Raw genomic sequence first — 454,579 nt, forward strand, 5'->3', positions numbered from 1 at the left:
GCGTTCGAGGAGCCGCTCGAAGCCGGCCTTTTCAAACACACGCGACGAGCCGACGAACAGCCCGATCGAACGCGAATCGCGCGACACGTCGATCGGACACGCCTCGACCAGCCGCGCCTTGTTCTGGCGGGCAAAAGCGATGCCGCCCTCGACCAGGCGGTGGCTGACGCCCCGGCCGCGCGCGCTGGCGCGGATGAAGAAGCAGGAGATGGCCCAGACGCCGGGATCTACGGCGTCGGTTGGATCGACCGGCGCCGAGCCCCGGCCCCGATTGTTCCATTCGGGCACGTCGGCGCGTGGGCCGATCTGCATCCAGCCGACCGCTTGGCCGTCCTCGAAGGCCAAAAGCCCCGGCGGCGGTCCGGCCTCGATACGCGCCTTGATATGATCCTTGTTGCGCTGCTTGTCCTTGGCCCTTCGGACCGCCGGCGCCATCCGGAAATGCGTGCACCAGCAGCCGTAACAGGCGCCCTGCTTGCCAAAAAGATCCTCGAAAGCCGCCCACAGGTCAGGCGCCAGCGGCGCTATGGTGGTGCTCATGAGTTCTCTCCCGGCTAACCGCTTGTGGCGGCTTCCGTCCTGACGTACCATTGCATCTGTTCTCTTTATGTTCGCAGCGATGGCGGCCCCTGTCAACAATCCCGAGCACGGTTTTTGCCGCGACTGCCTGACCCTTCAGCGCAGCGATACCAGGCGCTGTGAGCGTTGCGGCAGCCCTCGACTCACCCGCCATCCCGAGCTCTACCAGCTGCATCTGGCGCATATCGATTGCGACGCCTTCTATGCGGCGATCGAAAAGCGCGACAATCCGGCGCTGAAGGACAAGCCGCTGATCATCGGCGGCGGCAAGCGCGGCGTCGTCTCCACCGCCTGCTACATCGCCCGCATCAAGGGGGTGCGCTCGGCAATGCCGATGTTCAAGGCGCTCGAAGCCTGTCCGGAAGCGGTCGTCATCCCGCCCAATATGGAGAAATACGTCCGCGTCGGCCGCGATGTCCGCGCCTTGATGCAGGCGCTCACGCCGCTGGTCGAACCGCTCTCCATCGATGAGGCGTTTCTCGACCTTGCCGGCACCGAGCGCCTGCACGGCATGCCGCCGGCGGTGGTGCTGGCGCGCTTTGCGCAGACCGTCGAAAAGGAAATCGGCATCACCGTTTCGGCCGGCCTTTCCTACTGCAAGTTCCTGGCCAAGGTTGCCTCCGATTTCCGCAAGCCGCGCGGCTTTTCGGTGATCGGCGAAGCCGAGGCGCTGGGTTTCCTGGCCGAACAGCCAGTGACGCTGATCTGGGGCGTAGGCAAGGCTTTTGCCGCAACGCTCGAACGCGACGGCATCCGCAGCATCGCCCAGTTGCAGCGCATGGAGCGCGCCGATCTTATGCGCCGCTATGGCGTGATGGGCACCCGGCTCTACCATCTCTCGCGCGGCCAGGACGACCGCCGTGTCGATCCCGACCAGGATGCGAAAAGTGTGTCGGCCGAAACCACTTTCGACACCGACATAGCTGAAATGGGCGAACTGGTTCCAGTGCTGAGGGGATTGTCGGAAAAGGTCTCGGCGCGGCTGAAGAAGTCAGGCATTGCCGGGCGCACCGTGGTGCTGAAGCTGAAGACGCAGGATTTCAAGCTGCGCACCCGCAACCGCCAGCTCGGCGACCCGACAAGGCTGGCCGACCGTATTTTCCAGACCGGGCTCGACCTGTTGCGCAAGGAGGCGGACGGGACAAAGTACCGGCTGCTCGGCATCGGTGTCAGCGATCTCTCGGATGACGAGAAGGCCGATCCGCCCGATCTCGTCGACGTCGGCTCGCGCAAGCGCGCCATGGCCGAAAGCGCCATCGACACGCTGCGCGACAAGTTCGGCAAGAAGGCGGTGGAAACCGGCTACACCTTCGGTAAAGGCCGCAACGCCAACCCGCCGGAGCCGATCGAGGAGTGAGACGGCTTAGATACGCTTGAGATCGATGCGGCTCGTCACCACGTTGTTGCCGGTTTTCGGATCGACGTCGGTAACGGTCAACCGCATTCCGTCGCCGCTGGTTTTCTCGACCGTCAACCGCGCCTTGCGATCACCATTGACCTCCGCCGCCCAGCGAATGCCGAGACTGATCGCGTTCCCGGAACGGCTACCGGCGAGCTGTGCCGGCCCGGTGCGCGACCCGACATAGACGCCAGTATACTTCGCCCCGCGGGCCTTCAGATTGGCGCTGATGGCGCGCGTCACCACGACAAGACCACGGCAATTGCCGTCAAGCGACAATGAACTCGAGGTCGCGTCGGAATTGAAGGTGCAGGACACATTCACCGTCGGTGCGTCGGTGGTGACCTTGACTGTCCCCTTGCCGGAGAAATTCCCTTGCAAGGAGCTGAGAAAATTCGCCTCGTCGGCATCGGCCGTGGCGCTTGCAGTTAGCAGGCAGCCGGCTAGCAGAGACCGCGCGAATGATTTCATCGGAATCTCTCCCCCGTTGATGTTGAAGAAACGATGCGTCCAGCAATTGGCCAATACCGGGAACCAACGCCTGCCGTAGCGTCAGGTTCCACGTCCAGCATGGCTGTTTTGCAACGGGTCTGGCCCAGTCGAATGCGTCGCCTAACGGTTGCGATAGAAGTCCCGGCTTGCGACATAGCGCCTATGGCACCTTCCCCATCGATCCCGAAAGCCGCGTTCTGGATGGCGCTGTCCATCGCCTCGTTTCTGGCGATGTCAGTCGCTGGCCGCGCAACCACCGCCGAGCTCAACGTCTTCCAGGTGCTGGAACTGCGCTCGGTGATCGGCTTCTTCATCCTGTTGCCGCTGGTGACGATGAGCGGCGGATTCGCCGCAATGCGCACACAGCGCCCGTTGGCCCATCTCGGTCGCAACGTCATCCACTATACGGGCCAGGCGGCATGGCTCTATGCGCTGACGCTGATCCCGCTTGCGGTGCTCATATCGATCGAATTCACCACGCCGATCTGGACCGCGATCCTGGCGGTGACCTTTCTTGGCGAAAGGCTCTCCCGCCCGAAAATTGCGGCGGTCGTGCTTGGCCTGATCGGCGTGGTGGTCATCGTTCGCCCCGGCGTCGGCTCCATGGATCCGGGTCACCTCGTCGTTCTCGGCGCGGCCGTGTGCTTTGGCGTATCGCTGGTGTTGGTCAAGTCGCTGACCCGCACGGACAGCGTCGTGCGCATCATCTTCTGGATGCTGATCATCCAGTCGGTGGTCGGCCTGATCCCGGCGCTTTATCAATGGCGCAACCCCCCGCTCGAACTCTGGCCATGGATCCTGCTGATTGCCTTCACCGGCATGTCGTCGCATTTCTGCATGGCGCGTGCCCTCACCTATGCCGACGCTACGGTGATTTCACCGATGGATTTCCTGCGCGTGCCACTGTCGGCGCTGATCGGCTGGCTGCTCTACAGCGAACCGATCGACGTCTTTACAGCCGGCGGCGCCCTGCTGATCCTGATGGGCAACCTGTTCAACCTGCAGCGCAAGGCGCCAAAGCCGGCTGAGGTCGCGGCCTCGTAGCGGTCCGTCAATTCCCCTCATCCGGTATGTTGAGAAGATGCCCGCAGGCCTTGCAGTGCACGGCGTCCGGCTCATGCCGTTGCAGTCCGCATTGCGGACAGGGAAAGAACACCTTGGCGGGTCGAAAAATCGCCGTCGCCAGTCTGACGAACAGCGAGATGCCGATGATCATAGTGACGATCGCGGTCAGCTTGCCGGCTATGCCCGGCAGCACGATGTCGCCGAAACCGGTCGTCGTCACCGTGGCGACGGTGAAATAAAGCGCATCAATGTAGTTTTCGAGGCCGGCGCCGGTGCGAAAGAAGAAGGTGTAGACGAAGCCGGTGATGACGAACAGGAACGTCAACAGGTTGATGACCGCGTGGCTCGCCTCGCGCCAAGGCCTTAAGCCACGCATTTCGAAATGCCGCCACAGCGACCCGCTGCGCGACAGCGACCACAGCCGCAGGATGCGCAGGAACGCCAGATTTGCCAACGCCGTCGGCATCAGCAGCGTCAAAAGGATGAAGACATCGACCTATGACGTCGGCTGTTTTATCAGCCGCAGCATGTCGTTGGAGGCTAACAGCCGGGCAATCAGGTCGGCAGCGACCAAGGCCGCGACGGTATAGTCGAGCCACAGGAATGACGGCTTGTCCTGGAGCACCGGCGTGGCAACGAAGAAGGCGATGATGGCGAGGTCGATGATGACCGCCACCAGTTGAAACCGGAACGCCGCCGGCGTGCGTCCGTGATAGAGCTTGCGCAGCCTGTCACGCAGCCGCGCCATCGCTGAGCTTTGCTGCGATCCGTCCTTCTCGGCTGCTTTCATCACTAAGTGCGTAACGGTCCCAGCCGGGGCCGTCTAGAGCATGATCCCAAAAAGTGGGTGCCGGTTTGCGGAAAAGATCATGCTCCAACAAAGGGTTAGATCATGATGAGATTTCAACCAAATCTCATCATGATCTGACCCGGTGATCGTCAGCCCTCCACCACCTTGCCTTCCGGCCCGACAAGGCGCCAGGCCGAGGCGGTGTCGTAGACGAACCGCTCCTCCGCAATCCGGTCACCACGCCAGCGCTGCAGGGCCACCTCTTCCAGCCGGCGCACGGTGCCGGCCTTGTCGACACGGTCGAAGGTCCAGCGGATGGCGACATTGTCGCCATCGACCAGGAATGTCTGGACAGGATGGGTGTGCATCTTCTCGATCCGGTCGAGTGCTGCCTGCTCATGCGCCATCAGTGTTTCCTTGCCGCGCCGCGGGACGCCGAGATTTTCCTGCATGGTGGCATCGTCATGGTAGAAGTCGGCGATCGCCTTGACATGGCTGCCTTCGACCACCTCCTTGAGGAAGGCTTCGACGCGTTCGCGGCTGGGCATGATTGTGCGTTCCTTTGAAGTTTCTGCTCAACGCATGTGGTTCAAAGGAAGGTCAGGTCAACCACGCCCCGCACGCTGGCCCTATCGGCTGCAATGTCAGGCCCAGAGCATCTTTATGCCGTCATGCACTGGCCGACGTCGATGCGATTGCCGTGTATATCAGCGCAGCCTAGACGAGCTCGACTTCGACCACACCCGGCACCGCGCGCATGGCCGACGCGATCTGCGGCGAGATGCGGTAGCGATTGGGCAATTCGATCTCGATCTCACCTTGCCCGGCTTCCTTGATCAGCACGAAGCTGACCTGGCCCTCGCCCTTTACCGCCAGTTGGCCGGCCAGCATGCCGATCGGAGCCGCATCGCGCACGAAGATGCGCAGCGCCTTCTGGATACGGCTGGCCTCATCCTCCAGCGACTGCACCGTCTGGATGCGCAGATTGACCCCTTCGGGCCTATCCTCGGCCGAAACGGTGATCACCACCGAACGTCCGGGCTCGAGCAGATCGCGATACTGCGCCAACCCTTCCGAAAACAGCACGGCTTCATATTGGCCAGATGTGTCGGAAAAGGCGATGACGCCCATCTTGTTGCCGGTTCGGGTCTTGCGCTCCTGCTTGGTGGTGACGGTGCCGGCGAGCCGGCCCGCGGCGGCACCGCGTTTGACCGCAGCCGAGAACTCGCCCCAGTTTTGCACGCGCATCTTCTGCAGGGCCGCCTTGTACTCGTCGAGCGGATGCGCCGAAAGATAGAAGCCGACGACCTGGAATTCGCGGTGCAGCCGGTCGGCGGCAAGCCACGGATCGGTCTGCGGCAAATTGAGCGCCTGCTGTTGCGCGCCGAGCGACGCGCCGAAAATGTCGTGCTGGCCCGAAATGGCATTCTGCTGCGCCAGAGAAGCCAGCCCCATCATCCGTTCGACGCCGGCCATCATCTGGGCGCGGTCGTGGCCGAAGCAGTCGAGCGCGCCGGCCATGATCAGGCTTTCGAAGACGCGCTTGCCGACGATCTTGGGATCGACCCTTTCACAGAAATCGGCGAGATTCTTGAACGGCTTTTCGCCGCGCATGGCGACGATGTGCTCGACCGCCGCGTCGCCAACGCCCTTGAGTGCCGCCAGCGAATAATAGATGCGGTTCTCGCCGACCTCGAAATTGCGGAAGCTGGTCATCACCGACGGCGCCACCACCTCGATGCCGAGACGCAGCGCATCCTGGCGGAAATCGGCGAGTTTGTCGGTATTGCCCATGTCGAGCGTCATCGACGCCGCCAGGAACTCGACGGGGTAATGCGCCTTGAGATAGGCGGTCTGGTAGGACACGACGGCGTAGGCGGCCGCGTGCGATTTGTTGAAGCCGTAGTCGGCGAACTTGGCCAGAAGGTCGAAGATGAAGTCGGCCTGCGGCTTGCCGACGCCGCGTTCGACCGCACCAGTGACGAAGCGCTCGCGCTGCTTGTCCATTTCGGCGCGGATCTTCTTGCCCATGGCGCGGCGCAGCAGGTCGGCTTCGCCGAGCGAATACCCCGACAGCTCCTGCGCGATCTGCATCACCTGTTCCTGGTAGACGATGACGCCTTGCGTCTCCTTCACCAGATAGTCGATTTTGGGATGGATCGAGGCCATCTCCTCTTCGCCATGCTTTCTGGCGTTGTAGGTCGGGATGTTCTCCATCGGGCCGGGGCGGTAGAGCGCCACCAGCGCGATGATGTCCTCGATACAGTCGGGCCGCATGCCGATCAGCGCCTTGCGCATACCGGCACTTTCCACCTGGAACACACCGACCACTTCGCCGCGCGACAGCATGGCGTAGGTTTCAGGGTCGTCGAGCGGGATCGTCGCCAGGTCGATCTCGATGCCGCGCCGGCGGATCAGCTTCACTGCCGTCTCCAGCACGGTCAGCGTCTTCAGGCCGAGGAAGTCGAACTTCACCAGCCCGGCCTGTTCGACATATTTCATGTTGAACTGGGTGACCGGCATGTCGGAGCGCGGATCGCGGTACATCGGCACCAGTTCCGACAAGGGCCGGTCGCCGATGACGATGCCGGCGGCGTGCGTCGAAGCGTGGCGGTAGAGCCCTTCCAGCTTTTGCGCCATATCGAGCAGCGTCTGCACGATTGGCTCCTTCTCGGCCTCCTCGGCAAAGCGCGGCTCGTTGGCGATGGCATCCGCCAGCTTGACCGGATTGGCGGGGTTCTGCGGCACCATTTTGGAGAGCTTGTCGACTTGGCCGTAAGGCATTTGCAGCACGCGGCCGACGTCGCGCAGCACCGCGCGCGCCTGCAGCGTACCGAAGGTGATGATCTGCCCAACCTGGTCGCGGCCATATTTCTGCTGGACGTAGCGGATGACCTCTTCGCGCCGGTCCTGGCAGAAGTCGATGTCGAAGTCGGGCATCGACACGCGGTCGGGGTTGAGGAAGCGCTCGAACAGCAGCGAGAAGCGCAGCGGATCGATGTCGGTGATGGTCGTGGAATAAGCGACCAGCGATCCGGCGCCCGAACCACGGCCCGGCCCGACCGGAATGCCTTGCGCCTTGGCCCATTTGATGAAGTCGGCGACGATCAGGAAATAGCCGGGAAACTTCATCTTCTCGATGATGGAGAGTTCGAAATCGAGCCGCTCGCGGTATTGTTCGACCGTGTAGCCGGAAGTGGGCCCATGCGCAGCCAGCCGCGCCTCGAGCCCCTCATGCGCCTGCCGGCGTAGCTCATCGGCCTCCGCTTTCAGCGCCACCTCATTGTCGGCGACATCGCCGCCGGTAAAGCGTGGCAGGATCGGATTGCGGGTCTTGGGATAATAGGAACAGCGCAGCGCGATCTCGACGGTGTTGTCGATCGCTTCCGGCAGGTCGGCGAACAGCCGCGCCATATCCGCCTGGCTGCGCAGGAAATTGTCCGAAGTCAGCCGGCGACGGTTGTCGGCGGCAACCACCGAACCCTCGGCAATGGCGATCAGAGCATCATGCGCGTCATAGTCGTCGCGGGCGGCGAAGAACGCCTCATTCGTGGCGACCAGCGGCAGATCATGGATATAGGCAAGGTCGACCGATGATTTCTCGATAGCGCGGTCATAACCGGAAACACGGTCCAGCTCGACATAGAGCCGGTCGCCGAACAGCGCCTTGAGTGCCAGAAGCCGCGTCTCGGCAAGATCTCGGCGATCCTCCTTCAGCGCCCGGCCGATCGGGCCGCGCGGCCCGCCGCTGAGGCAGATCAGGCCATCGCTATGGCCTTCCAGCATTGCTGACGTCAGATGCACGGGCTCGCCCGGCGGCGTCTCCAGATAGACCTGGCTGACCAGCCTGACGAGGTTGCTGTAGCCGGCCTCGGTGGCGGCGAGCAGCACCACGGCGTGCATCTCCGGACCATGGCGGCGGCGGTCGCGCTGCGCGTCGCTGGTCTCGCCGGAAAAGGCGAGATCGATCTGGCAACCGATAATCGGCTGGATGCCTTCCTTCACCGCCTTCTGGGCAAATTCCAGCGCGCCGAACAGATTGTTTGTGTCGGTGACTGCGATTGCCGGGCACTCGTCCTTGACTGCATGACCGACAACGGCGGCGACCTGCAAGGCGCCCTCGAGCAGCGAATACGCCGAATGCACGCGCAGATGGATGAACGGCCGCGCCGGCGCCTCCGGGCGCGCAGCAGCGAGCGCTGCTTCGCGCCTCAGGGGATCGCGTGGAAGTTTGTCATCCGCCATGATGTTTCAAATTGCTCGAAGGGCTTTGAGTCGATGGAGATGTATTGTCCCGGACCGGGCGATGCCAGTCCAGCACAAATGACCACCGACCACAGGCTTCCGTACCCAGCCGCACGGCTCAGAGATTGTTCGAAATTCGCACTGGCGAGTCATATGATGGTGGTTTCGAGAACCGGAGCGCAGCGGCCATTGGTCCGTGAGCACGGGAAGCGCAGAACCACCTTCAGATGGCCGCCGGAGTAGAATTTCCAAACAATCTCTAGGCGAACTCCATGATCACCGCATCGACAGCCAGGCTGTCACCCGGCTTGGCGTTGAGCTTCGACACGACAAGATCGCGGTCGGCGCGCAGCACGTTTTCCATCTTCATCGCCTCGACCACGGCCAGCGTCTCGCCGGCCTTGACCTCCTGCCCCTCGGCAACCGCGATCGACACGACCAGGCCCGGCATCGGGCAAAGCAGCATCTTGGACGTGTCCGGCGCCACCTTCTCCGGCATCAGCCTTTCCAGCTCCGCCGTGCGCGGCAGCATGGCGCGCGCCGTCACCGACATGCCTTTCCAGGCAATGCGCAGGCCGTTCGGCGCCGGCCTGATCTGCGCCGTGACCTTGCGGGCACCGACAGTGCCGCGCCAGATGAGGTCGCCCGGCCGCCAGTCGGACGCCACGGTCAGCGCTTTGCCGCCATCGACCGACAGATCGATTTCCATCGGAATGGAGATCATGCCCTCGATGATCGAAGCCTGGAGATAGTCGTCGCCGAGCTTCACCACCCAATCGCGCTTGAGTGCGCCCGAATGCGGCGCCAGCCGCCCGCCCAGCCGGTCGAGCCGGTCGCGGCGCAGAAGCTCGACCGCGGTGGCGATCGCCGCCAGCACTGCCTTTTCATCGCCATTGGGCACGATCGGCGCGAAGCCGTCAGGATATTCCTCGGCGATGAAGCCCGTCGATATCCGCCCCTCGCGCCAGCGCGGATGCTGCATCAGCGCCGCCAGGAATGGAATGTTGTGCTCGATGCCGTCGACGACGAAACTGTCCAGCGCTTCCGACATGGCGTCGATTGCCGCCAGCCGTGTCGGCGCCCATGTGCAGAGTTTTGCCACCATCGGGTCATAGAACATCGAAATCTCGGAACCTTCGGTGACGCCGGTGTCGTTGCGGATGACGATGTCGCCGAACGTGCCCTCCTCCGGCGGCCGGTAGCGCGTCAAACGGCCGATCGAGGGCAGGAAATTGCGATAGGGATCCTCGGCATAGAGCCGGCTTTCCACCGCCCAGCCGTTCAGCTTGACGTCGCTCTGCTCGATCGCCAGCTTCTCGCCGGCGGCGACACGGATCATCTGCTCGACTAGGTCGATGCCGGTAACAAGCTCCGTCACCGGATGCTCGACCTGCAATCGTGTATTCATTTCAAGGAAATAGAAGTTCTTTTCAGCATCGACGATGAACTCGACGGTGCCGGCGCTCTGGTAGTCGACCGCCTTGGCCAGCGCCACGGCCTGCTCGCCCATGGCCTTGCGCGTCCTGGCATCGAGGAATGGCGACGGCGCCTCTTCCGCAACCTTCTGGTTCCGGCGCTGGATCGAGCATTCGCGCTCGCCGAGATAGAGGGCGGTGCCATGCGCGTCGGCCAGCACCTGGATTTCGATATGACGCGGATCGACGACGAACTTTTCGATGAAGACGCGGTCGTCGCCGAACGAGCTTTTCGCCTCCGAGCGCGCCCGGTCGAAGCCGTCGCGCACTTCCGACTGGCTCCAGGCAATGCGCATGCCTTTACCGCCGCCGCCGGCCGAGGCCTTGATCATCACGGGATAGCCGATCTCGCCGGCGATCTTTTCGGCATGGTCGGCATTTTCGATGACACCAAGCCAGCCCGGTACCGTCGACACTTCTGCGGCATTGGCGAACTTCTTCGATTCGATCTTGTCGCCCATCGCCTTGATCGCCTTGGCTTTTGGACCGATGAAGACCATGCCCTCAGCCTCAAGCGCTTCGCAGAAGGCGGCCCGCTCCGACAGAAAACCGTAGCCGGGATGCACGGCCTGCGCGCCCGTCTCCTTGCAGGCAGCGATGATCTTTTCAGGCAGAAGATAGCTTTGCGCGGCCGGCGATGGCCCGATATGCACGGCTTCGTCGGCCATTTCGACGTGCACGGCGTCGCGATCGGCGTCGGAATAGACCGCTACGGTGGCAATCCCCATCCTGCGCGCCGTCTTGATGACGCGGCAAGCAATCTCGCCGCGATTGGCGATCAGGATTTTCGTGAACATCGAAGGCGTTTCCTCGGTCTTTCGTCCTTCTTATGGGCTTCGGCAGCCGGGCTCAAGCACCGCCGGCAGCGCACCCATCAAGACACTCCCTGCCCGCCAGGCCCGTGCCGAGGGGCGAAGGTTGGGCTCGCCGACGACTGAGCCAAGATTTGCGCCATATTTGGTCGCCAAATCGGGTTGAAACAGTATAAAAACCCTGAAAGCCTGAAGACCAATCGCCTTGGGAGGAATTGCCTGATGAAAACCCGCGCCGCTGTCGCTGTCGCCGCCGGAAAGCCGCTGGAAATCATGGAGGTCGACCTCGACGGACCGCGCGAAGGCGAGGTGCTGGTCGAGATCAAGGCGACCGGCATCTGCCACACCGACGAGTTCACTTTGTCGGGCGCCGATCCCGAAGGTCTGTTTCCGGCAATCCTCGGCCATGAAGGCGCCGGAATCGTCGTCGATGTCGGCAAGGGCGTCACTAGCGTCAGGAAGGGCGACCACATCATCCCGCTCTACACGCCGGAATGCCGGCAGTGCCCGTCCTGCCTGTCGCGCAAGACCAATTTGTGCACCGCCATCCGCGCCACGCAGGGCCAGGGCCTGATGCCGGACGGCTCGTCGCGCTTCTCAATCGGCAAGGACAAGATTTTTCACTATATGGGCTGCTCGACCTTCTCCAACTTCACCGTGCTGCCCGAGATCGCGGTGGCCAAGGTCAACCCCGAGGCCCCCTTCGACAAGATCTGCTACATCGGCTGCGGCGTCACCACCGGCATTGGCGCTGTCATCAACACCGCCAAGGTCGAGCAAGGCGCGACCGCCGTGGTCTTCGGCCTAGGCGGCATCGGCTTGAATGTCATCCAGGGCCTGAAGCTGGCCGGCGCCGACATGATCATCGGCGTTGATCTCAACAACGACAAGAAGGCATGGGGCGAGAGGTTCGGCATGACGCATTTCGTCAATCCGAAGGAGATCGACGGCGACATCGTCCCCCACCTCGTCAACATGACCAAGCGCGGTGCCGACCAGATCGGCGGCGCCGACTACACGTTCGACTGCACCGGCAACACCAAGGTAATGCGCCAGGCGCTGGAAGCCTCGCATCGCGGCTGGGGCAAGTCGGTCGTCATCGGCGTTGCGGGCGCCGGCCAGGAGATTTCGACCAGGCCATTCCAGCTGGTCACCGGCCGCACCTGGATGGGCACCGCCTTTGGCGGCGCACGCGGCCGCACTGACGTGCCAAAAATCGTCGACTGGTACATGGACGGCAAGATCCAGATCGACCCGATGATCACCCATTTGCTGAAGCTGGAAGACATCAACAAGGGCTTCGACCTCATGCATGAGGGCAAGTCGATCAGGAGCGTCGTCGTTTATTGAGGAGAAGAAGCCGCCGACCGAAGGGCCAGCGACTGTAGTTGCATGGGTTCAACAAGGGAGGAAGATAATGCCTGAGAAACTGCATCCGAAAATCGACAATGGCCTGCCGAAGGAAAGCGCAAGCTTTGCCGGCGGCACGCTGGTCTGTGCCTGCACCAGCAAGCCGGTGAAGGTGACGGTCAAGGGCCAGATCGCCCACAACCATGCCTGCGGCTGCACCAAATGCTGGAAACCGGACGGCGCGGTGTTCTCGGTCGTGGCGGTCGCCGGCACTGGCGACGTCACCGTCACCGAGAATGGCGACAAGCTGAAGGTGGTCGATCCGGCAGCATTGATCCAGCGCCATGCCTGCACCGGTTGCGGCGTCCACATGCACGGCCCGGTCGAGCGCGATCATCCGTTCAAGGGTCTGTCCTTCATCCATCCCGAGCGCTTCGAGGAAGACGGCTGGTCACCGCCGGGCTTCACCGCTTTCGTCTCGTCGATCATCGAATCCGGTGTCGACCCCAAGCGCATGGACGGCATTCGCGGCCAGTTGAAATCGATCGGCCTCGAACCCTATGACTGTCTCAACCCCGGCCTGATGGATTACATAGCCACCTGGACGGCGAAGAAGTCGGGCGCGCTGCCGGCCTGACGGTACGAGATTTCTGGCATGGGGCCGGGTAACATGCCGGCCCCATGTCCGTTTTGGAGAGATAATGCCCGCACCCGCCATCTACGTCGACGCCGACGCCTGCCCGGTGAAAGCCGAGGTCGAGAAGGTCGCCGAGCGCCATGGCGTGGTCGTCACCTACGTCTCCAATGGCGGGCTGCGTCCGTCGCGCGATCCGATGATTCGCAACGTCGTCGTCTCTAAAAGCGCCGATGCCGCTGACGATTGGATCGTCGAGAACGCAAAACCCAACGACATCGTGATCACCGCCGACATCCCGCTTGCCGCTCGCACCGTGGGGCTCGGCGCGCATGTGCTTGGGCCAACCGGCCGGCCGTTCACGCCGGAGACCATCGGCATGGCGGTTGCAATGCGCGATTTGAAGCAGCATCTGCGCGAAACCGGCGAGAGCAAGGGCTACAATGCCAGCTTTGCGCCACAGGATCGCTCGCGTTTCCTGGGTGAGCTCGACCGTATCTTGCGGCGGGCTCTGAAATCCGTCACACCCGACCAGACGTGAAGCATCATCCGAGGTCGGGCTATGGCCGACACATCGCCGAATAACCCCTTGCAGCGGCACAAGCAGTTCTTTGTGTCGCTAGCCGTCGGTCTGGTCGTATTTGCCGCGGTATTGCCTTTGATTGGATCGCTCCCCGTCTCCACGCGGCTTGCTTATTCGATCTCGATTGCCGCCGATTCCTTCTTCGTCGTCTTCATCGCGCTCGTCATCGCCAAGATGCCGCTGCTGTCCGGCCGCTATCTCAGCAAGAACGCGCGCGAACTGGACCTCCCAGTGCTGGGCATCTTTGCCATCACGCTCGGCATCGTCGCCATGGCCATTGTCCTGCTGTTCCTTTTGATCAATCACAAGGATCGCGACCCCATCGAACTCGGCTTCGCCATGCTGTCGATCCCGCTTGGCTGGTTCACCATCCATGCCATGGCCGCCCTCCACTATGCGCATGTCTACTGGATGGACGGCGACGCGATCGATGCCGAAACCAAGAAGAAGATACCGGTCGGCGGCCTCGATTTTCCCGGCAGCAAACGGCCGGACGGTTGGGACTTTCTCTATTTCGCGACGGTGATCGGCATGACCGCGCAGACCGCCGACACCGCGATCACGACCTCGCATATGCGCCGCGTGGTGCTTGTCCATTCGATCCTGTCGTTCTTCTTCAACGCCGTCATCGTCGCCGCCGTCGTCAATCTCGCGGTGAGCCTCGGCAATTGAGTATCCGTGCCCGCGATAAACCCGTGCCCGTAATAAAAACGTGACCGCATGAAACATCGCTTTCGATAGCGACGTATTGGGAGGACAAGGACGAGCGCGGCCATCCCAGGATCGCGCAGCCGGAGGCGAGGAAAAGATGGAAACCATTACCATGAGTCAGCCCGGCGCAGGCGTCGATGCCGCCTCAACGAAGGATGCGACGCTGATCTACCGGCAATCGCGCTGGACCCGCCTGACGCACTGGCTGTGGGCGATCTCGCTGTTCTTCTTGCTTTTGTCCGGCCTGCAGATCTTCAATGCCCGGCCGCAGCTCTACATCGGCAAGCAATCCGGCTTCGAGTACAACAACACCGTCTTTGCCATCGGCGCCGAAAACACCGCCACCGGCCCGCGCGGCTATACCGAAATCTTCGGCCATCGCTTCGACACCACAGGCGTGCTCGGCTGGTCGGGCCCGGCCCGGCAGCAAACGTCGCGTGCCTTCCCGTCCTGGGCGACAATCCCGTCCTATTACGATCTCGGCACCGCCCGCGTTGTGCATTTCTTCTTCGCCTGGATACTGACAACCACCTTGGTCGTCTGGCTGGTCGCCAGCCTGGTCAACGGCCATCTGCGCCGCGATCTGGCGCCGCGCCTTGACGATCTCAAGCGGCTGCCGCAGGACATCATCGAGCACGCCAAGCTCAGGTTCCACCACACACGCGAATACAACACGCTGCAGAAAATGGCCTATGGCGGCGTACTGTTCGTGCTGTTGCCACTCATGATCATCACCGGCCTTGCCATGTCGCCGAGCATGAACTCGGTGCTGCCCTGGCTCAACGAACTGCTCGGCGGAAGGCAGACGGCGCGCACCATCCATTTCACGGTGATGGTGCTGCTGGTCGGCTTTTTCATCGTCCATATGATGATGATCCTCGCCGCCGGCCCGATCAACGAACTGCGCTCGATCATCACCGGCTGGTACCGCACCGATCCGCCAAGGCATGGCGACACCGAGAGGAGTGCGTGAGATGGCCAAATTCCAGATCAGCCGCCGAAAGTTCCTGACGGGCGCCGGCCTCGGCGTTTCCGGCATCATGTTGTCGGGCTGCGATGCCTTCGACAGCCAGCTCGGCATGGGCGACGGCCTGCGCAGTTTCCTCGAAAACGCCAATGGCCTGACCTACCGCGCGCAACGCTGGCTTGCCGGCCGCGATGCTCTGGCGCCGGAATTCACCGAGGCCGACATCCGCCAGCCGCAGCGGCCGAACGGCGTCACCGCGCCCGACGATGACACCTACAAGGGCCTGCTCGCCAACAATTTCGCCGACTGGCGGCTGGAGGTAACGGGCCTGGTCGAAAAGCCGCTGTCGCTCAGCCGCGAGCAGTTGGAGAACATGCCGAGCCGCACGCAGATCACCCGCCACGACTGTGTCGAAGGCTGGAGCTGCATCGCCAAATGGACCGGCACCCCGCTGTCGCTGGTGCTCGACCAGGCTGTGGTCAAGCCGCAGGCCCGCTATGTCATGTTCCACTGCCTCGATACGATCGATCGCAGCCTCTCCGGGGAAATCAAATATTACGGCACCATCGACCTGATCGATGCCCGCCACCCGCAGACGATCCTCGCCTACGGCCTCAACGGCAAGCCGCTGCCGGTCGAAAACGGCGCGCCGCTGCGCGTGCGCGTCGAACGACAGCTCGGCTACAAGATGCCGAAGTATCTCTACAAGATCGAGCTCGTCGACAGTTTTGCCAATATCGGCGGCGGCCGCGGCGGCTATTGGGAAGACCATGGCTATGACTGGTATGGCGGGATTTGATGGCCTCGCATTCTGACCGAGCACGATCTGACTCCGACCGAACCGAGCTTGCCTGAGGAAGCCGGTTTCGAGCGCGTGGCCGAACTTGGCGATTGGCCTGAAGACACTCCAATATCGTCCTCTGCAAAACGGTCGCAGAAAACGGCGCGGCTTAAGCAACCTTGTCGAGCAGTGGCTTGAGCGCCGGATGTATCTCCGGCGAGGCGAGTTTGATCAGCGTCAGCAGCGCGCGTTCATTGTCACGCAGCGGGCGGTCGGTGCCGATGCGATCGGCCAGCCATTTCGGCTCGCTGGCGTCGATCGTCTCGGCGCGGCGCGCGAGTGCCTCGGCGGCACGGTTCTTCGACTCCCATTCGGCCTCGATATCGCCGGGCGAACGATAGGCTTCCATGATGCCGGCCAGTCCGCCCGACACCATGCGGCTGAAGAAGCCACCAATTTCGGGCTCGACCTGGTCCAAGAAACTGTCACGACGCAGCGCCACATCGCGCGTCGGCGCTTCGTAGCCGGCCGAACACATGACGAAATTGGCGAGCGCCTTGACGAACAGGTCGTTCCAGGACGGGTCGCTGTGGGTCGCTGCGGTCTGCTCGTTGATCTGGAACAGCACCTCGGCCTCAACCCGTGTGATGGCGATGTTACCGTCGCCGCCATAGGCATGGAGAATGCGGCGCAACAGATCGACCTCTGCCTTGGCGACCAGCCCGGGAACCAGCGCGCCGCCGAGCATCAGTGGTCCCTTGCCGTCGACCACCGCGTTGGCGACCTGCTCGAGCGCATAGGCGGAGAGCCGGCCGGGCGATGATTTCGCCCTTTCCAGCACATGCACCAGCAGCTCCAGTTCGGTCACACTGTCGACCATTCCGTCGCGCGAGATGGTCTGGATCAGCCAACCGGCATTGTCTTCAGAGATATAGCCTGCCGGCTTTTCCTGGTGGACGATGTAGTCGGTAACGGCCTCGACGAAGAATTCAGGCCATTGCGGACATTTGTCCGTCGCTGTCGCATCGAGCGCGAACAGTGCTTCAGCCTCGCCGCGCGTCACCACGCCGTCGGCGAACACTTCGCGACGCAGCATGACGACATCTTCCGCCGTGATGCGGTCCTTCGAGGCCAGCCCCGCCACCGGCGCGCTCCCGATCCGTTCGCCCATCTGTCAATCCCCATCCGCCGTGCCCAACGCAATTGCCGGCCAAACCGTCAGCCCAGAATATCGCCATTGTCTTGAAAAACCGGCAAACGGCGTGGTTAGCGAAGACTGTAAAGACGACGCGCTTTACGTGTCGCTGGCAGGTGACAAGGTGTCGCCGACAAGCTATGGATGGCGCGTCGAGGGCTTAAGTTTTGAGTCCTACCTGTTTGCGGGAGAGAGCAGCGCGAGCTGCCGCCGAAGGGGAAATCGCCCGAAATCTCTCAGGCAAAAGAACCGTAGACGGGAAAGACACTCTGGAAAGTCGGGGCTTGCCCCCGCGCCGAAGGTGTAAGCGTCGCCGACAGAGTTCCGGTTGCGCGAGTCTCTCAGGCTTCAGACAGAGGGGCACGGACTGGTCGCCAGCAGCGGCCGATTGCGTGCGACTCTGGAGATGACATGACGGGCGACGACACCAAACACCTTCCTCTCGAAGATCTGCACACCGCCGCCGGCGCACGCTTTGGCGCCTTTGCGGGCTGGTCGATGCCGCTGACCTATCCGGCCGGCGTGATGAAGGAGCACCTTCACACCCGCGAACATGCCGGCCTGTTCGACATTTCGCATATGAAGCTGTTCGCTGTCAGCGGACCGGGCGCTGCGGCACTGCTCAACCGCGCCAGTCCGCTCGATGCCGGCGCGCTTGAGATTTCACAGTCCAAATATAGTTTCTTCCTCAACGAGGCCGCCGGGATCATCGACGATCTGATCGTCACCCGGCTCGGCGCCGAGCGCTTCATGGTGGTCGCCAACGCCGGGAATGCGGTCGAGGACGAGAAGCATTTGCGTGCGCTGGCCGCGGACTTCGACGTCAAAGTCGATGCGCTCGACCGCGTCTTCCTGGCGATCCAGGGGCCGGAAGCCTGGGCTGCCTTGTCCCGCGCCGGCATCGAGACCGGCTCGCTCTTGTTCATGCATGGCATCGAGCCGAAGCAAAACTGGTTCATGAGCCGCTCCGGCTACACCGGCGAGGACGGCTTCGAGATCGGCCTGCCGGAGGCGGATGCGCGCGCTCTGGTCACGAAACTGCTCGAGGACGAGCGTGTGTTGTGGATCGGCCTTGCTGCCCGCGACTCGCTGCGGTTGGAGGCCGGCCTGTGCCTGCACGGCCAGGACATCACGCCGGAGATCGATCCGGCCAGTGCCGGCCTGATGTGGGCGATCCCCAAAGATCTCCGCGCCGGCGGGTCCTTCATCGGCGCCGATGCGCTGCGGTCCATCCTGGAGCGCGGGCCGTCGCAAAAGCGCGTCGGCCTGAAGCCGGACGGCCGCCAGCCGGTGCGCGCCGGCGCTGCTTTGTTCGATGCCGACGGCGATCCGGCCGGCTACGTGACATCAGGCGGCTTCGGCCCGTCGGCCGGCCATCCCGTCGCCATGGGCTATGTGTCAACGGCCTTGGCCAAGCCGGGCACGAAACTGTTCGCCGACGTTCGCGGGACGAAAATCCCGGTCGATATCAGTTCCTTGCCCTTCACTCCTCATCGCTACCGCAAAGGATAATTCCGATGGCAAAAACCTATTTCACACAAGATCACGAATGGCTGAGCGTCGAGGGAGGCATCGCCACCGTCGGGATAACCGACTATGCGCAGGAACAGCTTGGCGATCTCGTCTTCGTCGAACTGCCTCAAATCGGCACCAAACTCAGTAAGGGCGACACCGCCGTGGTCGTCGAATCCGTCAAGGCGGCATCCGATGTTTATGCGCCGGTTGATGGCGAGATCACCGACGCCAACGGCGCGCTGTCCTCGGACCCGTCGCTGGTCAACTCCGCTGCGACCGGCGACGGCTGGCTGTGGAAGATGAAGCTCGCCGACGAAGGCCAACTCGCAGGCCTCATGAATGAGGCCGCCTACAAAGCCCATATCGGTTGACATCAGGACCTATTGCCATGAGCGCAGCACTTACCCCCTTCTCGGCCCGCCACATCGGTCCTGATGTAAACGACGTCAGAGCCATGCTTGCCGTGATCGGCGTTCCCTCCGTCGAGACGCTGATCAGCCAGGCCGTGCCGCAGTCGATCCGCCTCGATCTGCCGCTAGCCCTTCCCGCGCCGGCGAGCGAAGCCGAAGCGCTGGCCGAATTGTCGGCGATCATGGCAAAAAACAGGGTGCTGAAGAGCTTCATCGGCGCCGGCTATCACGGCGTCCATGTGCCGCCGGTCATCCAGCGCAACCTGTTCGAGAACCCGGCCTGGTACACCGCCTATACGCCCTACCAGGCCGAGATCAGCCAGGGCCGCCTGGAAATGCTGTTCAACTTCCAGACCCTGGTCACCGAATTGACCGGCCTGCCGGTGGCTTCGGCTTCCCTGCTCGACGAAGCGACGGCGGTGGCCGAAGCGGTCGGCATCGCGCTGCGCCATCATCGCGACAAGCGCACCAAGGTAGCGCTGGCCGGCACGCCGCATCCGCAGACGCTGGACGTCGTGCGCACCCGCGCCGAGCCGCTCGGCATCGAGATCGATGGCGAGACCATCGACGACAACACCGCCGCCCTGCTGGTCTCCTGGCCGGACACGTTTGGCGTCTATGGCGACCACAAGGCGGCGATCGAGAAGGCTCGCGCCACCGGCGCCGTGGTCGTCTTCATCGCCGATCCGCTTGGTCTCACGCTGACCGACGCGCCGGCCAGGCTTGGCGCCGACATCGCCGTCGGCGCGATGCAGCGCTTTGGCGTGCCGATGGGCTTTGGCGGCCCGCACGCCGCCTATTGCGCCGTCTCCGACAAGCTGACCCGGCTGATGCCCGGCCGCCTCGTCGGGCAGTCGATAGACAGCAAAGGCCGTCCCGGCTATCGCCTCGCCCTGCAGACGCGCGAACAGCATATCCGCCGCGACAAGGCGACCTCCAACATCTGCACCGCGCAGGCGCTGCTTGCCAACATGGCGACCGCATACGCGATCTGGCACGGGCCCACTGGTTTGCAGGCGATCGCAGCCCGAATTCATGAGCTCGCCAACGGCCTCGCAGCAGGCCTGAAAACCGCTGGTGTTTCCGTGCTCGGCTCAAGCCGTTTCGACACGGTGACGGCCGAAGTGAAGGGCAAGGCAGCTTCGATCGCCGCTGCCGCTGAAAAAGGTGGCCGGCTGCTGCGCGTCGTCGATGCCGACCGCATCGGCATCGCCTTCGACGAAACCTCGACCGAGGCGGATCTCGAGGCTATCGCCGCCCTGTTCGGCGCCAAGTCCGGCGCTACTGAGGCCGGCGCGATGCCCGGCAAGCCGCGCGGCAAGGAGTTTCTGACCCAGCCGGTTTTCCGCGAAAACCACTCCGAGACCGACATGATGCGCCTGCTGCGCAGGCTAGCCGACAAGGATTTGGCGCTCGACCGCACCATGATCCCGTTGGGCTCCTGCACCATGAAGCTCAACGCGGCGGCCGAAATGATGCCGGTCAGCTGGCCTGTTGTCGCCAACCTCCATCCCTTCGCGCCGGCCAGCCATTCGGCCGGCTATCGCGCCATGGTCGGCGAGCTGGAAGGCTGGCTGGCGGAGATCACCGGCTTCGACGCCGTCAGCCTGCAGCCCAATGCCGGCAGCCAAGGCGAATATGCCGGCCTGCTCGCCATCCGCGCCTTTCACCGTTCGCGTGGCGAAGGCCATCGCACCATCTGCCTGATCCCCCAGTCCGCGCATGGCACCAATCCCGCGAGTGCGGCGATGGCCGGCATGAGCGTCGTCGTCGTGCGTTGCCTGGAGGACGGCAATATCGACATGGACGATATGCGGGCCAAGGCCAACGAGCATTCGAAGAATCTCGCAGCCCTGATGTTCACCTATCCCTCGACGCACGGCGTCTACGAAGAAGGCGCGCGCCACCTGTGCGCTCTCATTCACGAGCATGGCGGCCAGGTCTATTTCGACGGCGCCAACCTTAACGCCCTGGTTGCTTTGGCGCGGCCCGCCGATATCGGCGCCGATGTCTGCCACATGAACCTGCACAAGACCTTCTGCATCCCGCATGGCGGCGGCGGTCCGGGCGTCGGTCCGATCGGCGTCAGGGCGCATCTGAAACCCTATCTGCCGGGTCATGTCACCGAAGATTCGGCGCATGCCGTGTCCGCTGCCCCGTTCGGCAGCGCTTCCATCCTGCCGATCACCTGGATGTACATCCGCATGATGGGCGCCGCCGGCCTGAAGCAGGCGACGGAGACGGCGATCATCTCGGCCAATTATGTGGCGACGCGGCTCGCGCCGCACTTCCCGCTTCTCTACAAAGGCAGGCACGATCGCATCGCGCATGAATGCATCCTCGACACGCGCGTGCTCAAGGAGAGCGCTGGCATCAGCGTCGACGATATCGCCAAGCGGCTGATCGATTACGGTTTTCACGCGCCGACCATGTCGTTCCCTGTCGCCGGCACGCTGATGGTCGAGCCGACCGAATCCGAGCCCAAGCGCGAACTCGACCGGTTCTGCGAGGCGATGATCGCCATTGCCGGCGAGGCAGCGAAAGTGGCGAAGGGTGAATGGCCGCTCGAGGACAACCCGCTGGTCAATGCCCCGCACACGGCGGCCGAAACCCTTGCCGGCCAGTGGACCCACCCCTATTCGCGGCTGGAAGCGGCCTACCCCGCCGGCGATGTCGATACAGCGGCCAAATACTGGCCGCCGGTCTCGCGCATCGACAATGTCGCCGGCGACCGCAACCTCGTCTGCTCCTGCCCGCCGCTGTCGGAATATCTCGGCGCCGCCGAATAACACTCTGGCCTGTCAGGCTGAGCGCAGGGCCGGTCCGTCGGCTTTGCCGTTGAGGACAAGCACGCGATTTCGCCCGGCGTTCTTGGCCGCGTAGAGCGCCCGGTCGGCCTCGGCCAGCACTTCATCCAGGCTGCTGCCGTCTTCCTTGCCAAAGCCAATGCCGCCGCTGACGCTGCTGCGCAACGGCCCGCGCGGCGTCGGCACCACTTCCGTGCCGAAGGCGACGCCGGTCCTGCTGGCGAAATCGTAGGCCTTGTCTTCGGTCATCCGAGACATGACCAACGCGAACTCCTCGCCGCCCAGCCGGAAGGCGTCGACGCCAACCCTGTCATACTTCTTGATGACTGGGGCGAAACGGCAGAGCACCCGATGCCGACGGGATGGCCATAGACATCGTTGGTTCGCTTGAAGTGGTCGAGGTCGAACATGGCGACCGACATGAACGGGCCGAAGACGCGCTCGCGATAGAGCGAGTTCAAAGCCCGCCGGTTCATCAGACCGGTCAACGGGTCGGTCAGGGTCTCGGCCTTCAGTTCGATCTGTGCCTGCAGATGATGCAGCGACAGCGTCAGCGCGCCGAGAGCCGTCATGCAGGCGACCGCCACGACCGAATTCAACCGCTCGGCCCAATTGTCGGGTGCGACGCCGAGCACCCACTGGCCCTTGACCAGAAGCACGGCGCCGCAGAGCCCGAAGGATACGCCGCAGACGCCGCTTAGCGCCGAAACGACCAGCAGAATGCCGCGATCCTGACTGCCCTTGATCCAGAACATCACCCCGATCGAGGCGAGCAGCACTGTTACCGTCGTATAGGTGAGGATGAAGCCGACACCATCGAAACCGAGATAGGTCACGCCGGCGCAGACAGCCATCGCAAGCATGGCCGGCAGGACAGCGCGGCTGTAATTTCGCACACCAAGATATTGCATGGCCGAAAGTGAAAGCGCCAGGAAACCGAGGCTGAGCAGCGCCAGCGCCGCCTGGCAAAGCAAGGGACTGGGCTCCCTCGTGTAGCGCCAGAAGACGATGACGTGGGCGACAAGGACGAGAATGCCGCACGCCACCGTCAGCACGAAGCGTGCACGCGGCGCCGTGAACCAGATCACAAACATGGTGACGCTCAGGCATGTGCCCGACAGCGCAGCAGCCAGCAATAGCGAACTGAAATCCAGCATGGATGAGCGGCAACCTTTGGGATCCTCGATTTGTGGCGCATCATAGGCATGCAACCGGCCGGAGATACCGTTTTCGGCCGGTTTTCAAAGCAACCTGCCGACAGGGTTTACAAAGCGTCGACTGCCGTCCCCGCGAAGAGTCTCAGCCCTTGTTGAGCAGCGCCAGATTGGCGTTGATCACGCTCGGGTCGGCCATTCCGGCCCTTGCTTCCATGAGCAGCGCCCTCGCCTTCTTCTTGTTGCCGCGCAGCAGCTGCGAATAGCCCATATTGTTGACAATCTGCGGCTTGCGCCCGGCAACCTTCAAAAGCTGGTCGTAGGCGCGGTCGGCGAAGTCGAAGCGGCCGAGTTCGTCATAGGAGGCGGCAAGCCCCATCCATCCCTCGGCACTGTCGGCCTTCAGTTCCACGGCCTTGCGGAAATGCTGTTCGGCAAGGCCGTAATTGGCCTCGCGGAACTGCGCCTTGCCTTGCGCAAGGTCGGAGGTGCTGACGTCTTTTGCCACCGGTTGGATCGACGTGGTCTTGGTCTTATCGACGTTCTCAGTCGTACAGCCGCTGACCATCAAGACGGCCGCTAGCGCGGCCATTGCCGTGAAAATTCTGTGACGCATGCCCCTGGCCCCAATCGCCCGATTTACCGGGTCGTTCTTCAGGAGGCAGACTACAACAGGGCAATTAAACTTCAGTGCTGAAACGCCCCTAAAATTTGGTTTCGGGCACACCAGCCATTAACCAGCCGAGGGCTAGTCCGGCTCCATCGACTTGAGCCCCGCCGGAAACTGATAGCGGCTGCCGTCATAGCGCAGCCGGTAGGTTCGTTTCATGGACCTTCCGGGATGGGACTGGCACTCGCCGTTCTTGTCGACAGACGGATTGTCGGTGTCCAACCGCTCGAACACTGTGATGTCGTGATAGCCGTGATGTCTCGCCGGGCTCATCGCCAGGCTGACCCGGCTGGATTGAAAGGATCCTGCGCAATTGGTGTCGCCTTCGCCGCCAAAACCGGCCACGATGATGCCGTCGAGCACCAGGCGCAGATCACCGCCGTCAAGGGCATAGAGCCGCAGGTCGGTTTCGCTGAAGGGATTGGGCCGCGAATGGCTCGCCATTTGGATGCGCAGGCCAAAGCCGGTGACACCGGGCGCCAGGCCATAGCGGCCGGTATCGAATTCGACCTTGTTGATGGCGATGGCATCATCGGTCATCAGCCCGGGCTGGAGCAGGCGCTGGCGCACCTGCCTGGTCTTCCTGTCGACGACCAGAAGGTCGACATCGCCGACATGCCCGTCGTCGCTGGATTGGCTGCTGTCGATGAGCGGCACCGCGACCAGCAACAGATCGTCATGGGCAGGCCATATCTTGCAGACGAGGCCAAACGGCGTATCCGGGAGCGTCACGGCGATGCTGGTATGGGGTTCGAGCGTGAACGAGGCGCCGTCTGCGCTCTTTTGGGCCCTGGGATAGGCCTGTTGCACCAGGGCGGCAGCATCGCCGCAATCGTCGGCCGCGGCCGAGGCCGGCGACAGACTGGTGGCGGCCAGGCCGAGGAAAGCGGTGCACAAGACTATTCGCATGGACGGCTCACTCATTTTGCTTTGCGGATTTTGCCGAAGGAGAGCGACCGAACCGGCCGGGTTTCGACATCCAGATGAAGCGTAGTTGGAGTGAGTAACCGCAAGAAGCCGCCGGGCAATCCCCTAGGTATCTACTGAACCGCCGTCATTTTGACGATGATCGGGATGACGGCGATCATCAGCACCACCGGCAGGATGCACACCACCACCGGCACCGACATCTTGGCCGGCAAGGCATGTGCCTTCTCCTCGGCCAGCGACATGCGCTTGTGGCGCATTTCGTCGGAGAACACGCGCAGCGCCCCGGCAAGGCTGGTGCCGAGTTCCTTCGACTGCTGCAAAAGCGTGGCGAAGGAGCGCACCTCGTCCAAGCTGAGGCGGTCGGCGAGCGCCTTTAAGGCATCGTCGAGGCTGCGGCCGGCCCTGAGTTCCAGCGACACCAGCTGCAGGTTTTGGCTCAGCGACGGATAGGTCTTGGCCAGTTCCTTCGAGACCCGCTCGATGCCTGCCTCCATGCTCATGCCCGCATCGGAGCAGACGATCATCAAATCCATGAAGTCGGGAAAGCCGTTGCGGTATTCGCGCATCTTTTCCCGCACCTTCTGGCTGAGCACCAGGCCGGGCACGAAATAGCCGGCGGCTCCCGACAGGATGATGAAGGTCCAGCGGCTAGTCGCGGTGGAATCGGCGCTGCCCATCCAATGGTTGACCAGGAACGCGCCGATCGTTGCGCCCACCAGGCAGGCGAAGCGGATCAGGAAGAATGTGCCGATCGCGCGCGGCTCCATATAGCCCGCCTGGATCAGCTTCATACGCAACCGGGCGACATTTTCCGGATCGCTCTTGGCGTAGAATTCCTGCGCCCGCTTCACCGCCTTCTCGCGCACGACGCTCTGGTTCTTCTTCGGCGCCGCCTCGGCCTGTTGGGGAGTCTTGCTGTCGTCGATCTTGAGCCGGCGCTTGAGATCGTTGCGGTCGCCTTTGGCTACCACGAGCGGCCATGCCACCGCGCTGCCACCCAACACCAGCAGCAGCGCGGCTACCGGCATCAGCGACGTCGGCGCCAGCGATGCAAGAAACTGGATCATCTGCTCCATCTCAGAACCGGAAGTTCGACATCTTGAACATGATGATGTTGCCCAGCATCAGCCATGTCACGGAACCGCCCAGCAGATACCACGTCTTCGGTACATCCCAGACGCTCTGATAGAATTGCGGCATCATCACCATGATGGTGGCGAACAGCAGTGCCGGCACCGCCGTCAGGATATAGGCCGACATACGACCCTCAGTCGAAATGGCGCGCACCTTGCGGCGCAGCTTGCCGCGTTCGCGGATCGTCGTCGACAGCCCGTCGAGGATCTCGCGCAGATTGCCGCCCGAACTCGTCTGGATGGAAACCGCGGTGACGAACAGCGGCAGATCCTCCTGGCCGACGCGGTCGAACAGTGAATTCAGCGCAGAAACCAGGTCGGAACCATAAGTCACCTCGTCGGAGATAACGCCGAATTCGGTGCCGATCGGATCGGACATCTCGCGCGACACCATCGAGATCGCCACCGGAACCGGATGCCCGGCCTTCAAGCCGCGCGTGATCAATTCCAGCGCCTCCGGCAACTGCACGCCGAAACGCTTCACCCGCCGGGCACGCTTGGAACGCAGCACAATTACCGGCAGCAGCGCTGTCAGCACCACAAACAGCAAAATGGCGAGCAACAGCGGCAGCCCGTACCAGAGCGCGACGAGCATCATCGCGAGCGCGACGCCCGTCGTCATCGTCAGGAATTTCGGCAACGGCATCACCATGCCAGACTGCGTGCGCAGCGCGCGAAAACGGTCGGGCGAGAAGAATGACGTGCCGGAATCGAGGCCGCGTTCCTTGCGCAGCTGAATCAGCACCTGTTCCTGGCTGATCTTGTTTTCCTGCAGCTTCATGCGCCGGTTGATGGCCAGGCGCTTGTCGCTGCGGCCGGCATAGAGCAGATAGCAGCCTTCGGCGATCATGATGCCGGTCAGCGCTGCCGCGGCATAAACGACATAGATCGGGCTGAAATTCTCGAACACCCGGCTACTCCTGCGGCCGGCCGGGTTCGAAATATTTGCCGGGGAATTCAATGCCCATATTGCGCAGGTCCTCGAGGAAACGCGGGCGAATGCCGGTCGCCTCGTAGTGACCGAGGATCTTGCCGTCGGCCTCCATGCCAGTGCGCACGAAGCGGAATATCTCCTGCATCTGGATGACGTCCCCTTCCATGCCGGTCACCTCGGCGACGCTGGTCACCTTGCGCTTGCCGTCCGACAGTCGCGTCAGCTGGACGATAAGGTCGAGCGCGCTGGCGATCTGGCTGCGGATCGACTGCACCGTCATCGGCATGCCGGTCATGCCCAGCATCTGCTCGAGGCGCGAAATGGCGTCGCGCGGCGTGTTGGCGTGGATGGTCGCCATCGAGCCTTCATGGCCGGTGTTCATCGCCTGCAGCATGTCGAAGGCCTCCTCGCCGCGGCACTCGCCGAGGATGACGCGGTCAGGGCGCATGCGCAGCGCGTTCTTGACCAGGTCGCGCTGCTTCAGCTCGCCATGACCTTCGATGTTGGCGGGGCGCGTTTCCATGCGCGCGACATGCGGCTGCTGCAGCTGCAGTTCGGCCGCGTCCTCGATGGTGATCAACCGTTCGTCTTCCGGAATGAAGGCTGACAATGCGTTGAGCATCGTCGTCTTGCCGGTGCCGGTGCCGCCCGAGATGATGGTCGTCTTGCGGGCGTGGACTGCCGCCGCCAGCACCTCGGCCATATTCTGGGTGATGGCGCCGAACTCGACCAGCTTGTGCAGGCCGAGCTTGTTCTTTGAAAACTTGCGGATCGACACCAGCGGCCCGTCGACGGCGACCGGGCGAATGGCGGCGTTGAAGCGCGAGCCGTCGAGCATGCGGGCATCGACCATCGGTTGCGATTCGTCGACCCGGCGGCCGACGGCGGCGACGATCTTGTTGACGATGCGCAACAGATGCGCCTCGTCCTTGAACGGGATATGGACCTGCTGCAGCTTGCCCCGTTTTTCGACGAAGCAGTTCTGGTGGCCGTTGATCAGGATGTCGTTGATGTCGGGGTCCTTGAGCAGCGGTTCCAGCGGGCCGAGGCCGACCATCTCATCGACGATGTCATCGACCAGCGCTTCAAGTTCGACGGTGTTGATCGCCATACGCTCCTGGCGGGTCTTTTCCGACACGAACTCCTGCACCTGCCGGCGCATCTCATCCTTGGGCAGGCGCTCCAGCGCGACCAGGTTGATTTCCTCGAGCAGCAGCCGGTGGATGCGCACGCGGGCATCGAGCACCTTGTTGGCGCTTTTTCCCGGTGTTGTCTCCGGCTTCGGCGGCAAGGCCTTGCGGTTCGTCGGGATGACCACGGCGTGATGCGCGACCGGCGCCGCCTCGGCCGGTTTCAGCGCGCGGACGTCACGGTTCTGCAGGGTCGAGAAGCGGCTGGTCATCCGGCTTTCCTCTTCAGGAGGCCCCTGCCGATGCCGAACAGCGAGCGCGATTTCTCCGGCGTCACCACGGCTTCTTCCGGCAGGATGATCCTCTTCAGATCGTTGACGACATTGGCGTTCGGGTCGATCTCATGCAGCGGCACGCCGCGGTCGACCGCTTCACGCACAAGCCGGTAATTGTTGGAGATGCCGCCGACGAAATGCTCGCCCAGGATTTCCTGGACATCCGCCTGCTTGATGCCGTTGTCGAACATCTTCTGCTCGAAACGGTTGACGATCACGTTCGGCTTCACTTCCTTGCCTGCCGTCTCGTAGACCGCCTGGATCAGCCGCTGCGTATGGCGCAGGCATGGCACCGTCATTTCAGCGACGATGTAGAGCTTGTTGGAGCCGAGCAGCACCGTCTCCGTCCACGGAAACCAGGTGCGCGGCATGTCGATGACGACGTTGTCGAAATAGGCCGAGACGAGATCGAGCATGCGCACCACGACATCGGTCTTGAACGAGCGCATTTCCGACGGATGCGTTGGCGCCGCCAGCACGCAGAGCCCGCTCGCATGCTTGGACAGCATCACGTCCAGCAGCTGACGGTCGAGGCGCTCGGGCTGGTTCTCGATTTCGGTGATGTCGAAGCGCGGCTCGAGGTCGAGATATTCGGCGCAGGCGCCTTGCTGGAAGTTGAGGTCGACCACGCAGGTCGACGCGCCGCGCGTCACCGAATGATGCAGCTGGAAGGCGGTCTGCAGCGCCAGCGTCGTGGTGCCGACGCCGCCGGCGGCCGGCATGAAGGTATAGATCTGCGACTCGGTGTTTTCTTCGCGCCCCGGCCCTTGCAGCGCGCGCACGACCGACCGCACCAGATCGGCGGTGGTGATCGGCTTGACCAGGAAATCGGCGACCTGGAGCTGCACCAGGATACGCACTGCGGCTGCGTTGAATTCCTGGGTGACGACGACCACCGGAACGCGGCCTTCAAGCCGGCGCATGATGCGCTGCAGCGACTCGATCTCTTCCAGCTTTGCCGCATCCATGTCGACGATGAGCGCGCCGAAATCGGCTTCCTGGACCTCGCCGCGCAGTTCGGTAATGTTCTTCTCGACGGTCGAAAGCTGGATCACCTCCGAGGCCGCGAACGCGGTGCGCGTATCCTGCACAAAGGTCCGGTCGCTGGACACCAGCAGGATTTTCTTGGTCTTTATGCCGCTTGCCATTTTGTCAGCCTGTCAGGTCATTCCCGGTCAAATCACCGGGCAAATCAATCGGTTGTCGCTGTCGGTTGCACGGCCTTGGCGGCAGCAGCCTGGTCGGCGGCGTTGACCGCCGCCTCACTGCGCTGCGCCGGCACCAGCAGCCTGGTGTTCTGGACGCCGTATTTCCAGGGATCGACCATCTGCATGGCCGTATTGGCGGCCTGTGCGTTGCCGGCGGCAATCGTCGGTCCCTCGGAGCGGACATAGTCGTCGCTGGTGCAGCCGCCGGCGAGGCCGGCGATCAGCAGGGCGATGCATGATTCCACGCGCATGGCTTCAATCCTTCGGCAGGTCGAGGAAATGCCCGACGGTGGTGACCGCGGCCGGCTGTGCCGTACTGCCGCTGGCCATTGCCACTGCACGATTGGCTTCGGACGATTTCACTTCCTCGGTGTTGTTGAGGAAATAGTCGACATTGCTGGCCGGCTGCGTGCCGTCGGTCGGCTCGAGCAGCTTCTTCGACGGATCGACCGGCTTGACCAGATAGGGGGTGACGATGATCACCAGATCGGTCTCGCGCCGCTGATAGGATTTGGAGGAGAACAGCGAGCCGAGCACCGGCAGCTTGCCGAGGCCGGGAAGACGCGATGTGGTAATGTCGTTCTGTGACTGCAGCAGGCCGGCGATCATGAAGCTCTGGCCATTCTTCAGGTCGACGGATGTTTTGGCGCGGCGCACGATAAAGCCCGGGACCGAGATATTGCCGATATTGTAGGAGGCCGAAGCGTCGATCGAGGACACTTCCGGCGCGATGTCGAGGCTCACCAGCCCGTCCTTGAGAACCGTCGGCGTGAAGTCGAGGCTGACGCCGTATTTCTTGTAGCTGACGGAAATCTTGCCATTGTCCTCGGAGACCGGGATCGGGAACTCGCCGCCGGCGAGGAAGCTTGCCGTCTGGCCCGAGCGGGCGATCAGGTTCGGCTCGGCCAGCCGCCTGGCGAGACCACGTTCCTCCAGCGCCTTGATGGCGACGTCGATCGACAGGCCGTTGGACAGCAGCCGGCCGATGATCTCGCCATTGCCGGCTCCCGGCACCGTGCCAGGATCGAGGGTGACGTCGCGCCCGCCAATGCCGTAAGCGAAATTGGCGCTGTATTTGGCGCCGAGATCCTGTCCGGCCTGGCGATTGATCTCGACGAAGCGAACGTTGAGCTGAACCTGCTGCGAGGACGAGATGTTGACCGAATTGATCACTTCTTCATTGCCGGAGAAGCGGCTGGCGATCTTGCTTGCCTTCTCGGCGGCGACCGCGTCATCGGCCTCGCCCGACAGCACGACGCGGCCATTGGCCGAGCCGACCTTGATCTTGGCGTCCGGCACGCTGGCGCGAATGGTGCTGGCCAGCTGGTCGGTGTCCAGCGTCACCTCGATATCTACGGTGCCGACCAGCTGCTTGTTCTCGTCGAACAGCGCGATGCCGGTGGTGCCGAGATTGTTGCCCAGCACATAGAAGGATTTGTCGGTCAGCGGATTGACGTTGGCGATCTCCGGATCGCCGATCACGATCTGGTAGAAGGCGGCATTGGTCATGACCGTCTTCGGCTTGCCCTTGGCCACCTTGATCGACGCATTCGTTGTCGACGAGACATGGACGATATCGTTGTCGGCCTTGGCTGGCGCGCTGAGGCCGAGCATTACGGCCGCGGCAAGGCAAGCCCCCACCGCAAGCGCCCGCATTGGGCGCAGCCCTTTCGTCGTTCGAAATGCATGAAGTCCCGACATTTGTCCCGCCCCTCGCCCGGTCCCCACCGGCAGTTATTGCTGGTCCCGCGCAGGAACCTGGTATTCTTCGACCTGCGTGCCGCGCGTCACGATGATCGTCTTGAATTTCGGCTTCTCAGGCTCCTTGGTCGCGGCAGTGAACAGCGCGCCGGCAGCGGCCTGGACGCCGGAGGCGACCGACCCGCCGAAGGACGAGATGGTGGTGACGCCGTCCTTGGCGGCCCCTCCGTCTGCGGCCGAGCGGAGCGACAGCGATAAGGTGCCGACGGTGCGGGCAAGCGCCACTTTCTGCGCGCCTTCGGTCGTCACCTCGATGGTGACGGAATTGGCGATCTGCGGTGTGGTCTGGCGCTCGTCGGCGCCCTGCCCCACGGTCAGCACCTTGGCGTCGGAGACGACGATCTCGGAGGTAACGGTCGATCCGGCAGCGCCCTGCGCGTTCTTGGCCACTTCCTGGATTTCGCCCGCATCGCGTGTCAGCACCACGTCGACCCGGTCGCCCGGCATGACGAAGCCGCCGACACCGGCGATCTCGTCGGTGCGGATTGTCACCGCCCGCATGCCGGGCGTCATCATGTTGGATAGCGTCGCGCGGCCGTTCGGCCCCGACAATTTGCTGATCAGCACCGGCTCGTTGATCTCGATCGGCGACAATACCACGCGGCTGCCTTCGGCGAGCAACGCATTGACTGTGGTGAACGCGCCCTGCGGCACCGAATCCTCGGACCATGGGATTTCGCTGAGCTGCGCCCGGTCAAGCTCCATGCCGTAACGCAGCGGCGCGTTGGCCACCACGATGGTCTTGAAGACGACCTTGGGGACGGCGGGCGCCGGGATCGACGCCGTTTTCTCTTCGGCATCGGCCTTGGCCTGGCTTTTCACCCAGAAATCCGCAGCAAAGATTGAAATCGCGCCGAAGACGGCAGCGATGCCAATCATCGTTATGGCCTTGCCCCTCACAACCAACCCCTGACATTCGTGGTCTTTTGTTTTGTTGAGGCTACGCTAGGCCGCTTTGTTAAAGATTCAGGAATCGCGGCCGCTCCGCACGGACCTATTTCCGCCGGCTTGGTTATCGAAAGGTTTTAGGATAAGAAGGGTTTAATCCCCGAACGTAACAGGAACTTCCGTCGCTTGGCGCCGAAAAGCGTGGCAGTATCGACGGGTGATTCGCGGCACCGGATTCTATGGTAGGCATGGACGACAACAACGATCTTTTCGGCAATCTGGAAAAGCAGCCCCAACCGGCTCGGACACCTTCGCGCCCGGCCGACCCGCTGGTGCAGGCCACGAAGCGTCCTGCCGCGACCAAGGACGGCAGCGAGGGCTATAGCGCCGCCGACATCGAGGTGCTGGAGGGGCTGGAGCCGGTGCGGCGCCGTCCCGGCATGTATATTGGCGGCACCGACGACAAGGCGATGCACCATCTGTTTGCCGAGGTCATCGATAATTCGATGGACGAGGCGGTCGCCGGCCATGCCACCTTCATCGATGTCGAGCTGTCGGCCGACGGATTTCTGACCGTCACCGACAATGGCCGCGGCATTCCGGTCGATCCGCATCCGAAATTCAAGAAACCGGCGCTCGAAGTCATCATGACGACGCTGCATTCGGGCGGCAAGTTCGATAGCAAGGTCTATGAGACCTCCGGCGGTCTGCACGGTGTCGGCGTCTCGGTCGTCAATGCGCTGTCGGACCATCTCGAAGTCGAGGTCGCGCGCGGTCGCCAGCTTTACCGCCAAAGGTTCTCGCGCGGCGTTCCGGTGAGCGGGCTGGAGCAGCTCGGCGAAGTGCACAACCGGCGCGGCACCAAAATCCGCTTCCATCCCGACGAGCAGATTTTCGGCAAGGGCGCCGCCTTCGAGCCGGCGCGGCTCTATCGCATGACCCGCTCGAAAGCCTATCTGTTCGGCGGCGTCGAGATCCGCTGGAGCTGCGACCCATCGCTGATCAAGGAAAAGGACCAGACGCCGGCCAAGGCGGAGTTCCATTTCCCCGGCGGCTTGAAGGACTATCTCAAGGCATCGCTCGGCGATGATTTCCAGGTGACCCGCGAAATCTTCGCCGGCAAGAGCGAGAAGCAGGGCGGCCACGGTTCGCTGGAATGGGCGGTGACCTGGTTCGGCGGTGACGGCTTCGTCAACTCCTACTGCAACACAATCCCGACCGGCGAAGGCGGCACGCATGAGGCCGGCTTTCGCAATGTGCTGACGCGCGGGCTTCGGGCCTATGCCGACCTGGTCGGCAACAAGCGCGCCTCGATCGTCACCTCCGAAGACGTGATGATCTCGGCGGCAGGCATGCTGTCGGTGTTTATTCGCGAGCCGGAATTCGTCGGCCAGACCAAGGACAGGCTGGCAACGATCGAAGCCATTCGCATTGTCGAGACCGCCATCCGCGATCCCTTCGACCACTGGCTGGCCGACAATCCGCAGGAAGCCTCCAAGCTGCTGGAATGGGTGATTGCGCGCGCCGACGAGCGGGTGCGCCGGCGCCAGGAAAAGGAAGTGTCGCGCAAGAGCGCGGTGCGCAAGCTGCGCCTTCCCGGCAAGCTCGCCGACTGCACGCAGAATGCCGCCGCGGGCGCCGAACTGTTCATCGTCGAAGGCGACTCGGCCGGCGGCTCGGCCAAGCAGGCGCGCGACCGCGCCAGCCAGGCGGTGCTGCCGCTGCGCGGAAAAATCCTCAACGTCGCCAGCGCCGGCAACGACAAGCTAGCCGCCAACCAGCAGATTTCGGACCTGATTCAGGCGCTCGGTTGCGGCACGCGCTCGAAATACCGCGACGAGGATTTGCGCTACGACCGCGTGATCATCATGACCGACGCCGACGTCGACGGCGCTCACATAGCCTCGCTGCTGATCACCTTCTTCTACCAGGAAATGCCGAACCTGGTGAATGGCGGCCATCTCTATCTGGCGGTGCCGCCGCTCTATTCGATCCGGCAAGGCGGCAAGGTTGCCTATGCCAGGGACGATGCGCACAAGGACGAGCTGTTGCGCACCGAATTCACCGGCCGCGCCAAAGTCGAGATCGGCCGTTTCAAGGGCTTGGGCGAAATGATGGCCGCGCAGCTCAAGGAAACCACCATGGACCCGAGGAAGCGCACGCTGCTCCGGGTCGATGTCATCGACGCCGTGGCGGCGACCAAGGATGCTGTCGACGCGCTGATGGGCACCAAGCCGGAAGCCCGCTTCCGCTTCATCCAGGAACGCGCCGAATTCGCCGCGACGGAAGTGCTGGATATCTGAGCGCCGGCCGACTCTTCGTTTTGACGCAGTTCCGGGCGGAAAACCGTTTCAAACTTTTCCTGGAATTGCTCTAGCCTGCACTTCCGATACGGAGACCAGCTTGTGATCCGGGCGCGGCTGAAGAGCTACTTCGAAACCAGTTTGGCGGGCCTGACGCAGCCGACGCGCTCGGATTGGATTTTCGCCCTGCGCACGGTTTCGGCCGGTCTGATCGCGCTTCTCGCTGCTTACGCGTTGAAACTCGACCACCCGCAATGGGCGATGATGACGGTCTTCATCGTCGCCCAGCCGGTCGCCGGCATGGTGCTGGCGAAAGGTTTTTACCGGCTGCTCGGCACGCTGGCCGGTGGACTTGCGGCGATCGGCATCACCTCGGTTTTCGGCACCAATCCCTGGCTGCTGGTCACGGCGCTGTCCGTCTGGATTGGGCTGTGCACGCTGGTTTCGTCGCTGCTGCGCAATCCGGAAGCCTATGGCGCCGCACTTGCCGGCTATACCGCGATGATCATTGGGCTGCCGGCTTTCGGCCAGCCGCACGTGGTCGTCGATCTCGCTGTCGCGCGCTGCGCCGAGATCGTGCTCGGCATCGTCTGCGCCGGCCTGACCAGCCGGCTGATCCTGCCCAAGCTGGCCGCTGACGCCATCATCTCCAGGCTGAAGCGCAGCATCCTCGACCTTGCAACCTATGCAGGCGGCGCTTTTTCCGGTGGCGACCCGGCGACGCTGGCCGGCCTGCACCGCAAGCTGATCACCGACGCCCAGATGCTGGCCGAGATGCGCGCCTATGCCCGGCTCGAAGCACCGAGCTTCGCCACCCGCGCCCATCCGGTCCGCCTAACCATCGGTCAGCTTCTCTCGGCGCTGTCGGCGGCACGCGCGCTGCATTCGCATGCCGCGCCGAAAAGCGCAGCCCTCATTCCGGTGCGCTCCGAACTGCAGTCGCTGGTCAGCGAGCTGGCAGCCACGCCGGAGGCGCTGGACGACACGTCGCCCTGGGTGACGCGGCTCGACGCGATTGCCGGCAAGGCCCGGCAAATGCCCGACGCCTCGACCGATCAGGGCGACGACAGGGTCGGCACCATCACGCGCCTCACCATCGCCGCCGATTTCGCCGAAGCCTTCAAGCAGGTGCTGCGCGGCCTCGACGCCCTGCGCGCACCGGTGACGCGCCCGAGCCGGAGCAACAGGCAGCTGCCCGCGCTGGTGGTGCATCGCGATTATCCCGGGGCTTCGCGCAATGCCATACGCGCCGCCCTTGCCACGCTGGCGGTCGCCGCCTTCTGGCTGACGACGAAATGGTCCGATGCGGCCGGCACCGTCATCCTCGTTGCCGTCGTCTCCAGTCTTTTCGCCGCGCGGCCTGACCCGGTGCGGGTGTCCTGGGGCTTCTTCAAGGGAACGCTGCTGGCTTTGCCCTTTGCCTTCCTTGTCGGCCAGGTCGCGCTGCCTGCTTTGCCCGGCTTCGGCTGGTTCACGCTGTTTGTCGTGCCGATCCTGGTACCGACGGCGCTGGGAATGGCCAATCCGCGCACCGTCGGCGTGGCAACGGCCTTTGCCATCAATTTCCTCGCCTTCCTCAGCCCGCATCAGGCGATGACTTATGCCCCAGGCCCGTTCTTCGCCGGCTCGGCGTCGGTGCTGGTCGGGATCCTGCTGGCTATCTGCGTCTTCATCGTGGTGCTGCCGGTGGATCCATGGCGCGCGGCCAACCGCATCGTTCGCGCCATGCGCGAGGATCTGGCCCGGCTGTGCCTGCATGAGCGGGTACCGCGGCGTTCGGCCTTCGAGAGTCTGGCCTATGACCGCATCAACCAGCTGATGCCGCTCTTGCAAAATGCCGGCAGGAAAGGCGATGCGATCCTGGGCGGCGGGGTCGCCGCCGTTACCGTCGGCCTCGAAATCCTGCGCCTGCGCGCCGCGCAGCAGAGCCCGTCCACTCCTGCCGACACCGCGCTCTCGATCGCCAATTTCCTGCGCGGCCTCGCGCGTGAACTGCTCTTTCGCGCAACCGGCGATCCACAGACAGCAACTGTCACTGTGGCCCGGCAATATGCAGCCAGCCTTTCAGAGCGCAGCGGCGGTGCGGATATGCTGCAGATCGCAGCCTCGCTGCGCATCATCGCCGCCGCGATCGAGGATTTCCCGGATTTCTTCACCAGGGACCGTGGCTAGGGCGTCAGGCCGCGGCTATCGCCAGCGCATGCCCGCGCGCGTTTTCCCGCAGCGCGTCGAGATGGATCGACTTGACCAGGCCGGCGAGATCGCCCTCAGTGGATTGACCTCCGAGTTCCTTCAGCATCAGCCAGCTGACTTCCTGCACGCCGGCGAGGCGCTTGCCGTTGGCGACTTCGCGCCAGATCTTGAGCGCGCGCAGGATGATGCCATGGGTGGAAGCGGCAAGGCCGGCGCTGCGGAACAGCGCCTGCAACGCAACGTCCTGGCCGCCGGCGAGCAAGGCCCGCACCCGCTGCTCCGACTGCTGGCTGAGCGCGACCAGGGCCGAGCCGAAAAAGTCGACCTTGCCGTGGGCAATGGTGCGGATGATGAAACTTGCGGTCAGGTCGCCGCGCAGGCGCAGATGTTCGATGAGTGCCGCATGTTCCTCCGCGCGCGTGCCTTCGACCAGCCGCACCGAAGCCTTGACGCAAGCATCGCGCGTGACGCGCTCGGCTCTGGCCGCCCCCATCAGCGCCATCACCAGCGGCGAAGCCTTCAGCGTTTCGCCGAGCTTGACCAGTAGCATGTGCCGGCAGTCGGCCGGCAGCCGCACATCCGTGACCATTGCCTCGCGCAAATGAGCGATATGGCCATGCCGTTCGGCGATGCGGCGGAAGGAGAGCGAGGCTATGTCGGCGCCGTCATTGGCGAGCAACGCCGCACACGCTTCCGGTTCGCCGATCTCGGCGATCGCCGCGGCAACCGCCATCGAAACGACCGGCCGGTCGGCGATCAGTTTTGCGTCGCCTTGTGCCCGGCCGCGACGCGGTCGATCAGGTCGGCGTCCGTCAGCAGCGGGGAGCGCGCCAGCACCAGGGCTGCCACTTCCGGCTGATCGGAGGCAAGCGCGCTGATGATCTGCAGCGGCGCGTGATGGCTCATCGACAGCGCTTCGGCCATAGCCAGCCGCACCTTCGACGAGGCGTCGTCGAGCAGCAGCGTCAGCGCCGCTTCGGCCGCGCAACGGTCTTCGAAAGGCAGGTCGGAATTGACGTAGGCGCGGGCCAGCGCGCTCGCCGCCGCGGCGCGCTCCGAAACTCTCGCGGTGTAGATCCATTTGAGAAAATGCGAGACAACCATACTGCCTGCTACGCCCCTTGCCGGAAAGCTTCCGGCCCCAGGAATGACCCTAGGCAGAAATGGTTTACGAACGGTTCACCATGTTTATTAACTGGCTTGCGGGTGGCATGGGCAGCGCCTATCAACCGTCAGGCAGCGGAGGAGAAAAACGATGCCCGGGCTTTATCTCGAAGAGTTCGTCGTCGGACATGTCTTTCGGCACACGCTGCGCAAGACCGTCACCGAAAGCGATAACATGCTGTTCTCGGTGATGACGCTGAACCCGCAGCCGCTGCACATCGACTTCGACTTCGCCGCCAAGAGCGAATGGGGCAGACCGCTGGTCAATTCGCTGTTCACGCTCGGCCTGATGATCGGCATTTCCGTCAATGACATCACCGTCGGCACCACAATTGCCAATCTCGGCATGAAGGAGACGGTGTTTCCGCACCCGGTCTTCCACGGCGACACCATCCGTGTCGAAACGACGGTGCTCTCAGTCAGGGACTCGAAATCGAAGCCGGACCGCGGCATCGTCGAGTTCGAGCATCACGCCTACAATCAGAACGATGTGCTCGTTGCCAAATGCACGCGCCAGGCGATGATGATGAAAAAGGCGGCCTGATGCGCTCGCTGCTGTTTGTGCCCGGGGATTCCAAAAAGAAACTGGAGAAGGGTTTTGGCGCCGGCGCCGACGTGGTCATCGTCGACCTTGAGGATTCCGTGGCGCCACAAAACAAGCCGTCGGCACGCGACATCGCAGCACGCTTTATTGCCGGCAACAGGCAGCAGACAAGCTCCGCCATCTATATCAGAGTCAACGACCTATCGACCGGGTTGACCGACGATGATCTGGCCGTCCTGGTTCCGGTCAAACCCGACGGCATCATGCTGCCGAAGTCGAACAGCGGCCAGGATGTCCAGCAGCTATCCGTAAAGCTCCGCGTACATGAGGCCGAAAACGGATTGCCGGATGGCGCGATCAAGATCCTGCCGATCATTACCGAGACCGCTGCTGGGTTGCTGGCCGCCGCGACCTATGCCGGGGCAAGCGCCAGGCTTGCCGGCCTCACCTGGGGTGCCGAAGATCTGTCGGCGGCGATCGGCGCGCAGGCTGCGCGCGACGACAACGGCCGCTACACCGATGTCTTCCGCCTTGCCCGCACCATGACCATCCTTGCCGCCGGCGCAGCTGAAGTCGCGGCGATCGACACGGTTTTCCCCGCCTTTCGCGACATGGCCGCCTTCGAAGCCGAATGCACGGAGGCCGAGCGTGACGGCTTTACCGGCAAGATGGCGATCCATCCGGCGCAAGTGCCGGTCATCAACGCCGCCTTCACGCCATCGGCGGAGGCAGTGCAACGCTCGCAGGCCATCGTCGCGGCCTTCGAGGCGGCCGGAAATCCCGGCGTGGTCGGCATTGACGGCAAGATGTATGACCGGCCGCATCTCAGGCTCGCCGAACGGCTTCTGGCTCGCGCCAAGGCAGTCGGGGTTTAGTCCCGCGCCAGCACGATGACCCGGTCCTCCGGCAGGTAGGCCAGCGCTTGCGACTTCAAAGGGTTGACGGTGACGCCGCCCAGAGCCCGCTCATCATTCTGCGCAGCGCGAACGCGCCTATGCCCGATGGCGATCTCGCCGCGCAGACGCGCCGATTCCGCGATCGTCCAGAACGTCACCGGATGGTCGATGGCGACATAGTCGCCGACCGGACGCATGTAGATTTCGGAGCCCTCCTCGTCGAGCAGGTCATCGAAGATCGCGGCGAGATGCTGGTTCTCGGATGCCTGCGCCAGCATCAGGCTGACCAGCCTGTTGCTGACGACGAAATCATCGGCCTTGGTCACCGCCGCCAACTCGCGGTTGCGCACGTCGATCATTTCGCTGACAATCGAGATATGCGTGCCGGCATCGTCTGCGATTTTGCGCAAATGCAGCAGCGTCACCAGCGTGCGCGTATCGGCGGGCTGCGCTGCCATGGTCTCGCTGTAGCCGAGGACGAGCACGTGGTCGTAAGAAGGCACGTCCAGACTTGCCAGTGCTGTTCTGCTCGACGTGTCGGTGATGCGGCAGGAAACCGCCAGATTGTCGCCGACGACCGGCAGTCCGGCAACTTCCTGCTCGAGGCCAGGCGTATCGGCGGCGATGGTCAGGATTGACCCAGGTGCGACGTAGCGCGACAGTTCATAGGTGATGATCGGACCGCGCCGGTTCCAGCCAAGGATCAGCGTGCGCTCCGGCTTCGCCTCGACAGGCTGATGGCGAAGGATTGCCGCGGCTTCGATCTTGGCCCCGGCGCTTCCCAGCTTGATGGCGGCATCGTCCTCGGCAATGATGATGGCGCGCATGTCCTTGCCGATTACCAGCTCCGACGGCGGGTTGAGATTGACGCGCCCCTGCTGGTCGCAGAGCCCGATCAGCGTGCAATGCTCATACGCCATCACTGCCTCGCCGAAGGTCTTGCCGGTGAGATCAGGCTGCTCGGTCGTGTAGATTTCGCAGCCGTCGAAATCGAGCAGCTCCGAATAGACGCCGCTGAGACCCGACTGCCGGCTCGAATGCACGACGATGCGCGAGATCAGCTGGTCGGCCAGGACAAGCTGTACCTCGGCCCCGCCGACGACGCGGGCAACCTCGGCGTTCTTTCCGTCGCGGATCTCGGCGGCGATGTTATAGGGCGCCGTGCGCCGGTTCGGGTCGTTGGCCAGCGCCAGCACCGTCTTGATCACCTGCGAATCCGGGTCGTCGCCGTCCGGCGACAGCACGATGATCGAGCGCGAGGTCTGCGGGTTGACGATGGCCAGATCGTAGAGGTCGGTCGGGTCGCCGCTGCGGCAGATGATGCGTGTATTGCCCAGTCTGCCGACTTTGGCGGCGATCTCGTCCTCCATCGCCACCTTGTCCATATTGGCCATGACGACAATGCGCGGATGGCGGCGGCTGGCATTGGCAATGACGAGTTCGGAGATGACGTCGAAGATCGACGGCGACCAGTTGAGGATGATGGTGTGGTCGCTCTCCAGCACCCGCGAACGGCCCTTGCGCAATTCATCGAGCTTGCTGTCGACGCCGGCGCTGAGCACGCCGATGAGGGCCGACACGACGAAGATGCCGGCGAGCGTGACAAAGAGCATGACGAGACGAAAGGCCCAGCCGGTGTCGCCGCCCATCGTGCCGGAATCGAGCGTGCGCATCAGCGATTCCCAGAATGCTTCGAAGAAGTTCAGTGGTTCGCCGCCCTCCGGCGCGATGCGGGTCACCGCAAGAAAAGCCGCGGCGGCGATGATGATCAGCAGCGAAGCGACGGCGAGCCAGCCGATCAGCGCGATCGGCCCGGCCGCCATGCTCTTGTCAAACCCATAGCGCAGCCGGGTTCGCAGCAAGTCTCGTTTCTTCATGTCGCCGGCGACCCCCAAAAAAATCCCCATGGTCGATGCGCCAACCCCCAACGCATCGCCGAAGCCGCTGTCTTAGCCTGTGTTTAAATAAAGGGGAATCGCTTTCGGGTGTCAGCCGTTCCACGGCCCCGCATAATCGGCATAGAGCTTTGCCGGATCGGGCCGCGGCCGTTCCGGCGCCGGTCCCTGATAGCAGCCGATATGGACGAAGCCGACAACACGTTCCTGTGGCGCCACTCCCAGCAGCGCCCTGCCCTCCGCCACGTCGGAATACCAGTTGCTGATCATGTTGGTGCCGTAGCCCAGCGCATTGGCTGCGATCATCAGGTTCATCGCCGCCATGCCGCCGGACAGGAACATTTCCCATTGCGGGATTTTTGGATTGTCCTTCGGGCTCGAGACCACGCCGATCACCAGCGGCGCACGCGAAAACCGAGCCAGTTCCTGGTTGCGGCGGTTTTCCGGCAGCGGTCCTTCGCGCTGTTCGGCGAGCGCCGCCAGCTTCCTGCCGATCTCGACGCGCGCCTCGCCGCGATAAAGGATGAAGCGCCACGGCTCCAGCCGGCCGTGATCGGGCACCCGGCTTGCAGCCGCGATCATGGTCGCGATATCGCCATCGCTGGGCGCCGGTTCCTTCAATTCAGGAATCGGTGCGGAGTTTCGGGTCAGCAGGAAGTCGATGATCGGCGACGCCATGGGGGCCAGGTCTCCTAAAGCACTCGATTTTGAGCTGAAGCGCGCCATTGCGGATCGGGGCGGCTCCGGCATTGGCGCGGGCGCGCCGGACGAAAGAACCTGTTGCCAAGGCGGTCGGACTCTTAAGCCTTGAAATTGCCACCGCCTTGGGCTTCAACGCAAGGCATGTTTGAGGGGACATCGCGCCTTTTCCTGATTTGGCTCGCCGTAGCGCTGTTTGCGCCGGCCTCGATGGCCATGGCGCAGAATGCCGACGGCATCGGCAATCTGAAACTCCCCGATATTTCGAGCTATGCACCGCCCAAGGGCGAGACGCCGCTGGCACTCGGTGGCGGCGGCGCCATAACGCTGTCGGCGCAGTTGACCGACAAGGGCGCCGACATCACGCGCGGCATCGTCTGGCGCGTCTTCAAGCCCGAGGCCGCCGGCGACGGCAAGCTGCCGATGGTGGCTTCCGCGCATGGCGGCAGCGCCGTGTTCCAGCTCGAACCCGGCAGCTATCTGGTCCACGCCTCATACGGACGCGCCGGCGCCACCAAGCGCATCACCGTCGGCAAGGACGCCAAGCGCGAAAGCCTGGTGCTCGATGCCGGCGGCCTCAAGCTCGACGCGGTGCTGTCGGGCGGCGTGCGTATTCCGCCGAAAAAACTGCGCTTCTCCATTTATGAGGGCACCGCCGAGGCCAATGGCGACCGCGCTTTGATCATTCCCGATGTCGAGCCGAACAGCGTCGTGCGGCTCAACGCCGGCGTTTATCATGTCGTCTCCACCTATGGCGCGGTCAATGCCGTCATTCGCTCCGACATCCGCGTCGAAGCCGGCAAGCTGACCGAAGCCACCGTCGAGCATCGCGCGGCGGAGGAGACCATGAAGCTGGTGCGCGAGACCGGCGGCGAGGCCATCGCCGATACATCCTGGTCGCTGCTCAACGAATCCGGCGACCCGATCAAGGAGGCCGTCGGCGCCTTCGCCTCGATGGTCTTGGCCGAAGGCCAATACACCATCATCGCCAAGAACCGCGACCGCATCTACCAGAAGGATTTCACCGTCGTTGCCGGACAGAACCAGGAGATCGAGGTCCTGGCCACCGAGGCGTCGGCCATCGATCCCGAGGAAGGCGCCGACTGACCGGCGCGCCCATTGGCCTCGGTTTGGCCCTCAGTTGAAGTGGTAGTTCAGGGCTACGTCAGGCGGCCTTGCGCAGGCGGCGCTGCAGGAAGTGGACCCGGCCGCGCGGCGCGTCGGGCGCCAGATCGAAGACGCCGCGATGAAGACGCTCAAGCAGCGCCTTGCGATCGCGCAGCGATTCCAGCTCGGCCCAGCTCAACAGGTTGCCGACGCGCACGTCGATCGTCTTGCCGGACAGCCGCGCGAATTCGCGGATGAGCATTGAAAGGCGCAACGTCAGCGACGCCTTGCCGACGAATTTCGCCACCCTTCCTTCGCGCTCCGCCATGTTCATCGGGCCGCTGACCAGATGGAACAGCCGGCCGTTCTGCCCGGAAAAATGCATCGGCACCACCGACGCCTTGGCGTCCTGCACGAGGCGCGCCGGAAACATCTTCCACGGCAGGTCGCGCGCCCGGCCAAAGCCTTTCGGCGCGGTGGCGACGCCGCCGGCCGGAAATACGACGATGGTGACGCCCTCTTTCAACAGCCGCACTGCCTCGTGGCGCACCGCCATGTTGTTCTTCACCGCGTCCTTGGTCTCGGAAAAGTCGACCGGCAGCGAGTACGGTTCCATCTCGCGGATCTTCAGCAGATCCTTGTGGATCATGACGCGGAACGGACGCCCGAGCTGCTCGACGAGCGACAGCACGGCAATGCCGTCGCCAATGCCGAACGGGTGGTTGGCAACGATCACCAGCGGCGTGTCGGGCAGCCCCGCCGGCGGCCACTGATCGGTGCTGCGCACCTTGACGTCGATCAGCTGCAGCATGCGGCTGAACACCCGCTCGCCGGTCGGCGCCACCTGGCGGCGCCAGAAATCATAGAGCGCGGCATACCGGTCGCGCCCCGACAGACCTTCAATGGAATGGATGAACCAGCGCGTCAGCGCCGGCTGGCTCGCATTGGCGTAGGAGAGTTCGGGAAACGGTCTTTCCCGTATCTTCAGCTTGAGCATGGGGGCTCGTTACAAGGTTGGCGTGACAGGCATGTGAAAATGGCGGTGGATCGCTCCACCGCCATTTCTACGAAACATTGTTTGCTCAGGCCGCGCTGCGCCTTCGGTCGGCTGAAACAGCCTCGTCGGAAAGCAGCTTCAGCGCGTCGGCCAGCTTGAGCGATTCCTGATCGCGCGAGCCGAGCCGGCGGATGTTGACTGTCTCCTCCTCCGCCTCGCGCTTGCCGCAGACGAGGATCACAGGAACCTTGGCCAGCGAATGCTCACGCACCTTGTAGTTGATCTTCTCGTTGCGCAGATCCGGTTCGGCCAAAAGTCCTGCCGCCTTCAACTGTGCGACAACCTTTCGCGCATAGTCGTCAGCATCCGAGGTGATCGTCGCCACAACCACCTGCAGCGGCGCGAACCATAGCGGGAAATGGCCGGAATAATGCTCGATCAGGATGCCGAGAAAGCGTTCCATCGAACCGCAGATGGCGCGATGCACCATCACCGGCTGCTTCTTTTCCGAATCCGAACCGATGTAGAAGGCGCCAAAGCGTTCCGGCAGATTGAAGTCGACCTGCGTGGTACCGCACTGCCATTCGCGGCCGATGGCGTCCTTCAGCACATATTCGAATTTCGGCCCGTAGAAAGCGCCCTCGCCCGGATTGATCGAGGTCTTGATGCGGTTTCCCGAGCGCGTCCTGATCGTATCCAGCACGTTGCCCATGATCGCCTCGGCATGATCCCAGGCCTCGTCGGTGCCGACCCGCTTATCCGGCCGCGTCGACAGCTTCACGCTGACATCGTCGAAGCCGAAATCGGCGTAGGTCGACAGGATCAGATCGTTGATGCGCAGGCACTCCGCGGCCAGCTGCTCCTCGGTGCAGAAGATGTGCGCATCGTCCTGCGTGAAGCCGCGCACGCGCATCAGTCCGTGCAAGGCGCCGGACGGTTCGTAACGATGCACATTGCCGAATTCCGCAAGCTTTACGGGCAGATCGCGATAGGATTTCAACCCATGCTTGAATATCTGCACGTGGCCCGGACAATTCATCGGCTTCAGCGCGAACACGCGGTCGTCGTCGGTGTCGTCGCCGGCCACCGTCACCTTGAACATGGCATCGCGATACCAGCCCCAGTGGCCCGACGTCTCCCACAGGCTCTTGTCGAGAACCTGCGGTGCGTTGACCTCCTGGTAGCCTTGCTCGTCGAGGCGGCGGCGCATGTAGTTGACCAGATTCTGGAACATCTTCCAGCCCTTGGCGTGCCAGAAGACGACGCCCGGCCCCTCTTCCTGGAAATGGAACAGGTCCATCTCGCGGCCGAGCTTGCGGTGGTCGCGCTTCTCGGCCTCTTCCAGCATCGTCTGGTAGGCATCGAGTTCAGCCTGCTCGGCCCATGCCGTGCCGTAGATGCGGGTCAGCATCGGGTTGTTCGAATCGCCTCGCCAATAGGCGCCGGCCACCTTCATCAGCTTGAAGGCGTTGCCGATCTGGCCGGTCGAGGCCATGTGCGGGCCGCGGCAGAGGTCGAACCATTCGCCCTGGGAATAGATCTTGAGATCCTGGTCTTCGGGAATGGCGTCGATCAGTTCCAGCTTGTAGCGCTCGCCCTTCTCGGCAAAGACCTTTTTCGCCTTGTCGCGCGACCAGACTTCCTTGGTGAACGGCTTGTTACGCGCAATGATCTCGCGCATCTTGTTTTCGATCACCGGGAAATCGTCAGGCGTGAACGGCTCGTTGCGGGTGAAGTCGTAATAGAATCCGTTCTCGATCACCGGCCCGATGGTCACTTGCGTTCCCGGCCACAGTTCCTGCACGGCCTCCGCCAGCACGTGTGCTGCATCATGACGGATGAGCTCCAGCGCGCGCGGATCGCTGCGGGTGATGATCTCGACCTTGCCGGACTTGCCAAGCGGGTCGGAAAGATCGCGAACGGTGCCGTCGATGGCATAGGCGACAGCCTTCTTGGCCAGCGACTTCGAGATCGATTCGGCGAGGCCCGCACCGGTCATCGCCGCGTCATAGTCGCGGACGGAGCCATCGGGAAATGTCAGGGAAACGGAATTCAGCATCGGGTATCTCCTATCCAGTCCCGCAAACGAGCGCGGGTGGTCGTGGTGTGAAGCCGGAGGCATCCGGCAGCGGGCGGGTTTTAGAGGCCACGCGGCATCAGGTAAAGAGCCGTCGTTGGCGCAGCTGTCAGGAAATGGCGCGACAGATGTCGCAGGCCAGTCGCACAGCCTTGCGAATTTCCCCGACACGAGGTTGGAATCCCCGGCATGGAAGACGCAAAACCCAGCCGAACCGCCTTGGGTGTCGCGCGCATGCGGGCCCTCCACCAGTTCTCGCAGCAGGCGGCGCTGTTTCGCGACCCATATGCGAGTGCGATACTGGGCGATGCCGCACCGATGGTGCAGGAGCTCGAGCAGGAAGGTGAGCGCAGCCGGCGCATGCGCCTGTTCGTGGCAGCGCGCGCCCGCCTCGCCGAGGACTGGCTGGCTGCGGCGGTGCGCCGGGGCGTCCGGCAAGTGGTGGTGCTCGGCGCCGGCCTCGACACTTTCTCGCTGCGCAATCCGTACCCTGATGTCGCGGTGTTCGAAGTCGATCACCCGGCGACACAGGCCTGGAAACGGAAATGCATCGCCGATGCTGGTCTTGCTGAACCGCGGGCCACGATGTTCGTGCCGGTCAACTTCGAGCGCCAGCGCCCCGCGGATGAACTGGCATCGGCCGGTTTGCGGCAGACCGAGCCCAGTTTCTTCATCTGGCTGGGTGTCGTTCCGTATCTGAGCCAGGACGCAATCTTCAGCACCCTGTCCTGGATTGCCGGCATGCCCGGTTCGGAGGTCGTCTTCGACTACAGCGAGCCGGCCGAGAACCGCGATGCGGCTGGACAGGCTGCCCTCTCTTTCCATGCGGCGCGCGTCGCCGCTGCCGGAGAGCCCTGGATCAGCTTCTTCGTGCCCGCGGCACTGGCGCAATCGCTGCGCGAGCTCGGCTTCGATGAGATCGAAGATCTGGAAAGCAGCGACATCGCCGCCCGCTTCTCCAGGGCGCCAAAGGCGGAGACAAGGAATTCCGGCGGCCACATCCTTCGTGCCCGCCGGAGCACTTGAAGCTACAGCAAGCTCACTTCACCAGCTGCGTCAAATCCTTCAGGAACGCCGCGCGTGTCGCCAGGCCTTTCCGCATGTCGATCGGCTTGGTGTCGACGACCAGCCGGGCAAAGACGATCCGCCGGCCGCCCTTTTCGGCCCAGCCGACGAACCAGCCCAGCGAGCGCTTGTCCTTGCTGTTTCCCAGCCTGGTGCTGCCGGTCTTGCCCTGCACCGTCCAGCCGTCGGCCTGAAAACTCGGCAGGATGGCTCGGGTCATCTCGTGCGCCTTGGCAGAAACCGGCATCTTGCCGGCGAGCAGCTGGCGCAGGAAGGCTGTCTGTTCGATCGGCGATATCTCAAGCGAGGAATTTATCCAGGATTGCGTGAGCCCGTTGTCCTTGCCGGCATCGCCCGAGACATCCATGTTGCCGTAGCCGAATTTCGAGACGTAGCCGGCAAAGCTTTTTGCGCCGAGCCGGCGCACGATCTCGCGCGAATACCATACGATCGAGTCGCGCTCCCAGATCGTCGGGTCGACGGCCTTGTGGTCGCGCTTCACGGCCCTGAATTCAGGCTTGTAGTTCCAGGTCGGCGTATGCGCATCGCTCAGGATTCCGCTGTCGTAGCCGATCAGTGCCAGCGGCACCTTGAAGGTCGATGCCGGGCTGACGCGTTGGTCGCAGACGCCATTCTGGTAGAGCGTCTCGCCGCTCGCCGCGTCCTGGATAAGCGTACAGGCGACATCGCCAAGCGGCGCCGATTGCGCCCGCATCGGAAATCCCAGAAACCAGGCCAGCAGGAAGAGGACCGCGGCAATGATGAAGGGATGGGTTTCGATCCGACGCATGTGGGCTCTCCTGGGAATGAACAGGAGGCGCTTAGCGAAGTGTCTTGGCTCGATTTTGACTCAAATGCGCAGTCTTTGTGCAGGCCGTTGTTAAACCTACCGGATCGTAAAGAAATGCCGCCCTGGCGATCTATATCAGGGACCCAGCGCGTCCGCCGTCAGGCCTCGCCGCGCTTCCTGCCGATCTGCCAATAACGCCATGGCGTGAACCAGACGTAGCGCGGAGCGAGCACCTCCGGCACGCGGTCGACACCATGCGTTCCGAACGGCCCGCAGCGCAGCACGCGAAAAAGCCCCATCCAGCCGCCGGCCCACAGGCCATGGCGGGCGATTGCCTCATGCGCGTATTCGGAACAGGTCGGCAGATGCCGGCAGGAATTGCCGACAAAGCCGGACAGCGTCAGCTGGTACAAGCGCACCAGCGACGTGCCGAAAATGCGGCCGGGTGTTTTGCGCCAGGGACCGGGCCAGTTGCGCCCGCGCCGGGTCTGTCCGGCGGCATGCACATGCCGATGCTGGTCGCCCACCGCAGTCTCTTTCCGAACGCGACCCCGAAACCGGCTTCCGGGTCAGCTTGCGTTTCCAAACCGATAGATGTGAGCTTCGGCCGGCAAACGCAATCCTCTTCACTCACTCGCCTCTTTGTCGGCTTCAGGGTCGCGAGCGGCGAAAGGGATGCCGCTCCGATGGAGCCGCCCAGCGGGTGGCCGGCCTTTGCTCGGTGCGCTGCACATGATGCCGCCTGTCGCCATGCCACTGAAATGTCGCGATCCGCATCACATCGCAAAAGATCTTCAGTAACTGGATCATGGCGCATCTCCTTTGAGGCGGATTAGACGCCCGCTGGCCTTCGCCTTCAAACGAGTATAATTTCCGGTTCGGATAACTTTCGGTTATGCGAAATGAAGCGCGGACGGTTGCCCCTGACGGCGTTGCGAAGTTTCGAGGCAGCCGGCCGGCAATTGAGTTTCAGCCGGGCCGCCGAGGAGCTGTTCGTCTCGCAGGCCGCCATCAGCCGGCAGATCCGCGAACTCGAGCAGTTCCTGCACCAGCCCTTGTTCCACCGTCATCACCGCCGCGTCGAGTTGACCGAGGCCGGCCAGCGCCTGCTCGATCAGCTGGTCAGGAGTTTCGATGACATCGACAGGCTGCTTTCGGACCTGGTGGCTGTTCCGGCGCAGTCGGTGGTCCGCGTCAGTGTCGAGCCGTCGCTGGCCTCGGTATGGCTGTTGCCGCGGCTCAACCGCTTCAGCCAGTTGCGGCCCGATATCGACGTTTCCCTCGAAGTTGACCCAAGGCCGATCGAGTTCCGCAGCGATCAGCCCGAACTCGCCTTGCGCTTCAGCGCGCGCGCCACCTCATGGCCGCGCAGCGAGGCCGAATGGCTAGCCTCGACCGTCGATTCACCGGTCCTGTCGCCGGCCTTGCTGGGATCGGGCCCTGCCCTCGAAAAGCCGCTCGACCTTGCCCGCTACACGCTGTTGCACGAGGAAAATCGTCAGGGCTGGGCGCGCTGGTTCGAAGCGGCTGGCGTCGCCGCCGACGCCATTCCGGCGCGCGGCCCTATGCTGGCGGATGTGTCGCTGTCGAAGCAGGCCGCCCTGCTCGGCCACGGCGTGGCGCTGGGCGACCTCTTGCAGATCGGCGAGGAGATTGCGTCCGGCGCGCTGATCAAGCCGTTCGACATCGACGTCGCATCCGGCGCCTACTGGCTGGTGGCCAGGAGTTTGAAGGACCTGCCGGAGCCGGCCAAGGCCTTTGCCGACTGGGTGAGAAGCGAATTTGCCGAAAGCAGACGGGCGCAGGAACAGCAGACCTAAGCCGTCGTGCTTCTTAAGCCCTCGGTTCTATTTCTGCTGCGCGCCGGATGACATCACTCGGCCGTCGAAATTGACCGTCGTCTCGCGCCAAGCCTGGTAGCTATCGGCATAAATCGCAAGGCCAATGAAGGGCGCACAACGGGTAATCGCCCGAACTGCGCTGTCATCGAACTTCTTGCCCTGTGGTTCTGTTGCAAGATTGAGTACCTTCGGCGGCGCCGCCAGCGAACCATCCCGGTTAAAGCTGATTTTGACGCGTGTGGCCACAAGTTCGTCGCCGACGGGGATAATCCAGCAGCCAGCCAGCTTGTCAGCGAGGTAGGCGGCAGCCTTCTGCTGCGAGGCGTTTTCTGCGCCGGCAGCATAGCCACTCGTGACCAGCGAAACCACAAGGCCCGAAGCCACCATCAACCAATGCAAACACTTCCTCCGTCATGTCCTGCGCGAAGCCCGCGCTATGTCACGCTGCTTCTTCTGCGCGTTTCTTCTCGATTTGACCGATGGCATCGACGACCGCATCGAAGGTCAGCATGGTCGAGGCATGGCGCGCCTTGTAGTCGCGCACCGGCTCCAGATATCTCAGATCGGCAAAGCGGCCTTGCGGCGGCGCGCCGTTTTCCTTGAGCATCTTCAGCATGGTGTCGCGCACCGCCCGCAATTCGTCGGCGCTGGCGCCGATGACATGTTGAGCCATGATCGAGGACGAGGCCTGGCCGAGCGCGCAGGCCTTCACGTCATGCGCGAAATCGGTGACGACGCCATTGTCCATCTTGAGGTCGATGGTCACCGTCGAGCCGCACAATTTGGAATGGGCCTTGGCCGTCGCATCCGGATGATCGAGCCGGCCGACGCGGGCGATGTTTCCGGCAAATCCCAGAATTTTCGCATTGTAGACGTCGTCAATCATATTTTTCCAATCCGTCGCCGCCAAGCGAACAGCGATTGCCGTTGTACCGTCTTTCATTCGCTGCGCACGACCATATATAATGGTGGCAGTCGGGTATCGACAAGGCAACGCAAAGCCATCGTCCTTGCCCATTTCGTTCACGCCGCTTGCGGGCTGGAAACCGGGCGAGTTTTCAGCACCCGAAAGGTCGTGGTCCGTTCAACTCGTTCCTCCTGAGAGAGGAACTACGGGAGACGCCTTTATGGATGCCGTCATCAAGAAAATAATGCCCCCTTCCGACTATCTGGACAAGCCGGTCACCGACAGGCCGAGCGAAGCCGAGGTCGAGGCCGCCGTGCGCACGCTGTTGCGCTGGACCGGCGACAATCCGGACCGCGAGGGCCTGATCGACACGCCCAAGCGCGTCACCAAGGCCTTTCTCGAAATGTTCAACGGCTATGACATGTGCCCGGCCGAAGAGCTCGGCCGCACCTTCGAGGAAGTCGCCGGCTATGACGATCTCGTCATCGTCAGGGACATCCAGTTCCACTCGCATTGCGAGCACCACATGGTGCCGATCATCGGCAAGGCGCATGTCGGCTACCTCCCGGATGGCAAGGTCGTCGGCCTGTCCAAGATCGCCCGTGTGGTCGATATCTTCGCCCATCGCCTGCAGACTCAGGAGGCCATGACCGCACAGATCGCCGGCGTCATCCAGGACGTGCTCAATCCGCGCGGTGTCGCCGTCATGATCGAGGCCGAGCATATGTGCATGGCCATGCGCGGCATCCGCAAGCAGGGCTCCACCACGCTGACCTCGACCTTCACCGGCGTGTTCAAGGACACGCCCGAGGAACAGGTCCGTTTCGTCACCATGGTGCGCGGCCTCGGGGCGTAAGCCTCTCGCCGGCATCGCTAGATCAAGGACCGGCGATGTCGGCACTAACATTTCCCAAGGCTCCATCAGACAAGAAGGCTCTCGAAGAAGGCGCGGTGTTTTCCCCGCGCTTCGATGCTGCCGGGCTGGTCACCGTCGTCGTCACCGACGCCGCTGACGGTATGCTGCTGATGGTCGCGCATATGAATGCCGAGGCGCTGGCGCTGACGCTCGAAACCGGCATCGCGCACTACTGGTCGCGCTCGCGCAGCACGCTGTGGAAGAAGGGCGAAACATCAGGCAATTTTCAGACGGTCGTCGAGATGCTCACGGATTGTGACCAGGACGCCATATGGTTGCGCGTCAAAGTGTTGGGCCACGACGCAACTTGTCACACCGGCCGGCGTTCATGTTTTTATCGGACGGTGGGGCTAATCGGCGGCAAGGCAACGCTTGCCGGCGATGGCAGCACGCCGCTGTTCGATGCGGAAAAAACGTATCGGAAGCCCGCGTGAACCATTCAACAGTCGCAAACCACTCATATTCACTATTCTCAAACGTCCTTCCTGTAGAACGGACGCGGGACAAGGGAGATCATGATGCTCGAGTGGGCGTCATTGCGTAGCAGACCGGACGTGCGGGAGGCCAATGGCCCCTCATCGTCCGGCGGCGTGCCTGACCCGCAACCTGCGGGCAAGACAGGCATTTCGCTCGCGCTGGGCGGCGGCTGCGCACGCGGCTGGGCGCACATTGGCGTGCTGCGCGCGCTCGACGAAGCCGGCATCGAAGTCTCAATGATCGCCGGCACCTCGATCGGCGCGCTGGTTGGCGGCTGCTATCTCGCCGGCAAGCTGGACGAACTCGAGGAGTTCGCCCGCAGCCTGACCAAGCGGCGCATCTTCGGCCTGCTCGATCTCAATCTGCGCGGCAGCGGCCTGTTCGGCGGTATGAAACTGGACGTCAGGCTGCGCGAGCACATGGCAGGCATCCGCTTCGAGGATCTGACGAAACCGTTCGTCGCCGTTGGCGCCGAAATTCGCACCGGCCATGAGATCTGGCTGTCCAGCGGTTCGCTGATCACCGCGATGCGGGCTTCCTATGCGCTGCCCGGCGTGTTCGAACCGGTGAATTGCAACGGCCGCATTCTGGTCGACGGCGCGCTGGTCAACCCGGTTCCGGTTTCGGTCTGCCGCGCCTACGAGCAGCCGCTGGTCGTCGCGGTCAACCTTCACTACGATCTGTTCGGCCGCGCCGCCGTCATCAAGCACAGCGCCGGCGAACTGCTCATCGAGAAGGACGCGCCCCGGCCAGGCCAGGCCAGCCCCGACCACCAGCCGCACCAAAGCCGTCTCGGCATCACCGGCGTCATGGTCGAAGCTTTCAACATCATCCAGGACCGGATTTCACGCGCAAGGCTGGCGGGCGATCCGCCCGACATGTCGCTCCAACCGAAACTCAGCCATATCGGCTTGACCGAATTCCACCGCGCGGATGAGGCGATCAGCGTCGGTTACCAGGCGACGATGGCGCAGATCAGCGAGTTGAAGCGGCTGCAGACGGTTCTCGCTTAAACCAATTCGGCAATGTCAGGCTTTGGCCGCATCGGTGATGCGGAACTGCACCGTGCGGTTGCCGTTCCAATAATTCCCCGACAGCGAGCCGGCTACATGGATCGTGTTGCCCCTGTTCTTGAACAGGAATTCGCCCAGCGCGGTATCGACGGATCGAAAGGCGATGCCCTGGATGCGGCCGCCGCTTTCCGACTGCAGATCAGCCCGGATGTGGTTGGTGCCGACGGCCCGCGCGTCGGCCAGCCGATGGCGCGGCAGCGCGAACACCGGCGCGACATGGCCGGCGCCGAAAGGCCCGGCCTTTTCCAATGCATCGAGCAAAGCAATCGTCGCGCCCTCGGCGGCGAGCGCGCCGTCGACGGCCAGACTTTCTTCGTCCTGCAGCCGGAACACTTCGGTCGCCGCGCGCTCCTCGAAGAAAGCACGGAGTTCGCCGAGCTTGGCGCGTTCCACCGTGATGCCGGCGGCCATGCCGTGGCCGCCGCCCTTGACGATCAGCCCGGCATCGGCGGCTGCGCGCACCAGCCGTCCGAGATCGAAGCCCGACACCGAACGGCCAGAGCCGGTGCCGATGCCATTGGCGTTGAAGGCGATGGCGAAGGCCGGCCGCCGCGCATGGTCCTTCAGCCGCGAGGCGATCAAGCCGACAATGCCGGGATGCCAATTGGTGCTGGCGGTGACGATGATGGCCGGCCCGTTGCCGCCGGCAAGTTCGGCGTCAGCCTCGGCGCGCGCCGCTGCCAGCATCTCCAGCTCCATCTGCTGGCGTTCCTGGTTGAGCCGGTCGAGTGTCTCGGCAATGGTCCTGGCCTCAACCGGATCGTCGGTGGCGAGCAGCCGGCTGCCAAGTGCTGCATCGCCGATGCGGCCGCCGGCATTGATGCGCGGCCCAATCAGATAGGCGAGATGAAAGGTGCTTATCGGCTCACCGATGCGGGACACCCGCGCCAGTGCGGCGAGCCCCTCATTCTTCTGCTGCCGCGCCATCTGTAGTCCCTTGACGACGAAAGCGCGGTTCACGCCGATGAGCGGCACCACATCGCAAACCGTGGCCAGCGCCGCCAGGTCGAGCAACGACAACAGGTCCGGTGGCGCTGCGTCGGGCAACCGGCTGCGCAGGACCCTCGCCGTCTGCACCAGAGTGAGGAAGACGACACCGGCGGCGCACAGATGGCCTTGCCCGGAAAGGTCGTCCTCGCGATTGGGATTGACGACCGCGGTCGCCTCCGGCAGCGGGCCGCCGACCTGATGGTGGTCGAGCACCACCACATCGGCGCCTGCGGCCTTGACGGCATCGATGGAGACAGCGCTGTTGGTGCCGCAATCGACGGTGACGATCAGCGTCGCGCCGCGCGAGACCAGTTCGCGCATAGCCTCCGGATTGGGGCCGTAGCCCTCGAAGATGCGGTCGGGAATGTAGATCTCCGAAGGCACCGAGAAATGCGTCAGGAAGCGCTTGAGCAACGCCGAAGAGGCGGCGCCGTCGACATCGTAGTCGCCGAAGATTGCCACCTTCTCCTTGGCCATGACCGCTTCGGCGATGCGGGTCGCAGCCTTGCCCATGTCGGTCAGCGAAGCCGGATCCGGCAACAGATTGCGGATCGTCGGATCGAGGAAGCGCTCGGCCTGGTCCGCGGTGACGCCGCGCCCGGCGAGCACGCGCGCCACAATGTCGGGCACGCCGTGGCCCTGCGCTATGGCCAGCGCGGTCATGTCCTGCCGCTCGCTCAACCGGTGTTCCCAGGAAACACCGGTCGCCGACTGCCTGACATCGAGGAAGAGGCGTTTGTCGCCCGTCATAGGAGGCGTAATCTATAGATTGTCATTTCCGGCAATATGCGACGGCTAAACAGGAAAGTCTCAAAACTTTTCCACATCCTGGTGACGCGCCTTGATCTCGCGGCTCACGCCTCCGCCAGAGCCCGATGATGATTGGTGGGTTCGACCTGAAATCTCAATCCGGCTCCAAATCAAAGAGATAGAGCATTATGGCGTCTGAACCACTTTTCAGCAGCAGCATCAATCGGTTAAAGGAGAAAAATGACTTGGCCTAGCCCGCACGCTCGATGCGGATAACCTGCGGCTTGTCTGTGAGGTGGCCGTCCTTGGTGATGCCGTCGACAGCCTTGCGCACCGCTGCTTCCGTCGTCTCGTGGGTGACCAGGATCACCGTCTTTTGCGCGTCCGTCTCGCCGCTGACGGCATGCTGGACGATCGATTCCAGCGAAATGTCGTTGTCCGCCATGCGCTTGGCGATCGCGGCGAAGACGCCGATGCGGTCGTGCACGGTCAGCCGGATGAAATAGCCGCCGGCATGGCTGCGCATCTGCGCCTTCTTGTAGGGGCGCAGTTCCTTGGCCGGCAGGCCGAACACCGGACCGTGCTGGAAGCCCGGCCGGCTCTTTGCGATGTCGGCGATATCGCCGACCACGGCGGACGCGGTGGCGTTGCCGCCGGCGCCCGGGCCGGAGAGCAGCAGTTCGCCCAGAATGTCGGTTTCGATGGCCACCGCATTGGTAACGCCATGCACCTGTGCGATCACCGACGCGGTCGGCACCATGGTCGGGTGCACACGCTGCTCGATGCCGCTGTCGGTGCGCTGCGCGACGCCGAGCAATTTTATCCGGTAGCCAAGGTCGCCCGCGGCGCGGATATCGGCCTGGCTGATATTGGAAATGCCTTCCATGTAGATGTCGTTGGCGGCGATCCTGGTGCCGAAGGCCAGGCTGGTCAGGATCGACAATTTATGCGCCGTGTCATGGCCCTCGATATCGAAAGTCGGATCGGCTTCGGCGTAGCCCAGCCGTTGCGCGTCCTTCAGGCACTCGTCGAAGGAGATGCCCTCGGCCTCCATGCGGGTCAGGATGTAGTTGCAGGTGCCGTTGAGGATGCCGAAAACGCGGGTGACCGAATTGCCGGCCATCGCCTCGCGCATCGTCTTGATGACCGGGATGCCGCCGGCAACTGCCGCCTCGTAGTTGAGCAGCACGCCCCTCTTCTCGGCGATTTCGGCAAGCGCCACGCCGTGCTTGGCCAACAGCGCCTTGTTGGCGGTGACGACATGACGTCCGGCTTCAAGTGCTGCCTTGACCGACGCGCGCGCTGCCCCTTCGTCGCCGCCGATCAGTTCGACGAAGACGTCGATATCGGCGGCCTGCGCCATCTTGATCGGATCGTCGAACCATTTGGCGGCGCTGAGGTCGACGCCACGGTCGCGCTTGGGATCGCGCGCGGAAACGGTCGTGACGATGACATCGCGTCCGCACTGGCGCGTCAGCTCCGCTGCCTTGTCGCGCAGCACGCGCGCCACCGAGGCGCCGACCGTACCCAGACCCGCAATTCCAACACGCAACGCTTCAGCCATGCCCGGCGACGCCCCTCAAAAAATCTGCTCGAATAAGATGTGCGGCGACTTTAGCGATGCGCGGCGAGCGGCACCACATTGTTCGGCTGCTTGGCGCTGGACGCCAGGAAGCGCTTGATGTTGCGCGCCGCCTGCCGGATCCGGTGCTCGTTCTCGACCAGCGCGATGCGGACGTGATCGTCGCCATGCTCGCCAAAGCCGATGCCCGGCGCCACCGCCACGTCGGCGTGCTCGATCAGGAGCTTGGAAAACTCAAGCGAGCCGAGATGCTTGAACGGCTCCGGGATCGGCGCCCAGGCGAACATCGAGGCAGCCGGTGCCGGAATGGTCCAGCCGGCGCGGCTGAAGGCATCGACCATGACGTCGCGGCGCTTCAAATAGACCTCGCGCACTTCGGCGATGTCGGCGCCGTCGCCATTCAGCGCATGCGCCGCCGCCACCTGGATCGGCGTGAAGGCGCCGTAATCGAGATAGGACTTCACCCGCGTCAACGCCGAGATCAGCCGCTCGTTGCCGACGGCAAAGCCCATGCGCCAGCCGGGCATGGAGAAGGTCTTCGACATCGAGGTGAACTCGACGCAGACATCGATGGCGCCCGGCACTTGCAGCACCGAAGGCGGCGGATTGCCGTCGAAATAGATCTCCGAATAGGCAAGGTCCGACAGGATGATGATGTCGTTCTTCTTGGCGAAGGCGACCACGTCCTTGTAGAAATCGAGCGAGGCGACCAGCGCCGTCGGGTTCGACGGATAGTTGAGGATCAATGCCAGCGGCTTCGGGATCGAATGACGGACACCGCGCTCGAGCGCCGGGATGAAGCCGTCATCCGGCTCGACCTGCAGCGAACGGATGACGCCGCCCGACATGATGAAGCCGAAAGCATGGATCGGATAGGTCGGGTTGGGGCACAGGATCACGTCGCCCGGCGCGGTGATCGCCTGCGCCATGTTGGCGAAGCCTTCCTTCGAACCGAGCGTCGCCACCACCTGCGTGTCGGGATTGAGCTTCACGCCGAAGCGGCGCTGATAATAGGCGGCCTGGGCGCGGCGCAGACCTGGGATGCCGCGGGAGGAGGAATAGCGATGCGTGCGCGGATCGCGCACCACTTCGCACAATTTGTCGACGATCGCCTTCGGCGTCGGCAGGTCCGGATTGCCCATGCCAAGGTCGATAATGTCGGCGCCGCGCGAACGGGCGCTGGCCTTCAGCCGGTTGACCTGCTCGAACACGTAGGGCGGAAGCCGGCGGACCTTGTGAAATTCTTCCATGTCAGTTCCAGACGATTTAAGATTGGCTTCAGCACAGTTGGCTTGGCTAGGCGCCTTTGGCAAAGACCGCTTTCGGCGCGCGATATAGCCTTATTTGCAGGTAGGGTCGAGGGCGGGATCGCATTTGGCTTCGATCTGCTTCAGCGTGTCCTTGCCATGGTTCTTCGCCAGCGAGTTCAGCGCCGCCGGGCTGGTGGACGGGGCACCGCCGCCGCCCTTGGCCACTTGCCCCTGCTGTTCGCCCTTCAACTGGGCAAGCTTGGCCTGCGTCTCCTCAGGGGTGAGTTGCCTTGCCGCCACCTGCGGCGGGATGTTGAGATTGGGATAAGAGCCGGTGTCCTGCGCGCCCTGCGTCAGGCCGACATTCATCCCGTTGCCGGTATTGGCGCTCGTGCAGCCACTTGCCGCCAGCAGCCCTGGCGCAAGACAGGCGATTGCAACCGCGACGCGGCAAAAGCGGCCTGCCCCCGAAAAAATGGTCTTGCCGGTGTTAATCGTCATATTGTTTTCCTGGCAGCCGGGGTACAGCGCATTGGACCCGGTCAGATGTCCCATGATAATATGTCAAGAAAACGCCTCGGGAGGAACCCCGCGAGCCATGTCCAAAACACCTGATTCGAGCAAAGCGGAAGATGATCAATCTTCGACCGTCGAGCAATATCTGGTGAAAGACCCGGAACGCTTCGCGTTGAACATGGCGCGCATGGTCGAGCAGGCCGGCAAAGCCGCCTCCGCCTGGGCCGAGCCGCGCGAAAAGGGCGAGGTGCGCGATCATGTCGCCGAACCCGTGGTCGACATGGTAAAAACCTTTTCCAAGCTCAGCGAATATTGGCTGGCCGACCCGCAACGCGCGCTGGAAGCGCAGACGCGACTGTTCGCCGGCTACATGACGGTCTGGGGCAACGCCATCCAGAAGGTTAGCCCGAATGCCGAGGCGCCCGAAGATGCGGTCAAGCCCGAGCGCGGCGACAAGCGTTTTCAAGACCCCGAATGGGGTCGCAACGCTTTCTTCGATTTCCTCAAACAGGCCTATCTCGTCACCTCGCGCTGGGCGGCCGACCTGGTCGAGCACGCCGAAGGCCTCGACGATCACACCCGCCATAAGGCCAGCTTCTACGTCAAGCAGGTGTCCAATGCCATCTCGCCGTCGAACTTCATCCTGACCAATCCGGAGCTGTTTCGAGAAACCGTTGCCTCGAATGGCGAAAACCTGGTGCGCGGCATGAAGATGCTGGCCGAAGACATCGCCGCCGGCAAGGGCGACCTGAAGCTGAGACAAGCTGACTATTCGCCCTTCGAGATCGGCAAGAACGTCGCGACATCTCCCGGCAAGGTGGTCGGGCGCAGCGATGTCGCCGAAATCATCCAGTACGATCCGACGACGGAGACGGTGCTCAAGCGCCCGCTGCTGATCTGCCCGCCCTGGATCAACAAGTTCTACATCCTCGATCTCAACCCGCAAAAGTCCTTCATCCGCTGGGCGATCGAGCAAGGCCATACCGTGTTCGTCATCTCCTGGATCAATCCCGACGAGCGGCACGGCGCCAAGGGCTGGGAAGCTTACATACGGGAAGGCCTGCAATACGGCCTCGACACGATCGAGAAGGCGACCGGCGAGAAAGAGGTCAACGCCATCGGCTATTGCGTCGGCGGCACGCTGCTGGCGGCCGCACTCGCACTGCTGGCACAGGAAGGCGACAACCGCATCAAATCGGCGACCTTCTTCACCACGCAGGTCGACTTCACCCATGCCGGCGACCTGAAAGTCTTCGTCGACGAGGACCAGGTGGCAGCGGTCGAGAAATCGATGAACGAAAAGGGCTACCTCGACGGCACCAAGATGGCGACCGCCTTCAACATGCTGCGCTCGGGCGACCTGATCTGGCCTTATGTCATCAACAATTACATGCGCGGCAAGGATCCCCTTCCCTTCGACCTGCTCTACTGGAACGCCGATTCCACCCGCATGGCGGCCGCCAACCACTCCTTCTACCTGCGCAACTGTTATCTCGAGAACAATCTGACTCGTGGCGTGATGGAACTCGCCGGCCGCACTGTGTCGCTGGCCGACGTCACCATCCCGGTTTACAACCTGGCGTCGAAGGAAGATCACATCGCGCCGGCCCTTTCGGTGTTTCTCGGCTCGCAATATTTCGGCGGCGACGTCGAGTTTGTGATGGCTGGTTCCGGCCACATTGCCGGTGTGGTCAACCCGCCGGCAGCCAAGAAATACCAGTACTGGACCGGCGGCAAACCGACAGGCGATTTTGGCCAGTGGCTCGCCTCCGCGGTGGAGCATCCCGGCTCCTGGTGGACGCACTGGCAGCACTGGATCGAAACCCAGGACGACACCCTCGTTCCGGCCCGCAAACCGGGCAAGCATATGAAAACCCTGGGTGATGCCCCCGGCACCTATGTGAAGGTCCGCGTGTAACGGCCGGCACCTTTTGCAGGTGCCTGTGTGTAACGGAATGTAATGTCTGGTGAGTTGACGGGCCGGCAAAACGGGGCGAAATGGTGTCGTCAACCTTCAAGAAGCCTCAATTGGCCTCCAACGAGCAAATAATTCAGAGCCTTGCAGAATTGACACAAGTCTCGTTTCCGGTTTGGGAACACAAGGTTATTGGATGTGAACGTTTCGACGCCGCACCAATAGCAGGCCGACCGGACACCGAGGGGGAATTTAGTTTTGAAATCAGTAGGATCGCGTCTCGCGGGGAGAGAAGGTCGCACTATAGCGGCAGCGCTTTTCTCCGTGCTTCTGGCGTCCTGCACCTCCGCCAGCGACCCCACAATGTCCGTCGGCATGCCTGGCTACAACGCGACCGCTTCTGACATCGCCGCGGCTTCCGGCGCCAGCCCTGCGGCGCCGGGCGATTCGACCGTGCAGGTCACATCCACCGGGCCGCAGATGATGATGACGGCAGCGGGCGATGCGACACTGCCCGAGCAGGTCGCCTATGTGCCGGTGGCCAAGCCCGGCACCGGCTTCCCGGTCAATGTTCCCGCCGGCTCCGAAACCATTGTCGGCCAGACGCCGCAGTCGCTGCAGCAGTCAGCACAGACCGCGGCCGCAACGGACGCCGTGGCGCAGAAGATCGCCGCCGCCGATGCCGGCGTGACCGCGCCGAAACCGACTGCCGCGGCACCCGCGCCCGGCGAGGTCTACGTGACCGCCGCGCCCCAGCAGATCGACACGCCGAAGAAGGGCTTCCTGGCCTCACTGTTCAGCACCACGCCAACCTCGGCGGCACCTGCTCCGCTGGTCAACTCGCGCTCGGGCGAACAGCCTGCGGTTGCTGCCCAGAAGGCCGCCCCGGCAAAGCCGATCATCACGTTGGCCTCAGCCAGTTCGGCCGACAAGCCCTTGCAGCTTGCCTCGCTTGGCAACGAGAGCAACCACATCACCGGCAGCGATGCCTTGCCCGGCGTGCGCCAGACGGCGCTGTTCGAGATCAAGCGCAAATCCGGCCTCGACGATGAAAGCGACGTCGACCTGAACGAGGACGAGGGTTCGGGCGGCGCCTATCAGGTGGCTTCCGCCGCCGGCCTCGCCCGGCTGGCGCCCAACGGCCTGTTGAAGCAAAACGAGAGCGTCGACGTCGCCTGCCTGAAGCCGTCGCTGGTGCGGGTGCTGAAGACCATCGAAGGCCATTACGGCCGCAAGATGATGGTCACATCAGGCTACCGCGACCCGGCCCGCAACCGCCGCGCCAACGGCGCCAAGAATTCGCTGCACATGTATTGCGCCGCCGCCGACATCCAGGTTCCCGGCGTCTCCAAATGGGAACTGGCGAGCTACATCCGAACCATGCCCGGCCGCGGCGGCGTCGGCACCTACTGCCATACCGAATCCGTTCACGTCGACGTCGGCCCCGAGCGCGACTGGAACTGGCGCTGCCGCCGGCGGGGTTAGCACCCCATTCGGCAAACGGGCCGAGGGGCTGTTAGCAGCCCGCCGTTTTTTCCGATTAGCTCTCAGCGACGTTCGAGATTAGCCGAGGCACCCGCGACTTCGTCATCTTATGGCGAAGCAAGGAGCGCAGCGACGCAGCGCAGACGCGAGGATGACGACTGCGCGGCGCATTCGTCCAAAGATGTGCAACGACGCGAGGCCAGAAAACCTGCGCTTGCTCACCAAACTGGCCGTTTTCGCCCCTCTTGAAAAAAGTTTCCGCATCTGGCGGCTGATGGGTTGCCGGTTGGCAACAACGCAATTATAAGCCGCTTCGTCTGAGCGCGCCCATCGTCTAGCGGTTAGGACACCGCCCTTTCACGGCGGTAACAGGGGTTCGATTCCCCTTGGGCGTACCAGATCTTTCAGGAAAACAGGAAGCCTCGCGGCAGCCGCCGAACTAGCAGCGGCTGGAAGGGTGGCGCGGCGCATCGGTTGAAACGGCGAACAGCGGCTGCCGTGCCGAGGTTTCCCTCGGCGCCTGCTCGCGGCAATCTCCGGCCACTCACCCCTGGTCGTGCGCTACCTGCGGCCAGCGCTGTAACGCCGCGTGGCCACCCTCGGTCAGCGCGTAGACGCCGCGCTCGGCCCTGGCGAACCAGCCATAGATATTGTCCAATAGGATGCTGGGCGCGCGCGGCGAAATCGCTTTCAGATCGCGCGGGCGTTTCGGCCCGTCGGTCATGGCTGCGGCGCAGGCCAGCGCATCCTGCCGGTAGGCGGTCATGATCGGGGCGCGCGAGCCACCGCCGACCACCGGATCGCCGCGCCGGCGACGGTGTTCCTCCATCAGTCGGGAGCGGCGCTTCGGATCGCGACGCGGCGGCAGAGCCGCCGGGCTGAGCAGCACTTCGACCTCCCCCTTGCCGCTGACAGCCAGAAGCCCGAAGCCGAGCCGCCGGCACAGTGCGCGAAAACGGCGGTCGTGCTCGCGGCCTTTGCCACGCGCCGACATGCGCGCGGCCAGCCACACTTCGTCGCATGCCGCCGCGCGATCGACACCTTGCAGCACCAGTTCGAGGTTGAACTGCAATTTCAGTTCGCAGATGACCAGCACAGGCGGCTCGCCGTCGCGCACCGCCACGATATCGCAGTGGCCGACTTCGCCCTTCACCGTGAATTCCAGGCTCTCGAGAAACCGCTTCACCGGGATGTAGAGAGACGTTTCCTGCATCGCGCAGGCATAGCCGATTCGGATCGGGTCGGCACAGGGATCGCCGAGAGGCCGACGCCTTGCGCTAAACCGCGTCGATCCCACCATCTGCAAAAGCCATCCGTAAGGCAGGTTCTCCGGCGTGATGGTCCCGCCATAGCGCTCGACGATTTCCTTGGCGATGACCGACGTCGCCAGGGCCGAGCGCGACCAGTATTTCATCGCCTGTCTCGCGTTCAACAAGGCGCTCGCCGTGGCTGGGACGGCACGATCGACAGCGCAAGGCCCGAGATCGTCGACGCCAAGACCGGTCCACGGTTAGCCACAGTGAGCGCGTGTCGGTCCTCTGTTCGAAGCTAGAGGCGGGTGCGCGTCCGGCGCTGCCCTGGTGCGGCATCGTCCGCCTTGAAATGCATCTCGTCCTGGACCGCGGCAAAAAACCGGCGGACATCGTTGGCCGCCGAAGCCGCATCGCAGCCGGCCGCGACCGCCTTGTCGAGGAGTTCGCGCGCCGTGGCCTTCCAGAACGACGTGGCCGTGTCGCCGTGCAGTCTGCCCAGCCTTGCGGCGACCTCGCGCACCAGCACGGTCTGCCGATCTAGCGGGAAGGTACGCACATTGGCTGAAGACATGTTCTGCACCATGAAACCGACGCAACGAATCAGACGCTGCTCTATGGCTCATGCCTAGCTGTGAAGTCGGAAACGGAACCTTAACGCCGCGGAGTCCGCGCCGATTGGAACGAGTCGGTTGGCCGGCCTCCAGGCCAAGCAGAACTCTAGACCCTCAGGCCCCTCGCCTCGCCGGCGCGCTTGGCCGTAACCATCATATCCCTGGCCAGCAGGCCACTGACCCGGCAAAACGCCATGAAGGCGCGCCAGGCGTCCTCAGTCTTGACCACATCCACCGTGGCCCCGAAGCAGGCATTGAACGCCGCTTCATAGACCTTGCCCTGTCGCTTCTTTGGCCAGTCATGCAGGATATCCAGCGCCTGTTCGACGCTGTATATTTCCTCTACCGGCAGCCCGGGCGCGGGCGCGATGCGCACCGGCACCTCGAATTGCAATCTGTCCATTCTATATCTCCCGAACTGGCGTCGACCACAGCAACGCCGTTCGTCGTCAAAAGTTGCTTTGGCTGCTTTTGCGCGAAAATGTGTCGTCAGTGCGATCTCGGCATTCGGAGGAGATCGCGCACCTGGATGTCATCTGAGCGGCCGCGCAAGCCAGGAATATCGCCAGTATCAGTCCATTGCCGGCAGTTCTTCCTTGAACCTTGCGGCTTGCAGTGCCAAATCTGGGGAAATTTTCTAACGGGCTGGTATGCGCCGCCCGCTTACAGGCAAACGGACACTATGGTCACCTATCTCGACGCCACCACGGCACCCCTCAGGAATACCGGCCAGATCCGCCTCTATGGCGAGGAAGGATTTGCCGGCATGCGCAAGGCCTGCGATCTCACCGCGCGCTGCCTCGATGAACTGGTGCCGATGGTCCAGCCGGGTGTCACCACCGAGACCATCGACCGTTTCGTCTTCGAATTCGGCATGGACCAAGGCGCGCTGCCGGCGACGCTCAATTATCGCGGCTACACCAAATCGTCCTGCACCTCGATCAACCACGTCGTCTGCCACGGCATTCCAGACAGCAAGCCGTTGAAGGACGGGGACATCGTCAACATCGACGTCACCTACATCCTCGACGGCTGGCACGGCGATTCCTCGCGCATGTATCCCGTCGGCACCATCAAGCGCGCCGCCGAACGCCTGCTTGAAGTCACTCATGAGTGCCTGATGCGCGGAATCGCGGCGGTCCGGCCCGGCGCCCGCACCGGCGCCATCGGCGCCGCCATCCAGACCTATGCCGAGGCAGAGCGCTGCTCGGTGGTGCGCGATTTCTGCGGCCACGGCGTTGGCCAGTTGTTCCACGACGCACCCAACATCCTGCACTATGGCACCGCCTCGGAAGGCGTCGAGATGCGGCCGGGCATGATCTTCACCATCGAGCCCATGATCAATCTTGGCCGGCCGCATGTGAAAGTGCTGTCGGACGGCTGGACGGCGGTGACGCGCGACCGCTCGCTGTCGGCGCAGTACGAACACACGATAGGCGTCACCGAAACTGGCTGCGAGATTTTCACCCTGTCGCCAAACAAGCTCGACCGCCCCGGCCTGCCGGCGGTCAGCTGAAAACAAGATCGCCTCAAGCCGCGGCTTTGAGGCGCCGTCGCCGAAAAAACTCGACCGCGCGCTGCTTACCGCTCTAATCTGCCGTCGAAGCCTTCGGGGAGTGTGGGGGGTCGATGGGGAAGAGTGGCGACGACGAACGGGGGTTCTTCTCCGAGCGGTGGCTTGAACCACCGGCGAAGGACAAGGCACCAAGAGACAAATCGACGGAGAAGCCACACTATCACGGCCATCGCGACCGTTTGCGCGAGCGCTTCGTTGCCGGCGGCGCGGACGCCCTGCCCGACTACGAACTTCTCGAACTGCTGCTGTTTCGCCTGATCCCGCGCGTCGACACCAAGCCGATCGCCAAGGCGCTCTTGGCGCGCTTCGGCACTTTTGGCGAAGTGCTTGGCGCACCGGTGGCGCTGCTGCAGGAGGTGAAGGGCATCGGCCCCGCCGTGGCGGTCGACCTGAAGGTGATTGCCGCTGCCGCGCAGCGCATGGCGCGGACCGAGGTTCGCGACCGCGAGGTGCTGTCCAACTGGACGCAGCTTCTTGCGTACTGCCGCTCGGCGATGGCGTTCGAGAACCGCGAACAGTTCCGCATCCTGTTTCTCGACAAGAAGAACGTGCTGATCGCCGACGAGGTACAGCAGGTCGGCACCGTGGACCACACGCCGGTCTATCCGCGCGAAGTGATCAAGCGCGCGCTGGAACTATCGGCCAGCGCCGTCATCCTGGTGCATAATCACCCATCAGGTGATCCGACACCATCGCGTGCGGACATCGAAATGACCAAGCAGATCATCGACAGCGCCAAGCCGCTCGGCATCGCCGTCCACGACCACATCATCATCGGCAAGAAAGGCAACGCCTCGATGAAGGGCCTGCTGCTGATCTGAGCCTGATGGGCGCCGGTGCCGTCATCCCAAACGCCACCGCTCGCGAGCCAATCAGCAACATTCCGGCTTGGCTCAAACGCCCACGCTTGCGGTGTAGAAGTGATATTGCGACGGAAGCGCCCGCTTCGGCGACAATGTCGTAGACTCGCGAATACGAAGCAGCCAGTTCCCGTCAGCCATTGCAGGAGATCTATTCAATGACGCTCGAATGCATAAATCCAAATGATCTGCCGATTCCGGAAATGTACTCCCAGGTCGTCGTTGCGACAGGAAGCAAGCTGGTGTTCGTCTCGGGCCAGCAGCCAGAAGACATACACGGCAAGCTCGTTGGCCATGGTGATTTCGCAGTCCAGGCGCGCCTGGCGTTCGGGAATCTCGGCCGAGCGCTTGCTGCCGCCGGCGCTCGGCCCGAGCAAGTCTGCAAGATCACGATCTACATCGTCGATTACAAACGCGACGAACACGTGCCGATCATCGAAGCGGCCCAGATCGAGCTGTTCGGCGATCACAAGCCAGCAAACGTGGTGGTCGGGATAGCGGTGATGTCTCCCGGCTACCTGATAGAGATCGATGCGATCGCGGTCATCGACCCGTAGGCCAAGCGAGGACGCGTCAAGTCGCCCAAACCAATCCCGGAGCTCGCTGCGAGATTGCCACGACCTTGATCTCTCCATCCATCCACGATCACATCGTCATCGGCAGGAATTGCGATGTCTCGATGAAGAGCCTGCTGCTCACCTGATCAACGTCGGAAACAGGAAACACGCAATGCCCCAGCCCGGCGACGAACCATGGCCGTTCGACAAGCAACGCGCAGCCCTCCTGGTCATCGACATGCAAAGCGACTTTGTCGATGAGGGCGCCGTCATGGAAGTGGCCATGGCCCGCCATCGCATTCCGGCGATGCGGCAGGTGGTCGAGCTTTGCCGCGCGCAAGGCGTCCCGGTTATCTACACCCAGCATGTGCTCAGCGACCATTTCGATACCTCGCCGCTGGAAACCGGCTATCAGCCGAAGCTGAAAACCAAAGGAATGCGGGAAGGCAGCGCCGGCGCCGAAATCGTCGCCGCGCTTGCGCCCTTGCCTGGGGATGTCGTCATCAAGAAGCACCGCTACGATGCCTTCCACAACACGCAGCTCGAGACCGTGTTGCACAACATCCGTGGCGCAGGCCGGGTCGACACGGTGATCATCATCGGCACCGTGACCAGCATCTGCTGCGAATCCACCGCGCGGAGCGCCTTCATGCGCGACTACAAGGTGGCTTTCATCAGCGACGCCAATGGCGGACTGGACGAGGCATCGCACAATGCAACCCTCGACATCATAGGCAAGGTGTTCGGGCGCGTGATGACGGTTGCCGAGCTTGGGAACCTGTTGCGGAGTTGAACCCCAGCGTCAGCTGGCGTGCGTCTCAAGCTCCGGCGCCGAGCCTGCCCTCAAGAAGGTCGCGCCGCTGCTGCAATTCGCCGGAGACGAATTTGGTGAAGGCGTGGACGCGCGCCGTGCGGCGCAAATCGTCGTGCACCAGCACCCACAGCGCCGAGCCGATCTCCTCGATCAGCCCTCCGACCCTTACAAGCCCGGGCAGGCTGTCGCCGAGATAACAGGGCAGCGCCGCAACCCCGATTCCGGCGCCCGCCGCATGCGACATCGTCACCAGGGAATCGGCGCGTATGGCGATCTCGACATCGGGCAGCGACGACCGCATCCAGCGGGCGACGCCGGTGTTGGCCAGGCTGTCGTCGGGCGCGATCCAGCGCAGCGCACCCAGTCTCGGCTCCGGGGGTAGCGTTTCGGCATAGGAACGTGTCGCGTAGGCGGCGAAGGCGACGCCCGAAATGCGCCGGCCGACCAGGATTTCCTGCGGTTGCGACACCGGCCTGATCGCCACGTCTGCATCCCTTTGCGTCAGGTTGGCGATGGAATTCTGCGTCATCGCCTCGACCCGTATGCCGGGATGGAGCTTATGAAACGCCGCCAGGATCGGCGGCAGCACCGATGCCATCAGCGTATCGGTGGTGGTGACCCGCAACCTGCCTTCGAACCTGAGATCCTGCCCCGACAGTTTGCGCGCCAGTTCATTGACCGTCTCGGCCATTGTGCGTGCCGCGCCCAGCAGTTCCTCGCCGCCCGCGGTGAGGGCATAGCCAGTCGGCAGCCGATCGAAAAGGCGGATACCCAGCCGCGTCTCGAAGGCGTTGACGCGCCGCAGCACAGTCGTGTGGTTCACGCCTAGGATCCGAGCCGCCGCCGCCAGCGAAGCGCCATCGGCGACGGCCAGCACCATGCGCAGATCTTCCCAGTCGATATCGCGTGAGCTGTGCATTCTTGCAGAAAGATAAAAGAAAGCGCTGCGCTCTGCGAGTCAAAATGACGCTTCGCTGTGCAAAAACGCAGAGCAAGCGGGCGAATCGGCATGTCGATCTGCGCATGCACGCACGCCATATGGAGTCCGACGACAAAAGAAACAGTCGCGGAGAAGAGCCATGACGCCGATAGAACTCTACACCTGCCAGACACCCAACGGGCACAAGGCCTCGATCATGCTGGAAGAGGTCGGCCTGCCCTACTCGGTCCGCTTGGTCGACATCGAAAGGGGCGACCAGACCAAGCCTGATTTCCTGGCGCTCAATCCCAACAACAAGATCCCGGTGATCGTCGACCGGGACGCCGGCCGCACGGTCTTCGAATCCGGCGCCATCCTACACTACCTGGCGCGACGGTCGGGCAAGCTTCAGCCGGTGGGCGCGCAGGAGGCGGACGATACTCTGACCTGGACCTTGTTCCAGGCGGCCCATGTCGGCCCGACGCTTGGCCAATTGTGGAATTACAAAATCTTCGCGCCGGAAAAAATCCCTTATGTGATCGAGCGTTTTGAGCGCGAAACCGGACGCGTCTTCCGAGTGCTCAATAGCCGGCTCAAGAACTATGAGCACATCGTCGGCAAAAGCTACGGCATCGCCGATGTGATGACATGGCCATGGATCAACGCGGCCGTCACCAGGCTCGGCCTCAGCCTCGATGACGCGCCAGACCTGGCGCGTTGGTATGCCGCCATAGGCCGACGCTCCGCAGTTGTCAGAGGCATTGCCGTTCCCGCCCTGCCCGAAGCATCGGCTGCCGCTTAGATCATGATGAGATTTGGTTGAAATCTCATCATGATCTAACCCTTTGTTGGAGCATGATCTTTTCCAAAAACCGGCACCCACTTTTTGGGATCATGCCCTAGCCGCCGCACCCCGCATTCAAGGAATACGATCGTGGAAATCCTCTTCGTCCCTCTGGCGCTTGTCGCCGGTGGCCTGCTTGCGGTGCAAGCCGGCGCCAATGCCCAACTTTCAAAGGCGGTCGGCTCACCCTTTGCCGCGACCACGCTTCAGCTCGCGGTCGGCGCCATCGTGCTGTTGTCGATCACGGCCCTCACCGGAACGACACCGGCTCTGCTTGCCGTTCGGCAAGCCGAATGGTGGCATGCGATCGGCGGCATGGCTTCGGCCTTCTACGTTGTTTCGACCATTCTTCTGTTCCCTCGCCTTGGCGCCGTCGTGTCCGTCGGGCTCTTCATCGCTGGGCAGATGCTTGCATCCTTCGCCCTCGACACGTTCGGCTGGCTCGGGATCCCCGAAGCCGGACTGCGAGCCGGGCCTGCCTTCGGCATGCTCGTCTTGCTTGCCGGGGCTGCCCTCATCGTTCTGGGACAGAAGGGCGCGGCCGACAATACCGCATCCTCAAGACCAGGGTGGATCGGACTGGCGCTGCTGGCAGGCGCCGTGCTTCCGGTGCAAGGCGCTGTAAACGCCTTGCTTCGGCACGACCTTGGCGGCGCGCCGTTTGCGGTCGGCACCATCTCGTTCCTGGTGGCGATGCTGGCCATGGCCGCGGTGCTTCTGATCGCGCTTGCCCTGACGAAGACGCCCCGCCCTCGCCTCGCCGGCCTGTCGTCGATGCCCTGGTGGGGCTGGCTCGGAGGTTTTGCCGGCGCCACCTATGTCACGACCGTGTTCACCGCCATCCCCGTCATCGGAGCGGCAGCTGCCGTCAGCCTGACGGTGGCCGGCCAGCAGGTCGCCGGCATCTTCGTCGACACCTTCGGCTGGTTCCGCCTGCCGCAGCGGCTTGTCTCCGGCATGCGGCTCGCCGGCGTCGTGCTGCTTTTGGCCGGCTGCATCATCATCAAGGCGCTTTGATCCCGCTGGAACAAGGCAAGCCGAATCAAGCCAGCCCCTGCCCTCCCTGATTTGGGGGGTCAGGTGTCGCTCCGGCGTCACCAACGAAGCAAGGTCCGGGCGCCGCAGAAGCAATTTTTCGCTCCTTCCACAACCGGCTCTAGAATTTCGATCGCAAATCACGCATGATGCACTTGGTATTTTCCCGGGACGGCTTCGCGCCCCCTGAAATACCGGGAGGAACGGGACATGCCCATAGTGGTTGTACTCGTTTTGATCGTCGTGGGCTCGGTGTTGTTCCACTTCCTGAGCCCATGGTGGTGGACTCCGATTGCCTCGAATTGGGACTATATCGACAACACCATCATCATCACCTTTTGGATTACCGGCGTCGTCTTCGCCGCAGTCGTCCTATTCATGGCCTATTGCGTTTTCCGCTTCCGTCACCGCGAAGGCAACCAGGCGGCCTACGAACCGGAGAACAAGCGGCTCGAATGGTGGCTGACGATCGTCACCGGAGTGGGTGTTACCGCCATGCTGGTTCCCGGCCTGTTTGTCTGGAGCCGGTTCGTCAACGTTCCAAGCGACGCAACCGTGGTCGAAGTCGTCGGCCAGCAATGGCAGTGGAGCTTCCGCTTGCCCGGCAAGGACGGCAAACTCGGCACATCCGACACCCGCGACGTCACCGCTGAAAATCCGCTGGGCGTGATCGCCAAGGATCCCAGCGGCCAGGACGACGTCGTGGTCGAAGCGGCCGACCTGCATCTGCCGGTCGGCAAGCCGGTCAAGATGCTGCTGCGCTCGATCGATGTGTTGCACGATTTCTACGTTCCGGAATTCCGCGCCAAGATGGACATGATACCGGGCTCGGTCACCTATTTCTGGTTCACCCCCACCAAGACCGGGACCTTCCAGGTTCTGTGCGCCGAACTGTGCGGCCAGGGGCACCCGATGATGCATGGCATCGTCATGGTCGATACCGAGCAGGACTATGTGGCCTGGCTCGACCAGCAGCAGACGTTCGCGCAGTTGTCGGCGCCGCAGCAGACGGGCTCGGTGGAACAGGCGCCGGGCAACGCGACGGCGTCAGCTCTAGAAGTTGCGGCAAAACTCGAAACTGTCGGGTCCCGCTGAAGGGCACGGAGGTGCTCCGCCTATGGTCGATATCACGCCTGCAGATGCCGTCCCGCCCGCCGAAGTCGCGGAAATGGAGCTTTACCATCCGCACAGCTGGTGGACGAAGTATGTCTTCTCGCAGGACGCCAAGGTCATCGCCATCCAGTATTCGGCGACCGCAACGGCCATCGGCCTGGTCGCGCTGGTGCTGTCCTGGCTGATGCGGCTGCAGCTCGGCTTCCCCGGCACGTTCGATTTCATCACCCCCGAGGCCTACTACCAGTTCATCACCATGCACGGCATGATCATGGTGATCTACCTGCTCACGGCACTCTTCCTCGGCGGCTTCGGCAACTACCTGATCCCGCTGATGGTCGGCGCCCGCGACATGGTCTTTCCCTATGTCAACATGCTGAGCTACTGGATCTACCTCCTTGCCGTGCTGGTGCTGGTGTCGAGCTTCTTTGCGCCCGGCGGACCGACCGGCGCCGGCTGGACGCTCTATCCGCCGCAAGCCATCATGACCGGCACACCTGGCGGCCAGGAATGGGGCATCATCCTGATGCTCGTCTCGCTGATCCTGTTCATCATCGGCTTCACCATGGGCGGTCTGAACTATGTCGTGACGGTGCTGCAGGCCCGCACGCGCGGCATGACGATGATGCGCCTGCCGCTGACCGTCTGGGGCATCTTCACCGCCACCGTCATGGCGCTGCTCGCCTTTCCGGCGCTGTTCGTCGCCTGCGTGATGATGCTGCTTGACCGCGCGCTTGGAACCTCCTTCTTCATGCCCGCGGTTGTCGAGATGGGGGAACAACTACAGCACAATGGCGGCAGCCCGATCCTGTTCCAGCATCTGTTCTGGTTCTTCGGCCACCCGGAAGTCTACATCGTGGCGCTGCCGGCCTTCGGCATCGTCTCCGATCTGATCAGCACGCATGCGCGCAAGAACATTTTTGGCTACCGGATGATGGTCTGGGCCATCGTTGGCATCGGCGCGCTGAGCTTCGTGGTCTGGGCGCACCACATGTATGTCAGCGGCATGCACCCCTATTTCGGCTTCTTCTTCGCCACCACGACATTGATCATTGCCATCCCGACAGCGATCAAGGTCTACAATTGGGTGCTGACGCTGTGGCGGGGCGATATCCACCTCACCATACCGATGCTGTTTGCCATGGCTTTCATCGTCACCTTCGTCAATGGCGGGTTGACCGGGCTGTTTCTCGGCAACGTCGTCGTCGACGTCCCGCTGTCGGACACGATGTTCGTCGTCGCTCACTTCCATATGGTCATGGGTGTTGCTCCGATCGTCGTCATCTTCGGCGCGATCTACCACTGGTACCCGAAGGTCACCGGCCGGATGCTGAACGAGACGCTCGGCCGGTTCCATTTCTGGGTCACTTTCCTCGGCGCCTACCTGATCTTCTTTCCCATGCATTACATCGGCCTGATGGGCGTGCCGCGGCGCTATGCCGAACTGACCGACGTGACGGTCATGACGGAGTCGGCGCATCACCTGAACTCGTTCATCAGCATCATGGCGTTTATCGTCGGCTTCGCCCAGATCGTTTTCCTGTTCAATCTTATCTGGAGCATCCGCCATGGGCGCGAGGCCGGTGGCAATCCATGGCGGGCCACGACACTCGAATGGCAAACGCCGCAGACACCACCCGCGCATGGCAATTTCGGCAAGGATCTGCCGATCGTCTATCGCTGGGCCTATGACTACAGCGTGCCGGGCGCCAAGGAGGACTTCATTCCGCAAAACATGCCGGGCACGTTCGGCCCCTCCAGGGAGCCAGCATGAGCGTCATCCTGGTCTTCCTTCTCGTGATCGCCGGCTTTGCCGGCTGGTGGCTCTCGCATCAGCGGCTGATGGCGAAACCATGGCTCGAGCAAGGTGTGGCAGGAGATTTTGTCGCCTTCGACCGATCGAGCCTGCCGACCGCCAAGATCGGCCTCGGTGTCTTCCTCGCCGTGGTCGGCTGCCTGTTTGCGCTGTTCACCAGCGCCTACTTCATGCGTATGGCGCTGTCGGACTGGCAGCCGCTGCCCATCCCACGCCTGCTCTGGCTCAACACCGGCATGCTGGTGCTGAGCAGCATCGCGCTGCAATGCGCCTCGATCGCGGCGCGCAAGCGCCAGATGGACACGGTCAGGCTCGGCCTTGCCGCGGCTGGGCTCACCGCGATCGCCTTCCTCATCGGGCAGCTCATGGCATGGCGGGACCTGACCGCCGATGGCTATTTTCTGGCCTCCAATCCGGCCAACAGTTTTTTCTACCTGATAACCGGGATGCACGGCCTGCATATCGTGGGAGGGCTGGTGGGCCTGGGCAGGACAACCGCCGGCGCCTGGAACGGGGCACGGCCGGAACGGCTTCGCCTCAGCGTCGAATTATGCGCCATGTACTGGCATTTCCTGCTTTTCGTCTGGCTCGCCATCTTCGCTCTTTTAGCCGGCTGGGCCGCGACGTTCATCGATATTTGCCGGCAGTTGCTGACCTAGGAGGTCGAGGAGCATGGCAGAAACGACACTGACGCATACCGGCCAAACGGAGACGCGGCCCGCAGGCTGGCAAGGCATCGCCGCCGATTGGTCCTCGGATCAGCGCGCGTTCAAGAACGTGTCCTGGGGCAAGGCCATGATGTGGATCTTCCTGCTCAGCGACACCTTCATCTTCGGCTGCTTCCTGCTCTCCTACATGACCGCGCGCGTCTCCACACGTGTGCCGTGGCCCAATCCGAGCGAGGTCTTTGCGCTTCGCATCGGCGGTTCGGACATTCCACTGATCCTGATTGCCATCATGACCTTCGTGCTGATATCGAGCAGCGGAACGATGGCCATGGCGGTCAATTTTGGCTATCGCCGCGACCGCCGCAAAACCGCAATCCTCATGCTTCTGACGGCAGCGCTAGGAGCCACCTTCGTCGGCATGCAAGCCTTCGAATGGACCAAGTTGATCACCGAAGGGGTACGGCCGTGGGGCAATCCCTGGGGCGCGGCACAATTCGGCTCGACTTTCTTCATGATCACCGGCTTCCACGGCACGCATGTGACGATCGGGGTGATCTTCCTCATCATCGTGGCGCGAAAGGTCTGGCGTGGAGACTACGACGTCGGTCGTCCCGGCTTCTTCACCAGCCGCAGGGGTCGCTACGAGAACGTCGAAATCATGGGGCTCTACTGGCATTTCGTCGACCTGGTCTGGGTGTTCATTTTCGCATTCTTCTATCTTTGGTGAGAGGCTGACATGGCTGAAGCAACCGCAAACGGCCTCGGGCAACACGCGCTGCACTCTGATCATGCGCATGAAGGGCCATCGACCGGCGTCGCGGAGGTTCATCAGGAACATCCGATCAAGCTCTATCTGGTGGTCTGGGCATGGCTGTTCATCCTCAGCGCCTGCTCCTACATGGTCGATTATCTCGGCATCCACGGCTATCTCAGATGGTCTCTGATCCTGATCTTCATGATCCTCAAGGCCGGGCTGATCGTCGCCGTGTTCATGCACATGGCCTGGGAGCGGCTGGCGCTGACCTATGCGATCATCCTGCCGCCGCTTCTGATATTGGTGTTCGTGGCGATGATGCTCTTCGAAGCGGACTACACGCTTCTCACCCGGTTGTCCTTCTTCGGACCGGGGCCCTGACGCACAGTCTTCATCTCCGGTCAAAGACCGGAGATGAAGCTTCCCATCAGCTGATCTGCGGGGTCAGAGGCCGACCCGCGTCGGGGACGATGGCGGCTCCACAACCTTGCGGTAGACATGCCAGGTGGCGTGACCCAGGATCGGCAGCACGACCGCCAGCCCGGCAAACACCGGCAGCGAGCCTATGATCAGGGCGACGGCGACAATCAGTCCCCAGACAGCCATGGGGATCGGGTTCGCCAGCACCGCTCGCACCGACGTGTGGATGGCTTCGTAGGCGCCGACGTCGCGGTCGAGCAGCAATGGGAAGGCGACAACCGTCGTGCACAACACCACCGCGGCGAAGACGAAGCCGATGGCGTGCCCCAGGACAATCAGAGACCAGCCGCGTCCGGTGGCAAATATTTCATTGATGAAGCCCGAAATCGATGCAGGCGGAGCCGGGCCGAAGAGATATTCGTAGAACACCTGCGCCGCCAAAAGCCAGGCGATGAAGATTGCAACCAGCATGATACCGACTGCGGCGATGGCTGGCAGGGCCGGAGAATTCCTGACCTCGAACGCGTGCGTCCAGGAGGTGTCGAGCCCGGCTTCTCGTCTGCGGCTGATCTCGTAAAGGCCGATCGCCGCGAATGGACCGATAAGCGCAAAGCCGGACACCAGCGGAAACAACATCGGCAACGCATTGGCACCCGAAGTCCAGGCAGCGAGCACCACGCCGACAAGCGGATAGATCAGGCAGAGAAAGACGATGTGCGACGGTTTGACCATAAAATCGTCAACACCGCGCTTGAGCGCATCGAAAAGATCGGAAACACTGATTTTTCGGATTTTGGTGTGTTCCAGCGTTTCGCTGGCGCCTGCAATCACGTGAAAACTTGTCATGCCCGTTCCTCCAGACCAGGTCCGGCAAGGTCGCGGTATCACGGTGCTGCCGTTCTGCATGACTGGCCACGCGAACCGCGACCTGCACCGCAATCAATATACCCCATTGACTGGAGCTTGTCGCCCGTTCTTACAAAAGGCTCCCGGAAGGCGAAGTTTCCGAACACAGCGTCATGGCGTCACCCTCCGGCTGACATGAACGCGCGCATCGCGATGGTATCGGCAAGCAGCACGGCAAAGATCGCGAAAAGATAGAAGATCGAATAGGCAAACAGCGCCTTGGCCGGCTTCATCTCCTTGTCGAGGATGACCAGGGCGTTCCAGGCATGCCAGATGAAACCCGAGCCCAATGCAGCCGAAACAATCCCATAAACCCCGCTCGTAAATCCGAACGCCCAGGGCAGCACTCCGATCGGTGCCAGGAGCAGTGAATAGGCGAAGATCTGCCTTCTGGTCGAGGCCTGGCCGGCCACGTTCGGCATCATCGGGATGCCGGCAGCGGCATAGTCGCCGGCCTTGAACAGTGCGAGCGCCCAGAAATGCGGCGGCGTCCACAGGAAAATGATCAGGAACAGGATGAGGCTTTCAATGCCGATGGCGCCGGTGGCCGCCGCCCAGCCGATCATCGGAGGAAGGGCACCCGCCGCGCCGCCGATGACGATGTTCTGCGGTGTCGAGCGCTTCAGCCACATCGTATAGATGACGACGTAGAAAAAGATGGTGAAGGCCAGCAGTGACGCGGCAAGCCAGCCCACCAGCACGCCGAGCGTCATGACCGAAAGTGCGGAAAGCACCAAGCCGAAGCCGAGCGCTTCGCCGGCCGTGACGCGGCCCGACGGAACCGGCCGCTTTGACGTGCGCGACATCAGCGCGTCGATGTCGGCGTCGTACCACATGTTGAGCGCGCCGGCCGCTCCCGCTCCAACCGCAATCGCACCTATGGCGATCACGGCGATGACCGGGTTCATCGCGCCGGGCGCCTCCATCAGACCGACGAAGGCGGTAAACACGGCAAGGGCCATGACCCGAGGCTTCAAGAGCGCAAAGAAATCACTGGCCGTCGCTTCCGAGAGGCGGACGCCGGTATCCTTGAGGCTTTCCTTGACCGACATTTCAGACGACCATCGATGGAAACCGGGCAGCCTAGAGCAATTCCAGGAAAGTGTATGGGGTTTTCCGCCCGGAATTGCGTAAGAACAAAGAGATCGAGCGGATCGCAGTTTCCGTGAAACGGTGAAACGCTCTGGCCGGCCGAAGAGCCAGGTTACGGGGAAAATTGCTTCAGATAGGCGATGACGTTGGCGACGTCCTCGTCCTTCTTGAGGCCGGGAAACGCCATCTTCGTCCCTTTGACCATTGCCTTGGGGTCGTGAAGATACGTCGTCAGTGTCGGCTCATCCCATTTGACGCCGGATGTGCCGGCCGCGATCATGGCTTCGGAATATTTAAAATCCGGATGCGTGCCGGCCGTCCGGCGATAACGCCATGCAACGAAGGGCCTATCTTGTTGGTGTCTTGGTCTGCGACGTGGCAGACCTTGCATTTGGTGAAGACCTTCTCGCCCGCCGCGGCGTCCTGTGCCCGCGATGGATTGGCGATGAAAGTTGCAACGGAAACGACGGCGAAAAACGCAACCAAGCGCATGGCATTCCTCCCTGATCGTCAAATTTTCCTCAGACGGTCTGCACATGCCGGTAGCACCAGCATGCGCCCTGCACGGCAGAATAGATTCTCCGCTCCTCCCCAGATGGAATTGCGCTACCTGTGTACCACAGAATCTGGCCGGTAGGTAGAACAGGTCGACCGTACAAAGGTTCAGGTGGGCTGCGGTGGCTCAAGGCACATCCGCCACAACGAAAAAGGCCGCCTCGAGGGCGGCCTTTTCTGATCTTGTCGTCAGGCGCTTATTCGGCGTCCTTGGCGGCCTTCTTCTTCGGGGCTGCCTTCTTCTTCGGCTCTTCCGCGTCGTCGGCCTTTTCAGCCTTGTCGGCCTTCTTGGCAGCGGCCTTCTTCGCCGGCTTGGCCTTGGCGGTATCGCCCTCTTCGTCGTCAGCCATCAGCTCTTCCTTGCTGACCTTGACGTCGGTGACCGAGATCTGGCTGAGCAGATGGTCGACGACCTTCTCCTCGAACATCGGCGCGCGCAGCGTGTTCAGGGCTTCCGGATTGCTGCGATAGAACTCGAAGGCTTCCTGCTGCTGGTTGGCCGGGTAGCGGCGCACCTGCTCGAACAGGCCGCGCTGCAGTTCCTCGTCGGAAACGGTGACGCCGGCCTTCTCGCCGATCTCGGCCAAAACCAGGCCGAGACGCACGCGGCGCTCGGCAAGCCGCAGATATTCGGCGCGTGCCTCTTCTTCCGTCGTCTCCTCGTCGGCGAAGGTACGGCCGGCGGCTTCGAGATCGCGGTTGACCTGGGTCCAGATGTTGTTGAACTCGGCATCGACGAGCTTCGACGGCGCCTCGAACGAATAGGCCGCGTCAAGCTGGTCGAGCAGCTGGCGCTTGACCTTCTGGCGGGTCATCGAACCGAACTGGTTCTCGATCTGGCCGCGCACCACGTCGCGCAGGCGCTCCAGCGATTCCAAGCCGAGGTTCTTGGCCATCTCGTCGTTGATTTCCAGCGCGCCGGGCTTGGACACTTCCTTGACGGTGACGTCGAAGGTGGCTTCCTTGCCGGCCAGATGCGCTGCCTGGTAGTTTTCCGGGAAAGTGACGGTGACCTGCTTCTCGTCGCCGGCCTTGGCGCCGATCAGTTGGTCCTCGAAGCCCGGAATGAATTCCTTGGACCCCAGAACCAGCGGCTGGTCGGTGCCGGCGCCGCCGGAAAAGGCCTCGCCGTCGATCTTGCCGACATAGTCGATCGAAACGCGATCGCCTTCGGCGGCCTTGCCGGTCTTCGGCTCGAAGCTTCGCGCCGATTCGGCAACGCGCTGGACCTGCTCGTCGATCTCGCTGTCCGGCACTTCGAATACCTGGCGCGTCACCTTGATGTCGGAGAAATCCTTGATCTCGATCGCCGGGATGACCTCGTAGTTGAGGCGGAATTCGAAGTCGGCGCCGCCGGCCAGGATCTTCTCGGCCTCTTTCTCGTCTTCCGTCATGATCACTTCAGGTTGCATGGCGGCCTTTTCGCCGCGCCCCGTGATGATCGAACGGGTCGAATCGTTGAGGATCTCATTGACCACTTCGGCCATGAACGACTTGCCGTAGACCTTGCGCAAATGCTGCACAGGCACCTTGCCGGGACGGAAGCCGTTGATGCGGACCTTGTTCCTGGCGTCGGACAGCCGCGCCATCAGCTTGGCTTCCATATCACCGGCCGGCACGGTGATCTTGATCTCGCGCTTGAGACCGGAGTTGAGCGTTTCGGTGACCTGCATCGTAAAACCTTTATCTTCACCAAAGAGGCTGCCACGGCGTCTTGCCGTTCACAGCCTGCCGGTACAATCTTGCCGGGAATGGCTTTTGGTACGGAACCTGGCGATTTGACCGAAATTACGGCTCAAATTGTTCCAAACTGCGTTCCAAGATGTGAATAAGTTCTTGTTTTTCCTACTTCTTATCACATTCTGCAGAAGCGGATCGGCGCGTCCCGTCACATTTGACACGCCTTTTGTCACAGGCGGGGCCAATTTTCAACCATCTTCGCGTTGCAGCGAATGACCGCCCCAACGGCAGACATTTTCGCCCCGACATTGACAGAATGATGGCTACATGGGATTGCCGACAAATGCGGATGTGGCGGAACTGGTAGACGCCCTGGATTTAGGTTCCAGTGCCGAAAGGCGTGGGGGTTCGAGTCCCTTCATCCGCACCACCCTTCGCTCTATCGAGCTTCGGGTGGCAGGCCACCCAGGAGCTTGATAAAGCGAAGGGTGTCCTCCGAAGCCGTGGCGTAGGAGGACTGGCGGCGACGGCCTACACTTCAAACACTTGACCGGTAAACCACTCCGCCAATTTCGCCAGCTCCGGCCCCAGCACCCGGTCGGCGTCGACCGGGGGCACGATCTTCCTGATATCCGCGACAAAATCCTGCAATGCCGGCGGCGCGGCGCGTTCAGTCACGTACAGGGCCTGCGAGGCGATCATGGCCAGCATCGCCATTGCCGCATCGAGGCAGCGGCCGGCCGTCGCTTCCTTGGTCCAGGCGAAGAATGCGGTGGTGGCGACGTCGTCCTGGCCGGCGCCGGCCGATTCGGTGCCCGGAATGAAGGTGCGCTGCGCCGCGAGCTTGGCCTGTTCGAAATAGCCGGTGATCGCCATCGGGACATAGCCGACATTGCCATGGCCATCGCTGTCGGCCCAATGCCGCCCGGTCATCAACAGATCGGGCAGCAGCGACACCTTGCCGTTCAGCAGCTTTGAGGCGTGGCGGTCGCAAAGCAGGCAGAGATCGGCCCAGATCGCCGCCAGATCGTCCAATGCCGGTGTCGCCATGGCATTGTGGTAGCCGCCGGTGGAGATGCAGCGTCCCAGCGGATGCGCATCGTCGGGCGGGATATAGACCGGATTGTCCGAGATCGAGGCCAGCGACACGGTCGCCGCCTGCTCGGCGCCCGCCAGCGCCCGATGCGCATGGCCGAGCACGCGCGGCACGATGCGGTAGCTGACCGGCGCCTGATAGTTGCGCCGGCCGTCGCCGGCGCCAACCAGGTATTGCCGCAACCCTTGCAAGGCGGCCGCTTCGTGCGCGTCGCCCCACAGCCCGTCGAGCGCGGCATCATAATGCTCGAGCGGCGCACGAAAGGCTTCGATCGACAGCGCAAACACCTTGTGCGCCATCGCGACGCGACGGCGTGCGGCAAGTGCTGCGTCCGCCACAAGGGCGGCAGCGCAGGGCGAGCCGTTGATCAGCGAGCCCCGCTCCTTCACTTCGAGCTCCAGGCCAGCGGTAAGCGCGGCAAACAGCGGATAGAGCGCCAGGATCTCGCCGGCGCCGCCCTGCCCCTGCGACGACACCACCGGCATGGGTCCACCGTCGAGCATCGCCGCAACGGCTAGCGCGATGCGCGGCGTGGTGGCGGCATTGCCTTCGATGAAATTGGTCAGCCGTGCCAGCACGATCGCCCTGACCACGCGCTCGGGCAACGGCTCCCCGAAGGATGTGGCGGCGGCAAAAGCCTTGATGCGCGCATGGCGGTCGCGCTCGTCAAGTTCGAGCTTGCGGCTTGCCAGCTCGCCCATGGCGGTGGTGACGCCGTAGATGACCGGCGGCGGATCGGACTCAATGAGTTTCAGGAACGAGGCGCGGCATTCGGCAATGCGTTGCAAGGCCTTGTCGCCGATTTCGACCGTGTCGTTTCTCCAGGCGACGCGCAAAACGGCATGGAGATTGATATCTTCGCGCGTCGTCACCGTAATCGGCATTGTCTTCGCCCGTCTGGTTTGCATGAGGGCGGAGCGATCGATCGTTGCCGAAATCCATGCCCTGGGTAATGTCTTCTAGTAGAGCGGTTCCTCAAACAATGTCTTGTCGCCGTCCATCAGCCCCTTGATCTGCGCCTCGCCACTGGCGGCGAGCGCGATGCGCACGCCGAATGGCCGCACCCGCATGTCGTTCTGGATCGCCATGCCCTGGCCCTCAGGTAGGTAGAAGCGGTCGATGCCGTATTGCGGTGCGATCGTGGATTCAGGATCAAGCGTCCAGCCCGGCGCGACCTGGCCGACAATATCGGCTTCGTCGGCGGTCGCTGGCGTCGGAGACTTGCCGAACCAGGCCGTGGTCGCATGCCAATAGCCGTCGGCACCCGGCTTCAGCCGGACCACGATCGGCGTGTTCTCGCTCACGAGCTGGCCGGCCGGGATGTTGGCGATCAGCTTCACCGGCAAGCGCGATATTTCATAGTCGAGGATAATATAGTCGCCGCGCAGCAGATCGCGCGGATCGACCGGCTCGACTTTCAGCAAGACCTCCTTGCCGTTGCGCAGGATCGCCGCGCGGCCGGCGATGATCCAGCTCAGGAAGCCGATCTGGACGAGCGCCAGGACCAGCGCCGAGATGACAAGTTTCTTTCCCGACATCATGCTGCCGCTCCTTCCGGGGCCTTCATGCGTTTTTCCACACGGATGATGACGAGAGCCAGGATGCCGAAAAGCACCGCGGCAGCCAGGAAGAAGCCGGCCGTGCCGAGCATCGTCTGCAAGGTCACGACGTAGATAATGGCGAGCTCGAAGGCAAAGCCGGCATAGGCAACCCAGCGCAGCCCCCTGCTCTCGCGCCCGCCCAGAACGATCGCCGCCGCAATCCCGGCCAGCGCGATAACCGAGGCGACGGCAAAGCCGTTGCTGAAGGCGTTGTCATCGCCCAGTTCGATCTGGATCATCGCCAGCCCGGTGAGAAAGCCGGTCAAGGCGTGCAAAGGCAGCCGCCCGCCGAGCTGCAAGATCCGGTCGGCCGGCCCGGCGGCGAAGATGGAAACCGCAAACAGCAGCGCCGACACCGCGACCAGAGGAATAGCCAGGGCGAGCGTGTTCTGGTCCAGGCCGCGCACCGCGATATAGAAAATGACCGAAAGAATGATCAGGTGGCGTGCCGGCTGGCTGCGCGTCCACAACGAGACGACAAAAAGCACCGGCGCCATGATAACGAAGAAATCCGGAAATACGGGGCGGTCATAAAAGTCGAACGCGCGCACGAACAGCCAGGCAACGGATATGCCGACGGCAGCGACCGTCAGCGGGTTCGAGCGCAACGCCACCGCGGCTAATGCCGTGCCGATGCCCCAGGTGACGATGGCCGAGGCTTCGTCACCCGTGAGATGGTACATCTGGCCGATCAGCGCGATCGATCCGCCGAAGGCCGCGGCGGCCACGATCCACAGCGCCTCGCCGATCGCCGCATGGTCGCGCATCTTCAACACCGCGCCGCCGACATAGCCGGCGAGAATGACGGCAAACAGCGCCGCGACCCGCACCAGCCGCGGGATCGCGTCCCAGTTGGCGGCGACGAAGAGCAGGATCGCGGCGCCGAACAGCAGCGCTGCCATCATGGCCAATATAGTGCCGAAGCTCAGCGATTTGCGCTCGTTTGCGTCGATGTCGCGCTTAAGCGCATCGGCCGTCTTCGCGTCGATCAGGCCAGCCTGCAGCCACCGCCCGATATCGGCCCTCGCCCGTGACGAATAACTCGCCATGCCGCTTCTCCCCCAGCTTGGTCTTTCTGACAGCCGATCCGCTCAAATCGTTGACGCAACGTCATTTTCCGATTCGGGTTTCTTCATGACGAAGCCGTGAACGCGCGTTAATGTTGCATTGCACAATTTGCATTGCTGCCATGCGCCAACAGCACTTTTAAATCGATATAACCCAGCCTATTTACTGTTCGTACACAAACGGAATGATCCGAAGAAAGACGAAACGAGCACTACCATGAACCTGATCCGCAACTACCGCAACTGGCGCCGCTACCGGGACACCGTCTCCGAGCTGAGCCGCCTGTCGAACCGTGAACTGACCGACCTCGGCATCAGCCGCAGCGACATCCACTACGTCGCCCGCAAGGCGGTCTAATCCTCTTCGGATCGCAAATGGTCCGAACCAGTTTTGAAAAAGAGAACGACAATGAACCTGATCCGCAACTATCGTAACTGGCGCGTTTACCGCGACACCGTTACCGAGCTGGGTCGCCTTTCGAACCGTCAGCTCCATGATCTCGGCATCGTCCGCGACGAGATCAAGATCATCGCCCGCAGGGCGACGATCTAACCAGAATTTCGCCAGGGTCGACCTCCTCCCCGACCCTGACGGATACGGTCAGCCTTCACCTCCTCCCGAGGGTTGACCACCAAAACGGCGCCCGCCGCACCTCCTCCCGCGGCGGGCGCTGTTTCCAAACCGAACGCAGTTCGTCTCCAAAGTGAACGCAGTTCGCCTTCCAGGGATTTCGCCTCCCTCGATCCGGCGAAAAGAATTTCGTCAAAGCCGACCTCCTCCCCGGCGATGACGAATACGGCCGATCCCCACCTCCTCCCGAGGATCGGCCCCAAAAACGACACCCGCCGCACCTCCTCCCGCGGCGGGTGTTGTTGTTTTTGGGCAGGCTTTTCAATTGCGCATGCAGTCGATCGAGGCGCTTTACGCCGCCATCAGAGCGTCGCCGCGGACATAAGAAAGTCGAGCTCCGTCGTTGCACGACAATGACCCACGCTCGCACCGGCCAATTGCAAACGGCGCGCCAAGCGATTATTCCGGCGCTCATGAGCAAAAATCCTATCCACATCGTCGGCGGCGGCCTCGCCGGCTCCGAAGCCGCATGGCAGGCAGCACAAGCCGGCGTTCCCGTCATTTTGCATGAGATGCGCCCAGTGCGCGGCACCGATGCGCACAAGACCGATGGGCTGGCCGAACTCGTCTGTTCCAATTCCTTCCGCTCCGACGATGCCGAGAACAATGCCGTCGGCCTGCTGCATACCGAAATGCGACTGGCCGGCTCGCTGATCATGAGCGCCGGCGACGCCAACCAGGTGCCGGCCGGCGGCGCGCTGGCCGTCGATCGCGACGGCTTCTCCGACGCGGTGACGAAAAGGCTCGAAACGCACCCGCTGATCACCATCGAGCGGGAGGAAGTGCCGGGCTTGCCGCCGGCGGAATGGGACCAGGCGATCATCGCCACCGGCCCGTTGACCGCGCCGTCGCTCGCCCAGTCGATCGCCGAGGCAACCGGCGCCGACGCGCTGGCCTTCTTCGACGCCATCGCCCCGATCATCCATTTCGACACGATCGACATGGACACCTGCTGGTTCCAGTCGCGCTACGACAAGGTTGGGCCCGGCGGCACCGGCAAGGACTACATCAATTGCCCGATGGACAAGGACCAGTATCTCGCCTTCGTACAGGCGCTGGTCGACGGCCAGAAGACCGAATTCAAGCAGTGGGAAGGCACGCCCTATTTCGACGGCTGCCTGCCGATCGAAATCATGGCCGAGCGCGGCGTCGAGACGCTGCGCTACGGGCCGATGAAGCCGATGGGGCTGACCAATGCCCACAATCCGACGGTAAAAGCCTATGCCGTGGTGCAGCTGCGCCAGGACAATGCGCTGGGAACGCTCTACAACATGGTCGGTTTCCAGACCAAGCTGAAGCATGCCGAGCAGGTGCGCGTGTTCCGCACCATTCCGGGCCTGGAAAACGCCGACTTCGCGCGCCTCGGCGGCCTGCACCGCAACACCTACATCAACTCGCCGACCTTGCTCGACGCTTCCCTGCAGCTGAAGTCGCGGCCCGGCCTGCGCTTTGCCGGCCAGATCACCGGCTGCGAGGGCTATGTCGAGAGCGCGGCGATCGGCCTGCTCGCCGGCCGCTTCGCCGCCGCCGAGCGTCTCGGCCACGCGCCGTCGCTGCCGCCGCTCACCACCGCCTTCGGCGCCCTGCTCAACCACATCACCGGCGGCCACATCGTCTCAGACGACGAGCCGGGCAAACGCTCGTTCCAGCCGATGAACGTCAATTTCGGCCTTTTCCCGCCGGTGGAAGCACCGAAGACCGAAGGCAAACGCCTGCGCGGCAAGGACAAGACGGTGGCCAAGCGCCACGCGATCACCTCACGCGCGCGGGCAGATTGTCGGGAGTGGCTAGGGCTGCCGGCGCAAACAGCGGAAGCTGCTGAATAGCCAAGTCTCAGAGTCCTAACGCGATTGACGTCTACGTTAACTCGCTGTCCATCCCCGCGTTGCGCGCCTGAGCAACAGCCAATGCCGACGCAGAGCCGAAAGCCGGGCTGCGCCGCCAAGCGGCGAGCGACGACCACTCGCCATCTTGCCGAGATAGGCGCTGGTCAGCGCCAGCGGCAGGAACGCCGGACGCAGCGTTTGCGGAAGTGCGGACGCCCCTTGCTCGAAAGCGCGGAGATGCTCCTGCGCCAATGCAATCATCGCAGCCACCGCGCGCTGAGCGCCGGGGCCGCCGTCGCCGCCGACGAACTCTTCCGGCGATGAGCCTACCGCGGCAAGGATATCCGCCGGCACGAAGCATTGCCCGCGCCGGCGATGCAGCGGCAACAGCAGCAACAGGCCGGTCATCGCCTGGGCGCAGCCGGCCCTGCCCGCCAGTTCGGCAAAGGGCGGCGCCTCATTGGGATCGAGCACCATCGCCGCCAGCTGGATCAGCGCCGCCGCCGTCTCGCCGCAATATCCCTCGAGGTCGGTGCGCGACGGCATCGGATCGTCATAGAGGTCGAAGATGCGCGCCTCGAGCATGTTGTCGAAGGCAGTTTTGGGCAGGCCATGGGCAGAAATCGTCGCCTTCAGCGCATCGGCGAGCGGGTTGCCTGTGGCTGCGGCTTCAGCAGCGATGACATCGCGCCACCATTGCAGCCTCACTTCGCCCGGCAATGCCTCGTGGATGCGGTCTCGGACAGACGCAATCTCGGCATTGAAGGCGTAAAGCGAAAACAGCGCCGCGCGCTTGTTGGCCGGTGCATAGAGTGCGCTGACATAGCGGTCATGGTCGCCGGCGCGCACCGTCTCCATGACGATGTCAGCTGTATCGGTCACGTCAGTCGACGGCGATCAGCGCCGCGGCCACGGCGCGGTCTTCGGCAAGCAGAACATTGTAGGTCCGCACCGCTGCCCCCGTCGACATCGGGTCGGAGCCAATGCCAGCCGCTTTCAGCGCCGCCCGAAGTGCTGTCGGCAAGGGCCGCAAATCCTTGCCTGTGCCGACCAGCAGGATCTCGACCTTGCCGGCCTCGGCCAGCAGCAGGTCGAAATCCGCCGCCGTCAGGGCCAGCGGATCGGCCGGCTCCCAGCCGTGGATGCCGGAGGGCAGGCACAGAAGCGAGCCGCGATGCGACATGTCGGCGAAGCGGAAGCCGCCATTGCCGTAGGCTTCGATCGGCGCCCGTCCGGGGAAATGCGCCTCGCGAATGACGATGCCTTTTGCCACCAGCGCGGCCGTCAGGTCGCCATGGCCTTGCCGCCACCAACCGGCTTCTCCTCATCGGCGCTCGCTCCCTGCGGCCTGAGCCTGAACAGGATCAGCAAGGGCGCTGCGATGAAGATCGACGAATAGGTGCCGAAGACGACGCCGAACAGCATCGCCATGGTGAACGAGCGGATCACCTCGCCGCCGAACAACACCAGCGCCAGCAGCGCCAGGATGGTCGTCACCGAAGTCAGCGTCGTTCTCGAAAGCGTCTCGTTGATGGCGTTGTTCAACAATTGCGGGAGCGGCATTCGCTTGTATTTTCGCAAATCTTCTCGAACACGGTCATAGACGACGATCGTGTCATTGAGCGAATAGCCGATAATGGTCAGGATCGCAGCCAGCGAAGACTGGTTGAATTCGAGCCCGGTGATGACGAAGAAGCCCAGCGTCATCACCACATCGTGCACCGTCGCCACGATCGCGCCGACCGCGAACTGCCATTCGAAGCGGAACCAGACATAGACCAGGATGCCGATCAGCGCGATGATCATGGCGATCGTGCCTTGCTTGGCCAGCTCGCCCGAAACCGTCGGGCCCACCACCTCGACGCGGCGAAAATCGTAATTGTCCTGGAGCTCGCCGCGCACCTTGTCGATGACGGTCTGCTCGGCGTTCTCGCCGCCATCCTGGGTGCCGACGCGGATCAGCACGTCGTTCGGCGCGCCGAATTGCTGGACCTGCACTTCACCGATGTTTAGCTCCGACAGCCGGCTTCTGATATCGCCAATATCGGCGTCGCCTTGCTTGGACTGCACCTCGATGATCGAGCCGCCCTTGAAGTCGATGCCGTAGTTGATGTCGATGGTCAGGAATCCGATAACCGACGCGATCGACAGCAGGCTGGACAGTGCGAAGGTCCAGCGGCGGATGCCCATGAACGGGATTTTCGTGCCGGCCGGAACGAAGGTCACCGGCGCACGCGGCAATTCCTTCGGACGCGCGCGGCGCAGCCAGATCGACACCAGCAGACGGGTGAAGGTGAAGGCGGTGAACACCGTGGTCAGGATGCCGATGGCATAGGTGATGGCGAAGCCCTTCACCGGTCCGGTGCCGAGATAGAACAGCACGACCGTGGCAATCAGCGACGTCACGTTGGAATCCACGATGGTCGCCAACGCCTTGGTGAAGCCGGTGTCGATCGACTGGATGACCGAACGGCCGGCCCGTCGCTCCTCGCGGATGCGCTCATAGATCAGCACGTTGGAATCGACCGCCATGCCGATGGTCAGCACGATACCGGCAATGCCGGGCAAGGTCAGCGTCGCGCCAAGCAGCGACAAGACCCCGACGATCATCGCCACGTGCACGGCGAGCGCAATGTTGGCGAGGAAGCCGAGAAGTCCGTACGCGACGAACATGAAGGCGACGACGAGAATGGAGCCGATGATGCCGGCGACCTTGCCGGCATGGATCGAATCCTGGCCGAGGCCCGGGCCCACCGTGCGTTCTTCGATCACGGTCAGCTTTGCCGGCAACGCACCGGCGCGCAGCAGCACGGCGAGGTCGTTGGCGCTTTCGGCGGTGAAATTGCCTGAAATCTGGCCGCTGCCGCCGAGGATCGGTTCGCGGATCACCGGCGCTGAAATCACCTGATTGTCGAGGATGATGGCGAACGGCTTGCCGACATTCTGCTGCGTCGCCTGGCCGAACCGTGTCGCACCGCGCGAGTTGAAGACGAACGAAACCACTGGCTCGTTGTTTCGGGAATCATAAGTTGCGGTGGCCTTGGCAAGATCCTCGCCGGACACGATGACGCGATTTTCCACCAGATACGGAACCGGCGGATCGTCCTGCGAATAAAGCACCGAGGAGCCTGCCGGCGGGCGGCCGTTCAGCGCATCCTGCACCGACATCGAGGTATCGACCATCTGGAAGGTCATCTTGGCGGTCTGGCCAATGATCTCCTTCAGCCTTTGCGGATCCTGCAGGCCCGGCACCTGGACGAGCACACGGTCGTCGCCCTGCCGCTGCACGATCGGCTCGGTGGTGCCGAGTTCGTTGACGCGACGCTCGACGACTTCGATCGACTGCGCCAATGCGGCTGAGGTGCGGTATTTGATGCCGGCGTCGGTGACGGTGAATTTGAGCAGCCCGGCTTCGGAATCATCCAGGGACATTTCCTGGATGGAGCCACCGGTGAACAGGCCGGCGGCGACCGGATCGGTCAGCGGCTTAAGCGCCGCCTTGGCGGCATCGATCTGGGTTGGATCGGTGATGCGCACTTGTACGGTCCTGCCGGTGCCGCCAAGGCCGGTATAGCCCACCTTGGCATCGCGCAGCAGCGTGCGGATCTCGTCGCGCGTCGTTTCCAGCTGCGCCTTGACGAGATCATTCTGGTCCATCTGCAAGAGGATGTGCGAACCGCCCTGCAGATCGAGACCAAGCGTCATCTGCCGCTTCGGCACCCAGTTGGGCAATTGCGCCAATGTGCTGGCCGGGAAGAGATTTGGCGCGGCAAGGATGAATGTGACGGCCACGGCGATCCAGATCAGGATCATCTTCAGGCGCGAAAAATACAGCATATGGCGTTGTCCGTCAGGGCGTACTGGCGGATCGTTCCGCCGACAATTCGGTTATTTCTTGGCGTTCTTATTTGCCACCGGCTCGCCCTTAACCCGCACTTCGCCGATTGTCGAGCGCGCTGAGGTCAATTTGGCGCTGCCGCCGGCAGCGGTTTCGGCGTCAATCGCCTCTGTCGGTTCCATTCTAATTCTGATCACCGCCGGGCGCTATCGTGCGCTACTCGACTATTTTCAATCGTGCAGGCATCGGTCCGGAACGCAAAAGCAAGGCCAGATCATCGGCGTTCTCCTTGGTGAGGTTGCCCGATATCTGGCCGCGGCCGTTAAGAATTGGCTCGCGGACGACTGGCACCGAAAGCACTTGGTTGTCGAGGATCATCGCAAATAGCTTGCCGACATTCTGCGAGGTCGCCTGCGCAACGCGTGCCGTTGCCCTGGAATCGAAGGTGAACGAAACCGCCGGCTCATTTGTGACGGAGTTGGAAGTCGCCTGAGCATTGACAATGTCGTCACTGGAAACGATCGTTCGGCTCTCAACCAGATAGGGAACCGGTGGATCGTCCTTCGAATAAACCACCACCGAGCCAGCGGGCGTCCGGCCATTGATCGCATCAGCGACCGGCATCGACTCATCAACCCACTGAAAAGTCAGCATTCCGGTTCGGGTGAGAATTCTCGTCAGCCTTTGCAAATCCGCAACGCCCGAGGTCCGGACCAGCATACCGTCTTCGCCCTCTGGCCGCACTACTGGGTCGGCTACACCAAGATCACGCAGGCGATTCTTAATGACCACGATCGACTGCGCAAGCGCGATCGACATCCGATACTTGATACCTGTGTCTGTTACCGTGAACTTGAGCAACGCTGCTCCGGTATCATCCAGGATCACTTCCTGGACAGGACCAGCGCTGCCAAGGACAGGATCAGTCACCGCCTCCAATGCCATCTTGGCCGCGCCGACCTGAGCGGCGTCGGTGATATGCACCTGAACGGCCCGACCCGACTTAGCAAGACCAGTATAGCCGATCCTTGCATCGCGCAGCAGCGTCCTGATTTCGTCACGCGTCGCCTCCAACCGGCGATCGATCACATCGGTCGCGTCCAATCGAAGCAGCACGTCCGCGCCGGCAGCGTGAAGACTGGGCGCGTCGACGAGCATTGTGGCCATAGCAAGCCAGATCAGGATCATTTTCAGGCGCGAAAAATGGACCATACGCCGTCTTTGTCAGAGCTCTGCCCGCGGATCGCTCCGCTTGGGAAACTGGCTTACTTCTTGGCGTTCTGGTTGGCCACCGGCTCGCCCTTGACCCGAACATCGGCGATCGTCGAGCGCAGCGCCGTCACCTTGGTGCCGCCGCCAAGGTCGATCTCAAGCTCATTGTCGTCGATCACCTTGGTCACCTTGCCGACGAAGCCGCCGCCGGTGATGACCGTGTCGCCACGGCGCACGGCCGAGATCATCTCCTGGCGCTTCTTCAACTGGGCGCGCTGCGGCCGGATGATGAGGAAATACATGATCACGAAGATCAGAACGAACGGGAGTATCATGCCGATATCCCCGAACGGACCAAGCGGAGTTCCGGTAGCTTGGGCGTATGCCGGTGTGACGAACATCAAGAACTCCTGGTTACGAAGAAGGCCGTAGGGCGGCCTCGCCAAATTTGGCCGGAATATAGTGGGTAAAGTTACCAATGCAACTGCGCGGCCGGGCTTTCAGCTGCTTTTCCGGCCGGTTGACCCGTGTTAGAGCATGCTCCCGGAATACGGGCGTGGTTTTCGCAAAAGATCATGCCCAAACAAAAGCTTGGAACCAGTTTCTATCTCGCCCGGATCAAGACGATTTCGGCCCCTACGCACGTTCGTGCGGAAACATAAAAGACGAGACATGACCGACAGCACCATCGAGGCCCTGAACCAAAAGCTCGACCGCCTGATCGAGGCGGTCACCCGCCTCGCTCCGCCGCCAGTGCCGCAGACCGATCTTGCCGTGGCCGATTGCTTTGTTTGGCAGGCCGATCCCGGCTATCTCGAGCCGGTGCGCAAGGTCAACCGCGTCGACATCGGCCTGATCCGCGGCGTCGACCGCGTGCGCGACATTCTGGTCGACAACACGGAACGCTTCGCCGCCGGCCATGCCGCCAACAATGTGTTGTTGTGGGGCGCGCGCGGCATGGGCAAATCCTCCCTGGTCAAGGCCGTGCATGCGCAGATCAACGCCAGGGCAAAATCCGACCCGCCGCTCAAGCTGATCGAGATCCATCGCGAGGATATCGACACGCTGCCCAGGCTGATGGGCCTGCTGAAGGCGGCGCCGTTTCGCTTCATCCTGTTTTGCGACGACCTCTCCTTCGACCATGACGACACCTCCTACAAGTCGCTTAAGGCAGCCCTTGAAGGCGGCGTCGAGGGCCGCCCGGCCAACGTCATCTTCTACGCCACGTCGAACCGCCGGCACCTGTTGCCGCGCGACATGATCGACAATGAGCGCTCGACCGCCATCAACCCGTCCGAGGCGGTCGAGGAAAAGGTTTCACTGTCCGATCGTTTCGGCCTGTGGCTCGGCTTCCACAAGTGCTCGCAGGACGAATATCTCGACATGGTCAACAGCTATGCCAGCCATCACGGGCTTACCATCGACCCGGAGCAGCTGCGCGCCGACGCCCTGGAATGGGCAACGACACGCGGCAGCCGCTCGGGCCGCGTCGCATGGCAGTTCACCCAGGATCTGGCCGGCCGGCTCGGCAAGCCGCTGAACGACTGATTGATTTGCGTCAGGTCACTGAAAAAGCCCGCCCCTTGCGGAGCGGGCTGAGCCGGCGGGCCGGACTGGAGGTCAGACGGCCTGCAAAACGTTTATTGTTCTATTCGAGATAACCAGAGGGGTCGACCGGGGCCGAGTTCTTGCGCACTTCGAAGTGCAGTTTCGGCGAGTCGGTGGTCCCGCTCATGCCCGACAGCGCGATCTCCTGGCCGCGCTTGACCTTCTGGCCGCGCTGCACCTCGATCGAACTGGCGTGGCCATAGACGGTGACCAGCCCGTTTTCGTGGCGCACCAGCACCGTATTGCCGAATTCCTTGAGGCCGTCGCCGGCATAGATGACCACGCCGTTCTCGGCCGCCTTGACCGGCGTCCCCTCAGGCACGGCGATGTCGACGCCATCCTTGCCGCCACCAAAATTGGAGATGACGCGGCCACGCACCGGCCAACGCATCTTGCCGATGCCGGTGGCATCGGGCGCAACAGCATCGTCGTCCTCGGCCTGCTGGATAACCTTGGCGTCCTTCTTCGGCGGCGTGTAGGTGGCGAGTGTCTCCGTCGGCTTTGCCGCCGGTTGGGTGGTCGCGGTCGTCACCGGATCAACTTTGGCCGGCTTGGCGCTGGCGACCGTTGCGGTGCCACCTGCCGGAACCTTCAGCGTCTGGCCGATCTTGAGCAGGCCGTCCTGCATGCCGTTCGCCTGCTTCAGCGCCACGACGCCAACGCCGGTCTTCCTGGCGATGGAGGACATGGTGTCGCCCGACTGGACCGTGTAGGTGCCCGCGCCGGCCTTTGGCGCGGCCGAGGCCGTCTGCGCCGGCTTGTCGGTCTTCGGCTTGTTCGCTGCCGAAGCGTCAACCTGCGCGGCGGACTTGCCGTCCTTGAGTTTCGGCTGCTGCGGCAGTACGGCGACCTTCTCCGGCGCCGGCGCCTTGGGGCTGTTTGCCGGCTTGCCGTCGGCAAGTTTCGGCTCTGTCCCCTTGCTTGAATAGGCATAGGCCGGGATGACCAGTTTCTGACCGGTCTTCAGCCCCTTGGTAGCGCTCAAGCCGTTGACCTTCATGATCACGTCGGCGGGCACATGATAGCGATGAGCGATGCCGGAAATGGTCTCGCCGTCGCTGACCACGATCTCGGTCGCATGCGGCGTACCAGCCGCAACTGGTTTCGGATCGGAGTCACCGGCATTCTTGAACGGCCTCGCCGGCTGGACGGTGCCGGTAGTCGTTCTGTCGACATGCGGTGCCGGTGCAAGCGCCGGCGCGGAAGCGGTGCGCATCGGAGCAGCTTTGGGCGCGCTCGGCGGCGGCAGCTGCTGGACGGTGACCGGCTCCAGGCTGGAGCGGCTGACCGACTGGTTATGGCTGCCATCGACAGGTGCCGCAGCGATCGGCTCGGCCGCCACGTCGCCCGGATAGGGCTGAGCGGTGCTCTGCTTGTCGATGATGGCGCGCTGATTGTTGGTCGAGGAGGTGAAGACGTCGTCGACACCATTGAACCGCGAGACTTGGGAGCTACACCCCGCCGCCATTCCGGCAAGCATGAGGACAGCGCAGCCCCGCGACAGAGTACGCCCGTTTGCCTTCAAAACACTGAATTGCATCGCACTAACCCGCACAGACCCGGTACACACTGGTCATGATTAAAGCGCGTTAATGTTACTGGCGGGTTAACCCCATAGAATCAGACGCAAATTTTCTTAAAACATTTTCGAATGCGCCGAAGCTGCGTTGATTCAGATCGGCCCGAGTCGAAAATGACAGGTTCTGAGAACCGGCCTACGCCGGCCGTAGCCTTCATAGAGCGGAGGCATTTATGACGGCTTCGGCCGGCGAAGGCCGGAGCGGAGCGTACTCAAACACGTGAGCATCGGATGCGCAGGAACCTGCCATTTGCAGGCCGGCCTCACCTGGATTTCAGTGCACCTAAATAACCGCCGCAACGCTGCGCAGGATCGGCTGCAGGCGCACGGTGCCGATATCCTCGCGCTCGAAGCGGCTGCCGACCTTGGTCAGCTTGGCCAGCACCTGCTCGCCCTCCTCCGGCCCGATCGGGGCAATGACGATGCCGCCGCTCGACAATTGGTCGAGCAGGAAGCGCGGCAGGCTGTCGAAAGCCGCCCAGGCTACGATGCGGTCGAACGGCGCTTCATTGGCAAGGCCGTTGGAACCGTCGGCCTGACGCACGATGACATTGCCGATGCCGAGCGCCTCGAAGCGTTGCCTGGCCTGCTCGGCCAGCGTCTTGTAGCGGTCGACGCTGACGATGCGCGCCGCGAGCCGCGACATCACCGCTGCCGTGTAGCCCGAGCCGGTGCCGATCTCCAGCACCCGGTTGCCGGGCTCTATTGCCAGGGCCGCAATCACCGCCGCCTGCAGATCGGCGCCCTCGATCGCCTCGCCGCATTCGATCGGCAGCATGCCGTCCGACCAGGCGATGGAATGGAACTGGCCGTTGAGGAAGCCGCGCCGCGGCGTCGCCTCGAAGGCTGCGATCAGCGCCTTCGGCACCGCGCCTTGGCCGCGCAGGCGCAGCAGGAAAGCGGCAAAACCCTCGCGATCGTCGAGCGGCAAGTTCATGCCAGAACCTTCTTCATGCGAACACCTTAATCAGACAGCGCTTTGGTCAGTTGGTCACGGATTTCATGCGCAGTGAGGTCGAGCTGCAGCGGCGTCACCGACACCAGCCGGTTGTGCAGAGCATGGAGATCGGTGCCTTGCTTGCCCTCGACCGGCTCGCGGCCGAAGCGCAGCCAGTAATAAGGCAGGCCGCGCCCGTCGCGGCGCTCGTCGACCCAAAGGCTGTGCACCAGCTTGCCCTGCGACGTCACGACGGTGCCGGCAACCTCGTCAGGCAGGCAGTTGGGAAAGTTGGCGTTGAGCAGCACGCCGTCCGGCAGCGGCATGGCGACGAGCTTTTTCAGCAACGCCGGCGCCAGCGCCTCGGTGGTCTCATAGGAAACGACGCGGTCCTCGCCGACATAGGAATAACCCTGGCTGAGTGCGATCGAGCGGATGCCGAGCAGCGCGCCTTCCATGGCGCCGGCGACGGTGCCGGAATAGGTGACGTCGTCAGCGATGTTGGCGCCGGAATTGACACCGGACAGGATCAGGTCCGGCGCGCCAGGCAGGATCTTCTTGACGCCCATGATGACGCAGTCGGTCGGCGTGCCGCGCACGGCGTAGTGTTTCTCGCCGATCTTGCGCAGCCGGAGCGGCTCCGAGATCGACAGCGAGTGCGCGTAGCCGGACTGGTCCTGCTCCGGCGCCACGACCCAGACATCGTCCGACAGCGTGCGGGCGATGCGTTCGAGCGACGCCAGGCCCTCGGCATGGATGCCGTCATCATTGGTCAGAAGGATGCGCATTACTTCGATTCGATCTTCGCCAGACCGCCCATATAAGGCCGCAGCACTTCAGGAATGGTTACGCTGCCATCCTCATTCTGGTAGTTTTCGATGACGGCAATCAGCGCACGGCCGACAGCGGTGCCCGAACCGTTCAGCGTGTGCACAAAGCGGTTGCCCTTGCCATCCCGGTCCTTGTAGCGGGCATCCATGCGCCTGGCCTGGAAGTCGCCGCAGACCGAGCAGGACGAGATTTCGCGATAGGCGTTCTGGCCGGGCAGCCAGACCTCGATGTCGTAGGTCTTGCGCGCGCCAAACCCCATGTCGCCCGTGCACAGGACCATGGTGCGGAACGGCAGCTCCAGTCGCTTCAGCACCTCTTCGGCGCACTGCGTCATCCGCTCGTGCTCGGCGAGCGAAGACTCCTGGTCGGTGACCGAGACCAGCTCGACCTTGTAGAACTGGTGCTGGCGCAACATGCCGCGCGTGTCGCGGCCGGCGGAGCCCGCTTCCGAGCGGAAGCACGGCGTCAGCGCCGTATAGCGCAGCGGCAGCTTTTCATGGGCCGTGATTTCTTCGCGCACCAGGTTGGTGAGCGGGACCTCGGCGGTTGGAATCAACCCGAGCCGGCCATCGCCATGCTGCACGAAGAACAGGTCGTCCTCGAATTTCGGCAGCTGGTTGGTCCCGAAAAGCACTTCGTCGCGCACCATCAGTGGCGGGATGACTTCTTCATAGCCATGCTCGGTCGTGTGCAGATCGAGCATGAACTGGCCGATGGCGCGCTCCATCCGCGCCAGCCCGCTCTTCAGCACGGTGAAGCGTGATCCCGACAGCTTTGCCGCCCGCTCGAAATCCATCATGCCGAGCGCTTCGCCGATCTCGAAATGCTCCTTCACCCAGTTCGGCCGGGTCGGCACCTCGCCGACGATATGCTTGACGACATTGTCGTGCTCGTCCTTGCCGACCGGCACGTCGTCGAGCGGCACATTCGGCAGCACCGCCAGCGCATCGTTCAGCGTCTTGTCGAGCTCGCGCTCGCACGCCTCGCCATTCTGGATGAAGGTCTTGATATCGCCGACTTCGGCCTTGAGCTTTTCGGCAAGTGCCGTGTCGCCCGAACGCATGGCGTTGCCGATCTCCTTCGAGGCGGCGTTGCGGCGTTCCTGCTTGGTCTGCAGCTCGGTGACGTGCTCGCGCCGCGCTTCGTCCTTCTTGATCAGCTCATCGACCGTGGACTGCGCCTCGTCAGCCGACCACGAGCGCTTGGCCAGCGCCTCGATAAGGGCCTTCGGGTTGTCGCGAATCCATTTGATATCAAGCATGGTTGGTTCGTCCTCAGAATAAGGCTGAGGGGGTAAACCGCATCCTTCATCGATGCAAGATGAGGGTCAGCGGCTGTCGCGTTTTTCCGCTAACGCGGATACCCGAACGCGACAGCCTATGAACGAGCCTGCTTTGAGGACGCGTCCGCCGCCTTTTCGGCCACGGCTTCGGCGGCTTCCTGCTTCTCGCGCGCCAGCTTCTGCTTGACCTGATCGCGCTCGATCAGCCGGGCCGCCCAGATCGACACCTCGTAGAGCAGGATGGTCGGGATCGCCAAACCGATCTGGCTCATCGGATCGGGCGGCGTCAGCACCGCCGCGACGACGAAGGCGATGACTATCGCCCATTTGCGCTTCTCGGCCAGCGCCTTCGACGACAGCATGCCGACCCGCGTCATCAGGCTGGTCACCACCGGCAGCTGGAACACCAGGCCGAAGGAGAAGATCAGCGTCATGATCAGACTGAGATATTCCGACACTTTCGGCAGCAGCGAAATCTGCACCTGGTCGTCGGTGCCGGCCTGCTGCATGGCGAGGAAGAACCACATCACCATCGGCGTGAAGAAGAAATAGACCAGCGACGCTCCCATCAGGAACAGGATCGGCGATGCGATAAGGAACGGCAGGAACGCGTTGCGTTCGTTCTTGTAGAGGCCTGGCGCGATGAATTTGTAGATCTGCGTGGCGATCAGCGGAAAGGCGATGACCATGCCGCCGAACATGGCGAGCTTGACCTGGGTGAAGAAGAATTCCTGCGGCGCCGTATAGATCAGCTCGACCTTGTGCGGATCGAGCCCGGCCCACTGCGTGGCCCATTTGAACGGAACGACCAAAAGATTGAACAGCTTCTTGGCAAAGAAGAAGCAGACGAGGAAGGCGACGAAGAAACCGCCGATCGACCAGATCAGCCGCCGGCGCAGTTCGATCAGATGCTCCATCAGCGGAGCCGACGACTTCTCGATCTCGTCCTTTTCGCTGTCCGTAATGCTCACTTGGCGGCCCCCGCCGTCTTCTTGGACGCGGGCTTCGTGGCCGGCGCAGGCTTCGGCTCAGCCTTTGCGACTGCCTTCGGTGCAGCAGCGGGCTTGGTGGCGGCTTTTCCAGGTGCAGCCTTGGCGGGCGCCGCTGACGGCTTGGCCGCCACCTTCGCCGCAGGCGCCGGCTTTGCCGGTGCTGCCTTGGCTGCCGCTGTTTTGGTTGCAGGGGCCTTTGATATCGCGGCCCCCTTGGCGCGCGCGTTTCGTGGCGCTGCTGTTGCTGCAGCCGGTGTCACCACCGCCTGATCGGTCATCGCCGGAAGGATCGGCGCCGCCGGCGCTGTCTCCGGTCCGTTGACACCCGGCATCACCGTCGCGCCGTTCTTGAGCGGCTCGGCCGGCTGTGGTGTTTCTGCCGCGGGCGTTGAGGGGTCGACGGCGGGCTTCGGCTTCATCACCGCATCGACGCCGGAGCGAACCTCGGCTGCCGCCTGTTCGAACGGATTGAGCTGCTTGCGGATTTCGGCCGCCGGATTGAGGCCGCGCAGCGTATCGACAGACTTCTTGACGTCGTCGAGCTCGGCTTCCTTCAACGCCTCGTTGAACTGCTTCTGGAAGTCGGAGGCCATGGCACGCAGCTTCGCCGTCGTGCGGCCGAAGGTGCGCAGCATATTGGGCAAATCCTTGGGTCCGACGACCACGATCATGACGATCGCGATCACCAGCATTTCGGTCCAGCCGACTTCAAACATGGCAATCAGTTCCGACTAGTGCTTGTCGCCCAAAAGTGCGAAGCGGTTTTGGGACAACGACTTGCACAAAAGCAACAACCTTCGGCTCAGCTCTTGCTGGCCTTTTCCTTCACTGCCGAAACGGTCTCGTCCGGGCGGTGCTCGACGGTGCGCTTGTCTTCGGCGGTATCGTCGTCGGCCATGCCCTTCTTGAAGCTCTTGATGCCCTTGGCCATGTCGCCCATCAGCTCGGGTATCTTGCCGCGGCCGAACACCAGCAGCACGATCACCAGCACGATCATCCAGTGCCAAATCGAAAATGAACCCATTGTAACTCTCTCTCGAATGTTTTCCCTGGCGATGATCTATGCGTTTTCGCGTTGGGATTCAAACACAACAGCGACAAAGTTTATGAAGGCGCGGCTTATGTCACGCATTTTCGGCAAAGCTGCCCGCTACCAATCGGCGCATCTACCGCAGCAATGCAGCTTTTTGACAGCGGCTTGCGGTCAATCTTCCGTGACGCGCGGCGTCAGCAGGCCAAGTTCCTCGAGATCGATGTCGGTCAACGCATCCTCGTCCTCGGTCAGCGCGTCCGGATCGGCCGGCGGCAACGGGATGGCGAAATTCGACGGCATGCGGCCGGAGAGCAGCCCTGCCCCCTTCAGTTCGTCCATCCCGGGAAGATCGCGGATCTCCTCCAGTGCGAAATGGTCGAGGAAAGTGTCTGTCGTGCCGTAGGTGACGGGACGGCCGGGCGTGCGGCGGCGGCCGCGCATGCGCACCCATTCCGTTTCGAGCAGCGTATCCAGCGTGCCCTTCGAGGTCTCGACGCCTCTGATGTCCTCGATCTCGGCGCGCGTCACCGGCTGGTGGTAGGCGATGATCGCCAGCACTTCGAGCGCGGCGCGCGACAGCTTGCGCTGCTGCACAGTGTCGCGGCTCATCAGGAAGGCGAGATCGCCGGCGGTACGGAACGCCCAGGCATCGCCGACCCGAACCAGATTGACGCCGCGCCGCGCATAGATCTGCTGCAGCTCAGCCATGGCAGCGGCAATGCTGATGCCATCGGGCAATCTGGCTGCGAGCTGCTTTTCGCTGACCGGCTCGGCGCTGGCGAACACGATCGCCTCGGCCATGCGTATGGCTTCGGCCATATGCAGCCGTTCGCCAGGATTCAGAAGCAGGGTATCAGTCGGGTCCTGGGCGATAATGCCCTCCTCGGTCTCTTCTTCGACCTTGAACGGAATGACCGAAGCGTTGGCGCGTTCGCTCATGATGCCACCTCGACTGCCTTGATTGGTTGCGCGCGGCCGCGCAGATAGAGCGGCGCGAACACCTGGTCCTGTCGCATCTCGATGCTGCCTTCGCGCACCAGTTCCAGCGACGCCGCGAACGAGCTGGCAATCGCGGTACGCCGTTCGTCCGGGCTGGTCAGGTAATTGATCAGATAGCTGTCCAGCGCCGTCCAGTCGCGCAGCGAGCCGATCAGCCGGGTCAGGATATCGCGCGCATCCTTGAGCGACCACACGCCACGCCGGGCAATTGTCACATTGGTGATCGCCTGTTTCTGGCGCTGCTGCGCATAGGCGGTGAGCAAATCGTAGAGCGAGGCCGAATAGGCGTTACGCTTCTCGACGATGACCATTTCAGGCATGCCGCGTGCAAACACGTCGCGGCCGAGCCGGTTGCGGTTGACCAGCCTTGCCGAGGCGTCGCGCATGGCCTCCAGACGCTTCAGCCGGAACTGCAGCACCGCGGCCAGTTCCTCGCCGCTTTCGCCTTCCTCGCCGGGCTGCTTGGGGATGAGGAGCTTCGACTTGAGGAAGGCCAGCCACGCCGCCATCACCAGGTAGTCGGCGGCAAGCTCAAGCCTTAGCGCCCTCGCCGTCTCGACGAAGGTCAGATACTGCTCGACCAGCGCCAAGATGGAAATCCGCGACAGATCGACCTTTTGGTTGCGGGCGAGATGCAGCAAGAGGTCGAGCGGACCTTCGAACCCGGCGACGTCGACGACAAGCGACGGGTCGCCGGTGACCCGTGAATCGTCGTTCTCGGCCCACAGACGGTCCATCGGTGCGGCCTTCGCAGCCTTGCTGTCCAATGTCTCCGCCACTTGTTCCTTTACCTCTGGTTAGAGCATGATGCCGAAAAGTGTGAAGCGGTTTTCGGACGACATCATGCTCTCTCTATCTAATTTAGAGACGGATTCAGATTTCAGGTCGAACAGACCTGAAATCATCCGTCTCTAGGCCACCGCATCGAAATAGGTGGCAAACTCGGCGCGTATCTCGGTTTCGTCGGCCCGGTCGCGATCCCTTATATAGGTCAGCGCCCGCTTGGCGCGCTCCAGCGATGTCCCTTCAAGTCCCGTGGTTCGCGATGCGATGCCCGCCATCTCCTCGAAAACGCCATTGCAGTGAAGGACCAGATCGCAGCCCGCCGCAAGGATCGAGGCCGCCTTTGTCGGGAAATCCCCAGAAAGTGCCTTCATCGAGGTGTCGTCGCTCATCAACAGCCCGTCGAAGCCGATCTCGCGGCGGATGATCTCGTCGATGACCTTGCCTGACGTGGTCGCCGGGTTGTTCGGATCGATGGCGCTATAGACGACATGCGCCGTCATCGCCATCGGCAGATGGCTAAGCTCGCGGAAAGGGGCGAAATCATGCCGCTGCAGGTCGCTCAGCGAGGCATCGACCACAGGCAGTTCGAAATGCGTGTCGGCAAAGGCGCGCCCGTGACCCGGAATGTGCTTCACGACCGGCAGCACGCCGCCCGACATCAGCCCTTCCGCCGCCGCGCGGCCGAGTTCGATGACCGGGCGCGGCTCCTTGCCATAGGCGCGCGCGCCGATGACGTCGCTGGCGCCCTCGATCGGCACGTCCAGCACCGGCAGGCAATCGGCAGAGATACCGTAGCGTAACAGGTCGAAGGCGTGCAGCCGCGCCATCAGCCAGGCAGCGCGGGTGCCGGCATCATGGTCCTTGCGCCACAATGCACCGAGCGCGCCGCCGGCGGGATAGTTCGGCGCCAGCGGCGGCCGCAGGCGCTGCACCCGGCCACCTTCCTGGTCGATGAACACCAGCGCATCGGGGCGCCTGATACAGTCGCGCATTTCGGCGACCAGATCGCGGATCTGCTCGGTTTCGCCGATGTTGCGCGCAAACAGGATGAAGCCCCACGGGCATTCATTGCGATAGAAACGGATTTCTTCGCGGGTCAGCGATTTCCCGGCACAGCCGAGGATCATGGATTTTGATTCGGTCATTCCACCAGTTTAGGGCTTCGCGCCGGCAAAGGGAATCTCCCCGGACGGCAAGCGCCTCAACCTCTCGCCCATCCACATGAAAAAGCCGGCGCGACCCTTGGGAACGCACCGGCTCTGATAATTGGATCCGGCCTTACCGAGACACGAAGCAGTTGCCGCCGGCAGCCTTGTAGCTGGTGCACAGATTGATCGCATCGTTGCGCGATTGCGCAGGCACCCGGACACGGTAGAAGGTGCCCTTGCCGGCGATCTCCGCCTTGACGATGTTGGCGGTGCGACCGGCGAGCACATTTCCATAGCGGCGCTGCAGGTCGGCGTAGTTGGCCTGGGCGCTTTCGACCGTCGGCTGCGAAGCGATCTGCATCGACCACGAACCGCCCGATGTCGAAGCCGTCGCCGGGATGGAGGCAACCTGGTCGGGCTTGACCTCGCCGACCACGTCGACCGGCTGGTCGGACGGGCGCTGCGGCGCCACGGCAACCGTCTGCGGCGTGTTGGCGGACTGGGTCTCAGCCTTCGGCGCAGCCGCCGGCTTCACCGGCTTGACCGGCTTGGCGGTCTCGGCACTTGCCTGGTCGCTATTTGCCTGATCGGCAGGCGCCACGGTGCCGGTCTGCTCGGCATCGGCCGAAGGGGCGACGTGCTGCGGCGCCGGGTCAAGCGGCTCAGTCGCCGCAACCTGCGGCGCGGCCGGCGTCGAGTCCTCGCGTGCCACCAACGAGCCGTCGGGCTTGACCACCATGGTCCGCACCTTGCGCGGGGCAACGGCGACCGTATCGGGGTTCTTCTCGGCTTCCTGCAGCACCTGCGCAATGCGGTCCTCGGATTTTGGCGCCGGCGCGACAGCCGCGTCGGGGTTGCCGGCAGCGTCGGGGTTGACGGCAGCTTCGGGGTTGCCGGCAGCGTCGGGGCCTGGGGCAGTATCGTCGGGCGACAGATCGACGACGCGGCTTTCAGGCTCCTGCGCCTTCACATCGACCGGCTCTTCGGTGTTGGTGACCAGCTTCTCCTGAACCGGCTCGGCCGGCTTGGTGCCCTTGGCGACCGCATCATAAACCTTGTTGTCCTGGTTCGGCACCACGGCGCCGCCCGGATTTTCGGGCTTGACCTTGATCGGCCTGTTGTCGGCTTTGACAATGACCGGCGCATCGCTGCCGCCCTTGCCGCCGAACGACAAGGCGAAGGCGCCAAGGCCGCCGGCAATCGCAACCGCAGCAACGACCCCCGCGACCAGCAGCCCGCTCCTGCGCGGCCGTGCGGCTTCCTGCTCGGCGAGGCCCGGCACCGCCATTGCCTCGTCCAGATCCGGATCGTAGTCGAGTTCGTCGACCGCGAAATCGTCGGCCTGCGAAACCGGCTGGCTGCCGGGCAGATCGTCCATGTCGAAGCCGCCGGCGGCATCGGCGTGGTGAGCTTGCGTGGCTGCAAGCACTTCGGCTGGCCGCGCCGCATAGGCGCGCTGGTCGAGCTCGTGGCCCGAACTGAAGCTGGAACTGTAGGAATCGTCATCATAGCCGGCACTGCGTGCGGCAGTGGGCGGCGCCACTTCCACCGCGTTCATGTCGTTGAGCATGCCGGCGAATTCGGCGTCGATGTCGTCATAGGCGGCCGGCTCGTCTTGCTCGAAGCTGAGTTCTGGAATGTCGAGGTCGTCGGCAATCGCCACCACACGCTCCGGCACATCGACCGTCTCGACATCCGGCATCTCGTCATAGGCCTGAGGCGGCGCCTGGCGCGATGGCGTCGGCGCCACATAGGCAGCAGCGGCAACCGGCTGGTCGCGATAGCTTGGCGCTGCCGCCGGCGGCATGGACGGCTTTTCTGCAAAAGAAGCTTGCGGCTGCGCTGCAAAAGAAGGTTGCGGCTGCGCTGCAAAGGAAGGCTGGGCCGGGGTGGGAGTCACGCGGCTCCACGAACGCGCCGGCTCCGGCGGCGTCGAGCGCCAATCGCCAGCGACCGGTGCTGCCGTATCGTCATGACCGAGATCGATGCCCTTGGCCAGCGCCGCGTCGAAGGCGTGATCATCGAACTCGATCTCGGGCACATGGCCTTCAAGTTCGCCGGCAAGCAGATCGTCGAAATCGGCATCGTCCGCCTGGGCCTCCTGAGGAGCAGGCGCGTGTTCGTCCAGGTCCCAGTCGAGATTATCGACCGGAGCGACCGGCGTCGCGACGGACCGCTGCACCGGGGCAACCGGCTCATAAGTCCTGGTGGGCTCGATGGCGGCAGCCCTGGTGGGCTCGGTGACCACCGGAATCGGGGCGACTGGCGCCGGGCGTGGTGTGGTCATGGCGCCAAGCAGCGCGTTGAGTTCATCTTCCAACGTCCGTTCGTCAGCGACCGGAGCGGCCGGGGTCGCCATATTGGTAGGCGCCACATAGGCTGGTGCGACCGGAGTTGGCTGAACCGGAGCGGGTGCGGTCTCGGCCACCGGCTCGTGATCGGCAAGCGCATCATCGATGCTCAGATCGAAATCGTCGAATGCTTCGTGCGCAGTCTCATGAGAGGGGCTGGCCTCCACGGTCCAGGCCGGCGTCTCGTCCACTTCCGGCGCATCCATCTCAACCGGCGCGCTGGCCTGCAGATCGCTGACATCCAGATCGCGCTCTTCCGGATCCTCGGCCTCAACAGGCTGAGCCTCGAAAGCCTGAGGCTCGAAATGCTCGGCCGCAAAATCCTGGGCTGCAAAATCCTGGGCTGCAAAATCCTGGGCCGCAAAGTCCATGTCGACATCGGCCATCGCGTCATCGAAATGACCCGCAAAATCCTCGTCGGCAACAGCGTGGTCGGCGGAGCCGACGGCGTCGAAGGTATGGATCGGCGCCTCGGCTACTGGCGCGGCATACTGGTCCTGCGCCGGCGCAGGACCGTCCAGCGTCAGCTCGTCTTCCAGCGACATCGAGACGGCATTGTCGAAATCATCGTCGAACGCGAGATCGTCGGCAGGCGCAGCAGCAACCTGCGCGACATCTGCGGCATGGGCGACGGTCGCATCGTCATCGAGCAGCAACCCCTGCTCGAGCGAAGCGGCAAGCTCGTCATCCATCGGCAGGTCGTCTTCGAGCGGCGATACGTTTTCCAGTGAACTGGCCACGGCATTGTCGAAATCGTGATCGAATGCAGCTTCGTCGGATGCGGGCTCGGCAAACCAAGGTTCGGCAACCGAGGGTTCAACGGGAGCAGCCGCAGCCTGCGGGGCAGCGCCGAAATCCAGATCGGTGGCATCGTCGAAGACGAAATCATATTCCAGCGAAGCAGCCAGCGCATCGTCCATCGCGGCATCGGTGGTTTCGAAAGCCGGCTCGCGAATCTCGGCAGCAGGTTCGTAGGGCTCAGCGGCAGGCTGGTGAACCTCGGGAGCTGGCTGGCTGGCCTCCCTGGAACCGACTTCATCGCCGAATTCGCCCATCAACTCCTTCTCGAGGTCGATGTCGAAATCGCCCTCGTCCGCAGCCGTCTCGACGGCTGGCGCCTGCGGCTTGACCGGCTGGCGCGGATCGAAACCCATGATCCTGGTCAGTTCAGCGAACGGATCATCTTCGGCGATGTCGTTGTTGTCGGCTACTCTCAGCTGGGTTCTGTCTGCCATTATTGTTCCCGAACTCGCACTCATTCGGACGCCATGGACGTCGCGTAGGGTTGGCCCTTACCAGCGCAATGTGGGCAAATGGTGACAGGTGTTTTAGTTAAACCTAACGCATCTCAGTGGGCGCATCAGCCCCAATCAGCGTCAGGCCGGAGGTCAAAACATCCGAAACAGCCTGCACCAGCCCTAGTCTGGCATGAGTCAATTGTCGGTCGTTAACCTTAACAAAACGTAAGTCGGCATTCTCGGTGCCCCGATTCCAGTGTCCATGGAAGCTGGAAGCCAGATCGTAGAGGTAGAATGCCAGCCGGTGCGGCTCCAGCGCAAGGGCCGCAGATTCGACCAACCGGGGATATTCAGCCAGCTTCCGGATCAGGCCGATCTCGCCCTCATCGGTGAGCGACGCCGAGGCCGCGGCCAGGCTGTTGCGGTCGAAATTGGCCTCGCCCAGTTGCTCGCTCGCCTGCCGGAACACCGAATGACAGCGCGCCGAAGCGTACTGCACGTAGAACACGGGATTGTCCTTGGACTGTTCGGTGACCTTGGCGAAATCGAAGTCGAGCGGCGCGTCGCTCTTGCGGTAGAGCATCATGAAGCGGATCGCATCGCGGCCCACCTCCTCCACCGCTTCGCGCAAGGTCACGAAGTCGCCCGACCGCTTCGACATCCGAACCGGTTCGCCATCGCGAAACAGCTTCACCAGATTGCACAGCAGCACCGTGAGTTGCAGCTTCAGATCATCGCCTGCAATCGCCCGCGCCAGCGCTTCCAGCCGCTTGACGTAGCCGCCATGGTCGGCGCCCAGCACATAGATCAGGCCGACGAAACCGCGGTCGACCTTGTCCTTGAGATAGGCGACGTCGGCGGCGAAATAGGTGAACGAGCCGTCGGACTTGACCAGCGCCCGGTCCATGTCGTCGCCGACCGCCGTCGAGCGAAACAGCGTCTGCTCGCGGTCTTCCCAGTCGTCCGGCTTCTCGCCCTTGGGCGGCGGTAGCTTGCCCTTGTAGATATGGCCTTTCAGCGTCAGATCGTTGATCGCCGAGCGGATTTTTTTGGCATTGTCGGCATGCAGCGTGCGCTCGGAGAAGAAAACGTCGTGATGCACATTGAGCAACGCCAGATCCTCGCGGATCATCACCATCATGGCGTCGATCGTGCGGTCCTTGACGATTGCCAGCGACTCATCGTCGGGCATCTGCAAGAGCTTGCGGCCAAATTCGGCAGCCAGCGCCTGACCGACCGGCACAAGGTAATCGCCGGGATAGAGGCCGGCCGGTATCTCGCCAATGTCGTCGCCCAGCGCTTCGCGGTAGCGCAGGAAGGCCGAACGCCCGAGCACGTCGATCTGCGCGCCGGCGTCGTTGATGATGTATTCCTTGGTGACGTCATAGCCGGCGAAGGCCATCAGATTGGCGAGCGTGTCGCCGACAACCGCGCCCCGGCAATGGCCGACATGCATCGGCCCGGTCGGATTGGCCGAGACATATTCGACATTGGTCTTCTTGCCGCCACCAATGGTCGAGCGGCCGTAGTTTTGCCCCTCGCCGAGCACCGCGGTCAGATGTGCCTGCCAGAAAGCGTCCTTGAGCCGGAGATTGACGAAGCCGGGACCGGCGACGTCGGCTTCGGCAACATCGGCGTCGCTGCGCAGCACTTCCACCAGCCGCTCGGCCAGCGCCCGCGGGTTGTGCCCTGTCGGCTTGGCCAGTACCATCGCCGCATTGGTGGCGAGATCGCCATGGCTGGCGTCGCGCGGCGGCTCGACGGCGATGCGCGACAGGTCGGGCGAAACGCCATTACTGTCTTTCAAATCAAGCGCTTCGACGGCTTTTGTGATTCGCGCGCTGAAATCGGCGAAGATGTTCATGGGTCTTGCTCTGGCGGACTGTGCAGGGGAACCGGCTCATTGGCCGGCAAATCGCGCCCGCCCTAGCTTAAATCGGGCGTATGGTCAAACAGACGGCGGTGTTCCTTCAAGGCGTAGGTATCCGTCATCCCCGCCAGGAAATCGGCGACGCTGCGCGCCTTGATGCGGTCCTCCGCCCGGTCGAGCCCCTCCCGCCAGCCGTCCGGCATGGCGCGCGGATCGGCGAAATAGACATCGAACAGGTCGCGCACGATCTGCTCGGCCTCAATGCGAACGCGCATCACCTCGTCATGCCGGTAGAGATGCTTGTAAAGAAAGGTCTTCAAATCCTTCTCGGTCGCCGCCATGTCTGCGGAAAAGGTCACCATCGTCTCGCCCGCCGCCCGCACCGCTTCGGCGCTGTCAGGCTTGATGCGCTCCAGATTGGCGGTGGTGGAAACAATGACGTCCTCGACCATCATCGTGATCTGCCGGCGCATCAGCTCATGGCCGGTGCGCACATCGTCCAGGCCCGGATAGCGCGCGCGCACGCTTGCCAGGATCGATCCCGGCAGCGCCACCGTTTCCAGCATTTCCAAGGTCAGGAAGCCGGAGCGCAGGCCGTCGTCGATGTCATGGGTGTTGTAGGCGATATCGTCGGCGATCGCAGCACATTGCGCCTCGATGCCGGCGAAATGGTCGAGTTCGAGGTCGTGCAACTCGGAATAGTCGCGGATCGCCTGCGGCACCGGGCCTTTGAGCCCTTTTCCCTTGGCGTCGGTCAGCGGGCCATTGTGCTTCACCAGGCCTTCCAGCGTTTCCCAGGTCAGGTTCAGCCCGTCGAACTCGGCATAGCGCCGCTCCAGCCGCGTCACCACGCGCAGCGACTGCGCATTGTGGTCGAAGCCGCCCCATTGGGCCATCCGCTCGTTCAGCGCGTCCTCGCCGGTATGGCCGAACGGCGTGTGACCGAAATCGTGCACCAAGGCGACCGCCTCGGCCAGATCCTCGTCGCCGCGCAGCGCTCGCGCCAGAGCCCGCGCAATCTGCGCCACCTCGATCGAATGCGTCAGCCGGGTGCGGTAGTGATCTCCTTCATGGGCGACGAACACCTGCGTCTTGTGCTTCAGGCGGCGGAAGGCAGTCGAATGAATGATACGGTCACGGTCGCGCTGGAATGGCGTGCGAGTCGGGCTCTCGACCTCGTCATAGAGCCGCCCGCGCGACCTGGCTGGGTCGCTGGCATAGGCCGCGCGCGGCCGATAGCCGAACCCAATGTCGCCAAGCTCATTTGTCATGGCTGATGCCGCCGCAGTTGACTTGCCCCTTCCCGCTTCATACCTATCATGTGAAACTGAAAGCAAGGTGACGCCCATGGGCGCTGATGCCAAGACTGCCATGAAAGTCGAGATGACCGAGTCCGCCGCCAGGCGGATCGCGAAAATCGTCTCTGGCGAGGCCGGCAAGACGGCGCTGCGCGTCTCCGTAGAGGGCGGCGGCTGCTCCGGCTTTTCCTACAAGTTCGACCTGGTCAATACGCGCAACGACGACGACGTCGCCATCGAAAAGGACGGCGCCACCGTGCTGATCGACGATTTGTCGCTGGTCTATATGGGCGGCTCGGTGATCGACTTCGTCGACGATCTGATGGGCCAATCGTTCCAGATCCGCAACCCCAATGCAGTCGCCTCCTGCGGCTGCGGCACCAGTTTCTCCATCTAGGCAGATGTCCGGCGTCGGCGCGGTCCGTCAGGTCGCACTGTCGGCCGGGCGCGATCTCGACGTGACGCTGGCCTTCTGGCGCGATGTGCTCGGCCTCAACGTTCACGCCCGCTACGATCCGCCGGGCATCGCCTTCATCATGGCCGGTGATATCAGGTTGCTGTTCACCGATGGCGTTCCGGCCGGCACCGTCTATCTCGATATAGCCGGGCTCGAAGCCTTCCACGCCGAGGCGAAAGCGTCCGGCGTTCCCTTCACCGCACCGCCGGCGCTCGTCCACAACGACACCGAAGGCACGTTCGGAACGGCGGGGGAAAGCGAGTGGATGGCCTTTCTAAAGGACCCGGCAGGCAATACGATCGGGCTTGTCGAACGTCTTTCGCCCGAACATCCCTGAGGCCGCCCATGAAAATCGTTACCTGGAACATAAACGGCATTCGCGCCCGCATCGGCAACCTCACCCACTGGCTGAGCGAAAGCCAGCCCGACATCGTCTGCCTGCAGGAGATCAAGTCGGTCGACGAGCAGTTCCCGCGCGCCGAGATCGAGGCGCTTGGCTACAACGTGGAAACCCATGGCCAGAAGGGCTTTAACGGCGTCGCCCTACTGTCGAAACTTCCGTTCGACGAGGTTATCAGAGGCCTGCCCGGTGATGACGCCGACGAGCAGGCGCGCTTCATCGAGGGCGTGTTCTCGACCGACCAGGGCGCGCTGCGCGTCGCCTCGCTCTATCTGCCCAACGGCAATCCCATCGATGACGAGAAGAAATTTCCTTACAAGCTGGCCTGGATGGAGCGGCTGCATCGCTGGGCCGAGCAGCGGCTGCTTCTGGAGGAGGCGCTGGTGCTGGCCGGCGACTACAATGTCATCCCCGAGCCGGTCGATGCGCGCTTCCCCGAGAACTGGCTTGGCGATGCGCTGTTCCAGCCGCAGACGCGGCAGGCCTTCCGGCGACTGAAGAATCTCGGCTTTACCGAGGCGGTGCGCGCCGTCACCGATGCGGCCGACGTCTACACCTTCTGGGATTACCAGGCCGGTGCCTGGCAGAAGAACAACGGCATCCGCATCGACCATCTGCTGTTGTCGCCCGAAGCCGCCAACCGCTTTTCCTCGGCCTCGATTGAAAAGCACGTGCGCGCCTGGGAAAAGCCTTCCGACCATGTGCCGGTGGCGATCGATCTGGCGCTGCTGCCGGCCTGATATCAGCCGAAACCCTGATGTCGCCACAATCGCGCCATTCAGTCAGAGGTCAGCATGGCGGCTGGGGTTCCATGGCACTACGATTCCTCCTTTGCCCGATCGGCCTGGCATTTGCCATGGCCTCTCCTGCAGCGGCACTTGCCGACCAGCAGTGCCTGGCCAATGGCAAGTCCTACCAGGTCGGCCAGGTCACCTGCCTGACGGTTTCAGACAAGAGCCATATGGCCCGCTGCGACCTGGTGCTCAACAACACCTCATGGACCAAGATCGGCGACAGCTGCCCCGACAGCACGATGAAGCCGCATCTGCACGTCACGCCGATCTCGATGCCGGTACACAGAGCGGCGCCGGCGGAACTCACCGAGAACTGATGGATGTGAGCTAATTTCCCCCTTGAGGGGGAGATGGCCGGCAAGCCAGAGGGGGGCGCGAAGAAACGCGACCTTTCGGTCAAACAAGCTCACCTTCTCAGTCCAACCCGGGCAAACTTTAGTCAACTGAAATGCCAGCGGGACAGCGCCCCCCTCTGCCCTGCCGGGCATCTCCCCCTCAAGGGGGGAGATTGGCAATTTCACTGGTCGCCGCCGCCCTTGGTGAGAATATCGTCGGCAAGCGAAATCGCAGTGCGGCGGTCGGCTTCGCCGGCGGCGGCAAATGCCTCTTCCTGCATGCCGCGGATCCACGGCTGGTCGCTCGGCGAGGCGCGTTCGAGCGCGGCGGTCATCATGGCCAGCCCGCGCACGATCTTGCCGCTCTGGAACAGAAGATTGCCAAGCGTCGCCTGGGCGCCGGCATGGCCTTTTTCGGCGGCGAGCTGGAACCAGCGGCCGGCCTGCTTGACGCTGGCCTTGACGCCGCCCTCGCCCTTCAGGAACATCTGGCCCATCTCGAACTGGGCGTTCGGGTTGCGGTAATTGGCGGCCGCACGCATGTAATATTCCTGCGCCGCGACCTCGTTTTCCTCGACCGGGCTGCCGGGGATGCCTGTCCGGAGATAGTCGCCCAGCGCCACCAGCGCGTCGGAGACATAGCTTTCCTCCGGCGAACCCGGCTCGACATCCTGATCGACGATCTCGGAGAAGAATTTGAACGCCGCGTAGTCGTCGCGCGTCACGCCGTCGCCTTCGGCATACATGCGGGCGAGCTTCCAGGTGGCGCCGATCTGGCCGTTTTCGGCGGCGTATTTATAGGCCTCGACCGCCTGTTCCTTGTGGCCGCTCTTGTAAGCGGAGAAGCCGAACTGGAACACGGCCCACGGGCTCGATTGCGGCTTCACGCCGGTCTTGTCGTCGAACACCTTGTCGTCGAAGGCCATGGCCTGGCTCACGGCGCCAAAGATCGCAACAGCGACCAGTGCCGGAAGGACAGACGACCTCAACAACTCAGATATCCGCATAGCAATGTGTTTCTTTGGCACCGCCGGGATGGGTGACCGCGCCGTCGCGGGCAGGCCCTACCGTCTGTGCATATTTCCAGATCGCGCCCGACTGGTAGTCGGTCGTGCGCGCCTTCCAGGCCTTCGCCCTCGTTGCCAGTTCAGCCTCGGACAGGTCGACCTCGATCGTGCCTTTGGTCGCGTCGATCGAGATCACGTCGCCGTCTTTCAAGAGCCCGATCGGGCCGCCAACGGCTGCTTCGGGCCCGACATGGCCGATGCAGAACCCGCGTGTCGCGCCCGAAAAACGGCCGTCGGTGATGAGGGCCACCTTGCCGCCCATGCCCTGGCCGTAGAGCGCCGCCGTCGTCGACAGCATCTCGCGCATGCCCGGACCGCCGCGCGGACCCTCGTAGCGGATGACGAGAACTTCGCCTTCCCTGTAGTTGCGGTGCGTGACCGCCTCGAAACATTCCTCTTCCGAATCGAAACAGCGTGCCGGGCCTGAGAATTTCAGCTCCGTCATGCCCGCGACCTTCACGATCGCGCCTTCGGGGGCAAGGTTGCCCTTCAAGCCCACGACACCGCCGGTTTGGGTGATTGGTCGGTTGGCGGGACGGACCACATCCTGGCTATCATTCCAGGCAACATGCTCCATGTTTTCGGCCAAAGTACGGCCAGTCACGGTCATGCAGTCGCCATGCAGATAGCCATGGTCGAGCAGCGTCTTCATCAACAGCGGAATGCCGCCGGCCTCGAACATGTCCTTGGCGACATATTTGCCGCCCGGCTTGAGGTCGGCGATGTAAGGCGTCTTCTCGAAAATCGCGGCAACGTCGAACAGGTCGAACTTGATGCCTGCCTCATGCGCGATCGCCGGCAGGTGCAAAGCCGCATTCGTCGAGCCGCCGGTGGCCGAGACCACGGTCGCCGCATTCTCCAGCGCCTTCAGCGTGACGATGTCGCGCGGCCGGATGTTCTTGGCGATCAGCTCCATGATCTTTTCGCCGGAGGCGAAATTGAAGCGGTCGCGCATCTCGTAAGGCGCCGGCGCGCCGCAGGAGTACGGCAGCGCCAGGCCGATCGCCTCGGCGACGGTGGCCATGGTGTTGGCTGTGAACTGGGCCCCGCAGGAGCCGGCGGACGGACACGCCGCCTGCTCGATCTCGAGCAGTTCGGCATCGCTGACCGTGCCGACCGAATGCTGGCCGACCGCCTCGAACACGTCCTGCACAGTGATCTGGCGGCCGCGATAGGAGCCCGGCAGGATCGAGCCGCCATAGATGAAGATCGACGGCACGTTGAGCCGCACCATGGCCATCATCATGCCGGGCAGCGACTTGTCGCAGCCGGCAAGGCCGACCAGCGCATCGTAGCAATGGCCGCGCATGGTGAGTTCGACCGAATCGGCGATGACATCGCGCGACACCAGCGACGACTTCATGCCCTGGTGGCCCATGGCGATGCCGTCGGTGACGGTGATGGTGCAGAATTCGCGCGGCGTGCCGTTGCCGGCCGCGACACCTTTCTTGACCACTTGCGCCTGGCGCATCAGCGAGATGTTGCAAGGCGCCGCCTCGTTCCAGCAGGAAGCAACGCCGACCAGCGGCTGCGCGATCTCGGCTGCCGACAACCCCATCGCATAGAGATACGAACGATGCGGCGCACGCGCCGGACCAACGGTCACATGGCGGCTAGGCAGCTTGGCCTTGGAAATGACTTTGGCGTCCATACTCTTCCTTGCCGCGGGCGGTGCGGCCTGCCTCATCGCCGAGCCTTCTGGCGCGTGTCCCGAGACAAATTCGAGGTGCGCCGGGTTTATGGCGGGAAATGGGCAATTTGGTCGGGCGGGGCTGTAGCGCGGGGGTTGGTCTGGAACTGTTGCCAAAACGTCACAATTACGAGAGGTGAAAGTGATGCGACGGATTTGCAACGCTGGCGCCTGTCGGCACGACACGGCGCTGTTCTCCAAAAGAAAAGGCCGGGCAGTGCCCGGCCTTTTGTCTTCAATTTGAAAGGCTTACCACTTCACCTTCAACGAGGTCGAAACTGCGGAGACCAGATCGTTGCCGAAGTCTGCTGTGTAATCTGTACCGTAGGTGACGCCATCTTCGCCCACGACTGGATGGATCGATCCGCTCGTAAGAACACCCAGTGCCCCACCAAGACGTACCTCGATGTTCTGGGTCGGCGTGTAAGCCACGCCACCGCTGACCGTCCAGGTATCGGTCTGAGCGCTGAGGCCCGTGCTGGTGCCACGATCCCAGGTCAGAACGGCAGCGCCGCTCCACTGATCATTGAACTTGTGGCCAATGCCGCCGGAAACCGTCCAGCCATCACGATAGAGCAGATCAAGCGACGTGGCCCGGTAATCGCTGGTAGTCGAGCACTCTGGAGAGCCCACCGGGCAAAACGGAATGCTCTGCAGGACGCTCCAGTTGACCCACTTGACGGATCCAAAAGCCAGCCATCCTGGCGCGATGCCGGACTGCAGTTTCAGTTCCAAAGAGTCGGGCACCTGAGAAGATCCGGAGACGTCCGTTACCTTGCCCAAAAGCGGGTTGCCCGGAAGAGGAACCTCGGTCAGATCGAGCGTTCCGTCCAAATTATTGAGCTTGACCGCCGAGTTGTACACTAGGCTGGCGCGCAGCGCGATATCCGGAATCTCGTACGCAATACCAGCGCGCCATCCATAACCGTCGCCCTTGAGATCGAGACGGCCTATGCCGGTACCGATGCCAAGCAACCCTGGAATTGGCGACACCAACTGTTCCTTGTAGCCCGAGACGTCCTCGTGGAACACGCCACCGATGAAACGAAACTGTCCTTTGCCCAGATCCATCTTGTACGAGCAGGTTCCGCCTACAGCTTCACTCTTGACCTTGGTGACGACATTGCCGTTCGCGCCGGCCCAATTGGCGCCGGGATTGCTATACGCACCGATCGGTTGGCCGTAGTCGATAAGGCAATCGACGGGGCCTACACCAGCCTTGAAGCCGACGCTCGGTACCCAATAGCTTTCGGTATCACGGGCGCTGCTGGAGTATCCCATGGCGCTAAGATCGCTACCACCTGTAAGCGGGTTCGGATCTATGTCCTTCACATTCTTCAGGTCGCGTTGCGGCATCACATAGGTGCCGGTAACCTCGCCCGTGACCTGCGCCGGATCGAACAGCAGATCGATGTCATAGCCGCCGCGCTCCAGACCGCCGGCATGTACGGAACCGATCAGGCCCAGCGAAAAACACCCCGCCCCCAGCAGTGTTTTCAAACGCAAATTGTTCATGAATGTCCTCCCCGAAATTCCAGTGCGTCAAGCTAGAACCAATTCGGGTTAACGGTGCAACAATGAATTGATATAGCGTACATGTACGCACTTGCAGAACGCATTTCGGACAAAGTGGCGACCCGCGCAAGCATGCCGGAAAATGGCCATTTGAGCGGCAATCGGCGCAAAAAATCATGAAAAACCGCTCTAAACAGTATAAAACCCGGCTGTTTTACCGGCATTAGGCCCCATTGTTACATTATGGCAACAATGGGGCCAAAACTTTCCGTTTACGTCAATATTAACGCTGCGGAATGCCTGTTTTTCGGGCAACAGCGCCCCTGCGAAGCACGCGCCGAGGCTCGCGAATCCGGCAACTCAGCCGGCGTCGCGCACCCGGGTCAACGCCACCGAAAGCTTCTCCTGCTGATCACGGTATTCCGCGAGTTTTTCGCGCTCGGCCGCGACGATCTCTTCCGGCGCGCTGGCGACGAACCGTTCGTTCGACAGCTTCTTGTGCAGCCGCGCGATTTCCTCGGTCACCTTGGCCAGTTCCTTCTGCAGCCGCGCCGCCTCGGCGGACAGATCGATCAGGCTGCCGAGCGGCAGGCAGATCGTCGCCTCGTTGAGCACGATCTGGGCCGAGCCCTTGGGTGCGGCGTCCTGCAGCGAGATGTCGCCGACCCGCGCCAGCCGCTTGATGGCGGACGCATGGCGTTCCAGCCTCTGGTGAGTCTCGGCGCTGGCGCCGACCACCACCAGCGGCGCGATCGCCGCCGGCGGCACGTTCATTTCAGAGCGCACGGAGCGAATACCGGAGACCAGATCGACCAGCCAGTTGATGTCGGCGGCTGCATCGGCGTCCTCGAAGTCGGGCGACGGCCAGGCGGCGTGGCACAGCAGCGTTGCGCGCGTCCTGCCCTCACCTGCCGTCTGCGCCCACAGCTCCTCCGTCATGAACGGCATCATGGGGTGAAGCAGCTTGTAGATCTCGTCGAGCACGAAGGCGACGCAGGCGCGGCTTTCGGCTTTGGCCGCCTCGTCAGTGCCCATGAACACCGGCTTGAGCAGTTCGAGATACCAGTCGCAAAACAGGTTCCAGACGAAGCGGTAGGCAGCCCCTGCCGCCTCGTTGAAGCGGTATGAGGTGATGCCCTCGGTGATCGCGTGCGACGCCCGGGTCAATTCGGTCAGGATCCAGCGGTTGACCGGCAACTTGGCGTCGTTCAGCCAGAAATCGTCATTGCGCGCGACCTCGTTCATCTCGGCAAAGCGTGTCGCGTTCCACAGCTTGGTACCGAAATTGCGGTAGCCGGCGATGCGCGCCGGATCGAGCTTCACGTCGCGCCCCTGCGCCGCCATCACCGTCAGCGTGAAGCGCAGTGCATCGGCGCCAAACTCGTCGATGAGGTCGAGCGGATCGATGACGTTGCCTTTCGACTTCGACATCTTCTGCCCGTTCTTGTCGCGCACCAGCGCATGCACATAGACGGTGTGGAACGGCTCCTCGTGCATGAAATGCAGGCCCATCATCATCATCCGGGCGACCCAGAAGAAGATGATGTCGAAACCGGTCACCAGCACGTCGGTCTGGTAATAGGTCTTCAGCTCCGGCGTGTGATCCGGCCAGCCCAGTGTCGAGAACGGCCACAGTGCGGACGAGAACCAGGTGTCGAGCACATCCTCGTCGCGGCTCAGGATTTCGCCCGGCTTGAAGGTCTCGAGCTTGTCCTCGACCCAGGCCTTCCACGGGCCTTCCAGCGCCAGATAATATTCAATCGCGGCGCCCAGCGCCTCTTCCTCGGTCTTCTCGACGAAGACGCGGCCGTCCGGCCCGTACCAGGCCGGGATCTGATGACCCCACCACAGCTGGCGTGAAATACACCAGGGCTGAATGTTCTCCATCCAGTCAAAATAGGTCTTTTCCCAGTTCTTCGGCACGAAGTTGGTACGGCCTTCACGCACCGATGCGATCGCCGGCTTGGCGAGCTCGGCGGCGTTTGCATACCACTGCTCGGTCAGAAACGGCTCGATCGGCACGCCGCCGCGGTCGCCATGCGGCACGGCGTGGCGGTGCGGCTCGATCTTGTCGAGGAAGCCGCCGGTCTCCATCAGCTCGACGATTTTCTTGCGCGCGACGAAACGGTCGAGACCGTCGAGCTCGTCCCAGACAGCCTGACGCTCCGGCGTCACGTCGAGCCCGGCGAGAAAATCCTCATTATCCCTGAGCGTTATTGCCGCCTCGATGGTCAGGATGTTGATCGCCGGCAGCTTGTGGCGCTTGCCGACCTCGAAATCGTTGAAGTCGTGCGCCGGCGTGATCTTGACCGCGCCGGAACCCTTTTCCGGGTCGGAATACTCGTCAGCCACAACCGGGATTTTCCGGCCGACGATCGGCAGCACGACATTTTTCCCGACCAGATGCCGGTAGCGCTCGTCGTCCGGGTGCACGGCGACCGCCGTATCGCCAAGCATCGTCTCGGGCCGTGTCGTCGCCACGGTAATGAAGGTCGCCGAATTTTCCGGATCGAAAGTCTCGCCTTCGATCGGATAGCGGAAGTGCCAGAGATTGCCGTTGATCTCCTGGGGCTCGACCTCCAGGTCGGAGATCGCCGTCAACAGCTTCGGGTCCCAGTTCACAAGGCGCTTGTCCTTGTAGATCAGCCCTTCCTTGTAGAGGCTGACGAATACTTCGAGCACGGCCTTGGACAGGCCTTCATCCATGGTAAAACGTTCGCGCGACCAGTCCGCCGAGGCGCCGAGCCGCTTCAGCTGGTTGAAAATGGCGCCGCCGGACTCGGCCTTCCACTCCCAGACCTTGTCGATGAACTGTTCGCGGGTAAGATCGCGGCGATGTATCTGCTTTTCCATCAGCTGGCGTTCGACCACCATCTGCGTGGCGATGCCGGCATGGTCCATGCCGGGCTGCCACAGCACGTTCTTGCCGCGCATGCGCTCGAAGCGCACGAGTATGTCCTGTAGCGTGTTGTTGAGTGCGTGGCCCATATGCAGCGAGCCGGTGACGTTGGGCGGCGGGATGACGATGGTGAAGGCCTCCGCCCCCTCCTCGGCGCCGGCGCCGGCGCGAAATGCGTCCGCCTCTTCCCAGATTTTGGCGATCTTGGGCTCGACGGTCTTGGCGTCGTAGGTCTTTTCAAGCATGGGAAAGTGGTCCGCGCGGTCGGGAGTTTTGCTGACCCGGTGTAAATCGGAAGGTTTTGGCCAAGTCAACCGCGAGGGCTGCCTCAGTCCTTCAACGCAAATAGGCGGGGCCCTGGTCATTTCAACGGGAAGGCCATGCCTGCACCTTCATCGTCAGCGATCCCGACGGTAACCTGATCGTGTTCGCGACATCGGCCGGAAGCTGGCCTGCAGCGAAAGCTCCGCCCGAAGGCGGCGCTTTAATCCGGAACGGGCTGTGGTAATGCCTACTGCGCGCCGCGCGCGACGCGCTCGATTTCTTCGCGTACCAGGCGCTCGACCAGCGTCGGAAGGTTGTTGTCCAGCCAGTCCTGCAGCATCGGCCGCAGCATCTCCTCGGCCATCTCGTCGAAGGTCTTCTTGCTGCGGCTGGCAAAGGCGTCGGAGAGCTCGCCGAAGGCCGCAGCGACCTGCCGTCCCGTATGTTCCGAAACGATCGCCGGCCGAACCGGAGTTGTATCGGCCGGGCGCGCGTGCTCGCTGCGCGAAGGATGAGGCTCGAAAGCCGGCTCGGCAGCGAGATCGTCTTCGAAAGCCTCGACCTCCGCGATTGCTGCCTGCCGATTTTCAGTCTCTGGCTGCCTGATCTCCGGCTGCCTGATCTCGGGCCGCCGTACTGTGTCAGCCGGTTTTGCCTGATTGCCAACGGCCGCGATTTCGCGGCGCCAATCCGTGACGATCGAGTCGGTGGTTTCCGCCTTTGCCCGCACTGCAACTTCTGCCCTGACGGCGGGAGCTGGCTCACTGGCTATCCTGGCGCTTACTTCCGCCAATGTCATCGGAGCATGCGCGGGTGGCGCGGCGGTCGTGGCATTTGCCGCAATGGCCGGCTTCACTGGCGACGGCTCGGAGCGCGGCTCCAGCCGCGCAACCACCGGCTCGGCCAGTTGGGCCTGCACCTCGGCCAGCGTCACCGGCTTCTTGCTTTCGGTCGAGCTGTGCAATTCGCTGCGGAAGGCCTCGACATCCGAAACAGGTCCGGCGGCCGGCACAACGTCCTGGCGCAACTCATCCGCGTCGCCCGGCAGCTTGCGGCCTGTGTCGCTGTCTTCGATGATCCTCCTGATGGAAGCCAGTATTTCTTCCATGGAAGGTTCGCGCTGTGCGCTGCTTGCCGTCGCCATCGTCACATCCGCCGCCCCCGCGCATGATCCCGAAAATCGATCTTCGATTTTCGAAGAGGATCAGGCGCAAAATCAAAGTTCTACAGCCTCCTTTGCGCATCCATCGGACGCGTGGCGCTGCAGTGACCCGTTCCTGGATTCCTGTCCGGCAAAGCCGGATACGAATCATGGCGACAGCGTAGCCGACGGATCGCCATCCGAGAATCCCCAATCTCGGAAGACGCCGGATTTCAACAATTTAGGCTACAAAAGACAAACGCCGCGCATCCTTGGGAAGCGCGGCGCTACGATACTTTCAATCTTGGCGGGATTTGAACCGCTCAGTCGCGATCAACGACCGTCCGGCGTACGCAGCCCGATCCATTTGTCCTTGACGGCTCTGTAGTGCTCTTCAGGCTTGTACTTCACCACATTCAACGCCAGGCGATCGGCCGACAGGCGGCCCATGGCCGACAGGATGGCGTAGCTCGCTACAACCACATCGCGCTCGGAGCTGGCGAGGTCGATCTTTGCCGAGATGACGGCGTTCTGGGCATTCAACACGTCGAGCGTGGTGCGCTGTCCGACATTGCGCTCCTCGATGACGCCGTTGAGCGCCAACTGTGCGGCCGCGATCACCTGCCGATTAGCGTCGACGCTTTCACGCGCTGCGATGTATTGCGTCCATGCCGAGGTCACGGCCTGGCGCACCGAGTCACGGCTGACATCCACCTCGATGCGAGCCTGGCTGAGCGATTCCTTCGACTGACGAACGAGTGCGGAGGTACGGCCGCCCGAATAGATCGGAACGGTCAGCGTCGCGCCGACGGTGGCGGCATTGGAATCGCCGTCCGAATCCCCCGCGCCAGGTACGGTATTTTGATAGACATGGGAAAGGCCGGCACTGGCAGTCAACTGCGGCAGCAACGCACCCTCCTGCGTCTTTACATCAAATCCGGCTGCATCGACGGAATGTAGGGCGGCCAGGATGGCCGGATGCTCGTTCGATGCAATGCCGATCGCCGCCTCGAGACTCCTCGGCAACAGCTTCGCCAACGGCGACGCGGCCTTGAGCTTGCCCGGCTCGTCGCCGACGATCTGATGATAGGTTGCCGCACTGGCCAGAGCCTGCGCACGGGCGGCACTCAATTGCGCCACCGCGGCCGAACGCGACGCGTCGGCCTGCGCCACATCGGTGCGCGTGCCCTCGCCGACCTCGAAGCGCGAGCGTGCCGCGCGCGCCTGCTCGGTCAGGAACTGCAGGTTCTGTTCGGTCAGCACCGCCACCTGGCGGTCGCGAATCACGTCCATATAGGCGCTCGCCGCGTTGAACAGCGTGTTCTCTTCGGTGTTGCGCAGGCCCTCGACCGAGGCCCTCACCTGTGCAGCGGCCGACGCGACCCTGTTCTTGGTCTGGAAGCCGTCGAACAGCGTCTGATCAATCCGAACGCCGAAGCTGCCGGTGGTCAATGCCAGGCTCGCGTTCCTGCCGTTTAGGTGCCTGGAGGTGTAATCGATATCAGCCGAACCAGTGATCACCGGGCGATAGCCCGACTTGGCGATCGCCACGCCCTCATCGGTGACGCGCACGCCGGCACGGGCCGAATTCAGCGAGGAATTGTTCTGGTAGGCCTTGGAAAGCGCGCCGAGAATGGTTTCCGCCGAGGCGGCTATCGGCGAAAGCGCTGTCGCGGAAATGAGGACAGTAACAAACAAACTCTTGGCTAAGGACGGCACTTTATATCCCTCATTCGTTTTGCACGGGAACCACGCCACGCCAGCCCATCCCTAGGGATCGGCCAGCGCCGCGTCGATGTATCGTTCCCCCGCTGACAGCCTCCCGAAACCCCGGTTAACCAATCAGCAACGATTGTTCAATCGCAAGCCAACATGACAGAGTCTTTGCTGCAAGGCAAAATCACTTAGAACTCGAAGGCATGAATGCGTTCAAATCCGGGTAGTGGCTTAATTGCCGCATTAAATGCCCGTCTTCCGGTTACAACCCCCCCTGCATTGAAAAAGAGCCGAGCTACGCCCGCATTGCCCTGCCCTTCCACAGCCACCAGCCGGCCGCCTTCGGCAAGCTGGTCAAGCAGCGCCGCAGGCACTTTCTCGACGCTGCCGCCGATGAGAATCACATTGTAGGGCGCCTTGGCGGCATGACCTAGCGGCAGTGGGCCGGTGACCACGGTGACGTTATCGCAGCCCTGCGCCGAAAGCGCCGCTTTGGCTGCTTCCGCCAGTGTGGTATCGCTTTCCAGCGCCACGACGGATTTGGCCAGCCTGGACAGCAGCGCCGCGGAATAACCGGTGCCGCAGCCGACATCGAGCACCGAATCGCCGGCGTCGATCTCGGCCAACTGCAAAAGCTTGGCCAGTGGCGACGGCTCCATGAGGTAGCGCGCACCGCTGCCATTGGCGCCGTCGGAGATGCGGATATCCTCGTCGATATAGGCGAGAGCCTGTCGGCCGGCCCCGACAAAGGCCTCGCGCGGCACGGCAAGCATGGCATCGAGCAATGCTGCGTCGGTCACATCGGTGGTGCGGACCTGGCCGTCGACCATCTTGACGCGAAGTTCGGAGAAATCAGCGCTCATGTCCCAACCAATCCGTCAAAGCCAATGCGCTGAAATGCGCTTGTCGCGCCGACACTGCGGCGCATTCGACCGGAACTCAAGCCCCCGGCATGCGGGAGTTGAAGCGATTGGAGGCCTCGCCCGGAATCGAACCGGGGTGCAAGGATTTGCAGTCCTCTGCGTAACCACTCCGCCACGAGGCCTCATCGCTCCCGGCGAGCGAACTCAATATGGTGGCAGCGAAAGGTCGTCAAGCGTCCGCGCGGCATTCCGGCGCGCTTTCCTCATCAGCCGCCGCAACGTGGTTCCCGAGCGGTTTCAGCGCTTGGCGCACCGGCATATTGGCCGCTCCTCAAGCATGGCTGCGCGACCGGCGAAACTCGAACCCGCGGCTTTACGCAGCGGGTGCAAACTGGCTTCCACCGTAAACGCGCGGCTGACACCAGGGCTGCCGTTCTCAAGGAGATATTCGAGGGGAAGGTCTGCGAGGGGCTGGAAGCGAAGCGTCCGCTGAACCGGGACCGCGCGCCATCGCTTTCAATTTGGCCGGCGACGCCGTTCCCACCAGACGACGAACCGGCGCCGCAGGCGGCGCACCGCGGCAAATTCGTAGGAAAGCACCAAAAGGCCGAGCGGAATCATCCAGAAGCCGAGAATCGGGAGGAAACCGAGAAGGCCGAAAAACACCAGCACGATACCGATGGCGATCCTCAGCCCGCGCGAGCGCGGCATGGTGAACTCGCGCCCGAACACCGAGATTTTCCGCGCCGGTGCCTGGTTTTCGTCTGCTGCAGTCATGTCGAAAGTCGATCCGGTTGCCTTCGATAAAGCCATATGCGCTAAAGGCTGCAATCGCCTTTCAGGTTCCGCCGACCAAGGTCCGACGGCGCCCAAGACGGCTCATATGTGGTGTCATCCGGCGATTGCCAGAAACCATTGGGTGAAAATGCGCTAAAAAATGCGAAATGCTTCTTTGCAAAGCCGAAAAGGGTTTGCTATAGGCTGCGCCACTCACATGAGAGCCTCTATTCCCCGGTAGCTCAGTGGTAGAGCAACCGGCTGTTAACCGGTTGGTCGCTGGTTCGAATCCGGCCCGGGGAGCCACCGCCTTTTCTAAGCCGTGGTGCGATCTTGTACACTACAGCGCCATTGTCCGCGCACTTCGGTCCGCTTAGCTTCTGCCAGAACGGCTGGTAACAGCTACGAAGCCGATCGAGGCAGTTTGGCGGGCATCGCGCCCCTGCCCTCGCCCGAAGGCAGCCTGATAACGCCCGGTATCATCTATGAAAATACCAAATCGGGAGGACGTTGGTGCAAACCAAGAAGATCATCAATGACGGCAATCGGGCCGTCGACGAGATGCTGGAAGGCATCCTGGCTGCGCATCCCCGCCATCTCAAAGCCGTTGACGGAAGCCCGCGCTCGATCATCGCCCGCGATGGACCGCGCCAAGGCAAGGTAGGCCTCGTCATTGGTGGCGGCTCGGGCCACGAGCCGAGTTTTCTCGGCTTCGTCGGCAAGGGGCTGGCCGACGCGGCGGCGATCGGCAATGTCTTCGCCTCTCCGCCGCCCGACCCGATCCTCGAATGCGCCAAGGCGGCGAGCGGCGGCGCCGGTGTGCTGTTCATGTACGGCAACTATGCCGGCGACGTCATGAATTTCGACATGGCGGCCGAGATGGCCGCGATGGACGACATCGAGGTGCGTACGGTGCTGAGCACCGACGACGTCGCTTCCGCGCCCGTTGGCGACAGGCACAAGCGGCGCGGTGTCGCAGGGAACTTCTTCATCTTCAAGGCGACAGGCGCCGCCTGCGACCGCATGTTGTCCTTCGATGAATGCGAACGCATTGCCGGGAAAGCCAACGACCACACCTTTACCATGGGCGTCGCATTGGCGCCCTGTTCGTTGCCGCAAACCCGCCGGCCGAATTTCGAGATCGGACCCGACGAGATGGAGATCGGCATGGGCATCCATGGCGAACCCGGCATCGCACGCGGAAAACTCAAAACAGCCGACGAGATCACCGACGAAATGCTGGACAGGATTCTCGCCGAGATGGCGCCGGCACGCGGCGAGAAGGTCGCCGTGCTGGTCAATTCGCTGGGTTCGACACCGCTGATGGAACTCTACATCATGAACCGGCGCGTGAAGCAGCGGCTTGACGATATCGGTGTATCCATTCACGCAAGCTGGGTCGGCAATTACTGCACCTCGCTCGAAATGGCCGGCGCTTCGATCACGCTGCACCACCTCGACGACGAGTTGCAAACGATGCTCGACCACCCTTGCGACTGCGCCATGTTTCGCGCCGGGTAAACTGGGGACGGCAAGGAACAACAGATGACGACAATCGACACCACCCGCCTTGCCGCGATGTTCGCGGCCATCGCCGACGCTATGTCAGCCGACCGGGATCGGTTGTGCGCGCTTGACGGGGTGATCGGCGATGCCGACCACGGCATTGCGATGGAGCTTGGATTTTCCGCGGCACGCGATGCGGCGGCCGCATTGGATACCGGCACCACCGATCCGACCATCTTGCTGAACACGGCGGCGAAGTCGTTCCTCAACGCCGTCGGCGCCTCCTCGGGCCCGCTCTATGCCACGGCATTCATGCGCGGCGCGGCCGCCGTCAAGGGCAAGGCGACGCTCGACGACGCCGACGCGGTCGCTATGTTCCAAGCGATGGCCAGAGGCATTCAGGATCGCGGCAAGGCCGAGCCTGGCGAAAAGACGATGATCGATGCGTGGGCGCCGGCCGCGACGGCTGCGGGCGAGGCACTGGCCGCCGGCAAGGGGCTGGCCGGCAGCCTCGCGGCTGCAGCCGAGGCGGCAAAGGCCGGCGCGGAGGCGACCAAGGCGATGATCGCCACCAAGGGCCGGGCCTCCCGCCTCGGCGAACGCTCGCTTGGCCATATGGATCCAGGCGCGGCGTCCGCCGTAACCGTCATCGAGGCGATGCGGATCGCCTTGACCGGCTAGGTCGGGAGCGGATCCTCAGCGCTTCGCGTCGAGCTTGTCGACAGCCTGCACGTTGGCGGCAGAGGGACCGTTCGGATCGAACTCCGAGGCCAGCCAGGCGTCGGCGATCGATTTGGCCAGTTCGGGGCCGATGACGCGCGCACCCATGGTGATGATCTGGGCATTGTTGGATTTCGCAGCGCGTTCCGCCGAATAGGTGTCGTGGGTTAGCGCGGCACGGATTCCGGGCACCTTGTTGGCCGAGATGCTGACGCCGATGCCGGTGCCGCAAAACAGGATGGCGCGGTCGTAATTGCCGTCGACAATTTCGTGGCCGACCGCAGCGGCAATATCGGCGTAGAATCCGGCCTGGCTGAGATCGACGACCTGCAGTTCTGGCTTGGTGGCGAGATGCTTGGCGATGACATCGAGCAGCGGCTTGCCGGCGCTGTCGGCTCCGAGTGCGATCTTCATGGCAATTAACTCCTTCGTTTTCGTGGTCAGCGCGCGATGGCGGCCGACGCCTTTTTGAGAATGTCGATATAGCCTTCCGCTTGCCATGCCGAGCGGCCGATGAACAGCCCATCGATATGCGGCTGGCCGATCAGTTCGGCCGCGTTGCCGGGATTGACGCTGCCGCCGTAGAGCACAAGCGGGGCGGTCGGCAACCGGGTTGCTGCGATCTGCTTGATCAGCGCCTGCTGCTTGTCGGCATAGTCGGCGCTGGCCGGGATGCCGTTTTCGCCGATCGCCCACACCGGTTCATAGGCAAACAGAATTTCCGCCGACAACTCATTGTTTGTGAGACCCTGCAGCGCGCCCAGAACCTGCGCGGTCAGGATTTCATCAGCGCGGCCGCCCTCGCGCTCGGCCAGCGTCTCGCCGACACAGATCAGCGGCACAAAGCCGTGCCTGACCGCCGCCGCCGTTTTCAGTCCTACGGTCCTGTCCGTCTCACCAAAATGCTCGCGGCGTTCGCTATGGCCGAGTTCGATCAGGTCGAGCCCGCAATCCCTCAGCATCACCGGCGAAATCTCGCCCGTCCAGGCACCGGCGTCGGCCCAATGCATGTTCTGGGCGCCAACCTTGACGCGGGTGTTGGCGAGCGCCGCCTTGACCTGCCGCACCGCGGTGAAGGGCGGAATGACGAAAGGCTGTATCGCCGGATCGAAGCCGGGCACGAAGGCAGCCAATGCCTCGGCGAACTGCAGCGCCTCCGCCAGCGTCTTGTTCATTTTCCAGCTCGTGCCGACCCAATATGGGGCCATTCTTCTCTCCTTCGATCCGAAATTCGGATGTTTCCGGCCAGCGCGCCGGCCTACGGGCCGGCGCTTTCCCTCAAGCGCGAGGCTTGAGACTTTCGCGGCCGCTGTCGATGTAAGGCGCCCAGAAATCCACCGACTCACGGATCATTGCAATAACCTGATGATCGACCGGTTCCCTCTCCCGGAAGGAAAGTTCAAGGCAGATTTCATTGTCGGTTCCGCCACCCGCCCGCACGGCGTCGAGCAGCTTCTGCGGGATGATGCGGCCATCCTTGTTGTAGGCGGCGGTGAACGGCCAGTGCCCGCCCTTGTTCATCGACGATTGCTTGATGTGGATGATCGGCGATTGCAACGGGAACGCTTTCGCCCAGGCATAGGGATCAGTGTCGTCAGGATTGGGCGAGGTCACGTCGCCATGGTCGATGTCGACCATCATCTGCATCGGGATCGGCAGCTTGGCCGCATCGATGGCGCCCTGCAATTCGACGCAGCTTTCGATCGTGTGGCCAAACTCGCGGCCGACCGACATCGGTTCCCAGAAAAGGTAGGTCAGGCCCGCCGCTTTGGCGTGCTCGGCCACTTCGCGCCAGCATTCGAGCGCGATGCCGAGAAGCGCCGCGCGCCGCTGCGGATCGTCAAAATCCTTGTAGGTGAATATGGCGAACTGCGTGCCCATGCCCGACGCGCCGAGTTCGGCGGAGATGTCGGCGAAGGTCTTGAACCAATCGACATAATAGCGGCGCACATCCGCGTCCGGATGGCCGAAATGATTGAGCCGGCCATAGGGACCGGTCATACCCGAAGTGATCCGCACGCCGGTCCGCGCCAGGGCGCTGTTGAACAGGCGAACGAACTTGGCGATCGTTGCCGCCGGCCAGCCCGGATTGACGAATTCATGCGTCAGTTGCACGTCGCGGATGCCGATGCCATAGGCAATGGCGTCGATCAGATCGTCGGGATCGGCGAAGCGATTGACCAGCGGGTTGGTGTTCAGCGAAAGCGTGAAGGCCATCAGTTCACCGCCGCCATTGTCTTTGTGCACCAGTCTTCGAATGTTTTCCGCTCGGCCGCATTGATATGCAGCCCGTGTTTGGTCCGGCGTTCGAGAACGTCGGCGGCGGTCATCGCCCATTCGGTCTCGAACAGGAAGACAGCTTCGAGCTCATAGAAATCCGGGCCGAAACGACGGCCGAGATCGGCTTCGCCTTTTACGCCTTTCAGCAAGGCGCGCGTGCGCGTGCCGTAGCTGCGGGCATAGTGCTTCACCAGCGACGGGCTAAGCCACGAAAACTCGGCGTGCAGATCGCCCAGGAACTGCTCGAAATCCGCGTTGGGCAGGTCGCCTCCCGGCAGGGGAATTTTGGCTGTCCAGGCCTTCTTCATGGTCGGAAAGAAGGGCTGGATCTTTTCCAGCGCATGTTCGGACAGTTTGCGGAAGGTGGTGATCTTGCCGCCGAACACAGAAAGCAGCGGCGCGCCACCGTTCGGGGCGTCGAGTTCGAAGATGTAGTCGCGCGTCACCGCGCTCGGGTTGTCGGCATTGTCGTCATAGAGCGGACGCACGCCCGAGAAACTGTAGACCACGTCTTGCGCGGTCAGCTGCCGCTTGAAGTAGCGATTGACCACCTTGATCAGATAATTGATCTCGCTTGCCTCGGCGGCCACTTCTTCGGGCCGACCTTCATAAGGAATGTCGGTGGTGCCGATCAGCGCCAGATCGTTCTCATACGGGTTGACGAAGATCACCCGCTTGTCGTTGTTCTGGATGAGATAGGCCTGCCGTCCCTCCCAGAATTTCGGCACGACGATATGGCTTCCTTTCACCAAGCGAACGTTGCGGGTGGAATTCTGTCCAGCGACGCGGCTGACGATGTCATTCACCCATGGCCCGGCCGCGTTGACCAACCCGCGTGCGCGGGCCCTCGTCACAGCACCCGTGCGGCCATCCTGCATGTCGATCGACCACAGGCCGCCTTCGCGCCTGGCAGCAATACAGGCCGTGCGCGTGAAGACTTTTGCGCCACGCTGACTGGCGTCGAGCGCATTGAGCAACACCAGCCGTGCATCATCGACCCAGCAGTCCGAATATTCGAAGCCTCGTTTGAATTCATCCTTGATCGGCGCTCCTTCCGGCGCGGTTCTCAAATTCAGCGTCCTCGTTCCCGGCAGGCGCTTGCGGCCGCCAAGATGGTCGTAGAGAAACAGCCCGAGCCGGACCAGCCATGCCGGCCTGTCTTCGGGGCTGTGCGGCAGCACGAAGCGCATCGGCCAGATGATGTGCGGCGCCGCCTCAAGCAGCACCTCGCGCTCGATCAGCGCCTCGCGCACCAGCCGGAACTCGTAGTACTCGAGATAGCGCAGGCCCCCATGCACCAGCTTGCCGGAACGCGAGCTGGTGCCTTGCGCCAGATCGTCCTTCTCGCACAGGATGACCGACAGCCCGCGACCCGCGGCATCGCGCGCTATACCGGCGCCGTTGACGCCACCGCCGATCACGAAGAGATCGACAATATCCGTTGTATCGCTCAAGACTTAGCTCCTGTGCGGTGCGCCATCGATTTCCACACCGGATGCAGCGCCTGACGCGCCGCGACAAAGGACGGAAACAGCGCATCGTAGGTTTGCGAAAGCGCCTCGTCATAGGCGTCGCATTCGCCCAGCAGCGGCGTCACCCACTCGGCGCAGCAAACATCCATCGAGCGATAGACGCCAAGCCTGACCGCGGCCATCATCGCCGCACCCGCGGCGCCGGCTTCCTGGCGGCTGCTGGTCCTGACTTGCGCGCGGGTCGCCGCAGCGACGATACGGCGCAGCGACGGGCTGCGCGCGGCGCCGCCAGACAGGCGGATTTCGCCGGGCACGCTGCCCATGGCCTGGTAGCAATCGCGGGCCGCGAAGGCCAATCCTTCGAGAACTGCGCGCGCCAGATCGCCAAAACCGTGCTTGACCGAGAGGCCGATGAAGCCCGCGCGTGCGTCGGGGTCAACGAACGGTCCGCGTTCGCCGGCAAGCGAGATATAGGGCTGATAGACCAGCGATCCCGGCTCCGATCCCTCGACCCAGACATCGAGCGCTTTCAGCAGCTCGTCGCGCGAAGGTTTTGCGCCGCTGGCGGTCAGCACGTCGCGCGCCAGGCCAAGCAGCCAGTCGATGTTGAGCGTCGCCGCCATGTTGGATTGCAGTTGCGCATACGCGCCAGGAACCGGCATGGCGATCGTGTAGCCTGATGCATCGTCGTTGAGAACGACGTCGTCGGCAGTGCGCGCCAGGCGTGTGTGGATGCCGGTCGAGCCGATGACCGTGCAGCCGACATTGCCGCTTGGATCATAGAGGCCGGCGCCAAGCGCGGTGCTGACCATGTCGACATAGCCCAGCACCACCGGCGTGCCCTCAAGCAGGCCGGTCTCATTTGCTGCCGACGCAGAAAGCGGATGATGGTCGGTCGTGCCTTCGAGCATTGGCGGCAGCAGCCGGCGGTGCGACGTCAGATCGAGAATGTCGAGCACCTCGTCGGAATAGCTGCGCGAGCGGAAATCGCCGAAGGTGAATGTTCCCTCCGAAGGATCGGTGGCGCGCTCGCCGGTCATCTTGAAATAGAGCCAATCCTTGCAGTGAAAGGCATTGGCGGCGCGCTCCAGGATTTCCGGGCTGTTTTTCTTCAGCCAGCTGAGCTGAGCGCCCTGCTGGCAGGCGTTGAGCCCGGTGCCGGTGATCGCGAACCGCGTGCGATCCCGGGGATCGCCGCGCATCTCGTCCACCAGATGTCCGGCGCGCGCATCGAGCCAGAGCCAGGCGCGCCCGACCGGCATGCCGTCGCCATCGATCAGCCAGCTGCCGTCGCCCTGCCCGGTGACCGCGACGGCCGCGGTTCGCCGCGCGAGGTCTGGAATTTTCGTCGCCAGATCGAGAACGGTCAGCACCATGTCGCGCCAGGTCTGATCAAGGTCCTGCTCGGCGCCGCCGCCTTCCAGCGTGACGAAGCTGTTGGTCACCGACGCCATGGCAAGCTGCCGCCCCGAGAGATCGAAAGCGACCGATTTGATCACGGACGTTCCCGCGTCGATCCCGATCAGCAGGTCTTTCATGCCGCACGTTCCGGATGGTTATGAAGGCAATTCACAAGGAGCAGTCTTTATTGTCTGGAGCCGTGGAAGAGCCAGGGAGTGTCCGCAAAGGACACCCCCTGAGCACGTTTTATTCCGACAGCACGAAGGGTGCGGTGTACTTGTCCACATTGTCCTTGGTGATGAGCAGGCAATCGAACAGCTGCTTCTCGCTGGTGGCGCCGGTAGCGCCCGACTTGATGAACGAGTCGGCCTGCTGCACAGCCTTGGCCGAGAAGATGGCCACCGGCTGAAGCACGGTGTACTGCAGTTCGCCGGACTTGATGGCCGCAACCGCATCCGGGGAACCGTCAAAGCCGCCGACCTTGATGCCGGCGAGCTTGCCAGCTTCCTTCAGCGCCGCAACCGCTCCAAGCGCCATTTCATCGTTGCCGCTAATCACGGCGATGATGTCGGGATTGGCTTGCAGCATGCTCTGCATCTTGTCGTGTCCCTGGGTACGATCCCAGTTGGCGACCTGCGAAGCGGCCTTTTCGAGATCCGGATACTGGCTCAGCACGGTCGCGTAGCCGTTCGAGCGCGTGGCGGCGTTGTTGTCCGACGGGGCGCCGAGCAGTTCGACATACTTGCCCTTTTCACCGACCGCCTGCACCCACTGCTGGGCACCGAGGGCTGCCCCTTGCGCGTTGTTGGAGACGAGCTGCCCCTTGGCAAGGCCTTCCTGGTTGATCTCGGCATTGACGAGGAAAACCGGGATGTTGGCGGCAATCGCCTTCTTCACCGCGCCGACCGAACCATCGGCATTGGCCGGGTCGAGGATGATCGCCACCGACTTGTTGGTGATGGCGGTGTCGATCAGATTGCTTTCGGTATTGGTGTCGCCCTTGTGGGCGGCGACGTTGGCTGTATAGCCAAGCTTTTCGGCTTCGGCCTTGGCGACGTTGCCTTCGGTCAGCCAGTAGGGGTTGGCCGGATCGTTGACGATGATCGAGATCAGGCCTGCGGCCGATGCGGCTGCGCTAAACCCGACCACCATCGCGGCGGCAAGCAAACTTCTAAGCACGATTTTCATGTACATTCCTCCAATGATTTTACGCGGTCTTGCTGCCAGTCAGCTGGCAGTCTTCCCTTGGGCAGGATTGGCCGGTTCGGCCTTCCCCCGTTTCTGAGAAGTCGGTTGGCCGCCCGTCGAAGCTGGAAGCTTGCTACGGCGGCGATACTGAACGGCATTGAGGAGCACGGCGAGCACGATGACGGCGCCTGTGAACACTGTCTGCCAGTAGGATGAGATGCCGATGATCACCAGACCATCGGATAGGAAGCCGATGACGAAGGCTCCGAGCAAGGTGCCGCGAATGTTGCCGCGCCCGCCGGTGAGTGCGGCGCCGCCGATGACCACGGCGGCGATGGCCGTCAGTTCGTAGGTGGTGCCGGCGGTCGGCCCGGCCGAGGTCAGCTGCGAGGACAGGATCAGGCCGGCAATGGCGGCGCAGATGCCCGACAGCACATAGACCGAAATCTGCACGGTCTTGACCGGAACGCCGGAGAGTTCGGCGGCGCGCTCATTGCCGCCCGAGGCGTAGAGCCAGCGTCCAAAGGCGGTGCGGTTCAGGACGATGCTGCCGATCAGCGCGATAACCGCCAGCACCACCACGCCGGTCGGCACGCCGAACAGGCGGTTGAAGCCGAGAGCATCGAAACCGGTGTTGCCCAACTCCGGCTTGCCGCCGAGATTGTTGTAGGTCAGGCCGCTGGTCATCAGCAGTGCCAGGCCGCGCGCCATGTACATGACGCCGAGCGTGGCGACGAAGGCCGGAACCTTGAACCGCGCGATCAGCACGCCGTTGATAAGCCCGACGGCCGCACCCAGCATGCAGGCCAGCACCGCGACCACCCAGACCGGCGGGTAGAGAACGACGCCCAGCCAGGTCAGCGTCACGCCCTGCATCAGAAACCCGGCGACGACGCCGGCAAGCCCGAGCGTCGACCCCACCGACAGGTCGATGCCGCCATTGAGGATGACCAGCAGCATGCCGACGGCGAGAATCCCGAAGATGGCGACATGCGAGGCCATGGTCAGGAAATTCGCCACCGAGAGGTAATAGGGCGACAGGATCGAGAAGACGACAATGATGACGATCAGGGCAAAGAAGGCCCGGCCTTCGAGCAGCAGCTTGGCCACGTCGAAGCCCTCGCCGCCCGCATTGGGGCTGGACTGTTTGCTGGCCTGGCTGACATCGCTCATGGGTCGGGGCTCCGAAATTCTATGGTCAGGCGACCACGGCTTCGCCGGAGGCGGCCATGATCTGCTCTTTGGTGGCGTTGGCGCCGAATTCGGCTGAAATCTTGCCGCGCCGCATCACGACGATGCGATGGGCGATGCTGAGGCACTCATTGACCTCCGAAGTCGAGAAGACGACCGCCAAGCCTTGCGCGGCGCGCTCGCTGAGCAAGCGAAAGACTTCGGCCTTGGCGCCGACATCGATGCCGCGGCTCGGCTCGTCGAGAAGGATGACCTTGGGATCTGTCGTCAGCATCTTGCCGATGACGACCTTCTGCTGGTTGCCGCCCGACAGCGATCCGATCATGGCGTTGCCGCCCGCGGTCTTGATGGTCACCTTGCGGATCGAATCGTCGATCAGTGCGCGTTCCCTCGGCCGGGAGAGGAACAGGCCTTTCGCGAACGCCTCGATGCTGGCAAGCGACAGATTGCGGCCGACGGTCATGGTCTGAACCAGGCCATCGCGCTGGCGATCCTCGGGGACCAGAACCAGACCTCGGGCGATGCGCTGGGCAATGGTCAGCCCCGAAACGTCCTCACCCTCCAGCAGCGCCCGCCCGCCCGCCATGGGCACACGGCCGGCGACGGCCTCCAGCAATTCCGTGCGGCCCGCGCCCATCAGCCCATAGATGCAGACGATCTCGCCCGCTTTGACATCCAGCGACAGATGATCGACGACGTAGCCTGAACCCGAAGCGTCGGTGACGCTGACATCCTCGATCGAAAGCGCCACCGCGCCGAACTCGTGGCCGGTCGGCGGCGAGCCGAGATCGAAATTCTCGCCCACCATGTTGCGGACGATCCATTCGAGGTCGATGTCCTTGGCCTCGGCCGTTGCCGTGATCGCCCCGTCACGCAGCACGACGGCGTAGTCGGTGATCTGCAGCGCCTCTTCGAGGTGATGCGAGATGTAGACGATGGAGACACCGCGGCTGGTCAGATCGCGGATCACCTTGAACAGCACCTCCACCTCGGTCGCACTGAGTGCGGAGGTCGGCTCGTCCATGATCAGGATGCGGGAATCGACCGACAGCGCGCGTGCGATCTCGACGATCTGTTGCTGCCCCAGGCGCAGGTCCTCGACCAGGGTCATCGGATCGATGTCTTCTTCGAGGTCGGCCATCAGCGCCCGCGCCTGGCGCGCCTCCTCGGCGAAGTCGAGGCCGGTTCTGGTGCGCAGTTCGCGGCCCATGAAGATGTTGTCGCGAACGCTGAGGGTCGGCGCCAGGCTGAGCTCCTGGTGGATGATCGAAATGCCGCGATCGCGCGCGTCCGAAGACGAGGCAAAGCTGACAAGATTGCCATCGAGCACGATGTCGCCGGATGTCGGCGTCACCACGCCGGACAGGATCTTCATCAGCGTCGATTTGCCGGCGCCATTCTCTCCGAACAGGGTGGTGACCTTGCCGCGATGGATGTCGAAGTTGACGCCCTTGAGCGCGTGGACGCCGCCATACGACATGACGACATTGCGCGCCGAAAGCACGGCATCGCCAGTCGCGGGTTCTGTGCCGGCAGCCATTGTCATTTGACGTCCAGCCTCACCGGTGTGACCAGCCAGCTCTTCGGATTGACCAGCTTGAAGACGCCGACCACCGCTATTGTCTTGCCGGTCAAGGCACTGGTATCGACTTTCGCCAGCACCTCCTTCTTCATCTCGTTGTTCAGCGCCGAGCCGGCGTCCTGATACTCGATCTGGTTGGTGAACTGACCAAAGGTGATCTTGCCGGTGGCGTCGCGAAGCTCGGTTCCGTTGATCGCCGGCCCAGTCTGTACGCGGACGGTCAACGTGTCCGGCAAACCGTCGACGGCGACCTTGTAGATGCCCGATTTTCCCTCGCCGACGACGCCGGTGAACTTGACCGAGATGACCGGTCCGACTCCCGCCGGCACGCCATATTCCTTTTCGGCCGTCGCCCTGTCCTTGGCGATCGCCGTCGCCACCGTAGCGGCGTCGGCGGCACGCGCTTCGACATCGGCTTGCACCTTGGGGAATTCAGATTTGCCGTAGTCGGCGGCCGAAAACACGGCGTTGCGAACATCGCCGGCAGAGCCGATCTTGATCACCTTGGTGTCGAGCGCCATGGCGCCGAGCAGAACCAGAGCCGCGGCGCTGGCAAGGACCCGGCGCAGGTTGGGCGAAGCTTGCCGGGCGGTGGCAGCCTTCGCGCTCATGATGCAACCACCAGCGATTTTCCGTTGTCACGCATTCGAAGTTCCTCCGTTCACGCGGCGCTTCGCGGTCCCGGCTGCATCGTCGAGCTCGACCAGCGCGCGGGCCGTGCATTCGTCGGTGATCAGGCCGCTGAGATAACGGCTTTCGAGTACTGCCTTGATGGCGCGCACCTTCACCTTGCCGCCGGCGACGGCAACGATCCTGCGGCCCTTCAACTGATCGCGCGGAAGCGCCAGTATTCTTTCCGACAGCGCCGTTTCGACCGGACGCCCCTTGTCGTCGAAGAAATGCGCCAGCAATTCACCAACGCCGCCGTCACGCTTGACCTCGTCGATTTCGGAAGGCTCGATCATGCCGGTGGCGACCAGCGACGCCTCCCGCTCGGCCGTGCCTATTCCGACGAACATCAGGTCGGACCGGCTGGCGAGAGCGAACACATCGCTGATGCCGCGCTGGCCAAGCAGCACTTCGCGGTCCTCGGCGGTATTGGCGACAAAAGGCACCGGCATGACGAAAGCCTGCGCGCCGGTCCGCTCTGCCAGGCGATGCATGACGTCGTGCGGGTTGGCGGCGAATTTGCGCGTCACGCCGCCAAGCAGCGAGACGAAACGGATGTGAGCAGCAGTTGCGCGCGTCAGATATTCGACGCTGGCGGCAAGCGTGCGGCCATGGCCGACGCCGATCAGCATGTCTTCGCCGCGATCGATTTCGCGCTTCAGGAACTGGGCGCCGGCAATGCCCAGCCCCTTGAGCGGCAGTTCGTCCTGATCGAGATCGGGAACCACCTCGCAATAGTGGAGCCCATAGGCGGCGATCAGGCGCTGTTCCAGGTCGACGCATTCGGCGACGTCGCCGTCGATGAAGACCCTAACCAGACCTTCCTGGTTGGCCTTGGTGATCAGCCTATGCGCCTTGAGGCTGGTCAGGCCAAGCCGCTTGGCCACCTGGGCCTGGGTCAGACCACCGGCATAGTGCAGCCAGGCCGCGCGCGTGGCGAGGCTGGATTCATGGTCGCGGTTTGCGCTTCCGCCGGAATTCAAGCCATCCCCTCCCCAGGGTGATAATATTATCTTTGTGTGCAAAAATTTTCATACCTTTGCACCGCTGTCAATCCCTCCGCAGATGGTTGCCTCAGCCGACGTTCGGCAGCCAACGCGAGCCTATTAGAAGGTAAGCATACAATATGACCATACGGTAGTGTTAATTTAACGTCAATTTGTGTTACCGTATCCAGTGACGGCATGAGCCCGTAGGCGCCGGCAAATCCCAATCCGGGTGCAAAATGGGAAGGTTGATGCACAAGGCGCAACAAGGGCAAATCGATCGGATTGCCTCAGGAAAAGCTAGGCGTCGGCGATCAAGCGATCAGTCCAGCCGCATCAGGTTCATGCCCTCGAGCTCGACAACAGCGGATTCGACCTCCCGCGTGAGGCGCTCGGTGCTCCACCCCAACGCCCGCCCCGCGATCGCGGCAATCTCCTGCAGGTCGCGGCTCGTCAGCGAGCCGCCTATCGCCAACGTGCTGCGGCGCATAACGACATCGGCCAGATGTTCGACGAATTCGTTGCGCACGATGTAGTCGATTTCCGCCTTGCCGTAGCCGTCCGAGTCCGGCAGACGACGACCCTCATCATCCGACCCGTGCCTGGCGATCTCAACGGCTCTGGTCCCGTAGCGCGACAGCAATTGATCAAGGCGCCCTTCCCCGGCGCCCGTTGCCTGCTGTGCCTCAGCCAGCCAGTTCGCGCGCGCGGCGGCATTGGCCGGAAAATCCCGCCCACCGCCGATCGGCATCGACTGAGTCGACATCTTGCGGCTGCGCTGCAAGCGCATGAGTACGGTATCAGTGACTTCCTCGGCAAAGCCGCGGAACGTCGTCCATTTGCCGCCGACCAGCGAAATGACTGCAAAGGGCCTGTTGCCGTCCGGCTCGGCAACGGGCGCCGAATGATCGCGGCTGATCAGTCCGGGCGTCGCTGCTTCAGACGTCGGCAGCGGCCGGATGCCGCTATAGGCGTAGACGATCTGGTCGCGCTCGAACGCCATGCCCGGCAGCAGCGTTCGCACGCTGTCGAGCAGATAGTCGACTTCTTCGGGTTCGCAGCGGACCGCGTCCGGATTGTCGGCCTTGATGTCGGTCGAGCCGACCAGCGCCAGGCCGAGATAGTCGTAGACCAGGCAGATGCGGCCGTCATCGGCCTCGAAATAGAGCATGCGCCCGGCGAGGCTTTTGACCAGTTCGTCATGCCTTAACAGGATATGCGAGCCCTTGGTGCCGCCGATCATCTTCGATGGAGCACCAAGCAGCGCGTTGACGTCATCGATCCATGGACCGGCGGCGTTGATCACCAGCCTTGGTCGCACCGAAAAGGCCGCGCCGTTTTCCGGCTGGAAGGTGAGCACGCCATTGGCTGAAGCCGCCAGTGTCGTGTAGTTGGCACCGGCAGACGCCGCGTGAGCCTGCAAGCCGTCGAGGATCAGTTCCAGCACCAGCCTTTCCGGGTGACTTATCTTGGCGTCGTAGTAGGTGCCGGTGGCGACGATCGCCGGATTGAGCGCCGGCATCTCAACAAGCGCCTGCCGCCGCCCGACCATGCGGTGGCGCGGCATGACCTGGTTTCGTGAACCGTAGAAATCGTAGATCATCAAGCCGATCTTGATCAGCATGGCGCCGCGGCTGCGCGGCGCGCTGGTCGAGCCGAACAGCGTTCGCAACGCCGCGAGCATGCCCTTGCTCCACGAGAAGATCGGGATGACGGTCGGCAGCGGGCTGACATAGTGCGGCGCGTTTTGAAGAAGCAGATTGCGTTCGAGCGTCGACTGCGCCACCAGCCCGAACTCGCCCGTCTCGAGATATTTCAGGCCGCCGTGGATGAGCCTCGACGGCGCGGCACTGGTGCCCGAGCCGAAGTCCGCCTTGTCGACGATCAGGCAGCTGACACCTTGCGCGCACAGATCGCGAAACAGCCCTGCCCCGTTGATGCCGGCGCCAAGAATGACGACGTCGACCTCGCCGGTCCCGGCTATCGCGGCGAGACGCCCGGCGGGATTGTCCGCCCCTGCTCCGTCTGTTCGGCTCATGGCGCTTTCGTCTTGACGATGCGCAGTTTCACCCCGGCCCGCTCGAGGCTCTGCGCCTGCGCATCGCCGAGGCCCTCGGTCACCAGCACGGCGTCGAAACTGGTCAAATCGTCGAAGACATGCAGCGCGATCCGGTCGAATTTTGCGTGGTCCACCAAAAGGATGCGCTTCACGGAGGCGGTCATCATCGCCTGCTTGACCCGCACGACATTCGGATCCTGGATGAAAGCAGTGGTTCCGGTGACGGCCGAAGCCGAACAGATCAGCACATTGGCGCGCAACTGCGCCACGGCGTTCTCGCAGACAATGCCGATATAGGCATTGTAAGTGGGATGATACTGGCCGCCGAGGCAGATGAAATCGATATCGTCCACATTGATCAATTGGCCCGCCGTCGAGACGCTGTTGGAAACGACGGTCAGCGGCTTGACGTCGAGCAGCAGCGTCGCGACCGCGTTTGCCGTCGATGAATCGTCCAGCATCACCACCTGGCCGGCCTCGATATAATCCAGTGCCGCCCGCGCCAGTGCATCCTTCTCGGCTCGATTGACGGTCACCCGGTAGCGGAAAGCGCTCTCGTAGAGGCCGGAAGGCTGGACCGTCACCGCACCGTGCAGCTTGCGCAGCACGCCCTGCTGCGCCAGCCGGTCGATATGCCGGTGGATGGTCATGCGCGACACGCCGAAATGCTCGACCAGATCATCGATGCGCACCTGGCCGAGCTTGATCACATAATCGGCGATCTCTTCTCGTCGTTCGTCGGCCTTGATCATGCGTTTACCCCCGCCAGCCTTTCGATATCAGGCCAATGCGACTTCAGTTGCTCGGCTATGCGGCAGTAGAGCGAAAACCGCTCATTGAACACAGCACTGGAGGCGGGCACGGGTTGATACGTCCGCTCCGTCATCCCGACCTGCCTGGCGCCCTCTTGCGGCGTCTTGAACAAGCCGACCGCAGCACCTGCGCAAAGCGCGGCACCGAGGGCCGCGGTCTCATCCGTCGAGGTGACGGTGACCGGGGCGTTCAGCACGTCGGCAAACATCTGGACGAAAGCAGGATTACGCGAGCCGCCCCCGGTCAGGCGGATCTCGCTGACGGCAAAGCCGTCGCGCAAGGCCTCGACATGGGTGCGGTGATTGAAGGCGATGCCTTCCAGAACCGCCTTCAGCATGTCGCCGCGATTGTGCCAGCCATGCAGGCCGACAAAGCTGCCGCTGGCCAAATCGCCATAGGGAGAGCCGAACAGATAGGGATGAAACAGGATGGTCGAAGGCTTCTTCAACGCCGCATCGATCTCTCCCGCCAGCAATTCGTGGAGGGAGCCGCGATCCGCGTTTGTTCTGTCTTGCTCCAAGCGACAGAAGGTGTCGAGAAACCAGTCGTAGTTCGCTGTCGAGGCCGGCGAGATCGACATGTTGTTCCAACGGCCCGCATCGATGGCGTTACGGCAGAACCAACGTCGGTCGACGCGCGGTTGCGAAGAGACGACTTCATTGATGGAATAGGTGCCGGCGACGATGGCGAGCACGCCCTCCTCATGGCAGCCCATGCCAAGCGCCGAGGCGGCCACGTCGTGCAGGCCGCAGGCGACCGGTGTTCCCTTGCGAAGGCCGGTCCTTTCGGCGGCATCGGCGGTGACTTGACCGGCGATTTCAGCGGAATGCGCCACCGGCGGCAGCGCGTCGAACAGATCCTCCAACCCGAAGATGCGCAGCGCTTCAGGCGCATAGGCTTGCGTGCGGAAATCCGTGAATGAGGTGCTTGCCTCCGTGCGGTCGGTGCCGATCGTGCCGCTCAGGCAAAAGCGCAGCCAGTCCTTGCAGGCCAGCACATGGCCGATGCGGCCATAGCGATCAGGATCGTTCTGCTTGAGCCATGCCAGCAGCGCCGACGGCGCCGAAACATGCGGCGTCTGGCCTGTCGTCGCCAGCGCATCGGTGAAAACGGAACCGGCGGACCACCTGTCGACAATGTCGCCGGCGCGGCTGTCGAGCGACAGGATGCCTGGTCCCAAAGGCTGACGATCATGATCGAGCAGATAGAGACCATCGCCATGCGCGGTCGCCGCCACCGCCTTGATGTCTTCCGCCGGCCTGCCGGCGAGCGCGATCGCCTCCTTGATGGCGTCGGCTGTTGCTTGCCACAGGCCTGACATGTCGCGCTCCACCCAGCGCGCGTGGGGCATCGATTGCGGCACCCGGCGACGCGCCACGGACAATTGCGTGCCGTCGGCATCGAAGATGACCGCCTTGGTGACCGTGAGGCCGTTATCGATTCCGAGCAGGCTGGGCATGAACACCGCCTCTTTCAGCAATTGGCGATTGCTACAGGGCGATCCTGCAGTCTGATGCAAGGGCGAAACACATGGCGACAACCCCGATAGAGCAAGGCGGATAAATGGCAAAAGTACCTTGCCCCGACAAAACACCCATATCTTTATGTGAATTTAACGTCAACATGCGCGACAAAAACCGCTACGGCGCCGTTAGAGGGCATGAATGGATCTCGCGGTTGCCAGGCGACGCGTAATCAGCTGCTAAGGCCGTCACGGATGGCGCTGAAATAGCGGTCGGTTCCAACCTGCCCGCCCTTGAGTGCCACCTCCAGCCCATCGATCGCCTTGATGTGCGAGTGAGCGACGCAAAGCGGCGAGCCCGGCGACGCCGGCAGCGGCATCCGCACCGTCAGCGCATCGACGCCCATCTGGCCGAGCGCGTGGCTCGACGTGTCGCCTCCGGCTATGACCACGCGCTGCAACTTCTGCTCGATCGTCAGCGCGCGAAGCAGTTCGCCGAGGCCGCGACCAAGCTTGTGGCGGGCGCCTTCCTGGCGGTCGATTTCGCCCCCCCTGTCGGCCGTGGGTCCAAGGGCCGTGTAGAGTACGACGCTGCTTCCGCCTTCCAGACTGGCGCGACCGGCTGCTGCTGCGCGTGCGATCGCATCTCCGGAAGCTTCGGAGATCAGTTCGACGGGATCGACCTCGATGCCATCGAAGCCGTCGGTCAAAGCGTGCCGGATCTGTCGTTCTGTCGTCGGCGAACAACTGCCCGAGACGACCGCGATCCGGTCGGCAGCACCCGGCGGTGAAAATTTTGGTTCAGCTCTGACCGTCCCGTTCGACACCCATTCGGCCAGCAGCGCATATTCGATCCCGGACGAGCCGACGACGAACGAACCGCCCGGCTTGCGGGCGCGCCATATCTCCTTGCCGGCAAGCGCCTGCGTCTCGAGGCTGTCGACATCGACAAGTACGATGTCGGTGCCCTCAGCGAGCAAGCGGTCGAAGGCTTCCGAGCGCGACACCGACTGCAACGTCGCGAGATCGACCAGCCCCGATGTGAGCTCCGTCTGCCGCGACAGATGGATCAGCAGGTCGGATTCATCCATCGGCGTCGTCGGGTGGCGGCTCATCACCGGATGGCGGTCGATGCGGAAATACTTTTCACGATAGGCCGCGAACAAATGTCCAAAGGCGGTGTAACGCTTGAGCTGCGGCGCCCCAACCAGCAGCGGCACGCTGTCCTGAGCGAAAACCGAGCGGCCGATCTCGATGGCGCGACCGATGCTGCCGATCGTCGGACTGGAATCGAAGGTCGAGCAGACCTTGTAGTGACAGATCGCGGCATTCAGCGTCTTCAGCCAAGCGAAGGCATCGCTCAGATGCGTGTCCATCCATTGTGGCGTCTCGCTGCGGCTGGTGCCGGCCAGGCCAACGGCTCGGCAATGTGCGAACTGCGCAAGCATGGCCGCGTCCGGCTGGCGCATGAACAGCACGGTCGGCACGCCGCCGAGTTCGAGCGCTTCCATGACGTCGGTCGAACCGGTGAGGTCATCGCCATAATAGCTGAGAAGCAGATCTTGCATCGCTTCAGGCCGCTTTGCCGTCGCCGAACTTTTCGATCGACCGCGCCAGTTCGGGATGGCTCAAGGCGAACTCCGCCAGCGGAATGCCGTCGACCGCAGCTTGCCAGGCCTGCTGCACGGCACGCACCCCGGCGCCCGGTCCATCCGGATGGCTGACGATGCCGCCGCCGCACAGATAGAGCAGATCGACCGTCCGGCCGGTCCGTTCATAGGTCTCGGGCGCTTGCCCGCCCCATTGGCCGGAGCCCGCCACAGGCAAGGCGCAATCCTCAGGCGCAAAAATCGACGTCGTCACCGCCTTGAAGGACTCGACGAAAGACGCGTCCGGCTCCCAGTATTTCGATTGGATGCCGTTGATCTGGAACTGGTCGACGCCGAGCAGCCGCCAGAACTGTTGCCAGACCTTGAAGTTCATACCGAGGCCGGGATGGCGGGTGAGGATGTCCCAGCCGTTGCGATGAGCGTGAAGCACCAGGCTGGAGCGTTTTCTCAAGAAGGCCAGGCCACCGAAACCGACGGAGTTGATGTTGACCACCGCGCAATTACCGCCGGCCTTGGCCACCAGATCGTGATTGCGCATCATCTCGTCCGGGTCGGCATGCGAGATGCCGAAGGCATACATCACCTTCTTGCCGGTCCTCTGCTCGTGGTCGAGGATCAGCGGCATGATTGCCTTTACCCGCTCCGCCAGCGGCGAATAGGCTGGGCTCATCAGCTTCTCATCGTCCTTGATGAAATCGACACCGGCGGCGATCAGCTCGCCCACCATCGCGGCGGTCTCGGGGGGCCGCAGCCCCAGCGCCGGCTTGACGATGGTGCCGATGATCGGCCGATCCGTGACACCTGTCAGCCTGCGGCTGCCGGCGACGCCGAATTGCGGACCTGGATGCGCGCCGCGGAATTGCTCCGGCAGCTTCATGTCGACAACGCGAATGCCGGACAGGCCTTTGATCGAATAGGCGCCGCCGATGGCAATGGTCATCAGAGCCGACAGGTCGTGGCCGATGGCATCGAATGGAAAGGCGATGTCGACATCCGCGCGCTTGAACGGCCCGTTACCGGCCTCGGGAATGGAAGGGCGAAGTGCGTCCGGCAGGTGCCGAATGGCCAGGACACGCGCGGCCACCCGGGCTTTCAGTTCCTCGGTCTCGCCGGGCAGCGCGACGAAGGTTCCAGTCGACTGGTCGCTGGCGATCTTGGCTGCCAGCGTCTCGATGCTGCCTGATGTCTCGATGCGGTAGGTGAGCGTGATCATGGTTCGTTGTCTAAGGCCGCAGGGGGTTCGAAAAGAGTTCCTTGGTCGTCGAAATCTGGTATAATGAGTACATAAGCTTTGCAAGTGATATCCTGTCTTGCGGCTATGGCCGATGGGGGCGACGGCCATTCCGGGAATGGCTGTGGCAATGCTAGATAGAGACAGGTCAAGGGAGTGATTCGCGACGATGAACCGTTCGGAGCCGATCGTCCGGCGCAAACTTTCCGACGAAGTGTTTTGCGGCTGAAGCGCCTGATCACCAGCGGAGAATTGACGCCGGGCGACGACATGCCGTCGGAGCGCGAGTTGATGGAGCGCTTCGAGGTCGGCCGTCCCGCGATCCGCGAGGCGATGCAGGCGCTGAGCAATATGGGCCTCGTCGCGATCTCGCATGGGGAACGCGCCAAGGTGCTGCAACTGACCGCGAAGTCGATCATCAAGCAGGTCGACGGCGCCGCCAAGATCATCCTGTCGTCCTCGAAGGACACGCTGGAACACCTGAAAACCGCGCGCATCTTCTTCGAGCGCGGCATGGTCAGGGAAGCCGCCGAAAACGCCACCGCCGAGGACGTTCAGCGGCTACGCGCCACCGTTGCCGAACAGCGCGGTTTTCGCGGCGATTCCGAGGCCTTTATCTCCGCCGACATGAAGTTTCATACCCAGATCGCGGCGATCTCCGGCAACCCGATCTATGTCGCCGTGAGCGAAGCGATGCTCGGTTGGCTGAAGGAATATCACACCGAAATGCTGATCTGGACCGGCAAGGAACAGTTCACGCTGACCGAGCATGAAGAGATCATTGGCCGCATCGAGAAGAAGGATGCCGACGGCGCCGAGAAGGCGATGATCAAGCATCTCGAGCGCTCGCGCGCGCTGTATGTGATGAACTCCGGCAACTGATTTCAGCCGATCCGCGTGATCGCGTAGGGTGTCATCGCGAGTTGGCCTCGGCCAAACGCTGAGATGTGGACCGGTACATCGTCCGCTGTCAGGTTCGCCAGCCACACGATGGTCTTGCCCGAAGCGGGGCGGCCGGCCAATGCCAGCACCTTGGTCTCATCGCTCGTCCTTGCCGCCACATGCGCAAGGCCGGCCAGTTCGCAAAGCCCCTTGATGGCATCGAAGATCGGCCGAGGCGATCCTTCCGCGACGGGTTCGCCGGATGCTGCGAGCACGCCGAAGGGCCCGGCGAAGCCGGACAGCGTGAGCAGTTCCAGCCCAGCCGGCGCGACACGCGCGGCATAGCCGATCGCCCATGCGGCTGCGAACAGGCCGGCATGACGAGGGTCGCGATCGGCCATGGCGATGCGCTGTCCCCCGGGATTGCCCTTGGTCGCGCCGCCATAGGGGTTCTGGCGCATGGCGATCGTCGATGGACCGATGCGGTAAGGCTTTTCCCCAAAGATCGCCCGCGCCGACGCGGTTATGGAGGGCAGCGCCTCCAGCGACTGCATGACGCTGAGATCGTCGGCGGCGTGCACGATCGGGCACGTGCAGTGAGTGACGAAATCGAGCAGGCCCCCCGGCACGCGCTTGCGGTTGAGCTCGGTGAAATAGCTGAACATGCCGCCACCAAGCCGGATATCGGGAAAGGCGCGCCGCGCCGCGTCATAGACGTCTTCGAGCGGCGGACAGTCCGGCCACGCACTGCCCGGCGGTGTCGACTGCCGGTCAACCGAAGGCGAGACGGCAATGGCCGAAAGCTTCAACCCGGCTTGACGCACCAGGTTCGCGACGGCTGAAAGTTCAGCGTCGAGATCGCCCGCGCAGGCAACGATGCATTCGAGTGTGGTGCCGACTGGATAGGCAGCAGTGAGCCTTGCATAAGACCGCAATGCTTCGAGACCGTGGCCGCGCGTCGGATCGTAGTGGAAGACAAGTTGCTGCGGGCCGAGCTCAGTCAATGTCGAAAGATTTGCGAGCGCTGCTTCGACCTCATCCGGGTAGATGATCACGCCGATATCCGGCAGCCTCTGCCCGGCCTCACCGACCTCGACGCGGACCGGTTCGGCGGCAGATGCTGCGGCCGACATTCTCCCCTCGCCGGTGATGCGCAGGCTGACCGTCTGGCTTACAGTTTGGCCGGCCGGCAGCACATAGGGCCAAGGCAGCGCCAGTGGCCGCACATAGGTCTTGTAGGACGCGTCCGACCAGTTGCGCTGGTCCTCCATCTCGAAAGTGTCGCCCTCCATCCGGCATTCGGCAGTGATGCCCGGCCGGACCTCATGAGTGATCGCGCGCAAATCCTTGAAAGGCTGCCATGGATCGATCAGCAGTGGCAGGTTCGTCGCCACCACGCTGCCGTCGGTATGCTCGACCGTCACCGCACTGCCGGCGAGGCCGGCGATCGGATGCAGGATGCAGAAGCCGCAGCGGTTGGTCTCGAAATCGCTTTCGGGCAGAGCAGCTACGTCGAAGACAAGACGACCGTCGGCTGAGCCTTTGATCATGGCGTGGAAGCCGAGCCGGCTATCGCCCGGCCCGGTGCACTTTGCCGTGTAGCTGACCGAGAAAGTGTCGGCTCCCTCTTTGATGACAAGGTCGGTCAGCTCAGGCTCGTAAGTGCCCCAGTCGCGGTCGCGCACGATGTAGGCGATGGCGCGCAGCACTTCGATGCCGCCGTAACGGATGGTGCGCAGATTGCCGTTGACAAAGTCGGTGCTGAGCAGGCCCGCACTCAGCCTGACGGGCTCCGCCTCGACAGCATGCGTGCCATAGAGGAGGAAGGCGTCGGCTGTCATGTCAGCAAGGCGTCCAGGTGGACAGGTTCGTGGCTCGCGGCGCCCAGATAGGCCGCCTCGACCAGCGCGAATGTCCTGAGATTGTCGGCGCCCGAGGTCGCGGGCTCGGTTCCCTCTGCCAGGCAGTCGACCCAGTGTTGCTGGATGGCGACGACGCTCTCCTGGATGTTGTGCCAGGGTCGCGATGCCCAGGGCAGCAGCGGCGGCGAGACATCGCTGACCACTGTTCCGCTCTTGCCGGTGACGGTGAGCCGATATCCCTGCGCCAAGCGGATCGTGCCGTCGCTGCCGTCGATCTCGATCAGCGTTTCGGGAAACGGTTCGGTGGCGAGCTTCGTCGCGTAGCTACAGTCGACCACTGACGTCGCCCCGCTCTTGTGGTCCATCAGCATCGTCGCGACATCTTCGCCCGCGATGCCGGGGTTGATGCGCGCGGTTCGCGTCGTGATCGTCGACACGTCGCCCAGTAGAAAACGGGCTATGTCCAGGATGTGGATACCGAGGTCCTCGATGATGAAGCGCTTTCCCTTGGCGAGATAGGGCTGGCCTGAAAACACGTCATAGGCGGAGCGGAAGGAGATGCGTCCGAAGAACGGCGTACCGATCTCACCGCTGTCGAGCACGGCGCGCACCGCCTGGATCGCCGACTGCCAGCGAAAATTCTCATGCACCATCAGCTTCACGCCGGCATCGGCGCATGCCTTCACCATCGCCACGGCGTCCGCAAGCGTCGGCGCGAACGGCTTTTGGCAAATCGCCGGCACACGGTGCAGCGCCGCCATCTCGACCAGCGGACGATGGCTGGGCGCGGTGGTGGCGATATCGACGAAGTCGAGCTTCTCGCTTGCAAACATCTCCGCCGCGTCGATGTAGCGCTGTCCGATGCCGAACTGGTCGCCGATGATGCGCAGCCGCTCGGGGTCGCGGTCGCAGATGGCGACGATCGCGGCGCCCTCTATGTCGCGCCAGGCATGCATCTGGTTGACGGCAAAGAAGCCGCAGCCGATGAGCCCTCCCCGCAACTCCGCCATGTTCAGCCTGCTTTTGCCATCTGCATCAGCGTCACCCGGCTCTGCAGCCGGCGCTGCGCCTGGTCGACGACGACGGCGACGATGATGACGAGGCCCTTAATCACCATCTGCCAGAACGAACTCACGCCCATCATCACCAACCCGTCCGAAAGAATGCCGATGACGAAGGCGCCGACAATGGTGCCGCCGATCGTGCCTCGCCCACCCGACATCGAGGTGCCGCCGAGCACTGCCGCCGCGATGGCGTTGAGCTCGAAACTTTCGCCCGTTGCCGGGTGCGAGGCCATCAGTTCCGACGAGATGATCAGGCCGACGATCGCCGCGCAGAAACCGGAGAACATGTAGACGAACATTTTCACCATATTGACACGGACGCCCGAAATTCGCGATGCCCGTTCATTGCCGCCGACGGCGAAGATGTGGCGGCCGAGCGGCGTGTATTTGGCGAGATAGGCCGCAGCCAGCGCGACGACGATCAGGATCCAGATCGCCACCGGCAGGCCGAGCAGCCGCCCGGCGCCGAGGAAACCAAACCCGGTGGTGCCAAGCTCCGGCTTGCCGACGAGGTTCGGGAAGGTGCGGCCGTCCGACGACAGCAATGCAAGGCCGCGCGCGACATAGAGCACGCCGAGTGTGGCGATGAACGGCGCGACGTTCAGCCTGGTGATCAGCAATCCGTTGACGGCGCCGATCAATATGCCGACCGCCAGCGTGATCAGCGCGATGTCGACGACGTTGAAATAGATAGTGTAGCCGAATTGCAGGTCGATGCCGTTCAGCACGAGGTAGCCGGCGACCATTCCGCACAGGCCGACGATCGAGCCGACCGACAGGTCGATGCCGCCGGTGATGATGACGAAGGTCATGCCCATGGCGAGGAAGGCGTTCAGCGCCACATGTTTCGACATCAGGATCAGGTTGGCGGTCGACAGGAAATTCGGCGCCGCGATCGAGAAGAAGATCAAGACGGCGATCAGCGCGATGAAGGTCCTCGCCTTCATCAGCGTCAGCAGCAGCGAGCCGCTCGAAACGGAGGAGACAGCCGCCTTGGCCGGGATGTCAGTCATGGGTTCTCCGTGTGCGGGGCCGGTCCGTGGCCAAGTGCCGAGGCGGCGACAAGGGCTGCCTCCGTCGCCTCGGCGCGATCGAACATGCCCGTCAGTTTTCCATTGCTCATCACCGCGATGCGGTCGGACAGCGCCATCACCTCATCGAGATCCGAGGTGGCGAACAGAATGCCGAGCCCGTCGCGCGACAGCTTGCGCATGGTGCCGAAGACGTCGGCCTTGGCGCCGACATCGATACCGCGGCTGGGCTCGTCCATCAGCAGCACCTTAGGCCCGGTGAGCAGCGCCTTGCCGATCACCACCTTTTGCTGGTTGCCGCCCGACAGCGATGAGACCTCCTGCGCCGGGTCGGCGACTTTGATCGCCAGTTCCCGCACCATCTGCGTCACCGCCTGCTTCTCCTGGCCGCCGCGAATGTGGAACAGGCGGACAAACCGCGACAGGCTGGCCAGTGTCAGATTGCTGGCGACGGACAGGATCGACACCAGCCCTTCGCGTTGGCGGTCTTCGGGGATCAGCGCCAGCCCGCGCCGGATGCGCCGCGTCGTGTCGCGCTCCTTGACCTTTTTGCCGGCGATGAAGATCGCGCCGGTAGCCTGGCCATGGCGGCCCATGATGCAGTCGAACAGCTCGCTGCGCCCAGCGCCCATCAGGCCGTATATGCCGAGGATCTCGCCGGCGCGCAGCGACAGCGAAACGTGATCGACCGCCAGTCCGCCGGTCGCGCGCGGCAGGCAGATGTCCTCGGCGCGGAATATCTCTTCGCCGGGAACATGGCCGTCGGCCTTGGCGAAATCCTTGGCGTCGGAGCCGATCATCTGCCGCACGATCCACCGGGTGTCGACGTTTTTCATCTCCTCCTGGCCGGTGATGTGCCCATCGCGCAGCACGGTGATGTAGTCGCCGATGCGGATCAGTTCTTCCAGCCGGTGCGAGATGTAGACGATCGCCACGCCGCGCGCCTTGAGGTCGGCGATCACCTTGAACAGGATCTCGACTTCCGCCGCACTGAGCGCCGAGGTCGGCTCGTCCATGATCAGGATGCGCGCATCGAGCGAAACCGCCTTGGCGATCTCGACCAGCTGCTGCTGGCCGATGCGCAGATCCTCGACCAGCATGTCGGGCCTTATCCCGGCCTGCAGGCGTTCGAGAAATTGCGCCGCGCGACGCTCCTGCTCCTTGCGGTCGATCTTGCGGAACCGGTTGGTGATCTCGCGCGTGGCGAAGATGTTCTCGGCGACGGTCATATTGCCAAACAGGTTCAGCTCCTGGAACACCATGCCGATGCCGCGGTTCACCGCGTCGCCCGATGACGAGAAGGAGACCTCCTCCCCTTCCAGGAGGATCCGGCCGAGCGTCGGCTGTTCGACGCCGGCGATAATCTTCATCAGCGTCGATTTGCCGGCGCCGTTTTCGCCGACCAGCACATTGACGGCGCCCTTGCGCACCTCGAAATTCGCGCGCTTGACCGCGACGGTGCCGGAATAGACCTTGGAGACGTCCTCCAGTTTCAGGATGACATCGTGAGCAACCGCAGCGCTCATGGCTTCGGCCCGATTTCTGCCTCCGCCGGCGTCACCAGCGGCAGGTCCTGGCCGTTTTCGAGCGTATAGGCGCCGAGGACCTTGGCGGTCCGGCCCTCCAAGGCGTCACGCGGCAGTTTGGCAAGCACGGCCTTGACGGCATAGGCGTTGAACGCCTTGCCGAACTGGGCGAAGTCGATCTGGTTGGTAAAATCGTTGAACTGGATGAAATCGAGGCTGTCGCGCAGCGCGGTTCCGCGCATCGCCGGTCCGATCTGTACCCGCGCATCGGCCTTGCCGTCGCCGTCGACATCGACATCCATGGTCGCTGCCCGCGACTGCGTGTTGGCGGCGATGATCTTGCCCTCGACGCGAACCGCGAAGGTCCATGGCGAATTCGCCTGCTTCTTCGGATTGCCATATTTGGCGCCGGCGGAAGCAGGATCGGTTTTCGCCAGAGCGTGGACTTCGGCAAACGGCCCGGCTTTCTGCTGGAGGTAAGGCACGACCTTCGCCGCCCATATCTCCTCGACCATCTTGTCCGGATTGAAGGCGGCGGCGCTGCCGCTGTCCCCCGAGGGCGTCGGCAGGATCTTGCAGGCGGTCAGGCTGATGCCGACTGCAACGACAAGGATCGGCCAGTTCGGCTTGTTGTTCAGCATGATGGTTTGTTGTTCAGCATGGTGGTCGGCACCCACGGAAAATGGCGACGAGGGACGACCCCTTGGGTCGCCCCTCGCTATTCATGTCACGCCGGCTCAGTTGGTCAGCGCAAACGTTTCCAGCTTGGCAGCATTGTCACCATTGACCAAGACGCAGTCCATCAGCTGCTTTTCCTTGGCCGGCGACTTCTTGTTCTTGATGAAGTCGTTGGCCTGCTCGACCGCCATCTGCGCCTGCGCATAGGCCGGCTGCAGGACGGTTGCCTTGATGCCGCCCGCGGTGATGGAGTCGCGCACGTCGTTGGATCCGTCGAAGCCAACGACGATGACGTCCTTGCGGTTCGCCGCAACCAGCGCCGCATACGCGCCCATCGCCATGGTGTCGTTGCCGGAGATGACGCCCTTGATATCCGGGTTGGCCTGCAGGATCGATTCCATCTTGGAATAGGCTTCCGTCTGGCTCCAGTTGGCCGATTGCTGGGCGACCATCTTCAGATCCGGATAATCGTCGATGACGTCATGATAGCCCTTCGAGCGAATGCCGGCATTGGTATCGGATTCCTTGCCGACCAGCTCGACGAAATTGCCCTTCTCGCCCATCAGCTTGACGAACTCCTGCGCGCCGAGCTGGGCGCCCTGGTAGTTGTTGGAGACGATCTGAGCCACGGCGACGCCGGTGGCGTTGATCTCGCGATCGATCAGGAACGACGGCACGCCTGCGTCCTTGGCCTTCTGCACGGCAGCGACAGTGGCGTCGGCGCCGGCATTGTCGAGGATGATCGCCTTGGCGCCGCGACCGATCGCCGTATCGATCAATTCGGATTGCTTGTTGGCGTCGTCATCATGGACGAGCACAAGCGCTTCGTAGCCGAGTTCCTTGGCCTTGGCTTCGGCGCCGACGGCTTCCGCCTTGAAGAACGGATTGTCATGCGAGGGCGTGATGATGGCAATGAGGTCGGCCGCATAGGCGGGCGCCGCCGTGCCAAGCGCCAGCATGCCGGCAAAAGCCGCAAGTGTCATTCTGCGTGTGAGTTTCATGATGTCCTCCCGTTTGAAAAATTGCCTTGATCAATCAAGGCCTCTGCATTCGAATTCGTCGCGCAAAGCGGGCCGCCGATCGGTTCAGGCTGAATGCCGGTGCCGGCTTCCAAACGATCGCTGCTCCCTCGCCGTCCCTCCACTCGCCCAGGCTTCGTACTTCCCGCGAACCCTTGTCCAAGCCATCAACAGCTAAGCCAACTGGTATGATGAGTCAATCACTAATTGAGGTGACATGTGCCTACTGGGCGAAAGCATCTGGGCATGGCGGGTGTGTCGAGCCATCGAGGCGCTCCGGCAAGCGCCCGACTCGCTCTGTCTCAAGTAATGCGCCGAATGCTGGCGGCGATCTCTTCGGGCTCGAACACCCGCTTCCAGTCGTCGCGCATCAGCACCGGCTTGCCGAATTCGATCGCCTTGTTGCAGGCATCCGAGAATACGCCCTTGGTCTCGCCGAAAATCACGGCGCCGAGAACGTTCATGTGGCCGAGCAGGAAATCGAGCGCCGCCTGTTGGTCGACGCCTCGCGCGACGACCTCGTCGACGGCTTCCTTCATGACGACAAGCAGTGACGCGCACACCGTCTCCGATAGACCGGGCTCCAGCAGCGCCATCTGTTCGACGGTGACACGGTGCGAGCGCATGACCGGCGCCCAGATGATTTTTGCGACCGCCTCGCCCTTGGCGTAGTCCGCTTCCGGCCCCTGCATCAGCGCGCTGACCATATGCTGCTTGGCCTTGACGCCGCCAAAATAGTCCTTCTTGGCCGCCATGTCGGTCTCGTCGTTGAAGATCGGCGGATGACAGGGATGGGTGACGAAATAGGTCAGGTCCGGCCGGTTGGGCAGATGGCCGGCGAAGGGTGCGGCCGCGTCGAGCACTATCACCATCGTGCCAGGCGCGAGCTTGCTCTCGATATCAGCCGCCACCTTGCCGATATGCGTGTCGGGAACGGCCAGGATGACGATATCCGCCCCGTCGAGCGCCGCATCGGCACTGACCGCGTCGAAGCCCAGTCCGGTCTTCAGCCGCTCGCGGCCGGCCTCGCTGACCTCGACATGGCGTACCGTGTAGGGCGATCCGCGAAAATTGGTCGACAGGCGGTAACCCATTTTGCCGCCGGCACCGAACAGCGCAATCGTCGTCATCTATCCCTACTCCCGCATTAAACGACGGCCGCGCCGATCGTCATGTTATTAACTGGTATAATCACCTTACCACGAATTGAGGAGTTGAACAGGGCTTTGATGGGCGGCTATACGGGCGCCCGTTTGGATTCCGTCCGCACGATTTCCGCGGTGGCGGCCGAGAATTCAACCAAGCCAGAGCGCCGTTGCCTTTCCAGACGTTCGATGCCCGCGTTAGAAGCCTCCAGGTCCATTTTTGCGGGGGCTCGGTCGCGAGGTGACGGTGGGGGAGCCACCAGCAAGGCGAAGCGCGTCCGCGCGGTCCGGTCGCGTTTTCGGGCCGTGAGTTCTCGCGGCGATTTGGCGAAGGGGCTATAGAGAATTCGCGCTTCGCCGGGGTTCCGGCGAGCCAAATCACTTCGAGTCGATCATGCCGACAACTATTTACCGGTAGCTTCCCGGGTCCTTGGCTTTCTCCGCCCGACAGCTGTCAGTGCGTTGCGCCGCCGTGCGGTAAGCGCCTTCATAAAACCTGATGGCTCTCTTGAATTCGGGGGGATTGGGTATCAGGTGTTTATCTTGCACATCGTACAAGATGTATATCGCCGTTATTTTGGATTTTCCGTCTGGAGTCAGCTGCAGCGCCGGGCATCGCGTCGTAACGGCGATGACGTTAGCTGACCATGTTACGACCAATTTCAACTGGTCGTCGGACAGCCCGGCCAGATAGTTGATGTTTTTTTGATAGGCAGGGTCGATGTGTTGTCGATTATCTTTTGCAGACGCAGCGGAAGACAGGACACCTACCACGCCGAGTATAATCAATATGCATTTCAAAAGCTGCCTCCCCCAATGTTCTGGCCATCTCGACCACGGCATTGTCCGTCCCACAAAGCAGGTTGAAACAAGTCAATTCGAAAAGCAATTGGGTTCGCGACCTTATACGGATCACCGCACCTTCAGAACCCGGTTGCTCGCGGACGCCCTTCTTCAACCAGGTGAAACCGGTAGCGATCGCGCACGAACTCGTTGAAAAATTGCCCTTTCGAGAAGGCGGCGCGGAACGCCGCGTAGGTCTCGGGCTCGACCTCCTCGTAGTCGTAGCGGGCTCCGCTCGGGACGAACCAGACCGAGAGGATTTTCGTCGACGGGTCGTAGTGGGTATTGCGGATGGCAGTGGACGGCATGTCGAAAATCCCGCTTCGTCCCCAAATCTTCTCCAAATCCTGCTTCGAACATGCGTAATGCCGCAACGATGCGGAGGTTCCGACAGGGAGGCGCACCACAACGCCGAAAATCTTGCCCGGGTGGCGAGGCTTCCTATCTCTCCGTCAGATGGCACAGACGAAATCCAGTACAACAGCGTATGCCAGCCAGGGCGATCTCTTCGGCGCGGCCGACACGCTGCCGGAAGGATTTTCTTACCGGCCTAGCCTGATCACAACGGACGAAGAGGCGGAACTGGTCCGTCACCTCAATGAACTGTCCTTCAAGCCGTTCGATTTCCACGGCCACCTTGCCAACCGGCAGGTCGCCGGCTTCGGCTGGCGCTACGACTACGACCGGCGCCAGGTCGTCGAAGCGCCGCCCATCCCGAAATTCCTGCTGCCGCTTCGCGACAAGGTCGCGGATTTTGCCGGCAGGCAGGCCACGGAATTCGCGCAAGTGCTCATCAACGAGTATCGGCCGGGCGCGGGCATAGGTTGGCATCGCGACAAGCCGCATTTCGATCTCGTCGCCGGCGTCTCGCTGCTGGCGCCCTGCAGCTTTCGGCTGCGCCGAAAAAACGGCTCGAAATGGGATCGCAAGACGATCGAGGTTCAGCCGAGATCTGTCTATCTCATTGACGGCCCGGCGCGCCACGAGTGGGAGCACAGCATTCCGCCGGTCGCCGGGCACCGCTATTCGATCACGCTGCGCACTCTGAAATAGGCCACACTCCAAGCCACGCAGCAGCCGCTCTGGAAGGCCGAGCGCAGTTGTGCTTCGATTGCACATGAGCGTGGATCGCAGCAGAGTTTTGGTTACCCGCGTGGCGCTCTTTCTGTGGGCATGCCTGTCCTGCGTTCTGGCTCTGCAGTGGCTCGTCGACCTTGGCATGGTCGGCTTTCCCGACGGATACATAACGCCCTATGCCCGAGCAACGAGCACGCTGTTGCATGTCCTTGTCTGGGCATGCCTGGCTCAAAGTCTCTACTTCGCTTGCCGAGCCTTGTTTGGCAAACGCTTCGAGCCTGCTCCTCTCTTCCTGCAAATCCTGATCGCCGCCGCACTGACTGTCGTGCCGGCATTCATCGTAAAACACTGTCCGCGGTCTCAGGTATGCAGCAACATCTATGAAGCGCTCACGAATACGATGATGGACGACGGCACCGGCGGATGACGTTGTGTCTCCAGTAACTGACGAGAGTTAGAACTTTGGCGTCGCGCCGCGCGGTGGCGGTAAAACCTGGAGGAACCATGCGAAAGATTCTGGCATCGATGCTGCTGTTCGCGGCAGCGCTATCTGCAAACCCCGCTCGGGCGCTGGACAGTACCATCCCGCCGGTTGTCGTCACGCCGCTTGCCGATCGCAGCCAGACGGCGTCCGGCCAGCCGATCGTGCTGCCGCAGAAAAATGTCCAGGTGCTGGTTTCAACCTATGACATTGCGGTCGGCGCCACTCTGCCGGTGCACAAGCACCCGTTTGCCCGCTACGCCTATGTCGAGGCCGGGACACTCAAAGTGACGAATGTCGACACCGGCAACAGCAACACCTACAAGACGGGCGATTTCATCATCGAGATGATCGGCCAATGGCACCAGGCCACCAACATCGGCGACGCCCCGGTCAAGCTGCTGGTCATCGACCAGATCGAACAAGGCGCCAAGAACACGGTGCTGCGCCAGTAATTGCGGATCGGCTGGGTTGCCGGGCTGGCCCAAGCAGCGACTGGCTGTTCCGGCTTCCCCACCAACCGAGCCGATGCTAGGGCTGGCCGTCATGCAATCATGAAGGATCGCCCCTTGACCGGAAATGCTCGCCCCCTGATCGAAATCTGCGTCGAAGGCATCGATGGACTGCTGGCTGCGCAGGCCGCCGGCGCCGACCGGGTCGAGCTCTGCGCCAGCCTGGTCGAAGGCGGCATCACGCCCAGCCTCGGCACGGTGCGCGCCGCACTCGAGAGCGCGACCATTCCCTTCCATGTCATCGTGCGGCCGCGCGGCGGCGATTTCCTCTACAGCGAGGCCGAATACAGCTCGATGCTCGCCGATGTCGCAGCGCTTCGTGACCTCGGCGTCGCCGGTGTCGTCGTCGGTTGCCTCAATGCCGACGGCACCATCGATGAAACCCGCATGGGCGCGCTGGTCGATGCCGCCGGTCCGCTCGCCGTTACCTGCCACCGCGCCTTCGACATGACCCGCGACCCGGCCGAGGCGCTGGAAGCGCTGATCCGCTGCAAGGTCGGCCGCGTGCTGACCAGCGGCCAGAGGGACACCGCGGTGGAAGGCGCCGGCCTGTTGGCGGATCTCGTCCGCCAGGCCGACGGCCGCATCATCATCCTCGGCTGCGGCGCGCTGGGCCCCGAAAACATCGCCGGGGTGCTGGCATCAACCGGGCTGACGGAAATGCATTTCGCCGCGCTCAAGGATGTACCGAGCGCCATGGCCTACCGCAACCCGCAAGTCGGCATGGGCGGCACCGATCTCGACCGCGAGTATCGCACCACAGTCACCGATGGGGCGCTGGTTGCCGCGACGATTGCGGCGGCCAGAGCATGATGAGCGAAGCCGTGACTGGGCCGTCGCCGATCAGCCGTGTCTCGCCTCAGGACGAAGTGGCCATCCTCGCACTCAACAACGAGCACGCGGCCGAACTGTCATGGCTCGAGCCCGAACGGCTGTCCTTCCTGCTTGGCGAAGCGTTTTACGTCAGGCGCATCGGCGCGCTCGAAGCCTTCATCATGACCTTCGACCAGGATGCGCGCTACGACAGCCCGAATTTCCTCTGGTTCCGCGAGCGCTATCCACGCTTCGTCTATGTCGACCGCGTCGTCGTCGCGGCGCAAGCGCGCGGCCGCGGCCATGCCCGCCGGCTCTACGAGGATCTGTTCGGGGAAGTCGCCCGCGCGGGCCACAGCATCGTCACCTGCGAGGTGAATGCCGAACCTCCCAATCCGGCTTCGGACGCCTTCCATGCCGCGCTTGGCTTTGCGCAAGTCGGCGAAGCGGCGATCCATGGCGGCCAGAAGACCGTGCGCTACTACCTCAGGCAGATTGCGGGCTGACGCATCGCTGGCTGATGATCGGCAAGCAGATCGCCACGGCAGCATAAGATTAGGAGTCCGTAGCCCTCACCAATTCCGGTTCAGCCAGGCCCGCGCGGGCTTCTCGACCAGATAGTAGCTGCATAGTGCACAGGCGAAGACAGCCGCCAGCATCGGGATCGGCGCACTGCCCTGCTCGGCGACGAATTTGTAGAAGGGCTGTTGCCAGAGATAGAGCGAGTACGACCATAGCCCGATCATCACCATCGGCCTGGATGAAAGCAGGCCGGTAAGATGCCAGTTGCTGGTGTCCAGCGTATTGACGGCAAGCGCCAGCAACGGCACCGCCAGTAGGTAATGGATCGGCGTCGGCACCGGATCGAGGAACAGCAATATAGCCGCCGCCGCCGACACGAGGCTGACATAGGGGCTCTTCAGGAATGCCGGCAACCGGTCATCGTGCTTGAGCAGGCAGATCGATGCCGACAGCAGGATCGAGGCGATATGCACATCGGTGCGCCAATAGCTGTGCTCGTAATCCATGCCGAGTACCCAGTAGGAAATGGCGCCATTGGCCATCGCCAGCAGCGACAGCGTCACCAGCAGCCGAACGACATTGCCCCGCCCGGTCACCACCACGCTGATCAGCGCCAGGATGATGTAGGCATGCTCTTCCACGCATAGCGACCAGATGTGGTCGAGCGCGCCGGCGCGGGTGATGAGAATTCCGGCATAGTTGTAGGTGAATGTCAGCGCCGTCAGCGCCGCCTTCCATTTGAAGGCGATGAAGGTGCCGGAGAGCCCGATCATGGCTGATATCACGAACACCAGCAGCGCGGGATAGATGCGCGAAAAGCGGCGCTTGAAGAATTTTTTCAGCGGAAAGCGTTCGATGAACAGGATCTCGCCCATCAGCCGGCCTGAGAGCACGAAGAAGAACTCGACGCCGAGCACGCCGAGATTGATCCCGGGAACGGGGAAGAAATGGCCGATCAGCACCAGTGCGATCGAAAGCCCGCGCCAGCCATCGAGATAGGCCAGTCTTGCTCTAGCTGCTTTGTCGGCTGTGGCCCGCGGCAGGGCAACAGACGCTGCGGAGATGTCGGCCATGCCCGTCCTTCGCACTCAAGAACCGATGCAGCGCGCATCGCTGCGCCACGGATTCGCCTCGTATTCCCGCCCGGTTTATATTGCAGTGCGGGATAACTTTGTGCAAGTGCGAAGCTTTGAGATTGGCGCGTGTTGGCGCCAACGTTTGTGATCGCAAAAAAGAGGGGCCGCAATGGCCCCTTCCCGTCTCGAATTGGCACTGTTCAAGCGTTGGCGGCGTTCACCGCGCGCTTGGCCATCACGGCGATCAAATTGGCGCGGTATTCGGCCGAAGCGTGGAGGTCGGTCATCAAATTCTTAGCCGGCACTTTCACGCCGTCGAGCGCCGATGCGGCAAAATTCTTCGCCAGTGCGGCTTCGATCTCCTTCGAGCGGAACACACCGTCATCGCCGGCACCGGTGACGGCAACGCTGACCCCGTCCTTGCCCTTGGCCACGAACACGCCGACGATCGCATAGCGCGAGGCCGGGTTGCGGAATTTTTCGTAAGCAGCCTTGGCCGGCGCGGTAAAACTCACCGCGGTGATGATCTCGCCTTCTTTCAGCGCCGTTTCGAACAGGCCGGTGAAGAATTTCGCGGCTGAAATCTCGCGCTTGTTGGTGACGATGGTGGCGCCCAGCGCCAAGAGCGCCGCCGGATAATCGGCGGCTGGGTCGTTGTTGGCGACCGAGCCGCCGATCGTGCCCTTGTGGCGCACCGCCGGATCGCCAATCAGCGACGCAAGGTGCGCAAGCGCCGGACAGGCCTTCCGCAGCTTCTCGTCATTGGCGACGTCGTAATGGGTTGTGGCGGCGCCGATGGTGACGGTCTTGCCCGACACCTTGACGCCTTGCAGCTCCCTGATCCGCGACAGGTCGATCAGGTCGGACGGTGCGGCGAGCCGCGTCTTCATCGCCGGGATCAGCGTCATGCCGCCTGACAAAAGCCTGGCGTCGCCGCTCTTCACCAGCTTGGCGGCGTCGGCGACCGAGGCGGCGCGGTGGTAGTTGACTGCGTACATGGGATCCTCCCCTGAAGTGGTTAGGCAGTAGTGAGTAGGGAATAGGGAATAGGGACGCTGTCATCTCCGGTAATGCCCATTCCCTACTCACTTCTCCCTACTCACTCATTTCTTCGCCCTGATCGCCGCCCACACCTTCGACGGCGAGGCCGGCATGGCGATGTCCACAATCCCCAAAGCGTCGGTGATGGCGTTGATGACCGCCGGCGGCGAGCCGATGGCGCCGGCCTCGCCACAGCCCTTGATGCCGAGCGGATTGCTCGGACACGGCGTGTTCGACGTCGAGACCTTGAATGACGGCAGGTCGTCCGCGCGCGGCATGGTGTAGTCCATGTAGCTCGCCGTCAGCAGCTGCCCGCTATCGTCATAGTGCGCGCCTTCCAGCAGCGCCTGGCCGATGCCCTGGGCGATGCCGCCATGCACCTGACCCTCGACGATCATCGGGTTGATGATGTTGCCGAAATCGTCCGCCGCGACGAACTGGACGATCTCGGTCGTGCCGGTTTCCGGATCGATCTCGACCTCGCAGATGTAGCAGCCCGCCGGGAAAGTGAAGTTCGCCGGATCGTAGAAGGCTGTTTCCTTCAGTCCCGGCTCCATGCCTGCCGGCAGATTGTGAGCGGTGTAGGCGGCAAGCGCCACCTGGAACCAGGGCAGGCTCTTGTCGGTGCCGGCAACCTTGACCTCGCCATTCTCGATGACGATGTCGCCCTCGTCGGCCTCGAGCAGATGGGCGGCGATTTTCTTGGCCTTGGCCTCGACCTTGTCGAGCGCCTTGGCAATTGCCGACATGCCGACCGCGCCCGAGCGCGAGCCGTAGGTGCCCATACCCATCTGCACCTTGTCGGTATCTCCATGGACGATCGAGACCGAGTCCAGTGGCACGCCAAAACGCTGGTTGACGAGTTGCGCGAAGGTCGTCTCATGGCCCTGGCCATGGCTGTGCGAGCCGGTCAGCACCTCGATCGTGCCGACGGCATTGACCCGCACTTCGGCGGATTCCCACAGACCGACGCCGGCGCCGAGCGAACCGACCGCCGCCGACGGCGCGATGCCGCAGGCCTCGATATAGCAGCTCATGCCGATGCCGCGCAGTCTGCCCTGGCTGCCGGCCGCCGCTTTGCGCTTGGCAAAGCCGGCATAGTCGGACGCCTGTGTCGCCGCATCGAGTGAAGCTCCATAGTCGCCGGCGTCATAGTTCATGATGACCGGCGTCTGGTGCGGAAACTCGGTGATGAAATTGATGCGCCGCAACTCCGCCGGAGAGACCCCAAGTTCACGCGCGGCGGTCTCCATTGTCCGTTCGAGCAGATACGTGGCTTCCGGCCGCCCTGCCCCGCGATAGGCATCGACGGGTGCCGTGTTGGTGTAGACGGTGCGCACATTGGCGTGGATCGTCGGGATGTTGTACTGGCCCGACAGCAGCGTCGCGTAGAGATAGGTCGGCACGCAAGACGAGAACAGCGACATGTAGGCGCCGAGATTGGCGATGGTGTCGACTTTGAAGCCGGTGATCTTGTTGTTCTGGTCGAACGCCATTTCGACCGTCGAGACATGGTCGCGGCCATGTGCGTCGGTGAGGAAGCTTTCGGTGCGGTCGGCGACCCATTTGACCGGCACGCCGGTCTTCTTCGACGCCCAAAGGCAGACGATCTCTTCGGGATAGATGTAGATCTTCGAGCCGAAGCCGCCGCCGACATCGGGCGCAATGACGCGCAGTTTGTTTTCCGGTGCGACATTGTAGAAGGCGCTCATCACCAGCCGCGCGACATGCGGGTTCTGCGACGTCGTCCAGCAGGTAAAATGGTCCTCGGCCTTGTCGTAATGGCCAAGGGCCGCGCGCGGCTCCATGGCGTTGGGAACCAGCCGGTTGTTGACGATCTTCATGCGGGTGACATGGGCCGCCGCCTGGATCGCCGCGTCGGTCGCCTTGGCATCGCCGATCTCCCAGTCGAAGATAAGATTGTCCTCGGCTTCGGCATGGACCTGCGGCGCACCTTTTTGCAGCGCCTTGGTGGCATCGACCACCGCCTTCAATTCCTTGTAGGTGATCTCGACCGCTTCGGCCGCGTCGCGGGCCTGGCCCTTGGTTTCCGCCACCACGATGACGACCGCGTCGCCGACATAGCGCACCTTGTCGACGGCCAGCGGCGACCACGCGCCCATCTTCATCGGCGAGCCGTCCTTGGAATGGATCATCCAGCCGCAGATCAGGTTGCCGATGCCGTCGGCCTTGAGCTCCTTGCCGGTCAAGACGCCGATGACGCCGGGCATCGCCTGCGCTCGTCTGACGTCGATCTTCTTGATCTGAGCATGCGCGTGCGGGCTGCGCACGAAAGCGGCATGCTTCATGCCGGGAACCACCATGTCGTCGACATAGCGGCCGGCGCCGGTGATGAAGCGTTTGTCTTCCTTGCGCACGACCCGAGCGCCGATACCTTCAATGCCCATAGGAATTCCTCCGGAATAGCGAATAGTGAGTGGCGAATAGTGATTAGTGAGTAGGGAATTGTGCTCGGAGCGGTTCGGCTAAACCGACTACTCGCTACTCCCTATTCGCTACTCGCTTCTTTCTTACGCTGCCTGTTTCGCCCTGCCCTTCGGCACCTTCGCCATAGTCTGCGATGCGGCGAGGATCGCCTTGACGATGTTGTGGTAGCCGGTGCAGCGGCAGATGTTGCCTTCGAGCTCGGCGCGCACCGTCGCCTCATCGAGGCCTTCGGGATGGCGCGCGATCATGTCGGTCGCCGTCATGATCATGCCCGGCGTGCAGAAGCCACATTGCAGCCCATGATGTTCCTTGAACGCGGCCTGCATCGGATGCAGGTCGCCGCCATTGGCAAGCCCTTCGATCGTCACCACGGTCGACCCGGAGGCCTGCACGGCCAGCATCGAACAGGACTTCACCGCCTTGCCGTCGACATGCACGACGCAGGCGCCGCATTGAGAGGTGTCACAACCGACATGCGTTCCGGTGAGACCAAGATTTTCGCGCAGGAAATGAACCAGAAGCGTTCGGTCCTCGGCAGCGCCGCTGATCCGTTTTCCGTTCACGACAAACGAAACGTCCGACATGCATCCTCCCTGGGTATGACCTTGGTAGTCATGCTGCCGATGCGGCTTTGGCGCTCGGCCATGCGCTATTGGTACACTGCACAAAGCGCAAAAAACACACGGCGCTCATTGTACTTTCGGTCATGGAGAAAACGAAAATCATGGGCCTGTCCGCCCCATTGCCAAAGAGCGAATAGGGGGCAACAATGCCCTCGACGCCAGCTCGCCGAGAGACATAAAACGGGCGCGCGCAGGAAGCGTCGGAGGATATCGGGAGGAAGCCTCTGGCCAGTTCACGGACGAGCTATGCATCCGGTCTGTCGGCGCTCACCACCGACGAGCCCGACGCCGATGCATTCGCCCTGGCGGTCGCTGTCGAGGCCGCAGCCATCGATGCCGGCTTTGCCCTGCTGTTCTTCTCCCAGAGCTTGTTTGACGCGAGCGTCCTTTCGCAAGGGCTGAAGACCCACGCACCGACGCTGGCCTACGCCGCCTGCTCGACCGCCGGCGAGATCACCCCCCAGGGCCTGGAGGAAGGCCATGTGCTGGCGCTGCTCTTTCCCTCCGCGTCGTTTTCGGCGGTCAGCACCATGGTCGACAATCTCTCCTCGTCGGGAATGGACAGGATCACTGATGAAGTCGAGGCCTTGCGGCGCCTGCTGCGCGGACGCACCGGCAGTTGCCATGCCAAAAGCACTTTCGCGCTCTGCTTCATTGACGGGCTGTCCTTTGCAGAGGAAGCGGTGACCTCGGCCATCCATTGGGGGCTCGACGACATCCCGCTGATCGGCGGTTCGGCGGGCGACGATTTGAAATTCGAAACCACCAGGCTGATTTCGAACGGCAAGGTTGCGTCCGACAGCGCCGTCATTGTGCTGATCGCCACCGAGATCCCGTTCCATGTCTTCAAGACCGACAATTTCATCCCAACCGACGAGAAGCTGGTGGTGACGGCATCCGATCCGGACCACCGCACCGTGCGCGAATTCAACGCCACCAATGCGGCTGAGGAGTATGCAGCCTCCGTCGGCATCGTTGCGCAGAACCTGACGCCGATGAGCTTCGCCTCGCACCCGGTGGTGGTGAAAGTGGGCGGCGAATATTACTGCCGCTCGATCCAGAAGATGCATGCCGACGGCTCACTGTCTTTCTTCTGCGCCATAGACGACGGCGTCGTGCTGTCCATCGCCCAGCCCAAGGACATGGTGGAATCCACGCGCGCCGCACTGCGCGACGTCGAGCAACGGCTCGGCGGCATCGACATGATCCTCGGCTTCGATTGCGTGCTGCGCCGGCTCGATGCGCGCAACCGCCAGGTGTTCCGCGATATTTCGGAGCTCTACCGGGTCAACAATGTCATCGGCTTCGGCACCTATGGCGAACAGTACCGTTCGATGCATCTGAACCAGACCTTCACCGGCATCGCCTTCGGCGAACGTCAGGCGGCGGAATAGCGCATGCCGCTCAGGGATATCGACGACGTCGACAGGCTGAAGAAGATCAACGCCGCTCTGGTCAGCCGCGTCGAGCGCTCGATGGACCAGCAGGGCAATGCCTTCTCGCTATTCCAGACCGCGATTTCACTGGAAAACCGCGTGCGTATGCGCACCGAGGAACTGCACTCGACCTTGCGTCGGCTGGAACAGTCGAACATCGACCTCAGCGCCGCCAAGGAAAACGCCGAACTGGCAAACCTGTCCAAGACCAGGTTCCTGGCCGCCGCCAGCCATGACGTGCTGCAGCCGCTGAACGCCGCCCACCTCTCCGTCTCGGCGCTGGCCGAAGTGCAGACCAGCGACGAGGGCAAGAAACTTGTCCGTCAGGTCGAGCGCTCGCTGGAGACCATGGAAGACCTGTTGCGCACGCTGCTCGACATTTCCAAGCTCGATGCCGGTGTGGTGCAGCCCGACATCGGCGATGTCAATCTGGAGACGCTGTTTTCCTCGCTGCGGTCGGATTTCCTGCCCGTGGCCGAGATGAAGGGGCTGGCGCTGAAGTTCCGCCCGGTCAGCGCCGTGGTGCGTTCGGACCGCACGCTTTTGCGCCGCATCCTGCAAAACATCCTGTCCAATGCGCTGCGCTATACCCCTTCGGGCGGCGTGCTTGTCGGCACAAGGCATCGCGGCGATACCATCCGCATCGATGTCGCCGACACCGGCTGCGGCATTCCCGACGACCAGCGCGAGGCGGTGTTCGAGGAGTTCCATCGCGGCTCCGCCATTCCAGCCGACACCGGGATCTCCGGCGGCGGGCTGGGCCTGGGCCTTGCCATCGTGCGGCGCATGGCCGCCGCGCTCGGTCATCCCGTGACGTTCTCCTCGAGGGTTGGGCGCGGCACCATCTTCCACATCGACGTGCCGGTCGGCATCGGCGCCAGCGCCGACGCCATCGCCAGCCTTGCCGAGATGGAGCGGCCGCGCGGCTACGGCCTGTTCGGCACCAAGGTGCTGCTGGTCGAAAACGACGCCGACGTGCTGCAGGCGATGACTTTCCTGCTCGAGCGCTGGCAGTGCCTGGTGCGCGCCGCGACCTCGACCGAGGCTGCGGTCAGCCTGCTTGGCGACACCGACTGGGTGCCCGACATCGTCATTGCCGACCAGCATCTCGACGACGGCGACCTCGGCACCGCAACAATAGCCGAAGTGCGCGATTATCTCGGCCGCGCCGTGCCGGCGTTGATCGTCACCGCCGACGGATCGGAGGCCATCGCCAAGGCAGCCCGCGCCGCCGGCATCGAGCTGATGCGCAAGCCGCTGAAACCAGCGCAGCTAAGGGCGTTGCTGGCGCATCTGCTGGCTTGAGCCCCATACCCTCCCCTCGATGGGGAGGGTCGGCGCGCAGCGCCGGGGCGGGGTGCAGCGCCAAGCTCCCCCACCCCGCTCCGCTTCGCGGATCGACCCTCCCCACAAGGGGGAGGGTAAAGATCAAAACCCCGCCTGATCGCGAAACAGCTCCGCATTGTCCAGCTTCGACACCTCGATCACCGCTTGCGTGCGGCTGTAGACGTTGAGCTTGCGCAGGATCTCCGAGACATGCGCCTTGACCGTGGTCTCGCCGACCTGCAGCTCGTAGGCGATCTGCTTGTTGAGCAGGCCTTGGCGCAGCATCTGCAGCACGCGCAGCTGCTGCGGCGTCAGTTTGGCCAGCCGCTGCACCATGTCGGCGCGGTCGGCGCTGTCGGCGTCGGGCGGCTGTCCCTCATAGGTCTCCGGCACATAGATCGCGCCCTCCATCACCGAGCGGATTGCGGCCGCAAGATCGCTCTTGCGCGCCGATTTCGGGATGAAGCCGGCAGCGCCATAGGACAACGCCTCGGAGATGATCTTCGGCTCCTCATAGCCCGAGACGACGACCACCGGCAGCCGCGGATGGCGGGTCCTCAGCTGCAGCAACCCGTCAAAGCCATGCACATCGGGCATGTTGAGATCGAGCAGCGCCAGATCGAACGGTTTTATCCCACCCAGGAGATCGAGCGCTTCGGCGATCGAGCGCGCCTCCACCGTGTCGACTTCCGGGTACGCCATCTGCACGGCGCTGTGCAGCGCCTCGCGAAACAGCGGATGGTCGTCGATGATCAGAAACCGGGCGCGATCGTTGATTGCGGTCATGGTGTTCGTTTCAGTTCTCCGTGGGCACGATACTCCCGCTGGTATGGCCAGCTTATTGGCAAATAGTCTATCGCCATCTTAACCCCCGGAGGCGAAGCCGACTTTATCCGACAATCAAGGCGCAGCCGATGCTTTTGCGGAGGCTCCTGCCTTGCCCGGCGGTTCAAATCGGTCAAATGTGCCCCAGTTGAAGCAGAGACCCGCGCATGACAGAATTCGTCTTTCCCTTGCCCGCAACCCCATCGGTCGCCATAGAAGGTTCGGCCGAGCGCTTTGCGGTGCGCCGCATTTTCTGCGTCGGCCGCAACTACGCTGCGCATGCCCGCGAACTCGGCAATGACGAGCGCGACCCGCCCTTCTTCTTCACCAAGCCGGCCGATGCGATGGTCGATTCCGGCACCACGGTCCCCTACCCGCCTTTGACCAAAAACCTGCACCATGAGATCGAGCTGGTGGCGGCGATCGGCAAGGCCGGCTTCCGCATTCCGCGCGCTGAGGCGCTCGACCATGTCTGGGGCTACGGCGTCGGCATCGACCTCACCCGCCGCGACCTGCAGGACGAAGCCAAGAAAGCAGCGCGGCCCTGGGATTGGTCGAAGGCCTTCGACCGCTCGGCGCCCTGCGGTCCGCTGGTGCCGGCCGCCAAATCCGGCCATCCGCAAAAGGGCCGCATCTGGCTCGCCGTTGACGGCGCGGTGAAACAGGAGGGCGACCTCGCCGAACTGATCTGGCCGATCGCCGATATCGTTTCGATCTGCAGCAGTGCGGTTGTACTACAACCGGGCGACCTGATCTTCACCGGCACGCCGGCCGGCGTCGGCGCGGTAGCGCCGGGTCAGACGATGACCGGCGGTGTCGACGGCATCGGCACCATCGAGATCACTGTCGGCCAAGATTCGATCGGCCAAAATTCCACCGATAAGCCGTGATCCGATGAGCGACCTCGTCCTCCACAACTATTACCGCTCTTCCACCTCCTATCGCGCACGCATTGCGCTCGAGATGAAGGGCCTGACCTACGATTACGTGCCGCATCATCTGCGTCATGGCGATCATCTGGAGCCGGCTTACCTGGCGGTCAATCCGCAGGGGCTGGTGCCGGCGCTGATCCTGGGCGACGGCACGCTTTTGACGCAGTCGCTGGCGATCATCGAATATCTCGACGAGACCCATCCCGATCCGCCGCTGCTGCCGAAGGACGCGCTCGGCCGGGCGCGCGTGCGAATGCTGGCGCAGATGATCGCCTGCGACATCCACCCGGTGAACAATCTGCGCGTGCTGACCTCGCTGCGCACTTTGTTCGGCGCCGGCGACCAGGATGTCATCCACTGGTTTCGCCACTGGGTGAACGAAGGCTTCCAGCCGCTTGAAAAGATTCTGGCTTCATCGGATGAGACCGGCACATTTTGCCATGGCGACGCACCGGGCCTCGCCGACATCTGCCTGGTCGCCCAGATCGCCAGCAACGCCCGCTTCGGCGTCGACCTGACACCCTACCCCGAGATCTCCCGCATCCACGCCGCCTGCATGGCGCTGCCGGCCTTTCAGAAGGCGGCGCCGGAGAATCAGATAGATGCCGAATAGGCTCACAATGCCGGAGCAGAGCACGGAGAGTTGCCGATGAAAGCCGTCGTCTTCGAAAAATTCGGTGAGACGCCGAGAATCCTGACCGTGCCGGATCCGAAACCGGCTGCCGACGGCGTCGTCATCAAGGTCGAGGCGACCGGGCTCTGCCGCAGCGACTGGCATGGCTGGATGGGCCATGACGATGGCATCACACTGCCGCATGTGCCGGGCCATGAACTGGCCGGCATCGTCGTCGCCGTCGGCAAGCAGGTGACCCGCTGGAAGGCCGGCGAACGCGTCACCGTGCCGTTTTGCGTCGGCTGCGGCCGCTGTTTCGAATGCAATTCGGGCAATCATCAGGTCTGCGAGCACCAGACGCAGCCGGGTTTCACCGCCTGGGGATCGTTTGCCGAATATGTCGCCATCGAGCACGCCGACACTAATCTGGTGCGCCTGCCCGAGGAGATGGAGTTTGCCACCGCCGCCAGCCTCGGCTGCCGTTTCGTCACCTCGTTTCGCGCCATTGTCGACCAGGGCCGGGTGACGCCGGGCGAATGGGTGGCGGTGCATGGCTGCGGCGGCGTCGGCCTTTCGGCGATCATGATCGCCAGTTCCATGGGCGCCAATGTCATCGCCATCGATCTCACCGACGAGAAACTGGAATTCGCCAGAAAGATCGGCGCGGTGGCGACCATCAACGCCTCGACGACGCCGAACGTGGTCAAGGCGGTCAAGCAGATCACCAATGGCGGCGCGCATATGTCGATGGACGCGCTCGGCCACCCCACGACATCGTTCAACTCGATTGCCAATCTGCGTCGGCGCGGCCGCCACGTGCAGGTCGGCCTGATGCTGGGCGAACATGCCCGCCCGCAAGTGCCGATGGACAAGGTGATCGCCTTCGAGCTCGAAATCCTCGGCAGCCACGGCATGCAGGCCTACCGCTACCCCGCCATGATGGAGATGATCCGCACCGGCAAGCTCAAGCCCGAACTGCTGGTCGGCAAGAAGATCAGCCTTGATGAGGCGCCGGCGGCGCTGATGGCGATGGGCGGTTTCGAGGGGATTGGCATTGGGGTGGTGACGAAGTTCTGACAGCGATTCGATAGAAATTGCAGAACAGTCCATGCAACCAAGACGCCAGTAGAATCGCTCGACAAGGTTGCGCTAGTCCGTCAGAATCGACCCCAAGCGATCATCGGATTGAACCTGGCTGGACCAGCCACACACAGGAACTATACTGTCGCTATGGCCTATTGGGTAAAGCGTATTGCACTAAAGGATGGCGAAGTAGCCACGGAACGTGAGCTTCGCGCAGACGAAAACCGATTTGCTGGAACGGCTCCGGTGGTTGGTGACTTGATTGAGGTCGAATGTCGCGGCCGCAGGTTTATGGCTGAGGTGGTATGGGGAAATTGGCCCGGCCGCGTTCATCCACACGATACAGTTGTACCGCTTCGGGTTTTCGAGGTTGGCCTTGATCCGGCAACCCCGCTCCGCTTTCCGACTCGTGGCCCAACCTGATCGCGGAGTGACTGCTTCCACCAAGTTCTGTCATTTCACATTAATGAGACCGCGGCCGAATCAGCCAATCCTACCGCGCAAACCTCTTCGCCCCGACCACGCAGGCGACCACACCCAGCGTGACAACCACCATCAGCGGGCTGACCTGCTCGTGCAGAAGCGTCGCCGCCAGCGCCAGTCCGAAGAAGGGCTGCAGCAACTGCAATTGCCCGACGGCGGCGATGCCGCCTTGGGCGAGGCCGCGGTACCAGAACACGAAGCCGATCAGCATGCTGAACAGCGAGACATAGGCGAGACCCATCCAGGCGCCGGAGCCGACGCCGGCGAAGGATGGCGGCAGCGTCGCGAACGTCAGAACCAGCATGATCGGCAGCGAGATCGCCAGCGCCCAGCAGATCACCTGCCAGCCGCCCAGCCTGCGCGACAATGCCGCCCCCTCGGCATAGCCCAGGCCGCAGACGATGATGGCGGCCAGCATCAGGCCGTCGCCGACAGGTGAGGCCGTCACGCCTTGCATCAGGGCAAAACCGGCGACCAGCGCGCTGCCGATGCAGGAAAACAGCCAGAAGGCCGGGCGCGGACGCTCGCCACCGCGCAGCACGCCGAAAATCGCGGTGGCCAGCGGCAGCAGGCCGACGAAGATGATAGAGTGGGCAGAGGTGACGTGCTTGAGCGCCAGAGCGGTGAGCAAGGGAAAGCCGACAACCACCCCAAGGGCGACGATCACCAGCGACAGAAAATCGCTGCGCGCCGGGCGCTTCTGCCGAAACAGCATCAGCATGGCGAGACCGAGAAGTCCGGCAATCGCGGCGCGGGCCGAGGTCAGGAATGTCGGATCGAACTCCGCCACGGCGACGCGCGTCGCCGGCAGCGAGCCTGAGAAGATCAACACGCCGATGAATCCGTTCAGCCAGCCGCTCGCGGTCTTGTCCATTCCAGGCTCCATTGCTTTCGCCCTCTATCGGGCACGTGCCTATGGTGCAGCCAGAGACAATGCAGTACAATTCCATCAAACTGTAATGGCTACCAGAGCAATACAGATGACCGAACTCATTTTGGAAACCGGCAATGCGCACCCTCCTGTCGCGACCACGCTTGTGGAAACTGTCATGGCGACCATCCGCCAACGGATATCGGCGCGCAGCCTGACGCCAGGCGCGCGGCTGCCTTCGATCCGCGCCTTCGCCAAGGCCATGCAGGTGTCCAAGTCGACCGTGGTCGAAGCCTATGAGCGGCTCGCCGCCGAAGGCGCGATACGCTCACGGCCGGGCTCGGGCTTTTATGCCGCCGGATCGCTGGCGCCACTGTCGCTGGCCGAGATCGGCCCGCGGCTCGACCGCGCCATCGATCCGCTTTGGGTTTCGCGCCAGTCACTGGAAGCCGGCGACGAGATGCTGAAACCCGGCTGCGGCTGGATGCCGGCCTCATGGATGCCGCAGGGGGCCTTGCGCCGGGCGCTGCGCACCGTGGCGCGCGCCGACGATGTCGACCTAGCCGATTACGGCACGCCGCTCGGCCTGCCGCCGCTCAGGCAATTGCTCGCGCGGCGCATGGCTGGCCACGGCATCGAGGTCTCGCCCGAACAGATCATGCTGACCGAATCGGGCACGCAGGCCATCGATCTTCTGTGCCGCTTCCTGATCGAACCGGGCGATACCGTGCTGGTCGACGACCCCTGCTATTTCAATTTTCACGCGCTGCTGCGCGCCCACCGCGCCAAGGTCGTCAGCGTGCCCTACACGCCATCGGGGCCTGATATCGAGCTGTTCGCGCAGGCGCTCGCCGAGCACAGGCCGCGCCTCTACATCACCAATTCCGCCATCCACAACCCGACCGGCGCGATCCTGTCGCCGGTCACCGCGCACCGGCTGCTGAAGCTCGCCGACCAGTCGGACCTGACCATCGTCGAGGACGACATCTTCGCCGATTTCGAGCACAGTCCCGCGCCCCGGCTGGCGGCGTTCGACGGCCTCAACCGCGTCGTCCATATCGGTAGCTTCTCCAAGACGCTATCGGCATCGGTTCGCTGCGGCTTCATCGCGGCACCGCGCGACTGGATCGAGCAACTCACCGACCTCAAGATTGCCACCACCTTCGGCGGCGGCCGGCTGGCGGCCGAACTGGTGCTGACGCTGCTTAGGGACGGCAGCTACCGCAAGCACATGGAATTGCTGCGCGCGCGGCTTTCCCGCGCCATGGGTGAGACGGGCGCGCGCCTGAAGGCGATCGGCATCACGCCCTGGATCGACCAACCGGCCGGCTTGTTCCTGTGGTGCAGCCTGCCGGATGGCGTGGATGCGGCTGAAATTGCTCGCCGTGCATTGGCCGACAACATCGTGCTGGCGCCCGGCAATGCATTCAGCCTGTCGGGAACCGCCAGCCGGTTCCTGCGCTTCAACGTTGCCCAATGCCAAGACGAGCGGATTTTCAGGGTGCTCAAGGCGGCAATGGCGCGCTGAGCGCTCAGCGGGAGGCCGCGCAGACCTTCCGAACGCAATCTCGCAGCCAGCGTTGCGCCGGATCGGCATCGAGCCGTGGATGCCAGAGCATCGAGATGGTGACCTCCACCGTGGCGACCGGCAGCAGAAAGCTGACCATGCCGGCGCGTGCGCCTTGCGTGTGCCGTTCGGGCACGCTGGCAATAAGGTCCGAAGCGCGCGCCATGGCGAGTGCAGCCGAAAAGCCGGAGACCATGCACGCCACGGTTCGCTGCAGGCCGAGCAGCGCCAAAGTCTGATCGATCGGCCCTCTTTCCCGACCCCGCCGTGAAACGCTGATGTGGCGGCCGGCCGCGTAGCGTTCAGGCGTCACCGCGCCTTCGCTCAAGGGATGGCCGGCTCCTACGGCGCCGACGAACCGGTCACGGAACAGCGCCTGTATCAGCACTTCAGGTCCGGTCTCGCCGGCAACGCCGATTTCCAGATCGATCGCTGCGTCGCGCAACGAGGCGACATCCTTGTCGGCTTTCGGCGCAAATCGCAGCCGCACGCCCGGCGCCTCGGCCTGGATGCGAGCGACAAGACGCGGCCCGAACTCCTCGACGAACCCTTCATTGGTGCGCAGCGTGAAGATCTGGTTCAGCTTCGCGAGATCGAGAGGCCTGGCAGGGCGCAGCAACGTTTCTGCTTCCTGGACGACACGGCCGGTCTGCTGCCGCAATGCCTCCGCGCGCGGCGTCGGCACAAGGCCTCGACCGGCCCGAACCAGCAGCGGGTCGCCGGTCGCTTCGCGCAGTCGCGCCAGGGTGCGACTCATCGCCGAAGGGCTGAGCCGCAGCCGGGTTGCCGCGCGAGCCACGCTACCTTCGGTCAGCAGGACGTCGAGAGCGAACAGCAGATTGAGGTCGGGCGATGTCATTGGCGGATTGTAGCACATGCCATGGCGTTTGGTGCACGAATAAGATGCAAATGCTGCGCCTTCCGCCATTCCACCCTGACGACTAGATCTCCGACAGGTCCGGTTGCGGGACTGACAAGGAGGAAATCGCCATGGCAACTGCCGAGCAGAACGAGTGCGCATCGGCGCCGCAGAACACCCGGTCCGCAGGCCTGGCCCACTCTCCTGTCTTGGCATTGGCCAGCCTGTCGCTCGCCACGCTGCTGTCGTCGCTTGGAACCAGCATTGCCAGCGTCGGACTGCCTTCCCTCATGCAGGCGTTCGGTGCGCCGTTCCAGTCCGTGCAATGGGTGGTTCTCGCCTATCTGCTCGCCATCACGGCCCTGATCGTCAGCGCCGGCCGGCTGGCCGATATGGTCGGCCGCCGGCCGTTGCTGCTCGGCGGCATCGCGCTGTTCACACTGGCCTCGGTGCTCTGCGGCCTGGCGCCGACGCTCTGGCTGCTGATTGCGGCGCGCGCCGTGCAAGGGCTGGGTGCCGCGCTGATGATGGCGTTGACGCTGGCCTTTGTCGCGGAGACCGTGACCAAGGAGAGAACCGGCAGCGCCATGGGCCTGCTCGGCGCCATGTCGGCGATCGGCACGACGCTCGGACCCTCACTCGGCGGCTTGCTGATCGCCGGCTTTGGCTGGCGGGCGCTCTTCCTCGTCAATGTGCCGCTCGGCCTCCTGACCTTTGCCCTCGCCTGGCTGGCCCTGCCTGCCCGCGGCAAGGCTGCGGGCGTTCAAGGCGGGTTCGACGCGATCGGGACGGTCTTGCTAGGCCTGACGCTCGCCGCCTATGCACTGGCCATGACGCTCGGCCACGGCCATTTCGGCGCCCTCAACACCGGCCTGCTGGTTGCCGCCGGCATCGGCGTCGTTCTGTTCGGCGTCGCGCAGAAGAGGGCGAAGAATCCCTTGATCCGGCTTGCCCGGTTGTACGACATCCGGCTCAGCGCCAGCCTCGCCACGAACCTCGTTGTCGCCACAGTGATGATGGCGACCCTGGTGGTCGCTCCGTTCTATCTGTCGCGAGGGCTGGGGCTCAATGCTGCGATGGTCGGCGTGGTCCTGTCGACAGGTCCGCTGGTCTCCGCGCTCTCGGCACTTATCGCCGGCCGCCTCACCGATCGCTTCGGTACCAACAGGATGATGATCGCCGGACTATTCGGCCTGGTCAACGGCACCTTGCTTTTGTCGCTCGCCGCAACAAAATTCGGCATTGCCAGCTATATCGTGCCGATCGCCGTCACCTGCTTCGGGTACGCCCTGTTCCAGACATCCAACAATGCCGCCGTCATGAGCGGTGTCGCTGCCGGCGAGCGCGGCGTGGTGTCCGGCCTGCTCAATCTGTCGCGCAATCTCGGCCTGATCACCGGCGCATCGCTTATGGGCGCCATTTTTGCGGCTGCCTCGACGGGAGAACGGCAAAGCCAGGACATGCTGACCTCAGCGGCAGCCGCGCACGGCATGCAGGTTACCTTTCAGACGGCAACGGTCCTGGCGGTGGCTGCGCTGTTGCTGGCACTGCTCTCGACCCGCGCCGGCGGCAGGCTGTCGGTGCGGCAACAGCCATCATGACCGAAGATAGGGAGCTTACGCTCCCGCCCGCTTGCGCCGCTCATAAAGCATGACCAGCGTTTCGGCGGTCAGCGCCGGCCTCTGTTCGCCCTCGATCTCGACCGTATTGGCGGCCTTCATCAGATACTGGCCCGGCCCCTTGTCCTCCACCGACAACAGCGTCGTGCGCAGCCGGATGCGTGCGCCGACCCTGACGGGCGCCAGGAACCGCACCTTGTCGAAGCCGTAATTGAAGGCGGCTTGCGTGTTTTCGGGGACGATGCCCATGCCCAGCGCCAGCGCGCCGATGATCGACAGCGTCAGATAGCCATGCGCGATCGTGGTGCGAAATGGGCTCTGCCGCTTCGCCCGCTCCGGATCGACGTGGATCCACTGATGGTCGCCTGTGCATTCGGCAAACTGGTTGATGCGGTTCTGGTCGACGGTCGTCCATTCCGACACGCCGAGCTCCTGCCCGGCCATCGCCCTTAACTGCTCGAAGGTCGGCGGCGTTTTCGGCCGTAGTTCCGTCATTCCTGCTTTCCCGGTGGCTCCCAGTGCCTCGGACCACGAACGGACGGCTCCTGTCAATTCGCCCGTTGCGATTCCGTTCCGCCATTTTCCGCCAAACAGCGTCCCTCGTCCATGCTCATGCGCCGCAACCGGCCCGCTCCTCTCATGGTTGCGTTGAGAGTCACTTCTTGTCATAGCCCGAGCGGATTTCCTCCATCGCTTCCTTGATGCGGCTGCGCAGGATTTCGATCGATTCGGTGCCGGATTTCTTGACCAGCTCGGCCACTTCGCCGGCATTTTTCAGGGCGGCTTCGAAGGATTTCCTGGCGAACTCCGCCTGTTTTGTCATCAGTTCCTGGGGATTGCCCGGCGCCTTGTAGCTCTGCGCCATGTCGCTGACTTCACGCAGCGTGTCCTGCAGCATCTCGCGCTGTCTGGACAACAATGAGGTCGCGCCGGCAGCTCCCGCCCGCGCCGATCTTTCCAGGGCCTCGAGGTTCTTGCGATGATGCGCGAGGATCGCCTCGACATTCGGCACCTTCAGGTCACGGCCGAACCGGCTGAACATGTCAAGGAACGAATCGGAGTCGGGTTGTTTGGCCATTGCTCGTGCTCCCCAGTGTCGCAAATGCTGAACCCTGTTCTGGACAATAGCACTCGCGCGCCGTGTGTCCATTCGGACGCCCAAGCAATTCAGCGGCAAATGCAGCATCAGCCAGCGAGAAACAGCCTCTCCGCCGTGTAGAGCACGATACCCGCCAATCCGCCGATAATCATGCCGTTGAAGCGGATATATTGCAGGTCCTTGCCGATGTTCATCTCGATCAGCCTCGTCAGTTGGGCAAGGTCCCAGCGCTTGACCTGGTCGGCGATGAATGTCGACACACCGCTCTTCTGGCTCTCGACGAACGACGACAGCGCCACGACAAAGCCCTGGTTCATGTCGGCCCTGATCTGCGGATCGCCTGAGAGATGGCGGCCGACCTCGACGAACATGTTGGCGAGATGCGCGCGAACAATCGAATTCTCCGCCTTGGCGTCCTGTTCGATGAACAGGCTGAGGCTCTGCCACATGTCGCCGGCGAGCGACTTCACTTCCGGCCGCGCCAGGAAATCGCGTTTCAGCTTCTCGGCCCGTTTGGCGTATTGCTTCGAGGTTCTGAGCCGCTCGATGAAGCTGTGCGCGAAACGGTCGAATTCGGCGCGCATCGGATGGTCGGGGTCGGCCCGCACCTCGTCAAGCAGCGAACCGGCGGAAGCGACTATCTTCTTCAGCAGATAGGCGTCGGCTCTGAACAGGTTGAACAGCGACGGCAATTCCTCGCGGATTTTCTCGCGCATGGTCGCCAGCGCCTCTTCATCGTTCAGGAACCGGCCGATCACCCTGGTGAATTCGTCGAAGAGTTTCTGGTGGCGGCGGTCGTCGGTCAGTGCCGACAGCAATTCGGCCGCGAGCGGCGCCAGCGGCACCTTGTCGATCTGCTCCAGCATGCGGCTGGTGACGAAGCCGCGCAGGCCGGATTGCTCGATCGCCGCAAGCGTCTGCGGGACCAGCCGTACGACGAAGCGTGACAGGCCGGCAGAGCGTTCGGCGTCAGTCAGCCAGTCGGCGACGAGTGCTGCAAAATCGACCTCGGCCAGCTTTTCCCGCACCGGCTCCGGCGCCAGAAAATTGACCTCGATGAAGCGGCCCAGATTATCGGCGATGCGGTTCTGGTTCGCTGGGATGATGGCGGTGTGCGGGATCGGCAGGCCCAGCGGCCGCTTGAACAGCGCCACCACCGCGTACCAGTCGGCCAGGCCGCCAATGGTCGCCGCCTCGGCGAAGGCCGCCACGAAGCCCAGCCACGGATACTTGGCCTCGGACGATTTGGCCACGGCAAAAACCACGACGCAAAGCACCAGCGCAGCCGTGGCGAGGAACTTTGTCCGCCGCAACGCGAAAAGCTTGGCGCCCGTCTCGGCATCAAAACCGCCAGGCGCCAGGGACGAAGCCGATTGGGACATGATACGCCGCTCCTCATCGATCTCTTGGCTATCTGGCATGGGCTATTTAGGGGGTGTTTGGGCCCGTAGCATGATCGGATGGGCCGATTTCGTCCGGGGATTGCCGGTTTCGCACGCAAAGTTGACAAGAATGTTCATCTATCATGCAATCCCAGTCTGGAATTGTTCCAAGGTATAGGCCATATTCCGATCAGGCCAGTGTGGGCGAATCCGAAACTCCGGGTGAGAAAGCCGCACCAGCACAATCTAAAATCTGGTGCAGTTCCAGCGCGCCAGCACTCGGGTGAGGAATTAAATGCGGCTGACGCGCCAGACCAACTACGCCATGCGCATCCTGATGTATTGCGCCGCCAACAACGATCGCCTGAGCCGCATCCCCGAGATTGCGGCCGCCTATTCGGTGTCGGAGCTTTTCCTGTTCAAGATCCTGCAGCCGCTGGTCGAGCATGGCCTGGTCGAGACGGTGCGCGGCAGGAATGGCGGCGTGAGGATCGGCCGCCCCGCCGAGCAGATCAGCCTGTTCGACGTCGTACGGGTGACCGAAGAGAGCTTCGCCATGGCCGAGTGCTTCGAAAACGACGCCGCCGAATGCCCGCTGGTCGACAGCTGCCAGCTGAATTCGGCGCTGCGCGAGGCGCTCAACGCCTTCTTTGCCGTACTCTCCCGCTACACCATCGCCGATATGGTGGCGGCGCGCCCGAATGTGCGTCATTTGCTCGGCATCGACATGCTGGTCCAGCGAGCTCCGGCCGCCTGAGTTTTCTAGTGCATGTCGCTCAAAAGTGGCCCCGGTTTTGAGACAACGACATGCATAAAAACAAAGACCTAAAGCGCGTCGCCTGAGTCCGTTCAAACGCGACGCGCTTTTAGGCGGCTGACTGCGGCAAGACGAACGGCATGCTCGCCGCCGGCAACACACCGACCCTTAGCCGACAATCGAACACCTTTTCGATCAGATCGTCGCTCAGCACCTCCTGCGGTGAACCGTCGGCGGCGAGCCGGCCGCGATGCATCACGAAAATCCGGTCGGCATACATGGCCGTCAGATTGAGGTCGTGCAGGATGGCGATCACACCGCCGCCGCGCCGGGCGAAATCGCGGGCGATGTTCATGATGATCAGCTGGTGCTTGATATCGAGGCTGGAGACCGGCTCGTCGAGATAGAGATAGCGCGGCTTGCCGTCGAGCACCGGCGCCCAGACCTGGCACAGCACGCGCGCCAGTTGCACACGCTGTTGTTCGCCGCCCGAAAGCTCCTGATAGAAGCGGCCGGCAAAGCCGTCGAGGTCGACCCGCGCCAGCGCCCGCTCGGGCAGACGATCATCTTCGCCCGGCAGAACGCCGGAACGGCCGCCGATAAGGCCGAGCCTGACCACTTCGTGCACGGTGAAGGGAAAGGACAGCGTCGCGGCCTGCGGCAGCACGGCACGCACAGTCGCGGCCTCCACCGGCTTCATCGCGGAGAGGTCGCGCCCGTTGACGGCCACTGTCCCCGCAAACGCCAGATCGCCCGACAACGCCTTCAAAAACGTCGTCTTGCCCGAGCCGTTGGGTCCGACGATTGCCGCAATTTCGCCCGGCCGCGCGACGAAATCGACATTGGCAACAATGCGCTTGCCGCCGATCGCCACCGAGACATCGCGTGCTTCGATCATGCCGCCTCACAAGTCGATTACGCCGCGCTTGCGCAGCAGGATCCAGAGGAAGAACGGCGCGCCGGCGATCGCCGTGACGATGCCGATTGGCAATTCGGCCGGCGCCACGATGACGCGGGCAACTGCGTCGGCAAGAAGCAGCATCGAGGCGCCGAGCAGCGCCGATGCGAGCAAAAGATAGCGATTGTCCGGACCGATCAGCAGCCGCAGCAGATGCGGCACGACGATGCCGACAAAACCGATGCCTCCGCTGACTGCGACAGAGGCGCCGACCGCTGCCGAGACGCCGACGATCGCGGTGTATTTCAGCCGCTGTACCGGGATGCCGAGATGTCCGGCCGTCGCCTCGCCGAGCGCCAGGGCGTTGAGGCCTTTGGCCAGGAACGGCATTGCCGCAAGCGCCAGCACGATGATCGGCCCGACGGAAGCGATCTTCGGCCAGGTCGCGCCGCCAAGCGAGCCCAGCTGCCAGAAGGTCAGGTCGCGCAACTGCCGGTCGTCGGCCATGAAGATGAGAATGCCGGTCAGCGCCATAGCAAGGGCTGCCAGCGCAATGCCGGCAAGCAGCATGGTGGCGACCGAGGTCTGTCCCTGCCGCGTGGCGACACGGTAGAGCACCAGCGTCACCGCAAAGCCACCGCAAAAGGCGGCGAGCGGCAAGGCCAGCCCGCCGAGCGCCAGAGTGAGCGGCGCCAGCCACGTCGTGCCGAGCACGATGACGGCGACCGCGCCGAGGCTCGACCCGGCGGAAACGCCGATCAGGCCGGGATCGGCGAGCGGGTTGCGAAACAGGCCTTGCATGACCGCACCCGATACGGCCAGTGCCGCCCCGATGAGCACACCGAGAAGTACGCGCGGCATGCGGATATCGTAGACGATCAGCCGGTCGCGGGCACCAAGCGCGGCGTCGTCCGGCATGGTGCCGGTCAGCCAGTCACGAATGACAGCAACGGCCGATGCATCGGAAGCGCCCGACCTCAGCGACAGGAACAGCGAAAGGGCAAGCGCCACACACAGGAGCACAATAACCAGGCGAGCGCGCCCGGAACGATCGCCCTCGGCCACCTTGCCCGCCGCGCCGGTGATCGACTGATCCACCATCGGCTCAGTCCGTGACCTGGCTGCGATAGAGCGAGGCGGCCAGATCGTGGATGGCATCGGCCGTGCGCGGCCCGAAGCCGAGGAGATAGCTGCCATCCATCAGGATCAGTTTGCGGCCTTCACCCGCCGGCGTCGAGGTGATCGACGGGATGGCGAACAGCTCGGCCTCCGCAATCGGCGGTCCGGCATTTTTCATCGCCAGGATCACGTCCGGCCTGGCGGTTACGATGGCCTCGTCGGACATCTGCTTGTAGCCGGAAAAACCTTCAACGGCGTTGACCGCACCGGCGAGCTTGATGATGCCGTCGCCGGCGGTGTCGGTGCCGGCGGCCAGGATCTTGCCGCCCTGGATCGACAGCACGAACAGGACGCGCTTGCGCTGCTTGATCGACGCCGTCTGCTTCTCGGCCGCCTTCAGCTTGGCATCGGTCTCAGCCACCAGCGTCTCGGCCTTGGCGTCGACGCCGAGCGCCTTGCCGACGATGCGGATCTTTTCCAGGATGCCGTCATGGCTGTAATGCTCGGGCACGTCGATGAACGGAACGCTCGACTTTTTCAGCACATCGACCGCTTCCTTCGGCCCACTGCCATGCAGCGCCAGAATGCCCGAAGGATTGACCGACAACACGCCTTCCGGCGACAGCTGGCGCATATAGCCGACGTCGGGCAGCGCGACCGCGGCGGCGGGGTAGCGGCTGGTCGAATCGCGGGCGACGAGATGACCTTCCTCGCCAAGCGCGTAGACGATCTCGGTGATCGAACCGCCGATCGCCACGATCCGCGACGTGTCGGCAAACACGGCCACGTTCTCGCTGGCCGGCACTGGGGCGGCAATAAACAGCGACAGGCCCATGGCCGCGGCAAGCATCCTGAACAGTGAAATCATCGTCGTTTCCTCAGGCTGCGGTCGGGCTTGGAATGCGCGGCAGGTTCTCGGCAAGGAACCGCCAGTCGTCGCGCTCGCCCTCGCCTTCATGGCGCTTGCCGAAGAACTGGATGATCATCTTGCCGTCGGCGCCATAGGCTTCGAGCGAGGTGACATGACCGTCCTTGGTCGGTTTGCGCACCGCCCACACCTCCTGGATGTGGTCGGTGCGCAGATGCAGGTGGAACGTCTCGTCCATCACGTTGATCCACGGCCCCATCGGCCTGATCGACTTGACGGGACCGGAATGGATCTGGATGCAGCCTCGGTTTCCGACAAAACACATGATCGGCATGCCGTCGGCGGCGGCATGGTGGAACATGGCGCCGATGGCGTCATTGTCGAGCAGCCAGGCATAGTCCTGGCCGACCATGCGCACGGCCTGGCGGCGGGTGAGCTTCAGCGTTTTCAACATGCCAAAGAACTGATGCACGTCGGTCAGCCGGCTCCAGCGGTCGCGCAGATCATCGATGTCTGCGGCAATGCCCGACGTCTCCGCGTCGTCGTCGGCCAGGCCTGCGATAGACACGGTCGCCTCCTGGTTCGGCGATTCGAGTGCGGCCACGAGCTTCTGGTAGGCATAGAGATTGGAAGCCGGCCGCAGATGCACCTTGTGCACCGCATCGCCGGCCGCGTCGAAGAATTGCAGGCTGCGGCGGATGTCGCCGCCGTCGCGCTTTTCCACGGCAAAGCCATGCGCCCAGACTTTGGGAAAAATGCGCAGGTCGATGTTTTCGCCCAGCACCATGGCGTTGTGCGTGCCTGTGACAACCTTGTCGTAGACGCCGATCTTCTCGTGCACCGCGCTTTCGTTGCGGGTCAGCGCCATCACTTCGCCGACGGCGTCGAGGCCGGTCAGAAGATCGTTGACCCAGGGCTCGACGCGCACGACGCCGTCGCCGCAATGCGCGGCCACCAGCTCGGCCTCGGAAATACCGAGCTCGGCGGCAAGATCGCGCTCGCGCGCTTTCGGATTGTCTGCCCGCGCCCGCCGGATTTCATGCGGGGCGGGTTTTGCGCGCTGGTCCATGTCCTGCTTACCTGTCTGCCGTGTTTGGTCGTTTCGTCACTTGTTGAGGATGAGCTTGCCCTGGCGGGTGATCTTCAGCCGATAGAGCGCGCCATGGTGCTCGATGCCGATCTCGTGCTCGCCTTGGAACAGCGTGTTGGAGGACAGCGTCCGCACCGCCAGCGGCACCCGGTCGAAGCGGGTCGGCGTCTCCTCGGAACGGCGGACGCGGTAACGAAAGTCGTTGGGATTGTGGGTGTTCATCTCTTTCGATCCCTTTCCTGTGCCGGGCAACTGGCTAGGCGTTGCAAAAATGCCGATTCATTTCTTGACTCGAATAATCATGTTTATTAGTCAGTGCAATACCGGACCAAATGAGTCAACATTTAAGACGCCGGACAGAATGAAAAATGCCAGCGAGCACCAAGCCAGCCAGCATCGAACCTGGAATTTTGGAGTTGGGGCATGGGCTTGGGAAATTGTGGACGACTGAATCTGGCGAACGCCGATCCGGTGCATCGGCCTATGGCAAAGGCAATGGCAGCCTTGCTTGCGGGGGCAGCGACGATCGCGCTGCTGACATCGCCGGCCAGCGCTCAGCCGGCCGCTGACCAGGCCGACCAGACCAGGAAAACCGAGGACACCAAGCCGGCGCCCGCCGGCGCGACCCTGCTGGACAAGATCCTCGTCATCAGCCGCACCGGCAAGACGGCAATCGAATCGCTGGCCTCAGCCAGCCATGTCGACCAGGAACAGCTCGACCGCCGCATGGCGACGACGCCGAACGAAATGCTGCTCGGTGTGCCTGGTGTCGCCGTGCAGGCCGATGCGCGACGCGTCAGCTCCAGCATCAACATCCGCGGCCTGCAGGATTTCGGTCGCGTCGCCGTCATCATCGACGGTGCCAGGCAGAATTTCCAGCGCTCAGACCACGGCACGCAGTCGACCTTCTATGTCGATCCCGAGCTCATCAAATCCGTTGACGTCATTCGCGGACCGACCGCCAACACCTACGGCTCCGGCGCCATTGGCGGCGTCGTCTTCTTCGACACCAAGGATGCGGTGGATTTCCTCAGACCGGGCGAAACCTGGGCCGGCTCCGTCACCGGGCGCTATGAAAGCAACGGCAAGGGCTGGACCGCCAGTGCCAGCGGCGCCTACAAATTCAACGACGATTTGGATGTGCTGGGCAACATCGTCTACCGCGACTACGGCGACTACAAGAATGGCAGCGGCGACACCGTCGACGGCACCGGCTTCGACCTGCTGAGCGGCCTGCTCAAGACCACAATCCGCCCGAGCGAGAACAGCGAATTGAAGCTCGGCTGGGTCGGCTCGAGCGACGGCTGGACGGAAACCAGCGGCGGCGTGCCGGCCAACGACGTCGACCTGAAGTCGAACACCTTCACCGCCCGCTACAACATCACTGACGACGCCAGGAGCTGGCTCGATCTCCACATCAACGCCTCCTACAACAAGACCAATCTCGACCTCACCACGCTTGTTTCGCAAAACCGCTTCGATCCGGTAACCGGTCTTCCCGTCGTGCTTCCGGCAGGCTCAACGTCGACCTTCGATGTCGGCACGACCGGCATCGACATCTGGAACACGTCGCGCTTCGAGACCGCCGGCATCTCGCATGAGCTGACTTATGGCGGCGACTGGGTCGGCGACGATGTCGAGACCGGCGGCACGTCGGGCGGCGACAGTTTTTATACGCCGTCGGGCAAGCGCAACGTTTCGGGCGCCTATATCCAGGACAGGCTGAGCTGGGACTGGCTCGAAGTCATCACCGGTCTGCGTTACGACAATTACAGCCTGAAGGATTCGGACAACGAAACCTCAGGCGACAGGCTGTCGCCGCGCATCACCGTTGGTGTCACGCCCTTCGAAAGCGCCAGCCTGGCGGGCCTGCAGTTCTATGGCACCTACGCGGAAGGCTACCGCTCGCCGTCGCTGACCGAAACGCTGATCAGCGGCAACCATCCGGCAGGCGTCACCTTCCCGTTCCTGCCCAACCCAAACCTGCGGCCTGAAACCGGCAAGACCACCGAGTTCGGCGTCAACTACAAGCTGGACGACCTTATCGAGGCCGGCGACGCGTTCCGGCTCAAGGCCGCCTACTTCCACAACGATGTCGACGACTACATCGAAGGCGTCACGCTGTCGGCATTCGACCCGACCAGCGGCTGCCCGTTCGGCCCCGGCATTCCGATCTGCTTCCAGTACCAGAACGTCGCCCAGGCCAAGATAAACGGCTTCGAACTGGAAAGCGTCTACGATGCCGCCTGGGGTTATGCCGGGCTCTCCGCCTCGATCAGCAACGGCCACACCATCTCCGATGAAGGTGAGCGCGCCGACCTTGCCACCATCCCGTCCTCGCAGGTCACCGGGCAGCTCGGCTTCCGCTTCCTTCAGGACAAGCTGACCGTCGGCGGCGAGGTGCAGTACAACGGCAAGCCGAAGGGCAACCCCGTAGCCAAGGATTATACTCTGGTCAACGCCTTCGCCAGCTACCAGGCCACCGACAATCTGAAGGTGGACTTCCGCGCCGACAATTTGTTCGACGTCAAATACACCAACCCGCTGAACGGCGGTACCACCGCCGTCATCTATGAACCCGGCATCACGCTGAAGCTGGCCGCAACCATGCGCTTTGGAGGCTGACACCCATGACAAGTTTGACGGCATCGCTTCGCCTCCTGACCTCGACGCTGGCGATGTCGCTTGGCTTGATGCCGGCGTGGGCTCAGTCCGCGTCGGCTCCGCAACTCAGCCTCGAGCTCAATGCCGCGCAGCCCTCCGAAAAGGGTTGCCGGCTGACCTTCGTCGTCAACAATGCGCTCGGCGCCGATCTTTCCAAGGCGGCATTCGAAATCGCGCTGTTCAACGAGGCCGGCATTGTCGACCGCCTGAGCGTGCTCGACTTCAAGGACCTGCCGGCCGGCAAGACCAAGGTGACCCGCTTCGACCTCGCCGGCACCGACTGCACCAAACTCAGCCGCGTGCTGATCAACAGCGCCACCGAATGCGCCGGCGTCGAACCGGGCGCCTGCATGCGCGGCCTGAAGACGCAGACCAAGACCGGTATCGCATTCGGCGTCTGAGGTGGGCCTGCATCCCGCCTTCCTGCACGACAATGCGACACGACCCGTCGCAGCTCCGCCGTCATGGCCGGCAACCGATCTTGATTTGACAATCCCACCCCGCTCGCGGCAGGTCTCGCCGCGAACCATGCAGGACATCACCCCCCTCCCCGACGCCGGCAACGAACCGGCGATTACGATGGACGAGCTCGCACAGCCGGCAGCCGCGGACCGCAAATGGACTGTGGCGATCGTCGCGTCCTGCCTGCTCCATGCCGCTGCCGCAGCGGCGTTCTTCATCGGACCCGCAGGGACATTCGATTCCAGTAACGCGATACAATCCGAAGGCACCGACCAATCGGGCGCCGAGGTGGTCGGCAGCGCCTTGGACAGCCAGGCTCCCGACGCGGTCGATGTTACCCTGGTAACCGATCCGCAGCCGGCCAAGCCCGAGGCCGTTCGACCCGTGCCGCCGACCGAGGCGCCTCAACCGGTAAAGGAGCCGGCGGCGCCCAAGCCTGCGCCGGAAGCCGCCGAACAGGCGACCGCCGCGCCAGATACACTGACGGCCGCCATCCCGAATGATCAAACTGTCGCCCCAAGCGCTGAGACGTCGACTCCACCAGGGGTTCAAACGCAAAGTTCAGAGGCACCGCCCGCCGACGAGCCCGCCGTTGATTTGCCTGCTGCCAAACCACCAGTCCCGAGCCCGCGGCCGACCCCTCCAGCCGGATCTGGAGATACCCGCGGTGCGGCAGATGGCGAAGAACGCGACGCACCGGCGGTTGCCAGCAAGGGTAAAAACCAGGACGCGGCTGGCAATGCGATGGAATCTCGTTACGGCGGTGAAATTCAAAAGAAGCTTGCCCGCGCTAACCGGCGCGTTTCGAAGGAAATTCAAGCCAAGGCTCGCAACAATGCCAGGGTCTATTTCGTCGTCATGGCTGACGGCAGCGTCAGCGACTTGCAGCTTGTCGAAAGTTCAGGGTCTGCCGAACTAGACCAATTCGCTTTGAAACTGGTGCGCCAGCAAGCCCCGTTCCCGCCCATTCCACCCGAGACCGGATTATCAAGTTGGGTGTTCAGGGCGCGGATCGGTCCGTTTTAACCAGCTCGCAGACCTTCGCCAAATCGTCCATCAATTCAAGAGGAAGCCCAATGTACATCGCCATGAACCGCTTCAAGGTCCAGAACGGCTCGGAGACCGCTTTCGAGGATGTCTGGAAGAACCGCGATTCGAGCCTCTCGGAGATGAAAGGCTTCAGGGAATTCCACTTGCTGCGCGGCCCGGTCAACGAGCCCGAGGGTTACACGCTATTTGCCTCGCACACGGTGTGGGCAAGCCATGAGGATTTCGTCGCCTGGACCAAATCCGAGAATTTTCGCGCCGCCCACCGCAACACCGGCACGTCGAAGGTGCACTATCTCGGCCATCCGCAGTTCGAAGGCTTTTCGGTCGTCGAAGGCGCCTGATTGAGATTTCACCCGTCGACGAGATCTGACGACGGGCAGATGCCGTCATGTTCCGGTTGAATTCCGGCCGCCCAGTCGCTGAAGCCACTGGGCAATGTGCAGGCGCAGCCGCCGCCAGGGCTGTCCGCGTGTCAGGTAGCGCGCCAACCGCGGATCACCGGCCAGCTCCGGGAATTGGCGCACATGCTGCGTCAGGAATGCAGCTATGAAATTGCGCCCGTTGAGATCGCTGAGCCAGGCAGAATTCGCCAGCAAATAGTCTGCGGCATCCGCCGCCAACACGCTCCTGTAGCTCCTGTATGCAGGCGTTTGCCGCACATTGCCGCCGGCAAAGGCAGTTCCGGTGGACAGGTTGGAGCCATGCAGGCGATAGAGCCCGAGACCTTCTGACAGGATGAGGCTGCCGCCGGCCTGGTGCGCGAGTGTCGCCGTCAGATAATCCGTCCCGACCTTGGCCTTGAACGGGAAGGACAATACCGGTTCCAGCGCGCCACGCCGGTACATGATCGCCGAGCATTGCGACCACAGCCAGCCCGTCACCGCAGGTGCGAAATAGGTTACCGGATGCTCCGATGCGTAGGCGATCCCGGGCGCCATGCCGGCAAGCCGGCCACCGGGCGCGATGGCGACGCCACTGCGATCCGCTCCGGACCGCGGTTTGCGCAAGGCAAGGAAGGTACCGCCCAGCAAGGTGCCGTCGCCATCGACAAGGAACACATCGGAACTCGACAGTGCGGCCGAATGCGTCGTGTTGAGGTGGGCGGACAGATGCGCGAGGAGAAAATCCGGCAGCCACACGTCATCGGCGTCGAGAAACGCGACGAAGGGCGCGTCGGTTGCGGCAAAGCCGTCGCGGAATCCCGCGGTCTGGCCGCCATTCTCCGTGCGCGCCAACAGGCGCAGGCGCGGGTCGTCTATATCCCTTAGAAGCTGTCGGACATGGTCTGCCGAGCCGTCCGTCGAGGCATCGTCGACGATGACGCATTCCCAATTCCGGTAGGTCTGCGCAAGCACCGAGCGGATCGCCTGTTCGACGTACGGCCGATAATTGAAGCAGGTGATGACCACCGCCACGCGCGGCAGCTCAAACGGTCGGGACGTGTCTTCCATCTGTTCGGCTGCCCCGCTCGAGTTGCTCTCTGTCCCTTGCGCATACCCTTGCAACCCGACGCAGGCAAGCGAGCCGCGAAAAGCCCCCTAGGCCGCCGCGAGCAGGCTGGCATTGCCGCCGGCAGCCGTGGTGTCGACGCAGACAGCGCGTTCATGCGCATAGGCCGCCGGGTTGAGCACCTCGCTGACCAGCGGCACGATCGGCCCGCTGCGGTCGGCAATGACCTTGCGCACGATCCGCGCCGCCTCGGGCCTGCCCGAGAAGGCGACGACATGGACGCGCAGCGAACGCGCTTCGACTGGGTCTGGCCGACCGTCTATGGCCGCCAGCGGCAACCCCTTGCCGGTCAGCGCCGACAGTGCCGCCGGCGCGCCCGGCGCCACGGCCAGCACCGCATTGCCGGCGGCCAGCGCCTGGATCGTCTGGGCAAGCAGCGTGTCGGCGTCCGGACCGAGGCACAGCACCCGGCCACGCGGCGACAGCGACAGCGTGTTGGCCTCGCCGGTCGGTCCGGGCAGGTCGACCTGGCCGAAATCGATGGCGGCTGCAGCGCCGATGGCTGCAGCGCCCTTGCCGCGCAGATGTTTTCTCAAAATGGCGATGCGGTCCGGCCTCGTCGACCAGCCGCCAAGCGTCGGATCGGGCAGATTGTCGGCCAGTTCGGTCGCCGTCACCTTGTGGCCCTCGGCAATCTCCGTGCCCGCCTCCGGCCCTTTGCGGAACCGCCGGAGATAATGCGGCCCGCCGGCCTTCGGCCCGGTGCCCGAAAGCCCCTCGCCCCCAAAGGGCTGCGAACCGACGACGGCGCCGATCTGGTTGCGGTTGACATAGATGTTGCCGGCATGGATGCCGTCGACGAAATGCTGGACGCGGCCTTCGATGCGGGTGTGCAGGCCGAAGGTCAGGCCATAGCCCTTGCGGTTGATGGCGGCGATGACGGCGTCGATCCCGTCGGCGTCGAAGCTGGCGACATGCAGCACCGGACCGAACACTTCGCGCTCCATCTCCTCGATGCCCTTGACCCGGAACACATGCGGCGCAACGAAGCGGCCGTCCTTCGGTGCTTCGAGCTTGGCAATCAACCGGCCCTGCAGCCCCATCTTGGTGCAATACTCGCGGATCGATTCCTGCGCCTCGTCATCGATGACCGGCCCGACATCGGTCGAAATCTGCCAGGGATCGCCGATGGTGAGCGATTCCATGGCGCCCTTCAGCATCTCCAGCATCTTCTTCTCGACATCCTTTTGCACGTAGAGCACGCGAAGCGCCGAACAGCGCTGGCCTGCACTCTGGAAAGCCGATGCCAGTATGTCGCGCACCGCCTGTTCGGGCAGTGCTGTGGAATCGACGATCATGGCATTGAGACCGCCGGTCTCGGCGATCAGCATGGCGTCCGGCGCGGCCGTCTCGGCCAGTTGCTTCTCGATCAGCTTTGCAACCTCGGTCGAGCCGGTGAAGCAGACGCCGGCAATGCGCGGATCCGCAGTCAGCGGTCCGCCGACCGCCGGACCGTCGCCCGGCAGAAGCTGGATGACATCTTCCGGAACGCCGGCCTCGCGCAGCAGCTCGACGGCGCGGAAGGCGATCAGCGGCGTCTGTTCGGCTGGCTTGGCGATGACCGAATTGCCGGTGACGAGCGCTGCCGCGATCTGGCCGGTGAAGATGGCGAGCGGGAAATTCCACGGCGAAATGCACACGATCGCGCCGCGCGCCTCGCTGCCCGCTTCGTTGTTGGCCGCTTCGGCAGCGTAGTAACGCAGGAAGTCGACGGCTTCGCGCAGTTCAGCCACGCCGTCGGCCAGCGACTTGCCGGCTTCCCTTGTAGCCAGCGCGAAAAACTCGACCGCATTGGCCTCATAGAGGTCGGCGGCGCGGTTGAGGATGGCGGCGCGCTCGGCAACGGGACGCTTCGCCCAGGCCGGCTGCGCTTCCACAGCAAAGCGCACCGCGGTCGCGACCTGCTTGGCAGCGGCTTCGGCGACCGTGCCGACGATCTCGGCAGGCTTTGCCGGATTGACCACCGGGCGCTGCTTGCCGTAGCCGGCGGCGCGCGTGATCGGCTTGGCATGCCAGCGCTCGGGCCCGGCAAAGGCCGCCTTGGCCTTGTCGATCGCCGCCAGCGTCACCGGATCGGTGATGTCGAACCCCTTCGAGTTGCGCCGACCAGCGCCGAAGATCGTCGCAGGACGAGCGATTGCCGGATTGGCGGCGGGGCCCTGGCTCTCGACCGTCTCGAGCGGATCGCGCGCAATATCCTCCGGCTCGACGTCCTCGTCGGTGAGCTGATGGACGAAGGAGGAGTTGGCGCCATTCTCCAGCAGGCGGCGAACCAGATAGGCCAAGAGGTCGGAGTGCGCGCCGACCGGCGCATAGATGCGGCAGCGCGTGCCTTCGGCCCGGCGCACCGTCTCATGCAGCGCTTCGCCCATGCCGTGCAGGCGCTGGAATTCGAAAGCGTCACGGTTGTCAGCCATCGACAGGACGGCAGCGACTGTATGGGCGTTGTGCGTGGCGAATTGCGGATAGATGCGGTCGGTCATCGACAGCAACTTCCTGGCGCAAGCCATGTAGGAAACATCGGTGTTGGCCTTGCGGGTGAAGACGGGGTAGCCGGAAAGCCCGAGCGTCTGTGCCCGCTTGATCTCGGTGTCCCAATAGGCGCCCTTGACCAGCCGCACCATGATGTTGCGGTCGTACTTTTTCGCCAGCGCATAGAGCCAGTCGATGGTGAAGGCCGCGCGCGGGCCGTAGGCCTGGACGACGACGCCAAAGCCATTCCAGCCGGCAAGCTCCGGCTCGGACAACACACGCTCGATGACGTCGAGCGACAGGTCGAGCCGGTCGGCCTCCTCGGCGTCGATGTTGAGGCCCATGCGCGAATGGCGTGCGGCCAGCGCCAGCGACAGCAGCCGCTCCGCCATCACCGGCAGCATCTTTTCCTTCTGTGCCTCTTCGTAGCGCGGATGCAGCGCCGACAGTTTGACCGAGATGCCGTGGTTCTGGCGGATATCGGGACCATTGGAGCCTGAATCGAGCGTGGAGATCGCATCGGCATAGGCCTTATGGTAGCGCAGCGCGTCGGCCTCGGTGCGGGCCGCCTCGCCCAGCATGTCGAAGGAATAGAGATAACCTTTCTGGATCATCGACTTGCCGCGCTTGACGGCTTCCGCAATGGTGCGGCCGAGCACGAACTGCTCGCCCATTTCGCGCATGGCGGCGGCGACCGCCTTGCGGATCACCGGTTCGCCCAGTCGGCGAACCATCGAGCGCAGCGTGCCTTCAATGCCGCCCTCGCCTTCGTCGAGCACACGGCCGGTCAGCATCAGCGCCCAGGTCGAGGCGTTGACGAAGATCGAGCTCGAACCGCCCGAATGCGCCGACCAGTCATGCGGTGCGATCTTGTCGGCGATCAGGTCGTCCATGGTCTCGGTGTCGGGCACGCGCAGCAGTGCCTCGGCCAGGCACATCAGCGCCACGCCTTCCTTGGTGGAGAGGCCGTAGGCCGAGAGAAAAACCTCCATCAGCCGCGGGTCGGACGAGCCGCGCACCGCGCGCACCAGATCCGCGGCACGGGCCGAGACGGCTTTGCGGTCATCGGCCGAAAGTTCTGTCGCGGCAGCCAGGCGCTTCACAGCCGCGTCTTCGTCGGGCAGGTAGTTGGCGCGGATCTGCTGGCGGATGGTGTCGAGCGGCATGGCGGTCCTGCGGAGCAAGCATCTGGGAGCGGGCCGGCGGTCGCCGGACCGAATGGCGCAAGCTAGCACAGAGCCGCATTTTCGGCCGGTCCAAAGAAATCGACATGCCAGGCCGAGCGGTCTATCATGCGGCTAAATTGTTATCAGATGGACTGTGATATCCGTGACAGGAGACCAATTGGACCGCATCGACAGAAACATCCTGTCGGCGCTGGCGCGCGACGGGCGGCTGTCCATGTCGGAACTGGCCGGCAAGGTCGGCCTGTCGAAGACGCCGGTGCAGGCGCGGGTGAAGCGCCTGGAGAAGGACGGCTATATCAGGGGCTATCAGGCGATCATCGATCGCGAGCGCATGGGCGAAGGTCATGTCGCCTTCGTCCAGGTCAAACTGTCGGACACACGCTCGGCCGCGCTCGATGCTTTCAATCGCGCGGTGCAGGCCGTGCCGGAGATCGAGCAGTGCCACATGATGGCGTCGAGCTTCGATTATCTTCTGAAGGTCCGCACCACGGACATCGCCGCCTATCGCCGTGTCCTCGGCGAGCGCATCTCGGCATTGCCGCATGTTGCGCAGACTTCAACCTTCGTGGCCATGGAGACGGTGAAGGATCGCTGACTCACTCCGACAGCGTCTTCAAAAACGCCACCAGCGCCGCGCGTTCGCGGTCCGACAGTTGCAGCGGGTGGACCTCGGAGGTGCCCTCGACGCTCGCCTCCGCCTTCGCATAGTGCGCCACCACCTCCTCCAGCGTGGAGAACTGTCCGGCATGCATATAGGGCGGCCGTGTCGCCGCGCCCCGCAGCGACGGCGTCTTGTAGGCGCGCATCAGTTCGGGTGCTGCCTTGACGATGAAGCGCGGCTCGCCGCAGGCGCCGGCGTCGCCATCGCGGAAGGCGCCGAAGCAGTTGAATGGGTCGGCCTGAACCTGGGCCACCGCATCGAAACGGCCGCGATCCAATGGCAAATCCCTGACCGGCGGCACGCCGGTGTTGTGGAAAGCGTTGTCGGTGAAGCGCGGGCCGTTATGGCAGGTGACGCAATTGGCCTTGCCGATGAACAGTTTCAGCCCGAGCATCTCCTCCGGCGAAAAGGCATCGTCGGCTTTCGGCTTGGCGCCTGACGCAAGATCGATGGCAAAGCGGTCAAAGCGCGTCTGTGCCGGTTCGACCGACCGTTCGAAGGCGGCGATCGCCTTGCCGATGTTGGAAAAGACGCGGTTGACGTCGTCCATTTCCGCCGCGGTCATTGCCTTCCATGCCGCCTGCTCGGCCTCGTTGCCGAGCGGGCTGGCGTTGGCCGGCACGGCGGAAAGATCCGGCAGTGGCCCGAAGATGCGCTCGTAGCGCGCACCAAAGCGCTTCTGGATGTAATGGGCGAAGGCGGCGCGGTTCCCCGCCTGCTCAAGCGGGTTTTCCAGCGGCGTCAGCGCCTGCGCCCACAGGCTGTCGCGCCGTCCATCCCAGAAGAACCACGGATTGCGGGCAATGCCGGCCAGCGGCATCGAGCGCCTGTTGGTTCGGCCAACGCCGACGGATTGCGGCAGGTCATCCTGGAATTGCCGGTCGATCTTGTGGCAGGTCGAGCAGGATACGTTCCCGTCACGGCTCATCCCCTGGTCGAAGAACAGAGTGGAGCCCAGGGCGGCGGCGGCCGGCACGTCGGCGAAGCGGTTGGTGGTGTCGGGTTTGAGCGCCGGCAAGGTGTTCAGCGCCAGCGAAGCGATGGTCTTCTTCTCGGCATCGGAAAAATCCGGTTTGCCGCAGCCGGCAACGAGCACGACCGCCGCCAATGCCAGAAGGCGCAACAGGCCGTTCATCCGCTCACAGCACCACGTTGAAGACGACCGTGTCGGAACCGGCCGCCGCCGAAATGGCGAAGCGCAACTGCCACACGCCGCTCATGGTGAATTTCAGCCCCTCGATCCGGTAGCGCCCCTCGCCAAGATAGTCGGTCGCCTGCGGACTGGTCGGCAAGCCGTGATTGTGCTGCGGCATGCCGCCGGACACCGAGATCGCCGCACCTTCCACGGAATCGCCCTTGACCGTCTTCAGGGTCAGCAACCAGGATTGCAGTTCGCCTTGCCGGATAACGCCGCGTTCCGGCTGAATGCTGGCGACAAACAAGCCGTTCGCCGTCTTCTTCGAGCGCGAAATATCCGGGCTCGGCGCCGACTGCGGCGCGGTCAGATAGACGATCGCCAATATGCCAGCCAGCAAGGCGGCCAGACCAACGCCCGCAAGAAGATAACGCCATATCGATGCCAAACCGGTTCCTCTTCTGGGCATAACGTCTCGGGAAGCAATTCGCGTCCCGCCGCTTCTGTGGGAAAACGCTTCTGGCGCAAAAAACCGCCGCCGCCAAGCATGGCGCTGCCGGCCGCAAAAAGCTACAGCAGCGAACTGATCCGGAGACAGATACATGGCAGCAGACGGCGTCGCTTCGATCGGTGAATGCATGCTCGAACTGTCGGGCCAGGCCGGGCCGAACTGGCGCATGGGCTTTGCCGGCGACACGTTCAACACGCTGTGGGCGCTGCATGCGCTGAGCGGCGAGCGGCCGGCGACCTATGTCTCCGCCTTTGGCGACGATCCCTTCTCGCAGGGCCAGATTTCGTTCTTCGCCGAAAACGGCATCGGCATCGGCGCCAGCCCGGTCATCCCAGGCGCGCGGCCCGGCCTCTACGCCATCACCTTGACCGGTGCCGAACGCGCCTTCACCTATTGGCGCAGCGACGCGGCGGCCAGGCGGCTTGCCTCGGACCCGGCCGCCTTGGCAAAAAGCCTTGAAAGCCAGGCGCTTGTGTATTTTTCCGGAATCACTTTAGCAATTCTGGATGCCGCCGCGCGCAAGACGTTGCTGGCAGAAGTGGCCAAGGCGCGGGCTGCCGGTTCGCTCGTCGCCTTCGACCCCAACTACCGGCCGCGCCTGTGGCAGAGCCGCGAGGAGGCGCAAGCCGCGATACTCGACGCGCTTGCCGTCGCCGACATCGCGCTGCCGACCTTTCCCGACGAGCAGATGCTGTTTGGCGACTCGGCACCGCAAGCGACCGCCGAACGGTTCGGAAAACTCGTCGGCGAAGTCGTCGTCAAGAATGGCGAGAAGCCCGCGCTGATCGCCACTGGCGGAGCCCTGCAGCCGGTTCCGGCCCAGCATGTCGCCACCCCGGTCGACACCACCGGCGCCGGCGATTCCTTCAATGGCGGCTATCTCGCCGCCCGGCTTGCCGGCCATGCCCCGGCGGATGCCGTGCAGCGCGCGCATCGCGTCGCCGCCGCTGTCGTGCAGGTGCGAGGCGCGCTGGCGCCGTTCGAGGTTCTAAGAACCGCTTTCGAGGGCTAGTCTAAGACCTTAGGGAAGCCTGAAACGATATTCCGTCACCTGATGATAGATCTGGCCCGGCCACAGCGTGGCCTGCGGGAAATAGGGCCGGTTCGGCGCGTCGGGCCAGGTCTGCGCTTCCAGGCAAAAGCCGGAAAACGCCTTGTAGCGCCGTCCGTCCAGGCCGCCCGAGGTCGGCGCGACATACTGGCCGGTGTAAAGCTGCAGGCCCGGCTCGGTGGTCCAGACTTCCATCTCGACGCCGGAATTGGCGCCTTGCGCCCACGCCACCTGGTGAAGCGGGCCCCGGGCTGACGCCAGGCAGAAATTGACGTCGTAGGGAAGCTGCTCGCCTTCCGTTTCCATCCGCAGCGGCCGCGCCTGGCGGAAGTCGAAGGGCGTGCCGTCGACAGGTTTGACGACGCCGGTCGGGATCATCTCGCCATCGACCGGCGTATAGGCGCCGGCATTCAGCATCAGCCGGTGGTCGAGAATGTCACCGGTGCCGCCATCGTCGAGATTGAAATAGGAATGCTGCGCCAGATTGCATAGCGTCGGCTCCTCGCAGGTGGCGGTCAGCTCCATCGAGAGCGTGCCGGGAATCTTCAGCCGGTAGGTGCAGGTGACGTCGAGCGCGCCGGGAAAGCCCATCGTGCCCTCGGGATCGTGCAGGGTCAGGGTGACGAAATCCCGGCCATGCAGCGAAACCGTCCACGGCCGGTGGAAGAAGCCCTCCGAACCGCCATGCAGCGTGTGCTTGCCGAGGAAATTGCGCTCGGTCTGGTAGCGCTGGCCGGCAATGGTGAAGCGGCCGTCGCGGATGCGGTTGGCGTAACGGCCGACGACCGCGCCGAAGAAGGCCCGGTCGGTCTCGTAAGGCTCGAAGCGGTCGTAGCCCAGCACCAGCGGCGCATCGTGGCCGGCGAGGCGCAGATCCTGGATGATTGCGCCGAGCCCGATGATGTTGGCGCTGATGCCGCCGCCCCGGATGGTGAAACGGCGAACGGGTTCGCCTGCCTGCGTCGTGCCGAAGACTTCGCCGTCCTTCATCGCTACGTCCAAATGCTAATTCGTCGATCTATCGACTTAGAGCAATTCCAGGAAAAGTGTGAAACGGTTTTCCGTCCGGAATTGCAAAAAACAAAGAACTGGAGCGGTTCGGCGTTTCCGTGAAACGCTGAACCGCTCCAGTCCGGCTGAATGTCGTCTGGCAAGGGCAGGCGCGCGGCCTGCCCTGCCCGTCAATGATTTAGAGGCCGAGACCGCCGATGCAGACATATTTGGTGTCGAGATAGTCCTCGATGCCCTGATGTCCGCCTTCCTTGCCGAGGCCCGATTCCTTGACGCCGCCGAACGGCGCTTCCGGCGTGGTGATCAGGCCTTCATTGACGCCGACCATGCCGTATTTCAGGCCTTCCATAACCCGGAAGGCGCGGCCGAGATCGCCGGTGTAGAAATAGGCGGCCAGGCCGAACTCGGTGTCGTTGGCAAGCGCAATGGCTTCCTCCTCGGTCTCGAACTTGAACACCGGGGCGATCGGGCCAAAAATCTCTTCCTTCATGAAGCGCATGTCAGGCTTCGCATCGGCGATGACGGTCGGCTGGAAGAATGAGCCGCCAAGCGCGTGGCGCTTGCCGCCGGCAACGACCTTGCCGCCCTTCGACGTGGCGTCGGCGATGAATTCCTCTACCTTCTCGACCGCCTTCACGTCGATCAGCGGTCCCTGCTGCACGCCCTCTTCCAGGCCCGAGCCAACTTTCAGCGCATTGCTGGCAGCGGCCAGCTTCTCGACAAACTTGTCGTAGATGCCGGCCTGCACCAGGAAGCGGTTGGTGCACACGCAGGTCTGGCCTGAATTGCGGTATTTGGCGGTGATGGCGCCGGCGACGGCGCGATCGAGGTCGGCATCGTCGAAGACCAGGAACGGCGCATTGCCGCCGAGTTCCATCGAGACCTTCTTGACGGTGACGGACGACTTCTGAATCAGCAGCTTGCCGATCTCGGTCGAGCCGGTGAAGGTGATCTTCGACACCAGCGGATTGGCGCAGATCTCGTCGCCGATTTCGCCAGCAGCACCCGTCAGGATGTTGATGACGCCCTTGGGGAAGCCGACTTCCTCGGCGAGCGCGCCCCATGCAAGGCCGGAATACGGCGTCTGCGAGGCCGGCTTGACCACGGCGGTGCAGCCGGCGGCAAGCGCGGGGCCAAGCTTGCGGGCAAGCATTGAGGAGGGGAAATTCCACGGCGTGATGGCGGCAATGACGCCGACCGGCTCCTTGGTCACCAGGATGCGGCGATCGCCCCATGGCGATGGCACGACATCGCCATAGGTGCGGCGGCCTTCCTCGGCAAACCACATGATATAGGCGGCGGCCGAACCGATCTCGCCCTTGGATTCGGCGAGCGACTTGCCCTGCTCGATGGTGAGCAGTTCGGCCAGCACATCCTGATTGTCCATCATCGCGTCATGCAGCTTGCGCAACAGCTTCGAGCGCTCAAGCGCGGTCGTCTTGCGCCAGGTCTTGAAGGCTTCGCTTGCGGCTTCGATGGCGCGGCGGGTTTCCGCCTTGCCCGACTTCGGCACGGTGCCGATCTTGAGACCGGTGGCCGGGTTGTTGACGTCGACCGTTTGGCCGCTGTCGGCCTGCACCCATTCGCCATTGATGAGATTGGCCTGGCGCATGAAATGGCTGGTTTTCTGCAGCATGGTCTAGCCTCCGTTCGGCGCACTGACGGGCCGGTCTGTGGATGTCTTCGATGAGCGCGCGCAATGGCCTGGATGCCCGACACGCTGAGCCACTGCTCTTTACCTAGGGCAAGCTCGGCAAGCAATTGCAAGATGGCATATAGGCTTTGGGCCAGCCAAACGCCAGAGAAAATTCACATGTAAATTAGTTTGGGCCCCAGCCTTGCCAAAGACCAGCCTTGCCAAAGACAGCCTTACAAAAAGACCAAGCCTACCCAAAGACATGAACCACCACCGTCAGCCAAAAGGCGGTTGTAACAACCGCGCTTGCCGTGGCGATGGTCATCTGGTTCGACGCCAGCGCCTGGCCGGTGTTGAACTGCACGGCGATGAGATAGGAATTGATGCCGGACGGCAGCGCCGCCACCACGACCGCCACTTTGGCCGTCAAGGGCGGCAGGCCAAACAGCCAGACCAGGCCGAGCACCAGCGCCGGCATCAGGAACAGTTTCAGCGTCGACAGCGCCAGCGCCGGTCGGATGTTACCGGAAATGCCGAAACGGCGCAGGCTGAGCCCCATGGCGAACAGCGCCACCGGCCCGGCGGTGTTAGCCAGCGCATCGGCCAGTCGCATGGCAAGGTTCGGCAGCGGCGCGCCGGTGAGGCGCCATGCCAGCCCGGCCAGGATGCCGATGATCAACGGATTGGTGAACAGTCTTCTCAGAAAGCTCTGGATGATGCGCAGCGGGTGTACGGGCTCGCTGCCGCCGCGGCCAAATATCTCGAACATGATGATCGAAGCCATCATCATGGTCGGCAGATGCACGGAAACGAGCAGCGACAGCACTTCGAATCCGCTGGACCCGAATACGCCGAGAACGAAGGGAATGCCCAGCAACACCACATTCGAGAAGGATGACGACACTCCACCGACGATGCCGGTGCGCGCGTCCCGCCCGAAGATCCGTGTCGTCACCAGATGGCCGGCGGCCCATGTCATTGCAACCGCCGCGAAATAAGCACCCCACAGCGACCAGGGCGCCACGCCGTGGAAATCCGAATTCACCATCGTCCGAAACAGCAGCAGCGGCATCGCCACGTTGATGGCGAATTCGGAGATGCCGTCCCCGCTGGCCGGTTTCAGATAGCCGGTGAGCCCGGTGACATAGCCGAGCGCAACGAGGCTGAAGACGAAAAGAACGGTTTCGGTGAGCGAAGACATTTTTCAGGGATAGGCGAGCCCGGATTCCAGTGCAATCGCCATGATCTTCAGAAACTGATCCTCGATCCGCCCGGCGCCTGAATTTGATCATGGTCGGGTGGCAGCGCTATACAGGCTTGGGATCATCAGGGCGGACACAAAGCGAATGGTTGCGACGCCGAAACAGCGTCATTTCAGACGGGAGTGGCTGGTCAGACAAGTGTGGCTGGTCAGACAGGGGTGGCTGGCGGGTTTCGTCGCTATACTGCTTTGCCTTGGCGTATCTGAGGCCCAGGCCGCCGAGACCAAAAGCCTCAAGGGCGTGGCGCTGATCATCGGCCAGTCGAAATACGAACACATCGCAGCCCTTGCCAACCCGGCCAACGACGCCCGCGACATGGCCAAGATGCTGACCGACCTCGGCTTCGACGCCCGCAACGTCACCGATCGCGATGCCGCCAAGCTGAAGCGCGATCTCGGTCGCTTCGTCGAGGATGCCGAAGGCGCCGACGTCGCCTTCATCTATTATTCCGGCCACGGCATCGAGGCCGGCGGCGAGAACTATCTGGTGCCTGTCGACGCCGACGTCTCGTCGCTGAAAAATGCCGGTGAGGCGCTGGTGCCGATTTCAGCCGTCATGGACGAGCTGAAAAAGACCGTGCCGGTGACGATCGTGCTGCTTGACGCCTGCCGCACCAACCCGTTTCCGCCGGACGCGGTCGTGCGACGCGGGCCGACGGCTTCCGCCGAGCCTGTCGGCGCCGGCGGGCTGGAACCGGTGCGCGGCGCAAAAGCCCTCGCCGATGCCTCATTGGATGATGCCAGCCTGGGAACCGTGGTCGGCTTCGCCGCCGAGCCGGGCCGACCCGCACTTGATGGCGCCGCCGGCGAAAACAGCCCCTACGCCGCCGCCCTGCTGCGCCACCTCACCGCGATGAAAGGCACGGAATTCGGCTCGGTCATGCGCATGGTCACCGAGGAGGTCTATCTCGACACTAAGGCAAAGCAGCGCCCCTGGGTCAGCGAGAGTCTGCGTCGCCTGCTCTATTTCGGCGTCGCGCCGCCGGAACCGACCGGCGACGACGGGCTGATCACCGGTGAGCGGCGGCAATTGCTGCTGACCATTTCCGACCTGCCCGATCCCAAACGGGCTCAGGTGGAGTTGGCTTCTCTGCAGGACGGCGTGCCCCTTGACGCGCTCTACGGCGTGCTCAAGGCGCTCGGCACGGAAAAGATCCCTGAGGATCCCAACGACCTGCAGAAGGTGCTGGACAGCCAGGCCGAGCGTCTGAAGAAGATGATGGCCGAGCGCGCCGCATTACGCACCGACGATCCCGAGATCAGTCGCCTGGTCGCATCCGCCGACAAGGCCATAGGCCAGGGCGCCATGGTGACGGCGCGCAAATTCCTCGACGACGCGGTCGGCCGGATCGAGGAAAACAGCGGTGCGGTCGACGAAGCCGAGGACCTGCTCCGGCAGAAGCGCATCGCCGACGCCGCCATCTATGCCAAACGCGCCGACGCCGCCGCGCTGGTCTTCGACTACGAATCCGCCGCCAGCGACTACGCCAAGGCGTTTTCGCTGGTCGAGAAGTGGGACGAAAAGCTGCGCTGGAACTACAAGAACCAGGAGGCCGAGGCGCTGAACGCTTATGGCTACGCCACCGGCGACCTCGATGCACTACAACAGTCCATCGAGGCCTATCATGTCATCTTGAACTTCATTCCCAATGGCGAACAGAGCCGCGATTGGGCAATCACTCGCAACAACATGGCGGTCGTGCTGCAAACCATCGGCGAACGCGAAACCGAGACCGCGCATCTGGAAGAGGCAGCGCAGATCTTCCGCGGTTCGCTTGCCGTTTTCGAGCGCGAGAAAGATGATCGCAACTGGGCCGCTGCGCAGAACAACCTGGCCAATGTGCTGCTTAAGATCGGCGAACGCGAAAGCGACCCCAAGCGCCTGAACGATGCGGTGGCGGCAATGCGCGCCACGCTGGAGAAGCGCCCGCGCGACAAGCTGCCTTTGGACTGGGCCTCTTCGCAGAACAATCTTGGCCTCGCCCTCTATGCGCTCTCCGAACGCGAACCCACCGGCGAGCATCTGAAGCAGGCCAAAGCCGCCTACCGGCTGGCGCTCGAGGAGTACACGCGCGAAAAAACGCCGGTAGAATGGGCGATGATCGAGAACAATCTCGGCAACACGCTGGTCACGCTTGGCATCCAGCTCAACGACAAGGCGAAGATCAACGAGGCGGCCGACGCGTTTCGCGCCGCGCTGGAAGTGCGAACCCGCGAAACTTTCCCGGTGTCCTGGGCGACCAGCCGCCTCAACCTGGGCAATGCGCTGAGCGGTATCGCCCGCTTCGATATGGGCACGGCTACGCTCGAAGAAGCTGCTGCTGCCTATGACGACGCTCTGACGGTGTTTACCCGCAAGCGCTTCCCGATGGACTGGGCGTCAGCCCAGAACAATCTCGGCTCGATCTATCAGACGCTGGGCCAGCGCACGCGTGATGCGGCCAAGCTGGAACAGTCGGCGGCAGCCTTCCAGGCGGCACGGCAGGTCTATGTCAGGCGGAAGTTCCCGCAGGACTGGGCGATGAGCTACTACAATCTCGGCAACACGCTGCAGCTTCTCGGCGGCGTCACCGACAAGCCCGAGCATTACAGCGAGGCGGTCGACGCCTACGGCAATGCGTTGCGCGAGTACAAGCGCGAGACCAACCCGCGGCAATGGGCAATGGCCCAGGCCGGCCTGGGCTCGACGCTGCACTGGTTGAGCATGAGCAATGGCGATGCCAAGACGCTGCAGGATTCGATTGCGGCGCGGCGGGCAGCGCTCGAAATACTCACCATCGAGGCCGCGCCGGTCGACTGGGCCAACGCTCAAAATGGCATCGGTATGAGCCTGCTCAATCTCGGCAATCTCCAGCGGACCGACAAATATCTCAACGACGCCGAAGCGGCGTTCACGGCGGCGCTGAAGGTGTTTACGCGCGAAAGTCAGCCGCTGCAGTGGGCCTTCGAGCAGAACAATATCGGCGACGTCCACTGGAACCGCGCCAGCTATGGCGCGGGCAAGCCGGAATATCTCAAGGCGATCGAATTCTTCGAGAACGCCAAGCAGGGCTTCACCGAAGCCGGCTACACGATCCCTATCCCGCTCACCGATCAGAAGATCGAGCTGGCGAAGAAGCAAATGGCGAAAATGTGAAGCGAACCGAGGGTTCGCCTTTCGCTTGTCTTTGTGCCGGCTTTCCGATCCCTATATCAGAATGACCGGAGCGGCATCCGGCTCCCGGAAAGGTTTCGATGATTCGATTTGTGCTGTCGCTGTTCCTGCTTGCTGTTCCCGCCGTCGCCCACGCGACCGACGCCGGCTGGGCGCTGCTGCGTGACGGCGGCCATGTCGTGCTGCTTCGCCACGCACTGGTCACCGGCACCACCGACCCCGCCAATTTCGACATCGACAACTGCGCCACCCAGGTCAATCTATCGGCGCGCGGCAAGCAGCAGGCGAGCAAGATCGGCGCGCTGTTCGGCGCCCGCGCCGCCCCCATCGAGCGGGTGCTGTCCAGCCGCTATTGCCGCTGCCTCGACACCGCCCGCATCGCCTTCGAGGCGGAGCCGGAGCTTTTTGCGCCGCTCGACCTCCTGAGGAGCGATCCGACCGAGAAGGCCGCGCAGCTCGACGCGGTGATGAAGGAAATCCGCGCCTACACCGGTTCCGACAATCTGGTCATGGTCACGCATCTCGAAAACATCGTCGCGCTGACCGGCGTCTCGCCGCGCGAGGGCGAAGCGGTGGTGGTCGAGCCGCAGGGCGATGGCTTGCGCGTGCTCGGCCGCGTCACGTTCTGAGAAAGCCAGTGGTCAAGCTCCGTGAAAACTAAGCTGACGTAACGTCAACTGGGAGGGCCGCCGGCTTGTCGGGCGGCCCTTCTTGTCTTCACGGGAGGGCCATCCCATCTGCGCCCGGCGCATCAGGCCTTTTCCTGCCGGAAAAAACCGATTAGACAGCGCCCAAACCAGATGCGGACAGATTCCGCCCGCAACCGAAGGAAGAGCCCTTGTCCACCACGTTCGACAAAGTCGCCAAGATCATTGCCGACACCAGCGAGATCGATATCGACACCATCACTCCCGAGAGCCACACGATCGACGATCTCGGAATCGACAGTCTCGATTTCCTCGATATCGTCTTTGCCATCGACAAGGAATTCGGCATCAAGGTGCCGCTGGAAAAGTGGACCCAGGAAGTCAATGACGGCAAGGCTTCGACCGACGATTACTTCGTCATGAAGAACCTGTGCGCCAAGATCGACGCGCTGGTCGCCGCCAAGACCGCCTGATATCGGCTGGCGCGCGGCCTTGACGGGCTGCGCCGCCTGACCCACAAAGCCGCTCATGAGCAGCCCTCGCGACGTCGTCATCACCGGTATCGGCCTTGTCTCCTCGCTGGGAGAGGGTCCGGATACCCACTGGCAGAAGCTGGCGCAGCCGGGCCTGCAGCCGGTGCTCGAATCCGCACGCTTTGCGCCCTACACCGTGCATCCCCTGCCGGAGATCGACTGGAACCTGCAGATCGCCAAGCGCGGCGACCAGCGGCAGATGGAAACCTGGCAGAGGCTGGGCACCTATGCCGCCGGCATGGCGCTGGATGACGCCGGCATCAAGGGCAATGACGATCTCTGCACGACGATGGACATGGTGGTGGCCGCCGGCGGCGGCGAGCGGGACGAGGCGGTCGATGCCGCCATCCTCGCAGCGTCCGAGAGCCGCAACGACCGCGACGTGCTGCTCAACGAGAAACTGACCACCGAATTGCGGCCGACCCTTTTCCTGGCCCAGCTCTCCAATTTGCTCGCCGGCAACATCTCCATCGTCCACAAGGTGACGGGGTCGTCGAGGACCTTCATGGGCGAGGAAGGTGCCGGCGTCGCGGCCGTCGAGACCGCCGCCGCGCGCATCCGCTCCGGACAGTCGACGCACATACTGGTCGGCGGCGCCTTCCAGACCGAACATTCCGACATGCTGCTCGGCTATGAGCTGGCCGGTTATCTGCATCGCGGCCCATGGAAGCCGGTCTGGCAGAGACAGGGCGCCGAGGGCGGCGGCCTGGTCTCCGGCTCCGGTGGCGCCTTCCTGGTGCTGGAGCAGCGCGAACACGCGCAAAGCCGTGGGCGGAAAATCTATGCCGAGCTCGGACCGGTCGTCTCAGGCCGCGCCCGGCGCTCGCGCGGCGAGCTTGACGCCGAGATCGCGGCATTGCTCAAACAGGCGGCTCTCCCGAACGGCAAGTTGCTGGCCCTGTCGGGCGCCTCCGGGGCGCATACCGCAACGTCAGCCGAAAAGTCAGCGCTGGATGCCAATCCGGCGATATCGGCGCGCGGCTTCGCCACGCTGACCGGGCATATGAAGGAAGCGCAGTTTCCATTCGCGGTCGCCCTCGCCGCCCTGGCCGTCGACCGCAAGGCCGCCTACCCCGTGTTCGACGCCGCGGCCGAGAAGCCGTTCGAAGGCATTCCCGAAACCGTGCTCGCAACGGCGATCGGCTATCACCAATTCGAGGGCATGGCGCTGGTCAACGCTGCTTGAAGCAGCGCTGCGCGATCATGCTGCAAAGTTAAGAGGTTCCGGATGGCCAATCTCAGAGATCACATGGGCAGGCCGATCGTCGCCGTCACCGGCATCGGCGTGGTAACCTCGCTCGGCGTCGGCAAGGCAGACAATTGGGCGGCACTGACCTCCGGCAAATCGGGCATCCACCCGATCACCCGCTTTCCCGTCGACCACCTCAACACCCGCATCTCCGGTATGGTCGATTTCCTCGACTCAAGCTCGAAAGGCGCCAGCCTGCTGACCTACGAGCTGGCCGAAACCGCAGCGAAGGAGGCGGTGGCCGAATCCGGCCTCGATTCCTCTGATTTTGGCGGGCCTCTGTTCCTCGCCTCGCCGCCGGTCGAACTCGACTGGCAGGATCGCTTCGCGCTCTACAATTCCGACGCCAAAGGCGCCGGCGCCGAAAGGCTGCTCAGGGTGGCGCGCGGGCTGAAGGAAACAGATACGTTCGCAAGCACGCAGTTCGGCGCGATCGCCGACCGGCTGGCCGACCGCTTTGGCACGCGCGGCCTGCCGATCACGCTGTCGACGGCCTGCGCTTCGGGCGCCACCGCCATCCAGCTCGGCGTCGAAGCGATCCGCCGCGGCGAATGCGACCGGGCGCTGTCCATCGGCGCCGACGGTTCGGCAACCGCCGAGGCGCTGATCCGCTTTTCGTTGCTCTCGGCGCTGTCGACCCACAATGACATCCCTGAAAAGGCGTCAAAACCCTTCTCCAAGGACCGCGACGGCTTTGTGCTGGCCGAAGGCTCCGGCGCTCTTGTGCTGGAATCGCTTGAGGCAGCCCTTGCTCGGGGCGCCAGCGTTCTCGGCATCCTGCGCGGCTGCGGTGAAAAGGCCGACGATTTCCATCGCACCCGTTCCAAGCCCGACGGTTCGCCGGCGATCGCAGCAGTCCGCGCCGCCCTTGCCGATGCCGGCTTGAGCAAGGACGAGATCGACTACGTCAACGCTCACGGCACCTCGACACCGGAAAACGACAAGATGGAGCATCTGTCGCTGTCGACCGTGTTCGGCGATCGCATCGGCTCGATGCCGGTCTCGTCCAACAAGTCGATGATCGGCCACACGCTGTCGGCGGCCGGCGCCGTCGAAGCGGCGTTTTCGCTGATGACCATGCGCGAAAGCGTCATTCCGCCGACCATCAACTACGACAATCCCGACCCGGCAATCGTGCTCGACGTGGTGCCCAACAAGAAGCGCAATGCCGAGGTTCGTAGCGTTCTGTCGAACTCGTTCGGCTTCGGCGGCCAGAACACTTGCCTTGTCATGGCGCGGGAACCGGTCTAAGCGACCTTTTTCAGCCAGACTGAACTGACAGGCCCCATGCGCGCACTGCAACTTATCGAGGACCGCCGTCTTGAAACGGTGGACCTGCCGCCCCCGCCGCCCCCCGCATTGGGCGAAGTCACGCTGCGCATCAAGGCGGTGGCGCTGAACCATATCGACGTCTGGGGCTGGCGTGGCATGGCCTTCGCCAAGCGTAAGCTGCCGCTGGTCGTCGGCGCCGAAGCCTCCGGCGAGGTCGAAGCTGTCGGCCCCGGCGTCTCCAGCCTGCTGCCCGGACAATTGGTATCAATCTATGGCGCGCGCACCTGCGGCCTTTGCCGCGCCTGCCGCGAAGGCCGCGACAATCTCTGCGAACATGTCTCGGGCGTCCACGGCTTCCATCTCGATGGCTTTGCCCAGGAGAAGATCAACCTGCCGGCGCGCCTGCTGGTCCCTGCCCCTCCCGGCGTGACCGATGTCGGCGCGGCTGTCGCACCCGTTACCTTCGGCACCGTCGAGCACATGCTGTTCGACAATGCCAAGCTGCAGCCCGGCGAGACCATCCTCATCCATGCCGGCGGCTCCGGCATCGGCTCGGCGGCGATCCAGCTGGCCAAGCGCATGGGTTGCACCATCATCACCACGGTCGGTTCCAACGACAAGATCGACAAGGCCAAGGCGCTCGGCGCCGAGCATGTCATCAACTACCGCGACGATCGTTTCGAAGGGGTCGTGCGCAAGCTCACCAGGAAGAAGGGCGTCGACGTCGTCTTCGAACATGTCGGCGCCGACACCTTTGCCGCCTCGATGCTGTGCCTCAAGCGCGGCGGCCGCCTGGTCACCTGCGGCTCGACCTCCGGCGTGTCGACGCAGATCAATCTGATGCAGCTGTTCCAGCAGCAGCTGAAGCTGCTTGGGTCCTTCGGCTGCCGCATGGAGAACATGGCCAACGCCATGCAGAAGATGGCGGCGGGACAGGTCGCACCTGTCATCGACACCGAAGTCGGCTTCGACGGCATCGACGCCGCGTTGAAGCGCATGGAAGGCCGCGACGTGTTCGGCAAGATCATCCTGCGCGTTTCTTAGGACTATGGTCGGCAAGGTGTTAAAAAAAGCCCGCCGGGACTTCATGTTCCGCTATGGCCGAAGACTGCGCCAGATGGAGCACTGGCTGGTGGCGCGCGTGGCGATGACGATCATCTCGCTGCTGCGCCTCCTGCCCGCGGACAGGGCGCTCAATTTCGCCGACCGCGCGGCCCGGCGCATCGGTCCGCGGGTCGGGCGCCACCGTGTCGCCATCGACAATCTGCGCCTTGCCTATCCCGAAAAGAGCGATGTCGAGATCGAGGCCATCGCCTCCGACATGTGGGGCAACATGGCCCGGCTCGCCGCCGAATACATCTTTCTTGACGCGCTCTTCGATTATGATCCGAAGGCAGCGACGCCCGGCCGCGTCGAAGTCGGTGGCGCCGATCATTTCCATCAGATAGCTGGCGAGGACAAACCGCATATCCTGTTCACCGGCCATCTCGGCAATTTCGAGCTGCTGCCGGTGGCAGCCGCGACGTTCGGCATGAAGATCACGGCGCTGTTTCGTCCGCCCAACAATCCTTACCTCGCCGATTATATCCATTCGACGCGGCGTTCGAGCATGGGCGCCTTGCTGCCGTCTTCGACCGGCGCCTCCTTCGCGCTGGCGTCGATTCTGGAGAAAGGCGGCAATATCGGCGTGCTGGTCGACCAGAAATTCTCCAGCGGACTGGAGACGATCTTCTTTAATCGCCCATGCCAGAGCAATCCGGTTCTGGGCATGCTCGCCCGTCACTATGATTGCGACGTCTATCCGGCGCGATGTGTGCGGCTGCCCGGCAACCGCTTCCGCCTCGAGATCGAGGACAAGCTGACCTTGCCGCGCAATGAAAGCGGCAGCGTCGATGTCGCGGCCACCACCCAACTGCTCGCCAACGTGGTCGAGCGCTGGGTGCGCGAGGATCCGGGACAGTGGATGTGGTTCCACAAAAGGTGGGAAATCTCAGGCCGGCGTCGCCGCCGGCGCGGACAGGCCAACGCCACCGGCCAGGGGCAGCGTCAATCTTAAGTCGTCGAAAGCCTCAGTTCGTCACAACGATCCGCGTATTGCCGAAGCCGACTTCGCGCACCATCGCATAGAACATCGCGGCATTGGCGGTGTGCAGCCGCACGCAGCCATGCGATGCCGGACGCCCTAGCTGCCTGACCGCGCCGGTGCCGTGGATGGCATAGCCGCCATGGAAGAACACCGAGTAAGGCATTGGCGACATGTGGTATTTCTTCGAATACCACATCCGCGCCGTGCGTTGCGGCCGATAGGTGCCGCGCGGCGTGAAATAGCCACTGCGGGCGGTCGACACGCTCCAGCGATAAAGCACCTGGCCGTATTGGCTGACGGTCATGGTCTGCGACGAGACGTCGATGCTGGCCACCAGCGAGGCAGCCCTGCTTTCGATGGACGTGCCGAACAGCATCGCCGCAAAAGCAGCTGCCATGAGAACGATTTTAGTCATGAGATCAAACCCCTTTGATGCCCCTTGCCTGCCCTGTCATCACGCGGTTTTTCATCTTTTTAACGACAGGTGAGTGATCTAACACACACTCCTTGATAAATTCGCCAATCTAAAGCAGCGAATTTGAACGATTTTCCCGCCATAGTTGCCGCTGCGACACGAAGTTTCGGCGCCAGTGGCGCGATGCTTGCAAAACCACCCCCTTGCCTGCTCAAATCCGCGAATGAACGAACGACTCTTCAAAGCGATAGACGCCCGTGTTGATGACTTGGTCGCACTGACCGCCGACCTGATCCGCTTCCCGACCATCAACCCGCCTGGCGAAGCCTATCGCCCCTGCGTCGAATATATAGGTGCGCGCCTAGGCAGGCTTGGCTTCGAAACCGAATTCATCCGCGCCGAAGGCACGCCCGGCGATACCGACCGCTATCCCCGCGTCAATGTCGTCGCCCGCTTCGACGGCCGCTCGCCTGGGGCCTGCGTCCATTTCAACTCGCACATCGATGTGGTCGAAGCCGGCGAGGGCTGGAGCGTCGATCCCTTTGCCGGCGTGGTGAAGGACGGCAAGGTCTACGGGCGCGGCGCCTGCGACATGAAAGGGGGCATGGCCGCCTCGATCATCGCGGCGGAAGCCTTCATGGAGGTATTCCCCGACTTTCCCGGCGCCATCGAAATCTCCGGCACCGTCGATGAAGAGTCCGGCGGCTTCGGCGGCGTCGCCCATCTGGCGAAGCTTGGCTATTTCTCGAAACCCAAGGTCGACCACGTCATCATCCCCGAGCCGCTGAACAAGGACCGCATCTGTCTTGGCCATCGCGGCGTCTGGTGGGCGGAGATCGAGACCAAGGGCGAGATCGCGCATGGCTCGATGCCGTTCCTCGGCGACAATGCCGTGCGCCACATGGGCGCCGTGCTGCAGGCCTTCGAGGATGAACTGTTTCCGGCGCTCGACCGCAAGGTGACGCGCATGCCTGTCGTGCCCGAAGGCGCAAAGCGCTCGACCATGAACATCAACTCGATCCATGGCGGCCAGACCGAGGATTTCCGCCCCGGCCTGCCCTCACCCAACGTGCCCGACGCCTGCCGGCTGACCATCGATCGCCGCTTCCTGCTCGAGGAGGACCTTGCCACGGTCAAGAGCGAGGTGACCGATATCCTCGACCGGCTGAAGCGCGAGCGCAAAAAGTTCGACTACGAGATTCGCGACCTGATGGAGGTGCTGCCGCTGATGACCGAGCGCGACGCGCCGGTGGTCAAGGCGGTGGCGCAAGGCATCATGGCGATCTTCGACCGCGAGCCGGATTATGTCATTTCACCAGGCACTTACGACCAGAAGCACATCGCCCGCATCGGCCACATCTATGATTGCATCGCCTATGGCCCGGGCATTTTGGACCTCGCCCACCGGCCCGACGAATGGGTCGGTATCTCTGATATGGTGGAGTCGGCCAAGGTGATGGCGATCGGGCTGAATGTGCTGCTCAGGGGCACGGCCGCGGACTGAACCATCGGCTTCGCTGAAAAAACATGCCTCCCCGCGCCGCTGCGGAGCACGAAACGCAATTTACTCCACCTCGAAATCACGCTTCTATCGCACCAGGGTTCGAGCATTTGGGAGTTGCACGATGAAATTGTGGAAAACCATTCTTGCCGCCACGGTGCTGGCACTGGCCGGCAGTCAGGCATTTGCCGCACGCACCGACCTGGTGATCGGCATTCCGCTCGAGCCGCCGCATCTCGATCCGACCGCCGGTGCTGCCGCGGCGATCGACGAAGTGCTCTACGCCAACGTCTTCGAGGGCCTGACCCGCATCGGCCCGAATGGCGAAGTGCTGCCCGACCTCGCCGAGAGCTGGGCCATTTCCGACGATGGCAAGGTCTACACCTTCAAGCTGCGCACCGGCGTCAAATTCCATGACGGCAGCGATTTCGACGCCGGCGACGTGAAGTTCTCCCTCGACCGCGCCCGCGCCGACAATTCCGTAAACGCGCAAAAGGCCCTGTTCGCAGCCATCGATACGGTCGAAGTCGTCGATCCGACGACGGTCAAGGTGACGCTGAAGAACCCGCAGGGGTCGTTCCTCTACAATATGGGCTGGGGCGACGCGGTGATCGTGGCGCCCGAGAGCGCAGACACCAACAAGGAAAAGCCCATCGGCACCGGCCCGTTCAAATTCCAGAGCTGGGCCAAGGGCTCGTCGATCACGCTGGTGAAATCGGACACTTACTGGGGCGCCCCGGTGTTCCTCGACAAGGCCGAGTTCCGCATCGTTCCCGACGCCGCTGCCGCCGTGCCGGCGCTGCTCTCGGGCGACATCCAGGCTTTCCCTTTCTTCGATCCCGACAGCGTCGCGCAGGTCAAGGACGATCCGCGCTTCAAGGTGGTGGTCGGCTCGACCGAGGGCGAGACCATTCTGGCGATCAACAACAAGAAGCCGCCTTTCGACAAGCTCGAGGTGCGGCAGGCAATTGCCTTCGCGCTCGACCGCAAGGCGATCATCGACGGCGCCTCGGCCGGCCTCGGCGTGCCGATCGGCTCGCACATGTCGCCCGCCAGCAAGGCCTATGTCGACCTCACCGGCCTGTACCCGCACAATGTCGACAAGGCCAAGGAGCTGCTGAAGCAGGCCGGCTTCGAAAACGGAATCAAGGCCACGCTGAAACTGCCGCCGCCTTCCTATGCACGGCTTGGCGGCGAGATCATCGCCTCGCAGCTGCGCGATGTCGGCATCGACCTGGAAATCATTCCGGTCGAATGGGCGCAGTGGCTGGATCAGGTGTTCACCAAGAAGGATTACGACCTGACCATCGTCTCCCACACCGAGCCCAACGACATCGATATCTATTCGCGCAAGGACTACTACTTCAACTACGACAACCCCGCCTTCGACAAGATCATCGCCGAGCTGAACCTCACCTCCGACGACGCCAAGCGCAACACGCTGCTCGGCGAAGCACAGAAGATCCTGGCCGACGACGCCGTGGTGGGGTTCCTCTATGAACTGCCGAAGGTCGGCGTCTGGGACGCCAAGCTGCAGGGCCTGTGGGAGAATGCGCCGATCCAGGCGAATGATCTGACCAAGGTGAAGTGGACGGATTGAGGCGGCTGGCCAAGGCGCAGCGCTTGCGCTCCGTCACACCCCCCTCTGCCCTGCCGGGCATCTCCCCCGCAAGGGGGGAGATTGGGCTCTCATCTCCGCTTTCGCCTATCGCGAACGTTGAACGCTGGTCGACGACACGGAAACTGCTGATCTCCCCCCTTGCGGGGGTGAGGAGTGGTCCGCGCAGCGGACGGAAAGCCAACTGCTTGGCTTTCCGAACAACGAATGCCCGAAGCGACAGCGAAGGGCCGGGTCCGGCAGGACAGAGGGGGGTGTGACAGAACGCTGCCTTTGCTCAGTCATCGCACTTGGCAACGCACCATTCCCTCCACCATGACCGCCTACCTCCTCCAACGCCTCGCCATTGCCGTCGCCACCTTGATCCTGGCCTCGATGGTCGTCTTCGCCGTGCTCGAAATCCTGCCCGGCGACCCGGCGCGGCTGATGCTGGGCCTCAACGCCAGCGCCGAGCAGGTCGAACTCCTGCGCAACCAGATGGGCCTCAACGCGCCGCTTCTCCTGCGCTACCTCCATTGGGTCGGCGGTCTGCTCAGCCTCGATTTCGGCCGCTCCTACACTTATTCGGTGCCGGTCATCGACCTTGTCCGCGAGCGCATGGCGGTTTCCCTGCCGCTGGCGCTGATCGCGCTGGCGCTGTCCACCATCATTGCCATCCCGGTCGGGCTCTATTCCGCCAGCCGGCGCGGCCGGGCCGGCGATACGATCGCTATGGGCGCCGCCCAGCTTGGCGTTGCCATCCCGAACTTCTGGTTCGCGCTGATGCTGATCTACCTCTTTGCCGTCTGGCTGCGGCTAGTGCCGGCCGGCGGCTTTCCCGGCTGGAGCGCTGGCGCCTGGCCGGCGCTGAAATCGCTGCTGCTGCCGGCCGTAGCACTTGCGCTGCCGCAGGCGGCGATCCTGGCGCGCGTTGCCCGCTCGGCGCTGGTCGAGGTGCTGAACGAGGACTATATCCGCACCGCCCGCGCCAAGGGCCTGCCCTATCGCGCCGTGCTGTGGCGGCACGCGCTGCGCAACGCGATGATCCCGGTTCTGACCATTCTGGGCCTGCAATTCGCCTTCCTGCTCGCCGGCACCATCATCATCGAGAACGTCTTTTATCTGCCTGGTCTGGGACGGCTGGTGTTCCAGGCGATCACTCAGCGCGACCTGATCGTGGTGGAAAGCATCGTCATGCTGCTGGTCGTCGCCGTCATTGCCGTTAACCTCGTCGTCGACGTCTCCTACGCCATCGTCGATCCGCGCCTTCGAGGCCGGCAATGACGCTGCACATCGACATCCCGCAGGAGACGTTGGGCAGCATTCTGGCCAAGGCCTTCCGCAACCGCTCCTTCCTCATCGGCTTCGCCATCACGGTGCTGGTGGCTGCAATAGCGGTCATCTCCTACGTCTGGACGCCCTACGACGTGACCAAACTGGTGATCTCGGACAAGACGCTCGCGCCCTCTGCGGCGCACTGGTTCGGCACCGATCATTTCGGCCGCGACATCCTGTCGATGATCATGGTCGGCGCCCGCAACTCGATCGCCGTGGCGCTGGTCGCGGTCGGCATCGGCATGGGCGTCGGCGTGCCGCTCGGCGCCTTCGCCGCGGCGCGCGGCGGGTTCGTCGACGAGGCGCTGATGCGGCTGAACGACCTTGTCTTCGCCTTCCCGGCGCTGCTGTCGGCGATCATGATCACCGCCATCTTCGGACCGGGCGCCATCAACGCCATCATCGCAATCGGCATTTTCAACATCCCGGTGTTTGCGCGTGTCGCCCGCGCGGGCGCGCTGGCGATCTGGCCGCGCGAGTTCATCCTCGCCGCGCGCGCCGCCGGCAAGAGCAAGACGCAGATTACAATCGAGCACGTGCTGCCCAACATCGCCACGCTGCTTCTGGTGCAAGGCACCATCCAGTTCGCGCTCGGCATTTTGGCCGAAGCCGGTCTCTCCTATGTCGGCCTCGGCGCCCAGCCGCCAATGCCGAGCTGGGGCCGCATGCTGTTCGACGCCCAGACGCGCATGGTGGTGGCGCCGTGGATGGCCATCTTCCCCGGCATGGCCATCGTCATCACCGTGCTTGGGCTCAATCTGCTCGGCGACGGCATCGCCGACATACTCGACCCGAAATCGCGGCGGCAGCGATGAGCCTGCTGGAGATCGAGAACCTGTCGCTGGCGGTCGGCGACACGCCGATCCTCAAAGGGGTCGAGCTCTCCGTCGCGCCCGGCGAGGTGATGGGCCTGGTCGGTGAATCCGGTTCCGGCAAATCGATGACGGCGCTGACCATCATGCAGCTTCTGCCGCATGCTGCGCGCGCCACCGGCCGCGTGACCTTCGACGGCATCGATATTCTGGCCGCAACCGAGGACCAGATGTGCGCGCTGCGGGGCGACGACATCGGCATGGTGTTCCAGGAACCTATGACGGCGCTTAACCCGGTCAAGACGATCGGCGAGCAGGTCGCTGAAGGCATACGCTGGCACACCAGGGCAAGCCGCGCGGAAGCCGAAGACCGGGCGCGCAAAATGCTCGACCGCGTCGGCCTGCCCGAGGCCAAATTCCCGCTGTCGCGCTATCCGCACGAACTGTCGGGCGGCCAGCGCCAGCGCGTCGTCATCGCCATTGCCTGCGCATTGAAACCCAAGCTGCTCATCGCCGACGAGCCGACCACGGCGCTCGACGTGGTGCTGCAGGCGCAGATCCTCGACCTCTTGCGCGGCCTTGTCAGCGAAAACCGCATGGGCCTGCTTCTGATCTCGCACGATCTCGCCGTCGTCACCGAAATGGCCGACCGCATCACCATCCTGCGTCATGGCGAGGTGATGGAAGCCGGCGACACCGCACGCACGCTATCGGAACAGCTGCATCCCTACACGCGCCAGCTGGCGCTGGCCTCCATGCACGTGCCCGCGCGCGCCAAGGTTCACGCCACCGGCCAGGGCAAACCGCTGCTTGAGGTCGAAGGCGTGACACGGGACTATCCGGGCCGGCGCACCTCCCTGTTCAAGTCAGCGGCTCCAATCCGCGCCGTCGACGACGTGTCCTTGTCGCTGGCGCCGGGCCAATCGGTGGCGCTGGTCGGCCGCTCCGGCTGCGGCAAGTCAACGCTTGCCCGCATGATCCTGGCGCTCGACAAATCGACATCGGGAACGATCCGCTTTCGCGGCGAGACCATCACCGGCAAAAGCGAGGCGGAGCTCAAAGCCGCGCGGCGCGACATGCAGGTGGTGTTCCAGGATCCCTACGGCTCTTTCGACCCGCGCCAGAAGGTCGAGAAACTGGTCGCCGAGCCGCTGCATGTACTGGAAAAGAAGCCGACACCGGCCGAGCGGCGCGAGATGGTGGCGCATGCGCTGCACGAGGTCGGCCTCGGCGTCAGCGACATGGACAAATATCCGCATGAGTTTTCCGGCGGCCAGCGCCAGCGCCTGTCGATCGCCCGCGCCATCATCACAAGGCCGAAGCTGGTCGTCGCCGACGAGCCGGTCTCGGCGCTCGACGTGTCGATCCGCGCCCAGATCCTCGATCTGTTCGCAGAGCTCAACCAGAAGCTCGGCATTGGCTATCTCTTCATCACTCACGATTTGACCGTCGCCCGCGCCATCACCGATGAGGTGCTGGTCATGCATGACGGCAGGATCGTCGAGCGCGGCAAGACCGGCGACGTGCTCGATCATCCGCAGTCGGAGGCGGCCAGGGCGCTGGTCGCGGCTGCGCCCGATCTGCATCGGGCGATCGCTCACCGTATGCAGGAACAGGGGTGAGCGACCGGTTCGCGCAGCGAATTCATCGTGCCAGTGGCACGATGAAAGGTCACGAACGCTGGGACGCTGCGAAGCAGCGGGGACCCGGCCGGGCGGCCGTTGCCCCTGGTCTGCCTCACTCCTCCGGCTTCACCACATCGACCGGGCTGATGTCGAGCAAATCGAGCGTGCGGCGCAACAGCCGCACTTCGCTCTCGGCCAGTTTGGAATCGGCTTTGGCGATCTCCGCCATGTGGAGCGCCAGCAACTTGCGCCGTTCGACATCGAGATCGCGGAACAGCGCCATGGCTTGCGAACCGTTGGTCTCGTAGCCGAAATCATTGAGATATTCGATGACCGCGTCGATGCTGGTTTCCGGGATGCCGAAGGCGTCCTTGCAGATGCGCCGGAAGGCGACCATTTCGCTCTCCGAAACCGAGCCGTCGGCCAGGATCATGCGAAACAGCATCAAGAGTTCCGCCGACAGCACGGGGTCGTCGGCAACCTTGCGCACGCCGGGGTCACCATCGAAGATCGAGCGTATCTGGTCGAGCAATGCCATCGCCAACAGTGTCCCTTTCCCGAGCCCGCCCAGCGCACATGACCCAACTGCGCAGCGGTACTGAGATAATGACATGCACCACAGGAAATCCAAGCGCAACGCGCTTGGATGGACGTAGCGCGGAATCGGCCTTGCGCAAACCGGATGGCCATGAGAAGGCGCGGCACCACCTTTCCCGCCGGAATGTTCAGAAAATCCCGATGCTCGACCTCGCTACCCACACCGTCATCATGCTTGCCTTGGCCGCCTTTGCAGCCGGCTTTGTCGATTCGATAGCCGGCGGCGGCGGGCTGATCACCATCCCGGCCCTGCTGCTTGCCGGATTCCCGCCGGTCGCAGCACTTGGAACCAACAAGCTGCAGGGCATTTTCGGCACCGCTTCGGCGACCATCCACTATGCCAGGAATGGCCGTGTCGATCTGCGTCGACAGCTGCCATCGGCGCTTCTGGCCCTTACCGGCAGTGCCGTCGGCGCCTTGCTGGCGGCATTCGTGCCAGGTGATCTCCTGCGGGCGCTGCTGCCGCTGCTTTTGATCGCCATCGCGATCTACTTCGCCGTGAAACCCAACATGAACGATGTCGACCGCGCCGAGCGCCTGTCGCCCTTCCTGTTCGGACTGATCATCGCCCCTTTGGTCGGCTTCTATGACGGGCTGTTCGGGCCGGGAGCCGGCTCCTTCTATATGCTGGCCTTCGTCAGCCTTGCCGGCTTCGGCGTGCTCAAGGCGACGGCACACACCAAGCTGCTCAATTTCGCCTCCAACATCGGCGGCTTCATCGTCTTTGCGGTCGCCGGCGTCGTCTACTGGAAGATCGGGCTGATGATGGGCGTCGCCCAGTTCCTCGGCGCCCGGCTCGGCGCCAGCCTTGCCATCCGCATCGGCGCCCGGCTGATCAAGCCGCTGCTGGTGATCATCTGCCTGGCTCTGGCGGTGAAGCTGCTGGCCGATCCGGCGAACCCATTGCGCCAGCTAGTTGGTGTATGAGCCGCACGCCTGATAGGATGCCGTTGTACGAATCATGTTGGAGGGACCACACATGAATCTTAGTGCACCCACTCAGCTTGTTTTCATCATATCCCTTGTTATCGCCATCATCGGCGTGCTCGCCGCGCTTGGCGTTCTTGCGTTCATTCCTCTGGCTGCGGTGTGGATTGTCCTCATCGCATACATCGTGCTTGCCGCCGCCTGCCTGATGCGCGGCGCCTAGGCACCCGCGACCTCTGCAATTCGAAGCGCCCGGTCAAAAGCCGGGCGCTTTTGCTTTGGATGCATGGTCTGTTAGGCTCTTCCGCGGAAGGATGACCATGCCCGTCGAGACGGAGCGCCACGATCAACAGTAGGGCCCGGTCGCCGACCGGTTCGAGATGGTGCGGCGCGCGCCGGGCCTGCTGCTGCAGAATGCGGTCACCGACATTTGTGGCTATCGCGAAACGGCGCCCGGCCATTTTCGCAATGTCGAATACGCCTCGCTCACCGTCCCGCTGGTGATCAGCTTCGCAGAACCCCTCGCCATCGGCCTTGGCCGCAAGCCCGCGTCGAGGTCGGCGAAGCGCCCGAACTTCGTCATCAACGGGCGAAGCGGAAGCGCAGACCCGAGGATGACGAAACGATGGGCGGCCCTACCTCGCTAACCCAAAAATCGCATCGCAATCGAGATGGCGCTCCAGTTCGGTTGCGATCTCGTCCAGAGCGTTTTCCACCTCCGCTCGATAGTCGACACCGCCGCCTTTGACGCCGAGGCTCTCCAGGAATCTCGCCCGGAAAGCGTCGGCGGAAAACAGGCCGTGCAGATAGGTGCCAAAAACCTTGCCATCGGCGGAAATGGCACCGTCGTCGATGCCGTTGATCACAGCCGACGGCCGCGCCATGTCCGGCCCGGTGGTGCGGCCGAGATGAATTTCGTAGCCCTCGAGCGCCAGGCCGAACGGCACTGAGCGGGCGCTGACATTGCGCACCGTCTTTTCCGGTTCCATTACCGTCTCGATGTCGAGCAGGCCGAGTCCCTCGGCCTCGGTGACACTGCCCTCGATGCCATCGGGATCGCGCACCAGGCGGCCGAGCATCTGGAAACCGCCGCAGATACCGACGACATGGCCGCCGCGTTTGCGGTGCGCGAGGAGATCGCGATCCCAGCCATTCTCGCGGAACTTCATGAGATCGCCGATCGTCGATTTGGAACCGGGAATGACCACCAGGCCGGCATTCTCCGGCAAGCGCTGCCCCGGCGGCACGAACACCACTTCGACCTGCGGTTCGGCCTTGAGCGGATCGAGATCGTCGAAATTGGCGATGCGCGACAGCATCGGCACGGCGACCTTCAACGCCCGCTTCTCGCCCGACGTCAGGCGTTCGAGCACGACCGAATCCTCGGACGGCAATCGCGCCGCCGCCTTCAGCCACGGCACGACGCCAAAGCAGCGCCAGCCGGTGAAGCTTTCGATCGACCGGATGCCGTCGTCGAACAGCGAGACATCGCCGCGGAACTTATTGATGAGGTAGCCGACGATCATGCGCCTGTCTTCCTCCGGCAGGATCAGATGCGTGCCGGCGACCGAAGCGATGACGCCACCGCGGTCGATGTCGCCGACCAGAATCACCGGCACGTCGGCGCGTGTGGCAAAGCCCATATTGGCGATGTCGCGGCTGCGCAGGTTGATTTCGGCCGGCGATCCGGCGCCTTCGACGATGACCAGATCGGCGCCCTCACCGACCTTCGTCCAGGACTCCAGCACGGCGTCCATCAGCCCCGCTTTCATTGTCTGGTAGTCGCGCGCTCGCGCCTCGCCGAACACCTTGCCCTGCACGATCACCTGCGAACCGATGTCGCTCTGGGGTTTGAGCAGCACCGGATTCATATGCACGGTCGGCTGAACACCACACGCCAGCGCTTGCAGCCATTGCCCACGGCCAATCTCGCCGCCGCCGGGGCGGTCGTCGCCCGGAATGTCGGCGACGGCGGCATTGTTCGACATGTTCTGCGGCTTGAACGGCCTGACTTTCAGCCCGCGATTCCTGGCCGCGCGGCAGAGCCCCGCCACCAGCACCGTCTTGCCGACATCCGAACCCGTGCCTTGCAGCATGATCGCCTTGGCCATGCTCAGCCCCTGCCCTGCGCGCCGGAAACGGTCGATTTCTGCGCCAGCGGCCCGCCGCGCCAGATGTAGAGCGCCAGCAACGCTTCGCTGCCGGTGCGCATGGCATGGCTGACATTGGAGGCGTGATGGATAATTTCGCCCGCCTGGCGGGTGTGAAAGCCGCCTTCGCCCATGCGCCACTCGGTGCCGCCGGTCAGCGGAATGTAGATCTCCTCGGCAATGTGATGATGGTCGGGATAGGTGATGCCGGGCCCCAGGATCAGCAATCCGGCCGCGACCTCTTCATTGGCGAAATGGCCGCGCGTGCCAAACACCTCCAGCCAGCCGTATTTCTGCAAGAACGCTTCACCAAAATCGCTCGCGTTGTAGGTCTGCCCCCAGCACAGATCGTCACGACGCTCCGCCAGCAGTTGCACCAGAGGCTGCGGGTCCGGCGGCGCCAGTTCGACAATGCGGTCGAGCAGACCAAGGCAAGGCAGCGGATGCGCTTCGAGCACGCGCGCCGTCATATTCCAGCCGATCCGGGTCACGGCGTCCCGCACCAGCGCGTTGTCCACGCCCCGGAGATAGGCATGGAAGCGGTCGAGCAATTCGTCGAAATATGTCGGCACGCAATGCTCCCTTGATCCATTCATGCACAGCGGCTGCGCGGCGAGCCGGGTTGCGCGGCGGCATCATTGGTCTAGATTGAGCGGCGCGCAAAGCCAAAAACAACAGGCCAGCAAGCCAACCCCAGCTGGGGAACACAGGGAGCACGCCATGGACGCCGCGGTCGATGCGAGCACCAGCCAGTTCGAGCTCAACGAGGAACAGCGCGCCATCCAGGAGATGGCACAGGCCTTCGCCGCCGATCGCGTTGCGCCCAATGCGCTCGAATGGGACCGGGCAAGACACTTTCCTGCCGATGTAATCCGCGAGACCGGCCCGCTCGGCCTCGGCGGCATCTATGTCAGGGACGATGTCGGCGGCTCGGCGCTCGGCCGGCTCGACGCCGTGCTGATCTTCGAGGCACTGTCGCACGCCGATCCGGCGTTTTCCTCCTTCATCTCGATCCACAATATGGCGGCGTCGATGATCGACCGCTTCGGCGACGACGAGCAGCGCCAACGCTTCCTGCCGAAGCTGACCTCGATGGAATGGCTGGCGAGCTACTGCCTGACCGAGCCGGGTTCAGGCTCGGATGCCGCGGCGCTGAAGACGCGCGCGGTGAAGAACGGCAACGACTATGTGCTTAACGGCGCCAAGCAGTTCATCTCCGGGGCCGGCGACAGCGACCTCTATGTCGTCATGGCGCGCACCGGCGCCGACGGGCCGAAGGGCATTTCCACCTTCGTCGTGCCGAAGGATGCGCCCGGCCTGTCCTTCGGCGCCAACGAGCACAAGATGGGCTGGCACATGCAGTCGACCCGCCAGGTGATCTTCGAGGACTGCAAGGTGCCGGCTGCAAACCTGCTGTCGGGGGAAGGCGCAGGTTTCGGCATCGCCATGGCCGGCCTTGACGGCGGCCGCCTCAACATTGCGGCATGCTCGCTCGGCGGCGCGCAATCGGCGCTCGACAAGGCTTTGGCCTATACGGGCGAACGCAAAGCCTTCGGCTCGAAGATCAACCAGTTCCAGGCGCTGCAGTTCCGGCTGGCCGACATGGAAACCGAACTGCAGGCGGCACGCATTTTCCTCTATGCTGCCGCCTCGAAGCTAGACCGCAAGGCGCCGGACGCCGGCAAATGGTCGGCCATGGCCAAGCGCTTCGTCACCGACATCGGCTTCAACGTCGCCAACGAGGCGCTGCAGCTGCATGGCGGTTACGGCTATCTTCATGATTACGGTATCGAAAAACTGGTGCGCGACCTGCGCGTCCACCAGATCCTCGAAGGCACCAACGAGATCATGCGCGTCATCATCGCGCGGGCGTTGATTGGACGGCAGTAGGCAGTAGGCAGTAGGCAGTAGGCAGTAGGCAGTAGGCAGTAGGCAGTAGGCAAAGGATGACCGGCAAGATCAACTCGTACAAGGATCTTATCGTATGGCAGCAGGCGATGGATCTGGCTGTCAGCACCTACTCATTGACCAAGACATGGCCCAAAGAGGAATTGTATGGGCTGACCAGCCAAATCCGCCGTTCAGCAACCTCTATCCCTGCAAACATCGCGGAAGGCTATGGCCGAGACAACCGAGGCTCCTATCAGCAATTTCTCAGGATAGCCCAAGGCTCGCTGAAGGAGTTCGAGACACACCTCCAAATCGCTCAACGCATTGGCGTTGCCACGCATGGGCAAGCTGAGCACCTGCTTCTGGCGGCCGAGGCCATCGGAAAGATGCTTCGCCAACTTATTATCAAACTCGCACCCGAATAGGTCGCCCTACTGCCTACTGCCTACTGCCTACTGCCTACTGCCTACTCATCATGGAGCACCGCTATGACCACCATCGCCTTCATTGGTCTCGGAAATATGGGCAATCCGATGGCTGCCAATCTCGTCAAGGCGGGGCACGCGGTGCACGGCTTTGACCTGATGCCGGAAAACCTCACCGTCGCCCGCGAGCATGGCGTCATTGTCATGGCGAATGCCGTGGCGGCGGTGAAGGACGCCGATGTCGTGATCACCATGCTTCCCGCCGGCAAGCACGTGCTCTCGGTCTACGAGGACATCGCACCCAAGGCCAAACCAGGCGCCCTGTTCATTGATTCCTCGACCATCGATGTCGAGTCGGCCCGCAAGGCGCATGCCGTAGCAAGGAAGCACGGGCTGCATTCGATCGACGCCCCCGTCTCCGGCGGCACCGGCGGTGCTGCTGCGGGAACGCTGACCTTCATGGCCGGCGGCGCCAAGGATGCCTTCGCCAAGGCCGAACCGGTCCTGAAGCCGATGGCAGGCCGCATCGTCCATTGCGGTGACGACGGCGCCGGTCAGGCAGCCAAAATCTGCAACAACATGATGCTCGGCATTTCGATGATCGGCGTCGCAGAGGCCTTCGTGCTGGCCGAAAAGCTCGGCCTCTCGCATCAGGCCCTGTTCGACGTTGCCTCGACTTCGTCGGGCCAGTGCTGGTCGCTGACCACCTATTGCCCGGTGCCGGGTCCCGTGCCGGCCTCACCCGCCAACCGCGACTACAAACCGGGCTTTGCCGCGGCACTCATGCTGAAGGACCTGAAACTGGCGCAGGAGGCGGCCCAAAGCGCCGGCGCGGTGACGCCAATGGGGGCCGAAGCGGCCCAGCTTTATGCGCTGTTCAACGCCCAGGGAAATGGCGGATCGGATTTTTCCGGCATCATAAATTTCCTTCGCGGCAGTTCTCTATAAGTTTCGAATTTGGCAGCGCTTTTCTCGATTTTTATTGCGCGGAAAAATTGCAAATTTAGATTTGCTTAAGCTCTCGATAACCCGGCGGTAACGATGTGCCTATATAACGGATGGCGAGGCGGACATATCGCATCCGCCCGGCGCTCCGGATCAGGTCTCGCGTACCGGAGCCCGTAAGTTTCGCAAGTGTATTGTTGGCGAAATGCCATGCGTATCTGGCAAAGCCGCGTTCCGATGGAGCGCGGTTTTTGCGTTTTGCAGTCCTATACTGTTCGATCTGAATTATATTCCGATTGCAGCGTTCGGAATTGCCTGATGGTCTTCATTGACCAGCACGATCGGTGCGCTGACCCCTTCGACCCTGACGATAAGCAGGCGCACAGTCCGGGCGCCCTGATTGCAAGGCGTCCGGCTGTCGTTCCATCTACTTCTTGCGCAAATCCGCTTGCGCCAGATCCAGCGCTTTGGCGATGCGATCGCAAGCCATGTCGATCGTCGCGCGGGTCCAGATCAGCGGCGGCGACAGGATCATCGTGTCGCCGGTGGCGCGCAGCATCAGGCCTTGCGCGATGGCGTGGTCGCGGACGGTGACGGCGGCACTGCCCGCCGGCAGGAAGCGCTCCTTGGTCGCCTTGTCCTTGACGATCTCGACCGCGCCCATCAGCCCGATCGATCGCACCTCGCCGACCAGTTCGTGGCCGGCAATGCGCTCCTGCAGCGCCTGGGCGAAGTAAGGTCCAGTGTCGTTCCTGACCCTGTCGACCAGGCCTTCTCGCTCCATGATCTCGAGATTCTTCAGCGCCACCGCGCAGGCCACCGGGTGACCCGAATAGGTATAGCCGTGGTAGAATTCGCCGCCCTTTTCGACCAGCGTCGCCGCGATACGGTCGCCGACCAGCAGCGCCGACAGCGGCTGATAGCCCGAGGTCAGTGCCTTGGCCGTGGTGATGGTGTCGGGCTCGATGCCGAAGGTCTGCGCCGCAAACCATTCGCCGGTGCGGCCATAGCCGGTGATGACCTCGTCCAGCATCAAAAGCACATCGTATTTGCGGCAGATGCGCTGCACTTCCGGCCAATAGCTCATCGGCGGTATTTTCACCCCGCCCGCTCCCATCACCGGCTCGCCGATGAAGGCAGCCACCTTGTCGGCGCCGGCCTCCAGAATGGCATCCTCGACCGCCTTGGCCGCGCGCAGGCCGAAATCATGGTCGCTTTCGCCAGGCAGCGCCAACTCATAGGCATAGGGCATCATCACATGGACGATGTTGGGAACCGCCCCGCCGAGCTGCTTGTGCATCAAATCCATGCCGCCGAGCGACGTGCCGGCGACGGTCGAGCCGTGATAGGCCGACTTGCGCGAGATGATGCGGTTCTTCTCCGGTTTGCCTTCCAGCACCCAATAGTGGCGCACGAGCCGCAGCGCCGTGTCGTTGGCCTCCGAGCCGGAGGAGCCGTAAAACACCTGGGCGATGCCCTTGGGCGCCAGCTCGGCCAGCTTCTTCGACAGCAGCACGGGCGTCGGCGTCGAGCATTTGAAGAAGGAATTATAGTAGGGCAATTCCTTCATCTGCGCGTAAGCGGCGTCGGCCAGCTCGTCGCGGCCATAGCCGACATTGACGCACCACAGCCCGGCCATGCCGTCGAGTATTTCGGTGCCGTCGGCATCGTAGATGAACGGGCCGTTGGCGCGGGTGATGATGCGCGAGCCGGTCTCGCGCAATTCCTTGTGGTCGGTGAAGGGATGCAGATGATGCGCGGCGTCAATCTGCTGAAGCTGCTTCAGCGAATAATTCTGGTAAGTCATGGGTTTGCTCTTTCCTCTGGAATCAAACCGGCAAGCTGCCGGGGCGACTTCGTCAGAGGACGGCGGGCGGCGAATAGCCGATGCGGGCGCACAGCCTGAGCAGTTCGGCGCGCAGCGTGCGCGGCGACGGTGTCACCGCGACCCCGAAGGCGCCGGATGTGCTCATGTAGACCATGGCGGCAGTCTATGCCGCCCGAGGCCCGGAATTCAAGCGGTGCCGCTCAATACCCTTTGCAGGAACACGTATTTCATGGCGGTTTGCGCCGCTTGCGGCCGGCGGTCGCCGCGCCCGCCATGGCCGCCTTCCGTCTCCTCGAAGAACAACGTCTTGCCGTGACCTGCTTCCTGCAGCTTCGCCGCCATCTTGCGGGCGTGGCCGGGATGGACGCGGTCGTCGGCGGTCGATGTCGTGAGCAGCACCGGGGGATAGACGGCATCGGCCGAGACATGATGGTACGGCGAATAGGCGGCGAGCCACTTGGCTTCTTCCGGTTTTGCCGGATCGCCATATTCGCCGATCCACGAGGCGCCTGGCGGCAGTTCGGTGTAGCGCAGCATGTCGAGCAGCGGCACCTCGATGATGACGGCGCCGAACAGTTCGGGATGCTGCGTCAGGGAAACGCCGGTAAGCAGGCCGCCATTCGAGCCGCCCTGGATGCCGAGGGAAGCAGCCGTGGCTATGCCGCGCCTGACGACGTCCTGCGCCACCGCGGCGAAATCGTCGAAGGCAGTCTGGCGATTGCCCTTCAGCGCCGCCTGATGCCAGGCCGGCCCAAACTCGCCGCCGCCGCGAATGCAGGCCTGCACATAGGCATTGCCCTTCTCCAGCCACAGCCTGCCGCGCACGCCGGCATAGCCGGGCAGCAGCGGTATTTCGAAGCCGCCATAACCATAGAGAAGCGTCGGTACCGGACCCTTCTGGTCGCGCCGCCTGACGACGAAATACGGGATCATGGTGCCGTCCTTCGAGCGCGCCTCGAACTGTTCGGAGACCAGCGGCGCGGCGTCGAACCGCGCCGGCTGCGATTTCACGGTGGCCAGCGTCACCCCGTCATCGTCCGACCAGATGATCGAACTCGGCGTCAGGAAATCGGTGAAGGAGAAGGAGACGCTGGAACCGAAATGCTCGGCATGCGCGATGCCGACATTGCCGTTCTCGGGCAGCGCCACCGGCTTCAGCGACCAGCGGTCGCCGCTGCGCTCGGCGACAACGACCTTGCCGCGCACATTGTCCATCAGATTGATGAACAGCCGGTCCTGAGTGCGGGCAATGCCGGCGACCGAAACACGGTGCGCTGGCGCGAGCATGGTTTCAACAGGGCCCAGGTCGCCGGTGTCCATCCAGTGTTCGAAATCGAAGGAATAGAGGGCGTCCGGCAAGCACTCAGTGCCGCCCGGCGCCGTCCATGGGCTGCGCACCCCGAACACGAACCGGCCCTTGAACAGCGCGGTGTCGGTGACATCGTCCGGCAGCGGGATGCGGCGGTTTTCGCCCGACGGCAGGCGCAGAAAACTGTGCGAGGAGAAGAAGGCGATCGTGCGGGCCAGAAACAAATACTGCCTGTCGCCATCATGCTCGACCCCCGCGCCGGCCGCGAGATCCTGCTTCTCGGCCTCGAAGATCGGCGTCGCCTCCTCCAACCGGGTACCGCGCTTCCACAGCTTGACGACGCGCGGATAGCCGGACTGGGTCTTGTCGTCTTCATCGAAGGCAGCCGAGACAATGACCGTGTCCTTGTCCAGCCAGGAAAAACCGGATTTCGAGGCCGGAGCGCGGAAGCCGCCCTCGATGAATGATTTGGTCTCGATGTCGAATTCCCGCATCTCGCTGGCATCGCCGCCATCCGGCGACATCGCCACCAGGCAAAGGTTGAAATCGGGGTAAAGGCGGCTGGCGCCGCTGAACACCCACTTCACCCCCTCCTTGGCCGACAGCACGTCGAAGTCGATGATCGTCTCCCACACGGGCTTTTCGGTCTTGTAGGAGGCGACCGTCGTGCGGCGCCAGAGGCCGAGCACATTGGTCTTGTCCTGCCAGAAATTATAGACTTGGCCGTTGAGCGCGGCGCCCACAGCGATGTTGTCTTCGGCCGTCATCAGGTCGAGCGCCGTCTCGAACGCCGCCTGGTAGGACGGATCGCCCTGTAGTTCGGCCACGGTGATCTCGTTCTGGCGATGCACCCAGTCGAGCGATTCCTTGCTGGTCCGGTCCTCCAACCAGAGGAACTTGTCCTCCACGGTGGCATCCGTCTGGCGTTTTGTCGTCGATTGGGTCACGCATGGTCTCCAGGCTAGTGGCGGGCAGCCCTGCCTACATCGCGTTGCAAGCGGTTTTATTCAAGATGGTACGTCAGGTCATCGGGGGAATGCGGCCTCAAACCATCCGCCGGCGCAGGACCGTGGCCACAGCCAGTGCCAGACAAATCGTGCCCAGCGTGATCGGCAGGCCGGAGGCGCCGATCACATCCATGACGCCACCCGCCAGCGGCGGCACCACGATGCCGCCGACGCCCCACATCAGGGAGAAGGCGGCATTGCCGGCGACCAGCGCCGAGCCGGTAAAGCGGTCGCCGAGCTCGATGATCGACATGGTGTAGATGCCATAGGAGACCGCGCCCCAGATAAAGACGCAAGGCCAGATCAGCGGCGTCTCGATGAGCAGCGGCAACAGGGCGCAGCCCAGCACCGTCACCACGACGCAGATGAATCGCACCAGCCGCGCCGTCAGCCGATCCGCCAGCAAGCCGAGCGGCACCTGCATGGCGATGTTGCCGGCGATCATCACCGACAGCAGCGCCGACATGCGCGCTTCCGCGATGCCATAGTGCGTGCCGTAGACCGGCAGCAGCGCCAGCACGCCCTGTTCGAAACCGGCGGCAACGACCACCGCCGACAGCAGTAGCCATGCCAGTGGCACGAAGCCCATGACCGAAACCCTGTGCCCGGCTTCGTCGACCTTCGGCAGTCGCGGCAGCACCAGCGCCAGGCAGGCGCCGCAGAAGATGAAGGCGGCGATCCCCACCAGGAATGGCGGCCATCCCACGGTGCCGACAGCGAGCAGGCAGAGCGGCCCGGCAGCGAAGCCGGCCGAGATGATGGTTGAATAGACACCCATGACGCGACCGCGGCGCGATGGCGGCGCCAGTGCAATGACCCAGATTTCGCTCAAGACATAGAGCGGATTGGTCACCACCCCGATCAAGAAGCGCAGAGGAAACCACAGATAGACATTCTGCGTCCAGCCGATCAGCGCAAGCACAATAGCCGAAAGCGCCGCGCAGGTAAGCGCGGTGCGCCCTGCCCCGAACCGGCGCGCCAGTGCCGGGATCAGCGGCGACGAGACAATGAAGCCGATCGGCGTCATTGCCGCCGAGAGCCCGATGATGGCCGGCGAAACGCCTTGGCGTTGCAGGATGAAGCTCAGCAGCGGATAGGACAGGCCTTGCGCGATGGCGAACACCGAGACGGTCGCGATCACGCCGCTGATCGCCGCCCACTGCATCTTCTCGTTGTCAGCTTCCGCCAGGTTCATCATTGGCACCTAAACCAGGTTCAGGACTAGCTTTTCTGTCCGACGCGGGTAAGCCCCGCCCCGCGAAAAACCGTTTGCTCCAGACAAGGCCTGTCAGGAGCTTTTGGGCCGTCAGGAGTTTTGGCGCTTGAACGATCGATAGAGCGCGAAGCTCACCAGCAGCGCGTCGAGTCCGGCGATCACCACCGGCAGACCGAGCGGACCGATGATCTGCATCAAGGCACCGGCGCCAGGCGGGCCGACAATGCCGCCGGCGCCCCACATCAATGCGAAGGCGGCGTTGCCGGCGACCAGCACGGTTCCCCTGAAGCGGCTGCCGAGTTCCACCAGCGCCATGGTGTAGACGCCGTAGCCGACAGCGCCCATGACGAGAAGGACGAGCCAGATCGCCGGCATCGTGATCAGCAACGGCAGCAAAACCGCGCAGGTCGTTGTCGCCAACGCACAGAAGATGATCATCGCCCGCCCGCCGAAACGCTCGGCCAGCAGGCCGAGCGGGATTTGCAGGAAGATGTTTCCCAGCGACAGTGCCATCACCAGGGCCGCCAGCGTCCTTTCGGGCAGGCCATAGGCGGCACCGAAGACCGGCATCAAAGCGTAGGTGCCCTGCTGGACCGCCGCCGAAACCAGCACGGCAAACAACAGCGCCGGCGCCAGCCTGGCGAAACCGAAAAAGCCGCCGGGCAATTGGCCGTCATCCTCGAAGCCGGCGAGGCTTGACGAAACAGCACGAAGGATCGCGGCGCACAGGATGAAGCCGGCCATGCCGACCAGGAAAGGAACCCAGCCCGATATCCCAACCGCGGTCAGGACCAAAGGCCCCGCAGCATAGCCAGCGCCCAGCACGGTGTTGAATGCCCCCATCACCCTGCCGCGGCGCGACGGCGGCGCCAGCGACAGCGCCCATACTTCGCCCAGTATATAGAGCGGGTTGATGACGATACCGATGATGAAGCGGATGACGAACCAGCCCACCCAGTCCTGCAGGTAGCCGATGCCGAGGAAGCACAGCGCCCCAATCAATGAGCAACCCACAGCCAGGTTGCGCGCGCCGACCAGCCGAACGGCTGCCGGCACGAACGAGGCCGAAAGGATCAGGCCAAGCGGCATCATCGCTGCCGACAAGCCGATCAGCGCCGGCGACATGCCTTGCTTCTGCATCAGCAGCGTAAACAGCGGCGAGCTCAGCCCTTGCGCCGCACCGAACATCGCGAGGGCGGCAGTTACGCCGGCAAGCGCCGCCCATTGCGTCCCCGCTTCGCCATCGCTCGAACCGGTCGCAGCCATGATGCCTTCCACATGAATTGCCGGCCCGATCCAGCGGCAAACCATTGAGCTAGCGGTTCGATTTAGGGAAAGGAAGGGCCGCGCCTGAAATCCCCTTGCGCCAAGAGCCGCAGTGGGCGCGTCCTGTCCGCCAATCCCCGGCAAGGTTGTCAGCTATCGGACTGCCGTTCGGGCATGTCGCTTCCCTCGTCCTAGTGGTCGCCGCCTCCGCAATGGCCGGACAGCCGCCGGTCCATTATGCCGCCCGCTACCAGCATCGTACGAGGACCATCATGACCGCCGCCCTGCATCCAGCCGAACCGCCTTTGGCAGCCGACCGTGCCCGTCGCGGTGGCCGTGCGGGCAAGCGCGCCGGCGGCTCGGCCGCCTTCGAACAGCCGGCTTTTCGACAACTGAGAAATCCGCTGACGCCGACCAAGCTGATCTCGGACGACGAGCTGGAATCGATCCACCTCGCCTCGCTGCGCGTCTTGAGGGAAATAGGCGTCGACGTGCTGCATGACGAAGCGCGCCGCATCATGAAGGAAAATGGCGCTGATGTCCGCGAGGGCAGCGAGCGCGTGCGCTTCGACAGCGACATGATCCTCGATCTCATCTCCAACTGCCCGTCGGAATTCACGCTCCATGCCCGCAACCCGGCGCACAATGTGCGCTTCGGCGGCAACAATGTGATCCTGTCGATGATGGCGTCGGCACCGAACTGCTCCGATCTCGATCGCGGCCGCCGTCCGGGCAACCAGCAGGACTACCGCAACTTCCTGCGCCTGGCGCAGATGCACAACATCCTGAACTGCACCGGCGGTTATCCGGTCGAGCCGACCGACATCCATCCTTCCGTGCGCCACCTCGAATGCATCCGCGACCTCGCCACGCTGACCGACAAGGTGTTCCACATCTATTCGCTCGGCAAGGAGCGCAATGTCGACGGCATCGAGATCGCCAGGATCGCCCGCGGCATCAGCCATGAGCAGATGCTCGAAGAGCCGTCCGTCTTCACCATCATCAACACCAATTCGCCGCTGAAACTGGATGTGCCGATGATGGAAGGCATCATCCAGATGTCGAGCAAGGGTCAGGTCGTCGTCATCACGCCCTTCACCCTGTCCGGCGCGATGGCGCCGGTGACCATCGCCGGTGCGCTGGTGCAGCAAAATGCCGAGGCGCTGTCCGGCATCGCCTTCGCCCAGATGGTGAGAAAGGGCGCGCCGGTTGGCTATGGCGGCTTCACCTCGAATGTCGACATGAAGTCAGGCTCGCCGGCCTTCGGCACGCCTGAATATATGAAGGCGCAGCTTGTCGGCGGCCAGCTTGCCCGCCGTTACAAGATCCCCTACCGCACCTCCAATACCTGCGCCGCCAACACCGTCGACGCGCAGGCAGCCTATGAAAGTGTGTTCTCGCTGTGGGGCGCCATCCAGGGCGGCGGCAATCTGATGATGCACGGCGCCGGCTGGCTCGAAGGCGGCCTGCGCTGTTCCTACGAGAAGACCATCCTGGACATCGACCTGTTGCAGATGGTGGCCGAGTTCCTCACCCCGCTCGACCTGTCCGACGAAGCGCTCGGCTTCGACGCCATCCAGTCGGTCGGCCCCGGCGGCCATTTCTTCGGCACCCAGCACACGCAGGACCGCTACAAGACAGCCTTCTACTCGCCCATCCTCTCCGACTGGCGCAATTTCGAGACCTGGGCCGAAGCCGGATCGCCGACCGCGCTGGAAAAGGCCAACAAGGTCTGGAAGGAGCGGCTGGCATCCTACGAGGAACCCTATATGGAGCCGGCGATTCGCGAAGAGCTCAACGACTTCGTCGAAAAGCGCACGTCCGAAGGCGGCGCGCCGACCGATTTTTGATCGGCAAGCAACTGGCGGCATCCCGCCAACCGACACACCTGATTCAATTTACGCAAAAACGGACCTATCTCTCATGAAATCTCATGTAAAAGCGGTTGTCATTGGCGGCGGCGTCGTTGGCTGCTCGGTGCTCTACCATCTGGCCAAGGCCGGCTGGACCGACATCATGCTGATCGAGCGTTCCGAGCTCACCTCCGGCTCGTCCTGGCACGCAGCCGGCGGCTTCCACACGCTGAACGGCGATCCCAACGTCGCCAAACTGCAGGCCTATACGGTGCAGCTCTACAAGGAGATCGAGGAAATCTCCGGCCAGTCCTGCTCGCTGCATCTGACCGGCGGCGTGATGATGGCCGATACGCCCGAGCGCATGGATTTTCTGCGCCTGGCCCACGCCAAGGGCCGCTATCTCGGCATGGACACCGAGCTGATCACGCCCTCCGAAGCCAAGGCGATGTTCCCGCTGATGGACGAGACCAATTTCGTCGGCGCCATGTGGGATCCGGTCGAAGGCCATCTCGATCCCTCCGGCACGACGATCGCCTACTCCAAGGCGGCCAAGAAGCTGGGCGCCGAGATCGTGCTGCGCAACCGCGTCGTCGAGCTGACGCAGGAAGTTGACGGCACCTGGAACGTCGTCACCGAACAGGGCACCGTCCACGCCGAGCATGTCGTCAACTGCGGCGGCCTGTGGGCGCGCGAGATCGGCCGCATGGTCGGCGTCGAACTGCCGGTGCTGGCCATGGAGCACATGTACCTGCTCACCGAGCCGATGCCCGAGGTCGAGGAATTCAACAAATCGACCGGCCGCGAGATGATCGGCGTGCTCGACTTCAAGGGCGAGATCTACACCCGCCAAGAGCGCAACGGCATCCTGCTCGGCACCTATGAAAAGGCCTGCAAGCCATGGTCGCCGGTCAATACGCCGTGGGATTTCGGCCATGAACTGCTGCCGCCCGACCTCGACCGCATCGCGCCGTCGCTGGAGATCGGCTTCAAGCATTTCCCCGGCATCGAGAAAGCCGGCATCAAGCAGATCATCAACGGCCCCTTCACCTTCGCGCTCGACGGAAATCCGCTGGTCGGGCCGGTGCAGGGCCTGACCAATTTCTGGTGCGCCTGCGCCGTCATGGCCGGCTTCAGCCAGGGCGGCGGCGTCGGCCTTGCGCTGTCCAACTGGATGGTGCATGGCGATCCCGGCTTCGACGTCTGGGGCATGGATGTCGCCCGCTTCGGCGAGTGGGCCGGCCTGCGCTACACCAACGCAAAGGTGCGCGAAAACTATTCGCGCCGCTTCTCCATCCGCTTCCCCAATGAAGAGCTGCCGGCTGCGCGCCCTGCACAAACCACCCCGCTCTATGACACGATGCTCGCCAACAACGCCGTCATGGGCGATAGCTGGGGCCTGGAGACCCCGCTGTGGTTCGCGCCGAAGGGCAAGGAGCCGAAGGACGTCGTCTCCTTCCACCGCTCAAACGATTTCGGTCCTATCGGCGAGGAAGTGCGCGCCACGCGCGAACGCGTCGGCGTCACCGAAATCGCCAACTTCGCCAAATACGAAGTGTCGGGACCTGCGGCTGAGGATTTCCTCAACCGGCTGATGACCAACCGCATGCCGAAGATCGGCCGCATCGTGCTGACGCCGATGATCAACGAATTCGGCAAGCTGATCGGCGACTTCACCATCGCCAAGGCAGGCGAAGACAGATTTATGATCTGGGGCTCTTCCGCCGCGCAGAAATACCACATGCGCTGGTTCGAAAAGCACCCGCCGAAGGATGGTTCGGTGCGCATCCACCGCTTCGATCAGACGCTCGTCGGCCTGTCGATCGCCGGGCCGAAATCGCGCGACCTCTTGCAGAACCTGGTCGATGTCGACATCTCGACGAAAGCTTTCCGCTTCATGGATTTCCGCGAAATGGCGGTCGGCGGCGCGCCCTGCATGGTCAACCGCATCACCTATACCGGCGATCTCGGCTATGAAATCTGGATGGCGCCGGCCTATGAGCGTCTGGTCTACAAGGCGATCAAGGACGCCGGCGAGGAGTTCGGCCTCGTCGATTTCGGCATGCGCGCTTTGCTCTCCATGCGCCTGGAGAAGAACTTCCCGACCTGGTACCGCGAGCTGCGCCCGATCTACGGCCCGTTCGAAGGCGCGATGGACCGCTTCATCAAGCTGGAGAAGAACGACTTCATCGGCCGCGAAGCCGCCGCCAAGGAACAGGCGGAAGGGCCGAAACTGCGCCGTGTTTCCTTCATCGTCGATGCGGCCGACGCCGATGTCATGGGCGACGAGCCGATCTGGGCCAAGGTCGGCAAGGACTATGGCACGGTGGAAAAGCCGCATGGTTATGGCGCGCCGCGCTTCGACATGGCGGGCAAGGAAGTGCGTGGCTCGAAGGCTGCCGAAGGCGCTTCCGCCGTGCGCGGCATCGTCGACGGCGACTGGCGCGTGGTCGGCTGGGTCACCTCGGGCGGTTATGCGCACTATGTGCAGAAGTCGATGGCGCAGGGCTATGTGCCGGCGGCACTCGCCGAGGACGAAAGTGCCGGACTGTTCGAGATCGAGATCCTCGGCCACCGGCGTCCGGCGCGCATCAATGTCGAGGCGCCCTTCGACCCCAGCGGCGAGAAGATGCGGACCTGAAAAGGCGACAGGGAGCGTGAGATCGTGTAAGGGGCCTTCGGCAGTTGGCCGCAGGCATTTTCCCTCGATGAGAAGACGATCCCCTTGCAGTATCTAGAGAAATGGACGGACTGGCTCGGCGAAGGCAAGGTCGGTCCCTTCAACGCCGCACTGGTCTGCGTCGCGGTCTATTGCGTCGTCCAGATCGTGGTGATGGCGCTGCTGTCCCATGTCGTAGGAACCGGTGTCGGCGTCGACGATTCCGAACAGCTGATGTACATGCACTACCTCTGGGCTGGCTATGGCGGCTCGCAGCCGCCGCTCTACACCTGGCTTGCCCGCCTCGTCGCCGCCGTGATCGGAACGAACATCCTCGCGCTCAAGATCGTGAAGTACCTGCTGATCGGAGCGGCGCTGGCGTCGGTTTTCATCGCTGTCCGCCGCCTGGGCTATTCCAGCCGCGCTGGCGCCGCCGCATTGTTCGGCCTGCTGTTGTTTCCGCAGATGGTGTGGGAGATGCAGCACGCCCTCACCCACTCGATCGCCGCTTTCTGTTTTTCAGTGGTGCTGTTTCTTGCGCTCGTCGAACTGGTGCAGCGGCGTTCGCTGGCCACCTATGTGCTGTTTGGCGTGGCGATGGCCGCCGCCATCCTGTCGAAATACAACAACGCCATCTTTCTCGCCGCGCTGATCCTGTCCACCCTGTCGCTGCGCGAAACGCGCGGCGTCATCCTCAACCGCCGGTTTTCGATCAGCCTTGTCGTGGCGGTGCTGCTTTGCCTGCCGACGCTCTACTGGAACCTGACCTACACCGACCAGTTGCTGTCGCACAGCGGCGGCTTCGGCATGGGCAGAGGAGAAAGCGCCATACAAACCGCATTCTACGGAATGCGCGGACTGGGCAAGGCTATCCTGTATTTCGCCGTGTTGCCGGCCGGCATATTCGTCGCGGCTTTGCTCATCGCATGGAAAAAGCCGGCGCCGGCTCTGCAACCGGCGCCATGGACCGAGAAACTGGTGTGGCGCACCATCGCTTTTGCCCTGGCGATGACCATCGTGCTCGTCCTGGCGAGCGGGACGACGCAATTTCGCGATCGCTGGATGCTTCCCATTCTTGTGTTGCTGCCGGTCGCGCTGGCCTTGCGGATGGATGCCAGAGGCGACAAGGGAATGAAGGTGCAGGACGTCGTCGTCTTTGTCGGCGCAACGCTTGCCATCCTCGTGCTGCCGGTGACCTGGTACACGCACCTCAATGGCGGCGACAGCCGCGGCAGCATCGTGCGTGTCGACTACCAGTCGCTCTATGGCCAGCTGACGGCAAACGGTCCGGTTCGCACGGCGATATCGAGCTGGCACTGGGTGGGAAATCTGCGTCTTGTCGATCCCGATCTGGTCGTGCTCGACGACGAGATGCCGGACTTCGGCCATTTGCTGATCGAGCCGGCGGTGCTGGTGATGGCCAATGACAAGGAACCTCCCGAGGGCATCCTGCGGGCCTTGAGCGAGGCCGGCTATGTCGCTGACGGCTCGCCGCAGCAGTTGGTCGTTCCGATGCTGTTCGACAGCGAGCCGCCCACCCGCACGCTGACGGTCACGCGGCTGAAGAAAGCGGCCGCGGGCGCAGCGCCACAGTAAGTCGGCAGGGAGGCGTCGGGTGGAGAAACAAGGGTTCGGTCGTCATCGCAAGATCATGCCGTTCGAGCCCGGCTCCGTCGAAGCCTTGCGCGACGCATCGCGCCAGAAGGCGGCGTCGCTGAACCAGCATGTGCTGGGCTATGGCGCGCTGGCTGAAGCCGAATGGCAAGCGGCAGGCATCGCCGCGCCCGATCTTGCCGCGATGCGCAAATACCGGCTCGAGCGCCTCCGCGCCGAACTGAGGCGCCGAAACTACGCCGGCGCGCTGCTCTACGACCCCGTCAACATCCGCTACGCCACCGATTCGACCAACATGCAGCTGTGGGTCGCGCACAATCCGACCCGCCACTGCTTCGTCGCCACTGAGGGACCCGTGGTGCTGTTCGACTATTTCTCCTGCGAGCATCTGTCCGATCATTCCGGCGTCGTCGACGAGGTGCGGCCGGCAGTGTCGTGGATGTATCTCTATGGCGGCGAGCTGACCGAGCACAAAGTCCGCCGCTGGGCGGCCGGCATCGCCGATCTGGTCAAGGAGCATGGCGGCGGCAACAGCCGCATTGCGGTCGACCACATCAACCCGGAAGGCGTCGAGGAACTCGCCCGCCTCGGCATTTCGATCGGCAATGGCGAAGCGGTGATGGAAAATGCGCGGCTGATCAAATCGCCGGACGAGATCCTCGCCATGCGCCGCGCCATCGTCGCTTGCGAAGCGGCGATGGGTGAAATGGAGAAGGCGCTGACGCCGGGCATTTCCGAAAACGAATTATGGGCCGAACTCCACCGCGGCAACATTGCGCGCGGCGGCGAATGGATCGAAACCCGGCTGCTTGCCTCGGGACCGCGCACCAATCCGTGGTTCCAGGAATGCTCATCGCGGGTGATCGAAGCAGGCGACCTCGTCGCCTTCGACACCGACCTGATCGGCCCCTACGGCTTCTGCGCCGATCTCTCCCGCACCTGGCTTTGCGGCGATGCGAGACCATCGAACGAGCAACGGGACCTCTTCCACATCGCCGCCGACCAGATCGCCCACAACACGCAATTGATGCAGCCCGGCATATCCTTCCGCGACCTGGTCGAACGCTCGGTGGTGCCGCCGGGAGATTGCTTCCCGGCGCGCTACGGCGTGCTCTATCACGGCGTCGGCCTCGCCGACGAGTATCCAACCCTGCCGCATGCAAGCGACTGGACGCCGGACACGCCCGACGGCGTGCTGGAGCCGGGAATGGTCCTGTGCGTGGAAAGCTATATCGGCCGTCTCGGCGGCCATGCGGGCGTCAAGATCGAGGAACAGATCCTGATCACCGAGACCGGTAACGAGCAGCTTTCAACCTACCCGTTGGATGCGAGGCTGCTCGGCTGATCCGGCAAGCGCCTCGCGCAGAGCCTTGAGCGTCTTTTCCGGCGTCGTCCTGGCGGTGATGTAGGGCAGGCCTTTGCGCCTTGCCGTCCAGCCGACCACCTTCACGGCGTTTGCCGCAGGCTCGAAACGCTGCGCCAGCGCCCAGCTCTCACAGTCGATGGCAGCTATATCCGCCTTGCCCTCGGCGACCGCGACGATCGAGCCGCGATGGCCACCGCTCTCGCTGCGCGAGGGAAACATATCCATGCTCTCGCCGGCGGCCTGCAGGTCGCGCGCCAGTGCGATGATGCCCGACATCGAATCGAGGCTGTTGTAGGTAAAGCGCTTGCCGCGCATCAGATCGAGCGGCAGCAAGGCTTTGCCATCCGCGGGCGAGCGAACTTCCGATCCCTCGCCTGTGCGCATCACCAGCGCGCTGGAATAGAGTTCGCCCTGGCCGCCTTCGTAAGCGTCGTAGCTCGGCTGGCCGACCACCTGCACATGCTTGCTCAGGCCGAGTTCCATCGGCCCCCAGCAGGTCTGCGCGAACAGCAGCGCCGGATGCAGCCAAAGCTGGTGATGGTCGAGTTCGTCCGGCGGCAGTATCGCCGGATCGGGCGCGATCAGTCTGCCCTCGGCGTCGTGGATACCGCCCGGCACCGGCGGCAGGTCGCCATTGCGGCGCACGATTGTCTGCGGCCCATCGACGCCCTTGTGCCGAAAAGCATCGCGCAGCGCTGCCCATTGCGCGTCGACCTCGCCGCGCACTTCGGGCCAGTCATACATCGGCAATGCCGCAACCAAATCACTCATGCCGACACTCAATCATCATGGCTCGGGAAAGGATCGCAAAAACGCGGCGTCCAATCAGAATTGGCCGACACGGGTTCGGGAAGTCCGGGGATTATTCCTTCGGCGGCTCGGCCGGAACCGGCGCGCTGCCAAGCCCGCTGATGCTGCGCGCCCTGATGCGCGGCTTGAACGCCCTGCCCGGCTCGGCCTGGCGGCGCAGCACCGGGTGCACGATCGGCTCCTTGGCCTTGAATGCGTAGGCTTTGATCAGTGCGAAATAGTTCGGATAGGCGTAGCCATTGTTCATCCGCAGCCACTCGTCGCGGCGGTCGGCAAACAGTTTTGGAAGCCTGTACCAGGCAACGGTCGGGGTCTTGTGGTGAACGAAGTGCAGATTGTTGTTGAGGAACAGGAACGACAGCGGCGAGCGCTCGATGATCACCGTGCGTCCTTCAGGGTGCTCGGACCACTGATGTTCGGCGAAAGTCCGGACCGCGATCAGCGACTGGCCGAGCCAGACCGGCACCAGAATGTAGAGCCATACGGGAATGCCGAAGCCGAACTGCACGATCGGCACCACGATGGCGAGGCCGATCGCATGCAGCAGCCATGCCTTGCCGATCACCTTGTCGCCGGCAATCACATGCCTGGCGTCGTCGACGAAGAAACCGATGCAGGACAGCCAAGGGCCGAGAAAGAAACGGCCGGCCATGGTGTTGTTGATCTTGAGCAGGAATTTCATCGTCGGCGGCAGATCGTCATGCATCCACAACGCCTGGTAATAGCTCTCGGGATCGTCGAGCGGATCGGTCAGGCGCTCGTCGGCGTGGTGGCGCAAATGGAGCGTCTTGAAGCGACGGAACGGCCAGACCAGGCCGATCGGCAGGAAGACGAAGGCTTCGTTGATGAGCGCGCTGCGCGTCGGATGGCCATGCAGCACTTCGTGCATGATCGACGACTGCAAGGCCAGGATGAAGCCGAGGAGAAGAAGTGCCGGGGTCGGATAAGAGGGCCAGAGCAGGAGCCCGGCAGCGAGCCACATTCCGTAACAGAAGAAAGCGAGGACCACGGTCGGCCACTCGATGGCCGCTGCGTCGCGTCGCTTGATGCGCTTGCCTGTCATGCTATCGACCACTGTCCCTCAGTCGCCGGAATTGTTCCTGACAGCATAGTGTCAGGAGAAGCGATTCCGCTCAACGAGACAAAGTGTACAAAATGTTGCGATTGCGCATTTTTGACCGCAGATGTTATGCATTGTAAACAACCCTACGGATTCATTTACGCTGGAAGTGCTGATTCGACGGCTCGGGCGCAAATTTTTCCTAAGAGAGTGCGGAGAACGAACAGTGGACAAACGGGACCTTTCGGCAATCTTCCGGGAGCGCCTGAAGCTGCTCCTGACACGGTCCGATCTCAACCAGTCGGCTTTCGCGTCAGCAGTCGGCATCGACCGGTCGGCGCTGTCGCAACTGATGTCCGGCGCCTCGACGCGCCTGCCACGTGCCGAAACGCTGCTCAACATCGCCGCCGAATTCAAGATCTCGCTGGACTGGCTGCTCGGCCTCTCCCAGGATGAAGGCGTCACCGGCGAAATCCGCGAAAGCCTGGAGATCGAAGAGGCGCCCGACGGCTTCGACCGCACGCTGCTCGCCAAATGGTTCGCCGAGGCCGCAGGCACCAAGATCCGCTATGTGCCGGCCGGCATTCCCGATCTCCTGCGCACACGCCAGCTGGTCGACTACGAAGCCAACATCACCAACCGCAGCCGTCTGGCGCAGGCCAGCGAGACGCAGTACCGCATCGAGTACAACCGGCGCCCTGAGACCGACATGGAGGTCTGCATGCCGCGCCATACGCTTGAGATCTTTGCCCGCGGCCTGGGCGTCTGGGACCGCTTTCCCGAGGCTGACCGCCGGCAGCAGCTTGCCCATATGGCGACGCTGCTTGACGATCTCTACCCCACCTTCCGCCTGTTCCTCTATGACGGCCGCATGCGCTATTCCATCCCGCTGACCATCTTCGGCCCTTATCGCGCCGCCATCTATGTCGGCGACATGTATGTCGTGCTGAACGCCACCCAGCCGGTCCAGGCGCTGACCCAGCATTTCGACAATCTGATCCGGGCCGCCGACATCAACCCGCATGAGGCCGCCGCCTACGCGCGCAATCTGGCCGGCGCGTCATTTCCATCGGGTTCTGCCTGATCGCCAACGCCCCGGAAAGGTGCGCCGCGCGGCATTGCAGGTTGCAAACACATTGACTGGACATAAAGACTTCTTTATATCCTTATTCCATTCAAATATCTGAAAGTCGATCCGATGACCGCGAACAATCCCATCGATGCTCTGCTGGCCGAAAAGGGCGTGCTGCTCGCCGATGGCGCCACCGGCACCAATTTGTTCGCCATGGGTCTGGAGGCCGGCGAAGCGCCGGAGTTGCTGAACGAGACGGCGCCCGATACCATCACCAGCCTGCACCAGAATTTCGTCGACGCCGGCGCCGATATCATTCTCACCAACTCGTTCGGCGGCACGCGCCACCGGCTGAAGCTGCACCATGCGCAGGACCGCGTGCATGCGCTGAACAAGCGCGCCGCAGAGATTGCCCGGGCGGTCGCCGACAAGGCCGGCAGGAAAGTCATCGTCGCCGGCTCGGTCGGGCCGACCGGCGAGTTGCTGGTGCCGCTCGGCGCCATGACCTATGACGAGGCGGTCGAGGCCTTCGCCGAACAGATCGAAGGCTTGAAGGAAGGCGGCGCCGAAGTCGCCTGGATCGAGACCATGTCGGCGCCGGACGAGATCCGCGCCGCGGCGCAAGCCGCTATCCGCGTCGGCCTGCCCTACACCTATACCGGCTCCTTCGACACTGCCGGCCGCACCATGATGGGCCTGCTGCCCAGGGATATCCACGGCGTCGCCGACGGACTTTCAGAGACGCCGCTCGGTGTCGGCGCCAATTGCGGTGTCGGCGCCTCCGACATCCTGGCCTCGCTGCTCGACATGACCGAGGCGAAGCCGGAAGCGACGGTGATCGTCAAGGGCAATTGCGGCATTCCCGAATTTCGTGGCACCGAGATCCATTATTCCGGCACGCCGGAGCTGATGGCCGACTATGTCCGGCTGGCGGTGGATGGCGGCGCGAAGATCATCGGCGGCTGCTGCGGCACCTCGTTCCAGCACCTTGCCGCCATGCGCAAGGCGCTCGACGCGCACACCAAATCCGAACGCCCGACCGTCGCGGGGATCATCGAGCGCATCGGTCCGATGCGCAACAAGGTGGCGACGGAAAACACCGCCGAGACCAGCGAAGCCCGCCGCGAACGCCGCCGCAGCCGGGCCTGATATCGAACTTATTCGCTGTTTTCAGCGTAACGCGATAGCGCCGTCGTGAAATCCAGGGCGGTGCTGTCGGCGCTTTCATTCATCGTCACCAGGTCACCCGACGACTGCGGATTGCCGATCTGCTCCAGCATGACGCGAAAGCGGTCATTGGTCAGCGCCGACTTTGCGGTATTCCGGGCTGCGTCGACGTCATCCATGATGCGCCTGGATTCTGGCGACAGCGTTCCCGACGCCTGCGTGTGTCTCACCGCCGGCGTCGTGTTTCCAATGTTCATGATCTGCAATTCCCGGCTCCCCAAGCCCAGTCCCGACCCCATGCAATAATAGCAGGGCATTGCGATGACGTTCCGGAAAAGCCGCGCAATTTAACGATCAGGCGGATCATCTGTGCGCTTCGGATCAATCGATCCGAAAAAAGGCCGGCAGGGTTTCCCCCGCCGGCCTGCCTCACCCGCCCGTAGCCGGTTCCCCGTATCAGAACGACCCCCGTCTGAAAGGAACCGGCTGTATTGCCACTACCGGTTACCGCCGAGCGCCGAGGCAAGGCGCACAAGCGAAAGGAACTCGGACCTGTACCCAAACGGGTCGGCTCCTCGGGCGGCGGTGGCAATCTCCATGATCTTGTCGTAGCCGAACTTCGCGGTCGCATCCTCGTCGCGCAGCTTCTGGCCGAAGGCGGCGACAGCGATGGAGAAACGCTGGTCGGTGCTGGCCTGGTCGAAGGACGCGACCTCGTTGGCCGACGTCACCGGCGTGGTGATCAGCTTCGAGACGTCTTCGTTCGGCAGCTTGTAGCGGATTTTCACGAAGGCATATTCGTCGGCATTGGCGACGCCGCCATTGTTGACCGTCGCCTGGCCGTAGCGCAGCGGATCCATCTGCTCGCCGCCGCTGCCCTTCGGCGTGATCTCGTAGATGGCGGTCACCGAATGACCGGAGCCGATATCGCCGGCATCGACGCGATCATTGTTGAAGTCCTCGCGGTTCAAGGCGCGGGTTTCATAGCCGATCAGCCGGTACTCCGAGACCTTGTCCGGATTGAACTCGACCTGGACCTTGACGTCCTTGGCGATGGTGAACAGCGTCGAGGAGGCATCCTCGACCAGAACCTTCTCGGCCTCGGCCAGCGTGTCGATATAGGCGGCGGTGCCGTTGCCGTTCTGGGCGATGGTCTGCATCATCTGGTCGTTCAGATTGCCGCGTCCAAAGCCGAACACCGACAGGAAGACGCCGGTCTTGCGCTCCTGCTCGATCAGTCGCTTCAGATCGTCGTCATCGGTCTGGCCGACATTGAAGTCGCCGTCCGTGGCCAGCATCACACGGTTGATGCCGTCCTTGACGAAGGACTGCTGGGCAAGCTTGTAGGCTTCCTTGATACCCGCCTCGCCGGCCGTCGAGCCGCCCGGCTGCAGATTGTCGATAGCGTTGAGGATCTTGTCCTTCTCGGTGACCTTGGTCGGCATCAGCACGGTGCCGGCGTCACCGGCATAGGTGACGATCGAGATGGTGTCGTCCGCCTTGAGCTTGCTGACCAGCAGCCGGAAAGCCGACTTGAGCAGCGGCAGCTTGTCCGGCTCATCCATCGAACCCGAGACGTCGATCAGGAACACCAGATTGGCCTTCGGCTGCTCGACCGGCTTGATGTCGAAGCCCTTGATGGCGACGTGCATCAGCTTGGTGTGCCCGTTCCACGGCGTCGGCATGACGCTTACGGTCGAGTTGAACGGCGTCGAAGCCGAGTCCGGACCCTTCCAGTCATAGGGGAAGTAATTGACCATCTCCTCGACGCGCACCGTGTCGGCCTGCGGCAGGTAGCCCTGCTTCAGCGAGCCGCGGACGAAGGAATAGGAAGCGGTGTCGACGTCGATCGAGAAGGTCGAGACCGGATCCTGAAGGGCTGCATGCACCGGATTGGTCTTGAAATCCTCGACGCGGTCGCGGTTTGGCTCCTGCGGCGCAATCTGGTCGGCCGGCATCGTCGAAGGCTGTGCCAGGTACTTGGATTCGGTCGCGCCGGCCATGCGGTCAACCCGCGCGCCGCCGGCCGGGGCAGCGGTGCCGTCAAGCGAAAACTCGCGGCTCTCAACTGGCGCAGGCTCGGCCAACACGCCGCGTCCCAGCGCATCCTGCTGCGCCGGGGCGACAGCAACGGTCGATTCGGGCTTCGGCGGCGCGGGTGGCGTAAGCGGCGTAGTGGTGTCGCGGCTTCGCACATCGGCGTCGGCCTTCTTGTCGCCTTCAGGCGCCTGCTTTTCTTTTACCGGCGCGTTGGTTGCCGGCCCATTGGTTGCCGGTTTGTCGGCCAGCGTCTCGGTGATCTTCTCGTCGCCGCCGAACGGCAACGGCTGTTCCCTCAGCATATGGAAGGTGGCGTATCCGGCGATCGGCAGGGCGACGAGCCCGGCAATGGCTGGCGTGGCGATGAGTTTCTTTTGCATGATCTCGCTCCAGAGCTTTTGTGCTCGCTCTGTGAGACGAAGCCCGCCGACTGATCCTTGGGTGACGGCAGAAATATTTTCCTGATCATAAGCGCGCATGGCGGCTTCGAAGGCGCGTGTCTTCGCGCTCTCGCCCGGCGCCGGTACTGCTGCGTCGCGCAGCCTGTTGAGTTCGTTGTCGTCGACCATGGTCACACTTCCCCGGCTGAACGCATGAGCGTTTTCAGCCGTTTCTTCGCTTCATGGATGTGCCAGGAAACCGTCGTCTCCGAGATTGCCATCGCCTCGGCGGCGGCCGCATGGCTCAACCCTTCGCCATAGACCAGAAGTACTGCATCGCGCTGCTTGTCCGGCAGTTGCCGCACCGCTGCCCAGAGCGCCTCAGTCGGATCTTCGGGCTCGGCGGATGCCTCTCCCGATATCATGCTGTAGGCGCCGAAAGCCTCGGTCTTGACGTTTTCGCGCGTCGTCTTGCGCATCATGTCGCGCGCGGCGTTCAGCGTCACGGAATAGAGCCATGTCGTAAACGCGCCGCCGCCGCGGTAGTCGCGGATCGCCTTGCCGAGACGGACACAGACCTCTTGGGCGATGTCTTCGGCATCGGCCTTCTTTCCGCACCAGCGATAGGCGGCGCGATAGACGAAGTCGTAGTGCCGCTCCAGCAATTTGCCGAAGGCACCCCTGTCTCCGCCCTTCGCCCGCCCGATCAATTCGGCGTCGGAGGCTTCGCTTTCATCCAGCATCATCGCCATCATTTGCCTGTTGGACGAAGGCTAATGGCCAATCCTTGGGGTTATGGAAAGATTTTTTTCCGAGGCGACGGATGCACGCGCAACAGGTGCGCTGAGATTCAGGTGAGGCCGAGCCGAAAACGATGGATTTCGAGAACCGGAGCGGAGCGTACTTTTGGTACGCGAGCACCGGAAGCACAGAAAGCCGTCGTTTGCAGGCCGGCCTCACCTGAATATCAGCACACCTGGCCCGAGGCCCAGCCGGACGACCAAGCCCACTGAAAATTATAGCCGCCCAGCCAGCCCGTGACATCGACGACTTCGCCGATGAAAAACAGCCCCGGCACGGATTTCGCCTGCATCGTCTTCTGATCGAGCCCGTTGGTATCGACACCGCCAAGCGTCACTTCCGCCGTGCGGTAACCCTCGGAGCCGGCCGGCTTGATGCGCCAGTCGTTGACGGCGGCTTCGACGGTTTTCATTTGGAGGTCTGTCAAATCAGCGAGATTGCCATCGATCCCACTGCGCTCGGCGACTGCTTGCGCAAGGCGCTTCGGCAAATGGTTTGCAAGCACCGTCAGCACCGCTTGCCTGCCGTTGACGCGCCGGGCGGCGCGAAGCAGTTCCGCCACATCCCTCCCCGGCAGCATGGCGATGCGGATCTCGTCGCCCTCGCGCCAATAGGACGATATTTGCAGGATGGAAGGCCCGCTCAAGCCGCGATGCGTAAACAGCATCGCTTCTGAAAACCGCGTCTTGCCGCAGGCGATTTCGGCATCGACGGCATTGCCGGCCAAAGGCGCCAGCCGCTCCAGCGTTCTTGCGTCGAAGGTAAGCGGCACCAGCGCAGGCCGTGTTTCCACCACCGCAAGGCCGAATTGCGCCGCAAGCTCGTAGCCGAAACCGGACGCGCCCATTTTGGGGATCGACTTGCCCCCGCAAGCCACGACTAACGAGCTGCAAGCGACGCTGCCAGCGGAGAGCGTCAGCACAAACCCGTCCGCGGTCTTGCTGACGTTCCTCACCTCGGTCGACAACGCCAGTTCCACACCCCAATCCTGCATGTCGGAAACCAGCATGTCGATGACCTGGCGCGCCGAGCCGTCGCAAAACAGCTGTCCCAGCGTCTTCTCGTGATAGGCAATGCCATGGCGTTCGACGAGCGCGATGAAGTCGCCTTGCGTGTAGCGGCTGAGCGCCGAAATGCAGAAATGCGGATTGCCAGAGATGAAATTCTTCGGGCTGGTGTGGATGTTGGTGAAATTGCAGCGGCCACCGCCGGAGATGCGGATCTTCTCGCCGGGCTTTGCCGCGTGATCGAGCACCAGGACCGAGCGGCCGCGCTTGCCCGCCTCGATGGCGCACATCATTCCGGCCGCACCGGCGCCGATCACCACGACATCATAGGATTGCATCAGGCTGTTCGTTCCCGCTCGACTGGCGCTGTTTTAACAGGCCGCGCCAATCGTGCAGTCTCTACCCGTTCGTTGCGACTTCAGGCAACGCCTCGTTAGATCAGCGTCTCGGCGAACAGCGTCGTCAGTCGCTTCCAATGACGTTCGGCGCCGGCCGCGTTGAAGACGCTGTGGTCCGACACGCACCAGCCATGCGCCATGCCGGCATAGTTTTCGATGGCGTGGTCGACCTCCGCCACGCGCAGCGCCTCGACCAGCCGCGCCGACTGCTCCGGCGGAAAGCTGCGGTCGACGCCCGATGTCCCGACATAGACGCGCGCCTTGATCATTGCGGCCTTGCGGTGCGGGCTGTCGGCGGCATCGCTGGCCAGATTGCCGCCATGGAAGCTCGCCGCCGCCACGATGCGATCGGGATAGGTTGCAGCCGCATTCAAAGCCCGCGCCCCGCCCATGCAGTAACCGACGACACCGACCGGTCCGGTGACACCTTCAGCGGTAAGCGTGTCGAGGAACGCCCTGCTGTCGCGGATGGTCATGTCCTGTGTCGTGCCGTGGACCAACGCCGTCAGCGCGACCTTGGTCTCCTCGACGACGAAAGCGGTCTTGGGCTCGAACGGCCCGTAGGGTGCTTTGCGATAGAAAAGATCCGGCACCAGCACGGCATAGCCCTCGCCTGCCAGCCGTTCCGCCATTGCGTCGAGCGCCGGTCGCGGACCGAAAGCGTCCATATAGAGAATGATGCCGGCCCTGGACGAGGAAGCGGTCGCCGAGCGGAACAGCCCGGCTTTCGCCACGCCGTCCCCGGTCTTGATCTCAATGTCCTGCTTCGCCATGGCCCGCTCCGTTAAATGTCGTGCGATACATATAAGCAGGCACCGTCAGGGCAAGCCGTTCCCTGACAATCCCGTTCAACACTTTGTGCGGGCTTTCGACCCGGCTACAGGCCGGCAAACGCCGTCATGTGAAAGGCCTGAACCTCAGGCGGATAGCGATGGGCCGTGCCATACGGACAGGCGTTGCGGTCGAGGCAGCCGCCGCCGCGGCATGGTTCGCCCTTCGATCCCCGCACATGCGCCAGGCAAGCCTGATGAGCGAAACCATCCGCGGAATAGGCGTCAACCGGACAGGATTTCAGGCAAGGTTTTGCAACACAGGCGTCGCAAAGGTGAATCGCTTCGCGACGTTCAGGAAGCGCGATCTCATCCTCGAACAGCAACGCGCCGCGATAGGCATGCCAGAGCCCGTACTGCGGATGCATCAGGATGCCCAGCGGCGACGGTCTCAGCCCCTCCGCTCGCATCGCCCATTGCTGGAACGGCAGATAAGGTCTGTCCGAAGGCGAAACGGCGCGCGCGCCGAATTTCTCCGCCACCGCACCGATCACTGCGCGCGACCATGTGTCGAGCGGATTAGCAATGGTTTGCGGTTGCCGGTCGCGCCAGCGCAGGAAATGCGGCCAGGGTGCCGCTCCCGCCTGCCCCACCAACAGCACGGATTTGGCGGGGGCAACTGAAGGGCCATGCGGCGGCGTTTCGCTTGTTGCGAAATTGAAGCCGCCGCGCAGGATGAGGCCGTCGGCGGAAAGCGCGGCCGCTATCTCGTCAGCCCGGCGCCGCGCAATCATCCCTTCTTGTCCGGGTCGGAGAAAGCGCTCCGCCAGACTTCCTTGTGGATGATGTTGGCGACTTTAGCCCCGCCTGACTCGGGCTCCTTTCAGGTGAAGGCGTCAGCCATCGACGCCTTCTTCGTCGCGATGTAGTCCTTCAGCCCGTCGTCGATGCCCGGATCGAGATACGGCGCCTCATAGGTCTCCAGCCAGCGGCGGGCGAGTTCGTTGGCGCGCTGCGGCGCTGTCTTCTCGCCCTCGGCCAGCCACTGCTCGTAGGAATTGTTGTCGGCGATGCTGGAGCGGTAGAAGGCGGTCTGGAAATTGGCCTGGGTGTGGTCGCAGCCGAGATAGTGGCTGCCCGGGCCGACCTGGCGGATGGCGTCCATCGCCTGGCCGTTTTCCGAGAGGTCGACGCCTTCGGAAAACTTTTGCGTCATGCCGAGCTGATCGATGTCCATCATGAATTTTTCGTAGCAGGACGCCAGTCCGCCTTCGAGCCAGCCGGCCGAATGCAGGACGAAATTGGTGCCGGCAAGAATGGTCGAGTTGAGCGTGTTGGCGCTCTCGTAGGCGGCCTGCGCATCCGGAACCTTGGAGGCGCAGAGCGAGCCGCCGGTGCGGAACGGCAGACCGAGCCGGCGGGCAAGCTGTGCGGCGCCGTAGGAAACCAGCGACGGCTCCGGTGTGCCGAAGGTCGGCGCACCAGACTGCATGGAGATCGACGAGGCGAAGGTGCCGAACAGCACCGGCGCGCCGGGACGGATCAACTGCGTGAAAGAGGCGCCGGCCAGCACCTCTGCCAGAACCTGCGTCAGCGTGCCGGCCACCGTGACCGGGCTCATCGCGCCGGCAAGGATGAACGGCGTGACGATGCAAGCCTGGTTGTGACGCGAATAAACCTTCAGCGCGCCCAGCATGGTTTCGTCGAACACCATCGGCGAATTGGCGTTGATCAGGCTGGTCAGCACGGTGTTGTTTTCGACGAAATCGTCGCCGAACACGATCTTGGCCATGGCGACGGTGTCTTCGGCCCGCTCTGGCGCCGTCACCGAACCCATGAACGGTTTGTCCGAATATTTGATGTGGCTGTAGATCATGTCGAGATGGCGTTTGTTGACCGGCACGTCGACCGGCTCGCAAACCGTGCCGCCCGAATGGTGAATCGACGGCGCCATATAGGCGAGCTTCACGAAATTCCGGAAATCCTCGATCGTCGCGTAGCGCCTGACACCGTCGAGATCGCGCACGAAGGGCGGACCATAGACCGGCGCGAAGACCGTGGCGTTGCCGCCGATCTGCACCGAGCGTTCGGCGTTGCGCGCATGCTGGGTGTAGATGGGCGGCGCGGTCTTCAGCAGCGAGCGGCAGAGGCCCTTGGGAAAATGCACGCGCTCGCCCTTGACGTCGGCGCCCGCCTCTTTCCAAAGCTGCAGCGCCTCGGCGTCGTCGCGAAAGATGATGCCGATCTCTTCCAGCACCGTATCGGTGTTGTTTTCGATAATCGCCAGGCCTTCCTCGTTGAGGACCTCATAGATGTTGATCTTGCGCTTGATATAGGTGAGCTGGGTGCCCGGTCCGCCGCCCGAGCGCGCCGCCCGCCTTGCAGCCGCGCCGCCGCTGGCAGCACGTCCACGTCGCGCATTGGACGCTTCCTGGTCGACTGACGCGTTTTCACTCATGATCGTTTTTCCCTAAAAACCGTTTGCGGCCGCGTAGGCGGCTTCTCGCCCGGATCGTAGCCATGCACCCTATTCGAAACGGCCCGCCAGCGCCAACGCCTGTCGCAAAATCGACAAGAATTCCAATAGATTTGCGGTCGCTTTCCTTTTGCGGGAAGTCGCAAATCAGCTATGGATACCTGCCCCCGCCGGGTTAGGTATTGACGCGATTATTTTAAGCCGCCGTGATCGCATCCGCGCGGCAAGGAGCCCGAGAAAAATGGCCGACGACGAGATCATCCTCTCCGAGCTTTCCGACGACGAGTTGGTGCAGCAGATGCACGACGATCTCTATGACGGACTGAAGGAAGAGATCGAGGAAGGCACCAACATCCTGCTCGAGCGCGGCTGGGTGCCCTACAAGGTGCTGACCGAAGCTCTGGTCGAAGGCATGCGCATCGTCGGCGAGGACTTTCGCGACGGCATCCTGTTCGTTCCCGAGGTGCTGCTGTCGGCCAACGCGATGAAAGCCGGCATGTTCATCCTGCGCCCGCTGCTGGCCGCCACCGGCGCGCCGAAGCAGGGCAAGATGGTGATCGGCACCGTCAAGGGCGACATCCACGACATCGGCAAGAACCTCGTCGGCATGATGATGGAAGGTGCCGGCTTCGACGTCATCGATCTCGGCATCAACAATGCGGTGGAAAAATACCTCGACGCCATCGAGCAGCACCAGCCCGACATTATCGGCATGTCGGCGCTTTTGACCACGACCATGCCTTACATGAAGGTCGTCATCGACACGATGAAGGAAAAGGGCATCCGCGACGACTATGTCGTCCTGGTCGGCGGCGCGCCGCTAAACGAGGAATTCGGCAAGGCCGTCGGCGCCGATGCCTATTGCCGCGACGCGGCTGTGGCGGTCGAGACCGCCAAGGACTTCATGAAGCGCAAGCATAACGTGCGCGCTTCAGCCTGATCTGTTACGAAAGGCGTCTGGGCCACAATCGAAAGCCGCGCCTTGCAGCGCGGCTTTTTTGTTCCAGCTATTGGAACGGATGGCTGCGTCAGGGTTTGGTGACGGTGTCGTCGACGGCTTTCGCAGTCGATTTGATATCCCGGCCGACACCACGGACGGTGTTGGCACAGGCCGTAAGCGCCAGGATGCAGGCAAGGATTGCAATCGGCGCAACGCGTAACAGTTTCATGGACGGTTTATCCCTCTCTCGATAGATTCGCCCCACAGCAACGAAGGCCGCTTCGACCAGGTTCCATGGCCAGAATGCAAAAAACGAAACCGAATCAGGACGACAGGCTGCTGGTCATCGCCTGCGGAATGATTGCGCGCGAAGTTTTGGCCGTCAAGGAGCAGCTCAAGCTCGACCATCTCGACCTGACCTGCCTGCCGGCGGAGTTCCATTTCTACCCCGACCGCATCGCACCGGCGATGGACAAGGCGATCGAAAAGGCCAAGGCGGAAGGCTATAGCAACATCTTCGTTGGCTATGCCGATTGCGGTACCGGCGGCATGCTCGACCGGGTCCTGGAGAAGCACGGCGTCGAGCGCATGGCCGGGCCGCACTGCTTTGCCTTCTACCAGGGCATGGACGCCTATGCGAAGGTCGCCGACGACGACATGATGTCGTTCTACATGACCGATTTCCTGTGCCGCCAGTTCGACGCCTTCTTCATGAAGCCGCTCGGCCTCGACAAGCACCCGGAGCTGATCAAGGACTATTTCGGCAACTACCAGAAGCTGATCTACATCGCCCAGACCGACGATCCGGAACTCGACAAGGTCGCCGAGAAGGCCGCGAAGATGCTTGGCCTCGCCTATGAGCGCCGCTCGACGGGCTATGGCGACCTGACGGCCGGACTGGCGCAGGCCGCCGCCCACGCCTGAAGCGGTTCTTGAGCCGGGACGCTGTCGAGAACAGATGACAGGCCGCCGCGAATGGTTAAGTTGTGAGCCAAAAGCAAACAGGCTGATTCAGCCATCCGAACACGGAACGTCCCGATGACCCCTCGCGTCCTGCTTGCCGCCCTTGGCCTCCTCTGCCTCGTCTTGCCCGCTCGCGCCGACGGCGAGGTGCAGAAGATCATCACGCCTGCCGACAAGGTTCGCCTCGACAAATATGGCGAGACCCGCAAGGCGGCGCTGGCCGAGGCAAAAGCGGGAGACCCGGCTGAGGTCAGCCAACTCGACGCGCTGCTGGCAAAGCCGATAGTGGCCTTTTCCGACAAGGACCTGAGCGGCAACTGGCAATGCCGAACCATCAAGGTGGGCCTGACCGGCCCGCTGGTCATCTATGGCTGGTTCAAGTGCAAGGTCACGGACGATGGCTCCGGCTGGCAGCTGGAAAAGGTCAGCGGCTCGCAACGCACCAAGGGCCGTTTCTTCGACGATAGCGAAAAACGCGCGATCTATCTCGGCTCCGGCTATGTCAATGACAACAAGCCAAAACCCTATGGCAGCGGCCCGGAAAGCGACCAGGTCGGCTATGCCTTCCGCACCAGCGCCAATGAATGGCGCATCGAATTCCCGGCGCCCTACTACGAATCGAAACTCGACATCATCGAGTTCAAGCGCTGATCCGTTGGTCTCTCGCTGGCCGGGCGGTCATCAAGATTTAACCTCGCCCGGCACAGAATTGAGCCGGGCAGCGCACGGCAAATGGTTGCGCGCCGGCAAGAAAGCGCGCCATGGCATCAGCGGTTGAAAAAAGTGCTGCGATCGTCATCGTCACCGAAGGCGGGCCGCACATCTGGGCCATCGTCAACGCCATCGCCGACCAGCTCGACCCTGTCAGCGTCATCCTCGAAAGCCCTGAATCCAAAAAACAATTGCTGCTCGGCCGGGCGCGCCGCCAGGGCTGGTTTTCGGCCATCGGTCAACTCGGCACGATGGTGTTGACGAGGCTCGGCAAGCGCTTCTTCGCTGGCCACGCAGAGCGGCTCATCGCCGATCAGAAGCTTGAGACCGAGCCGAAGCCGAGACAAAAGATCATCCACGTCTCCTCCGCCAACGCAGCCGATTGCCTGCAGGCGATCGCCGACATCCGCCCGGGCGTGGTGCTGCTCGCCGGCTGCCGGCTCTTGTCCCGGCAGACGCTGGCGCAAATGCCCTGCCCGGTGCTCAACTACCACGCCGGCATCGCGCCGAAATACCGCGGCATGAATGGCGGCTACTGGGCGCTGGCCTGCGGCGATCTCCAGAATTTCGGCACCACCGTGCATCTGGTCGACGCCGGCGTCGACACCGGCGGCGTGTTGAAACAGGCGCGCGGCAAGCCGGAGCCCGGCGACACTATTTCGAGCTATGCGTTGCGCCAGGCGGCGTTCTCGCGTGACATCTGCGTCGAGGCGGTCCGCGGGGCCTTGGACGGAAAGTTGGCCACGATCAAGCCGGACCTGCCCTCAAAACAATGGTACCACCCGACGATCTGGTTCTATCTCTGGACCGGCCTGACCAAGCGGGTTTGGTAGCCAGCCTTCCCTCGGAATCTCGCCTTTCTTTTTGCGACGTCCAATAGCGTCGCTTTTGAATGCGCGCGCGTCGTCCCATAACAAGCAGCCCCACTGCGCATCCGGCAATGCTCGCACCTGCTGGACAAAGTGGTGGAGCGTCGTTTCCCTCATGGACGCACGGCGCTCTACAGGGAGTGAGAGAATTCATGGCCGATCTGATCGTCGTCTATTGGCGCGACATCCCCGCCCAGGTCATCGTCAAGAAGGGCCGGCAGAACGCCAAGCGCGAACTGCCGCTGCGCTTCACCGAGGCGATCGATATGTGCGCCATGCGCACCGGCGCCGGCGGCACCGACGATTACCTCGCCGAATGGCGCAAGGCCGATCCGATCCCGGTCGGCGACGACCTCGAAGCCGAGGTCGAGAAGGCATTCAGCGACATCGACGCGAAATACGACCGCGAGCGGCTGGTCGCTCTAGTCAAGGCAGGCGGGAAAGAAAATGTCTGAAACCACTCCTGCCAAAGAAGGGCCAAGGGTTACCCAGCCGTTTACCCAGGCCACGCAGGTCAAGAAGGCAGCGCCGAAATCCGACTACAAGCCGGCCGACGTGTCGCCGCAGCGGCGCGTGCAGCGGTCGTTTGCCATCAGGCTGTGGTCCATTCGGCACTCGCGATTGCTCGAATGGTTCTACTCCAGGTTCGCCGACATGTTCCTGCTTCTTCATCCGCTTTGGAAAGGCCTCGGCTATGGGCGCGTCGAGGCGCCGATCAAGTTTGTCGAAAGGCGCGTCAAGGGCTTCATGTTCGACTGCCGCATGTGCGGCCAGTGCATCCTGTCCTCGACCGGCATGTCGTGCCCGATGAACTGCCCCAAGCAGCTGCGCAACGGCCCTTGCGGCGGTGTGCGCGCCAACGGCAATTGCGAGGTCGAGCCCGATATGCCTTGCGTCTGGGTTAAGGCCTGGGAAGGCTCGCGGAACATGGAGCATGGCGACAGGATCCTGACCGTGCAGAAGCCGGTCGACCAGTCGCTGCGCGAAACCTCGGCCTGGCTGCGGGTGACGGCCCAGTCGGCAGCGGCCCGTGAAGCAGCGGCCAAAGCCAACACTGGAGCGGCCGCGTGATCGGCCGCCAGCGCGATGAAAACCCGGCCGGCATCCATCTGCCGCTCGATCCGCTGCCCGGCCACTCCTCGCGTGGCCGGCTGGAGCGTGTGCTGCGGCGCGGCGAATTCGCGGTCACCACCGAGCTCAACCCGCCCGACAGCGCCGATCCCGAAGACGTCTATAACCGCGCGAAAATCTTCGACGGCTGGGTCGACGCCATCAATGCCGTCGATGCCTCCGGCGCCAACTGCCACATGTCGTCGGTCGGCATCTGCGCGCTTTTGACCCGCATGGGTTACGCGCCGATCATGCAGATCGCCTGCCGCGACAGGAACCGCATCGCGATCCAGGGCGACGTGCTGGGCGGTGCCGCCATGGGCGTCGCCAACATGCTGTGCCTCACCGGCGACGGCGTCCAGGCCGGCGACCAGCCCGGCGCCAAGCCTGTCTTCGACCTCGATTCCATGTCGTTGCTCGAAACCTGCCGCATCATGCGCGACAACGGCAAGTTCCTGTCCGGCCGCAAGTTGACGACGCCGCCGCAAATTTTCCTCGGCGCCGCCGTCAACCCCTTCGCGCCACCCTTCGATTTCCGCCCGATCCATCTCGGCAAGAAGATCGCCGCCGGCGCGCAGTTCGTGCAGACGCAATACTGCTTCGACGTGCCGATGTTCAGAACCTTCATGCAGAGGGCGCGGGACTTGGGGCATACGGAAAAAGTTTTCATCCTGTGCGGCGTCGGCCCGCTGGCTTCGGCCAAGACGGCCAAATGGATCCGCTCCAACGTGCCGGGCATTCATATTCCCGACGCCATCATCAAGCGGCTGGAAGGTGCGCAGGACCAGAAGAAGGAAGGCAAGCAGCTCTGCACCGACATCATCAACGAGGTGAAGGAAATTCCTGGTGTCTCCGGCATCCATGTGATGGCCTACCGCCAGGAGGAATATGTCGCCGAGATCGTCGATGAATCGGGTGTGCTGAAAGGCCGCCAGCCATGGAAACGCGAGATCCGCCACGACGATCAGATGGTCGCCGACCGGCTCGAGAGCATACTGCACGACGACATTACCGAAACGCAGGTGGATATGGTGAAGACCGCGCACTGACAGCGCGGACGGCCAGCCATTCGCTTGAATGAAACCAGACAACGATATAAAGAAATCTTTATATCAGGCGGAGAGACTTCATGACCCGGACCATCGTCGCCTCGGCGACACGAGAGATCATCATCGGCTTCGACCAGCCTTTCTGCGTCATCGGCGAGCGCATCAACCCGACCGGCCGCAAGAAGCTGGCCGCCGAGATGATCGCCGGCAATTTCGAGACCGTCGTCAAGGATGCGCTGGAACAGGCCGCCTGCGGCGCCACCATGCTCGACGTCAATGCCGGCGTCACCTCCGTTAATCCGAACGAAACCGAACCCGGCCTGCTCGTGCAGACGCTGGAGATCGTCCAGGGCCTTGTCGACTTGCCGTTGTCGATCGACTCGTCGGTGACCGCCGCCATCGAGGCAGCGCTCAAGGTCGCCAAGGGCCGGCCGCTGGTCAACTCCGTGACCGGCGAAGAGGAAAAGCTCGAAGCCATCCTGCCGCTGGTCAAGAAGTACAACGTTCCGGTCGTCGCCATCTCCAACGACGAGACCGGCATTTCGATGGATCCGGATGTGCGCTTCGCCGTCGCCAAGAAGATCGTGCAGCGCTGCGCCGATTTCGGCATTCCTGCGCATGACGTCGTCGTTGACCCGCTGGTGATGCCGATCGGCGCGCTCGGCGATGCCGGCCGCCAGGTCTTCGCGTTGCTGCGCCGTCTGCGCGAAGAGCTCAAGGTCAACACCACTTGCGGCCTGTCCAACATTTCGTTCGGCCTGCCGCACCGCCACGGCATCAACGCCGCCTTCATCCCGATGGTGATCGGCGCCGGCATGACTAGCGCTATCATGAACCCGGTTCGCCCGCAGGAAATGGAAGCCGTGCGCGGCGCCAATGTGCTCAACGGCACCGACGAGAACTGCACCAACTGGATCCGCACCTACAAGGATTACAAACCGGCCGAAGGCGGCCAGGCGGTCGCAGCGCCCACCGCCGTTAACGCTCCGGGCGAAGGCGGCGGCAATGGCGGTCGCCGGCGCGGCGGCCGTGAAGCCCGCATGGCCAGGGGATAAGCGCGCAATCGTGAACTCGCCTGCAAACATTACTGATCCGCTCGTGCTGTTCATGCCGTCAGGCAAGCGCGGGCGCTTTCCCGTCGGCACACCGGTGCTCGATGCCGCGCGTCAGCTCGGCGTCTATGTCGAGAGCGTCTGCGGTGGCCGCGCCACCTGCGGTCGCTGCCAGATCGAAGTGCAGGAAGGCAATTTCGCCAAGCACAAGATCGTCTCGTCCAACGACCACATCTCGCCCAAGGGCGCCAAGGAAGAGCGATATGAGCGCGTCCGCGGCCTGCCCGAGCGGCGGCGCCTGTCCTGCTCGGCGCAGATCCTCGGCGACCTCGTCATCGACGTGCCGCAGGACACGGTCATCAACGCCCAGACCATCCGCAAGGATGCCGACACGCGCGTCATCGCCCGCGATGCGGCAATCCGCATGTGCTATGTCGAGATCGAAGAGCCCGACATGCACAAGCCGCTGGGCGATCTCGACCGCCTCAAGATCGCCTTGATGAAGGATTGGGGCTTTAAAAACCTCGAATTCGACTTCTACCTGATGCCGCAGGTGCAAGGCATACTGCGCAAGGGTAACTGGACCGCGACCGCGGCCATCCACAAGGATGCCGAAAGCGACATCGCCCGCGTCATAGCACTCTGGCCCGGCCTCAAGAACGAGGCCTATGGACTGGCCTGCGACATCGGCTCGACCACCATCGCCATGCATCTGGTGTCGTTGCTGTCGGGCCGCGTCGCCGCTTCGTCGGGCACCTCCAACCCGCAGATCCGCTTCGGCGAGGATCTGATGAGCCGCGTCTCCTATGTGATGATGAACCCGGACGGCCGCGAAGGCATGACGGTCGCCGTACGCGAGGCGATCTCGGGCCTGGTCGACAAGGTCTGCGCGGAAGGCAATGTCCAGCGCAACGACATCCTGGATTCCGTCTTTGTCGGCAATCCGATCATGCACCATCTGTTCCTCGGCATCGATCCGACCGAACTCGGCGGCGCGCCCTTCGCACTCGCCGTCTCGGGCGCGGTGCGCATCAAGGCCTCCGATATCGGCCTGAAGCTCAACCAGGGCGCCCGCCTCTATATGCTGCCTTGCATTGCCGGCCATGTCGGCGCCGACGCCGCAGCCGTGACGCTGTCGGAAGGCCCGCATCGCCAGGACGAGATGATGCTGATCGTCGACGTCGGCACCAATGCCGAGATCGTGCTTGGCAACCGCAAGCGGGTGGTCGCAGCCTCCTCGCCCACCGGTCCCGCCTTCGAGGGCGCGGAAATCTCCGGCGGCCAGCGCGCTGCCCCCGGCGCAATCGAGCGCGTGCGCATCGACCCCGATACGCTGGAGCCGAAATACCGCGTCATCGGCTCTGAACTCTGGTCCGACGACCCCGGCTTCCTGGATAGCGTGCAGGCGACCGGCGTCACCGGCATTTGCGGCTCCGGCATCATCGAGATCGTGGCCGAAATGTACCTCGCCGGCATCATCTCCGAGGATGGCGTCATCGACGGGTCGCTGGCCGAGCGGTCGCCGCGCGTCACGGTCAACGGCCGCACCTTCTCTTATGTCTTGAAGGAAGGCGAACCCAAGATCACCATCACGCAGACCGACGTGCGCGCCATCCAGCTTGCCAAGGCGGCGCTCTATGCCGGCACCAAGCTTCTGATGGAAAAGCAGAACACCGAACACGTCGACCGCATCCATTTCGCCGGCGCCTTCGGCTCGTTCATCGATCCGAAATACGCCATGGTGCTCGGCCTGATCCCGGACTGCGACCTCGACAAGGTCTCGGCCGTCGGCAACGCCGCCGGCGCCGGTGCGCGGATGGCGCTGCTCAACCGCGGCTATCGCCGCGAGATCGAGGACACGGTCAGCCACATCGAGAAGATCGAGACCGCACTGGAGCCGAAATTCCAGGAGCATTTCGTCTACGCCATGGCGCTTCCCAACAAGGTCGATCCGTTCCCGAAACTGTCGGCGGCGGTGAAATTGCCGCCACGCAAGACCGTCAGCGAGGATGGCGTCGCCGGCGACGCCGCCCCGCGCCGGCGTTCGCGCGAAGGCCATGCCGCCAGGCGCAGCCGGGAATAAGCCGCCTTACGAAGGCCGCCAATTCGCCCAATTTCACTTGTATGCAAATGTTTCCAGATCGCACCGATCTGGAAACCGAAACGCTGTTTTGGCGCAATCCGTCCGATACAGACGTGAAGCATTTAACGGACATCGAATGGCGGACCGGACTATTCCGCCGCCACAACGCTCCAAAGGAGAATAGAGATGTTCGAGACCCTGGGCCGTTTTCGTGCGGCCATGAAGAATGCACAGGCCGTGCGCGCCATGAACAACCTGCCACCCGAAATCCAGAAGGACATCGGCTGGCCCGTGTCGCCGCGCATCGACGCCCAGACCAACCTGTCGCGTCTGATCCTGGGCTCGGGCCGCTGATGACCTTCGCCGACAAGTGCAAATTGCTGACCAAGCGCCGGGGCCGCCGCATGGTCCCGGCTGCGACCGACGTCAAGCTGCGCGCCGCGCTGCTGCCCCGGCGCTGAGCCGCGCTGCGCAAAACAGCGGACCTGGCTGATCAAACAACCGTGTTGGCTTGGGCCAGAATCTTGACATTTCGGCTGGAGGTACGATCTTCGAGACAGTGGGGGAATTCTCTTAGTCGGCTGCGGCCGAGCTTGTGTACGCGAATGCCCAGTTTCAAAAGCCACCTCGTTTCCTTCATCCTCCGGCACAGCCGCAAGAAGGCATTTGCCAGCCCGGAAAACCTGCAGCGCTGGATCGCCTATGCCCGCAAGACCGAGGATCATCATCCCCCGGCATTGCTGCGGGAGCAGCTCGATATCACCGAGCGCAGCGTCGATGGCTTCCCTGTCTATGAAATCGCGCCGAAGGCCGGCGAACGCAGGCGCATCCTCTACATGCATGGCGGCGCCTATGTCTTCCAGATCACATCCTATCATTGGGGGTTGATCGCCGAGGTGGCCGAGCGCTTGGGTTTCGGCATCACCGTGCCGATCTATCCCATCGCGCCGGAGCATGATTTCCACGCCATGTTCGGCATGGTCGGCGACGTCTACCGGCAGATGCTGGATGAGACCGACGCTGAAGACATCGTCTTCATGGGCGATTCCGCGGGCGGCAACATGGCCGTCGTGCTGACCATGATGGCGGCTGAGGAAGGCCTGCCCTTGCCGTCGCGCCACGTGCTGATTTCACCCGGCCTCGACATGTCGCTGTCCAACCCCGAAGTGTTCGAGGCGGAACGCAACGATCCGTGGCTCGGCATTTCCGGCGGGCTGGAAGCGATCCGCATGTACAGTGCCGGCATCGATCGCAGGGACTGGCATATCAGTCCGCTCTATGGCGACCTCTCGGTGCTGCCGCAGACCCTGCTTCTGACCGGCTCGCACGACCTGCTCAGCCCCGACAATCTGATCTTCGCCAAAAAGGCACGCGCTGCCGGCGTCGATATCGACGTCGTCTATGAGGAAGGCATGTTCCACGTCTGGCCGCTGATCGAGATGCCGGAGGCGCGTCGCGCCAGGGACAGCATCGTCGCCTTCCTTGAAGGTGAGCCCACCAAGCGGCGCGCAACTGCGCGGCGCACGGCGCGACCCGCTCTCGCGGCGCGCCCCGCCCAAGCAGCGGAATAGCAGAGCAATTCCAGGAAAAGTGTAAAACGGTTTTCCCGGGAAAGCGTGTAGCGCTTTCCCTTGGGAATTGAGTCAAAACAAGGAGTTAGAGCGGCTCGCCGTTTCCGTGAAACGGTGAACCGCTCTAGAACTTGCCGGTTTCGCGGAAAAGCTCGAACGTCGCACGGATATGGTCGGCGACGGCCTTGACCGGCGCGCTGGCGTCCGGCGACACCACCATCGCCAGATTGTAGGTGCCGATATCGGGCATGCCGTCCTTCGGGCAAAGCTCGACCATGTCGTTGCCCAGGAACGACTTCGGCAACGGTGCAACCGCGAGATCCGACATGATGGCGGCGCGCTGGCCTGCCGTGTGGGCGCTCATATAGGCGATGCGGTAATTGCGGCCTTCACGGCTCAGCGCATCGAGCGCGCCGGCCCGCCAGGCGCAGCCCTCTTCCCACAGCGACACCGGCAAAGGCTCGCGCAGATGCGCGCTGCCGCCCTTGGCGCCGGCCCAGACGATCGGCTCGGTGAGCAGCACCTCGGCGCCGAGTGCGCTGGTCTTGTAGGAATTGGTCAGCAGCGTGATGTCGAGCGCCCGGTCGTCCATGCGGCGGCGCAGATTGCTGCTCTGGTCGATGGTGACGTCGACGGCAATCGACGGATGCGACTGCGCGAAACGCTTCAGCACATGCGGCAACACGCGCTCGCCATAGTCGTCCGGCGAGCCGAGCCGCACCACGCCGACGATCTCGGGGATGATGAACTTCGACACCACCTCGCGGTTGATCGACAACAGCCGGCGGGCATAACCGAGCAGCATCTCGCCATCCGTGGTCAGCGTCACCGAGCGCGCATCCCGCGCGAAAACAGACCGCCCGAGAATGTCCTCGAGCTTCTTGATCTGCATGGAGACCGCCGACGGCGTGCGGAACACCGCATTGGCCGCCGTGGTGAAACTGCCGGTCTCTGCAATGGCCACGAAGGTGCGCAAAACGTCGAGATCGAGCAGCGGCAGCGGATGATTGAGTGGGGCGTTCATCGGGATCGACCTTCAATTTTTCTGATGTGAAGCATCATTCTATTTCGTTTGATTGAACATCAGATTGGGAGGATAGTCAACTCCATCGAAGGCAGGACGTGCGCCATGGCTCCAACGCTCCTGACACGGAATTGCACTCGATGCGGAATATCCAGGCGACGGAACGCGTTCATGCGGGACGTGCCACAACCAAAGGAGAATGAAATGTCTATCCTGTCATCCATCGGTCGGCTTGCGACCGAGTTCAGCGCGGCCCGCGCCCGCTTCCAGACCGAACGTGCGATCCGCTCGCTGCCGATCGAACTGCAGAAGGATATCGGCTGGCCTGAAGCTGCCGACACCAAGACCGGTGCACGCCGCGGCGTCGGATCCTGGGCTGGAGCAAAGTAAACCATTGTGTACCATGCGCTGAAGGCCTGCCGCGCAGACCAGCCCGGCAGGCCTTCTCTATTTTGCCCCGCAGGCTTTTCTCCAACTTATTTGCATTCAAATGATTTTCAGAGCCATGTCGCCGCTGCATGGCGTATATGCGTCACTTGCATGGCGCCTCAATGTCGCCGGTAACACGCTGTAAGTAATCGTAAATTTTGGGCACCATGCCCAATAATGTCGCAAACGATGTCGCATTTCCATTCAAGCGCTTCGCATTTGCGATTTAGTTTCTGCTCACGCAGGCCTATATCGACGCCAGCAAACGAGCTGCCCCACTCCATCAAGCGAAGGCGACCCGTCTGAGCAACCGATAGGAGATGATGATGAAGCTTTTTGCCCGCCTCTTTGCCCGCCGCGAAATCAACTTGACGACCGCTCTCGAGCGCCAGCGCCTTGCCAACACCATGCCCGGCCAGACCGGCGCCATGAATGCGGTGCGACTCGGTTTCGTTGCCTGAGATAACGGCTAGCGCTCAGCGCTTCCCTGCCGCTGCCGATAGTCGATAACAGCGCCGCTTCGGCTTGACCGAAGCGGCGTTTCTCGTTTTTGGCACCTATGCCGCCGCAACCATGCCCAATCCGTCGGCAGCCCGTGCCTGTCATCCCGGACGATTGCTCATTTGCGACCCATGTCGCAAATATAGTTTCCGCTTAGCCCCCTAGCCAATTGACAGGAATGGTTTTTCCTGATGTCGCTGTGCTGTTCGCGACATCCTGTTCGCGCCATGGCTGCGTGAGGTTCCCTTGAACGCCGTAAAGCATCCGATCAAGCGATCGTTTGTATTCTTCCTTGTCCCGGACTTCACCATGATCGCCTTTGCGACGGCGCTCGACCCGCTGCGCTCGGCCAACCGCATGCTTGGCTATGAGGCCTATCGCTGGCGCTTGGCCAGCATCGACGGCAAGCCGGTGCGCGCCTCCAACGGCGTCGAATGCGCCGTCAACACCTCGCTCGAGGAAGAGCGCAAGAAGATGGCCGGACCGGATCGGCCGAACATGGCCATCGTCTGCAGCGGCATGAATGTCGAGCGCTACCAGAACAGGTCTGCCTTCGCCTGGCTGCGCGAGGAATATAACAGAGGCGTCGCCGTCGGTGGCCTGTGCACCGGCGCGCATATCCTTGCCGCCGCGGGCCTGCTCTCCAACAAGCGCTGCGCCATCCATTGGGAAAACCTGCCGGGCTTTTCCGAGGCTTTTCCGAAGGCCAATGTCTTTGCCGACCTCTTCGAGATCGACCAGAACATCTACACCTGCGCCGGCGGCACCGCCGCCCTCGACATGATGCTGAAGCTGATCGGCGACGATTTCGACGACAATCTGGTCAACCGCGTCTGCGAGCAGGTGTTGACCGACCGCGTGCGCAGCCCGACCGACCGCCAGCGCCTGCCGCTGCGCGCGCGCCTGGGCGTCCAGAATTCCAAGGTGCTGACCATCATCGAACTGATGGAAGGCAATCTCTCCGAACCGCTGTCGCTGATCGAGATCGCCGACCATGTCGACCTGTCGCGCCGCCAGATCGAGCGCCTGTTCCGCACCGAGATGGGCAGATCCCCTGCCCGCTACTACTTGGAAATCCGCCTCGACCGCGCCCGGCACCTGCTGATTCAGTCGTCGATGCCGGTGGTCGAGGTAGCGGTCGCCTGCGGCTTCGTCTCGGCCTCGCATTTCTCCAAATGCTACCGCGAACTCTACGCCCGCTCGCCGCAGCAGGAGCGCGTCGACCGCAAGCAGCTGCTGGCGGCCTGATCCGAAAACGCACTCAGGCTTCGGCGGGCTGCGCCTGCGCCGTCCGCATCGCCTCGACGCGGATATCCTCGGTCAGCTGCGCCTTGAGCGCCGAGAATTCCGGGCTGGTCTTCAGCGTGTAGTGGCGTGGATGGGGCAGGTCGATGGCGACATCCGACTTGATGCGGCCTGGCCGCGCGCTCATCACGATTACCCGCGAAGCCATGAAGATCGCCTCCTCGATGTCGTGGGTGACGAACAGCACTGTCTTCTTGCGCCGCTCCCAGATGCCGAGCAGCAGTTCCTGCATCAGTCCGCGCGTCTGGTTGTCGAGCGCACCGAACGGCTCGTCCAGCAACAGGATTTCGGGGTCGTTGGCCAGCGCCCGGGCGATCGCCGTGCGCTGCTGCATGCCGCCGGACAGCTGCTTTGGCCAATGGTTCTCGAAGCCCTTGAGCCCGACGAGGTCGACATAGGAAGCGACGATCCCGTCTCGCTCCTTTTCGGCCATGCTGCGTTCGCGCAGGCCGAAGGCGATATTCTGCGCCACCGTCAGCCACGGAAACAGCGTGTAGGACTGGAACACCATGCCGCGATCCGGTCCCGGCTGCGTCACCGCGTTGCCGTCAAGCAGCACACGGCCTTCGCTCGGCGCTTCCAGTCCGGCAACGATCCTGAGCAGCGTCGACTTCCCGCAGCCGGACGGCCCCAGAATGGTGATGAAGTCGTTGGCCGCGACCGCAAGGTCGACCGGCATCAGCGCCTTGACCGGCTGCCCGCCGCGCACGCCGGCGAAGGTTCGCGAGACGCCTTCGATAAGCAACTTGCTCATGCCAAGCTCCAGGGGAAGAGCCAGCGATTGAACGCCTTGAAGGCGAAGTCGGACAACAGTCCGATCAGCCCGATGACGATGATGCCGAAGATGATCTGCCCTGTCGCCAGCCGCGACTGGCTGTTGATGATCATGTAGCCGATGCCTGAGGACGAACCGATCAGCTCGGCGACGATGACATAGGTCCAGGCCCAGCCGAGCACCAGCCGCAGCGTTTCGGCAATCTCGGGCGCATTGGCCGGCATGATGACCCGTTTGACGATACCGTTGTTGGTCGAGCCCAGCGTATAGGCCGCCTCGACCAGATCGCGCCGCGTCGAGCCCACCTTGACCGCGACGATCAGGATGATCTGGAACACCGAGCCGACGAAGATGACCAGCAGCTTTTCCAGCTCGCCAATGCCGGCCCACAGGATGAGCAGCGGAATGAAGGCCGAAGCCGGGAGGTAGCGGGCGAAGGAGACGAACGGCTCCAGAAACGCCTCTATTGGTTTCCAGGCGCCCATGGCGATGCCGATCGGCACGGCGACGATCGACGCCAGCAGGAACCCGCCGAAGACCCGCCAGATGGTGATCAATATGTCGAGCCAGAAGCGGTCCTCGACCAGCAGCCGCCAACCATCCCGCAGCATTGACAGCGGGTCGGCGAGGAAGATGCGGTTGACGTGGCCGCCAAGCGTGATCCACGCCCAGAAGGCGACGAACAGCACGAAGAAGGAAATGCCAAGCACGGTTCGAATGCCCGGCGACACCGGATGCAAGGGGCGCATCTTCAGATCGTCCGCATCGTCAAATCATCACTTGTCCAGGAGAGAGCGACGGCCTAGGCGCCGCCGCACAATGGTCAAAGGCGAGGCCTGTCAGTTCGCCACCGCGCTGGTGTCGGCCAGCGTGGCAACATCTGGCGCTTCCTTGATCAACCCCATCTGCAGCAGAAGCTCGCCGGCGGTCTTGGAAAAGTCCTGGAATTCCTTGGTGAAGAACTGCTTGTTCTCCGCCTTGTCGGCCCATTTCAGGTATTTCGCCGAATCCTCGAATTCTTTCGCAGACTGCTTCACGTCGGCGCCCATGATCTCGTAGGATCTCTGCGGATCGCTCTTGATCAGCTCGAGCGCTTCGAAATAGCTGTCGGCCAGCGCCTTGGCGGCGTCGGGATTGGCGGTGAGGAATTCAGGCGTGCAGCCGACCGTGTCGAGCACCATCGGGTAGTCGAGCGTGGTCGCCAATATGTGGCCCTGATCGGACTTGTCGCGCACCGCCGAGATGAACGGCTCATAGGTGACCGCCGCATCGTTCTGGCCGGCGAGGAAGGCTTGCGCCGCCGCATCCGGTTCCAGGTTGACGACGGTCACATCCTTGGTCGACAGGCCGTTCTTGTTCAGCACCCAGGCCAGCATGAAATAGGGCGACGTGCCCGGCGCCGAGGACGCGACATTCTTGCCCTTGAGGTCGGCGACGGTCTTGATGTCGTTGCGCACGACAATGCCGTCGGCTCCATAGGATTTGTCGAGCTGGAAGATCTGCTTGGTGGTGACGCCGCTGGCGTTCCACACCAGCCAGGTCTCGACCGTGGTGGCGGCGCATTGCAGATCGCCGCTGGCGATGGCGAGCGGCCGGCTGGCCTGCGGCACCTTCTTCAGGGTCACGTCGAGGCCATGCTTCTCGAAGATGCCGGCCTGCTTGGCGAGCGTCAGCGGCGCAAAGCCGGTCCATCCGCTGATGCCGATGGTGACCGATGTGGCAGCCTCGGCCGGCACGGATATTGCAGCCGCAAGCGCCAATGCCGCGGCAGCGACGATGGTCTTGTTCATGTCGGTTCCCCTTGTTTTTTCGGATGCCGGATTGTGTCACAGACGCCCATGGGCTTGTCAATGAAACCGGCCCTTCACGGCAGCGTGATGATGCGAACGCTAACGCGCATCGAACATCCAGCTGCGGTCGCGCCACATCTTTTCGCCGACCTGGCAGTCGGTCGGCCGGTCCTGCGCCAGCACCACCGGCGGATGCCCGGCCTCCTCGCGCGCCCGTTGCGGCGAAGCGGCGCCGGCCAGCTCCAGCACCAGCTTGCGGCGGATGGCTTCGGGAAACTGCGTCCAGTCATTGACCGGGATCATGAAGGATCCGGGACCGCCGATGACGCAGTCGCTGTAGTAGCGGTCGAGATTGTTGACGTCATAGGCGCCGCCGAACCCGCCGCGCGTCATCAGCGGCAGGCCGTTGATGATGATGCCTTGCTTGACCACCGCGTCGCGGGTGATGTCGACGGGCGCGCCCTGGTTGTTGGGCCCGTCGCCGGAAATATCGATGACGCGCTTTGTCCCCTGAAAACCGCTTTCGGCGAAGAGATCGCTGCCGAATTCCAGCGCGCCGGAAATCGAGGTGCGCCGGGCGCTGGCCGGCGGATGGGCGGAAAGCTGCGCGGCCACCCGCTCGGCATCGGCCCGGCTGGCGATCACCGTCCACGGCACGACGACCTGCTGCGTGGTCGCTCCCGCCCATTCGACATAGGTGACGGCGACCTTGCCGTAGGCGCCATCGGCGATGGCCTGCAGAACATTGTCGTGCGTCAGCGCAGCAGCATAGCCGTGACGCTGGATTTCAAGTTCGCCCGGCGACATCGACAGCGACACGTCGACGGCCAGCACCAGCTCGACGTCGACCGGCTCGGCGGCTTGAACCGGCGGCACCAGCCAGAGCCCCAGCGCCAGCGCGGCGCTGCCTGAAAGGAAATGTCGTGCGCAAGAAAAAGCAGACATACCCGAAGGTAAGCGAAAACCGGCTGCTGACAAAGCAAAAAGCCCGGCGAGGTGCCGGCTTTTCGATATGTTGGTTGGAACCGATGAAGCTCAACTCCTCGGCTTCAGATTCTCTGGATCGTAGAGCGGCTTGTAGCCGACGGCAGCCACCTCGACCGGGTAGGTCTCGCCGAAATATTCGATGGCAAACTTGCGGCCCTCCTGGGCATGGGCCCAGGGCAGATAGGCGAGGCCGATGTTCTTGCCGATGGTCGGGCCGTAGGCCATCGATGTGGTGAAGGAGCGGCGGCCGAGTTCGTCGACCAGCGTCTCGCCGGTCTTCGGATCCATCACCGGCATGGTGCCGACGGGATAGCGGGCAACACCCTTCGAATCGACGTTTTCCGTCATCACCAGCGTGCACAGGATCGCCGGCTGGTGCTCGCGGGCGCGGTATTCGACATGTTTTGCCTTGCCGCAGAAATCGTTCTCCTTGACCTTCGGTCGGGCAAGGTCGGCCTCGAGCAGATTGTACTCGGTCAACAGGTCGGCGTTCTGCAGGCGCAGGCTCTTTTCCATGCGCCGGGTGTTGGCATAGGTCTCGACGCCGAACGGCATGACCCCGGTCGAGCGCAGCGCGTCCCAAACGGCCAGGCCGTCTTCGTAACGCATATGCAGTTCCCAGCCCTGCTCGCCGACATAAGAGATGCGGAAGGCGGTGACGTCCTTGCCGCCGATCCTGACCGGCTTGATCGCCGCGAAGGGGAAGTTCTCGAGCGAGAGACCATCCGGATTTTCGACCACTTTCTGCAGCGTCGCCCGCGCGTTCGGTCCCCAGATGCCGATGGTGACGTATTTTTCCGTCACGTCGGTGATGGTGACGTCAAAGCCTTTGTCCTGCGCGGTGCGCTGCATGTAGCGGAAGTCGCGCGGACCGGCGTCGGCGCCGTCGATCAGACGGCAGCGGTCGGCCATGCGGATGACGGTGAAGTCGGCGCGCACCATGCCTTCCTCGTCGAGGAAGTGGGTGTAGATACCCTTGCCGATATTGTTGTCGCCACCAATCTTGGCCGCGCACAGCCACTCCAGCAGCGCGACATGGTCCGGCCCTTCGATGTCGTACATCGAGAAATGCGAGAGGTTGACGATGCCGCAATCTTCGCTCATCGCCAGGTGCTCGGCATTGGACACCCGCCAGAAATGGCGGTTGTCCCACTCGTTCTCACGTATGGGAACCCGGTTGCCATACTTCTCCAGCAGATGCTCGTTGGCGGCATAGCCATGCGCGCGCTCCCAACCGCCCAGCTCCATGAAGTAACCGCCAAGCTCCTTCTCGCGCTCCCAGAACGGCGAGCGGCGGATGTTGCGACCTTTGGAGAACGGCTCGCGCGGATGCACCGCTGGATTGTAGACCTTCATCGCCGTCTCGGTGCAGCGATCCCAGATGAACTGCTCTTTCGTCTGGTGCGGATAGAAGCGCGCATAGTCGATGGCGTGATGGTCGATTTCCGTGCGGCCGTCCGTCATCCAGTCGGCGATCAGCTTGCCCATGCCGGGGCCGTCCTTGACCCAGATGGCGACGGCGTACCAGAGGCCCCTCACCTTCTGGCTCTCGCCCATGGACGGGCCGCCATCGGCGGTCACCTGCAACAGGCCGTTGAAGGAATGGCTTTCATTGTAGCCGAGTTCGCCCAGGATCGGCGTCAGCTCCATGGCGCGCTCAAGCGGCGCCAGGATCTGCTCCATGTCGAGATCGCGCTGCGACGGTGACAGCCGCGCCTGATCCTTTTCCAGCAAATCGCGCGGATGGCAAAGACGCGGATTGGTCTCTTCGTAGTAACCCCATTCGATCTGGCCGCCTTCGGCGGTCCTGGGGTCGCCGGTGTCGCGCATATAGGCCGAATTGCCTTGGTCGCGCAGCAGCGGCCAGCCGATCTCCTTGCCGGTACCGGCAAACTCATTGTAAGGCCCGAAGAAGGTCAGCGGATGGTCGATCGGCATCACCGGCAGGTCTTCGCCGACCATTTCGGCGATCAGCCGGCCCCAGATGCCGGCGCAGACGATGACATAGTCGGCCATGATCGTGCCGCGGTCGGTGACCACGCCCTTGATGCGGCCTTCCTCGACAATGAGGCATTTGGCCGGCGTGTTGGCGAACGACTTCAACTTGCCCGACGCTTCCGCCTTGTCGACCAGCTTGCCGGCGACGGTCTGCGAGCGCGGGATGACCAGGCCGGCGTCCGGATCCCACAGGCCGCCCTGCACCATAGACTCTTCGATCAGCGGGAATTTTTCCTTGATCTCGGCCGGTTCGATCAGCCGGGCGCGGGTGCCGAAGGATTTGGCCGAGGCGATCTTGCGCTTGATCTCGTCCATGCGGCTGTCGTCGCCGACGCGCGCCACTTCGAGGCCGCCAATGCGGGCGTAGTGGCCCATCTTCTCGTAGAAATCGATGGAGTAGAGCGTCGTCCAGCACGACAGGAAATCATGGCTCGTGGTGTAGCAGAAGTCCGAGGCATGCGCGGTCGAGCCGATATCGGTCGGGATGCCCGACTTGTCGATGCCGACAATGTCGGTCCAGCCGCGCTCGATCAGATGATGCGCGATCGACGCGCCGACAATGCCACCCAGGCCGACGATGACGACCTTCGCCTGTTTCGGAAACTCTGCCATTGCCCGCGACTCCAAGGGGATAAAGCGGGCGCGTCCGCGCCCGTTCGAATGGCGCACAATATGCAGAGGACGTGGATGGAGCTACCGCCTGTTTGCGACACGTCGCAGATGCGACGCGACCCGGCGCGCCGGCGTGCCGCCAGTGGCGATCTATCTCAGGCGAAGGCCCAGATGTCCTCGGCCTGGAAGCCGACCTGATAGCCTGATGTCTTCAGCTTGACCACGACCTGGCCGATTTCGGCGGCCGGCAGCGCGCCGACCTCGACCTTGATCATGCCCGGACGATAGCGCTTGAGATCGAGCTGTTCGAAGACGATCCAGTCGGCGCCCTCGCAATCGACCAGGAAGGCGTCGATATGCGTGATGCCGTTGCGATCGAGCAGCGTCTGCAGCGTTTCCGACGTCACCTCGATATCCCTCACGTGCGGCGCGAACTTGTTGAAATTGGCGTCGTCCTCGCCCCAGGCATTCTTGCCCGACATCAGATTGGTGTCGGTGACCGACGAGCAGCCGATGAACTCGATCGGCAGCGTGCCGGCCTCGAGTGCCGCGGCATCGAAAGTGTGGACGGTGATCGTGCCCTTGGTCTTCGTCACCGCGACCGGTTCGATGACGAAGCGTTCCGTGTCGGGATAGTTGGCGCGCAACCGCTTCTGATTGTACGGGATCGGCTCGACCAGCACGGCCCGCGCCCGCGGAATGCGGTGCAGCCACGGCGTGACGTCGTCGAACAGCGCGCCGTCGCAAGCGCCGACATTGACCATCTGGAAGGCTTGCCCACCGCCAAACCGCGCCTTCAGCGCCGCCTTGGCCAGGAATTTCGTGCCACGCAACGCCGGCCCGCGATCGAGCAGGCCGGCGGGCAGGCCGAGCGAAAGGGCGATGCGCGCCAGCCCGGAAATGGAACTCATGGCTTATCTCCAGGTATGGCCTGCAAGGCGATGGGCCGCCTTCCATTCAGGCTTGCCGACGCCCACAGCGCCATGATCGGGCCGACAAGCAAAAGGTAGGGCGGCAGAAGGTTCGGGAAGTAGATGCGGGTGTCGTGGATCGGAAAGACGGTGAATTTCGCCAGCACGCCAAGCACCAGTGCTGCAAGCAGGATGCCGGCGCGACGATCGAGCCGGAAGCCGGCGCGGCCGAGCGCAAACCACGCGGCCAGCGCCAGAACCGAGACCCCGACCCAGCTGTTGATGCTGATAGCGCGAATGAAGGATGCGGCAAACGCCTTGAGATAGGCGCCAACCGAGAACGGCGGCTCGAAGCCATCCATATTGTAGTGCTGCTCGATGCTGGAGAACCACAGATGCGGCCACCAGCCGGGATGCTGGGCCCAGTGCGAAATCGCGAAATAGGCGACGAAGGACGCGGCAAAGCCGGCCAGCGCGCCCCACGCCCGCTGCCGGAAGACCAGCAGCAGCACGGCGAAAATGGCCAGGAACACGATGTTGTCCGGCCGCGCCATGAAGGCCAGGAAAAGCAGGACAGCGGTCGCTGCCTCGCGGCCGCGCACATAGGCAAGCAGCCCGCCGAGGAACAGCGCCGAGCACAACAGATCCGGGGTCGAGGCGCGTGCGGCATCGCCGAAATCGGCCATGATCAGCACCGCGCCGACCACAGGCGCCAGCGCAAGCGCGCCTTCGGTTCGCAGCCAAAGCAGCGTGATCATCCCGAACAGCAGCACCGAGACCACCTGCAGCACCCGCATCGCCTCGACCGGCGACATCACCGAACTCATCGTCGACAGCATCTCGGCATAGAGAAACTTGATCCGGTACATGCCAAGCAGCGAGTGAAAGTCGGCGGCATCTTGCGCCATATGGCTGCGGAAATCGCCGCCATCGTAGGTCAGCGTCTTGTAGTCGGCGGCCGACACGCCGGCCTGGACCGTCCTGTAGGCATAGTCATGCAACGCCTGCGCATCTGGGTAAGCGCCCTCCTCGGCGATTGCGAGATAAGGCAGCATGTCCCAATTGGCGTCGGGCATCGTCCAGGCCATGAACGCCGTCAGCAGGATATAGAGCGAAAACGCGATCGCGCCGATTGGCGCGGCCCATCGCGCATAAGTCCCCTCGCCCCACGCGAGAGCGGCCGCAGTCAGCCGGTCGAGTGTGTTTTGCGGGGCGGGAGACTTGCTCAGCATTGTCGGACTCAGGACTTCGCTCAACGGACTTCTTTTAACGGACTTGGCTTTTGACGAAATCCTTGACGATTCCCACGATGCCGCGCGACAGCAGGCTGTCGAAGGCATCGACGAAACGGTCGACATGCTCGCGCTGGCAGATCAGCGGCGGCTCGAGACGGATAACGTTGCGATTGTATTCGGTGAAGGCGACGAGCACGTCATAGTCGCGCAGCAACAGCGCGCCGACGAAGCCCGACAGCGAGCCCTTCAGCTTGTCGTCGAGGACGCTGACGATCGGACGCAGCACCATCGGCAAGGTCTGCGAGAAGTCGTGGAACTCGAGCCCGACCATAAAGCCTTTGCCGCGCACATCCTTGATGATCTTCGGGTACTTCTCCTTCAGCGCCTGCAGGCGCTGCAGCAGATAGTCGCCGGTAGTGGCGGCGTTGTCGATCAGCCCCTCATCATAGAGCACGTTGATGCCCTCGATCGCGGTGACGCAGGCCTCGCCCATGCCGCCAAAGGTGGCCATGGCATGGATCATCGCCGTCTTCGGCGTGCCATAGGCCTTCATATAGACCTCGCGCCGGGCGACCATCGCGCCGACCGCCGCCTTGCCGGCGCCGAGCGATTTCGCCAGCGCCGTCACATCGGGCACGACGCCATAATGCTCGAAGGCATAGAAGCGTCCCGAACGGCCATAGCCGCACTGCACTTCGTCCGCCACCCACAGCACGCCATACTGGTCGCAGAGCGCGCGCAATTTCTGCCAGTATTGCGCCTCTGCCTGGATGATGCCGCCGCCGCCCTGGATTGTCTCAAGCACTATGACGCCGACCTCCGGGTCGGAGCGGAACAGCCGCTCGACCGCTTCGATATCGGCGAACGGAATGCGAACGGTGTTCTCAGCCATCTTGAAGTCCGCGCGGTAGAGCTGGCCATCGGTAATGCCGAGCACGCCCTTGGTCTTGCCGTGGAAGGAATTCTCGGCGTAGACGATTTTTGGCCTCTTCGGCCCGGCGGCGCGCTCGGCGAGCTTCACCGCCGCTTCCATCGCTTCCGAACCCGACGAGCCCAGAAACACCATGTCGAGATCGCCGGGCGAGCATTTGGCGATGTTGTGCGCCAGCGCCGATGCATATTGCGACATGAAGGCGATGGCGATTTCCTGGCGCTTCTCCTCCTGGAATTTGCGCCTGGCCTCCAGGATGCGCGGATGGTTGTGGCCGAAGGCCAGCGAACCGAAGCCGCCGAAGAAGTCGAGAATCTTGCGGCCGTTCTGGTCGATGTAGAACATGCCTTCGGCACGCTCGATCTTGATCTTGTGGAAGCCGAGCAGCTTCATGAAATGCAGCTGGCCCGGATTGAGATGCGCCTTGAACAGGTCGGTCATGCGCGCGACATCCATCGCCTTCGCCTGCTCGACGCTGATCAGGTCGGGCTTGGCGATGGCGGTAGGCGACAACAACGCCGGCGCGCCGACCATGGTGCGCGCGTTCGTCTGCTCAGGCTTGGCCATGACGGTCATTTCGGAGTTCTCCTGGTCGTCCCACTTATTCGGCGGGGACATGATTGGCGGTGACGGCAAGCCCGTCTTTCTTGGCGCGGTATTCGCTGTAGGCGGCGATCAGCATGTCCTCGTCGCGATATTGCGGCACCCAGCCGAGCTGGCGCTCGGCCTTGGATACGTCGAGCACGCACTCCTCATCGGCGATCAGATATTGTTCGGATCCATGATCGGCATGTTCATGAGATCGAGCAGGTCGAGGGTGCGCTTGACCGCCCAGCCCGGCGTCGGGATCAGCAGCGATTTCGAGCCGGCATGCTTGATCAGGTCGGCCAGCAATTTCTTCACCGGCGGCGGATTGAGGGAGCCCAGATTATAGGCCTGGTTGGGCACGCCTGCCTTCCAGGCCGCGCGGGCAGCTTCCGCGCAATCGAACACCGAGATGAACTGATAGGGGTTCTTGCCCGAGCCGATCATCGGCACAGGAAAATTCCAGTCGATCAGTTTGAACAGCTTTTCCAGGATCCCGAGCCGGCCGGGACCGATGATCAGGCGCGGTCGAAACAGCGAGATCGACATGCCGCGCTTGCGCCATTGAGCGGCGAGCTCCTCGGTCTTCTGCTTCGACCAGCCATATTCGCCGAGCGGCGCGACCGGGTGCTCCTCGGTCATCGGCTGGGTGACCGTGTGGCCGTAGATCATGTCGGTGGTGTAGTGGACGAGCTTGGACGCGCCGGCCTTGTCCATCGCCTGCATGATGTGTTCGGTGCCGTGGAAATTCACCGGAAAGAAGAAGTCGTGACGCTTGGCCCGCACCTGGATCGGCGACAGCATTTTGGCCGACAGGTTGTAGACCATGTCGTCGGCCTTCAATCCGATGTTGGCCACCGAGCCCGTATCCGTGACATCGCAGGTGACGAAGCGAACGTTGCGATAGTGCGTCAGGTCGCTCTTGACGATGTCGGCAACGACAACCTCTTCACCATCGGCCACAAGCTTCGGGGCAAGATGACGGCCGACGAAGCCGTCGCCGCCGAAAATAACATGTCTCATCGAACGATCTCGCTGGTCTTGTCGGGGATGATGGAAGCGGTTTGGTCGTCATGCCCGCTCCCGCCCAAGTCTCGACCGCTTTGCGCGATCAGCACGGTGCCGATGCAGATGAAGGCGATGCCGGCAATGCGCCAGGCATTGAGGTCCTCGCGGAAGATGAAATAGGCGAAGATCGCAACCGCGACATAGGCAAGGCTGAGGAACGGATACGCAAAGCTGAGCTCGACCTTGGACAGCACATAGAGATGCGAAGCCATCGAGATGACGAAGGTGCACAGGCCGAGAAACACCCATGGGCTGAAAACGACCTGCAACAGCCTCAACAGCGGATTGGTGCCTTCGAACGAAATCGGCCCGAATGACATCATGCCTTGCTTCAGCATCAGCTGCGCGGCGGCATTGGTCATGACCGTGAACAGAATGAAGACGATGTATTTCATATTTTGCACCCGCCACTCGCAACGGTCCTATTACGAACCTGCAAACATTTCATGAAGTCACGACAATGCTTTGAGTAAACCACGGAACTTACGATCTATTCACCATGACTTATTCGGATTGTACCTATTCAGCTGCCTCGACACGCCCTGGCCGGACGTTGAGCTTTTTCGCCGTCCGCAGCCAGAAACTGGACACGAACGCCGGGTCGCGCAGCGCTTCAAGCCGCTGCCAATTCGGGAAGGAGGCCGCGAAAGTATCAGCGCCCATGCGCGCATCCTTGTACGGGTTGACCGCGCCGCCGGCCGCGACCGTGATGCGGTCGAGTTCGCTGAGCAGGGCCAGCGTCCTGTCGCCGCGATTGGGGAAATCCAGCGTCAACGTGAAGCCTGGCCGCGGAAAGGACAGCAGCCCCGGCGAGCGGATCGAGCCGAAGCGCTTCAACACCGTGAGGAAAGAGCCCTGCCCGGCCCGACGCGCCGCGTCGAGCAGCGCCGGCACGGTCTCACGCGCGACATTTTCCGGCACCACGCTCTGGTGCTGGTAGAGACCTTTCGGACCATACAGCCGATTCCAGTCGCCGACACCATCAAGCGGAAAGAAAAAGCCCTGGTAGCCGGTTTGGCTCGGCCCCGGCGAGCGCCCCTTCTTCCACCGATAGGCGGCGTTGAAGGCGGTGAGGAACGGCCGGTTGAGCACATTGAACGGCGGCTGGAACGGCACTGAAAAACGGGAGCCGGCGCGAGACGCCGCATGCGAGCCATACTCGGCATGATTGCCTGTCAACAACAGGCCGCGCCCGCGGCCATGGCCGCCGGCAAGCTGGTCGATCCAGGCGACGGCATATTCATTGGCCTGGTCGGCGGCCTCGGCCAGTTCGAAGAATTCGCCGAGATCGGCAAACCGCGTTACCTTCTCGGCGATATCGAGCGAATGCACCCGCATCAGCCGGATCGAGGCCGACAGGATCAGGCCGGTCAGCCCCATGCCGCCGATCGTCGCCGCAAACAGCCTTGCATTGTCGGTTGCCGAGCAGGTGTAGGTCCGCCCGTCCGAGCGCAGCAGCGTGAACGACTCGACATGGCAGCCAAAGGTGCCGCGCCGGTGATGGTTCTTGCCATGGACGTCATTGGCGATCGCGCCGCCAAGGGTGACGAACTGGGTGCCTGGGACGACAGTCGGAAAGAAACCGTAAGGTGCAGTGTGCGCAATGATATCGGAGAGGAACACGCCGGCCTCCGCCTCGAGCAGGCCGGTCTCGGCATTGAAGGCGCCGATGCGGTTCAGCGGCCGCATGTCCACGACCGCACCTGGCCCGTTCTGGCAGGAATCACCGTAGGAGCGGCCATTGCCATAGGCGAGCAGAGCGTTCTTTGTCGCCTTGCCGCTTCGCATCAGCGCGATGGCATCGTCGGCCGCGATGGCTCGCTTTGCGGCCGGCGTGGCGAGGCCAAAACTCCGGTACCGTTCGCCGGCCATGCCCTACCAGCCTCCCGCGACCAGAAGGGCGGCGCCGATCACCACGACGATCTGGCTTCGCCAGTCGCGAATGATGAAGATGACCGGATCATCATTCATCTCGTTGCGGCGCGCCAGGATCCAGACCCGCATGGTCAAATACAGCACGATCGGCGCCAGCGGCCAGACCAGCCTGGGATGCGGATAGAGTTCGCGCACGGAGACGCTGTCCATGTAGAGCGCCAGCACCAGCGCCGAGGAGAAGGCCGACGCCATGCCCGCCTGGGCGACGATCTCCTGATCTTCGATGCGGTAGCCGCGACCGGCAATGCGCTCGCCCACCGGAATGGCTGTGGTGCGCAGTTCGACATAGCGCTTCACCAGCGCCAGCGACAGGAAGAAGAAAATCGAGAAGGCGAGCAGCCAGAACGAGACTTCGACCCCGGTCGCCGCAGCACCTGCCAGCACACGCACTGTGTAGAGCCCCGCCAGCGTCAGTACGTCGGCCAGGAGCATGCGCTTGAACGACAGCGAATAGGCTGTGGTCACCACCAGATAGCCGGCGAGCACGCCCAGGAACTCGATCGGCAACAGAAGCCCGGCGGCGATGCCGATCGTCAGCAGAGCGGCCATCGCGCCGAGACCGAACGGTATCGACAGCGCGCCGCTGGCGAAAGGCCGGTTGCGTTTGGTCGGGTGCTTGCGGTCAAGCGCAAGGTCGAAGAAATCGTTGAGGATGTAGATGGCGGAAGCCACGGCGCTGAAGGAGACGAACGCCAGCAGGCATTGCCAGATCATGTTGATGTTGAAGTATTCATGCGACAGCACCATCGGCACCGCTATCAGCGAATTCTTCAGCCACTGATGCACCCGCAGCATCTTGACGAATGTCTTCAATGTCCTTTTCGGCGCCGGCATCCTTTCGGCGCTATGCGCGGCCTGCCAGCGCCTCGCATGGCGGTCGGGCGCCACGACGATGGCGTTGCGTGCGGCTCCGAAAACCTTGAGGTCGTGCCGGCTGTTGCCGGCATAGTCGAAACCGCCGTCGCCATAGGCGGCGATGAGCGCGTCGCGCTTGCGGCCCGAGGTCATGTTGTGGGGACCGTCGGTCGCCAGCACATAGTCGAAGACGCCCAGATGCGCGGCGATCGCCTCGGCGAACTTGCGTGGCGTACCGGTCGCCAGCACGATCTTGCGTCCGTCGCTATGGTCGGCGCGCAGCCGCTGCAGCAGCGCTTCGCGATAGGGCAGCGAGGCCGGATCGATGTCGATGCGGTCTGCGATCGCTTGTTTCAGCCGCGCCGGGCCGGCGGCCAGCCAGAACGGAACCAGGAAAACATAGAGCGGATTCTTCTTGAGCAGGATGAACAGGCCTTCCCAAAGAAGATCGGTCGCAATCAGCGTGCCGTCGAGGTCGACCGCAAGCGGGATTGCGTTCTTGTCCGACCGCGCATCCATGTCCGTTCTGCCCTATTCATAACCGGTTGCGCCGTGTTTCGGCGTCTTCGCACCGGTATAGCGGCGGAACGGCGTATTGAACGTTAAAACGCACGGTTGCAGCCGGTAGGCGCCACGATATTTCCCGCGTCATTGTTAAGCAATCGCTACCGCGAACAATAAAAGGCCGGGCATTGCCCGGCCTCTACTACATCTGCCTGCCGACTTTACTTGATGCGGGCAACGCCACCCGAGATTTCGACCGTTTCCGAGCCGGTCAGGGCCTCGAGGTCACCATTGGGCAAGGTGACAAAACAGCCGTTCGGGCAGAATTCCACGGTTTCGCCAGCGGCCAGCGCCAACTCCGTCTTGCCGCCGCCTTCCGTCACGATCAGCGTACGGGTCTCAGCATCCTTGTTGACCGCGCTGGCGGCAAAGGCCGAGCCACTCGCTGCGGTAAGAGCGATGGCGACGACGAGCGACTTCCACATTTTGCAATATCGGTGTTTCCACACCGCCTCTGTTGCATTTCGCAAGGCATTCTCGCCTTTGCATGTGAGCTTATATGAGATGCAAGCTGAACCGCAACTGAATGCCGCATTCATGCCGCAATCGGTTTGGGAGGAGCTTGGGGCCTAGCTGGGATCGGGTTTGCGGGCCTTGCGACCAGTTTTGGCCAGCCGCTTCGCCTCGGTGGCGGCTCTGGCCTCCGCCTGCTCCTTCTCGGCGAACTCGACTTCGATCTTGTCGTCGTCGATCGGCCATGCGTCGGTCTGCTTGACCTTGACCTCGGCGCGCGGCGTCGAGGGGATTTCTATGTGCTCGGCGTCAAAAGCATCGAGAACGGCAAAGCGGATATCGTTCTGAACGATGGCGCCGTTCAGCACATCGGCCAGGAACACGCGGATCTCGAACTCGAGTGCTGCCGGCCCGAAATTGGTGAACAGCACGAAGGGTTCCGGGTTCTTCAGCACCAGCGCATGGCCGCGCGCAATCTCAAGCAGGACCGCGTGTACCCGCTTGACGTCGCTGCCATAGGCGACCCCGACCTTGATCTCCACACGTCCGAGCTTGTTGCGGTGCGTCCAGTTGCCGACGGCGTTGTTGATGAGGTTCGAATTGGGCAGGATCACCGATTGCCGCTGGAAGGTCTCGATTTCGGTGGCGCGCACGCTGATCTTCTTGACCGTGCCTGATGTGTCGCCGGCGACGATCCAGTCGCCGACCTTGAACGGCCGCTCGGCGAGAAGGATCAGGCCCGACACGAAGTTGGACACGACATTCTGCAGGCCAAAGCCGATACCCAGCGAGAGTGCGCCGGCAACGAGCGCCAAATTGGAAAGATCGATGCCCGCCGCCGAGATGCCGACCAGGCCGGCGAGCGCGACGCCGGCATAGCCGACCGCCAGCCGGATCGAGTTGCGCACGCCGGTATCGACCTTGCCGCGAGCCATAACCGAGCCGTCGAGCCAGCCCTGGAACCAGCGGGTCAGGAAATAGCCGATGATGAAGACGACGATGCCGGTGAGGATGCCGGTGACCGAAATCGTCACCGAACCGACGGTGACGCCTGTCGCCAATTTATAGCCCCAGGCCTGGATATCGCCGGGCTGGAAGCCCCACATCAACAGGATCAGCGGCAGGAACACCAGCACGATCATCAGGTTGATGGCGACGCTGACGACGAGGCCGAGTTGGTCGAGCGCGGTGTCCTCATAGCTGGAATTGGTCTTCAGCCAGCGCCCGATGGACGTGCCGGCGAAACCACCCTCCTCGCCGATCTCGCGCGCCGACAGGAAGCCGATATAGGCGGTGAGCAGGATGGTGCCAGTGACCACGACCTGCAACGAGACGAAGATGGCAAGACCGATATAGCCGAACAGCGCCGCCGCAATCGTGAACAGGCCGAGCGCGACACAGGTGTAGCGCAGCCAGGCCGGCCAGCGGCGCCAGCGCCCAGCGACGTCCTTGTAAGGCTTCAGCAGCGCCATCAGGATCAGGATGACCCCGACGATCACGGTGGCGACAAAACTCCTGGCCACCGTCAGCGACAGAGGCGAGCCCATCTTGTCGTTGACGATCGACAGGAAATTGTTGATGCCGATGACGACTGCCATGGCCGTCGTCAGCCGCACCAGCCAACGCGCCGGGCCGGTCTCGACCTGGATCAGACGCCAGTTCGGCATGCTGGGCGACAGAGCCGCATTGGTCAGGCGGTTGACACAGAACACTATGGCGATGACGGCTGCCAGAGCGTTGAGGAACACGCCTATGTCGCCGCGCAGCACATTGTAGTAGTTGTACATGAACACCGTCGAGGCGAGGAAGGCGCTGACCGCCAGCGTCGGCAGCAAGGTCGACCAGAACGCCACCGACAGGCGACTGAGATACGTCGGATCTTCAACCGACGCGTCGGGCTCGAAGATGCGCCCAAACAGGCGGCGCCCACCGACCAGAAGCACCACGGCCAACGCAAGCGCCATGAGGGTCGCCGCGAGCATCGCCTGGAACTTGAACTTGAAGGCAAAGCTCAGCCACGACGACACCGCCCTGTAAAAATTGGCGTATTCGTCCCTTGCGTCGGAAAACACCTGCGGGCTCAGTGCATCGGACAGCACATAGCGCTTGGTTAGGCCGCTGCGAAACAGCTCGCTGCGCATATTACCGATCTTCTCGATCAGCGAATTGATGCGAATCGACAGGTTCTGAGCCCCGGCGATGACGGCGTTGATCTCCGCCTTTTCCGACGCCAGCGCCTGGCGCTCGCCGGTCACGATGTCCGGTTCAGGGGGCTGTCCGGCAGCCGGCGGGGCGCCAAGCTGCTCGAGCCTCGAATTGATCTCTCCCAGCCGCGAACGAAACGCCAGCGCGCTGTTCAGCGCACCGCGCGACAGCTCTTCCAGCTGCAGGCGGATCTCGACGAGGGTGGTGTCGTCGACGCCGTCCTCCTGGACTTTCTTCTCCAGAGCGTCGGTTTTCGTCGTCAAACCCTGCAGGATTTTCTGCTGGTCGGCGACCAGCCCGGCAGGCGCCTGGCCCAGCCCCTGCGCCATCGCGCCGAACGAATGCGGCGCCAAGGCAACGAGCGCGAGGACCAGGATCAGGCGAAAGAAGCGAAAAAGCATAATGGTGGCGACTCAAAGGGCGGCAAGGCCGCTTCTAAAGCGGTCCTTGATAGAGACGCTCATCCCGTGGAGCAAGTCGTGGCGAAGTCATGACAGTTGGGCGCCTTGCGGGAGTCGGCCAGTCGAAAAGCCATGGCGCAATCTTGGCTTTGCGCCCGCCGCCTGCTCTATAGTCTGCCGCATCGCACCCGAGCCGGATGGCTTCAGGTCTGTTGGACCTGAAATCATCCGGCTCTACAAATCAAAGATATAGAGCATGATGTCGTCCGAAAACCGCTTCACACTTTTCGGCATCATGCTCTAGGGATGACATGAAGAATGGCGGAATATTCAGCCCTTTCGCTTCTCACGAACGCGCTCAAGGGAAACAAGGACTGGAAGCCGGCCTGGCGCAAGCCCGACCCCAAGGCTTCCTATGACGTCATCATCATCGGTGGCGGCGGCCACGGCCTGTCGACGGCGTACTATCTGGCCAAGGAGCACGGCATCACCAATGTCGCGGTGCTGGAAAAGGGCTGGCTGGGTTCCGGCAATGTCGGCCGTAACACCACGGCGGTGCGCTCCAACTACCTTTTGCCGTCCAACACCCGCTTCTACGAACATTCGATGAAGATGTGGGAGAACCTTTCGCACGACCTCAACTACAACGTCATGTTCTCGCAGCGCGGCTGCCTGAATCTGGCTCACACGCCGGGCCAGTTCGACGACTTGGCAAGGCGCGGCAACGCCATGCGCCATCTCGGCGTCGATGCCGAGCTGATGAGCACCGCCGAGATCGCGCGCCTGGTCCCGGCGCTGGACATGTCGGCCTCCGCGCGCTTTCCCATCGTCGGCGGCCTGATGCAGCCGCGCGCCGGCACCGCCCGTCACGATGCGGTTGCCTGGGGCTATGCCCGCGGCGCCGACCGACGCGGCGTCGACATCGTCGAGAATTGCGAGGTCACCGGCTTCCTGCGCGACGGCGACCGCATCACCGGCGTGCAGACGACGCGCGGAGAGATCCGCGGCAAGAAAGTCGCCGTGGCCGTTGCCGGCAGCACCGGACGGGTGATGCAGCTTGCCGGCATCGACAGGATGCCGATCGAGAGCCATGTGCTGCAGGCCTTCGTCACCGAATCGCTGAAACCTTTCGTCGACACGGTGCTGACCTTCGGCATGGGTCATTTCTACATGTCGCAGTCCGACAAGGGCGGCCTCGTCTACGGCGGTGACATCGACGGCTACAACAGCTACGCTCAGCGCGGCAACCTGCCCATCGTCGATGAGGTGATGAGCGAGATGCTGGCGCTGTTTCCCGGCCTTGCGCGTGTACGCATGCTGCGCTCCTGGGGCGGCGTCTGCGACATGTCGATGGACGGTTCGCCGATCATCACCACCGGCCCGCTGCCCGGCATGTATCTCAACTGCGGCTGGTGCTATGGCGGCTTCAAGGCGACGCCGGCCTCGGGCTGGTGCTTCGCATACACCATCGCCAAGGACGAACCGCACGCGTTCAACGCGCCGTTCACGCTCGACCGTTTTTATCGCGGCCTGGTGATTGACGACAAGGGCCAGGGCGCAACGCCCCGGCTGCATTAGGGTTCAAACAAATGCTTATCACTTGTCCCTATTGCGGCCCGCGCGACGTCATCGAGTTCACCTATCAGGGCGACGGCAACCGCGAGCGCCCGCAGCCCAACTCGCAGGACCTCGACGCCTGGAACGCCTATGTCTACGATCGGCTGAACCCGGCCGGCGACCACAATGAGATCTGGCAGCATTCGGGCGGCTGCCGCACCCATCTGAGGATGGTGCGCAACACGGTCACGCATGAGATTTCCAGCACCGGTTTCGCCCGCGGCGACCACAATGCTGCCGCCCGGCACAAGGCCGGAGGCAAGTCGTGAGCCCGCGCCGCACCGAGACCGGCGGCCGCGTCGACCGGCTGCGCACCATCCGCTTCACCTTCGACGGCACGCCCTACACCGGCCATGCCGGCGACACGCTGGCCTCGGCGCTGCTTGCTAACGGCGTCACGCTTTTCGGCCGCTCATTCAAATACCACCGCCCGCGCGGCCTGCTCTCGGCCGGCGTCGAGGAACCGAACGCGCTGGTGACGGTGCTGCGCGGCGAAGTGCGCGAGCCCAACATCGCCGCAACCATGGTCGAGATCTATGACGGGCTGGTGGCCGTCAGCCAGAACCGCTTTCCCTCGCTCGCCTGGGACATCAACGCCGTCAACCAGCTCGGCGGCAAGATCCTGGCCGCCGGCTTCTACTACAAGACCTTCATGGGCCCTGTCTTCGGCCCCTTGAAAGGCACCCGCTTCTGGATGTTCTGCGAGCATTTCATCCGCCGCGCCGCCGGCCTGGGCCGCGCCGGTATTGCCGCCGACACCTCGCGCTACGAGCGCATGAACGCGTTTTGCGACGTGCTGGTGGTCGGCTCCGGCCCGGCCGGCCTGTCAGCCGCCAAGGCCGCTGCCGACCAGGGCGCGCGCGTCATCCTGGCCGAACTCGAGCCGCGTTTCGGCGGCTCGGCCAACTGGTCCGGCGAGGCCATCGACGGCGCGCCGGCCGCCGACTGGGCGGCGCGCGCCGTCAGCCAGCTCGAAGGCCATGACACGGTCCGCCTGCTGCCGCGCACCACGGTGTGGGGCTATTACGACGGCAACACGCTAGCCGCGCTCGAGCGCGTCACCGACCACAAGGAAACGCCCGGCAAGGGCGAGCCGCGCCATCGCTACTGGGCGATCCGCGCCAAGACGGTGGTGCTGGCCACCGGCTCTTTCGAGCGGCCGCTTGTGTTCCCCGGCAATGACCGGCCGGGCGTCATGCTGGCGCATGCCGCCGAGCGCTATGCTAACGATTATGGCGTGCTGCCCGGCGACAGGATCGCGCTGTTCACCAACAATGACAGCGCCTATCGCTCGGCGCTGGCGCTGAGGAAGGCCGGGGCGGCTATTGTCGCCATCGTCGATGTGCGCCCCGAGCTTTCGGCCGAGATGCGCAGCCTCGCCACCGAGGCCGAAGCCGAAATCCTCTCCGGCCATGCCGTGGTCGCCACCGAGGGCGGCAAGGCGCTCTCCGGCCTCAAGGTACAGCGCTTCGACATGAATTCGGGCACACTGAGCGGTGACGCCCGCAGCATCCACGCCGATAGCCTGCTGATGTCGGGCGGCTGGTCGCCGACCATCCATCTCGCCAGCCAGGCTGGCGCGAGAGCCGAGTGGAACCCTGCCCGCCAAGCCTTCCTGCCGCCAAAGCAAACGCAACAGCGCTGGCCAAATCAGCAATGGATTGGTGCGGGTGCTTTCAACGGAAGCTTCTCGACCATCGAAGCGATCACCGAGGGCCGCGCAGCCGGCCTTTCCGCAGCGGGCGGAGCGGCTGCGCCGGCAGCCTTGCCGGATGTCGAAGCAGCCCTGGGAAACCCCGATCCGGCGCCGGTGATCGAGATCAGGGCGAAAGGCAGAAGCTTCGTCGATTTCCAGCATGACGTGACTGCCGAAGACGTACGGCTGGCGCATCGCGAAGGTTTTGTCTCCGTCGAGCATCTGAAGCGCTACACCACGCTCGGCATGGCGACCGACCAGGGCAAGAACTCCAACGTTCCGGGCCTCGCCATCATGGCCGAGGCGTTGGGCAAACCGATCCCCGAAGTCGGAACGACGCGCTTCCGCCCGCCCTATTCCGCGGTGTCGATCGGCTCGCTTGCCGCCGAACGCTTCGGCGATCTGAAACCCGAGCGCCTGACGCCCATGCATGACTGGCACCTCGCCAATGGCGCAACGATGTATTCCGCTGGCCTCTGGTATCGACCAATGATCTACGGCCTTGCCGGCGAGACGGTCGAGCAGGCTTATGTCCGTGAAGCCAGGGCGACGCGCGAAAGCGCCGGCATTGTCGACGTCTCGACGCTGGGCAAGATCGCCGTGCAGGGACCGGATGCCGGTGAATTCCTCGACCGCGTCTACACCAACATGTTTTCTACCCTCCCCGTCGGCAAGGCCCGCTACGGCCTGATGCTGCGCGAGGATGGGCTGGCCTTCGACGACGGCACCACATGGCGGCTTGGCGAACAGGATTTCCTGATGACGACCACCTCGGCCAACGCCGGCAAGGTGATGCAGCATCTGGAATATTTCCTCGACGTCATCTGGCCGGAACTCAAAGTGCATGTCACCTCGGTAACCGACGAATGGGCGGGCGCGGCCATCGGCGGGCCGAAGGCGCGAGCCATCCTCGCCGCCTGTGTTACCGGCACCGCGGTCGACAACACAGCCCTGCCCTTCATGGGCATCGTGCGCGGCGAGATATCAGGCGTGCCGGTGATGATTTGCCGGCTGTCCTTCTCCGGAGAAATGGCCTTCGAGGTCTATTGCGGCGCCGGCTACGGCACCCATGTCTGGGAAGCCCTTATCGAAGCCGGCAAGCCGTTCGGCCTGGTCACCTACGGGCTGGAGGCGTTGGGCACGATGCGCATCGAAAAGGGCCATGTCACCGGCGCGGAGATTGACGGGCGCACTACGGCGCGCGACCTGCATCTCGACTGGATGCTGTCGAAGAAGAAGCCGTTCATCGGCTCGGCGATGATGGACCGCGAAGGCCTGATCGCGCCCGAGCGGCTGCAGCTGGTCGGCCTGGTCTCGCTCGACAATCGGCCGTTCAATGGCGGAGCCCACCTCGTCGAGGAACTGGACGAAGCCAATCCGCACGACTCCATCGGCCATATCACCGCCTGCTGCTACTCGCCGGCGCTGGGCAAGCACATCGCGCTGGCTTTGGTCGAGGGCGGCAAGGCGCGCCATGGCACCCGGGCATTCGTCTCCGATCCGCTGCGCAAGCGGTTCGGGCCGGTCGAAATCGTCTCCAACCATTTCTACGACCCGGACGGGAGCCGCATGCATGGCTGAGCGCCAATCAACCGAACGCCAATCACCCGAGCGCCTCTCGCCGCTCGAGCCGGTGTTCCATCCGGGTTCGCACGGCAATTTCGAGCATGGCGTCGATGTCATCCTGACCGAGACCAGGCCAGGCTCGATCCTGCAGCTGGCCGCATGGCCGGGCGCGGAAAAGCAGCTGATCGAGGCGATCGGCAAGGTCACCGGCCTCGCTTTGCCCGACGGTGCCGGCGGCGGTCTCGCCAAGTTCGGCAAGGCCGTGTTCGGTTTCGCGCCTGGAAAATTCACGGTCGTCGACGATGCCGAGGGCCTGGCGGTGAGTTTTGCCGGGGACGTAACCCCGGCAATCGGCACGATCACCGACCTGTCGCATGGCCGCACCGCTATCCGCATCGCCGGCCCTAAGGCCGAATGGGTGCTGGCGAAATTCTTCGCCATCGACTTTGCGCTGCCCGCGTTCCCCATAGGCTCCGGCCGTTCGACCACCCATCACGACGTCTTTGCGCAGATCCAGCGCACCGGCGCCGACCAGTTCGACATCTATGTCTTCCGCTCCTTCGCCCGCTCGTTCTGGAAGGCGCTCTGCCATGCCAGCGAGGAGGTCGGCTACGAGGTTCAGTAGGGCCGACAGCCGTTCTGGCCTCAAGGCCAGCCGGTTCTGCCGCTAGAGAATGCTCCAATGGAAGCCCATGGTGGGGAACGTGGCCCAACCGGCCCAGGGGATCAAAAAGCTCCCGTCTCAGAGTCGGCATCGTCGTTTGGTTCGAACATCCCCATGACCGCAGAACTATCCGCCGGCGCCACGGATCGCGCCGATGTGTCGGCCAGAGCCTTGCTCCTGCTGCCGCCGACGGTCGCCTGCGGTGTGTTCATGACGAGCCTCGACCAGAATGTCGTGGTCACCGCCCTGCCCGGCATCAGCGACAGCCTCGGCCGGCCGCCGAGCCAGCTCGGCCTGTTGATCACCGTCTATGTCGCCAGCCTGATCATCTCGATGCCGCTCGGCGGCTGGGCCGCCGACCGCTTCGGCCTGCGCAATGTCTACTGCTTCGCCTTGCTGGTGTTCGCCGCGTCATCGGCGCTGTGCGGCCTGTCCAACGACATCTGGACGCTGGTCGGCGCCCGCGCGCTGCAAGGCTTCGGCGGCGCCTTGATGGGGACGCTCGGCCAGGTCGTCATCCTGTCGACCTTCCCGCGCAGCCGCACGCTGAAGATCAACATGTATATTTCGCTGGCCGGCCAGTCCGGACCGCTGGTCGGCCCGCTGGTCGGCGGCGCGCTGACGACCTACATTTCCTGGCGCTGGATCTTCTTCATCAACGTGCCGTTCGCGCTGGCCGCGGCCGTTCTTGCCGCGTCGCTGTTTCCGGCCGTTACCAAACCGGTGCGCACGCCGTTCGATTTCCCGGGCTTCCTGCTGGTCGGCAGCGGCATGGTCCTGCTGGTCTTCGGCATGGATTCGCTTGCGGCCAAAGACGCCGCCGGCAGCATGATCGCGGCCGAGCTGGCGCTGGCGATCGTCATACTGACGCTTGCCTCCTTCTACTGCCTGCGCGCCCGCAACCCCTTGCTTGACCTGAAACTCCTGCGCATCCGCACCTTTCGCATCTCATTCCTCACCGGTGGTGGGCTGGACACGATCGGCCTGAGCTCGGTCGTTTTCCTTTTGCCGCTGATGTTCCAGCTCGGCTTCGGCATGAGCGCGGTGCAGGCGGGATCGCTGACTTTCGTCGCCGCAATCGGCTCGCTGATCATGCGTGTCTTCATGCCGCGCCTGCTCAACCGTTTCGGCTTTCGCCGCGTGCTGGTCGTCAACACGCCGATCGTTGCTGCCATGGTAGCGGGCTTCGCCTTGATTGAGGCGACAACGCCGGTCTGGATCGTGCTAGCCTATATCTTTGCCTTCGGCGTTCTGCGCTCGGCGCAGTGGGCTTCGACCGGCAATCTCGCCTATTCCGACATCGCGCCCGACCAGCTCGCCCGCTTCAGCGCGCTCTACTACATACTGTGGCAGTTGGGGGTGGCGATCAGCGTCGGCCTGGCGGCGGCGCTGTTGTCGTTCCTGGCTGGCGGCAGGCCGGCGGTGACCAACGATTTCCGCATCCTGTTCGTGGTCGAGGGCGTCATCACTTTGTGCGCGCTGATCGCCTATCTCAGACTGACACCGCAGGACGGCGCCCATGTCAGCGGCCATGGCGCGCAGATGAACGTGGAATAAGGCCCCGGTAGCCGAGGCCTAGCCGCTGAACGTCACCCACTCTTCCAGCGGCACGCGGTCGGTGCGGAAGTCGTTTTCGGGCTTGGAGGTGTCCTCGAGGCCTAGCGCCAGGCCGCAGACGACGATCTCCTCGTCGGGGATGTTGAGCACCGGCCGGATCTGCCGGTGATAGGGCGCGAAGGCGGCCTGCGGGCAGGTGTGCAGGCCCCTGCCTCGCGCCGCCACCATGATGTTCTGCAGGAACATTCCGTAGTCGATCCACGAGCCCTGGTTCAGCCGCCGGTCGATGGTGAAGATCATGCCGACCGGCGCGTCGAAGAAGACGAAGTTGCGGTCGTGCTGGGCGCGCATCTTGTCGACCTCGCGGCGGCCGATGCCGAGTGCCCCATAGAGCCCGAAACCGTTGGCGCGGCGGCGGGTGAGATACGGCTCGAAGAACTGGGTGGGGTAATAGCGATACTCGTCCCAATCGGCCTTTTCGGCGCGGATACCGGAATTCAGGATGGCATCGGTGATCTGCTGCTTGACCTCGCCCTTGACGACATAGACCCGCCAGGGCTGCATATTGGTGCCCGAAGGCGCGCGCGCGGCGACGCCGAGAATGGCTCGGATCGTCTCGTCATCGACCATGTCGGGCAGGAAGGCGCGCACTGAACGGCGCGAGATGATCGCCTCGTCGACAACAGCCGCGTTATGCGCTGCCAGGCCGTTTTTTTCCAGCATGGGCCGTCCCTTTGCGCACACTTCGAAAGCCGAACCGGCTATCGGAGAAGACCTTGCGCAGATTTCAATCCTTGGTCGCCGACCCGCATTCCCACACCCGCCGCTCGTGCCAGAGCCTTTGCATGAACCGCCAAAATGGCGCAAGCAAATCTTGTGTGCCCATGAAAATTCGCTTGATTTTTTCACGGACATGAGCTCCCATGAAATTCATTTCCAGATTTTCATCAAGTGAGCGTTTTGCCCCCAGCTATTCCCAAAACATTGCAGGGACCTGACGAGCGCCTGCTGGCGAGCGACATCCGTGCGCTACGCAAGGCGCGTGGGCTGACGCTGGCTGAGATCGCGCTGAAGCTTGGCCGCTCTGTCGGCTGGGTCAGCCAGGTCGAGCGCGGCCTGTCTATCCCTTCACTTGGCGACCTCAGGGCCTTCGCCGATTTATTCGGCGTGCCGCTCAGCCTGTTCTTCAGCCACGACGTGCCTATCGAGAAGGAGCGCGGCGTCATCGTGCGCGCCGGCAGCCGGCGCACGCTTGGCACAAGCGAATCCGGCCTGGTGGAGGAGCTTCTGTCGCCCGATCTCGGCGGTAGTTTCGAGATGGTGCGTTCGATCTTCGCGCCGGGCGCCGAGATGAAGAGCGAGCAGCTGCGGCCGACCGAGGAAGCCGGCTACATCGCCTCTGGCATTTTCGAGATCGAGATAGCCGGCGTCTGGCACCGGCTCGGCGAAGGCGATTCCTTCCGCTTCGAGCGCAAGCCGTACCGCTGGCGCAATCCCGGCACCGAGCCGGCCGTGATCATCTGGGTGGTTTCGCCGCCTGTCTACTGAACGAGGGGTTTCTAATATGGCCGGTTTGCCGACCACGGCACGCGTGGTGATCATCGGAGGCGGTGTCGTCGGCACCTCCTCGCTCTATCACCTTTGCAAGGCCGGCTGGACCGACTGCGTGCTTTTGGAAAAGAACGAGCTGACCTCGGGCTCGACCTGGCATGCCGCCGGCAACGTGCCGACCTTCTCGTCGTCCTGGTCGCTGATGAACATGCAGCGCTATTCGACCGAGCTTTATCGCGGTCTCGCCGACGCGGTCGACTATCCCATGAACTACCACGTTACTGGCTCGCTCCGCCTCGCCCACACCAAGGAGCGCATGCAGGAGTTCCAGCGCGCCAAGGGCATGGGCCGCTACCAGGGCATGGACATCGCCATTGTCGGCCCTGATGAGGTCAAGCGCCGCTATCCCTTCATCGAGACGCATGACCTCAAAGGTGCGCTCTACGATCCAAACGACGGCGACATCGACCCCGCGCAGCTGACGCAGGCACTGGCCAAGGGTGCGCGCGACATGGGCGCCAGGATCGTCCGCTTCTGTCCGGTGTCAGGTGTGCGCCGCGAGAACGACGAATGGGTTGTCGAGACGCCGCAAGGCGAGATCCGTTGCGAAATCGTCGTCAACGCCGCCGGCTACCGAGCCGCGGAAGTCGGCAAAATGTTGGGCCGCGACGTCCCGATGATGGTGATGAGCCATCAGTACATCTTGTTCGAGGAAATCCCCGAACTGGTGGCGTGGTCGAAGGAGCAGGGCAAGAAGCTGCCGCTGCTGCGCGACGTCGACACCTCCTACTATCTGCGCCAGGAAAAGAACGGCATGAATCTCGGTCCCTATGAGCGCAATTGCCGCGCGCATTGGGCAACCCACAACGACCCGATGCCGGAGGACTTTTCCTTCCAGCTCTTCCCCGACGATCTCGACCGTCTCGAGCACTACCTTGCCGATGCCGTAGCCCGCGTGCCGATTCTCGGCACTGCCGGCCTGTCCAAGGTGATCAACGGGCCGATCCCTTACGCGCCGGACGGCAATCCGCTGATCGGTCCGATGCCCGGCGTTCCCAACGCGTTCGAGGCCTGTGTCTTCACCTTCGGCATCGCCCAGGGCGGCGGCGCCGGCAAGGTGCTGGCCGAATGGGTTACGCAGGGCCAGACCGAATGGGACATGTGGTCTTGCGATCCGCGCCGTTTCACCAGCTTTGCGGCCGCCCCCGACTATAGCGTCGCCAAGGGCATGGAGATCTACGGCAACGAATACGCCATCCAGTTCCCGCGCCATGCCTGGCCGGCCGGGCGCGACCGCAAGCTGTCGCCGATCCACGATCGCATCAAGGCGCTCGGCGCCCAGTTCGACGCCTATAATGGCTGGGAGCGTGCCACCTGGTATGCGCAACCCGGTGACGACACGTCGGAAGAAGCAACACTCACCTTCCGCCGCGACGGGCCGTGGCAGCACCGCGTGCGCGAAGAATGCCTGGCGGTGCGCGACGCCGCCGGCATTCTGGACCTGCCCGGCTTCTCGCGCTTCAACCTCGAAGGTCCTGGCGCAGCCGAATGGCTGGCGCTGCAGGTCACCGGCCTGGTGCCCAAGCCGGGCCGCATCGGCCTCGCCTATTTCGCCGACGACAAGGGCCGCATCGTCACCGAGATGTCGGTGGTGCGCCATGGCGAAGAGCAGATGACGCTGATCACCGCGGCGGTAGCGCAGTGGCACGATTTCGAATGGCTGAAGTCGCGCCTGCCGAAGGACGCAGCTTTCACCCTCACCGACAGGACCGAAGACTATTCGACGCAAATCCTCGCCGGCCCCAATTCGCGCAAGATCCTGGCCGAGGTCTGTGGCGCGGATCTCTCGCTGCCCTGGCTGACGCATCAGGAAACCACCATCGCCGGCCGCTGGGCGAAGCTGGTGCGGGTATCCTTCGCCGGCGAACTCGGCTGGGAAATCCACGCCAAGGTGGGAGACACCGCCGCCATCTTCGACGCCGTCTGGACGGCGGGACAAAAACACGGTCTGAAACCGTTCGGCATGTATGCGCTGGATTCGCTGCGCCTCGAAAAGGGCTACCGGACCTGGAAGGGCGACCTGTCGACCGACTATACGGTCCTGCAGGGCGGGCTCGAGCGCTTCGTAAAATGGGACAAGCCCGACTTCCGCGGCAAGGCAGCCCTGCAGAACGAAAAGCAGCAAGGCGTAAAGAAGCGCTTCGTCACGCTGGTGGTCGAAAACCCCGGCGATTGCGACGCGCCGTCGGTGTCGACGCTCTGGCATGACGGCAAGATCGTCGGCGAGACGACGTCCGGCGGCTGGGGCATCGCATCGACAAATCGATCGCGCTCGGCATACTGCGCGCCGACCTGGCTGAACCCGATACCGCGATCGAGATCGAAATCTTCGGCGATCGCTTTCGGGCGGTCGTGCAGAAAGACGAGCCGCTGTGGGATCCGAAAAACGAAAGATTGAGAGCATGAAGAAAGTCATTCTCACCGATGGCGGCATGGGCCAGGAACTGGTCCGCCGCAGCAGCTCCGAGCCGACGCCGCTCTGGTCGGCCAGGGTGCTGATCGACGAGCCGGATCTGGTGCGTGGCCTGCATGCCGAATTCATCCGGGCCGGCGCTCGCGTCATCACCATCAACACCTATTCGGCGACGCCGGAGCGGCTCGCGCGGGAAGGAGCAGAAGACCTCTTCAGGCCCTTGCAGAAGCGCGGCATCGAATTGGCAAGACAGGCACGCGAGGAGGCAGGCGATGCAGCGATCGCCGGCTGCCTGTCACCGCTGTTCGGCAGCTATGCGCCGGCGCTGACCATATCGTTCGAGGAGACGCTGGACATCTATCGCCGCATCGTCGCCGAGCAGACCGACGGCGTCGACCTGTTCCTGTGCGAGACCATGGCCTCAGCCGACGAAGGCCGTGCGGCCGTTACCGCTGCGTCGGAAAGCGGCAAACCTGTCTGGGTGTCTTGGACGCTCGCCGATCACGGCGCGCCGCGGCTGCGCAGCGGCGAAACAATAGCGGCAGCGGCGGACGCCCTCGACGGGCTGACGGTTGCAGCGCGCCTGGTGAATTGCTGCCGGCCAGAAGCGATCGCCGCGGCACTGCCCGAATTGATTGCTCTCGGCGGCCCGGTCGGCGCCTATGCCAATGGCTTCACCTCTGTCGAAGCGCTCAAGCATGGCGGAACGGTCGAAGTGCTGCACGCACGCCACGACCTTGATCCGGATGCCTATGCCGACCAGGCGCTCGGCTGGGTCGCCGCTGGCGCCACCATCGTCGGCGGCTGCTGCGAAGTCGGCCCTGCCCACATCGCCGCGTTGCGCGATCAGCTCGAACAGGCCGGCCACGAAATCTCGGGAGTATCCTGATGCCCAGACCCTCATCGCGCATTTCCGGCATCGTGCCTTCGGGCAAGGATGGCTGGGAGGTCCACACCGAGGCATGGGCCCGCAAGGAGGCCGGCCAGGACATCATCATGCTGTCGGTCGGCGACCATGATTTCGATACGCCGAGCCAGACGATCGAAGCCTGCGTGACGGCGGTTCGCGGCAGCAACCACCACTACACCCCGCTTCCCGGCGTTCCGCGCCTGCGCAGGGCGATGGCGGCGGCCTCGACCGCTTGCACCGGGGTCGAGACGGCACCTGACCAAGTCATCGCCACGCCGGGCGGCCAGGCTGCCCTTTACGCGGCCGTGCAGGCCGTTCTCGACCAGGGCGACCACGCTATCGTGGTGGCGCCCTACTACGCGACTTATCCCAACACGTTCAGCGCCGCCGGCGCCAGCTTCACCGTCGTCGAGACGCCGGCCGAGGACGGTTTCCAGCCGCACGCCGAGATGATCCGCGCGGCGCTCAAGCCCAACACGCGCGCCATTTTGATCAACACGCCGAACAACCCGACCGGCGCCGTCTATTCGCGTGAGCGTCTGGAAGAGCTGGCCGAGATCTGCCGCGAGCACGATCTCTGGCTGCTGTCGGACGAGGTCTACTGGACGCTCGGCGGCGGCGAGCACATCTCGCCGCGCGGCCTGCCCGGCATGGCCGAGCGCACGCTGGTCATCAATTCGATGTCCAAGAGCCACGGCATGACCGGCTGGCGCATGGGCTGGCTGACCGGCCCGACGCAGATGATCACGCTGTTGACCAATCTCAATCTGGTGACGACCTACGGCCTGCCGGCCTTCATCTCGATCGCCTGCGCCGAGGCGCTGGAGAACTGCTTTGGCGTCAAGGAGATCGCCGAACGCTATGCGGCGCGCCGCACCGTCCTGCTCGACGCCGTGCGCGGCATGAACAATGTCAGCGTGCACGGCTCCGAGGGCGGCATGTATGTCATGCTCGACATCTCCGCCGTCGAGCCCGACGACGAGAAATTCGCCTGGGCCTTTCTCGACCAGGAGAGTGTCGGCGTCATGCCGGGTTCCAGCTTCGGCAAGGCCGCTGCCGGCCACATCCGCATCAGCCTCTGCCAACCGGAACCGGTGCTTCAGGAAGCCGCAAAACGCCTGTGCCGCTTCGCATCCGGCTATCGCCGCGAGGCCGCATGACCAGAAGCATTCCCATCAAGGCCCGCGCGGTTATTATCGGCGGCGGTGTCTCCGGCTGTTCGGTCGCCTACCACCTGGCCAAGCTCGGCTGGACCGACATCGTGCTGCTGGAACGCAAGCAGCTGACCTCGGGAACGACCTGGCACGCCGCCGGCCTGATCGGCCAGCTGCGCGGCTCGCAGAACATGACGCGGCTGGCGAAATATTCGGCCGACCTCTACGTCAAGCTGGAGGCCGAGACCGAAGTCGGCACCGGCATGCGCCAGGTCGGCTCGATCACCGTGGCGCTGACCGAGGAGCGCAAGCACGAGATTTACCGTCAGGCCTCGCTCGCCCGCGCCTTCGATGTCGATGTGCGCGAGATTTCGCCTGGTGAAGTCAAGGAGATGTACCCGCATCTCAACGTGTCCGATGTGGTCGGCGCCGTGCATCTGCCGCTCGACGGCCAATGCGATCCGGCCAACATCGCCATGGCGCTGGCCAAGGGCGCCCGCCAGCGCGGCGCCACAGTCGTCGAGAATGTGAAGGTCACCAAGGTCCACACCAAGGCCGGTCGCGTCGCCGGCGTGTCGTGGGCGCAAGGCGACGACCAGGGCACGATCGAGGCCGACATCGTCGTCAACTGCGCCGGCATGTGGGCGCGCGAACTCGGCGCCCAGAACGGCGTCACCATCCCGCTGCATGCCTGCGAGCATTTTTATCTCGTCACCGAGCCGATCCCCGGCCTTGGCCGGCTGCCGGTGCTGCGCGTGCCGGATGAGTGCGCCTACTACAAGGAAGACGCCGGCAAGATGATGCTTGGCGCCTTCGAGCCGGTGGCCAAGCCCTGGGGCATGGACGGCATAAGCGAGGATTTCTGCTTCGACCAGTTGCCGGAGGACATGGAGCATTTCGAGCCGATCCTCGAGATGGGCGTCAACCGCATGCCGATGCTGGCAACCGCCGGCATTCACACCTTCTTCAACGGCCCCGAAAGCTTTACCCCCGACGACCGCTACTATCTCGGCGAAGCGCCGGAGCTGTCGGGCTACTGGATGGCGACCGGCTACAACTCGATCGGCATCGTGTCGTCCGGCGGCGCCGGCATGGTGCTGGCGCAGTGGATCAATGACGGCGAAGCGCCCTTCGACCTCTGGGAAGTCGACATCCGCCGCGCCCAGCCATTCCAGAAGAACCGCCGCTATCTCAAGGAGCGGGTCTCCGAGACGCTCGGCCTGCTCTATGCCGACCATTTCCCCTACCGGCAGATGGCAACGTCCAGGAATGTCAGGCGATCGCCCCTGCATGAACACCTGAGGGCGCGCGGCGCGGTCTTCGGCGAAGTCGCCGGCTGGGAGCGCGCCAACTGGTTCGCCCGCGAAGGGCAAGAGCGCGAATACCGCTATTCCTGGAAGCGGCAGAACTGGTTCGACAACCAGCGCGAGGAACACCTGGCGGTCCGCAACAAGGTCGGCCTGTTCGACATGACCTCGTTCGGCAAGATCCGTGTCGAGGGCCGCGATGCCTGCGCGTTCCTGCAAAGGCTCTGCGCCAACGACATGGACGTGGCGCCGGGCAAGATCGTCTACACTCAGATGCTCAACCAGCGCGGCGGCATCGAGAGCGATCTTACCGTGTCGCGGCTGTCGGACACGGCCTATTTCCTCGTCGTACCGGGCGCGACGTTGCAACGCGATCTCGCCTGGCTGCGGCGGCATGTCGGCGAGGAATTCGTTGTCATCACCGATGTGACGGCGGCAGAAAGCGTGCTCTGCCTGATGGGTCCGGATGCGCGAAAGCTGATCCAGAAAGTCAGCCCTAACGATTTCTCCAACGAGAACAATCCGTTCGGCACCTTCCAGGAGATCGAGATCGGCATGGGCCTCGCCCGCGCCCACCGCGTCACCTATGTCGGCGAACTCGGCTGGGAGCTTTATGTCTCTACCGACCAGGCTGCCCATGTTTTCGAGGCGATCGATGAGGCGGGGGCGGATGTCGGCCCGAAACTTTGCGGCCTGCATACGCTCGATTCCTGTCGCATCGAAAAGGCGTTTCGGCATTTCGGCCACGACATCACCGACGAGGACAATGTGCTGGAGGCCGGCCTCGGCTTTGCGGTCAAAACCGCCAAGGGCGAGTTCATCGGCCGCGATGCGGTGCTGAAGAGAAAAGAAGCCGGCCTGTCGCGCCGGCTGGTGCAGTTCCGTTTGAAAGACCCTGAACCCCTGCTCTTCCACAACGAGGCGATCCTGCGCGACGGCAAGATCGTCGGCCCGATCACATCGGGGAATTACGGCCACCATCTCGGCGGCGCGATCGGACTGGGCTATGTGCCCTGCCAGGGCGAGAGCGAGGCGGATGTGCTGGCCTCGTCATACGAGATCGAGATCGCCGGCGAGCGTTTTGCGGCGGAAGCATCGCTGAAGCCGATGTACGATCCCAAGGCGGAACGGACGAGGATGTAGCACCTTTTTACCCTCCCCTTGTGGGGAGGGTCGGCTCGCAGTCGGAGCGAAGCGGCGATTGCGAGACGGGGTGGGGGTGCGCCCTACGAGACCCCCACCCCGCTTCGCAAAAGCCGCCTTGCGGCACTTGCTGCGCGACCCTCCCACAAGGGTAGGGTGAAGAAGCTTAAAACCGCTCCAGCTTCGCCCGCACTTTCACCAGAAACGCCGCCCTCGTCCTTGGCGTCGAGGCGTCCATCAGGTAGTGCGCCAGGAAAAACGTCCGGCAGCGGCGGGCGCACAGCGCGCGCATACCGCGCAGCAAGGTCTTGCGGCCGGGCTGGCCGACGACGACGCTCCACCAGGTCGGCGCGCCGCAGGTGGTAATGACGCCGACCCTGGTGACATGTGTCATCAGCGACGTGATGCGCCCCTTGCCCAGCTTGAAGGCGACATCGGTCGCCCAGACCCGGTCGAGCCAGCCCTTCAGCATGGCCGGCAGCCCGTACCACCAGGTCGGATAGATGAACAGGATCGCCTCAGCCCAGGCGAGATGCTCGAAATGCGGTTTTAGGGCCGGATCCTCCGGCGCCCGCTCATTGTAGGCGCGTCGCTCTTCGCAGCCCATCACCGGATCGAATTTCTCCGCATAGAGGTCGAGCAGCCGCACCTCCCAGCCGCGTGCCTTCAGCACATCGACTGCGGCATCTCTGATGGCGGCGCAAAAGCTTTCGGGCACCGGATGGCAATAGACCACCAGCACGCGCATCAGAATTCATCCATCCCGGCCGCGACCTTGGCCATGAAGGCTGCCCGCGTCTCGTCGGTCGACAGGTTCATCGAATAATGAGCGAGGTAGGACACCGAGGCGCCGGGCCTGATCGTCGCGCGCAGCATCCGCTTGACCAATCTGCGTGGCGGATCGCCCATCAGCATGGCGCGGAAGCGGCTGCCGCCATAGGTGGTGACGGCGGTCAGCTTGCGGATGTTGTGGAGCGAAGGCTGCGCCTTGCCGTCGACCAATTTGAACGACACGCCGGGCAGAAACACGCGGTCGAAAAAGCCTTTCAGGATGGCCGGGAAGCCGTAGTTCCAGACGGGATATGACAGCACCAGCGCCTCGGCCTTGAGCAGCCGCTCGACATAGGGCGCGGCCGGCTCCGCAGGGCTGCGTTGGTTATGATAATCCAGCCTCTCCCCGCGCGTCAGCCTGGGGTCGAAATCCTCTGCATAGAGATCGCAATCGTCGACCTCATGGCCGGCGGCCGTCAGCCGCTCGACGATCGTGCGGTGCAGGCCTGCATTGAAGCTGGTCTCCACCGGGTGTGCGTAGAGGACGAGGACTTTCATGGGGAAATGCTTGCGAGGTGGGCGCGAGGCACCCCCCTCTGCCCTGCCGGGCATCTCCCCCGCAAGGGGGGAGATCGGACTGCCGCATCGCTTTCACTAATTGTCAGCGTGTCAGATTGGCCGCGGCGTTCAGGCTGCCAATCTCCCCCCTTGCGGGGGGTGAGAAGTGGTCGGCGAAGCCGATGGGAAGCCAATTGCTTGGCTTTCCAAACGACGAACGCCCGAAGCGGCAGCGTAGGGCCTGTGCCGGCAGGACAGAGGGGGGTGCTCAAGCTCAAACCTCTGCTCATTCTGCTTTCTGCAAACCCTTGAACAAAAAAGTCCGGCCCGAGCGATAGTCGTAATCCGGATTTTCCCAGGCGATCATCTTGCCGGGATTGAGCAGGCCTTGCGGATCGGTCTCGCGCTTGAAGGCGAGCTGGATTTCATCCGTCTGCTTCATGCCGCCCTCTTCCAGCGTGTAGCGGTGCGGGTTGAAGATCGGGCAGCCGTTCTCCTCATGCAGCCGGATGATTTCGTTGAGCCGCGCCTCGGTGGTGAATTTCACCAGCGGCAGGCCGAAGCAGGTGATGTTGCCGTCGAGGCGCACGAATTCGAGATGCGAAAAGACCTCGTTCGGAAACATCGCGTCCATCTTCTCCACCAGCGCCAGCTGGTTGGGAAACGGATAGAGCGATTGCAGATAGGTGATCGCGGGATCGACCCGCAGTGCCCTGAGCGTGGTGTGGTTCCACGCCAGTTCGAAGCCCGGCGGCAGGCCCTTTTTCTCTTCGTCCGTTGCCGTCGCCGCATTGAAGATGACTTCGCCGCCGGCGCGGCGGGTGAAGGCGAGGAACGCGTCTAGCCCATGCCGGGCAACCATGACGACGCAGATGCTTTGCCCGTCCCGGAAGAACTTCTGGTGGCGCTTGAAATAGAGCTGCGGCACGGGCGCGGCGATCGGCGTGATCAGCTTGGTCAGGATGCCGTCCTGGCGTGCCAGCGCGTTGCCGTAGCGGGCTGCCGGCATGAAAGCGTCGAAGCCGACGATCACGTCGATCCATTCATAGGCTGCAGTCAGCGGCATCTCGACCTCGGTGATGATGCCGTTGGTGCCATAGGCGTGGGTGACCTTGTGCAGGTCCTCGCCGGCGAGTTCGAGCGCCTTCGGCTCCGCCTCCATAGTGACGACGCGCAGGCGCAGCACATTGCCGAAATCACGCAGACCGCCGAAATTGATCGAGCCAACGCCGCCCGAGCCGCCGGCGATGAAGCCGCCGATCGAGGCGGTGTTGTAGGTCGACGGCGACAGCCGCAGTTCCTGCCCGGAATGCGCGCGCGTCGCTCTGTCGATGTCGGCGAGGATCGCGCCCGGCCCGGTGACGACGCGGCCCGGCGCTATGGCCTTGATCTCGTTCATCTCGGCAAGGTTCAAAACCACGCCGCCCGATAGCGGCATCGCCTGACCGTAATTGCCGGTGCCGCTGCCGCGCGGCGTCACCGGAACGCCATGACGGTGGCAAGCGGTAAGCACGCGGATCAGTTCGGCCTCGTTCCTGGGCGTCACGATCAGGTCGCCGGTGACGTGGTCGAGCTGCTGCTTCAGCACCGGGCTGTACCAGTAGAAGTCGCGGCTCTTCTGCTGGACGATGGCCGGATTGTCGTCGAGCTTTATCCCGTCGAGATCACGTTTGAGCGCCGAAACATCCATCATTCCACCATCAGTTCGTCGAGCTCGGCATAGTCGGGCAATTGCCTGTCGATCGCTCGGCCGTTGCGCACGACGATGCGATCCGATTCGGGCCGCGACAGCAATTCCGTCCAGCTCCGCCCTTTGAAGACGATGAAATCGGCGCTGCCACCGGCTGCCAGTGTTCCGACACCATCGAGCCGCATCACCTTGGCCGGCGTCGCCGCCACCGTCTGCGGCCAGTCGCCGACCGGATGGTCGAAATGCAGGATGCGCGTCGCCATGCGGTAGACCTCCAGCATGTCGAGATCGCCATAGGCATAGAAAGGATCGCGGGTGTTGTCGGAGGCGACCGCGACCGCAATGCCCCTCGCCTTCATCTCGTGCAGCAAGGTCACGCCGCGCCAGCGTGGCGTGGTCTGGTCGGCGCGCCGGTCCTGCAGATAGAGATTGCACATTGGCAGCGACACCACCGCCAGCCGCGCCTTGGCCACCTTGTCGAGTGTATCGAGCACGTCGAGATCCGGCTGGCGCGCCAGCGAGCAGCAATGTCCCACCAGGATGTTGCCCTCAAAACCGTTCCAGAGTGCAGCCTCGGCAATCTTCTTCAGCGAGATCGCCGCGATGTCGTCGGTCTCGTCGGCGTGGAAATCGAGATCGAGCCCGTGCTTGTTCGCCTCGGCGAACACCTTGTCGAGAAGCTCTTCGAGATCCGGCACCATATAGGTGACGACGCCGAGCACGCCCTTGGCCGCAGCCACACGCTTGGCCAGCCTCTCGAACCACTTTCTGTCGCGCACGCCTTCGATGCCGAGCAGGCAGGCCGCCTGCAGCTCGATGCGGCCGCGCCATTTCTCCCGCATCGCCTCGAACACCGGCCAGGAGATTTCCTCCTGTGGCGGCACGCTGTCGAGATGAGTGCGCAAGGCCTTGGTCCCGTGCGCGTAGGCCGAGCGCAAAGAGAAATCCATGCGCCGCGCCACGTCCTCGGCGCTCCAGCGCGCTGCACGGTCGGCGCCGGTGGCATTGAGCGCGCCCATGAAACTGCCGTCGGGATTGGGTTTGCGCGGCCAGATCTGGCCCTTGTCGATATGGGTGTGGCAGTCGACGAAGCACGGCAGGATGATGCGGCCGGCAAGGTCGATGGCGGTGGCTGGCGCTTTTGATTTCTTGTGCGCGGCGATGCTGGAGAGCTTACCGTCGGCGACGGCGATGTCGGCCAGCGCGAAACCGTCGGTGTCGTAAGTGGGGGCAAGACCTGATGTCAGCGACCGGTGAAGGCGGACGTTGGTGAGATGGTACGAGCCAGAGGTCGGTATCAAGGACCGCCCCCCTCTGCCCTGCCGGGCATCTCCCCCTCAAGGGGGGAGATTGGCAGCTTTTCCGACAGCACCCGTCTTCCAACGTCGATAATTGGCGAAATCCCGGATGACGTCCAATCTCCCCCCTTGAGGGGGAGATGGCCGGCAGGCCAGAGGGGGGTGTTTCGCGCCAGCATCTCAATCACGTCACCCAACCCCCTACCGCTCCTGCTTCAGCGCGCTCTCGTGCCAGCGGCGCAGGATGAGATGCGACACCAGCGACAGCACCAGGAAGATCAATATGCCGGTGAGCGAGATCAGGATCAGCGCCGCGAACAGCCTTGGCGCGTTGAGGCGGTAGCCGGCCTCGATGATGCGCGACGCCAGCCCCGACGACTGCCCCTGCGCGCCGGCGACGAACTCGGCCACCACGGCGCCGATCAGCGACAGGCCGCCGGCTATCTTCAAGCCTCCTAGAAAATACGGCATGGCCGCCGGCAGTCTGAGATAGCGCAATTGCTGCCAGCGCGTCGCGCCGTTGAGCTTGAACATGTCGCGCAGATTGCGGTCGACCGAATTGAGGCCGAGCGTGGTGTTGGACAGGATCGGGAAGAACGCGACGATCCAGGCGCAAAGCAAAAGCTTCACCGTCTGGTTGTCCACATAGATGTTGATGAGCGGGAAGACCGCCACGATCGGCGTTACCTGCAGCACGATGGCGAAGGGAAAGAACGACATCTCCACCCATTTTGATTGCGCAAACAGCACCGCCAGTCCGACGCCGCCGACCACCGCGAGCAGCAGGCTGAGAAAGGTTATGCGCAACGTGACCAGCAGCGCGGAGAACAGGAGCCCGGCATCGCTATAGAGCGTCCACAGCACCACGCCGGGGCGCGGCAGAATATATTGCGGGATCGCGTTCCACACGCAGATGCGGTCCCACAGCCAGATCGCCAGGATCATGATCGCCAAAGGCAAGACCCACCGGCCGATCCGCTCCAGCCGCTCCTGGCGTACGCGGCCGGCCTCTTCCGCGTCGAGCGTTGCGGCATTCTGGTCAATGGCCGTCATGGTGCGGTCCGGCTGATGTGTTGATGGCGTTGACCAGGATGTCCGAGGCCTGGCGGCAGAGCGCGGCATAGTCGGGCGAGGTGCGAAACACCTCGTCGCGTGGATAGGCGGCATCGATTGCCAACTCGGCATGGACGCGGCCCGGCCGCGCCGCCATGACGACGACGCGGTTTGACAGGAACACGCTTTCGAAGACGCTGTGGGTGACGAAGACGACGGTGAAGCGCTCGTCCTGCCACAGCTCCAGAAGGTCGTTGTTGAGCTTGAAGCGGGTGATCTCGTCGAGTGCCGCGAACGGCTCGTCCATCAACAGAATGCGCGGCTTCGTCACCATGGCGCGTGCGATCGAGACGCGCATCTTCATGCCGCCGGAAAGCTCGCGCGGCACGGCGTTTTCGAAACCGGTCAGGTGCACCCGCTCCAGCATCTCCATCACCACCGGCGCCGCCTTGGCACGCGACACGCCTTTCAGCCTGAGCGGCAACCAGACATTGTCGAAGACATCGGCCCAGGGCAGCAGCGTCGGTTCCTGGAAGACGAAGCCGATATTGGCGCGGTCGATCGAACCGCCCCAGTCGAGTTGACCGGATGTCGGCGTCGACAGGCCCGCGATCAGCCTCAACGCCGTCGACTTGCCGCAGCCGGACGGCCCGAGCAGGCTGACAAAATCGCCCTCGCGGATGGCGAGATCGACGTCGCTCAATGCAGTCACGCCATTGGAAAACACCTTGCCGACATGGCGCAGCGTCAGCAGCATCGGGCCTTCACCCGATGCCGTCATGGGCGCCTGCGCCATCTTTTCCAGCTTCACGATTACTTCTTCAGCTCGATTCCGACACCTTTGTTGATGAAGGCCAGCGTATAGGCCTTCTTGATATCGATGCCCTCGGGCGTGACCTTGGCCTTGACCATCTTGTCATAAAAGCTCTTGATCCGGTCTTCGTTCATGGCGCCGATGCCGAGCTTTTCGGTGTCGCCGGAATCGGCCAGGCCGAACTTCTTCATCTGCTCGATCGAGAAGGCAATCTGCTCGTCGCTCATGTCGGGATTGTCTTTCTTGATCATCTCGTTGGCGGCCTTGTTGTCGCCGTAGAGGTAGTTGTACCAGCCCTTGGCCGAGCCATCGACGAAGCACTGGACCACCTCCGGCCGCTTGTCGATCGTGTCCTGCATCACCTCGATCGTCGTCGAATAGGTGTCCCAGCCATAGTCGGCCAGCAGGAACTGGTTGGGCACGAAGCCGCCTTCCTTCTTGACCGCAAAAGGCTCCGAGGTGACGTAACCCTGCTGGATCGACTTCTTGTTGGCTAGGAATGGAGCGGTGTTGTAGGTGTAGGGCACGCGCTTGGCGGCATCGAAACCGAGTTCGATGACCATCCACTGGAAGAAGGTCTGGACGCCCTCGTCGCCGAGAATGTACTGGTCGGCGTTCTTCAAATCCTCCCACTTGTCCAGCCCCTGCCCCGGGTGGGACATGATGACTTGAGGGTCCTTCTGGAAATCGGCGGCGACGACGCGCATCGGGATGCCCTGCTGGACGGCGTCGAAGGCCGACAGCAGATTGCCGCCCATGTAGAAATCGAGCTTGCCGGCCAGCAGCAGCGGCCGCCCGCTGACCTGCGGACCTCCCTGCGAAATCGTCACGTCGAGGCCACATGCAGCGTAGGTGCCGTCGGCGACGGCCTGGTAGTAGCCGCCATGCTCGGGCTCGGCCAGCCAGTTGGTGCCGAAGGTGACCTTCTCGTTTGCTGCCGCGCCGAACGTGCCGGCTCCAAGCAGCGCGACCGCAAGCGCTGAAATCTTCTGTTTTCCGTACATCGACACCACCCTTTGTTGGCTCCGGAGCGTCACGCGCCGGGCTCGACACCATTGATCCAAGAAGCAAGACACATGCCACCGCCCGGGCCGCCTGCTTGCGCGGCAGTCACTGCCAACACCGGACGGGTCATGCTGTGCGGGAGGCATCGTGCCTATTTTTTGGACGCCTGTCCACAATCGCCCTTGTGCCATGCACCACATCTTGAACGTACTATCGGTCACGTCTTAGGCTGGTCTCGCAGACAGGAGATTGCCATGTTCAGATACCTCGCGCCGAAGTCGATCAAGCCGCCTTTCGCCCGCTATAGCCACGGCGTCGAGGTGCCGCCAGGCAAGCGGCTGGTTCTGTGCTCCGGTCAGGTCGCCATCACGGCGGACGACCAGATCCCCGAGGATGCCGGCGCGCAGGCCGAGCTCTGCTTTCAAAACATAGCGGCGATTCTGGCTGAAGCCGGGCTGGGGCTAGGCGACATCGTGCGCATAAACGCCTACGTCACCGACCGCGCCTTTCTGCGGCCCTATATGGACGTCCGCGACCGCTTGTTTGCCAGCCCCGCGCCCGCCTCGACGCTGATGATCGTGTCAGGCTTTGCGCGGCCGGAGTTCAAGGTCGAGATCGAGGCGATTGCGGCTGGGTGATCGACAGGCGACGTTTGGCGCGCTAGGTCTCCCTCACAGCCAAGAGGCATGACATGACCGTTGCAAACAGACGCGTTTGGTGGGGCGACTACCGGACCACCGAATACGCCGCGATCGATCCGGAGGCGACGATTGCCGTGCTGCCGGTGGCGGCGATCGAGCAGCACGGCCCGCATCTGCCTGTATCAACCGATACCTCGATCATGAACGGCATGCTGGAGACGGTCATCGCCCGCCTGCCCGGCGATCTCGACATCCGCATCCTGCCGGTCCAAACGGTCGGCAAGTCGAACGAGCATCTGCAGGCGCCGGGCACGCTCACCCTGCCGGCGGCCACCCTGGTTGATGCCTGGACCGAGCTTGGCCTGTCCGTTGCCCGCGCAGGCGTAAGGAAACTGATCGTCGTCAACTCGCATGGCGGCAATGAAGAGATCATGGGCATCGTCACGCGCGAGCTGCGCGTGCGTGAGAGGATGCTGGCGGTGAAGACCAGCTGGCAGCGCTTCGGCCGCCCCGCCGGCATGTACACCGAGCTGGAAGACCGCCATGGCATCCATGGCGGCGACGTCGAGACCTCGTTGATGCTGCATTTTCGCCCGGAGTTAGTCGACATGGCCAAGGCCGACAATTTCGCCTCCAAGGTCGCCCGCGCCGAAACCGAATTTGCGCTGCTGCGCCACACCGGAACGCACGCTTTCGCCTGGATCGCTGGGGATCTCAACCCCAACGGCGTGGTCGGCGATGCCAGCATTGCCACGGCCGAGAAAGGCCGACTGACGGCGGAGCATCAGGCCGACGGCTTCATCACCCTGTTGAAGGATGTGCGCAAGGCGAAGCTTGCCGACTGGCTGGCATAGCGGGCCGCCTTAGCCGTCGATCTTCAACACGAAAGGCGTACCCTCAAAAGCATCGTCGCCGCGTCCGATCGCCTCGATCGCTTCGATCATGCGGCCTTGTCGTGAGAGAAGAGCATCCGCGACGGCGATCAACCGTGGATTGGGTGTCGCCGAGGGCGAAAGCTTCCGCAATGTCTGCGCAAGTTCGACTTCGTCGCGCTTCGGGGCGAGCGCCGCCGCAATGATATAGGCCGAGGCGGTCGAGCGGCTGATGCCGGCATAGCAATGGACGACCATGGGTTTGGCGCGGTCCCATTTCCGGGCGAAATCGAGCAGATTGCGCACATGGTCTTCGCCGGGCATGGTCATGCCGTCCTGCGCCACCGCGATGTCGTGCATGACCAGATGCAGGTGGTTTCCCTCGCGATTGAGGCCGGCCGCGTCACCTCGGTGCCGGCAGCGAGCAGCGACAGCACGCGCACGGCGCCGCTTTTGGCCACCGTCTCCTCAAGCTTTGCCAGCGAACAGATATGGATCATGGCGCGATCTCCTTCGACCCATCGTCGCGCCGTGCGCCCCAGTCGGCAAGCGCCGATTCAAGCCGCTGCCATTCCTCCTGACTTCCAGGCAGCCCCGCGCGGAGCACCTGGGGACTCTCGGAAAAATGCCTGAGCAATATGCCGCGCTCACCGAGCGTCGAAAACAGCCCCGGTGCATCGGCAAGCCGGAGATAGCGAAACAGCGTCGTGCCGCCGGCGACAGCAACGCCAAAGCGCGAAAGCAGCGCATCGAGCCGCGCCGCATCCTGCGCCAACCGCCGCCGCATGTCGGCCTGCCAGCCGCTGTCGGCAAGCGCGCGGATGCCGTATTCGAGCGCTGGGCCGGCGACCGCCCAAGGGCCGAATTGCGATCCAAGCCTTTCGACCGTCGCTGCATCGGAAAGTGCGAAGCCGAGTCGCAGGCCGGCGAGACCGAAGAACTTGCCAAACGAGCGCAGCACGACGATGCCGCCCCGCCCAACATCGCCGGTCAGGCTTTCCGCGTGCGGGCCGACATCCATGAAGGCTTCGTCGACGACCAGCAGACCGCCTATGGCGCGCAATGTCTCGGCAAGCCGAAGCAGCCTTTCCCGCGACACGACTCGCCCGTCGGGATTGTTGGGATTGACGACGATGGCAATTTCGGCTCCGGCAAGCCCCTCGAAATCGTCGACCTCCGCCACCGCATGGCCGGCAATCGCGGCGGCCCTGGCATGCTCGGCATAGGTCGGCCCGAGCACCAGCGCCTTGCCGGGGCTCACCAGCGAGGCGACGCGCGGCAGCAGGATCTGCGTGCCCGGGGCGACCACCACATTCTCGGCCGAAGGCGCGCCATAGGCGCCGGCCGCGACCCTGGCCAGCTCACGCAGGCGCGCGGCCTCCGGCAATCGTGACAGGGCGGTGGCGGGCAGCTCGAAAAGCGGGTAGGAGTGCGGATTGATACCTGTCGAGAGATCGACGAAAGGTTGTGGCGCGTGAGGGAAGAGCGCCCTCGCCCGGCCAAGGGATCCACCGTGATCCACCACAGTAATCGCTCCATCAGAAAGCTTCATGTCGATCCTGATCGCTTTCCTGTCGCTGGCCATCGAACGCATCCTGGGTTACCCGGACTGGCTGTTCCGTACCGTTGGCCATCCCGTCACCTGGTTCGGCAGGCTGATAGCCTTTCTCGACCTCAGGCTCAACCGCGACACTGATTCCGACGCGCTGCGTCGCCGCCGCGGCGTGCAGGCGCTGCTGGTGATCGTGCTGGTGCCGGCGGCAATCGCCTTCATCGTGCAAATCCTGCTCTGGCAGCTCTTTCCTGCCGGCATGATCATCACGGCAATCCTGGCCTCGTCGCTGCTGTCGCAAAAGAGCCTTACCGAACATGTCGAGGCGGTGGCCGATTCGCTGGATACCGGCGGGCTGGCGCTCGGCCGCATTGCGGTTGCGCGCATCGTCGGCCGCGATCCAGAGAAGCTCGACCATGCCGGCGTCAGCCGCGCCGCCATCGAAAGCCTGGCCGAGAATTTCTCCGACGGCATCGTTGCGCCCGCCTTCTGGACAGGTGTCTGCGGTCTGGCCGGCGGCGTCGCCTACAAGGCCGCCAACACCGCCGATTCGATGATCGGCCACCGCACCCCGCACCACGAGGCCTTCGGCGGCGCGGCGGCACTCTTCGACGACTGGATCAACCTGCCGGCGTCCCGGCTGACCGCGTTGCTGATCGTTGCCGCCGCCTTTCTCGTTGACGGCGCCGATCCCCGCAACGCCTGGCAAGCAGTGCGGCGCGACGCCAAAAAGCACCGCTCACCCAATGCCGGTTGGCCGGAAGCAGCAATGGCCGGCGCACTCGGCCTGGCGCTCGCCGGCCCGCGCAGCTATGGCGGCGTTGTCGTCAACGATGCCTTCATGGGCGAAGGCGGCCGCCGCGAGGCGGAAAGTCTGGACATCAGGCGGGCGCTGAAACTTTATCAGGTCGCCGACTATCTGCTGATTGGGCTGTTCGGGTTGCTGTCGGCGGTGCTTATCGCGGTAACGTCCTGAGAGCTTACCGTCGCCCTTCCTTTACCCTCCCCCTTGTGGGGAGGGTCGGCGCGAAGCGCCGGGGCGGGGGACTGCGCCCTACGAGGACCCCCACCCCGCTCCGCTTCGCGGATCGACCCTCCCCACAAGGGGGAGGGTAAAAGGTGAGGATAGCCCCTCAGAACTCAATCCCCTGCTGTGCCTTCACGCCGGCCGAAAAATGATGCTTGGTCACGCCCATCTCCGTCACCAGATCCGCCGCCTCGACCAGCGCCGGCTTGGCGTTGCGGCCGGTGACGACGACATGCAGACCTTCGCGCCGCGCTTTCAGCGCCGCCACCACTCGGTCGAGATCGAGATAGTCGTAGCGTAGCGCGATGTTCAGTTCGTCCAGCACGACGAGGCTGATCGAGGGATCGGCGATCAGCTCCAGCGCCTTGGCCCAGGCGGCTTCGGCCGCCGCAATGTCGCGCTTCAGATCCTGCGTCTCCCAAGTGAAACCCTCGCCCATCGTGTGCCAGACGACGCGGCCGCCAAACGCCGCGAAGGCGTCCTTTTCGCCGGTGTGCCATTTGCCCTTGATGAACTGGACGACGCCGACGCGCTTGCCATAGCCGAGCATGCGCAGCGCCAGCCCGAAGGCGGCCGTGGTCTTGCCCTTGCCGGGTCCGGTGTTGACGATCAGCAGCCCCTTCTCGACCGTCTTTTCCGCGACCTCGGCGTCCTGCACCGCCTTGCGTTTGGCCATCTTGGCGCGGTGGCGTTCTTCGTCTTTTGCGTCGATATCGGTCATCATTTCACCTTGAGCGGCAGCCCCGCCACCATCAGTAGCACCGTATCGGCAACCGCCGCGACCTGCTGGTTGAGACGGCCGGCGGCATCACGAAACCGGCGTGCGAGCGCATTGTCGGGCACGATGCCTTGCCCGACTTCGTTCGAGACGACGAGCCAGGGCCCGCGCGGCCGCGACAGCATGTCGGCTAGCCGCCGGCATTCCGCCTCGAGATCATGGTCGGAAAGCATATGATTGGTCAGCCACAGCGTCAGGCAATCGACGAGCACCGGCTGGTTGTCGGGCAAGGCTTCGAGCGCTCCGACAAGATCGAGCGGCGCGTCGATGGTCGCCCAGCCTTCGCCGCGCCGCGAGCGATGCAGCGCGATGCGCTCGCGCATCTCATCGTCATAGGCTTCGGCGGTGGCGATATAGGCCCATGGCGGCGGCAACGCCGTCGCCAAAGTTTCGGCATGCGCGCTCTTGCCGGAGCGCGCACCGCCGATGATGAAGGTCAAACTGCGATCAGGCAAAGCTGTCGCGCAGGCTGGTCGCGGTGCCGGTGAAGCGCGTGCGCACTATGCCGACAACTGCGCCGAGCACCACCCAGAACACCAGATTGGTCAGCGTCACCGCCACCACGAACTGATGATGCAGGCTCTCCGGGATCGGCGTTACGAAACTGTCAGGCTGCGGCGCGCCGACAATATGCGGGGCGACGATCAGGACGACGGCGAGCACGGTCAGGGGCGCCGACGTGCGGAAGGTGATAAGGGCAAGACCGATCGCCGTTGTCATCACCGTTGCCCACCACCAGATCTGGCGCTGCATGAGATCGGCCGCCGGCATTGCCGGCAGTTCCGGCGGCAGGCCGAGTCCCGGCGCCAGCGTGAACACGGCAAAGCCGGCCAGACCCCAGAACACGCCCTGGCGCCAGCTGCCGATGCCGCCGGCGAACTCGGAAACCGCCACCAGGACCAGCGCGAAGCCGATGCCGGTGACAATGTTGGCGACGACACTGAAGGCGAAGCGCTCGAAGCCGTCGGCCGGCGCCCAGCCTTCGTCCTCCGCCGGCGCGGCTGCTCCAGCCGGGGCTGCGCTGCTCACGGCATTTTCCGCCGGCGCGGCGGTGCTCATGGCATTGGTGTCCGCAGCGTTGGCGGCGGGCGCCGCGGCATGCTCATGCTCATGGCCGCCACCAGCCTTTTCGTAGACCTCCGCCTTGAGGATCAGCGGCACGGTGGCGTAGGCCTGCATGCAGGCGAGAGCGACGCCGGCCACGAGCCCTGCGATCGCCGCGATGAACACGACGTTGCGAAACAGGTTCATGATGTCAGATCCTGGTCAGTGGCAGGGAAACGCCATCGAATGGCGATAGTCGTGCGCCGCATTGTGGACCGCATCGATGTGCGAGAAACCGACAACGCCGACGACGAAAATGCCCAGAAACGCGCTAAGCACGAGCTGCATGAAGCGCGACTGCGAGGAGACGGAAGCGCCGAGGGAGACGGAAGCGGTATTCATATCTTGTCCTTTCGCCCTCCACCCGAGGGCATCGAAGTCAGTTCCCTGTCGCCGGCAGGTCTCCTGGCTCGCGGATCAGCGCCCTTCCCCACCTTCCCGAAGAAAAAATCCCCAGTGGCTTGGAGAGGACTACCGCACACAGTTGCGGGGGCAGCCACGGCATTGGGCAACAAGTCAGCCCTCACCGCATTCCCTCTTGGTCCCTAACGGAACCGACGACATGCATGACTATAGGCTGAAACGGCCGCATCCGGCAAACCAAATTCCGCCGGCCAACAGCGCGAATGCGCCATGCGGCGTTACGGGTTCAACGCGGTGATCCGCTCGGCAACCAGCCGCTGCAGCCGCCACAGATGGCGATCGTGAATGCCGCGCTCTTCAAGGTTTTTCACCGTGTTGTAGAGATAGTCGGCGCCCGACCCCCAGTGCCCGCAGGACGTTGCCAGCCTTTCGACGACCTTGCCCTCGTCGAGCGGTCCTGAATAGGTCAGGCCGTTGCGGTTGATGACGAAGGCCAATGCCCTGAGCGGTCCGGCCTCGCTTGCAAGCTTGAGCATGCGCGGCCGGTAGCTTGTCGGCTTCAGCGTGACTTCGCGCCGGAAAAGCCGGCCCAACTGCTCGCGCCGGTTATTGTCGGTCAGCCGAAAGGCGACGCCCTTGCATTGTCCGCCACGGTCCAGCGCCATCATCAGGCCGGGGCTGTCCTTGGTGCCGCGCCAGCGCGTCATGTTCATGCAAAAGGACCGATGCCAGCCGCGCGCCAAGGCAACGCGGTCCTCGACATAATCTATTTCCGGTTTCCAGATCAGCGATCCATAGCCGAACAGCCATAGCGGTTCGCTATCCCGGAGTTCGACCTGCAATTCATCCAGCAGCGCGTCATAGTCGGCTTCATCGAGATGCATCGCGTCCGGATCCGGCCCGGGGTCCCTGATCTCGCGCCAGCAGCGCGCGACCAGCTCCGGCGTAAGCGACATCTGTCGTGCGGCCACTTTCCGAATCCCCCCAATTTCCGAATGTCCCGTGTCTACGACATGATTATGCGCCGCGCCTGCAACCGGCAATGCGGCACTCTGATTGACAAACGATTTGCCGGGGTGTCGGCTGACGCTTCATAGGAAGCCAGCCATGCATCCCAGCCCGAGCGAGCGCGACCCCTATAACGGCCTGAGCCGGGCCGAACCGATGCTACCGTCGTTGGCCTATTGGGATAGCGAGGCTTACCAGCGCGATCTCGACGCCATCTGGCACAAAAGCTGGCTGCTCGTCTGCCGCGAGGCCGACCTCGCCCAGCCGCTGGCGTTCAGGACATTCCGCGTCGGCACGCAGGAAATCGTCGTGCTGCGCGACGACACCGGCGAGTTGCGCGCCTTCCACAACACCTGCCGGCATCGCGGCTCGCAGCTTTGCCAGGAAAGCGAGGGCCGGCTGAAAGCGCGGCTCATCACTTGCCCCTACCACGCCTGGTCCTACTCGCTGCGCGGCGATCTCGTGCGCGTTCCCTCGAAATCGCTGCCAGATGGTTTCGACAAGGCCGATCATCCGCTCTACCGGGTGGCGCTGTCGGTGTGGCGCGGTTTTGTCTTTGTGAACCTTCAGCAGGCTGCGGCCGGCTCCGCCGGGACCTCCTTCGATCCCGCATCCGGCGACCTCGCCAACTGGCCGCTGGAAACGCTGGTATCAGGCCATGTCCTGCGCAAGGTGATGAACTGCAACTGGAAGATCTTCTGGGAGAACTTCAACGAGTGCCTGCATTGCCCGGGCGTCCACAAGGACCTGTCTCGGCTGGTGCCGATATACGGCCGCGGCCTGATGAGCCGGCACGACGACCCCGACTGGGTCCGCCATGCCGACAATGACGCGCCGGAGTTTTCGGGTGGCCTGCGCGCCGGCGCCGAGACCTGGTCGCGCGACGGACATGCCCATGGCCCGGTCTTCCCGGGCCTGACGCCAGCCGAGCGTGCGGCCGGACAGACCTATGCCACCAGCCTGCCGTCGATGTTCATCGTCGGCCATGTCGATTACGTCAGGACGGTGCGACTGATGCCGCTCGGTCCCGAACAGACCGAACTCACCGCCGAATGGCTGTTCGCGCCCGAGGCGCTGGCTGAGACGGACATCGACAATGTCGTCGCCTTCGGCACCCAGGTGCTGGAGGAGGATGCCGCGATCTGCGAGATCAACCAGAAAGGCCTGCGCTCCATGCGTCACGCGGCCGGCGTGCTGATGCCGGAGGAGTACGATCTGCACCGCTTCCACAACTGGGTGCGCGAGCGGCATGCAGCGCTTGAGGCAACCGCCTGATCGGCGACTAAAGCGACTTCGGCAGGTAGCGCCAGGTGATAAAGCCGCAAACAGCGGCCAGAATGCCCAGCGTCACGAACACCGAGCCGAGGCCGAAAAACGCCAGCACCACCGAATAGACAAGCGGCGGCGTCAGCTCGGAAAAGTCGAGATAGGTGCGGTAGACCGCGGCCATCTGCGCCCGCTCATAGGACCGCACCGAGCGCATGAAGGCGGTCGAGCCCAGTGCATCGAGCGCGATGGTGAAGAAGGCGCCGCAGAGCAGGAAAAAGCCCGTAAGCAGCGGCGCGGTAGTGCCGACCGCGCCCGCCGCAAGCAGCGTCGCCGACATCGCGAAATAGGCGAAGGTCATGGTGCGCCGGCCGCCGAAGCGTTTTCCCGCTTTGCCCCAGAAGATCGCCATGAACAACAGCGCATTGCCGGCCGAAACCAGCAGGCCGCCGGCAAGCTTGCCCTCGCCGGTAATCACCATGAACAGCGGCCCGTAGACGAAGAACGTCGTCCAGAAGCAGGAGCGGCCGAAGGCGATCAGCCAGGCCAGCCTGAGCCTGGGTTGTGCTACGAAGCGGCCGATATTGGCCAGCGGATTGGCCGGCCGTGTCTTGCCCGGCCGGATCGACCGGTTGTCGCCCAGCCTGTAGGTCCAGAACAGCGCCAGCAAGGCCAACGCAAACACCGCGACCGCGCCATGCGCGGCATAGATGCCGTAGCGTGTGTAGAGGAAGATGCCGAGTGTCGGCCCGCCGGTCCAGGCCAGCATCGACCACGCCATGCGCAGCGATTCGGCATGCATGAAATCGGTCTTGCGGATGTGATCCATGATGTAGAGGTTGAGCGTGATCGACAGCGCGCTCGCCCCCATGACGCGGCACAGCATGCCTGTCAGTTGCCCGGCAAGCGTGTGGGTGACGAAGAACAGCGAGCCTATCGCCAGCAGGCAGGCGCCGGCGGTATAGACCCAGCGCCGGGCAAACCTGCGGATCAACATCGGCATGAACAAGGTCACCGACAGGCCGAGCAGCGCCACGATGGTGTAGAGGATCGAGACGATCTGCTCGTTGTGCAGAATCTCATAAGCCTGGATCGGGATGACGCTCGATACCGTGGCGCGGGCGAAGGATTCGACCGCATAGAGCGAGGCGAAGGTGCGCGCATCCGCCGGACGCAGGGCCGGAAGCCAGATCGGATGGCGCACATGGGTTGACATTTGATCCCCAAATCAGACTCGCAGCCCAAATCTGCGCTGGCGCTTCCTCCGCCGGTAACAGGAAACCGACCCCTTCCCGGCAAAAAGCAAATTCGGCCAAAGGCTTTCCGGCTCTGGCCTAAAGCGCCGCCCGATGCAGCCGCACGGCATGACCCGGAGCGTAGAGGGCGGCCTTCTTTTGTCCGGTGCAACCGTGATAGTCGTCTTTGGGGCTGAATCAGATCGCGAGACCATGAGCATCCATACCGCACCCCCTGGAGATCAACTGAAGCGAGATCAACCGAAGCGCATCGTCGCCATCGATGTCGTACGCGGCATCGCGCTGATCGCCATGGCGAGCTACCACTTCACCTGGGATCTCGAAAATTTCCACTACACCGACCCCGGCCTCACCGCCGTCGGCTGGTGGAAGATCTATGCGCGCTGCATCGCCTCGACCTTCCTGTTCCTGGTCGGCGTCAGCCTGTTTCTCGCTCATGGCAGGCAGATCCGCTGGACCGGCTTCTGGAAACGTTTTGCCATGGTCGCCGTCGCGGCCGCCGCTATATCGGCGGTCACGTACTTCATCACGCCGGACAGCTTCATCTTCTTCGGCATCCTGCATCAGATCGCGCTGGCCAGCTTGCTCGGCCTTTTGTTTCTGCGGCTGCCTTCCTGGCTGACGCTGGTCGTGGCGGCGGTGGTGATCGCAGTCCCCCTCTATCTCCGATCCGAAGCCTTCGATCATCCGGCGCTGTGGTGGGTCGGCCTGTCGGCGATCAACCCGCGCTCCAATGATTACGTGCCGCTGTTTCCCTGGTTCGGCGCCGTGCTTCTCGGCATCGCCGCGGCAAAGTTTGCGTCCACCACTGGCCTGCTGGCGCGGCTGGCCACGCTGGGATCAGGAAGCTGGACCAGGCCGCTCACCTTCATCGGCCGCCACAGCCTGGCTTTCTACCTGATCCACCAGCCGCTGCTGTTCGGCTGCGTCTGGCTGTTCTCGCAGATTGCGCCGGCGCCCGTCGAAACAAGGGAAGTGATCTTCCTCAAGGAATGCCAGGTATCTTGCGAACAGCAGCGCGACACGGAGTTCTGCACCAGCTATTGTGTGTGCATGCTGGACACGCTGCAAAGCGAAGCGGCATTCGACCGGCTCTACAATGGCGACCAGACCCCGGAGTTCAAAGCGCATCTCGGTGAACTCGCCGGCATCTGCACCGCCAGGACGGAGGAGAGCCCGATGACGCAGGGAGGGCAACAATGACCGACAAGCTCACAAAACCCGGGCTGGCAAAACCCGATCTACCGAGACCACGGCTGATCCCATGGCCGCCGCTGATCTACATCGCCGCCATCGCCATCAGCTTCGCGCTCGGCCTGTTCTATCCCCTGCCCTGGATCGGCGACCTCTTGGGCGACCTTTTGTTTGCCGCCGGCTTTGTGGTGCTGTTTGCCGTCGCAGCCCTCTGGTTCACCGCTATCCGCACCATGATCCGGGCCAAAACGACGATGAACCCCAATGGCGTGCCGGATCATCTGGTGACGTCCGGCCCGTTCGGCGTGACGCGCAACCCGATGTATCTGGCCAACACGCTGCTTTTGATCGGCGTCGCCTTCGTCTCGGGGATCATATGGTTCCTGCCGCTGGCCCTGATCGCGGCTTTTGCAACGCAGAAGGTCGCCATCGAGAGCGAGGAGAAGGTGCTGTTCGCCAAATTCGGCAAGAAGTACCGCGACTATGCGAAGCGGGTCAGGCGCTGGATCTGAGGCGGCGTGGCAGGGGTGTATACCTTGGCGATTAGCTGGCGCATCCGTCTCTTCGTCATCCACGGGCGGAGCAAGGAGCGTAGCGACGCAGCACAGACCCGAGGATCCATGCCGGGACTCCAGAGCGTTGCTATGGTCCAGAATTCGCTACCGCTGCACTCCACGACCGATGTCACGGAATGGATTCTAGGGTCTCCGCGACGGAGCTTCGCTCCTGCTTCGCCCTAGAATGACGAAGTGTGGAAGGGCTCCGCTAATCGCGAACGTTTGCGACGGGCGCGCAAACGCTCGACGGTCCGCTCAGGTATTTACCCCCAACTCCACCAGCCGCTCGACGCAAGACTCCTCCGCCTGGTCGAGCTCCGCCAGCGTCTCCTCGAGATCGCGGCGCTTCTGGCGCAAATCCTCGCGCTTTTCCTCGATGCGCTTGATCATCAGGTTGAGTTGACCGACCTCGCCGGGTGGTTCCTTGTACATCTGGATGATTTCGCGGATCTCGTTGATCGAGAAGCCGAGCCGTTTTCCGCGCATGATCTGGCGGATCAGATGCCGGTCAGATGGGCGAAACAGCCTTGTGCGGCCCCGCCGGACTGGTTGCACCAGCCCCTCATCCTCGTAGAAGCGCAGCGTCCGCGTCGACACGTCGAATTCGCGGGTCAGTTCGGTGATCGAATAATATTCCCGCATCTTTGCTCCAAATGTCGGAACATCGGAAAACGCCCGGTCGCCCGGGATTTCCAACGCATTCCGATCAACCCCGTTCCAAGCCGGACTCGGCATGGAACCCCGCGCAAGCCTCGCACCACATTTACGTAAAAGTCAATTGAACCCGCAACGCCTCTTTCTCAAGGGATAGCGAACCACCAGGTGGCCAGCCCCAGGAAGGCAAAGAAGCCAACGACGTCGGTGACGGTGGTGACGAAAACCGCCGACGCCACCGCCGGGTCGATCTTGAACCGGTCGAGCAATAGCGGGATCAGGATACCGGCAAGGGCTGCCACGAACATGTTGATGATCATCGCCGCCGCTATGATGCCGCCCAGATTGGGATCGCGGAACCAGACGGCCGCGACGATGCCGATCAGCACGGCGAAGATGATGCCGTTGATGGAACCCACGCCCATTTCGCGGCGGATGATGCGGCCGGCATTGTAGATGTCGAGGTCCCTGGTCGCCAGCGCGCGCACGGTGACGGTCATGGTCTGCGAACCGGCATTGCCGCCCATGCCGGCCACGATCGGCATCAGCACGGCCAGCGCCACGATGTGCTCGATGGTGCGGTCGAACAGCCCGATCACCGAAGCCGCGAGGAACGCCGTCAACAGGTTGACCAGCAGCCAGGGCACGCGCGAGCGCGAGGTCGAAAGAATGCTGTCGGACAACTCTTCGTCGCCGACGCCGCCCATGCGCAGCAGATCTTCCTCGGCCTCCTGCTGGATGACATCGACGACGTCGTCGATGGTCAGCACGCCGACCAGCCGCTCGTTCTCGTCGACGACGGCGGCGGACAGAAGATCGTATTGCTCGAAGTCCCGCGCCGCCTCTTCCTGGTCCATGGTGGCCGGAATGGCGTGCCTCGTCTCGTGCATCACGTCTCCGACCTTGGTCGTGCGCTTGGTGCGCAGGATCTGGTCGAGGTCGATGGCGCCGAGCAACTTGAAGCTTGGATCGATGACGAAGATCTGGCTGAACCGCTCGGGCAGGTTCTTGTCTTCGCGCATGTAGTCGATGGTCTGGCCTATGGTCCAGAACGGCGGCACGGCGACAAACTCGGTCTGCATGCGGCGGCCGGCGGTCTCTTCCGGGTAGTCGAGCGAGCGGCGCAGCCTGATCCGCTCGGTGAACGGCAGCTGCGACAGGATCTCGTCCTGGTCTTCCTTTTCAAGATCTTCGAGAATGTAGACCGCGTCGTCGGAATCGAGGTCCTGCATGCCCTGGGCAATTTGCTCATTGGGCATATTGTCGACGATATCGCGGCGGATCGCCTCGTCGACCTCGGTCAGCGACGAGAAGTCGAAGTCGGCGCCGAGCAGTTCGACAAGGGCGCGACGCTGTTCGGGGTGCAGGGCCTCGAGCAGATCGCCAAGTTCCGACTGGTGCAGGTCGTCGACTTCGCGCTTCAGCGTCAGCGTATCGCGATCGGCGATCGCCGCCCCGATCTGGGCGAGGAATGATGACAGAACGGCGCCGTCCTCGCCATAGATGTCGGCGTGGGCATCGTCAGCGGCTTTGGCGCCGGTCGTGTGGTCGTCCTGGCGTTCCACCAGCGGCTCCCGCCATGGGAATTTCGGAAAAGGTGCCTGTCAGGTCTAGCGCGCAACGCACGGTAATATCAAACGAAATGCGCCCCGCCCTGCATATGGGCGAGAGCGATTTCATCAGGATATGACGCCGCCCAGGATTCAGGCGGCGCGACAGCGCATGTCGCTGGGGAAAGAGCACCCCAGCACGGTTGGGGCAGAATTGTCATGATGCAGGTTCAGGCAAAGGCCGGACCCGCCTAGGCGACAACCAGAACAGCCGGAAGCCCTTGAAGATCAGGTCGCAGACGCAGAAAGCAATCGAGGAACGGCGCGTGCGCGTGGTCGTGGCCGAACGCAATCCGCTCGTGATATCGGCGCTGCGCGACATGCTGGACTGCGACGGGCGCTTCGAGCTCCTGGCCTGCGTGCAAAGCGGCAGGCATTTTCTTGAGTTGGCAGCGGAAGGCGAATTCGACGTCGCAATCATCGGGTGGAAGCTTGCCGACATGGACGGCGCCGATGTGCTGGCCGAGGTTCACAGCCGCAAGCTCGGCGTGCGCATCGCGGTGTTTTCCAACGACCACGACATCGGCATCCTGAAGCAGTGCGTGCGCCTCGGCGCCCAGGGCTACTGCTTCCAGTTCGACGATCCAGCGATCATCTTCGAGACCATCCTGGCCGTCGCGCATGGACGCATCTGCATCCCCTACATCGACATCAATAAGGTCAACGACACGCCCTTGTCGCTGCTCACCGTGCGCGAGCGCGAACTGCTGGCCGTGCTGTCCGACGGCTGGACCAATTTGCAGATCGCGACGCGTACGGGGATTTCCGAGAACACGGTGAAGTATCACCTCAAGAATCTCTACGACAAGCTCGACGTCCGCAACCGGGCGATGGCCGTCGCGCTCTATGCGCGCGAGCGGCGTACCCAGAAGCAGCCGTTCGGGTAGGAAAGCGATGAGCCGCGGGTAGGTCACCCGGGTAGGCAACCCCCACCCGCGCGCGGCAAGATGTTACCTCTTGAGGTGTTGTTGCCATTAGCCGTCGAAACGAAACTCCCCATCACCGCTTTGCTGGATCAGGAGGAGTTCGCGACATGGCCGGTTTCACCCATCTTTTCATTCCCGGACCGACCAACATTCCCGAACAGGTCCGCCAGGCGATGAACCTGCCGATGGAGGACATGCGTGCAGCATCCTTCCCCGATCTCACGCTACCGCTGTTCGAAGACATCAAGACGGTGTTCAAGAACGAGACCGGCCGCGTCTTCATCTATCCCTCCTCCGGCACCGGCGCCTGGGAAGCGGCGATGACCAATGTGCTCAGCCCCGGTGACCGCGTGCTGATGTCGCGCTTCGGCCAGTTCTCGCATCTGTGGGTCGACATGGCCGAACGGCTCGGCTTCGAGGTCGATGTCATCGACTGCGAATGGGGAACCGGCGTGCCGCTCGAGCTCTATGCCGAGCGGCTCAGGGCCGACAAGGCGCACCGCATCAAGGCAGTCTTCTGCACCCAAAACGAGACCGCGACCGGCGTGACCAGCGACGTCGCCGGCTGCCGCGCCGCGCTCGATGACGCCAACCACCCTGCTTTGCTCTTCGTCGACGGCGTCTCGTCGATCGGCTCGATCGACTTTCGCCAGGAGGAATGGGGCGTCGATTGCGCGGTCAGCGGCTCGCAGAAGGGTTTCATGCTGCCCGCCGGCCTCGGTTTCCTCTCCGTCAGCAAGAAGGCGCTGGTGGCCTCGCGGAGCGCCACGCACCGCCGCTGCTTCTTCTCCTTCGAGGACATGATCCGCGCCAACGATGCCGGCTACTTCCCTTATACGCCGGCTACACAGCTGCTGCGCGGCCTGCGGGCCTCGCTCGACCTGATCGCCGAGGAAGGGCTGGAAAACATCTTCGCCCGCCACCATCGTCTCGCCGAAGGAGTGCGCAAGGCGGTCGACGCCTGGGGCCTGAAGCTCTGCGCCAAGGCGTCGAAATGGCACTCCGATACGGTCAGCGCCATCCTGGTGCCGGACGGCGTCGACAGCGGCGATGTGGTCAAGCGCGCCTACCAGAAATACCAGACCGCGCTCGGCGGCGGCCTCAACAAGGTGATCGGCAAGGTCTTCCGCATCGGCCATCTCGGCTGGTTGAACGAGGTGATGGTGCTGGCCTCGCTCTCGGCCGCCGAAATGGCGCTGCTCGACTGCGGCGTACGGCTGGCGCCCGGCTCCGGCGTCGGCGCCGCCATCCAGCACTTCCGCGCCTCGGCCGCCGTGCCGGTCGCCGAAGCCGCCTGAGGAGCCGACAATGAGCCACACCATCAACCACCTCAAGAAATTACGGCTGCAGCGCAGCGAGCTGGCGGTTCCAGGCTCCAGCCCGGAAATGATCGACAAGGCGGCCAACAGCGCCGCCGACTTCATCTTCCTCGACATCGAGGATGCGGTCGCCCCGCCCGACAAGGAACGCGCCCGCAAGAACATCATCCAGGCGCTCAACGACATCGACTGGCGCGCCAAGGGCAAGACCGTCTCGGTGCGCATCAACGGCCTCGACACGCACTACATGTACCGCGACGTGGTCGACGTGATGGAACAGGCCGGTGACCGGCTGGACACCATCCTGGTGCCGAAGGTCGGCGTGCCGGCCGACCTCTACATGGTCGAGGCCATGGTCAACCAGATCGAGATGGCAAAGGGTTTCAGGACCCGCGTCGGCCTCGAAGCGCTGATCGAGACCGCGCTCGGCATGGCCAATGTCGAGGCGATTGCCGCGACACCCGGCCGGCTGGAAGCCATGCATTTCGGCGTCGCCGACTATGCGGCAAGCTGCAAGGCGCGCACGGTCAACATTGGCGGCCTCAACCCCGACTATCCCGGCGATCAGTGGCATTTCGCTCTGTCGCGCATGACCGTCGCCTGCCGCGCCTATGGCTTGCGCGCCATTGACGGGCCGTTCGGCGACTTCTCCGATCCGGAGGGCTACATCGCTGGCGCCAGGCGCGCGGCGGCGCTGGGCATCGAAGGCAAGTGGGCGATCCACCCCTCGCAGATCGCGCTTGCCAACGACGTCTTCTCTCCACCGGAAAAAGAGGTCACCCGCGCCCGGCGCATCCTCGAAGTGCTGAAGGAGGCGGAGGCGCAGGGCAAGGGCGCGGCCGCCCTCGACGGCAAGATGATCGACGCCGCGTCGGAACGCATGGCGCGCAATGTTCTGGTGGTCAACGAGGCAATCGAACGCGCCGGTCAATTCTCTAGTGAGCCGCGCGTCGCCACGCATTGACCGTTCAGGGAGGACAAAATGGACATCCACGAATATCAGGCCAAGGAACTGCTGGCACGCCACGGCGTGCATGTGCCGCGCGGCGGGCTGGCCTACAGCCCCGAGCAGGCAACCTACAGGGCGCGCGAGATCGGCGGCAGCAAATGGGTGCTGAAGGCGCAGGTGCATTCCGGCGCCCGCGGCAAGGCCGGCGGCATCAAGCTATGCGCCAATGACGAGGAAATCTCCGACGCCGCCGAAGCCATGCTCGGCCGCAAGCTGGTGACACAGCAGACCGGCCCGCGCGGCAAGCTGATTTCGCGCCTCTATCTCGAGGAAGCCGTCGACATAGCGCAGGAGCTCTATGTCGGCTTCGTCCTCGACCGCAAGGAAGAGCGCGTCATGATCGTGGCTTCGGCTGCCGGCGGCATGGAGATCGAGGACATCGTCGAAAAGGCGCCGAACTCCATCCTGCGCACATCGGTCGATCCCGGCGTCGGCATGCAGCGTTTCCAGGCGCGCGAAATCGCCTTCGGGCTTGGCCTCGACCACAATCTGATCGGCAAGGCGACCGAGACCATCTTCAGCTGCTACCGGGTGTTCCGCGACTACGACGCCTCGATGCTGGAGATCAATCCGCTGGTGGTGACCCGCGACGGCAATCTGATCGCGCTCGACGCCAAAATGTCGTTCGACGAGAACGCGCTGTTCCGACGGCCGGAAATCTCCGAGCTGCGCGACAAAAGCCAGGAAGATCCGCGCGAAACTTTTGCCAGCGACCGTGGCCTCTCCTATGTCGGCCTCGACGGCAACATCGGCTGCATCATCAATGGCGCAGGGCTCGCCATGGCGACCATGGACATGATCAAGATCGCCGGCGGCGAACCGGCCAACTTCCTCGACATCGGTGGCGGCGCCTCGCCCGAGCGGGTGGCGAAATCCTTCCGCGCCGTGCTCGGCGACAAGAATGTCGAGACCATCCTGGTCAACATCTTCGCCGGCATCAACCGCTGCGACTGGGTCGCCGAAGGCGTCATCAAGGCGATCCGCGAGGTCGGCGTCAACGTGCCGCTGGTGGTCCGTCTCTCCGGCACCAGGGCCGAGGAAGGCCGCCGCATCCTGGCTGATTCCGGCGAGGCGGTGATCGTTGCCGGCACGCTTGCAGAAGCCGCCGAAAAAGCCGTCGCCGCATGGCGCGCGGCCACCAAGAAAAAAGCAGCCTGAGGGAGGTCGAGAAAATGGCAATCCTGCTCAACCGCAGCACCCGCGTCATCGTCCAGGGGTTCACCGGCAAGATCGGCAGCTTCCATGCCGACGACATGAAACGCTATGGCACCAAGCTGGTCGGCGGCGTCACCCCCGGCAAAGGCGGCCAGAAGCATCTCGGCCTGCCTGTCTTCAACACGGTCAAGGGCGCGGTGCGCGAGACCCGCGCCGAGGCCAGCATTGTCTTCGTGCCGCCGCCCTTTGCCGCCGATTCGATCATGGAAGCGGCGGACGCCGGCATTAAACTCTGCGTCTGCATCACCGACGGCATCCCGTCGCAGGACATGATGCAGGTCAAGCGCTACATGCTGCGCTACCGCTACGAGGACCGCATGCGGCTGATCGGCCCGAACTGCGCCGGCGTCATCACGCCCGGACAGGCGCTGATCGGCATCATGCCCGGCAGCATCTATCTGCCTGGCCGCGTCGGCATCGTCGGCCGCTCCGGAACGCTCGGCTACGAGGCGGCGTCGCAGATGAAGTCGCTCGGCATCGGCGTCTCGACCAGCGTCGGCATCGGCGGCGACCCGATCAACGGCTCGTCCTTCAAGGACATGCTGAAACTGTTCGAACAGGATGACGACACCGACGCCGTGGTAATGATCGGCGAGATCGGCGGACCGCAGGAAGCCGAAGCGGCCATCTGGGCGCGCGACAACATGAGGAAGCCGCTGATCGCCTACATCGCCGGCCTCTCCGCCCCCAAAGGCCGCCGCATGGGCCACGCCGGCGCCATCATCTCGGCCTTCGGCGAGTCGGCGCAGGAGAAGGTCGAGATTCTAAAGGACGCCGGAGTGATCATCGTGCCGACGCCGTCGTCGTTTGGTGAGGTGGTTGCAGAGACACTATCACGTATGAAGAAGGCCGCCTGAACAGCGGCCTTCGCGTTCGACCGCGCCTCATGCCGCCTTGTCGGCTGCCGGCTTCGCGACCTTGGTGCGGGTGGCGCTGCGGCGGCCGTCGACGCTGACTGGAATATCGCCATCGACCGTGGCGCGACGCACCACCCGGTGCTGATCGCCATAGTCGTTGACGGCATAGTGTTGCGTGGCCCGGTTGTCCCAGATCACCACATCGCCGGCTTTCCAGCGCCAGCGTACGGTGTTCTCGGGCGCGGTGACATAGGACTGGAATACCTCGTAGAGCCGCGCTGAATCGCTCTTGGACAGACCGATCAGCCGTTGCACGAAATTGCCGAGCAACAACGAGCGCTCGCCTGTTTCGGGGTGGACGCGGACGACCGGATGCTCGGTCTCGTAGACCGTTGAGGTGAAGACCTCCTCGAAGTGCTTCTTTTCCGCGGCGCTCGCACGCGGCCGCACCGCGGCGTAGTCGTAGACGTTGCTGTGAACGGCCCAGAGATTGTCCGCCAGCAGCTTCAACGGCTCGGGCAGGTCCTGGTAGGCGGCCGCGGTGTTCGACCAGATCGTGTCGCCACCGGCCGGCGGTATGACGACGCCGCGAAGAACGGAGAATTTCGGATAGGCATCTACGAAGGTGACGTCGGTATGCCATTGGTCGGCACGGCCGCCGCCACGGCTGGAATCGAGTTCGAGAATGGACGCCGTTCCCTTGACGGGACCTTGCGTCGGATGCGGGACGAGGTCGCCGAGACGCTGGGCAAAGCGCTCCTGCCCGGCATCGTCGAGATGCGCCTGGTCGCGGAAGAACACCACCTTGTGCCGCAACAGGATCTGGTTGATCGCCGCGACCGTCTGCTGCGGCAGGTCGCCGGAGAGCCGAATGTTCCTGATCTCTGCGCCGACGCGTCCGGTAAGCGGGACAATATCGGCATCCGGGATGATCTGCTCTACGGGGGTAAGTCTGGTCATGGGAACCTCTTCCTCTAAAGCCGCGGGGCTGCTGGCAATGCTCCGCCGTCTGCCGGCCGCACAGCGATCGGCGGAGCAACTCCCTCATCGGGAGCCGACTTGCTTGGTAACGAGAGCACTGATCTCAACTCAGGAGGCGAAGGCCGCCAAGGCCGGCGAGCAGTACCGAGATCCCATTCAAAGCGTAATTCTACAAATTCCATAGACATTTCTTTTCAAAGTTCGGCGGCCCTGAGAAAAATGCCTTCTGTCCAATTCGCTCGTGAGCAGCAGGCGGTGGAGCCCTGCGCGACGCGGTCCGCACCAGTAGTGACGCTGTCGTATCCCTTCGATATTGGAGATGGCGGGTGAATTGCATGCCTGATATTGATGGCTTCCACGCATCACGCAGGCGCCGAGATGACAGACTCCGATAAGGCTGACGCTGTCGAGCAATTGCTCGATACGCCTGACCTCGCCACCGCGCTGGAAAGCGACCAGTTCAAGAAATTTCTCGACCAGATGCCGATCGCGATCGCCGTCTCGGAATTGATCGCGAAGGAGCGTGTCGTCTACGCCAATCCCGAATTCGAGAAGCTCTCGGACCTCAAGGCGCCGAAGCTTGCGCGGGAAAACTGGGCGGCCCTTTCCGGCAGGGGGCTTCATCGGCAGAAGGACAGGCCGCTCGCCGAGGCTGTTGTTGAAGACACCGATTTCGTCGGCACATTTCGTCTTGAGCGCGGCGAGGACAAGCCGGCAATCGTCGACGTTTATTCCAACGTGATCGAGGACGACAACGGCAAGCTCTGCTTCCGGCTGGTGGCGCTTGTCGATGTCACGGCACACGGTGAGACCGAGGACGCGCGACCCGCGGAAGAGCTAATCCGGGAGAAGGACACCCTGTTGCGCGAACTGCAGCACCGGGTGAAAAACAATCTGCAGATGATCACCGCTTTGATCCGGATGGAAACCCGCAACGCCACCGAACCGGACCAGAAGCGTTTCGAAAGGCTTGCCGGCCGGGTAGACGCATTGGCAATCCTTTACCAGACCTTGTCGGCTGACCAGCAGAAGGATGAGGTGGATCTTGGTGTGTATCTTAGCCAGATCGCGTCCGCCGTCATGGCGTCGCACGCAGTCGAAGGTATCCGCCTCGACCTTAAGGTGGATACCTATCCGGTATCCATCAACGTTGCCATGCCGACAGGCCTGGTCGTCAATGAGTTGCTGACCAACGCTCTCAAACATGCATTCGTCGGGCGCGAGGGCGGCACGATCACGCTGCACAGCGTCGTCAGCGGCGATGGTTGCCGGGTGACTGTCGCCGATGATGGGATCGGTCTGCCGACGGGTGAGACCTGGCCCAGGCCCGGCAAGCTCGGCTCCCTGATCGCGCGGTCGCTGACCGAAAATGCCAAGGCGCAATTCGACGTCAAGTCGAGTGCCGGCGAGGGAACCAGGGTCACCATCGTCTTCAAGCGATCGGCGGCGACGGACTGAGGCTATGCAACGACGCGCCGGCAAATCCCGGCCGGACAGGTGCTTCGGGCGCTCGCGGGTGTGGCCTTAAGTCGCAAACGATTTGGCTTCAGAAGCGGGGCGCCGGGCTTCTTTGACGGTGCGATCAGCACCATATGTGGTCCACAGCCTCCAAAACGAGAGAAGCTCGCTCCGACGGGTCGCATCGCGGTCGTCAGCCGGCAAGGGCTATGAACCAGGAACTGAAAACCATCATGCGTGAAAATATCCGACCAGCGTCGAGAGACGTCCCCCTCATTCAGCTAGGCCTCAACCAGTGCCGCTTCCCGGTGAGCGAAGACCGCTCGGTACCCGGAGGTTACCGGTTTTGTGCCGGGCCGACGTCGCCGGATCGCGTCTACTGCGATCACCACCACACCGTCGTGACGGCCGTTGACCCTCGTCGAGCCCGTCCGGGTCTCCATTTCCCGCAACGACGCGCCGCTTAGGTCACCCACATCCCCTGCCCCGCCACCGTCAAAGCCGGGGACTCGGTGCAGGAGGCTGGCCGGTGCGAGCCAAATGGCGTTCGCGTGCGGCTCTGCGACCTCTTGTTGCAACTCTGCTGCGGCCGGTTCAAGCGCCAAAGGCGATGATTTGGCGTCGACGGCCTGAGAAGCCGCAATGATTTCAATGGCCGAAAAATTATGGTGCGGTCGAGAAGACTCGAACTTCCACGGGTTGCCCCACAGCGACCTCAACGCTGCGCGTCTACCAATTCCGCCACGACCGCCCGTGGTAGGAGCCGGAACGAACCGGCTCGCGGCGTGTAGCAAATCGTTTCCGGCGAAACAAGGGCGCGGCGCGCAATAATCGCCGCGAATTGGCATATCGGCCTCTACAGCGCCGCGCGTCCTGTGGGACGCGCAAAGGACGCTGCAGCACTTTGATTTGGCGCATGATCCTTTCCGAAGATCGTTCCTATCTTCGGGGTCGTGCGCGAAGGCCGAAATGCGTGGCGAACTGGACGTTTCAGCCGGATACCGCCATATGAAGGGCAAATGCATTTGGCCCCAGAGCGCAAGCCGGTTTCGCCAAGCCGGCGTGCGTCACGCGAAAAACGAAAAAGCCATGACCGAACGCAGCCAGATCGCCACGTCGTTCCTGCCCTTGCCGGGTTCGGCGCCGGTCGAATGGCGCATCGAGCCCGGCCTGACCGGCTACACCGATGCGCTGGCCCTGATGGAAGCGCGCGCCGAGGCGATCCGCACGGGTGCGGCCGCCGAGATGGTCTGGCTGGTCGAGCATCCGCCGCTTTACACCGCCGGCACCAGCGCCCGCATCGAGGACTTGATCGACCCCGACCGTTTCCCGGTCTTTGCCGCGGGGCGAGGCGGCGAATACACCTATCACGGGCCGGGGCAGCGGGTTGCCTATGTCATGCTTGACCTGAAGCGCCGGCGCGAGGATGTGCGCGCCTTCGTCGCCGCGCTCGAGCAGTGGATCATCGGCACGCTTGCCGCCTTCAATGTGCGCGGCGAACGCCGCGAGGACCGCGTCGGAGTCTGGGTGGTGCGGCCCGAGCGCCCGTCCCTGCCCGACGGCTCGCCGGCTGAAGACAAGATCGCGGCCATCGGCATCCGGCTGCGGCGCTGGGTGAGCTTTCATGGCATTGCCGTCAATGTCGAGCCGGATCTCAGCCATTTCAGCGGCATCGTGCCATGCGGCGTGCCGGATCACGGCGTCACCAGCCTCGTCGACCTCGGCCTGCCCGTGACCATGGGCGATTTCGACCTGGCGCTGAAATCCGCCTTCGAGGATGTTTTCGGGGCAGCGGAGTCAACTTCTGCAGAACCGGCTCGCAAGGCCGGCTGAGTCTCGCCTCGACCAACGCTCAAAGCAACCGCGCCGAGGCCCACAACAGCCCGAAACCGTGAATGGCGAAGACGGCCAGCAGCGCGCCGGCCATGGCGAAACGGTCGAAGATGCGGATCGGCTTCAATTCGTGGCGCGGTTTTACCCCGCGACCCACTGTCATCAGGCTGAGGATGGCAAAGACGGCGCCCGCCACCAGCAGAAAGCTTTGGGAAAAGCCGGCCAGCCAGCCAAGCCATAGCAAGGCCGAGAGCAGGGAAAACGAGGCGAGCGCCAGGGCGGCCGGCCCCGGGCAGATCTGGCGCAGCACCTGACCGCCGTCGAATTTCCACACCGGCACCAGATTGGCGATGTTGAACAGCGCGGCAAAGCCGGCAAGCGTCGCCAGAAGGGCCGCGGCGAGCCGATGTCCCTCGCCGGATGCGAGCCCGCTGGCGACGATCAGCAGCGGTACCAGGAACGCGGAAAAACCAGCGCCCATCAGCGCCACGAAGGCGACCTCGAAGCGGCTGTCATAAGGCCGGCCGCCAATGGCGATGCCGCCGAGCAGCGGGATAAAGATCATCCGCGCCTTGCGATGACCGGTTAGCCGAAAGGCCGCCATGTGGCCGAGCTCATGCAGGGCAACCACCGAGGTCAGGATCGCGGCCAGCGCCAGGCCGCCGAGATTGAGCCCGAAGAACGGCCAAAGGATGAAAGCCGACAGAACGGCGAAACCGACCTGGCTCAGCGGATGCTCGAACCAGCCGCCCTTGCGATACTGTCCGGTCCTCGCCCAGATCTCCAGCTTGCCGAGCTCGCGGCGCATGGCGAAGTAGCGGAACACCAGGAAGGCGACGCCGCGATAGCGATCGGTCTGACTGAGCGTCACCCGCGTGCCGGCACCTTCCGAGGTGAGTTCGGTGGTCTCATAAAAATCCTTCCAGAACGACGCGTCGAGCGCGGTATCCTCGATGACCCGCATCGAAAAACGACTGCCTTCGACGACGTCCTCGAAGCGCGACCTTCGCTCGATCGGCTGGCCGCCCCGGCCCTCCCAGGACAGCAGGATGCGGGCCGTGCCCTGCCCGTCCAGCGGCTGGGCCGAGAGTATCTCGCCGGACCAGCCGGCATCGCTGCCGAGCGGCCACAGCGCCTGCCAGAGGCGCTGCCGGTCCACCGCAACCACGCGGCTCAGCCGCACCGTGCGCAAACCGAGCGGCGCGGTCATCAGAAGGAAAATCAGTCCGAGATTACCGGCCACGAGAAGGGCCGTCACGATCGGCGACACCTGAGGTTTTTGCTCCCTGTCTTGGCGGGGCAGCCTAGCGTCATGGCGGCAAGAAAGGCTTAACGGCACAGCGCCTTCCTGCCCGCCTAAAACAGTGCGGCGAACCGCAGTTGCATCACATGGCGCCGATCCAGACAGCCATGGAAACCAGAAACGCACTCATGCACACCAACGAAACGACGTCCTGAACAAGATCGCTCATAACTCTCTCCTGTTGTTGATATGTTCGTATTTTGTTCTAACTTTGTTCGAAAGTCAATGAGCGGAAAGCGGCATGCCGACGAATCCTGACAGCCGGTTTGGGCAGGGTTAAGGAAAGGTTGACGGGTGACGGCAGTGCTGACGCAGGGCGCATCGCATGCCTTTGCGATCGGGACACGCACCAATCACTTCGTGATCCTAGGGCGGAGCAAGGAGCGCAGCGACGCGGCGCAGACCCTAGGATGAGGAAGTTGGGGCCTACAACGGAACGACCTTGCCATCCGCCAACGTCACCCGGCGGTCCATGCGCGAGGCGAGTTCGTGATTGTGGGTGGCGATCAGCGCGGCAAGGCCGGACTGCTTGACCAGCGCGCCAAGCGCCTCGAAGACATAGGACGCGGTGACCGGGTCGAGATTGCCGGTCGGCTCGTCGGCCAAAAGCAGCAAGGGCGCATTGGCGACGGCACGGGCGATGGCGACGCGCTGCTGTTCGCCGCCGGACAGCTCCGACGGCCGGTGCGAAGCGCGCTTGCCGATCTGCATATAGTCGAGCAGCTGTGCTGCGCGCTCCGACGACTCCTTGCGCGAAAGCCCTTTGATCAGCTGCGGCATCATGATGTTTTCGAGCGCCGAAAACTCCGGCAGCAGATGATGGAACTGATAGACGAAGCCGACATCGTTGCGGCGGATTGCCGTGCGTTCGTCGTCGGAGAGCCGTCCGCAGGCGCGGCCGGCCAGAATGACGTCACCGGCATCGGGGCGCTCGAGCAGGCCCGCCGTGTGCAGCAGCGTCGACTTGCCGGTGCCCGACGGGGCCACCAGCGCCACCATCTCGCCGCGCTTCAGCGAAAAGTCGGCGCCGTTCAAAATGGTGAGCTTGCGCGGCCCCTGGACATAGTGCCGCTCGACGCTCTTCAGCTCGATAATGATCTCGGACTTCATTCGTATCTCAAGGCCTCGACCGGATCGAGCCGTGCGGCGCGCCATGCCGGAAACACGGTTGCCAGGAAGGACAGGCCGAGCGCCATCAGGATGACGTAGGTGGTCTCGCGCGGGTCCATCTTTGCCGGCAGCTGGCTGAGGAAATAGAGCTCCGGATTGAACAGCACCTTGCCGGTCATCCAGGAGAAGAACTGGCGGATGGATTCGATGTTCGTGCAGATGAGAACCCCGAGCAGCACGCCGGCGAGCGTGCCGGTGACGCCGATCGCAGCACCCGTCATCAGGAAGATGCGCAGGATGGCGCCGCGCGAGGCGCCCATTGTGCGCAGGATGGCGATATCGTGGCCCTTGTCCTTCACCAGCATGATCAGGCCGGAGATGATGTTGAGCGCCGCCACCAGCACGATCAGCGTCAGGATCATGAACATGACGTTGCGCTCGACCTGCAGTGCTGAAAAGAACGTCTCGTTGCGCTGGCGCCAGTCGACCATGTCGATCGGCCGTTGCGCCGCCGCATCGACCAGCGGTTTCAGCGCGTCGACATTATCGGGATTGTCGACATAGATCTCGATCGTCTGCGCCCTGCCGTCCATGTTGAAATAGAGCTGCGCTTCGGAAAACGGCATGTAGACGATGGAGCTGTCATACTCCGACATGCCGACCTCGAAGATCGCCGCCACCTTGTAGCCCTTCAGCCGCGGCGTCGTGCCCATGGGCGTCACATCGCCGTCCGGCGAGATCAGCGTGATGGTGTCGCCGAGCACAAGGCCGAGATTCTCCGCCATGCGCTTGCCGATAGCGACGCCCTCGCCGGAGTCGAAGCCGTCAAGCGTGCCTTGCTTGACGTTCTGGGCGACGATGGCGATCTTGCCGAGGTCTTCGGCCCTGATACCGCGCACCAGCGCGCCCATGCCGCCGCCGACATTGCCTTGCGCCAGCACCTGGCCGTCGATCAGCGGTATCGCGTATTTGACGCCGGCCACGCCGTTGATGCGGGCGGCGACCTGCGCATAGTCCTCAAGCGGCGAATCCAGCGGCTGCACGATCAGATGGCCGTTGACGCCGAGGATGCGGGTCAGAAGTTCGGCTCGAAACCCGTTCATGACAGCCATGACGACGATCAGCGTGGCGACGCCCAGCATGATGCCGAGGAAGGAGATCGAGGCGATGACCGAGATCACCGTCTCCTTGCGGCGCGACCGCAAATAACGCCAGGCGACCATGCGTTCGAACATGGAGAACGGGCCGGCGACCGGAGACTTGGCGACCGGAGACTTGCCAACCGGAGACTGGGCTACCGAAGACTTCGCTGCCGCGGCTTCGCTCATGCGGTTGCACCGAAGCGTTTCCTGGCCTCCGCGACCGGCAGCGTCTCGCGCTCGCCGGTCCGGCGGTTCTTGATCTCGATCTCGCCGGCGGCCACGCCGCGCGGCCCGACGATCACCTGCCAGGGCAGGCCGATCAGGTCCGCGGTGGCGAACTTGCCGCCCGGCCGCTGGTCGGTGTCGTCGTAAAGCACATCCTTGCCGGCGCTGGTGAAGGCGGCGTAGAGCTCGCCGCAGACGCGGTCGCACTCGGCGTCGCCGGCCTTCATGTTGATCAGGCCGATGTCGAACGGCGTCACCGCTTCCGGCCAGATGATGCCGTTATCGTCATGGCTGGCCTCGATGATCGCCGCCACCAGCCGCGACGGACCGATACCGTAGGAGCCGCCGGAAACGAAATGATCCTTGCCGTCGGGCCCGGTCACCTTGGCGCCCATGGGCTTGGAATATTTGTCGCCGAAATGGAAGATGTGGCCGACCTCGATACCGCGTGCCGAGACCCGGTCGGCTTCGCCAAGCTTGTCCCAGGCCGCCTCGTCATGCATCTCGTCGGTGGCGGCGTAAGGCGTCGTCCACGTCTTGACGATGTCGGCGATCTCGCCGTCATTGCCGAAGTCGGTTTTCTCGCCGGGCACCTGCAGCGACAGATATTCGCGGTCGCAATAGACCTGGCTCTCGCCGGTGTCGGCCAGGATGATGAATTCATGGCTGAGATCGCCGCCGATCGGCCCGGTGTCGGCCCGCATCGGAATGGCCTGCAGCCCCATGCGCGTGAACGTCCTGAGATAGGATACGAACATGCGGTTGTAGGCGGCCTTCGCGCCCTCGAAATCGAGGTCGAAGGAATAGGCGTCCTTCATCAGAAATTCGCGCGAGCGCATGACGCCGAAGCGCGGCCGCACCTCGTCGCGGAACTTCCACTGGATGTGGTAGAGGTTGAGCGGCAAATCCTTGTAGGACTTGACGTAGGCGCGCACGATCTCGGTGACCACTTCCTCATTGGTCGGACCGTAGAGCATGTCGCGGTCCTGCCGGTCCTTGATGCGCAGCATCTCCTTGCCGTAATCGTCATAGCGGCCGCTTTCGCGCCACAGTTCGGCCGACTGGATGGTCGGCATCAGGATTTCCAGAGCGCCGGCGCGGTTCTGCTCCTCGCGGATGATGCGGCAGACCTTGTCCAGCACGAGCTTGCCCAGCGGCAGCCAGGAAAAGCTGCCCTGCCCCTGCTGGCGGATCATGCCGGCACGCAGCATCAGCCGGTGCGAGACGATCTCGGCCTCGCGCGGATTTTCTTTCAGGATGGGCAGGAAAAACTGCGACAAACGCATGGACAGGTCCGTGAGAGAGGAGGCTGCGCCGGAATCGGCGCGGCTGGCTTGCTTGCCCCGGCTTCATAGCTATTTCGTGACGGAATGGAAACCCGACCGGCCGCATCGGTCCGAAATCGCAAAAATCGATTCTTCTTCCAAAGACCTTCGCACCGAAAACGATAATGCTTCTGACGCAAAGTGATCGCTTGACTGCAAAGTCCTCACACACGCTTTGCGCGCCCGGGCGACGCGGCACACCTGACCCAATTAATGCGGCAGCCCCGGTGTTGTTCGTTTCGCAAGCAAAGCCTGCCGCACTATTGTGCACTGCAGCACAGATTGCCCGATTGCGGGCAAAATTCTGCGTGACAATTTCATCAGGGTTAGGCTAGTGTGCCCCGATAACCGAGAGGGTGGAGAAAAATCTGCTCTCCTACGCGGTCAAAGTCTTGGGAGGATGCGATCTAGGCGCGGTTACCCGCTGCCGCCGGAAACCGGAAAACAGATCGGAACGCGTTTAAATTGCAAGGCCTTGTGCCTTGCATTTTTTTTGCCCGATCATCTGGTTAGATCAACCTGTTCCCAAATCACGTGAGCTTGCGTCAGCCTGACACCAAGGCGTGATTCTAATGCGGGTGGGCCATGCCTGACCGCCGATTGCGCGTCGCAGGCTGGTGAGACAAAACCTGAGTTTGGCGCTCCGAAACAGGCACAAACATCCCAGCCGATCTGTCAGCGGGAAAGTGTTAGTTAGCCGGTGTCTGGCTGGCTTCGGGGATGATGTGGGGGACTTCGTCGAGGCTGTAACCCAGCCCGTGCGTCAGGCTGTAGAAAACCCCCATGACGACAGCCGTGACGATGGTGGTGCGGATCACGGCGCGCAGCATATGCGGTCCGCGCGGCGCGCTCGCAACAGTGCCCAGCGTCACGTCCTGATCGTCATCCTGCGTCTTGACGCTGAACGGCAGCACGATGAACAGCATCAGCCACCAGGTGATGAAGAACAGCGCGGCAAACGAAATCCAGCTCATGCCTGCTCCAGTTCGACCAGCGTGCCGAAGAAATCCTTGGGATGCAGGAACAGCACCGGCTTGCCGTGAGCGCCGGTTTTGGGATTGCCGTCGCCCAGCACGCGGGCGCCGCTTGCTTTGAGGTGATCGCGCGCGGCAAGGATGTCGTCGACTTCGTAGCAGACATGATGCATGCCACCCGAGGGGTTCTTCGCCAGAAAGGCCGCGATCGGCGACCGTTCGCCCAGCGGCTCCAGGAGTTCGATCTTGGTGTTGCCGACATCGACGAACACCACCGTCACGCCATGCTCGGGCAAAGCCTGCGGCGCAGTCACCCGCGCGCCAAGTGTATCGCGATAGGCCGCAATCGCCGCGGCCAGGTCCGGTACGGCAAGTGCTACATGGTTCAGGCGTCCCAGCATGAAGTGCTCCACAAGTTAAGGGAGTAGGGAATAGGCAGCAGGCAGTAGTGATACATCTGCATTTTTCTCCACTGCCTACCGCCTACTGCCTATTCCCTCACCTCGTCACAAACACCGTCACCAGCGGCTTCTTGCCCCAGGCCTCGTTGGCGGCGCCGCGCACGGCGCGGCGCACCGCTTCCTGCACCAGATCGAGGTCCTTGCGGCGCTGGCGAGGGATCGAGTCGACCGCGCCGACGGCCGCGTCGAGCATCAGATCTTCCATGTTTTCGCCACGGGCATCGGCCTCGGCGACGCCGATGGCGACCAGATCGGGATCGCCGGCGAGCTCATATTTGTCGTCGAGCACGACATTGACCGCGACATGGCCGGCGAAGGATAGCTTGCGCCGGTCGCGTATGCCCATCGCCTGGTCGGTGCCGATCAGCCTGCCGTCCTTGTAGATGCGGCCGAACGGCACCTGGTCGATGATCGTGGCCGGACCCGGCGCCAGCCGCAGCATGTCGCCGTCGCGCACCTGCGCCACCTGGCCGATGCCGGAGGTCGACATCAGCGACCCCTGCGCCACCAGATGCGCGGCTTCGCCATGCACGGGAACGCCGATCTGCGGCCGCACCCACTCATACATCCTGCGCAATTCGCTGCGGCGGGGATGGCCGGAGACATGCACAAGCGCGTCGCCATCCTCGATGATCTTGATGCCGAGGTCGATGAGGCGGTTCTTGATCTCGAGGATCGCCTTCTCGTTGCCGGGAATGGTGCGTGAGGAAAACACCACCGTGTCGCCGGCCGTCAGCGACACCGATTTCATCTCGTCGCGCGACAGTTTTGCCAGCGCTGCCAGCGCCTCGCCCTGGCTGCCGGTGCAGATGATGACCAGGTTCTCGCGCGGGATGAAGCCGAAATCCTCTTCGGCGATGAACTCCGGCAGCCCGTCCATGTAGCCGAGCTCGCCGGCGACATCGATGACCCGCCTCAGCGAGCGGCCGAGCACCAGGCACTGGCGGCCGGCATCGCGCGCCGCCTTGGCGATCGAAACGATGCGTCCGACATTGGAGGAGAAGGTGGTGACGGCGACACGGCCGACGGCGCTCTGGATGACGCCCCTGAGGCCTTCGCCCACCGCCACTTCCGACGGCGATTCGCCTTCGCGCAGCGCATTGGTCGAATCGCAGACCAGCGCCAGCACACCCTTGTCGCCATAGGCGCGAAACCGCGCCTCGTCGGTTTTCGGACCGATCGTCGGTTCCGGATCGATCTTCCAGTCGCCGGTATGGATGACGGTGCCGGCCGGGGACGTAATCGCCAATGACATCGGCTCGGGGATCGAGTGCGCCACCGGAATGGCCTCGATCGAGAACGGGCCGACGGTGAATGTTTCGCCTGCCCGGTAGATCGTCACCGGAATTTTCTTCGGCGCGCCCTGCTCGCCCTGGCGCTTGGCGTCCAGCAGGCCGGCGCTGAACGGTGTCATCCACACCGGCGCCTTCAGCTTCGGCCAGATGTCGAGCAGCGCCCCGTAATGGTCTTCGTGCGCGTGGGTGATGATGATGCCGCGCAGGCCGGCGAGGTTCTCCTCGATGAAGCGCGTATCGGGCAGGATCAGGTCGACGCCCGGATGCGCCGCGTCGGGAAAGGTCACGCCGACATCGACGACGATCCACTCGCGCGCGCTAGGCGGCCCATAGCCGTAAAGGGCGAAGTTCATGCCGATCTCGCCGACGCCGCCGAGCGGCACGAAGACGAGTTCGGCGTTTTGCGCTTTCGCCATCAATTTTCCCTTCCCGGCCCTTGCGGCCAGCCCTAAATCTTTGCCGACGCGACGGCGCCGAAATGCACGTCGCCGGCGGCTACCGTCACGACCGACCCCTCATCATCGCGGATCACGAAACGGCAGTCCGCGTCAATGGTCTCGAAGGTACCGCGCACCACATTCCCGTCAATCCTGACAGCAACCTCGCCGCCAAGCCCCGCCGCGCGCGCCAGCCAGCGACGCCGGATGGCGTCGAGCCCGCGTCCGTCATCCCACAGCCGGGCATTGTCGGTCCAGGCATCGGACAGCGCCAAAAACAGCGTTTCGGCGTCGCATGTCGCGCCCAGCGCCTGAAGCGATGTCGCCGGATACGGCAAATCCGGCGGATGCGCCACCACATTGACGCCGATGCCCACCGCCACCGCGAAACGGCCGCCATCGAGAATGGCCGATTCCAGCAGGATGCCGGCCAATTTGGCGCCGGAGGCAAGCACATCGTTCGGCCATTTCAGCTCGAAGCGGTTCTGCCCTTGGCTGGCGCCGTCGAGGCCGATGGCGATCCTGCCCTTCGGCACCACGGCGTCAAGCGCATCGGCCAGCGACAGGCCGGCGACGAAGCCCAGCGTCGCCGCCAGACGCAACTCACCGCCGGTGATGACCAGCAATGTCGCCGCCAGATTGCCCTCGGGCGATACCCAGGCCCTGCCGCGGCGGCCACGGCCGCTTTCCTGCTTCTTGGAAACGACCCACAATTTGCCGGGATCGCCTGCCCTTGCATGGTCCAGCGCCAGCGTGTTGGTGGAACCCACGCTGTCATGCGCCTCGAGCCGGAACCCTTCCGTCTCAGAGGTTGGAGCCAGCCGAAATGCCATCCGGTCAGAAAAATGTCTTGGCGGCGGCTTCGGCGTAGGTCGCGATCGGACCGCCGATCAGCACATAGAACAGCACGAAAGCGCCGGAGACACCAAGCACGAGGCGCAGCTCAACCGCCATCGGCACGAAGCCACCGGCCGGTTCGTCGAACCACATGATCTTGATGATACGCAGATAGTAGAAAGCGCCCACGACGGAGGCCAGCACGCCGATGATCGCCAGCGCATAGAGGTTGGCGTTGATGGCGGCGAGGAACACGTACCATTTCCCCCAGAAGCCGGCGAGCGGCGGGATGCCGGCCAGCGAGAACATCAAGATGGTCAGGATCGTCGCCATGATCGGATTGGTCGACGACAGACCGGCGAGATCGCTGATCTGCTCGACATTGCCTTCCTTGCGCCGCATGGCGAGGATGAAGGCGAAGGTGCCGAGCGTCATGACGAGATAGATCAGCATGTAGATGGCGACGCCGCGCACGCCGGCCTGGCTGTTGGCGGCAAGGCCGACCAGTGCGTAGCCCATATGGCCGATCGAGGAGTAGGCCATCAGCCGCTTGATGTTGGTCTGGCCGATTGCGGCAAAGGAGCCGAGCGCCATCGAGGCGATCGAGATGAAGACGATGATCTGCTGCCAGTCGGAAGCGATCGGCTTGAAGGCGCCCATGGTGACGCGCACGATCAGCGCCATTGCCGCCATTTTGGGGGCAGCCGCCAGGAAGGCGGTGACCGGCGTCGGCGCGCCCTCGTAGACATCAGGCGTCCACATGTGGAACGGCACCGCCGAAATCTTGAAGGCAAGGCCGGCCAAAACGAAGACCAGGCCGACGACGAGACCCAACTGGCGCTCGCCCCTGCCGAGCGCCGAGGCGATTTCCTGGAAGCCGACATTGCCGGTGTAGCCGTAAATGAGGCTGATGCCGTAAAGCAGCATGCCCGACGACAGCGCGCCAAGCACAAAATACTTCAAACCGGCCTCGGTCGAACGCAGATTGTCGCGATTGATCGCCGCCAGCACGTAAATCGCCAGCGACTGCAGCTCGAGGCCGAGATAGAGCCCGATCATGCCGTTGGCCGAGATCATCAGCATCATGCCGAGCGTGCAGAGCAGGATCAGCACCGGGTATTCGAACTTGTCGAAATGCTCCTGCCTGGCGAAGCGCATCGACATCACCAGCGTCACCGCCGAACCGATCAGCGACAGCACCTTCATGAAGCGGGAGAACGGATCCTGGATGAAGGCGTTGCCATAGGCTGCGCCCTGCCCCGTGGGAAAGATCAGCCATAGGCCTGCGATCACCAGCACGGCGACGGCAAGGCCGGTCACCAGAATGGCCTTGTTGGCGCGCGAATAGGCGCCGACCATCAACAGCGCCAGCGCGCCGATGGCGAGGATCAGCTCCGGCGTCGAGAGCGAAAGGCTGGAATAAAGGTCCGGCGTCATGGTTCGCAAAACCTCTGGTCAGTTCGCCGCCGCGGTCTGCGCGGCGCCGATGGATGCGGTGACATTGGTGACGAGCGCCTTGACCGACTGGGCCGTGGCATCGAAGACGGGAGCGGGATAGACGCCGAAGAAGATGACCAGCACGACCAGCGGGTAGATGATCGCCTTCTCGCGCGTCGACAGATCGAGCAGGCCCTTCAGGCTTTCCTTGGTCAGCGCGCCGAAGATCACCCGGCGGTAGAGCCAGAGTGCGTAGGCGGCCGACAGGATGACGCCGGTGGCGGCGAAGAACGCCACCCAGGTGTTGACCCGGAACACGCCGAGCATGGTCAGGAACTCGCCAACGAAACCTGACGTGCCCGGCAAGCCGACATTGGCCATGGTGAAGATCAGGAACACCGTGGCGTATTTCGGCATGTTGTTGACCAAGCCACCATAAGCGTCGATCTCGCGCGTGTGCATGCGGTCGTAAATGACGCCGACGCACAGGAACAGCGCGCCCGAGACGAGGCCGTGGCTCAGCATCTGGAAGATCGCGCCCTGCACGCCTTCCTGGTTCATGGCGAAGATGCCCATGGTGACGAAGCCCATATGGGCGACGGAGGAATAGGCGATCAGCTTCTTCATGTCCTCCTGCATCAGCGCCACCAGCGAGGTGTAGATGATGGCGACGACCGACAGCGTAAACACCAGCGGCGCGAACATTTCCGAGGCCAGCGGGAACATCGGCAGGGAAAAGCGCAGGAAGCCGTACCCGCCCATTTTCAACAGGATGCCGGCCAGGATCACCGAGCCCGCCGTCGGCGCTTCGACGTGGGCGTCGGGCAGCCAGGTGTGCACCGGCCACATCGGCATCTTCACCGCGAAGGAGGCGAAGAAGGCCAGAAATAGCCATGTCTGCATGTGGGCCGGGAAGTTGTGGGTCAGCAGCGTCGGGATGTCGGTGGTGCCCGCCTGGAAGAACATCGCCATGATGGCGAGCAGCATCAGCACCGAGCCGGCCAGCGTGTAGAGGAAGAACTTGAACGAGGCATAGACGCGGCGCTTGCCGCCCCAGACGCCGATGATGATGAACATCGGGATCAGGCCGGCCTCGAAGAAGACGTAGAACAGCACGATGTCGAGCGCGCAGAACACGCCGATCATCAGCGTTTCCAAGAGCAGGAAGGCGATCATGTAGGCCTTGACCCGCTTGTCGATCGCTTCCCACGACGCCAGGATGCAGAGCGGCATCAGGAACGTCGTCAGGATGACGAACAGCATCGAAATGCCGTCGACGCCCATATGGTAGGAGATGCCGGAATCCAACCAGGCAAACTTCTCGACGAACTGGAAGCCGGCTTGCGAATTGTCGAAGCCGGTCCAGATGAACAGCGAGATGATGAAGGTGGCCGCTGTCGTCGTGAACGCGATGGCGCGGATGTTGCGACGCGCATTCGGGCTGTCATCCCTGATGAACAGGATCATCAGCACACCTACGAGCGGCAGGAAGGTGACCAGCGAGAGGATTGGCCAGGCGGTCATCAGAGCATCATCCAGGTGACGAGTGCGGCCACGCCGATCAGCATGGCGAAGGCATAGTGATAGAGATAGCCGGTCTGCAGCTTGACGACGCGGTCGGTGACGTCGACGACGCGCGCCGAAATGCCGTCAGGACCGAGCCCGTCGATGATGGTGCCGTCGCCGGTCTTCCACAAGAACCTGCCCAGCGCCTTTGCCGGCCGCACGAACAGGACGTCGTAGAGCTCGTCGAAGTACCATTTGTTGAGCAGGAAGGCATAGAGCAGCCGATGGTTGGCGGCGACACTCAGGGGCAGTTCCGGCGAGCGGATGTAGAACTTCCAGGCGACTGCAAAGCCGATGACCATGGCGACGAACGGTGCCAGCTCGACCCACAGCGGCAATTCGTGGATATCGTGCAGGATGTGGTTGTCCGGCAGCGTGAACAGCGAGGCCTTCCAGAATTCGGTATAGCCTTCGCCGATGAAGGCACCATGGAAGATAACGCCGGCAAACAGCGCGCCCGCGGCCAGGATGAACAGCGGCACCAGCATCACCGGCGGCGATTCATGGACATGGTGCATGACGTCGTGGCTCGCCCGCGGCTCGCCGTGGAAGGTCATGAAGATCAGCCGCCAGGAGTAGAAGGAGGTGAAGCAGGCGGCGATGACCAGCAGGACAAAAGCGAGGCCGGCGACCGAATTGTGGCCGGCAAAGGCAGCCTCGATGATGGCATCCTTGGAGAAGAAGCCGGCGGTGCCGATGACGGTCACCGGAATGCCGACACCGGTCAGCGCCAGCGTGCCGATCACCATCATCCAGTAGGTCTTCGGAATGAGCTTCCGCAGGCCACCCATCTTGCGCATGTCCTGCTCGTCGGAGACGGCATGGATGACCGAGCCGGAGCCCAGGAACAGCAGCGCCTTGAAGAAGGCATGCGTGAACAAATGGAAGATCGCCGCGCCATAGGCGCCGACGCCGAGCGCGACGAACATGTAGCCGAGCTGCGAGCAGGTCGAATAGGCGATGACGCGCTTGATGTCGTTCTGAACCAGGCCGACGGTCGCCGCGAAGAAGGCGGTGAAGGCGCCGATGAAGGTCACCACCGTGAGCGCCGAATGCGACAGTTCGAAGAGCGGCGACAGCCGCGCCAGCATGAACACGCCGGCCGTCACCATGGTGGCGGCATGGATCAGCGCGGAAACCGGCGTCGGGCCTTCCATCGCGTCCGGCAGCCAGGTGTGCAGCGGCACCTGCGCCGACTTGCCCATGGCGCCCATGAACAGCAGCAGGCAGACGATGGTCATGGCCGCCTGCTTGTCCAGCGCATAGCCGAGGAAGGTCAGCACGGCGGCCCCTTGCGGCGCGCCTTCAGCCGGAATGAACGTCGCGGCATTGGCGAAGATGGTGCCGAGATTGACCGAGCCGAACAAAACGAAGACGCCGAAAATGCCGAGCGCGAAGCCGAAATCGCCGACGCGGTTGACGACGAAGGCCTTGATGGCAGCGGCATTGGCCGACGGCTTCTTGTACCAGAAGCCGATCAGCAAATAGGACGCGAGACCCACCCCTTCCCAGCCGAAGAACATCTGCACCAGATTGTCCGCCGTCACCAGCATCAGCATGGCGAAGGTGAACAGCGACAGATAGGCGAAGAAGCGCGGCCGGTTCGGATCGTGGTGCATGTAGCCGATCGAATAGATGTGGACCAGCGCCGACACCGTGTTGACCACCACCAGCATGACCACCGTCAGCGTATCGATCCTGAGCGCCCAGGACGCGTCCAAGCCGCCGGATTGGATCCAGCGCAGTACCGGCACGGTGAACACCTCGCCTTCGCCGAAGCCGACGTAGAAGAAGGCGACCCAGGACAGCACGGCCGAGATCACCAGGAAGCCCGAGGTGATATATTCCGATGCCTTGGCGCCGAGCGCATTGCCGAACAGGCCGACGATCAGGAAGCCGAGCAGCGGAAGGAAGACGATCGCTTGATACATGTTAGCCCCGTCAACCCTTCATCTGGTTCACGTCTTCGACCGCGATCGAGCCGCGGTTGCGGAAGAAGACGACGAGAATGGCAAGACCGATGGCCGCTTCGGCGGCCGCGACCGTCAGCACGAACAGGGCAAACACCTGGCCGACGAGATCGCCCAATGCCGCCGAGAAGGCGACGAAATTGATGTTGACCGCCAAAAGGATCAGCTCGATCGACATCAGGATGACGATGATGTTCCTGCGGTTCAGGAAGATGCCGAACACGCCGAGCGTGAACAGGATCGCCGATACGGTCAGGTAATGTGCGATGCCGACGACCATCTCAGAGCCCCTCGCCCGACTTGACCTTGCGGATTTCCATGCCTGTCGCCGGCGTGCGGCCGACCTGGGCGGCGATCGACTGCCGCTTGACCCCTTCCTTGTGGCGCAGCGTCAGGACGATGGCGCCGATCATGGCGACCAGCAGGATGAGGCCCGAAATCTGGAAGTAGTAGAGGTAGTCCGTATAGAGGATGTCGCCGAGTGCTGCGGTGTTTGTCCGCGCGGCAAGATCCGGGATGGGTTTGGAGACCGTCGAGGCCAGTTGCGGCGCGAAGGTGTAGCCGCCGAGCACCACGATCAGCTCGGCCGCCAGGATCAGCCCGACCAGCGCGCCGATCGGCGCATATTGCAGGGCGCCTTCCTTCATCTCGGCGAAGTCGACATCGAGCATCATGACGACGAACAGGAACAGCACCATGACCGCGCCGACATAGACGACGAGCAGGATCATCGCCAGGAACTCGGCGCCGGTCAGCATGAACAGGCCGGCGGCGTTGAAGAAGGTCAGGATCAGGAACAGCACGGAATGCACGGGGTTGCGCGACGAAATGACCATGAAGGCCGACGCCACCGCGACAAAGGCGAAGAGGTAGAAAAAGGCCGCCTCTAGTCCACTCAGCATTGGGGATCCCCCGGGTTCCTGTCCAAACAGGACATCCGTCCTGTTTGATTTCTGCGACCGCCTCCGGCCGGCAAGTTGCGTTGTCCTTAGACGAGGCCCCTCGCCCCGTCCATGCGTCAAATGTCAGCGGTAGGGCGAGTCCAGCGAGATGTTGCGCGCCAGTTCGCGCTCCCAGCGGTCGCCATTCGCCAGCAGCCTGTCCTTGTCGTAGTAAAGCTCTTCGCGCGTCTCCGTCGCGAACTCGAAATTCGGCCCCTCGACGATGGCGTCGACCGGGCAGGCTTCCTGGCAGAAGCCGCAATAGATGCACTTCACCATGTCGATGTCGTAGCGCACGGTGCGGCGCGTGCCGTCATTGCGGCGCGGGCCGGCCTCGATGGTGATCGCCTGCGCCGGACAGATCGCTTCGCACAATTTGCAGGCGATGCAGCGTTCCTCGCCATTGGGATAGCGGCGCAGCGCGTGCTCGCCACGGAAGCGCGGGCTGGTCGGCCCCTTTTCGTGCGGATAGTTGATCGTCTCCTTCGGCGCGAAGAACTGGCGCATCGACAGGAAGAAGGCGCTGACGAAATCCTGCAGCAGCAGCGATTTGGCGGCCTGGCCAAGAGCGGACATCACGCAAACCCCGTGATCTTGAGGAAGGCCGCGGTGGCAACGACCATGAACAGCGAGATCGGCAAAAACACTTTCCAGCCGAGCCGCATCAGCTGGTCGTATCGGTAGCGCGGCACGAAGGCCTTCACCATGGAGAACATGAAGAACATCAGGCAGATCTTGAGCACGAACCAGATCACGCCGGGCACCCAGGTGAAGGGGGCGAAGTCGAAGGGCGGCAGCCAGCCGCCGAGGAACAGGATGGTGGCTAGCGCGCACATCATCACCACGGCGACGTATTCGCCGAGGAAGAACAACAGGAACGGCGTCGACGAATATTCGACCATATGGCCGGCGACCAATTCGGACTCGGCTTCCACCAGGTCGAAGGGCGGGCGGTTGGTCTCGGCCAGCGCCGAGATGAAGAAAATGACGAACATCGGGAACAGCGCCAGCCAGTGCCAGTCGAGGAAGCTGTTGGGCAGGCCAAGCTTGGTGCCCAGCCCATCCTGCTGCGACAGCACGATGTCCGACAGGTTGAGCGAGCCGACGCAGAGCAGCACGGTGACGATGACGAAGCCGATCGAGACTTCGTAGGACACCATCTGCGCCGCCGAGCGCAGCGCGCCGAGGAACGGGTATTTGGAGTTGGACGCCCAGCCGCCCATGATCACGCCATAGACCTCGAGCGAGGAGATGGCGAAGACGTAGAGGATGCCGACATTGACGTTGGCGATCCCCCAGCCGGCATTGACGGGAATGACCGCCCAGGCCGAGATTGCCAGCACGGCCGACACCAGCGGCGCCAGCAGGAACACGCCCTTGTTGGCGCCGGACGGAATGACCGGTTCCTTGAAGACGAATTTTAGCAGATCGGCGAAAGCCTGCAGCGTGCCCCACGGGCCGACGACGTTCGGGCCGCGGCGCAATTGCACCGCCGCCCAGATCTTGCGGTCGGCGTAAAGCAGGTAGGCAACCCCGATCAGCAAAACGACGATCAGCACGACCGACTTTAAAAGGATGATCAGCGTCGGCAGCACGTAGAAGGAGAAGAAGGTGTCCATGTCTACTCTGCCGCCTGCCTGAAGCCGTTTTTCGCCAGCGCCGAGCATTCCGCCATGACGGCGGAGGCCCGCGCGATCGGGTTGGTCAGATAGAAATCCGTGACCGGCGAGGTGAAAGTGCCCTTGTTCAGCCGCCCGCCGAGCTTCGCCACCCTAGCGACGTCATCGGCATTGCCGGCTTCGACATGATCGATGCGGGCGAGATGCGGGTATTCGCCATAGAGTTTGGCGCGCAACTGCTGCAGCGAATCGAAGGGTAGTTTCTTGCCCAGCACATCGGACAATGCCCTCAGGATCGCCCAGTCTTCGCGCGCGTCGCCCGGCGCGAAGCCCGCGCGGTTGGTCTGCTGCACGCGTCCCTCGGTGTTGACATAGGTGCCGGACTTTTCGGTGTAGGCGGCTCCCGGCAGGATGACATTGGCGCGGTGCGCACCGGCGTCGCCATGCGTTCCGACATAGACGACGAAGGCGCCGCCGGTCTTCGACATGTCGATCTCGTCGGCGCCGAGCAGGAACAGAACCTCGCTCTCACCCAGCATGCCGGCAACGTTCTTGCCGCCCCTGCCAGGCACGAAGCCGACATCGAGACCGCCGACGCGCGCGGCTGCAGTGTGCAGCACGGCAAAGCCGTTCCAGTCGGCGCGGGCAGCGTTGACGGCGGTGGCGAGTTTCGCCGCCTGGCCGAGCACCGCCGCGCCGTCGGCACGCGACAGCGCGCCCTGGCCGACGATGATCAGCGGATGCGTCGCCTTCTTCAGCACCTGGAAGAACTTGCCATTGCCGTCGGCCAGGTCTTTCAGCGACTCCGGACCGGCGCCGAGCTGTTCGTAGTCGTAACGCGTGTCGCCGACCTCGCCGATGACGCCGACCGGCAGATTGCCGATCCGCCAGCGCTTGCGGATGCGGGCATTGAGCACCGAGGCCTCGAAGCGCGGATTGCCGCCGATGATCAGCACCGCGTCGGCCTGCTCGATGCCCTCGATGGTGGGGTTGAAGATGTAGCTGGCGCGGCCGAGCGCGGGATCGAGTGCGGCGCCGTCCTGGCGGCAATCGGTGTTCTTCGAGCCCAACGCAGCCATAAGCTGCTTAAGCGCGTAGATTTCCTCGACGGCGGCAAGATCGCCCGCAATCGCGCCGATTTTCTCGGGCGCCGCATTCGACACCGCATCCCTGATCGCAACGAACGCTTCGGCCCAGCTGGCCGGCGCCAGCTTTCCGTCCTTGCGGACATAGGGGCGGTCGAGGCGCTGCGTGCGCAATCCGTCCCAGATGAAGCGGGTCTTGTCGGAAATCCACTCCTCGTTCACCGCTTCATTGACGCGCGGCAGGATGCGCATCACCTCGCGGCCACGGCTGTCGACGCGGATTGCCGAGCCGACGGCGTCCATGACGTCGATGGATTCTGTCTTGGTCAGCTCCCACGGCCGCGCCTGGAAGGCGAACGGCTTCGACGTCAGCGCGCCGACCGGGCAGAGGTCGATGACATTGCCCTGCAGCTCCGAGGTCATGGCGCTTTCGAGATAGGTGGTGATCTCGGCATCCTCGCCGCGGCCGATCAGGCCAAGCTCGGAAATGCCCGCAACTTCCGTGGTGAAGCGAACGCAGCGCGTGCAGTGGATGCAGCGGTTCATAACCGTCTTGACCAGTGGGCCGATATACTTGTCTTCGACCGCGCGCTTGTTCTCGTGATAGCGCGAGGAATCGACGCCGAAGGCCATCGCCTGGTCTTGCAGGTCGCATTCGCCGCCCTGGTCGCAGATCGGGCAATCCAGCGGATGGTTGATCAAAAGGAATTCCATCACGCCTTCGCGGGCCTTCTTGACCATCGGCGTGTTGGTGAAGATTTCAGGCGCCTCGCCATTCGGACCCGGACGCAGGTCGCGCACATTCATGGCGCAGGAGGCCTGCGGCTTCGGCGGCCCGCCCTTCACCTCGATCAGGCACATGCGGCAATTGCCGGCGATCGACAGCCGCTCATGGAAGCAGAAGCGCGGCACTTCCGCGCCGGCGTCCTCGGCCGCCTGCAGCAGCGTGTAGTGGTCGGGTACAGTGATCTCTTTCCCGTCGACCTTGAGCTTTGCCATCAATTGCCCCCGGCGGTCTGCGCCGTCTCATATGCCTGAAACAGATCGCTCAGCCTGATGCCATTGATCATCATGCCGGCGACTTCAGCGTTTTCTATCTTCAAATTGCTCATATTCACATTGCTGAAAAACGCGTCCGAGAGGTTCGCGTCGTCCACAACGGCCGCCGACAGGTCGACGTTGTGAAACTGCGTGTTCGACAAGTTCACATCGTCAAATCTGGAGTTGCTGACGATGGCATTGCGCACATCGAGAACATCGCTCCTGTCGTGGATCTCCATGCCTGCCACCCCTACTTCTTCGCCTTGGCGGCCAGCGTCAGCGCCGCGGCCTGGCGGGTCCACTCGTCGCGGCCGATTCGGCCGGTGAGCGACAGGTAGTCCTCGACCCAGGCGATCTCTTCCGGCGTCCACGCCGCGATCTGGGCAAAGGTCCAGATGCCGAGGCCGTTCAGCACTTTTTCCAGCTTCGGTCCAACGCCGGTGATCGCCTTGAGATCCGACGGCTTGGCCGGACGAGCCACGGCCTTGGGCTGTCTGAAATCCTCCGGCATCAATCCGATCGTCGCGCCTTCGGCGACGGCATCGGTCTTCTCCGGCTCGGCATCGACGGTGCGAGCGGCAATATCGGTCACATCCTGGGCAAAACTCTGCGCCTCGGCGATCAGGGTTCTGGTCGCCGCGCGCGCCTTGGTGGCCGGCGCGGTCTCGGAGAACTCTTGGGTGCGCTGCTCGAAATCGTCGATGATCGGCTGGAAAATCCGCTGCGATGCCTCGGCAGCACCCGACAAGGCGCCGAGCCACACGCCAAATGCATGGTTGGCAAGGCCGAAGCCCAGCGCCGACATCGCGGCGGCACCAGCGACAGGATGCGCGAGAAGGTTGACGGCGCTGGCCATCTCCTTCGGCATCATCCTTGTCAAATCCTGGTTCATCTTCTCAAGCTGGTCCAAATTGGGCATCAAAGGGTTCGAATAGGGCGCCATAGACATCTCCTGGTCGTTTCTTCGTCAGCCCCGCCCCTATATTTCCGTCCGGGGCTTGCGCCCGATTTCAATCTACTCAGCAGCCACCATCACCGGTTCGGCCCGGTGCGCGTTGCGCGAAAACTCGTCGATGCGCCGCTCCACCTCGCCGCGGAAATGCCGCATCAGGCCCTGGATCGGCCATGCCGCGGCATCGCCCAGCGCGCAGATCGTATGACCCTCCACCTGTTTGGTGACGTCGAGCAGCATGTCGATCTCGCGCTTCTGCGCCTCGCCGCGCACCAGCCGCTCCATCACCCGCCACATCCAGCCGGTGCCTTCGCGGCACGGTGTGCACTGGCCGCAGCTCTCATGCTTGTAAAAATAGGACAGCCTGGCGATCGCCTTCACGATATCGGTCGACTTGTCCATGACGATGACAGCCGCCGTGCCGAGACCCGATTTCAGGTCGCGCAGCGCATCGAAATCCATCGGCGCATCGATGATCTGCTCGGCCGGCACCAGCGGCACCGAAGCGCCGCCCGGAATGACCGCGAGGAGATTGTCCCAGCCGCCGCGAATGCCGCCGCAATGCGTCTCGATCAGCTCGCGGAACGGGATCGACATCGCCTCTTCGACGGTGCACGGATTGTTGACATGGCCGGAGATGCAAAACAGCTTGGTGCCGACATTGTTGGGCCGGCCAAAGGACGAGAACCAGGCGGCGCCACGGCGCAAAATGGTCGGCGCCACCGCGATTGACTCGACATTGTTCACGGTTGTCGGACAACCGTACAAGCCGACATTGGCCGGGAATGGCGGCTTCAGCCGGGGCTGGCCCTTCTTGCCTTCGAGGCTTTCCAGAAGTGCTGTTTCCTCGCCACATATATAGGCGCCGGCGCCGTGATGCATGTAGATGTCGAAATCGTATCCGGACGTGTTGTTCTTGCCGATCAGCCTGGCCTCGTAGGCCTCGTCGATGGCGCGCTGCAGCGCCTCGCGCTCACGGATGAACTCGCCGCGCACATAGATGTAGGCGGCGACCGCGCCCATGGCGAAGCCGGCGATGAACGAGCCCTCGACCAGGGTGTGCGGATCGTTGCGCAGGATATCGCGGTCCTTGCACGTGCCGGGCTCGGATTCGTCGGCGTTGACAACGAGATAACTCGGCCTTCCATCGCTCTGCTTGGGCATGAACGACCATTTCAGCCCGGTCGGGAAGCCGGCGCCGCCACGGCCGCGCAGGCCGGACGCCTTCATCTCGTTGACGATCCACTCGCGCCCCTTGGCGATGATGCCGGGCGTGTTGTCCCAGGCGCCGCGCGCCATGGCGCCGGCCAGCGACTTATCGAACAGGCCGTAGATGTTGTTGAAGATGCGGTCTTTGTCAGCCAGCATGACTTACCTCTTTCCCCGCAAGACGATCGAGAACCACACCAGCACGCCCATGCCGGTCGCGGCCATCGATTCCAGGGTATCCGAAAACGGCAATTCGACGAGGCGCCGAAGCCCCTCCAGAAGGATGTTGGCAGCAGCGATGCAGACAACGCCGATGACAATGCTGCGCAGCGTCAGCAAAGATCCGGTGCTTTGCGCTTCAGCCATCAACGTGGCTCCTTGCCGAAGACGCGGATGTATTCGGCGACGCCGCCCTTGGCGAGCGCCTTGGCCTGCTTGCCCCAGTCGTCGCGCTCGATGCGGCCCTGGAAAGCGAGATATCCATCCACCCAGTCGCGCTCGGCCTTATTCCAGGATGCGACCTGTGTGAAGGTGAAGATGCCGAGGGAATGAAGGATGCCCTCGATCTTCGGGCCAATGCCCGAGATCAGCTTGAGATCGTCGACCGCAGCCGGCCTGTCGATTCCGGCCGGACGGTTCTTGTCCTCGAGCGACGGCTTTGCGGGCCTGGCTGCCGGCGCCTTGACGGCCGGGGCCACCGCGGCCTTGACCGCTGGCGCCTTGAATTCCGGCGCAGTGAAGGCAGTTGCCGGCGTGGCGGTGGTCTTCGGGCCATTACGCTGCTTGGCGACCTTCTCGACTTCAGGCGCCGCGGTGTTGGCGTTGGCGGCCGAATGCAGGGGCGCCGGGACGCTCGCCGCTTTTTCCGCCGCCGGTGCAACCTTGGCCCTGGAGGGCGACTTCAACGCCGAGCTGGTTTCCGGCGCATCGGTTTTCGGCTTGCCGGCGTTGGATGGCGCCACCGGGGCGGCCGCTGCAGGAGCGGCAGGCGCCGGAACAGGCGCTGCAATGATCGCGTCGGGCGCCGCGTGGGCAGCCTTGCTCGCCGCCCTGGCTTCCTTGTCGCGCGTCGCTTTGAGGATCGCCTTTTCGCTCTTCAGCGTCGTCAGGCCAGGCGCCGGCTCCGAGCCGGTTCTGCCATTTTGCGGTCCCGTGGGAACCGAGGCGCCCTTGCCTGCATCATAAAGATCGATGATTTCGGCCAGCCGCTCAGGCGTCAGATCCTCGAACGTGTCCTTCAAGACCATCACCATCGGCGCGTTGACGCAGGCGCCGAGGCATTCGACCTCCTCCCATGACAGCGTGCCCTTGTCGTTGGTGTGGAACTGGTCGTGATGGATTTTCGAGCGGCACACATCCATCAGCGCTTCCGAGCCGCGCAGCATGCAGGGCGTGGTGCCGCAGACCTGGATATGCGCGCGCGTGCCGACCGGATTGAGCTGGTACTGCGTGTAGAAGGTCGCGACTTCGAGCCCGCGAATGCGCGGCATGCCGAGCATGTCCGAAATCGTCTCGATCGCCGCCTTGGTGACCCAGCCTTCCTGCTCCTGCGCAATCATCAGCAAGGGAATGATCGCCGACTGCTCGCGGCCCTTCGGATATTTCTTGATCCATTGCTTCGCAACCGCCGCATTCGCCCGGTTGAAGGCGAAGGTGGCTGGCTGGACGCTTGCTTCTGCGAGACGGCGGACTGACATTTAGCGATCGACCTCACCAAACACGATGTCGAGGGAACCCAGGACGGCAGTGACGTCGGCCAGCATGTGGCCACGGCAGAGGAAATCCATGGCTTGCAGATGCGCGAAGCCGGGCGCGCGCAGCTTGCAGCGATAGGGCTTGTTGGTGCCGTCGGAGACGAGATAGACACCGAACTCGCCCTTCGGCGCCTCGACGGCGGCATAGACCTCGCCCGCCGGCACGCGGTAACCCTCGGTGTAAAGCTTGAAATGATGGATCAGCGCTTCCATCGAGCGCTTCATCGCCTGGCGCTTGGGCGGCACCACCTTGCCGTCGAGGTTGGACACCGGCCCGACGCTTTCCTTGCCAAGCAAGAGGTCGACGCACTGGCGCATGATCTTTGCCGACTGGCGCATCTCTTCCATGCGCAAGAGGTAGCGGTCGTAGCAGTCGCCGTTCTTGCCGATCGGGATGTCGAAATCCATCTCGGAATAGCATTCATAAGGCTGCGACTTGCGCAAATCCCAGGCCGCACCCGAGCCGCGCACCATGACGCCGGAAAAGCCCCAGGCCCAGGCGTCGGCCAGCGACACGATACCGATATCGACATTGCGCTGCTTGAAGATGCGGTTGCCGGTAAGCAGCTTGTCGAGGTCGTCAAGCGACTTCAGGAACGGGTCGATCCACTTGCCGATGTCCTCGACCAGCTTCGCCGGCAGATCCTGGTGCACACCGCCCGGACGGAAATAGGCCGCGTGCATGCGCGAACCGGAAGCGCGCTCATAAAACACCATCAGCTTTTCGCGTTCGACGAAACCCCACAGCGGCGGCGTCAGCGCGCCGATATCCAGCGCCTGCGTCGTCACATTGAGGATGTGCGACATGATGCGGCTGAGCTCGGAATAGAGCACGCGGATCAGCTGGCCGCGCTTCGGCACTTCGATGCCGAGCAACCGCTCGGTGGCGAGCGCGAAGGCATGCTCCTGGTTCATCGGTGCGCAATAGTCGAGCCGGTCGAGATAGGGCACGGCCTGCAGATAGGTCTTGTGCTCGATCAGCTTTTCGGTGCCGCGATGCAGCAAGCCGATATGCGGATCGACGCGGTCGACCACCTCGCCGTCAAGCTCCAGCACAAGACGCAAAACACCGTGTGCCGCAGGGTGCTGCGGTCCGAAGTTGATGTTAAAGTTGCGGACGGAGTGCTCGGTCATGCTAGATTCCAAGCCTTTCCTTGGCTGACGGCGTCAGTTCCATGAAGCGGACCGTCTGCGGCCCGGCCACATATTCTTTTGCTCTCTGCTCGCATTGCTCAATGGTCTCGTTGGAAGGCTGGAGATCGGCCAGCTCTCCAGCATCGCGCAAGGCGTTCAAAATCTGGTCCAATTCAATCTGCATCGCAGGCTTGATACGAAATATCGTCGGGCAGTTCTTCACCGTGTCGTTCGCCACGACAGCTCGCGCCGCCGAATGGCAATCCACTCCAGCTACTTTGCAGTCTTTCGCAAAAGCATTCTGCAAGCCGGCACAGCAAAACAGGCTTAGTAGCGCTACGCGGATCATCGCCACGCCGCCGCCCCTACTGTTTCGCCTTCTCATCGCCCGGCAGGACGTAGTCCGTCCCTTCCCATGGCGAGAGAAAATCGAAGTTCCTGAATTCCTGCTTCAATTCCACCGGCTCGTAGATCACGCGCTTGGCTTCGTCGTCGTAGCGCACCTCGACGAAACCTGTCAGCGGGAAGTCCTTGCGCAGGGGATGGCCCTCGAAGCCGTAATCCGTGAGGATGCGGCGCAGGTCCGGGTGACCCGAAAACAGCACGCCGTAGAGATCGTAGGCTTCGCGCTCATACCAGTCCGCGCCGGGATAAACCGCTGTCAGCGACGGCACCAGCGTCTCTTCGTCGGCTTGCACCTTGATGCGGATGCGCAAATTCTGCTTCGGCGAAAGCAAATGATAGACGACATCGAAACGCTTGACGCGCGACGGGTAGTCGGCGCCGCAGATATCGATGATCGAAATGAACTGGCAGCCCGAATCGTCACGCAGGAAGCTTGTCACCTCGATCAGATTGTCTGTAGCAACCGAGATCGTCAGTTCGCCATAGGCAAGCACCGCATCGGTGACGCGGCCCGGCAGCTTTTCGCCGAGATAGGTCGACAGTTCGCTCAGGGATGCGGCCATGGGTTACCGTTCGATCGTGCCGGTGCGGCGGATCTTCTTCTGCAGGAGAAGAATGCCGTAGAGCAGCGCTTCGGCGCTCGGCGGGCAGCCGGGCACATAGATGTCGACCGGCACGATGCGGTCGCAGCCGCGCACCACCGAATAGGAATAGTGATAATAGCCGCCGCCATTGGCGCAGGAGCCCATCGAGATGACGTAGCGCGGCTCCGGCATCTGGTCGTAGACCTTGCGCAAAGCGGGGGCCATCTTGTTGGTCAGCGTTCCCGCCACGATCATTATGTCCGACTGGCGCGGCGACGCGCGAGGAGCCACGCCAAACCGCTCCGAATCATAGCGCGGCATCGAGGTGTGGATCATCTCGACGGCACAGCAGGCGAGACCGAAGGTCATGAACATCAGCGAGCCGCTGCGTGCCCAGGTGATCAGCGCCTCGGTCGAGGTGACCAGAAAACCCTTGTCGGCCAGTTCATTGTTGATCTCGAGGAAGAACGGATCGTCGGAACCGACCGGACGTCCGGTATTGGGGTCGATCAGGCCTTTGGGCTTCGGCGCGACGAGCGTTCCGGAACTGTCGTTCAATCCCATTCCAGCGCTCCTTTTTTCCACTCATAGGCAAAGCCGATGGTCAGCACCGCCAAAAACACCATCATCGACCAGAAACCGAGCATGCCGATCTTCGAGAACGACACCGCCCACGGAAACAGGAAGGCCACTTCCAGATCGAAGATGATGAACAGGATCGACACCAGGTAGAAGCGGATGTCGAATTTCATCCGGGCATCGTCGAACGAGTTGAACCCGCACTCGTAGGCGGAAAGCTTCTCCGGATCGGGATTGCGATAAGCCACCAGAAACGGCGCGATGATAAGCGCCAGGCCTACAACCGCGGCCACGGCGATGAAGAGGACGATGGGCAGGTATGAACTGAGGAGTACGTTCATGCTCGGCTTTCCGTTGGCGGCCAATCCACTTTGATTACAGCAACCAACCCTAATGCGGAAGCGCGACAGTTTAACCGCTGAACCGTTTTAGGTGCCTTTGCTGCAACGCGGCGAGGGTTAGCGCACGGCTTTCAGCGAAGCAAGTCAAACCTTGTTCAAAAGACAGTGCTGGACGGCAGGCCGGGAAAAACTGGTCCGATCTCCTCCTGTTTGATTTCCTTCATCTTTCACTCCACTTTTGTCTCCTGACACATCTCCCGCCATTTGCCTGCTAGCATCACCGGAATCGCCGGCTAAAGTCGGGAAAATGGTTCGAGGCAAGACACTTTGACGAAGGACAAAATCTCACTCCCGACGGCCAGGCGCATCGCGCTCGCCGCGCAAGGATTTCTCGATCCGCGCCCGGGCGGCACGCCCGATCGCCGCCACCTCGCCCGCGTGCTGTCGCGCACCGGCTTGCTGCAGATCGATTCCGTCAGCGCGGTGGTGCGCGCCCACTATATGCCGCTCTATTCGCGGCTTGGCCCCTACCCGCTGGCTTTGCTCGACAATGCGGCCATCACCCGCAAACGCACGGTGTTCGAATACTGGGCGCATGAGGCCTCGTTCCTGCCGGTCGAGACCTACCCGCTGATGCGCTGGCGCATGCAGCGGGCCGAGCAAGGCGACGAAATGTATCTCGGCCTCGCCAAATGGGGCCGCGAGCACGCCGCCTATATCGAAGAGATCTACCGCGCGGTCGCCGAGCGCGGCCCGATTGCCGCTTCGGCACTGGAAGGCCAGAAAGGTTCGGGCGGCTGGTGGGGCTGGAGCCACGCCAAGCACGCCTTCGAATGGCTGTTCTGGGCCGGACGCATCACCACGGCGCACCGCCGTGGCTTCGAGCGTTTCTACGACCTGCCCGAGCGCGTGCTGCCGCAGGCGATCCTCGATCTGCCGGTGCCGGCGGCCGAGGACGCGCACCGCGAATTGCTGCGCATTTCTGCCCGCGCCCACGGCATCGCGACGTCGGGTGACCTGCGCGATTATTTCCGCTTGTCGCCGGCCGACATGAAGGGCCGGTTGGAGGAACTGGTCGAGATGGGCGAGTTGCTGCCGGTAAACGTCGAAGGTTGGGACAAGCCGGCTTACCTCTATAGGGACGCCCGCCTGCCGCGAAAGATCGAGGCCCGCGCCTTGCTGGCCCCCTTCGATCCGGTGGTCTTCGAGCGCGCGCGCACCGAGCGTCTCTTCGATTTCCGCTACCGCATCGAGATCTACACCCCGGCCGACAAGCGGCAATATGGCTATTACGTGCTGCCTTTCTTGCTCGGCGACAAGATCGTCGCCCGCGTCGACCTCAAGGCCGACCGGCCTGCGAGTGTCTTACGCGTCCACGCCGCCTATGCCGAAGCAGGCGCACCGCCTGAGACCACCGCACAGCTTTTCGAGGAACTAAAGGAGATGCAGGGCTGGCTTGGCCTTGAGCGCATCGAAGTGACGCCGGCCGGCAATCTGGGGCCGGCATTGGCTAGCGAGAGAGATGGCCAACCCTTGCAGCGTCTGTCATAGACGCCTCAATAAGCCTCGTAGGTTGTGCAATGGCATCGGACAAAGTGCTCGACATGATCCATGGCGCCCTCATTGCGCATGGAATAGATGCAGTCCGCAGAGATAGGGACGTCATGCTCCAATCGAAGCAGCTTCGGTTTGAGGCTGAGGTGTTCGAGACGAGTTCTGACCGGCTGGTCCTGGAAATCTACATTTTTTCTCCGCTGCTTGATGTTCAGCCGGTCATTGAATCCTTTGCTGGCTTCGGCGACACGCGCGAACAGGAACTGAACCAGGCGTTTGAAAAGTTTCTCCGTGGTGTTTTCCATGTGGCCATTGAGGGACTGGCCGATCACGTCTGCGAGAACATGCAGGCCGAAATAGAGCTTTGGCAGCGAAGCAGCGCCAGTTGGAAGATCTGGCGAAAAGATGCCCGCTGGAAAATCTATAGCGGCCCGGTCATTTCCCAGGCCACAACCGAGCTATGCTCGCTGACACCAGGCTATCCAGCATTCTATGCCAAGCTGGAAAAGCTGTTCACAGCTTCGGTACCCCCCGGAAGCCATTTTGTCCGGACCTTTCTGGCAGGCTTGAAGGGCACGCTGATTAGTGCCGAAGTCCTTCTGGACAACGCGGTTTGGCATGAGGGACAGAATCTGGCTGTCGGTCATGACTGGGACTATAGCGATGGCTATCAAGCTATCCGACAGGTCATCCTGGCACTGCCGGAAGCCGGGACATGACAGCCCCTGCCGACATCGCCATGTCGTAGCCGTGCGTTGACACCGCTGCCTGCAAAAGCCTAAATCCGCTCCAGACGGTCCCCTGCCCGCAACGGCAAGGGCCAAGAGGGAATGCGGTGCGGGACGAAAAAATCCCAAATCCGCGGCTGTCCCCGCAACTGTAAGCGAAGAGCCAAGGCCGAAAGCCACTGGGTAACACCGGGAAGGCGGCTAACCAAGGCAATGACTCGCGAGCCAGGAGACCTGCCGTCTGAGACAAAGTATCCGATCGCCTGGCGGGTTTCCGGGCAAGGAGCACGGTTTTTGGACCAGAACAGCAGTTTTTCGGCTGGCACAACGGACATTGCGTCCGGCGACAACGACGCCCTGACCGGCGTGACCGTCATCGTCTGCGCCTCCTGCCGCGATGAGACCGGTTCCGACGCCCATCCGCGCGCCGGCGAATTGCTGGCTGAGGACACACGCCGCGCCGCTGCCGGCGATATCCGGGTCCGCACCGCCGAATGTCTCGGCAATTGCAAGCGCCGCCTCAGCGCCGCGATCCTGCGCGATGGCTGCTGGAGCTATGTCTTCGGCGATCTGACCGCAACCAGCGGCGCCGACCTCGTTACCGGCGCAAAGCTCTTCGCGACTTCGGCCGACGGCCTCATCCCGTGGCGCGGCCGGCCCGATAGCCTCAAGCGCGGCCTCGTTGCCCGCATCCCACCCCTCGACATGCTGAAGGACTGACGATGAACGCTTCAAACCCGGCCGCCAACCTCTCCCGTGTTCCCTGCACTGTCGTTACAGGCTTCCTCGGCGCCGGCAAGACGACGCTGGTCCGCCATCTCCTGGAAAATGCCGGCGGCAAGCGCATCGCGATCATCGTCAACGAGTTCGGCGACATCGGCATCGACGGGGAAATCCTGAAAGGCTGCGGCATCGACACCTGCCCCGAGGAAAACATCGTCGAACTGGCCAATGGCTGCATCTGCTGTACAGTCGCCGACGATTTCGTGCCCGCCCTCGACAAGATCCTCGCGCTGACACCGAAGGTTGACCACATCCTGATCGAGACTTCGGGCCTGGCTCTGCCCAAGCCCCTGGTCCAGGCGTTCCAGTGGCCGAGCGTGAAGAGCCGGGTAACCGTCGACGGTGTCATCGCCGTGGTAGACGGCCCGGCGCTGGCCGAAGGCCGCGTCGCCAACGACATGGACGCTTTGCAGGCACAGCGCGCTCAGGACGAGACGCTCGACCATGACGATCCTGTCGAAGAAGTGTTCGAGGACCAGATCGCCTGCGCCGATTTGATCATCCTGTCGAAAAGCGATTTGATGGACGCCGCCGGTTCTGCCCGCGCCAACGCCATCATCAATGAACATTCCGCCCGCGCCGTGAAGATCGTGCCGACCGGGCATGGCAAGGTCGACCCGTCGGTGCTGCTTGGCCTCGGTCTCGCCGTCGAAGACGACATCGAGAACCGCAAGTCGCATCACGACGGCGCTTTCGATCATGAGCATGACGATTTCGACACCTTCATCGTCGACATCCCCTCGATCGCCAATCCCGACGACCTGGCCAAGCGCGTCGCCACCGCCGCCGAACAGGAAAACGTGTTGCGTGTAAAAGGCTTCGTCGATGTCGGCGGCAAGCCGATGCGGCTTTTGCTGCAGGCCGTCGGCCCACGCGTCAACCATTACTATGACCGCGCCTGGACGGCCGAGGACGATCGCCGCTCGCGTCTCGTCGTCATTGGCCTGAAGGGGCTGAACCGTCCGGCGATCGAGCGTATACTCGCCGGTTGATCTCAGGCACGAGCCGCGATGCACATACTCACCACGACCTCCGCCTCGCTCGACGATCTCGCCGAGCCGGTTGATCTGCGGCAGACGCCGGCGGATATCGTGGCGCTGTCCTTCACCGACAGCGACCTCGCCGGCCTCGCGGCGGCCTGGAAGGCCGATGCCGCCCGCCTGCCGTCGATGCGGCTGGCGGCGTTGCGCGACCTGCGTCATCCCATGTCCGTGGACCTCTGGATCGACAGCGTCGCCCGCCAGGCCAAGGTGATCTTGGTGCGCATCCTCGGCGGCTATGACTGGTGGCGCTATGGCTGCGACCAACTCGCGGTGACTGCTCGCGAACGTGGCATCAAGCTGGCGCTGCTGCCTGGTGAAAGCCATGACGAGGACCTCAGGCTGATCGAAGCCTCGACGCTGCCCCGCGCGGAGTTGGACGGCCTGCTTGGTTATTTCCGCGAGGGCGGACCGGAGAATATGGCAGCACTGATGCAACGGCTGGCGGGGTTGGCTGGGCAGGATGCGGCGGCGGCTGAGCCGGTCAGCGTGCCGAAAGCTGGTTACTACGAGCCTGGCCGCGGCGTCGTAGGCAAGTTGGATTTTGCCGATGTCGGCGTTCCTTCACACCCCCCTCTGTCCTGCCGGACATCTCCCCCGCAAGGGGGGAGATCAGCCGGCGCGGACCTCGGCACTTTTTCTGCCCAGCCGATAATAGATTCCTCTGCAACATCCCCGATTGGCGAAAGCGTCGATGAGAGCACAATCTCCCCCCTTGCGGGGGAGATGTCCGGCAGGACAGAGGGGGGTGGGCGGGAACTCGGCGCAGACAACATCAACTCTCCCATCATCCCCATCCTCTTCTACCGCTCGATGCTGCTGGCCGCCGATGTCGCGCCAATCGATGCCCTCTTTGATGCACTCCGCCAGCGCGGCATGAGACCGGTCCCGATCTTCGTCTCCAGCCTCAAAGACCCGACCTCCCTGGCCTTCGTCGAAACCGCACTGGCCTCGCTCAACCCCGCCGCCATCATCACCGCAACCGCCTTCGCCTCCGGCGCCGAACCCGGCGTCCAAACCCTGTTCGACCGCGCCGGCGTGCCGGTCTTCCAGGTCATCGTCGCCACCACCCGCCGCGACGTCTGGGACAACAACCAGCGCGGCCTGGCGCCCGCCGACCTCGCCATGCATGTCGTGCTGCCCGAACTCGACGGCCGTATCCTTGCCGGCGCGATTTCCTTCAAGGGCGAGAGCGAGACCGACCCGGCGCTCGGCCACCGCGCTTTCGCCAACCGCCCGGAACCGGATCGCGTGGCGCAAGTGGCGGACAGGCTAGCGGCGTTCACACGGTTGCAGCAGACGCCCCGCGCGACGCGTAAGTTGGCGATCCTCATTCCGGACTATCCGAGCGCGCCCGGCCGCACTGGCTATGCAGTGGGCCTGGATGTGCCGTCCAGCGTGCTGGCCATGCTGCATGACCTGAAGGAGCAGGGCTATCGCGTTGACGGGATTCCAGAAACGCCGCGTGCGCTGCTGGATGCGTTGGGGCGGAGCGATGGTGGGCTGGGGCTGGATGAGTATCTGGACTTCTCAAAGGATTTGCCGGCTGAGGCACTGGCTGCAGTCGAGGCGGCATGGGGCGCTCCTTCACCCTCCCCCTTGTGGGGAGGGTCGGTTCGCGACATTCGCGAAGCGGATAGCGCGAAACGGGGTGGGGGTAGCGGTGCACCACCCCCACCCGGCGCTGCGGGCCACCCTCCCCACAAGGGGGAGGGTAAGAGCGGCTTCCCCTTCCGCGCCGCCACCTTCGGCAACATCACTGTCGCTCTCGCCCCCGACCGTGGCCGCTCGGCCGACCGCCGCGCCGATTACCACGACCCGACGCTCCCTCCCCGCCACAACCTCATCGCCTTCGGCCTGTGGCTGCGCAAATCGCTCCGCATCCATGCTCTCATCCATGTCGGCGCTCATGGCACGCTGGAATGGCTGCCCGGCAAGACGGTAGCGCTCTCACAAAACTGCTTCCCCGAGATCGTCACCGGCTCGTTGCCCGTCATTTACCCCTTCATCGTCTCCAATCCCGGCGAAGCGGCGCAGGCGAAGCGGCGTATCGCCGCCGTCACGCTTGGCCATCTGCCGCCGCCGTTGACCGGTGCCGGCCTCGACGAAGGGCAGCACAAGCTCGAACGCCTCGTCGACGAATACGCCCAGGCCGACGGCCTCGACCGCCGCCGCCGCGATCGTCTGGCCAAGCTGATCGTCGACACGGCGCAAAAGACCGGCTTCGCCTCCGAAGCCGGCGTCGCCGGAACCGATGCGCCCGACGAGGCGCTGCGCCGCATCGACGCCTGGCTCTGCGACCTCAAGGATTTCGCCATCAAGGACGGCCTGCACATCTATGGCCGCGCTCCCGACGACGAGCCCGACGCCATGCGCGTGCAAAGCGCGGAGGCCGAGAAAGCAGCACTTCTTGCCGCGCTCGACGGCCGTCACATCAAGGCGGGTCCGGCGGGCGCACCGGCGCGTGGCCGCTCCGACGTGCTGCCCACCGGCCGCAACCTGTTCACCTCCGACCCGCGCACCATGCCGACGCCGACCGCCTACGATCTGGGAAAGGCGGCGGCAGAAGAAGTCGTGCGCGGCTATATGCAGTCGCATGGCGACTGGCCGCGCTCGCTGGTCATCGACCTCTGGGGCTCGGCCTCGCTGCGCACTGGCGGCGAGGAGATCGCGCAAGGCCTGGCGCTGATGGGCTGCCGGCCGCAATGGGACAGTGCCACCGGCCGCATCACCGGCATCGAAGTGCTGCCGCCGGCCACGCTCGGTCGCCCGCGCGTCGATGTCACCTGGCGGATTTCGGGTCTGTTCCGCGACATGTTCCCGACCCAGATCGCGCTGATCGACGCCGCCGCCAACGCCGTAGCCGCGCGCGACGAGGACGATTCGGAAAACCCGCTCGCCGCCAGAACCCGCGCCGATGGCAAGATCGGCCCGCGCATCTTCGGCACCTCGCCCGGCACCTACGGCGCCGGCGTCGAGGACCTGCTGTCCAGCGGCGACTGGGTCGGGCGCGAAGAAATCGGCCGCGCCTATCTCGATGCGACATCGCATGCCTATGGCGGCGCCGAGGGCGAAGGCATTGCCTCCCCCGGCGCTTTCGAGACCCGCATCGCCGAGGCCGATCTGCTCGTCCACACCGGCGACGATCCCGGCCGCGACATTCTCGAGGGCTCCGCCGACGTCGCCTTCATCGGCGGCTTTTCGGCTGCACTTGCGACGCTCGGCCGAAATGCCGACGTCATCGTGCTCGACACCACCGACCCGCAAAAGCCGCAGCCGCGCTCGGTCGGCGAGGCTGTGTCGCGGGTTGTGCGGGCGCGAGCCGTCAATGCGCGTTTCATCGCCGGCCAGATGCGGCACGGCCCACGCGGCGCCTCGGAATTCGCCGAGACCGTCGACCGTCTCATCGGTTTCGCCGAAACCACCCACGCCATTTCAGGCGCGGTGATCGAGGCTGTGCATGACGCCTATGTCGGCGACGCCAATGTTCGCGCTTTCATCCTGCGCGAAAACCCGGCCGCAGCCAAAGTCATCGCCGAACGCTTCCTGTCGGCGCGCCGGCGCGGGCTGTGGCATCCCTTGCGCAACGCGATCGACGACGATCTCGCGGCGTTGATCGCCGAGGCCGAGGCGCTCGGAGTCGCGGCATGAACGCCTTCTCGCGCCGCGGCGCCTGTCCGGCTCTCTCGGCGCCGATGCAGACCGGCGATGGCCTGCTGGTGCGGCTCAACCCGGTTGCTGGAGGGCTTTCCCCCAAGTCGCTGATCGGACTCTGCGAATCCGCCTTGAAGCGCGGCAACGGCATCATGGAAGTGACCGCACGAGGCAGCCTGCAGATACGCGGCCTGACGGCGGAAAGTGCGGTGCTGTTGGCGGCGGAGGTCGATGCACTGGGGATTGCAGTGCGTACCGGCGTGCCGGTCGAGACCGGGCCGCTGGCTGGCATCGATCCGCGGGAGATTGCCGATCCGCGATCTTTGGCTGAGCGGGTCAGGGCTGCGGTCGAGGAAGCTGGGCTGACGCCAAGGCTCGGGCCGAAGGTTTCGGTGGTTGTCGATGGCGGCGGGCAGTTGACGATGGATGGGGTGACGGCCGATGTCAGGCTGAAGGCGGTGCGATTCAGCGCTAGCGTTCTGTGGGCTTTGTCTGTTGCCGGCGATGGCCAAAGCGCGAGGCCGCTTGCGACGGCCGATGAGGATGCAGCGCGCGATATTGCGGTTGCTGTGCTGAGGATGGTTGCCGAGAAGGGGCGTGACGCACATTCTCGGGATTTGTCGGAGAGGCAATTGGCCTCTCTCGCAAGCTGGCATTCCTTCGCACCCCCCTCTGTCCTGCCGGACATCTCCCCCTCAAGGGGGGAGATCAGCAGGGTCGCCGGCGGCTCTCCACTTTCGACGCTGAAAATTGGCGAAATCGCCCACGAAGACGCAATCTCCCCCCAAGCGGGGGAGATGTCCGGCAGGACAGAGGGGGGTGTGCAGGATCGCCGGCCTATCGGTCTTTTCCCCTTATCCAACGACACCACCGCTCTCGGCATAGCCCTCCCCTTCGGCAGCATGCCGGCCGAAAAACTCATCGCCCTCGCCCAAAGCGCCCTGTCCCTCGGCACCGCCGAAATCCGCCTCGCCCCCGGCCGCGCCTTGCTGTTCCTCGGCCAACCGTCGTCCGCAAACCACCCCCTGCGAGCCACCGCCGCCGCCCTTGGCTTCGTTACCACCGCCGCCGACCCGCGCACCCGCATCGCCGCCTGCCCCGGCACTCCTGCCTGCGCATCCGGCCGCATCACCACGCGCGATATTGCCGAGACAATCGCCGCCGAAAACGCTGATATCCTCGACTTCACACTGCACATTTCCGGCTGCGCCAAGGGCTGCGCTCACCCCGGCTCTGCCGCGCTAACAATCGTCGGCGGCGAAAACGGAGCCGGACTTGTCGTGAACGCGACGGCAAAGGCCCTTCCTGCGGGCTACAGGCCGGGCTATGACGCCGCACGCAGCATCAGTCGCGTCGCGGCGATGGTCCGCAGCGCACGATTTCAGGGCGAAACCGCCGCCGCTTGCCTGACAAGGCTCGGGCCGGCGGCAATCGCCGAAAGCTACCGACAGGAATAAGCATGGCCGCCTACGATTACATCCATGACGGCAACGCCATCTATGAGCGCTCTTTTGCCATCATCCGCGCCGAGGCCGATCTGTCCCGCTTTTCCGAGGCCGAGGCCGACGTTGCCATCCGCATGATCCATGCCTGCGGCCAGGTCGAAGCATCAAGTCATTTTGTTTTCTCCAGCGATTTCGTCGCCGCCGCCCGCAGCGCCTTGGCGGCCGGCGCGCCGATCTTCTGCGATGCCGAAATGGTCTCGCATGGCGTCACCCGCGCTAGGCTGCCGGCCGGCAATGAGGTGATCTGCACCTTGCGCGACCCGCGCACGCACGACATTGCCAAGGAGATCGGCAACACCCGCTCGGCGGCGGCAATCGATCTGTGGGGCGAGCTTATGGCCGGTTCGGTGGTCGCCATAGGCAATGCGCCGACGGCACTGTTCTATCTCCTGGAAAAATTGCGCGACGGCGCGCCGAAGCCGGCGGCGATCATCGGCATGCCGGTCGGCTTCGTCGGGGCCGCCGAATCCAAGGATGCGCTGGTGCAGAATTCCTATGGCGTGCCCTACGCCATCGTGCGCGGCAGGCTTGGCGGCAGCGCCATGACTGCAGCCGCGCTCAATTCGCTGGCGAGGCCCGGCCTGTGAACGCAGCTGTCAAAGAAGATCTGGCAAAAGGCCGCCTCGTCGGCGTCGGCACCGGTCCCGGCGATCCCGAACTCTTGACGCTGAAAGCCGCGCGCGTCCTGGCCGAGGCCGATGTCGTCGCCTATTTCGCCAAGCGCGGCAACAACAGCAACGCGCGCGCCATCGTCGAGGCGCGTTTCCGGCCGGATATGCTGGAACTGCCGCTTCTCTATCCCGTCACCACCGAGATCGACAAGGATCACGACGACTACCGTTCGCAGATCACCGATTTCTACGAGGAGTCGGCCGAGAAGGTCGCCGAACACCTCGAAGCCGGCCGCATGGTCGCCGTGCTCTCCGAAGGCGACCCGCTGTTCTACGGCTCCTACATGCACCTGCATGTCCGCCTCGCCCATCGCTTCCCGACCGAAGTCATCCCCGGCGTCACCGCCATGTCGGGCTGCTGGTCGCAGACCGGCGTGCCGATCGTCCAGGGCGACGATGTGCTGACGGTTTTGCCCGGCACGATGAGCGAATTCGAACTGACACGCCGTCTCGCCGACACCGATGCCGCCGTCATCATGAAGGTCGGCCGCAACCTGCCCAAGATCAGGCGGGCGCTGGAGGCCACCGGCAAGCTCGCCCGCGCGGTCTATGTCGAGCGCGGCACCATGGCCGGCAGCATCACGATGAGGCTTGCCGACAAGCCGGACGACAAGGCGCCCTATTTCGCCATCGTGCTGGTTGCCGGCTGGTCCGGCCGGCCTGGCGTCATGGGAGCCAAGCCATGAGCGGCCGCCTCACCGTCATCGGCCTTGGGCCCGGCAATGCCGATCAAGTGACGCCGCAAGCCAGCCGCGCCGTCGCCGAGGCAAAGTTCTTCTATGGCTACAAGCCTTATCTCGACCGGCTGGAGCTGCGCCCGGACCAGACCCGCGTCGCCTCGGACAATCGCGAGGAACTCGCCCGCTCCAAGGACGCGCTGGTAAAGGCGGCGGACGGCCATGACGTCGCCGTCGTCTCCGGCGGCGATCCCGGCGTGTTCGCCATGGCGGCCGCCGTCTGCGAGGCGATCGAGGCCGGTCCGGCCGAATGGCGCACCGTCGATGTCACTGTCGTGCCGGGCGTCACCGCCATGCTGGCTGTCGCCGCCCGCATCGGCGCGCCGCTCGGCCATGATTTCTGCGCCATCTCGCTGTCCGACAATCTCAAACCGTGGGATCTGATCGAGCTGCGCCTTTTGGCGGCGGCCGGCGCCGGCTTCGTCATCGCGCTCTATAACCCGATCAGCAAGGCGCGCCCTTGGCAGCTCGGCCGCGCCTTCGAATGCCTGCGCGCCATCCTGCCCGGCACCACGCCGGTCATCTTCGGCCGCGCCGCCGGCCGCCCGGACGAGCGCATCGAGGTTTTTCTGTTGGCCGATGTCGAGGCGGAAAGGGCCGACATGGCGACCTGCATCATCATCGGCTCGCCGGAGACAAGGATCATCAAGCGCGGTGACAAACCGGCGCTGGTCTACACACCGCGTTCCGCGACGGGGTCGAGACCATGATCGATCATCGCGGCCAATGCTTCGACAGTTTCGGCCGACGGCACCTCCGGCAGGATGGGCCTGCGCACCATCACCACCTCGATACCGAGCGCCCGCGCCGCCGCGATCTTGCCGTAGGTGGCCTCGCCGCCGCTGTTCTTGGATACGACGACATCGATGCGGTGCTCCTCGAGCAGCGCGCGTTCATCCGCCTCGCGAAACGGCCCACGCGCCAGCAGGTAGGTCGCATCAGGCACCGCCAGTTTCGGCTCGACCGGATCGACGCTGCGGACAAGGTAATGATGCTGCGGCGCCGCCTCGAAAGCCGCGACCTCCTGCCGGCCGAGCGCCAGGAAGGCACGGCGCGGCGGCGACCCAAGCGCGTGCACCGCATCGCCTGTCGTATCGACCTGCGTCCAGCGGTCGCCATCTATTGGCTCCCAGCCAGGGCGGCGCAAAGCAAGGATCGGCACAACCGAAGTGCGCGCGGCTTGCGCCGCATTGGCGGAAATTCGCGCGGCATAGGGATGCGTCGCGTCGATCAGCAGATCGGTTCGCGTCTCCTTGAGATAGGCCGCCAGCCCGTCGGCGCCGCCAAAGCCGCCGCTGCGCACCGGCACGCCTTGCGCGACCGGGCTTTCGGTACGGCCGGCCAGCGACAGAGTGACGAGGAAATCTTCCACCAGTTTTCCGGCCAATTGGCGCGCTTCTGTCGTGCCGCCAAGGATCAGAATCTTCTTCATGAGCACCATGTTGAACAGCGTCTGCGCTGCCCCTCACCCCTACCCTCTCCCCCTGAAGAACGGGGAGAGGGAGGCGTCAGCGCCGGAGCGTCTCCCTTCTCCCCGTCACTACACGGGGAGAAGGTGCCGGCAGGCGGATGAGGGGCGGCGCGACATGTCAAAAAAACAGCCCACGCCAAAATGGCTTACAATCGTCGGCATCGGCGAGGACGGTTTAGCGAGTCTCGGCGACGAGGCCAAGCGGCAGATCGCTGACGCCGAGACCGTCTTCGGCGGCAAGCGGCATCTGGCGCTGGTGGCTTCGCTCATCAAGGGTGAGCAGCGCCCATGGCCGGTGCCATTCGATGCCGGCATGGCAGACGTGCTGGCGCTGGCCGGCCGGCGCGTCTGCGTGCTCGCCTCCGGTGATCCATTCTTCCACGGGGTCGGCGCCACCCTTGCCCGCAAGGTCAAGCCTGAAGAGATGCATGTCATCCCCGCGCCATCGGCGATTTCGCTGGCTGCCGCCCGGCTCGGCTGGGCGTTGCAGGACATCGAGACGATCTCGCTGCATGGAAGGCCGCTCGACCTGATCCGGCCGCTGCTGCATCCCAGGGCGCGCATCCTGGCGCTGACATCGGACGGCGACGCACCAGCGACAATAGCGCGCCTGCTCGTAGAGCTCGACTTCGGCGGTTCGCGGCTGACCGTTCTGGAAGCGCTGGGCGGACCGAACGAGATGCTTCGCTCGGCACGTGCCGACGCTTTCGATCTCAGAGACATCAATCCGCTCAACGTGCTGGCGCTTGAGCTTGAATCGACACAAGAGGCCCGCATCCTGCCGCTGACCGTTGGCCGCGCCGACCATCTGTTCGAGCACGACGGCCAGATCACCAAGCACGACATCCGCGCCATCACGCTTGCGGCGCTGGCGCCGAGGCGTGGCGAATTGCTGTGGGACATCGGCGCCGGTTCCGGCTCCATCGGCATCGAATGGATGCTCGCTCACCCCTCGATGCGCGCCATCGCCATCGAGGCCAACAGCGACCGCGCCGCCCGCATCGTCCGCAACGCCGCGCATTGCGGCGTGCCCGGTCTTGTCGTGGTGGAAGGGTCGGCGCCCAAGGCACTGGCCGGGCTGGACACGCCGGATGCGATCTTCATCGGCGGAGGTGGCAGCGACGCCGGCGTACTGAACGCCGCCATCAAGGCGCTGCCATCCCGTGGCCGTCTCGTTGCCAATGCGGTGACGCTGGAGATGGAGGCGCTGCTTCTCGCGGAGCACATCAAGCGCGGCGGCGACCTTACCCGCATCACCATTTCCCGCGCTTCTCCTGTCGGTTCGATGCAGGCCTGGCGCCCGGCCATGCCGGTCACCCAGTGGAGCTGGGTGAAGCCATGATGGTGGCGGGCATCGGCAGCCGGAAGGGCGTGAGCGTCGAAGACGTGCTCGCGGCGATCGAAACCGCCCTCGAAGCGCACGGGCTGGCGATAACGGCGCTGTCGGCCTTGGCGACCGCCGCGCTCAAGAAAGACGAAGAAGCGATCTCTGCCGCTGGCCGCACGCTCAACCTTCCCGTCATCATCGTTGATGACGCAGCACTTCAGGCCGTCTCGTCGGAGGCACTCAGCAAATCCGATCTCTCGCAGGATCTCGCCGGCACACCCTCCGTCTCAGAAGCCTCCGCCCTTGCCGTTGCCGGCCCCGGTGCAAAGCTGCTTGGTCCACGCACCGTGCTCGGCCCGGTCACCTGCGCCATCGCCATCAGCGGAGACGCGCCATGACGGTGCATTTCATCGGCGCCGGTCCCGGCGCCGCCGACCTCATCACACTGCGCGGCGCCAAGCTGCTGGCAAGCTGCCCGGTCTGTCTGCATGCCGGCTCGATCGTCGCGCCGGAATTGCTGCAACACTGCGCACCGGGGACCAAACTGATCGATACGGCGCCGATGTCACTCGACGAAATCGAGGTCGAATATGTGACAGCCCACCAGGCCGGCCACGATGTCGCCCGCCTGCATTCCGGCGACCTCTCGGTGTGGAGCGCCGTGGCCGAGCAGATCCGCCGGCTGGAAAAACACGGCATTCCTTACACGCTGACGCCGGGCGTTCCCTCTTTCGCCGCCGCAGCCGCAGCCCTTCGCCGCGAACTGACCATTCCCGAGGTGGCGCAGAGTCTGGTGCTGACCCGCGTCTCGGGCCGCGCCTCGAAAATGCCGCCGGGCGAAACGCTGGCCGGCTTCGGCCGCACCGGCGCGACGCTGGCCATTCATCTCGCCATCCACGCCATCGACCGAGTCGTCGCCGAATTGTCGCCGCATTATGGCGGCGATTGCCCGGTGGCGATCGTCTTTCGCGCTTCATGGCCGGACGAGCGCGTGCTGACCGGCACGCTCGCCACGATCGAGGCACTGCTCGCCGCCGACCCGATGGAGCGCACGGCGATCATCTTCGTCGGCCGCTCGCTGGCAGCGGAAGGTTTTGGCGAGAGTTCATTGTACGACGCCCACTATCAGCGGCGTTTTCGCGGACGGGACGGATTGTGAGCGGTAAAAGCGAAAACACCACGCTCGAACAGGCCCTTGCCCGGCTGAACTTCAAGCCGCGCCGGCTTGAGCCGGGCCATGTCTGGCTGGCCGGCGCCGGCCCGGGCGATCCCGGCTGCCTGACGCTGGAAGTGCTGGCGGCATTGGCCGAGGCCGACGCCGTGGTCTATGACGCGCTGGTCTCCTCTGACGTTGTCGCCGTTGCGGACAATGCCCAGCTGTTCTTTGCAGGAAAACGCGGCGGCAAACCGTCCATGAGGCAGGACGATATCACCGCTTTGCTGGTGCGGCTGGCACGCGAGGGCCGCCGCGTCGTCCGGCTGAAGGGCGGCGATCCCTATATTTTCGGCCGTGGCGGCGAAGAGGCGCTGGCGCTGGCGCGCGAAAAAATTCCGTTCCGCGTCCTGCCCGGCCTGACATCGGGGCTGAGCGCGCTGGCCGCCACCGGCATTCCCGCAACCATGCGCGGCATCAACAAGGCGATCATCCTGGCGACAGGTCATGCCGCCGGCACAGATGACGATCTCGACTGGGGCGCGATCGCCCGCACCGGCCAGCCGGTGGTCATCTATATGGGCATGGCCAATCTGCCTGTTATCGCCGCGTCGCTGCTCGAAGGCGGGCTGGCGCCGTCGACGCCGGCGGCTGTCATCGTTTCGGCGACGACACCGCAGGAGCGGACCGTCGTCGCGACACTCGCCACCATTTCCGAAGCGGCCGCCGCGGCGGAATTGGCCTCGCCGGCCCTCATTGTCGTCGGCGGCATCGTCGCCATGCGCGCAGCACTGGCGGGTAACGCATGACCCGCGCCATCATCATCGGCGCGCCGCGTTCCGGCTCCGGCAAGACCAGCGTCACCATCGGCATTTTGCGCGCGCTCGCCCGGCGCGGCATCAAGGTGCGCGGCGCCAAGTCCGGCCCCGACTATATCGATCCGGGTTTTCATACCGCCGCAACCGGTCTGTCCGGCGTCAACCTGGACAGCTGGGCGATGTCGCCTGACCTGCTCAACGCGTTGGCCGGCAATGCCACCGAGGATGCCGATTTTATCTTCCTCGAAAGCGCGATGGGCCTGTTCGACGGCATCCCGGCCGGACAAGGCCGCACCGGCTCGGCCGCCGATCTGGCGCGGCTCTACCACCTGCCGGTGCTTTTGGTGCTCGACGTCTCGGGACAGTCGACGACGGCGGCCGCCGTCGCCAAGGGTTTTGCCACCTACGACCCGGATGTGCGCATGGCCGGAATCGTGCTCAACCGTCTCGGCAGCGAGCGCCACCGCAAGCTGTGCAGCGAGGCGATCGAAACGCTCGGCCTGCCGGTCGTCGGCGCCATCCTGCGCGATCCCACGCTCAATTTGCCGGAGCGCCATCTCGGCCTCGTCCAGGCCGGCGAATATGCCGACCTGATGACGCATCTCGACCGCCTCGCCGACATGGTCGAGAAATCCCTCGACCTTGACGCCATCATGGCGCTGGCCGCGCCGTTTTCGCCGGCATCAGGCAGTTTCGAACATGCCTTGCAGCCGCCCGGCCAACGAATCGCGCTCGCCGAAGACGCCGCCTTCACCTTCCTCTATCCGCACGTCGCCGCCCACTGGCGTCAGGCCGGCGCCGAGATCGTGCCGTTCTCGCCGCTAGCCGACGAAGCACCGGTGCAGAATTGCGATGTCTGCTGGCTGCCCGGCGGCTATCCCGAGCTCCACTCCGGCAGCCTCGCGGCGGCGACCAATTTCCGAGCTGGCATGGCCAGGTTTGCCGAGACCAAGCCGATCCATGGCGAGTGCGGCGGCTTCATGGTGCTGGGCGAAGCGCTGGAGGACGCGGCCGGCGAGACGCACGCCATGCTTGGCCTGCTCGGCCATTCCACCAGCTTTGCCAAGCGCAAGATGAACCTCGGCTACCGCGAGGCACGCCTGCGCGTCGCCTGTCCGCTGGGGCCGCAAGGCGCGCTGATCCGTGGCCATGAATTCCACTATGCGCAGATGATTGCGACCGGCAATGACGAGCCGCTGGCCGACCTAGCCGATGGCCAGGGCAATCCACTCGGCGCCTCCGGCTACCGGCGCGGCCATGTCAGCGGCACCTTCTTTCATGCCATTGCGAGGAGTGCATGACCGCCGTGCCCTCGCCCCGGCAAGCGCTCGAGGACGTCGCGCTTTGCCTCGTCTTCTTCACCCGGCTGCCGCTGCCGGTCTTCGACTTTCGTGGCCGCAGCCTGGCCGATGCGATCTGGGCGGCGCCTGTCGCCGGCCTCGCCATCGCTGTGGTTGGTGCTGTCGTCTACGCAGCGGGCGTACAGCTCGGCCTTGCCCCCGGCCCGGCAGCAGCCCTTGCGCTTGCAGCAACCCTGCTCGCCACGGGCTGCCTGCATGAGGACGGGCTGTCGGATGTCGCCGACGGTTTTGGCGGCGGCAAGACGCGCGATAAAAAACTGGAGATCATGCGCGACAGCCGCATCGGCGCCTATGGCGCAGCAGCTCTTGGCCTGTCGATGCTCATCCGCTGGAGCGCGCTGTCGCAACTGGCCAATCCGACAAGCGTGCTCTTCGCGCTGATCGCCGCACACGCCGCATCGCGCGCCCTGCTCGGCGCGTTCATGCATCTGGCGCCGGCGGCGCGCAGTGACGGCCTGTCTGCCGGCGCCGGGACCGTCTCGGCCCAGACAGCTGTTCTCGGCGCCGTGCTCGGCGCCATCCCCCTTCTGACGCTGGGGCTCGGCGGCGCCTGTGCCGCACTGATCCTGCTCGCTCTCGTGTTCAGCGCCTTGCGCGCGCTCTCCCTCAACCAGATCGGCGGCCACACCGGTGATACGATCGGCGCCCTGCAGCAGCTGGGCGAGATCACTGTCCTGCTCGTCGCTTCCGTTTCCCTGTCCTGATTCTTCCCCGGAGATTCCTTCCCCATGCCATTCAAATCATTCGACGAACTGCGCGCCGCCTGTCTCGATCTGCCTGCCGGCAGCGATACCACCGCCAACGCCGTCGCCCGCCGCCAAGACACGCTGACCAAGCCGCAAGGCAGCCTGGGCCGGCTGGAAACTCTCGCCGCCTGGCTGGCGCGCTGGCAGGGTCGCGACATGCCGAAACTCGACCGCGTCAAAGTCTTCGTGTTCGCCGGCAACCACGGTGTGACGGCGCAAGGCGTGTCGGCCTTCCCGTCGGAAGTGACGGTGCAGATGGTGGCGAATTTCGCCGGCGGCGGCGCCGCCATCAACCAGCTGGCCCGCATCGCCGGCGCGGAACTCGACGTCATCCCGCTCGATCTCGATCATCCGACCGGCGACTTCACTGACGTGCCGGCAATGGACGAAAAAACCTTCCTCGCCGCCGTCTCGGCAGGCTACGACGCGGTGACGAACGACCTCGACCTCGTCTGTTTCGGCGAGATGGGCATCGGCAACACCACGCCGGCGGCCGCCATCTCGACCGCCCTGTTCGGCGGCGGCGCTGAAAAATGGACCGGGCGCGGCACCGGCGTCGACGATGCCGGGCTGAAGCGCAAGGTCACCGCCATTGAATCCGGCCTCAAGCGCCATGCCGACGCGCTGTCCGACCCGCTGAAGATCGCCGCCGCCCTTGGCGGCCGCGAACTCGCCGCCATCTTCGGCGCCACGCTCGCCGCCCGCCGCAAGAACGTCCCGGTGCTGCTCGACGGCTTCGTCTGCACGGCCGCCGCAGCACCCCTGGCGCGGCTGCACCCCAACGGCCTTGCCCACACCATCGCCGCCCATGTCTCGGCCGAATCCGGCCACCGCCACCTGCTCGAAGCGCTCGGCCTGCCGCCGCTGCTCGACCTCGGCATGCGGCTCGGCGAAGGCTCCGGCGCCTGCCTCGCCGTCAACATCGTCCGCTCGGCACTGGAATGCCATGCGAGGATGGCGAGTTTTGCCGAGGCTGGCGTGTCGGAGAAGTAAACCAGAGCGGTTTAGGGGACCGCCTTGGTAAGAAGCATCTTTTATTCCTGAAAACTCTTCAGTAGAGTTGGAGGATGATGAAGCTCCGTCCGCTTGCTGCTGCTATAGCTATCGCCGCGGTTCTTGCCGGTGTGTATCGGCGTAGCGGATACACAACCTATGGACCGCTCGACACCGCTATCCTCGTTGTCTTTCTGGTATTCTTCTGGTGGCTGATCAGCGACTTCTCAAGAAGAAAAGCCCGCGTCGATGCTGATGGACGTCAGAGCACGGATGGCGGGATCGCTTTTCGGTTCGGCAGATTTCTGCGTCGGGTTTTTCGACGTAGCAATCGCGGCCTTTGACACGGCAAATTGTAGGCCGAAATGACATTGCGCCGTGGAACCGGTCGCCTCGTTTCTGGGCGCGCGGCTCAGAGGATCACCGGAATAGCAAGTCTACACCGGAATGCCCTCGGCAGGCTCGCGCCACCACCCGACGCATGCCGAAGACGCGTTAAAGCGTCTCTGATACCAAGGTCTTCCACCAACTTTTCTAGAAATTTGGTGGGTGCGCACAGGATTGAACTGTGGACCCGCTGATTAAGAGTCAGCTGCTCTACCAACTGAGCTACGCACCCACTCGGCCGGCAAAAACCGGCGTTGGCGGGCATATAGCCGCCGATACCGGTCCTGTCCAGCCCTGCCGGAATCATTTCCCGACAAATCGCTCCGGGCTTCGGTTTCGAGTGTTGCAGCGAAGCAAAAACCAGAGTCGTCGGCGGGACAGCGCCCCCCTCTGCCCTGCCGGGCATCTCCCCCACCTGGGGGGAGATTGGCAGCCTTGCCGTTTCGCCTGTCTTTCGGCGTTGGAGATTGGCGAAAGCCAATGCGACATCCGATCTCCCCCCTCGTGGGGGAGATGTCCGGCAGGACAGAGGGGGGCGTGAAGGATCGCCGACAGCGACGATCTCAGCCACGGGCCACTCAAACGAACAGCTTTCCTTCCGCCACCTTGATGGCATGGCCGCCGATGCGCGCGGAGGCCAGTTTTCCGCCCTCGACAGTGAGTTCGAGCCGGATACGCGATGGCCGGCCCATCTCCAGCCCCTGCTCGATCCACAGCTGCGAAATGCCGTCGGTCGGGCCATCGAACTGCATGATGGCGCCGGCAAAGGCCGCCGCCGCCGACCCGGTCGCCGGGTCTTCATAGGACGGCGTGCCCGGCACGATCATGCGGACATGGAAGGCGCTGTCATGGTTCACCGTCTGGCGGCAATAGACATACGGGCTGGCGAAGGCCCATTCGCTCTTGCGCGGCGCCAGTTCCGACCAGACCTGGTTGTCGAGCTTGATCCGGCCGGCAGCCTCCAGATTGGCAACCGGAATGGTGACGTAAGGCACGCCTGCCGACCAGAACGACACCAGGTGATTCTCGAAGCCGATCTCGTGCGGCGCCAGCCCGAGGGCGGCGCCGATCGCCTCCGGGTCGGCATCGAGCTTCAGCGGCTCCGGCAGCTTCGCCAGGTCGAACTCGGCAAAGGTGGCGCCATCGTGCCGGCTGACGGCGCAGCGCACCGGGCCGATATTCTCCTCCAGCACGAAGATGCCGGCTTCGCCCTCGCCTGTCAGTTCGGCCAGCGCGATCGCGGCGCCAACTGTCGGATGTCCGGCGAACGGCATCTCATAGTCGGGCGTGAAAATGCGGATGCGGTTGCGATGTTTTGGATTGTCCGGCGGCAGCACGAAGACCGATTCGGACAGGTTGAACTCGCGCGCAATGGCCTGCATGGCGGCTGTATCCAGCCCTTGGCTGTCGAGCACGACAGCCAGCGGATTGCCGGCCAGCCGCTCCGTCGTAAACACATCGTAGAGCAAGTAATTGCGGGTCTGCATCTTGAAAAACCTTCCGCCTCAATCCGAACATGGCCGAAATTTAATTTGATATTCGAACCACCAAGCCTGATCTGTGCACATATAGGGACATTACGCTTTCATAGGGGTCCGGCGTGGACCAGCTTGTCAATCTGCCAAAGACGGAATCGGATTCCGCCATCGAGGCGGCGCTTGGGCTTGACCAGAGTGGTGTGCGCAAGACGCGCCGTCGTGGCTGGCTTTACGCGCTGCTGGCGCTGATCGCCGTTGCCGGCGGCCTCGCCGGCTACCAATGGTATGCCGGCTCCCCGGCCAAGATCGACTACACCACAACGCCGGCCACCATTGCCGACCTCACCGTCGCGGTATCGGCGACCGGCACGCTGCAGCCCCTCACCCAGGTCGACATTTCAAGCGAACTGTCCGGCATCATCCGCTCGGTGTCGGCCGAAGAGAACCAGCAGGTCAAGAAGGGCGATGTGCTGGCGACGCTCGACACGGTGAAACTTGAGGTCCAGATCGAACGCGCCGAAGCCTCGGCCAAGGCCGCTGCCGCCAATGTCGAGGACGCCACGGTAACCCTGAAGGAGAACGAAAGCGCCCTCACCCGCGCGGCCGAACTGACCAGGCGTGGCATGGCGACCGATCAGTCGCTCGAGGCGGCGACTGCCACGCGCGACCGCTCCAAGGCGGCGCTCGATAGTGCGCAGGCCAATCTCGCCATCGCCCAGGCCGATCTCAAGGCGCAGCAGACCGACCTTGCCAAGAGCACCATCTATGCGCCGATTGACGGCATCGTCTTGACGCGTTCCGTCGACCCCGGCCAGACGGTCGCCTCCTCGCTGCAGGCGCCGGTTCTGTTCATCATCGCCGCCGATTTGAGGAACATGGAATTGGTGGCGGCGGTCGACGAGGCCGATATCGGCGCGGTCAAACCAGGCCAGCATGCACGCTTCACCGTCGATGCCTTTCCGGAGCGGCCGTTCGACGCCGAGATCCGCGACATCTCCTACGCCTCGGTCACCACCGACGGCGTCGTCACCTACAATGCACGGTTGGAAGTCGACAATAACGAGCTTTTGCTGCGGCCCGGCATGACCGCCACGGTTTCGGTCGTCACCAGGCAGGCCAAGAGCGTGCTCACCGTGCCGTCCACCGCTTTCCGCTACCGCCCGGCGCAGCAGGCCGCGCGCGCGTGGAGCCTCAGCGATCTGTTCACCGGCCGCATGGGCCGTGGCGGCAACCGCCGCCAGCCGGTGAAGGCGCCCACCGACGGCTCACGCACGCTCTATTTGCTGGAGAACGGCCGGCCGCACCCGGTCAACGTCAAGATCGGCTCCACCGACGGCGAACTGACCGAGATCACCTCCGGGCTGGATGAAGGTGCAGAGGTTATCACGACCTCGCAGCTGCGGAGCTGACGCCATGGCCGCGGGCCTCATCGGTTTCGACACGGTCTGGAAGAGCTATGGCCAGGGCGAAGCCAAGGTCCATGCGCTGGCCGGCGTCGACCTCGCCATCCAGCGTGGCGAATTCGTCGCCATCATGGGCCCGTCCGGTTCGGGCAAATCGACCGCGATGAACATCATCGGTTGCCTCGACACGCCGACGGCCGGAACCTACTCCTTCATGGGCATCGACGCCGGGCGGCTCGACCGCAACCGCCGGGCGCTTCTGCGCAATCTCTATATCGGCTTCGTCTTCCAGGGTTACAATCTGTTGCCGCGCACCACGGCGGCGGAAAATGTCGAGCTGCCGCTGATCTATCGCGGCGCGCCGGCCCGCGAGCGCCGCGATCTTGCCATGCAGGCGCTGGCGGAGGTCGGCCTGGTCGGGCGCGAACATCACACGCCGGCCGAACTCTCCGGTGGTCAGCAACAGCGCGTGGCGATCGCGCGCGCCATCGTCACCAGGCCGACGCTGCTCGTCGCCGACGAGCCGACCGGCAATCTCGACACCGCCCGCACGCATGAGATCATGGAGTTGTTGACGCGGCTGAACCGGGAGCTCGGCTTGACCATCGCCATGGTCACCCACGAGGCCGATGTCGCCGATTATGCCGAGCGCACCATCCGCTTCCTCGACGGCCACGTCGCGTCCGACACGGCCAAGTCGGAGTTGGCGTCATGATCTGGGAAACCGTCCGCCTCTCTCTGCGCTCCATCCGCCGCAATGTGCTGCGCTCGTTCCTGACGCTGCTCGGCATCGTCATCGGTGTCGCCGCCGTCATCGCCATGCTGACCATCGGTTCGGGCACCACGGCCAAGGTCAAGTCGGACATCGCCAAGCTCGGCTCGAACCTGCTCGTCGTCCGTCCCGGCCGCCCGGCAGGCACCGGCGGACCAGGCGGGCTCGACCAGGCGGTACGGCCTCTGGCCGACAAGGATGTAGCCGCCCTCGTAGCCCACCTGACCGGAGCGCGCGCCATTGCGCCGGCGTCGCAGAAACAAGTCCGCGTCATTTTCGGCACCGAGAGCCTGACCTCGGGCGTCACCGGCACCGACAGCGCCTATCTCGACGCCCGCGACTGGAAGCTGGTGTCGGGCCGCCCGTTCTCGGATTCGGAAACACGCTCCGGCACCGGCGTCTGCCTGATCGGCGAAACGGTGCGCCAGCAATTCTTCGGCGCCGGCGAACCCGAGGGCGAGATCATCCGCGTCAACCGCACCTCGTGCAAGATCATCGGCCTGCTCGAACCCAAGGGCTATACCGGCTTCGGCCAGGACCAGGACAATGTCGTCTTGATGCCGCTTGCCGCCTATCAGCGCCGCATCGCCGGCAACCGCGACATCGACAACATCTACGTCGCCGCCGACGACCGCACCCCGACCACCGAATTGCAGCCGCGAGTCGAGGACATTTTGCGCGACACCCGCCGCATCACGCCGGACCGCGAAGACGATTTCTCGATCCGCGACATGACCCAGATCGCCGACGCCATGGCCAGCGCCACCACCACCATGACCGGCATGCTGGGCGCCGTCGCGGGCGTCAGCCTGCTGGTCGGCGGCATCGGGATCATGAACATTATGCTGGTCTCGGTCACTGAGCGCACCCGCGAGATCGGCATCAGGCTCGCCATCGGCGCGCATGAAAAGCACATCCTCATCCAGTTCCTGGTCGAGGCGACGGTGCTGTCGCTGCTCGGCGGCATTATCGGCATCCTGATCGGCCTGGCGCTGGCCGGCCTCGCCTCGGCAACGCTGGCCATACCGTTTGCGCCGAGCCCGGCGGTCATCCTGCTCGCCGTCGGTTTTTCGGCGCTGATCGGCATGGTGTTCGGCTTCTTCCCGGCGCTGCGCGGCGCCAGGCTCGACCCGATCGACGCGCTGCGCCACGAATAAGCGCCAGATCAGCTCCACCGTAACCAACCGCTATCCACAAGGATGGGTGCTTGTCGACATCGGCAATACTTGTTGTCGTCCGGTCTGCGATGCTAATTTTAGAGCAAAGCATCTGGTCAAGGAGTGGCAATGAGCAAGAAGGCGCGGCTGATTCTGACGATGGTGATCATCGAAGGCGCCCTTGCGGGACTTTGGTGGTATCTCGCCCGCTACGGCATGGCCAATCCCGATCGTGTCACCGCCGATTTTCAGGCAGTCGTCGGCCAGACGATGGGCATGGTCATGGGTGGATTGCTGGGCATCGGCGTTATCCTGTTCCTCGTCGCCGCCCGCAACGACCGCAAGGCGGCGCAGAACAATCCGCGCCGTTAGCCCCCGCCACCGCCAAAATGCCACTCGACCAGCGGCTTCATATGCGGTGCCAGCCCTTCCGGCAGGTCGGCGGCGTGGCGGATGATCACCGGCCCCTCGATCTCCGGCTCGGTCTCGGTCGCGACGAAGGCGCCGATGCGCCGCGCAATCTCGTCGGCCGGCGCATCGACGTGGTAGCGGCGGAAGAGGACCGTGCCGGTCGAAGTCGACAGCGCATGGTAGCGCTTGCCGCGCGCAGCGCCTGTCAGGTCAAGCCCGGTCTCCTCGCGCACTTCACGGATCATGTTGAAATCGACATCGACGCGGCCATCGCGAAAATCGATCGGCTCGAACGAGCCGGCAGCGAAGTAGACACTGCCGGCCGGGACCGTGTGCGCGCCCATGCGGATCGCCACCAGGGCGTTGTCGCCGGCGACCAGCATGGCGTGGCCATAGGCATGCTCGGCGCCCGTCCCCTGCCGGTTCTTTCGCCACAGCAGGAAGGTCGAGTACTTCACCGCGTGACAACGCCCGACGATCCGGTTGTCGCGCCAGGCGAGCGCCGAGAGCAGCACCACCGTGCCGTCGAACAGCGCCGGATTGGCCGTGACCTCGCGCCGCCAGTTGTCAGTGATCGCCTGCGCGTTGTCGCGCTCGAACGGATGCGGGCCGGGGTCGAGCCGGACGTCGATTTCGTCGACGGGCAGGATGACGTTGCGCGGCAGGTCGAAGCTCACCGTGCTCAAGCCATGTCCAGGGTAATTGCGACGGGACAATGGTCCGACGCCTTCGGCCGGTCCCAGCCGGCGCGCGGAAAGCGCTCCACCGCCTGTCCCGCCGGAAAGATGGTGCGCCAGGGCTGGCCGTTGCGGATGATGTCGGGAACCGCCGTCGCATTCTTCGCCGCCAGCCCTTTCGACAGCAGGATGTAGTCGAGCTGGCACAGATGCCGCTCCTTCGGCCCGCGCGTGTGGTAGAAACTCCAGCGGTCCATCTCCGGCCGGCGTTCGACGACGTTTTCGCAAAAGCCGCCGGCGGTGAGCACATCGATACAGGACTGGCTCTCGTCGATCACCTGGAAGCGGTAGCCGTCGACGGCGTCGCCCTCGATCTTCACCCGCTGGCGGTAGTCGTTCATGTCGCCGCAGATCGCCCAGTTTTTATCGGCTGCGTGCTCTTTGCCGAAGCGCTCCTCGATGATGCGGCGCACGGCTTGCGCCTCGGCGATGCGCACCGGCATCGTCGCCTCGCGTCCGTCGAGCCCGTTGCGCGGCGAGCCCATCGATTTGAAATGGACGAGGTAAAGCGTCAGCGGCACGCCGCCGACCTTGATGTCGACCTCCAGGCAATCGCGCCGGAAGATGCGTTCGTTGGCCAGGTTGCCGAGCGCCTCGAGTTCAGGCGTGTGCAGCCCGAACTGCTCGAACGTGACATAGGCATGGCTGGTCATGCGCACGAATTCGATCGGCTGACCTTGCGCGGTCTCGTTGCGCATCATCACGGCAACGTCGATGCCGCGCGAATCATTGCCGGCGGTGGTGTATTTCTGCCGGTAACCCTCGCCCACCATCTTGAAGAGATAGCCATACTCGAACGCCTTCAGCGCCTCGATGTTGTCAACCTCCTGCATGCAGATGATGTCCGCGCGGGTGGCGGCGATGGCGAGCGCGGTCAACTGGCGCGTATCGTCGGATTGCGCGATGGCGCGCGCCTGCTCCAGCATCCGGTATTCGGCTTCGCTCTGGATGTCGAAAAGCGCCAGCGTGCGGTCTTCGTTGAGCTGGTTGCGGAAGCCCGAGTAATCGAACCTGTTCATCAGGTTTTCGACATTGAAAGTGGCGAGGCGCAGCGACATGGACTGACCTTTGCCCGCAAGCGCCAATGAAAACAAGGGCTGCTCGTCATGGCTGATGGAACCTTTCTGTTCATCCTCCGTTCAGACGCCAAGGTCCATCAATAGGCCACTTCCCTGGGGTATCCGGGCGTGGGGCCTGTATCACTTGGAGAGTGCAATGAGCTCGCTCTTTTCGTCCACAGTCAAATCCGGGCTGTTAGCGCTCGGTCTTTTCTCGGGTCTCACGGCGCCATCCGCCGCGGGCCCGATCCTGCAGCCGGACTTGTCGGTGCCGGCAAGCACCGCATTGTCTGACATCACACCGGTTCGCGACAGCTGGGCGGGCGGCAATGACCGCCGCTCCTTCAACGATTGGCAGTGGCGCCGCCACGACAGCCGTCGCTTTGCCGGGTCAGGCAACTGGAACAACGGCAATTGGAATGGCGGCAACTGGAACGGCGGCGACAACTGGCGCTGGCGCCATCACCGCCACCATCGCGGCCGTGATTTTGACACCGGCGCCGCAGCAGTTCTCGGCCTCGGCCTGGGTCTCGGCCTCGGCAGCATCTACAACAACGGCTACTACAACAACGGCTATTACAATGACGGCTACTACGTGCAGCCGGCGCCCCGCCGCTATTACCGCACGCAGCGTCTGTCCAGCGCCCATGTCCAGTGGTGCTACGACCGCTATCGGTCCTACCGGGCCTGGGACAACACGTTCCAGCCCTATGGTGGCCCGCGCCAGCAATGCTGGTCGCCCTACAGCTGACCTATAAACGACAATAAACGACGGCGCCGCCCCATCGCGGCGCCGTTTTCATTGGGAAAGACGGCTGGTCTCGGTCACCGCTAACCATATGTTTATCGGCTCAGCCTATCCGTGATATCGTGCCCCATCTGACGATCGCGCCGATCCGGTCGCGAAGGACGCCGTCATGGCCGACAACGAATTGCGAAACAAACACCGGCAGCGCGTGCTGAAGGGCGCGACGATTCTGACCGGCCTCACCAATTCCGAGGTCAAGTGCACGGTCCGCAACATGCATGCCGGCGGCGCCGAACTGAAAGTCTCGATAGACGCGCGCGTGCCGGACGAGTTCCTGCTCTATGTGCCTGTCGACGGCATCGGCTACAAGGCCATCGTGCGCTGGCGCCGCGACGACCGCATCGGCGTCGAGTTCACCGGCACCGAGCCGAAGCCGCATTGGCACTATGGCTGATTATCCTGATCGATAAACCGGCATCAAAAGCCGGCGGATCGCTCCGCCGGCTCTTTGCTCCCAATCCCGACGACTGCGGGTTAGTTCTTGGCCTTGTCGACCAGCTTGTTCTTGGAAATCCAAGGCATCATGGCGCGCAGCTTGGCGCCGACTTCCTCGATCTGGTGGCTGTCATTGTTGCGGCGGATGCCCTTGAAGCGCGACATGCCGGCGCGGTATTCCTGCATCCACTCCGAGGTGAATTTTCCGGTCTGGATGTCTTTCAGCACGCGCTTCATCTCGGCCTTGGTCTCGGCGGTAATGATGCGCGGGCCTGAGACATATTCACCCCATTCGGCGGTGTTCGAGATCGAGTAGTTCATGTTGGCGATGCCGCCTTCATAGATCAGGTCGACGATCAGCTTGACCTCGTGCAGGCACTCGAAATAGGCCATTTCGGGTGCGTAGCCGGCCTCAACCAGCGTCTCGAAGCCGGCGCGGATCAGCTCGACCAGGCCGCCGCAGAGCACGACCTGCTCGCCGAACAGATCGGTCTCGCATTCCTCGCGGAAATTGGTCTCGATGATGCCCGAACGGCCGCCGCCGACACCGCAGGCGTAGGACAGAGCGAGATCGAGCGCATTGCCGGAAGCATCCTGGTTGACGGCGACCAGGCACGGCACGCCGCCGCCCTTCTGGTATTCGCCGCGCACCGTGTGGCCGGGGCCTTTCGGCGCGATCATGACGACATCGACGGTCGACTTCGGCTCGATGAGGCCGAAATGCACGTTGAGGCCGTGCGCGAAGGCAATCGCGGCGCCGTCACGAATGTTTGGCGCGATTTCGTTTTTGTAGATGTCGGCCTGCAATTCGTCAGGCGTCGCCATCATCATCAAATCGGCCCATTTGGCAGCGTCCGCCACGCTCATCACTTTCAGGCCATCAGCCTCGACCTTCTTGGCGGTCGCCGATCCCGCCTTGAGGCCGATGGCGATTTCCTTGGCGCCGGAATCCTTGAGGTTGAGCGCGTGCGCCCGGCCTTGGCTGCCATAGCCGATAATGGCGACCTTCTTGCCCTTGATCAGATTGAGATCGGCGTCGCGATCGTAATAGACACGCATCTTTTGCTTCCTTCCCACAGAGATTAGAGGCCTTGCGGCCCGGTTTTTGCTCCATAAAGAGCGAGAAACTGCTGCGTCGCCCGGGCGGCATCGCCGCCGATCGCCGCTTCAGTCAATTCCAGCCTGTCGCCGAGCAGCAGACGGATCTGCACGTCGCGGGCGACCAGCCCGAAAAAGGTCCGGAACGCCATTTCGGCGTCCGTAAAGTCGAGCAGTCCGGCCTGCTTGCCGGCAAGCAGCACCGGCTTCAGCCGTCTGGCCAGCGCGAAACGGCCATTCTCCAGCACGATGGCGCCGAGATCGTCCTTTCCGGATCCGGCATGGCCGACCGCGACGCGGTTCAGCGCGATCGAGGTATCGCTCGAAATCACCTTTAGCCAGTCCGAGGCGAAGCCTTCCAGGCTTGCCGTCATCGAGGCAAGATCGAGCCGCTCACCGTCGACCGGCACCACGCGCACTTTCGATGCCTGCCACTGCACGGTCGCCGTCAGCAATCCGTCGCGGTCGCCGAACCATTTGTAGAGCGTTTCCTTCGAGCAGCTGGCGCGCCGCGCCACCGCCGTCATGGTCAGATTGTCGCCCTCCTCGACCAGCAGCCGCAAAGCCGCGTCCAGGACGGCCGTTTGCCGCTCTGTCAGCACTTCGCTGGTATCGATCTCGGCACTCGCCTGCAACAATTTCCTGCCCATTCGATGAGGTCGCCGGGTCGCCTCAAACGGCGTACCGTACGTTACGGTTCGGCATATTGCGCAATCCTGTGCTCGACGCAAGGGGTTCGGTAGAAAAATCGTCGACGTGAGAGCCGCCGAGCAAACCACGAGATTCTGACGGATCAATCATCGGCGGGCGGATGGCGCAGCTCTCCAAGCAGGCTCGCCAGTATCTTCAGCTCCTCCGCGGAGAGTTTTGCGCCGACCAATTCCGCAATCGACCGTCCATAGACAGCCCACATCCGTCGCCGCGTCTGACGGCCCTTGGCCGAGATGCGGATGGTCTGGCCGCGGCCGTCATCGGCAACCCTGAGTTTCTCGACCAGTCCTTCGGCCTCGAGCCGCGCCAGAAGCCGCGAGATGTTATACTGCGCAAACAGTGTGCGCTCGGTCAGCTGGAATGGCCGCAGCCCGCCCTCACCCGCCTCGGCGAGTTCATGCAGCACGTCATACCAGTCGAGCGGCGGCAAGCCGCTGGTCTTCAAAGCCTCTTCCGCCTTTTCGATGAGCTGGCGCGAAACCCGCATTAGGCGGGCCCAGGCCTTGACGGCTTCGGGCGAAGGCGTGGTTGTTTTGGTCATGACCCATCCTAGGCGATAGATGCAGTTGCATCAAGCTTGACGATCGATGCACTAGCATCAAACTTGACGATCGATGCACTTGCATCTATATGCATGCAACTGCATCGATCCGGGAAAGATCCATGAAACACGAAATCTGCAAAGTCGCCGACGTCCCACAGACGGGCAGCCTGATCGCGCCATTCTTCGGCCGCGAGGTCCATATTTGGCGCAGCGGTGAGCGCATCCGCGCCGCCGCCAATGTCTGCCTGCATTTCGGCGGGCCGCTCGACTGCAAGGACGGCAAGCTGGTCTGCCAATGGCACGGCGCCGCCTTCGACATGACATCAGGCGACCGGATCGAAGGTCCGGCGCCAAAAGCGTCGCGACTGATGTTCCTGTCGACGCGCGTCGAGGACGGCGCGTTGAACTATGTCTGGGGAGAGTGACATGCCTGAGAAGAATGAAATGCCTGAGAAGAATGAAATGACTGGCAAGCTCATTCTCGTCAGCCATCATCTATGCCCCTATGTGCAGCGCGCGGCGATCTCGCTGGCCGAGAAAGGCGTGCCGTTTGAGCGTGTCACCATCGACCTCGCCAACAAGCCGGACTGGTTCAAGGCGATTTCGCCGCTGGGCAAGGTGCCGCTGCTGATCGTCCAGGCAAATGGCGAGGAGACGGTGATCTTCGAATCCGCCGTCATTCTCGAATTCCTCGAGGAGACGCAAGCCAATCCTCTGCATCCGGCCGACGCCTACGCCCGTGCCCGGCATCGCGCCTGGATCGAGTTCGGCTCGGCGACATTGAACGCCATCGGCCGGTTCTACACGGCTTCGACGGAGGCCGCCTTCCTGGCAGAGTCCACGGCACTTTCGGCCATGTTCGATCGTCTGGAGGACGAACTGGCCGACCAGGCCGGACCGTGGTTCAATGGCGAGTGCTTTTGCCTCGTCGATGCCGTCTACGGCCCGGTCTTCCGCTATCTCGACGCCTTCGACCGGATCGGCAATTTCGGCATTCTGGACGGCAAGCCATTGGTCCAGGCCTGGCGCAAGGCGTTGAGCGAACGCGCCTCGATCAAGGGTGCCGTGGCGCCGGACTATCCGCAGCGGCTGCGTCTATTCCTGCGTGCGAGAAATTCGCTTCTCTCGACCCTGATCCCGCCGGATGATCTGGCCAGTGCACCTCCTCTAGCCCGATCCGCCTGAACGGATCGATCAGCGTGCCGGCCACCATCGAGGCAAGCACGCTTGGCACTGGCGGGATTTTGGCGATGGTTGCCACCAGCCTGTCGCGGAAGAAGGGCAGCATCGTGCCGTCCGACTGGTAGAACGGCGTCAGCGCCAGCGACAGCAGCTGGAAGATTCGGACATGCCATCGCCGCGCCCGGGCGTAGCTTTCCAGCGCTGCCTCGACGTTGCCCGTTTGTGCCAAGGCATGGCTGAGTGCTGCCGCGTCGAGCAACGCCATGTTGGCGCCTTGCCCGAGCTGCGGGCTGGTCGAATGCGCGGCATCGCCGATCACGGCCAGCCTGCGGCCGGCCGGCAGCTTCATCGTGTGGTGGCCGTAGCGCGCCAGCGACAGCTGGTCGAAGCTGTCGATCTGGCTGGTGAACGCCTCGCACTGCGGCCACAGCGAGACCAGTCTCGCCTTCCAGGCGTCGAGCCCTGCCGCGCGCACGTTTTCGGCATCCGCCGGCTTCAGGCTCCAGAAGAACGCCGCCATCTTTTCCGCGCCCGGTTCCGGTCGGCCGATCGGCAGGACGCCGATCATCACGCTGGCCTTGTCGTAGCGCTGCAGCAGCGCATTTTCGTCGAAGCCTTGGCGCCAGCCGAGCGAGGCCCAGAACGCGCCGTAAGTGAGCTGCCGCGGCTCGGCCGGATCGTTGAGGCACCGGCGCAGCTTCGAACGCGAGCCGCTGGCGTCGACCACGAGGTCGAACGGCCCTGCCCTGCGGCCCCCCACCGTTCGGCTCTTGTCGAAGATCAGGATCGCCCGCTCACCGACGTCCAGCGTCTCGATCTCGACACCGGTTTCGATGGCGATGCCTTGGCGCTGCGCGGCGCGAAACAACATGTTGAACAACGCCGCCCGGTGCACCGCCAGCCCGAAACGGCCGCCAGGCTGCGCATCGTAGCGCACGGCGAGCACGGTGCGGCCGCTCGAGGCATCGGCGCCATGCAGACGCTCGATGCGGCTCCCCAGCGCCAGAATGTCGTCGAGCAGGCCGAGATCGGCGAGCACGCTCAGCCCGGTCGGCTGCAGGATCAGTCCGGAACCGACGGGCTTGGGTTCCTCGAAACGTTCGAAGATGGTGACGTTGTGGCCCGCGCGCTTGAGATAGAGCGCGGTGGCGAGCCCCGCCGGGCCGGCGCCCGCAATCGCGATGTCGAGAGATTTTTCCATTGCCCGCCCAACTACTGGCCGGACAATCCTTCGGCGCCATTGTCAAATCAAGCCTTTGCTGCATGGACCAAAACATCAGCCACCGGCGTCGAAGGCAGCGCGCGCCTTGCGCACCGCACCATGGTTGAGTTCGGCCCACAGGATCAATTGATGCAAGGCGCCGAACATCGAACGGCCGAGATCGGTCAGGCTGTATTCGACGCTTGGCGGCTTGGTCGGGAACACTTCGCGATGAACAAAGCCGTCGCGCTGCAGATCGTGGAGCGTCTGGGTGAGCATGCGCTGCGAGATGTCGGGCACCAGGCGCCGCAACTCGCCGAAACGATAGGGCTGCTCTGCGAGCGCCGCCATCAGCAGCGAACTCCATTTGCCGTTCACGCCCTGCATCACGTCGCGAACCGGGCAATCGGCAATGTTTGCGCCATCGCTGGTGGCTTTGAATATATTGAGCTTGGTTCTCAGATTGACGACCTTGCCGTCCATCGCTGCTGGTTCCCTGGCGGTGCCTACCTCCCTAAAAACTGCCTTCTTTACGGTGGCCGGTCAATTCTTATTTTAGTGCTGGTCTCTTTTTGAGACTGTCAGAAGCACCCGCCACCCGGCGCAATTTCAGGATCCCCCATGACCGCAACCCTTCTCGTCACCGGCGCTTCCGGCCAGCTTGGCCGCGGCGTCATCAACCACCTGCTGAACACATTAAAGATCTCCGCAAACCGCATCATCGCCACCACCCGTACACCCGCCAACCTTGCCGATCTGGCGGCGCGCGGCGTCGTCGTCAGAGCCGCTGACTTCAACGACCCGCAATCGCTTGCCGAGGCCTTCGCGGGAGCCGACCGGGCACTCGTCATCTCGACCAACGAACTTGAGGTACAGGGGAAGCGGCGCGAGCAGCAGCTTGCGGCGGTGACGGCGGCCAAACAGGCTGGCGTCGGCCACCTGCTGTACACCTCGATGCCCAACCCCGAGCCTGGTTCGCCGGTTGTTTTCGCGCCCGACCACTACGACACCGAACAGGCGATCAAGGCGAGCGGGATCCCCTACACGATATTCCGCAATGGCTGGTATAACGAGAACCTGTTCATGGCGTTGCCGCAGGTTCTGGCATCGGGTCAGTGGTACACCTCCGCCGGCGACGGCGCCATTTCCTACGGCACGCGTGACGATTTCGCGGCGGCGATCGCAGCGGGGCTCGCCTCGGACAGCAGCGAAAGCGCGACTTACACGCTCACCGGCCCCAGTGCGTATACGGCTGCCGAAGTGGCGGCGTTGGTCACCGAGGTCACCAGCAAGCCGATCAAGGTCATCCAGCTTTCCGACGAAGCCCTGACCGAGGGAATGAAGTCGGCCGGCCTGCCTGAACCCTTCGCCAAGGTGCTGGTTTCATTCGACGCCGCCGCCCGCGCCGGTGACCTCGGCATGGTGACCGACGCGGTCGAAAAACTCTCCGGCCGAAAGTCGGTGCCGCTGAAGCAGTTTCTGGAGACGAACAAGGCTGCACTGGCCGGCTGAAAGCTGCATTGCGGGACGCCGAGCCCTTAAGGTCCGGCCTCCCGCACAATTACTTACGTCGCTTGACCAGTCCCAGCCGGATCAGGCTTTCGCCCGTGGCAATCAAAGCATCTTCGCGCGAGCGTGGCGCCCAGCCGAGCACGCGCACCGCCTTGGCGTTGGTGGCGTTCTTGATCTTGCCCAGTTCCGTTGCGAGTTGTGCCGCTTCCGGATTGAACAGCCCGATGATGCGCACCAGCCAATCGGGAAACTCCCGCGTCGAGACGCGCGACGCCGCCGGCCCGAGCCGCGTCTTCAGGGTCTGCGCGATCTCGCGCACCGTCATGAAATCGCCGGCGACAGCCAGGAACCGTTCGCCCTTGGCGGCGGGGTGGGTCATGGCGCGAACATGCAGATCCGCCACGTCGCGCGCATCGACGACGCCGAAGGACAGGCGCGGCAGCCCAGGCACGGCGCCGTTCAGCATGCGCTGGACAAATTCGGTCGAGGTCGAATGGTCCGCGCCGAGCACCGGTCCAAAGATGCCAACGGGATTGACGACCGCAAGCTCCAGCGCGCCGCTCTGCTCGGCGATGAAATCCCAGGCCGCGCGCTCGGCGAGCGTCTTGGACTTCACATAGGCGCTGACCTTGCCTGCCGGATCGGTCCAGTTTTCCTCGTTGAAAGGCTGCCCATCCGCGCGCATCTTGCCATAGCCGACGGCCGCGAAGGATGAGGTGAGCACGACGCGCCTGACCCCGGCATCCCGCGCCGCCCGCAGCACGCGCAACGCGCCCTCGCGCGCCGGAAGGATCAGGTCATCCTCATGCGTGGGCACGCCGGGCGGAAAAGGCGATGCGACATGCAGCACGTAATCGCAGCCGGCCACCGCCGCCGGCCAGCCTGCGTCGGCCATCAGATCGGCATGGGCGAATGAAAGGGCGTCACCGGGCTCCGTGCCACCTGCCTTGAGCATGGCGAGCACATCGGCTTCGCGCCTGGCCGATCGCACGGAGGTGCGGACGCGGTAGCCGGCCTTCAACAGTTCGAGCATGCAGTGAGCGCCGAGGAAGCCGGACCCGCCGGTGACCAGCACCAATTCGCCGCTCATATTAGCCTCCTCGACGATTTATCCCTTCGAGACCCCTTAGATCGCCACCTGCGTGCCGATCTCGACCACACGTCCGGTCGGGATCTGGAAATACTCCGTCGCATCGGCCGCCGAGCGGGCGAGCCCGATGAACAGCTTGTCCTGCCACACCGGCATGCCGGAATTGGGCGATGCTTTGAGCGAGCGCCGCGACAAGAAGAACGACGTCGTCATGATGTCGAACTTCCAGCCCTGCTTGCGGCAGATCGCCAGCGCGCGCGGAATGTTGGGCTGCTCCATATAGCCGAAGGTCAGCGTCACCCGCATGAACAACTCGTTGACTGTCTCCATCTTGACCCGCTCGCTGTCGGGCACCAGCGGCTGCGGTGCGGTGACCACCGACAGAATGACGTTCTGCTCGTGCAGCACCTTGTAGTGCTTCAGGCTGTGCATCAGCGCTGTCGGCGCGCTTTGCGGATCGCTGGTCAGGAACACGGCGGTGCCGGACACCAGCTGCGGCTTCTTCTTCAACAGATTGCCGGCGAGGAAATCGAGCGGGATTTCGTTGCGACGGGTCTTGTCGAACAGATAGCGGCTGCCGCGCACCCAGGTCCACATCGCCAGAACGATGGTGAAGGCCACCGCAAGCGACGCCCAGCCGCCCTCGAACACCTTGACGATGTTGGAGGCAAAGAAGCCGATGTCGATGAATGCGAACACCGCCGTCATTGCCACCGCCACCCACAGGCGCCATTTCCAAATGCGCGTCATGACGACGAACAGCAGCACCGTCGTCACCAGCATGTTGCCGGTCACCGAGATGCCATAGGCGGAGGCCAGCTTGCTCGATTCGCCGAAACCGACGACCAGCAACATCACCGCCAACGCCAGCAAAACATTGACGCGCGGCATGTAGATCTGGCCCGACTGCCGTTCCGACGTGTGCAGGATTTCGAGGCGCGGCAGCATATTGAGCTGCACCGCCTGCCTGGTCAGCGAGAAGGCGCCCGATATGACCGCCTGGCTGGCGATGACCGTCGCCGCGGTTGCCAATACCACCATCGGGATCAGCGTCCAGCCTTCGTTCATCTCGAAGAATGGATGGCCGACGTGACCGTTCTTCGCCAGCACGAAAGCGCCCTGCCCGGCATAGTTTAGCAGCAGGCAGGGAAACACGATGGCCAGCCAGGCGAGCACGATGGGCTTGCGGCCGAAATGGCCGAGATCGGCATAAAGCGCTTCGGCACCGGTGACGGCGAGGAAGATGGCGCCGATGGTGACGAAGGCGACATCGGGCGAATTGATCAGGAAGGCGACGATGTAGTGCGGGCTGACCGCCCACAGGATTTCGGGATCGGCGATGATGTGGTTCAAGCCCGAAAGACCGATGGCCAGGAACCAGACCGCCGTGATCGGGCCAAAGATCAGCGCCACACCGCCGGTGCCGAAGCGCTGCACCGAAAACAGGATCGCCAGGATGACCAGCGTCAGCGGCACGACGTAGGGCTGGAAGGTCGGGGTAACGACATTCATGCCTTCAACCGCCGAAAGCACCGAGATTGCCGGCGTGATGACGGCGTCACCGAAGAACAATGACGCGCCGACAATACCGATGGCCAGGATGATCGCCGAGCGGGTCGGGAAACTGCCGCGCGCCAGTGCCATCAGCGACAGCACGCCGCCCTCGCCTCGGTTGTCGGCTCTGAGCACAAACATGATGTATTTGATGGTGACGATAATCGTCAACGACCAGATGATCAGCGACAGCACGCCCAGAATATCGCCGCGCTCGGCGATTTCGCCGCCGGAGGACGCAACAAGCGCTTCCCGGAAGGCGTAGATCGGGCTGGTGCCGATGTCGCCATAGACCACACCGAGCGCGCCCAGCATCAGAACTTTGGTGCTGTGCTGTTCGATTTCGGGATGGCTCGATTGTTCGACGGGTTCTGCCTCAATACCAGCATTGGTAAGGGCCATGGACGACACTCCGATAAGCGCGCGGTGCTCTACGCTTGCTGCGATGCAATATCAAGTGCCGTGACGGTAGGGCTACCATGTTCCCAGCGCAGGGCTTGCCCCGCAATGACCGGTGCGTGGCGTCAAAGGCTGCCGGAAACCTCAGATCGCCACCTGCGTGCCGATCTCGACCACACGTCCGGTCGGGATCTGGAAATACTCCGTCGCATCGGCCGCCGAGCGGGCGAGCCCGATGAACAGCTTGTCCTGCCACACCGGCATGCCGGAATTGGGCGATGCCTTGAGCGAGCGCCGCGACAGGAAGAACGAAGTCGTCATGATGTCGAACTTCCAGCCCTGCTTGCGGCAGATCGCCAGCGCGCGCGGAATGTTGGGCTGCTCCATATAGCCGAAGGTCAGCGTCACCCGCATGAACAACTCGTTGACTGTCTCCATCTTGACCCGTTCGCTGTCGGGCACCAGCGGCTGCGGTGCGGTGACCACCGACAGAATGACGTTCTGCTCGTGCAGCACCTTGTAGTGCTTCAGGCTGTGCATCAGCGCTGTCGGCGCGCTTTGCGGATCGCTGGTCAGGAACACGGCGGTGCCGGACACCAGCTGCGGCTTCTTCTTCAACAGATTGCCGGCGAGGAAATCGAGCGGGATTTCGTTGCGCCGGGTCTTGTCGAAGAGATAGCGGCTGCCGCGTATCCAGGTGGTCATGATCAGCCCCATGAGGCAGGCAACGGATATTGACACCCATCCGCCTTCCACGATCTTGACGACATTCGCCAGGAAGAAACCCATGTCGATGGTGCCGAACAGCAGCGCCAATGCCAGGGCGAGCCCAAGCTGCCATTTCCACAAATTGCGCATGACAACGAACAGCAGAATGGTTGTCATCAGCATCTCGCCGGTCACCGAAATTCCGTAAGCGGAAGCCAGCGAACTCGAGCTGCCGAAGCCGACAACCAGCAGCATCACTCCCAGGGCGATGAGCAGGTTGACGCGCGGCATATAAATCTGGCCGCTCTGCATTTCGGACGTGTGCTGCACCTCGATGCGGGGCAGCAGGTTGAGTTGCACTGCCTGGCGTGCCAGCGAAAAAGCACCCGAGATCACCGCCTGACTGGCGATCACGGTGGCGGCCGTTGCCAAGCCGACCATTGGCATCAGCGCCCAATCCGGCAACATCTCGAAGAATGGATTGGTCGGCCTGCCGCCATTCGCCAATACAAAGGCGCCCTGGCCGAAGTAGTTGAGCAGCAGGCAAGGAAACACCACGGAAAACCACGCGAGCACGATCGGCTTGCGCCCGAAATGTCCAAGGTCGACATAAAGCGCCTCGGCCCCCGTTACCGCCAGGAACACTGCACCAACGGTCACGAAAGCGGCGGTCGGCGTGCCGGCTAAGTAGGCGATCGCATAATACGGGTTGATCGCCAACAGCACCGAAGGATCGTCCATCAGGTGGTAGAGCCCGGAAACGCCGATGGCCAGGAACCATAGCGCCGTCACCGGCCCGAATACTGCCGCCACCTTCCCCGTGCCGAAGCGCTGCACGGAGAACAGAAATGCCAGGATGACCAAGGTGATCGGAACGACATAGGCCTCCAGCGTCGGTGTCACCACTTCCAGGCCCTCAACTGCCGACAGCACGGAAATGGCCGGAGTTATGATAGCGTCTCCGAAAAAAAGCGACGCCCCGCAAAGTCCGATGCCGAGGATAAGCTTGGCGCCTTTTGGATAGGCGCTGCGCGCCAGCGCCATCAGGGACAGCGTGCCGCCCTCGCCCTTGTTGTCGGCGCGAAGCACGAAAGCGACGTATTTTATGGTGACGATAATCGTCAGCGCCCAGACGATCAGCGACAGCACGCCCAGGACATCTATACGCGTGTCGGTACCAGGCGAAGCGTGAAGCGCCTCGCGGAAGGCATAGATCGGGCTGGTGCCGATATCGCCATAGACGACGCCAAGCGCGCCCAGCATCAGAACTTTGGTGCTGTGCTGTTCAGTGTGGGAGTGGTTCGGTTGTTCGACGGGTTCAGCCTCGCTACCGATGCTGGAAAGAGCCATCGACTACTCCCCGATCACCGCGCGGTGCACCTTGCTTGCTGTCATGCGATATCACCTTCGACACGAGCCTTCCACCGCTACCAACCGCAAGCCTTCAGAAACCGCCCCACCGTGCCGGCCATGCCATACTCCAACGCATCGGCTGTCAACCCGTGTCCGATAGACACTTCGGCCAATGCCGGAATGCGCTTTGCCAATGCCGGAAGGTTGTTCACCACCAGATCGTGCCCGGCATTGACCTGGAGCCCGGCGGCGAGTGCGGCATCCGCGGTTTTTCCCAATCTTTCCAGCTCCTTCCGCGCCTTGGCGGAATCGGAATGGTAGCTGCCGTAGGGCCCGGTATAGAGCTCGATGCGGTCGGCGCCGGTGTCGCGCGCGGCATTGACGCCGGTGGGATCCGGATCGGAAAACAGCGACACGCGGAAGCCCCCTTTTTTCAGACGCTTGACGATCGGGATAAGGAACGCCGCCTCGGCGGCAAAGTTCCAGCCATGGTCCGATGTCGCCTGCGCCGGATCGTCGGGCACCAGCGTCACCTGCTCCGGCTGGTGCCTTTCCACAAGCGCCAGAAAATCCTCGGTCGGGTAGCCCTCGATGTTGAATTCCGCCTTGGGAAACTCGTCGTCGATCAGCGCCCGGATCTCCGGCAGGTCGGAATGCCTGGTGTGGCGCTCGTCGGGCCGCGGATGAACCGTCAGCCCGTGCGCGCCGGCCGCCAGCGCCAGGCGGCCGAGCCCGGTGACGCTCGGCCACGGCAGGTCGCGGCGGTTGCGCAGCATGGCGATGGCGTTGAGATTGACCGAGAGTTTCGCGGGCATGGCGTGAGGTCCGGCTGTTTGTGCAGCGCATCTATACTGCCTTTGATGGGAACAGACAGGGGCTTTCGGGTGTTCCAGTGATGACATCTGCTCGCAAGGGGGAACCCAGCCAATGAATTTTCTCCAATCCGTGCCCGCGATCCGCCGCCTCGAAACCAACCGTGAGGACCTTTTCGCCATCGACGTCGTCGGCCATGTATCGGCCGCCGACGGCGAAAATCTGTTCGGATTGCTGGAGGCTGCCTACGCGCTGCACCCGAGGATCGACGTCTTGGTGCGGCTGGTCGACCATGAGGGCGTCGACTGGATCGATATGGACGACGAGACGCTGAAACAAGGTACGGTTCATGCGCTAGAGCATATCGCCCGGTGCGCGACGATCGGTGAGCCGGACTGGATAGCGGATGCGCGGAACTTCCTTCCGGCTTCGCCACCCATCGAGTTCAGGCACTTCGCGGCCGAGGACGAAGCGGATGCCTGGCAATGGCTGGGTGCGACGCCACTCAGCCCTGCTGCGCCGGCTGCTACCTGACGCCGGCTATCTAACGCCAGCTATCCAACGCCAGTTATCTAACAATCGTCAGCCGCTCTGCCGCCCGCGTGATGGCGGTATAAAGCCAGCGCTGGCGGGTTTCCTTGAACGCCCAGCTCTCGTCGAACAGCACGACGTCGTTCCACTGCGAACCCTGCGCCTTGTGCACGGTCAGCGCGTAGCCATAGTCGAAATCGTCAAAGCGCTTCTTCTGCTGCCAGGGGATATCGGCGTCCGGATCCTCGAAAGCCGACTTGAGCAGCTTGATCTTGGCGACGCCGCGGTCGGGATCGTCCTCCTCGGGCGAGACCAGAAGGTTGATGCCCGGCTTCACCGTCTCGCGCGACGAGGTCATCACCTTCCACAGCGAACCGTTGAGCAGGCCCTTGGCGGGGTCGTTGCGCAGGCAGACCAGCTTGTCGCCGGCCTGCGGATAATCGGCATTGAAACCCTTCAGCTCGCGCAGGCGCTGATTGTAGCGGCGGCGTGTGCGGTTGGTGCCGACCAACACCTGGTCCGCCTTCAGCACCAGCTCCTGGGTGACGTCCTCCTTGCCGATGACCTGCGCGGTGCCGTAGTCGCCGCGCATGAACTCGCGGCCCTCGCGCACGTCGAGCGCCAGCTGGATAATCGGATTGTCGCGCGCCTGGCGGTGGATTTCGGTCAAGAGCACATCCGGCTCATGCTCGGTGAAAAAGCCGCCGCCCGAGATCGGCGGCAGCTGCGCCGGATCGCCAAGCACCAGGATCGGCGTGCCAAAACTCAGAAGGTCGCGGCCAAGCTGCTCGTCGACCATCGAGCATTCGTCGATGACCACCAGCTTCGCCCGTGAAATAGGGCTTTGCCGGTTGAGCGAGAAGGTCGGCGACATCGAGGTCTTGCCCGTCACCTCGTCCGACACCGATTCCTCGCCCTTCGGCCGGTAGATCAACGAATGGATGGTGCGAGCATTGACCGCGCCCTTGGAACGCAGCACCTGCGCCGCCTTGCCGGTGAAGGCGGCGAACTGCACCTGCCCGTCGACATGCTCGGCAAAATAGCGCGCCAGCGTGGTCTTGCCGGTGCCGGCATAGCCGAACAGCCGGAAGACCTGCGGCCGGCCCTCTTTCAGCCAGCGCGCCACCGCTTTCAGAGCCTCGTCCTGTTGGGGGAGAATTCCATCGGTTCGACAGACCGGATTCGCGAGAGAAAGACAAGCTTGGTGCTAACACCGCTTAAAACGATGGGATTGCCTCACCTTCAACGGGACAAACTAGCAGGCGCAAATGCGAACGTAAAGTGAACATGCAAGCGGATAACGAACGATTTGAATTCAGGCATTTGAACCTAGATCGGGCAATGCCACTATCACGGACATGATCGAGATGCAGATCGGCGCAGACACCTATAAGCGAGGATATTGATGAGGTCGTTCGCAGACAGGCTGATCGGAAAGTCGATAAAGAAGATCGAAATCGGCGAACCTGGTTATGGCATCGTTGTCTCCTTGTCGGATGACGCAGGGTTCGCGATATATACCGAGGTCACGGCCTGTCTGAGTGACGAAAATGCCAGAACCATAGACGTGTTACCATCAGCGACGAGCAAGTGATCCTCCACTTGGGTGACAACGACTTCGTCGCCATTTCCAAAAACCGTGGCCGCTTCGCCGTCGTTGAGGCGTTTGTCTATGGGGACGACGAACGCATGGTCGTCGAAAATTAGTTGCATCGGCCGCCAGATTTCAAACACCAACCACAGGCGGACTATATGTTCGCGCCGCCGCCGCTACCTCTGGTCGGCCCGGGATCGTTCTCCAACAAAATCGGCTTGCCGTGCGGGGTTGCATGCGCGGCGCGTTCCCAGGCGGCGGCGAGCGTGTCGACGTCACTTTTTCCCGCGACGCCCTTGGCCGCCAGCAGCGTCTCCAGCGCAGCCAGCCAATGCTCGTAATAATCGTGGCCATCGCTTGCGGCGCCCGGCTTGTTCACTTGCGCCGACAGCGCATCGGCCCATTCGGCCCAGGAAAACAGGCCCTTGTCGTGCAGCGCCACCGTCATGGCGAAGGCTTCGGCCTGCCAGGGTTCGGCGAATACCGGTTCGTCCAGACCCGCCGGCAGTGCACCTTCAGGCCGGCTCAAGATAGCTCTCCCAGGCATCGATCGAGACGGTCAGCGTCGGGTCGGCGCCCTCGCCCCAGATTTCCGAGCCATCGAAGACCACGGTATAGACCCATTGCGGGTTTTCACCGTTGCCATGCGCGTTGCTGTCGGGGAACACAAAACCGTCACGCACGGCCTCGACAACTCCGTGCTTGCCGCGCGCATAACGCGGCAGCCTCGTGTGGGCGGTGGGATTGAAATTCCTTGTCCGCACCGGGTCGCCGGCCTTGAAGCGCGGCGCCGTCTCGACCGGCCGGTCGCAGGGACTGCCCTTGGCCAGCACCGCCGGAACGTTTTCGGCCTTCAACACCCTTTTGGGCGTCGCCGCCGGATCGACCGCCCGACCTTCCGTCAGATCGCGCTCGCTGACGAAGCCATGGCGCTTCAGCAGCACCTCGAGCGCTTTGATCCATATCTGGTAGTAGCTTGAGGAATAATAGACGGCCGGATGCAGCGATTCCCTGGCGTGCCGGCTCTCGTCGATGTTCCACGCGCCCATGGCGCCGGCAGTCAGCGTCACGCCGAGCGCCCGCCTCTCCCAATCCGCATGAAAATACGGTTCGTCCTTTTCGGGCGCGACCGGCCCGAAACCCATCTGCCCACCGAGATCCTGCGGCCCGTTCATGCCGGTACCTTCTTTGTCCCGGGTTCTTTGGCCACCGCCGTGCCGATCATCGCATCGCGGCTGACCAGTTCGGCGAGTTGGTCCTCACTCCAGCCTTCGGTACCGTCAGGCCGCATCGGCACCACGAGATAGCGCAGTTCGGCAGTCGAATCCCAGACGCGGATGTTTTTCTCCGCCGGCAAGGTCAGCCCGAACTCCTCCAGCACGCCGCGCGGATCGATCACGGCGCGCGAGCGATAGGGCGGCGCCTTGTACCAGACCGGCGGCAGGCCGAGCACCGACCACGGATAGCAGGAGCACAGCGTGCAGACGACGAGGTTGTGCGTCTCGTCCGTGTTGAACACCGCCTGCATGTGCTCGCCCTGGCGGCCGGTGTAGCCCAGCGAGGTGATCGCCGCAGTCGCGTCGCGCTTCAGCCACTCGGCAAAGGCCGGATCGCTCCAGGCTTTCGCCACCGCCCTGGCGCCGTTGCGCGGCCCGATCTTGGTCTCGTAGGTGTCGACGATGACGTCGATCGCCGCCGGATCGATCAGGCCTTTTTCGGTGAGGATGGTCTCCAGCGCGCGCACGCGCGCCGCAAATGGGTCGAGCTCATTGTCGTGGTCATGATCATGGGACATGACCCTCAGATTAGGATCGGCGGCACGCGGCCGCAAGCATGACAGCTTGGGCCACGGGCTATCGCCTATTCGGCGGCGGCCCTTTGCGGCTCGAGCCGATCCTCGGGAGCGAACAGCGAGGCCTGCTCGCCGCTCTCGACCGCATGCAGCTCCGGCCTGTTCTTTTTCCAAGAGAAGAAGCTCACCAGCCAGCCGGAGAAATTCTCGAAATAGACATAGATGACAGGGGTGACGAACAGCGTCAGCGCCTGCGACGCCAGGAGACCGCCAACCACCGCGACACCGAGCGGCTGGCGCAGCTCAGCACTGGCGCCGGTGCCGAGCGCGATCGGGAACGTGCCCATCAGCGCCGCCAACGTCGTCATCATGATCGGCCTGAAACGCATCAGGCACGCCTTGTGTATGGATTCCTTGGCCGACATGCCTTCTCGTCGCAGCTCCAGCGCGACGTCGACCATCATGATGCCGTTCTTCTTGACGATGCCGATCAGCATCAGGATGCCGATCACCGCGATCACCGACAGGTCCATGCCGGCAAAGCGCAGCGCGACCACCGCGCCCAGCACCGCCGAAGGCAGGCCGGTCAGAATGGTCAGCGGATGGATAAAGCTCTCATAGAGGATGCCGAGTACGATATAGATGGTCAGAACGGCGCCGCCGATCAGCAGGCCCTGATTGGCCAGCGAATCCTGGAAGGTCTTGGCGGTGCCGGCAAAGCTGGTCGAAATCGCCGGCGGCATGCCGATCTGCTCCTTCAGCGCGGCGATGCGGGCCGTGCTGTCGCCCAGCGCCACGCCTTGCGGCAGGTTGTAGGAGATGGTCACCGCGGGCAGCTGGCCGAGCTGGTTGACCGTCAGCGCGCCGGCGGTGCGGTCGACGCGGGCAAAGGCGCCGAGCGGCACCAGGCTGCCGCTTGCCGTCCTGACCTGGATGGCCAGCATGCGCTCGGGCGACCATTCGATGTTGGGATCGAGCTCCATGATGACTTCGTAGCTGTCGGCCGAGCCGAAGATCGTCGAGACCTGCTCCGTGCCGAAGCCGCCATAGAGACTGGAGCGCAGCGTGTCGGTGTCGATGCCGAGCGAGGCCGCCTTGTCGCGATCGACCACCAGCGTCGCCTGCAATGAATTGTTCTGCAAATCGCTGGTGACGTCGGTGAAATTCGCATGATCGGCCGCCATCGCATCGTCGAGCTTTTGCGCCCATGTGTCGGTCAGGCCGGTATCGAGGCCCTGAACGACGAGCTGGTAGGCGCTGGCGGAAGAACGCGCGCCAAGTCGCAGGTTCTGCACCGGCTGCATATAGGCATCGATCCCCGGCACGACGGCCAGCTGCCGCCGCAGATCCGACAGTACCTTATCGATGTCGGGGCGCTGGCTCTTGTCCTTCAGCTGCACATAGAGCTGGCCCTGGTTCAGCGCATTGTTGCCGCCGCCGGCTGACCAGGCCACATGCGAGACATAGGGCGAACGCGAGAAGACACTTGCCGCCTGGTTCTGCAGCTTGACCATGGCGTCGTAGGAGATGTCCTGCCTGGCGATCGTCGTCACCGAGATCTGGCCGATATCCTCTTGCGGGAAAAAGCCTTTCGGCGAGACTTCGATCAGCCACACCGACCCTGCCGCCGTGCCGACAAAAACGAGGAACACCAGGAAAGTGTGGCGCAGGCAGAATGTCAGAAGCCGATCATAGCCGCGGGTGACGAAGTCCTGCTTGTGGCCGGGGGCGTGCTTGTCGCGATCGGCCTTGGTCACCGACAGCAGCCTTGAGCACAGCATCGGCGTCAGCGTCAGCGAGACGAACATCGAGGCAAGGATCGCGACCGTCACCACGACGGCGAATTCGTTGAAGATGCGGCCGATGACGCCGCCCATTAGAAGCACGGGGATGAACACCGCCACCAGCGAGATCGAGATCGAGATGATGGTGAAGCCGATTTCGCGCGCGCCCTTCAGCGAGGCATCGAAGGCCGAGAGACCGTCCTCCTCCATGTGGCGAAAGATGTTTTCCAGCATGACGATGGCGTCGTCGACGACGAGGCCGACTGCGAGCGTCAGTCCCATCAGCGAGATGTTGTCGATGGAGAAGCCGAACAGGAACATGGCGCCGAGCGTCGCGATCAACGAGATCGGCACCGCCACGGCCGGAATGATGGTTGCAGTCACCCGGCGCAGGAAGACGAAGATCACCATCACCACCAAAGCGATGGTCAGAAGCAGCGTGAACTGGACGTCGTCGACGGCCTGGCGGATCGAGGTCGAACGGTCGTTGAGCAGCTTGATGTCGGCGGCGGCCGGCATTTGGTCCTTGAACGACGGCAGCATCGCCTTGACCTTGTCGACGACGTCGACCGTGTTGGCGTCGGGCTGGCGCTGCACCGCCAGGATGATGGCGCGCGTGCCGTCATACCAGCTTGCAGTCGTCGTGGTCTCGACCGAGTCGATGACGCGCGTCACCTCGCCCAGCCGCACCGGATGGCCGTTCTTGGTGGCGATGATGAGGTTGGAGAACCCGGCGGCATCGGTGAGCTGCGTATTGGCCGTGATGGTCAGCTGCTGCTTGTCGTTCTGCAAGACGCCGAGCGGCGTGTTGGAGTTGGCCGACGCGATTGCCGTCTGCAGCTGGTCGATCGAAATGCCGCGCGCCGCCAGCGCCGTCGGGTCGATCTGCACGCGCACCGCATATTTCTGCTGGCCGAAGATCGACACCTGCGCAACGCCGTCGATGGTCGACAGCGAGGGCGAGATGACGTTTTCGGCGAAGGCGTCGAGGTCGGTGAGCGGAACCGTGTCGCTGACCAGCGACATCAGAAGGATCGGCGCGTCGGCCGGATTGACCTTGCGATAGCTCGGCGGCGCTGTCATCTCGGGCGGCAGTTGCCGCTGCGTGCGTGCGATCGCCGCCTGCACGTCGGCGGCCGCCGCGTCGATATCCCGGTTGAGCACGAACTGGATGGCAATGGACGTGCGTCCCAGCGAATTGCTGGTCGAGATGGAATCGATGCCGGCAATGGTGGCGAACTGCTTGATCAGCGGCGTCGCCACCGAAGTGGCCATGGTTTCGGGTGACGCGCCGGCCAGGTTGGCCGAGACATTGACGACCGGGAATTCGGCGCTCGGCAGCGCCGCCACCGGCAGGAACTTGTAGGCAAACAGCCCGCCCAGCACGAGGGCGAACGACATCAGCAGCGTCGCGACAGGCCTTCTTATGCAGAATTCTGAGATCATTGGGCAGCTCCGCCGGCTTTGTCGGCTTCCGCCAACTTGGGCGCTGCCTGACCGCCGGCAGTTGCCTTGCCTTCATGCACGCTGGCGCCGTCCTTCAGCCTGGTTTGGCCCTCGACGACAACCTTCTCGCCTGACTTGACGCCCTCGCTGATGGCGCTGTTTTCGCCTTCGGTCAGCGCCACCTGCACAGGCCGCATCTCGACCGTGTTGTCCGGCTTGACGACATAGACGAACGGCCCCTTCTGGCTGGGCTGGATCGCGACCGTCGGGATGGATGGCATCTGCGGCATGATGCCGGCGTCGAGCACGACATTCACATATTGGCCGGGCCACAGTGAAAGATCGGCATTGGGAATGCTCGCCCGGGTCGCGATGGTGCCGGATGCGGTGTCGACGCTGGAATCGACGAAGTCGAGCGTGCCCTTGCCGATCGGCGTCGGATCGCCATCCTTGGTCAGCGTCACCGCGCCTTGCTGCGGGTTGGCCAGCGCCTTGTGCAGCAGCGCCAGGTTACTCTCCGGCAGGTTGAAGTTGACTTGCAGCGGATCCATCTCGGTGATCGTCACCAGCGGCGTGGCCGTGCTCGAGTTGCCGTTGCTCAAGGTGACCAGGTCACCGACCGAAACGTTGACGGCGCCCAGCCGGCCGGCAATCGGCGCCTTGATGCTGGCGAAGCCGAGCTGGACATTGTCGGCGTCGATCGTCGCATTGTCGGCGTCCACGGTCGCCGCGGCAGCCTTTTGCGCCGCCACCGCCTGATCGTAGGTCTGCTGCGTGCCGGCCTGCTTGGCGACGAGATCCTTGGCGCGCTGGAGGTCGGAGCCCGAACTGGTCAGCAGGGCCTGGTCCTTGGCGAGCGTCGCCTGATCCTTGGCAAGCTGCGCCTTGAGCGCCCGGTCGTCGAGCGAGAACAGCAGGTCGCCGGCCTTCACCATCTGGCCGTCCTTGACGTCGATCGATACGATCTGGCTGGACACGCGGGCGTTGATGTTGACCACGGCCGGCGACGACACGAAGCCGATGGCATAGCGGCGGATCGGGAAATCGGCTGTCGTCGCGGTGGCGGAAACGATCGAGGCCGAACGAGCGCCATTGCCGCCTGCACCGGATTTGCCGCCAGCATTGTCGGCCGAAGCCTTGTCCGATCCAACCGGCTTGTCCGCTGCTGCCGTCTGCCTGGCGCCCGGCAGCATCTGCTGCAGACTGCTCGTCGCCGCCGGCGAAAAATAGACCCATGCCGCGGCGACACAGGCCGCTGCCACCACCACCGCCAGAACGACTTTTCCGCGCATCGACTAAAAGCCCTATGATCCGACACGCCGAACCCGGTGGTCTCATTCTACCCAATCACGGCGCCTTGCCGCGATCTCGCCGAAGTAGATAGGACGCACATTTGTCGGAAAAGGGCCAAAACACGGCATTACGAAGATTTAATGTGCACTGCACAATGACTATGCAGCCGGCTCAGCAGTCGGAAAACCAGCCAGGATGCGGTTGAGATTTCAGGCCGGATGCGTCTATTTCAGCATCGGCCAGAGCGTCGCCGCCAAGAGCACGCCCATGGCGATGTTGAACCATTTCAGCCGCACCGGATCCGACAGGAATCCGCGCAGCGCCGTGCCGAAGCCGGCCCACACCGAGACGCTCGGCAGGTTGACGACGGTGAAGGCGATCGCGATCAGCGCCACCGACAGGAACGGGTGGTCCGGATTGGAGTAGACGGCCATGGCTGTGATCGCCATCACCCAGGCTTTCGCATTGACCCACTGGAATGCGGCTGCCTCGATGAAGCGCATCGGCCGTGCCTCCGTCTCACCCTTGCTGGACAGCGAGCGCGACATGGCGATCTTCCAGGCGAGATAGAGCAGATAGGCAGCGCCGGCGATCTTCAATCCGGTGTGCAGGGCCGGAAACGCCGTCAGCACCGCGCCCAGGCCAAAGCCGACGGCAAGCAACAGCACCAGGAAACCCATGCTGATGCCCAGCATATGCGGAATGGTTCTGACGAGGCCGAAATTCACGCCCGACGCCAAGAGCATGAGGTTGTTCGGCCCCGGCGTGATCGAGGTCACGAAGGCGTAGACCAAAAGGGCAAGGAAAGCGTCGAGGGTCATGACGGCTCACAAAGGTCAGCAATACTGACTTAAATCGACAGGGCGCTGGACGCAACCTCATTCCATTGGTCCAAAGCGCCCCGCCGTGATCCGTCTATCCCGAGCCAGCCAGGCCGGCACAGTCTACCTGCCGTGGGCCCGCGCCGACAACAGGCTGGGAGCGGCGGCCGCCTCCTGATGGCCAGCCACACGCCGCAGGCCTTTGCGCCTCGGCGTGTTCCCGGGAAGCTTCACGCCATGCGCGAGGCCGAGGGCAGCCAGGATGCGGATGAAGAGCCAGCCGAGATCGATCTGCCCGCGTTCCAGGCCGAGCTTTGCGGATTCGGGAAACGCATGGTGATTGCCGTGGAAACTCTCGCCAAAGGTCACCAGGCCGAAACGCGGCAGGTTGTAGCCCTGCACGGCAACGCCATCGACGCGCCAGCCCTGCTGCCCGCTGCGATGTGCGAAATGCCCGACCAGCCAATGCCCGGTCAGCGACACCGAGATCCGCACCGCAATGCCCCAGACCACCCAGCTCCACCCGCCGAGCAGAAAGAAAAGGATCGTCCACGGCAGTTGCTGCAGCATCCAGGTCCGCTCGACAAATCTGTAGAAGCGGTCGTTGCGGATCGACGGCTCGATGACGAAGTCAGGCGGATTGCGCAACGCCACGGCGCAATGCATTTGCCAGAAAGCGTCGGTGAAGAAAGGCCGGCGGTGGGCGTGCAGCTCGTGGCAGGCCGTCTGGCGCTGCGCCCAGTCTCGTATGTCATGCGCATAGATCATGCCGAACGGACCGGCCATGCCGATGAGCGTGCCGAGATAGACCAGCGCGTGTTCGAGCCAGATGTGAACCTTGAACGAGCGATGGATGAGCAGGCGATGCATGCCGACCGAGTGTCCGGCGCAGATCGTCACCGCCGTCGTCGCTACGAACAGGGCGAAAGCGCTCCAGCTGAAGGTCAGCGGCCCGAACACCAACGCAATCAGCGTCATCGCACCGACCCAGATCGACTTGGCCGGCATCCAGACGACCTCGCCATCTTCGGCATCGCTCAAGGGCTGCGAGATCATTCTGCCTGTGGATATGGTCTTCATCGGTACCCCTCCTCTGCAGGAAACATTTCCGTACCAAAGAGCCTTGCCTTCCGGCGCGCAGGCGCTTATTTAGGCAATAAGCTAACTATCTACTATTCCGATTTAGGTATTTAGGCAATAGACTAAATACCGGAAGCGAAACGACAGAGGCAGGCGGTGATCGAAGACAATGCAGCGGATGGCGACACGGCTATCGGGGCAAGCAGCGCCATACAGCGCGTGTTCGAGGCGCTGTCATCGCAGCCAAGGCGCAAGATCCTCGCCTATCTCGCCCACTCCTCGCTGACCGCGGGCGAGATCGCGGCGCGCTTCGACATGTCGAAGCCGTCGATCTCGCAGCATCTGAGCATCCTGGAGACGGCCGGCCTCATCGCCAGGGAGCGGCAGGGACAATTCATCCGCTACTCGCTGGTCCAGAACAATCTGGTTAACACGCTGAACGGCTTCGTCCAGGACGTCTGTCCGGTATCGCGCCCGATCAAAAGGGAGAGTAAGAATCTGGCGAGCGGCAAGGTCGATCCCAAGCCGGTAAAATAGTTGGACTGAGACTACATCCCCTGCGGGCCCCGGTTCATCGCCGCCACGCCGGTGCGGCAGATCTCGACCAGGCCGAGCGGCTTCATGATGGCGATGAACTGGTCGAGCTTCGAACCCTTGCCGGTAATCTCGAAGATAAAGTGCTCGGTGTTGGCGTCGATGACCGACGCGCGAAAAGCATCCGCCAGACGCAGCGCCTCGACGCGGGCTTCGCCAGTGCCGGCGACCTTGACCAGCGCCAGCTCGCGTTCCAGCGGCCGCTCCTGGCCGAACTCGTGCGAGCGCACGGTGAGATCGACGACGCGGTGCACCGGCACGATGCGCTCGAGCTGATGCTTGATCTGCTCCAGCACATGCGGCGTGCCGCGCGTCACGATGGTGATGCGTGACAGGTGCTTCTCGTGTTCGGTCTCGGAGACGGTGAGGCTCTCGATGTTATAACCGCGGCCGGAAAACAGGCCGATGACCCGGGCAAGCACGCCGGGCTCATTGTCGACCAGAACGGAGAGCGTGTGGTTCTCCGGCTTTTCCGTTTCCTTGGCGATGAAATAGGCGGAGCCGGTCGGTTGAAGCTGTGCGTTCATGACATGAATCTCGATTTCAGACTTTGAGCTAATTCTCTGTTTGCGCACGGCTTCTCGCGACAGCCCTGCCCCGGCTTGGACCTAGACCAGTTCCCTGCCCTTGGCGTCGATGGCGTTGGCCACGGCTTCGTCGGTCGCCTCGTCGGGCAGGAGCATTTCATTATGCGCCTTGCCCGACGGGATCATCGGGAAGCAGTTGGCGAGCGTCGCCACCCGGCAATCGAACAGCACCGGCTTCTTCACCGCGATCATCTCCTTGATCGCATCGTCCAGCTCGTCCGGCTTCTCGCAGCGAATGCCATGGCCGCCATATGCGTCGGCCAGCTTGACGAAGTCGGGCATCGCTTCGGTGTAGGAATGCGACAGACGGTTGCCGTGCAGCAGTTGCTGCCACTGGCGCACCATGCCCATATACTGGTTGTTGAGGATGAAGATCTTGATCGGCGCATTGTGCTGCACCGCCGCGCTCATCTCCTGCATCGTCATCTGCACCGAGGCATCGCCTGCGATGTCGATGACAAGCGCATCCGGGTGCGCGATCTGCACGCCGAGCGCCGCCGGCAGGCCGTAGCCCATCGTGCCCAACCCGCCCGACGTCATCCAGCGGTTCGGCTTCTCGAAATGATAGTGCTGCGCCGCCCACATCTGGTGCTGGCCGACCTCGGTGGTGATGTAGGTGTCCATGTCCTTGGTCAGTTCGTAGAGCCGCTGGATGGCATATTGCGGCATGATCACATCGTGGTTCATCTTGAACGCGAGCGAGTCACGCGCGCGCCATTTGGCGATCTGCTCCCACCAGGGATGGAGCGCCTTCTTGTCGGCCTTGGCGCTCGCCCGCCACAGCCGCACCATGTCCTCCAGCACCCGGCCGACATCGCCGATGATGGGCACTTCCGTGTGCACGTTCTTGTTGATCGACGATGGATCGATGTCGATGTGGATCTTCTTCGAATTGGGCGAGAAGGCGGTCAGCCGTCCGGTGATGCGGTCGTCGAAGCGCGCGCCGATGCAGATCATCACGTCGCAATCATGCATCGCCATATTGGCTTCGTAAGTGCCGTGCATGCCCAGCATGCCCATCCAGTTCTTGCCCGATGCAGGATACGCGCCGAGGCCCATCAGCGTCGAGGTGATCGGGAAGCCGGTGAGGTCGACCAGTTCGCGCAGCAAATGGCTGGCCTCCGGACCGGAGTTGATGACGCCGCCGCCGGAATAAATGATCGGCTTCTTGGCGCTGGCCATCAGTTCGACGGCGGCCTTGATCTTTTCCAGGTCGCCCTGGACCTTCGGCTGATAGCTGGTGCGCGGCGCCGCTTGCGGCGGCACATAGATGCCTTTGGCGAACTGCACATCCTTCGGAATGTCGACCACCACCGGGCCGGGGCGGCCGGTCGTCGCGACATGGAAGGCCTCATGGATGGTGGCGGCCAATTCGTTGACGTCCTTCACCAGCCAGTTGTGCTTGGTGCAGGGGCGCGTGATGCCGACCGTGTCGCACTCCTGGAACGCGTCGGAGCCGATCAGCGAAGTCGGCACCTGCCCGGTCAGGCAGACCAGCGGGATCGAATCCATCAGCGCATCCTGCAGCGGCGTCACCGCATTGGTGGCGCCCGGGCCGGAGGTCACCAGCATGACGCCGGCCTTGCCGGTCGAGCGGGCATAGCCTTCGGCCGCATGCCCTGCGCCTTGCTCGTGGCGGACGAGGATGTGCTCGACCTCGTCCTGCTGGAAGATTTCGTCATAGATCGGAAGCACCGCGCCGCCGGGATAACCGAAGACATGCTTGACGCCATTGTCCTTCAGCGCCTGCACCACCATTTCGGCGCCAGTCATTTCCCTGTTTGGTATTTCGCGCCGTTCGTTCTGTCCGTTGCTCATCGGTCTGGTCCCGTACTTCTAGCCATGAGGCGATTGCTGGTCGTTTAGTCGTGTTTCGGGCAATAAAAAAGGCCCCCGATGGGAGCCTGTGTGTTGCGCATGGGAGGTTTTCGCCCGGCGGTTACACCGCCTTGCCCACGCGCTTTCCTACGAGAATGAGTGCCTTTTTCATCGTGGCGGACACTACGAGGGTGAAAGGCAAGGTGTCAACGGGAAAAACGCGCGATGCGAAAGACAAAGCAAGTGGCCCGCCGCCTCTGGTCGGCGGGCCACCGCGGCGCATACGATACCCCTAATCGCACCGCGCCGGGAACAAGAGCACTGCCGTGTCACGTCAGGATCAGCACGATCTTGTACGTATCCGGGTCGACGATGACGATGCGCCCGTCGGCCAGCACGAAGTACTCATAGGATTCGTAGGCCGGGACGATCTTGACAATGCGCGCCGGCAGACGGTGCAGGCGCACTTTGTGCCGCGGCACCTCGATGCCGACCGAAATGTCGAAGTCGACGTTCTTCACCGGCTCAACCCTGGTCTCGTGGATGATCTGCGTGACCTGCGTCTTCTGCTCGACGGTCACGTTGTTGATCGAGGCCGTATTGCCCTGGTCGGTCTGAACGTTTGTGTTGCCCTGAGCGTTCTGCTCTGTGGTGGTCCCGGCCTTGCCCTGGGCCTGCTGGTCCGTGCTGGTGCCGGTCTGGCCCTGAGCGTTCTGCTCGGTGCTGGTCCCGGCTTTGCCCTGAGCCTGCTTCTCGGTGCTGGTGCCGGTCTGGCCCTGAGCGTTCTGCTCGGTGCTGGTCCCGGCCTTGCCTTGGGCCTGTTCATCCGTCTTGAGCTTGGCCTTGCCCTGAGCCTGCTTCTCGGTGCTGGTGCCGGTCTGGCTCTGAGCATTCTGCTCGGTGCTGGTCCCGGCCTTGCCCTGGGCCTGTTCATCGGTCTTGAGCTTGGCCTTGCCCTGAGCCTGCTGATCGGTCGTGGCGCCGGCCTGACCCTGAGCATTCTGCTCGGTACTGGTCCCGGCCTTGCCCTGTGCCTGTTCATCCGTCTTGAGCTTGGCTTTGCCCTGAGCCTGCTGATCGGTCGTGGCGCCAGCCTGGCCCTGTGCATTCTGATCGGTCTGTGACTTCATCTTGCCTTGCGCCTGTTCGCCGGCCTTGCCGCCCTTCTGGCAATCGGCCGCGCCGGCGGCGCAGTTGTCGCCACCGCTCGGCTGCACGGCCTGGGTCTGGGCGATCGCGGCGCCGCACCCGACGCCAAGCGCAATCATGCTCGTGATCAACACATGTTTCATCTGCTTTCTCCTTAAAGAGTCGGTCCCTCAGCCTAGCCAACTCTGCCAAAAATACTTTGTTCCACATTTTGTGAATAAAATCGGGCTTCTAAGAAGACCAATGAATGTTGGCAGTAATTTTGCAACAATCACCTACAAATTGCATCAAACAATTAATGCAACGCAACATTTTGTTTTTTCCTGAGCTTGTGATCCCATAGCGATGACACCAGCCTCACAAGCTTAGAAGTACTCCCGTCGTCATGACCAGGATGGCTACCCCGAAAACAGGCAAGAGCAACCATCGTGCCTGATGGACGCTGTTGTCCATTAACGCCTCCCACAAGTGCTGATCTCAACGATGCCGAGAACCCTGTGTTCCGCCCTGAGGAGGCTCTAGGACCTCTACAGCCTGGCACCAGACTTTGGTCCCTCCCCCTATCGTCCATTGGCCCGATGACGCCCGGACCGAAGCCCCACACGGGAACGCAGCCGCGAAAAGCCCGTTCGGCTCCCGGTGTGTGCATCAACCTCATCAACACCACCCGTATCGGAATCGAGCTCGCGCAAGATGCATGAGCGTTGCTCGCATGAAGGAGAGAATCATGACGACCATGTACCAGTCGACCGCAATTGCCGGATTCTTGCTGCTCGCGAGCGCCGGCGTAGTTGCCGCTCAAGACGTCATCATCGCGCCGGAGCAGGAAACGGTTGTGCGCGAATACGTGAAAAAGCAGCCCCTTGCGTCGGTGAAGATTCCAGGTGTCGAATTGAACGTGGGGACCGCCATTCCCGACACGGTGGAACTGCATGAAGTGCCGAGCGTCAAGTATCGCTACGTTGTGGTCGACGGGCGAACCGTGCTGGTCGACCCCGGCACGCGGAAGATCGTCAAGATCATACAGTAACGCTGATCCCACCGCCGTTCCCCGCGGGTGGCGGTGGGATCATGCCCTGAAATTGCGGTTTCCCCGGCAATTCAACCTGGCGCTTGCTCGCACCATCGACCGTTCTAGATGTAGGATGGCTTAGGCATTTTGGCGCGGCCAAAGTCGCGGGGTCGGTTGAGACGTGCGCTACATTGATAGTCTCTATCAAAACTGGAACAGGCTATCGTTGGCTTGGCAGTTCATCATAGTCGGAAGCATTGGGCTGCTGTCGCTGATGCTGGTCGTCGGCCTATGGGTCACCTCGCAAATACGAGATGGAGTGATCCGCAACTCTGCAAGCACGACCGCGCTTTACGTCGACAGTGTCATCGCGCCAATCCTGCCGGATATGCGCAAAAGCCAGCAGCTCAGCGACACCGTTAAACGGGCGCTCGATGAAACCCTGGACCAGGGTGCTCTCGGCAAAAAACTGGCGTCGTTCGTGCTTTGGCGGCGTGATGGCAAGGTGCTGTACGCCAAAGACGCGGCTCTTATCGGCCAGACCTTCGAGCCAAATGCGAACTTGCTGCATGCGTTCGGTGGAAACGTGGTGGCGCAATTCAATGATCTGGACGAAAATGAAAGGAAGGAACGGAAGAGCCCCACCGCCTCGCTGCTCGAGATCTACAATCCGGTTCGAGAGCCGTGGTCGGGCGATGTTGTGGCCGTTTCCGAGTTCTACGAGATAGCCGACGATCTTCAGGGCACTTTAAACTCGGCACTATGGTCGAGCTGGCTGCTCGTGGCTGGCGCGACCGCGGTCGCCTTGGCGATGCTCTCGGGAATCGTGCTTCGCGGCAGCAGCACTATCGAAACGCAGCGTTCAGCGCTTGAGACACAAGTGGCCGAACTTCAGTTGCTTTTGGAGCAGAATTCCGCTTTGCGGGAGCGCGTCCAGCAGGCGTCGCGCCGCGCAACGGCAATCAACGAGCGTTACTTGCGTCGCATCGGGTCTGATTTGCATGACGGTCCAGCTCAGCTGGTCGCACTGGCTGCGCTGCGCATGGACAGCCCTCTGCTGCTCGATCCCGCCGCATCCCCAAGCCACCGCAAGACCGAGATCGCCGATATCCATCATACGTTGGACGAGGCGATGCGGGAGATCCGCGCCATCTGCACCGGCCTCGTGCTGCCACAGATCGAAGCTTCGACAGTCGCGGAGATATTGCGGCTTGCAGTTGCCGAACATGAACGCCGGACGGCCTCCTCCGTATCGCTTTCACTGCCATCTCGCCTGCCCGACCTGGGGACGTCCGAGAAAATAAGCATCTTTCGCTTCGCGCAGGAGGGGCTGAACAATGCCTGGCGACACGGTCTGGGCAAGGGGCAGGCTGTCAAGGCGAGAGTGACGCAGGGCAAGCTCCTCATTCAAGTGCTTGATCACGGCCCTGGATTCCAGTCGGGATCGTGTGAAGGACTTGGACTCGCCGGTATGAGGGAACGTATCGAAAGTATCGGAGGTCACTTCGAGACCTTTTCGAGCCCCAGGGGGACCCGGCTGACCATAACGCTCAACATCGAGGACCAGAAATGACCGCTCCCATAAGGATTGCCATTGTTGATGATCATCCGCTGTTTCGCGAGGGTGTGGCTCGCAGCCTCGCCGAAATCGGCGGCTTCGAAGTCGTTGGTGCGGGCGAAACCGCGACGGATGCCGAACAGCTTGCGGCCTTGGCAAATCCCGACATATTGCTGCTAGACATCAGTTTGCCGGGAGGGGGTCTGGCGGCAGCGGAAAATATTCTTGCAACTCAGCCTGACTGCAAGATCGTCATGCTCACCGTCTCGGAGGCGAACGCCGATTTGGCAACGGCGCTCAGGCTGGGCGTACGCGGATATGTGCTGAAAGGGATTGGGGCGGCATCGCTGGCCGAGGTGCTGACTTATATAGCCGCAGGAAAAAAATATGTTTCGCCGACCCTGTCAGCGCAGCTTTTGAATGAACTGATCCGGCCGGAAAAGCGCACAACCGATCTCGTTGCCAATCTCTCGGGACGCGAGCTTGGGATAATCTCTTTGGTAGGCGAAGGACTGAGCAATAAAGAAGTCGCCAAACGTCTCAACCTGCAGGAGAAAACGGTAAAACACCACATGACTCGGATATTTCAAAAGCTAAAGGTGCGAAACCGCACCGAAGCAGCCATTCTTATGCACGCGCCCAAAACGGGTCTTGTATAGGGAGATCGGGGCTTGTCTGAAGGTCGGATGCTGGTTGGCGAACCAACAGTCACAGCCCTTTCAGACGAGCAATGTCGGAGGCCCTTACGGCGCGTTCGACAATTGTCCTTCCAAGCGGATCCTTCATAGTGAAGCGGCCGGCCTCGATGCTTTCGCTGAATCCATCGCGATGCACGACCTGGATTTTGGCGCCCTGTACCGTCACCGTGTCGCCAGCGGCATTGACTTGGCTACTGGGAGCTTGGCTACCGGGGGCGTTGTCGCCGGCACCATTTTTTCCCTTTCCGTTGGCGTTGCCATTCCCGGCGTTGCCGCCTGAGCCATTACCGTTACCACTACCGTTGCCACCACCGTTACCATTGCCATTGTTTCCGCTCTTGGCGCTGGCAGCGGCGAATTCGATCTTGTAGCCGTCGACATGGCTCAACCGCAGACCAAGCACCGGCATCGCCACCGCAACCGCCGCGAATACGCGCAAGCTAAAGTACGCCCGGCGACGCACGGATGAAAACAGGGGCTGCCTTTCTCCATTCATGCCACCATCACATCATGATGTGTCACGGTATTCAAGAATGAACAGCCCAAAATTGCGGCTCACAAACGCTGAGGAAACTCTCCTTTCGTGCTTGCAGCTCGATTCTCAGACCTTCGTCTGAGTCAAATATACACCGAAGTCTGACCTACTGATCTTGGGCCGCGCCGACGGATGTCGCAATAAAATCCGCGGTGACAAGGCTCGTCACCGGTAGGGATCGGCAGCGAGGCGCGAGCGCCTGCGGCACGCAGATGCTTGCGGCAGGTCTCCGGCATACGGTTAGCGCATGCTCGCCGTCGAAGCGGTAGCACATGCCGTTCCTTCCCCGGATTATGATCAGGCGCGATTGGCGAAGTCGCGGACAACCCGTTGCAGCAGCGGCATGTAGTCGCGAAATGCCCGGGTCTTCATGTTGGCGATCTTGCCGGCCTCGTCCCAGATGCGGACCCGAACCGCTTCCTCGTGGAACGGGTTCTTGCGGAACTCGGCCACCTCTTCGGCATTCATCGGCCCGCCTTGCAGCGACAGCGTGTGGACCGAGGCCTGCGACAGCCTGCCGAAATAGGTCGGGTCGGTAGCGCAGAGGTAGCGCTTGGCCGCGACGTGCAGCCTGACGCATTCGACGATCACGGGTGGAAAGAACGGCGCCAGCACCTCGCCGCCGGCTTCGTCATGATGCTTGTCCTCGACATCGTCGGGCGAATAGGTGCCGAACTCGCTGGTGTAGTGGCCGATATCGTGCAGCAGTGCTGCCGCCACCAGCACATCGGGCGCGCCGTCCTTTTCGGCGAACCAGGCGCCCTGCAACATGTGCTCCGACATGGTGACGGGTTCGCCGAGATAGGATTCCGCCCCTCGGCGTTCGAAAATATCGGCGATGAATCCGACGATGTTGCCCGCGTTCAAATCCTGGCTGCTCATTCCGCAGCCTCCTTGAAGCTGTGTTCGATGGTAGCCAACGTCGACAAAAGGCCATCCTTGTCGGCGTAGCAGCCCTGCAGCCAGCGCTTGCCGGTGCCGGAGAACGCCTTTCGGGCATGCATGACGCGGGTGTTGTCGACGATAAAGGCCTGGCCCGCCTCGAGCCTGAAGGTGACTTCGAAGGAAGGATCCTCGATCAGTTCGGCAAACCGGCGATAGGCGGCGTAGTAGGCCTCCATCTCCGCGAACGGCACATCGACGGTCGGCGCCAGCGAGCGGTTGTTGAAGCGGATGGCGATGAGTTCGCCATCCGGCCCGAGTTCGATCATCGGCCGTTTGGCCTGCAATCGCACGCCCGACGACCCCGCATATTCGAAACGCGCCGGGTATGAACTCAACAGCCGGAAGCCTTCGGGGTTTTCGGCCTGCAGCGCGGCCGCCACGGCAAAACCATCGACGACGCTGGATTCGCCGCCCTCCACCGTGTTTTCGATGCAGGACAGGATCTGCAAGGTCGGCACCGGATCACGATAGGGGTTGTCGGTGTGCGCCTGCAGGCCAAGATTGGTGTAGGCCAGATTGGTTGGATTGACCTCGGCGCGCACCTCGAACCAGCGGCCGTAATTGGTCTCCCTGATATAGCCGAACAGATCGGACACTTTGCACAGCGCCCCGGATTCGGCCGGCAGATCGTCCATCACCGCGAAGCCGTAGGTCTTCACCGCCGACAGCCATTGCCGCAAGACGGCGCGGTCGCGGCTGGCCGCGAGATAGCCGGCGCGCGGCACCGAATTCTGCATAGAGGCCCTGGTCCATCGCACGGTGCCCTCGCCTGTCCAGCCGGGCTGTCGGGCGGCATCGCGGTCATAGGCATTGGCGCTCAGCCATGCCGCAGGAAAGCGCACCGTCTTTCCCTCCGGTTCGAAACTGACTTCAAGCGCATCGCCCTTGATCGCGGCTGCGCCGATCCATGTCTGCGCGGGAATGTCGAGAATGGTGATCAGGCGCTGGCCGTTGCCGGCGCTGCGCGTCTTGTCGTCGAGCGCATTGTCGCGCAACCACACTGCGTGAAAGCGAGTGCGCGCGCCATCCTTCCACCCGAGGTCGATCGTCCTTCCTTCGTCGCCGATCAGCACCTGGCTAAGCATGGGGATCCGTTCCTGTCCGCTGCGCCCCGCAGCCAACTCCGCAGGGTTTCCGGTTGCATCGTGATGATGTTGAAGGCATAACTCAAATTATCATTTTGCGGCCAAAGGCCATAAACTGTTTATGACTGAAACAACCTTGCCCTTGCCCCCGCTTGACTGGCTGCGGAGTTTCGAGGCCGCCGCGCGGCTGTCGAATTTCACCGCCGCCGCGGCCGAGCTTGGCCTGACCCAGGCTGCGGTCAGCCAGCACATCCGTTCTCTCGAAGAGCGGTTGAAGCAGCCGCTGTTCATCCGCCTGGCGCGCGCGGCGTCGAATTGACGCCGGAGGGTGCCGCCTACCTGCCGCATCTGCAATCGGCCTTTGCCGTGATCGCCAACAGCACGCGCGAGCTGTTCGAACCCAAGACCGTCCAGAGCGTGACGATACGCTCGCCGATCTCGTTTGCCGTGCTGATGATCGCGCCGAAGCTGCCGCAAATGGCCAAGGACCTGCCCTTCGTCCAGCTGCAGATCGAGACCATCCACACACCGGCCGATTATGGCGAGCGCTTTGTGGGTCTCGACATCCGATTCGGCATTGGCTCCGGCTCTTTTGCCGGACGGCAGGCCGACCGCCTGACCCGCGAAACCTTGACGCCGATGGCGTCGCCGCATCTCGCCAAGGCCAAGGATTGGACTGGATTGCCGAGACTTACAGTGGTCGGCGCGCGGGAAATGTGGGGCGAGTGGTTCGCCGTCGCCCGGATGAAGCCGGCGCTGGGGCCGACGCACAAATTCGACAGTTTCGTTACCGCGTTGGAGGCGGCGAAGCACGGCGCCGGCATGGTGCTGGGATCGCGACCGTTGGCCGACGCGGCACTGCGCGACGGATCGCTTGTCACCCTTTCCGGCTTCGCTCTGTCGAGCGGTGCCGGCCACTATCTAACCGCACCCTCGGGCGCGCATCTGAGCCCTGCCGAAGAAGCGGTCCGCCGCTGGTTCGTGACGGTCTTCGGCGTCCCGATTTCCCGATAAGCCCCTGAATACGCGGCAAACTATTGGACGACGTGACGCGGCGCATAATTTGTCGCGATACTGCGCCAGGCCGGACGTCAAGCTTCGGCAGGGTTCCGCTCGCTACAGGCGGCCAGGAAAAATCGCGGAGGAAATTCAATGCTCGACAAGGCCCCCAACAAGAAGCTTTCCGACCTGCTCGATCGCTTCGGCGCGGCACTCACCGCCGGCGACATCGACAAGGCGGTCGCCTGCTTCCAGGAGGATTGTTACTGGCGCGATCTCGTCACCTTCACCTGGAACATCAAGACGATGGAAGGCCGCGACCAGGTGCGCGACATGCTGGTCAGCCAGTTGGCCAGGACCAAACCGTCGAACTGGGCGATCGCCAGGGGCGAGGATGCCACGGAAAGCGACGGCGTGCTCGACGGCTGGATCAGTTTCGAAACGTCTGTCGCGCGCGGCTTCGGCCACATCCGGCTGAAGGACGGCAAGATCTGGACGCTGCTCACCACCATGGTCGAGCTCAAGGGCCATGAGGAGCCGGCCGGTTTCGACCGCCCGCTCGGCGCCAAGCACGGCCATGGCAAGAACCGCCCGACCTGGAAGGAGGAGCGCGAGAAGGAAGCCGCCGAACTCGGCTTCAAGACGCAGCCCTATACGCTCATCATTGGCGGCGGCCAGGGCGGCATCGCGCTCGGCGCCCGGCTGCGGCAACTCGGCGTTCCCACCATCATCGTCGAGAAGAACGAGCGTGCCGGCGACAGCTGGCGCAAGCGCTACAAGTCGCTGTGCCTGCACGACCCGGTCTGGTACGACCATCTGCCCTATATCGACTTCCCCAAGAACTGGCCGGTCTTCGCGCCCAAGGACAAGATCGGCGACTGGCTGGAAATGTACGCCAAGGTGATGGAGCTGAATTACTGGTCATCGACCGAGGCCAAGAGCGCCGTTTATGACGACAAGAAAAAGGAATGGACCGTTGTCGTGCGCCGCGACGGCAAGGACATCACGCTGAAGCCGAAACAATTGGTGCTGGCCACGGGGCAATCCGGCAAGGCCAACATGCCGAACTTCAAGGGCATGGACACATTCAAGGGCGACCAGCATCACTCCTCGAAGCATCCGGGACCCGATGCCTATGTCGGCAGACAAGCTGTCGTCATCGGCTCGAACAACTCCGCCCACGACATTGCAGCAGCCCTTTGGGAGGCCGGCGCCGACGTCACCATGGTGCAGCGCTCGACCACGCATATCGTCAAGTCGGACACGCTGATGGAGATCGGCCTGGGCTCGCTCTATTCGGAAAAGGCGGTCGCGAGCGGCATGACCACCGCCAAGGCCGACCTCGTCTTCGCCTCCCTGCCCTACAAGATCCTGCACGAATTCCAGATCCCGGCCTATGCCGAGATGAAGAAGCGGGACGACAAATTCTACAAGGGCCTGGAAAAGGCCGGCTTCATGCTTGACTGGGGCGATGACGGCTCCGGCCTGTTCATGAAATATCTGCGGCGCGGCTCGGGCTATTACATCGATGTCGGCGCCTCCGACCTGATCATCGACGGGTCGATCAAGCTGAAAAGCGGTGTCGACGTGAAGGAGATCAAGGAGCACTCCGTTCTGCTCTCCGACGGATCGGAACTGCCGGCCGATCTCATCGTCTACGCCACCGGCTACGGTTCGATGAATGGCTGGGCGGCCGATTTGATCTCACGGGAGGTCGCGGACAAGGTCGGCAAATGCTGGGGCCTCGGCTCCAACACCACCAAGGACCCAGGCCCCTGGGAAGGCGAGCTGCGCAACATGTGGAAGCCGACGCAGCAGGAGGCGCTGTGGTTCCATGGCGGCAATTTGCACCAGTCGCGCCATTACTCCCAGTTCCTGGCGCTGCAGCTGAAGGCGCGCATGGAAGGCATCGCCACGCCGGTCTACGCGCTGCAAGAGGTTCACCACAAGGGTTAGGCAGCGCCGCCGATGCGCTTCCAGTAGATGAGCGTGCCGGTCAGCCCGCCATGCGGTTTCAGGGCAAAGTCCGGTATTTCGCCAGTGAGCGTGAAGCCGAGTTTTTCGTAAAGGCCGGAAGCGCCCTCCTCGGTTGCGGTGTCCAGCACCAGAAGCGTGCGGCCTTTCTCGACGGCGAGCGTTTCGGCCGCCCGCATCAGCCGGCTCGCTATGCCCTTGCCGCGGTGTTCGACGCGGGTCATGAGCTTGGCGATCTCGGCCCGGTGCGGCTGATTGACCGGAAAGTCGAGCAGCAAGGTGACGGTGCCGACCAACGCGTCGCCATACCAAGCGCCCAGCACCGCTCTTTCGCCTCTCTCTGCTGCCATCAACGAGTTGCTCCAGAAAGTTTCCGCCGCTTGCCTGGATAAGGGATGCATGAAGCTGACGGAGCCGCCGGCCGCGACCGTCTCGATCAGGAGGTCGGCCAGCATGTCGCGTGTTCCCGCAGTCAGCGACCTGATTTCGATGGGACTCACCTGCACTTTCCCTTGCTAATCCAGACGCGCGACGCGGCGCCGCTTTCGTCTCGCCTTGATCGCGGCGATGCGATCGGTGTCTTTCGGCTGCAGATGCAGCCCGCGTTCGAGGATTTCGAGCGTGTATTCCTCATAGGTCAGGCCAAGCCGCTCGGCCTTTTCCATGCGCATCAGCATCACGTCACGGCTTGGCGCCTTCCACGCCTTGGCATGCGCTGCCTGCCAGGCCAGGAAGATGTAGGGATCGCCCTTGCCCCATGGCGGGCCCTTGTAATCATCGAGCGGCGGTCCGCCATTGTCGGAGCGCTTGGGACGTCTTGCCACGATTTCAGCCCCTGACCAGCGCAACCAGATAGTCGGCCGGCTGCGGTCCGACGGCATGGAACGTGCAGTCCGACGGCGCGCCGAGCGCCAGGCAGTCGCCGGGCTCGAGACTATGCACCATATCACCCTCGGTGAACTCAAGTCGCCCGGAGATCAGCCACATCTGCTGCTTGATGAAGGCATAGGACGCCGCCGGGAAACTCACACTGGCGCCAGCCGGCAGTTGCACCCGGATCAATTCGAGCGGCGTGTCGGAAACCGGCGACAGATGCCGACGGACATAGCCCGTACCGGGGTCGCGCCAAACCGGCTGCTCAATCTCGCGCAGCAGGCCGCCACCTTGCTGCTCGGCGCGTGCAATCAGCGTCGACAGCGTCATGCCGAAAGCAGCGGCGATGCGCACCAGCAGCGCGGCCGTCGGGCTGGTCATGCCGCGCTCGATAGTGCTGAGCATGGCTTTGGAGACGCCGGAGCGGTTCGCCAGGTCGGCCAACGACCAGTCCCGCAAGGCTCTTTCGGCGTGGATTCGTCTGCCTATCGTGGCCGACATGTCATTCGCTATATCAGTCATTCGTCCAATATATCGAATCTTCGGATTGGGGGAAGAGGCCGGCCGGTTGAATTTTCGCTGACGGGTTAACCCCTGCTACACCATCCCGCATCACGCCACCTTAACCCCGTCTGTGTAGGATCGAGGCTCCACGGGAATGGGGATCGGATCGTATGTTTGTCGAGCGCGAAGCCTCCGTCGGCGAACCGACCTCGCAGGAGCGCCGCCGCGCAGAGCAGAGCGACAAGCGCATTCTCGGCAACGTCGTGCAGTGCGACGGTGCGCGCGCCACCATCAGCGCCTATGCCGACGACATCGAAGGAGCGGTCACCGGCCTGTGGACCGTCGGCAAGATGATCTCCATCAATCTCGGGACATCGCGCACCGTTGGTCTGGTCTACGAAATCGGCAAATCGGATCGCGCCTGGAGCAATGAGGGACAAAATCCCATCGAGGTCAGCGTCGAGCTGATCGGCGAAGTGCGCGACGGCGCCGAACCGGGGGCCAAACCGGTGTTCGACCGCGGCATCACCACCTATCCTCATATCGGCGCCATAGCGCACCGCATCCGTACCCGTGATCTGCAGGCGGTCTACGATCTCGCCGGGCGTCATTCGATCACCATCGGTACGCTGTCGCAGGATGAGTCGATCGACGCCAACATCGCCATCGACGACACGCTGGCGCGCCATTTTGCCGTTGTCGGCACAACCGGCGTCGGCAAATCCACCGCCATCTCGCTGCTGCTGCGCAAATCGATCGCCGCCCGGCCCGATCTGCGAATCCTCATTCTCGATCCGCACAATGAATTCGCGGCATCCCTGCCTGAGTTCTGCGTCCGGGTCGATTCCAAGACGCTTGACCTGCCGTTCTGGATGTTCAGGCTTGAAGAATTCGCCGAAGTGCTGTTTCGCGGCCGAGAGGTCGTGCCGGAAGAAGTCGATGTCCTGCGCGACCTGATCCCCGCCGCCAAGAACCTCTATCGCAATCCCAATTCAGGCTCTTACGTGCGCCGCGGCAGCGATGCGCTGACCGCCGACACGCCGGTGCCCTACCGCATGGTCGATCTCATCAAGCAGATCGACGAGCGCATGGGCCTCCTGGAAAGCAAGAACGACCGCCCGACGCTGAAATCGCTGAAGACGCGCATCGAGTCCGCCGCGTCCGACCCGCGCTATCGCTTCATGTTCAATTCGCGGCTGATCGAGGACACGATCCACGAGACGATCGGCAATATTTTCCGTGTGCCGCATCATGGCCGCCCGGTGACCTGTTTCGAGATGGCCGGCATGCCGTCCGAAGTGGTCAACTCCGTCTGTTCGGTGCTGGCGCGCCTGGCCTTCGACCTTGCGCTGTGGAGCGAGGGCCGGCTGAAGCTGCTGTTGCTGTGCGAGGAAGCGCACCGCTATATGCCGGCCGATCCGCGCCTAGGCTTCGCCCCGACAAGGCATGCACTGTCGCGCATCGCCAAGGAAGGCCGCAAATATGGCTGCTATCTCGGCGTCGTCACCCAGCGCCCGGGTGAACTCGATCCGACCATCCTGTCGCAATGCTCGACCTTCTTCGCCATGCGGCTGGCCAATGAGCAGGACCAGGCGATCATCCGCTCGGCGATCGCCGATTCCTCCGCCTCCACGCTGGCCTTTCTGTCCTCCATGGGCCAGCGCGAAGCCATCGCCTTCGGTGAAGGCGTGGCGACGACCATGCGGCTGAAGTTCGAAAAACTGGCGGAGAACCTGATCCCCGGCACCGCCAAGCGAGAGCAGGACGAGTTCTCGCAGGACGGCAACGACGTCGATCTCGCCGCCATCGTCGAGCGGCTGCGCAACGTCCCGAAACCGCAGCAGCAGATGGCCTTCGCCGAGGTCGTGGACTCCGGCCGCCAGGCCGGCGATCCCGATTACCGCAAGCCGGCCACCGCCCAGCGCGTCCAGCCCGACGACGATTTCGACCTGCGCTACGGCCTCAAGCCCACAACCTTCGGCATGCGCCCGCAGAACGATTGACCTTCAGCGTAGCGACTTTTTTGCCGGCCAATTGAGAAGCCGCCGGAGCGCCAGGGCTCGGCTTCGTTGGCCGCTTGGGTAAATCACGCCAGAAAATTCGTCAGGCTGAGTCGGTCGGTGTCGACTTCGGGAACCGGAGCGGAGCGGACATTGAGTCCGTGAGCACCGGCCTACGCCGGCCGTAGCCATAGCTGCCGCCACCACCTCATGAGTGCTTCGGCCGGCGAAGGCCGGAAGCGCAGAAGACGGCATCAAACGGCCAGCCTCACGAATTTAATGTCGGGATTTCAGGCGCAGACGCGGTTGCGGCCTTGCCTCTTCGCCTCGTAGAGCTGGCGGTCGGCGCGGCGGTAGAATTCCTCGGCCGTTTCCTTCCGATCCCAGACGGCAAGACCGACGCTGGTGGTGATCTTGAGGCGGACATTGCCCGACAGCACCGACATGTTGGCAATCGCCTTGCGGATGCGTTCGGCGAACTTCCCCAACAACTCCGCGTCCATGTTGGGGGTGACAACGGCGAACTCTTCGCCGCCGAGCCGCGCCACCACGTCGTGATAGCGCGTCATGCCTTTGAGGCAATTGGCGACTGCCCTCAGCACCTCGTCGCCGACATCGTGGCCATGCGTGTCGTTGACCTGCTTGAAATGATCGAGGTCGAGGATCATCAGCCCGACGGGCTTTTCGATGCGGCGGAATTCCTCGAGATATTCCTTCAGCGCATCGTCGAAATAGCGCCGGTTCTGCATGCCGGTAAGGCCGTCGGTCAATGCCGCATGCTGCAGCGTTTCCGAGCGGGCGCTGAGCGAAACCGTCATGGCGCGCAGCTTGCCCTCTTCCGTGGCCTGCCTACGGATCAGCGGGTAGATGAAGAACACGCCGAAGAACAGCGCTGTCGCCAGCAGCACCCCGGTGACAAACAGCAGCGTGTTGAGATAAGCGATCCTCTCGACCCGGGAAGTCGTATCGTGACCGACCGCGATGGACTGCAATTGACCATAGGCATAAAGCGTCACCAGGCCTGCGGCCAGGATCACGAAAATAAAGACGAAAAATGCGGATTCCGCCTTGTGGAAACGCATCTGCTCCCCGTTGGAAAAGTACCCCCCGGATCTATGGCATGCCGGCGCCTTACGGACGGTTAATCCAGACAACCGGAGCGGGAATGTTCATTCCTACTTCTGTTTCTTTAATTGTATTGGCAGCACGAAAATCAAATCACGGCTTGCAGGCCGTCGCCGGGCCGCAATCTCAGCCATTCCGGTCCCAGCTGATGGCGAAACCACGTCGTTTGCCGTTTGGCATATTGCCGCGTCGCTGCCTTGCAGCGCTCGATGGCCTGAGGAAAGCTGATGTCACCGGCCATGGCGGCCGAAAGTTCGCGAACGCCGATCGCCTTCATCGCCGGCAGCTCGGGATCGAGGCCAAGCGCCGCAAGCCGTTTGACCTCATCGAGCGCGCCGAGATCGAGCATGCGGTCGAACCTTGTTTCGATCCGCTCGACAAGGGCGGCGCGGTCCGGCTCGATAACGAAGAACCGAGCGCTGTCGCGGTCGATCAGCGGCCGGCCGCGCGCTGCCTGCCATTCGAGGATGGAGCGGCCGGATGCATCGAGCACCTCCAGCGCCCGCACGATGCGCTGGCCGTCGGTCGGCTTCAGCTGCATGGCGACCGCCGAATCCTCATGCATCAGGATGCGGTGCAGCTTGGCTGCGCCTTGCTCCTTTAACTCGTAGCGCCAGCGGTCGCGTACCTGCTGCGGAATGTCGGGCATTTCCGAAATGCCCTCGGCAAGTGCGCGAAAATAGAGCCCGGTGCCGCCGACGAAAATCACCGGACGTTCAAAGCCGGCGTCATCGGGCTGTCGGGCGAGCGTGCCGTCATCGATCAGCTTCATCACGTCGCGCAGCCAGGCGCCGGTGGAATAGGCGGTGGAGGGATGCACGTGGCCATAGAGATAGTGCGGCGCGCGGGCGAGGTCGGCGGCATTCGGCCGCGCCGTCAGCACATCGAGCACCGAATAGCCCTGCATGGAATCGGTGTTGACGATGACACCGCCCTTGCGCTCGGCGAGGTCGAGCGCCAGCGCCGACTTGCCGCTGGCGGTCGGCCCGGCTATCAGGATCGCGTTCTTCACGCGGCCCTCGCCCGCCTGCCCGCCCTCGCCCAGCTGCTTGGAAGCCTCGATGCCGCTCATTGCCACGCTTGTGTCCCACCCCGTCCGCCGCGCGATGTCGGCCTCGCTTGCGAATATGGCCTCACGGTCGGTCGGCGCAAGCGCTGTTCGCTGGCTGGGCGAAGGCGTCGCCTGCGACCTGGTGCTGCCCGAGGGTGCGGAAGCCGCTGAGGCAAGTGCCGCCTTGCGCTTGGCACTTGGCTCCGAGCCGGTCGACGTGATCGTTCAGCAGGCCGAAAGCCGCCGCAAGACAATCCTGCTTGCCGATATGGATTCAACCATGATCGACCAGGAATGCATCGACGAACTCGCCGACGAGATCGGCGTCAAGGACCGCGTCGCCGCCATCACCGCACGCTCGATGAACGGCGAGATCGCCTTCGAGCCCGCCTTACGGGAACGCGTAGCGTTGCTGAAAGGCCTCGATACGGCCGTTGTCGACCGCATCATCGCGAACCGCTTGACGCTGGCGTCGGGCGGCCGCGCCCTGGTGCGGACGATGCGCGCCAATGGCGCCTGGACGGCGCTTGTCTCCGGCGGCTTCGACGTCTTCACCAGCCGTGTCGCCGCCATGCTCGGCTTTGAGGAAAACCGTGCCAACCGACTGATCGAGGAGAACGGGCGCTTTGCCGGCCTGGTCGCCGAGCCGATCCTCGGCCGCGCCGCCAAGGCCGATGCGCTGAACGATATCTCGGCCCGCCTGGGCCTGACGCCATTCGATGCGATTGCGGTCGGCGACGGCGCCAACGACCTCGACATGATCCGCCTGGCCGGCACCGGTGTCGCGCTCCACGCGAAGCCGGCCGTTGCTGCCGAAGCCGAGGTCCGCATCGACCATGGCGATCTCACCGCACTGCTTTATCTCCAGGGCTACCGCCAGGAAGAGTTCGCCCAATGAAACCGATGCGCACCGAGCGCCTCATCCTGCGCAACTGGGAAGACCGCGATCGCGAACTCTTCCACCGCATCAATTCGGACGAGCGGGTGATGGAGTTCTTTCCATTTCGCCGCGACCGCGCCGAGACGGATGCCAAGATGGACGAGTTTCAGGGCTGGATCGCCGAGGACGGCTTTGGTTTTGCCGCCGCCGAGATCGCCGCGACTGGGGAATGCATCGGTTTCGTCGGCCTCTTAAAGACCGATCACGTGCCATCCCTGCCCTCCGATACGATCGAGATCGGCTGGCGGTTGGCGCCGGAATTCTGGCGAAAGGGCTATGTCACGGAGGCCTCCGAAGCCTGGCTCGCCTTTGGCTTCGAGACGCTTGACCGGGACGAGATCGTCTCCTTCGCCGTCGCGGCCAACCGCCGCTCGACGGCCGTCATGGAGCGTCTTGGCATGAGCCCTGACCCGGCTCGCGATTTCGACCACCCATCCATCCCTGACAGCCACCCGCACCTCAAGCGGCATGTCCTCTACACCCTGTCGCGCAAGGACTGGCAGGCAAGAAAAAGGGCGGCTAACTAGCCGCCCTTTTCATTTCGAAATCAGATCGTTGCAGGCCTGACCGGACTCAATCCATCCGGATCGTCACGAAGCGCAACTCGCCTGTCTTGGACGCCAGCATCAAGAGCGCATTCTTGCGGCCCTGCTCCTTCAGCGCGCCGATCCGGTCCATCACGTCCTTCGGGGTCGCGACCGATTCCTGGGCGATTTCGGTGATCACCTCGCCGGCCTGGATGCCGCGCTCGGCGGCGGCCGAATCCTTGGTGACGTCGGTGATGACGACGCCGGAGACGTCGGCCGCGATGCCGAATTTTTTCCGTGTGTCGTCATTGAGCTCGCCGACGGTCATGCCGAGCACCGAGGCCGTGGAGACCGCGGGCGCCTTGTCGCCGCCCTTGTCCTCATCGGTAGTGCCGTCCTCACCGGCAGCGACCTTCTCGCCGTCCTCAAGCCGGCCGAGCGTCACCTTCACCGTCTGCTCGACGCCCTTGCGCACGATGATCACGTCGACCGCCTTGCCGACCGGGCTTTCCGCCACGACGCGCGGCAGGTCGCGCATTTCATGGATGTCCTTGCCATCGAACTTGATGATGACGTCGCCGGCGAGAATTGTGCCGTTGTCGACCGGTCCGCCCTTGATGACGCCGGCCACCAGCGCGCCCTTGGCGGTCGCCATGCCGAGGCTCTCGGCGATGTCGTCGGTCACCGGCTGGATGCGCACGCCGAGCCAGCCGCGACGGGTCTCGCCGAACTGGCGCAGCTGGTCGACGACGCCCGAGGCAAGCTGCGAGGGGATGGAGAAACCGATGCCGATCGAGCCGCCCGACGGCGAGATGATCGCCGTGTTGATACCGATGACCTCGCCCAGGCTGTTGAACAGCGGCCCGCCGGAATTGCCGCGGTTGATGGCGGCGTCGGTCTGGATGAAGTCGTCGTAGGGGCCGGAATTGATGTCGCGGTTGCGGGCCGAGACGATGCCGACCGTCACCGTGCCGCCAAGGCCGAACGGATTGCCGATCGCCATCACCCAGTCGCCGACGCGCATCTTGTTGGAATCGCCGAATTTCACCGCCGTCAGCTTGTGGCCCTTCGGGTCGACCTTGAGCACCGCCACGTCGGTCTTGGTGTCGGTGCCGACCAGCGTCGCCTTCAGCGTCACGCCGTCGGAGAAATTCACCTCGATGTCGTCTGCATCGGCGATGACGTGGTTGTTGGTGACGACAATGCCTTGCTCGGCGTCGACCACGAAGCCGGAGCCCAGCGACTGTACCTTTTGCGCGCCGCCATCCTTGTCGCCGCCACGGTTCTTGAAGAAGTCGTCGAAGAAATCCTGGAACGGCGAACCCTCGGGCAGCTGCGGCATCGGCACCGCGCCCGGACCTTCCGTGCCCTTCACGGTCTGCGAGGTCGAGATGTTGACCACCGCACCGAGCAGGCCTTCGGCGAGGTCGGCAACCGAAGCCGGTCCGTCCGCGGCCATCGTCGGCGTCACGAAAGCTGGAACGGCAAGCGCGCCGACCAGAAGTGCCGCAGCACCTGCGATGAACGTCCGCCGCGCCGCGCGCAGAAGGGTGTTGGATGTCATCGAAAGCCTCCCGGATTGCAGAAAAGAAAAGCGCTTCGGCAAAACGCCGCGTCGCGTCATGTTGGCAAGAAATACGGCACGTTTGCGGCTATGGCCACATCAGGAGGATAAATCCTCCGTTACACCTTAGAACGGTTCGCCGTTTCGCGGAAACGGCGAACCGTTCGATCCCTTTGCTTTTACGCAATTCCGGACGGAAAACCGCTCACACTTTCCTGGAATTGCAGATCAGCGGTCCTCAGCCACGCACCAACCAGACGATGCCGACGCCGATGGCGATCGCCACCAGCCCGACGATGCGCAGCGCAATTTCCGGCGTCGACAGCACTTCGCCGGCAAGACGTTTGGCAAGGCCGGGAAAGCCGCCATAGACCAGGCCCTCTACGACGAGGACCAGGCCTATGGCCGCAAGGAAATCCTGCACCGCCCTACTGGGCGGGTGCAGGTTGTGCAGCCGGCGCGGCAGGTGCCGTCGCCGGCGCGGCAGGTGCCGTCGCCGGAGCCGCAGGCGCCGCCGGCTTCGCGTCCGTCCCGTCCGGATTGCGGAAGAAGCGGAAGAACTCCGAGTTTGGCGACAGCACCATCGTCGTCCCGGAGTTGTCCAGCGCCGTGCCATAGGCATTCATCGACCGGTAGAAGTCGAAGAACGCCGGATCGCGTTTGTAGGCGTCGGCAAAGGTCGCGCTGCGCTGGGCTTCACCTTCACCACGCAGGATTTCCGATTCCTTGCGCGCTTCGGCGACGATTTCCACCACTTCGCGGTCGGCGCGGGCGGTGATGCGCTGCGCGGCCTCTTTGCCGCGTGCCCTCAGCCGTTCGGCCTCGGCCAAACGTTCGGCCTTCATGCGGTCGAAGGTCTGCTGCGAGACCTCGGCCGTCAGATCGGTTCGGCGGATGCGCACATCCTCGATCTGCAGGCCGAGCGAGGTGGCGTCGGGCCGAAGCTGATCGCGCACTTCGCGCATCATCACGGCCCGCTCTTCCGAAAGCGCCGCCTCGAAGTCGCGCAGACCGTAGACACGGCGCAGCGCCGCATCGAGACGGGTCCTCAGTCGTGCTTCGGCCAGTGTGATCTGACCGGACACGGCTGAGCGGAACACGCGCGGATCCGAGATGCGGTACGCGATGAAAGCGTCGACCTCGTAGAACTTGCCGCCCGAAACCTGGACGCGGATGTTGTCGAGATCGAAGCGCAGCACCCTGTTTTCGATCAATTGCACGCTGTCGGCGTCGAAGAAGGCGAAAGGCGCCTTGAAATAGATGCCGGGTTCATTCTTGACGTCGACAATCTCGCCGAACCGCAGCACGAGTGCCTGCTGGCGCGCATTGACCACGAAGACCGAGGAGTAGAGCAGGAACAGAAGCACGGCCGCGATGACCGCGATGATGGGAAGACGATTGGCCATCACTGGGCTCCTCCCGTGGTCGCAGGCGGCGGCGCCTTCGGTTGCAGTGCCGGCAGCGGCAGATAGGGAACGACCCCTTGCCCATTGCCCTGTTCGACGATCACCTTGTTGGAATCCTTCAGCACCTTCTCCATCGTTTCCAGATAAAGCCGCCGGCGCGTCACATCGGGCGCCTTGGCGTATTCGTCATAGACCGAGATGAAGCGCTGCGCCTCACCTTCGGCTTCCTGGACGACACGGTTCTTGTAGGCTGCCGCGTCCTCGCGGATCTGCGCCGCGGCGCCACGCGCCTGGCCAAGCTTCTGGTTGGAATACTGGTTGGCCTGCTCGACGAACTTGTCTTCGTCCTGCTCGGCGCGCTGCACTTCGTCGAACGCGTCGGCCACTTCACGCGGCGGCGCCGCGTCCTCGATCGAAACCGCGTTGACATTCAGGCCGGCCTTGTAGCCGTCCAGCGTCGTCTGAATGATTTCACGCACCGAGGCGGCAATGCCCTGACGGTCGTCGCGGAAGATGTCCTGGGCCGGTCGCCGGCCGACCGCTTCGCGCATGGCGCTCTCTGCGACCTGCTGCAGCATGCCTTCTGGGTCGGAGACGTCGAACAGATAGGCCCGCGGATCGGAGACCTGATAGGCCACCGAAAACTGGACGTTGACGATGTTCTGGTCGCCGGTAAGCATCAGCCCCGACGAGTTGCCGCTCGTCGCGCCGCCACCACCGATATCGACGAGTTGTTCGGCGATGTTGGCCGTCTCGACGGTTTCGACCGGCCACCAATGGAAATGCAGACCCGGCTGCGACAGCTCCGCCTTCGGCTTGCCGAAGCGCAGCTCGACCGCAACCTCGTCCGGCTGCACGGTGTAGACCGCCTTGAACGCCCACAGCACGATCAGAGCCGCTGCGATCAGCGCAAAGACGGCCGGGCTGGCGCCGCCGCCACCGGGCAGCGCGCGCCGCAGCCGGTCCTGGCCGCGGCGGATGATGTCTTCGAGATCGGGAGGTGACCCCGGCGGGCCGCTAGGCCCCTTCGGTCCCTGCCCCAGGGTCCCTGATTGTTGCCGCCGCCGCCCCATGGGCCGCCGCCGCCGCTCTTGTCGTTCCAGGGCATGAATGTCCTTTCGCTTGGGATTCCCTCAGCGCCGACGTTGCGGCGCAAATCCAGTTGTTCTTCTATAGGGACGCAGCGATGCGCTTTCAACGCGATCCGCTGCCGAGCATGTCCGTTTTGGACGTTCGCGACCCTTTTATCGTCTCAATGCACGCCGCGGCGTCGCTCGTAAACCGAATAGCGCGTCGCATGGCTGTCCTTTTCACCGGCCGGAACGTCCTGAGCGCTGACAAGGCGCCACAAATCCGGATCGATGTCGGGAAAATGCGCGTCGCCATCGACCGCCGCCAGCACATGGGTGACGTGCAGCCGGTCTGCCAGCGGCAGCGCCTGCGCATAGATCTCGCCGCCGCCGATGATGCAGATTTCGTCGACGCCGGCCATGCAACGCCCGCGCACCGTGGCCAGCTGGATCGCGGCCTCCAGGGAGTGCGCTACCTCGATGCCCTCGGCGCGCCAGGCCTTGTCGCGGGTCACCACGATGTTCAACCTGCCCGGCAGCGGCCGGCCGATGCCTTCATAAGTCTTGCGGCCCATGATGACGGGCTTGCCCATCGTATCGGCCTTGAAGCGCTTGAGATCGGTGGACAGCCGCCACGGTAAGCCGCCGTCGCGCCCGATGACGCCGTTCTGCGCAATGGCGACATAGATCGCGACGTCCATCAGTTGGCTCCCCCGGCGCCGTCATCCGACGGCTCCAAAAGCAATATGTCGATGTTGTGCTCGGGATAGAGATCCTGCGCCGCCGTCTCGAAGGTCGTCGGCCCGACCTTCTTGACATTGTCGCCGCAAAACGAGATCAGCGCTTTCGGATTGCCCTTGTCGACGGTTAGCTTGAACTTGCCGATGCTGCCATTGGCCCAGTTGCCGCCGGTGGTCAGGATATAGGCTATGCGGTTCTCGTAGAAATGCGGATAACCGTCGGCCTTGGCGGCCTGCCGCACCGCATTCTCGAAGCTGTCGTCCATGCAGTAGCGGGTCTTGTAGGTCGTGTACTGGCTGCCCTCGGTGAACTTGCCGTTATAGAAGAAACTCACCGATGACGTGCCGCCGACGCTCGGTTTGTAGCGGTGCGAGACGTGGACATCCTTGTTGGCCGGAAATATCGCGCGCCACCAATAGGTCGAGCGCAACTGCCACCACGGCGTATAGACCTTGTTCGCCTCGGTACCGTCGCTGCCCGTATCCTCGATGATGATGCCGCGGTTTTCCCAATCCTCGGCGACCGTTTTCGGCAGCTTCGCCAGGGCCGCCTTGGCCGCATCGCCGAACGGATTGAACGGCACGTTCTGCGCCTTCAGATCGGCGCCGATATCGATGCCGACAGCGAACACTTTCTGCTCGAGCTGCGGCTTTGCCGGCGCTCCGTCGATCGTCACCTCGAAGCCAAGGAAATTGTCGCTCTGGTTTTCCGGGATGGCCGGCATTTCCTCCGGATTGCCTTCGATGTCCGGCAGCGGAAAAGCGACGATGGCATTTACATCCTTGTCGGTGTTGTTGTGGAAGACGTAGTCGACCGTGATCTTTTCCGGCGAGATATAGAGATCCTCGCTTTGCATCGACACCGCGTCGCTACGCGACAGGATCAGGCCACCTGTGCCGAGTTCGGCGGTCGTATCATTGGCCAGCGCGGGCACGGCTAAAAGCGCCAGCGCTACGGACAGAACATATTGCAACATCGAAGCCCCTCGCCAAGAATGCCGCGACCCTAGCCGTTTCAATGTGGCGTTTCAAAGCCTTCCGTCTCCCAGCAGGACGCCACAGTGTCTGGACACGCCAATCGGCGGTCTGGACTAACAGGTTTCGATCGGGCAGGAGTTCGCGTCATGCGCAAGCTTCTCGTCATCGGCATCGGCGCCGGCAATCCCGACCATATGACCGTGCAGGCCATATCAGGCCTAAACCGGGCGGACGTCCTGTTTATCCCCGACAAGGGGGCGAAGAAGAACGACCTTGCCGAATTGCGCCGCCATATCTGCGACCGTTTCGTCAGCAATCCGAAATCGCGCCGCGTCGAGTTCGACGTGCCGGTGCGCGCCGAGCCGGCGCCTTCCTATCGCTCAACCGTCGATGACTGGCACGAGGCCATCGCCCAGATTTATGAGAGCCTGGTCCGCGACGAACTTGCCGAGGACGGCTGCGGCGCCTTCCTGATCTGGGGCGACCCCTCGCTCTATGACAGCGCGCTGCGCATCCTCGCGCGCGTACGACTGAGGGGCAATGTCGCATTCGAACTGGAGGTCATTCCCGGCATCACCGCCGTCCAGGCGCTAGCCGCCGGCCACAAGATGGCGCTGAACCGCATCGGCGACCCCGTGCTGATCACCACCGGCCGCCGCCTCGCCGAACAAGGCATGCCGCACAATGCCGGCAGCGCCGTGGTCATGCTCGACGGCAAATGCGCCTTCAACACGCTGGCAGACAAGGATCTGATCATCCATTGGGGCGCCTATCTCGGCACACCGGACGAGATCATCGTTTCCGGTCGCCTGGGTGATGTCGGCGAGGAGATTGAGAGGACGAGAGAAGAAGCCCGGAAAAGAAAGGGCTGGATCATGGACACCTATCTGCTGCGTAAAGCAGGAGAGCCCGAGGAATAGCGCGCTCAAAGGTCGAGTTCCTTCGCGCCCCCCTCTGTCCTGCCGGACATCTCCCCCTCTAGTGGGGAGATTGGCCGTCACGGAGGATTTCGCCAATCGCCTAACAGATTAGCGCCCGTCTACGGGCTAGCTGATCTCCCCCCTTGCGGGGGAGATGTCCGGCAGGACAGAGGGGGGTGTGACGGATCGCAAGCTTCAACCCTCACCCAGCATCGATCTCCGCCTGCAAGGCGTCCATATGCGTGGCCGCCGCTGCCGCCGCAGCGCGCTCGATAGCGCGAAAACGGCTGACAACTGCAAGGCCAACTGAGGTCAGCTGTGCGCCGCCACCCTTTTTGCCGCCGGTCTGCGCCGCGACCAGTGGCTTGCCGAACACACGGTTCATATCTTCCACCAGATCCCAGGCGTGCTTGTAGGACATCTCCATGCCGCGTGCCGCAGCCGAGATCGAGCCGAAAGTGGCGATCTGCTCCAGCAATTCGATCTTGCCCGGACCTATGCGCCCGTCCGGATCGAGATTTATCCGCAGGCTCAGCGACGGCATCTCTTGTCCTCCACAGTCACACTAGCCCCTCTCGACCCATAGCGCTATTCCAAAACGATATAGCGGTTATCAGCCATCCGCTTCGGCCGGCAGCCCGGCGCCGGTGTTGGCACGGTCGAAACTGACCGTCTTGATCACCGCGAAGACCTTGCCGCCGAGTTGAAGGTTCAGTACCTGCCTGGATTGTTCGGTAATGCGCGCAAGCACGGTTTCGCCATTGCAGTCGATGCCGATTTCGACCGTCGGCCCCTCGCCCGAGCCGATTGCGACGATGGCGCCCGGCAGGATGTTGAGCGCACTGAGACCTTTCGGCTGTTCGGTGGCGATCATCACGTCGCGGGCGCGGATTCGGATGCGCACAGGCGCGCCGACCGAGACCGCCAATTGCGGCACCCGGATTTCGCCCGCCGCCGAGCCGAGCACGGTCATCCCGAAGATCTCATCATGGCGCAGCACCTTGGTGTCGAGAACCGCGCCGCCCTCGCCGCGTTCCTCGGCCGGCAGCAATTCGAGCCGTTGCATGATCGCGCCGGTCGGGCCTGAGGCAGCGACCTTGCCTTGCGCCATCACCACCACGTCGCTGGCCAGCCGCGCCACCTCGGCGACGGAATGGCTGACATAGACGATGGGCAGCTTGGTCTCGTCGCGCAGCCGCTCGATATAGGGCAGGATCTCGGCTTTGCGCGCATCGTCGAGCGAGGCCAGCGGCTCGTCCATCAACAGCAGTTTCGGGCTGGCAAGCAGCGCCCGGCCGATCGCCACGCGCTGCTTCTCGCCGCCCGACAGCTTTGCCGGTCGCCGGTCGAGCAGTGGACCGATGCCGAGCAGTTCGACGACCGCGTCGATATCCGCATAGCGCTCCGCCGGCGGCGTGAACCAGCGGCCGTAGCGCAGATTGCCGGCCACGCTCATATGCGGAAACAGCCGCGCGTCCTGGAACACCATGCCGATCCGGCGCTTGTGCTTCGGCACGAAAATGCCGGCATCGGTGTCGACCAGCACACGGCCGTCGACCGCGATACGGCCCTTGGTCGGCCGGATCAGGCCGGCGATCACGTTGATCAGCGTCGTCTTGCCGGAGCCCGAGGGCCCGAACAGCGCCGTCAGCCGCCCGGCGCTTTCGAAATGCGCGTCGATGGCGAAATCGCCGAGCCGATGGCTGATGTCCACCAGCACACTCATTCGATGTCCATCCGCCGGCCGACGCGCCGCGCCAGCACTTCCGAGGCTACCAATGCGGCCATCGAGATGACGATGGAGATCAGCGTCAGCCTGAGCGCCCCGTCATCGCCGCCAGGCACCTGCGTGAAGGTGTAGATCGCCGAAGGCAGCGTCTGCGTCTCGTTGGGAATGTTGGAGACGAAGGTGATGGTGGCGCCGAACTCGCCCATCGCCTTGGCGAAGGACAGGATCGAGCCGGCGATCAGCCCGGGCAGGATCAGCGGCAGCGTGATGGTGGCGAAGACCCAAACCGGGTTGGCGCCGAGCGTTCCCGCCGCTGCCTCCATTTTGCGGTCGACCGCCTCGATCGACAGCCGGATCGCCCGCACCATCAGGGGAAAGCCCATGATACCGCAGGCCAGTGCGGCGCCGGTCCAGCGAAACGAGAAGACGATGCCGAAATGCTCGGCCAGGAACGCTCCCGCCGGCCCGCGCCGGCCGAAGGTAAGCAGCAAGAGATAACCTGTCACCACCGGCGGCAGGATCAACGGCAGGTGAACCACACCGTTGAGCAGCGTCTTGCCCCAGAATTTTCCGCGGGCCAGCAAAAGCGCCATCAAGATGCCCGGCGGCAGACTGAACAGCATCGCCACCGTCGCCACCTTGATCGACAGCCGGACCGCATTCCATTCGTCGGGAGTGAGGTCCAGCAGCCAGTTCATACTCAGCCGCTACCTTAATTGCTCGGCGTGAGCACGGTGAAACCCTGATCCCTAAACAGTTCCGCCGCCTTGGCGGACTGCAGGCACTTCAGGAAGGCCGGCGTATCCTTGTCCTTCGAATCGGTGGTCTCGGCAACCGGATAGATGATCGGCGGGTGCGAATCCTCCGGGAAGGTGCCGACCACCTTGACTCCCTTGTCGGCATGCGCGTCGGTGGCATAGACGATGCCGAGCGCGGCCTCGCCCGTTGAAACCAGCTTGAGCGCGGCGCGCACATTCTCGGCCTGCGCCACCTTGCCTTCGACCGACGACCAGACGCCGAGCGATTCAAGTGCCGCCTTGCCGTATTTGCCGGCCGGCACCGCCTTGACGTCGCCCATGGCAAGCCTGCCGTCGCCAACCAGCTTGGCCAGGTCGAAGCCTTTCTCGATCCTGGTCTCAACCTTGGAATCCTGTGGCGCCACCAGCACGATCTGGTTGCCGAGCAGTTTCACCTCGGTTTCCGGCTTGGTCAGTCTCTTGTCGGAGAGGTACTTCATCCAGTCGAGATCGGCCGAAATGAACACATCGGCGGGCGCCCCGCTTTCGATCTGCTTGGCCAGCGCCGAGCTCGCGGCGTAGGAGACGGTCGCCGCTTCACCGACATCGGCTTCGCAGGCCTTGGTGACGGCGTCGAGCCCGTCCTTGAGGCTGGCTGCGGCAAACACGATCACCTTGTCTCCCGCGTGAGCCGCCGGCATCACGGCCATCAGAGCTACGGCAAAGCCGCCAATCGCGATTGCCCTCATACCAAAACCTTTGTGCCCCAACATGAAAACTCTCCCTGGGCTTGAAATCTGCTGGCTCGACTCCTGCCGACCGATATATCTGGATGAATATAACAAGGGAAGGCCGCCTCCTGCGAAAGCGTATGTTCGGCATCGATTGTTCTGGTTTGGACGTGCACCGAAACCCGGAAAGGAACTCCGATGAAGATCAGCGCCCGCAACATCCTCAAGGGAACGATCGTCGAGATCGTCAAAGCACCTCGCCTGTCCGCGGTGATGTCGCCGGCTCCGTCGTCACGCTTCGATCACCAACGAGGCCGTTGCCGATCTCAAGCTCGAAAAAGGCAAGCAGCCTATACCATGATCAAGGCAACCGACGTCATGGTCGACATCGATTGAGGGTCGGAATTGATTGACGGTGGACGGATCAGACCGCGATCGGCGCCTTGATCGAAGCGTCGGCAAAATAGTTTTCCAGCCGGAAATCCTCGAAGCGGAAGGCGAACAGGTCCTTCACCTCCGGATTGATCCACAGCGTCGGCAGCGCCTTGGGTGTGCGCCGCAATTGCTCGCGCGCCTGCTCGAAATGGTTGGAATAGAGATGCGCATCGCCCAGCGTATGGACGAACTCGCCGGGCTTCAGCCCGGTCACCTGCGCCACCATCAGGGTCAGCAGCGCGTAGGAAGCGATGTTGAAGGGTACGCCGAGAAAAATGTCGGCCGAGCGCTGGTAGAGCTGGCAGGACAGCTTGCCGTCCGAGACGTAGAACTGGAACAGGCAGTGGCAGGGCGGCAGCGCCATCGCCTCCACTTCGGCCGGGTTCCACGCCGAAACGATCAGCCGGCGTGAATTCGGATTCCTGCGTATCTCCTTCAGAACATTGGCAATCTGGTCGATCGACCCGCCATGGCCATCCGGCCAGGAGCGCCACTGCTTGCCATAGACCGGGCCGAGATCGCCATTCTCGTCGGCCCATTCGTCCCAGATCGAAACGCCATGATCTCTAAGGTATTTGATGTTGGTGTCGCCGGCCAGGAACCACAGGAGTTCATGGATGATCGACTTCAGATGCAGCTTCTTGGTGGTGGTGACGGGAAAGCCGCGCGACAGGTCGAAGCGCATCTGGTACCCGAACACCCCACGCGTGCCGGTGCCCGTGCGGTCGCCACGGTCGGCGCCATTGTCCAGCACATGCTGCAAAAGGTCGAGATACTGGCGCATCGGCTTCGCCTCGATTCGGGGTTACCGCCATCATAACCGACTGGCCGCCGGCCGAACACAGCAAAAGGACCAGAACGCGGCTTGCCCCATCACTCTTCAAGGGTTAGCGTTGCCCCTCACCTGCCTGCCGGCATCCTCTCCCCGTATAGGGACGGGGAGAGGGGCGCTGTGATCAGCGGTTTCGCCAATCACAAGCGTTCGAGAGAGAGAGCCAAGGCTGCGGTCAGCCCTTTCTCCCCGTCACTATACGGGGAGAAATGCCCGGCAGGGCAATGAGGGGCGGTGCTGACCTCCGGTGAGGAGCAAAATCAAACGCGCGCTCTGCCTATCGGCAATAATCTCTACAAAGAGCCGAGCTTGCCCAGATCCTTGGCGACCAGATAGTAGAAAGTCACGCGGCTCTTGGAGCTGTCGGCGGCCAACGCCTTGCAGGTCTTCTCGATCGCTGAGTCGGCTTTCGCCCCGTCGGTCACGCCAAGTTTCTTGGCAACCCAGTTGGTCTTGACGCGCTCCAATTCCTTGGGGTCGGTGCAGGATACCAGCGAGGAATCGCGGTTGCGCAGCGCGATGCCCAGATGTTTCACAATCTTGGCAACCACATCGGCATTTGCGGCGGCGTCGTATTTCTTCACGTCTGCGAGATAATCGGCCATCAAATTTCCCCATGTCGGCGCCACGGGATCCGATCGATGAGGGCTGTGGCGCGCTGCCGCAACTTGTGCGCTCGGTCGATACTCCTCACCATCGCAAAGCTTCGGTTGAGACCGCGCGCGAGTCAACCCTCGGCGCCGCAGTTTGGTGCGGCCAAGAAGTGTCATTGCGGCCTTTCATTTTGTGCGCCCGCCCCCTATATTCGTTTTGTCGGCTTGACCGACTATGGCGATAAATGGGCGATGTAATAAGCCGTTCGGACCCGGGGGCGGTACCCGGCGCCTCCACCAAGAACCGCTCTGTGATCAGAGCGGCTGTTGCTGGGGGCGAAATAGGATCGACGAAGGTGTAAAGATCGTACTTTTGCCCGGCATGGTACCACCGTCATCGGGCTAAACCTGTAGTTGCAAATGACAACTATGCGGAAGCACGTCTCGCCGCGTAAGCGGTGCGATAGCTTCAAATCAAGCCCTAGAGGTTCGCACTTCTAGGCGGGGTTCGGAGGTACCTGGCAACAGAAACCTCCACTTCTCCCCTCCTCGATATCGTACGCTCAATGCCGGCTGCCGCTGGCCGGATTTCGCATGACGATGGGCCGCGAAGCCTACACCAAATTGAGCCATGAGCTGGTGCAATTTGCCGCTGGCGTCGTCGAAGGCCGTGGTTCTGGCCGGGGCCGGATTACCCCAGACGTGAAAAAGGCCGGGATGACCCGGCCTTTCCGGTCGATTGCGGTCAGCTTACTCGGCCGGCGCTTCAACGGCTTCGCGCGAGCGGCCAAGCGTCAGTTTGGCCAGCGTGAACGAGATCACCGCGCAGAGCGTGATGCCGGCCACCATGGGCAGCGGGGTGCCGTCGAAGAAGATGCCGGCGACGCCCATCGCCAGCGCACCGATGGCGAAGTGCAGGGTGCCCATCAGCGCCGAGGCCGTGCCGGCGATCTCGCCATGCTCTTCCATGGCCAGCACCGACGTCGTCGGGATGACCAGGCCGAGGAAGCCGTAGCCGACGAACAGCAGTGCCGCCATAACATCGAGCCGGTCGACGCCGGTCGCCATGACTGCGAACAGCACAACCATCGTCGTGGCATAGCCGGTTACCGCCACCCAGACGACGCGCTTCAGCCCGAAGCGCTCCGACAGCATCCCCGTCAGTTGCGACATGCCGATGAAGGCCACCGCATTGATCGAGAAGAACACGCTGTAGACGGAAGGCGACAGCCCGTAATGGTCGATCAGGATGAAGGACGAACTCGAGAGGTAGACGAAGAAGCTGGCGATGCCGAAGCCGGCGATCGCCACCAGGCCGAGGAAATTGCGGTCACCCATGAGGAAGCGATAGCCGGCGAGTGCGGTTCCGAAGGAGGAACCGACGCGTTCTTCCGCCGGCCGCGTCTCCTTCAGCGAGGTCGCCAGCAGAATGGTGGCCAGCAGGGCCGCGCCCGTCACCGTCCAGAACACGGCGCGCCAGCCGAAATTCTCGATGATCTGGCTGCCGGTCAGCGGCGCCAGGATCGGCGACACCGAAAACACCAGCATCAGCAGCGACATCAGCTTGGCGGCTTCGGTGCCGGTGTGCAGGTCGCGCACGATGGCGCGCGGCACCGCCATGCCGGCGCTGGCGCCCAGTCCCTGCAGGAAGCGGAAGGCGATCAGCCATTCGATGGTCGGGCTCATGGCCGAACCGATACCGCCGACCATGAACAGCGCAAGGCCGCCGTAAAGCGGCAGCTTGCGGCCGACCATGTCGGAGATCGGTCCGACGACGATCTGGCCGAAGCCCATCGACAGGAAGAAGATCAAAAGGCTCATCTGAACGGCGGCGGTGCCGGCATGCAGATCTTCGCCGATCGAAGGCAACGCCGGCAGATACATGTCTATGGCGAAGGGGCCGATAGCGGACAACAGGCCGAGCACGACCGCGATGCGGAGGAATTTGGGACTCATGATAAAGGCTTCTTTCAAGTCTGGTTGGCGCCGCCAACGCGACGACTAACCCTAGGACGTTCCATCCCGTTGAAATCCGACGGCTCAGAGCGAGATTATTCGTCTCTACGGAGCGAATTCCCATTTATTGTGTCCACAAATTTAGACAGCCTTGTCTAATTCGTCAATCACCTCTATATAGATTTCTATGAAGCTTGCCGTTTCTCCTGACATTTTCCCGCCACGCGGCCACGAGGCCAAGCGTATGTCGATTATCGATGCGGCGGCTTCGGTCTTTTGCCGGGAAGGCTTTGCCGGCGCCAATATCGACCTGATCGCGGTGGAGGCGGGCGTTTCGCGCCAGACCATCTACAATCACCACCGCGACAAGGAAAGGCTCTTCATGGCTGTGGTGCGGGATCTGACGGAGCGCTGCAATGCCGGCATCTTCGCCACCTTCGCCTCTTTCCCAGACCAGCCGAAGGATCTGGAAGCCGACCTGATCGGCTTTGCCGTGCGCCTGAATCATAACTGCATCTGCAACCGCGACGGACGCTTCCTGCGCAAGCTGATCCAGACCGAAGGCGAGCGCTATCCCGAGCTCTTCGCAGAATGGCGCGACCAGGGGCCGGGCCGGACCTGGCCCGCACTTGCCGCCCGTTTTGCCCGCCTCGCCCATGCCGGCCATCTCGCGGTCGACGATCCCGATGTCGCCGCGCGCCAGTTCCTGGCCTTGGCAAATGCCGAACTGCAGACCACCTTCATGCTCGGCGGCATGCCGTCGGAAGATGAAGTGCTGCAATCCGCGACCCACGGCGTGCGCACATTCCTGCGCGCCTTCGGCAAGCGCAGATCAGCGGCAGCGGTGGAAAAACAGCTGGCCAGCGCCTGAACGCCAAAGCAGGCGATCAAATCGTCCGTTACGGGCTTCGCTTCGGCGCATCAGCGATCTATATCCGGTTTACGCCGCGCTCAAGCTTGATTACAGCTATGCGGACGATTCAACGGAACCCGACCAGCACATGGCCGACGACCACATCCGCTACGACATTCTGGCCCAGGAGGCATTGCGCGGCGTCATGCGCAAGGTCCTGGCCGAAGTCGCGCGCACCGGCCTTCCCGGCAATCATCATTTCTTCATCACATTCCTGACCGGCGCGCCGGGCGTGCGGGTGTCCTCCAGGCTGCGCGAGCGCTATCCCGAACAGATGACCATCGTCATCCAGTTCCAGTATTGGGACCTCAAGGTGACCGATACCGGCTTCGAGGTCGGGCTGTCCTTCTCCGACGTGCCGGAGAAGCTGGAAATTCCGTTCTCGGCCGTACGCGGCTTCTACGACCCATCGGTCAATTTCGAACTCGAATTCGACGTCAAGACCGACGTCCCGGCGGAAGACGATGCAGCCGCCCAGCCGGCTGCCGAGCCTTTGGCTATCGTCTCCGAGAAAAAGCCGAAGGCCGAGAAGAGGGCAGCTGCCACCGAGGTCGAGAAAAAGCCCGCCGTGGCCGATGCCGCCGCCGGCAAGGGCGCCGACGTCGTGTCGCTCGACGCCTTCCGCAAGAAGTAGCGGGACGGTCGGCGCGACATGGGCGAAATCGTCAACCTTCGCCAGGTCCGCAAGCAGAAGGCGCGCACCGAAAACGAAAAGCTCGCCGGCGAGAACCGCGCTCTGCACGGCCGTTCCAAAGCCGAAAGAACTCGTGACCGTCTTACATCGGACAAGGCCGAAAAATTCGTCGCCGGCCACCGCCGCGAACGCCCGGAAGACCAGGGCGATTGATGGACGGCCTGCGGTGAGCCCGGTCGAAAAACGCTCGGTGACCATCCGCGGCCATCGCACCAGCTATTCCCTCGAAAAACCCTTTTATGACGATCTCGTCGCCATCGCCGCCGCGCGCAAGCTGACGCTTGCTGCCCTGGTCGCCGAAATCGACGAGACAAGGCCGCGCGATGCGAATCTGTCGTCGGCCCTCAGGCTCCACGTGCTGGACTGGGCCAAGCGCGACGCCAGAACTTCTTAGGCCTTTATGACCGCATCCTGTTTCTTGCTGCGGGTGCCAAATCCCAGCAGCGTCGAGCGATCGCGTTCCTCGGCAGCCTTCTTCGACCGGACGCGCATCAGATCCTTCCAGCCGACATAGCCGACCAGCCGCGCATCCTCGCGCGCGACAACCGGCAGATGCGAGACATTGGCCATCAGCAGCTTGTCGGAAAGACCCTCGAGATACTCGTCCGGATAGGCAAGCGTGAGCTTGCCGCCGTCAAGCAATTCGCCAAGCGTCGTGGTGCGGTGCTTGCCCGCGCGCCTCCAGCGCAGGATCGCCGGCGGATCGATGACGCCAAGCACCTGGCCGTCTTCGCTGACGACGGGAAAGCTCGGATGCCGCGTCTGGGGCGCGGTCAGGAAGGCGGCTGCGCCATGTAGCGTCATCGTCGCCGGCACGCTCTCCACCTGCGCGGTCATGACCTCGCGCACCCTGGTCAGCGCGAACGGATCGACACCATATTCGCGAACCAGATGATGCCCTCGCCTGGCAATCTTTTCCGTCAGGATCGACCGCTTCATCAACAGCACGGTGACCGCGTGAGCGGCCGCGCAAGCGGCGATCAACGGCACCAGCACATGGGTGTTGCCGGTGAGTTCGACCGCAAAGCTTGACCGAACACGCCGAAGACCGTCTTGCCGAATTGTCCGCCGCGCATCTCGATGAGCTCAAGCGCATCGAACCGATGCTGGGACGCCTGCTGACCCGTCACAAGCAATAGTCCGCAAGTCGCGGACCGGTGCCGTCGGCGATGCGGGTGCCTAATTGCCCAGCGACTTCAGCAGATTGTCGACGGAGAACGGATTTGTCCTGGGCTTCGGCGGCGCCGGGGCCGAACCGTCACTGACACCGGGAAGTGAGCGGTCGACCTTCGGCGCCTGCTCCTGAGCCTTGCGCTCGGCCTCCAGCCTGGCTTTTTCCTGCGAAGCGATCCGAGCCTGTTCGGCCTTCTTCCGTTCGTCCTCGGCCTTGGCGGCGTCTTCGGCAGCCTGCTCTTCCGCCTGGGCTTTCGCGTCCGCATCTGCCTTGGCCTTTGCGTCAGCCTCTGCCTGCGCTTTCGCATCGGCATCGGCCTTTGCTTCGGCATCCGCCTTGGCCTTGGCATCCGCTTCGTCCTGTGCCTTCGCATCGGCCTGTGCCTTCGCCTTGGCGTCGGCCTCGGCTTTGAGCCGTGCCGCTTCCTCCTGCTTGCGCAATTCCTCGGCGGCGTTGTCGCGCTCGGTCTGCAGGGCGGCGTAGTAGCGCACCTCGCGCCGCAGCCGCTGCTTCTCGAGCAGTGCGGCCTGCATAGCCTCGACCCGCTGCTGCTCCTTTTCCAGCGCGCGCTGGGTCAAAAATTGCGCTAGCGGCTCGCTGTCGAACTGCTTCTTCAGCGCCCCGAACGGCCCATCGACGCTGAAATTGACCGTCGGATCGGAGCCGATCAGCGCCTCGTCGCCAGGCTTGTAGGTGACAGCGCCCTTGGTGGCGACGGTGCCGGTGTTGAGGTCGGCCGTGATGTCGGCAGACAGCGTCGCCGCCTGGTTTTCGAATTTGATCGGTGGTGCCCGCAACGTGCCGCCGGCGACCGTGAAGGCGATGTCGGCATCGCCGGCAGCAAAGCTGCCGTCGCCAGCGATCTCAGGTGCAAAGCCCGCGGTCTTGGCCACGTCGATGTCGCGCCCGATCGCATCGGCCTTGGCAATCAACGCGCCGAAGGCATCGGGATTGACGCCGGCAATGGTGAGGCCTTTCAGCGCCGCCGTGCCCGAGCCGGAGAGTGCGGCAATCATCGCGTCGACCGATTTGCCGCTGGTCGACAGCCCTGTCGAGAAATCGCCGTTGCCACTCAATCCGGCAGCCGGCAGCACAGTCGCCAGGTCGGCGCCGGCAAGCCTCATCTGGCCGGAGAACAGCCCCGTGCCGTCTGTGTTCTTCAACTCGAACAATCCGGTGAGCGCGCCGCCGAGCAGTTTTGCCTTCAGGTCCGAAACGCGGATGCCTTCCTGGTCCAGTTTCAACGACAGCGACGCATCATAGGCTGTCGCCAGCGGTCCGGCGGCAAGCGTCGCCGTCGTCAGATCGAGATCGGCGCTGAACGGCAGGCTGGATTTCTGGCTGAATGGCGCCGTCGGCCAGTTCGCGTTGCTGCTGAGGAACGACTGGTCACCGAACAGCGCAACCGCAATCGGGTCGAGGTCCAGTTCGTCGAGCGCCAGCGCACCGGCAAAATGCGGCAGCCCCTGCTTCGCATCGATGTTGACGTCGCCCGAAATCTCCGACTCGTTGATGGATCCGCTGAGACCGCTCAACACCAGCAGGCCACTGCCGAAATCGGCATCCGCGCTGAGCGAGGTCGAGGTGCCCGTTCCCATGCCCGGCAGGCCGGCGCCGGTCGTCATCAGCCAAGGCTCGATGTCGGAGGCGTCGAGGCCGATCTTGCCCTTGGCGGTGGCGCCTTGCGGCGTCTGAGCAACGGTGCCGTCGAACGTCGCCTTGAAGTCGTCGGCGGCGAAATTGAAGCTCGTCGCCAGGCCGCCGCCGAGCGTGCCTTTCGCCGAAATATCGGTGCTTGCCTGGCCGAGCATGCCGAGCGGCAGCGCCGGCAGGCCGTAGAGCGCCAGCAGCGCCGTGGCGTCGGGATTTTTGGCGTTGAAGGTCAGCGTCACCGGCGCGTCAAGCAACTGGCCTACGGCCCCCTTGCCCGACAGCGACGCCGAAAAGCCCGAACCGCCGGCCTTGCCTTGTCCGCTCACCGCCAGCCCGGTGGTGCCGTCGCCATTGTCGGCGGCGCTCGCCACCAGATCGACGCGCGCGTCCTGGAACAGTTCAGGATAGGCGGCCGTGCGGCCAGCCAGTCCCTTCAGCATCAGATTGTCGGGATAGTGTTGCGCGGCAATGTCGATCAGCGGCTTCAGATCGACGGCGACCACCGAGGCATCGAGCTTGCCGGTCGGGCTTGCGGGAAAATCCTTGATCCGGCCGGTGGCGCTGATCGAGGCGCCGGCAAGGCCGCCAATCGACAGCCGGTCGATTTCGAGCAGCCCGTCGCGGAGCCGGAGCGCGGTATCGACCGTGTCGGCGGTGAGCCCGCCGGCATTGACCGGCCCTGCCTTGATCTGAAAATCGAGGTCACGGTCGGAAAAGCGGTTGGCGCCCTTGTGGCTGACGAAGATCGAGGCGAAGGCCGTCAGCCCGTCGACATCGAGTTCGCCGCCCTCGAGCCGCATCAGCACCGAGGACTTGGCGTCGTCGGGCTGGTTGGAATCGATGCGGCCGGTGAACTTCGACTTGCCGAGGATCAGTTCGAGATCGCTGAACGCCTGGCGCTTCTCCGACAGCTCCACCTTGGCCTTGAAGCCGGCGGCCGGCAGCCGGCGGATCGCCTCGTCGACATCTTTCGACAACCAGGCAGCAAAGCCGGAAGGCTGCGCCACCGCCAGCAGCATGGAGCCGCTGAAACCGAAATGATCTTCGACGCTGAGCATGCCGCTGGCTTCCAGCGTCGTGCGCCCGGGCAAGGTCGCGGCCAGCGATTTCACCGACCAGCCGCCCTCGACCGGCTCGGCCGAGAGATGCACGTCGCGCACCGTGGTGTCGCCGGCCACCACCGCCGGCAGCTTGACCTCGACAGTGCCGGGGATGCTCGGCTTCGGCAGTTCGAGCAGCGCCTGCTCGATTCCGGCAATGCGCTGGTCCAGCGTCAGGCCGACGCCCTTCTCAGCGCCCACCGCCTCGTCCAGTTGCACCTGCGCGCCATTGGCCTCGATGGCGAAGTTCGGCCTAAGGCCGAGATCGACCGAAGCCTTGCCGTCGGCTGTGTAGGGATTGTCGAGCGGCCCGGTCTCGAAGCGGAATTCGTCGACGCCGAGCTTCTGGTGATCAAGCGAGAACTTGCCGTTCAGCCGGAAGCCCGGATCGGGCTTGCCGGCGCTGACCTTGCCCGTATTGATCTCGACAACCTCACCATCGCTGCCGCGCAGCGTAGCCGAATTCTTGTCGTTGCCGGAAATCTTGAACTGGCCGGAATAGACGGCAGCCCCATTGACGATGCCTGCATTGCCGTCGGTTTCGATGACCAGTGGATAGGCATCGGGATCGACCTTGAGCCTCAGCCGCATCTGGCCGCTGCCTTCGGCCTTGCCGGTCGAAGCCGCAACCGTCGAACGCAGTCCGTCGAGCAGCAACGTTCCGTCCATGCGCCACGGCCCGGCCAGCGACTTGGCAGAGATGGTCGAATTGATCTCGGAAATCAGATGGCTGCGCCCGCCTGCGGCATGGCGGAGCGCAATTTCTCCCTCCGTCACCGTGAGCTTCTCGATCGAGATCTGGTTGAGATCGAAGGGCGAGGACGGCCGTATCGCCCAGTCGACCGTGCCGTTATCGGCGATGTCGATCGTCGCCTTCGGATGCACCAGCCGCATGTCGAAAATCAGCACTTCGCCGCGCAGGAACGGCGCCAGTTCCGCGTCCATCGAAAAGGTCTCGACGGTCATTGCCGGCTGGCCGCCGGGGCCGCCGGCGACCGTGACGTTTGAGAAGGTCACCGAGGGGAACGGCAACAGCCGCGCCGTGGCGTCGCCTTGCACCGTCACCTTGCGGCCGAGAATGGCGCTCGCCTCGCGCTCGAATTGGGCGCGGTACCCGGTCCAATCGACAAAATACGGCACCACCAGCGCCGCAACCAGCACCAGCACAAACAAGCCACCGAAGATCACGAACAGGCGTGCGAGCATCAGCTCCGAACGGGTTGATTGAAAGTCAGCCGCACTCTACCCGCATCAGCGTGTCGATAAAGAGGCAATTCATCCAGAGTTGCTTGATCTCTGATGTATCTGGAAGAGCAGAGATTTTTGGACGCCTTTGACCGCGGTCCGGCCTGTGCGCAAGAGACTATCCTGCCATGGCCCGTCGGCGATATTCGTTCAGCAGCACCACCATCTCCTCGGGCGACAATGTCCAGCCCTGCGGTAATGCGGCTTCGGCGCCGAGGCTTTTGGTCACGCTGCCCATGACGGAGCTTTTCTTGACCCCCGGTGCGAAATTGTACCCGATCATATCGCCTATCCTGCGCCGGCGATGGACGACGAAGAAGCTTTCGATATTCTTCCAGGGGACCAGGTTGGGCGATCGAACAAGGCCTCCGCCGAGACTGAAACCTTGTCCGTTCAGCACCAGAATCTGCGGCCGCACAAGCTGCCAGGCAAACACCAACGCGACCAGCCCGAAAAAGGCCACGCACCACCAAAGGCCGGCGGTGTCGCCGTCCTCGGAGACATAAATCAGGAAAGCGCAGGCCAGGACAAAGAAGAGGCTGGCCGACAGCAATAACAGTGTCTTGCCAAGCGATGCCCTTATAATCAGGGTATCCATTGCCGCTCCTCACATTTCGGCTATGCAGGTAATATCTTGCCTGGGTTCATGATGTCTTGCGGGTCGAGCGCTTTTTTTATGGAGCGCATGATGTCGACACCATGGCCGAGCTCATGGCGCAGGAAGCCGATCTTGCCCTGGCCGATGCCGTGTTCGCCGGTGCAGGTGCCGTCCATGGCGATCGCCCGCATGTTCAGCCGCGAGACGAATTTCTCCGCCAGCGCGATCTCTTTGGGGTCGTTGACATCCATCAGCACCAGCACATGGAAATTGCCGTCGCCGGCATGGCCGACGATCGGCGCAACCAGGCCCATCTCGGCAATGTCGGCCTCGGTTTCGGCAACGCATTCGGCCAGCCGCGAGATCGGCACGCAGACATCGGTCGACAGGCCCTTGGTGCCCGGCCGCAGCGTCAGCGACGCCCAATAAGCATCGTGCCTGGCCTTCCAGAGTTTCGTGCGCTCCTCGGCGACGCTCGTCCACAGGAATGGCCCGCCGCCATTGTCTTCAGCAATGGCACCGAAGGTTTCGGCCTGTTCGGCGACACCGGCATCGCTGCCGTGGAACTCGACGAACAGGCACGGGCTCTCGGGGTAATCGAGCTTCGAGTAATTCTTCATCGCCCGCATCTGCAGTCCATTCACCAGTTCGATGCGCGCCACCGGAATGCCCATCTGGATGGTCGCGATGACCGCGTTGCAGGCCGCCTCGAGGTTTGGAAACGGGCAGACGCCGCCGGAGATCGCCTGCGGAATGCCTTGCAGCTTCAAGGTCAGCGAGGTGATGATGCCGAGCGTGCCTTCCGAGCCGACCAGAAGCCGCGTCAGATCGTAGCCGGCCGAACTCTTTTTCGCCCGCTTGCCGGTCGTCACCGTCTCGCCATCGGCCATGACGGCCGTCAGCGACAGCACGTTTTCACGCATCGTGCCGTAGCGCACCGCATTGGTGCCGGAGGCCCGCGTTGCCGCCATGCCGCCGAGCGAAGCATTGGCGCCGGGATCGATGGGGAAGAACAGGCCGGTATCGCGCAGGTGCCGATTCAAATCCTCGCGCGTTACGCCAGGCTCGACCGTGCAGTCGAGATCCTCGGGGTTGACCGACAGGATGCGGTTCATGCGCGAGGTGTCGACCGAGATGCCGCCACCCGGCGCGTTGGTGTGGCCCTCCAGCGAGGAACCGACGCCGAAGGCGATGACCGGCACGCGGTGCGCGGCGCAGGCACGTACGATCTCCTGCACCTCTTCTGTCGTCTCCGGGAACGCGACACCGTCAGGCGCCTGCGTCGGAATATAGGTGGTGGTATGCGCATGCTGCGAGCGGATCGCCGCGCCTGTCTGGAAGCGTTCGCCGAGCTGCTGCTTGAGAATGCCGAGCACGGCGGCGATGCCTTCCTCGTTGCGTTCGACCGGATTGAGGTCGCTCAGAGCCATGAATTCCTCCGCGAATGGACCAGCGTCCACGCTTGTTATGCGATTATGGATGCGTAGTCTCGACTGCCGCGCTCTGTCCAGCACCAGAACAAGGAAGTTTCCATGCCCATCCCTGCCCCCTTCGTTTCCAAACCGATGGACATCGAGAAGGACTGGATCGACTACAACGGCCATCTCAACATGGCCTATTACAACGTGTTGTTCGACCGCTGCTCGGATGAGGCGTTCGAGGCGATGGGCATGGGGCTGGACTATGTCGAAGAGCGGCGCCTGACCATCTACACGGCCGAAGTCCATGTTTGCTATGTCCAGGAACTGCACCTCGAACACAAGGTCGTCGTATCCTTCCAGCTGATCGATCACGACGACAAGCGGCTGCGGGCCTACCAGGAAATCCGCCATGTCGATGGCTGGCTCGCCGCCACTTCCGAAACCCTGTCGCTGCATGTCGACATGTCCGGGCCGAAAGTCGCGCCCTTCCCCGCCGATGTGCAGGCCAAGGTGAAAGCCATGCGCGCCGCCCATTCTGCACTGCCGATGCCCGAGCGCGCCGGCCGTTCGATCGGTATTCGCCGCAGGACCGCTTGAAGCGCTGCCGCGCCCGCGTTAACCTTACCAAGGTTTTAACGTGAACAAGCCATTTGGGCCATTGAACGACTCAGCTGACCGTTTGAGAACGGTGCCATGCGAGTTGCGACGCGGGCGGCGGGCAACAGGCGGTTCGAGGAACGTGCATGAAAACCGACATCAAGGTCGAGGTGGACAGGCTGGCTGCCGATCCGCGCATCACCGACTATGATTTCTGGCGCTCGTTGAAGAACGTCAACAACGAGATCTTCCACATCGCCAACAACAACGAGCCTATCCCCTTCGACATGATCCGCTGGCGCGCCATCCTGAAGCAGGCGCGCATGAAGCGTGGCCACGCCTGATGTTTCCGCTGTTCTGAGAAAGCCGCCACCGGCGAGCGCCGCCACGGACCATTGCGACCTGATCATTTCTATAGGTCGGCGCCAGCCCTGCTTTCAGCGAATCGGCTACATCCGACAACCTTCAAAAACCGTTCATTTCGACAGTTTGCGCAACCGGCGATTCGGTTTCGCAAACGGCTGCCTGCGACAAGAAGATCAAGATTGAACCAATTCCACGTCTAAGCCGTTGTGACCCCTGAAAAACGGCTTGGAGTGAAAGCATGGACTGGAAAAGGACCAGGGAACCGGCCGACGCATGGCACATGACGGACAATCTGCATGCCGAGCACGGCAAGGGCGATCCGTTCGCGGCCGCCATCCGCGCCACCCGCATGTCGATGGTTATCACCGATCCCCGTCAGGCGGACAATCCGATCGTCTTTGCCAATGACGCGTTCCTGCGCCTGACCGGCTACGAGCGCGACGAGGTCATGGGCAAGAACTGCCGCTTCCTGCAGGGGCCAGAGACAGACAAGGCAGCTGTGGCTAGCGTGCGCGACGCGATAGCAGCGGGAACCGATATCGCCATCGATCTGTTGAACTACCGTAAGGACGGCTCGACATTCTGGAATGCGCTCTACATCAGCCCGGTTTCCAACGACAAAGGCGAACTCCTGTTCTTCTTTGCCTCACAGCTCGATGTCTCCGATCGCAAGCGCTCCGAGGATCGCATCACCGCCGACAAGAACCGCTTTGAAAAGGCTGTCAAGGAACGCACGCGCGAGCTTGAGGCCGCCCTTGAGGCGCAGACCACGCTGCTGCACGAGGTCGACCATCGGGTGAAAAACAACCTGCAGATGATCTCCTCGCTGATCATCATGCAAAGCCGGGCAATCAAGGATGAAGCGACGAAGCGATCCCTGACCACCATGCTGGAGCGCATCGAGGCGCTGAGCACTGTGCATCGCCGTCTCTACCAGTCAAAGGATGTCAGCCGCTTCGATGTCTCGGATTTCGCCAGGGATCTGGTCACCGACCTGCTGACCGCATCGGGGCGCGCCGAGATCAAGCCGACGCTGGACCTCGAACCCATCGTCATTCCGGCCGAAAAAGCCACGCCTGTTGCCTTGATGGTCAATGAGCTTGTCACCAACGCGCTGAAGCATGCCTTCAAGGAAAAGCCGGACGGCACCACCGCGGGGCGCATCGGCATCAAGATGAGCCAGCCCGACGGCCACTTCAACATCGAGGTTTCCGATGACGGCGTCGGCATGGCCGAGGCCAGTGGCGATGCTTCTTTCGGCATGCGGCTGATCAAGTCGCTTGCCCGTCAGTTGCATGCCGACATCGAATGGCGCGACGCCGGCCCGGGCACAAAGGTCGTCATCTCGATGCCGAACGAACCGCAGCAGAAAGGGAAGCTGTCATGAACGAACCGCTCAAGGTCCTGATCGTCGAGGATGAGGCGTTGCTGGCGATGGAACTGGAAAGCCTCGTCGAGGAAGCCGGCCACAGCGTTGTGGGTTGGGCGACATCGTTGGCCGAAGCAAGAGGTATGATTGATACCGCCGATGCCGATATTGCCTTTGTCGATATCCACCTCGCCGACGGACCGACCGGGGTCGAGGTTGCCGAGCATATCCGCGAGGGTAACCGTTCCATGGTGGTGTTCATGACCGCCAATCCAAAACGCATCCCCGACCATTTCGCCGGCGCGATCGGCGTCATCGCCAAGCCCTACACGATGAACGGACTGGTGTCGGCGTTGCGCTATCTGCAGGAGGGCGTGCGGCGCCCGCCCCCGGTCTCGGCGCTGCCGGCCGGTTTTACGCTGTCGCCGGCCTATGAGAGCGTATGGGCGTCGTCGGCGGCCTGAAGCCTACGCCAGCTTCTCCTTGAGGAAAGCGATCGTCCTGCCCCAGGCGAGATCGGCTGCCTTCTTGTCATAGCGCGCGGCCGAGGTGTCGTTGTTGAAGGCATGGTTGACGCCGTCATAGACCATAGACGGTGTATTCGACATGGGCGGCGTCGAGCGCCTTCTTGTAGGCATCGATGCCGGCGTCGATGCGCTCGTCTAGGCCGGCATAGTGCAGCAACAGCGCCGCCTTGATCTTCGCCACATCCTCGGCCTTCGGCTGCATGCCGTAATAGGCGACGCCGGCGGCGAGATCGGGCGCGTTGACCGCCAGATTGTTGACCGTGCCGCCGCCCCAGCAGAAGCCGACAGCACCGACCTTGCCGTTGCCGTCCTTCTCGCCCTTGAGATAGGCGATGGTCGCCACACCATCGGCGGTGACCTGGCTGGCGTCGAGCTTGGTGAACATGTCGCGCGCCTTGTCCTCGTCGGCGGGCGTGCCGCCGAGCGGCGACAGGAAATCCGGCGCCAGCACCACGAACCCTTCCAGCGCAACGCGCCGCGCCACATCCTTGATATGCGGGTTGAGCCCCCTGTTCTCATGCACCACGATGACGGTGCCGAGCTTGCCGGACTGGTCCGCCGGCCTGACCAGATAGCCCTTCATCTCACCGCTGCTGCCGGAATAGGTGATATCTTCAGCCTTCACGCGCGGATCGTTGTCGGCGACGATTGCCGCCTGCGCCGAATTCGCCGCAAGCAGCGGCGCGATCGCGGCCGCCGCCGCGCCCGATCCGGCAAGCCTGGTCAGCTGTTCCATGAAGCGGCGGCGGTCGAGCGTCAGATGCGTGTATTCGTCATAGGCATCGATCATCGCCTGGGTGATGGCAGGTTTGGCAGGTTTGACGGCTTCGGCGGTGGGTTTCGTCATGGCGTGCTCCTCGTTAGGAGATGATCTCACGGTCACTCCGGGATGACCTCATGGTCACTCCGGGATGACCTCGCGGTCACTCCGGGATGACTCGCGGATCAAGATAGGGTGCAAGCTCGCACGGTCCAGTCTCGGATGGGTGACGCTTGCGCCATCGAACGATGCGGCGGCCCCGCGGAACGCGCCCATCACATTTTGGTCATTTCAGAGAATGTCGATGGTGCCGCCACAATATGGAAGGAAGCTGATGATGGTCTCGCTCGTAGCGGCGAGCCCGACGAGAAGGAACAACGCCATGACCTTGTCTACTCCGATCCTTGCAAGCGCGCTCGTGCTTGCTGTTGCTGCCTTGCTGGCAATGCGCTCCGCTGCTGCCGCTGCCGCCGCTCGGATGGTGAATGTCCGCGTCGACCGGCGTCGGCCGTCACCACGCTGATCCAGCAGGCCGAAACAGGGCCGCAGCTAACCAATGAAGTACTGGGCTCCGTGCCCAGCCTCAAAGGCCATCTCTTACGCAAGCTGACCAAGGCTGCTGCTGCCCCTCATCGCCCTGCCGGGCACTCTCCCCGTATAGTGACGGGGAGAAGGATGCCGTCATCGATGATTTCGCCAATCGCCAGCGTTGCAGGAAAGGGCGCCAACGCTGAAGCTGCCCCTTCTCCCCGTCACTATACGGGGAGAAGATGCCGGCAGGCAGATGAGGGGCGGCGCGACATTGCCAGAATATCTGCCGGGCCGATCACTTACCTAAGTCACATCGCTGCTACTTCGGCAGCGTATAGGCCATCACATAGTCGCCGGGCTTGGTGCCGACCGAGCCATGGCCGCCGGCGACGATGATCACGAACTGGCGGCCGTCGGCGACGGTGTAGGTCATCGGCGTCGACTGCCCACCGGCCGGCAGCCTGGCCTGCCAAAGCTGCTTGCCCGATGTCAGGTCATAGGCGCGCAGATAGTCGTCGACCGCCGCGCCCAGGAAAACGACGCCGCCGGCGGTGATCATCGGCCCGCCAATGCCGGGAACACCGACCTTCAGCGGCAAGGGCAACGGCGTCATGTCGTAGACGGTGCCGTTGCGGTGCTTGTAGGCGATCTTGCCGGTTCTGAGGTCGGCCCCGGCCACATAGCCCCATGGCGGCGCCTGGCAGGGCACGCCGAGCGGCGACAGGAACGGCCCCATCACCACCGCATAGGGTGCGCCCTCATTGCGGTTCAGCCCCTGCTCGCTGCCGCGCCCCTCATCCGGCGGCGGCACCTGGTCGCGCGGAATGAGTTGCGATTTGAACGCCAGATAGGTCGGCATGCCGAACATCACCTGCCGCACCGGATCGACGGCGACGCCGCCCCAGTTGAAGGTGCCGAAATTACCGGGATAGACCAGCGACCCCTGCACCGATGGCGGGGTATAGCGGCCCTCGTAGCGCAGGCCCTGGAATTCGATCCGGCAGGCCAGCTGGTCGAACATGGTGATGCCCCACATGTCGGCGCCGGTCAGCGGCCTCGGATTGAAGGAGAGATCCGAGACCGGCTGCGTCGGCGACGTGTGATCGCCCTCGACAGCGCCGCCCGGCGCCGGCACTTCCTTGATCGGGATGATCGGCTCGCCGCTGCGCCGGTCGAGCACGTAGAGGTCGCCCTGCTTGGTCGGTCCAACCAGGCCCGGAACGACGCCGGCAGCGGTGGTGATGTCGACCAGGGTCGGCTGTGCCGGCACATCCATGTCCCAGAGGTCGTGATGCACGGTCTGCCGCACCCAGCGCACTTGTCCGGTGGCCAGATCGAGCGCGGTGATCGAGGAGGAAAACTTCTCGACATTGGCGCTGCGGCCCATCCCGAGCTGGTCCGGCGTCTGGTTGCCGAGCGGCACATAGAGCAGGCCGAGCTTCTCGTCGGCGCTTGCCGTCGACCACATGTTGGGCGAGTTGTGGGTGTAGGTCTGGCCTGCCGCCAGCGGCGTTGTCTGGTCCGGATTGCCGGAATCCCAGTTCCACACCAGGGCGCCGGTGTCGACGTCGAAGGCCCGGATGACGCCGGACGGCTCTTGCGTCGAATAATTGTCGTTGACCGCGCCGCCGATGATGATCTTGCCGCCGGCAATCAGCGGCGCCGAGGTCGAGTAATAATAGCCCGACTTCGGATACGGCATGTTGGTCAACAGATTGAGCGTGCCGGCCTCGGCGAAGGACGCGCAGACCTGGCCGTTGGCGGCGTCGAGCGCGATCAGCCGCGCATCCGAGGTCGGCAGATAGACGCGTGTCGCGCAAGGCTGGCCGGCCGCGATCTTGGCATCGGCATAATAGGACACGCCGCGGCAGGTCTGGTGCTGGCGGTCCTTGTCGAGCTTGATCTTGGGATCGAAACGCCATTTCTCCTTGCCGGTGGCGGCATCGATGGCGATGGCGAAATTGTGCGGCGTGCAGATATAGAGCGCGTCGCCCACCTTCAGCGGCGTCACCTGATAGGTGGTTTCGCCGACATCGTCCGGCCCTTTCACGTCGCCGGTCTGGTAGGTCCAGGCAGGCTGCAATTTGGCGACATTTTCGGGCGTGATCTGGTCGAGCGGCGAATAGCGCTGGCCAAATTGCGTGCGGCCGTAGAAGTGCCATTCACCCGGAGGCACGTTGCCGCCGAGATCGGCAGTCGGCGTCACCTTGTCGGCGCTGAGGTCGCCGGCGATGTCCTTGGGATCGGCCGTCATCGAATAACCGGCGACGGCGAGCGAAGCGAGCACGGCCAGAATGAGCGGCGCGCGCGCGTCGGGGCCGGTCAGGCCCCGCCTTGGCCAAGGCGTCAGCAGCCACAGCGCCAGAAGCACGATGATGCCGCCGCGCGGTCCGAGTTCCCACCAGTCGAAGCCGATTTCCCACACCGCCCAGGCCAGCGTGCCGAGCACGATCGCCGCGTAGAGCCAGAGCGCCGTCGATTTGCGCCGGAAGAGCAGCCATGCGGCGATGAGGAAGGCGAGACCGGTGACGACATAGTACCAGCTGCCGCCCAGCATCGCGAGCCAGACGCCGCCGCCGCCAAGTGCCAGGCCGATGAGGAACAGGATGAGGGAGGTGATGACGACAGCCAAGACGATACTCCTTCGACTGATGCGCATTCCGCGACGCGGCCATGGGCAAAGGTATGCCAATCCTGCCCCCCGCGGTACAACCTTCTCCCGGCCGCCGTGCCTGTCAAGCCGCCGGGGAGCGATCCATGGCGAAACCAAAAGGCCATGCCGCAGGCTCTCTTGCGTAACAGGGCGTTTTTCGAGGCCACACGCCAAGGTGGCAATCCCGCCTTGCCGGCATCCGGGTTTTCCAGCAGTCTGCTTTGGACCAACCATCAGGAGCAACCAGAGTGACGTTATTCGCCTCGCCTCTGACGCGCGTAGTCCTTGTCCTCTGTAGCTTCGTCGCGCTCACGGCCGGCACTGTGGCCGCGCCGGCACAGACGCTGAGCGAAATCAACAAGGCAAACGGCTTTCACGAGATGCTGATGGGCATTGGTCCCGGCATCGCCGCAGCCACGAAATCCATACCCGAACCGTTACCGGCAAATTTCCAGGACGCCTTGTCGGTCGCGCTGGAAGGCGCCTTCGACGCAGTCAAAATGGAGACTGCCATCGAATCGCGGATGGCCGACAGGCTGTCGGCCATCGATCTGTCCGACCTCGCAGCGTTTTACGCTTCCCCGTTGGGCAAGCACGTCACCGCTTTGGAAATTCAGTCGTCTGGCCCGGAAGGCAGGCAAGGCAAGAAGACAGAGGGCAAGCAAATCCTCGCCGAGCTTCCGACCAAGGATCCAGCCCGGCTCGAATTGTACCGCAAGATCATCGACGATATCAGCGCTGTCGACACCGGCGAGGCGATAGCGCTGAACATGAGCTACGCGATGGTCACGGGGATGCTGGGCGCAGCCGGAAAGCCTCTGTCGGACGAACAGATCATGGCGCTGGTGCGTCAGCAATCCGTGAAAATTCGCCAGAACATCGAACAGAATGCCATGCAGGGTAGCGCTTATACATACCGGGATATCTCGCTCGGCGATCTCAGACTGTACTCGACATTCCTGGCGTCACCCGCGGGCAGCCGCTATTACGACCAGATGCTGACGGCCTTTGGCATGGTGATGACAGAGGAAGCGCGCTCGTTCGGACATCGATTGTTCGTCGCGCTCGGTTACCGAAAGGCCTGAGCCGCGGTATCGGGGACTTTAGCAGAACAAAACGTAGACACTTCTGGTCTTTCGCTCCCGAATCACTACATTCGGGGGAGATGTCCGGCTTTGCGGAAGACATGCCCTTTTTCGACGAACCCAATGCGCGGCCCGCGGGCCCGTCGGGCATAGCCGCGCGCGCCATGGCGGCCCGCAGCGGCCCCAACAGCGCGCCCGATTATCTCAACGGCCTCAACCCCGAGCAGCGGCTGGCGGTGGAAACCACCGAAGGCCCGGTCCTGGTGCTGGCCGGCGCCGGCACCGGCAAGACCCGCGTGCTGACCACCCGCATCGCCCATATCCTGGCCACCGGCAGGGCTTTCCCCTCGCAGATCCTGGCGGTGACCTTCACCAACAAGGCCGCGCGCGAGATGAAGCAGCGCATCGGCCATCTCGTCGGCGAAGCCGTCGAGGGCATGCCGTGGCTCGGCACCTTCCACTCCATCGGCGTCAAGCTCTTGCGCCGCCACGCCGAGCTGGCCGGGCTCAAATCCGATTTCACCATCCTCGACACCGACGACGTCGTACGGCTGATCAAGCAGCTGATCCAGGCCGAAGGCCTCGACGACAAGCGCTGGCCGGCCAAGCAGTTCGCGCAGATGATCGACGGCTGGAAGAACAAGGGCCAAGGCCCCGCCGACATTGCCGAGGGCGACGCGCGCAGCTTCGCCAACGGCAAGGGCCGGGAACTCTACAAGGCCTATCAGGAGCGGCTGAAGACGCTGAACGCCTGCGACTTCGGCGATCTGCTCTGCCACCCGATCCGCATCTTCCGCGCCAATCCGGACGTGCTGAAGGAATACCACAAGCGCTTCAAATACATCCTCGTCGACGAATACCAGGACACCAACACCGCGCAATACATGTGGCTGCGGCTGCTGGCGCAGCGGCCTACCTCCCCCTCGATGGGGGAGGTCGCGCCGCGTAGCGGCGCGGGTGGGGGTGGCAGCGCCGGCGCCAGTCACCCCTCCCCGCCGCTTCGCGGCGACCCTCCCCATCCAGGCGAGGGTAAAGCGCGATCGGCCGAAGGCCGCAAGCCCGACCGGGCGTCCGAGCCGTTGCGAGGCGACTCCCGCGACGCCGAAGGCGCGCAAAAAAGAGGGGGCGGAAGGCCCGCGCCGGCAGGCGCGGAACAGCCCGTGAGCGTGAATATTTGCTGCGTCGGCGACGACGACCAGTCCATCTATGGCTGGCGTGGCGCCGAGGTCGACAACATCCTGCGCTTCGACAAGGATTTCCCCGGCGCCACCATCATCCGGCTGGAACGCAACTACCGCTCGACCGCGCACATCCTCGGCACCGCCTCGCACCTCATCGCCCACAATGAGGGTCGCTTCGGCAAGACGCTGTTCACCGAGAAGGTCGCCGAGGACGACGAGAAGGTGCATGTTCACGCCGCTTGGGATTCCGAGGAGGAAGCCCGCGCCGTCGGCGAAACCATCGAGACCTACCAGCGTGCCAAGCACAAGCTGAACGACATGGCCATCCTGGTCCGCGCCTCCTTCCAGATGCGCGAATTCGAAGACCGCTTCGTCACGCTCGGCCTCAATTACCGCGTCATCGGCGGCCCGCGTTTTTATGAGCGCATGGAAATCCGCGATGCGCTGGCCTTTTTCCGCGTCGTCGCCCAAGGCGCCGACGACCTCGCCTTCGAGCGCATCGTCAATGTCCCCAAGCGCGGCCTGGGTGAAGCCACCATCCGGCAGATCCACGACACGGCGCGGAGCTTGCGCATCCCGATGCTGGAGGCCGCGGCCAAGCTCGCGGAAAGCGATGAGCTGAAGCCCAAGCCGCGCGCGGCCTTGCGCGAAGTGGCGGCCAATTTCGAGCGCTGGCAGAAGGCGCTGGAAACCACGCCACACACCGAGCTCGCCGAGACCATTCTGGAGGAGAGCGGCTACACCGACATGTGGAAGAACGACCGTTCGGTCGAGGCGCCGGGCCGGCTGGAAAACTTGAAAGAGCTGATCCGCTCGATGGAGGAGTATGAATCGCTGCGCTCCTTCCTCGAGCATGTCGCGCTGGTCATGGACGCCGAGCAGAACGCCGAGCTTGACGCCGTCAACATCATGACGCTGCATTCGGCCAAGGGCCTCGAATTCGAGACGGTTTTCCTGCCCGGCTGGGAGGAAGGCCTGTTTCCGCACCAGCGCGCGCTGGACGAAGGCGGCCGCTCCGGCCTGGAGGAAGAGCGCCGTCTCGCCTATGTCGGCCTGACCCGGGCCAAGAAGAACCTGCATTTGTGGTTCGTCTCCAACCGCCGCATCCACGGCCTGTGGCAGTCGACCATCCCGTCGCGCTTTCTGGACGAACTGCCGGAAGCCCATGTCGAGGTCGCCGAAAGCGGCAACTCCTATGGCGGCTACGGCAATTCCTATGGCGGCGGTTCGTTCGCGTCGGGCCGTGGCGGCCAGGGCGCAGGACGGCAGAACCCCTACGGCGCCTCGCGCTTCGACAATGTCGGCGCGGAAAAATCCGGCGCCTTCTCCAACACCTATGCGACGCCCGGCTGGCAGCGCGCGCAGGCCAACCGCACCGAGGCCACCGACCGCAACTGGGGCTCGCGCTCTGGCCACCAGGTCGAGCGCATCGGCTATGGCGAGACCGACAGCGGCTACGGCGCCGGCCGCACCTCGGTCAAAGGCCGCACCATCGACGGCGAACTGGTCGCCAAATCCGTCGCCGACACGCCGTCAGCCTTTAGTGTCGGCGACCGCGTCTTCCACCAGAAATTCGGCAACGGCAACATTTCCAACATCGAAGGCAACAAGCTGACCATCGACTTCGACAAGGCCGGCCAGAAACGCGTGCTCGACGGGTTCGTCGCGGCGGTGTGAGCGCCCGCTTGTCCTGTTGTCCTACAAGCGACCACATTGTTGTAGTCTGGCGGAGCCCTCCCCGCCTCGTCATCCACGGGCGGAGCAAGGAGCGTAGCGACGCAGCGTAGCGACGAGGATCCATCCCGCGTCTTCAACGCGTTGCCACGGTGCGGAATCCTGCGCAGCTGCACTCCAAGGTCGCGGAATGGATTCCAGGGTCTACGCGACGGAGCTTCGCTCCTGCTCCGCCCTAGAATGACGAAGCGACGGGCGTCTGCCCAGTCGTCGGGGCATGCGGTCCGCAACATGAGCGTCCCCGTCAATTTAGCCCGCCCCTCACCTGTACCGCGCCTGGTTCCACTTGTGCCCCAGCAGCGACAGGATGATGATCAGCCCGTTGAAGAACTGGACGTAGAAGCCGCTCAGGCCCGCCGCCACGACGCCGGTCTGGATGAACGACACGGTGACCGCGCCGATCGCTCCACCGGCAACCGTACCGATGCCGCCCCAGGTCGGCGTGCCGCCGACGAACACCGAAGCCAGCACCGGCAAGAGATAGCCGTCGCCCGCGGTCGGCCACCAGGTGAAGTTGATCATCACCGAAAACGTGCCGGCGATCGCGGCCCCGATGCCGGTGAAGATGAACACTTTCACCCGCACACGCTTGACGTCGATGCCCATCTGCTGGGCGCTGTCGGGGTTGTCGCCGACGACCCTCACCTGCGCGCCGAAGCGGTGCCGGTTGTAGAGCATTGCCGACAAAATGACGAAGGCGAGTGCCCAGAAGACCTGTACCGGAAAACCCCACACCTGACCGGAGAAGATGGTGTACGCCCAGCTGTCGCTGAGACCGGTCAATGCCGTCGATCTGCCCTCGTTGATGATCTGGATCAGTCCCCGCAGCAGGAAATTCATGCCGAGGGTGGCGATCAGCGACGACAGCCCGCCATAAACGACCAGGGATCCGACGAGAAAGCCGAGCAGCGTGCCGGTGAGAATCGCCGCTGCGATGCCGAGAAACGGATCGTAGCCGGCCTGCACCACCAGCGCGAACACCCAGGAGGCAAAGCCCATGGTTGCGGGAAACGACAGGTCGATCTCGCCGCAGGTGACGACGAAGACCAGCGGCACCACCACGAACAGGGCAACCGGCAGCGTGGTCAGCACGGATCTGTAGAGATACCAGGTGGTGAACACGGTCGGGTTGGCGATCAGGAACGCCGCCATCATGATGATGAACACGGCGAGCGTGCCGAGCGCTGCGCGGTTGTCGATGACGAAACCGCGCAGCCAATGGTCGGACGGGTGCTTCCACTCAGGCCGGGCTGCCTTGCCGCCGAGCGGGCTCTGCAGATCGGGTTCCATGGTCTTGCTCATCGTGCTGCCCTCTCCGCGTCGCCGGCCTCGTGCAGCCCCGGCAATCCTCCGGGATGCGCAACGTCTTCCATGAAATTGATCAGCTCTTCGGCCGACTTGACCTCGGTGCGATCGGCGGTCAGCGCCACCTTGCCGCGGTCAATCACCACGAAGCGGTCGGCGATGTCGAAGACATGGTGGATGTTGTGGCCGATGAACAGGATCGAACGGCCGCTCGCCCGCACCTGGCGCACGAAATGGAAGACCTTGGCGGTCTCGGTCAGCGACAGCGCCGTCGTCGGCTCGTCGAGGATGATCAGCTCGGCCTGCTTGTAGATGGCGCGCGCGATCGCCACGCCCTGGCGTTCGCCGCCGGAGAGCTGGCCGACGATCGAATGCGGCGTGAACACTTTCGAGGTAAAGCCGATCTCGCGCATCAGCCGGCTCGCCTCCTCTATCTCTTTATTGACCTTCAGAAAGCCCATGAAGCCGGTGAGTTCGCGGCCCATGAAGATGTTGCGCACGATGGTCTGCTGCACGGCCAGCGCCCGGTCCTGGAAGACCGTCTCGATGCCGGCGTCGCGCGAGCGTGCCGCACTCCAGCCGGTCACCGGCTTGCCGCGCACCAGGATCTCGCCGCTGGTCGGCTTGACGACGCCGGACAGGATCTTGATCAGCGTCGATTTGCCGGCGCCATTGTCACCGATCAAGCCAACCACCTCGCCGCGGTCGACCGAGAGATTGACCCCGCCCAGCGCATAGACCTGGCCATAGGATTTGCTGATGTCGCGCAGTTCGATGATGCGTTCGGCCATGGCGATCCTCGCTCCTGTGGTATCATCCCGGCCTGGTGCCGGCGGTCCTGCCGGCCGGGCTTGCGCCCAGCCGGCAGTTTGGGAGGTCAGCGCAGCGCCTGCTTGGCGAGCTCGGCGACGATCTCGTAATTCTGCGGCGTGACGAAGCCGGCGCCAGTGTCGACATTCATCGGCGCCAGGCCCAGCACCACCTGCTGGCAAAGGCTGAGGATCGGCAGATAGCCTTGCAGAAACGGCTGCTGATCGGCCGTCAGTTGCACCCAGCCGCCCTTGAACGCCTCGACGATCTGCGGGCTGGTGTCGAAGCCGAAATTGAAGATGTCGCCGGGCTTGCGCCCCGCCGCCTGCATGTAGGTGGCGACGTTGCCCAGCATCTGGCCGCCGGGATAGCCTACCGCCTTGACGTCGGGATTGTTGAGCAGGGCCGCGGTGATCACCGGTATCGCCAGATTGGGGTCGGACGCCCATTCGCCGCTCGGCGGCGACGACAGCTGGATGACCTCGACGCCGGCTTCCTTGAGTGCTGCCACCGTGCCGCGCTCGCGCGCGCCGCGGGCCTCGTTCTCGAACGGGCCGATCATGATCGCCTTGTCGCCGGACTTGAGATTGCCGAGCTTGAACGCTTCGACGCCGAGCGCGCGGCCCTGCTGCTCCTGCTGGGCGCCGACATAGCCGCCGCCGAACGCAGCCACCACCGTCGGCACCGGCACGTTCTGGTACATCATCTTGATGCCGTCCTTGTGCGCCTGTTCGGCCAGCGGCATGATCGCGGCGTCGCCGGGATGGCCCATCATGGCAATGCCGTTGGGCTTCACGGCGACGGCCTCGCGCAATTGCTGAACCATCTTCTCGACGTCCCACTGCGAGAAGATGTAGTCGACCTTGGGTCCGAGATCGGACGCCGCCTGCTTGGCGCCATTGTAGACGATGGTGCCGAAAGCGTCGCCCTCGGCGCCGCCGACGAAAAAGCGGATGTGGACATCCTTGCACCACTGGGCGTCGAGCGCCTGCGCCGGCAGAGTGGAGATGGCAGCGCACAGCGCCGTGGCGGCGGCCACGACGGTCGAGCGC

General features: G+C 63.3%; 413 protein-coding genes, 6 tRNA genes, 1 other RNA gene, 12 pseudogenes and 3 riboswitches (2 of these 435 only partly in view). Of the genes and pseudogenes, 181 read left to right on the forward strand and 251 right to left on the reverse strand.

Going from position 1 to position 454,579, the window contains the following annotated elements:
• Nucleotides 1–540, reverse strand: partial view of a GNAT family N-acetyltransferase gene (locus NKL06_RS28270; protein WP_023691158.1) — the 5' portion only. Its footprint begins 36 nt before the window's first position; 540 of the gene's 576 nt are visible here — the first part of the coding sequence; its start codon is at nt 538–540; the stop codon falls past the left edge of the window.
• 67 nt (nt 541–607) lie between these two features.
• Here NKL06_RS28270 and NKL06_RS28275 point away from each other — a divergent pair, with 67 nt between their 5' ends.
• Nucleotides 608–1,936, forward strand: a complete 1,329-nt coding sequence (locus tag NKL06_RS28275; protein ID WP_023691157.1) for a DNA polymerase IV — start codon at nt 608–610, stop codon at nt 1,934–1,936.
• A gap of 6 nt (nt 1,937–1,942) precedes the next feature.
• Here NKL06_RS28275 and NKL06_RS28280 read toward each other — a convergent pair whose 3' ends face one another.
• Nucleotides 1,943–2,449: a hypothetical protein gene (locus NKL06_RS28280; protein WP_023691156.1), complete on the reverse strand. Its 507-nt coding sequence runs from the start codon at nt 2,447–2,449 to the stop codon at nt 1,943–1,945.
• A gap of 183 nt (nt 2,450–2,632) precedes the next feature.
• On the opposite strand from NKL06_RS28280, the gene NKL06_RS28285 reads away from it, so the two are divergent.
• On the forward strand, nt 2,633–3,514 hold the full coding sequence (locus NKL06_RS28285) for a DMT family transporter (RefSeq protein WP_023691155.1): 882 nt from the start codon (nt 2,633–2,635) through the stop codon (nt 3,512–3,514).
• A 7-nt stretch (nt 3,515–3,521) separates the two neighbouring features.
• On the opposite strand, the pseudogene NKL06_RS28290 reads toward NKL06_RS28285, so the two are convergent.
• The 4 genes and pseudogenes from NKL06_RS28290 to NKL06_RS28305 form a co-directional block, all read right to left on the reverse strand.
• A pseudogene (locus NKL06_RS28290) lies at nt 3,522–4,325 on the reverse strand (potassium channel family protein).
• 149 nt (nt 4,326–4,474) lie between these two features.
• Nucleotides 4,475–4,873 (reverse strand): nuclear transport factor 2 family protein, encoded by a 399-nt coding sequence (locus NKL06_RS28295; protein WP_023691154.1) that lies wholly within the window; start codon nt 4,871–4,873, stop codon nt 4,475–4,477.
• A 169-nt stretch (nt 4,874–5,042) separates the two neighbouring features.
• Entirely contained in the window at nt 5,043–8,570 is a 3,528-nt protein-coding gene (dnaE, locus tag NKL06_RS28300) for a DNA polymerase III subunit alpha (protein WP_023691153.1), read from the reverse strand.
• A 259-nt stretch (nt 8,571–8,829) separates the two neighbouring features.
• Nucleotides 8,830–10,842 (reverse strand): acetyl-CoA carboxylase biotin carboxylase subunit, encoded by a 2,013-nt coding sequence (locus tag NKL06_RS28305; protein WP_023691152.1) that lies wholly within the window; start codon nt 10,840–10,842, stop codon nt 8,830–8,832.
• 237 nt (nt 10,843–11,079) lie between these two features.
• Here NKL06_RS28305 and NKL06_RS28310 point away from each other — a divergent pair, with 237 nt between their 5' ends.
• The 6 genes from NKL06_RS28310 to NKL06_RS28335 all read left to right on the forward strand — a co-directional run bounded on the left by NKL06_RS28310 (nt 11,080) and on the right by NKL06_RS28335 (nt 15,901).
• Nucleotides 11,080–12,207, forward strand: a complete 1,128-nt coding sequence (locus NKL06_RS28310) for an S-(hydroxymethyl)glutathione dehydrogenase/class III alcohol dehydrogenase (RefSeq protein ID WP_023691151.1) — start codon at nt 11,080–11,082, stop codon at nt 12,205–12,207.
• A gap of 67 nt (nt 12,208–12,274) precedes the next feature.
• Nucleotides 12,275–12,844 (forward strand): S-(hydroxymethyl)glutathione synthase, encoded by a 570-nt coding sequence (gene gfa / locus NKL06_RS28315; RefSeq protein WP_023691150.1) that lies wholly within the window; start codon nt 12,275–12,277, stop codon nt 12,842–12,844.
• A gap of 64 nt (nt 12,845–12,908) precedes the next feature.
• Nucleotides 12,909–13,382, forward strand: coding sequence for a YaiI/YqxD family protein (locus NKL06_RS28320; RefSeq protein ID WP_023691149.1), 474 nt, complete (start codon nt 12,909–12,911; stop codon nt 13,380–13,382).
• Nucleotides 13,383–13,403: 21 nt separating this feature from the next.
• Nucleotides 13,404–14,096, forward strand: a complete 693-nt coding sequence (locus NKL06_RS28325; protein ID WP_023688301.1) for a DUF1345 domain-containing protein — start codon at nt 13,404–13,406, stop codon at nt 14,094–14,096.
• Between the two features lie 136 nt (nt 14,097–14,232).
• The gene (locus NKL06_RS28330) at nt 14,233–15,108 is read left to right on the forward strand and encodes a cytochrome b/b6 domain-containing protein (protein WP_023691148.1); all 876 of its coding nucleotides are present in this window, start codon (nt 14,233–14,235) and stop codon (nt 15,106–15,108) included.
• A 1-nt stretch (nt 15,109) separates the two neighbouring features.
• On the forward strand, nt 15,110–15,901 hold the full coding sequence (locus NKL06_RS28335; RefSeq protein ID WP_023691147.1) for a molybdopterin-binding protein: 792 nt from the start codon (nt 15,110–15,112) through the stop codon (nt 15,899–15,901).
• 151 nt (nt 15,902–16,052) lie between these two features.
• On the opposite strand, the gene NKL06_RS28340 is transcribed toward NKL06_RS28335, so the two are convergent.
• A complete protein-coding gene (locus tag NKL06_RS28340) occupies nt 16,053–17,054 on the reverse strand; it encodes a hypothetical protein (RefSeq protein WP_023691146.1) in 1,002 nt (333 codons plus the stop codon).
• 199 nt (nt 17,055–17,253) lie between these two features.
• Nucleotides 17,254–17,340, forward strand: a riboswitch (glycine riboswitch).
• 149 nt (nt 17,341–17,489) lie between these two features.
• On the opposite strand from NKL06_RS28340, the gene gcvT reads away from it, so the two are divergent.
• The 3 genes from gcvT to gcvP are packed head-to-tail and all read left to right on the forward strand — an operon-like array spanning nt 17,490 to nt 21,792.
• Nucleotides 17,490–18,590, forward strand: coding sequence for a glycine cleavage system aminomethyltransferase GcvT (gene gcvT / locus NKL06_RS28345; RefSeq protein ID WP_023691145.1), 1,101 nt, complete (start codon nt 17,490–17,492; stop codon nt 18,588–18,590).
• Nucleotides 18,591–18,595: 5 nt separating this feature from the next.
• Nucleotides 18,596–18,964 carry a glycine cleavage system protein GcvH gene (gene gcvH / locus NKL06_RS28350; protein WP_023681591.1) on the forward strand — a complete coding sequence of 123 codons (369 nt, stop codon included), beginning with the start codon at nt 18,596–18,598 and terminating at the stop codon, nt 18,962–18,964.
• Between the two features lie 17 nt (nt 18,965–18,981).
• The gene (gcvP, locus tag NKL06_RS28355) at nt 18,982–21,792 is read left to right on the forward strand and encodes an aminomethyl-transferring glycine dehydrogenase (protein WP_023691144.1); all 2,811 of its coding nucleotides are present in this window, start codon (nt 18,982–18,984) and stop codon (nt 21,790–21,792) included.
• 12 nt (nt 21,793–21,804) lie between these two features.
• Here the strand turns inward: gcvP and NKL06_RS28360 are convergent, their stop codons facing one another.
• From NKL06_RS28360 to cpaB, 11 genes are all read right to left on the reverse strand, one after another.
• A complete protein-coding gene (locus NKL06_RS28360) occupies nt 21,805–22,158 on the reverse strand; it encodes a GGDEF domain-containing protein (protein WP_280791131.1) in 354 nt (117 codons plus the stop codon).
• Complete coding sequence (locus NKL06_RS28365; RefSeq protein WP_280939969.1) at nt 22,056–22,967, reverse strand: GGDEF domain-containing protein; 912 nt, start codon at nt 22,965–22,967, stop codon at nt 22,056–22,058. The genes NKL06_RS28360 and NKL06_RS28365 overlap by 103 nt, the downstream gene beginning before the upstream one ends.
• Nucleotides 22,968–23,109: 142 nt before the next feature.
• A complete protein-coding gene (locus NKL06_RS28370; protein ID WP_023681594.1) occupies nt 23,110–23,580 on the reverse strand; it encodes a hypothetical protein in 471 nt (156 codons plus the stop codon).
• 132 nt (nt 23,581–23,712) lie between these two features.
• Nucleotides 23,713–24,543: a PA3715 family protein gene (locus NKL06_RS28375; RefSeq protein ID WP_031193122.1), complete on the reverse strand. Its 831-nt coding sequence runs from the start codon at nt 24,541–24,543 to the stop codon at nt 23,713–23,715.
• 131 nt (nt 24,544–24,674) lie between these two features.
• The gene (locus tag NKL06_RS28380; protein WP_023681595.1) at nt 24,675–25,640 is read right to left on the reverse strand and encodes a type II secretion system F family protein; all 966 of its coding nucleotides are present in this window, start codon (nt 25,638–25,640) and stop codon (nt 24,675–24,677) included.
• Nucleotide 25,641: 1 nt separating this feature from the next.
• Entirely contained in the window at nt 25,642–26,607 is a 966-nt protein-coding gene (locus NKL06_RS28385; RefSeq protein ID WP_023681596.1) for a type II secretion system F family protein, read from the reverse strand.
• 4 nt (nt 26,608–26,611) lie between these two features.
• A complete protein-coding gene (locus tag NKL06_RS28390; RefSeq protein WP_023667600.1) occupies nt 26,612–28,033 on the reverse strand; it encodes a TadA family conjugal transfer-associated ATPase in 1,422 nt (473 codons plus the stop codon).
• Nucleotides 28,030–29,244, reverse strand: a complete 1,215-nt coding sequence (locus NKL06_RS28395; protein ID WP_023681597.1) for a CpaE/TadZ family protein — start codon at nt 29,242–29,244, stop codon at nt 28,030–28,032. The genes NKL06_RS28390 and NKL06_RS28395 overlap by 4 nt, the downstream gene beginning before the upstream one ends.
• 44 nt (nt 29,245–29,288) lie before the next feature.
• Nucleotides 29,289–29,555 (reverse strand): hypothetical protein, encoded by a 267-nt coding sequence (locus tag NKL06_RS28400; RefSeq protein ID WP_023667602.1) that lies wholly within the window; start codon nt 29,553–29,555, stop codon nt 29,289–29,291.
• A 4-nt stretch (nt 29,556–29,559) separates the two neighbouring features.
• Nucleotides 29,560–30,960 (reverse strand): type II and III secretion system protein family protein, encoded by a 1,401-nt coding sequence (locus tag NKL06_RS28405; RefSeq protein WP_031208075.1) that lies wholly within the window; start codon nt 30,958–30,960, stop codon nt 29,560–29,562.
• 78 nt (nt 30,961–31,038) lie between these two features.
• Complete coding sequence (cpaB, locus tag NKL06_RS28410) at nt 31,039–31,944, reverse strand: Flp pilus assembly protein CpaB (RefSeq protein WP_023681601.1); 906 nt, start codon at nt 31,942–31,944, stop codon at nt 31,039–31,041.
• A gap of 257 nt (nt 31,945–32,201) precedes the next feature.
• Between cpaB and parE the strand changes: the two genes are divergently transcribed.
• On the forward strand, nt 32,202–34,256 hold the full coding sequence (parE, locus tag NKL06_RS28415; protein ID WP_023691142.1) for a DNA topoisomerase IV subunit B: 2,055 nt from the start codon (nt 32,202–32,204) through the stop codon (nt 34,254–34,256).
• Nucleotides 34,257–34,358: 102 nt separating this feature from the next.
• Nucleotides 34,359–36,428 (forward strand): FUSC family protein, encoded by a 2,070-nt coding sequence (locus NKL06_RS28420; RefSeq protein WP_023807359.1) that lies wholly within the window; start codon nt 34,359–34,361, stop codon nt 36,426–36,428.
• Nucleotides 36,429–36,432: 4 nt separating this feature from the next.
• Here the strand turns inward: NKL06_RS28420 and NKL06_RS28425 are convergent.
• Nucleotides 36,433–37,553 (reverse strand): annotated as a pseudogene (locus NKL06_RS28425) (DUF2336 domain-containing protein).
• Nucleotides 37,554–37,644: 91 nt separating this feature from the next.
• Here NKL06_RS28425 and NKL06_RS28430 point away from each other — a divergent pair.
• Together NKL06_RS28430 and NKL06_RS28435 are read left to right on the forward strand one after the other, a co-directional pair.
• The gene (locus NKL06_RS28430) at nt 37,645–38,157 is read left to right on the forward strand and encodes a MaoC family dehydratase (RefSeq protein ID WP_444848965.1); all 513 of its coding nucleotides are present in this window, start codon (nt 37,645–37,647) and stop codon (nt 38,155–38,157) included.
• A complete protein-coding gene (locus NKL06_RS28435) occupies nt 38,157–39,032 on the forward strand; it encodes an HpcH/HpaI aldolase/citrate lyase family protein (RefSeq protein WP_023691140.1) in 876 nt (291 codons plus the stop codon). The genes NKL06_RS28430 and NKL06_RS28435 overlap by 1 nt, the downstream gene beginning before the upstream one ends.
• Here NKL06_RS28435 and NKL06_RS28440 read toward each other — a convergent pair.
• Together NKL06_RS28440 and NKL06_RS28445 are read right to left on the reverse strand one after the other, a co-directional pair.
• Nucleotides 39,029–40,930, reverse strand: a complete 1,902-nt coding sequence (locus tag NKL06_RS28440) for a CASTOR/POLLUX-related putative ion channel (protein ID WP_023691139.1) — start codon at nt 40,928–40,930, stop codon at nt 39,029–39,031. The two genes, NKL06_RS28435 and NKL06_RS28440, sit on opposite strands and share 4 nt — an antisense overlap.
• A gap of 111 nt (nt 40,931–41,041) precedes the next feature.
• Nucleotides 41,042–41,626: a nitroreductase family protein gene (locus tag NKL06_RS28445; RefSeq protein WP_023723386.1), complete on the reverse strand. Its 585-nt coding sequence runs from the start codon at nt 41,624–41,626 to the stop codon at nt 41,042–41,044.
• A 165-nt stretch (nt 41,627–41,791) separates the two neighbouring features.
• Between NKL06_RS28445 and NKL06_RS28450 the strand changes: the two genes are divergently transcribed.
• Nucleotides 41,792–42,754, forward strand: coding sequence for an RgsD C-terminal domain-containing protein (locus NKL06_RS28450; RefSeq protein ID WP_023691136.1), 963 nt, complete (start codon nt 41,792–41,794; stop codon nt 42,752–42,754).
• A gap of 58 nt (nt 42,755–42,812) precedes the next feature.
• On the opposite strand, the gene NKL06_RS28455 is transcribed toward NKL06_RS28450, so the two are convergent.
• Both NKL06_RS28455 and thrS read right to left on the reverse strand, forming a co-directional pair.
• Complete coding sequence (locus tag NKL06_RS28455; RefSeq protein ID WP_023691135.1) at nt 42,813–43,751, reverse strand: lysophospholipid acyltransferase family protein; 939 nt, start codon at nt 43,749–43,751, stop codon at nt 42,813–42,815.
• 85 nt (nt 43,752–43,836) lie between these two features.
• The gene (thrS, locus tag NKL06_RS28460; protein WP_023691134.1) at nt 43,837–45,810 is read right to left on the reverse strand and encodes a threonine--tRNA ligase; all 1,974 of its coding nucleotides are present in this window, start codon (nt 45,808–45,810) and stop codon (nt 43,837–43,839) included.
• A 207-nt stretch (nt 45,811–46,017) separates the two neighbouring features.
• Between thrS and NKL06_RS28465 the strand changes: the two genes are divergently transcribed.
• On the forward strand, nt 46,018–46,854 hold the full coding sequence (locus NKL06_RS28465; RefSeq protein WP_023691133.1) for an SAM-dependent methyltransferase: 837 nt from the start codon (nt 46,018–46,020) through the stop codon (nt 46,852–46,854).
• Between the two features lie 13 nt (nt 46,855–46,867).
• Here NKL06_RS28465 and blaOXA read toward each other — a convergent pair whose 3' ends face one another.
• Both blaOXA and yidD read right to left on the reverse strand, forming a co-directional pair.
• Nucleotides 46,868–47,683, reverse strand: coding sequence for a class D beta-lactamase (gene blaOXA, locus NKL06_RS28470; RefSeq protein ID WP_023691132.1), 816 nt, complete (start codon nt 47,681–47,683; stop codon nt 46,868–46,870).
• Between the two features lie 158 nt (nt 47,684–47,841).
• Entirely contained in the window at nt 47,842–48,210 is a 369-nt protein-coding gene (yidD, locus tag NKL06_RS28475) for a membrane protein insertion efficiency factor YidD (protein ID WP_023691131.1), read from the reverse strand.
• Nucleotides 48,211–48,585: 375 nt separating this feature from the next.
• Between yidD and NKL06_RS28480 the strand changes: the two genes are divergently transcribed.
• Nucleotides 48,586–49,503 (forward strand): LysR substrate-binding domain-containing protein, encoded by a 918-nt coding sequence (locus NKL06_RS28480; protein ID WP_023667619.1) that lies wholly within the window; start codon nt 48,586–48,588, stop codon nt 49,501–49,503.
• Between the two features lie 27 nt (nt 49,504–49,530).
• Here the strand turns inward: NKL06_RS28480 and tolA are convergent, their stop codons facing one another.
• Both tolA and NKL06_RS28490 read right to left on the reverse strand, forming a co-directional pair.
• Nucleotides 49,531–49,923 (reverse strand): cell envelope integrity protein TolA, encoded by a 393-nt coding sequence (gene tolA, locus NKL06_RS28485; RefSeq protein ID WP_155923149.1) that lies wholly within the window; start codon nt 49,921–49,923, stop codon nt 49,531–49,533.
• Nucleotides 49,924–49,963: 40 nt separating this feature from the next.
• On the reverse strand, nt 49,964–50,410 hold the full coding sequence (locus NKL06_RS28490) for an iron-sulfur cluster assembly scaffold protein (RefSeq protein WP_023691130.1): 447 nt from the start codon (nt 50,408–50,410) through the stop codon (nt 49,964–49,966).
• Nucleotides 50,411–50,651: 241 nt separating this feature from the next.
• Here NKL06_RS28490 and folE point away from each other — a divergent pair, with 241 nt between their 5' ends.
• From folE to NKL06_RS28505, 3 genes are all read left to right on the forward strand, one after another.
• Nucleotides 50,652–51,287 carry a GTP cyclohydrolase I FolE gene (gene folE, locus NKL06_RS28495; RefSeq protein WP_023667622.1) on the forward strand — a complete coding sequence of 212 codons (636 nt, stop codon included), beginning with the start codon at nt 50,652–50,654 and terminating at the stop codon, nt 51,285–51,287.
• 35 nt (nt 51,288–51,322) lie between these two features.
• The gene (hisI, locus tag NKL06_RS28500; RefSeq protein WP_023688273.1) at nt 51,323–51,781 is read left to right on the forward strand and encodes a phosphoribosyl-AMP cyclohydrolase; all 459 of its coding nucleotides are present in this window, start codon (nt 51,323–51,325) and stop codon (nt 51,779–51,781) included.
• An 84-nt stretch (nt 51,782–51,865) separates the two neighbouring features.
• Complete coding sequence (locus NKL06_RS28505) at nt 51,866–52,837, forward strand: patatin family protein (RefSeq protein WP_023667624.1); 972 nt, start codon at nt 51,866–51,868, stop codon at nt 52,835–52,837.
• 15 nt (nt 52,838–52,852) lie between these two features.
• Here NKL06_RS28505 and recJ read toward each other — a convergent pair whose 3' ends face one another.
• The 4 genes from recJ to NKL06_RS28525 all read right to left on the reverse strand — a co-directional run bounded on the left by recJ (nt 52,853) and on the right by NKL06_RS28525 (nt 57,970).
• Nucleotides 52,853–54,637 (reverse strand): single-stranded-DNA-specific exonuclease RecJ, encoded by a 1,785-nt coding sequence (gene recJ, locus NKL06_RS28510; protein ID WP_023691129.1) that lies wholly within the window; start codon nt 54,635–54,637, stop codon nt 52,853–52,855.
• A 250-nt stretch (nt 54,638–54,887) separates the two neighbouring features.
• Nucleotides 54,888–56,201 carry a homoserine dehydrogenase gene (locus NKL06_RS28515; RefSeq protein WP_023695460.1) on the reverse strand — a complete coding sequence of 438 codons (1,314 nt, stop codon included), beginning with the start codon at nt 56,199–56,201 and terminating at the stop codon, nt 54,888–54,890.
• A 50-nt stretch (nt 56,202–56,251) separates the two neighbouring features.
• Nucleotides 56,252–57,469 (reverse strand): LL-diaminopimelate aminotransferase, encoded by a 1,218-nt coding sequence (locus NKL06_RS28520; RefSeq protein ID WP_023681615.1) that lies wholly within the window; start codon nt 57,467–57,469, stop codon nt 56,252–56,254.
• A gap of 90 nt (nt 57,470–57,559) precedes the next feature.
• Entirely contained in the window at nt 57,560–57,970 is a 411-nt protein-coding gene (locus NKL06_RS28525; RefSeq protein ID WP_023691128.1) for a hypothetical protein, read from the reverse strand.
• A gap of 97 nt (nt 57,971–58,067) precedes the next feature.
• On the opposite strand from NKL06_RS28525, the gene phaC reads away from it, so the two are divergent.
• The 3 genes from phaC (at nt 58,068) to NKL06_RS28540 (ending at nt 61,783) form a co-directional block, all read left to right on the forward strand.
• The gene (gene phaC, locus NKL06_RS28530) at nt 58,068–59,903 is read left to right on the forward strand and encodes a class I poly(R)-hydroxyalkanoic acid synthase (RefSeq protein ID WP_023691127.1); all 1,836 of its coding nucleotides are present in this window, start codon (nt 58,068–58,070) and stop codon (nt 59,901–59,903) included.
• Nucleotides 59,904–60,263: 360 nt separating this feature from the next.
• On the forward strand, nt 60,264–61,385 hold the full coding sequence (locus NKL06_RS28535; RefSeq protein ID WP_023691126.1) for a YcbK family protein: 1,122 nt from the start codon (nt 60,264–60,266) through the stop codon (nt 61,383–61,385).
• A gap of 323 nt (nt 61,386–61,708) precedes the next feature.
• A tRNA-Glu gene (locus tag NKL06_RS28540) sits at nt 61,709–61,783 on the forward strand.
• 146 nt (nt 61,784–61,929) lie between these two features.
• Here the strand turns inward: NKL06_RS28540 and NKL06_RS28545 are convergent.
• The 3 genes from NKL06_RS28545 to NKL06_RS28555 all read right to left on the reverse strand — a co-directional run bounded on the left by NKL06_RS28545 (nt 61,930) and on the right by NKL06_RS28555 (nt 63,652).
• Nucleotides 61,930–62,598 (reverse strand): DUF2161 domain-containing phosphodiesterase, encoded by a 669-nt coding sequence (locus NKL06_RS28545; RefSeq protein ID WP_023691125.1) that lies wholly within the window; start codon nt 62,596–62,598, stop codon nt 61,930–61,932.
• 335 nt (nt 62,599–62,933) lie between these two features.
• Nucleotides 62,934–63,209 (reverse strand): DUF6074 family protein, encoded by a 276-nt coding sequence (locus NKL06_RS28550; RefSeq protein ID WP_023691124.1) that lies wholly within the window; start codon nt 63,207–63,209, stop codon nt 62,934–62,936.
• Between the two features lie 146 nt (nt 63,210–63,355).
• Complete coding sequence (locus NKL06_RS28555) at nt 63,356–63,652, reverse strand: DUF982 domain-containing protein (RefSeq protein WP_023667653.1); 297 nt, start codon at nt 63,650–63,652, stop codon at nt 63,356–63,358.
• A 279-nt stretch (nt 63,653–63,931) separates the two neighbouring features.
• Here NKL06_RS28555 and map point away from each other — a divergent pair, with 279 nt between their 5' ends.
• The 4 genes from map to NKL06_RS28575 all read left to right on the forward strand — a co-directional run bounded on the left by map (nt 63,932) and on the right by NKL06_RS28575 (nt 67,035).
• A complete protein-coding gene (gene map, locus NKL06_RS28560) occupies nt 63,932–64,765 on the forward strand; it encodes a type I methionyl aminopeptidase (protein WP_023688239.1) in 834 nt (277 codons plus the stop codon).
• A 113-nt stretch (nt 64,766–64,878) separates the two neighbouring features.
• The gene (radC, locus tag NKL06_RS28565) at nt 64,879–65,646 is read left to right on the forward strand and encodes a RadC family protein (RefSeq protein WP_023691123.1); all 768 of its coding nucleotides are present in this window, start codon (nt 64,879–64,881) and stop codon (nt 65,644–65,646) included.
• A gap of 197 nt (nt 65,647–65,843) precedes the next feature.
• Nucleotides 65,844–66,242: a RidA family protein gene (locus NKL06_RS28570; protein WP_023681625.1), complete on the forward strand. Its 399-nt coding sequence runs from the start codon at nt 65,844–65,846 to the stop codon at nt 66,240–66,242.
• A 172-nt stretch (nt 66,243–66,414) separates the two neighbouring features.
• Nucleotides 66,415–67,035 (forward strand): isochorismatase family protein, encoded by a 621-nt coding sequence (locus tag NKL06_RS28575; RefSeq protein ID WP_198027035.1) that lies wholly within the window; start codon nt 66,415–66,417, stop codon nt 67,033–67,035.
• Nucleotides 67,036–67,060: 25 nt separating this feature from the next.
• On the opposite strand, the gene NKL06_RS28580 is transcribed toward NKL06_RS28575, so the two are convergent.
• A complete protein-coding gene (locus tag NKL06_RS28580; RefSeq protein ID WP_023691120.1) occupies nt 67,061–67,975 on the reverse strand; it encodes a LysR family transcriptional regulator in 915 nt (304 codons plus the stop codon).
• A 160-nt stretch (nt 67,976–68,135) separates the two neighbouring features.
• Between NKL06_RS28580 and NKL06_RS28585 the strand changes: the two genes are divergently transcribed.
• The 7 genes from NKL06_RS28585 to NKL06_RS28615 all read left to right on the forward strand — a co-directional run bounded on the left by NKL06_RS28585 (nt 68,136) and on the right by NKL06_RS28615 (nt 74,586).
• Complete coding sequence (locus NKL06_RS28585) at nt 68,136–68,777, forward strand: glutathione S-transferase family protein (RefSeq protein ID WP_027050354.1); 642 nt, start codon at nt 68,136–68,138, stop codon at nt 68,775–68,777.
• Nucleotides 68,778–68,909: 132 nt separating this feature from the next.
• Complete coding sequence (locus tag NKL06_RS28590) at nt 68,910–69,836, forward strand: DMT family transporter (protein ID WP_023667660.1); 927 nt, start codon at nt 68,910–68,912, stop codon at nt 69,834–69,836.
• Between the two features lie 228 nt (nt 69,837–70,064).
• A complete protein-coding gene (locus NKL06_RS28595) occupies nt 70,065–70,949 on the forward strand; it encodes a cytochrome c oxidase subunit II (protein WP_023667661.1) in 885 nt (294 codons plus the stop codon).
• A 22-nt stretch (nt 70,950–70,971) separates the two neighbouring features.
• A complete protein-coding gene (ctaD, locus tag NKL06_RS28600; RefSeq protein WP_023681631.1) occupies nt 70,972–72,741 on the forward strand; it encodes a cytochrome c oxidase subunit I in 1,770 nt (589 codons plus the stop codon).
• The gene (locus tag NKL06_RS28605; RefSeq protein WP_023681632.1) at nt 72,738–73,442 is read left to right on the forward strand and encodes a cytochrome c oxidase subunit 3; all 705 of its coding nucleotides are present in this window, start codon (nt 72,738–72,740) and stop codon (nt 73,440–73,442) included. Before ctaD ends, NKL06_RS28605 begins: the two co-directional genes overlap by 4 nt.
• A 13-nt stretch (nt 73,443–73,455) precedes the next feature.
• Entirely contained in the window at nt 73,456–74,178 is a 723-nt protein-coding gene (locus NKL06_RS28610; RefSeq protein ID WP_023667664.1) for a heme-copper oxidase subunit III family protein, read from the forward strand.
• Between the two features lie 9 nt (nt 74,179–74,187).
• Nucleotides 74,188–74,586: a cytochrome C oxidase subunit IV family protein gene (locus NKL06_RS28615; RefSeq protein WP_023667665.1), complete on the forward strand. Its 399-nt coding sequence runs from the start codon at nt 74,188–74,190 to the stop codon at nt 74,584–74,586.
• A gap of 63 nt (nt 74,587–74,649) precedes the next feature.
• Here NKL06_RS28615 and NKL06_RS28620 read toward each other — a convergent pair whose 3' ends face one another.
• The 4 genes and pseudogenes from NKL06_RS28620 to tig form a co-directional block, all read right to left on the reverse strand.
• Nucleotides 74,650–75,471 (reverse strand): DUF2189 domain-containing protein, encoded by an 822-nt coding sequence (locus tag NKL06_RS28620; RefSeq protein ID WP_023691119.1) that lies wholly within the window; start codon nt 75,469–75,471, stop codon nt 74,650–74,652.
• A gap of 179 nt (nt 75,472–75,650) precedes the next feature.
• A complete protein-coding gene (locus tag NKL06_RS28625; RefSeq protein ID WP_023691118.1) occupies nt 75,651–76,583 on the reverse strand; it encodes a heme o synthase in 933 nt (310 codons plus the stop codon).
• Nucleotides 76,584–76,735: 152 nt separating this feature from the next.
• Nucleotides 76,736–77,115, reverse strand: a pseudogene (locus NKL06_RS28630) (c-type cytochrome).
• 260 nt (nt 77,116–77,375) lie between these two features.
• Nucleotides 77,376–78,851 carry a trigger factor gene (gene tig / locus NKL06_RS28635; protein ID WP_023681635.1) on the reverse strand — a complete coding sequence of 492 codons (1,476 nt, stop codon included), beginning with the start codon at nt 78,849–78,851 and terminating at the stop codon, nt 77,376–77,378.
• A gap of 352 nt (nt 78,852–79,203) precedes the next feature.
• On the opposite strand from tig, the gene NKL06_RS28640 reads away from it, so the two are divergent.
• Nucleotides 79,204–79,288: transfer RNA gene (locus NKL06_RS28640), tRNA-Leu, on the forward strand.
• Nucleotides 79,289–79,389: 101 nt separating this feature from the next.
• Here NKL06_RS28640 and NKL06_RS28645 read toward each other — a convergent pair.
• The 3 genes from NKL06_RS28645 to NKL06_RS28655 all read right to left on the reverse strand — a co-directional run bounded on the left by NKL06_RS28645 (nt 79,390) and on the right by NKL06_RS28655 (nt 82,604).
• Complete coding sequence (locus NKL06_RS28645; RefSeq protein WP_023691117.1) at nt 79,390–80,838, reverse strand: aromatic amino acid lyase; 1,449 nt, start codon at nt 80,836–80,838, stop codon at nt 79,390–79,392.
• A 75-nt stretch (nt 80,839–80,913) separates the two neighbouring features.
• Nucleotides 80,914–81,495: a GDYXXLXY domain-containing protein gene (locus NKL06_RS28650; protein WP_031198171.1), complete on the reverse strand. Its 582-nt coding sequence runs from the start codon at nt 81,493–81,495 to the stop codon at nt 80,914–80,916.
• Complete coding sequence (locus NKL06_RS28655; protein WP_023691115.1) at nt 81,492–82,604, reverse strand: DUF2157 domain-containing protein; 1,113 nt, start codon at nt 82,602–82,604, stop codon at nt 81,492–81,494. Before NKL06_RS28655 ends, NKL06_RS28650 begins: the two co-directional genes overlap by 4 nt.
• A 235-nt stretch (nt 82,605–82,839) precedes the next feature.
• Here NKL06_RS28655 and NKL06_RS28660 point away from each other — a divergent pair, with 235 nt between their 5' ends.
• The 3 genes from NKL06_RS28660 to trmFO all read left to right on the forward strand — a co-directional run bounded on the left by NKL06_RS28660 (nt 82,840) and on the right by trmFO (nt 85,079).
• Entirely contained in the window at nt 82,840–82,980 is a 141-nt protein-coding gene (locus NKL06_RS28660) for a DUF1127 domain-containing protein (protein WP_006335194.1), read from the forward strand.
• Nucleotides 82,981–83,031: 51 nt separating this feature from the next.
• The gene (locus NKL06_RS28665; RefSeq protein WP_023667673.1) at nt 83,032–83,175 is read left to right on the forward strand and encodes a DUF1127 domain-containing protein; all 144 of its coding nucleotides are present in this window, start codon (nt 83,032–83,034) and stop codon (nt 83,173–83,175) included.
• Nucleotides 83,176–83,666: 491 nt separating this feature from the next.
• Nucleotides 83,667–85,079, forward strand: a complete 1,413-nt coding sequence (gene trmFO, locus NKL06_RS28670; RefSeq protein WP_023691114.1) for a methylenetetrahydrofolate--tRNA-(uracil(54)-C(5))-methyltransferase (FADH(2)-oxidizing) TrmFO — start codon at nt 83,667–83,669, stop codon at nt 85,077–85,079.
• 36 nt (nt 85,080–85,115) lie between these two features.
• On the opposite strand, the gene NKL06_RS28675 is transcribed toward trmFO, so the two are convergent.
• The 5 genes from NKL06_RS28675 to yajC form a co-directional block, all read right to left on the reverse strand.
• Nucleotides 85,116–85,937 carry a phytoene/squalene synthase family protein gene (locus tag NKL06_RS28675; protein ID WP_023691113.1) on the reverse strand — a complete coding sequence of 274 codons (822 nt, stop codon included), beginning with the start codon at nt 85,935–85,937 and terminating at the stop codon, nt 85,116–85,118.
• 25 nt (nt 85,938–85,962) lie between these two features.
• Nucleotides 85,963–86,352, reverse strand: coding sequence for an Mth938-like domain-containing protein (locus NKL06_RS28680; RefSeq protein ID WP_023688226.1), 390 nt, complete (start codon nt 86,350–86,352; stop codon nt 85,963–85,965).
• Nucleotides 86,353–86,363: 11 nt separating this feature from the next.
• Nucleotides 86,364–88,916, reverse strand: coding sequence for a protein translocase subunit SecDF (gene secDF / locus NKL06_RS28685; protein WP_023667677.1), 2,553 nt, complete (start codon nt 88,914–88,916; stop codon nt 86,364–86,366).
• Between the two features lie 217 nt (nt 88,917–89,133).
• Nucleotides 89,134–90,129 (reverse strand): SecDF P1 head subdomain-containing protein, encoded by a 996-nt coding sequence (locus NKL06_RS28690; protein WP_023691112.1) that lies wholly within the window; start codon nt 90,127–90,129, stop codon nt 89,134–89,136.
• A 53-nt stretch (nt 90,130–90,182) separates the two neighbouring features.
• Nucleotides 90,183–90,530: a preprotein translocase subunit YajC gene (gene yajC, locus NKL06_RS28695; protein ID WP_023667680.1), complete on the reverse strand. Its 348-nt coding sequence runs from the start codon at nt 90,528–90,530 to the stop codon at nt 90,183–90,185.
• 271 nt (nt 90,531–90,801) lie between these two features.
• Here yajC and NKL06_RS28700 point away from each other — a divergent pair, with 271 nt between their 5' ends.
• Nucleotides 90,802–91,677: an ATP-binding protein gene (locus tag NKL06_RS28700; protein ID WP_023691111.1), complete on the forward strand. Its 876-nt coding sequence runs from the start codon at nt 90,802–90,804 to the stop codon at nt 91,675–91,677.
• Nucleotides 91,678–91,777: 100 nt separating this feature from the next.
• Here NKL06_RS28700 and NKL06_RS28705 read toward each other — a convergent pair whose 3' ends face one another.
• From NKL06_RS28705 to NKL06_RS28765, 13 genes are all read right to left on the reverse strand, one after another.
• Entirely contained in the window at nt 91,778–93,277 is a 1,500-nt protein-coding gene (locus NKL06_RS28705; RefSeq protein ID WP_023691110.1) for a peptidoglycan DD-metalloendopeptidase family protein, read from the reverse strand.
• Between the two features lie 322 nt (nt 93,278–93,599).
• Nucleotides 93,600–94,253, reverse strand: coding sequence for a protein-L-isoaspartate(D-aspartate) O-methyltransferase (locus tag NKL06_RS28710; protein ID WP_023667683.1), 654 nt, complete (start codon nt 94,251–94,253; stop codon nt 93,600–93,602).
• A 26-nt stretch (nt 94,254–94,279) separates the two neighbouring features.
• Nucleotides 94,280–95,041: a 5'/3'-nucleotidase SurE gene (gene surE, locus NKL06_RS28715; RefSeq protein WP_023691109.1), complete on the reverse strand. Its 762-nt coding sequence runs from the start codon at nt 95,039–95,041 to the stop codon at nt 94,280–94,282.
• Nucleotides 95,041–96,345 (reverse strand): serine--tRNA ligase, encoded by a 1,305-nt coding sequence (gene serS / locus NKL06_RS28720; RefSeq protein WP_023691108.1) that lies wholly within the window; start codon nt 96,343–96,345, stop codon nt 95,041–95,043. Before serS ends, surE begins: the two co-directional genes overlap by 1 nt.
• 116 nt (nt 96,346–96,461) lie before the next feature.
• Nucleotides 96,462–97,337: a twin-arginine translocase subunit TatC gene (tatC, locus tag NKL06_RS28725; RefSeq protein WP_023667686.1), complete on the reverse strand. Its 876-nt coding sequence runs from the start codon at nt 97,335–97,337 to the stop codon at nt 96,462–96,464.
• On the reverse strand, nt 97,334–98,074 hold the full coding sequence (gene tatB / locus NKL06_RS28730; protein WP_023691107.1) for a Sec-independent protein translocase protein TatB: 741 nt from the start codon (nt 98,072–98,074) through the stop codon (nt 97,334–97,336). Before tatB ends, tatC begins: the two co-directional genes overlap by 4 nt.
• Before the next feature lie 86 nt (nt 98,075–98,160).
• A complete protein-coding gene (locus tag NKL06_RS28735) occupies nt 98,161–98,382 on the reverse strand; it encodes a twin-arginine translocase TatA/TatE family subunit (protein ID WP_023681650.1) in 222 nt (73 codons plus the stop codon).
• A gap of 180 nt (nt 98,383–98,562) precedes the next feature.
• On the reverse strand, nt 98,563–99,330 hold the full coding sequence (gene scpB, locus NKL06_RS28740; RefSeq protein ID WP_023667689.1) for an SMC-Scp complex subunit ScpB: 768 nt from the start codon (nt 99,328–99,330) through the stop codon (nt 98,563–98,565).
• On the reverse strand, nt 99,327–100,127 hold the full coding sequence (locus NKL06_RS28745) for a segregation and condensation protein A (protein ID WP_023667690.1): 801 nt from the start codon (nt 100,125–100,127) through the stop codon (nt 99,327–99,329). The genes scpB and NKL06_RS28745 overlap by 4 nt, the downstream gene beginning before the upstream one ends.
• 174 nt (nt 100,128–100,301) lie before the next feature.
• Nucleotides 100,302–101,321, reverse strand: a complete 1,020-nt coding sequence (gene nagZ / locus NKL06_RS28750; RefSeq protein ID WP_023691105.1) for a beta-N-acetylhexosaminidase — start codon at nt 101,319–101,321, stop codon at nt 100,302–100,304.
• Nucleotides 101,322–101,454: 133 nt separating this feature from the next.
• Nucleotides 101,455–104,910 carry an SPOR domain-containing protein gene (locus NKL06_RS28755; protein WP_023691104.1) on the reverse strand — a complete coding sequence of 1,152 codons (3,456 nt, stop codon included), beginning with the start codon at nt 104,908–104,910 and terminating at the stop codon, nt 101,455–101,457.
• 103 nt (nt 104,911–105,013) lie between these two features.
• On the reverse strand, nt 105,014–106,777 hold the full coding sequence (argS, locus tag NKL06_RS28760; RefSeq protein WP_023681655.1) for an arginine--tRNA ligase: 1,764 nt from the start codon (nt 106,775–106,777) through the stop codon (nt 105,014–105,016).
• Nucleotides 106,778–106,839: 62 nt separating this feature from the next.
• Complete coding sequence (locus tag NKL06_RS28765) at nt 106,840–108,054, reverse strand: deoxyguanosinetriphosphate triphosphohydrolase (protein ID WP_023691103.1); 1,215 nt, start codon at nt 108,052–108,054, stop codon at nt 106,840–106,842.
• 76 nt (nt 108,055–108,130) lie between these two features.
• Between NKL06_RS28765 and erpA the strand changes: the two genes are divergently transcribed.
• The 4 genes from erpA (at nt 108,131) to NKL06_RS28785 (ending at nt 110,049) form a co-directional block, all read left to right on the forward strand.
• A complete protein-coding gene (gene erpA, locus NKL06_RS28770) occupies nt 108,131–108,478 on the forward strand; it encodes an iron-sulfur cluster insertion protein ErpA (protein ID WP_031199080.1) in 348 nt (115 codons plus the stop codon).
• A 4-nt stretch (nt 108,479–108,482) separates the two neighbouring features.
• Complete coding sequence (locus tag NKL06_RS28775; RefSeq protein WP_023691101.1) at nt 108,483–108,875, forward strand: VOC family protein; 393 nt, start codon at nt 108,483–108,485, stop codon at nt 108,873–108,875.
• 8 nt (nt 108,876–108,883) lie between these two features.
• Nucleotides 108,884–109,678, forward strand: coding sequence for an exodeoxyribonuclease III (gene xth / locus NKL06_RS28780; protein ID WP_023667698.1), 795 nt, complete (start codon nt 108,884–108,886; stop codon nt 109,676–109,678).
• Nucleotides 109,679–109,794: 116 nt separating this feature from the next.
• Nucleotides 109,795–110,049: a hypothetical protein gene (locus NKL06_RS28785; protein ID WP_245260192.1), complete on the forward strand. Its 255-nt coding sequence runs from the start codon at nt 109,795–109,797 to the stop codon at nt 110,047–110,049.
• 200 nt (nt 110,050–110,249) lie between these two features.
• On the opposite strand, the gene NKL06_RS28790 is transcribed toward NKL06_RS28785, so the two are convergent.
• From NKL06_RS28790 to NKL06_RS28810, 5 genes are all read right to left on the reverse strand, one after another.
• A complete protein-coding gene (locus NKL06_RS28790; RefSeq protein ID WP_023691100.1) occupies nt 110,250–111,074 on the reverse strand; it encodes a tetratricopeptide repeat protein in 825 nt (274 codons plus the stop codon).
• Complete coding sequence (gene ilvD, locus NKL06_RS28795; RefSeq protein WP_023691099.1) at nt 111,061–112,785, reverse strand: dihydroxy-acid dehydratase; 1,725 nt, start codon at nt 112,783–112,785, stop codon at nt 111,061–111,063. Before ilvD ends, NKL06_RS28790 begins: the two co-directional genes overlap by 14 nt.
• Nucleotides 112,786–113,073: 288 nt before the next feature.
• The gene (locus tag NKL06_RS28800) at nt 113,074–114,339 is read right to left on the reverse strand and encodes an OmpP1/FadL family transporter (protein WP_023691098.1); all 1,266 of its coding nucleotides are present in this window, start codon (nt 114,337–114,339) and stop codon (nt 113,074–113,076) included.
• Between the two features lie 360 nt (nt 114,340–114,699).
• Complete coding sequence (locus tag NKL06_RS28805) at nt 114,700–117,483, reverse strand: valine--tRNA ligase (protein WP_023691097.1); 2,784 nt, start codon at nt 117,481–117,483, stop codon at nt 114,700–114,702.
• 266 nt (nt 117,484–117,749) lie between these two features.
• Nucleotides 117,750–118,646 carry a PopZ family protein gene (locus NKL06_RS28810; RefSeq protein WP_023691096.1) on the reverse strand — a complete coding sequence of 299 codons (897 nt, stop codon included), beginning with the start codon at nt 118,644–118,646 and terminating at the stop codon, nt 117,750–117,752.
• Between NKL06_RS28810 and NKL06_RS28815 the strand changes: the two genes are divergently transcribed.
• Nucleotides 118,588–119,031 (forward strand): hypothetical protein, encoded by a 444-nt coding sequence (locus NKL06_RS28815; protein ID WP_198018639.1) that lies wholly within the window; start codon nt 118,588–118,590, stop codon nt 119,029–119,031. The two genes, NKL06_RS28810 and NKL06_RS28815, sit on opposite strands and share 59 nt — an antisense overlap.
• Here the strand turns inward: NKL06_RS28815 and NKL06_RS28820 are convergent.
• From NKL06_RS28820 to NKL06_RS28835, 4 genes are all read right to left on the reverse strand, one after another.
• The gene (locus NKL06_RS28820; RefSeq protein WP_023691095.1) at nt 118,977–120,362 is read right to left on the reverse strand and encodes a TolC family outer membrane protein; all 1,386 of its coding nucleotides are present in this window, start codon (nt 120,360–120,362) and stop codon (nt 118,977–118,979) included. The two genes, NKL06_RS28815 and NKL06_RS28820, sit on opposite strands and share 55 nt — an antisense overlap.
• A gap of 185 nt (nt 120,363–120,547) precedes the next feature.
• Nucleotides 120,548–121,222: a protein-L-isoaspartate O-methyltransferase family protein gene (locus NKL06_RS28825; RefSeq protein ID WP_023691094.1), complete on the reverse strand. Its 675-nt coding sequence runs from the start codon at nt 121,220–121,222 to the stop codon at nt 120,548–120,550.
• Nucleotides 121,223–121,330: 108 nt separating this feature from the next.
• Nucleotides 121,331–121,404: transfer RNA gene (locus NKL06_RS28830), tRNA-Cys, on the reverse strand.
• Nucleotides 121,405–121,738: 334 nt separating this feature from the next.
• Nucleotides 121,739–121,999, reverse strand: a complete 261-nt coding sequence (locus tag NKL06_RS28835; protein WP_027050334.1) for a PGPGW domain-containing protein — start codon at nt 121,997–121,999, stop codon at nt 121,739–121,741.
• Between the two features lie 231 nt (nt 122,000–122,230).
• On the opposite strand from NKL06_RS28835, the gene NKL06_RS28840 reads away from it, so the two are divergent.
• From NKL06_RS28840 to dhaL, 3 genes are all read left to right on the forward strand, one after another.
• Nucleotides 122,231–122,305, forward strand: a tRNA-Asn gene (locus tag NKL06_RS28840).
• A 207-nt stretch (nt 122,306–122,512) separates the two neighbouring features.
• Entirely contained in the window at nt 122,513–123,520 is a 1,008-nt protein-coding gene (locus NKL06_RS28845; protein WP_023691092.1) for a dihydroxyacetone kinase subunit DhaK, read from the forward strand.
• A gap of 24 nt (nt 123,521–123,544) precedes the next feature.
• Nucleotides 123,545–124,186, forward strand: coding sequence for a dihydroxyacetone kinase subunit DhaL (gene dhaL, locus NKL06_RS28850; protein WP_023691091.1), 642 nt, complete (start codon nt 123,545–123,547; stop codon nt 124,184–124,186).
• 15 nt (nt 124,187–124,201) lie between these two features.
• Here the strand turns inward: dhaL and derI are convergent, their stop codons facing one another.
• The 15 genes from derI to oiaX all read right to left on the reverse strand — a co-directional run bounded on the left by derI (nt 124,202) and on the right by oiaX (nt 142,151).
• Nucleotides 124,202–124,639: a D-erythrulose-4-phosphate isomerase gene (gene derI, locus NKL06_RS28855; RefSeq protein ID WP_023672592.1), complete on the reverse strand. Its 438-nt coding sequence runs from the start codon at nt 124,637–124,639 to the stop codon at nt 124,202–124,204.
• Nucleotides 124,640–124,665: 26 nt separating this feature from the next.
• Entirely contained in the window at nt 124,666–125,433 is a 768-nt protein-coding gene (locus tag NKL06_RS28860) for a triose-phosphate isomerase (protein ID WP_023688202.1), read from the reverse strand.
• Between the two features lie 70 nt (nt 125,434–125,503).
• Nucleotides 125,504–126,442: a sugar phosphate isomerase/epimerase family protein gene (locus NKL06_RS28865; RefSeq protein WP_023691090.1), complete on the reverse strand. Its 939-nt coding sequence runs from the start codon at nt 126,440–126,442 to the stop codon at nt 125,504–125,506.
• On the reverse strand, nt 126,442–127,959 hold the full coding sequence (locus NKL06_RS28870; protein WP_023691089.1) for a glycerol-3-phosphate dehydrogenase: 1,518 nt from the start codon (nt 127,957–127,959) through the stop codon (nt 126,442–126,444). Before NKL06_RS28870 ends, NKL06_RS28865 begins: the two co-directional genes overlap by 1 nt.
• On the reverse strand, nt 127,956–129,515 hold the full coding sequence (locus NKL06_RS28875) for an FGGY-family carbohydrate kinase (protein WP_023691088.1): 1,560 nt from the start codon (nt 129,513–129,515) through the stop codon (nt 127,956–127,958). Before NKL06_RS28875 ends, NKL06_RS28870 begins: the two co-directional genes overlap by 4 nt.
• Nucleotides 129,516–129,624: 109 nt before the next feature.
• Nucleotides 129,625–130,566 (reverse strand): D-ribose ABC transporter substrate-binding protein, encoded by a 942-nt coding sequence (locus NKL06_RS28880; protein ID WP_081725422.1) that lies wholly within the window; start codon nt 130,564–130,566, stop codon nt 129,625–129,627.
• A gap of 39 nt (nt 130,567–130,605) precedes the next feature.
• A complete protein-coding gene (locus NKL06_RS28885) occupies nt 130,606–131,739 on the reverse strand; it encodes an ABC transporter permease (protein WP_023688198.1) in 1,134 nt (377 codons plus the stop codon).
• Nucleotides 131,740–131,764: 25 nt separating this feature from the next.
• The gene (locus NKL06_RS28890; RefSeq protein WP_023691087.1) at nt 131,765–133,303 is read right to left on the reverse strand and encodes a sugar ABC transporter ATP-binding protein; all 1,539 of its coding nucleotides are present in this window, start codon (nt 133,301–133,303) and stop codon (nt 131,765–131,767) included.
• Complete coding sequence (locus tag NKL06_RS28895) at nt 133,300–133,950, reverse strand: DUF2291 domain-containing protein (protein ID WP_023691086.1); 651 nt, start codon at nt 133,948–133,950, stop codon at nt 133,300–133,302. The genes NKL06_RS28890 and NKL06_RS28895 overlap by 4 nt, the downstream gene beginning before the upstream one ends.
• 27 nt (nt 133,951–133,977) lie before the next feature.
• Nucleotides 133,978–134,991, reverse strand: coding sequence for a sugar-binding transcriptional regulator (locus NKL06_RS28900; RefSeq protein WP_023691085.1), 1,014 nt, complete (start codon nt 134,989–134,991; stop codon nt 133,978–133,980).
• A 325-nt stretch (nt 134,992–135,316) separates the two neighbouring features.
• Nucleotides 135,317–137,032 (reverse strand): glycerol-3-phosphate dehydrogenase/oxidase, encoded by a 1,716-nt coding sequence (locus NKL06_RS28905; protein ID WP_023691084.1) that lies wholly within the window; start codon nt 137,030–137,032, stop codon nt 135,317–135,319.
• A complete protein-coding gene (locus NKL06_RS28910; protein WP_031193112.1) occupies nt 137,029–137,805 on the reverse strand; it encodes a DeoR/GlpR family DNA-binding transcription regulator in 777 nt (258 codons plus the stop codon). Before NKL06_RS28910 ends, NKL06_RS28905 begins: the two co-directional genes overlap by 4 nt.
• Nucleotides 137,802–139,325, reverse strand: coding sequence for an FGGY-family carbohydrate kinase (locus NKL06_RS28915; RefSeq protein WP_023691082.1), 1,524 nt, complete (start codon nt 139,323–139,325; stop codon nt 137,802–137,804). The genes NKL06_RS28910 and NKL06_RS28915 overlap by 4 nt, the downstream gene beginning before the upstream one ends.
• Before the next feature lie 236 nt (nt 139,326–139,561).
• Complete coding sequence (locus NKL06_RS28920; RefSeq protein WP_023691081.1) at nt 139,562–140,896, reverse strand: four-carbon acid sugar kinase family protein; 1,335 nt, start codon at nt 140,894–140,896, stop codon at nt 139,562–139,564.
• A 4-nt stretch (nt 140,897–140,900) separates the two neighbouring features.
• Nucleotides 140,901–142,151: a 3-oxo-isoapionate-4-phosphate decarboxylase OiaX gene (oiaX, locus tag NKL06_RS28925; protein ID WP_023691080.1), complete on the reverse strand. Its 1,251-nt coding sequence runs from the start codon at nt 142,149–142,151 to the stop codon at nt 140,901–140,903.
• A 187-nt stretch (nt 142,152–142,338) separates the two neighbouring features.
• On the opposite strand from oiaX, the pseudogene NKL06_RS28930 reads away from it, so the two are divergent.
• A pseudogene (locus tag NKL06_RS28930) lies at nt 142,339–143,051 on the forward strand (transcriptional regulator NanR).
• Nucleotides 143,052–143,053: 2 nt separating this feature from the next.
• On the opposite strand, the gene apnL reads toward NKL06_RS28930, so the two are convergent.
• The 9 genes from apnL to NKL06_RS28975 all read right to left on the reverse strand — a co-directional run bounded on the left by apnL (nt 143,054) and on the right by NKL06_RS28975 (nt 152,527).
• Nucleotides 143,054–144,892, reverse strand: coding sequence for a D-apionate lactonase (gene apnL / locus NKL06_RS28935; RefSeq protein ID WP_023691078.1), 1,839 nt, complete (start codon nt 144,890–144,892; stop codon nt 143,054–143,056).
• Nucleotides 144,889–145,923: a Gfo/Idh/MocA family protein gene (locus NKL06_RS28940; RefSeq protein ID WP_023691077.1), complete on the reverse strand. Its 1,035-nt coding sequence runs from the start codon at nt 145,921–145,923 to the stop codon at nt 144,889–144,891. Before NKL06_RS28940 ends, apnL begins: the two co-directional genes overlap by 4 nt.
• Nucleotides 145,924–145,925: 2 nt before the next feature.
• Nucleotides 145,926–146,990, reverse strand: coding sequence for an ABC transporter permease (locus NKL06_RS28945; RefSeq protein WP_023691076.1), 1,065 nt, complete (start codon nt 146,988–146,990; stop codon nt 145,926–145,928).
• Entirely contained in the window at nt 146,987–148,534 is a 1,548-nt protein-coding gene (locus NKL06_RS28950; RefSeq protein WP_023691075.1) for a sugar ABC transporter ATP-binding protein, read from the reverse strand. The genes NKL06_RS28945 and NKL06_RS28950 overlap by 4 nt, the downstream gene beginning before the upstream one ends.
• The gene (locus NKL06_RS28955) at nt 148,531–149,175 is read right to left on the reverse strand and encodes a DUF2291 family protein (RefSeq protein ID WP_023688188.1); all 645 of its coding nucleotides are present in this window, start codon (nt 149,173–149,175) and stop codon (nt 148,531–148,533) included. The genes NKL06_RS28950 and NKL06_RS28955 overlap by 4 nt, the downstream gene beginning before the upstream one ends.
• 96 nt (nt 149,176–149,271) lie before the next feature.
• Nucleotides 149,272–150,213: a D-ribose ABC transporter substrate-binding protein gene (locus tag NKL06_RS28960; protein ID WP_023691074.1), complete on the reverse strand. Its 942-nt coding sequence runs from the start codon at nt 150,211–150,213 to the stop codon at nt 149,272–149,274.
• A 320-nt stretch (nt 150,214–150,533) separates the two neighbouring features.
• Nucleotides 150,534–151,361, reverse strand: coding sequence for a phosphogluconate dehydrogenase C-terminal domain-containing protein (locus tag NKL06_RS28965; RefSeq protein ID WP_023688186.1), 828 nt, complete (start codon nt 151,359–151,361; stop codon nt 150,534–150,536).
• Between the two features lie 423 nt (nt 151,362–151,784).
• The gene (locus NKL06_RS28970; protein ID WP_023807349.1) at nt 151,785–152,165 is read right to left on the reverse strand and encodes a hypothetical protein; all 381 of its coding nucleotides are present in this window, start codon (nt 152,163–152,165) and stop codon (nt 151,785–151,787) included.
• A 134-nt stretch (nt 152,166–152,299) separates the two neighbouring features.
• Entirely contained in the window at nt 152,300–152,527 is a 228-nt protein-coding gene (locus NKL06_RS28975) for a KTSC domain-containing protein (protein ID WP_023691072.1), read from the reverse strand.
• A gap of 148 nt (nt 152,528–152,675) precedes the next feature.
• On the opposite strand from NKL06_RS28975, the gene NKL06_RS28980 reads away from it, so the two are divergent.
• From NKL06_RS28980 to NKL06_RS29000, 5 genes are all read left to right on the forward strand, one after another.
• Entirely contained in the window at nt 152,676–153,272 is a 597-nt protein-coding gene (locus NKL06_RS28980) for an alpha-ketoglutarate-dependent dioxygenase AlkB (protein WP_023672616.1), read from the forward strand.
• Between the two features lie 64 nt (nt 153,273–153,336).
• A complete protein-coding gene (locus NKL06_RS28985) occupies nt 153,337–153,723 on the forward strand; it encodes a hypothetical protein (RefSeq protein ID WP_023691071.1) in 387 nt (128 codons plus the stop codon).
• A 77-nt stretch (nt 153,724–153,800) separates the two neighbouring features.
• Nucleotides 153,801–154,232 (forward strand): cupin domain-containing protein, encoded by a 432-nt coding sequence (locus NKL06_RS28990; protein WP_023691070.1) that lies wholly within the window; start codon nt 153,801–153,803, stop codon nt 154,230–154,232.
• A gap of 99 nt (nt 154,233–154,331) precedes the next feature.
• Nucleotides 154,332–155,102 carry a copper homeostasis protein CutC gene (locus tag NKL06_RS28995; protein WP_031198180.1) on the forward strand — a complete coding sequence of 257 codons (771 nt, stop codon included), beginning with the start codon at nt 154,332–154,334 and terminating at the stop codon, nt 155,100–155,102.
• On the forward strand, nt 155,102–155,608 hold the full coding sequence (locus tag NKL06_RS29000) for a GNAT family N-acetyltransferase (RefSeq protein WP_023691068.1): 507 nt from the start codon (nt 155,102–155,104) through the stop codon (nt 155,606–155,608). Before NKL06_RS28995 ends, NKL06_RS29000 begins: the two co-directional genes overlap by 1 nt.
• A 66-nt stretch (nt 155,609–155,674) precedes the next feature.
• Here NKL06_RS29000 and NKL06_RS29005 read toward each other — a convergent pair whose 3' ends face one another.
• The 4 genes from NKL06_RS29005 to NKL06_RS29020 form a co-directional block, all read right to left on the reverse strand.
• Entirely contained in the window at nt 155,675–156,697 is a 1,023-nt protein-coding gene (locus NKL06_RS29005) for an acyltransferase family protein (protein ID WP_023688179.1), read from the reverse strand.
• 203 nt (nt 156,698–156,900) lie between these two features.
• A complete protein-coding gene (locus NKL06_RS29010) occupies nt 156,901–157,698 on the reverse strand; it encodes an FAD binding domain-containing protein (RefSeq protein ID WP_023691067.1) in 798 nt (265 codons plus the stop codon).
• A 105-nt stretch (nt 157,699–157,803) separates the two neighbouring features.
• A complete protein-coding gene (locus NKL06_RS29015; protein ID WP_023691066.1) occupies nt 157,804–160,149 on the reverse strand; it encodes a xanthine dehydrogenase family protein molybdopterin-binding subunit in 2,346 nt (781 codons plus the stop codon).
• 123 nt (nt 160,150–160,272) lie between these two features.
• Complete coding sequence (locus NKL06_RS29020; protein WP_023681712.1) at nt 160,273–160,773, reverse strand: (2Fe-2S)-binding protein; 501 nt, start codon at nt 160,771–160,773, stop codon at nt 160,273–160,275.
• Nucleotides 160,774–161,036: 263 nt separating this feature from the next.
• Here NKL06_RS29020 and NKL06_RS29025 point away from each other — a divergent pair, with 263 nt between their 5' ends.
• Together NKL06_RS29025 and NKL06_RS29030 are read left to right on the forward strand one after the other, a co-directional pair.
• The gene (locus NKL06_RS29025) at nt 161,037–162,206 is read left to right on the forward strand and encodes an FIST N-terminal domain-containing protein (protein WP_502903797.1); all 1,170 of its coding nucleotides are present in this window, start codon (nt 161,037–161,039) and stop codon (nt 162,204–162,206) included.
• 3 nt (nt 162,207–162,209) lie between these two features.
• Entirely contained in the window at nt 162,210–163,553 is a 1,344-nt protein-coding gene (locus tag NKL06_RS29030; RefSeq protein ID WP_023691064.1) for an ATP-binding response regulator, read from the forward strand.
• Between the two features lie 123 nt (nt 163,554–163,676).
• Here NKL06_RS29030 and NKL06_RS29035 read toward each other — a convergent pair whose 3' ends face one another.
• Nucleotides 163,677–164,360 (reverse strand): response regulator, encoded by a 684-nt coding sequence (locus tag NKL06_RS29035; protein WP_023672627.1) that lies wholly within the window; start codon nt 164,358–164,360, stop codon nt 163,677–163,679.
• A 206-nt stretch (nt 164,361–164,566) separates the two neighbouring features.
• Here NKL06_RS29035 and NKL06_RS29040 point away from each other — a divergent pair, with 206 nt between their 5' ends.
• Genes NKL06_RS29040 through NKL06_RS29050 form a run of 3 tightly spaced genes read left to right on the forward strand, consistent with a single transcriptional unit; the run spans nt 164,567 to nt 167,021 of the window.
• Nucleotides 164,567–165,289 (forward strand): fumarylacetoacetate hydrolase family protein, encoded by a 723-nt coding sequence (locus NKL06_RS29040; RefSeq protein ID WP_023691063.1) that lies wholly within the window; start codon nt 164,567–164,569, stop codon nt 165,287–165,289.
• Nucleotides 165,290–165,293: 4 nt separating this feature from the next.
• Nucleotides 165,294–165,944, forward strand: coding sequence for a maleylacetoacetate isomerase (gene maiA, locus NKL06_RS29045; RefSeq protein ID WP_023691062.1), 651 nt, complete (start codon nt 165,294–165,296; stop codon nt 165,942–165,944).
• A 36-nt stretch (nt 165,945–165,980) separates the two neighbouring features.
• Nucleotides 165,981–167,021: a zinc-dependent alcohol dehydrogenase family protein gene (locus NKL06_RS29050; RefSeq protein WP_023691061.1), complete on the forward strand. Its 1,041-nt coding sequence runs from the start codon at nt 165,981–165,983 to the stop codon at nt 167,019–167,021.
• A gap of 499 nt (nt 167,022–167,520) precedes the next feature.
• Here NKL06_RS29050 and NKL06_RS29055 read toward each other — a convergent pair whose 3' ends face one another.
• A complete protein-coding gene (locus NKL06_RS29055; RefSeq protein WP_023691060.1) occupies nt 167,521–168,384 on the reverse strand; it encodes a DMT family transporter in 864 nt (287 codons plus the stop codon).
• 106 nt (nt 168,385–168,490) lie between these two features.
• Between NKL06_RS29055 and NKL06_RS29060 the strand changes: the two genes are divergently transcribed.
• Nucleotides 168,491–169,909 (forward strand): aminotransferase-like domain-containing protein, encoded by a 1,419-nt coding sequence (locus tag NKL06_RS29060; RefSeq protein WP_023691059.1) that lies wholly within the window; start codon nt 168,491–168,493, stop codon nt 169,907–169,909.
• A 4-nt stretch (nt 169,910–169,913) separates the two neighbouring features.
• Here the strand turns inward: NKL06_RS29060 and NKL06_RS29065 are convergent, their stop codons facing one another.
• The gene (locus NKL06_RS29065; protein WP_023691058.1) at nt 169,914–170,807 is read right to left on the reverse strand and encodes a LysR family transcriptional regulator; all 894 of its coding nucleotides are present in this window, start codon (nt 170,805–170,807) and stop codon (nt 169,914–169,916) included.
• A gap of 131 nt (nt 170,808–170,938) precedes the next feature.
• Between NKL06_RS29065 and NKL06_RS29070 the strand changes: the two genes are divergently transcribed.
• Entirely contained in the window at nt 170,939–172,408 is a 1,470-nt protein-coding gene (locus NKL06_RS29070; protein WP_023691057.1) for an MFS transporter, read from the forward strand.
• 15 nt (nt 172,409–172,423) lie between these two features.
• Here NKL06_RS29070 and NKL06_RS29075 read toward each other — a convergent pair whose 3' ends face one another.
• The 3 genes from NKL06_RS29075 to NKL06_RS29085 all read right to left on the reverse strand — a co-directional run bounded on the left by NKL06_RS29075 (nt 172,424) and on the right by NKL06_RS29085 (nt 174,907).
• Nucleotides 172,424–172,921 (reverse strand): MaoC family dehydratase, encoded by a 498-nt coding sequence (locus NKL06_RS29075; RefSeq protein WP_023681725.1) that lies wholly within the window; start codon nt 172,919–172,921, stop codon nt 172,424–172,426.
• A gap of 160 nt (nt 172,922–173,081) precedes the next feature.
• Nucleotides 173,082–173,504: a phasin family protein gene (locus tag NKL06_RS29080; protein ID WP_023672638.1), complete on the reverse strand. Its 423-nt coding sequence runs from the start codon at nt 173,502–173,504 to the stop codon at nt 173,082–173,084.
• Between the two features lie 107 nt (nt 173,505–173,611).
• Nucleotides 173,612–174,907: a DUF445 domain-containing protein gene (locus NKL06_RS29085; RefSeq protein WP_023691056.1), complete on the reverse strand. Its 1,296-nt coding sequence runs from the start codon at nt 174,905–174,907 to the stop codon at nt 173,612–173,614.
• Nucleotides 174,908–175,202: 295 nt separating this feature from the next.
• Between NKL06_RS29085 and rirA the strand changes: the two genes are divergently transcribed.
• A complete protein-coding gene (gene rirA / locus NKL06_RS29090; RefSeq protein WP_023672640.1) occupies nt 175,203–175,664 on the forward strand; it encodes an iron-responsive transcriptional regulator RirA in 462 nt (153 codons plus the stop codon).
• 109 nt (nt 175,665–175,773) lie between these two features.
• Here the strand turns inward: rirA and NKL06_RS29095 are convergent, their stop codons facing one another.
• The 5 genes from NKL06_RS29095 to hemP are packed head-to-tail and all read right to left on the reverse strand — an operon-like array spanning nt 175,774 to nt 179,861.
• Complete coding sequence (locus tag NKL06_RS29095) at nt 175,774–176,562, reverse strand: heme ABC transporter ATP-binding protein (RefSeq protein WP_023691055.1); 789 nt, start codon at nt 176,560–176,562, stop codon at nt 175,774–175,776.
• 6 nt (nt 176,563–176,568) lie between these two features.
• Complete coding sequence (locus NKL06_RS29100) at nt 176,569–177,663, reverse strand: FecCD family ABC transporter permease (protein WP_023807346.1); 1,095 nt, start codon at nt 177,661–177,663, stop codon at nt 176,569–176,571.
• Nucleotides 177,664–177,667: 4 nt separating this feature from the next.
• Nucleotides 177,668–178,549: a heme/hemin ABC transporter substrate-binding protein gene (locus NKL06_RS29105; protein ID WP_031208051.1), complete on the reverse strand. Its 882-nt coding sequence runs from the start codon at nt 178,547–178,549 to the stop codon at nt 177,668–177,670.
• Nucleotides 178,550–178,559: 10 nt separating this feature from the next.
• Nucleotides 178,560–179,618, reverse strand: a complete 1,059-nt coding sequence (locus NKL06_RS29110; protein WP_023691053.1) for a hemin-degrading factor — start codon at nt 179,616–179,618, stop codon at nt 178,560–178,562.
• Between the two features lie 36 nt (nt 179,619–179,654).
• Entirely contained in the window at nt 179,655–179,861 is a 207-nt protein-coding gene (gene hemP / locus NKL06_RS29115) for a hemin uptake protein HemP (RefSeq protein WP_023673860.1), read from the reverse strand.
• Here hemP and NKL06_RS29120 point away from each other — a divergent pair.
• The 5 genes from NKL06_RS29120 (at nt 179,854) to hmuQ (ending at nt 184,156) form a co-directional block, all read left to right on the forward strand.
• Complete coding sequence (locus NKL06_RS29120; RefSeq protein WP_155927137.1) at nt 179,854–180,090, forward strand: hypothetical protein; 237 nt, start codon at nt 179,854–179,856, stop codon at nt 180,088–180,090. The genes hemP and NKL06_RS29120 overlap by 8 nt on opposite strands.
• Nucleotides 180,091–180,134: 44 nt before the next feature.
• Nucleotides 180,135–182,264 carry a TonB-dependent hemoglobin/transferrin/lactoferrin family receptor gene (locus NKL06_RS29125; RefSeq protein WP_023807345.1) on the forward strand — a complete coding sequence of 710 codons (2,130 nt, stop codon included), beginning with the start codon at nt 180,135–180,137 and terminating at the stop codon, nt 182,262–182,264.
• A 5-nt stretch (nt 182,265–182,269) separates the two neighbouring features.
• Complete coding sequence (locus NKL06_RS29130) at nt 182,270–182,704, forward strand: hypothetical protein (RefSeq protein ID WP_023673858.1); 435 nt, start codon at nt 182,270–182,272, stop codon at nt 182,702–182,704.
• Between the two features lie 127 nt (nt 182,705–182,831).
• The gene (locus tag NKL06_RS29135; RefSeq protein ID WP_023673857.1) at nt 182,832–183,791 is read left to right on the forward strand and encodes an energy transducer TonB family protein; all 960 of its coding nucleotides are present in this window, start codon (nt 182,832–182,834) and stop codon (nt 183,789–183,791) included.
• A 50-nt stretch (nt 183,792–183,841) separates the two neighbouring features.
• On the forward strand, nt 183,842–184,156 hold the full coding sequence (hmuQ, locus tag NKL06_RS29140; protein WP_023673856.1) for a heme-degrading protein HmuQ: 315 nt from the start codon (nt 183,842–183,844) through the stop codon (nt 184,154–184,156).
• A gap of 45 nt (nt 184,157–184,201) precedes the next feature.
• Here the strand turns inward: hmuQ and NKL06_RS29145 are convergent, their stop codons facing one another.
• Nucleotides 184,202–185,266: a glycosyltransferase gene (locus NKL06_RS29145; RefSeq protein WP_023673855.1), complete on the reverse strand. Its 1,065-nt coding sequence runs from the start codon at nt 185,264–185,266 to the stop codon at nt 184,202–184,204.
• 87 nt (nt 185,267–185,353) lie between these two features.
• The gene (gene putA, locus NKL06_RS29150) at nt 185,354–188,962 is read right to left on the reverse strand and encodes a bifunctional proline dehydrogenase/L-glutamate gamma-semialdehyde dehydrogenase PutA (RefSeq protein ID WP_023691051.1); all 3,609 of its coding nucleotides are present in this window, start codon (nt 188,960–188,962) and stop codon (nt 185,354–185,356) included.
• Between the two features lie 163 nt (nt 188,963–189,125).
• Here putA and NKL06_RS29155 point away from each other — a divergent pair, with 163 nt between their 5' ends.
• Nucleotides 189,126–189,578 carry an Lrp/AsnC family transcriptional regulator gene (locus NKL06_RS29155; RefSeq protein ID WP_023688158.1) on the forward strand — a complete coding sequence of 151 codons (453 nt, stop codon included), beginning with the start codon at nt 189,126–189,128 and terminating at the stop codon, nt 189,576–189,578.
• A 1-nt stretch (nt 189,579) separates the two neighbouring features.
• On the opposite strand, the gene NKL06_RS29160 is transcribed toward NKL06_RS29155, so the two are convergent.
• Nucleotides 189,580–190,779 (reverse strand): cytochrome-c peroxidase, encoded by a 1,200-nt coding sequence (locus NKL06_RS29160; protein WP_023691050.1) that lies wholly within the window; start codon nt 190,777–190,779, stop codon nt 189,580–189,582.
• A 4-nt stretch (nt 190,780–190,783) separates the two neighbouring features.
• Nucleotides 190,784–191,227, reverse strand: coding sequence for a FixH family protein (locus tag NKL06_RS29165; RefSeq protein WP_023691049.1), 444 nt, complete (start codon nt 191,225–191,227; stop codon nt 190,784–190,786).
• A 154-nt stretch (nt 191,228–191,381) separates the two neighbouring features.
• Here NKL06_RS29165 and NKL06_RS29170 point away from each other — a divergent pair, with 154 nt between their 5' ends.
• The gene (locus tag NKL06_RS29170; protein WP_023691048.1) at nt 191,382–192,302 is read left to right on the forward strand and encodes a sugar kinase; all 921 of its coding nucleotides are present in this window, start codon (nt 191,382–191,384) and stop codon (nt 192,300–192,302) included.
• Between the two features lie 9 nt (nt 192,303–192,311).
• Here the strand turns inward: NKL06_RS29170 and NKL06_RS29175 are convergent, their stop codons facing one another.
• The 3 genes from NKL06_RS29175 to NKL06_RS29185 all read right to left on the reverse strand — a co-directional run bounded on the left by NKL06_RS29175 (nt 192,312) and on the right by NKL06_RS29185 (nt 196,189).
• Nucleotides 192,312–193,331, reverse strand: coding sequence for an aldose epimerase family protein (locus tag NKL06_RS29175; protein WP_023691047.1), 1,020 nt, complete (start codon nt 193,329–193,331; stop codon nt 192,312–192,314).
• 199 nt (nt 193,332–193,530) lie between these two features.
• Nucleotides 193,531–194,988, reverse strand: coding sequence for an NAD-dependent succinate-semialdehyde dehydrogenase (locus tag NKL06_RS29180; protein ID WP_023670445.1), 1,458 nt, complete (start codon nt 194,986–194,988; stop codon nt 193,531–193,533).
• A gap of 250 nt (nt 194,989–195,238) precedes the next feature.
• Nucleotides 195,239–196,189 carry an AEC family transporter gene (locus NKL06_RS29185; RefSeq protein WP_023691046.1) on the reverse strand — a complete coding sequence of 317 codons (951 nt, stop codon included), beginning with the start codon at nt 196,187–196,189 and terminating at the stop codon, nt 195,239–195,241.
• A gap of 145 nt (nt 196,190–196,334) precedes the next feature.
• On the opposite strand from NKL06_RS29185, the gene NKL06_RS29190 reads away from it, so the two are divergent.
• The 7 genes from NKL06_RS29190 to NKL06_RS29220 all read left to right on the forward strand — a co-directional run bounded on the left by NKL06_RS29190 (nt 196,335) and on the right by NKL06_RS29220 (nt 205,160).
• Nucleotides 196,335–199,385, forward strand: coding sequence for a caspase family protein (locus NKL06_RS29190; protein WP_023807344.1), 3,051 nt, complete (start codon nt 196,335–196,337; stop codon nt 199,383–199,385).
• A 98-nt stretch (nt 199,386–199,483) separates the two neighbouring features.
• Nucleotides 199,484–200,032 (forward strand): histidine phosphatase family protein, encoded by a 549-nt coding sequence (locus NKL06_RS29195; protein ID WP_023691044.1) that lies wholly within the window; start codon nt 199,484–199,486, stop codon nt 200,030–200,032.
• A gap of 209 nt (nt 200,033–200,241) precedes the next feature.
• Nucleotides 200,242–200,523: an acyl carrier protein gene (locus tag NKL06_RS29200; RefSeq protein ID WP_010909964.1), complete on the forward strand. Its 282-nt coding sequence runs from the start codon at nt 200,242–200,244 to the stop codon at nt 200,521–200,523.
• Nucleotides 200,524–200,578: 55 nt separating this feature from the next.
• On the forward strand, nt 200,579–201,769 hold the full coding sequence (locus NKL06_RS29205) for a beta-ketoacyl-ACP synthase (protein WP_023681743.1): 1,191 nt from the start codon (nt 200,579–200,581) through the stop codon (nt 201,767–201,769).
• 42 nt (nt 201,770–201,811) lie between these two features.
• Nucleotides 201,812–203,083, forward strand: coding sequence for a beta-ketoacyl-ACP synthase (locus NKL06_RS29210; protein ID WP_023691043.1), 1,272 nt, complete (start codon nt 201,812–201,814; stop codon nt 203,081–203,083).
• A gap of 36 nt (nt 203,084–203,119) precedes the next feature.
• Nucleotides 203,120–204,148 (forward strand): zinc-binding dehydrogenase, encoded by a 1,029-nt coding sequence (locus NKL06_RS29215; protein ID WP_023691042.1) that lies wholly within the window; start codon nt 203,120–203,122, stop codon nt 204,146–204,148.
• A 4-nt stretch (nt 204,149–204,152) separates the two neighbouring features.
• Nucleotides 204,153–205,160, forward strand: a complete 1,008-nt coding sequence (locus NKL06_RS29220; RefSeq protein WP_031208042.1) for a lipid A biosynthesis lauroyl acyltransferase — start codon at nt 204,153–204,155, stop codon at nt 205,158–205,160.
• A 13-nt stretch (nt 205,161–205,173) separates the two neighbouring features.
• On the opposite strand, the gene NKL06_RS29225 is transcribed toward NKL06_RS29220, so the two are convergent.
• Nucleotides 205,174–205,605 carry a L,D-transpeptidase gene (locus NKL06_RS29225; RefSeq protein WP_023681747.1) on the reverse strand — a complete coding sequence of 144 codons (432 nt, stop codon included), beginning with the start codon at nt 205,603–205,605 and terminating at the stop codon, nt 205,174–205,176.
• Nucleotides 205,606–205,828: 223 nt separating this feature from the next.
• Here NKL06_RS29225 and NKL06_RS29230 point away from each other — a divergent pair, with 223 nt between their 5' ends.
• The 5 genes from NKL06_RS29230 (at nt 205,829) to NKL06_RS29250 (ending at nt 212,472) form a co-directional block, all read left to right on the forward strand.
• The gene (locus NKL06_RS29230; RefSeq protein ID WP_023691040.1) at nt 205,829–207,109 is read left to right on the forward strand and encodes an acetylornithine deacetylase/succinyl-diaminopimelate desuccinylase family protein; all 1,281 of its coding nucleotides are present in this window, start codon (nt 205,829–205,831) and stop codon (nt 207,107–207,109) included.
• Nucleotides 207,110–207,230: 121 nt separating this feature from the next.
• A complete protein-coding gene (locus tag NKL06_RS29235; RefSeq protein ID WP_023691039.1) occupies nt 207,231–208,706 on the forward strand; it encodes an ABC transporter substrate-binding protein in 1,476 nt (491 codons plus the stop codon).
• Nucleotides 208,707–209,039: 333 nt separating this feature from the next.
• On the forward strand, nt 209,040–209,987 hold the full coding sequence (locus tag NKL06_RS29240; protein WP_023691038.1) for an ABC transporter permease: 948 nt from the start codon (nt 209,040–209,042) through the stop codon (nt 209,985–209,987).
• Nucleotides 209,984–210,853 (forward strand): ABC transporter permease, encoded by an 870-nt coding sequence (locus NKL06_RS29245; protein ID WP_023691037.1) that lies wholly within the window; start codon nt 209,984–209,986, stop codon nt 210,851–210,853. The genes NKL06_RS29240 and NKL06_RS29245 overlap by 4 nt, the downstream gene beginning before the upstream one ends.
• Complete coding sequence (locus NKL06_RS29250; protein WP_023691036.1) at nt 210,850–212,472, forward strand: ABC transporter ATP-binding protein; 1,623 nt, start codon at nt 210,850–210,852, stop codon at nt 212,470–212,472. The genes NKL06_RS29245 and NKL06_RS29250 overlap by 4 nt, the downstream gene beginning before the upstream one ends.
• A gap of 115 nt (nt 212,473–212,587) precedes the next feature.
• Here the strand turns inward: NKL06_RS29250 and NKL06_RS29255 are convergent, their stop codons facing one another.
• Entirely contained in the window at nt 212,588–213,019 is a 432-nt protein-coding gene (locus NKL06_RS29255) for a TerB family tellurite resistance protein (protein ID WP_023691035.1), read from the reverse strand.
• A gap of 194 nt (nt 213,020–213,213) precedes the next feature.
• Between NKL06_RS29255 and NKL06_RS29260 the strand changes: the two genes are divergently transcribed.
• The 3 genes from NKL06_RS29260 to NKL06_RS29270 all read left to right on the forward strand — a co-directional run bounded on the left by NKL06_RS29260 (nt 213,214) and on the right by NKL06_RS29270 (nt 214,646).
• Complete coding sequence (locus NKL06_RS29260) at nt 213,214–213,999, forward strand: TSUP family transporter (RefSeq protein ID WP_023691034.1); 786 nt, start codon at nt 213,214–213,216, stop codon at nt 213,997–213,999.
• A 52-nt stretch (nt 214,000–214,051) separates the two neighbouring features.
• Nucleotides 214,052–214,222 (forward strand): hypothetical protein, encoded by a 171-nt coding sequence (locus NKL06_RS29265; RefSeq protein ID WP_023670429.1) that lies wholly within the window; start codon nt 214,052–214,054, stop codon nt 214,220–214,222.
• A 157-nt stretch (nt 214,223–214,379) separates the two neighbouring features.
• A complete protein-coding gene (locus NKL06_RS29270) occupies nt 214,380–214,646 on the forward strand; it encodes a hypothetical protein (RefSeq protein ID WP_023691033.1) in 267 nt (88 codons plus the stop codon).
• Here the strand turns inward: NKL06_RS29270 and NKL06_RS29275 are convergent.
• Nucleotides 214,635–216,110, reverse strand: coding sequence for a cobyric acid synthase (locus NKL06_RS29275; RefSeq protein WP_286459273.1), 1,476 nt, complete (start codon nt 216,108–216,110; stop codon nt 214,635–214,637). The genes NKL06_RS29270 and NKL06_RS29275 overlap by 12 nt on opposite strands.
• 2 nt (nt 216,111–216,112) lie before the next feature.
• Nucleotides 216,113–216,721 carry a dimethylsulfonioproprionate lyase family protein gene (locus NKL06_RS29280; protein WP_023670427.1) on the reverse strand — a complete coding sequence of 203 codons (609 nt, stop codon included), beginning with the start codon at nt 216,719–216,721 and terminating at the stop codon, nt 216,113–216,115.
• Between the two features lie 148 nt (nt 216,722–216,869).
• Here NKL06_RS29280 and NKL06_RS29285 point away from each other — a divergent pair, with 148 nt between their 5' ends.
• The 3 genes from NKL06_RS29285 to mmsB all read left to right on the forward strand — a co-directional run bounded on the left by NKL06_RS29285 (nt 216,870) and on the right by mmsB (nt 219,412).
• Entirely contained in the window at nt 216,870–218,039 is a 1,170-nt protein-coding gene (locus tag NKL06_RS29285) for an isobutyryl-CoA dehydrogenase (RefSeq protein ID WP_023681757.1), read from the forward strand.
• Nucleotides 218,040–218,095: 56 nt separating this feature from the next.
• Nucleotides 218,096–218,464: a four helix bundle protein gene (locus tag NKL06_RS29290; protein WP_023691031.1), complete on the forward strand. Its 369-nt coding sequence runs from the start codon at nt 218,096–218,098 to the stop codon at nt 218,462–218,464.
• Nucleotides 218,465–218,527: 63 nt separating this feature from the next.
• Nucleotides 218,528–219,412 (forward strand): 3-hydroxyisobutyrate dehydrogenase, encoded by an 885-nt coding sequence (gene mmsB / locus NKL06_RS29295; RefSeq protein WP_023691030.1) that lies wholly within the window; start codon nt 218,528–218,530, stop codon nt 219,410–219,412.
• A gap of 424 nt (nt 219,413–219,836) precedes the next feature.
• Here the strand turns inward: mmsB and NKL06_RS29300 are convergent, their stop codons facing one another.
• The 5 genes from NKL06_RS29300 to NKL06_RS29320 all read right to left on the reverse strand — a co-directional run bounded on the left by NKL06_RS29300 (nt 219,837) and on the right by NKL06_RS29320 (nt 226,035).
• On the reverse strand, nt 219,837–221,216 hold the full coding sequence (locus NKL06_RS29300) for an aspartate aminotransferase family protein (RefSeq protein ID WP_023691029.1): 1,380 nt from the start codon (nt 221,214–221,216) through the stop codon (nt 219,837–219,839).
• Between the two features lie 52 nt (nt 221,217–221,268).
• The gene (locus tag NKL06_RS29305; protein WP_023670422.1) at nt 221,269–221,391 is read right to left on the reverse strand and encodes a hypothetical protein; all 123 of its coding nucleotides are present in this window, start codon (nt 221,389–221,391) and stop codon (nt 221,269–221,271) included.
• 32 nt (nt 221,392–221,423) lie between these two features.
• On the reverse strand, nt 221,424–223,493 hold the full coding sequence (locus tag NKL06_RS29310) for a prolyl oligopeptidase family serine peptidase (RefSeq protein WP_023691028.1): 2,070 nt from the start codon (nt 223,491–223,493) through the stop codon (nt 221,424–221,426).
• Nucleotides 223,494–223,590: 97 nt separating this feature from the next.
• Nucleotides 223,591–224,748 carry an MFS transporter gene (locus tag NKL06_RS29315; RefSeq protein WP_023691027.1) on the reverse strand — a complete coding sequence of 386 codons (1,158 nt, stop codon included), beginning with the start codon at nt 224,746–224,748 and terminating at the stop codon, nt 223,591–223,593.
• 111 nt (nt 224,749–224,859) lie between these two features.
• On the reverse strand, nt 224,860–226,035 hold the full coding sequence (locus tag NKL06_RS29320; RefSeq protein WP_023691026.1) for an MFS transporter: 1,176 nt from the start codon (nt 226,033–226,035) through the stop codon (nt 224,860–224,862).
• A gap of 272 nt (nt 226,036–226,307) precedes the next feature.
• Here NKL06_RS29320 and NKL06_RS29325 point away from each other — a divergent pair, with 272 nt between their 5' ends.
• The 4 genes from NKL06_RS29325 (at nt 226,308) to NKL06_RS29340 (ending at nt 233,506) form a co-directional block, all read left to right on the forward strand.
• The gene (locus NKL06_RS29325) at nt 226,308–227,885 is read left to right on the forward strand and encodes a trimethylamine methyltransferase family protein (protein ID WP_023691025.1); all 1,578 of its coding nucleotides are present in this window, start codon (nt 226,308–226,310) and stop codon (nt 227,883–227,885) included.
• 73 nt (nt 227,886–227,958) lie between these two features.
• Complete coding sequence (locus NKL06_RS29330; protein ID WP_023691024.1) at nt 227,959–230,529, forward strand: GcvT family protein; 2,571 nt, start codon at nt 227,959–227,961, stop codon at nt 230,527–230,529.
• An 84-nt stretch (nt 230,530–230,613) separates the two neighbouring features.
• Nucleotides 230,614–232,143, forward strand: coding sequence for an ArnT family glycosyltransferase (locus NKL06_RS29335; RefSeq protein ID WP_023691023.1), 1,530 nt, complete (start codon nt 230,614–230,616; stop codon nt 232,141–232,143).
• Nucleotides 232,144–232,198: 55 nt separating this feature from the next.
• On the forward strand, nt 232,199–233,506 hold the full coding sequence (locus tag NKL06_RS29340) for a M24 family metallopeptidase (RefSeq protein ID WP_023691022.1): 1,308 nt from the start codon (nt 232,199–232,201) through the stop codon (nt 233,504–233,506).
• On the opposite strand, the gene NKL06_RS29345 is transcribed toward NKL06_RS29340, so the two are convergent.
• Nucleotides 233,471–234,298 (reverse strand): phosphate/phosphite/phosphonate ABC transporter substrate-binding protein, encoded by an 828-nt coding sequence (locus NKL06_RS29345; protein WP_023691021.1) that lies wholly within the window; start codon nt 234,296–234,298, stop codon nt 233,471–233,473. The genes NKL06_RS29340 and NKL06_RS29345 overlap by 36 nt on opposite strands.
• 91 nt (nt 234,299–234,389) lie before the next feature.
• Nucleotides 234,390–235,400, reverse strand: a complete 1,011-nt coding sequence (locus NKL06_RS29350) for a fatty acid desaturase (protein ID WP_031208033.1) — start codon at nt 235,398–235,400, stop codon at nt 234,390–234,392.
• Nucleotides 235,401–235,623: 223 nt separating this feature from the next.
• On the opposite strand from NKL06_RS29350, the gene NKL06_RS29355 reads away from it, so the two are divergent.
• Together NKL06_RS29355 and bmt are read left to right on the forward strand one after the other, a co-directional pair.
• Complete coding sequence (locus tag NKL06_RS29355; protein WP_023681768.1) at nt 235,624–236,481, forward strand: helix-turn-helix domain-containing protein; 858 nt, start codon at nt 235,624–235,626, stop codon at nt 236,479–236,481.
• Nucleotides 236,482–236,595: 114 nt separating this feature from the next.
• Nucleotides 236,596–237,618, forward strand: coding sequence for a betaine--homocysteine S-methyltransferase (gene bmt, locus NKL06_RS29360; RefSeq protein WP_023681769.1), 1,023 nt, complete (start codon nt 236,596–236,598; stop codon nt 237,616–237,618).
• An 8-nt stretch (nt 237,619–237,626) separates the two neighbouring features.
• Here bmt and NKL06_RS29365 read toward each other — a convergent pair whose 3' ends face one another.
• From NKL06_RS29365 to NKL06_RS29395, 7 genes are all read right to left on the reverse strand, one after another.
• Nucleotides 237,627–237,893, reverse strand: a complete 267-nt coding sequence (locus NKL06_RS29365; RefSeq protein ID WP_023724232.1) for a hypothetical protein — start codon at nt 237,891–237,893, stop codon at nt 237,627–237,629.
• Nucleotides 237,894–238,133: 240 nt separating this feature from the next.
• Complete coding sequence (locus NKL06_RS29370) at nt 238,134–240,245, reverse strand: vWA domain-containing protein (protein ID WP_023691019.1); 2,112 nt, start codon at nt 240,243–240,245, stop codon at nt 238,134–238,136.
• Between the two features lie 2 nt (nt 240,246–240,247).
• The gene (locus NKL06_RS29375) at nt 240,248–240,808 is read right to left on the reverse strand and encodes an RNA polymerase sigma factor (protein ID WP_023696454.1); all 561 of its coding nucleotides are present in this window, start codon (nt 240,806–240,808) and stop codon (nt 240,248–240,250) included.
• Nucleotides 240,809–241,023: 215 nt separating this feature from the next.
• Nucleotides 241,024–242,202, reverse strand: coding sequence for a BaiN/RdsA family NAD(P)/FAD-dependent oxidoreductase (locus NKL06_RS29380; protein WP_023691018.1), 1,179 nt, complete (start codon nt 242,200–242,202; stop codon nt 241,024–241,026).
• Nucleotides 242,203–242,297: 95 nt separating this feature from the next.
• Entirely contained in the window at nt 242,298–243,035 is a 738-nt protein-coding gene (locus NKL06_RS29385; RefSeq protein ID WP_023691017.1) for a dienelactone hydrolase family protein, read from the reverse strand.
• Nucleotides 243,036–243,139: 104 nt separating this feature from the next.
• Entirely contained in the window at nt 243,140–243,826 is a 687-nt protein-coding gene (locus NKL06_RS29390) for a hypothetical protein (RefSeq protein WP_023691016.1), read from the reverse strand.
• A gap of 89 nt (nt 243,827–243,915) precedes the next feature.
• On the reverse strand, nt 243,916–245,490 hold the full coding sequence (locus tag NKL06_RS29395) for a trimethylamine methyltransferase family protein (protein WP_023670403.1): 1,575 nt from the start codon (nt 245,488–245,490) through the stop codon (nt 243,916–243,918).
• A 259-nt stretch (nt 245,491–245,749) separates the two neighbouring features.
• On the opposite strand from NKL06_RS29395, the gene NKL06_RS29400 reads away from it, so the two are divergent.
• Nucleotides 245,750–246,448 (forward strand): cobalamin B12-binding domain-containing protein, encoded by a 699-nt coding sequence (locus NKL06_RS29400; protein ID WP_023688118.1) that lies wholly within the window; start codon nt 245,750–245,752, stop codon nt 246,446–246,448.
• Between the two features lie 88 nt (nt 246,449–246,536).
• Here NKL06_RS29400 and NKL06_RS29405 read toward each other — a convergent pair whose 3' ends face one another.
• On the reverse strand, nt 246,537–246,677 hold the full coding sequence (locus NKL06_RS29405; protein ID WP_023688117.1) for an entericidin A/B family lipoprotein: 141 nt from the start codon (nt 246,675–246,677) through the stop codon (nt 246,537–246,539).
• 65 nt (nt 246,678–246,742) lie between these two features.
• Between NKL06_RS29405 and NKL06_RS29410 the strand changes: the two genes are divergently transcribed.
• The 10 genes from NKL06_RS29410 (at nt 246,743) to NKL06_RS29455 (ending at nt 255,856) form a co-directional block, all read left to right on the forward strand.
• Complete coding sequence (locus NKL06_RS29410) at nt 246,743–247,372, forward strand: DUF1638 domain-containing protein (protein ID WP_023691015.1); 630 nt, start codon at nt 246,743–246,745, stop codon at nt 247,370–247,372.
• Between the two features lie 114 nt (nt 247,373–247,486).
• Entirely contained in the window at nt 247,487–248,062 is a 576-nt protein-coding gene (locus NKL06_RS29415) for a DUF4893 domain-containing protein (RefSeq protein ID WP_023670399.1), read from the forward strand.
• Between the two features lie 110 nt (nt 248,063–248,172).
• Nucleotides 248,173–248,955, forward strand: a complete 783-nt coding sequence (locus NKL06_RS29420) for a formyl transferase (RefSeq protein WP_023691014.1) — start codon at nt 248,173–248,175, stop codon at nt 248,953–248,955.
• Between the two features lie 188 nt (nt 248,956–249,143).
• Nucleotides 249,144–249,446, forward strand: a complete 303-nt coding sequence (locus NKL06_RS29425) for a virulence factor (RefSeq protein ID WP_023670397.1) — start codon at nt 249,144–249,146, stop codon at nt 249,444–249,446.
• Nucleotides 249,439–250,062 carry a methylenetetrahydrofolate reductase C-terminal domain-containing protein gene (locus NKL06_RS29430; RefSeq protein ID WP_023681779.1) on the forward strand — a complete coding sequence of 208 codons (624 nt, stop codon included), beginning with the start codon at nt 249,439–249,441 and terminating at the stop codon, nt 250,060–250,062. The genes NKL06_RS29425 and NKL06_RS29430 overlap by 8 nt, the downstream gene beginning before the upstream one ends.
• A complete protein-coding gene (locus NKL06_RS29435; protein WP_023681780.1) occupies nt 250,059–251,150 on the forward strand; it encodes a methylenetetrahydrofolate reductase in 1,092 nt (363 codons plus the stop codon). The genes NKL06_RS29430 and NKL06_RS29435 overlap by 4 nt, the downstream gene beginning before the upstream one ends.
• An 80-nt stretch (nt 251,151–251,230) precedes the next feature.
• A complete protein-coding gene (locus NKL06_RS29440; RefSeq protein ID WP_023681781.1) occupies nt 251,231–252,205 on the forward strand; it encodes a methyltetrahydrofolate cobalamin methyltransferase in 975 nt (324 codons plus the stop codon).
• On the forward strand, nt 252,156–254,285 hold the full coding sequence (locus NKL06_RS29445) for an ASKHA domain-containing protein (RefSeq protein WP_032905612.1): 2,130 nt from the start codon (nt 252,156–252,158) through the stop codon (nt 254,283–254,285). Before NKL06_RS29440 ends, NKL06_RS29445 begins: the two co-directional genes overlap by 50 nt.
• A 186-nt stretch (nt 254,286–254,471) precedes the next feature.
• Nucleotides 254,472–254,639, forward strand: coding sequence for a hypothetical protein (locus NKL06_RS29450; protein WP_196813564.1), 168 nt, complete (start codon nt 254,472–254,474; stop codon nt 254,637–254,639).
• A 251-nt stretch (nt 254,640–254,890) separates the two neighbouring features.
• On the forward strand, nt 254,891–255,856 hold the full coding sequence (locus tag NKL06_RS29455) for an alpha/beta hydrolase (RefSeq protein ID WP_023688109.1): 966 nt from the start codon (nt 254,891–254,893) through the stop codon (nt 255,854–255,856).
• Between the two features lie 124 nt (nt 255,857–255,980).
• Here the strand turns inward: NKL06_RS29455 and NKL06_RS29460 are convergent, their stop codons facing one another.
• A complete protein-coding gene (locus NKL06_RS29460) occupies nt 255,981–256,880 on the reverse strand; it encodes a LysR substrate-binding domain-containing protein (protein ID WP_023670389.1) in 900 nt (299 codons plus the stop codon).
• 204 nt (nt 256,881–257,084) lie between these two features.
• Between NKL06_RS29460 and NKL06_RS29465 the strand changes: the two genes are divergently transcribed.
• The 3 genes from NKL06_RS29465 to NKL06_RS29475 all read left to right on the forward strand — a co-directional run bounded on the left by NKL06_RS29465 (nt 257,085) and on the right by NKL06_RS29475 (nt 259,058).
• Complete coding sequence (locus NKL06_RS29465) at nt 257,085–257,270, forward strand: hypothetical protein (RefSeq protein ID WP_023691012.1); 186 nt, start codon at nt 257,085–257,087, stop codon at nt 257,268–257,270.
• 365 nt (nt 257,271–257,635) lie between these two features.
• Entirely contained in the window at nt 257,636–257,770 is a 135-nt protein-coding gene (locus NKL06_RS29470) for a hypothetical protein (RefSeq protein ID WP_023691011.1), read from the forward strand.
• Nucleotides 257,771–258,119: 349 nt separating this feature from the next.
• Nucleotides 258,120–259,058 carry a GlxA family transcriptional regulator gene (locus tag NKL06_RS29475; RefSeq protein WP_348524244.1) on the forward strand — a complete coding sequence of 313 codons (939 nt, stop codon included), beginning with the start codon at nt 258,120–258,122 and terminating at the stop codon, nt 259,056–259,058.
• A gap of 13 nt (nt 259,059–259,071) precedes the next feature.
• Here NKL06_RS29475 and NKL06_RS29480 read toward each other — a convergent pair whose 3' ends face one another.
• The 14 genes and pseudogenes from NKL06_RS29480 to NKL06_RS29545 form a co-directional block, all read right to left on the reverse strand.
• Nucleotides 259,072–259,869, reverse strand: coding sequence for an ABC transporter ATP-binding protein (locus tag NKL06_RS29480; RefSeq protein WP_023691010.1), 798 nt, complete (start codon nt 259,867–259,869; stop codon nt 259,072–259,074).
• Nucleotides 259,866–260,639, reverse strand: coding sequence for an ABC transporter permease (locus tag NKL06_RS29485; RefSeq protein ID WP_023670383.1), 774 nt, complete (start codon nt 260,637–260,639; stop codon nt 259,866–259,868). The genes NKL06_RS29480 and NKL06_RS29485 overlap by 4 nt, the downstream gene beginning before the upstream one ends.
• A 90-nt stretch (nt 260,640–260,729) precedes the next feature.
• Nucleotides 260,730–261,680 (reverse strand): ABC transporter substrate-binding protein, encoded by a 951-nt coding sequence (locus NKL06_RS29490; RefSeq protein WP_023691009.1) that lies wholly within the window; start codon nt 261,678–261,680, stop codon nt 260,730–260,732.
• Between the two features lie 99 nt (nt 261,681–261,779).
• The gene (locus tag NKL06_RS29495; RefSeq protein ID WP_023691008.1) at nt 261,780–262,625 is read right to left on the reverse strand and encodes a DUF1194 domain-containing protein; all 846 of its coding nucleotides are present in this window, start codon (nt 262,623–262,625) and stop codon (nt 261,780–261,782) included.
• Between the two features lie 90 nt (nt 262,626–262,715).
• On the reverse strand, nt 262,716–265,277 hold the full coding sequence (locus tag NKL06_RS29500) for a GcvT family protein (protein ID WP_023691007.1): 2,562 nt from the start codon (nt 265,275–265,277) through the stop codon (nt 262,716–262,718).
• Between the two features lie 155 nt (nt 265,278–265,432).
• Nucleotides 265,433–266,188 carry an FkbM family methyltransferase gene (locus NKL06_RS29505; RefSeq protein WP_023691006.1) on the reverse strand — a complete coding sequence of 252 codons (756 nt, stop codon included), beginning with the start codon at nt 266,186–266,188 and terminating at the stop codon, nt 265,433–265,435.
• Nucleotides 266,185–267,420, reverse strand: a complete 1,236-nt coding sequence (locus tag NKL06_RS29510; protein WP_023691005.1) for a glycosyltransferase 87 family protein — start codon at nt 267,418–267,420, stop codon at nt 266,185–266,187. Before NKL06_RS29510 ends, NKL06_RS29505 begins: the two co-directional genes overlap by 4 nt.
• 34 nt (nt 267,421–267,454) lie before the next feature.
• Nucleotides 267,455–268,888 carry an aspartate aminotransferase family protein gene (locus tag NKL06_RS29515; protein WP_031208028.1) on the reverse strand — a complete coding sequence of 478 codons (1,434 nt, stop codon included), beginning with the start codon at nt 268,886–268,888 and terminating at the stop codon, nt 267,455–267,457.
• Nucleotides 268,889–268,955: 67 nt separating this feature from the next.
• Nucleotides 268,956–269,962 (reverse strand): annotated as a pseudogene (locus NKL06_RS29520) (NAD-dependent epimerase/dehydratase family protein).
• On the reverse strand, nt 269,959–270,402 hold the full coding sequence (locus NKL06_RS29525) for an EamA family transporter (RefSeq protein WP_023691002.1): 444 nt from the start codon (nt 270,400–270,402) through the stop codon (nt 269,959–269,961). The pseudogene NKL06_RS29520 and the gene NKL06_RS29525 overlap by 4 nt, the downstream one beginning before the upstream one ends.
• A gap of 124 nt (nt 270,403–270,526) precedes the next feature.
• Nucleotides 270,527–271,879: an FAD-binding oxidoreductase gene (locus NKL06_RS29530; protein WP_023691001.1), complete on the reverse strand. Its 1,353-nt coding sequence runs from the start codon at nt 271,877–271,879 to the stop codon at nt 270,527–270,529.
• Between the two features lie 3 nt (nt 271,880–271,882).
• Nucleotides 271,883–273,316: a UbiA family prenyltransferase gene (locus tag NKL06_RS29535; RefSeq protein ID WP_023691000.1), complete on the reverse strand. Its 1,434-nt coding sequence runs from the start codon at nt 273,314–273,316 to the stop codon at nt 271,883–271,885.
• Between the two features lie 206 nt (nt 273,317–273,522).
• Nucleotides 273,523–273,786 (reverse strand): hypothetical protein, encoded by a 264-nt coding sequence (locus tag NKL06_RS29540; RefSeq protein WP_023670370.1) that lies wholly within the window; start codon nt 273,784–273,786, stop codon nt 273,523–273,525.
• Between the two features lie 144 nt (nt 273,787–273,930).
• The gene (locus tag NKL06_RS29545; protein WP_023690999.1) at nt 273,931–276,420 is read right to left on the reverse strand and encodes a mechanosensitive ion channel family protein; all 2,490 of its coding nucleotides are present in this window, start codon (nt 276,418–276,420) and stop codon (nt 273,931–273,933) included.
• Nucleotides 276,421–276,738: 318 nt separating this feature from the next.
• Between NKL06_RS29545 and NKL06_RS29550 the strand changes: the two genes are divergently transcribed.
• The 5 genes from NKL06_RS29550 (at nt 276,739) to NKL06_RS29570 (ending at nt 283,520) form a co-directional block, all read left to right on the forward strand.
• Nucleotides 276,739–277,998, forward strand: a complete 1,260-nt coding sequence (locus NKL06_RS29550) for a sarcosine oxidase subunit beta family protein (protein WP_023670368.1) — start codon at nt 276,739–276,741, stop codon at nt 277,996–277,998.
• Between the two features lie 11 nt (nt 277,999–278,009).
• On the forward strand, nt 278,010–278,306 hold the full coding sequence (locus NKL06_RS29555; protein WP_023670367.1) for a sarcosine oxidase subunit delta: 297 nt from the start codon (nt 278,010–278,012) through the stop codon (nt 278,304–278,306).
• Entirely contained in the window at nt 278,303–281,314 is a 3,012-nt protein-coding gene (locus NKL06_RS29560; protein ID WP_023807339.1) for a sarcosine oxidase subunit alpha, read from the forward strand. The genes NKL06_RS29555 and NKL06_RS29560 overlap by 4 nt, the downstream gene beginning before the upstream one ends.
• Nucleotides 281,307–281,924, forward strand: a complete 618-nt coding sequence (gene soxG / locus NKL06_RS29565; protein WP_050586999.1) for a sarcosine oxidase subunit gamma family protein — start codon at nt 281,307–281,309, stop codon at nt 281,922–281,924. Before NKL06_RS29560 ends, soxG begins: the two co-directional genes overlap by 8 nt.
• 153 nt (nt 281,925–282,077) lie before the next feature.
• Nucleotides 282,078–283,520 carry an MFS transporter gene (locus NKL06_RS29570; protein ID WP_023690998.1) on the forward strand — a complete coding sequence of 481 codons (1,443 nt, stop codon included), beginning with the start codon at nt 282,078–282,080 and terminating at the stop codon, nt 283,518–283,520.
• Between the two features lie 18 nt (nt 283,521–283,538).
• Here NKL06_RS29570 and NKL06_RS29575 read toward each other — a convergent pair whose 3' ends face one another.
• Entirely contained in the window at nt 283,539–284,243 is a 705-nt protein-coding gene (locus NKL06_RS29575) for a nitroreductase (RefSeq protein WP_023690997.1), read from the reverse strand.
• Nucleotides 284,244–284,525: 282 nt separating this feature from the next.
• Between NKL06_RS29575 and NKL06_RS29580 the strand changes: the two genes are divergently transcribed.
• The 5 genes and pseudogenes from NKL06_RS29580 to NKL06_RS29600 all read left to right on the forward strand — a co-directional run bounded on the left by NKL06_RS29580 (nt 284,526) and on the right by NKL06_RS29600 (nt 292,058).
• Complete coding sequence (locus NKL06_RS29580) at nt 284,526–285,068, forward strand: helix-turn-helix domain-containing protein (protein WP_023690995.1); 543 nt, start codon at nt 284,526–284,528, stop codon at nt 285,066–285,068.
• Nucleotides 285,069–285,084: 16 nt separating this feature from the next.
• Nucleotides 285,085–287,537: pseudogene (locus NKL06_RS29585) on the forward strand (GcvT family protein).
• On the forward strand, nt 287,534–288,433 hold the full coding sequence (locus tag NKL06_RS29590; RefSeq protein WP_023690993.1) for a homocysteine S-methyltransferase family protein: 900 nt from the start codon (nt 287,534–287,536) through the stop codon (nt 288,431–288,433). The pseudogene NKL06_RS29585 and the gene NKL06_RS29590 overlap by 4 nt, the downstream one beginning before the upstream one ends.
• Nucleotides 288,433–289,614, forward strand: a complete 1,182-nt coding sequence (locus NKL06_RS29595; RefSeq protein WP_023690992.1) for a pyridoxal phosphate-dependent aminotransferase — start codon at nt 288,433–288,435, stop codon at nt 289,612–289,614. The genes NKL06_RS29590 and NKL06_RS29595 overlap by 1 nt, the downstream gene beginning before the upstream one ends.
• Nucleotides 289,611–292,058: a GcvT family protein gene (locus tag NKL06_RS29600; protein ID WP_023690991.1), complete on the forward strand. Its 2,448-nt coding sequence runs from the start codon at nt 289,611–289,613 to the stop codon at nt 292,056–292,058. The genes NKL06_RS29595 and NKL06_RS29600 overlap by 4 nt, the downstream gene beginning before the upstream one ends.
• A 166-nt stretch (nt 292,059–292,224) precedes the next feature.
• Here NKL06_RS29600 and NKL06_RS29605 read toward each other — a convergent pair whose 3' ends face one another.
• The 7 genes from NKL06_RS29605 to NKL06_RS29635 form a co-directional block, all read right to left on the reverse strand.
• Complete coding sequence (locus tag NKL06_RS29605; RefSeq protein WP_023690990.1) at nt 292,225–292,806, reverse strand: NAD(P)H-dependent oxidoreductase; 582 nt, start codon at nt 292,804–292,806, stop codon at nt 292,225–292,227.
• Nucleotides 292,806–293,387 carry an NAD(P)H-dependent oxidoreductase gene (locus NKL06_RS29610; protein WP_023690989.1) on the reverse strand — a complete coding sequence of 194 codons (582 nt, stop codon included), beginning with the start codon at nt 293,385–293,387 and terminating at the stop codon, nt 292,806–292,808. The genes NKL06_RS29605 and NKL06_RS29610 overlap by 1 nt, the downstream gene beginning before the upstream one ends.
• Before the next feature lie 286 nt (nt 293,388–293,673).
• On the reverse strand, nt 293,674–295,077 hold the full coding sequence (locus NKL06_RS29615) for an FAD-binding oxidoreductase (protein ID WP_031196657.1): 1,404 nt from the start codon (nt 295,075–295,077) through the stop codon (nt 293,674–293,676).
• A complete protein-coding gene (locus NKL06_RS29620; RefSeq protein ID WP_023690987.1) occupies nt 295,077–296,378 on the reverse strand; it encodes a cytosine deaminase in 1,302 nt (433 codons plus the stop codon). The genes NKL06_RS29615 and NKL06_RS29620 overlap by 1 nt, the downstream gene beginning before the upstream one ends.
• A 198-nt stretch (nt 296,379–296,576) precedes the next feature.
• Nucleotides 296,577–297,428: an ABC transporter permease gene (locus NKL06_RS29625; protein WP_023670772.1), complete on the reverse strand. Its 852-nt coding sequence runs from the start codon at nt 297,426–297,428 to the stop codon at nt 296,577–296,579.
• Nucleotides 297,415–298,239, reverse strand: coding sequence for an ABC transporter ATP-binding protein (locus NKL06_RS29630; protein ID WP_023690277.1), 825 nt, complete (start codon nt 298,237–298,239; stop codon nt 297,415–297,417). Before NKL06_RS29630 ends, NKL06_RS29625 begins: the two co-directional genes overlap by 14 nt.
• 2 nt (nt 298,240–298,241) lie before the next feature.
• Nucleotides 298,242–299,246, reverse strand: coding sequence for an ABC transporter substrate-binding protein (locus NKL06_RS29635; RefSeq protein ID WP_023670774.1), 1,005 nt, complete (start codon nt 299,244–299,246; stop codon nt 298,242–298,244).
• Nucleotides 299,247–299,501: 255 nt separating this feature from the next.
• On the opposite strand from NKL06_RS29635, the gene NKL06_RS29640 reads away from it, so the two are divergent.
• Nucleotides 299,502–299,885 carry a RidA family protein gene (locus NKL06_RS29640; protein WP_023690986.1) on the forward strand — a complete coding sequence of 128 codons (384 nt, stop codon included), beginning with the start codon at nt 299,502–299,504 and terminating at the stop codon, nt 299,883–299,885.
• A gap of 53 nt (nt 299,886–299,938) precedes the next feature.
• Entirely contained in the window at nt 299,939–300,742 is an 804-nt protein-coding gene (locus NKL06_RS29645; protein ID WP_023670776.1) for a creatininase family protein, read from the forward strand.
• A gap of 9 nt (nt 300,743–300,751) precedes the next feature.
• On the opposite strand, the pseudogene NKL06_RS29650 reads toward NKL06_RS29645, so the two are convergent.
• Nucleotides 300,752–301,260 (reverse strand): annotated as a pseudogene (locus NKL06_RS29650) (tyrosine phosphatase family protein).
• Nucleotides 301,257–302,312 (reverse strand): threonine-phosphate decarboxylase CobD, encoded by a 1,056-nt coding sequence (gene cobD / locus NKL06_RS29655; RefSeq protein WP_023690984.1) that lies wholly within the window; start codon nt 302,310–302,312, stop codon nt 301,257–301,259. The pseudogene NKL06_RS29650 and the gene cobD overlap by 4 nt, the downstream one beginning before the upstream one ends.
• Between cobD and cbiB the strand changes: the two genes are divergently transcribed.
• The gene (cbiB, locus tag NKL06_RS29660; RefSeq protein ID WP_023690983.1) at nt 302,311–303,288 is read left to right on the forward strand and encodes an adenosylcobinamide-phosphate synthase CbiB; all 978 of its coding nucleotides are present in this window, start codon (nt 302,311–302,313) and stop codon (nt 303,286–303,288) included. The genes cobD and cbiB overlap by 2 nt on opposite strands.
• A 157-nt stretch (nt 303,289–303,445) precedes the next feature.
• Here cbiB and cobO read toward each other — a convergent pair whose 3' ends face one another.
• The 5 genes from cobO to NKL06_RS29685 all read right to left on the reverse strand — a co-directional run bounded on the left by cobO (nt 303,446) and on the right by NKL06_RS29685 (nt 306,555).
• Entirely contained in the window at nt 303,446–304,060 is a 615-nt protein-coding gene (gene cobO, locus NKL06_RS29665; protein ID WP_023690982.1) for a cob(I)yrinic acid a,c-diamide adenosyltransferase, read from the reverse strand.
• Nucleotides 304,060–304,572 (reverse strand): bifunctional adenosylcobinamide kinase/adenosylcobinamide-phosphate guanylyltransferase, encoded by a 513-nt coding sequence (cobU, locus tag NKL06_RS29670; RefSeq protein WP_023690284.1) that lies wholly within the window; start codon nt 304,570–304,572, stop codon nt 304,060–304,062. Before cobU ends, cobO begins: the two co-directional genes overlap by 1 nt.
• Nucleotides 304,565–305,368 carry a CbtA family protein gene (locus NKL06_RS29675; protein WP_023690981.1) on the reverse strand — a complete coding sequence of 268 codons (804 nt, stop codon included), beginning with the start codon at nt 305,366–305,368 and terminating at the stop codon, nt 304,565–304,567. The genes cobU and NKL06_RS29675 overlap by 8 nt, the downstream gene beginning before the upstream one ends.
• Before the next feature lie 15 nt (nt 305,369–305,383).
• Nucleotides 305,384–305,563, reverse strand: coding sequence for a CbtB domain-containing protein (locus NKL06_RS29680; RefSeq protein ID WP_023670784.1), 180 nt, complete (start codon nt 305,561–305,563; stop codon nt 305,384–305,386).
• Between the two features lie 36 nt (nt 305,564–305,599).
• A riboswitch (cobalamin riboswitch) is annotated at nt 305,600–305,795 on the reverse strand.
• Between the two features lie 67 nt (nt 305,796–305,862).
• The gene (locus NKL06_RS29685; RefSeq protein WP_032905606.1) at nt 305,863–306,555 is read right to left on the reverse strand and encodes a gamma-glutamylcyclotransferase; all 693 of its coding nucleotides are present in this window, start codon (nt 306,553–306,555) and stop codon (nt 305,863–305,865) included.
• Nucleotides 306,556–306,691: 136 nt separating this feature from the next.
• Between NKL06_RS29685 and NKL06_RS29690 the strand changes: the two genes are divergently transcribed.
• On the forward strand, nt 306,692–307,867 hold the full coding sequence (locus tag NKL06_RS29690) for an aromatic ring-hydroxylating oxygenase subunit alpha (protein WP_023690979.1): 1,176 nt from the start codon (nt 306,692–306,694) through the stop codon (nt 307,865–307,867).
• 7 nt (nt 307,868–307,874) lie between these two features.
• On the opposite strand, the gene NKL06_RS29695 is transcribed toward NKL06_RS29690, so the two are convergent.
• Complete coding sequence (locus NKL06_RS29695; RefSeq protein ID WP_023690978.1) at nt 307,875–309,074, reverse strand: MFS transporter; 1,200 nt, start codon at nt 309,072–309,074, stop codon at nt 307,875–307,877.
• Nucleotides 309,075–309,306: 232 nt separating this feature from the next.
• On the opposite strand from NKL06_RS29695, the gene NKL06_RS29700 reads away from it, so the two are divergent.
• Both NKL06_RS29700 and NKL06_RS29705 read left to right on the forward strand, forming a co-directional pair.
• The gene (locus NKL06_RS29700) at nt 309,307–310,317 is read left to right on the forward strand and encodes a heparan-alpha-glucosaminide N-acetyltransferase (RefSeq protein ID WP_023690977.1); all 1,011 of its coding nucleotides are present in this window, start codon (nt 309,307–309,309) and stop codon (nt 310,315–310,317) included.
• Complete coding sequence (locus NKL06_RS29705) at nt 310,314–310,820, forward strand: methyltransferase family protein (RefSeq protein ID WP_031208020.1); 507 nt, start codon at nt 310,314–310,316, stop codon at nt 310,818–310,820. The genes NKL06_RS29700 and NKL06_RS29705 overlap by 4 nt, the downstream gene beginning before the upstream one ends.
• Nucleotides 310,821–311,120: 300 nt before the next feature.
• On the opposite strand, the gene NKL06_RS29710 is transcribed toward NKL06_RS29705, so the two are convergent.
• Complete coding sequence (locus tag NKL06_RS29710; RefSeq protein WP_023685221.1) at nt 311,121–311,507, reverse strand: MerR family transcriptional regulator; 387 nt, start codon at nt 311,505–311,507, stop codon at nt 311,121–311,123.
• A gap of 158 nt (nt 311,508–311,665) precedes the next feature.
• Nucleotides 311,666–313,084 (reverse strand): magnesium transporter, encoded by a 1,419-nt coding sequence (gene mgtE / locus NKL06_RS29715; RefSeq protein WP_023690975.1) that lies wholly within the window; start codon nt 313,082–313,084, stop codon nt 311,666–311,668.
• A 266-nt stretch (nt 313,085–313,350) separates the two neighbouring features.
• On the opposite strand from mgtE, the gene NKL06_RS29720 reads away from it, so the two are divergent.
• The 5 genes from NKL06_RS29720 to sucD all read left to right on the forward strand — a co-directional run bounded on the left by NKL06_RS29720 (nt 313,351) and on the right by sucD (nt 318,455).
• Nucleotides 313,351–314,016 carry a response regulator transcription factor gene (locus NKL06_RS29720; RefSeq protein ID WP_023670791.1) on the forward strand — a complete coding sequence of 222 codons (666 nt, stop codon included), beginning with the start codon at nt 313,351–313,353 and terminating at the stop codon, nt 314,014–314,016.
• Between the two features lie 146 nt (nt 314,017–314,162).
• Nucleotides 314,163–315,353: an aminotransferase class V-fold PLP-dependent enzyme gene (locus NKL06_RS29725; RefSeq protein WP_023690974.1), complete on the forward strand. Its 1,191-nt coding sequence runs from the start codon at nt 314,163–314,165 to the stop codon at nt 315,351–315,353.
• Nucleotides 315,354–315,363: 10 nt separating this feature from the next.
• Nucleotides 315,364–316,338, forward strand: coding sequence for an HpcH/HpaI aldolase/citrate lyase family protein (locus tag NKL06_RS29730; protein WP_023690973.1), 975 nt, complete (start codon nt 315,364–315,366; stop codon nt 316,336–316,338).
• Between the two features lie 18 nt (nt 316,339–316,356).
• Nucleotides 316,357–317,541: a malate--CoA ligase subunit beta gene (locus NKL06_RS29735; protein WP_023690972.1), complete on the forward strand. Its 1,185-nt coding sequence runs from the start codon at nt 316,357–316,359 to the stop codon at nt 317,539–317,541.
• Between the two features lie 14 nt (nt 317,542–317,555).
• Nucleotides 317,556–318,455, forward strand: a complete 900-nt coding sequence (gene sucD, locus NKL06_RS29740; RefSeq protein WP_023690971.1) for a succinate--CoA ligase subunit alpha — start codon at nt 317,556–317,558, stop codon at nt 318,453–318,455.
• A gap of 27 nt (nt 318,456–318,482) precedes the next feature.
• Here sucD and NKL06_RS29745 read toward each other — a convergent pair whose 3' ends face one another.
• Complete coding sequence (locus tag NKL06_RS29745) at nt 318,483–319,415, reverse strand: TauD/TfdA dioxygenase family protein (protein ID WP_023690970.1); 933 nt, start codon at nt 319,413–319,415, stop codon at nt 318,483–318,485.
• A 399-nt stretch (nt 319,416–319,814) separates the two neighbouring features.
• On the opposite strand from NKL06_RS29745, the gene NKL06_RS29750 reads away from it, so the two are divergent.
• Both NKL06_RS29750 and NKL06_RS29755 read left to right on the forward strand, forming a co-directional pair.
• Nucleotides 319,815–320,894 carry a sensor histidine kinase gene (locus NKL06_RS29750; RefSeq protein WP_023690969.1) on the forward strand — a complete coding sequence of 360 codons (1,080 nt, stop codon included), beginning with the start codon at nt 319,815–319,817 and terminating at the stop codon, nt 320,892–320,894.
• Nucleotides 320,895–321,028: 134 nt separating this feature from the next.
• The gene (locus NKL06_RS29755; RefSeq protein ID WP_081731649.1) at nt 321,029–321,361 is read left to right on the forward strand and encodes a GcrA family cell cycle regulator; all 333 of its coding nucleotides are present in this window, start codon (nt 321,029–321,031) and stop codon (nt 321,359–321,361) included.
• A gap of 199 nt (nt 321,362–321,560) precedes the next feature.
• Here the strand turns inward: NKL06_RS29755 and NKL06_RS29760 are convergent.
• Nucleotides 321,561–321,645: transfer RNA gene (locus NKL06_RS29760), tRNA-Leu, on the reverse strand.
• A 338-nt stretch (nt 321,646–321,983) separates the two neighbouring features.
• Here NKL06_RS29760 and lipB point away from each other — a divergent pair.
• Nucleotides 321,984–322,727: a lipoyl(octanoyl) transferase LipB gene (gene lipB / locus NKL06_RS29765; protein WP_023670798.1), complete on the forward strand. Its 744-nt coding sequence runs from the start codon at nt 321,984–321,986 to the stop codon at nt 322,725–322,727.
• A gap of 19 nt (nt 322,728–322,746) precedes the next feature.
• On the opposite strand, the gene NKL06_RS29770 is transcribed toward lipB, so the two are convergent.
• The 26 genes from NKL06_RS29770 to NKL06_RS29895 all read right to left on the reverse strand — a co-directional run bounded on the left by NKL06_RS29770 (nt 322,747) and on the right by NKL06_RS29895 (nt 348,453).
• Nucleotides 322,747–323,997, reverse strand: coding sequence for a peptidase M50 (locus NKL06_RS29770; RefSeq protein ID WP_023690967.1), 1,251 nt, complete (start codon nt 323,995–323,997; stop codon nt 322,747–322,749).
• Nucleotides 323,998–324,456: 459 nt separating this feature from the next.
• Nucleotides 324,457–325,140 carry an ABC transporter ATP-binding protein gene (locus NKL06_RS29775; protein ID WP_023690966.1) on the reverse strand — a complete coding sequence of 228 codons (684 nt, stop codon included), beginning with the start codon at nt 325,138–325,140 and terminating at the stop codon, nt 324,457–324,459.
• Nucleotides 325,137–326,468 carry a lipoprotein-releasing ABC transporter permease subunit gene (locus NKL06_RS29780; RefSeq protein ID WP_023690965.1) on the reverse strand — a complete coding sequence of 444 codons (1,332 nt, stop codon included), beginning with the start codon at nt 326,466–326,468 and terminating at the stop codon, nt 325,137–325,139. The genes NKL06_RS29775 and NKL06_RS29780 overlap by 4 nt, the downstream gene beginning before the upstream one ends.
• Nucleotides 326,465–327,793, reverse strand: coding sequence for a proline--tRNA ligase (gene proS / locus NKL06_RS29785; protein WP_023690964.1), 1,329 nt, complete (start codon nt 327,791–327,793; stop codon nt 326,465–326,467). The genes NKL06_RS29780 and proS overlap by 4 nt, the downstream gene beginning before the upstream one ends.
• Nucleotides 327,794–328,521: 728 nt before the next feature.
• Nucleotides 328,522–328,806, reverse strand: coding sequence for a DUF1467 family protein (locus NKL06_RS29790; protein ID WP_023690962.1), 285 nt, complete (start codon nt 328,804–328,806; stop codon nt 328,522–328,524).
• Nucleotides 328,803–329,207: a methylmalonyl-CoA epimerase gene (mce, locus tag NKL06_RS29795; protein WP_023690961.1), complete on the reverse strand. Its 405-nt coding sequence runs from the start codon at nt 329,205–329,207 to the stop codon at nt 328,803–328,805. Before mce ends, NKL06_RS29790 begins: the two co-directional genes overlap by 4 nt.
• A 97-nt stretch (nt 329,208–329,304) precedes the next feature.
• Complete coding sequence (locus tag NKL06_RS29800) at nt 329,305–330,978, reverse strand: ribonuclease J (RefSeq protein WP_023670805.1); 1,674 nt, start codon at nt 330,976–330,978, stop codon at nt 329,305–329,307.
• Nucleotides 330,979–331,010: 32 nt separating this feature from the next.
• Entirely contained in the window at nt 331,011–331,832 is an 822-nt protein-coding gene (locus NKL06_RS29805) for a biotin--[acetyl-CoA-carboxylase] ligase (RefSeq protein ID WP_023670806.1), read from the reverse strand.
• 4 nt (nt 331,833–331,836) lie between these two features.
• Nucleotides 331,837–333,273: an NADH-quinone oxidoreductase subunit NuoN gene (nuoN, locus tag NKL06_RS29810; RefSeq protein WP_023690960.1), complete on the reverse strand. Its 1,437-nt coding sequence runs from the start codon at nt 333,271–333,273 to the stop codon at nt 331,837–331,839.
• Nucleotides 333,274–333,291: 18 nt separating this feature from the next.
• Complete coding sequence (locus NKL06_RS29815) at nt 333,292–334,797, reverse strand: NADH-quinone oxidoreductase subunit M (protein ID WP_023690959.1); 1,506 nt, start codon at nt 334,795–334,797, stop codon at nt 333,292–333,294.
• Entirely contained in the window at nt 334,797–336,770 is a 1,974-nt protein-coding gene (gene nuoL, locus NKL06_RS29820) for an NADH-quinone oxidoreductase subunit L (RefSeq protein ID WP_023690958.1), read from the reverse strand. Before nuoL ends, NKL06_RS29815 begins: the two co-directional genes overlap by 1 nt.
• Nucleotides 336,771–336,780: 10 nt before the next feature.
• A complete protein-coding gene (nuoK, locus tag NKL06_RS29825) occupies nt 336,781–337,089 on the reverse strand; it encodes an NADH-quinone oxidoreductase subunit NuoK (protein ID WP_023670810.1) in 309 nt (102 codons plus the stop codon).
• 1 nt (nt 337,090) lies between these two features.
• On the reverse strand, nt 337,091–337,711 hold the full coding sequence (locus tag NKL06_RS29830; RefSeq protein ID WP_023690957.1) for an NADH-quinone oxidoreductase subunit J: 621 nt from the start codon (nt 337,709–337,711) through the stop codon (nt 337,091–337,093).
• A 123-nt stretch (nt 337,712–337,834) separates the two neighbouring features.
• Nucleotides 337,835–338,326: an NADH-quinone oxidoreductase subunit NuoI gene (gene nuoI, locus NKL06_RS29835; RefSeq protein ID WP_023690956.1), complete on the reverse strand. Its 492-nt coding sequence runs from the start codon at nt 338,324–338,326 to the stop codon at nt 337,835–337,837.
• Nucleotides 338,326–339,369 (reverse strand): NADH-quinone oxidoreductase subunit NuoH, encoded by a 1,044-nt coding sequence (gene nuoH, locus NKL06_RS29840; RefSeq protein ID WP_023685202.1) that lies wholly within the window; start codon nt 339,367–339,369, stop codon nt 338,326–338,328. The genes nuoI and nuoH overlap by 1 nt, the downstream gene beginning before the upstream one ends.
• Nucleotides 339,370–339,371: 2 nt before the next feature.
• The gene (nuoG, locus tag NKL06_RS29845) at nt 339,372–341,453 is read right to left on the reverse strand and encodes an NADH-quinone oxidoreductase subunit NuoG (protein WP_023690955.1); all 2,082 of its coding nucleotides are present in this window, start codon (nt 341,451–341,453) and stop codon (nt 339,372–339,374) included.
• Nucleotides 341,453–341,734, reverse strand: coding sequence for a pentapeptide repeat-containing protein (locus NKL06_RS29850; RefSeq protein WP_023690954.1), 282 nt, complete (start codon nt 341,732–341,734; stop codon nt 341,453–341,455). The genes nuoG and NKL06_RS29850 overlap by 1 nt, the downstream gene beginning before the upstream one ends.
• 11 nt (nt 341,735–341,745) lie before the next feature.
• Nucleotides 341,746–342,438 carry a helix-hairpin-helix domain-containing protein gene (locus tag NKL06_RS29855; RefSeq protein WP_023690305.1) on the reverse strand — a complete coding sequence of 231 codons (693 nt, stop codon included), beginning with the start codon at nt 342,436–342,438 and terminating at the stop codon, nt 341,746–341,748.
• A 72-nt stretch (nt 342,439–342,510) separates the two neighbouring features.
• A complete protein-coding gene (gene nuoF, locus NKL06_RS29860; RefSeq protein ID WP_023670819.1) occupies nt 342,511–343,815 on the reverse strand; it encodes an NADH-quinone oxidoreductase subunit NuoF in 1,305 nt (434 codons plus the stop codon).
• Between the two features lie 3 nt (nt 343,816–343,818).
• On the reverse strand, nt 343,819–344,022 hold the full coding sequence (locus NKL06_RS29865) for a hypothetical protein (RefSeq protein WP_023690953.1): 204 nt from the start codon (nt 344,020–344,022) through the stop codon (nt 343,819–343,821).
• Entirely contained in the window at nt 344,022–345,353 is a 1,332-nt protein-coding gene (locus NKL06_RS29870) for an NADH-quinone oxidoreductase subunit E (RefSeq protein ID WP_023690952.1), read from the reverse strand. Before NKL06_RS29870 ends, NKL06_RS29865 begins: the two co-directional genes overlap by 1 nt.
• Nucleotides 345,354–346,544, reverse strand: a complete 1,191-nt coding sequence (locus NKL06_RS29875; protein WP_023690951.1) for an NADH-quinone oxidoreductase subunit D — start codon at nt 346,542–346,544, stop codon at nt 345,354–345,356.
• 1 nt (nt 346,545) lies between these two features.
• Complete coding sequence (locus NKL06_RS29880) at nt 346,546–346,899, reverse strand: hypothetical protein (RefSeq protein WP_155927133.1); 354 nt, start codon at nt 346,897–346,899, stop codon at nt 346,546–346,548.
• Between the two features lie 10 nt (nt 346,900–346,909).
• Nucleotides 346,910–347,512: an NADH-quinone oxidoreductase subunit C gene (locus NKL06_RS29885; RefSeq protein ID WP_023670823.1), complete on the reverse strand. Its 603-nt coding sequence runs from the start codon at nt 347,510–347,512 to the stop codon at nt 346,910–346,912.
• A 3-nt stretch (nt 347,513–347,515) separates the two neighbouring features.
• Nucleotides 347,516–348,097 carry a NuoB/complex I 20 kDa subunit family protein gene (locus NKL06_RS29890; protein ID WP_023670824.1) on the reverse strand — a complete coding sequence of 194 codons (582 nt, stop codon included), beginning with the start codon at nt 348,095–348,097 and terminating at the stop codon, nt 347,516–347,518.
• Entirely contained in the window at nt 348,088–348,453 is a 366-nt protein-coding gene (locus NKL06_RS29895; RefSeq protein ID WP_023670825.1) for an NADH-quinone oxidoreductase subunit A, read from the reverse strand. The genes NKL06_RS29890 and NKL06_RS29895 overlap by 10 nt, the downstream gene beginning before the upstream one ends.
• 327 nt (nt 348,454–348,780) lie before the next feature.
• Here NKL06_RS29895 and NKL06_RS29900 point away from each other — a divergent pair, with 327 nt between their 5' ends.
• The 9 genes from NKL06_RS29900 (at nt 348,781) to NKL06_RS29940 (ending at nt 359,835) form a co-directional block, all read left to right on the forward strand.
• On the forward strand, nt 348,781–350,004 hold the full coding sequence (locus tag NKL06_RS29900; RefSeq protein WP_352581447.1) for a winged helix-turn-helix domain-containing protein: 1,224 nt from the start codon (nt 348,781–348,783) through the stop codon (nt 350,002–350,004).
• A gap of 29 nt (nt 350,005–350,033) precedes the next feature.
• Entirely contained in the window at nt 350,034–350,726 is a 693-nt protein-coding gene (locus tag NKL06_RS29905; protein WP_023690307.1) for a DUF6348 family protein, read from the forward strand.
• Nucleotides 350,727–350,784: 58 nt separating this feature from the next.
• Nucleotides 350,785–350,991: riboswitch (cobalamin riboswitch) on the forward strand.
• A gap of 38 nt (nt 350,992–351,029) precedes the next feature.
• Nucleotides 351,030–351,455: a DUF1636 family protein gene (locus tag NKL06_RS29910; RefSeq protein ID WP_023690949.1), complete on the forward strand. Its 426-nt coding sequence runs from the start codon at nt 351,030–351,032 to the stop codon at nt 351,453–351,455.
• A 2-nt stretch (nt 351,456–351,457) separates the two neighbouring features.
• Nucleotides 351,458–352,510 (forward strand): cobalamin biosynthesis protein CobW, encoded by a 1,053-nt coding sequence (gene cobW, locus NKL06_RS29915; RefSeq protein WP_023690948.1) that lies wholly within the window; start codon nt 351,458–351,460, stop codon nt 352,508–352,510.
• Between the two features lie 18 nt (nt 352,511–352,528).
• Nucleotides 352,529–356,209, forward strand: a complete 3,681-nt coding sequence (gene cobN, locus NKL06_RS29920; protein ID WP_023690947.1) for a cobaltochelatase subunit CobN — start codon at nt 352,529–352,531, stop codon at nt 356,207–356,209.
• Entirely contained in the window at nt 356,206–357,669 is a 1,464-nt protein-coding gene (cobG, locus tag NKL06_RS29925) for a precorrin-3B synthase (protein ID WP_023690946.1), read from the forward strand. Before cobN ends, cobG begins: the two co-directional genes overlap by 4 nt.
• Before the next feature lie 2 nt (nt 357,670–357,671).
• Nucleotides 357,672–358,304: a precorrin-8X methylmutase gene (locus tag NKL06_RS29930; RefSeq protein ID WP_023690945.1), complete on the forward strand. Its 633-nt coding sequence runs from the start codon at nt 357,672–357,674 to the stop codon at nt 358,302–358,304.
• Entirely contained in the window at nt 358,301–359,074 is a 774-nt protein-coding gene (locus NKL06_RS29935; RefSeq protein WP_031197313.1) for a precorrin-2 C(20)-methyltransferase, read from the forward strand. The genes NKL06_RS29930 and NKL06_RS29935 overlap by 4 nt, the downstream gene beginning before the upstream one ends.
• On the forward strand, nt 359,071–359,835 hold the full coding sequence (locus NKL06_RS29940; RefSeq protein ID WP_023690943.1) for a precorrin-3B C(17)-methyltransferase: 765 nt from the start codon (nt 359,071–359,073) through the stop codon (nt 359,833–359,835). Before NKL06_RS29935 ends, NKL06_RS29940 begins: the two co-directional genes overlap by 4 nt.
• On the opposite strand, the gene NKL06_RS29945 is transcribed toward NKL06_RS29940, so the two are convergent.
• Nucleotides 359,799–360,557 (reverse strand): cobalt-precorrin-6A reductase, encoded by a 759-nt coding sequence (locus NKL06_RS29945; RefSeq protein ID WP_032905140.1) that lies wholly within the window; start codon nt 360,555–360,557, stop codon nt 359,799–359,801. The genes NKL06_RS29940 and NKL06_RS29945 overlap by 37 nt on opposite strands.
• Nucleotides 360,558–360,711: 154 nt before the next feature.
• Between NKL06_RS29945 and NKL06_RS29950 the strand changes: the two genes are divergently transcribed.
• From NKL06_RS29950 to NKL06_RS29985, 8 genes are all read left to right on the forward strand, one after another.
• Nucleotides 360,712–361,938 (forward strand): bifunctional cobalt-precorrin-7 (C(5))-methyltransferase/cobalt-precorrin-6B (C(15))-methyltransferase, encoded by a 1,227-nt coding sequence (locus NKL06_RS29950; protein ID WP_023690941.1) that lies wholly within the window; start codon nt 360,712–360,714, stop codon nt 361,936–361,938.
• Entirely contained in the window at nt 361,935–362,321 is a 387-nt protein-coding gene (locus tag NKL06_RS29955; RefSeq protein ID WP_023690940.1) for a cobalamin biosynthesis protein, read from the forward strand. Before NKL06_RS29950 ends, NKL06_RS29955 begins: the two co-directional genes overlap by 4 nt.
• Nucleotides 362,318–363,082, forward strand: a complete 765-nt coding sequence (gene cobM, locus NKL06_RS29960) for a precorrin-4 C(11)-methyltransferase (protein WP_023690316.1) — start codon at nt 362,318–362,320, stop codon at nt 363,080–363,082. Before NKL06_RS29955 ends, cobM begins: the two co-directional genes overlap by 4 nt.
• Complete coding sequence (gene cobA, locus NKL06_RS29965; RefSeq protein ID WP_023690939.1) at nt 363,079–363,885, forward strand: uroporphyrinogen-III C-methyltransferase; 807 nt, start codon at nt 363,079–363,081, stop codon at nt 363,883–363,885. Before cobM ends, cobA begins: the two co-directional genes overlap by 4 nt.
• Nucleotides 363,882–365,195, forward strand: coding sequence for a cobyrinic acid a,c-diamide synthase CobB (locus tag NKL06_RS29970; RefSeq protein WP_023670839.1), 1,314 nt, complete (start codon nt 363,882–363,884; stop codon nt 365,193–365,195). The genes cobA and NKL06_RS29970 overlap by 4 nt, the downstream gene beginning before the upstream one ends.
• Entirely contained in the window at nt 365,192–365,959 is a 768-nt protein-coding gene (cobS, locus tag NKL06_RS29975; protein ID WP_031208016.1) for an adenosylcobinamide-GDP ribazoletransferase, read from the forward strand. The genes NKL06_RS29970 and cobS overlap by 4 nt, the downstream gene beginning before the upstream one ends.
• A gap of 24 nt (nt 365,960–365,983) precedes the next feature.
• Nucleotides 365,984–366,994: a nicotinate-nucleotide--dimethylbenzimidazole phosphoribosyltransferase gene (gene cobT, locus NKL06_RS29980; protein ID WP_023690937.1), complete on the forward strand. Its 1,011-nt coding sequence runs from the start codon at nt 365,984–365,986 to the stop codon at nt 366,992–366,994.
• Between the two features lie 74 nt (nt 366,995–367,068).
• Nucleotides 367,069–367,338, forward strand: a complete 270-nt coding sequence (locus tag NKL06_RS29985; protein WP_023690936.1) for a hypothetical protein — start codon at nt 367,069–367,071, stop codon at nt 367,336–367,338.
• Between the two features lie 199 nt (nt 367,339–367,537).
• Here the strand turns inward: NKL06_RS29985 and NKL06_RS29990 are convergent.
• Together NKL06_RS29990 and NKL06_RS29995 are read right to left on the reverse strand one after the other, a co-directional pair.
• Nucleotides 367,538–367,613, reverse strand: a tRNA-Lys gene (locus tag NKL06_RS29990).
• Nucleotides 367,614–367,959: 346 nt separating this feature from the next.
• Entirely contained in the window at nt 367,960–368,868 is a 909-nt protein-coding gene (locus tag NKL06_RS29995) for a PhzF family phenazine biosynthesis protein (RefSeq protein WP_023690935.1), read from the reverse strand.
• Between the two features lie 113 nt (nt 368,869–368,981).
• Here NKL06_RS29995 and NKL06_RS30000 point away from each other — a divergent pair, with 113 nt between their 5' ends.
• From NKL06_RS30000 to NKL06_RS30015, 4 genes are all read left to right on the forward strand, one after another.
• On the forward strand, nt 368,982–370,268 hold the full coding sequence (locus NKL06_RS30000) for an efflux RND transporter periplasmic adaptor subunit (protein ID WP_023690934.1): 1,287 nt from the start codon (nt 368,982–368,984) through the stop codon (nt 370,266–370,268).
• Between the two features lie 4 nt (nt 370,269–370,272).
• Nucleotides 370,273–370,977 (forward strand): ABC transporter ATP-binding protein, encoded by a 705-nt coding sequence (locus NKL06_RS30005; RefSeq protein WP_023685174.1) that lies wholly within the window; start codon nt 370,273–370,275, stop codon nt 370,975–370,977.
• Nucleotides 370,974–372,191, forward strand: coding sequence for an ABC transporter permease (locus tag NKL06_RS30010; protein WP_023690933.1), 1,218 nt, complete (start codon nt 370,974–370,976; stop codon nt 372,189–372,191). Before NKL06_RS30005 ends, NKL06_RS30010 begins: the two co-directional genes overlap by 4 nt.
• A 129-nt stretch (nt 372,192–372,320) precedes the next feature.
• The gene (locus tag NKL06_RS30015) at nt 372,321–372,563 is read left to right on the forward strand and encodes a hypothetical protein (protein ID WP_023690325.1); all 243 of its coding nucleotides are present in this window, start codon (nt 372,321–372,323) and stop codon (nt 372,561–372,563) included.
• On the opposite strand, the gene NKL06_RS30020 is transcribed toward NKL06_RS30015, so the two are convergent.
• Nucleotides 372,560–373,279, reverse strand: coding sequence for an NUDIX hydrolase (locus NKL06_RS30020; protein ID WP_023668380.1), 720 nt, complete (start codon nt 373,277–373,279; stop codon nt 372,560–372,562). The two genes, NKL06_RS30015 and NKL06_RS30020, sit on opposite strands and share 4 nt — an antisense overlap.
• Nucleotides 373,280–373,284: 5 nt before the next feature.
• Nucleotides 373,285–374,397, reverse strand: a complete 1,113-nt coding sequence (locus tag NKL06_RS30025) for an endonuclease/exonuclease/phosphatase family protein (protein WP_023690932.1) — start codon at nt 374,395–374,397, stop codon at nt 373,285–373,287.
• Between the two features lie 157 nt (nt 374,398–374,554).
• On the opposite strand from NKL06_RS30025, the gene NKL06_RS30030 reads away from it, so the two are divergent.
• Together NKL06_RS30030 and NKL06_RS30035 are read left to right on the forward strand one after the other, a co-directional pair.
• The gene (locus NKL06_RS30030; RefSeq protein ID WP_023690328.1) at nt 374,555–375,148 is read left to right on the forward strand and encodes a BA14K family protein; all 594 of its coding nucleotides are present in this window, start codon (nt 374,555–374,557) and stop codon (nt 375,146–375,148) included.
• A gap of 166 nt (nt 375,149–375,314) precedes the next feature.
• A complete protein-coding gene (locus tag NKL06_RS30035) occupies nt 375,315–375,599 on the forward strand; it encodes a PilZ domain-containing protein (protein ID WP_023685169.1) in 285 nt (94 codons plus the stop codon).
• An 80-nt stretch (nt 375,600–375,679) separates the two neighbouring features.
• Here NKL06_RS30035 and ilvC read toward each other — a convergent pair whose 3' ends face one another.
• The 3 genes from ilvC to NKL06_RS30050 all read right to left on the reverse strand — a co-directional run bounded on the left by ilvC (nt 375,680) and on the right by NKL06_RS30050 (nt 377,990).
• Nucleotides 375,680–376,699, reverse strand: coding sequence for a ketol-acid reductoisomerase (ilvC, locus tag NKL06_RS30040; protein WP_013531065.1), 1,020 nt, complete (start codon nt 376,697–376,699; stop codon nt 375,680–375,682).
• Between the two features lie 23 nt (nt 376,700–376,722).
• Nucleotides 376,723–377,388, reverse strand: coding sequence for a TetR/AcrR family transcriptional regulator (locus NKL06_RS30045; protein WP_081726780.1), 666 nt, complete (start codon nt 377,386–377,388; stop codon nt 376,723–376,725).
• 143 nt (nt 377,389–377,531) lie between these two features.
• Complete coding sequence (locus tag NKL06_RS30050; protein ID WP_023690331.1) at nt 377,532–377,990, reverse strand: MarR family winged helix-turn-helix transcriptional regulator; 459 nt, start codon at nt 377,988–377,990, stop codon at nt 377,532–377,534.
• A 122-nt stretch (nt 377,991–378,112) separates the two neighbouring features.
• Between NKL06_RS30050 and NKL06_RS30055 the strand changes: the two genes are divergently transcribed.
• Nucleotides 378,113–378,418 carry a Rieske (2Fe-2S) protein gene (locus NKL06_RS30055; RefSeq protein ID WP_023690332.1) on the forward strand — a complete coding sequence of 102 codons (306 nt, stop codon included), beginning with the start codon at nt 378,113–378,115 and terminating at the stop codon, nt 378,416–378,418.
• A 1-nt stretch (nt 378,419) separates the two neighbouring features.
• Complete coding sequence (locus NKL06_RS30060; RefSeq protein WP_081725372.1) at nt 378,420–379,178, forward strand: glutathione S-transferase family protein; 759 nt, start codon at nt 378,420–378,422, stop codon at nt 379,176–379,178.
• On the opposite strand, the pseudogene NKL06_RS30065 reads toward NKL06_RS30060, so the two are convergent.
• Both NKL06_RS30065 and NKL06_RS30070 read right to left on the reverse strand, forming a co-directional pair.
• Nucleotides 379,141–380,376 (reverse strand): annotated as a pseudogene (locus NKL06_RS30065) (FAD-dependent oxidoreductase); the annotation flags it as partial. The gene NKL06_RS30060 and the pseudogene NKL06_RS30065 overlap by 38 nt on opposite strands.
• 75 nt (nt 380,377–380,451) lie before the next feature.
• Nucleotides 380,452–380,859: a winged helix-turn-helix transcriptional regulator gene (locus NKL06_RS30070; RefSeq protein ID WP_023690335.1), complete on the reverse strand. Its 408-nt coding sequence runs from the start codon at nt 380,857–380,859 to the stop codon at nt 380,452–380,454.
• A gap of 138 nt (nt 380,860–380,997) precedes the next feature.
• Between NKL06_RS30070 and NKL06_RS30075 the strand changes: the two genes are divergently transcribed.
• On the forward strand, nt 380,998–381,888 hold the full coding sequence (locus tag NKL06_RS30075) for an SDR family oxidoreductase (protein WP_023690929.1): 891 nt from the start codon (nt 380,998–381,000) through the stop codon (nt 381,886–381,888).
• A 49-nt stretch (nt 381,889–381,937) separates the two neighbouring features.
• Here NKL06_RS30075 and NKL06_RS30080 read toward each other — a convergent pair whose 3' ends face one another.
• The 4 genes from NKL06_RS30080 to NKL06_RS30095 form a co-directional block, all read right to left on the reverse strand.
• Nucleotides 381,938–382,978 (reverse strand): SDR family oxidoreductase, encoded by a 1,041-nt coding sequence (locus NKL06_RS30080; RefSeq protein WP_023690928.1) that lies wholly within the window; start codon nt 382,976–382,978, stop codon nt 381,938–381,940.
• Between the two features lie 36 nt (nt 382,979–383,014).
• The gene (locus NKL06_RS30085; RefSeq protein ID WP_286442487.1) at nt 383,015–384,934 is read right to left on the reverse strand and encodes a potassium transporter Kup; all 1,920 of its coding nucleotides are present in this window, start codon (nt 384,932–384,934) and stop codon (nt 383,015–383,017) included.
• 141 nt (nt 384,935–385,075) lie between these two features.
• Nucleotides 385,076–386,989, reverse strand: coding sequence for a potassium transporter Kup (locus NKL06_RS30090; RefSeq protein WP_023823130.1), 1,914 nt, complete (start codon nt 386,987–386,989; stop codon nt 385,076–385,078).
• A gap of 77 nt (nt 386,990–387,066) precedes the next feature.
• Nucleotides 387,067–387,807, reverse strand: a complete 741-nt coding sequence (locus NKL06_RS30095) for a pyridoxine 5'-phosphate synthase (RefSeq protein WP_023690926.1) — start codon at nt 387,805–387,807, stop codon at nt 387,067–387,069.
• A 112-nt stretch (nt 387,808–387,919) separates the two neighbouring features.
• Between NKL06_RS30095 and NKL06_RS30100 the strand changes: the two genes are divergently transcribed.
• Nucleotides 387,920–388,339 (forward strand): SpoIIAA family protein, encoded by a 420-nt coding sequence (locus NKL06_RS30100; RefSeq protein WP_023690925.1) that lies wholly within the window; start codon nt 387,920–387,922, stop codon nt 388,337–388,339.
• 34 nt (nt 388,340–388,373) lie between these two features.
• Here NKL06_RS30100 and NKL06_RS30105 read toward each other — a convergent pair whose 3' ends face one another.
• The 9 genes from NKL06_RS30105 to NKL06_RS30145 form a co-directional block, all read right to left on the reverse strand.
• Nucleotides 388,374–389,495: an ATP-dependent DNA helicase gene (locus NKL06_RS30105; RefSeq protein WP_352581628.1), complete on the reverse strand. Its 1,122-nt coding sequence runs from the start codon at nt 389,493–389,495 to the stop codon at nt 388,374–388,376.
• 311 nt (nt 389,496–389,806) lie between these two features.
• Nucleotides 389,807–390,070: a hypothetical protein gene (locus tag NKL06_RS30110; protein WP_156939115.1), complete on the reverse strand. Its 264-nt coding sequence runs from the start codon at nt 390,068–390,070 to the stop codon at nt 389,807–389,809.
• Between the two features lie 14 nt (nt 390,071–390,084).
• Nucleotides 390,085–390,459 carry a nitrile hydratase accessory protein gene (locus tag NKL06_RS30115; RefSeq protein WP_023690922.1) on the reverse strand — a complete coding sequence of 125 codons (375 nt, stop codon included), beginning with the start codon at nt 390,457–390,459 and terminating at the stop codon, nt 390,085–390,087.
• Nucleotides 390,446–391,105 carry a nitrile hydratase subunit beta gene (gene nthB, locus NKL06_RS30120; RefSeq protein ID WP_023690921.1) on the reverse strand — a complete coding sequence of 220 codons (660 nt, stop codon included), beginning with the start codon at nt 391,103–391,105 and terminating at the stop codon, nt 390,446–390,448. The genes NKL06_RS30115 and nthB overlap by 14 nt, the downstream gene beginning before the upstream one ends.
• Nucleotides 391,102–391,725, reverse strand: coding sequence for a nitrile hydratase subunit alpha (gene nthA, locus NKL06_RS30125; protein WP_023690920.1), 624 nt, complete (start codon nt 391,723–391,725; stop codon nt 391,102–391,104). Before nthA ends, nthB begins: the two co-directional genes overlap by 4 nt.
• A gap of 65 nt (nt 391,726–391,790) precedes the next feature.
• Complete coding sequence (locus NKL06_RS30130) at nt 391,791–394,952, reverse strand: efflux RND transporter permease subunit (RefSeq protein ID WP_023690919.1); 3,162 nt, start codon at nt 394,950–394,952, stop codon at nt 391,791–391,793.
• Entirely contained in the window at nt 394,949–396,244 is a 1,296-nt protein-coding gene (locus tag NKL06_RS30135; protein ID WP_023690918.1) for an efflux RND transporter periplasmic adaptor subunit, read from the reverse strand. Before NKL06_RS30135 ends, NKL06_RS30130 begins: the two co-directional genes overlap by 4 nt.
• 225 nt (nt 396,245–396,469) lie before the next feature.
• Entirely contained in the window at nt 396,470–397,066 is a 597-nt protein-coding gene (locus NKL06_RS30140) for a LysE family translocator (protein ID WP_023682076.1), read from the reverse strand.
• Nucleotides 397,067–397,189: 123 nt separating this feature from the next.
• Nucleotides 397,190–398,146, reverse strand: a complete 957-nt coding sequence (locus NKL06_RS30145) for an acyl-CoA desaturase (protein ID WP_023690917.1) — start codon at nt 398,144–398,146, stop codon at nt 397,190–397,192.
• Between the two features lie 156 nt (nt 398,147–398,302).
• Here NKL06_RS30145 and NKL06_RS30150 point away from each other — a divergent pair, with 156 nt between their 5' ends.
• On the forward strand, nt 398,303–398,683 hold the full coding sequence (locus NKL06_RS30150; RefSeq protein ID WP_023702997.1) for a metalloregulator ArsR/SmtB family transcription factor: 381 nt from the start codon (nt 398,303–398,305) through the stop codon (nt 398,681–398,683).
• A gap of 11 nt (nt 398,684–398,694) precedes the next feature.
• On the opposite strand, the gene ilvN is transcribed toward NKL06_RS30150, so the two are convergent.
• The 3 genes from ilvN to NKL06_RS30165 all read right to left on the reverse strand — a co-directional run bounded on the left by ilvN (nt 398,695) and on the right by NKL06_RS30165 (nt 402,437).
• A complete protein-coding gene (ilvN, locus tag NKL06_RS30155) occupies nt 398,695–399,267 on the reverse strand; it encodes an acetolactate synthase small subunit (RefSeq protein ID WP_023668352.1) in 573 nt (190 codons plus the stop codon).
• A gap of 81 nt (nt 399,268–399,348) precedes the next feature.
• The gene (locus tag NKL06_RS30160; protein ID WP_023690916.1) at nt 399,349–401,145 is read right to left on the reverse strand and encodes an acetolactate synthase 3 large subunit; all 1,797 of its coding nucleotides are present in this window, start codon (nt 401,143–401,145) and stop codon (nt 399,349–399,351) included.
• A 329-nt stretch (nt 401,146–401,474) separates the two neighbouring features.
• Nucleotides 401,475–402,437 carry a DUF1236 domain-containing protein gene (locus NKL06_RS30165; protein WP_023690915.1) on the reverse strand — a complete coding sequence of 321 codons (963 nt, stop codon included), beginning with the start codon at nt 402,435–402,437 and terminating at the stop codon, nt 401,475–401,477.
• Nucleotides 402,438–403,021: 584 nt separating this feature from the next.
• On the opposite strand from NKL06_RS30165, the gene NKL06_RS30170 reads away from it, so the two are divergent.
• The 3 genes from NKL06_RS30170 (at nt 403,022) to NKL06_RS30180 (ending at nt 405,523) form a co-directional block, all read left to right on the forward strand.
• Nucleotides 403,022–403,324 (forward strand): DUF1236 domain-containing protein, encoded by a 303-nt coding sequence (locus tag NKL06_RS30170; protein ID WP_023731684.1) that lies wholly within the window; start codon nt 403,022–403,024, stop codon nt 403,322–403,324.
• 163 nt (nt 403,325–403,487) lie between these two features.
• Nucleotides 403,488–404,879: a sensor histidine kinase gene (locus NKL06_RS30175; RefSeq protein WP_023690914.1), complete on the forward strand. Its 1,392-nt coding sequence runs from the start codon at nt 403,488–403,490 to the stop codon at nt 404,877–404,879.
• Complete coding sequence (locus NKL06_RS30180; protein ID WP_023668347.1) at nt 404,876–405,523, forward strand: LuxR C-terminal-related transcriptional regulator; 648 nt, start codon at nt 404,876–404,878, stop codon at nt 405,521–405,523. Before NKL06_RS30175 ends, NKL06_RS30180 begins: the two co-directional genes overlap by 4 nt.
• A 49-nt stretch (nt 405,524–405,572) precedes the next feature.
• Here the strand turns inward: NKL06_RS30180 and NKL06_RS30185 are convergent, their stop codons facing one another.
• The 3 genes from NKL06_RS30185 to tmpA all read right to left on the reverse strand — a co-directional run bounded on the left by NKL06_RS30185 (nt 405,573) and on the right by tmpA (nt 408,127).
• Nucleotides 405,573–406,001: a hypothetical protein gene (locus tag NKL06_RS30185; RefSeq protein ID WP_023750905.1), complete on the reverse strand. Its 429-nt coding sequence runs from the start codon at nt 405,999–406,001 to the stop codon at nt 405,573–405,575.
• Between the two features lie 393 nt (nt 406,002–406,394).
• Entirely contained in the window at nt 406,395–406,979 is a 585-nt protein-coding gene (tmpB, locus tag NKL06_RS30190; protein WP_023690912.1) for a (R)-1-hydroxy-2-trimethylaminoethylphosphonate oxygenase, read from the reverse strand.
• The gene (tmpA, locus tag NKL06_RS30195; protein WP_023690911.1) at nt 406,976–408,127 is read right to left on the reverse strand and encodes a 2-trimethylaminoethylphosphonate dioxygenase; all 1,152 of its coding nucleotides are present in this window, start codon (nt 408,125–408,127) and stop codon (nt 406,976–406,978) included. Before tmpA ends, tmpB begins: the two co-directional genes overlap by 4 nt.
• A gap of 121 nt (nt 408,128–408,248) precedes the next feature.
• On the opposite strand from tmpA, the gene NKL06_RS30200 reads away from it, so the two are divergent.
• From NKL06_RS30200 to NKL06_RS30210, 3 genes are all read left to right on the forward strand, one after another.
• A complete protein-coding gene (locus NKL06_RS30200) occupies nt 408,249–408,446 on the forward strand; it encodes a LysR family transcriptional regulator (protein ID WP_348625489.1) in 198 nt (65 codons plus the stop codon).
• On the forward strand, nt 408,443–409,141 hold the full coding sequence (locus tag NKL06_RS30205) for a LysR substrate-binding domain-containing protein (RefSeq protein WP_348625488.1): 699 nt from the start codon (nt 408,443–408,445) through the stop codon (nt 409,139–409,141). The genes NKL06_RS30200 and NKL06_RS30205 overlap by 4 nt, the downstream gene beginning before the upstream one ends.
• A 138-nt stretch (nt 409,142–409,279) precedes the next feature.
• Entirely contained in the window at nt 409,280–411,082 is a 1,803-nt protein-coding gene (locus NKL06_RS30210) for an NAD(P)/FAD-dependent oxidoreductase (RefSeq protein WP_023690910.1), read from the forward strand.
• On the opposite strand, the gene NKL06_RS30215 is transcribed toward NKL06_RS30210, so the two are convergent.
• From NKL06_RS30215 to NKL06_RS30225, 3 genes are read right to left on the reverse strand one after another with little or no spacing between them, the layout of a single operon-like run.
• Nucleotides 411,079–411,600: a GNAT family N-acetyltransferase gene (locus tag NKL06_RS30215; protein ID WP_023690909.1), complete on the reverse strand. Its 522-nt coding sequence runs from the start codon at nt 411,598–411,600 to the stop codon at nt 411,079–411,081. The two genes, NKL06_RS30210 and NKL06_RS30215, sit on opposite strands and share 4 nt — an antisense overlap.
• A gap of 15 nt (nt 411,601–411,615) precedes the next feature.
• Complete coding sequence (locus NKL06_RS30220; protein ID WP_023682084.1) at nt 411,616–411,924, reverse strand: hypothetical protein; 309 nt, start codon at nt 411,922–411,924, stop codon at nt 411,616–411,618.
• A 4-nt stretch (nt 411,925–411,928) separates the two neighbouring features.
• Nucleotides 411,929–412,495, reverse strand: coding sequence for a helix-turn-helix domain-containing protein (locus NKL06_RS30225; RefSeq protein ID WP_023690908.1), 567 nt, complete (start codon nt 412,493–412,495; stop codon nt 411,929–411,931).
• A 152-nt stretch (nt 412,496–412,647) separates the two neighbouring features.
• Here NKL06_RS30225 and NKL06_RS30230 point away from each other — a divergent pair, with 152 nt between their 5' ends.
• Nucleotides 412,648–414,480 carry an ATP-binding protein gene (locus NKL06_RS30230; protein WP_023668338.1) on the forward strand — a complete coding sequence of 611 codons (1,833 nt, stop codon included), beginning with the start codon at nt 412,648–412,650 and terminating at the stop codon, nt 414,478–414,480.
• 287 nt (nt 414,481–414,767) lie between these two features.
• Here the strand turns inward: NKL06_RS30230 and NKL06_RS30235 are convergent, their stop codons facing one another.
• The gene (locus tag NKL06_RS30235; protein ID WP_023690907.1) at nt 414,768–415,559 is read right to left on the reverse strand and encodes a GGDEF domain-containing protein; all 792 of its coding nucleotides are present in this window, start codon (nt 415,557–415,559) and stop codon (nt 414,768–414,770) included.
• Between the two features lie 131 nt (nt 415,560–415,690).
• A complete protein-coding gene (miaA, locus tag NKL06_RS30240; RefSeq protein WP_023690906.1) occupies nt 415,691–416,674 on the reverse strand; it encodes a tRNA (adenosine(37)-N6)-dimethylallyltransferase MiaA in 984 nt (327 codons plus the stop codon).
• Here miaA and serB point away from each other — a divergent pair.
• Nucleotides 416,664–417,551 (forward strand): phosphoserine phosphatase SerB, encoded by an 888-nt coding sequence (gene serB / locus NKL06_RS30245; protein ID WP_023692053.1) that lies wholly within the window; start codon nt 416,664–416,666, stop codon nt 417,549–417,551. The genes miaA and serB overlap by 11 nt on opposite strands.
• Entirely contained in the window at nt 417,548–418,120 is a 573-nt protein-coding gene (locus NKL06_RS30250) for a GNAT family N-acetyltransferase (protein ID WP_023690905.1), read from the forward strand. The genes serB and NKL06_RS30250 overlap by 4 nt, the downstream gene beginning before the upstream one ends.
• A 46-nt stretch (nt 418,121–418,166) precedes the next feature.
• Here NKL06_RS30250 and NKL06_RS30255 read toward each other — a convergent pair whose 3' ends face one another.
• The 6 genes and pseudogenes from NKL06_RS30255 to NKL06_RS30280 form a co-directional block, all read right to left on the reverse strand.
• The gene (locus NKL06_RS30255; RefSeq protein WP_023668334.1) at nt 418,167–419,684 is read right to left on the reverse strand and encodes a DegQ family serine endoprotease; all 1,518 of its coding nucleotides are present in this window, start codon (nt 419,682–419,684) and stop codon (nt 418,167–418,169) included.
• 238 nt (nt 419,685–419,922) lie between these two features.
• Nucleotides 419,923–420,108: a DUF2065 domain-containing protein gene (locus tag NKL06_RS30260; protein ID WP_023668333.1), complete on the reverse strand. Its 186-nt coding sequence runs from the start codon at nt 420,106–420,108 to the stop codon at nt 419,923–419,925.
• A 4-nt stretch (nt 420,109–420,112) separates the two neighbouring features.
• Nucleotides 420,113–421,090, reverse strand: a complete 978-nt coding sequence (hflC, locus tag NKL06_RS30265; RefSeq protein ID WP_023682089.1) for a protease modulator HflC — start codon at nt 421,088–421,090, stop codon at nt 420,113–420,115.
• Nucleotides 421,090–422,198, reverse strand: a pseudogene (gene hflK / locus NKL06_RS30270) (FtsH protease activity modulator HflK). The gene hflC and the pseudogene hflK overlap by 1 nt, the downstream one beginning before the upstream one ends.
• 144 nt (nt 422,199–422,342) lie before the next feature.
• Complete coding sequence (locus NKL06_RS30275; RefSeq protein WP_023667408.1) at nt 422,343–422,861, reverse strand: dihydrofolate reductase; 519 nt, start codon at nt 422,859–422,861, stop codon at nt 422,343–422,345.
• A complete protein-coding gene (locus NKL06_RS30280; protein ID WP_023690904.1) occupies nt 422,861–423,877 on the reverse strand; it encodes a DUF4424 domain-containing protein in 1,017 nt (338 codons plus the stop codon). The genes NKL06_RS30275 and NKL06_RS30280 overlap by 1 nt, the downstream gene beginning before the upstream one ends.
• 147 nt (nt 423,878–424,024) lie before the next feature.
• On the opposite strand from NKL06_RS30280, the gene cobF reads away from it, so the two are divergent.
• Nucleotides 424,025–424,798 (forward strand): precorrin-6A synthase (deacetylating), encoded by a 774-nt coding sequence (gene cobF, locus NKL06_RS30285; RefSeq protein WP_023667410.1) that lies wholly within the window; start codon nt 424,025–424,027, stop codon nt 424,796–424,798.
• Between the two features lie 202 nt (nt 424,799–425,000).
• On the opposite strand, the gene NKL06_RS30290 is transcribed toward cobF, so the two are convergent.
• The 4 genes from NKL06_RS30290 to modA form a co-directional block, all read right to left on the reverse strand.
• A complete protein-coding gene (locus tag NKL06_RS30290; RefSeq protein ID WP_023667411.1) occupies nt 425,001–425,342 on the reverse strand; it encodes a winged helix-turn-helix domain-containing protein in 342 nt (113 codons plus the stop codon).
• A gap of 69 nt (nt 425,343–425,411) precedes the next feature.
• Nucleotides 425,412–426,524, reverse strand: coding sequence for a molybdenum ABC transporter ATP-binding protein (gene modC / locus NKL06_RS30295; protein WP_023690903.1), 1,113 nt, complete (start codon nt 426,522–426,524; stop codon nt 425,412–425,414).
• A complete protein-coding gene (gene modB / locus NKL06_RS30300) occupies nt 426,521–427,225 on the reverse strand; it encodes a molybdate ABC transporter permease subunit (RefSeq protein ID WP_023668326.1) in 705 nt (234 codons plus the stop codon). The genes modC and modB overlap by 4 nt, the downstream gene beginning before the upstream one ends.
• A gap of 14 nt (nt 427,226–427,239) precedes the next feature.
• The gene (gene modA, locus NKL06_RS30305; RefSeq protein ID WP_155927182.1) at nt 427,240–428,034 is read right to left on the reverse strand and encodes a molybdate ABC transporter substrate-binding protein; all 795 of its coding nucleotides are present in this window, start codon (nt 428,032–428,034) and stop codon (nt 427,240–427,242) included.
• Nucleotides 428,035–428,193: 159 nt separating this feature from the next.
• Between modA and NKL06_RS30310 the strand changes: the two are divergent.
• A pseudogene (locus NKL06_RS30310) lies at nt 428,194–428,391 on the forward strand (TOBE domain-containing protein).
• A 28-nt stretch (nt 428,392–428,419) separates the two neighbouring features.
• Here the strand turns inward: NKL06_RS30310 and NKL06_RS30315 are convergent.
• Together NKL06_RS30315 and NKL06_RS30320 are read right to left on the reverse strand one after the other, a co-directional pair.
• Nucleotides 428,420–429,214, reverse strand: coding sequence for a thymidylate synthase (locus tag NKL06_RS30315; RefSeq protein WP_023688064.1), 795 nt, complete (start codon nt 429,212–429,214; stop codon nt 428,420–428,422).
• A gap of 341 nt (nt 429,215–429,555) precedes the next feature.
• Nucleotides 429,556–429,867, reverse strand: coding sequence for a DUF2853 family protein (locus NKL06_RS30320; protein WP_023668323.1), 312 nt, complete (start codon nt 429,865–429,867; stop codon nt 429,556–429,558).
• 168 nt (nt 429,868–430,035) lie between these two features.
• Here NKL06_RS30320 and ssrA point away from each other — a divergent pair.
• Nucleotides 430,036–430,394, forward strand: a transfer-messenger RNA (tmRNA) gene (gene ssrA / locus NKL06_RS30325).
• Between the two features lie 211 nt (nt 430,395–430,605).
• Here ssrA and NKL06_RS30330 read toward each other — a convergent pair.
• Nucleotides 430,606–431,811 carry a multidrug effflux MFS transporter gene (locus tag NKL06_RS30330; protein ID WP_023682099.1) on the reverse strand — a complete coding sequence of 402 codons (1,206 nt, stop codon included), beginning with the start codon at nt 431,809–431,811 and terminating at the stop codon, nt 430,606–430,608.
• Nucleotides 431,812–431,998: 187 nt separating this feature from the next.
• On the opposite strand from NKL06_RS30330, the gene NKL06_RS30335 reads away from it, so the two are divergent.
• The 4 genes from NKL06_RS30335 to NKL06_RS30350 all read left to right on the forward strand — a co-directional run bounded on the left by NKL06_RS30335 (nt 431,999) and on the right by NKL06_RS30350 (nt 433,812).
• Nucleotides 431,999–432,682, forward strand: a complete 684-nt coding sequence (locus tag NKL06_RS30335; protein WP_023690901.1) for a TetR/AcrR family transcriptional regulator — start codon at nt 431,999–432,001, stop codon at nt 432,680–432,682.
• 130 nt (nt 432,683–432,812) lie between these two features.
• Nucleotides 432,813–433,358, forward strand: coding sequence for an SspB family protein (locus NKL06_RS30340; RefSeq protein WP_023688062.1), 546 nt, complete (start codon nt 432,813–432,815; stop codon nt 433,356–433,358).
• 18 nt (nt 433,359–433,376) lie between these two features.
• Nucleotides 433,377–433,571 (forward strand): DUF4169 family protein, encoded by a 195-nt coding sequence (locus NKL06_RS30345; RefSeq protein WP_023688061.1) that lies wholly within the window; start codon nt 433,377–433,379, stop codon nt 433,569–433,571.
• Nucleotides 433,572–433,584: 13 nt separating this feature from the next.
• Nucleotides 433,585–433,812 carry a ribbon-helix-helix domain-containing protein gene (locus tag NKL06_RS30350; RefSeq protein ID WP_023688060.1) on the forward strand — a complete coding sequence of 76 codons (228 nt, stop codon included), beginning with the start codon at nt 433,585–433,587 and terminating at the stop codon, nt 433,810–433,812.
• Here NKL06_RS30350 and NKL06_RS30355 read toward each other — a convergent pair.
• From NKL06_RS30355 to NKL06_RS30370, 4 genes and pseudogenes are all read right to left on the reverse strand, one after another.
• Nucleotides 433,809–434,444 (reverse strand): annotated as a pseudogene (locus NKL06_RS30355) (CBS domain-containing protein); the annotation flags it as partial. The gene NKL06_RS30350 and the pseudogene NKL06_RS30355 overlap by 4 nt on opposite strands.
• Before the next feature lie 153 nt (nt 434,445–434,597).
• Nucleotides 434,598–438,551, reverse strand: a complete 3,954-nt coding sequence (locus NKL06_RS30360; RefSeq protein ID WP_023690899.1) for an AsmA family protein — start codon at nt 438,549–438,551, stop codon at nt 434,598–434,600.
• Between the two features lie 157 nt (nt 438,552–438,708).
• A complete protein-coding gene (locus tag NKL06_RS30365) occupies nt 438,709–439,143 on the reverse strand; it encodes a hypothetical protein (RefSeq protein WP_155927131.1) in 435 nt (144 codons plus the stop codon).
• A gap of 65 nt (nt 439,144–439,208) precedes the next feature.
• A complete protein-coding gene (locus NKL06_RS30370; RefSeq protein ID WP_023690898.1) occupies nt 439,209–440,618 on the reverse strand; it encodes an FAD-binding oxidoreductase in 1,410 nt (469 codons plus the stop codon).
• A gap of 102 nt (nt 440,619–440,720) precedes the next feature.
• Here NKL06_RS30370 and NKL06_RS30375 point away from each other — a divergent pair, with 102 nt between their 5' ends.
• The 4 genes from NKL06_RS30375 (at nt 440,721) to NKL06_RS30390 (ending at nt 443,405) form a co-directional block, all read left to right on the forward strand.
• Nucleotides 440,721–441,206, forward strand: a complete 486-nt coding sequence (locus NKL06_RS30375; protein ID WP_023688057.1) for a thioesterase family protein — start codon at nt 440,721–440,723, stop codon at nt 441,204–441,206.
• Between the two features lie 146 nt (nt 441,207–441,352).
• Nucleotides 441,353–441,550, forward strand: a complete 198-nt coding sequence (locus NKL06_RS30380; RefSeq protein ID WP_013531006.1) for a hypothetical protein — start codon at nt 441,353–441,355, stop codon at nt 441,548–441,550.
• Nucleotides 441,551–441,810: 260 nt separating this feature from the next.
• Nucleotides 441,811–442,959 (forward strand): histidine kinase dimerization/phosphoacceptor domain -containing protein, encoded by a 1,149-nt coding sequence (locus NKL06_RS30385; protein ID WP_023668314.1) that lies wholly within the window; start codon nt 441,811–441,813, stop codon nt 442,957–442,959.
• On the forward strand, nt 442,956–443,405 hold the full coding sequence (locus NKL06_RS30390; protein ID WP_023690897.1) for a response regulator: 450 nt from the start codon (nt 442,956–442,958) through the stop codon (nt 443,403–443,405). The genes NKL06_RS30385 and NKL06_RS30390 overlap by 4 nt, the downstream gene beginning before the upstream one ends.
• A gap of 3 nt (nt 443,406–443,408) precedes the next feature.
• Here NKL06_RS30390 and NKL06_RS30395 read toward each other — a convergent pair.
• Nucleotides 443,409–444,315 (reverse strand): annotated as a pseudogene (locus NKL06_RS30395) (dienelactone hydrolase family protein).
• Nucleotides 444,316–445,078: 763 nt separating this feature from the next.
• On the reverse strand, nt 445,079–447,418 hold the full coding sequence (locus tag NKL06_RS30400; protein WP_196814067.1) for a glucose/quinate/shikimate family membrane-bound PQQ-dependent dehydrogenase: 2,340 nt from the start codon (nt 447,416–447,418) through the stop codon (nt 445,079–445,081).
• Between the two features lie 242 nt (nt 447,419–447,660).
• On the opposite strand from NKL06_RS30400, the gene NKL06_RS30405 reads away from it, so the two are divergent.
• Together NKL06_RS30405 and NKL06_RS30410 are read left to right on the forward strand one after the other, a co-directional pair.
• Complete coding sequence (locus tag NKL06_RS30405; protein ID WP_023690895.1) at nt 447,661–448,497, forward strand: DUF2059 domain-containing protein; 837 nt, start codon at nt 447,661–447,663, stop codon at nt 448,495–448,497.
• An 80-nt stretch (nt 448,498–448,577) separates the two neighbouring features.
• Nucleotides 448,578–451,355 (forward strand): ATP-dependent helicase, encoded by a 2,778-nt coding sequence (locus tag NKL06_RS30410; protein ID WP_352581479.1) that lies wholly within the window; start codon nt 448,578–448,580, stop codon nt 451,353–451,355.
• 318 nt (nt 451,356–451,673) lie between these two features.
• Here NKL06_RS30410 and NKL06_RS30415 read toward each other — a convergent pair whose 3' ends face one another.
• From NKL06_RS30415 to NKL06_RS30425, 3 genes are all read right to left on the reverse strand, one after another.
• Entirely contained in the window at nt 451,674–452,714 is a 1,041-nt protein-coding gene (locus NKL06_RS30415; RefSeq protein ID WP_023668309.1) for an ABC transporter permease, read from the reverse strand.
• Nucleotides 452,711–453,508: an ATP-binding cassette domain-containing protein gene (locus NKL06_RS30420; protein ID WP_023668308.1), complete on the reverse strand. Its 798-nt coding sequence runs from the start codon at nt 453,506–453,508 to the stop codon at nt 452,711–452,713. The genes NKL06_RS30415 and NKL06_RS30420 overlap by 4 nt, the downstream gene beginning before the upstream one ends.
• An 86-nt stretch (nt 453,509–453,594) precedes the next feature.
• Nucleotides 453,595–454,579, reverse strand: partial view of a substrate-binding domain-containing protein gene (locus NKL06_RS30425; protein WP_023682113.1) — the 3' portion only. The gene runs 29 nt beyond the window's last position; 985 of the gene's 1,014 nt are visible here — the last part of the coding sequence; its start codon lies off the right edge, out of view — the gene reads right to left on this strand; its stop codon occupies nt 453,595–453,597.

Source organism: Mesorhizobium sp. C268A (genome assembly GCF_040324475.1).
In the GTDB taxonomy this organism is placed as follows: domain Bacteria; phylum Pseudomonadota; class Alphaproteobacteria; order Rhizobiales; family Rhizobiaceae; genus Mesorhizobium.

What these genes read in the sequence shown, in the direction of transcription:
- NKL06_RS29615 (WP_031196657.1), bottom strand. Translation starts at nt 295,077, where the DNA reads ATGGATGTTTCGGCGCTCAAACGTGATCTCGACGGGATAAAGCTCGAC.
- NKL06_RS28455 (WP_023691135.1), bottom strand. Translation starts at nt 43,751, where the DNA reads ATGCTCAAGCTGAAGATACGGGAAAGACCGTTTCCCGAACTCTCCTAC.
- NKL06_RS29600 (WP_023690991.1), top strand. Translation starts at nt 289,611, where the DNA reads ATGACCAGAAGCATTCCCATCAAGGCCCGCGCGGTTATTATCGGCGGC.
- cobO (WP_023690982.1), bottom strand. Translation starts at nt 304,060, where the DNA reads ATGACCGATATCGACGCAAAAGACGAAGAACGCCACCGCGCCAAGATG.
- NKL06_RS29595 (WP_023690992.1), top strand. Translation starts at nt 288,433, where the DNA reads ATGCCCAGACCCTCATCGCGCATTTCCGGCATCGTGCCTTCGGGCAAG.
- NKL06_RS28335 (WP_023691147.1), top strand. Translation starts at nt 15,110, where the DNA reads ATGGCCAAATTCCAGATCAGCCGCCGAAAGTTCCTGACGGGCGCCGGC.
- NKL06_RS28915 (WP_023691082.1), bottom strand. Translation starts at nt 139,325, where the DNA reads ATGCCCAGCCTGCTCGGAATCGATAACGGCCTCACGGTCACCAAGGCG.
- NKL06_RS29125 (WP_023807345.1), top strand. Translation starts at nt 180,135, where the DNA reads ATGGCAGCCTTGCTTGCGGGGGCAGCGACGATCGCGCTGCTGACATCG.
- NKL06_RS28835 (WP_027050334.1), bottom strand. Translation starts at nt 121,999, where the DNA reads ATGACTGCAGCAGACGAAAACCAGGCACCGGCGCGGAAAATCTCGGTG.
- NKL06_RS28610 (WP_023667664.1), top strand. Translation starts at nt 73,456, where the DNA reads ATGGCAGAAACGACACTGACGCATACCGGCCAAACGGAGACGCGGCCC.
- serB (WP_023692053.1), top strand. Translation starts at nt 416,664, where the DNA reads ATGCCGCTCATTGCCACGCTTGTGTCCCACCCCGTCCGCCGCGCGATG.
- modC (WP_023690903.1), bottom strand. Translation starts at nt 426,524, where the DNA reads ATGAGTGTGCTGGTGGACATCAGCCATCGGCTCGGCGATTTCGCCATC.
- hisI (WP_023688273.1), top strand. Translation starts at nt 51,323, where the DNA reads ATGTCGGCACTAACATTTCCCAAGGCTCCATCAGACAAGAAGGCTCTC.
- NKL06_RS28490 (WP_023691130.1), bottom strand. Translation starts at nt 50,410, where the DNA reads ATGATTGACGACGTCTACAATGCGAAAATTCTGGGATTTGCCGGAAAC.
- NKL06_RS30200 (WP_348625489.1), top strand. Translation starts at nt 408,249, where the DNA reads ATGACTGAAACAACCTTGCCCTTGCCCCCGCTTGACTGGCTGCGGAGT.
- NKL06_RS30100 (WP_023690925.1), top strand. Translation starts at nt 387,920, where the DNA reads ATGAATTTTCTCCAATCCGTGCCCGCGATCCGCCGCCTCGAAACCAAC.
- NKL06_RS29940 (WP_023690943.1), top strand. Translation starts at nt 359,071, where the DNA reads ATGAGCGGCCGCCTCACCGTCATCGGCCTTGGGCCCGGCAATGCCGAT.
- NKL06_RS29510 (WP_023691005.1), bottom strand. Translation starts at nt 267,420, where the DNA reads ATGCTGAGCAAGTCTCCCGCCCCGCAAAACACACTCGACCGGCTGACT.
- NKL06_RS30090 (WP_023823130.1), bottom strand. Translation starts at nt 386,989, where the DNA reads ATGGCTCTTTCCAGCATCGGTAGCGAGGCTGAACCCGTCGAACAACCG.
- NKL06_RS28285 (WP_023691155.1), top strand. Translation starts at nt 2,633, where the DNA reads ATGGCACCTTCCCCATCGATCCCGAAAGCCGCGTTCTGGATGGCGCTG.
- NKL06_RS29870 (WP_023690952.1), bottom strand. Translation starts at nt 345,353, where the DNA reads ATGTCAGTCCGCCGTCTCGCAGAAGCAAGCGTCCAGCCAGCCACCTTC.
- NKL06_RS29000 (WP_023691068.1), top strand. Translation starts at nt 155,102, where the DNA reads ATGAGCGAAGCCGTGACTGGGCCGTCGCCGATCAGCCGTGTCTCGCCT.
- miaA (WP_023690906.1), bottom strand. Translation starts at nt 416,674, where the DNA reads ATGAGCGGCATCGAGGCTTCCAAGCAGCTGGGCGAGGGCGGGCAGGCG.
- NKL06_RS29800 (WP_023670805.1), bottom strand. Translation starts at nt 330,978, where the DNA reads ATGGCGAAAGCGCAAAACGCCGAACTCGTCTTCGTGCCGCTCGGCGGC.
- NKL06_RS28660 (WP_006335194.1), top strand. Translation starts at nt 82,840, where the DNA reads ATGAACCTGATCCGCAACTACCGCAACTGGCGCCGCTACCGGGACACC.
- nthA (WP_023690920.1), bottom strand. Translation starts at nt 391,725, where the DNA reads ATGTCCCATGATCATGACCACGACAATGAGCTCGACCCATTTGCGGCG.
- NKL06_RS29805 (WP_023670806.1), bottom strand. Translation starts at nt 331,832, where the DNA reads ATGGCATTTCGGCTGGCTCCAACCTCTGAGACGGAAGGGTTCCGGCTC.
- tmpA (WP_023690911.1), bottom strand. Translation starts at nt 408,127, where the DNA reads ATGCTTAGCCAGGTGCTGATCGGCGACGAAGGAAGGACGATCGACCTC.
- NKL06_RS29755 (WP_081731649.1), top strand. Translation starts at nt 321,029, where the DNA reads ATGTGGTCCACAGCCTCCAAAACGAGAGAAGCTCGCTCCGACGGGTCG.
- NKL06_RS30250 (WP_023690905.1), top strand. Translation starts at nt 417,548, where the DNA reads ATGAAACCGATGCGCACCGAGCGCCTCATCCTGCGCAACTGGGAAGAC.
- NKL06_RS29060 (WP_023691059.1), top strand. Translation starts at nt 168,491, where the DNA reads ATGACCGAACTCATTTTGGAAACCGGCAATGCGCACCCTCCTGTCGCG.
- NKL06_RS28990 (WP_023691070.1), top strand. Translation starts at nt 153,801, where the DNA reads ATGCGAAAGATTCTGGCATCGATGCTGCTGTTCGCGGCAGCGCTATCT.
- NKL06_RS28330 (WP_023691148.1), top strand. Translation starts at nt 14,233, where the DNA reads ATGGAAACCATTACCATGAGTCAGCCCGGCGCAGGCGTCGATGCCGCC.
- NKL06_RS29010 (WP_023691067.1), bottom strand. Translation starts at nt 157,698, where the DNA reads ATGTACGCAGTCAACTACCACCGCGCCGCCTCGGTCGCCGACGCCGCC.
- NKL06_RS29350 (WP_031208033.1), bottom strand. Translation starts at nt 235,400, where the DNA reads ATGACAGGCAAGCGCATCAAGCGACGCGACGCAGCGGCCATCGAGTGG.
- NKL06_RS30230 (WP_023668338.1), top strand. Translation starts at nt 412,648, where the DNA reads ATGTTTGTCGAGCGCGAAGCCTCCGTCGGCGAACCGACCTCGCAGGAG.
- mmsB (WP_023691030.1), top strand. Translation starts at nt 218,528, where the DNA reads ATGACCACCATCGCCTTCATTGGTCTCGGAAATATGGGCAATCCGATG.
- NKL06_RS28620 (WP_023691119.1), bottom strand. Translation starts at nt 75,471, where the DNA reads ATGACAAGTTTTCACGTGATTGCAGGCGCCAGCGAAACGCTGGAACAC.
- NKL06_RS30045 (WP_081726780.1), bottom strand. Translation starts at nt 377,388, where the DNA reads ATGGGCAGGAAATTGTTGCAGGCGAGTGCCGAGATCGATACCAGCGAA.
- NKL06_RS30290 (WP_023667411.1), bottom strand. Translation starts at nt 425,342, where the DNA reads ATGCCGTCGCTGAGCCTGCGGATAAATCTCGATCCGGACGGGCGCATA.
- NKL06_RS29275 (WP_286459273.1), bottom strand. Translation starts at nt 216,110, where the DNA reads ATGGCCAAGGCGATCATGCTGCAAGGCACGGGTTCGGATGTCGGCAAG.
- NKL06_RS30390 (WP_023690897.1), top strand. Translation starts at nt 442,956, where the DNA reads ATGAACGAACCGCTCAAGGTCCTGATCGTCGAGGATGAGGCGTTGCTG.
- ilvD (WP_023691099.1), bottom strand. Translation starts at nt 112,785, where the DNA reads ATGGACGCCAAAGTCATTTCCAAGGCCAAGCTGCCTAGCCGCCATGTG.
- NKL06_RS29725 (WP_023690974.1), top strand. Translation starts at nt 314,163, where the DNA reads ATGGCCGGTTTCACCCATCTTTTCATTCCCGGACCGACCAACATTCCC.
- NKL06_RS28325 (WP_023688301.1), top strand. Translation starts at nt 13,404, where the DNA reads ATGGCCGACACATCGCCGAATAACCCCTTGCAGCGGCACAAGCAGTTC.
- NKL06_RS28340 (WP_023691146.1), bottom strand. Translation starts at nt 17,054, where the DNA reads ATGGGCGAACGGATCGGGAGCGCGCCGGTGGCGGGGCTGGCCTCGAAG.
- NKL06_RS29945 (WP_032905140.1), bottom strand. Translation starts at nt 360,557, where the DNA reads ATGAAGAAGATTCTGATCCTTGGCGGCACGACAGAAGCGCGCCAATTG.
- NKL06_RS29995 (WP_023690935.1), bottom strand. Translation starts at nt 368,868, where the DNA reads ATGCAGACCCGCAATTACTTGCTCTACGATGTGTTTACGACGGAGCGG.
- NKL06_RS28775 (WP_023691101.1), top strand. Translation starts at nt 108,483, where the DNA reads ATGTCCGGCGTCGGCGCGGTCCGTCAGGTCGCACTGTCGGCCGGGCGC.
- NKL06_RS28905 (WP_023691084.1), bottom strand. Translation starts at nt 137,032, where the DNA reads ATGAGCCGAACAGACGGAGCAGGGGCGGACAATCCCGCCGGGCGTCTC.
- NKL06_RS29495 (WP_023691008.1), bottom strand. Translation starts at nt 262,625, where the DNA reads ATGTCTGCTTTTTCTTGCGCACGACATTTCCTTTCAGGCAGCGCCGCG.
- NKL06_RS28515 (WP_023695460.1), bottom strand. Translation starts at nt 56,201, where the DNA reads ATGGCTGAAGCGTTGCGTGTTGGAATTGCGGGTCTGGGTACGGTCGGC.
- NKL06_RS29100 (WP_023807346.1), bottom strand. Translation starts at nt 177,663, where the DNA reads ATGGTGGATCAGTCGATCACCGGCGCGGCGGGCAAGGTGGCCGAGGGC.
- NKL06_RS29465 (WP_023691012.1), top strand. Translation starts at nt 257,085, where the DNA reads ATGTCTATCCTGTCATCCATCGGTCGGCTTGCGACCGAGTTCAGCGCG.
- NKL06_RS29065 (WP_023691058.1), bottom strand. Translation starts at nt 170,807, where the DNA reads ATGACATCGCCCGACCTCAATCTGCTGTTCGCTCTCGACGTCCTGCTG.
- gcvH (WP_023681591.1), top strand. Translation starts at nt 18,596, where the DNA reads ATGGCAAAAACCTATTTCACACAAGATCACGAATGGCTGAGCGTCGAG.
- NKL06_RS30370 (WP_023690898.1), bottom strand. Translation starts at nt 440,618, where the DNA reads ATGGCTCTGAGCGACCTCAATCCGGTCGAACGCAACGAGGAAGGCATC.
- NKL06_RS29930 (WP_023690945.1), top strand. Translation starts at nt 357,672, where the DNA reads ATGGCCGCCTACGATTACATCCATGACGGCAACGCCATCTATGAGCGC.
- NKL06_RS30375 (WP_023688057.1), top strand. Translation starts at nt 440,721, where the DNA reads ATGCCCATCCCTGCCCCCTTCGTTTCCAAACCGATGGACATCGAGAAG.
- thrS (WP_023691134.1), bottom strand. Translation starts at nt 45,810, where the DNA reads ATGCTGAATTCCGTTTCCCTGACATTTCCCGATGGCTCCGTCCGCGAC.
- dnaE (WP_023691153.1), bottom strand. Translation starts at nt 8,570, where the DNA reads ATGGCGGATGACAAACTTCCACGCGATCCCCTGAGGCGCGAAGCAGCG.
- nuoH (WP_023685202.1), bottom strand. Translation starts at nt 339,369, where the DNA reads ATGGACACCTTCTTCTCCTTCTACGTGCTGCCGACGCTGATCATCCTT.
- NKL06_RS29750 (WP_023690969.1), top strand. Translation starts at nt 319,815, where the DNA reads ATGACAGACTCCGATAAGGCTGACGCTGTCGAGCAATTGCTCGATACG.
- NKL06_RS28645 (WP_023691117.1), bottom strand. Translation starts at nt 80,838, where the DNA reads ATGCCGATTACGGTGACGACGCGCGAAGATATCAATCTCCATGCCGTT.
- NKL06_RS29885 (WP_023670823.1), bottom strand. Translation starts at nt 347,512, where the DNA reads ATGGCCGCATCCCTGAGCGAACTGTCGACCTATCTCGGCGAAAAGCTG.
- NKL06_RS29695 (WP_023690978.1), bottom strand. Translation starts at nt 309,074, where the DNA reads ATGTCAACCCATGTGCGCCATCCGATCTGGCTTCCGGCCCTGCGTCCG.
- NKL06_RS30160 (WP_023690916.1), bottom strand. Translation starts at nt 401,145, where the DNA reads ATGAGCAACGGACAGAACGAACGGCGCGAAATACCAAACAGGGAAATG.
- putA (WP_023691051.1), bottom strand. Translation starts at nt 188,962, where the DNA reads ATGCCGCTCGACACCATCCGCCAGCAGATCCGCGCCAACTACCTGCCC.
- NKL06_RS28860 (WP_023688202.1), bottom strand. Translation starts at nt 125,433, where the DNA reads ATGGCCCCATATTGGGTCGGCACGAGCTGGAAAATGAACAAGACGCTG.
- NKL06_RS29075 (WP_023681725.1), bottom strand. Translation starts at nt 172,921, where the DNA reads ATGACGGAACTACGGCCGAAAACGCCGCCGACCTTCGAGCAGTTAAGG.
- NKL06_RS30015 (WP_023690325.1), top strand. Translation starts at nt 372,321, where the DNA reads ATGAGCAAGAAGGCGCGGCTGATTCTGACGATGGTGATCATCGAAGGC.
- NKL06_RS28625 (WP_023691118.1), bottom strand. Translation starts at nt 76,583, where the DNA reads ATGTCGGTCAAGGAAAGCCTCAAGGATACCGGCGTCCGCCTCTCGGAA.
- NKL06_RS29590 (WP_023690993.1), top strand. Translation starts at nt 287,534, where the DNA reads ATGAAGAAAGTCATTCTCACCGATGGCGGCATGGGCCAGGAACTGGTC.
- trmFO (WP_023691114.1), top strand. Translation starts at nt 83,667, where the DNA reads ATGAGCAAAAATCCTATCCACATCGTCGGCGGCGGCCTCGCCGGCTCC.
- NKL06_RS30145 (WP_023690917.1), bottom strand. Translation starts at nt 398,146, where the DNA reads ATGAAGACCATATCCACAGGCAGAATGATCTCGCAGCCCTTGAGCGAT.
- NKL06_RS29500 (WP_023691007.1), bottom strand. Translation starts at nt 265,277, where the DNA reads ATGGCAGAGTTTCCGAAACAGGCGAAGGTCGTCATCGTCGGCCTGGGT.
- NKL06_RS28580 (WP_023691120.1), bottom strand. Translation starts at nt 67,975, where the DNA reads ATGCACAGCTCACGCGATATCGACTGGGAAGATCTGCGCATGGTGCTG.
- sucD (WP_023690971.1), top strand. Translation starts at nt 317,556, where the DNA reads ATGGCAATCCTGCTCAACCGCAGCACCCGCGTCATCGTCCAGGGGTTC.
- NKL06_RS28755 (WP_023691104.1), bottom strand. Translation starts at nt 104,910, where the DNA reads ATGGCAGACAGAACCCAGCTGAGAGTAGCCGACAACAACGACATCGCC.
- NKL06_RS29955 (WP_023690940.1), top strand. Translation starts at nt 361,935, where the DNA reads ATGATGGTGGCGGGCATCGGCAGCCGGAAGGGCGTGAGCGTCGAAGAC.
- erpA (WP_031199080.1), top strand. Translation starts at nt 108,131, where the DNA reads ATGGGCGCTGATGCCAAGACTGCCATGAAAGTCGAGATGACCGAGTCC.
- NKL06_RS29365 (WP_023724232.1), bottom strand. Translation starts at nt 237,893, where the DNA reads ATGAACATTGGAAACACGACGCCGGCGGTGAGACACACGCAGGCGTCG.
- NKL06_RS29515 (WP_031208028.1), bottom strand. Translation starts at nt 268,888, where the DNA reads ATGGTCGGCGCGCCGGCGTTGTTGTCGCCTACCGCCATCGCCAAGCCC.
- NKL06_RS30025 (WP_023690932.1), bottom strand. Translation starts at nt 374,397, where the DNA reads ATGTCGCTGCGCCTCGCCACTTTCAATGTCGAAAACCTGATGAACAGG.
- NKL06_RS30095 (WP_023690926.1), bottom strand. Translation starts at nt 387,807, where the DNA reads ATGCCCGCGAAACTCTCGGTCAATCTCAACGCCATCGCCATGCTGCGC.
- NKL06_RS29040 (WP_023691063.1), top strand. Translation starts at nt 164,567, where the DNA reads ATGACAGAATTCGTCTTTCCCTTGCCCGCAACCCCATCGGTCGCCATA.
- NKL06_RS28585 (WP_027050354.1), top strand. Translation starts at nt 68,136, where the DNA reads ATGACGCCGATAGAACTCTACACCTGCCAGACACCCAACGGGCACAAG.
- NKL06_RS29430 (WP_023681779.1), top strand. Translation starts at nt 249,439, where the DNA reads ATGTCTGAAACCACTCCTGCCAAAGAAGGGCCAAGGGTTACCCAGCCG.
- NKL06_RS28275 (WP_023691157.1), top strand. Translation starts at nt 608, where the DNA reads ATGTTCGCAGCGATGGCGGCCCCTGTCAACAATCCCGAGCACGGTTTT.
- NKL06_RS28735 (WP_023681650.1), bottom strand. Translation starts at nt 98,382, where the DNA reads ATGGGTTCATTTTCGATTTGGCACTGGATGATCGTGCTGGTGATCGTG.
- NKL06_RS28370 (WP_023681594.1), bottom strand. Translation starts at nt 23,580, where the DNA reads ATGCGTCACAGAATTTTCACGGCAATGGCCGCGCTAGCGGCCGTCTTG.
- NKL06_RS29265 (WP_023670429.1), top strand. Translation starts at nt 214,052, where the DNA reads ATGAATCTTAGTGCACCCACTCAGCTTGTTTTCATCATATCCCTTGTT.
- NKL06_RS29415 (WP_023670399.1), top strand. Translation starts at nt 247,487, where the DNA reads ATGACCCCTCGCGTCCTGCTTGCCGCCCTTGGCCTCCTCTGCCTCGTC.
- nuoI (WP_023690956.1), bottom strand. Translation starts at nt 338,326, where the DNA reads ATGTCCGCTCTTGGCCAGGCCGCCAAATCGCTGCTGCTGCAGGATTTC.
- cobS (WP_031208016.1), top strand. Translation starts at nt 365,192, where the DNA reads ATGACCGCCGTGCCCTCGCCCCGGCAAGCGCTCGAGGACGTCGCGCTT.
- nuoL (WP_023690958.1), bottom strand. Translation starts at nt 336,770, where the DNA reads ATGTATCAAGCGATCGTCTTCCTTCCGCTGCTCGGCTTCCTGATCGTC.
- NKL06_RS30235 (WP_023690907.1), bottom strand. Translation starts at nt 415,559, where the DNA reads ATGCGTTTCCACAAGGCGGAATCCGCATTTTTCGTCTTTATTTTCGTG.
- cbiB (WP_023690983.1), top strand. Translation starts at nt 302,311, where the DNA reads ATGTCGATCCTGATCGCTTTCCTGTCGCTGGCCATCGAACGCATCCTG.
- NKL06_RS29485 (WP_023670383.1), bottom strand. Translation starts at nt 260,639, where the DNA reads ATGCGCCCCTTGCATCCGGTGTCGCCGGGCATTCGAACCGTGCTTGGC.
- NKL06_RS28910 (WP_031193112.1), bottom strand. Translation starts at nt 137,805, where the DNA reads ATGATCAAGGCCGACGAACGACGAGAAGAGATCGCCGATTATGTGATC.
- hemP (WP_023673860.1), bottom strand. Translation starts at nt 179,861, where the DNA reads ATGAACACCCACAATCCCAACGACTTTCGTTACCGCGTCCGCCGTTCC.
- tig (WP_023681635.1), bottom strand. Translation starts at nt 78,851, where the DNA reads ATGCAGGTCACCGAAACGCTCAACTCCGGTCTCAAGCGCGAGATCAAG.
- NKL06_RS29330 (WP_023691024.1), top strand. Translation starts at nt 227,959, where the DNA reads ATGAAATCTCATGTAAAAGCGGTTGTCATTGGCGGCGGCGTCGTTGGC.
- NKL06_RS28940 (WP_023691077.1), bottom strand. Translation starts at nt 145,923, where the DNA reads ATGGCGGAGTTGCGGGGAGGGCTCATCGGCTGCGGCTTCTTTGCCGTC.
- NKL06_RS29305 (WP_023670422.1), bottom strand. Translation starts at nt 221,391, where the DNA reads ATGGTCTACATGAGCACATCCGGCGCCTTCGGGGTCGCGGTGACACCG.
- NKL06_RS30075 (WP_023690929.1), top strand. Translation starts at nt 380,998, where the DNA reads ATGACCGCAACCCTTCTCGTCACCGGCGCTTCCGGCCAGCTTGGCCGC.
- NKL06_RS29570 (WP_023690998.1), top strand. Translation starts at nt 282,078, where the DNA reads ATGACCGCAGAACTATCCGCCGGCGCCACGGATCGCGCCGATGTGTCG.
- NKL06_RS29460 (WP_023670389.1), bottom strand. Translation starts at nt 256,880, where the DNA reads ATGAACGCCCCACTCAATCATCCGCTGCCGCTGCTCGATCTCGACGTT.
- NKL06_RS30280 (WP_023690904.1), bottom strand. Translation starts at nt 423,877, where the DNA reads ATGTTGCAATATGTTCTGTCCGTAGCGCTGGCGCTTTTAGCCGTGCCC.
- NKL06_RS28875 (WP_023691088.1), bottom strand. Translation starts at nt 129,515, where the DNA reads ATGAAAGACCTGCTGATCGGGATCGACGCGGGAACGTCCGTGATCAAA.
- NKL06_RS30320 (WP_023668323.1), bottom strand. Translation starts at nt 429,867, where the DNA reads ATGGCCGATTATCTCGCAGACGTGAAGAAATACGACGCCGCCGCAAAT.
- NKL06_RS29325 (WP_023691025.1), top strand. Translation starts at nt 226,308, where the DNA reads ATGACCGCCGCCCTGCATCCAGCCGAACCGCCTTTGGCAGCCGACCGT.
- NKL06_RS30225 (WP_023690908.1), bottom strand. Translation starts at nt 412,495, where the DNA reads ATGACTGATATAGCGAATGACATGTCGGCCACGATAGGCAGACGAATC.
- hmuQ (WP_023673856.1), top strand. Translation starts at nt 183,842, where the DNA reads ATGTACATCGCCATGAACCGCTTCAAGGTCCAGAACGGCTCGGAGACC.
- mce (WP_023690961.1), bottom strand. Translation starts at nt 329,207, where the DNA reads ATGCTGGGACGCCTGAACCATGTAGCACTTGCCGTACCGGACCTGGCC.
- NKL06_RS28280 (WP_023691156.1), bottom strand. Translation starts at nt 2,449, where the DNA reads ATGAAATCATTCGCGCGGTCTCTGCTAGCCGGCTGCCTGCTAACTGCA.
- NKL06_RS29540 (WP_023670370.1), bottom strand. Translation starts at nt 273,786, where the DNA reads ATGTGGAAGTCGCTCGTCGTCGCCATCGCTCTTACCGCAGCGAGTGGC.
- gfa (WP_023691150.1), top strand. Translation starts at nt 12,275, where the DNA reads ATGCCTGAGAAACTGCATCCGAAAATCGACAATGGCCTGCCGAAGGAA.
- NKL06_RS28705 (WP_023691110.1), bottom strand. Translation starts at nt 93,277, where the DNA reads ATGCAATTCAGTGTTTTGAAGGCAAACGGGCGTACTCTGTCGCGGGGC.
- NKL06_RS30005 (WP_023685174.1), top strand. Translation starts at nt 370,273, where the DNA reads ATGGCCGCGGGCCTCATCGGTTTCGACACGGTCTGGAAGAGCTATGGC.
- NKL06_RS28390 (WP_023667600.1), bottom strand. Translation starts at nt 28,033, where the DNA reads ATGACCAGCCGCTTCTCGACCCTGCAGAACCGTGACGTCCGCGCGCTG.
- NKL06_RS28445 (WP_023723386.1), bottom strand. Translation starts at nt 41,626, where the DNA reads ATGGCGTCGCCGATCATCGACTTCCTGCTGACCCGAAACTCCGCACCG.
- NKL06_RS29745 (WP_023690970.1), bottom strand. Translation starts at nt 319,415, where the DNA reads ATGACCAGACTTACCCCCGTAGAGCAGATCATCCCGGATGCCGATATT.
- NKL06_RS29130 (WP_023673858.1), top strand. Translation starts at nt 182,270, where the DNA reads ATGACAAGTTTGACGGCATCGCTTCGCCTCCTGACCTCGACGCTGGCG.
- cobW (WP_023690948.1), top strand. Translation starts at nt 351,458, where the DNA reads ATGAACGCTTCAAACCCGGCCGCCAACCTCTCCCGTGTTCCCTGCACT.
- NKL06_RS29375 (WP_023696454.1), bottom strand. Translation starts at nt 240,808, where the DNA reads ATGGCGATGATGCTGGATGAAAGCGAAGCCTCCGACGCCGAATTGATC.
- NKL06_RS29530 (WP_023691001.1), bottom strand. Translation starts at nt 271,879, where the DNA reads ATGGCCGGCGAACGGTACCGGAGTTTTGGCCTCGCCACGCCGGCCGCA.
- NKL06_RS30180 (WP_023668347.1), top strand. Translation starts at nt 404,876, where the DNA reads ATGACCGCTCCCATAAGGATTGCCATTGTTGATGATCATCCGCTGTTT.
- ctaD (WP_023681631.1), top strand. Translation starts at nt 70,972, where the DNA reads ATGGTCGATATCACGCCTGCAGATGCCGTCCCGCCCGCCGAAGTCGCG.
- NKL06_RS30400 (WP_196814067.1), bottom strand. Translation starts at nt 447,418, where the DNA reads ATGCGCATCAGTCGAAGGAGTATCGTCTTGGCTGTCGTCATCACCTCC.
- NKL06_RS28305 (WP_023691152.1), bottom strand. Translation starts at nt 10,842, where the DNA reads ATGTTCACGAAAATCCTGATCGCCAATCGCGGCGAGATTGCTTGCCGC.
- NKL06_RS28545 (WP_023691125.1), bottom strand. Translation starts at nt 62,598, where the DNA reads ATGCAGGAAACGTCTCTCTACATCCCGGTGAAGCGGTTTCTCGAGAGC.
- cobT (WP_023690937.1), top strand. Translation starts at nt 365,984, where the DNA reads ATGCCATTCAAATCATTCGACGAACTGCGCGCCGCCTGTCTCGATCTG.
- NKL06_RS28450 (WP_023691136.1), top strand. Translation starts at nt 41,792, where the DNA reads ATGTTTGAGGGGACATCGCGCCTTTTCCTGATTTGGCTCGCCGTAGCG.
- NKL06_RS29320 (WP_023691026.1), bottom strand. Translation starts at nt 226,035, where the DNA reads ATGGCTGCGACCGGTTCGAGCGATGGCGAAGCGGGGACGCAATGGGCG.
- NKL06_RS30140 (WP_023682076.1), bottom strand. Translation starts at nt 397,066, where the DNA reads ATGACCCTCGACGCTTTCCTTGCCCTTTTGGTCTACGCCTTCGTGACC.
- NKL06_RS28665 (WP_023667673.1), top strand. Translation starts at nt 83,032, where the DNA reads ATGAACCTGATCCGCAACTATCGTAACTGGCGCGTTTACCGCGACACC.
- NKL06_RS30030 (WP_023690328.1), top strand. Translation starts at nt 374,555, where the DNA reads ATGAGCTCGCTCTTTTCGTCCACAGTCAAATCCGGGCTGTTAGCGCTC.
- nthB (WP_023690921.1), bottom strand. Translation starts at nt 391,105, where the DNA reads ATGAACGGGCCGCAGGATCTCGGTGGGCAGATGGGTTTCGGGCCGGTC.
- radC (WP_023691123.1), top strand. Translation starts at nt 64,879, where the DNA reads ATGGGGAAGAGTGGCGACGACGAACGGGGGTTCTTCTCCGAGCGGTGG.
- NKL06_RS28395 (WP_023681597.1), bottom strand. Translation starts at nt 29,244, where the DNA reads ATGGCAAGCGGCATAAAGACCAAGAAAATCCTGCTGGTGTCCAGCGAC.
- nuoF (WP_023670819.1), bottom strand. Translation starts at nt 343,815, where the DNA reads ATGCTGGCTGACAAAGACCGCATCTTCAACAACATCTACGGCCTGTTC.
- modB (WP_023668326.1), bottom strand. Translation starts at nt 427,225, where the DNA reads ATGAACTGGCTGCTGGACCTCACTCCCGACGAATGGAATGCGGTCCGG.
- NKL06_RS30415 (WP_023668309.1), bottom strand. Translation starts at nt 452,714, where the DNA reads ATGAGCAAGACCATGGAACCCGATCTGCAGAGCCCGCTCGGCGGCAAG.
- NKL06_RS30035 (WP_023685169.1), top strand. Translation starts at nt 375,315, where the DNA reads ATGGCCGACAACGAATTGCGAAACAAACACCGGCAGCGCGTGCTGAAG.
- secDF (WP_023667677.1), bottom strand. Translation starts at nt 88,916, where the DNA reads ATGCTGTATTTTTCGCGCCTGAAGATGATCCTGATCTGGATCGCCGTG.
- NKL06_RS29230 (WP_023691040.1), top strand. Translation starts at nt 205,829, where the DNA reads ATGAACGAACGACTCTTCAAAGCGATAGACGCCCGTGTTGATGACTTG.
- NKL06_RS30330 (WP_023682099.1), bottom strand. Translation starts at nt 431,811, where the DNA reads ATGAGTCCCAAATTCCTCCGCATCGCGGTCGTGCTCGGCCTGTTGTCC.
- NKL06_RS29260 (WP_023691034.1), top strand. Translation starts at nt 213,214, where the DNA reads ATGCTCGACCTCGCTACCCACACCGTCATCATGCTTGCCTTGGCCGCC.
- cpaB (WP_023681601.1), bottom strand. Translation starts at nt 31,944, where the DNA reads ATGATTGGCATCGCTGCCGTCTTCGGCGCGATTTCAATCTTTGCTGCG.
- NKL06_RS29385 (WP_023691017.1), bottom strand. Translation starts at nt 243,035, where the DNA reads ATGGCGAAGCAGGACATTGAGATCAAGACCGGGGACGGCGTGGCGAAA.
- NKL06_RS28310 (WP_023691151.1), top strand. Translation starts at nt 11,080, where the DNA reads ATGAAAACCCGCGCCGCTGTCGCTGTCGCCGCCGGAAAGCCGCTGGAA.
- NKL06_RS29815 (WP_023690959.1), bottom strand. Translation starts at nt 334,797, where the DNA reads ATGACCGCCTGGCCAATCCTCTCGCTGGTCACCTTCCTGCCGCTCGTA.
- NKL06_RS28745 (WP_023667690.1), bottom strand. Translation starts at nt 100,127, where the DNA reads ATGGACCGTCTGTGGGCCGAGAACGACGATTCACGGGTCACCGGCGAC.
- NKL06_RS30360 (WP_023690899.1), bottom strand. Translation starts at nt 438,551, where the DNA reads ATGCTCGCACGCCTGTTCGTGATCTTCGGTGGCTTGTTTGTGCTGGTG.
- NKL06_RS29535 (WP_023691000.1), bottom strand. Translation starts at nt 273,316, where the DNA reads ATGGATGCGCGGTCGGACAAGAACGCAATCCCGCTTGCGGTCGACCTC.
- parE (WP_023691142.1), top strand. Translation starts at nt 32,202, where the DNA reads ATGGACGACAACAACGATCTTTTCGGCAATCTGGAAAAGCAGCCCCAA.
- NKL06_RS29340 (WP_023691022.1), top strand. Translation starts at nt 232,199, where the DNA reads ATGCCGTTCGAGCCCGGCTCCGTCGAAGCCTTGCGCGACGCATCGCGC.
- NKL06_RS29300 (WP_023691029.1), bottom strand. Translation starts at nt 221,216, where the DNA reads ATGACTTACCAGAATTATTCGCTGAAGCAGCTTCAGCAGATTGACGCC.
- NKL06_RS28615 (WP_023667665.1), top strand. Translation starts at nt 74,188, where the DNA reads ATGGCTGAAGCAACCGCAAACGGCCTCGGGCAACACGCGCTGCACTCT.
- NKL06_RS28675 (WP_023691113.1), bottom strand. Translation starts at nt 85,937, where the DNA reads ATGGAGACGGTGCGCGCCGGCGACCATGACCGCTATGTCAGCGCACTC.
- surE (WP_023691109.1), bottom strand. Translation starts at nt 95,041, where the DNA reads ATGCGCATCCTTCTGACCAATGATGACGGCATCCATGCCGAGGGCCTG.
- NKL06_RS29180 (WP_023670445.1), bottom strand. Translation starts at nt 194,988, where the DNA reads ATGCTGCAGAAAACCAGCCATTTCATGCGCCAGGCCAATCTCATCAAT.
- NKL06_RS29315 (WP_023691027.1), bottom strand. Translation starts at nt 224,748, where the DNA reads ATGAACCTGGCGGAAGCTGACAACGAGAAGATGCAGTGGGCGGCGATC.
- NKL06_RS29875 (WP_023690951.1), bottom strand. Translation starts at nt 346,544, where the DNA reads ATGACCGAGCACTCCGTCCGCAACTTTAACATCAACTTCGGACCGCAG.
- NKL06_RS29380 (WP_023691018.1), bottom strand. Translation starts at nt 242,202, where the DNA reads ATGCAATCCTATGATGTCGTGGTGATCGGCGCCGGTGCGGCCGGAATG.
- NKL06_RS30335 (WP_023690901.1), top strand. Translation starts at nt 431,999, where the DNA reads ATGAAGCTTGCCGTTTCTCCTGACATTTTCCCGCCACGCGGCCACGAG.
- NKL06_RS29035 (WP_023672627.1), bottom strand. Translation starts at nt 164,360, where the DNA reads ATGACCGCAATCAACGATCGCGCCCGGTTTCTGATCATCGACGACCAT.
- oiaX (WP_023691080.1), bottom strand. Translation starts at nt 142,151, where the DNA reads ATGATCACGCTCACCTACCGCATCGAGACATCAGGCAGCATCGAGACG.
- NKL06_RS29425 (WP_023670397.1), top strand. Translation starts at nt 249,144, where the DNA reads ATGGCCGATCTGATCGTCGTCTATTGGCGCGACATCCCCGCCCAGGTC.
- NKL06_RS29395 (WP_023670403.1), bottom strand. Translation starts at nt 245,490, where the DNA reads ATGAGTGAAAACGCGTCAGTCGACCAGGAAGCGTCCAATGCGCGACGT.
- gcvP (WP_023691144.1), top strand. Translation starts at nt 18,982, where the DNA reads ATGAGCGCAGCACTTACCCCCTTCTCGGCCCGCCACATCGGTCCTGAT.
- NKL06_RS28400 (WP_023667602.1), bottom strand. Translation starts at nt 29,555, where the DNA reads ATGCGCGTGGAATCATGCATCGCCCTGCTGATCGCCGGCCTCGCCGGC.
- NKL06_RS29070 (WP_023691057.1), top strand. Translation starts at nt 170,939, where the DNA reads ATGGCAACTGCCGAGCAGAACGAGTGCGCATCGGCGCCGCAGAACACC.
- NKL06_RS29390 (WP_023691016.1), bottom strand. Translation starts at nt 243,826, where the DNA reads ATGATTGCGCGGCGCCGGGCTGACGAGATAGCGGCCGCGCTTTCCGCC.
- cobF (WP_023667410.1), top strand. Translation starts at nt 424,025, where the DNA reads ATGCGCAAGCTTCTCGTCATCGGCATCGGCGCCGGCAATCCCGACCAT.
- tatB (WP_023691107.1), bottom strand. Translation starts at nt 98,074, where the DNA reads ATGTTTGAAGTCGGCTGGACCGAAATGCTGGTGATCGCGATCGTCATG.
- apnL (WP_023691078.1), bottom strand. Translation starts at nt 144,892, where the DNA reads ATGACAGCCGACGCCTTCCTCCTCTATGGCACGCATGCTGTCGAGGCG.
- NKL06_RS28555 (WP_023667653.1), bottom strand. Translation starts at nt 63,652, where the DNA reads ATGGACAGATTGCAATTCGAGGTGCCGGTGCGCATCGCGCCCGCGCCC.
- NKL06_RS29710 (WP_023685221.1), bottom strand. Translation starts at nt 311,507, where the DNA reads ATGCGGGAATATTATTCGATCACCGAACTGACCCGCGAATTCGACGTG.
- NKL06_RS29690 (WP_023690979.1), top strand. Translation starts at nt 306,692, where the DNA reads ATGCATCCCAGCCCGAGCGAGCGCGACCCCTATAACGGCCTGAGCCGG.
- NKL06_RS29855 (WP_023690305.1), bottom strand. Translation starts at nt 342,438, where the DNA reads ATGGCGCCCTATTCGAACCCTTTGATGCCCAATTTGGACCAGCTTGAG.
- NKL06_RS30130 (WP_023690919.1), bottom strand. Translation starts at nt 394,952, where the DNA reads ATGATCTCAGAATTCTGCATAAGAAGGCCTGTCGCGACGCTGCTGATG.
- NKL06_RS28655 (WP_023691115.1), bottom strand. Translation starts at nt 82,604, where the DNA reads ATGGCGAGTTATTCGTCACGGGCGAGGGCCGATATCGGGCGGTGGCTG.
- maiA (WP_023691062.1), top strand. Translation starts at nt 165,294, where the DNA reads ATGAGCGACCTCGTCCTCCACAACTATTACCGCTCTTCCACCTCCTAT.
- NKL06_RS29245 (WP_023691037.1), top strand. Translation starts at nt 209,984, where the DNA reads ATGACGCTGCACATCGACATCCCGCAGGAGACGTTGGGCAGCATTCTG.
- NKL06_RS29645 (WP_023670776.1), top strand. Translation starts at nt 299,939, where the DNA reads ATGACCGTTGCAAACAGACGCGTTTGGTGGGGCGACTACCGGACCACC.
- NKL06_RS30070 (WP_023690335.1), bottom strand. Translation starts at nt 380,859, where the DNA reads ATGGACGGCAAGGTCGTCAATCTGAGAACCAAGCTCAATATATTCAAA.
- cobM (WP_023690316.1), top strand. Translation starts at nt 362,318, where the DNA reads ATGACGGTGCATTTCATCGGCGCCGGTCCCGGCGCCGCCGACCTCATC.
- NKL06_RS29055 (WP_023691060.1), bottom strand. Translation starts at nt 168,384, where the DNA reads ATGGACAAGACCGCGAGCGGCTGGCTGAACGGATTCATCGGCGTGTTG.
- NKL06_RS29220 (WP_031208042.1), top strand. Translation starts at nt 204,153, where the DNA reads ATGGTCGGCAAGGTGTTAAAAAAAGCCCGCCGGGACTTCATGTTCCGC.
- NKL06_RS28955 (WP_023688188.1), bottom strand. Translation starts at nt 149,175, where the DNA reads ATGCTGAACAACAAGCCGAACTGGCCGATCCTTGTCGTTGCAGTCGGC.
- ilvC (WP_013531065.1), bottom strand. Translation starts at nt 376,699, where the DNA reads ATGCGTGTCTATTACGATCGCGACGCCGATCTCAATCTGATCAAGGGC.
- NKL06_RS29865 (WP_023690953.1), bottom strand. Translation starts at nt 344,022, where the DNA reads ATGGCTGAAGCGCAAAGCACCGGATCTTTGCTGACGCTGCGCAGCATT.
- dhaL (WP_023691091.1), top strand. Translation starts at nt 123,545, where the DNA reads ATGACGACAATCGACACCACCCGCCTTGCCGCGATGTTCGCGGCCATC.
- NKL06_RS29270 (WP_023691033.1), top strand. Translation starts at nt 214,380, where the DNA reads ATGGTGCGGCGCGCGCCGGGCCTGCTGCTGCAGAATGCGGTCACCGAC.
- NKL06_RS29970 (WP_023670839.1), top strand. Translation starts at nt 363,882, where the DNA reads ATGACCCGCGCCATCATCATCGGCGCGCCGCGTTCCGGCTCCGGCAAG.
- phaC (WP_023691127.1), top strand. Translation starts at nt 58,068, where the DNA reads ATGTCCAAAACACCTGATTCGAGCAAAGCGGAAGATGATCAATCTTCG.
- NKL06_RS30060 (WP_081725372.1), top strand. Translation starts at nt 378,420, where the DNA reads ATGCCTGAGAAGAATGAAATGCCTGAGAAGAATGAAATGACTGGCAAG.
- NKL06_RS28650 (WP_031198171.1), bottom strand. Translation starts at nt 81,495, where the DNA reads ATGATGTCGGGAAAGAAACTTGTCATCTCGGCGCTGGTCCTGGCGCTC.
- NKL06_RS28295 (WP_023691154.1), bottom strand. Translation starts at nt 4,873, where the DNA reads ATGCCCAGCCGCGAACGCGTCGAAGCCTTCCTCAAGGAGGTGGTCGAA.
- NKL06_RS29445 (WP_032905612.1), top strand. Translation starts at nt 252,156, where the DNA reads ATGGCGGTCGCCGGCGCGGCGGCCGTGAAGCCCGCATGGCCAGGGGAT.
- NKL06_RS29190 (WP_023807344.1), top strand. Translation starts at nt 196,335, where the DNA reads ATGGTTGCGACGCCGAAACAGCGTCATTTCAGACGGGAGTGGCTGGTC.
- NKL06_RS29175 (WP_023691047.1), bottom strand. Translation starts at nt 193,331, where the DNA reads ATGAAGGACGGCGAAGTCTTCGGCACGACGCAGGCAGGCGAACCCGTT.
- NKL06_RS29790 (WP_023690962.1), bottom strand. Translation starts at nt 328,806, where the DNA reads ATGAGCTGGATTTCGTTTGCCGCGCTGTTCTTCATCACCTGGTGGCTG.
- NKL06_RS29370 (WP_023691019.1), bottom strand. Translation starts at nt 240,245, where the DNA reads ATGGTCGACGACAACGAACTCAACAGGCTGCGCGACGCAGCAGTACCG.
- NKL06_RS29135 (WP_023673857.1), top strand. Translation starts at nt 182,832, where the DNA reads ATGCAGGACATCACCCCCCTCCCCGACGCCGGCAACGAACCGGCGATT.
- NKL06_RS29185 (WP_023691046.1), bottom strand. Translation starts at nt 196,189, where the DNA reads ATGTCTTCGCTCACCGAAACCGTTCTTTTCGTCTTCAGCCTCGTTGCG.
- NKL06_RS30410 (WP_352581479.1), top strand. Translation starts at nt 448,578, where the DNA reads ATGTCCGGCTTTGCGGAAGACATGCCCTTTTTCGACGAACCCAATGCG.
- NKL06_RS30210 (WP_023690910.1), top strand. Translation starts at nt 409,280, where the DNA reads ATGCTCGACAAGGCCCCCAACAAGAAGCTTTCCGACCTGCTCGATCGC.
- NKL06_RS28595 (WP_023667661.1), top strand. Translation starts at nt 70,065, where the DNA reads ATGCCCATAGTGGTTGTACTCGTTTTGATCGTCGTGGGCTCGGTGTTG.
- cobD (WP_023690984.1), bottom strand. Translation starts at nt 302,312, where the DNA reads ATGAAGCTTTCTGATGGAGCGATTACTGTGGTGGATCACGGTGGATCC.
- NKL06_RS29525 (WP_023691002.1), bottom strand. Translation starts at nt 270,402, where the DNA reads ATGAAATACATCGTCTTCATTCTGTTCACGGTCATGACCAATGCCGCC.
- recJ (WP_023691129.1), bottom strand. Translation starts at nt 54,637, where the DNA reads ATGACGGGCGACAAACGCCTCTTCCTCGATGTCAGGCAGTCGGCGACC.
- NKL06_RS28825 (WP_023691094.1), bottom strand. Translation starts at nt 121,222, where the DNA reads ATGAGCGCTGATTTCTCCGAACTTCGCGTCAAGATGGTCGACGGCCAG.
- NKL06_RS29080 (WP_023672638.1), bottom strand. Translation starts at nt 173,504, where the DNA reads ATGGCCAAACAACCCGACTCCGATTCGTTCCTTGACATGTTCAGCCGG.
- map (WP_023688239.1), top strand. Translation starts at nt 63,932, where the DNA reads ATGGTCACCTATCTCGACGCCACCACGGCACCCCTCAGGAATACCGGC.
- NKL06_RS29635 (WP_023670774.1), bottom strand. Translation starts at nt 299,246, where the DNA reads ATGTACGGAAAACAGAAGATTTCAGCGCTTGCGGTCGCGCTGCTTGGA.
- NKL06_RS30340 (WP_023688062.1), top strand. Translation starts at nt 432,813, where the DNA reads ATGGCCGACGACCACATCCGCTACGACATTCTGGCCCAGGAGGCATTG.
- NKL06_RS29195 (WP_023691044.1), top strand. Translation starts at nt 199,484, where the DNA reads ATGATTCGATTTGTGCTGTCGCTGTTCCTGCTTGCTGTTCCCGCCGTC.
- NKL06_RS28480 (WP_023667619.1), top strand. Translation starts at nt 48,586, where the DNA reads ATGAAGCGCGGACGGTTGCCCCTGACGGCGTTGCGAAGTTTCGAGGCA.
- NKL06_RS29675 (WP_023690981.1), bottom strand. Translation starts at nt 305,368, where the DNA reads ATGAACCTGTTTCGCAACGTCGTGTTCATCGCGGCGATCGCAGGGCTC.
- tmpB (WP_023690912.1), bottom strand. Translation starts at nt 406,979, where the DNA reads ATGAGCAGCCAGGATTTGAACGCGGGCAACATCGTCGGATTCATCGCC.
- NKL06_RS30255 (WP_023668334.1), bottom strand. Translation starts at nt 419,684, where the DNA reads ATGACATCCAACACCCTTCTGCGCGCGGCGCGGCGGACGTTCATCGCA.
- NKL06_RS30315 (WP_023688064.1), bottom strand. Translation starts at nt 429,214, where the DNA reads ATGCGCCAGTATCTCGACCTTTTGCAGCATGTGCTGGACAATGGCGCC.
- NKL06_RS29285 (WP_023681757.1), top strand. Translation starts at nt 216,870, where the DNA reads ATGGACGCCGCGGTCGATGCGAGCACCAGCCAGTTCGAGCTCAACGAG.
- NKL06_RS28690 (WP_023691112.1), bottom strand. Translation starts at nt 90,129, where the DNA reads ATGGTCCATTTTTCGCGCCTGAAAATGATCCTGATCTGGCTTGCTATG.
- NKL06_RS29145 (WP_023673855.1), bottom strand. Translation starts at nt 185,266, where the DNA reads ATGGAAGACACGTCCCGACCGTTTGAGCTGCCGCGCGTGGCGGTGGTC.
- NKL06_RS28465 (WP_023691133.1), top strand. Translation starts at nt 46,018, where the DNA reads ATGGAAGACGCAAAACCCAGCCGAACCGCCTTGGGTGTCGCGCGCATG.
- NKL06_RS29105 (WP_031208051.1), bottom strand. Translation starts at nt 178,549, where the DNA reads ATGATTTCACTGTTCAGGATGCTTGCCGCGGCCATGGGCCTGTCGCTG.
- gcvT (WP_023691145.1), top strand. Translation starts at nt 17,490, where the DNA reads ATGACGGGCGACGACACCAAACACCTTCCTCTCGAAGATCTGCACACC.
- NKL06_RS29050 (WP_023691061.1), top strand. Translation starts at nt 165,981, where the DNA reads ATGAAAGCCGTCGTCTTCGAAAAATTCGGTGAGACGCCGAGAATCCTG.
- nagZ (WP_023691105.1), bottom strand. Translation starts at nt 101,321, where the DNA reads ATGACCGAATCAAAATCCATGATCCTCGGCTGTGCCGGGAAATCGCTG.
- NKL06_RS28800 (WP_023691098.1), bottom strand. Translation starts at nt 114,339, where the DNA reads ATGAACAATTTGCGTTTGAAAACACTGCTGGGGGCGGGGTGTTTTTCG.
- NKL06_RS28965 (WP_023688186.1), bottom strand. Translation starts at nt 151,361, where the DNA reads ATGACGACGATTGCGCTGTTCGGTGCCGGCGGCAAAATGGGTTACCGC.
- NKL06_RS28810 (WP_023691096.1), bottom strand. Translation starts at nt 118,646, where the DNA reads ATGGCGACGGCAAGCAGCGCACAGCGCGAACCTTCCATGGAAGAAATA.
- NKL06_RS28945 (WP_023691076.1), bottom strand. Translation starts at nt 146,990, where the DNA reads ATGACTGACATCCCGGCCAAGGCGGCTGTCTCCTCCGTTTCGAGCGGC.
- NKL06_RS28525 (WP_023691128.1), bottom strand. Translation starts at nt 57,970, where the DNA reads ATGACGATTAACACCGGCAAGACCATTTTTTCGGGGGCAGGCCGCTTT.
- NKL06_RS29775 (WP_023690966.1), bottom strand. Translation starts at nt 325,140, where the DNA reads ATGAAGTCCGAGATCATTATCGAGCTGAAGAGCGTCGAGCGGCACTAT.
- NKL06_RS29345 (WP_023691021.1), bottom strand. Translation starts at nt 234,298, where the DNA reads ATGAGTGATTTGGTTGCGGCATTGCCGATGTATGACTGGCCCGAAGTG.
- NKL06_RS30050 (WP_023690331.1), bottom strand. Translation starts at nt 377,990, where the DNA reads ATGACCAAAACAACCACGCCTTCGCCCGAAGCCGTCAAGGCCTGGGCC.
- NKL06_RS28320 (WP_023691149.1), top strand. Translation starts at nt 12,909, where the DNA reads ATGCCCGCACCCGCCATCTACGTCGACGCCGACGCCTGCCCGGTGAAA.
- NKL06_RS29680 (WP_023670784.1), bottom strand. Translation starts at nt 305,563, where the DNA reads ATGAATACCGCTTCCGTCTCCCTCGGCGCTTCCGTCTCCTCGCAGTCG.
- NKL06_RS30135 (WP_023690918.1), bottom strand. Translation starts at nt 396,244, where the DNA reads ATGCGCGGAAAAGTCGTTCTGGCGGTGGTGGTGGCAGCGGCCTGTGTC.
- nuoN (WP_023690960.1), bottom strand. Translation starts at nt 333,273, where the DNA reads ATGACGCCGGACCTTTATTCCAGCCTTTCGCTCTCGACGCCGGAGCTG.
- blaOXA (WP_023691132.1), bottom strand. Translation starts at nt 47,683, where the DNA reads ATGCGTCGGATCGAAACCCATCCCTTCATCATTGCCGCGGTCCTCTTC.
- NKL06_RS29210 (WP_023691043.1), top strand. Translation starts at nt 201,812, where the DNA reads ATGGCCAATCTCAGAGATCACATGGGCAGGCCGATCGTCGCCGTCACC.
- NKL06_RS30010 (WP_023690933.1), top strand. Translation starts at nt 370,974, where the DNA reads ATGATCTGGGAAACCGTCCGCCTCTCTCTGCGCTCCATCCGCCGCAAT.
- NKL06_RS28950 (WP_023691075.1), bottom strand. Translation starts at nt 148,534, where the DNA reads ATGAGCGCTGCGGTTGCTCACGATGTCATCCTGAAACTGGAGGACGTC.
- xth (WP_023667698.1), top strand. Translation starts at nt 108,884, where the DNA reads ATGAAAATCGTTACCTGGAACATAAACGGCATTCGCGCCCGCATCGGC.
- NKL06_RS28805 (WP_023691097.1), bottom strand. Translation starts at nt 117,483, where the DNA reads ATGCTTGAAAAGACCTACGACGCCAAGACCGTCGAGCCCAAGATCGCC.
- NKL06_RS28405 (WP_031208075.1), bottom strand. Translation starts at nt 30,960, where the DNA reads ATGCGGGCGCTTGCGGTGGGGGCTTGCCTTGCCGCGGCCGTAATGCTC.
- cobN (WP_023690947.1), top strand. Translation starts at nt 352,529, where the DNA reads ATGCACATACTCACCACGACCTCCGCCTCGCTCGACGATCTCGCCGAG.
- NKL06_RS28380 (WP_023681595.1), bottom strand. Translation starts at nt 25,640, where the DNA reads ATGGAGCAGATGATCCAGTTTCTTGCATCGCTGGCGCCGACGTCGCTG.
- NKL06_RS30165 (WP_023690915.1), bottom strand. Translation starts at nt 402,437, where the DNA reads ATGAAACATGTGTTGATCACGAGCATGATTGCGCTTGGCGTCGGGTGC.
- lipB (WP_023670798.1), top strand. Translation starts at nt 321,984, where the DNA reads ATGACCGAACGCAGCCAGATCGCCACGTCGTTCCTGCCCTTGCCGGGT.
- NKL06_RS29780 (WP_023690965.1), bottom strand. Translation starts at nt 326,468, where the DNA reads ATGAGCGAAGCCGCGGCAGCGAAGTCTTCGGTAGCCCAGTCTCCGGTT.
- NKL06_RS29170 (WP_023691048.1), top strand. Translation starts at nt 191,382, where the DNA reads ATGGCAGCAGACGGCGTCGCTTCGATCGGTGAATGCATGCTCGAACTG.
- NKL06_RS29400 (WP_023688118.1), top strand. Translation starts at nt 245,750, where the DNA reads ATGGCCGACGACGAGATCATCCTCTCCGAGCTTTCCGACGACGAGTTG.
- NKL06_RS29020 (WP_023681712.1), bottom strand. Translation starts at nt 160,773, where the DNA reads ATGTCGGACGTTTCGTTTGTCGTGAACGGAAAACGGATCAGCGGCGCT.
- NKL06_RS29085 (WP_023691056.1), bottom strand. Translation starts at nt 174,907, where the DNA reads ATGTCCCAATCGGCTTCGTCCCTGGCGCCTGGCGGTTTTGATGCCGAG.
- NKL06_RS30380 (WP_013531006.1), top strand. Translation starts at nt 441,353, where the DNA reads ATGAAAACCGACATCAAGGTCGAGGTGGACAGGCTGGCTGCCGATCCG.
- NKL06_RS30385 (WP_023668314.1), top strand. Translation starts at nt 441,811, where the DNA reads ATGGACTGGAAAAGGACCAGGGAACCGGCCGACGCATGGCACATGACG.
- NKL06_RS28980 (WP_023672616.1), top strand. Translation starts at nt 152,676, where the DNA reads ATGGCACAGACGAAATCCAGTACAACAGCGTATGCCAGCCAGGGCGAT.
- NKL06_RS29455 (WP_023688109.1), top strand. Translation starts at nt 254,891, where the DNA reads ATGCCCAGTTTCAAAAGCCACCTCGTTTCCTTCATCCTCCGGCACAGC.
- NKL06_RS29410 (WP_023691015.1), top strand. Translation starts at nt 246,743, where the DNA reads ATGGCCAGAATGCAAAAAACGAAACCGAATCAGGACGACAGGCTGCTG.
- NKL06_RS29610 (WP_023690989.1), bottom strand. Translation starts at nt 293,387, where the DNA reads ATGAAAGTCCTCGTCCTCTACGCACACCCGGTGGAGACCAGCTTCAAT.
- NKL06_RS28375 (WP_031193122.1), bottom strand. Translation starts at nt 24,543, where the DNA reads ATGCGAATAGTCTTGTGCACCGCTTTCCTCGGCCTGGCCGCCACCAGT.
- NKL06_RS29830 (WP_023690957.1), bottom strand. Translation starts at nt 337,711, where the DNA reads ATGCTGAGTGGACTAGAGGCGGCCTTTTTCTACCTCTTCGCCTTTGTC.
- NKL06_RS28700 (WP_023691111.1), top strand. Translation starts at nt 90,802, where the DNA reads ATGACCGACAGCACCATCGAGGCCCTGAACCAAAAGCTCGACCGCCTG.
- NKL06_RS29015 (WP_023691066.1), bottom strand. Translation starts at nt 160,149, where the DNA reads ATGGGCATTGAAGGTATCGGCGCTCGGGTCGTGCGCAAGGAAGACAAA.
- NKL06_RS28605 (WP_023681632.1), top strand. Translation starts at nt 72,738, where the DNA reads ATGAGCGTCATCCTGGTCTTCCTTCTCGTGATCGCCGGCTTTGCCGGC.
- cobG (WP_023690946.1), top strand. Translation starts at nt 356,206, where the DNA reads ATGAACGCCTTCTCGCGCCGCGGCGCCTGTCCGGCTCTCTCGGCGCCG.
- NKL06_RS29895 (WP_023670825.1), bottom strand. Translation starts at nt 348,453, where the DNA reads ATGAACGTACTCCTCAGTTCATACCTGCCCATCGTCCTCTTCATCGCC.
- NKL06_RS29005 (WP_023688179.1), bottom strand. Translation starts at nt 156,697, where the DNA reads ATGGCCGACATCTCCGCAGCGTCTGTTGCCCTGCCGCGGGCCACAGCC.
- NKL06_RS29440 (WP_023681781.1), top strand. Translation starts at nt 251,231, where the DNA reads ATGACCCGGACCATCGTCGCCTCGGCGACACGAGAGATCATCATCGGC.
- NKL06_RS28895 (WP_023691086.1), bottom strand. Translation starts at nt 133,950, where the DNA reads ATGAGCGCGAAGGCTGCCACCGCCCGGCAAGCTTCGCCCAACCTGCGC.
- NKL06_RS28815 (WP_198018639.1), top strand. Translation starts at nt 118,588, where the DNA reads ATGGAAGCCAGTATTTCTTCCATGGAAGGTTCGCGCTGTGCGCTGCTT.
- NKL06_RS29235 (WP_023691039.1), top strand. Translation starts at nt 207,231, where the DNA reads ATGAAATTGTGGAAAACCATTCTTGCCGCCACGGTGCTGGCACTGGCC.
- NKL06_RS28505 (WP_023667624.1), top strand. Translation starts at nt 51,866, where the DNA reads ATGCTCGAGTGGGCGTCATTGCGTAGCAGACCGGACGTGCGGGAGGCC.
- NKL06_RS28710 (WP_023667683.1), bottom strand. Translation starts at nt 94,253, where the DNA reads ATGAACTTGCCGCTCGACGATCGCGAGGGTTTTGCCGCTTTCCTGCTG.
- NKL06_RS28890 (WP_023691087.1), bottom strand. Translation starts at nt 133,303, where the DNA reads ATGACAATGGCTGCCGGCACAGAACCCGCGACTGGCGATGCCGTGCTT.
- NKL06_RS29550 (WP_023670368.1), top strand. Translation starts at nt 276,739, where the DNA reads ATGGCGGAATATTCAGCCCTTTCGCTTCTCACGAACGCGCTCAAGGGA.
- NKL06_RS28960 (WP_023691074.1), bottom strand. Translation starts at nt 150,213, where the DNA reads ATGAAACTCACACGCAGAATGACACTTGCGGCTTTTGCCGGCATGCTG.
- NKL06_RS28885 (WP_023688198.1), bottom strand. Translation starts at nt 131,739, where the DNA reads ATGAGCGATGTCAGCCAGGCCAGCAAACAGTCCAGCCCCAATGCGGGC.
- NKL06_RS29160 (WP_023691050.1), bottom strand. Translation starts at nt 190,779, where the DNA reads ATGAACGGCCTGTTGCGCCTTCTGGCATTGGCGGCGGTCGTGCTCGTT.
- NKL06_RS29735 (WP_023690972.1), top strand. Translation starts at nt 316,357, where the DNA reads ATGGACATCCACGAATATCAGGCCAAGGAACTGCTGGCACGCCACGGC.
- NKL06_RS29475 (WP_348524244.1), top strand. Translation starts at nt 258,120, where the DNA reads ATGATCGCCTTTGCGACGGCGCTCGACCCGCTGCGCTCGGCCAACCGC.
- NKL06_RS28535 (WP_023691126.1), top strand. Translation starts at nt 60,264, where the DNA reads ATGTCCGTCGGCATGCCTGGCTACAACGCGACCGCTTCTGACATCGCC.
- NKL06_RS28365 (WP_280939969.1), bottom strand. Translation starts at nt 22,967, where the DNA reads ATGCTGGATTTCAGTTCGCTATTGCTGGCTGCTGCGCTGTCGGGCACA.
- serS (WP_023691108.1), bottom strand. Translation starts at nt 96,345, where the DNA reads ATGCTTGATATCAAATGGATTCGCGACAACCCGAAGGCCCTTATCGAG.
- NKL06_RS29700 (WP_023690977.1), top strand. Translation starts at nt 309,307, where the DNA reads ATGAGCATCCATACCGCACCCCCTGGAGATCAACTGAAGCGAGATCAA.
- NKL06_RS29095 (WP_023691055.1), bottom strand. Translation starts at nt 176,562, where the DNA reads ATGATCGAAGCACGCGATGTCTCGGTGGCGATCGGCGGCAAGCGCATT.
- NKL06_RS29450 (WP_196813564.1), top strand. Translation starts at nt 254,472, where the DNA reads ATGTTCGAGACCCTGGGCCGTTTTCGTGCGGCCATGAAGAATGCACAG.
- NKL06_RS29545 (WP_023690999.1), bottom strand. Translation starts at nt 276,420, where the DNA reads ATGCTTTTTCGCTTCTTTCGCCTGATCCTGGTCCTCGCGCTCGTTGCC.
- NKL06_RS29405 (WP_023688117.1), bottom strand. Translation starts at nt 246,677, where the DNA reads ATGAAACTGTTACGCGTTGCGCCGATTGCAATCCTTGCCTGCATCCTG.
- NKL06_RS29240 (WP_023691038.1), top strand. Translation starts at nt 209,040, where the DNA reads ATGACCGCCTACCTCCTCCAACGCCTCGCCATTGCCGTCGCCACCTTG.
- NKL06_RS29470 (WP_023691011.1), top strand. Translation starts at nt 257,636, where the DNA reads ATGAAGCTTTTTGCCCGCCTCTTTGCCCGCCGCGAAATCAACTTGACG.
- NKL06_RS28985 (WP_023691071.1), top strand. Translation starts at nt 153,337, where the DNA reads ATGAGCGTGGATCGCAGCAGAGTTTTGGTTACCCGCGTGGCGCTCTTT.
- NKL06_RS29555 (WP_023670367.1), top strand. Translation starts at nt 278,010, where the DNA reads ATGCTTATCACTTGTCCCTATTGCGGCCCGCGCGACGTCATCGAGTTC.
- NKL06_RS28865 (WP_023691090.1), bottom strand. Translation starts at nt 126,442, where the DNA reads ATGGCCTTCACGCTTTCGCTGAACACCAACCCGCTGGTCAATCGCTTC.
- NKL06_RS29225 (WP_023681747.1), bottom strand. Translation starts at nt 205,605, where the DNA reads ATGACTAAAATCGTTCTCATGGCAGCTGCTTTTGCGGCGATGCTGTTC.
- NKL06_RS29730 (WP_023690973.1), top strand. Translation starts at nt 315,364, where the DNA reads ATGAGCCACACCATCAACCACCTCAAGAAATTACGGCTGCAGCGCAGC.
- NKL06_RS28435 (WP_023691140.1), top strand. Translation starts at nt 38,157, where the DNA reads ATGCGCTCGCTGCTGTTTGTGCCCGGGGATTCCAAAAAGAAACTGGAG.
- NKL06_RS29290 (WP_023691031.1), top strand. Translation starts at nt 218,096, where the DNA reads ATGACCGGCAAGATCAACTCGTACAAGGATCTTATCGTATGGCAGCAG.
- ilvN (WP_023668352.1), bottom strand. Translation starts at nt 399,267, where the DNA reads ATGAACGCACAGCTTCAACCGACCGGCTCCGCCTATTTCATCGCCAAG.
- NKL06_RS30420 (WP_023668308.1), bottom strand. Translation starts at nt 453,508, where the DNA reads ATGGCCGAACGCATCATCGAACTGCGCGACATCAGCAAATCCTATGGC.
- NKL06_RS28785 (WP_245260192.1), top strand. Translation starts at nt 109,795, where the DNA reads ATGGCCTCTCCTGCAGCGGCACTTGCCGACCAGCAGTGCCTGGCCAAT.
- NKL06_RS29250 (WP_023691036.1), top strand. Translation starts at nt 210,850, where the DNA reads ATGAGCCTGCTGGAGATCGAGAACCTGTCGCTGGCGGTCGGCGACACG.
- NKL06_RS29905 (WP_023690307.1), top strand. Translation starts at nt 350,034, where the DNA reads ATGGCATCGGACAAAGTGCTCGACATGATCCATGGCGCCCTCATTGCG.
- NKL06_RS28765 (WP_023691103.1), bottom strand. Translation starts at nt 108,054, where the DNA reads ATGACAAATGAGCTTGGCGACATTGGGTTCGGCTATCGGCCGCGCGCG.
- NKL06_RS29480 (WP_023691010.1), bottom strand. Translation starts at nt 259,869, where the DNA reads ATGAGCAAGTTGCTTATCGAAGGCGTCTCGCGAACCTTCGCCGGCGTG.
- NKL06_RS28995 (WP_031198180.1), top strand. Translation starts at nt 154,332, where the DNA reads ATGAAGGATCGCCCCTTGACCGGAAATGCTCGCCCCCTGATCGAAATC.
- folE (WP_023667622.1), top strand. Translation starts at nt 50,652, where the DNA reads ATGGATGCCGTCATCAAGAAAATAATGCCCCCTTCCGACTATCTGGAC.
- NKL06_RS28550 (WP_023691124.1), bottom strand. Translation starts at nt 63,209, where the DNA reads ATGTCTTCAGCCAATGTGCGTACCTTCCCGCTAGATCGGCAGACCGTG.
- NKL06_RS30345 (WP_023688061.1), top strand. Translation starts at nt 433,377, where the DNA reads ATGGGCGAAATCGTCAACCTTCGCCAGGTCCGCAAGCAGAAGGCGCGC.
- NKL06_RS30275 (WP_023667408.1), bottom strand. Translation starts at nt 422,861, where the DNA reads ATGGACGTCGCGATCTATGTCGCCATTGCGCAGAACGGCGTCATCGGG.
- NKL06_RS29575 (WP_023690997.1), bottom strand. Translation starts at nt 284,243, where the DNA reads ATGCTGGAAAAAAACGGCCTGGCAGCGCATAACGCGGCTGTTGTCGAC.
- NKL06_RS30085 (WP_286442487.1), bottom strand. Translation starts at nt 384,934, where the DNA reads ATGGCCCTTACCAATGCTGGTATTGAGGCAGAACCCGTCGAACAATCG.
- NKL06_RS29215 (WP_023691042.1), top strand. Translation starts at nt 203,120, where the DNA reads ATGCGCGCACTGCAACTTATCGAGGACCGCCGTCTTGAAACGGTGGAC.
- proS (WP_023690964.1), bottom strand. Translation starts at nt 327,793, where the DNA reads ATGCGTTTGTCGCAGTTTTTCCTGCCCATCCTGAAAGAAAATCCGCGC.
- NKL06_RS29420 (WP_023691014.1), top strand. Translation starts at nt 248,173, where the DNA reads ATGGCATCAGCGGTTGAAAAAAGTGCTGCGATCGTCATCGTCACCGAA.
- NKL06_RS29985 (WP_023690936.1), top strand. Translation starts at nt 367,069, where the DNA reads ATGATGAAGCTCCGTCCGCTTGCTGCTGCTATAGCTATCGCCGCGGTT.
- rirA (WP_023672640.1), top strand. Translation starts at nt 175,203, where the DNA reads ATGCGGCTGACGCGCCAGACCAACTACGCCATGCGCATCCTGATGTAT.
- NKL06_RS28880 (WP_081725422.1), bottom strand. Translation starts at nt 130,566, where the DNA reads ATGAAAATCGTGCTTAGAAGTTTGCTTGCCGCCGCGATGGTGGTCGGG.
- NKL06_RS28520 (WP_023681615.1), bottom strand. Translation starts at nt 57,469, where the DNA reads ATGGAAGAATTTCACAAGGTCCGCCGGCTTCCGCCCTACGTGTTCGAG.
- NKL06_RS29030 (WP_023691064.1), top strand. Translation starts at nt 162,210, where the DNA reads ATGCCGCTCAGGGATATCGACGACGTCGACAGGCTGAAGAAGATCAAC.
- NKL06_RS30170 (WP_023731684.1), top strand. Translation starts at nt 403,022, where the DNA reads ATGACGACCATGTACCAGTCGACCGCAATTGCCGGATTCTTGCTGCTC.
- nuoK (WP_023670810.1), bottom strand. Translation starts at nt 337,089, where the DNA reads ATGGTCGTCGGCATCGCACATTACCTGACCGTATCGGCGATCCTGTTC.
- soxG (WP_050586999.1), top strand. Translation starts at nt 281,307, where the DNA reads ATGGCTGAGCGCCAATCAACCGAACGCCAATCACCCGAGCGCCTCTCG.
- NKL06_RS28440 (WP_023691139.1), bottom strand. Translation starts at nt 40,930, where the DNA reads ATGAAGAAACGAGACTTGCTGCGAACCCGGCTGCGCTATGGGTTTGAC.
- hflC (WP_023682089.1), bottom strand. Translation starts at nt 421,090, where the DNA reads ATGGCCAATCGTCTTCCCATCATCGCGGTCATCGCGGCCGTGCTTCTG.
- NKL06_RS29605 (WP_023690990.1), bottom strand. Translation starts at nt 292,806, where the DNA reads ATGCGCGTGCTGGTGGTCTATTGCCATCCGGTGCCCGAAAGCTTTTGC.
- NKL06_RS29950 (WP_023690941.1), top strand. Translation starts at nt 360,712, where the DNA reads ATGTCAAAAAAACAGCCCACGCCAAAATGGCTTACAATCGTCGGCATC.
- argS (WP_023681655.1), bottom strand. Translation starts at nt 106,777, where the DNA reads ATGAACATCTTCGCCGATTTCAGCGCGCGAATCACAAAAGCCGTCGAA.
- NKL06_RS28570 (WP_023681625.1), top strand. Translation starts at nt 65,844, where the DNA reads ATGACGCTCGAATGCATAAATCCAAATGATCTGCCGATTCCGGAAATG.
- NKL06_RS29205 (WP_023681743.1), top strand. Translation starts at nt 200,579, where the DNA reads ATGAGCAGCCCTCGCGACGTCGTCATCACCGGTATCGGCCTTGTCTCC.
- NKL06_RS30055 (WP_023690332.1), top strand. Translation starts at nt 378,113, where the DNA reads ATGAAACACGAAATCTGCAAAGTCGCCGACGTCCCACAGACGGGCAGC.
- scpB (WP_023667689.1), bottom strand. Translation starts at nt 99,330, where the DNA reads ATGAGCGAACGCGCCAACGCTTCGGTCATTCCGTTCAAGGTCGAAGAA.
- NKL06_RS29505 (WP_023691006.1), bottom strand. Translation starts at nt 266,188, where the DNA reads ATGAGTTCCATTTCCGGGCTGGCGCGCATCGCCCTTTCGCTCGGCCTG.
- NKL06_RS29625 (WP_023670772.1), bottom strand. Translation starts at nt 297,428, where the DNA reads ATGACGGCCATTGACCAGAATGCCGCAACGCTCGACGCGGAAGAGGCC.
- NKL06_RS29640 (WP_023690986.1), top strand. Translation starts at nt 299,502, where the DNA reads ATGTTCAGATACCTCGCGCCGAAGTCGATCAAGCCGCCTTTCGCCCGC.
- NKL06_RS29705 (WP_031208020.1), top strand. Translation starts at nt 310,314, where the DNA reads ATGACCGACAAGCTCACAAAACCCGGGCTGGCAAAACCCGATCTACCG.
- derI (WP_023672592.1), bottom strand. Translation starts at nt 124,639, where the DNA reads ATGAAGATCGCACTCGGAGCCGACAGCGCCGGCAAGCCGCTGCTCGAT.
- yajC (WP_023667680.1), bottom strand. Translation starts at nt 90,530, where the DNA reads ATGTTCGTCACACCGGCATACGCCCAAGCTACCGGAACTCCGCTTGGT.
- NKL06_RS28975 (WP_023691072.1), bottom strand. Translation starts at nt 152,527, where the DNA reads ATGCCGTCCACTGCCATCCGCAATACCCACTACGACCCGTCGACGAAA.
- bmt (WP_023681769.1), top strand. Translation starts at nt 236,596, where the DNA reads ATGACCGCGAACAATCCCATCGATGCTCTGCTGGCCGAAAAGGGCGTG.
- nuoG (WP_023690955.1), bottom strand. Translation starts at nt 341,453, where the DNA reads ATGGCAAAGCTCAAGGTCGACGGGAAAGAGATCACTGTACCCGACCAC.
- NKL06_RS29110 (WP_023691053.1), bottom strand. Translation starts at nt 179,618, where the DNA reads ATGGACCAGCGCGCAAAACCCGCCCCGCATGAAATCCGGCGGGCGCGG.
- NKL06_RS30080 (WP_023690928.1), bottom strand. Translation starts at nt 382,978, where the DNA reads ATGAGCGGCGAATTGGTGCTGGTCACCGGCGGGTCCGGCTTCCTCGGC.
- NKL06_RS28575 (WP_198027035.1), top strand. Translation starts at nt 66,415, where the DNA reads ATGCCCCAGCCCGGCGACGAACCATGGCCGTTCGACAAGCAACGCGCA.
- NKL06_RS28920 (WP_023691081.1), bottom strand. Translation starts at nt 140,896, where the DNA reads ATGCAAGATCTGCTTCTCAGCTATTATGGCGATGACCTCACCGGTTCG.
- NKL06_RS29850 (WP_023690954.1), bottom strand. Translation starts at nt 341,734, where the DNA reads ATGGAGATCCACGACAGGAGCGATGTTCTCGATGTGCGCAATGCCATC.
- NKL06_RS29890 (WP_023670824.1), bottom strand. Translation starts at nt 348,097, where the DNA reads ATGGGATTGAACGACAGTTCCGGAACGCTCGTCGCGCCGAAGCCCAAA.
- NKL06_RS29490 (WP_023691009.1), bottom strand. Translation starts at nt 261,680, where the DNA reads ATGAACAAGACCATCGTCGCTGCCGCGGCATTGGCGCTTGCGGCTGCA.
- NKL06_RS28790 (WP_023691100.1), bottom strand. Translation starts at nt 111,074, where the DNA reads ATGCGGATATCTGAGTTGTTGAGGTCGTCTGTCCTTCCGGCACTGGTC.